423 protein-coding genes, 5 tRNA genes, 7 pseudogenes and 3 riboswitches (2 of these 438 only partly in view) are annotated in these 461,373 nt (G+C 70.4%); of the genes and pseudogenes, 293 read left to right on the top strand and 142 right to left on the bottom strand.

The features are described from left to right. Together ACN27F_RS20350 and ACN27F_RS20355 are read left to right on the top strand one after the other, a co-directional pair. On the top strand, positions 1–567 hold the 3' portion of the coding sequence (locus ACN27F_RS20350; protein WP_421435738.1) for an alpha/beta hydrolase. Its footprint begins 453 nt before the window's first position; 567 of the gene's 1,020 nt are visible here — the last part of the coding sequence; the start codon falls outside the window, past its left edge; its stop codon occupies positions 565–567. Positions 568–569: 2 nt separating this feature from the next. Continuing rightward, positions 570–1,328, top strand: a complete 759-nt coding sequence (locus tag ACN27F_RS20355; RefSeq protein ID WP_421435741.1) for an SDR family NAD(P)-dependent oxidoreductase — start codon at positions 570–572, stop codon at positions 1,326–1,328. A 13-nt stretch (positions 1,329–1,341) separates the two neighbouring features. Here ACN27F_RS20355 and ACN27F_RS20360 read toward each other — a convergent pair whose 3' ends face one another. Continuing rightward, positions 1,342–2,238, bottom strand: a complete 897-nt coding sequence (locus ACN27F_RS20360; protein WP_421435742.1) for an RNA-guided endonuclease InsQ/TnpB family protein — start codon at positions 2,236–2,238, stop codon at positions 1,342–1,344. A 7-nt stretch (positions 2,239–2,245) separates the two neighbouring features. Between ACN27F_RS20360 and tnpA the strand changes: the two are divergent. Continuing rightward, positions 2,246–2,509: pseudogene (tnpA, locus tag ACN27F_RS20365) on the top strand (IS200/IS605 family transposase); the annotation flags it as partial. A 218-nt stretch (positions 2,510–2,727) separates the two neighbouring features. Here tnpA and ACN27F_RS20370 read toward each other — a convergent pair. Together ACN27F_RS20370 and ACN27F_RS20375 are read right to left on the bottom strand one after the other, a co-directional pair. Then, complete coding sequence (locus ACN27F_RS20370) at positions 2,728–2,913, bottom strand: DUF397 domain-containing protein (RefSeq protein WP_421435745.1); 186 nt, start codon at positions 2,911–2,913, stop codon at positions 2,728–2,730. After that, positions 2,910–3,692, bottom strand: a complete 783-nt coding sequence (locus ACN27F_RS20375; RefSeq protein ID WP_421435748.1) for a helix-turn-helix domain-containing protein — start codon at positions 3,690–3,692, stop codon at positions 2,910–2,912. The genes ACN27F_RS20370 and ACN27F_RS20375 overlap by 4 nt, the downstream gene beginning before the upstream one ends. 160 nt (positions 3,693–3,852) lie before the next feature. Between ACN27F_RS20375 and ACN27F_RS20380 the strand changes: the two genes are divergently transcribed. Beyond that, a complete protein-coding gene (locus tag ACN27F_RS20380) occupies positions 3,853–4,335 on the top strand; it encodes a hypothetical protein (protein ID WP_421435751.1) in 483 nt (160 codons plus the stop codon). Then, positions 4,325–4,630: a hypothetical protein gene (locus ACN27F_RS20385; protein WP_421435752.1), complete on the top strand. Its 306-nt coding sequence runs from the start codon at positions 4,325–4,327 to the stop codon at positions 4,628–4,630. Before ACN27F_RS20380 ends, ACN27F_RS20385 begins: the two co-directional genes overlap by 11 nt. Before the next feature lie 114 nt (positions 4,631–4,744). Here ACN27F_RS20385 and ACN27F_RS20390 read toward each other — a convergent pair whose 3' ends face one another. Genes ACN27F_RS20390 through ACN27F_RS20400 form a run of 3 tightly spaced genes read right to left on the bottom strand, consistent with a single transcriptional unit; the run spans position 4,745 to position 7,952 of the window. Next, positions 4,745–5,701 carry an SEC-C metal-binding domain-containing protein gene (locus ACN27F_RS20390; RefSeq protein WP_421435754.1) on the bottom strand — a complete coding sequence of 319 codons (957 nt, stop codon included), beginning with the start codon at positions 5,699–5,701 and terminating at the stop codon, positions 4,745–4,747. Further along, positions 5,631–7,190 (bottom strand): sensor histidine kinase, encoded by a 1,560-nt coding sequence (locus tag ACN27F_RS20395; protein WP_421435756.1) that lies wholly within the window; start codon positions 7,188–7,190, stop codon positions 5,631–5,633. Before ACN27F_RS20395 ends, ACN27F_RS20390 begins: the two co-directional genes overlap by 71 nt. Before the next feature lie 6 nt (positions 7,191–7,196). Continuing rightward, positions 7,197–7,952: a response regulator transcription factor gene (locus tag ACN27F_RS20400; RefSeq protein WP_421435759.1), complete on the bottom strand. Its 756-nt coding sequence runs from the start codon at positions 7,950–7,952 to the stop codon at positions 7,197–7,199. Between the two features lie 125 nt (positions 7,953–8,077). On the opposite strand from ACN27F_RS20400, the gene ACN27F_RS20405 reads away from it, so the two are divergent. From ACN27F_RS20405 to ACN27F_RS20425, 5 genes and pseudogenes are all read left to right on the top strand, one after another. Next, positions 8,078–8,722 carry a class I SAM-dependent methyltransferase gene (locus ACN27F_RS20405; RefSeq protein WP_421435761.1) on the top strand — a complete coding sequence of 215 codons (645 nt, stop codon included), beginning with the start codon at positions 8,078–8,080 and terminating at the stop codon, positions 8,720–8,722. A 249-nt stretch (positions 8,723–8,971) separates the two neighbouring features. Continuing rightward, positions 8,972–10,876, top strand: a complete 1,905-nt coding sequence (locus ACN27F_RS20410) for a M14 family metallopeptidase (RefSeq protein WP_421435763.1) — start codon at positions 8,972–8,974, stop codon at positions 10,874–10,876. A 103-nt stretch (positions 10,877–10,979) separates the two neighbouring features. Then, positions 10,980–11,142, top strand: a riboswitch (cobalamin riboswitch). A 95-nt stretch (positions 11,143–11,237) separates the two neighbouring features. Beyond that, positions 11,238–12,191 (top strand): ABC transporter substrate-binding protein, encoded by a 954-nt coding sequence (locus ACN27F_RS20415; protein WP_421435766.1) that lies wholly within the window; start codon positions 11,238–11,240, stop codon positions 12,189–12,191. 1 nt (position 12,192) lies between these two features. Next, on the top strand, positions 12,193–13,272 hold the full coding sequence (locus ACN27F_RS20420) for a FecCD family ABC transporter permease (RefSeq protein ID WP_421435768.1): 1,080 nt from the start codon (positions 12,193–12,195) through the stop codon (positions 13,270–13,272). A gap of 20 nt (positions 13,273–13,292) precedes the next feature. Beyond that, positions 13,293–14,066, top strand: a pseudogene (locus tag ACN27F_RS20425) (ABC transporter ATP-binding protein); the annotation flags it as partial. Positions 14,067–14,108: 42 nt separating this feature from the next. On the opposite strand, the gene ACN27F_RS20430 reads toward ACN27F_RS20425, so the two are convergent. Continuing rightward, a complete protein-coding gene (locus ACN27F_RS20430; protein ID WP_421435770.1) occupies positions 14,109–14,876 on the bottom strand; it encodes a VOC family protein in 768 nt (255 codons plus the stop codon). 140 nt (positions 14,877–15,016) lie between these two features. Here ACN27F_RS20430 and ACN27F_RS20435 point away from each other — a divergent pair, with 140 nt between their 5' ends. Further along, the gene (locus ACN27F_RS20435) at positions 15,017–16,645 is read left to right on the top strand and encodes an alpha/beta hydrolase fold domain-containing protein (protein ID WP_421435772.1); all 1,629 of its coding nucleotides are present in this window, start codon (positions 15,017–15,019) and stop codon (positions 16,643–16,645) included. A 4-nt stretch (positions 16,646–16,649) separates the two neighbouring features. Here the strand turns inward: ACN27F_RS20435 and ACN27F_RS20440 are convergent, their stop codons facing one another. Both ACN27F_RS20440 and ACN27F_RS20445 read right to left on the bottom strand, forming a co-directional pair. Continuing rightward, positions 16,650–17,642: a hypothetical protein gene (locus ACN27F_RS20440; protein ID WP_421435775.1), complete on the bottom strand. Its 993-nt coding sequence runs from the start codon at positions 17,640–17,642 to the stop codon at positions 16,650–16,652. A gap of 59 nt (positions 17,643–17,701) precedes the next feature. Beyond that, positions 17,702–19,807, bottom strand: coding sequence for a HelD family protein (locus tag ACN27F_RS20445; protein ID WP_421435777.1), 2,106 nt, complete (start codon positions 19,805–19,807; stop codon positions 17,702–17,704). A gap of 211 nt (positions 19,808–20,018) precedes the next feature. On the opposite strand from ACN27F_RS20445, the gene ACN27F_RS20450 reads away from it, so the two are divergent. Then, a complete protein-coding gene (locus ACN27F_RS20450) occupies positions 20,019–20,891 on the top strand; it encodes a menaquinone biosynthetic enzyme MqnA/MqnD family protein (RefSeq protein WP_421435780.1) in 873 nt (290 codons plus the stop codon). 78 nt (positions 20,892–20,969) lie between these two features. Here the strand turns inward: ACN27F_RS20450 and ACN27F_RS20455 are convergent, their stop codons facing one another. Beyond that, on the bottom strand, positions 20,970–21,839 hold the full coding sequence (locus ACN27F_RS20455) for a serine hydrolase (RefSeq protein ID WP_421440342.1): 870 nt from the start codon (positions 21,837–21,839) through the stop codon (positions 20,970–20,972). A 148-nt stretch (positions 21,840–21,987) separates the two neighbouring features. After that, complete coding sequence (locus ACN27F_RS20460) at positions 21,988–22,986, bottom strand: hypothetical protein (protein WP_421435781.1); 999 nt, start codon at positions 22,984–22,986, stop codon at positions 21,988–21,990. Positions 22,987–23,305: 319 nt separating this feature from the next. On the opposite strand from ACN27F_RS20460, the gene paaA reads away from it, so the two are divergent. Genes paaA through paaE form a run of 5 tightly spaced genes read left to right on the top strand, consistent with a single transcriptional unit; the run spans position 23,306 to position 27,230 of the window. Beyond that, complete coding sequence (paaA, locus tag ACN27F_RS20465; RefSeq protein ID WP_421435783.1) at positions 23,306–24,439, top strand: 1,2-phenylacetyl-CoA epoxidase subunit PaaA; 1,134 nt, start codon at positions 23,306–23,308, stop codon at positions 24,437–24,439. Continuing rightward, positions 24,439–24,738 (top strand): 1,2-phenylacetyl-CoA epoxidase subunit PaaB, encoded by a 300-nt coding sequence (gene paaB / locus ACN27F_RS20470; protein ID WP_421435785.1) that lies wholly within the window; start codon positions 24,439–24,441, stop codon positions 24,736–24,738. The genes paaA and paaB overlap by 1 nt, the downstream gene beginning before the upstream one ends. Beyond that, a complete protein-coding gene (paaC, locus tag ACN27F_RS20475; protein ID WP_421435787.1) occupies positions 24,735–25,487 on the top strand; it encodes a 1,2-phenylacetyl-CoA epoxidase subunit PaaC in 753 nt (250 codons plus the stop codon). The genes paaB and paaC overlap by 4 nt, the downstream gene beginning before the upstream one ends. A gap of 59 nt (positions 25,488–25,546) precedes the next feature. Continuing rightward, on the top strand, positions 25,547–26,047 hold the full coding sequence (gene paaD / locus ACN27F_RS20480) for a 1,2-phenylacetyl-CoA epoxidase subunit PaaD (protein ID WP_421440344.1): 501 nt from the start codon (positions 25,547–25,549) through the stop codon (positions 26,045–26,047). Between the two features lie 40 nt (positions 26,048–26,087). After that, positions 26,088–27,230, top strand: coding sequence for a 1,2-phenylacetyl-CoA epoxidase subunit PaaE (gene paaE, locus ACN27F_RS20485; protein WP_421435789.1), 1,143 nt, complete (start codon positions 26,088–26,090; stop codon positions 27,228–27,230). On the opposite strand, the gene ACN27F_RS20490 is transcribed toward paaE, so the two are convergent. Both ACN27F_RS20490 and ACN27F_RS20495 read right to left on the bottom strand, forming a co-directional pair. Next, a complete protein-coding gene (locus ACN27F_RS20490; protein WP_421435791.1) occupies positions 27,218–27,757 on the bottom strand; it encodes an adenylate kinase in 540 nt (179 codons plus the stop codon). The genes paaE and ACN27F_RS20490 overlap by 13 nt on opposite strands. An 11-nt stretch (positions 27,758–27,768) precedes the next feature. After that, positions 27,769–29,259 carry a hypothetical protein gene (locus ACN27F_RS20495; RefSeq protein ID WP_421435793.1) on the bottom strand — a complete coding sequence of 497 codons (1,491 nt, stop codon included), beginning with the start codon at positions 29,257–29,259 and terminating at the stop codon, positions 27,769–27,771. 36 nt (positions 29,260–29,295) lie between these two features. Here ACN27F_RS20495 and mqnC point away from each other — a divergent pair, with 36 nt between their 5' ends. From mqnC to ACN27F_RS20585, 18 genes are all read left to right on the top strand, one after another. Continuing rightward, positions 29,296–30,486: a cyclic dehypoxanthinyl futalosine synthase gene (gene mqnC, locus ACN27F_RS20500; protein ID WP_421435796.1), complete on the top strand. Its 1,191-nt coding sequence runs from the start codon at positions 29,296–29,298 to the stop codon at positions 30,484–30,486. A 419-nt stretch (positions 30,487–30,905) separates the two neighbouring features. Continuing rightward, a complete protein-coding gene (locus tag ACN27F_RS20505) occupies positions 30,906–31,631 on the top strand; it encodes a demethylmenaquinone methyltransferase (RefSeq protein ID WP_421435798.1) in 726 nt (241 codons plus the stop codon). 194 nt (positions 31,632–31,825) lie between these two features. Next, entirely contained in the window at positions 31,826–33,097 is a 1,272-nt protein-coding gene (locus tag ACN27F_RS20510; protein WP_421435800.1) for a geranylgeranyl reductase family protein, read from the top strand. A gap of 140 nt (positions 33,098–33,237) precedes the next feature. After that, positions 33,238–33,603: an NADH-quinone oxidoreductase subunit A gene (locus ACN27F_RS20515; RefSeq protein ID WP_421435803.1), complete on the top strand. Its 366-nt coding sequence runs from the start codon at positions 33,238–33,240 to the stop codon at positions 33,601–33,603. Positions 33,604–33,614: 11 nt separating this feature from the next. Beyond that, positions 33,615–34,292 carry a NuoB/complex I 20 kDa subunit family protein gene (locus ACN27F_RS20520; RefSeq protein WP_421435806.1) on the top strand — a complete coding sequence of 226 codons (678 nt, stop codon included), beginning with the start codon at positions 33,615–33,617 and terminating at the stop codon, positions 34,290–34,292. A 31-nt stretch (positions 34,293–34,323) separates the two neighbouring features. After that, on the top strand, positions 34,324–35,070 hold the full coding sequence (locus tag ACN27F_RS20525) for an NADH-quinone oxidoreductase subunit C (protein WP_421435809.1): 747 nt from the start codon (positions 34,324–34,326) through the stop codon (positions 35,068–35,070). Further along, the gene (locus ACN27F_RS20530; RefSeq protein WP_421435812.1) at positions 35,067–36,389 is read left to right on the top strand and encodes an NADH-quinone oxidoreductase subunit D; all 1,323 of its coding nucleotides are present in this window, start codon (positions 35,067–35,069) and stop codon (positions 36,387–36,389) included. The genes ACN27F_RS20525 and ACN27F_RS20530 overlap by 4 nt, the downstream gene beginning before the upstream one ends. After that, positions 36,389–37,378: an NADH-quinone oxidoreductase subunit NuoE gene (gene nuoE, locus ACN27F_RS20535; protein WP_421435814.1), complete on the top strand. Its 990-nt coding sequence runs from the start codon at positions 36,389–36,391 to the stop codon at positions 37,376–37,378. Before ACN27F_RS20530 ends, nuoE begins: the two co-directional genes overlap by 1 nt. Continuing rightward, on the top strand, positions 37,375–38,733 hold the full coding sequence (nuoF, locus tag ACN27F_RS20540; protein WP_421435817.1) for an NADH-quinone oxidoreductase subunit NuoF: 1,359 nt from the start codon (positions 37,375–37,377) through the stop codon (positions 38,731–38,733). The genes nuoE and nuoF overlap by 4 nt, the downstream gene beginning before the upstream one ends. Beyond that, positions 38,734–41,232 (top strand): NADH-quinone oxidoreductase subunit G, encoded by a 2,499-nt coding sequence (locus tag ACN27F_RS20545; protein WP_421435819.1) that lies wholly within the window; start codon positions 38,734–38,736, stop codon positions 41,230–41,232. Next, a complete protein-coding gene (gene nuoH, locus ACN27F_RS20550; protein ID WP_421435821.1) occupies positions 41,229–42,575 on the top strand; it encodes an NADH-quinone oxidoreductase subunit NuoH in 1,347 nt (448 codons plus the stop codon). The genes ACN27F_RS20545 and nuoH (ACN27F_RS20550) overlap by 4 nt, the downstream gene beginning before the upstream one ends. 1 nt (position 42,576) lies before the next feature. Then, on the top strand, positions 42,577–43,170 hold the full coding sequence (gene nuoI / locus ACN27F_RS20555; protein ID WP_421435822.1) for an NADH-quinone oxidoreductase subunit NuoI: 594 nt from the start codon (positions 42,577–42,579) through the stop codon (positions 43,168–43,170). Then, positions 43,167–43,922 carry an NADH-quinone oxidoreductase subunit J gene (locus tag ACN27F_RS20560; RefSeq protein WP_421435824.1) on the top strand — a complete coding sequence of 252 codons (756 nt, stop codon included), beginning with the start codon at positions 43,167–43,169 and terminating at the stop codon, positions 43,920–43,922. Before nuoI ends, ACN27F_RS20560 begins: the two co-directional genes overlap by 4 nt. Beyond that, on the top strand, positions 43,919–44,218 hold the full coding sequence (gene nuoK, locus ACN27F_RS20565) for an NADH-quinone oxidoreductase subunit NuoK (RefSeq protein WP_421435827.1): 300 nt from the start codon (positions 43,919–43,921) through the stop codon (positions 44,216–44,218). The genes ACN27F_RS20560 and nuoK (ACN27F_RS20565) overlap by 4 nt, the downstream gene beginning before the upstream one ends. Positions 44,219–44,230: 12 nt before the next feature. After that, positions 44,231–46,150, top strand: coding sequence for an NADH-quinone oxidoreductase subunit L (nuoL, locus tag ACN27F_RS20570; RefSeq protein WP_421435829.1), 1,920 nt, complete (start codon positions 44,231–44,233; stop codon positions 46,148–46,150). Beyond that, positions 46,147–47,682 (top strand): NADH-quinone oxidoreductase subunit M, encoded by a 1,536-nt coding sequence (locus tag ACN27F_RS20575; protein WP_421435832.1) that lies wholly within the window; start codon positions 46,147–46,149, stop codon positions 47,680–47,682. Before nuoL ends, ACN27F_RS20575 begins: the two co-directional genes overlap by 4 nt. A gap of 44 nt (positions 47,683–47,726) precedes the next feature. After that, positions 47,727–49,235: an NADH-quinone oxidoreductase subunit NuoN gene (gene nuoN / locus ACN27F_RS20580; protein WP_421440346.1), complete on the top strand. Its 1,509-nt coding sequence runs from the start codon at positions 47,727–47,729 to the stop codon at positions 49,233–49,235. 45 nt (positions 49,236–49,280) lie between these two features. Then, positions 49,281–50,339, top strand: a complete 1,059-nt coding sequence (locus tag ACN27F_RS20585; protein ID WP_421435835.1) for a polyprenyl synthetase family protein — start codon at positions 49,281–49,283, stop codon at positions 50,337–50,339. Positions 50,340–50,381: 42 nt separating this feature from the next. Here ACN27F_RS20585 and ACN27F_RS20590 read toward each other — a convergent pair whose 3' ends face one another. After that, positions 50,382–51,683, bottom strand: a complete 1,302-nt coding sequence (locus ACN27F_RS20590; protein ID WP_421435837.1) for an MFS transporter — start codon at positions 51,681–51,683, stop codon at positions 50,382–50,384. 148 nt (positions 51,684–51,831) lie between these two features. Here ACN27F_RS20590 and ACN27F_RS20595 point away from each other — a divergent pair, with 148 nt between their 5' ends. From ACN27F_RS20595 to ACN27F_RS20605, 3 genes are all read left to right on the top strand, one after another. After that, entirely contained in the window at positions 51,832–52,623 is a 792-nt protein-coding gene (locus ACN27F_RS20595; protein WP_421435840.1) for an IclR family transcriptional regulator, read from the top strand. A gap of 186 nt (positions 52,624–52,809) precedes the next feature. After that, positions 52,810–53,304 (top strand): sigma-70 family RNA polymerase sigma factor, encoded by a 495-nt coding sequence (locus ACN27F_RS20600; protein ID WP_282229466.1) that lies wholly within the window; start codon positions 52,810–52,812, stop codon positions 53,302–53,304. Continuing rightward, a complete protein-coding gene (locus tag ACN27F_RS20605) occupies positions 53,301–53,990 on the top strand; it encodes an anti-sigma factor family protein (protein ID WP_421435842.1) in 690 nt (229 codons plus the stop codon). The genes ACN27F_RS20600 and ACN27F_RS20605 overlap by 4 nt, the downstream gene beginning before the upstream one ends. A gap of 1 nt (position 53,991) precedes the next feature. Here the strand turns inward: ACN27F_RS20605 and ACN27F_RS20610 are convergent, their stop codons facing one another. Both ACN27F_RS20610 and ACN27F_RS20615 read right to left on the bottom strand, forming a co-directional pair. Beyond that, a complete protein-coding gene (locus ACN27F_RS20610) occupies positions 53,992–54,444 on the bottom strand; it encodes a GNAT family N-acetyltransferase (RefSeq protein ID WP_421435844.1) in 453 nt (150 codons plus the stop codon). A 32-nt stretch (positions 54,445–54,476) separates the two neighbouring features. Next, positions 54,477–54,863, bottom strand: a complete 387-nt coding sequence (locus ACN27F_RS20615) for a phage holin family protein (protein ID WP_421435846.1) — start codon at positions 54,861–54,863, stop codon at positions 54,477–54,479. A 206-nt stretch (positions 54,864–55,069) separates the two neighbouring features. Between ACN27F_RS20615 and eccB the strand changes: the two genes are divergently transcribed. The 5 genes from eccB (at position 55,070) to ACN27F_RS20640 (ending at position 59,970) form a co-directional block, all read left to right on the top strand. Next, on the top strand, positions 55,070–56,494 hold the full coding sequence (gene eccB / locus ACN27F_RS20620) for a type VII secretion protein EccB (RefSeq protein WP_421435848.1): 1,425 nt from the start codon (positions 55,070–55,072) through the stop codon (positions 56,492–56,494). Between the two features lie 238 nt (positions 56,495–56,732). Beyond that, complete coding sequence (locus tag ACN27F_RS20625; RefSeq protein WP_421435850.1) at positions 56,733–57,050, top strand: WXG100 family type VII secretion target; 318 nt, start codon at positions 56,733–56,735, stop codon at positions 57,048–57,050. A gap of 68 nt (positions 57,051–57,118) precedes the next feature. Next, positions 57,119–57,412, top strand: coding sequence for a WXG100 family type VII secretion target (locus tag ACN27F_RS20630; RefSeq protein ID WP_421440348.1), 294 nt, complete (start codon positions 57,119–57,121; stop codon positions 57,410–57,412). Between the two features lie 159 nt (positions 57,413–57,571). Then, complete coding sequence (locus ACN27F_RS20635; protein ID WP_421435852.1) at positions 57,572–59,608, top strand: SseB family protein; 2,037 nt, start codon at positions 57,572–57,574, stop codon at positions 59,606–59,608. After that, positions 59,605–59,970 (top strand): hypothetical protein, encoded by a 366-nt coding sequence (locus tag ACN27F_RS20640; RefSeq protein ID WP_421440349.1) that lies wholly within the window; start codon positions 59,605–59,607, stop codon positions 59,968–59,970. The genes ACN27F_RS20635 and ACN27F_RS20640 overlap by 4 nt, the downstream gene beginning before the upstream one ends. Positions 59,971–60,001: 31 nt before the next feature. On the opposite strand, the gene ACN27F_RS20645 is transcribed toward ACN27F_RS20640, so the two are convergent. Then, positions 60,002–60,940, bottom strand: a complete 939-nt coding sequence (locus ACN27F_RS20645) for an alpha/beta fold hydrolase (protein WP_421435855.1) — start codon at positions 60,938–60,940, stop codon at positions 60,002–60,004. Positions 60,941–61,086: 146 nt separating this feature from the next. Between ACN27F_RS20645 and ACN27F_RS20650 the strand changes: the two genes are divergently transcribed. Continuing rightward, entirely contained in the window at positions 61,087–62,292 is a 1,206-nt protein-coding gene (locus ACN27F_RS20650) for a C45 family autoproteolytic acyltransferase/hydolase (RefSeq protein WP_421435856.1), read from the top strand. Here the strand turns inward: ACN27F_RS20650 and ACN27F_RS20655 are convergent. The 3 genes from ACN27F_RS20655 to acs form a co-directional block, all read right to left on the bottom strand. Beyond that, complete coding sequence (locus tag ACN27F_RS20655; RefSeq protein ID WP_421435858.1) at positions 62,282–62,569, bottom strand: hypothetical protein; 288 nt, start codon at positions 62,567–62,569, stop codon at positions 62,282–62,284. The genes ACN27F_RS20650 and ACN27F_RS20655 overlap by 11 nt on opposite strands. A 266-nt stretch (positions 62,570–62,835) precedes the next feature. Then, the gene (locus ACN27F_RS20660; protein WP_421440351.1) at positions 62,836–65,208 is read right to left on the bottom strand and encodes an immune inhibitor A domain-containing protein; all 2,373 of its coding nucleotides are present in this window, start codon (positions 65,206–65,208) and stop codon (positions 62,836–62,838) included. 318 nt (positions 65,209–65,526) lie between these two features. After that, entirely contained in the window at positions 65,527–67,491 is a 1,965-nt protein-coding gene (gene acs / locus ACN27F_RS20665) for an acetate--CoA ligase (protein WP_421435859.1), read from the bottom strand. 165 nt (positions 67,492–67,656) lie between these two features. On the opposite strand from acs, the pseudogene ACN27F_RS20670 reads away from it, so the two are divergent. Further along, a pseudogene (locus ACN27F_RS20670) lies at positions 67,657–68,424 on the top strand (hypothetical protein); the annotation flags it as partial. A 69-nt stretch (positions 68,425–68,493) separates the two neighbouring features. Here ACN27F_RS20670 and ACN27F_RS20675 read toward each other — a convergent pair. Next, positions 68,494–69,315: an HAD family hydrolase gene (locus ACN27F_RS20675; RefSeq protein ID WP_421435861.1), complete on the bottom strand. Its 822-nt coding sequence runs from the start codon at positions 69,313–69,315 to the stop codon at positions 68,494–68,496. Between the two features lie 514 nt (positions 69,316–69,829). On the opposite strand from ACN27F_RS20675, the gene ssd reads away from it, so the two are divergent. The 7 genes from ssd (at position 69,830) to ACN27F_RS20710 (ending at position 74,758) form a co-directional block, all read left to right on the top strand. After that, on the top strand, positions 69,830–70,924 hold the full coding sequence (ssd, locus tag ACN27F_RS20680; protein ID WP_421435862.1) for a septum site-determining protein Ssd: 1,095 nt from the start codon (positions 69,830–69,832) through the stop codon (positions 70,922–70,924). Then, positions 70,921–72,168 (top strand): TadA family conjugal transfer-associated ATPase, encoded by a 1,248-nt coding sequence (locus ACN27F_RS20685; RefSeq protein WP_421435864.1) that lies wholly within the window; start codon positions 70,921–70,923, stop codon positions 72,166–72,168. The genes ssd and ACN27F_RS20685 overlap by 4 nt, the downstream gene beginning before the upstream one ends. Next, positions 72,165–72,944, top strand: coding sequence for a type II secretion system F family protein (locus ACN27F_RS20690; RefSeq protein WP_421435866.1), 780 nt, complete (start codon positions 72,165–72,167; stop codon positions 72,942–72,944). Before ACN27F_RS20685 ends, ACN27F_RS20690 begins: the two co-directional genes overlap by 4 nt. A 47-nt stretch (positions 72,945–72,991) precedes the next feature. Then, positions 72,992–73,615, top strand: a complete 624-nt coding sequence (locus tag ACN27F_RS20695) for a type II secretion system F family protein (protein ID WP_421440353.1) — start codon at positions 72,992–72,994, stop codon at positions 73,613–73,615. A 125-nt stretch (positions 73,616–73,740) separates the two neighbouring features. Continuing rightward, positions 73,741–73,869, top strand: coding sequence for a DUF4244 domain-containing protein (locus ACN27F_RS20700; protein ID WP_282229464.1), 129 nt, complete (start codon positions 73,741–73,743; stop codon positions 73,867–73,869). Continuing rightward, the gene (locus ACN27F_RS20705; RefSeq protein ID WP_421435869.1) at positions 73,866–74,291 is read left to right on the top strand and encodes a TadE family type IV pilus minor pilin; all 426 of its coding nucleotides are present in this window, start codon (positions 73,866–73,868) and stop codon (positions 74,289–74,291) included. Before ACN27F_RS20700 ends, ACN27F_RS20705 begins: the two co-directional genes overlap by 4 nt. A 110-nt stretch (positions 74,292–74,401) precedes the next feature. Next, a complete protein-coding gene (locus ACN27F_RS20710) occupies positions 74,402–74,758 on the top strand; it encodes an Rv3654c family TadE-like protein (RefSeq protein ID WP_421435872.1) in 357 nt (118 codons plus the stop codon). Between the two features lie 63 nt (positions 74,759–74,821). Here the strand turns inward: ACN27F_RS20710 and ACN27F_RS20715 are convergent, their stop codons facing one another. Continuing rightward, positions 74,822–75,034 carry a hypothetical protein gene (locus ACN27F_RS20715; RefSeq protein ID WP_421435873.1) on the bottom strand — a complete coding sequence of 71 codons (213 nt, stop codon included), beginning with the start codon at positions 75,032–75,034 and terminating at the stop codon, positions 74,822–74,824. 78 nt (positions 75,035–75,112) lie between these two features. Then, entirely contained in the window at positions 75,113–77,524 is a 2,412-nt protein-coding gene (locus ACN27F_RS20720) for a DEAD/DEAH box helicase (protein WP_421440355.1), read from the bottom strand. Positions 77,525–77,797: 273 nt separating this feature from the next. Between ACN27F_RS20720 and ACN27F_RS20725 the strand changes: the two genes are divergently transcribed. From ACN27F_RS20725 to topA, 6 genes are all read left to right on the top strand, one after another. After that, positions 77,798–78,178 (top strand): STAS domain-containing protein, encoded by a 381-nt coding sequence (locus ACN27F_RS20725; protein WP_421435875.1) that lies wholly within the window; start codon positions 77,798–77,800, stop codon positions 78,176–78,178. Then, positions 78,175–78,612, top strand: coding sequence for an ATP-binding protein (locus ACN27F_RS20730; RefSeq protein WP_421435877.1), 438 nt, complete (start codon positions 78,175–78,177; stop codon positions 78,610–78,612). Before ACN27F_RS20725 ends, ACN27F_RS20730 begins: the two co-directional genes overlap by 4 nt. Before the next feature lie 261 nt (positions 78,613–78,873). After that, positions 78,874–81,267 (top strand): sodium-translocating pyrophosphatase, encoded by a 2,394-nt coding sequence (locus tag ACN27F_RS20735; protein ID WP_421435879.1) that lies wholly within the window; start codon positions 78,874–78,876, stop codon positions 81,265–81,267. Positions 81,268–81,372: 105 nt separating this feature from the next. Further along, the gene (locus ACN27F_RS20740) at positions 81,373–81,915 is read left to right on the top strand and encodes a hypothetical protein (RefSeq protein WP_421435881.1); all 543 of its coding nucleotides are present in this window, start codon (positions 81,373–81,375) and stop codon (positions 81,913–81,915) included. Continuing rightward, a complete protein-coding gene (locus ACN27F_RS20745) occupies positions 81,906–82,673 on the top strand; it encodes a hypothetical protein (protein ID WP_421435882.1) in 768 nt (255 codons plus the stop codon). The genes ACN27F_RS20740 and ACN27F_RS20745 overlap by 10 nt, the downstream gene beginning before the upstream one ends. A 386-nt stretch (positions 82,674–83,059) precedes the next feature. Next, entirely contained in the window at positions 83,060–86,020 is a 2,961-nt protein-coding gene (gene topA, locus ACN27F_RS20750) for a type I DNA topoisomerase (RefSeq protein ID WP_421435885.1), read from the top strand. A 121-nt stretch (positions 86,021–86,141) separates the two neighbouring features. Here the strand turns inward: topA and ACN27F_RS20755 are convergent, their stop codons facing one another. Next, positions 86,142–87,575: a D-arabinono-1,4-lactone oxidase gene (locus ACN27F_RS20755; RefSeq protein WP_421435887.1), complete on the bottom strand. Its 1,434-nt coding sequence runs from the start codon at positions 87,573–87,575 to the stop codon at positions 86,142–86,144. Positions 87,576–87,825: 250 nt separating this feature from the next. On the opposite strand from ACN27F_RS20755, the gene ACN27F_RS20760 reads away from it, so the two are divergent. After that, the gene (locus ACN27F_RS20760) at positions 87,826–88,425 is read left to right on the top strand and encodes a TetR/AcrR family transcriptional regulator (protein ID WP_421440356.1); all 600 of its coding nucleotides are present in this window, start codon (positions 87,826–87,828) and stop codon (positions 88,423–88,425) included. Here the strand turns inward: ACN27F_RS20760 and ACN27F_RS20765 are convergent. Further along, the gene (locus tag ACN27F_RS20765) at positions 88,410–89,648 is read right to left on the bottom strand and encodes an amino acid deaminase/aldolase (protein WP_421435889.1); all 1,239 of its coding nucleotides are present in this window, start codon (positions 89,646–89,648) and stop codon (positions 88,410–88,412) included. The two genes, ACN27F_RS20760 and ACN27F_RS20765, sit on opposite strands and share 16 nt — an antisense overlap. Positions 89,649–89,990: 342 nt before the next feature. Between ACN27F_RS20765 and tmk the strand changes: the two genes are divergently transcribed. From tmk to ACN27F_RS20795, 6 genes are all read left to right on the top strand, one after another. After that, positions 89,991–92,048 (top strand): dTMP kinase, encoded by a 2,058-nt coding sequence (tmk, locus tag ACN27F_RS20770; protein WP_421440358.1) that lies wholly within the window; start codon positions 89,991–89,993, stop codon positions 92,046–92,048. Continuing rightward, complete coding sequence (locus tag ACN27F_RS20775) at positions 92,045–93,259, top strand: DNA polymerase III subunit delta' (protein ID WP_421435891.1); 1,215 nt, start codon at positions 92,045–92,047, stop codon at positions 93,257–93,259. Before tmk ends, ACN27F_RS20775 begins: the two co-directional genes overlap by 4 nt. Before the next feature lie 82 nt (positions 93,260–93,341). Further along, positions 93,342–93,683 carry a YbaB/EbfC family nucleoid-associated protein gene (locus tag ACN27F_RS20780; protein ID WP_421435892.1) on the top strand — a complete coding sequence of 114 codons (342 nt, stop codon included), beginning with the start codon at positions 93,342–93,344 and terminating at the stop codon, positions 93,681–93,683. After that, positions 93,684–94,043: a type VII secretion target gene (locus ACN27F_RS20785; protein ID WP_421435894.1), complete on the top strand. Its 360-nt coding sequence runs from the start codon at positions 93,684–93,686 to the stop codon at positions 94,041–94,043. After that, positions 94,043–94,747 (top strand): hypothetical protein, encoded by a 705-nt coding sequence (locus ACN27F_RS20790; RefSeq protein WP_421435895.1) that lies wholly within the window; start codon positions 94,043–94,045, stop codon positions 94,745–94,747. The genes ACN27F_RS20785 and ACN27F_RS20790 overlap by 1 nt, the downstream gene beginning before the upstream one ends. A gap of 325 nt (positions 94,748–95,072) precedes the next feature. Further along, positions 95,073–95,909 (top strand): PSP1 domain-containing protein, encoded by an 837-nt coding sequence (locus tag ACN27F_RS20795; protein WP_421435897.1) that lies wholly within the window; start codon positions 95,073–95,075, stop codon positions 95,907–95,909. A gap of 22 nt (positions 95,910–95,931) precedes the next feature. On the opposite strand, the gene ACN27F_RS20800 is transcribed toward ACN27F_RS20795, so the two are convergent. Then, positions 95,932–97,668, bottom strand: a complete 1,737-nt coding sequence (locus tag ACN27F_RS20800; RefSeq protein ID WP_421435898.1) for a metallophosphoesterase — start codon at positions 97,666–97,668, stop codon at positions 95,932–95,934. Positions 97,669–97,792: 124 nt separating this feature from the next. On the opposite strand from ACN27F_RS20800, the gene ACN27F_RS20805 reads away from it, so the two are divergent. Then, a tRNA-Thr gene (locus ACN27F_RS20805) sits at positions 97,793–97,865 on the top strand. Between the two features lie 106 nt (positions 97,866–97,971). Here the strand turns inward: ACN27F_RS20805 and ACN27F_RS20810 are convergent. The 3 genes and pseudogenes from ACN27F_RS20810 to ACN27F_RS20820 all read right to left on the bottom strand — a co-directional run. Continuing rightward, a pseudogene (locus ACN27F_RS20810) lies at positions 97,972–98,070 on the bottom strand (site-specific integrase); the annotation flags it as partial. Between the two features lie 19 nt (positions 98,071–98,089). Further along, positions 98,090–99,139: a LacI family DNA-binding transcriptional regulator gene (locus ACN27F_RS20815; RefSeq protein WP_421435901.1), complete on the bottom strand. Its 1,050-nt coding sequence runs from the start codon at positions 99,137–99,139 to the stop codon at positions 98,090–98,092. Continuing rightward, positions 99,136–100,599, bottom strand: a complete 1,464-nt coding sequence (locus tag ACN27F_RS20820; protein WP_421435904.1) for a dihydroorotase — start codon at positions 100,597–100,599, stop codon at positions 99,136–99,138. Before ACN27F_RS20820 ends, ACN27F_RS20815 begins: the two co-directional genes overlap by 4 nt. Here ACN27F_RS20820 and ACN27F_RS20825 point away from each other — a divergent pair. Next, positions 100,590–101,354: an SDR family NAD(P)-dependent oxidoreductase gene (locus tag ACN27F_RS20825; RefSeq protein WP_421435906.1), complete on the top strand. Its 765-nt coding sequence runs from the start codon at positions 100,590–100,592 to the stop codon at positions 101,352–101,354. The genes ACN27F_RS20820 and ACN27F_RS20825 overlap by 10 nt on opposite strands. 23 nt (positions 101,355–101,377) lie before the next feature. Here the strand turns inward: ACN27F_RS20825 and ACN27F_RS20830 are convergent, their stop codons facing one another. The 10 genes from ACN27F_RS20830 to ACN27F_RS20875 form a co-directional block, all read right to left on the bottom strand. Beyond that, positions 101,378–102,418 carry a hypothetical protein gene (locus tag ACN27F_RS20830; protein ID WP_421435908.1) on the bottom strand — a complete coding sequence of 347 codons (1,041 nt, stop codon included), beginning with the start codon at positions 102,416–102,418 and terminating at the stop codon, positions 101,378–101,380. Continuing rightward, positions 102,415–103,491: a M24 family metallopeptidase gene (locus tag ACN27F_RS20835; protein WP_421435910.1), complete on the bottom strand. Its 1,077-nt coding sequence runs from the start codon at positions 103,489–103,491 to the stop codon at positions 102,415–102,417. Before ACN27F_RS20835 ends, ACN27F_RS20830 begins: the two co-directional genes overlap by 4 nt. Beyond that, complete coding sequence (locus ACN27F_RS20840) at positions 103,479–104,282, bottom strand: SDR family NAD(P)-dependent oxidoreductase (RefSeq protein ID WP_421435912.1); 804 nt, start codon at positions 104,280–104,282, stop codon at positions 103,479–103,481. Before ACN27F_RS20840 ends, ACN27F_RS20835 begins: the two co-directional genes overlap by 13 nt. Beyond that, complete coding sequence (locus ACN27F_RS20845) at positions 104,279–105,115, bottom strand: ABC transporter permease (protein WP_421435913.1); 837 nt, start codon at positions 105,113–105,115, stop codon at positions 104,279–104,281. Before ACN27F_RS20845 ends, ACN27F_RS20840 begins: the two co-directional genes overlap by 4 nt. Next, positions 105,112–105,981, bottom strand: coding sequence for an ABC transporter permease (locus ACN27F_RS20850; RefSeq protein ID WP_421435915.1), 870 nt, complete (start codon positions 105,979–105,981; stop codon positions 105,112–105,114). Before ACN27F_RS20850 ends, ACN27F_RS20845 begins: the two co-directional genes overlap by 4 nt. Before the next feature lie 5 nt (positions 105,982–105,986). Then, on the bottom strand, positions 105,987–107,087 hold the full coding sequence (locus tag ACN27F_RS20855; RefSeq protein WP_421435917.1) for an ABC transporter substrate-binding protein: 1,101 nt from the start codon (positions 107,085–107,087) through the stop codon (positions 105,987–105,989). Positions 107,088–107,238: 151 nt separating this feature from the next. Further along, positions 107,239–108,315, bottom strand: coding sequence for an ABC transporter ATP-binding protein (locus ACN27F_RS20860; protein ID WP_421435919.1), 1,077 nt, complete (start codon positions 108,313–108,315; stop codon positions 107,239–107,241). A gap of 229 nt (positions 108,316–108,544) precedes the next feature. Continuing rightward, positions 108,545–109,321, bottom strand: coding sequence for a GntR family transcriptional regulator (locus tag ACN27F_RS20865; RefSeq protein WP_421435922.1), 777 nt, complete (start codon positions 109,319–109,321; stop codon positions 108,545–108,547). Next, complete coding sequence (locus tag ACN27F_RS20870) at positions 109,318–110,319, bottom strand: proline racemase family protein (protein WP_421435924.1); 1,002 nt, start codon at positions 110,317–110,319, stop codon at positions 109,318–109,320. Before ACN27F_RS20870 ends, ACN27F_RS20865 begins: the two co-directional genes overlap by 4 nt. 1 nt (position 110,320) lies before the next feature. Continuing rightward, a complete protein-coding gene (locus ACN27F_RS20875; protein ID WP_421435926.1) occupies positions 110,321–111,277 on the bottom strand; it encodes a dihydrodipicolinate synthase family protein in 957 nt (318 codons plus the stop codon). A 125-nt stretch (positions 111,278–111,402) separates the two neighbouring features. Here ACN27F_RS20875 and ACN27F_RS20880 point away from each other — a divergent pair, with 125 nt between their 5' ends. The 5 genes from ACN27F_RS20880 to ACN27F_RS20900 all read left to right on the top strand — a co-directional run bounded on the left by ACN27F_RS20880 (position 111,403) and on the right by ACN27F_RS20900 (position 118,203). After that, positions 111,403–112,752, top strand: coding sequence for an NAD(P)/FAD-dependent oxidoreductase (locus tag ACN27F_RS20880; protein ID WP_421435928.1), 1,350 nt, complete (start codon positions 111,403–111,405; stop codon positions 112,750–112,752). Continuing rightward, entirely contained in the window at positions 112,749–114,530 is a 1,782-nt protein-coding gene (locus ACN27F_RS20885; RefSeq protein WP_421435931.1) for an FAD-dependent oxidoreductase, read from the top strand. Before ACN27F_RS20880 ends, ACN27F_RS20885 begins: the two co-directional genes overlap by 4 nt. Further along, positions 114,527–116,056, top strand: a complete 1,530-nt coding sequence (locus tag ACN27F_RS20890) for an aldehyde dehydrogenase (NADP(+)) (RefSeq protein ID WP_421435933.1) — start codon at positions 114,527–114,529, stop codon at positions 116,054–116,056. Before ACN27F_RS20885 ends, ACN27F_RS20890 begins: the two co-directional genes overlap by 4 nt. Positions 116,057–116,293: 237 nt before the next feature. Further along, positions 116,294–116,956, top strand: coding sequence for an Hsp20/alpha crystallin family protein (locus tag ACN27F_RS20895; protein ID WP_421435934.1), 663 nt, complete (start codon positions 116,294–116,296; stop codon positions 116,954–116,956). Between the two features lie 5 nt (positions 116,957–116,961). Further along, entirely contained in the window at positions 116,962–118,203 is a 1,242-nt protein-coding gene (locus ACN27F_RS20900; protein WP_421440360.1) for a glycosyltransferase family 9 protein, read from the top strand. Here the strand turns inward: ACN27F_RS20900 and ACN27F_RS20905 are convergent. The 3 genes from ACN27F_RS20905 to rfaE2 are packed head-to-tail and all read right to left on the bottom strand — an operon-like array spanning position 118,132 to position 121,027. After that, entirely contained in the window at positions 118,132–118,569 is a 438-nt protein-coding gene (locus ACN27F_RS20905; RefSeq protein WP_421435937.1) for a DUF2267 domain-containing protein, read from the bottom strand. The genes ACN27F_RS20900 and ACN27F_RS20905 overlap by 72 nt on opposite strands. Continuing rightward, on the bottom strand, positions 118,566–119,471 hold the full coding sequence (locus ACN27F_RS20910) for a glycosyltransferase (RefSeq protein WP_421435939.1): 906 nt from the start codon (positions 119,469–119,471) through the stop codon (positions 118,566–118,568). Before ACN27F_RS20910 ends, ACN27F_RS20905 begins: the two co-directional genes overlap by 4 nt. Further along, complete coding sequence (gene rfaE2, locus ACN27F_RS20915; protein WP_421440362.1) at positions 119,468–121,027, bottom strand: D-glycero-beta-D-manno-heptose 1-phosphate adenylyltransferase; 1,560 nt, start codon at positions 121,025–121,027, stop codon at positions 119,468–119,470. The genes ACN27F_RS20910 and rfaE2 overlap by 4 nt, the downstream gene beginning before the upstream one ends. A gap of 343 nt (positions 121,028–121,370) precedes the next feature. Between rfaE2 and ACN27F_RS20920 the strand changes: the two genes are divergently transcribed. Both ACN27F_RS20920 and ACN27F_RS20925 read left to right on the top strand, forming a co-directional pair. Beyond that, positions 121,371–121,886 (top strand): MarR family winged helix-turn-helix transcriptional regulator, encoded by a 516-nt coding sequence (locus tag ACN27F_RS20920; RefSeq protein ID WP_421435941.1) that lies wholly within the window; start codon positions 121,371–121,373, stop codon positions 121,884–121,886. Next, positions 121,883–123,472: an MDR family MFS transporter gene (locus ACN27F_RS20925; RefSeq protein ID WP_421435944.1), complete on the top strand. Its 1,590-nt coding sequence runs from the start codon at positions 121,883–121,885 to the stop codon at positions 123,470–123,472. Before ACN27F_RS20920 ends, ACN27F_RS20925 begins: the two co-directional genes overlap by 4 nt. Positions 123,473–123,621: 149 nt before the next feature. Here ACN27F_RS20925 and ACN27F_RS20930 read toward each other — a convergent pair whose 3' ends face one another. Together ACN27F_RS20930 and ACN27F_RS20935 are read right to left on the bottom strand one after the other, a co-directional pair. Beyond that, a complete protein-coding gene (locus ACN27F_RS20930) occupies positions 123,622–124,116 on the bottom strand; it encodes an NUDIX domain-containing protein (protein WP_421435946.1) in 495 nt (164 codons plus the stop codon). A gap of 29 nt (positions 124,117–124,145) precedes the next feature. Beyond that, the gene (locus ACN27F_RS20935; protein WP_421435948.1) at positions 124,146–124,424 is read right to left on the bottom strand and encodes a chorismate mutase; all 279 of its coding nucleotides are present in this window, start codon (positions 124,422–124,424) and stop codon (positions 124,146–124,148) included. Positions 124,425–124,559: 135 nt separating this feature from the next. On the opposite strand from ACN27F_RS20935, the gene ACN27F_RS20940 reads away from it, so the two are divergent. From ACN27F_RS20940 to ACN27F_RS20960, 5 genes are all read left to right on the top strand, one after another. Continuing rightward, positions 124,560–124,910: an ArsR/SmtB family transcription factor gene (locus ACN27F_RS20940; protein WP_421435951.1), complete on the top strand. Its 351-nt coding sequence runs from the start codon at positions 124,560–124,562 to the stop codon at positions 124,908–124,910. Continuing rightward, positions 124,910–125,194, top strand: a complete 285-nt coding sequence (locus ACN27F_RS20945) for a hypothetical protein (protein WP_421435953.1) — start codon at positions 124,910–124,912, stop codon at positions 125,192–125,194. The genes ACN27F_RS20940 and ACN27F_RS20945 overlap by 1 nt, the downstream gene beginning before the upstream one ends. A gap of 41 nt (positions 125,195–125,235) precedes the next feature. Continuing rightward, positions 125,236–126,207 carry an NAD(P)-dependent alcohol dehydrogenase gene (locus ACN27F_RS20950; protein WP_421440364.1) on the top strand — a complete coding sequence of 324 codons (972 nt, stop codon included), beginning with the start codon at positions 125,236–125,238 and terminating at the stop codon, positions 126,205–126,207. Positions 126,208–126,262: 55 nt separating this feature from the next. Further along, positions 126,263–127,099 carry a glutaminyl-peptide cyclotransferase gene (locus ACN27F_RS20955; RefSeq protein ID WP_421435956.1) on the top strand — a complete coding sequence of 279 codons (837 nt, stop codon included), beginning with the start codon at positions 126,263–126,265 and terminating at the stop codon, positions 127,097–127,099. Between the two features lie 114 nt (positions 127,100–127,213). After that, positions 127,214–127,951, top strand: coding sequence for an NAD(P)-dependent alcohol dehydrogenase (locus ACN27F_RS20960; protein WP_421435959.1), 738 nt, complete (start codon positions 127,214–127,216; stop codon positions 127,949–127,951). 108 nt (positions 127,952–128,059) lie between these two features. Here the strand turns inward: ACN27F_RS20960 and ACN27F_RS20965 are convergent, their stop codons facing one another. Continuing rightward, positions 128,060–128,545, bottom strand: a complete 486-nt coding sequence (locus ACN27F_RS20965; protein ID WP_421435962.1) for a MarR family winged helix-turn-helix transcriptional regulator — start codon at positions 128,543–128,545, stop codon at positions 128,060–128,062. A gap of 120 nt (positions 128,546–128,665) precedes the next feature. On the opposite strand from ACN27F_RS20965, the gene ACN27F_RS20970 reads away from it, so the two are divergent. Then, positions 128,666–129,040 carry a DoxX family protein gene (locus ACN27F_RS20970; protein ID WP_421435964.1) on the top strand — a complete coding sequence of 125 codons (375 nt, stop codon included), beginning with the start codon at positions 128,666–128,668 and terminating at the stop codon, positions 129,038–129,040. 36 nt (positions 129,041–129,076) lie between these two features. Further along, complete coding sequence (locus ACN27F_RS20975; RefSeq protein ID WP_421435966.1) at positions 129,077–130,174, top strand: alkene reductase; 1,098 nt, start codon at positions 129,077–129,079, stop codon at positions 130,172–130,174. Between the two features lie 3 nt (positions 130,175–130,177). On the opposite strand, the gene ACN27F_RS20980 is transcribed toward ACN27F_RS20975, so the two are convergent. The 3 genes from ACN27F_RS20980 to ACN27F_RS20990 all read right to left on the bottom strand — a co-directional run bounded on the left by ACN27F_RS20980 (position 130,178) and on the right by ACN27F_RS20990 (position 132,491). Then, positions 130,178–131,311 carry a cellulose binding domain-containing protein gene (locus ACN27F_RS20980; protein WP_421435969.1) on the bottom strand — a complete coding sequence of 378 codons (1,134 nt, stop codon included), beginning with the start codon at positions 131,309–131,311 and terminating at the stop codon, positions 130,178–130,180. A gap of 464 nt (positions 131,312–131,775) precedes the next feature. Further along, the gene (locus ACN27F_RS20985) at positions 131,776–132,024 is read right to left on the bottom strand and encodes a hypothetical protein (protein ID WP_421435971.1); all 249 of its coding nucleotides are present in this window, start codon (positions 132,022–132,024) and stop codon (positions 131,776–131,778) included. A 227-nt stretch (positions 132,025–132,251) separates the two neighbouring features. Continuing rightward, complete coding sequence (locus tag ACN27F_RS20990; RefSeq protein ID WP_421435973.1) at positions 132,252–132,491, bottom strand: winged helix-turn-helix domain-containing protein; 240 nt, start codon at positions 132,489–132,491, stop codon at positions 132,252–132,254. 396 nt (positions 132,492–132,887) lie between these two features. Between ACN27F_RS20990 and ACN27F_RS20995 the strand changes: the two genes are divergently transcribed. Both ACN27F_RS20995 and ACN27F_RS21000 read left to right on the top strand, forming a co-directional pair. After that, positions 132,888–133,232, top strand: coding sequence for a DivIVA domain-containing protein (locus tag ACN27F_RS20995; RefSeq protein ID WP_421435976.1), 345 nt, complete (start codon positions 132,888–132,890; stop codon positions 133,230–133,232). Continuing rightward, complete coding sequence (locus ACN27F_RS21000) at positions 133,229–135,097, top strand: hypothetical protein (protein WP_421435977.1); 1,869 nt, start codon at positions 133,229–133,231, stop codon at positions 135,095–135,097. The genes ACN27F_RS20995 and ACN27F_RS21000 overlap by 4 nt, the downstream gene beginning before the upstream one ends. A gap of 108 nt (positions 135,098–135,205) precedes the next feature. Here the strand turns inward: ACN27F_RS21000 and ACN27F_RS21005 are convergent, their stop codons facing one another. The 4 genes from ACN27F_RS21005 to ACN27F_RS21020 form a co-directional block, all read right to left on the bottom strand. After that, positions 135,206–135,886: a lytic polysaccharide monooxygenase auxiliary activity family 9 protein gene (locus tag ACN27F_RS21005; RefSeq protein WP_421435979.1), complete on the bottom strand. Its 681-nt coding sequence runs from the start codon at positions 135,884–135,886 to the stop codon at positions 135,206–135,208. 193 nt (positions 135,887–136,079) lie between these two features. Then, complete coding sequence (locus ACN27F_RS21010; protein ID WP_421435982.1) at positions 136,080–136,691, bottom strand: RloB family protein; 612 nt, start codon at positions 136,689–136,691, stop codon at positions 136,080–136,082. Between the two features lie 6 nt (positions 136,692–136,697). Beyond that, positions 136,698–138,014, bottom strand: a complete 1,317-nt coding sequence (locus tag ACN27F_RS21015) for an AAA family ATPase (protein ID WP_421435984.1) — start codon at positions 138,012–138,014, stop codon at positions 136,698–136,700. Positions 138,015–138,184: 170 nt separating this feature from the next. After that, positions 138,185–139,234, bottom strand: coding sequence for a Ku protein (locus tag ACN27F_RS21020; RefSeq protein ID WP_421435986.1), 1,050 nt, complete (start codon positions 139,232–139,234; stop codon positions 138,185–138,187). A 151-nt stretch (positions 139,235–139,385) separates the two neighbouring features. Here ACN27F_RS21020 and ligD (ACN27F_RS21025) point away from each other — a divergent pair, with 151 nt between their 5' ends. Beyond that, entirely contained in the window at positions 139,386–140,366 is a 981-nt protein-coding gene (ligD, locus tag ACN27F_RS21025; RefSeq protein ID WP_421435989.1) for a non-homologous end-joining DNA ligase, read from the top strand. Further along, positions 140,356–141,291, top strand: a complete 936-nt coding sequence (gene ligD / locus ACN27F_RS21030; RefSeq protein WP_421435992.1) for a non-homologous end-joining DNA ligase — start codon at positions 140,356–140,358, stop codon at positions 141,289–141,291. The genes ligD (ACN27F_RS21025) and ligD (ACN27F_RS21030) overlap by 11 nt, the downstream gene beginning before the upstream one ends. A 34-nt stretch (positions 141,292–141,325) precedes the next feature. Here ligD (ACN27F_RS21030) and ACN27F_RS21035 read toward each other — a convergent pair whose 3' ends face one another. Further along, positions 141,326–143,008, bottom strand: a complete 1,683-nt coding sequence (locus tag ACN27F_RS21035; protein WP_421435993.1) for a DNA repair helicase XPB — start codon at positions 143,006–143,008, stop codon at positions 141,326–141,328. A gap of 510 nt (positions 143,009–143,518) precedes the next feature. Between ACN27F_RS21035 and ACN27F_RS21040 the strand changes: the two genes are divergently transcribed. Beyond that, positions 143,519–143,773 (top strand): hypothetical protein, encoded by a 255-nt coding sequence (locus ACN27F_RS21040; RefSeq protein ID WP_421435996.1) that lies wholly within the window; start codon positions 143,519–143,521, stop codon positions 143,771–143,773. Positions 143,774–143,816: 43 nt separating this feature from the next. Here the strand turns inward: ACN27F_RS21040 and ACN27F_RS21045 are convergent, their stop codons facing one another. After that, positions 143,817–146,309 carry a helicase-associated domain-containing protein gene (locus ACN27F_RS21045; RefSeq protein WP_421435997.1) on the bottom strand — a complete coding sequence of 831 codons (2,493 nt, stop codon included), beginning with the start codon at positions 146,307–146,309 and terminating at the stop codon, positions 143,817–143,819. Positions 146,310–146,449: 140 nt separating this feature from the next. Here ACN27F_RS21045 and ACN27F_RS21050 point away from each other — a divergent pair, with 140 nt between their 5' ends. After that, a complete protein-coding gene (locus ACN27F_RS21050; protein WP_421436000.1) occupies positions 146,450–147,064 on the top strand; it encodes an HAD family hydrolase in 615 nt (204 codons plus the stop codon). Positions 147,065–147,097: 33 nt separating this feature from the next. Next, on the top strand, positions 147,098–147,484 hold the full coding sequence (locus tag ACN27F_RS21055) for a cold-shock protein (RefSeq protein WP_421436001.1): 387 nt from the start codon (positions 147,098–147,100) through the stop codon (positions 147,482–147,484). A 65-nt stretch (positions 147,485–147,549) separates the two neighbouring features. On the opposite strand, the gene ACN27F_RS21060 is transcribed toward ACN27F_RS21055, so the two are convergent. The 3 genes from ACN27F_RS21060 to ACN27F_RS21070 are packed head-to-tail and all read right to left on the bottom strand — an operon-like array spanning position 147,550 to position 150,818. After that, positions 147,550–148,383, bottom strand: coding sequence for a 1,4-dihydroxy-6-naphthoate synthase (locus ACN27F_RS21060; protein ID WP_421436003.1), 834 nt, complete (start codon positions 148,381–148,383; stop codon positions 147,550–147,552). Positions 148,384–148,393: 10 nt separating this feature from the next. After that, positions 148,394–149,101: a futalosine hydrolase gene (locus ACN27F_RS21065; protein WP_421436005.1), complete on the bottom strand. Its 708-nt coding sequence runs from the start codon at positions 149,099–149,101 to the stop codon at positions 148,394–148,396. Positions 149,102–149,120: 19 nt separating this feature from the next. Next, positions 149,121–150,818, bottom strand: coding sequence for an MFS transporter (locus ACN27F_RS21070; protein WP_421436007.1), 1,698 nt, complete (start codon positions 150,816–150,818; stop codon positions 149,121–149,123). Positions 150,819–150,923: 105 nt separating this feature from the next. Between ACN27F_RS21070 and ACN27F_RS21075 the strand changes: the two genes are divergently transcribed. Beyond that, the gene (locus ACN27F_RS21075) at positions 150,924–151,715 is read left to right on the top strand and encodes a DUF3027 domain-containing protein (protein ID WP_421436009.1); all 792 of its coding nucleotides are present in this window, start codon (positions 150,924–150,926) and stop codon (positions 151,713–151,715) included. On the opposite strand, the gene ACN27F_RS21080 is transcribed toward ACN27F_RS21075, so the two are convergent. Continuing rightward, the gene (locus ACN27F_RS21080; RefSeq protein ID WP_421440365.1) at positions 151,687–151,905 is read right to left on the bottom strand and encodes a DUF2530 domain-containing protein; all 219 of its coding nucleotides are present in this window, start codon (positions 151,903–151,905) and stop codon (positions 151,687–151,689) included. The genes ACN27F_RS21075 and ACN27F_RS21080 overlap by 29 nt on opposite strands. A gap of 242 nt (positions 151,906–152,147) precedes the next feature. On the opposite strand from ACN27F_RS21080, the gene ACN27F_RS21085 reads away from it, so the two are divergent. The 3 genes from ACN27F_RS21085 (at position 152,148) to ACN27F_RS21095 (ending at position 155,551) form a co-directional block, all read left to right on the top strand. Continuing rightward, the gene (locus tag ACN27F_RS21085) at positions 152,148–153,611 is read left to right on the top strand and encodes an NCS2 family permease (protein WP_421436010.1); all 1,464 of its coding nucleotides are present in this window, start codon (positions 152,148–152,150) and stop codon (positions 153,609–153,611) included. Between the two features lie 117 nt (positions 153,612–153,728). Next, the gene (locus tag ACN27F_RS21090; protein WP_421436013.1) at positions 153,729–154,178 is read left to right on the top strand and encodes a MarR family winged helix-turn-helix transcriptional regulator; all 450 of its coding nucleotides are present in this window, start codon (positions 153,729–153,731) and stop codon (positions 154,176–154,178) included. Between the two features lie 74 nt (positions 154,179–154,252). Further along, entirely contained in the window at positions 154,253–155,551 is a 1,299-nt protein-coding gene (locus ACN27F_RS21095; protein ID WP_421436016.1) for an MFS transporter, read from the top strand. A 37-nt stretch (positions 155,552–155,588) separates the two neighbouring features. Here the strand turns inward: ACN27F_RS21095 and ACN27F_RS21100 are convergent, their stop codons facing one another. The 4 genes from ACN27F_RS21100 to ACN27F_RS21115 all read right to left on the bottom strand — a co-directional run bounded on the left by ACN27F_RS21100 (position 155,589) and on the right by ACN27F_RS21115 (position 160,411). Further along, entirely contained in the window at positions 155,589–156,575 is a 987-nt protein-coding gene (locus ACN27F_RS21100) for an aldo/keto reductase (RefSeq protein ID WP_421436018.1), read from the bottom strand. An 84-nt stretch (positions 156,576–156,659) separates the two neighbouring features. Beyond that, the gene (gene sepH, locus ACN27F_RS21105) at positions 156,660–157,733 is read right to left on the bottom strand and encodes a septation protein SepH (RefSeq protein WP_421436020.1); all 1,074 of its coding nucleotides are present in this window, start codon (positions 157,731–157,733) and stop codon (positions 156,660–156,662) included. A gap of 300 nt (positions 157,734–158,033) precedes the next feature. Beyond that, positions 158,034–159,161, bottom strand: a complete 1,128-nt coding sequence (gene serC, locus ACN27F_RS21110) for a phosphoserine transaminase (RefSeq protein ID WP_421436022.1) — start codon at positions 159,159–159,161, stop codon at positions 158,034–158,036. Positions 159,162–159,304: 143 nt separating this feature from the next. Beyond that, complete coding sequence (locus ACN27F_RS21115) at positions 159,305–160,411, bottom strand: citrate synthase 2 (RefSeq protein WP_421436025.1); 1,107 nt, start codon at positions 160,409–160,411, stop codon at positions 159,305–159,307. Between the two features lie 225 nt (positions 160,412–160,636). Between ACN27F_RS21115 and pdxH the strand changes: the two genes are divergently transcribed. The 7 genes from pdxH to ACN27F_RS21150 all read left to right on the top strand — a co-directional run bounded on the left by pdxH (position 160,637) and on the right by ACN27F_RS21150 (position 167,825). Then, positions 160,637–161,266: a pyridoxamine 5'-phosphate oxidase gene (gene pdxH / locus ACN27F_RS21120; RefSeq protein ID WP_421436026.1), complete on the top strand. Its 630-nt coding sequence runs from the start codon at positions 160,637–160,639 to the stop codon at positions 161,264–161,266. A gap of 82 nt (positions 161,267–161,348) precedes the next feature. Continuing rightward, complete coding sequence (locus tag ACN27F_RS21125; RefSeq protein WP_421436028.1) at positions 161,349–162,326, top strand: aldose 1-epimerase family protein; 978 nt, start codon at positions 161,349–161,351, stop codon at positions 162,324–162,326. Next, entirely contained in the window at positions 162,326–162,946 is a 621-nt protein-coding gene (locus tag ACN27F_RS21130) for a nitroreductase family protein (RefSeq protein ID WP_421436029.1), read from the top strand. Before ACN27F_RS21125 ends, ACN27F_RS21130 begins: the two co-directional genes overlap by 1 nt. Positions 162,947–163,147: 201 nt before the next feature. Continuing rightward, positions 163,148–163,459, top strand: a complete 312-nt coding sequence (locus ACN27F_RS21135; RefSeq protein ID WP_421436031.1) for a type II toxin-antitoxin system VapB family antitoxin — start codon at positions 163,148–163,150, stop codon at positions 163,457–163,459. Positions 163,460–163,534: 75 nt separating this feature from the next. Further along, positions 163,535–164,356: a DUF4230 domain-containing protein gene (locus ACN27F_RS21140; RefSeq protein WP_421436034.1), complete on the top strand. Its 822-nt coding sequence runs from the start codon at positions 163,535–163,537 to the stop codon at positions 164,354–164,356. A 244-nt stretch (positions 164,357–164,600) separates the two neighbouring features. Then, on the top strand, positions 164,601–165,836 hold the full coding sequence (locus ACN27F_RS21145) for a glycosyltransferase family 2 protein (protein ID WP_421436036.1): 1,236 nt from the start codon (positions 164,601–164,603) through the stop codon (positions 165,834–165,836). Between the two features lie 33 nt (positions 165,837–165,869). Continuing rightward, positions 165,870–167,825, top strand: a complete 1,956-nt coding sequence (locus ACN27F_RS21150) for an arabinofuranosyltransferase (RefSeq protein WP_421436037.1) — start codon at positions 165,870–165,872, stop codon at positions 167,823–167,825. Between the two features lie 11 nt (positions 167,826–167,836). Here the strand turns inward: ACN27F_RS21150 and ACN27F_RS21155 are convergent, their stop codons facing one another. Further along, positions 167,837–168,043, bottom strand: coding sequence for a PspC domain-containing protein (locus ACN27F_RS21155; RefSeq protein WP_421436043.1), 207 nt, complete (start codon positions 168,041–168,043; stop codon positions 167,837–167,839). A gap of 432 nt (positions 168,044–168,475) precedes the next feature. On the opposite strand from ACN27F_RS21155, the gene ACN27F_RS21160 reads away from it, so the two are divergent. Genes ACN27F_RS21160 through ACN27F_RS21170 form a run of 3 tightly spaced genes read left to right on the top strand, consistent with a single transcriptional unit; the run spans position 168,476 to position 175,223 of the window. After that, complete coding sequence (locus ACN27F_RS21160) at positions 168,476–170,629, top strand: DUF5941 domain-containing protein (protein ID WP_421436045.1); 2,154 nt, start codon at positions 168,476–168,478, stop codon at positions 170,627–170,629. Continuing rightward, a complete protein-coding gene (locus tag ACN27F_RS21165; RefSeq protein WP_421436046.1) occupies positions 170,626–172,830 on the top strand; it encodes a bifunctional glycosyltransferase/CDP-glycerol:glycerophosphate glycerophosphotransferase in 2,205 nt (734 codons plus the stop codon). The genes ACN27F_RS21160 and ACN27F_RS21165 overlap by 4 nt, the downstream gene beginning before the upstream one ends. An 11-nt stretch (positions 172,831–172,841) precedes the next feature. Continuing rightward, positions 172,842–175,223: a glycosyltransferase family 2 protein gene (locus tag ACN27F_RS21170; protein WP_421436049.1), complete on the top strand. Its 2,382-nt coding sequence runs from the start codon at positions 172,842–172,844 to the stop codon at positions 175,221–175,223. A 12-nt stretch (positions 175,224–175,235) separates the two neighbouring features. On the opposite strand, the gene ACN27F_RS21175 is transcribed toward ACN27F_RS21170, so the two are convergent. After that, entirely contained in the window at positions 175,236–176,840 is a 1,605-nt protein-coding gene (locus tag ACN27F_RS21175) for a glycosyltransferase family 2 protein (protein WP_421436051.1), read from the bottom strand. A gap of 490 nt (positions 176,841–177,330) precedes the next feature. Here ACN27F_RS21175 and ACN27F_RS21180 point away from each other — a divergent pair, with 490 nt between their 5' ends. Both ACN27F_RS21180 and ACN27F_RS21185 read left to right on the top strand, forming a co-directional pair. After that, positions 177,331–177,516 carry a hypothetical protein gene (locus tag ACN27F_RS21180; RefSeq protein WP_421436053.1) on the top strand — a complete coding sequence of 62 codons (186 nt, stop codon included), beginning with the start codon at positions 177,331–177,333 and terminating at the stop codon, positions 177,514–177,516. Then, a complete protein-coding gene (locus ACN27F_RS21185; RefSeq protein ID WP_421436056.1) occupies positions 177,513–178,691 on the top strand; it encodes a glycosyltransferase in 1,179 nt (392 codons plus the stop codon). The genes ACN27F_RS21180 and ACN27F_RS21185 overlap by 4 nt, the downstream gene beginning before the upstream one ends. Here the strand turns inward: ACN27F_RS21185 and ACN27F_RS21190 are convergent. Continuing rightward, on the bottom strand, positions 178,659–178,901 hold the full coding sequence (locus ACN27F_RS21190) for a hypothetical protein (RefSeq protein WP_421436058.1): 243 nt from the start codon (positions 178,899–178,901) through the stop codon (positions 178,659–178,661). The genes ACN27F_RS21185 and ACN27F_RS21190 overlap by 33 nt on opposite strands. Here ACN27F_RS21190 and ACN27F_RS21195 point away from each other — a divergent pair. Beyond that, entirely contained in the window at positions 178,900–179,460 is a 561-nt protein-coding gene (locus ACN27F_RS21195) for a hypothetical protein (RefSeq protein WP_421436060.1), read from the top strand. The two genes, ACN27F_RS21190 and ACN27F_RS21195, sit on opposite strands and share 2 nt — an antisense overlap. A 65-nt stretch (positions 179,461–179,525) precedes the next feature. Here the strand turns inward: ACN27F_RS21195 and ACN27F_RS21200 are convergent, their stop codons facing one another. Beyond that, entirely contained in the window at positions 179,526–180,395 is an 870-nt protein-coding gene (locus tag ACN27F_RS21200; protein WP_421436062.1) for an AraC family transcriptional regulator, read from the bottom strand. 123 nt (positions 180,396–180,518) lie between these two features. Between ACN27F_RS21200 and ACN27F_RS21205 the strand changes: the two genes are divergently transcribed. Further along, complete coding sequence (locus ACN27F_RS21205) at positions 180,519–181,286, top strand: hypothetical protein (RefSeq protein WP_421436065.1); 768 nt, start codon at positions 180,519–180,521, stop codon at positions 181,284–181,286. 9 nt (positions 181,287–181,295) lie between these two features. On the opposite strand, the gene ACN27F_RS21210 is transcribed toward ACN27F_RS21205, so the two are convergent. Further along, a complete protein-coding gene (locus ACN27F_RS21210) occupies positions 181,296–181,934 on the bottom strand; it encodes a GNAT family N-acetyltransferase (protein WP_421436067.1) in 639 nt (212 codons plus the stop codon). A gap of 249 nt (positions 181,935–182,183) precedes the next feature. Continuing rightward, positions 182,184–183,908 carry a CATRA conflict system CASPASE/TPR repeat-associated protein gene (locus ACN27F_RS21215; protein WP_421436070.1) on the bottom strand — a complete coding sequence of 575 codons (1,725 nt, stop codon included), beginning with the start codon at positions 183,906–183,908 and terminating at the stop codon, positions 182,184–182,186. A gap of 396 nt (positions 183,909–184,304) precedes the next feature. Here ACN27F_RS21215 and ACN27F_RS21220 point away from each other — a divergent pair, with 396 nt between their 5' ends. The 3 genes from ACN27F_RS21220 to ACN27F_RS21230 are packed head-to-tail and all read left to right on the top strand — an operon-like array spanning position 184,305 to position 185,953. Then, on the top strand, positions 184,305–184,658 hold the full coding sequence (locus ACN27F_RS21220) for a CATRA system-associated protein (protein ID WP_421436072.1): 354 nt from the start codon (positions 184,305–184,307) through the stop codon (positions 184,656–184,658). After that, positions 184,655–185,392 carry a CHAT domain-containing protein gene (locus ACN27F_RS21225; protein WP_421436074.1) on the top strand — a complete coding sequence of 246 codons (738 nt, stop codon included), beginning with the start codon at positions 184,655–184,657 and terminating at the stop codon, positions 185,390–185,392. The genes ACN27F_RS21220 and ACN27F_RS21225 overlap by 4 nt, the downstream gene beginning before the upstream one ends. 15 nt (positions 185,393–185,407) lie before the next feature. Further along, positions 185,408–185,953, top strand: coding sequence for a DUF6232 family protein (locus tag ACN27F_RS21230; protein ID WP_421436075.1), 546 nt, complete (start codon positions 185,408–185,410; stop codon positions 185,951–185,953). A gap of 151 nt (positions 185,954–186,104) precedes the next feature. Here the strand turns inward: ACN27F_RS21230 and ACN27F_RS21235 are convergent, their stop codons facing one another. Continuing rightward, positions 186,105–187,964, bottom strand: a complete 1,860-nt coding sequence (locus ACN27F_RS21235; RefSeq protein WP_421436077.1) for a S8 family peptidase — start codon at positions 187,962–187,964, stop codon at positions 186,105–186,107. Between the two features lie 320 nt (positions 187,965–188,284). Then, the gene (locus ACN27F_RS21240) at positions 188,285–189,727 is read right to left on the bottom strand and encodes a hypothetical protein (protein WP_421436080.1); all 1,443 of its coding nucleotides are present in this window, start codon (positions 189,725–189,727) and stop codon (positions 188,285–188,287) included. Between the two features lie 100 nt (positions 189,728–189,827). Between ACN27F_RS21240 and ACN27F_RS21245 the strand changes: the two genes are divergently transcribed. From ACN27F_RS21245 to ACN27F_RS21260, 4 genes are all read left to right on the top strand, one after another. After that, positions 189,828–191,735: a hypothetical protein gene (locus ACN27F_RS21245; protein WP_421436082.1), complete on the top strand. Its 1,908-nt coding sequence runs from the start codon at positions 189,828–189,830 to the stop codon at positions 191,733–191,735. Positions 191,736–191,873: 138 nt separating this feature from the next. Further along, entirely contained in the window at positions 191,874–193,190 is a 1,317-nt protein-coding gene (locus ACN27F_RS21250; RefSeq protein ID WP_421440367.1) for an ABC transporter ATP-binding protein, read from the top strand. An 81-nt stretch (positions 193,191–193,271) separates the two neighbouring features. Then, positions 193,272–194,021, top strand: coding sequence for a beta-phosphoglucomutase family hydrolase (locus ACN27F_RS21255; protein ID WP_421436085.1), 750 nt, complete (start codon positions 193,272–193,274; stop codon positions 194,019–194,021). Continuing rightward, positions 194,018–196,396: a glycoside hydrolase family 65 protein gene (locus ACN27F_RS21260; RefSeq protein WP_421436087.1), complete on the top strand. Its 2,379-nt coding sequence runs from the start codon at positions 194,018–194,020 to the stop codon at positions 196,394–196,396. Before ACN27F_RS21255 ends, ACN27F_RS21260 begins: the two co-directional genes overlap by 4 nt. 43 nt (positions 196,397–196,439) lie before the next feature. Here the strand turns inward: ACN27F_RS21260 and ACN27F_RS21265 are convergent, their stop codons facing one another. Next, a complete protein-coding gene (locus ACN27F_RS21265; RefSeq protein ID WP_421436089.1) occupies positions 196,440–197,465 on the bottom strand; it encodes a coiled-coil domain-containing protein in 1,026 nt (341 codons plus the stop codon). Positions 197,466–197,467: 2 nt separating this feature from the next. Next, positions 197,468–197,601, bottom strand: a riboswitch (cyclic di-AMP (ydaO/yuaA leader). Between the two features lie 294 nt (positions 197,602–197,895). Here ACN27F_RS21265 and ACN27F_RS21270 point away from each other — a divergent pair. The 3 genes from ACN27F_RS21270 to ACN27F_RS21280 all read left to right on the top strand — a co-directional run bounded on the left by ACN27F_RS21270 (position 197,896) and on the right by ACN27F_RS21280 (position 201,314). After that, positions 197,896–198,573 carry a potassium channel family protein gene (locus tag ACN27F_RS21270; RefSeq protein ID WP_421436092.1) on the top strand — a complete coding sequence of 226 codons (678 nt, stop codon included), beginning with the start codon at positions 197,896–197,898 and terminating at the stop codon, positions 198,571–198,573. Positions 198,574–199,317: 744 nt separating this feature from the next. Beyond that, positions 199,318–199,983: a winged helix-turn-helix domain-containing protein gene (locus ACN27F_RS21275; protein ID WP_421436094.1), complete on the top strand. Its 666-nt coding sequence runs from the start codon at positions 199,318–199,320 to the stop codon at positions 199,981–199,983. Further along, positions 199,980–201,314, top strand: coding sequence for a sensor histidine kinase (locus tag ACN27F_RS21280; RefSeq protein ID WP_421436096.1), 1,335 nt, complete (start codon positions 199,980–199,982; stop codon positions 201,312–201,314). The genes ACN27F_RS21275 and ACN27F_RS21280 overlap by 4 nt, the downstream gene beginning before the upstream one ends. Here ACN27F_RS21280 and ACN27F_RS21285 read toward each other — a convergent pair. Next, positions 201,302–201,778 (bottom strand): hypothetical protein, encoded by a 477-nt coding sequence (locus tag ACN27F_RS21285; RefSeq protein WP_421436098.1) that lies wholly within the window; start codon positions 201,776–201,778, stop codon positions 201,302–201,304. The genes ACN27F_RS21280 and ACN27F_RS21285 overlap by 13 nt on opposite strands. Before the next feature lie 58 nt (positions 201,779–201,836). On the opposite strand from ACN27F_RS21285, the gene ACN27F_RS21290 reads away from it, so the two are divergent. After that, positions 201,837–202,979 carry a branched-chain amino acid ABC transporter substrate-binding protein gene (locus tag ACN27F_RS21290; RefSeq protein WP_421436099.1) on the top strand — a complete coding sequence of 381 codons (1,143 nt, stop codon included), beginning with the start codon at positions 201,837–201,839 and terminating at the stop codon, positions 202,977–202,979. A 48-nt stretch (positions 202,980–203,027) separates the two neighbouring features. Continuing rightward, positions 203,028–203,732: a hypothetical protein gene (locus ACN27F_RS21295; protein ID WP_421436100.1), complete on the top strand. Its 705-nt coding sequence runs from the start codon at positions 203,028–203,030 to the stop codon at positions 203,730–203,732. Here ACN27F_RS21295 and ACN27F_RS21300 read toward each other — a convergent pair. The 6 genes from ACN27F_RS21300 to ACN27F_RS21325 all read right to left on the bottom strand — a co-directional run bounded on the left by ACN27F_RS21300 (position 203,729) and on the right by ACN27F_RS21325 (position 213,745). Then, positions 203,729–204,580 carry a peptidase gene (locus ACN27F_RS21300; protein WP_421440369.1) on the bottom strand — a complete coding sequence of 284 codons (852 nt, stop codon included), beginning with the start codon at positions 204,578–204,580 and terminating at the stop codon, positions 203,729–203,731. The genes ACN27F_RS21295 and ACN27F_RS21300 overlap by 4 nt on opposite strands. Before the next feature lie 35 nt (positions 204,581–204,615). Continuing rightward, positions 204,616–205,884 (bottom strand): VWA domain-containing protein, encoded by a 1,269-nt coding sequence (locus ACN27F_RS21305; protein ID WP_421436102.1) that lies wholly within the window; start codon positions 205,882–205,884, stop codon positions 204,616–204,618. Between the two features lie 75 nt (positions 205,885–205,959). Then, the gene (locus ACN27F_RS21310; protein WP_421436104.1) at positions 205,960–209,196 is read right to left on the bottom strand and encodes a methyltransferase domain-containing protein; all 3,237 of its coding nucleotides are present in this window, start codon (positions 209,194–209,196) and stop codon (positions 205,960–205,962) included. An 86-nt stretch (positions 209,197–209,282) separates the two neighbouring features. Then, on the bottom strand, positions 209,283–210,218 hold the full coding sequence (locus tag ACN27F_RS21315) for a glycosyltransferase family 2 protein (protein WP_421436105.1): 936 nt from the start codon (positions 210,216–210,218) through the stop codon (positions 209,283–209,285). 214 nt (positions 210,219–210,432) lie between these two features. After that, the gene (locus ACN27F_RS21320; protein ID WP_421436106.1) at positions 210,433–212,628 is read right to left on the bottom strand and encodes a carbohydrate-binding module family 20 domain-containing protein; all 2,196 of its coding nucleotides are present in this window, start codon (positions 212,626–212,628) and stop codon (positions 210,433–210,435) included. Positions 212,629–212,857: 229 nt separating this feature from the next. After that, complete coding sequence (locus ACN27F_RS21325; RefSeq protein ID WP_421436108.1) at positions 212,858–213,745, bottom strand: LysR family transcriptional regulator; 888 nt, start codon at positions 213,743–213,745, stop codon at positions 212,858–212,860. 121 nt (positions 213,746–213,866) lie between these two features. On the opposite strand from ACN27F_RS21325, the gene ACN27F_RS21330 reads away from it, so the two are divergent. Further along, positions 213,867–214,889, top strand: a complete 1,023-nt coding sequence (locus ACN27F_RS21330) for a bile acid:sodium symporter family protein (RefSeq protein WP_421436110.1) — start codon at positions 213,867–213,869, stop codon at positions 214,887–214,889. Here ACN27F_RS21330 and ACN27F_RS21335 read toward each other — a convergent pair. The 3 genes from ACN27F_RS21335 to ACN27F_RS21345 all read right to left on the bottom strand — a co-directional run bounded on the left by ACN27F_RS21335 (position 214,852) and on the right by ACN27F_RS21345 (position 217,942). After that, on the bottom strand, positions 214,852–215,922 hold the full coding sequence (locus ACN27F_RS21335; protein ID WP_421436112.1) for a hypothetical protein: 1,071 nt from the start codon (positions 215,920–215,922) through the stop codon (positions 214,852–214,854). The genes ACN27F_RS21330 and ACN27F_RS21335 overlap by 38 nt on opposite strands. 16 nt (positions 215,923–215,938) lie before the next feature. Beyond that, positions 215,939–216,490, bottom strand: coding sequence for a hypothetical protein (locus tag ACN27F_RS21340; protein ID WP_421436114.1), 552 nt, complete (start codon positions 216,488–216,490; stop codon positions 215,939–215,941). Positions 216,491–216,592: 102 nt separating this feature from the next. Next, positions 216,593–217,942 carry an LCP family protein gene (locus ACN27F_RS21345; protein ID WP_421436116.1) on the bottom strand — a complete coding sequence of 450 codons (1,350 nt, stop codon included), beginning with the start codon at positions 217,940–217,942 and terminating at the stop codon, positions 216,593–216,595. Between the two features lie 277 nt (positions 217,943–218,219). Here ACN27F_RS21345 and ACN27F_RS21350 point away from each other — a divergent pair, with 277 nt between their 5' ends. After that, the gene (locus ACN27F_RS21350) at positions 218,220–220,004 is read left to right on the top strand and encodes an asparagine synthetase B family protein (RefSeq protein ID WP_421436119.1); all 1,785 of its coding nucleotides are present in this window, start codon (positions 218,220–218,222) and stop codon (positions 220,002–220,004) included. A gap of 249 nt (positions 220,005–220,253) precedes the next feature. Then, complete coding sequence (nhaA, locus tag ACN27F_RS21355; protein WP_421436122.1) at positions 220,254–221,651, top strand: Na+/H+ antiporter NhaA; 1,398 nt, start codon at positions 220,254–220,256, stop codon at positions 221,649–221,651. On the opposite strand, the gene ACN27F_RS21360 is transcribed toward nhaA, so the two are convergent. After that, entirely contained in the window at positions 221,620–223,284 is a 1,665-nt protein-coding gene (locus ACN27F_RS21360) for an ABC-F family ATP-binding cassette domain-containing protein (RefSeq protein ID WP_421436125.1), read from the bottom strand. The genes nhaA and ACN27F_RS21360 overlap by 32 nt on opposite strands. A gap of 41 nt (positions 223,285–223,325) precedes the next feature. Between ACN27F_RS21360 and ACN27F_RS21365 the strand changes: the two genes are divergently transcribed. From ACN27F_RS21365 to ACN27F_RS21375, 3 genes are all read left to right on the top strand, one after another. After that, positions 223,326–224,078, top strand: coding sequence for an ROK family protein (locus ACN27F_RS21365; protein ID WP_421436127.1), 753 nt, complete (start codon positions 223,326–223,328; stop codon positions 224,076–224,078). Positions 224,079–224,210: 132 nt separating this feature from the next. Beyond that, the gene (locus ACN27F_RS21370; protein ID WP_421436130.1) at positions 224,211–224,582 is read left to right on the top strand and encodes a tetratricopeptide repeat protein; all 372 of its coding nucleotides are present in this window, start codon (positions 224,211–224,213) and stop codon (positions 224,580–224,582) included. Beyond that, positions 224,579–224,833, top strand: a complete 255-nt coding sequence (locus ACN27F_RS21375) for a Smr/MutS family protein (RefSeq protein WP_421436132.1) — start codon at positions 224,579–224,581, stop codon at positions 224,831–224,833. The genes ACN27F_RS21370 and ACN27F_RS21375 overlap by 4 nt, the downstream gene beginning before the upstream one ends. On the opposite strand, the gene ACN27F_RS21380 is transcribed toward ACN27F_RS21375, so the two are convergent. Further along, the gene (locus ACN27F_RS21380; RefSeq protein ID WP_421436134.1) at positions 224,811–225,515 is read right to left on the bottom strand and encodes a hypothetical protein; all 705 of its coding nucleotides are present in this window, start codon (positions 225,513–225,515) and stop codon (positions 224,811–224,813) included. The two genes, ACN27F_RS21375 and ACN27F_RS21380, sit on opposite strands and share 23 nt — an antisense overlap. Further along, positions 225,512–226,276: a MerR family transcriptional regulator gene (locus tag ACN27F_RS21385; RefSeq protein WP_421436135.1), complete on the bottom strand. Its 765-nt coding sequence runs from the start codon at positions 226,274–226,276 to the stop codon at positions 225,512–225,514. Before ACN27F_RS21385 ends, ACN27F_RS21380 begins: the two co-directional genes overlap by 4 nt. A 327-nt stretch (positions 226,277–226,603) precedes the next feature. Between ACN27F_RS21385 and tcmP the strand changes: the two genes are divergently transcribed. After that, complete coding sequence (gene tcmP, locus ACN27F_RS21390; RefSeq protein ID WP_421436138.1) at positions 226,604–227,581, top strand: three-Cys-motif partner protein TcmP; 978 nt, start codon at positions 226,604–226,606, stop codon at positions 227,579–227,581. A 1-nt stretch (position 227,582) separates the two neighbouring features. On the opposite strand, the gene ACN27F_RS21395 is transcribed toward tcmP, so the two are convergent. Then, positions 227,583–228,353, bottom strand: coding sequence for a DUF5131 family protein (locus tag ACN27F_RS21395; protein ID WP_421436140.1), 771 nt, complete (start codon positions 228,351–228,353; stop codon positions 227,583–227,585). A 646-nt stretch (positions 228,354–228,999) separates the two neighbouring features. On the opposite strand from ACN27F_RS21395, the gene ACN27F_RS21400 reads away from it, so the two are divergent. The 5 genes from ACN27F_RS21400 (at position 229,000) to ACN27F_RS21420 (ending at position 235,451) form a co-directional block, all read left to right on the top strand. Next, positions 229,000–230,154 (top strand): helix-turn-helix domain-containing protein, encoded by a 1,155-nt coding sequence (locus ACN27F_RS21400; RefSeq protein WP_421436142.1) that lies wholly within the window; start codon positions 229,000–229,002, stop codon positions 230,152–230,154. A 443-nt stretch (positions 230,155–230,597) separates the two neighbouring features. Then, positions 230,598–230,834, top strand: coding sequence for a hypothetical protein (locus ACN27F_RS21405; protein ID WP_421436145.1), 237 nt, complete (start codon positions 230,598–230,600; stop codon positions 230,832–230,834). Then, positions 230,831–232,015, top strand: coding sequence for a helix-turn-helix domain-containing protein (locus ACN27F_RS21410; protein WP_421436148.1), 1,185 nt, complete (start codon positions 230,831–230,833; stop codon positions 232,013–232,015). The genes ACN27F_RS21405 and ACN27F_RS21410 overlap by 4 nt, the downstream gene beginning before the upstream one ends. Before the next feature lie 29 nt (positions 232,016–232,044). Next, positions 232,045–232,959 carry a 16S rRNA (cytidine(1402)-2'-O)-methyltransferase gene (gene rsmI, locus ACN27F_RS21415; RefSeq protein WP_421436151.1) on the top strand — a complete coding sequence of 305 codons (915 nt, stop codon included), beginning with the start codon at positions 232,045–232,047 and terminating at the stop codon, positions 232,957–232,959. A 125-nt stretch (positions 232,960–233,084) separates the two neighbouring features. Beyond that, entirely contained in the window at positions 233,085–235,451 is a 2,367-nt protein-coding gene (locus ACN27F_RS21420; protein ID WP_421436154.1) for a glycoside hydrolase family 9 protein, read from the top strand. Positions 235,452–235,543: 92 nt separating this feature from the next. On the opposite strand, the gene ACN27F_RS21425 is transcribed toward ACN27F_RS21420, so the two are convergent. Next, positions 235,544–237,970, bottom strand: coding sequence for a M20/M25/M40 family metallo-hydrolase (locus tag ACN27F_RS21425; protein WP_421436157.1), 2,427 nt, complete (start codon positions 237,968–237,970; stop codon positions 235,544–235,546). Positions 237,971–238,334: 364 nt separating this feature from the next. Here ACN27F_RS21425 and ACN27F_RS21430 point away from each other — a divergent pair, with 364 nt between their 5' ends. The 4 genes from ACN27F_RS21430 to ACN27F_RS21445 are packed head-to-tail and all read left to right on the top strand — an operon-like array spanning position 238,335 to position 242,385. Continuing rightward, positions 238,335–239,501: a PP2C family protein-serine/threonine phosphatase gene (locus ACN27F_RS21430; protein ID WP_421436158.1), complete on the top strand. Its 1,167-nt coding sequence runs from the start codon at positions 238,335–238,337 to the stop codon at positions 239,499–239,501. Beyond that, positions 239,498–241,120, top strand: a complete 1,623-nt coding sequence (locus ACN27F_RS21435) for a sensor histidine kinase (protein WP_421436161.1) — start codon at positions 239,498–239,500, stop codon at positions 241,118–241,120. Before ACN27F_RS21430 ends, ACN27F_RS21435 begins: the two co-directional genes overlap by 4 nt. 11 nt (positions 241,121–241,131) lie before the next feature. Next, on the top strand, positions 241,132–241,581 hold the full coding sequence (locus ACN27F_RS21440; protein ID WP_421436163.1) for a response regulator: 450 nt from the start codon (positions 241,132–241,134) through the stop codon (positions 241,579–241,581). A gap of 3 nt (positions 241,582–241,584) precedes the next feature. Next, on the top strand, positions 241,585–242,385 hold the full coding sequence (locus ACN27F_RS21445; protein WP_421436165.1) for an inositol monophosphatase family protein: 801 nt from the start codon (positions 241,585–241,587) through the stop codon (positions 242,383–242,385). A gap of 56 nt (positions 242,386–242,441) precedes the next feature. Here the strand turns inward: ACN27F_RS21445 and ACN27F_RS21450 are convergent, their stop codons facing one another. Continuing rightward, positions 242,442–242,792 (bottom strand): DUF2218 domain-containing protein, encoded by a 351-nt coding sequence (locus ACN27F_RS21450; RefSeq protein WP_421436168.1) that lies wholly within the window; start codon positions 242,790–242,792, stop codon positions 242,442–242,444. A gap of 275 nt (positions 242,793–243,067) precedes the next feature. Here ACN27F_RS21450 and ACN27F_RS21455 point away from each other — a divergent pair, with 275 nt between their 5' ends. From ACN27F_RS21455 to ACN27F_RS21465, 3 genes are all read left to right on the top strand, one after another. Continuing rightward, positions 243,068–244,093, top strand: a complete 1,026-nt coding sequence (locus tag ACN27F_RS21455; RefSeq protein ID WP_421436171.1) for a coiled-coil domain-containing protein — start codon at positions 243,068–243,070, stop codon at positions 244,091–244,093. Positions 244,094–244,169: 76 nt separating this feature from the next. Beyond that, positions 244,170–245,795, top strand: coding sequence for a fused MFS/spermidine synthase (locus ACN27F_RS21460; protein ID WP_421436174.1), 1,626 nt, complete (start codon positions 244,170–244,172; stop codon positions 245,793–245,795). Positions 245,796–245,912: 117 nt separating this feature from the next. Beyond that, positions 245,913–247,553 (top strand): protein kinase domain-containing protein, encoded by a 1,641-nt coding sequence (locus ACN27F_RS21465; protein ID WP_421436175.1) that lies wholly within the window; start codon positions 245,913–245,915, stop codon positions 247,551–247,553. 10 nt (positions 247,554–247,563) lie between these two features. Here ACN27F_RS21465 and ACN27F_RS21470 read toward each other — a convergent pair whose 3' ends face one another. Continuing rightward, complete coding sequence (locus ACN27F_RS21470) at positions 247,564–248,235, bottom strand: potassium channel family protein (protein WP_421436177.1); 672 nt, start codon at positions 248,233–248,235, stop codon at positions 247,564–247,566. Beyond that, complete coding sequence (locus tag ACN27F_RS21475) at positions 248,228–249,562, bottom strand: TrkH family potassium uptake protein (RefSeq protein WP_421436179.1); 1,335 nt, start codon at positions 249,560–249,562, stop codon at positions 248,228–248,230. Before ACN27F_RS21475 ends, ACN27F_RS21470 begins: the two co-directional genes overlap by 8 nt. Positions 249,563–249,737: 175 nt before the next feature. Between ACN27F_RS21475 and ACN27F_RS21480 the strand changes: the two genes are divergently transcribed. After that, entirely contained in the window at positions 249,738–250,859 is a 1,122-nt protein-coding gene (locus ACN27F_RS21480) for a glycerophosphodiester phosphodiesterase (RefSeq protein WP_421436181.1), read from the top strand. Positions 250,860–250,918: 59 nt separating this feature from the next. After that, positions 250,919–253,153: a DEAD/DEAH box helicase gene (locus tag ACN27F_RS21485; RefSeq protein ID WP_421436182.1), complete on the top strand. Its 2,235-nt coding sequence runs from the start codon at positions 250,919–250,921 to the stop codon at positions 253,151–253,153. Between the two features lie 29 nt (positions 253,154–253,182). Here the strand turns inward: ACN27F_RS21485 and ACN27F_RS21490 are convergent, their stop codons facing one another. Next, positions 253,183–254,160: an NlpC/P60 family protein gene (locus ACN27F_RS21490; protein ID WP_421436183.1), complete on the bottom strand. Its 978-nt coding sequence runs from the start codon at positions 254,158–254,160 to the stop codon at positions 253,183–253,185. A gap of 153 nt (positions 254,161–254,313) precedes the next feature. Between ACN27F_RS21490 and ACN27F_RS21495 the strand changes: the two genes are divergently transcribed. Further along, the gene (locus ACN27F_RS21495) at positions 254,314–255,219 is read left to right on the top strand and encodes a hypothetical protein (RefSeq protein ID WP_421436185.1); all 906 of its coding nucleotides are present in this window, start codon (positions 254,314–254,316) and stop codon (positions 255,217–255,219) included. On the opposite strand, the gene ACN27F_RS21500 is transcribed toward ACN27F_RS21495, so the two are convergent. The 4 genes from ACN27F_RS21500 to ACN27F_RS21515 all read right to left on the bottom strand — a co-directional run bounded on the left by ACN27F_RS21500 (position 255,206) and on the right by ACN27F_RS21515 (position 259,687). Then, positions 255,206–256,390 carry a class I SAM-dependent methyltransferase gene (locus ACN27F_RS21500; RefSeq protein WP_421436186.1) on the bottom strand — a complete coding sequence of 395 codons (1,185 nt, stop codon included), beginning with the start codon at positions 256,388–256,390 and terminating at the stop codon, positions 255,206–255,208. The genes ACN27F_RS21495 and ACN27F_RS21500 overlap by 14 nt on opposite strands. Before the next feature lie 69 nt (positions 256,391–256,459). After that, positions 256,460–258,190, bottom strand: coding sequence for a DEAD/DEAH box helicase (locus ACN27F_RS21505; protein ID WP_421436188.1), 1,731 nt, complete (start codon positions 258,188–258,190; stop codon positions 256,460–256,462). A gap of 564 nt (positions 258,191–258,754) precedes the next feature. Then, positions 258,755–258,979: a DUF3107 domain-containing protein gene (locus ACN27F_RS21510; RefSeq protein WP_421436189.1), complete on the bottom strand. Its 225-nt coding sequence runs from the start codon at positions 258,977–258,979 to the stop codon at positions 258,755–258,757. A 69-nt stretch (positions 258,980–259,048) separates the two neighbouring features. Beyond that, complete coding sequence (locus ACN27F_RS21515) at positions 259,049–259,687, bottom strand: TetR/AcrR family transcriptional regulator (protein ID WP_421436192.1); 639 nt, start codon at positions 259,685–259,687, stop codon at positions 259,049–259,051. Positions 259,688–261,540: 1,853 nt separating this feature from the next. Here ACN27F_RS21515 and ACN27F_RS21520 point away from each other — a divergent pair. The 3 genes and pseudogenes from ACN27F_RS21520 to ACN27F_RS21530 form a co-directional block, all read left to right on the top strand. Beyond that, a pseudogene (locus ACN27F_RS21520) lies at positions 261,541–262,854 on the top strand (hypothetical protein); the annotation flags it as partial. A gap of 168 nt (positions 262,855–263,022) precedes the next feature. Then, entirely contained in the window at positions 263,023–263,820 is a 798-nt protein-coding gene (locus tag ACN27F_RS21525) for a DUF3152 domain-containing protein (protein WP_421436195.1), read from the top strand. A gap of 386 nt (positions 263,821–264,206) precedes the next feature. Beyond that, positions 264,207–265,037, top strand: coding sequence for a DUF3152 domain-containing protein (locus tag ACN27F_RS21530; protein ID WP_421436196.1), 831 nt, complete (start codon positions 264,207–264,209; stop codon positions 265,035–265,037). A gap of 80 nt (positions 265,038–265,117) precedes the next feature. Here the strand turns inward: ACN27F_RS21530 and ACN27F_RS21535 are convergent, their stop codons facing one another. Beyond that, positions 265,118–265,231 carry an MYXO-CTERM sorting domain-containing protein gene (locus ACN27F_RS21535; RefSeq protein ID WP_421436198.1) on the bottom strand — a complete coding sequence of 38 codons (114 nt, stop codon included), beginning with the start codon at positions 265,229–265,231 and terminating at the stop codon, positions 265,118–265,120. Here ACN27F_RS21535 and moeZ point away from each other — a divergent pair. Next, positions 265,191–266,351, top strand: coding sequence for an adenylyltransferase/sulfurtransferase MoeZ (gene moeZ, locus ACN27F_RS21540; RefSeq protein WP_421436200.1), 1,161 nt, complete (start codon positions 265,191–265,193; stop codon positions 266,349–266,351). The genes ACN27F_RS21535 and moeZ overlap by 41 nt on opposite strands. Positions 266,352–266,454: 103 nt before the next feature. Further along, on the top strand, positions 266,455–267,234 hold the full coding sequence (locus tag ACN27F_RS21545; protein WP_421436203.1) for a prenyltransferase/squalene oxidase repeat-containing protein: 780 nt from the start codon (positions 266,455–266,457) through the stop codon (positions 267,232–267,234). Positions 267,235–267,319: 85 nt separating this feature from the next. Here the strand turns inward: ACN27F_RS21545 and ACN27F_RS21550 are convergent, their stop codons facing one another. Together ACN27F_RS21550 and proB are read right to left on the bottom strand one after the other, a co-directional pair. Further along, positions 267,320–268,717, bottom strand: a complete 1,398-nt coding sequence (locus ACN27F_RS21550; protein ID WP_421436206.1) for a glutamate-5-semialdehyde dehydrogenase — start codon at positions 268,715–268,717, stop codon at positions 267,320–267,322. Continuing rightward, on the bottom strand, positions 268,602–269,711 hold the full coding sequence (proB, locus tag ACN27F_RS21555; RefSeq protein ID WP_421436208.1) for a glutamate 5-kinase: 1,110 nt from the start codon (positions 269,709–269,711) through the stop codon (positions 268,602–268,604). The genes ACN27F_RS21550 and proB overlap by 116 nt, the downstream gene beginning before the upstream one ends. Positions 269,712–269,771: 60 nt before the next feature. On the opposite strand from proB, the gene ACN27F_RS21560 reads away from it, so the two are divergent. The 3 genes from ACN27F_RS21560 to ACN27F_RS21570 are packed head-to-tail and all read left to right on the top strand — an operon-like array spanning position 269,772 to position 272,990. Further along, positions 269,772–270,074 carry an MGMT family protein gene (locus tag ACN27F_RS21560; protein WP_421436209.1) on the top strand — a complete coding sequence of 101 codons (303 nt, stop codon included), beginning with the start codon at positions 269,772–269,774 and terminating at the stop codon, positions 270,072–270,074. A gap of 4 nt (positions 270,075–270,078) precedes the next feature. Further along, the gene (locus ACN27F_RS21565) at positions 270,079–271,407 is read left to right on the top strand and encodes an MFS transporter (RefSeq protein ID WP_421436211.1); all 1,329 of its coding nucleotides are present in this window, start codon (positions 270,079–270,081) and stop codon (positions 271,405–271,407) included. Positions 271,408–271,412: 5 nt separating this feature from the next. Further along, positions 271,413–272,990, top strand: coding sequence for a pyridoxal phosphate-dependent decarboxylase family protein (locus ACN27F_RS21570; RefSeq protein ID WP_421436212.1), 1,578 nt, complete (start codon positions 271,413–271,415; stop codon positions 272,988–272,990). A gap of 75 nt (positions 272,991–273,065) precedes the next feature. Here the strand turns inward: ACN27F_RS21570 and ACN27F_RS21575 are convergent, their stop codons facing one another. From ACN27F_RS21575 to ACN27F_RS21585, 3 genes are all read right to left on the bottom strand, one after another. Then, positions 273,066–273,992, bottom strand: coding sequence for a DUF559 domain-containing protein (locus ACN27F_RS21575; RefSeq protein ID WP_421436214.1), 927 nt, complete (start codon positions 273,990–273,992; stop codon positions 273,066–273,068). Positions 273,993–274,085: 93 nt separating this feature from the next. After that, on the bottom strand, positions 274,086–276,110 hold the full coding sequence (locus tag ACN27F_RS21580) for a hypothetical protein (RefSeq protein ID WP_421436216.1): 2,025 nt from the start codon (positions 276,108–276,110) through the stop codon (positions 274,086–274,088). Continuing rightward, positions 276,107–276,547 carry a DivIVA domain-containing protein gene (locus ACN27F_RS21585; RefSeq protein ID WP_421436219.1) on the bottom strand — a complete coding sequence of 147 codons (441 nt, stop codon included), beginning with the start codon at positions 276,545–276,547 and terminating at the stop codon, positions 276,107–276,109. Before ACN27F_RS21585 ends, ACN27F_RS21580 begins: the two co-directional genes overlap by 4 nt. Positions 276,548–276,870: 323 nt before the next feature. Between ACN27F_RS21585 and ACN27F_RS21590 the strand changes: the two genes are divergently transcribed. The 6 genes from ACN27F_RS21590 to ACN27F_RS21615 all read left to right on the top strand — a co-directional run bounded on the left by ACN27F_RS21590 (position 276,871) and on the right by ACN27F_RS21615 (position 279,721). Next, complete coding sequence (locus ACN27F_RS21590; RefSeq protein WP_421436222.1) at positions 276,871–277,095, top strand: winged helix-turn-helix domain-containing protein; 225 nt, start codon at positions 276,871–276,873, stop codon at positions 277,093–277,095. 259 nt (positions 277,096–277,354) lie between these two features. Next, positions 277,355–277,618 carry a hypothetical protein gene (locus ACN27F_RS21595; protein WP_421436224.1) on the top strand — a complete coding sequence of 88 codons (264 nt, stop codon included), beginning with the start codon at positions 277,355–277,357 and terminating at the stop codon, positions 277,616–277,618. Positions 277,619–277,629: 11 nt separating this feature from the next. Beyond that, complete coding sequence (locus ACN27F_RS21600) at positions 277,630–277,887, top strand: hypothetical protein (protein ID WP_421436227.1); 258 nt, start codon at positions 277,630–277,632, stop codon at positions 277,885–277,887. Further along, positions 277,887–278,528 carry a hypothetical protein gene (locus ACN27F_RS21605; RefSeq protein ID WP_421436229.1) on the top strand — a complete coding sequence of 214 codons (642 nt, stop codon included), beginning with the start codon at positions 277,887–277,889 and terminating at the stop codon, positions 278,526–278,528. The genes ACN27F_RS21600 and ACN27F_RS21605 overlap by 1 nt, the downstream gene beginning before the upstream one ends. Continuing rightward, complete coding sequence (locus tag ACN27F_RS21610; protein WP_421436232.1) at positions 278,518–278,943, top strand: hypothetical protein; 426 nt, start codon at positions 278,518–278,520, stop codon at positions 278,941–278,943. Before ACN27F_RS21605 ends, ACN27F_RS21610 begins: the two co-directional genes overlap by 11 nt. 367 nt (positions 278,944–279,310) lie before the next feature. Continuing rightward, positions 279,311–279,721, top strand: a complete 411-nt coding sequence (locus ACN27F_RS21615; RefSeq protein WP_421436235.1) for a hypothetical protein — start codon at positions 279,311–279,313, stop codon at positions 279,719–279,721. A 73-nt stretch (positions 279,722–279,794) separates the two neighbouring features. On the opposite strand, the gene ACN27F_RS21620 is transcribed toward ACN27F_RS21615, so the two are convergent. After that, on the bottom strand, positions 279,795–280,718 hold the full coding sequence (locus tag ACN27F_RS21620; protein ID WP_421436237.1) for a YDG/SRA domain-containing protein: 924 nt from the start codon (positions 280,716–280,718) through the stop codon (positions 279,795–279,797). Between the two features lie 141 nt (positions 280,719–280,859). Between ACN27F_RS21620 and ACN27F_RS21625 the strand changes: the two genes are divergently transcribed. After that, positions 280,860–281,417 (top strand): NADH-quinone oxidoreductase subunit B, encoded by a 558-nt coding sequence (locus ACN27F_RS21625; protein WP_421440371.1) that lies wholly within the window; start codon positions 280,860–280,862, stop codon positions 281,415–281,417. Between the two features lie 148 nt (positions 281,418–281,565). Further along, positions 281,566–282,822 carry a DUF2252 domain-containing protein gene (locus ACN27F_RS21630; RefSeq protein WP_421440373.1) on the top strand — a complete coding sequence of 419 codons (1,257 nt, stop codon included), beginning with the start codon at positions 281,566–281,568 and terminating at the stop codon, positions 282,820–282,822. A 62-nt stretch (positions 282,823–282,884) separates the two neighbouring features. Here the strand turns inward: ACN27F_RS21630 and ACN27F_RS21635 are convergent, their stop codons facing one another. Continuing rightward, a complete protein-coding gene (locus tag ACN27F_RS21635) occupies positions 282,885–283,418 on the bottom strand; it encodes an alpha/beta hydrolase (RefSeq protein ID WP_421436240.1) in 534 nt (177 codons plus the stop codon). Between the two features lie 105 nt (positions 283,419–283,523). Then, complete coding sequence (locus tag ACN27F_RS21640) at positions 283,524–284,090, bottom strand: TetR/AcrR family transcriptional regulator (RefSeq protein WP_421436242.1); 567 nt, start codon at positions 284,088–284,090, stop codon at positions 283,524–283,526. Positions 284,091–284,184: 94 nt separating this feature from the next. Here ACN27F_RS21640 and ACN27F_RS21645 point away from each other — a divergent pair, with 94 nt between their 5' ends. Both ACN27F_RS21645 and ACN27F_RS21650 read left to right on the top strand, forming a co-directional pair. Continuing rightward, positions 284,185–284,619: a nuclear transport factor 2 family protein gene (locus ACN27F_RS21645; RefSeq protein WP_421436244.1), complete on the top strand. Its 435-nt coding sequence runs from the start codon at positions 284,185–284,187 to the stop codon at positions 284,617–284,619. After that, positions 284,612–285,499, top strand: a complete 888-nt coding sequence (locus ACN27F_RS21650; protein ID WP_421436246.1) for an ergot alkaloid biosynthesis protein — start codon at positions 284,612–284,614, stop codon at positions 285,497–285,499. Before ACN27F_RS21645 ends, ACN27F_RS21650 begins: the two co-directional genes overlap by 8 nt. Here ACN27F_RS21650 and ACN27F_RS21655 read toward each other — a convergent pair. Continuing rightward, a complete protein-coding gene (locus ACN27F_RS21655; protein ID WP_421436249.1) occupies positions 285,477–286,514 on the bottom strand; it encodes a glucose 1-dehydrogenase in 1,038 nt (345 codons plus the stop codon). The genes ACN27F_RS21650 and ACN27F_RS21655 overlap by 23 nt on opposite strands. 86 nt (positions 286,515–286,600) lie before the next feature. Between ACN27F_RS21655 and ACN27F_RS21660 the strand changes: the two genes are divergently transcribed. From ACN27F_RS21660 to ACN27F_RS21705, 10 genes are all read left to right on the top strand, one after another. Beyond that, positions 286,601–287,350, top strand: coding sequence for an NADH-quinone oxidoreductase subunit C (locus tag ACN27F_RS21660; protein ID WP_421436250.1), 750 nt, complete (start codon positions 286,601–286,603; stop codon positions 287,348–287,350). Then, positions 287,350–288,315 carry an NADH-quinone oxidoreductase subunit NuoH gene (nuoH, locus tag ACN27F_RS21665; protein ID WP_421436252.1) on the top strand — a complete coding sequence of 322 codons (966 nt, stop codon included), beginning with the start codon at positions 287,350–287,352 and terminating at the stop codon, positions 288,313–288,315. The genes ACN27F_RS21660 and nuoH (ACN27F_RS21665) overlap by 1 nt, the downstream gene beginning before the upstream one ends. Before the next feature lie 48 nt (positions 288,316–288,363). Further along, positions 288,364–288,963: a NuoI/complex I 23 kDa subunit family protein gene (locus ACN27F_RS21670; RefSeq protein WP_421436254.1), complete on the top strand. Its 600-nt coding sequence runs from the start codon at positions 288,364–288,366 to the stop codon at positions 288,961–288,963. Then, positions 288,960–289,553: an NADH-quinone oxidoreductase subunit J gene (locus tag ACN27F_RS21675; protein WP_421436256.1), complete on the top strand. Its 594-nt coding sequence runs from the start codon at positions 288,960–288,962 to the stop codon at positions 289,551–289,553. Before ACN27F_RS21670 ends, ACN27F_RS21675 begins: the two co-directional genes overlap by 4 nt. After that, positions 289,553–289,954 carry an NADH-quinone oxidoreductase subunit NuoK gene (gene nuoK / locus ACN27F_RS21680; protein WP_421436259.1) on the top strand — a complete coding sequence of 134 codons (402 nt, stop codon included), beginning with the start codon at positions 289,553–289,555 and terminating at the stop codon, positions 289,952–289,954. The genes ACN27F_RS21675 and nuoK (ACN27F_RS21680) overlap by 1 nt, the downstream gene beginning before the upstream one ends. After that, the gene (locus ACN27F_RS21685) at positions 289,951–291,960 is read left to right on the top strand and encodes an NADH-quinone oxidoreductase subunit L (RefSeq protein ID WP_421436260.1); all 2,010 of its coding nucleotides are present in this window, start codon (positions 289,951–289,953) and stop codon (positions 291,958–291,960) included. Before nuoK (ACN27F_RS21680) ends, ACN27F_RS21685 begins: the two co-directional genes overlap by 4 nt. A gap of 148 nt (positions 291,961–292,108) precedes the next feature. After that, a complete protein-coding gene (locus ACN27F_RS21690; RefSeq protein WP_421440375.1) occupies positions 292,109–293,689 on the top strand; it encodes a complex I subunit 4 family protein in 1,581 nt (526 codons plus the stop codon). Next, the gene (locus ACN27F_RS21695; RefSeq protein ID WP_421436262.1) at positions 293,686–295,284 is read left to right on the top strand and encodes an NADH-quinone oxidoreductase subunit N; all 1,599 of its coding nucleotides are present in this window, start codon (positions 293,686–293,688) and stop codon (positions 295,282–295,284) included. The genes ACN27F_RS21690 and ACN27F_RS21695 overlap by 4 nt, the downstream gene beginning before the upstream one ends. 123 nt (positions 295,285–295,407) lie before the next feature. After that, positions 295,408–296,289, top strand: coding sequence for a zinc metalloprotease HtpX (htpX, locus tag ACN27F_RS21700; RefSeq protein WP_421436264.1), 882 nt, complete (start codon positions 295,408–295,410; stop codon positions 296,287–296,289). Positions 296,290–296,523: 234 nt separating this feature from the next. Further along, a complete protein-coding gene (locus ACN27F_RS21705) occupies positions 296,524–297,798 on the top strand; it encodes an MFS transporter (protein WP_421436265.1) in 1,275 nt (424 codons plus the stop codon). Positions 297,799–297,830: 32 nt separating this feature from the next. Here the strand turns inward: ACN27F_RS21705 and ACN27F_RS21710 are convergent, their stop codons facing one another. Further along, on the bottom strand, positions 297,831–298,325 hold the full coding sequence (locus tag ACN27F_RS21710) for a YajQ family cyclic di-GMP-binding protein (protein WP_421436268.1): 495 nt from the start codon (positions 298,323–298,325) through the stop codon (positions 297,831–297,833). A gap of 147 nt (positions 298,326–298,472) precedes the next feature. On the opposite strand from ACN27F_RS21710, the gene ACN27F_RS21715 reads away from it, so the two are divergent. From ACN27F_RS21715 to truA, 56 genes and pseudogenes are all read left to right on the top strand, one after another. Next, positions 298,473–298,556, top strand: a tRNA-Tyr gene (locus tag ACN27F_RS21715). A gap of 2,013 nt (positions 298,557–300,569) precedes the next feature. Continuing rightward, positions 300,570–300,791, top strand: coding sequence for a hypothetical protein (locus tag ACN27F_RS21720; protein ID WP_421436271.1), 222 nt, complete (start codon positions 300,570–300,572; stop codon positions 300,789–300,791). Between the two features lie 41 nt (positions 300,792–300,832). Next, positions 300,833–303,385, top strand: coding sequence for a putative bifunctional diguanylate cyclase/phosphodiesterase (locus ACN27F_RS21725; RefSeq protein WP_421436273.1), 2,553 nt, complete (start codon positions 300,833–300,835; stop codon positions 303,383–303,385). Between the two features lie 112 nt (positions 303,386–303,497). Next, a tRNA-Thr gene (locus tag ACN27F_RS21730) sits at positions 303,498–303,570 on the top strand. A gap of 25 nt (positions 303,571–303,595) precedes the next feature. Beyond that, positions 303,596–303,668 (top strand) — tRNA-Met (locus ACN27F_RS21735). A 131-nt stretch (positions 303,669–303,799) separates the two neighbouring features. Beyond that, entirely contained in the window at positions 303,800–303,967 is a 168-nt protein-coding gene (gene rpmG / locus ACN27F_RS21740) for a 50S ribosomal protein L33 (protein WP_123606165.1), read from the top strand. An 84-nt stretch (positions 303,968–304,051) separates the two neighbouring features. Continuing rightward, complete coding sequence (locus tag ACN27F_RS21745) at positions 304,052–304,501, top strand: MaoC family dehydratase N-terminal domain-containing protein (RefSeq protein WP_421436276.1); 450 nt, start codon at positions 304,052–304,054, stop codon at positions 304,499–304,501. Continuing rightward, complete coding sequence (locus ACN27F_RS21750; RefSeq protein ID WP_421436278.1) at positions 304,501–304,893, top strand: MaoC/PaaZ C-terminal domain-containing protein; 393 nt, start codon at positions 304,501–304,503, stop codon at positions 304,891–304,893. Before ACN27F_RS21745 ends, ACN27F_RS21750 begins: the two co-directional genes overlap by 1 nt. A gap of 211 nt (positions 304,894–305,104) precedes the next feature. Next, positions 305,105–305,177 (top strand) — tRNA-Trp (locus ACN27F_RS21755). A gap of 136 nt (positions 305,178–305,313) precedes the next feature. Then, positions 305,314–305,706, top strand: a complete 393-nt coding sequence (gene secE, locus ACN27F_RS21760; protein WP_421436281.1) for a preprotein translocase subunit SecE — start codon at positions 305,314–305,316, stop codon at positions 305,704–305,706. Positions 305,707–305,727: 21 nt separating this feature from the next. Beyond that, entirely contained in the window at positions 305,728–306,447 is a 720-nt protein-coding gene (gene nusG / locus ACN27F_RS21765; protein ID WP_421436284.1) for a transcription termination/antitermination protein NusG, read from the top strand. 237 nt (positions 306,448–306,684) lie between these two features. Continuing rightward, positions 306,685–307,116, top strand: coding sequence for a 50S ribosomal protein L11 (rplK, locus tag ACN27F_RS21770; protein WP_421436285.1), 432 nt, complete (start codon positions 306,685–306,687; stop codon positions 307,114–307,116). 86 nt (positions 307,117–307,202) lie between these two features. Beyond that, positions 307,203–307,919, top strand: coding sequence for a 50S ribosomal protein L1 (gene rplA / locus ACN27F_RS21775; protein ID WP_421436287.1), 717 nt, complete (start codon positions 307,203–307,205; stop codon positions 307,917–307,919). A gap of 334 nt (positions 307,920–308,253) precedes the next feature. Continuing rightward, complete coding sequence (gene rplJ, locus ACN27F_RS21780) at positions 308,254–308,796, top strand: 50S ribosomal protein L10 (RefSeq protein ID WP_421436289.1); 543 nt, start codon at positions 308,254–308,256, stop codon at positions 308,794–308,796. 46 nt (positions 308,797–308,842) lie between these two features. Further along, complete coding sequence (rplL, locus tag ACN27F_RS21785) at positions 308,843–309,229, top strand: 50S ribosomal protein L7/L12 (RefSeq protein WP_421436291.1); 387 nt, start codon at positions 308,843–308,845, stop codon at positions 309,227–309,229. 611 nt (positions 309,230–309,840) lie between these two features. Beyond that, positions 309,841–313,272: a DNA-directed RNA polymerase subunit beta gene (locus tag ACN27F_RS21790; protein WP_421436292.1), complete on the top strand. Its 3,432-nt coding sequence runs from the start codon at positions 309,841–309,843 to the stop codon at positions 313,270–313,272. A gap of 81 nt (positions 313,273–313,353) precedes the next feature. Continuing rightward, complete coding sequence (locus tag ACN27F_RS21795) at positions 313,354–317,241, top strand: DNA-directed RNA polymerase subunit beta' (RefSeq protein ID WP_421436294.1); 3,888 nt, start codon at positions 313,354–313,356, stop codon at positions 317,239–317,241. Between the two features lie 136 nt (positions 317,242–317,377). Further along, the gene (locus ACN27F_RS21800) at positions 317,378–317,707 is read left to right on the top strand and encodes a hypothetical protein (protein ID WP_421440377.1); all 330 of its coding nucleotides are present in this window, start codon (positions 317,378–317,380) and stop codon (positions 317,705–317,707) included. Between the two features lie 130 nt (positions 317,708–317,837). Then, positions 317,838–318,224, top strand: a complete 387-nt coding sequence (locus tag ACN27F_RS21805; protein ID WP_421440378.1) for a hypothetical protein — start codon at positions 317,838–317,840, stop codon at positions 318,222–318,224. Between the two features lie 363 nt (positions 318,225–318,587). Further along, positions 318,588–318,962, top strand: coding sequence for a 30S ribosomal protein S12 (rpsL, locus tag ACN27F_RS21810; protein ID WP_421436297.1), 375 nt, complete (start codon positions 318,588–318,590; stop codon positions 318,960–318,962). Position 318,963: 1 nt separating this feature from the next. Then, positions 318,964–319,434 carry a 30S ribosomal protein S7 gene (gene rpsG / locus ACN27F_RS21815; protein ID WP_282224042.1) on the top strand — a complete coding sequence of 157 codons (471 nt, stop codon included), beginning with the start codon at positions 318,964–318,966 and terminating at the stop codon, positions 319,432–319,434. A 70-nt stretch (positions 319,435–319,504) separates the two neighbouring features. Next, entirely contained in the window at positions 319,505–321,601 is a 2,097-nt protein-coding gene (gene fusA, locus ACN27F_RS21820) for an elongation factor G (protein WP_421436300.1), read from the top strand. A 185-nt stretch (positions 321,602–321,786) separates the two neighbouring features. Beyond that, on the top strand, positions 321,787–322,980 hold the full coding sequence (gene tuf, locus ACN27F_RS21825; RefSeq protein WP_421436302.1) for an elongation factor Tu: 1,194 nt from the start codon (positions 321,787–321,789) through the stop codon (positions 322,978–322,980). 397 nt (positions 322,981–323,377) lie between these two features. Next, positions 323,378–323,686 (top strand): 30S ribosomal protein S10, encoded by a 309-nt coding sequence (gene rpsJ / locus ACN27F_RS21830; protein ID WP_007073037.1) that lies wholly within the window; start codon positions 323,378–323,380, stop codon positions 323,684–323,686. 10 nt (positions 323,687–323,696) lie between these two features. Continuing rightward, positions 323,697–324,359: a 50S ribosomal protein L3 gene (gene rplC, locus ACN27F_RS21835; RefSeq protein ID WP_421436305.1), complete on the top strand. Its 663-nt coding sequence runs from the start codon at positions 323,697–323,699 to the stop codon at positions 324,357–324,359. Continuing rightward, complete coding sequence (rplD, locus tag ACN27F_RS21840; RefSeq protein ID WP_421436307.1) at positions 324,359–325,027, top strand: 50S ribosomal protein L4; 669 nt, start codon at positions 324,359–324,361, stop codon at positions 325,025–325,027. The genes rplC and rplD overlap by 1 nt, the downstream gene beginning before the upstream one ends. After that, complete coding sequence (gene rplW, locus ACN27F_RS21845) at positions 325,024–325,326, top strand: 50S ribosomal protein L23 (protein ID WP_421436308.1); 303 nt, start codon at positions 325,024–325,026, stop codon at positions 325,324–325,326. The genes rplD and rplW overlap by 4 nt, the downstream gene beginning before the upstream one ends. Positions 325,327–325,338: 12 nt before the next feature. Next, positions 325,339–326,178, top strand: a complete 840-nt coding sequence (gene rplB, locus ACN27F_RS21850) for a 50S ribosomal protein L2 (protein ID WP_421436311.1) — start codon at positions 325,339–325,341, stop codon at positions 326,176–326,178. Positions 326,179–326,195: 17 nt separating this feature from the next. Further along, on the top strand, positions 326,196–326,477 hold the full coding sequence (gene rpsS, locus ACN27F_RS21855; RefSeq protein WP_123606145.1) for a 30S ribosomal protein S19: 282 nt from the start codon (positions 326,196–326,198) through the stop codon (positions 326,475–326,477). 38 nt (positions 326,478–326,515) lie between these two features. Beyond that, a pseudogene (rplV, locus tag ACN27F_RS21860) lies at positions 326,516–326,971 on the top strand (50S ribosomal protein L22); the annotation flags it as partial. A gap of 143 nt (positions 326,972–327,114) precedes the next feature. Next, on the top strand, positions 327,115–327,984 hold the full coding sequence (gene rpsC, locus ACN27F_RS21865) for a 30S ribosomal protein S3 (protein WP_421436313.1): 870 nt from the start codon (positions 327,115–327,117) through the stop codon (positions 327,982–327,984). Between the two features lie 3 nt (positions 327,985–327,987). Continuing rightward, complete coding sequence (gene rplP, locus ACN27F_RS21870) at positions 327,988–328,413, top strand: 50S ribosomal protein L16 (protein ID WP_421436315.1); 426 nt, start codon at positions 327,988–327,990, stop codon at positions 328,411–328,413. After that, positions 328,413–328,649, top strand: coding sequence for a 50S ribosomal protein L29 (gene rpmC, locus ACN27F_RS21875; RefSeq protein WP_421436318.1), 237 nt, complete (start codon positions 328,413–328,415; stop codon positions 328,647–328,649). Before rplP ends, rpmC begins: the two co-directional genes overlap by 1 nt. Next, the gene (gene rpsQ / locus ACN27F_RS21880; protein WP_421436319.1) at positions 328,646–328,936 is read left to right on the top strand and encodes a 30S ribosomal protein S17; all 291 of its coding nucleotides are present in this window, start codon (positions 328,646–328,648) and stop codon (positions 328,934–328,936) included. The genes rpmC and rpsQ overlap by 4 nt, the downstream gene beginning before the upstream one ends. A gap of 130 nt (positions 328,937–329,066) precedes the next feature. After that, a complete protein-coding gene (gene rplN / locus ACN27F_RS21885) occupies positions 329,067–329,435 on the top strand; it encodes a 50S ribosomal protein L14 (protein WP_123606139.1) in 369 nt (122 codons plus the stop codon). Between the two features lie 3 nt (positions 329,436–329,438). Continuing rightward, the gene (gene rplX / locus ACN27F_RS21890) at positions 329,439–329,753 is read left to right on the top strand and encodes a 50S ribosomal protein L24 (RefSeq protein ID WP_421436322.1); all 315 of its coding nucleotides are present in this window, start codon (positions 329,439–329,441) and stop codon (positions 329,751–329,753) included. Beyond that, positions 329,753–330,322, top strand: a complete 570-nt coding sequence (rplE, locus tag ACN27F_RS21895) for a 50S ribosomal protein L5 (protein ID WP_421436324.1) — start codon at positions 329,753–329,755, stop codon at positions 330,320–330,322. The genes rplX and rplE overlap by 1 nt, the downstream gene beginning before the upstream one ends. A gap of 3 nt (positions 330,323–330,325) precedes the next feature. Next, a complete protein-coding gene (locus ACN27F_RS21900; protein WP_007465272.1) occupies positions 330,326–330,511 on the top strand; it encodes a type Z 30S ribosomal protein S14 in 186 nt (61 codons plus the stop codon). Between the two features lie 77 nt (positions 330,512–330,588). Continuing rightward, positions 330,589–330,996, top strand: a complete 408-nt coding sequence (gene rpsH, locus ACN27F_RS21905) for a 30S ribosomal protein S8 (RefSeq protein ID WP_421436327.1) — start codon at positions 330,589–330,591, stop codon at positions 330,994–330,996. Positions 330,997–331,013: 17 nt separating this feature from the next. Continuing rightward, a complete protein-coding gene (gene rplF, locus ACN27F_RS21910) occupies positions 331,014–331,556 on the top strand; it encodes a 50S ribosomal protein L6 (protein ID WP_421436329.1) in 543 nt (180 codons plus the stop codon). A 64-nt stretch (positions 331,557–331,620) separates the two neighbouring features. Next, a complete protein-coding gene (gene rplR / locus ACN27F_RS21915) occupies positions 331,621–332,004 on the top strand; it encodes a 50S ribosomal protein L18 (protein WP_421440380.1) in 384 nt (127 codons plus the stop codon). Between the two features lie 72 nt (positions 332,005–332,076). Next, entirely contained in the window at positions 332,077–332,691 is a 615-nt protein-coding gene (gene rpsE, locus ACN27F_RS21920) for a 30S ribosomal protein S5 (protein WP_421436331.1), read from the top strand. A 28-nt stretch (positions 332,692–332,719) separates the two neighbouring features. Further along, complete coding sequence (gene rpmD, locus ACN27F_RS21925; protein ID WP_018784560.1) at positions 332,720–332,902, top strand: 50S ribosomal protein L30; 183 nt, start codon at positions 332,720–332,722, stop codon at positions 332,900–332,902. Beyond that, positions 332,902–333,345, top strand: a complete 444-nt coding sequence (gene rplO / locus ACN27F_RS21930) for a 50S ribosomal protein L15 (protein ID WP_421436334.1) — start codon at positions 332,902–332,904, stop codon at positions 333,343–333,345. Before rpmD ends, rplO begins: the two co-directional genes overlap by 1 nt. A gap of 230 nt (positions 333,346–333,575) precedes the next feature. Next, complete coding sequence (gene secY, locus ACN27F_RS21935; RefSeq protein ID WP_421436336.1) at positions 333,576–334,907, top strand: preprotein translocase subunit SecY; 1,332 nt, start codon at positions 333,576–333,578, stop codon at positions 334,905–334,907. Then, a complete protein-coding gene (locus ACN27F_RS21940) occupies positions 334,908–335,561 on the top strand; it encodes an adenylate kinase (protein WP_421436339.1) in 654 nt (217 codons plus the stop codon). Positions 335,562–335,639: 78 nt separating this feature from the next. Continuing rightward, entirely contained in the window at positions 335,640–336,488 is an 849-nt protein-coding gene (map, locus tag ACN27F_RS21945; protein ID WP_421436341.1) for a type I methionyl aminopeptidase, read from the top strand. Between the two features lie 97 nt (positions 336,489–336,585). Then, positions 336,586–337,140 (top strand): DUF1707 SHOCT-like domain-containing protein, encoded by a 555-nt coding sequence (locus tag ACN27F_RS21950; RefSeq protein ID WP_421436344.1) that lies wholly within the window; start codon positions 336,586–336,588, stop codon positions 337,138–337,140. Positions 337,141–337,473: 333 nt separating this feature from the next. Then, the gene (infA, locus tag ACN27F_RS21955) at positions 337,474–337,695 is read left to right on the top strand and encodes a translation initiation factor IF-1 (RefSeq protein ID WP_007073013.1); all 222 of its coding nucleotides are present in this window, start codon (positions 337,474–337,476) and stop codon (positions 337,693–337,695) included. Between the two features lie 91 nt (positions 337,696–337,786). Further along, a complete protein-coding gene (gene rpmJ, locus ACN27F_RS21960) occupies positions 337,787–337,900 on the top strand; it encodes a 50S ribosomal protein L36 (RefSeq protein WP_012184307.1) in 114 nt (37 codons plus the stop codon). Between the two features lie 248 nt (positions 337,901–338,148). Beyond that, on the top strand, positions 338,149–338,529 hold the full coding sequence (rpsM, locus tag ACN27F_RS21965) for a 30S ribosomal protein S13 (protein ID WP_421436347.1): 381 nt from the start codon (positions 338,149–338,151) through the stop codon (positions 338,527–338,529). 61 nt (positions 338,530–338,590) lie between these two features. Beyond that, the gene (gene rpsK, locus ACN27F_RS21970; protein WP_007073011.1) at positions 338,591–338,998 is read left to right on the top strand and encodes a 30S ribosomal protein S11; all 408 of its coding nucleotides are present in this window, start codon (positions 338,591–338,593) and stop codon (positions 338,996–338,998) included. A gap of 14 nt (positions 338,999–339,012) precedes the next feature. After that, positions 339,013–339,639 carry a 30S ribosomal protein S4 gene (rpsD, locus tag ACN27F_RS21975; RefSeq protein ID WP_421436350.1) on the top strand — a complete coding sequence of 209 codons (627 nt, stop codon included), beginning with the start codon at positions 339,013–339,015 and terminating at the stop codon, positions 339,637–339,639. Positions 339,640–339,748: 109 nt separating this feature from the next. Beyond that, on the top strand, positions 339,749–340,771 hold the full coding sequence (locus tag ACN27F_RS21980; protein ID WP_421436352.1) for a DNA-directed RNA polymerase subunit alpha: 1,023 nt from the start codon (positions 339,749–339,751) through the stop codon (positions 340,769–340,771). Between the two features lie 34 nt (positions 340,772–340,805). Beyond that, positions 340,806–341,372 carry a 50S ribosomal protein L17 gene (rplQ, locus tag ACN27F_RS21985; RefSeq protein ID WP_421436353.1) on the top strand — a complete coding sequence of 189 codons (567 nt, stop codon included), beginning with the start codon at positions 340,806–340,808 and terminating at the stop codon, positions 341,370–341,372. Positions 341,373–341,490: 118 nt separating this feature from the next. Beyond that, entirely contained in the window at positions 341,491–342,324 is an 834-nt protein-coding gene (gene truA, locus ACN27F_RS21990; RefSeq protein ID WP_421436355.1) for a tRNA pseudouridine(38-40) synthase TruA, read from the top strand. Here truA and ACN27F_RS21995 read toward each other — a convergent pair. Beyond that, positions 342,290–343,249 (bottom strand): hypothetical protein, encoded by a 960-nt coding sequence (locus tag ACN27F_RS21995; RefSeq protein ID WP_421436358.1) that lies wholly within the window; start codon positions 343,247–343,249, stop codon positions 342,290–342,292. The genes truA and ACN27F_RS21995 overlap by 35 nt on opposite strands. A 769-nt stretch (positions 343,250–344,018) precedes the next feature. On the opposite strand from ACN27F_RS21995, the gene ACN27F_RS22000 reads away from it, so the two are divergent. The 10 genes from ACN27F_RS22000 (at position 344,019) to thiC (ending at position 353,457) form a co-directional block, all read left to right on the top strand. Next, entirely contained in the window at positions 344,019–344,624 is a 606-nt protein-coding gene (locus ACN27F_RS22000; RefSeq protein WP_421436359.1) for a class I SAM-dependent methyltransferase, read from the top strand. Positions 344,625–344,676: 52 nt separating this feature from the next. Then, positions 344,677–346,353, top strand: a complete 1,677-nt coding sequence (locus tag ACN27F_RS22005; RefSeq protein WP_421436361.1) for an ABC-F family ATP-binding cassette domain-containing protein — start codon at positions 344,677–344,679, stop codon at positions 346,351–346,353. 61 nt (positions 346,354–346,414) lie between these two features. Next, complete coding sequence (locus ACN27F_RS22010; RefSeq protein ID WP_421440382.1) at positions 346,415–347,389, top strand: aldo/keto reductase; 975 nt, start codon at positions 346,415–346,417, stop codon at positions 347,387–347,389. Between the two features lie 135 nt (positions 347,390–347,524). After that, a riboswitch (TPP riboswitch) is annotated at positions 347,525–347,636 on the top strand. A gap of 12 nt (positions 347,637–347,648) precedes the next feature. Beyond that, a complete protein-coding gene (locus tag ACN27F_RS22015) occupies positions 347,649–348,308 on the top strand; it encodes a thiamine phosphate synthase (protein ID WP_421440383.1) in 660 nt (219 codons plus the stop codon). After that, the gene (gene thiO / locus ACN27F_RS22020; protein ID WP_421436363.1) at positions 348,305–349,414 is read left to right on the top strand and encodes a glycine oxidase ThiO; all 1,110 of its coding nucleotides are present in this window, start codon (positions 348,305–348,307) and stop codon (positions 349,412–349,414) included. The genes ACN27F_RS22015 and thiO overlap by 4 nt, the downstream gene beginning before the upstream one ends. Further along, the gene (gene thiS / locus ACN27F_RS22025) at positions 349,414–349,614 is read left to right on the top strand and encodes a sulfur carrier protein ThiS (RefSeq protein ID WP_421436364.1); all 201 of its coding nucleotides are present in this window, start codon (positions 349,414–349,416) and stop codon (positions 349,612–349,614) included. Before thiO ends, thiS begins: the two co-directional genes overlap by 1 nt. A 6-nt stretch (positions 349,615–349,620) precedes the next feature. Further along, the gene (locus ACN27F_RS22030) at positions 349,621–350,394 is read left to right on the top strand and encodes a thiazole synthase (RefSeq protein ID WP_421436367.1); all 774 of its coding nucleotides are present in this window, start codon (positions 349,621–349,623) and stop codon (positions 350,392–350,394) included. Beyond that, positions 350,391–350,981, top strand: coding sequence for a thiamine phosphate synthase (locus tag ACN27F_RS22035; protein WP_421436369.1), 591 nt, complete (start codon positions 350,391–350,393; stop codon positions 350,979–350,981). The genes ACN27F_RS22030 and ACN27F_RS22035 overlap by 4 nt, the downstream gene beginning before the upstream one ends. Next, entirely contained in the window at positions 350,981–351,847 is an 867-nt protein-coding gene (gene thiD, locus ACN27F_RS22040; protein WP_421436371.1) for a bifunctional hydroxymethylpyrimidine kinase/phosphomethylpyrimidine kinase, read from the top strand. The genes ACN27F_RS22035 and thiD overlap by 1 nt, the downstream gene beginning before the upstream one ends. Positions 351,848–351,858: 11 nt before the next feature. Beyond that, positions 351,859–353,457, top strand: a complete 1,599-nt coding sequence (gene thiC, locus ACN27F_RS22045; protein ID WP_421436373.1) for a phosphomethylpyrimidine synthase ThiC — start codon at positions 351,859–351,861, stop codon at positions 353,455–353,457. On the opposite strand, the gene ACN27F_RS22050 is transcribed toward thiC, so the two are convergent. From ACN27F_RS22050 to ACN27F_RS22060, 3 genes are all read right to left on the bottom strand, one after another. Beyond that, positions 353,439–355,031 carry a hypothetical protein gene (locus tag ACN27F_RS22050; RefSeq protein ID WP_421436375.1) on the bottom strand — a complete coding sequence of 531 codons (1,593 nt, stop codon included), beginning with the start codon at positions 355,029–355,031 and terminating at the stop codon, positions 353,439–353,441. The genes thiC and ACN27F_RS22050 overlap by 19 nt on opposite strands. A 121-nt stretch (positions 355,032–355,152) precedes the next feature. Further along, the gene (locus ACN27F_RS22055; protein ID WP_421436378.1) at positions 355,153–356,094 is read right to left on the bottom strand and encodes an LLM class F420-dependent oxidoreductase; all 942 of its coding nucleotides are present in this window, start codon (positions 356,092–356,094) and stop codon (positions 355,153–355,155) included. A 1-nt stretch (position 356,095) separates the two neighbouring features. Continuing rightward, positions 356,096–356,881: an ABC transporter ATP-binding protein gene (locus ACN27F_RS22060; protein WP_421436381.1), complete on the bottom strand. Its 786-nt coding sequence runs from the start codon at positions 356,879–356,881 to the stop codon at positions 356,096–356,098. 348 nt (positions 356,882–357,229) lie between these two features. Between ACN27F_RS22060 and ACN27F_RS22065 the strand changes: the two genes are divergently transcribed. Both ACN27F_RS22065 and ACN27F_RS22070 read left to right on the top strand, forming a co-directional pair. Further along, positions 357,230–358,264 (top strand): ABC transporter substrate-binding protein, encoded by a 1,035-nt coding sequence (locus ACN27F_RS22065; RefSeq protein WP_421436383.1) that lies wholly within the window; start codon positions 357,230–357,232, stop codon positions 358,262–358,264. 155 nt (positions 358,265–358,419) lie between these two features. Beyond that, positions 358,420–359,226: an ABC transporter permease gene (locus ACN27F_RS22070; protein WP_421440384.1), complete on the top strand. Its 807-nt coding sequence runs from the start codon at positions 358,420–358,422 to the stop codon at positions 359,224–359,226. A 138-nt stretch (positions 359,227–359,364) separates the two neighbouring features. On the opposite strand, the gene ACN27F_RS22075 is transcribed toward ACN27F_RS22070, so the two are convergent. Then, positions 359,365–360,579 carry an ABC transporter substrate-binding protein gene (locus ACN27F_RS22075; RefSeq protein ID WP_421436384.1) on the bottom strand — a complete coding sequence of 405 codons (1,215 nt, stop codon included), beginning with the start codon at positions 360,577–360,579 and terminating at the stop codon, positions 359,365–359,367. 465 nt (positions 360,580–361,044) lie between these two features. On the opposite strand from ACN27F_RS22075, the gene ACN27F_RS22080 reads away from it, so the two are divergent. The 4 genes from ACN27F_RS22080 (at position 361,045) to ACN27F_RS22095 (ending at position 365,922) form a co-directional block, all read left to right on the top strand. Further along, positions 361,045–364,458 carry a nitrate- and nitrite sensing domain-containing protein gene (locus ACN27F_RS22080; protein ID WP_421436386.1) on the top strand — a complete coding sequence of 1,138 codons (3,414 nt, stop codon included), beginning with the start codon at positions 361,045–361,047 and terminating at the stop codon, positions 364,456–364,458. Continuing rightward, the gene (locus ACN27F_RS22085; RefSeq protein WP_421436389.1) at positions 364,455–364,865 is read left to right on the top strand and encodes a roadblock/LC7 domain-containing protein; all 411 of its coding nucleotides are present in this window, start codon (positions 364,455–364,457) and stop codon (positions 364,863–364,865) included. The genes ACN27F_RS22080 and ACN27F_RS22085 overlap by 4 nt, the downstream gene beginning before the upstream one ends. Positions 364,866–364,943: 78 nt before the next feature. Next, complete coding sequence (locus tag ACN27F_RS22090) at positions 364,944–365,315, top strand: DUF742 domain-containing protein (RefSeq protein WP_421436390.1); 372 nt, start codon at positions 364,944–364,946, stop codon at positions 365,313–365,315. After that, on the top strand, positions 365,296–365,922 hold the full coding sequence (locus ACN27F_RS22095; RefSeq protein WP_421436392.1) for a GTP-binding protein: 627 nt from the start codon (positions 365,296–365,298) through the stop codon (positions 365,920–365,922). The genes ACN27F_RS22090 and ACN27F_RS22095 overlap by 20 nt, the downstream gene beginning before the upstream one ends. Positions 365,923–366,010: 88 nt before the next feature. Here the strand turns inward: ACN27F_RS22095 and ACN27F_RS22100 are convergent, their stop codons facing one another. From ACN27F_RS22100 to ACN27F_RS22110, 3 genes are read right to left on the bottom strand one after another with little or no spacing between them, the layout of a single operon-like run. After that, a complete protein-coding gene (locus ACN27F_RS22100) occupies positions 366,011–367,099 on the bottom strand; it encodes a uroporphyrinogen-III synthase (protein ID WP_421436394.1) in 1,089 nt (362 codons plus the stop codon). Next, a complete protein-coding gene (locus ACN27F_RS22105) occupies positions 367,099–367,323 on the bottom strand; it encodes a nitrite reductase (NAD(P)H) small subunit (protein WP_421436397.1) in 225 nt (74 codons plus the stop codon). The genes ACN27F_RS22100 and ACN27F_RS22105 overlap by 1 nt, the downstream gene beginning before the upstream one ends. Beyond that, complete coding sequence (locus tag ACN27F_RS22110) at positions 367,320–367,541, bottom strand: hypothetical protein (RefSeq protein ID WP_421440618.1); 222 nt, start codon at positions 367,539–367,541, stop codon at positions 367,320–367,322. Before ACN27F_RS22110 ends, ACN27F_RS22105 begins: the two co-directional genes overlap by 4 nt. A gap of 573 nt (positions 367,542–368,114) precedes the next feature. On the opposite strand from ACN27F_RS22110, the gene rplM reads away from it, so the two are divergent. From rplM to glmM, 3 genes are all read left to right on the top strand, one after another. After that, on the top strand, positions 368,115–368,558 hold the full coding sequence (gene rplM, locus ACN27F_RS22115) for a 50S ribosomal protein L13 (RefSeq protein WP_421436399.1): 444 nt from the start codon (positions 368,115–368,117) through the stop codon (positions 368,556–368,558). Positions 368,559–368,578: 20 nt separating this feature from the next. Further along, positions 368,579–369,061 (top strand): 30S ribosomal protein S9, encoded by a 483-nt coding sequence (rpsI, locus tag ACN27F_RS22120; RefSeq protein WP_421436402.1) that lies wholly within the window; start codon positions 368,579–368,581, stop codon positions 369,059–369,061. A gap of 215 nt (positions 369,062–369,276) precedes the next feature. Next, positions 369,277–370,641 (top strand): phosphoglucosamine mutase, encoded by a 1,365-nt coding sequence (glmM, locus tag ACN27F_RS22125; protein ID WP_421436404.1) that lies wholly within the window; start codon positions 369,277–369,279, stop codon positions 370,639–370,641. A gap of 14 nt (positions 370,642–370,655) precedes the next feature. Here glmM and ACN27F_RS22130 read toward each other — a convergent pair whose 3' ends face one another. After that, a complete protein-coding gene (locus tag ACN27F_RS22130) occupies positions 370,656–371,834 on the bottom strand; it encodes a pyridoxal phosphate-dependent aminotransferase (protein ID WP_421440385.1) in 1,179 nt (392 codons plus the stop codon). Positions 371,835–372,014: 180 nt separating this feature from the next. Between ACN27F_RS22130 and glmS the strand changes: the two genes are divergently transcribed. After that, positions 372,015–373,952, top strand: a complete 1,938-nt coding sequence (glmS, locus tag ACN27F_RS22135; RefSeq protein WP_421436406.1) for a glutamine--fructose-6-phosphate transaminase (isomerizing) — start codon at positions 372,015–372,017, stop codon at positions 373,950–373,952. A 38-nt stretch (positions 373,953–373,990) separates the two neighbouring features. Here glmS and ACN27F_RS22140 read toward each other — a convergent pair whose 3' ends face one another. Together ACN27F_RS22140 and ACN27F_RS22145 are read right to left on the bottom strand one after the other, a co-directional pair. Next, positions 373,991–375,553: an alpha/beta hydrolase gene (locus ACN27F_RS22140; RefSeq protein WP_421436408.1), complete on the bottom strand. Its 1,563-nt coding sequence runs from the start codon at positions 375,551–375,553 to the stop codon at positions 373,991–373,993. Continuing rightward, positions 375,550–375,867: a hypothetical protein gene (locus ACN27F_RS22145; protein ID WP_421436410.1), complete on the bottom strand. Its 318-nt coding sequence runs from the start codon at positions 375,865–375,867 to the stop codon at positions 375,550–375,552. Before ACN27F_RS22145 ends, ACN27F_RS22140 begins: the two co-directional genes overlap by 4 nt. A gap of 161 nt (positions 375,868–376,028) precedes the next feature. On the opposite strand from ACN27F_RS22145, the gene ACN27F_RS22150 reads away from it, so the two are divergent. The 10 genes from ACN27F_RS22150 to ACN27F_RS22195 all read left to right on the top strand — a co-directional run bounded on the left by ACN27F_RS22150 (position 376,029) and on the right by ACN27F_RS22195 (position 383,922). After that, on the top strand, positions 376,029–376,304 hold the full coding sequence (locus ACN27F_RS22150; protein WP_421436412.1) for a hypothetical protein: 276 nt from the start codon (positions 376,029–376,031) through the stop codon (positions 376,302–376,304). Further along, positions 376,301–377,782 carry an NAD(P)H-hydrate dehydratase gene (locus tag ACN27F_RS22155; RefSeq protein WP_421436415.1) on the top strand — a complete coding sequence of 494 codons (1,482 nt, stop codon included), beginning with the start codon at positions 376,301–376,303 and terminating at the stop codon, positions 377,780–377,782. Before ACN27F_RS22150 ends, ACN27F_RS22155 begins: the two co-directional genes overlap by 4 nt. Positions 377,783–377,839: 57 nt before the next feature. After that, on the top strand, positions 377,840–378,958 hold the full coding sequence (gene alr, locus ACN27F_RS22160) for an alanine racemase (RefSeq protein ID WP_421436416.1): 1,119 nt from the start codon (positions 377,840–377,842) through the stop codon (positions 378,956–378,958). Continuing rightward, the gene (locus tag ACN27F_RS22165) at positions 378,955–380,043 is read left to right on the top strand and encodes an alpha/beta fold hydrolase (RefSeq protein WP_421436419.1); all 1,089 of its coding nucleotides are present in this window, start codon (positions 378,955–378,957) and stop codon (positions 380,041–380,043) included. Before alr ends, ACN27F_RS22165 begins: the two co-directional genes overlap by 4 nt. Then, positions 380,040–380,546, top strand: coding sequence for a tRNA (adenosine(37)-N6)-threonylcarbamoyltransferase complex ATPase subunit type 1 TsaE (gene tsaE / locus ACN27F_RS22170; protein ID WP_421436421.1), 507 nt, complete (start codon positions 380,040–380,042; stop codon positions 380,544–380,546). Before ACN27F_RS22165 ends, tsaE begins: the two co-directional genes overlap by 4 nt. 43 nt (positions 380,547–380,589) lie before the next feature. Beyond that, a complete protein-coding gene (gene ung / locus ACN27F_RS22175; protein WP_421436423.1) occupies positions 380,590–381,294 on the top strand; it encodes a uracil-DNA glycosylase in 705 nt (234 codons plus the stop codon). A gap of 184 nt (positions 381,295–381,478) precedes the next feature. Next, positions 381,479–382,168, top strand: coding sequence for a tRNA (adenosine(37)-N6)-threonylcarbamoyltransferase complex dimerization subunit type 1 TsaB (tsaB, locus tag ACN27F_RS22180; protein WP_421440387.1), 690 nt, complete (start codon positions 381,479–381,481; stop codon positions 382,166–382,168). Next, positions 382,165–382,617: a ribosomal protein S18-alanine N-acetyltransferase gene (gene rimI, locus ACN27F_RS22185; RefSeq protein WP_421436426.1), complete on the top strand. Its 453-nt coding sequence runs from the start codon at positions 382,165–382,167 to the stop codon at positions 382,615–382,617. Before tsaB ends, rimI begins: the two co-directional genes overlap by 4 nt. Next, positions 382,610–383,656 carry a tRNA (adenosine(37)-N6)-threonylcarbamoyltransferase complex transferase subunit TsaD gene (gene tsaD / locus ACN27F_RS22190; protein ID WP_421436428.1) on the top strand — a complete coding sequence of 349 codons (1,047 nt, stop codon included), beginning with the start codon at positions 382,610–382,612 and terminating at the stop codon, positions 383,654–383,656. The genes rimI and tsaD overlap by 8 nt, the downstream gene beginning before the upstream one ends. Before the next feature lie 11 nt (positions 383,657–383,667). Then, complete coding sequence (locus tag ACN27F_RS22195) at positions 383,668–383,922, top strand: hypothetical protein (protein ID WP_421440389.1); 255 nt, start codon at positions 383,668–383,670, stop codon at positions 383,920–383,922. A 239-nt stretch (positions 383,923–384,161) separates the two neighbouring features. Here the strand turns inward: ACN27F_RS22195 and ACN27F_RS22200 are convergent, their stop codons facing one another. The 6 genes from ACN27F_RS22200 to ACN27F_RS22225 form a co-directional block, all read right to left on the bottom strand. Continuing rightward, the gene (locus ACN27F_RS22200) at positions 384,162–385,355 is read right to left on the bottom strand and encodes an ROK family protein (RefSeq protein WP_421436431.1); all 1,194 of its coding nucleotides are present in this window, start codon (positions 385,353–385,355) and stop codon (positions 384,162–384,164) included. A 19-nt stretch (positions 385,356–385,374) separates the two neighbouring features. Continuing rightward, positions 385,375–386,634 carry a sugar ABC transporter permease gene (locus ACN27F_RS22205; protein WP_421436434.1) on the bottom strand — a complete coding sequence of 420 codons (1,260 nt, stop codon included), beginning with the start codon at positions 386,632–386,634 and terminating at the stop codon, positions 385,375–385,377. Next, positions 386,631–387,434, bottom strand: coding sequence for an ATP-binding cassette domain-containing protein (locus tag ACN27F_RS22210; RefSeq protein ID WP_421436436.1), 804 nt, complete (start codon positions 387,432–387,434; stop codon positions 386,631–386,633). The genes ACN27F_RS22205 and ACN27F_RS22210 overlap by 4 nt, the downstream gene beginning before the upstream one ends. Positions 387,435–387,549: 115 nt before the next feature. Beyond that, complete coding sequence (locus ACN27F_RS22215) at positions 387,550–388,638, bottom strand: substrate-binding domain-containing protein (protein WP_421436437.1); 1,089 nt, start codon at positions 388,636–388,638, stop codon at positions 387,550–387,552. Between the two features lie 378 nt (positions 388,639–389,016). Beyond that, on the bottom strand, positions 389,017–389,496 hold the full coding sequence (ybaK, locus tag ACN27F_RS22220; RefSeq protein WP_421436439.1) for a Cys-tRNA(Pro) deacylase: 480 nt from the start codon (positions 389,494–389,496) through the stop codon (positions 389,017–389,019). A 25-nt stretch (positions 389,497–389,521) separates the two neighbouring features. Continuing rightward, positions 389,522–390,826 carry a THUMP-like domain-containing protein gene (locus tag ACN27F_RS22225; RefSeq protein WP_421436442.1) on the bottom strand — a complete coding sequence of 435 codons (1,305 nt, stop codon included), beginning with the start codon at positions 390,824–390,826 and terminating at the stop codon, positions 389,522–389,524. Between the two features lie 208 nt (positions 390,827–391,034). On the opposite strand from ACN27F_RS22225, the gene groES reads away from it, so the two are divergent. From groES to ACN27F_RS22240, 3 genes are all read left to right on the top strand, one after another. Beyond that, positions 391,035–391,349, top strand: a complete 315-nt coding sequence (gene groES, locus ACN27F_RS22230; protein WP_088960325.1) for a co-chaperone GroES — start codon at positions 391,035–391,037, stop codon at positions 391,347–391,349. Between the two features lie 116 nt (positions 391,350–391,465). Continuing rightward, a complete protein-coding gene (gene groL / locus ACN27F_RS22235; protein ID WP_421436443.1) occupies positions 391,466–393,112 on the top strand; it encodes a chaperonin GroEL in 1,647 nt (548 codons plus the stop codon). Positions 393,113–393,359: 247 nt separating this feature from the next. Further along, positions 393,360–394,955: a molybdopterin-dependent oxidoreductase gene (locus tag ACN27F_RS22240; RefSeq protein WP_421436446.1), complete on the top strand. Its 1,596-nt coding sequence runs from the start codon at positions 393,360–393,362 to the stop codon at positions 394,953–394,955. On the opposite strand, the gene ACN27F_RS22245 is transcribed toward ACN27F_RS22240, so the two are convergent. Beyond that, positions 394,942–395,349: a WhiB family transcriptional regulator gene (locus tag ACN27F_RS22245; protein WP_421436449.1), complete on the bottom strand. Its 408-nt coding sequence runs from the start codon at positions 395,347–395,349 to the stop codon at positions 394,942–394,944. The two genes, ACN27F_RS22240 and ACN27F_RS22245, sit on opposite strands and share 14 nt — an antisense overlap. A gap of 278 nt (positions 395,350–395,627) precedes the next feature. Here ACN27F_RS22245 and ACN27F_RS22250 point away from each other — a divergent pair, with 278 nt between their 5' ends. Further along, positions 395,628–396,452: a LuxR C-terminal-related transcriptional regulator gene (locus ACN27F_RS22250; RefSeq protein ID WP_421436451.1), complete on the top strand. Its 825-nt coding sequence runs from the start codon at positions 395,628–395,630 to the stop codon at positions 396,450–396,452. Between the two features lie 34 nt (positions 396,453–396,486). On the opposite strand, the gene ACN27F_RS22255 is transcribed toward ACN27F_RS22250, so the two are convergent. Further along, positions 396,487–396,903, bottom strand: a complete 417-nt coding sequence (locus ACN27F_RS22255) for a DUF5319 domain-containing protein (protein WP_421436454.1) — start codon at positions 396,901–396,903, stop codon at positions 396,487–396,489. A gap of 345 nt (positions 396,904–397,248) precedes the next feature. Between ACN27F_RS22255 and guaB the strand changes: the two genes are divergently transcribed. The 3 genes from guaB to ACN27F_RS22270 all read left to right on the top strand — a co-directional run bounded on the left by guaB (position 397,249) and on the right by ACN27F_RS22270 (position 401,345). Further along, entirely contained in the window at positions 397,249–398,739 is a 1,491-nt protein-coding gene (guaB, locus tag ACN27F_RS22260) for an IMP dehydrogenase (RefSeq protein WP_421440391.1), read from the top strand. A gap of 66 nt (positions 398,740–398,805) precedes the next feature. Then, positions 398,806–399,927: a GuaB3 family IMP dehydrogenase-related protein gene (locus ACN27F_RS22265; protein WP_421436457.1), complete on the top strand. Its 1,122-nt coding sequence runs from the start codon at positions 398,806–398,808 to the stop codon at positions 399,925–399,927. Next, the gene (locus tag ACN27F_RS22270; protein WP_421436460.1) at positions 399,924–401,345 is read left to right on the top strand and encodes a M1 family metallopeptidase; all 1,422 of its coding nucleotides are present in this window, start codon (positions 399,924–399,926) and stop codon (positions 401,343–401,345) included. Before ACN27F_RS22265 ends, ACN27F_RS22270 begins: the two co-directional genes overlap by 4 nt. Before the next feature lie 133 nt (positions 401,346–401,478). Here the strand turns inward: ACN27F_RS22270 and ACN27F_RS22275 are convergent, their stop codons facing one another. Continuing rightward, a complete protein-coding gene (locus tag ACN27F_RS22275) occupies positions 401,479–402,345 on the bottom strand; it encodes an aldo/keto reductase family oxidoreductase (RefSeq protein WP_421436461.1) in 867 nt (288 codons plus the stop codon). 145 nt (positions 402,346–402,490) lie between these two features. Here ACN27F_RS22275 and ACN27F_RS22280 point away from each other — a divergent pair, with 145 nt between their 5' ends. The 3 genes from ACN27F_RS22280 (at position 402,491) to guaA (ending at position 406,256) form a co-directional block, all read left to right on the top strand. Next, positions 402,491–402,916 carry a winged helix-turn-helix transcriptional regulator gene (locus ACN27F_RS22280; RefSeq protein ID WP_421436463.1) on the top strand — a complete coding sequence of 142 codons (426 nt, stop codon included), beginning with the start codon at positions 402,491–402,493 and terminating at the stop codon, positions 402,914–402,916. A gap of 86 nt (positions 402,917–403,002) precedes the next feature. Next, positions 403,003–404,691 (top strand): GMC family oxidoreductase, encoded by a 1,689-nt coding sequence (locus ACN27F_RS22285; RefSeq protein WP_421436466.1) that lies wholly within the window; start codon positions 403,003–403,005, stop codon positions 404,689–404,691. An 11-nt stretch (positions 404,692–404,702) separates the two neighbouring features. Beyond that, a complete protein-coding gene (gene guaA, locus ACN27F_RS22290) occupies positions 404,703–406,256 on the top strand; it encodes a glutamine-hydrolyzing GMP synthase (protein ID WP_421436467.1) in 1,554 nt (517 codons plus the stop codon). Between the two features lie 21 nt (positions 406,257–406,277). Here guaA and ACN27F_RS22295 read toward each other — a convergent pair. After that, positions 406,278–406,508, bottom strand: a pseudogene (locus ACN27F_RS22295) (PspC domain-containing protein); the annotation flags it as partial. Between the two features lie 169 nt (positions 406,509–406,677). Here ACN27F_RS22295 and ACN27F_RS22300 point away from each other — a divergent pair. The 3 genes from ACN27F_RS22300 to ACN27F_RS22310 all read left to right on the top strand — a co-directional run bounded on the left by ACN27F_RS22300 (position 406,678) and on the right by ACN27F_RS22310 (position 409,726). Beyond that, positions 406,678–407,625, top strand: coding sequence for an NUDIX hydrolase (locus ACN27F_RS22300; RefSeq protein ID WP_421436470.1), 948 nt, complete (start codon positions 406,678–406,680; stop codon positions 407,623–407,625). A 36-nt stretch (positions 407,626–407,661) separates the two neighbouring features. Beyond that, a complete protein-coding gene (locus tag ACN27F_RS22305; RefSeq protein ID WP_421436472.1) occupies positions 407,662–408,492 on the top strand; it encodes an NUDIX hydrolase in 831 nt (276 codons plus the stop codon). A 244-nt stretch (positions 408,493–408,736) separates the two neighbouring features. Then, on the top strand, positions 408,737–409,726 hold the full coding sequence (locus ACN27F_RS22310) for a CDP-alcohol phosphatidyltransferase family protein (RefSeq protein WP_421440393.1): 990 nt from the start codon (positions 408,737–408,739) through the stop codon (positions 409,724–409,726). Between the two features lie 31 nt (positions 409,727–409,757). Here the strand turns inward: ACN27F_RS22310 and ACN27F_RS22315 are convergent, their stop codons facing one another. The 3 genes from ACN27F_RS22315 to ACN27F_RS22325 form a co-directional block, all read right to left on the bottom strand. Further along, positions 409,758–411,014 (bottom strand): phosphatidylserine decarboxylase, encoded by a 1,257-nt coding sequence (locus tag ACN27F_RS22315; protein WP_421436474.1) that lies wholly within the window; start codon positions 411,012–411,014, stop codon positions 409,758–409,760. A gap of 213 nt (positions 411,015–411,227) precedes the next feature. Further along, a complete protein-coding gene (locus ACN27F_RS22320) occupies positions 411,228–411,587 on the bottom strand; it encodes a hypothetical protein (RefSeq protein WP_421436476.1) in 360 nt (119 codons plus the stop codon). Continuing rightward, entirely contained in the window at positions 411,584–413,242 is a 1,659-nt protein-coding gene (locus ACN27F_RS22325; protein WP_421436478.1) for a PspC domain-containing protein, read from the bottom strand. Before ACN27F_RS22325 ends, ACN27F_RS22320 begins: the two co-directional genes overlap by 4 nt. Positions 413,243–413,438: 196 nt before the next feature. Between ACN27F_RS22325 and ACN27F_RS22330 the strand changes: the two genes are divergently transcribed. From ACN27F_RS22330 to ACN27F_RS22360, 7 genes are all read left to right on the top strand, one after another. After that, positions 413,439–414,713 (top strand): PspC domain-containing protein, encoded by a 1,275-nt coding sequence (locus ACN27F_RS22330; protein WP_421440394.1) that lies wholly within the window; start codon positions 413,439–413,441, stop codon positions 414,711–414,713. A 20-nt stretch (positions 414,714–414,733) separates the two neighbouring features. Beyond that, positions 414,734–415,441, top strand: coding sequence for a LuxR C-terminal-related transcriptional regulator (locus tag ACN27F_RS22335; RefSeq protein ID WP_421436480.1), 708 nt, complete (start codon positions 414,734–414,736; stop codon positions 415,439–415,441). A gap of 449 nt (positions 415,442–415,890) precedes the next feature. Further along, positions 415,891–417,492, top strand: coding sequence for a peptide ABC transporter substrate-binding protein (locus ACN27F_RS22340; protein WP_421436483.1), 1,602 nt, complete (start codon positions 415,891–415,893; stop codon positions 417,490–417,492). Positions 417,493–417,596: 104 nt separating this feature from the next. Further along, on the top strand, positions 417,597–418,607 hold the full coding sequence (locus ACN27F_RS22345) for an ABC transporter permease (protein ID WP_421436485.1): 1,011 nt from the start codon (positions 417,597–417,599) through the stop codon (positions 418,605–418,607). Between the two features lie 71 nt (positions 418,608–418,678). Further along, positions 418,679–419,614, top strand: a complete 936-nt coding sequence (locus ACN27F_RS22350) for an ABC transporter permease (RefSeq protein WP_421436488.1) — start codon at positions 418,679–418,681, stop codon at positions 419,612–419,614. Between the two features lie 9 nt (positions 419,615–419,623). Beyond that, complete coding sequence (locus tag ACN27F_RS22355) at positions 419,624–420,664, top strand: ABC transporter ATP-binding protein (RefSeq protein WP_421436490.1); 1,041 nt, start codon at positions 419,624–419,626, stop codon at positions 420,662–420,664. Continuing rightward, a complete protein-coding gene (locus ACN27F_RS22360) occupies positions 420,657–421,667 on the top strand; it encodes an ABC transporter ATP-binding protein (RefSeq protein WP_421436493.1) in 1,011 nt (336 codons plus the stop codon). The genes ACN27F_RS22355 and ACN27F_RS22360 overlap by 8 nt, the downstream gene beginning before the upstream one ends. A 106-nt stretch (positions 421,668–421,773) precedes the next feature. On the opposite strand, the gene ACN27F_RS22365 is transcribed toward ACN27F_RS22360, so the two are convergent. After that, complete coding sequence (locus ACN27F_RS22365) at positions 421,774–422,145, bottom strand: chorismate mutase (RefSeq protein ID WP_421436496.1); 372 nt, start codon at positions 422,143–422,145, stop codon at positions 421,774–421,776. Between the two features lie 292 nt (positions 422,146–422,437). Here ACN27F_RS22365 and pcrA point away from each other — a divergent pair, with 292 nt between their 5' ends. Then, the gene (gene pcrA / locus ACN27F_RS22370; RefSeq protein ID WP_421436498.1) at positions 422,438–424,912 is read left to right on the top strand and encodes a DNA helicase PcrA; all 2,475 of its coding nucleotides are present in this window, start codon (positions 422,438–422,440) and stop codon (positions 424,910–424,912) included. A gap of 18 nt (positions 424,913–424,930) precedes the next feature. On the opposite strand, the gene ACN27F_RS22375 is transcribed toward pcrA, so the two are convergent. Together ACN27F_RS22375 and ACN27F_RS22380 are read right to left on the bottom strand one after the other, a co-directional pair. Further along, positions 424,931–425,767, bottom strand: coding sequence for a M23 family metallopeptidase (locus ACN27F_RS22375; protein WP_421440396.1), 837 nt, complete (start codon positions 425,765–425,767; stop codon positions 424,931–424,933). A 343-nt stretch (positions 425,768–426,110) separates the two neighbouring features. Next, positions 426,111–426,833 (bottom strand): M23 family metallopeptidase, encoded by a 723-nt coding sequence (locus tag ACN27F_RS22380; protein WP_421436500.1) that lies wholly within the window; start codon positions 426,831–426,833, stop codon positions 426,111–426,113. Positions 426,834–427,224: 391 nt separating this feature from the next. On the opposite strand from ACN27F_RS22380, the gene ACN27F_RS22385 reads away from it, so the two are divergent. The 3 genes from ACN27F_RS22385 to sucD all read left to right on the top strand — a co-directional run bounded on the left by ACN27F_RS22385 (position 427,225) and on the right by sucD (position 430,129). Next, positions 427,225–427,656: a cobalamin B12-binding domain-containing protein gene (locus tag ACN27F_RS22385; RefSeq protein WP_421436502.1), complete on the top strand. Its 432-nt coding sequence runs from the start codon at positions 427,225–427,227 to the stop codon at positions 427,654–427,656. Between the two features lie 381 nt (positions 427,657–428,037). Further along, positions 428,038–429,234 (top strand): ADP-forming succinate--CoA ligase subunit beta, encoded by a 1,197-nt coding sequence (gene sucC, locus ACN27F_RS22390; protein ID WP_421436504.1) that lies wholly within the window; start codon positions 428,038–428,040, stop codon positions 429,232–429,234. 7 nt (positions 429,235–429,241) lie between these two features. Further along, positions 429,242–430,129: a succinate--CoA ligase subunit alpha gene (gene sucD, locus ACN27F_RS22395; RefSeq protein WP_421436507.1), complete on the top strand. Its 888-nt coding sequence runs from the start codon at positions 429,242–429,244 to the stop codon at positions 430,127–430,129. A 70-nt stretch (positions 430,130–430,199) separates the two neighbouring features. Here the strand turns inward: sucD and ACN27F_RS22400 are convergent, their stop codons facing one another. Continuing rightward, positions 430,200–430,451, bottom strand: coding sequence for a hypothetical protein (locus ACN27F_RS22400; RefSeq protein WP_421440398.1), 252 nt, complete (start codon positions 430,449–430,451; stop codon positions 430,200–430,202). 181 nt (positions 430,452–430,632) lie between these two features. Between ACN27F_RS22400 and ACN27F_RS22405 the strand changes: the two genes are divergently transcribed. Beyond that, complete coding sequence (locus tag ACN27F_RS22405) at positions 430,633–432,000, top strand: DUF6350 family protein (RefSeq protein WP_421436509.1); 1,368 nt, start codon at positions 430,633–430,635, stop codon at positions 431,998–432,000. Between the two features lie 172 nt (positions 432,001–432,172). On the opposite strand, the gene ACN27F_RS22410 is transcribed toward ACN27F_RS22405, so the two are convergent. Continuing rightward, positions 432,173–432,742: a DUF4190 domain-containing protein gene (locus ACN27F_RS22410; RefSeq protein ID WP_421436511.1), complete on the bottom strand. Its 570-nt coding sequence runs from the start codon at positions 432,740–432,742 to the stop codon at positions 432,173–432,175. A gap of 167 nt (positions 432,743–432,909) precedes the next feature. On the opposite strand from ACN27F_RS22410, the gene purN reads away from it, so the two are divergent. From purN to ACN27F_RS22440, 6 genes are all read left to right on the top strand, one after another. Next, entirely contained in the window at positions 432,910–433,524 is a 615-nt protein-coding gene (gene purN / locus ACN27F_RS22415; protein ID WP_421436514.1) for a phosphoribosylglycinamide formyltransferase, read from the top strand. Further along, on the top strand, positions 433,521–435,152 hold the full coding sequence (gene purH, locus ACN27F_RS22420) for a bifunctional phosphoribosylaminoimidazolecarboxamide formyltransferase/IMP cyclohydrolase (RefSeq protein WP_421436517.1): 1,632 nt from the start codon (positions 433,521–433,523) through the stop codon (positions 435,150–435,152). Before purN ends, purH begins: the two co-directional genes overlap by 4 nt. A gap of 12 nt (positions 435,153–435,164) precedes the next feature. After that, complete coding sequence (locus ACN27F_RS22425; protein ID WP_421436518.1) at positions 435,165–435,764, top strand: pentapeptide repeat-containing protein; 600 nt, start codon at positions 435,165–435,167, stop codon at positions 435,762–435,764. 70 nt (positions 435,765–435,834) lie between these two features. Further along, positions 435,835–436,707: a bifunctional methylenetetrahydrofolate dehydrogenase/methenyltetrahydrofolate cyclohydrolase gene (locus ACN27F_RS22430; RefSeq protein ID WP_421436521.1), complete on the top strand. Its 873-nt coding sequence runs from the start codon at positions 435,835–435,837 to the stop codon at positions 436,705–436,707. A 93-nt stretch (positions 436,708–436,800) separates the two neighbouring features. Beyond that, positions 436,801–437,751: a malate dehydrogenase gene (mdh, locus tag ACN27F_RS22435; protein WP_421436523.1), complete on the top strand. Its 951-nt coding sequence runs from the start codon at positions 436,801–436,803 to the stop codon at positions 437,749–437,751. Between the two features lie 195 nt (positions 437,752–437,946). After that, a complete protein-coding gene (locus ACN27F_RS22440; RefSeq protein ID WP_421436524.1) occupies positions 437,947–439,164 on the top strand; it encodes an NADP-dependent isocitrate dehydrogenase in 1,218 nt (405 codons plus the stop codon). A 245-nt stretch (positions 439,165–439,409) separates the two neighbouring features. Here ACN27F_RS22440 and galT read toward each other — a convergent pair whose 3' ends face one another. From galT to cysC, 5 genes are all read right to left on the bottom strand, one after another. Then, a complete protein-coding gene (gene galT, locus ACN27F_RS22445; protein WP_421436527.1) occupies positions 439,410–440,501 on the bottom strand; it encodes a galactose-1-phosphate uridylyltransferase in 1,092 nt (363 codons plus the stop codon). A gap of 20 nt (positions 440,502–440,521) precedes the next feature. After that, a complete protein-coding gene (locus tag ACN27F_RS22450) occupies positions 440,522–441,292 on the bottom strand; it encodes a DeoR/GlpR family DNA-binding transcription regulator (protein WP_421436530.1) in 771 nt (256 codons plus the stop codon). Beyond that, entirely contained in the window at positions 441,292–443,457 is a 2,166-nt protein-coding gene (locus ACN27F_RS22455; RefSeq protein ID WP_421436531.1) for a beta-galactosidase, read from the bottom strand. The genes ACN27F_RS22450 and ACN27F_RS22455 overlap by 1 nt, the downstream gene beginning before the upstream one ends. A gap of 172 nt (positions 443,458–443,629) precedes the next feature. After that, the gene (locus ACN27F_RS22460) at positions 443,630–444,562 is read right to left on the bottom strand and encodes a sulfotransferase (RefSeq protein ID WP_421436533.1); all 933 of its coding nucleotides are present in this window, start codon (positions 444,560–444,562) and stop codon (positions 443,630–443,632) included. A 172-nt stretch (positions 444,563–444,734) separates the two neighbouring features. Beyond that, positions 444,735–446,264, bottom strand: coding sequence for an adenylyl-sulfate kinase (cysC, locus tag ACN27F_RS22465; protein ID WP_421436535.1), 1,530 nt, complete (start codon positions 446,262–446,264; stop codon positions 444,735–444,737). Positions 446,265–446,473: 209 nt separating this feature from the next. Here cysC and ACN27F_RS22470 point away from each other — a divergent pair, with 209 nt between their 5' ends. The 4 genes from ACN27F_RS22470 to ACN27F_RS22485 are packed head-to-tail and all read left to right on the top strand — an operon-like array spanning position 446,474 to position 450,121. Next, positions 446,474–447,451 (top strand): ABC transporter ATP-binding protein, encoded by a 978-nt coding sequence (locus ACN27F_RS22470; protein WP_421436536.1) that lies wholly within the window; start codon positions 446,474–446,476, stop codon positions 447,449–447,451. Further along, a complete protein-coding gene (locus ACN27F_RS22475) occupies positions 447,438–448,358 on the top strand; it encodes an ABC transporter permease (RefSeq protein WP_421436538.1) in 921 nt (306 codons plus the stop codon). The genes ACN27F_RS22470 and ACN27F_RS22475 overlap by 14 nt, the downstream gene beginning before the upstream one ends. Then, positions 448,355–449,404 carry an ABC transporter ATP-binding protein gene (locus ACN27F_RS22480; RefSeq protein WP_421436540.1) on the top strand — a complete coding sequence of 350 codons (1,050 nt, stop codon included), beginning with the start codon at positions 448,355–448,357 and terminating at the stop codon, positions 449,402–449,404. The genes ACN27F_RS22475 and ACN27F_RS22480 overlap by 4 nt, the downstream gene beginning before the upstream one ends. A gap of 18 nt (positions 449,405–449,422) precedes the next feature. Further along, positions 449,423–450,121, top strand: coding sequence for an ABC transporter permease subunit (locus ACN27F_RS22485; protein ID WP_421440400.1), 699 nt, complete (start codon positions 449,423–449,425; stop codon positions 450,119–450,121). Positions 450,122–450,211: 90 nt separating this feature from the next. Here the strand turns inward: ACN27F_RS22485 and ppc are convergent, their stop codons facing one another. Together ppc and ACN27F_RS22495 are read right to left on the bottom strand one after the other, a co-directional pair. Next, positions 450,212–452,983 carry a phosphoenolpyruvate carboxylase gene (gene ppc, locus ACN27F_RS22490; protein WP_421440401.1) on the bottom strand — a complete coding sequence of 924 codons (2,772 nt, stop codon included), beginning with the start codon at positions 452,981–452,983 and terminating at the stop codon, positions 450,212–450,214. Positions 452,984–453,310: 327 nt separating this feature from the next. Then, positions 453,311–454,213, bottom strand: coding sequence for a DUF559 domain-containing protein (locus tag ACN27F_RS22495; protein ID WP_421436542.1), 903 nt, complete (start codon positions 454,211–454,213; stop codon positions 453,311–453,313). A gap of 280 nt (positions 454,214–454,493) precedes the next feature. Here ACN27F_RS22495 and mfd point away from each other — a divergent pair, with 280 nt between their 5' ends. From mfd to ACN27F_RS22510, 3 genes are read left to right on the top strand one after another with little or no spacing between them, the layout of a single operon-like run. Next, complete coding sequence (gene mfd / locus ACN27F_RS22500) at positions 454,494–458,210, top strand: transcription-repair coupling factor (protein WP_421436544.1); 3,717 nt, start codon at positions 454,494–454,496, stop codon at positions 458,208–458,210. A 13-nt stretch (positions 458,211–458,223) separates the two neighbouring features. Beyond that, positions 458,224–458,904 carry a hypothetical protein gene (locus ACN27F_RS22505; protein WP_421436545.1) on the top strand — a complete coding sequence of 227 codons (681 nt, stop codon included), beginning with the start codon at positions 458,224–458,226 and terminating at the stop codon, positions 458,902–458,904. After that, a complete protein-coding gene (locus tag ACN27F_RS22510) occupies positions 458,901–459,929 on the top strand; it encodes a MazG family protein (protein ID WP_421436547.1) in 1,029 nt (342 codons plus the stop codon). The genes ACN27F_RS22505 and ACN27F_RS22510 overlap by 4 nt, the downstream gene beginning before the upstream one ends. Here the strand turns inward: ACN27F_RS22510 and ACN27F_RS22515 are convergent. Continuing rightward, on the bottom strand, positions 459,876–460,565 hold the full coding sequence (locus ACN27F_RS22515) for a signal peptidase II (RefSeq protein ID WP_421436549.1): 690 nt from the start codon (positions 460,563–460,565) through the stop codon (positions 459,876–459,878). The genes ACN27F_RS22510 and ACN27F_RS22515 overlap by 54 nt on opposite strands. Positions 460,566–461,114: 549 nt before the next feature. Here ACN27F_RS22515 and ACN27F_RS22520 point away from each other — a divergent pair. Further along, positions 461,115–461,373 carry the 5' portion of a vWA domain-containing protein gene (locus ACN27F_RS22520; protein ID WP_421436551.1) on the top strand. The gene runs 1,385 nt beyond the window's last position, so 259 of the gene's 1,644 nt are visible here — the first part of the coding sequence; it begins with the start codon at positions 461,115–461,117; its stop codon lies off the right edge, out of view.

Here is a 461,373-nt window from a genome sequence, read left to right on the forward strand (position 1 = left end):
GCCGAACACGCTGTCGAACTGGGCATCGACCCGGCCCGGATCGTCGTCGTGGGGGCCAGTGCCGGCGGTGGCCTCGCCGCAGGGGTGACCCTGATGGCGCGCGACCGTCACGCCCCGGCGATCGCCGCCCAGGTGCTGATCGGCCCGATGCTCGACCACCGCAACGGCACCACCTCCAGCCGGCAGTACTCCGGCGAACCCGGGGTCTGGACCCGGGAGTCGAACGAGTTCGGCTGGCGATCGGTGCTCGGCGAGGCGGCCGGCGGCGGCCGACCGGTGCCGGCGTACGTCTCACCCGCACTGGCCGACGACCTCTCCGGCCTGCCCACCACCTACATCGACGCCGGCTCCGCCGAGGTCTTCCGGGACGAGGCCGTCGACTACGCCACCCGGATCTGGGCCGCCGGAGGCCAGGCCGAGCTGCACGTCTGGGCCGGCGGCTGCCACGGCTTCGACGCGCTGTTCCCGCAGGTGCCGGTCTCGGCCGCCGCCCGGCGTACGCGCAGCGACTGGCTCGCCCGCAGCCTCGGCAATGTCCCGGTTCACCAGCACGAACGGATTGGATGATCATGCGAGTAGCAGTTGTCACCGGCGCCAGCTCCGGCATCGGGCAGAGCGCGGCCGTCCAGCTCGCCGAGCGGGGTGCCGGGGTGATCCTCACGTACCTTGGCAACCAGCCGGGAGCGCTCGACACGGTCGCCACCATCGAAAAGAACGGTGGTACGGCGGTCGCGCTGCGGTTGGACGTCGGCCGGTCGGAGACCTTCCCCGCCTTCCGTGACTCGGTGGTCGCCGCGCTGCGCGACACCTGGCAGCGGGACACGTTCGACCACCTGGTCAACAATGCCGGATTCGGCCAGATGGCGGCGTTCGAGGACACGACCGAGGAGATGTTCGACGGGCTCATGCGGGCCCTGCTCAAGGGTCCGTACTTCCTGACCCAGACGCTGTTGCCGCTGCTGGTCGACGGTGGTGCCATCGTCAACGTCGCCAGCAACTCGGCCTCGTTCGCCGGCATGGAGAGCGGGTACTCCGCCTACGGCACGATGAAGGGCGGCCTGGTGGTGCTGACCCGCTACATGGCCAAGGAGTTCAGCCCGCGTGGCATCCGGGTCAACTCGATCTCGCCCGGTTCCACCCGCACGCGGATCGCCGACAACGCCTTCGAACGCTACCCCGAGGTGATCCCGGGCCTCGTGGCCAGGACCGCCCTGGGTCGGCTCGGCGAACCGGACGACATCGGCATGGTCATCGCGACGCTGCTCGGCGAAGAGGGTCGCTGGATCACCGCGCAGGACATCGAGGTCTCCGGCGGCTACAACCTTTGACATCCTCCTCGCTCTAAGGGACGAGGATTCCCTCCACGCTGCGTGTGGAACACACGGCGTCCGGGTGGGTTACCGCTTCACTGCGCGGTGCCGGGACACGTCCTGGTCTTACCTGCGCTCGACGGTCGTTGAAGTCCGCCTGTCCGGCGGCCTTGATGTTGATGGCGGCGTTGATGTCCCGGTCGTGGTGACTGCCGCACGGGCAGTCCCACTCCCGGACGTTCAACGCGATCTCCTCGTTGATCCGGCCGCAGTCGGAGCACATCCGGGTGGACGGGAAGAACCGGTCCACCCGGGCGAAGGTACGCCCGTACCGCTCCGCCTTGTACTCCAGCATGCCGGTGAAGGCGGCCCAGCCCGCATCGTGCACGGATTTCGCCAGCCGAGTCCGGCCGAGACCAACAACGCACAGGTCCTCGACGTACACCGCTTGGTTGTCGCGGATGATCGCCGTGGACAGTTTGTGCTGCCAGTCCCGCCGGGTGTCGGCCACCCGCGCATGAGCGCGAGCGACCCGCACGATGGCTTTCCTACGGCGGTTGCCGCCCTTCTGCTTGCGCGCGAGGGCCCGCTGCGACCGTTTGAGTTTGCGGGCCGCCCGGCGCAGAAACTTCGGGGCGGTGATCTTCGTGCCGTCGGACATGACCGCGAAGTGGGTCAGGCCCAGGTCGATCCCGATCTCGGAGTCGACCGGCGGCAGCGTCTCGTCCTCGCCGATGGTCACGACGAACGAGGCGACATACCGCCCGGCCGCGTCCTTGATGATCGTCACGCTGGATGGATCCGAGGGCAGGACCCTCGACCAGCGGGCCGGCAGGTCGCCGATCTTCGGCAACCGCAGGCGGCCGTTGTCGCAGACCTTGAACAGGGTGTTCGCCGACCGGCACCTGACCCGGATGGAGACGATCATGCGAGACGTGTGCGCCGACTTCGAAACCGAACTGGTCGAGTTCAACGGAGAGAACAACCACGTCCACCTGCTGGTCAACTTCCCGCCCAAGGTCGCCGTGGCACGGCTGGTCAACAGCCTCAAGGGCGTCTCCTCGCGCCGCCTCCGGCAGGAGTTCCCCGACCTGACGCGCCACTACCACCGGGCCAACAAACTCTGGTCCGGCTCGTACTTTGCCGGATCTGTCGGCGGTCCACCGCTGAACGTCATCAAGCAGTACATCGAGCAGCAGAACCGTCCCGGTCAAGACACCGCTCGGGCCTGGCGACCCTCCCAGCGCGGGCCTTCACCCCCGGCCTGAAGGCCGGAGCACTGGCCCGCATCCCGGTAGCAGTTGCGGGCGGCGAACCGGCAACGCCCCCGCGAGCCTGGACCGGCCGAGATCACCCGGCCGATCCAGGCTTGGCGGTATCAGCGCCGGATGTCAGCGTCAGGTCTCAGCGCCGAATGTCAGCGCCGGGTGTCGACGTCGGCGATGAACGCCGACCAAGCGGTCGGGGCGAAGGTGAGGGTGCCGCCGGTGCGGTCCTTGCTGTCGCGGACCAGCACCCGGCCCGGCAGGTTGTCGGCGACCTCGACACAGTTGCCACCGTTGCTGTTGCTGCGGCTGGAGGTGCGCCACGCTGGCTGGGTCATAGCTCTTCCGCCATCCTCGCGATCAGGTCCCGGGACGCGTCCCGGGGCAGTGCCACCGAGCGTATCGCCTCCCACACGCTGACGAGGGCGGCGACCTTGGCCGGCTCCTGGATGGTGTGACCGTCCACCTGGTCCTCCAGATAGGCCACGTTCGCCCCGGAGGTCAGAGTGGCCAGCACGAAGTTGCCGGGCTGACCGGCGTAGAGCCCGACGCTGAGCGGCACCACGTGCAGCAGCACCCGGGTGCGCTGCGCCATCTCGGCCAGGTGCAGCAACTGCTCCTTCATCATCACCGGGTCACCCCGGCGCAGCGCCGCCTCGTCGACGATGAACGAGCAGATCGGCGGCGACTTGCGGTCAAAGACGGTGGACTGGCGGGCGAGCCGGTGCGCCAGCCGCTGCTCGGCCACGTCGGGCTGGAGCAGGCCGGCGGCGAGCACCGCACGGGCGTACGCCTCGGTCTGCAACAGCCCCGGAACGTAGGTCGGCTCGTATCCGCGTAGCATCTCGGCCTCGGCCTCGTAGTCCGGCCACGGCTGGAACCACTGCGGCGGGGCAGCCTGGCGGGCGTCGGCGACGGTCTCCTTCACCAGGGTGCCGCTGCTGAACACGGCGTCGATCTGCTCGGCGGTGTCCGGCATCGGGATCTGCCGTGCCGTCTCGAACTTGGCGACCAGCGAGGTGGAGACGTTGAGCCGTTGGGCCAACTGCTCCTGAGTCATGCCTCCGTTGGTGGCCCGAAGGAACTTGAGAATTCGTGGAACCCCGTTATTACTCACGAACTACCGACCCTTCCCTTTCAAGATCGAATATGGCAAGGCGTGACGCTGAGCCGTGCCTATCTTCCGGTGCGGGCGCTTAAAAGTCCAGGGTGGATTGGCAAGAAGTATTTGAATCGAAGGGGATGCGATGATCAAAAACGAGGGGAGTGGTCGACCGGTGCGGCGAATCGCGCCGTCACCCGTTACCGGGCGGACCTGGCCGCCGCTGCCGAAACGCACTCCAGCAAAGGCCGACGTCGATAACGATCCGCGCTTCCGGCTGATGGGCGCCCGCGCGGTGGTGCCGGCTCCGCGCCGGGCCGGCGGTCCGGGCGGTCGTGGATTCACCCCGGATCCCGAAGCCGACCAGGTGCTGCGGTACGCGCGGGAGGTCGCCGAGAAGCACCTGCCGATCCGTACGGGTGAGTGCCCGGCCTGCGGTGTGGTCGCCTTCTGCGCGCCGTTCACGATGGCCCTCGCGGTGCTCGACCGGCGTGACGTGCCGCGAGCCCGGCGGATTCGGACCGTGCTCACCGTGGCCGGGCTGCGGCCTCCGGAGTTTCCACATCCAGCGGACGGCGACGAGGGCAGTGACGGCAACGGCAACGGCAGCGGTGACGGCGACAATGACGGTGACGGGTGGTGTGACATTGTCTGCTGAATCGCTGCTCACCGTCGGTGATGTGCTGCATTTGAAGGCGGCCGACTGGGCATTCGGCAACAGCGCGGTGACCATCCGGGTGTCGCATCTGCGGCACGGTCACGACATTCCGCACGTGACCATGATCGCGGTCATGGGCACCTTCGTCAGCGGCCCGCGGGCCGGTCAGATGATGATGTTGTCGGTGTTCAAGCACGCGTTGCGCCGGCCCGGAGTCGTCGAACGCGACGGACGACCGGTGGTGGTGGCTGCGCCGCCCGGTGACGCCGTCGACGACCACGATCCGGGCGCGTGAGTCAGAACAGGGCACCGTGGGTTTAGGGTCTCTGGTGCTCACATTGATCTTGAGATCGTCTGTAGGTACGGCGAGGCCGGTCCCGGCCTCAGCCGGTTCCGGTCAGGTCCGGCGTCAGGCACCCAGACCGGCTCGGCCGCAGCACTTCTTGTACTTGGTGCCCGATCCGCACCAGCACGGATCGTTGCGCGACGGCGGCCAGACGATGGTGTTCTGCTCGGCGGCCAGCCTGGCGTAACGGGTCTTCACCGCCGGGTCGAGCGGAGACTCACCGATCTGCTCGGCGAACTCGGACAACCCGGCGACCGTCGCCGGGACCACCCGGATCGCCGGCACCCCGCTGTCGGCCAGTTCGCGCCAGCGACGCTCGGCCGCCGGGTAGTGCTCCTCGTCAGAATCGGTGTACGTATCGGGCCAGCGGCGGCGGGCCTCGGCCCGCTCCGCGCGCTGGAACACCAGCAGCCGCAACTGCTGGGGTACCCGACCCGACTCGAAGGCATGACGCGCCTCGTCCAGCGTGGTCGGCTCCCCGACCGACGCGGCCATCTGTTGCAACGGTGCCACCGGGGCGATCTCGTCGGTGGCGTCGGCCGGCAACCCGAGCCGGTGCCGGATCTCGCGCCGGCCCCGGACCACCACCGACGACATCTGCATCCACCCGTTCGGTCCGCGCAACGCCTCGATCTCCTCGGGCGTCAGGCGGGCGACGGCCCGGTCGTACCACTGCAGTGCTGCGGCCAGGTCGCCGCGTTCGGCCAGCAACTCGGCCACCAGCGTGCACTGCCCCTCGCCCAGCGCCGGGTCGCGGGCGAGCCGGTCCAGCTCCGCGTACGCCTCGCCGTCCGCCCCTACCGCGAACTCGACCTCGGCCAGCTCGCACCGGGCGTAACAGCCGTCCTCGCCGCCCGCCGCGATCACCTCGGTCAGCAGCTCGCGAGCCCGGTCCAGTCGGCCCGCCGTCCGCCAGATACCGGCCGCTTCCAGCAGGATCTCGTACCGTTCAGCCGGATACTTGTCCGCGTCGGCCTCCATTGCCGCCGCAGCCGCCGCCTGGTCTGCCGTAGTCGTCACCACGGCCGCAGACCGTACCCGGTGTGCCCGGCGACATCACCGCGACACCCCGGTCGATAGGGGCTGGTCCGGTGGGGACGGTGAACCAGATGGTGGTGCCGGTGCCCGGGGCGGTGTCGACACCGACCTCGCCGCCGAGGGCGCGGACCGTGCCGGCGACGATCGCCAGCCCGAGACCGCTGCCCTCGGTGACACCGCCTGCCGCCCCGGCACGGTAGAAGCGGTCGAAGACCCGGTCGGCGGCGTCCGGCGGCAGCCCCGGCCCGGCGTCCGACACTGCCACCCGCACCCGACTCGGACCGGCGTCGGCGTGCACCGACACTTCGGCGCTCGCCTCGGCCGGCGTGTGCGCCCGTACGTTGGCCAGCAGGTTGGCCAGCACCTGGCGCAGCGCGTCCGCGTCCCCGCACACCCACACGTGCGGCGGCGAGTCCAGCGCGATCACCCGCTGCGGCTCGACGGCGAGCGCGTCGGCGACCGCGTCCCGGGCCAGCACCGCGATGTCGACCGGCTCGGTCTGCAACTGTGGTTCGGCGTCCAGCCGGGCCAGGAACAGCAGATCGGTCACCATTTTCGACATCCTGGTCGCCTCGTCGTCGAGCCGGCGCAGCACGTCCGGCCGCCGCCGCTCGTCGACCATGCCGCCGCGCAACAGTTGCGTGTAGCCGCGGATCGCGGTCAGCGGGGTACGCAGCTCGTGTGACGCGTCGGCCACGAACGAGCGCATCCGCTCCTCCGAGCGGGCCCGGGCGGCCAGCGCGGCGTGGATCCGGTCCAGCATTCCGTTGACCGCGAGGGTCAGCCGGCCCGCTTCGGTGCGCCGTACCCGTCGCGGGTCGTCGGTGATCGGCACCCGGCGGTCCAGTTGCCCGCCAGCGATAGCGTCGGCGGTGTGCGCGATGTCGTCCAGCGGGCGCAGCCGGGCCACGATCAGCATCCGGGCCAGGAGCGCCAGCAGCACGGCGACCCCGGCCGAGACCAGCACCTCGATGCCGAGCAGCTGGGCCACGGTCTCCCGGACCGGGGTCAGCGGCAGCCCCAGCAGCACCACGGAGGGGCCGGCGTCGATGGTGACCACCCGGTAACGCCCCTGCGGCGTGGTGATGTTGGTCAGCGGCGACTGCCCGCCGGGTGGCGGTGCCGGTGCGACGTCCAGCAGCGGGGTCACCGGCACCGGTGCGGTGGAGGCGAACCGGGTCACCTCGCCGTCATCGGTCCGGATCTCCACCAGGAACTCGGTCGGGCCGAGTACCGCGCGTACCGCCTGGTCCCGTTCGCCGATCCGGGCGATCTGCCGGCTGCCTTCGGTGACCAGCGCGGCGGCCGTGGCGAGTTGATCGTCGGTCTGGTTCATCAGTTGCTGGTGCAACGCGACCGCGCTGACCAGACCGGTGATCAGCAGCGCGGTGCAGGTGAGCGCGACGGTGGCGGCGATCAACGAGCGGCGCAGCGACCAGCGCGGGGCGCGGCGGACCGGGGTACGCGGCATGACGGCTCACCCCTTCGCGGCGGTGCGCATCGCGTAGCCGAAGCCGCGGTGGGTGACGATCAGCGGCTCACCGAGCGGGTCCAGTTTGCGGCGCAGATAGCCGATGTAGGTGTCGACCACGTTCGACTCGCCGCCGAAGTCGTAGCGCCACACCGCCTCCAGGATCTGGGTGCGTGACAGGACCCGGCCGGCGTTGAGCATCAGGTAGCGCAGCAGCTTGAACTCGGTCGGCGAGAGCTGGACCGGGGTGCCGGCCCGCTGCACCAGCAGGGTGTCCTCGTCCAACTCCAGGTCGGCGTACCGCAGCACGGAACCGGCCGACCCCGCCGAACCGCCATGGGCACCCGGTCCAGCCGGGTCGCCCGCCCCGGACCGGCCGGAGCCGGCGCCCACCCGGCGCAGCACCGCCCGTACCCGGGCCAGCAGTTCCTCCACCGCGAACGGCTTGGTCAGGTAGTCGTCGCCGCCGAGGGTGAGCCCGGAGACCAGATCGCGGCGGGCGTCGCGGGCGGTCAGGAAGACGATGCCGAACCGGTGTCCGCGTTCGCGCAGCCGCCGGCACAGCTCGAAGCCGTCGCCGTCGGGCAACATCACATCGAGTACGACGAGATCCGGCCGGACCGACTCGGCGAGCTGCTGCGCCTGTGCGACGGTGGTCGCGGAGTCGACCGTGAACCCGTGGAAGGTGAGCACGGTGACCAGCATGTCGACGATGTTCGGCTGGTCGTCGACGATCAGGATGTGTCCGGCTGAGCTGCCCATACCTGCCGATCAGAGCACGGGTTCATGAGAAAAGGATGAGAATCGGCTGAGGTCGTCGCCGACGGCGGGTACCGGCGATCACGCGTCACTGGCGGTCCGCCGGCAGCGCCGCTACCGTGCTGCCAGTGTCTGATGCCGGTTTCCTGAGCGCCACCCGCGACTCGTACGACAGCATCGTCGGCGAGTACGTCGAGGGGGTGAAGACGGCCCTCGACGAGGCGCCGCTGGATCGAGCCATGCTGGGCATGTTCGCCGAGCTGGTGCGGTCGACGGGCAACATTACGGTCGCCGATGTCGGCTGCGGCCCGGGTCGGGTCACTGTGCTGTTGGCCGGACACGGGTTGGACGCCTTCGGTGTCGACCTGTCCCCGGGGATGATCGGGTACGCCCGGCAGGCGTACCCGGGGCTGCGGTTCGAGGTGGGCTCGATGCTCGACCTGGACCTGCCGGACGGTGGGCTCGGCGGGCTGCTCGCCTACTTCTCGATCATCCATTTACCGTGGCAGCGGCGGCCAGCGGCGTTCGCCGAGTTCCACCGGGTGCTGGTGTCGGGCGGCTATCTGATGCTGGTCTTCCAGATCGGCGACGACATCCGACACCGGGACGAGTTCGAGGGCAAGCAGATCGATCTGTGCTTCCACCGGCAGCGGCCGGCCGAGGTGGCGCGGTTGTTGACCGAGGCCGGCTTCCTGGTCCTGGTGACCGTCGAGCAGACCCCGCCGACACCGGACCGGCCGCCGCTGGGCATCCTGGTCGCCCGCAGACCCTGACAACGCCTCTCGCGGCAGGGCGGGCGGCGCGGATGGCCGCACACCCTGAGGATACGGCCGATCGGCTCACCGGCCGAGCGCAGTTCATCGGCGGGCCAACGCATCGTGTGGTGTCCGGTACGCGAAGTATCTGGGTGGTGTGATGATCAGCTTGGCATGGAACGGAGCGTAATTGATATTGATATGACCATGTGACAGATGGTGCAGTTGTCGCAACAGCGGGATCCTCCCCACCCCCAGGAGGTTTGTATGCGATTCCGCGCACCATCGGCGGCGACCGGCTCGTCATGGCGCAGGACCATCGTCCTGGCCATCGCAGCCGTCGTCGGCCTGTTCGCCATCCTGACCGGCCCAGTGTCGGCAGATCCCACACCCGCCGGCGTGGATCGCGAGTCGATCGCCGGCCCCTACCGGGTCCTCGGGCCCCGCACCCTCGCCGATCGCGACGCGGTGGCGCGAACCGGTGCCGCCATCGACTACATCGAGCACGGCGTGCTCAACATCACCGCGACCCGTGCCGAAGTCCGGGCGATCCAGGCGCTCGGCTTCGACGTCGATGCGGTTCGTGCTCCGACCACCGGTGAGTCGGACGACATCACCACGATGGACTTCCCGCCGGCCGACTCGGCTTACCACAACTACGCCGAGCTGACCACGGTGGTCAACCAGGTGGTCGCCAGCCACTCGAACATCGCCCGCAAGATCAGCATCGGGACCTCGTACGAGGGCCGCGACCTGATGGCGGTGAAGATCTCCGACAACGTCGCCACCGACGAGGACGAGCCGGAGATCCTGTTCAACCACCAGCAGCACGCCCGTGAACACCTCACCGTCGAGATGGCGGTGTACCTGCTGAACCTGTTCACCGACAACTACGGCAGCGACTCACGGATCACCAACATCGTCAACACCCGCGAGATCTGGATCGTGCCCACGGTCAATCCGGACGGCAGCGAGTACGACATCGCCACCGGGTCGTACCGGTCCTGGCGCAAGAACCGGCAGCCCAACAGCGGTGCCGTCGCGGTCGGCACCGACCTGAACCGCAACTGGGACTACCTGTGGGGCTGCTGCGGCGGCTCGTCCGGCTCTCCGTCGTCGGCGACCTACCGTGGCCCGTACGCCTTCTCCGCCCCGGAGACCCAGGCGCTACGCAACTTCGTCAACAGCCGGGTGGTCGGCGGTGAGCAGCAGATCAAGGCCAACATCGACTTTCACACCTACTCGGAGCTGGTGCTCTGGCCGTTCGGCTACACCACCTCGAACACCCCCTCCGGGATGACCGCCGACGAGTACAACACCTTCGCGACCCTCGGCGGACAGATGGCGGCGACCAACGGCTACACCCCGCAACAGGCCTCCGACCTGTACATCACCGACGGCAGCAGTATCGACTGGATGTGGGGTGTGCACGACATCTGGGCGTACACGTTCGAGATGTACCCCGGCTCGTCCGGCGGTGGCGGTTTCTACCCGCCCGACGAGGTGATCCCGGCCCAGACCGCCCGCAACCGGGAAGCGGTGCTGATGCTCAGCGAGTACGCCGACTGCCCGTACCGGGTGATCGGCAAGGAGGGCCAGTACTGCGGCGGTGGCGGCCCCGTCGACCCGCCCGGCACCACCGTCTGGGCGGACACCTTCGAGACCGCGACCGGGTGGACCACCAACCCCAGCGGCACGGACACCGCCAGCACCGGGCAGTGGGAGCGCGGCGTCGCGCAGGCCACCAGCTCCGGCGGGGCGTTGCAGCTGACCGCGTACCAGGGCAGCAACAGCCTGGTCACCGGGGCGGCGGCAGGCTCCTCGGCCGGGTCGTACGACATCGACGGTGGCTCCACCAGTGCCCGCTCGCCGGCGATCGCGCTGCCGTCCAGCGGCACCCTGACCCTGTCCCTGGCCTGGTACCTGGCCCATCTGAACAACTCGTCGTCGGCGGACTACTTCCGGGTCAGCGTGGTGCACAGCGGTGGCACGACCACCCTGCTCAACCAGGCCGGTGCGGCCAGCAACCGGTACGGCTCCTGGTCGACCGGCAGCTACAACCTGACCCCGTACGCCGGGCAGTCGGTGCGCATCCTGGTCGAGGCGGCGGACGCTTCCACCGCCAGCCTCGTCGAGGCCGCCATCGACGACGTACTGATCACCAGCTCCTGACCTGACACTCAGGTCCGATCAACGCGGGCCGCCGTGCGACGCAGCTCACCGTACGGCGGCCCGCCCACCTGCCCGTCTGCCTGCCCGTCTGCCCGCCCACCGGCCCGCGTTGTCGCAGGTCGGTGCGGGTGAGTTACCGTGCTGACGATCACCTGTGCAGCGAAGCCGGTGCGATTCCGGCACTGTCCCGCAACTGTGAGCCTCGACAGGTCCGTGCTCCGGTCGCCGAGGCGAGTCAGGTCGCCTGCCGCGTGGTCGCGAGAACCAGCGCTCTCGAGGAAGGGCGCCTCGCCACCTGGCCGGAGCGCGGCGCGCCCGACCTGTCGGCGAAGCACCAGACCTCGACCGACAGGAGGCCCAGATGAACCGACCCGTAGCGGTACGGGCGACCGTGCTGCGCGCCACGACGGCCGCCGCTGCCGTGATCCTGACCGTGGCCGGCTGCGCGACGTCCGAGCCGGACGCGCCGTCGGCGGCCGGCAGCCCGAGCAGCGGTGCCGGCTTTCCGGTGACGGTCGGCGAGCTGACCCTGGACGAACGTCCGGAGCAGATCGTCGCGCTGTCGCCCACCGCGACCGAGATGCTCTTCGCGATCGGTGCCGGTGACCAGGTGAGCGCGGTCGACGACAACTCGAACCACCCGCCCGAGGCACCGATCACCGACCTGTCCGGATTCACCCCGAACGCGGAGGCGATCGCCAGCTACGACCCCGATCTGGTGGTGCTCTCCGGGGACACCAACGGGGTGGTCGCCGGGCTGTCCCGGCTGGACATCCCGGTCTACCTGGCCGAGGCGGCGGTGACGCTGGACGACACGTACCGCCAGATCACCGAGTTGGGCACGCTGACCGGGCACGTCGACACGGCGGCCGACCTGGTCACGACCATGCGGGCGGACATCGACAAACTGGTCGCCGACGCGCCGACGACGGCCGAGCCGCTGACCTACTACTACGAACTGGACCCGACGTTCTACTCGGTGACCAGCAAGACCTTCATCGGGTCACTGTTCAGCCTGGTCGGCCTGGAGAACATCGCCGACCCGGCGGACGCCGATGACCAGTCCGGTGGCTACCCGCAGTTGTCCGCCGAGTCGGTGATCGCCGCCGATCCGGACCTGATCTTCCTGGCCGACACGAAGTGCTGTCAGCAGGACGCCGAAGCGGTGGCGCAACGGGCCGGCTGGTCGACCATCAGCGCGGTGCGGGCCGGCCAGGTGGTCGAGCTCGACGACGACATCGCCTCCCGGTGGGGGCCCCGCGTCGTCGACCTGGTCCGGTCCATCGTCGACGCGGTTGCCGCGGCGACCTCCTGAAGTGTCGATCGACGCGGGCGGCGGGGTCGTGCCCCGTCGCCGGCCGGGCCTGACCGCCGGTTGGTTCGCGGCGGCGCTGCTGGTCGCCGGACTGGCCGTGCTGGCCGGCCTCGCCTTCGGCCCGGCCAGCCTGCCGCCGCTGCGGGTCGCCGTCGAGCTGGTCGACCTGTTGCCCGGCGTGCACGTCGACAGCGGGTTGACCGAACGCGAGGTGGCGATCGTGACGCAGCTGCGGCTGCCCCGGGTGGTGCTGGCGTCGCTGGTCGGCGGCATGCTGGCACTGGCCGGCGGCTGCTACCAGGGCGTGTTCCGCAATCCGCTGGCCGATCCGCACCTGCTCGGGGTAGCCGCCGGTGCCGGCCTGGCGGTGACCACGGTCATCGCCCTGCGGTCGGCGGGCGGTGTGCTGACCGGGCTGCCGGTGACCGTGCCGCTGGCGGCGTTCGTCGGGGCGCTCGGCGCCGTCGGGTTGACGTACCTGCTCGGTGCGGCCGGTGGCCGGGACCGGTCGCCGGCGACGCTGATCCTCGCCGGGGTGGCGGTGTCCGCCTTCCTCGCCGCCGGGCAGACGTACCTGCTGCAGCGCCACGTCGACACCATCCGCGAGGTCTACTCCTGGCTGCTCGGCCGGCTCGCCACCGACGGCTGGCACGAGGTACGACTGATCCTGCCGTACGCGGTGCTCTCCGCCGCCGTGGTGCTGGCCCACCGGCGTGAGCTGGACGTGCTGTCGGTGGGTGACGAGGAGGCGGCCAGCCTCGGCCTGCACCCGCAGCGCTCGCGGTACCTGCTGCTCGGCGCCGCGTCACTGGGCACCGCGGCGGCGGTGTCGGTGTCCGGGCTGATCGGGTTCATCGGGCTGATCGTGCCCCATCTGGTCCGGCTGGTCGTCGGGGCCAGCTATCGGGTCATCCTGCCGCTGGCGGTGCTCCTGGGCGGGGCGTTCCTGACCGCCGCCGACGTGATCGCCCGCACCGTGGCCGCGCCGGCAGAGATCCCGATCGGTGTGGTCACCGCCTTCTTCGGTGCCCCGTTCTTCGTGCTGGTGCTGCGTACCACCCGGCGAGCGGTGACGTTGTGAGGTCGGCTGATCCAGCTCCGGTGACCGCCCGGGGCCTCCGGGTACGACTCGGTGACACCACCGTGCTCGACGGAGTGGACCTCACCGTGGCTGCGGGCGAGTGGGTGGCCGTGATCGGCCCGAACGGGGCCGGCAAGTCGACCCTGCTGCGGACGACCGGCGGCCTGCTGCCCGCCATCGGCGGCACCCTCGACCTGTTCGGTACGCCGATCGACCGGCTCAGCCGGCGGGCTCGGGCCCGGCTGGTGGCTACCGTCGTGCAGTCGCCGGCGATCCCGGCCGGGATGTCGGTCGCCGAGTACGTGCTGCTTGGGCGCACCCCGTACATCCCGCCGTTGGGCCGGGAGTCGGCGGCGGACCTGGCGGTGGTGGCGCAGGTGCTGGACCGGCTGGCGCTGGGCACGTTCGCCGCACGGGAGCTGAGCACCCTGTCCGGCGGAGAGCGCCAGCGGGTGCTGCTGGCCCGGGCGCTGGCCCAGCAGGCACCGTTGCTGCTGCTGGACGAGCCGACCAGCGCCCTGGACATCGGTCACCAGCAGGAGGTGCTGGAGTTGGTCGACGAGTTGCGGCGCGACCGTGGGCTCAGCGTGCTGGCCACCATGCACGACCTGTCGGTGGCCGGCGAGTACGCCGACCGGCTGGTGCTGCTGGCCGACGGCCGGGCGGTCGCCGACGGCCGCCCGGAGCAGGTGCTCACCGAGGAGAATCTGGCCCGGTACTACCGGGCCCGGGTCCGGGTGCTGCCGGGCGAGCACGGCCCGCTGGTGGTGCCGGTACGCGATCGCGCCGGCCCGGCAGCGCCTTGCGGCCCGGCAGCGCCCGCCGGTCCCGAACGATCAGTCGCCGGCGATGCGGATGACCGAGAAGAAGGCGCCCTGCGGGTCGTTGAGCACGGCGAACCGGCCGTGCGGCAGATCGGTCGGAGGGACTGACACCGTGCCGCCGATCGCGCGGGCATGCGCGGCGGTGGCGTCGCAGTCGTTGACCGCGAAGTAGACCATCCAGTGTGCCGGCAGGTCGGCCGGCCAGTCGTCGCCGACCATCGGCATCATGCCGGCGACCGGCTGCTGCTCCACCAGCCACTCGGTATACATGATCGGCGGAAACGGGGTGTCGCGGTTCTCCCAGTCGAACACCGCGCCGTAGAACTCCTTGGCACCGTCCGGGTCGCGGGTGGTCAGCTCGTTCCAGCAGAGCGAACCCGGCACGTTGAACAACTCGGCGCCAGCCATCTCCAGCGGCTGCCAGGCCGCGAAGGTGGCGCCCCCGGGATCACTGAAGACGGCGGCCCGGCCGCGGTCGGCCACGTCGAACGGTGGCATCAGCACCGTCCCACCGGCCGATTCGACGAGTTTCGTGGTGGCCTGCACGTCCAGCGTGCCCAGATAGGTGGTCCACGTCGGTGGCTGGCCACCAGTGGAGACCGTTCCCGCCCCGGCGACCGGTTTGGCATCCTTGGTGAAGATCGTATAGCCCGCCGAGTCCGGATCGTCTGAGACCTCGGCGGTCCAGCCGAACAACTCACCGTAGAACCGGATCGCTGCGGGCAGGTCGGCAGTGCCGAGGTCGACCCAGGCGGGGACCCCGGCCGTGGCGACGGGCATGGTGGCCTCTCCTCCTGCGGGGTGGGCGGCACGTCGGCAAAGTCCCCGCAGCCCGCATCCTGGCACCACTGACCGACACTTCGGGCCGGAATCATGCCGGATGCCGTGGATAACCCGCTGAGCAGGGGTAATACAGCCGGGTGAGACAGTCGTACGAGACGCGGCCCGGCGACATCGACCGGGCGATCAACGACGACCACATCCTGCTCGATCGGCTGTTCCAGCAACTTGAGGCCGATCAGGGCGATCGGCGGATCCTCGCCGACCAGGTGGTGTACCGGCTGTCCATCCACCTGGCCGCCGAGGAGCAGGCCTTGGATCCGGTGTTCGAAGAGCCCGAGGTCGCCGACCAGTTCGCCGCCGCCGGCCAGCCGGCCGGCGAACTGACCGAACTGGTGCGGCGGGGTCGACACAACCGCCAGCGGATCAAGGAGGCGGCGGCTGAGATCGACCGCTCCAGACCCGGCAACCTCGACTTCGAAGAAGCACTCAGCCATCTGATCGCCGAGGTCCGGCGCCAGGCCACCGAGCAGGAAGGCACCCTGCTGCCGGCGCTGCGCGCGGCCGTGGGACCGGATCGGATGGCGCAGCTCGGTGCCCGGTTCACCGAGGCCAAGCACCGGGCACCGACCCACCCCCATCCGCAGGCGCCGAACAATCCCAGAAGCAGCCGGCTGCTGGGCGGCCCGGCCGGGCTGATCGACCGGCTCCGGGACCGCACCTCCGGGCGGCGCGGCTGGATCGCCACCGACGCGTCCGGGCGCCTCGAACCGCAGTCGCAGGCACTGCTGGACGCGTTCGCCGCGCTGGGCCCGCGTCCCACCGAGATCCTCGACCCGGTCGAAGCACGGCGGCAGCCCACTCTCGCCGACGCGGTGGCCCGGATCCGTACCGATCGGGGTGATCTCGACGAACGGGAACCGGTCGACTCGGTCTTCGAGTACGCCGTCGACGGCCCGGCCGGGGCGGTGACGCTGCGGGTCTACCGGCCGACCTCGGCGTCGCCGGCCGGCGGGCTGCCGGTGCTGATCTACCTGTATCCCGGCGGCTGGGTGGTCGGCAGCCTGGACACCTACGACGCCACTCCCCGGGCGCTGTGCAACAAGGAGCGGTGCCTGGTCGTGGCGGTGGACTACCGGCACGCTCCGGAACACCCGTTCCCGGCCGCCCACGACGACGTGCTGGCGGCGACCCGCTGGCTGCTGACCAACGTCGGCGAGATCGGTGGCGACCCGAACCGGATCGCCATCGCCGGTGAGGCGGCCGGCGGCAACATGGCCGCGGCCACCTGCCTGCAGTTGCGCGACGCCGGGCAACGGCTGCCGCTGCTGCAGGTGCTGATCTATCCGGTGACCAGCCTCGGCGTGGACACCGAGTCGTCGATCGACGCGGCCGACGCCAGCCCGCTGAACCGGCCGATGCTGAGCTGGTTCGCCCGGCACGCGTTTCCCGACCCGGGGATGCTCGCCGATCCCCGGGTCGCACTGCTCGACCTGCCGGTACAGCGACTCGCCGGGCTGCCGCCGGCGGTGGTCATCACGGTGGAGCGTGACCCGCTGCGCAGCCAGGGGCAGGCGTTCGTGCAACGTCTGCGAGCCGCCGGTGTGCAGGTCGAACACATCCACTACGACGGCGTACCGCACGAGTTCTTCGGCATGGGTGCGGTGCTGGACGTGGCCGGTGAGGCCCAGGACCGGGTGGCCACGGCGCTGCACACCGCGTTCAACCCGTCCGGTCAGTCGGCCAGTGGCTGGCCGACCGGCATCTGAGGACTCAGCGGTCGGCCAGGTCGGCGACCGTGTTCACCAGACCCGCCGCCGTCCGCGGGTCCTGGGTCGTCGCCACGAAGTAACGACCGTCGGACAGCTCGACCCGGATGCCGGGCCCGGAGCGCAGGATCAGGCCACGGCCACGCATGTCGCGATGGCGGCGGTACCCCCAGCCACCCCACTCGCCCGGACGTACCGCGGTTTCCGCAGCCCCGGATATCTCCCGCGCCGGTACGGTGATCCGCGGCCATCCCCACGGGCCGAATCCCACGTGGATTCCGCGCCGGTCGATGACGAGCCGATTGATCAGCGCGAAGACCAGCCACGCCATCGCGACCAGCACCGGGCTGGCCACCCAGACGTTGATCCAGGCGCCCAGCACCGCGGCGAGCAGCACCAGCGGTGCCAACAGCAGCAGACCGGGCCCGGTGATGGTCCCCTTCTCCACCCAACCGACCTCGCCGGGCGGTAGCGGCGCCCGGGGCAGGTCGTTCGCCGGCGGCCCGCTCGCCGGCGGATGTGGCGGCGGTGTGCCGCAGGCCAGGTAGGCCAGCACCGTCCAGCCGGCCACGCCCAGCAGCAGCACGGGAACGTGCCAGGTGGGAGCGGGCGCGAGCACCGGGTCGACCACGTCGAGCGACAGCGACACGGTGGTCGACCAGATGCCGCCGACGAAGGCGGAGACCGCCGCGCCGATGGTCACTAGCCAGCGGCGCAACCGCCAGCGCAGGCCCAACGGCAGCACACCGACGGCGGCGAGGACCGCGCCGGCGGCCGCGCCGATCGTGTAACCGGTGACGCTGTGGGTCAGCGAGCTGGTGGCGTCGACCGCGCTGCTGGCGTCCCAATGCATCGGCAACCGGTCCGGCAGCCGGTGCCGCAGCAGTTCAGCGGTCAGCGGCACCAGGGCGACCGGCAGCACCGCGGCGAGAAAGCCGAGCATCCGCCGGCCGTTCCCGCCGACGCGCCCCGCCCCGCCCGTAGCACTTTCGCCCACCGGCCAATTGTTTCCCAGCTGCCGCCGCGACAACCCCGTGGGGCGGTCGTCCCTGGTATTCAGCTGTCTGCTACCGCCGTAGCGGGCGTGGCGGCGGTCGTCGTCGCGGCGGCCAGGACCGTCGGCAACGGTTCGGCGTGCACCACCACCAGCCGGGAGACCGCGCGGGTCAGCACCACGTACAGCCGGTGCAGACCGCGCGGTTCCGCCGCGACGATCCGGGCCGGCTCGACCACCACCACGTGGTCGTACTCCAGTCCTTTGACCTCGCTGGCGGCGACCACCGCCACCCGGGTCGCGGGATCGGCCGGCGCGGCGCCGGCGACCGGGACGCCGGCCGCCACCAGCGCGTCGCGGACGGCGCCGAGTGCGGCGTCCGCGCCGATCACCCCGACCGAACCGTCGTGCGCCAGGGCCGAGCGGACCTCGGCCACCGTCGCGGCCACCGGATCGGCGACGGTACGCAGCTCAAGCGTGCCGTCCCGGCGCAGCGACACCGCGGCCGGTACGTCGACCCCGAGCGCCGGCAGCAGCCGGTTGGCCAGTGCCACCACCGCCGCCGGCACCCGGAACCCGACGGTCAGCGGCACCACCGCCGCGTCCGGCCGGCCGAGGTGGGCCAGGCTGCGCCGCCAGTCGGTGGCGGCCCACGGCGCGGTGCCCTGTGCCAGATCGCCGAGCAGGGTGATCGAGCCGTGCTCGCTGCGCCGGGCGATCGCCCGGCACTGCATCGGGGACAAATCCTGCGCTTCGTCGACGATGACGTGCCCGAAGCCGGACGGGCGTTCCAACAGGCCGGCCACCTCGTCGATGAGCACCAGATCGGCCTCGGTCCAGCTGGTCGAGCGGACCGACCTGGCCGGCGGCCGTAGCAGGGCCGCCTGCTCGGCGTCGTCGAGCAGACCACCGGCCGCGGCGGCCAACCGCCGCGCGTCGGTGAGCAGCCGGAGCACCACCTGCTCCGGGGCCAGCGCCGGCCAGACCCGGTCCATGAAGGCCCGGACCGGGACGGCTCGGGCCATCCGGCGCAGCCAGGCGTCGCTCGGTGACTCCGCGCGTCGGGTCTCCGCCTGGCGTTGCAGCAGCCCGACGACCCGGGCCAGCACCCGGTCCCGGCCGGTGCGGTACGGCGGGTCCTCCGCACGTACCGACCGCACCACGCCGCGCAACGCTTCGACGGTGATCCGCCAGCGGAACGAGCCGTCGGCGACCACGATCGGTTCGGTCGGCTCACCGAGGTACGCCGCGACGGCCCGGCGCAGCACCTCGGCCATCCGCGGATCGTGTTTGAGCGCGGCGGCCTGTTCGCCGTCCTCGGCCCGCACCGGGACACGGCCGATCAGTTCGGCGATCGTGCTCTGCCCGACCTCCACCTCGCCGAGCGCGGGCAGTACGTTCGCGATGTAGGCGAGGAACGCCCGGTTCGGCCCGAGGACCAGTACGCCGGTACGGCGCAGTTGTTCGCGGTAGGCGTACAGCAGATACGCGGCCCGGTGCAGACCGACCGCGGTCTTGCCGGTGCCCGGCGCACCCTGTACGCAGATCGAGGTGGCCAGGTCGGCGCGGACGAGCTCGTCCTGCTCGGGCTGGATGGTGGCCACGATGTCGCGCATCGGGCCGACCCGGGGACGCTCGATCTCACTGGTCAGGATGCGGCTGGTGGTGCCGAGTTCCTCGCCCCGGTGCAGGTGTTCGTCCTCGAAGCTGGTCAGCTCGCCGCCGGCGTAGCCGAACCGGCGGCGAACCCGCACGCCGTGCGGGTCGCGGGCACTGGCGCGGTAGAAGGCACGCGAGACCGGGGCCCGCCAGTCGAGCACCATGGGTTCGCCGAGATCGTCGGTGACGTGCCGACGTCCGATGTGGTAGCGGTTGCCGGCGGGCTCGTTCGAGTCGGCAGGTTCGATCGAATCGTCGTGACCGTGCGTGTCGGCGCCGAACTCCAGCCGGCCGAAGAACAACGGCGTGTTCGGGTGGTCGGCGAGCTCGGCCACCCGTCGGGCGAGTGTGCTGCCGAGGGTTTCTGCGGTGTACCGGTCGCCGGCGACGTTCTCACCGGCGGCGAAGAGCCCCTGCGCTCGTTCGCGCATGCGGCGCAGGGCGGCACGGGATGCGGTGAGGTGTTCGCGTTCGGCGTCGAGGTCGGTGTTGAGCTCGGGTGCGGGCACGCTGAGTCCTTGCCGGGTCGTCTGCCTGCTCGCTTCGCGTATCCGGGCGCGGATGGCCGACGCCGGCGCGGGGACGTCCGCTGCGGTGCGTGCTCACCGCGGCCGTCAAAGCGGCCTTTGACACTACGCGGCCGGCGTCGCCCGTCAACCGAATTCCGGTGCCGCAGCGACCGGATCGTCCGCCGGTCACGGTAGGGATACGGTAGGGATCATGAGTCAGGGTGACGGGGGTACGGGCGGCGAGTTGCGCCGGCCACGGGTCGGGCACATCCAGTTTCTGAACTGCCTGCCCATCTACTGGGGGCTGATGCGCTCCGGGGCGCTGCTCGACGTCGATCTGCACAAGGACTCGCCGGAACGGCTCGGTGCCGCGCTGGTCGCCGGTGACCTGGACATCGGCCCGATCTCGCTGGTCGAGTACCTGCGACACGCCGATCGGTTCCTACTGTTGCCGGACATCGCGGTGGGCAGCGACGGGCCGGTGCTGTCGGTCAACATCGTCGCCACCCGCCCGCTCGCCGAGCTGTCCGGCCGGCGGGTCGCGCTCGGCTCGACCTCGCGTACCGGGGTACTGCTGGCCAGGATGCTGCTGGCGCAGCGGTACGCCGCGGCCCCGGACTACTTCACCTGTCCGCCGGACGTCACGCAGATGTTGCTGGAGGCCGACGCGGCCGTGCTCATCGGCGACGTGGCGCTGCGGGCCCGGTACGAGGCACCGGGTCGTGGCCTGACCGTCACCGACCTGGGCGAGGCCTGGCGGGACTGGACCGGGCTGCCAATGGTGTTCGCTGTCTGGGCGGTCCGTCGAGACTTCGCCACCGCCCACCCGGGCCGGGTCAAGGAGGTGCACCAGGCGTTCCTGCGCTCCCGTGATCTCTGCCTGGCCGAGCTCGACGAGGTCGCGCAGGCGGCGGCCCGGTGGGAGCCGTTCGACGCGGCCACGCTGGCGTCGTACTTCCGGGCCTTGGACTTTTCGCTCGGCGAGCGCCAGGTGACCGGGTTGCGGGAGTTCGCCGACCGGGCGGCCCGGCTCGACGCGGCCCCGGCGCTGCCGACCGGCGGCGCGGAATTCTTCCTGCCGTGACGAATTCCACGGCCGGATCGGGTCCTTCCAGCCGGATCGGGTCCTCCCAGGCGAGGCGGATCGGGTCCTTCCAGCCGGTCAGGCCGGAGCCGCAGCCGCGGCAGCGGCCCGCAGTTGTCCGGTGACTCCTCGGCAGACCTCGGCACCGTACGTGTAGGGGCGGCTGGTCGGGAAGCGCACCATGACGCCGAGGGTCCAGCCGTCACCGATCGCCAGGCAGTTGACGTGCCACTCCCGGTCGGCGTCCCGGATCACCCAGCCGTTCTTGATCGCGATGCCGGCGGCGGCCTCTTCCGGGAAGGCCTGGATCACCCCGAAGTTGCCGGGGCTGCGTACGCTGCGCATCTGCTGCAGCAGCCAGTCGGTCCACTCGGGTCCAGCGGCGCGTCCGTCGGCGATGCAGTCACCGAGTCGGGCGACATCGCGTGGGGAGAGCATGGTGGTGCTCCACCGGTTCTGGGTGGAACTGCTGTCGGTCAACGCGCAGATGGCGACCATCCGGTCGATGGCGGCCGATCGGCCGATTTCCTGCCACAGCTGCTCCGCGACAGCGTTGTCGCTGTCCCTGATCATGATCTCCAGTTGCCACATCCGGTAGTCGTTCGGGGTGCGGCCGTCGGCGGTGGCCGCACGCAGGACGTCGGCCGCGATCCACGCCTTGATCAGCGACGCGGTGGTGCTGGTCTGGTCGAGGTTGGCCGACCCGGCGATCTCGCCGGTCCGCCGGTCGAGCATCGCCCACGACCACCAGCCGTCGACGTCGAGGTCGACCTCGGTCGGCGCGATGTCCAGCGGCGGCAAGCTGGGACTGGGAGTCGGGCTGGGGCTCGGGGTCGCGGGCGCCGTACCGTCCGGTGCGGCTGCCGCGACCTGACGTCCTGCGGCCTGATGCTTGCCGGCGGACGGGGCGAGAGGCCCACCGGGCACGAGACGTGACACGGCGAGCATGCCCGCGACGACAACGAGTACGGCGAACAGGATCACCGGCAGCCGACGGCGCGAGGGCAGGTGACGGGCCACGGCCGCGCCGCGGGCCTGTCGGTCCGGACCGGAGGAGCGGGGTTCGCGGCCGGACCGTGCGGGGTTCACGGGCATGTCAGCTTTCGGGGGCAGGGGTGGCCGGGACCGGGGCGGCGGGTAGCCGGATGGAGGCGCCCGCGTGCGGGGTGACGAGTTGCCGGGTCACGTCACGACAGACACCGGCACCATAGTCGAGTCCGTGCGTGCCCGGGTACCGCATCATGACGGCGAGCACCCAGTCGTCGCTGACCGCGAGGCAGTTGAGGTGCCACTGCCGGTCGGCCCAGATCAGCGTCCAACCGTTCTTGATGCCGACGTCGACCTCGTCGAGCATGCTTCGTGGCAGGCCGTCGATGATGCCCCACCGGCCACCGCCGGAGTCTTCCCGCTGCTCGGACGCGGCGGTACCACCACGTACCTGGGCCATCTCGCCGAGCACCCAGTCGGTCCAGTCGGGCCCGGCGGCCGTGCCGTTCTTGACGCATTCACCGAGCAGTACGGCATCCCGGGCGGACATCTGGGTGTAGCTCCACCAGACACTGCGCTCGCCGGACGGAACGACCTTGCGGGTCTGCCGAAGTCCGCACATCTTGATCATGCGGTCGATCACCGCGTCGCCACCGGCGGCGTAGTAGAGCCGGTCGGCGGCGCTGTCGTCGCTGTCCCGGATGGCTGTCACGGCCATCTGCAGGGTCGAGTCGCCGGGTGCGGAGTCGTCGAGCTGGCGTAGGTAGTCCGAGACGATCCAGATCTTGATCATCGACTCGGTGGAGTTGGTATCGGTGATGTTGTCCGATCCGTCGATCTCGCCGGTGGCCCGGTCGAGCAGCGCCCAGGACATGAAGCCGTCGACAGTGACCGAAACGGGTGCGGCGCGCAGGGTCGGTACGACCGGCGGTTGCGGCGAGGCGACCGCGGGGGCAGCATCGGCAGTGGCGTCGGACCGGATTCCGACGGGCTCGTTCGCGACCGGCGTGCCTGCCCCGGCCAGCCGCGCCGAGGCGGTGGGGATCATCAGCACACCACCGACGACCAGGGCTGCGAGCACGACGGTGAGGGTCACGCGAGAGCTCATGGGGGGCCGCTCCGGGAAACTGGACCAGAGATTCCGGTGCTTAAACGGGGCAATGGATCTGGGTGTTGGTGTCGCTCGGGAGTCTACGTCGGCAAGCTCGATAAACCATCGATGCAAGCTTCAAGTTCCGGTTAAGCCGGTGGGCTTCGCTCCATCTTTGTCCCAATAGTAACGCTTTATTGGCACAAAATATGGATAGATATCGTGTTCTTCGCAATCAACCCTACATCCAGCTGTTATCTGACTGCTATGAGTGACAACTTCTCGCGATGTGTTACAGGGCTTGGCTGCAGTCGGGATCACTTGTAACACTGTCAGGATGTACGGCGATGACCCCCTCACGGTGAGTGGTTCGCAGGGCGGGATCCTCGACGAGGTCGAGGCTGCCGAGGCGGAGCTGCGCCGGGCGGCGGTGCGCTCCCGGGCGGGCGCTGCCGGTTCCGGCGCCGCCCGCGATGGTGCCGCCTGCGATGGTGCCGGCCGCGATGGCACCGAGGCGCGCTTCACCGCGACGATCGAAGCTGACCAGAAGATCGAACCGCGGGACTGGATGCCGGACGGCTACCGCCGTACGCTGGTCCGACAAATCGCTCAGCATGCACATTCCGAGATAATTGGGATGCAGCCTGAGGGAAACTGGATCACCCGCGCCCCGAGCCTGCACCGCAAGGCGATCCTGTTGGCCAAGGTCCAGGACGAGGCAGGTCACGGGCTGTATCTGTACGCCGCGGCGGAGACACTCGGCACCAGCCGCGAAGAACTGGTCGACCTGCTGCTCAGCGGACGGCAGAAGTACAGCTCGATCTTCAACTATCCGACGCTCACCTGGGCAGACGTCGGCGCGATCGGTTGGTTGGTGGACGGTGCGGCGATCATCAACCAGGTACCGCTGTGCCGTTGCTCGTACGGCCCGTACGCCAGGGCGATGATCCGCATCTGCAAGGAGGAGTCCTTCCACCAGCGGCAGGGGTACGACATCCTGCACACCCTCGCGCACGGCACACCGGCGCAGCGGCAGTTGGCCCAGGACGCGGTCGACCGCTGGTGGTACCCGTCGCTGGCCATGTTCGGGCCGCCGGACGCCGACTCGACCCACTCCGCCCAGTCGATGGCGTGGAAGATCAAGCGTTTCTCCAACGACGAACTTCGGCAGCGCTTCGTCGACATGTGCGCGCAACAGGTCGGCCCGCTCGGGCTCGCCCTGCCGGATCCCGCCCTGCGGTGGAACGAACAACGCCAGGCGTACGACTTCACGCCGCCGGACTACGACGAACTGGTCCGGGTGATCCGCGGCGACGGGCCGTGCAACCGGCAGCGGCTCAGCCACCGCAACCAGGCCCACACCGACGGGGCGTGGGTACGCGCCGCCGCGCAGGCGTACGCGGCCAAGCAGGCCGAGCGGGCCGGGCCGGCAGGGCAGCTGGAAGATGTCGAGCGGGCCGGCGCGGTTTGATGAGCGAGCAGCCGCCCACCCCGCCGACGCCGTTGTGGGAGGTCTTCGTCCGTTCCCGTCGCGGGCTCGCCCACACCCATGTCGGCAGCCTGCACGCTCCGGACGCCGTCCTCGCCCTACGGCACGCCCGTGACCTCTACACCCGCCGGCAGGAAGGCGTCTCGATCTGGGTGGTCCCGGCGGCGGCGATCACCGCCTCCAGCCCCGACGAAAAGGATGCCTTCTTCGACCCCGCGGCCGACAAGATCTACCGCCATCCGACCTTCTACCAGGTGCCGGACGGAGCGCAGCATCTGTGACCACGACACCCGCCGAGACACTGCTCTGCTGGGCCGACGACGCGCTCGTCGCCGCCCAGCGGCTGGCGTACTGGTGTGCCCGCGCGCCGGAACTCGAAGAGGACGTGGCGCTGACCAACATCGCACTGGACCAGCTCGGCGTCGCCCGGCTGCTGTTGTCGTACGCGGCCGAACAGCTGCCACCCGGCGCGGTGCCGGCGGCTGCGCCGACCGATGAGATCACCGAGGACACCCTGGCCTTCCTGCGCTCGGACCGCGAGTTCCGCAACTGCCTGCTGGTCGAGTTACCCGACCACGACTTCGCCACCGCCGTCGGCAAGCTACTGTTTCTCGCCGCCCACCAGGTCCAGCTCTACGCCGCGCTGTCCGCCGGCCCCGACGAGCAACTCGCCGCCATCGCCGGCAAGGCCGGTAAGGAGTCCGCCTACCACCTGGACCACGCCCGACTCTGGACGCTGCGCCTCGGCGACGGCACGACGGAATCGCACCGGCGGATGCAGGATGCGATCGACGAGCTGTGGCCGTACACCGGGGAACTCGTCGACACGGTGCCCGGCAGCGGCCCGCCGTACCGCCGCGCCGACTGGCTCGCCGTCGTCGAGCCGGTCCTGGCGCAGGCCACCCTGCGCCGCCCCGCCGACGGTTGGCGGCCCGACGGCGGCCGGCACGGCCGGCACACCGAGCACCTGTCGTACCTGCTCGCCGAGATGCAGGTGGTGCACCGGGCGCATCCGGGAGCCCGCTGGTGAGCGGTCGCGGCGAGGCCGCCCGGGCGGCAGCGGCGGCCGTCGTCGACCCGGAGATCCGCATGCTGACCATCGACGACCTCGGCATCCTGCGCGCGGTCGAGGTGGACGAGCGGACCGGGGCGGTCCGGGTGACGATCACCCCGACCTACACCGGCTGCCCGGCCATGGACGTCATCCGTGCCGACATCCGGGCCGCGCTGCACCGGGCCGGCTTCGCCGACGTCACGCTCGACACCGTGCTGGCGCCGGCCTGGAGCACCGACTGGATATCGAAGACGGGGCGGCGCAAACTGGCCGACGCGGGGATCGCGCCGCCCGAGCGAACGGGGTCGGGTCAGGCAGCCGACGACGCCGATCATGGCGGCGGTCGCCCGCCGGGGCGGCTGCCATCGGACTCGGCGGCGAAGCCGGTGCCGGTGCCGGTGGCATTGACGGTCCGCTGTCCGGCCTGTGGATCCCCGCGGACCGAGCAGCTGAGCCGGTTCGGCGCGACCGCGTGCAAGGCCCTGTGGCGCTGCCGGGACTGCGCCGAGCCGTTCGAGCAGATCAAGGCGCTGTGATGCCGACCATCGACGGGACGATCATGGATGGGATGACCACGTGGCGGTGACGATCAGCCGGCCGGTACGGCGGCGACCCGTGTTCCACCCACTGCTCGTCGCCGACATCGATCGACTGACCGATGACGCGGTCGCGGTCTGCTTCGTGGTGCCGCCCGAGTTGCGCGGCGGGTACCGGTTCCAGGCCGGACAGCACCTGACCGTACGACTGACCGATCCGGCCGGCGGCACCGACGTGCGCCGCTCGTACTCGATCTGCTCGACACCGGCGGAGCTTGCCGAACATGGCCGGCTGCGTATCGGCGTACGGCAGGTCGCCGGGGGTGCCTTCTCCGGGTACGCGGTGTGCCGACTCCGACCCGGTGACACCGTCGACGTGCTGCCACCGTTGGGTCATTTCACCACCGCGTTCGACCCGGACCGATGCCGCCGCTACGGAGCGGTGGCCGCCGGTTCAGGCATCACCCCGGTGCTGTCGCTGATCGCCACCGGGCTGGCTACCGAGCCGACCAGCCGTTTCACGTTGATCTACGGCAATCGTTCGGCGCACACGGTGATGTTCGCCGACGAGATCGCCGACCTGAAGGACCGCCATCCGACCCGACTGCAGGTGGTGCATGTGCTCTCCCGCGAGGTGCAGGAGGCGGAGCTGCTCACCGGCCGGGTCGACGCGGCGCGCCTGGGCCGGCTGCTCGACACGGTGGTGCCCGGCGCGCTGATCGACGAGTGGTTCCTCTGTGGACCGTACGGCCTGGTGACAGATGCCGAGCAGGTGCTGCGCGAACGCGGGCTGCCACGCGCGGCCGTCCACAGCGAACTGTTCCACGCCGGCGACGCTGCCCCGACCGATCGGGACACCGGGGCCGGCGCCGGGACTGGGGCCGGGGCGGAAGCGGGCGCGGTGGCCGGTGCCGAGCTGACGGTGCTGCTCGACGGGCGGGCGTCGACCGTACGGATGAATTCCGGGGAGCGGGTGCTGGACGCCGCGCTGCGGGTGCGGGCCGAGCTGCCGTACGCCTGCCGGGGCGGGGTCTGCTCGACCTGCCGGGCGAAGCTCGTCGACGGAACGGTGAGGATGGCCCGCAACTATGCGCTGGAGCCCGACGAGGTGGCCGCCGGTTACGTGTTGACCTGCCAGTCCACTCCGACGACCGACCAACTCACCGTCGACTACGACGCCTGACCGGCGGTGTCGAGGAGCCCTTGGGCCTGCCGGTGCGAGCGGATCCGGACGAACCGCAGCCGCTGCCACTGTGGATCGGTCGAGGCGGCCAGGTAACGCAATCGGTACTGGCCGTGCTTCCGCCAGGTCCAGACGATGATCGACTTTTCGGCGTCGAGGCTGAACAGGTTGCGCCATCGTTCCCGGTTGCCGTTCCACAGCTCGACGCGGTGCACCACCCGGCGCAGCGTCCGGCTGGTGATCTGCCGCATGACCAGCCACCGTGGCAGGTCGAACCAGACCACCGTGTCGGCCTGCCGCCACACCAGCTCGTGCGCCGCGGCGTAGTTGCCGTCGACGACCCACCCGTCACCGTGCAGCGCCCGCCGCACCCGGGACCGGAACTCGGCAACCGGTGACGGCTGCCAGCCCGGCTGGTGGAACAACTCGTCGAGCTCGATGTGCGGCACACCGAGCCGGCCGGCCAGCGCGGCGGCGAACGTGGTCTTGCCCGAACCCGACGTACCGACCACCGACACCCGCCGCACGGATCGCCACGCTAGCTGCCCGGTTGCGGCGGCGCAGTCGATTTTCCGGCGTCCGGTTGCTCGTCGGTGTCCGGTTGCTCGGCGGCGTCTGGTGGTTCGGCGGCGTCTGGTGGTTCGTCGGACCGTGACCGCCGGTGCGTCAGACCGTGAACGGCGAATGCGATCGTCACGACCGCCAGCGGCAGGGCGGGTAGGGCGTAGCGTGGCTCGTACATGCCGATGGCGACGGTGAACACGGCCAGTCCCGGTCCGGCGAGCACCAGCAGGACCGCGTCCAACCGGATCCACCCCGCCACCCGCCGGCCGGCGAGCAGCACCGCGACCGTCAGCAGCACCGCCAGCGAGAGCAGCACCGGGACGGTCCGGGTGTACGTGCCGTACCAGTGCAGGGTGTGGGTCAGCGCGGTGGCTGGTGGTGGGTGGACCGGGTCGGCCACCTGCGGCCGGTACCCGGCGGACGCCTGGGCCGGCGGGCAGTGGTCCTGCACCCGGATCCGCGCCGACCGGAACCGCGCCGGAGGCACCAGCCGTTCGCGCAGGCATTCGTTCATCGGCCCGAGGTACAGGCCCGGGACGAAGTGGGCAGCGCTCTCCTTCGCCACGATGGCGAGGTAGTCGCCGGGCTGCTGGCTGATCACCGCCCGGGAGAAGCTGGTCAACACCCGGGTGCCGGCCGGGGTGTAGACCCAGTCGCCGAGCCGGGCCGGGCGGCGCCAGAAGTACGCGTCGGCGCGGTCCCACCGCTGCCCCGGTGGGTGGTCGGGGCAGGCGATCCGTTCCTCGTCGGTCAGCTCGAGGCGCTCGCAGTCGGCGATCATCGCGGCCCGGCCGTACAACGCGGTGCCGCTCTGCGCGCCGTACACGCTCTGTCGATCGCCGACCCAGACCATCACCATCGCGTACGGCACCAGGAAGGCGACGGCGTACGCCGCCACCGGCCGCCAGCCGATCCGCCGGACCAGCAGATAGATCACCAGCAGGATCACGACCGGCAGCGCCGTGGGTTTGGTCACCCAGGCCAGGGCGAGCACCGAACCGGAGACGGCGGCGGCGACCGGACCGGGCCGCCCGGACCACAGCAACGCCCCGACGGCGGTGGCGAACAGCACACTGAAGATCAGGTCGGGCAGCAGGTAGTGCCCCATGGTGAGCACCAGCGAGTCGAAGATCAACGGTACGGCGGCCAGGGTGGCGAGCCAGCGGGCCACGCCCCGGCGGCGCAGCAGGGCGTAGCAGCCGACCGCGAGCAGCAGGCTGAGCAGGTGCTGGGTGAGCACGACCGTGATCAGCGTGCCGGTCGGTGCCAGTGCGGACAGCAGCAGCACGTACCCGAGCGGGCGGTTGGGATGCGGCTGCAACGGCTCGGCGAGCATCTCCAGGTAGGCGCCACTGTCGCCGTGGAACCAGAACGCCGGCTGGTACGCGCTCAGGTAGGCGACCCGCAACGCGAGGCCGACCAGCAGCAGGATCACGATCGGTAGATGCCGGCGGAGCAGCGTCATCGGGCTCCTCCCCCCACATGGCAGTACGCTTCTTGCGTGACTACCAGCCGGGAGATCGACAGCATCCTGCAGCGTGGCGCCGATGGGGGGCGGATCACGCCCGAGGAGGCGCTGCTGATCTACACCGACGCGCCGTTTCACGCCCTGGGCGAGGCTGCGGACGCGGTGCGGCGTCGCCGGTACCCGGACAACATCGTGACGTACCTGATCGACCGCAACATCAATTACACCAACGTCTGCGTCACGGCGTGCCGATTCTGCGCTTTCTACCGCGCGCCGAAGCACGCCGAGGGTTGGGTGCACCCGACCGAGGAGATCCTGCGGCGTTGTGGCGAGGCGGTCGATCTCGGCGCCACCCAGGTGATGCTGCAGGGCGGTCACCACCCGGACTTCGGCGTCGAGTACTACGAGGAGTTGTTCGGCGCGGTCAAGGCGGCGTACCCGCAGTTGGTGATCCACTCGATCGGGCCGAGTGAGATCCTGCACATGGCCAAGGTGTCCGGGGTGTCGCTCGACGAGGCCATCGCCCGGATCAAGACGGCGGGACTGGACTCGATCGCCGGGGCCGGGGCCGAGATGCTGCCGGAGCGCCCCCGTAAGGCGATCGCTCCGCTGAAGGAGTCCGGCGCCCGCTGGCTGGAGGTCATGGAGCTGGCACACCGGCACGGCGTCTCCTCGACCGCGACGATGATGATGGGCACCGGGGAAACCAACACCGAGCGCATCGAACATCTGCGCATGATCCGCGACGTTCAGGACCGTACCGGTGGTTTCCGCGCCTTCATCCCGTGGACCTACCAGCCGGAGAACAACCATCTGAAGGGCCGCACCCAGGCCACCACCCTGGAGTACCTGCGGCTCGTCGCGGTCGCCCGGGTCTTCTTCGACCAGGTGGCCCATCTGCAGGCCTCCTGGCTGACCACCGGCAAGGACATCGGGCAGTTGGCGCTGCACATGGGGGTCGACGACCTCGGGTCGATCATGCTGGAAGAGAACGTCATCTCCTCGGCCGGTGCCCGGCACCGGTCGAACCTGCACGAGCTGATCTGGATGATCCGCTCCGCCGGCCGGACCCCCGCACAGCGCGACACCGAGTACCGGCATCTCGCCGTGCACCTGGACCCGGCCGACGATCCCGCCGACGAGCGGGTGGTGTCGCATTTCTCCTCTATCGCCCTGCCAGGCGGCGGTGCCCGTCGTGACCTTCCGCTGGTCGACGCCAGCTGAGTCGCGGGAGAGACCGACCACGTGCGGTTTTTGGTCCGATCGGAGGATCGATTCCGTCGACCGGTGGAGTGGGTACAGCCAGTTCGTCGGTGCCTTGTCGGCCGGTCGTGGCGCGAATAGCCATCAATGCGGCCGAGGGCACGCGAATGTTAGGTCAGGGACCAATAACGTGTTGATCACGAGGCAGGCGAAGGTTCCGGTCGGCCGCTAACGTCCTCGGCAACGAACTTCCGGTGGCCACCCGAGCCCGCTTCGACCTCCTGGTTGTCGCAGCTCACGTCCCCTGTCGGGCGGGGGCACCGGAAAGTAATCCAGCGGCCCGTGGGGGCCGTTCACATAACGCACGGCATTTCGGGCGGGGTGAGTGATCACCCCGCCCGTGGTGTGTCCACCACAACCACCTGGCACAGTGGCAAGCGATGACTCGACAACAGCACGACCGGCGCGGGTACCGAGCCGCACTCGACAAGCAACCGGCCGATGTCGCGGCGATGTTCGATGGCGTGGCCGGCCGCTACGACGTGACCAATACGGTGATTTCGTTCGGCCAGGACCGCTACTGGCGTCGGGGCACCCGTACGGCTCTCGACCTGCACGCCGGGGACCGGGTGCTCGACGTCGGTGCCGGCACCGGGGTGTCAACGGCCGAACTCGGCCGGGCCGGGGTGTGGGCGGTCGGCACGGACATCTCACTCGGCATGCTACGGACCGGACGGCAGGCCCGGCCCGAGGTGCCGCTGCTCGCCGGCGACGCGCTCGCCCTGCCGTTCGCCGACGCCAGCTTCGACGCGGTGACCATCTCGTTCGCGCTGCGCAACGTGGTGGACACCGACGGCGCCCTGGCCGAACTCGCCCGGGTGACCCGGCCCGGCGGTCGGCTGGTGGTGTGCGAGTTCAGCGCGCCGACCTTCGCGCCGTTGCGCAGGGTCTACTTCTCGTACCTGATGCGGTCGCTGCCGGCGGTCGCGCGTTCGGTGTCGAGCAACCCCGAGGCGTACGTGTATCTGGCCGAGTCCATCCGGCATTGGCCGGACCAGGCGGCGCTGGCCGGCCGGATCGCCGGGGTCGGGTGGGAGTCGGTGCAGTGGCGCAACTTGACCGGCGGGATCGTGGCGCTGCACCGGGCGGTGCGCGGCGGCGGGTGAACGATGGACCGGACGGTCCGGGACATGGTGGGACGTCGATGGGCGTTTCGGGTCGGCCGTCACTGCCCGCCGCTGCCACCTCGCACGGTTAGGGTCGCCTAACCGATCGCCGCCCTGCTAACGGTTCTAGACTCACCCACGAGGCGGCTTGTGAAGCATTTCACGAGCGAGCGGGAGATGAATGGGAGGTGGCTGTGAGCGACACCGAGGCCGACGTGATCGTCGTCGGCGCCGGCCCGGGTGGTTCCGCGACCGCCTTCCACCTCGCCCGGCACGGGGTCCGCGTACTGCTGCTGGAGAAGACCACCTTCCCCAGGGAAAAGGTCTGCGGCGACGGCCTGACCCCCCGTGCCGTCAAGCAACTGATCAAACTCGGCGTCGATACCTCGCCGGAGGCCGGCTGGTTGCGAAACCGTGGCCTGCGGGTGATCGGCGGCGGCGTACGACTGGAACTCGACTGGCCCGACCTGGCCAGTTTTCCGAACTACGGCCTGGTCCGCACCCGCCTCGACTTCGACGACATGCTGGCCAGGCGGGCGGTCGACGCCGGTGCGGTGCTGCACACCGACACCAACGTGATCGCCCCGGTCCTGGATACGTCCGGGCGGGTGACCGGCGTACGGGCCGAGGTCGGCCCGGACAGACAGCCCGCCACCTTCCACGCACCGCTCGTCGTCGCCGCCGACGGCGTCTCCGGCCGGTTCCCGCTCGCGATGGGTCTGGCCAAACGGGAGGACCGGCCGATCGGGGTGGCGGTCCGCCGCTACTACCGGTCACCGAGCCGGCATCGGGACGACTACCTGGAGTCGTGGCTGGAGCTGCGGAGCCGGGAAGGCGGCGAGCGGCTGCTACCCGGCTACGGCTGGATCTTCGGCATGGGCGACGGTCGGGTCAACGTCGGGCTCGGCGTGCTCAACTCCTCGGCCGCGTTCGGCAAGACCAACTACCGCCGGATGCTCGTCGACTGGCTCGGCAGCACCCCGCCGGACTGGGGCCTCGCCGACGAGGCCAACGCCGACGGGCCGATCCTGGGCGCGGCACTGCCGATGGGCTTCAACCGGGTGCCGCACTACACCCGGGGTGTGCTGCTGGTCGGTGACTCCGGTGGCATGGTCAACCCGTTCAACGGCGAGGGCATCGCGTACGCGATGGAGTCCGGGGAGTTGGCCGCCGAGGTGGCGGTGCAGGCTCTCGCCCGGCCCGCCAAGGCCGACCGGGAGCGGGCGCTGGCGCACTACCCGATCGAGCTGAAGGCCCGCTACGGCGGCTACTACCGGCTCGGCAACATCTTCGTGAAGATGATCGGCAACCCGCAGATCATGCGGATTGCCACCAAGCACGGCCTGCCGCATCCCCTGTTGATGCGCTTCGTGCTGAAGCTGCTGGCCAACCTCACCGATCCGCGCGGCGGGGACGCGATGGACCGGGTGATCAACGCGATGACGAAGGTGGCTCCGGCGGCGTGATGCCACCACGTGGACGACCAGGGCGGGCAACCCCGCTGCAGCAGTCACCGAGATGGGCAAAGATGCCTATCTGGGCAGTAGTCAACATCTGAGTCGCTGGAAACTGACCGCGGGCAGGGAAGGACGAGCAGGAGAAGCCCATGTCGCTCTCGCCGTACATACCCATCATCGGGGTGTTCGCCCTCGCGTCGGCCTTTGCGCTGTTCTCGGTGGCCGCCGCCCGGCTGGCCGGGCCGCTGCGCTACAACCGGGCCAAGCTCGAAGCGTACGAGTGCGGGATCGAGCCGAGCCCGGAGCCGATCGGCGGTGGCCGGATCCCGATCAAGTTCTACCTGACCGCGATGATGTTCATCATCTTCGACATCGAGATCATCTTCTTGATCCCGTGGGCGGTCTCGCTGGACCCGCTCGGTGCGTTCGGCTACGTCGCGGTCTCGCTGTTCATCGTCGCCGTCTCGGTCGCCTACGTGTACGAGTGGCGCCGCGGCGGGCTCGACTGGGACTGAGGGAGGAAACCATGGGAATCGAGGAGAAACTCCCCGCCGGCATCCTGCTCACCTCGGTGGAGAAGCTGGTCAACTGGTCCCGTCGGACCTCGGTATGGGGCGCGACCTTCGGTCTGGCCTGCTGCGCGATCGAGATGATGGCCGCCGGTGCGCCGCACTACGACATGGGTCGGTGGGGGATGGAGGTCTTCCGCGCCTCGCCGCGCCAGGCCGACCTGATGATCGTCGCTGGCCGGGTGAGTCAGAAGATGGCCCCGGTGCTGCGGCAGATCTACGACCAGATGGCCGAACCCCGCTGGGTGCTCTCCATGGGGGTCTGCGCCTCCAGCGGCGGCATGTTCAACAACTACGCGATCGTGCAGGGCGTCGACCACGTGGTCCCGGTCGACATGTACCTGCCCGGCTGCCCGCCCCGGCCGGAGATGCTCATCGACGCGGTGCTCAAGCTGCGCGAGAAGATCGGCCACGAGCCGCTCGGCCCCAACGGCCGCAAGATGCTCGAAGCCCGTCGGGCCCGCGGCGACGTGCCAGTGGTGGCGCCGGGCTCGATGCCCTCGTCGTACCGCTCCGACAAGGCCCGCCGGGCCGAGTGGGAGCAGGCCGTCAAGGACGGCCGCGAGGAGCAGTTGCGGATCGAGAACTGGATGAAGGCGCAGCACCACCTGCACCCAGGGGCGGGCCTCAAGTGAGCCCCGCCGCCGTGAGCGAAAGGACGATCCAGTGACCGGGCCGACGAACGCGCCCAGCGAGCAGCCGGGCGGCGGGGTGCCCGCCGCGGCGCCGCCGGTCGGGGCGACCAGCGGCGCGCCGGCCGAGTTTCCGCCGGCCAGTGCTGCCGGCCGGGGCATGTTCGGCATCCAGGGCACCGGCGACACCTCCGGGTTCGGTGGACTGGTCCGCCGTCGGGTGGCCGTGCCCGGTGCCGAACGGCCGTACGGCGGGTACTTCGACGACGTCTGCGACGCGCTCGAAGAGGCCTACCCGGCGTTCGCCGACGCGATCGAGAAGGTCGTCGTCGACCGGGACGAGTTGACCCTGCACATCCGGCCGGATCGGATCGCCGAGGTCTGCCGGGTGATGCGCGACGACGAGTCACTGCGCTTCGAGCTGTGCTCGTCGGTCTCCGGCGCCGACTACCTGGGCGCCGACGAACGTCGGCTGCACGTCGTCTACCAGCTGACCTCGATGACGTACCGCCGTCGGGTCCGGCTGGAAGCCGCGGTCACCGCCGAGAACCCGCACCTGCCGAGCGTCACCGACGTCTACCCCACCGCCGACTGGCAGGAGCGGGAGACGTACGACATGTTCGGAGTGGTCTTCGACGGCCACCCGGCCCTGACCCGGATCCTGATGCCGGACGACTGGGAGGGCCACCCGCAGCGCAAGGACTACCCGCTGGGCGGCGTCCCGGTGGAGTACAAGGGCGCCGAGATCCCACCGCCGGACAAGCGGAGGAGCTACCAATGACGGCCGGATACGCAACCGAGCGCGAGACCGACGAAGGCAAGGTCTTCACCGTCACCGGTGGCGACTGGGACACCGTCGTCGGCGGCACCGACCCGCTCACCGACGAGCGGATCATCGTCAACATGGGTCCCCAGCATCCGTCGACCCACGGGGTGCTGCGGCTGGTCCTCGAACTGGAGGGGGAGACCGTCCGGGAGGCCCGGTCGGTCGTCGGCTACCTGCACACCGGGATCGAGAAGAGCCTCGAGTACCGCAACTGGGTGCAGGGCACGACGTTCGTCACCCGGATGGACTACCTGGCGCCGATCTTCAACGAGACGGCGTACAGCCTGGCGGTCGAGAAGCTGCTCGGGATCACCGACGACATCACCGAGCGGGCGAACACCATCCGGGTACTGATGATGGAGCTCAACCGGATCGCCTCGCACCTGGTCTGGGTGGCGACCACCGGCATGGAGCTCGGCGCGATTTCGGTCATGCTGTACGGCTTCCGGGAGCGCGAGTACATCCTGGAGATCTTCGAACTGGTCTCCGGGCTGCGGATGAACATGGCGTACGTACGCCCGGGCGGTGTCGCCCAGGACGTGCCGGACGAGGCGATCGTCAAGATCCGCGAGTTCCTCGACCTGATGCCGAAGCGGCTCAAGGAGTACGAGGACCTGCTCTCCGGGCAGCCGATCTGGCTGGAGCGGACGCAGAACGTGGCGGTGCTCGACGTCACCGGTTGCCTCGCGCTGGGCATCACCGGTCCGGTGCTGCGCTCCGCCGGACTCGCCTGGGACCTGCGCAAGACCATGCCGTACTGCGGCTACGAGGACTACGAGTTCGACGTACCGACCACCACCAGCGCCGACGTCTGGGGCCGCTACCTGGTCCGGATGGCGGAGATGCGCGAGTCGTTGAAGATCGTCGAACAGGCGCTGGACCGACTCCGGCCCGGACCGATCATGGTGGCCGACAAGAAGATCGCCTGGCCGGCGCAGCTGGCCATCGGCGTCGACGGGATGGGCAACTCGCTGGAGCACGTGGCAAAGATCATGGGCCAGTCGATGGAGTCCCTGATCCACCACTTCAAGCTGGTGACCGAGGGCTTCCGGGTGCCGCCCGGCCAGGTCTACATCGGCATGGAGTCGCCGCGCGGCGAGTTGGGCGTGCACGCCGTTTCCGACGGCGGCACCCGGCCGTACCGGGTGCACTACCGCGAGCCGAGCTTCGTCAACCTTCAGGCGATCCCGGCCATCTCCGAAGGTGGCCTGATCGCCGACGTGATCGCCGGGGGCGCCTCGCTGGACCCCGTGATGGGTGGGTGTGACCGCTGATGGGTTTCAGTCAGGAAACGCACGACCGGGCGCAGGAGATCATCGCCCGCTACCCGGCGGACCGGTCCCGTTCCGCGCTGCTGCCGCTGCTGCACCTGGTGCAGTCCGAGGACGGCTACGTCTCGCCGGCCGGCGTGGAGTTCTGCGCCGAACAGTTGGGTATCAACAAGGCCCAGGTCAGTGCGGTCGCCACCTTCTACACCATGTACAAGCGTCGGCCTACCGGTGACTGGTTGGTCAGCGTCTGCACCAACACGATGTGCGACGTGCTGGGCGGGCAGCGGGTCTACGACGCGCTGAGCGAACACCTCGGCGTCGGGCACGACGAGACCACCGCCGACGGCACGATCACCCTGGAACACGCCGAGTGCCTGGCCGCCTGCGACTACGGCCCGGTCATGACGGTCAACTACGACTTCTTCGACGAGGTCGACCCGGATGTCGCGCTCGGCGTCGTCGAGCAGCTGCGGGCCGGTGGGCGTCCGGCACCCACCCGGGGTGCCCGGCTGTGCACCCTCAAGGAGATGTCGCTACAGCTCGCCGGCTTTTCGGACACCCGGGAAGGCGCGGTCGCCGATGGCCCGGCCGGCGACGCCACCCTGCGCGGGCTGCGACTGGCCCAGCAGCACGGCGTCGCGGTGGCCGGGTTCGACCCGAACACCCCGATCAGCGGTGACGCGCCGGAGCCCAGCCGTGCGGCACCGACTGCGACCGGCAGCACCACGCCCGACATCAAGGCGCCGCAGGCCACGTCACCGGAGATCCGGGCGGCCCAGACACGCGCCCCGGACGCCAAGACCCCGGCTCCGGACGCGCCCGGCACCACGGTGCCGGCCGACCGCGCCGAACCGGACAGCGACGCCGAGGCCGCGGAGGCCGCCGGTGCCGCCGCCAATCCGCCGGCCGGCGACGCCAAGCCGGCCGGGGACGGCCCGCAGCCGCAGCGCGCGACGCTGCGGGACGCGCGCAGCGAGGAGGGCACCGCATGACCGGGCCGCGACGGGAAACCCTGGAGAAGCTGACCCCGGTGCTGACCAAGCGCTGGCTCTCGCCCGACGCCTGGCGCATCGACGTGTACGAGCAGCTCGACGGCTACGCGGCGGTGCGCAAGGTGCTCGCCGGCACCCCGGGCGGCGGCCGGGGTGCCAAGGGCGACGGCCCGGTGCATCCGGACGACCTGATCAAGCTGATCAAGGACTCCGGACTGCGCGGGCGCGGCGGTGCCGGCTTCCCCACCGGACTGAAGTGGGGCTTCATCCCGCAGAACGACGGCAAGCCGCACTACCTGGTGGTCAACGCCGACGAGGGCGAGCCGGGCACCTGCAAGGACCTGCCGCTGATGATGTACGACCCGCACTCGCTGGTCGAAGGCGTCATCATCGCCTCGTACGCGATCCGGGCCAGCCGCGCCTTCATCTACGTCCGGGGTGAGGCGGTGCACGCCGCCCGGCGGCTGCGCAACGCGGTCGACGAGGCGTACCGGGCCGGCTACCTCGGCACCGACATCCTCGGCTCCGGGTTCAACCTGGACCTGGTGGTGCACAGCGGTGCCGGCGCGTACATCTGCGGCGAGGAGACCGCGCTGCTCGACTCGCTCGAAGGCTTCCGGGGCCAGCCCCGGCTGCGCCCGCCGTTCCCGGCCACCCACGGCCTGTACGCCTGCCCGACCGTGGTCAACAACGTGGGCACCATCTCCAGCGTGCCGTACATCGTGCTGGGTGGCGCGGCCTGGTGGAAGAGCATGGGTACGGAGAAGTCGTCCGGCCCGATGATCTACTCGCTGTCCGGCCGGATCGTCGACCCCGGCCAGTACGAGTGTTCGCTGGGCATCACCCTGCGGGAGCTGATCGAGTTGGCCGGCGGCATGCAGCCCGGCCACGAGCTACGGTTCTGGACCCCGGGCGGGTCGTCCACCCCGCTGCTCACCGCCGAGCACCTGGACGTACCGCTGGACTTCGAAGGGGTGGCCGCCGCCGGATCGATTCTCGGCACCACCGCCACCCAGATCTTCTCCGACCAGGACTGCCCGGTGTACGCCACCTACCGGTGGCTGGAGTTCTACCACCACGAGTCGTGCGGCAAGTGCACCCCCTGCCGCGAGGGCAACTACTGGATGGTGCGGGTCTACCGCCGGATTCTGTCCGGCCAGGGCACCCACGAGGACCTCGACACCCTCCTGGACACCTGCGACAACATCCTGGGCCGCTCGTTCTGCGGTCTCGGCGACGGTGCGACCAGCTCGGTGACCTCCTCGCTCAAGTACTTCAAGCAGGACTACCTCGATTACATCGAGGGGCGTACGGCACCGAAGCTGTCGGAGAAAGCATTGGTAGGTGCGCACTAAATGACAGAGGTAGCGAGGACCACTGAGACGGTGACCCTGACCATCGACGGGGTCGAGGTCACCGCACCCAAGGGAGCCCTGCTGATCCGGGTCGCCGAGAAGCTCGGCATCGCGATCCCACGGTTCTGCGACCACCCGCTGCTCGCCCCGGCCGGTGCCTGCCGGCAGTGTCTGGTCGAGGTGGAGGGGCAGCGCAAACCGGTCGCCTCCTGCACCCAGACCGTCGCCGAGGGCATGGTGGTCCGCACCCAGCTCACCTCCCCGGTGGCCAAGAAGGCCCAGCAGGGGATCATGGAGCTGCTGCTGGTCAACCACCCGCTCGACTGCCCGATGTGCGACAAGGGCGGCGAGTGTCCGCTGCAGAACCAGGCGATGTCCACCGGCCGCCCGGACTCCCGTTTCCACGAACACAAGCGGGAGTACCCCAAGCCGGTCAACATCTCCACCCAGGTGCTGCTGGACCGGGAACGCTGCGTGCTCTGCCAGCGCTGCACCCGGTTCTCCGAGGAGATCGCCGGCGACGCCTTCATCGACCTGATGGACCGCTCCTCGGGCGAGCAGATCAACGTCTACCGGGACGAGGCGTTCGGCGCCGAGTCGCTGCCGGACGGCGAGGGCGCCGGCGACGTGCCGTTCAACTCGTACTTCTCCGGCAACACGGTGCAGATCTGTCCGGTCGGCGCGCTGACCGGTGCCCAGTACCGGTTCCGGGCCCGCCCGTTCGACCTGGTTTCCTCGCCGAGCGCGTGCGAGCACTGCTCGGCCGGCTGCGCCCAGCGCACCGACCACCGGCGCGGCAAGGTACTGCGCCGGCTGGCCGGTGACGACCCGGCGGTCAACGAGGAGTGGAACTGCGACAAGGGGCGGTGGGGTTTCCGCTACGCCACCGCGACCGAACGACTCACCACCCCGCTGGTCCGTGACGCCGACACCGGCGAGCTGCGGGAGGCCTCCTGGAGCGAGGCCCTCGCCACCGCCGCCGAAGGGCTGCGCAAGGCCCGTGACGGCGCGTACGGCGTCGGGGTGCTCACCGGCGGGCGGCTCACCGTCGAGGACGCCTACGCGTACGCCAAGTTCGCCCGGGTCGCACTGCGGACCAACGACATCGACTTCCGGGCCCGGCCGATCGCCGGGGCAGCCGGCTCGACCGAGGAGGCCGACTTCCTGGCCGCCCAGGTGGCCGGGGCCAGCGAGGTCACCTACGCCGACATCGAGCGGGCGCCGGTGGTGGTGATCGCCGCGCTGGAGCCGGAGGAGGAATGCCCGATCCTCTTCCTCCGGTTGCGCAAGGCGTACGCCAAGAAGGGGCTGCGGGTGGTCGCGCTGGCCCCGTACCTCAGCCGCGGGCTGGAGAAGCTCGGGGCCACGGTGGTGCCGACGGTGCCCGGCGACGAGGCACGGCTGCTCACCGACGATCCGACGGTCGCCGAGGCGCTCGGCCGCTCCGGCGCGATCCTGCTCGTGGGCGAGCGGCTGGCCACCGTACCCGGCGGGTTGTCCGCCGCTGGCGCGACCGCCGAGCGGGCCGGTGCCAGGCTGGCCTGGGTGCCGCGCCGGGCCGGTGACCGGGGCGCGGTCGACGCCGGTTGCCTGCCGAACCTGCTGCCCGGTGGACGTCCGGTCGGTGACGCCGCGTCGCGGGCCGAGCTCACCGGCGCCTGGGACATCGGTGCCGGGACCATCCCGTCGGAGCCGGGCCGGGACACCGACGCGATCGTCGCGGCGGCGGCGGCCGGCAAGATCGGCGCGCTGGTGGTGGCCGGGGTCGACCCGGCGGACCTGGCCGACCCGAGGCTGGCCGAGCAGGCCTTCGAGGCAGTGCCGTTCCTGGTCAGCCTGGAGATCCGGAGCAGTGCGGTGACCCGTCGCGCCGACGTGGTGTTCCCGGTGGCACCGGTGGTGGAAAAGGCCGGCAGCTTCGTCGACTGGGAAGGCCGGCTGCGCACCTTCGAGGCGGTGCTGACCACCACCGCGATGCCCGACTCCCGGGTACTCGACGCGCTCGCCGCCCAACTCGGCGTCGCACTCGGCGCTGGCGAGGTCAACCTGATCCGTCGCGAGTTGGGTTCGCTGCCGGCGACCAAGGCGCAGCGCCCCGGCCTGCCGCTGGCCGACCCGGTCGCGCCGGCCGATCCGGGTGCGGGTGAGGCGGTCCTGGCGACCTGGCATCACCTGATCGACCTCGGCACTCTCACCGACGGTGATCCCTACCTCGGCGGTACCGCCCGGCCGCCGGTGGTCCGGCTGGCCAAGGCGTTGGCAACCGCGCTCGGCGTGGCCGATGGCGACCCGGTGACGGTCGGCACCGACCGTGGGGCGATCACCCTGCCGGCGGCCGTCACCGATCTGCTACCCGACGGTGTGGTCTGGCTGCCGACCAACTCGCCCGGCTCGACGGTGCGACGCAGCCTCGGGGCCAGGTCCGGCTCGGTGGTCAAGGTCAGCGCCGTGACCAGCCCGAACGGGACGACGGACCGTAACGTAGGGGGTGTCCGGTGAACCTGGCACAGGATCCGACCCTGTCCGATTTCGGGCAGGATCCGTGGTGGCTGATCCTGATCAAGGTGGTCTTCGCGTTCGCCTTCGGCCTGGCCGGCACGCTGCTCGGGGTCTGGTTCGAGCGGCGGGTGGTCGGCCGGATGCAGGTCCGCCCCGGGCCGAACCAGGCCGGCCCGTTCGGCCTGCTGCAGACTCTGGCCGACGGTCTCAAGATGGCCTTCAAAGAGGATATCCTGCCAAAGGCCTCGGACAAGGTGGTCTACTTCTTCGCCCCGACCATCTCGGTCATCTGCGCGGTGACCGCGTTGTCGGTCATCCCGTTCGGGCCGGTGGTCAGCATCTTCGGCACCCGCACGCCGCTGCAGGTCACCGATGTGCCGGTGGCGGTGCTGGTGCTGCTGGCCTGCTCGTCGATGGGCATCTACGGCATCGTGCTCGGCGGGTGGGCGTCCGGATCGACCTACCCGCTGCTGGGCGGATTGCGCTCCACCGCCCAGATGATCTCGTACGAGATCGCGCTCGGCCTGTCCATCGTGGCCGTCTTCATGACCGCCGGCACCATGTCCACCAGCGGGATCGTCGCCGCGCAGGCCGGTGGTGACCAGTTCACCTCGATCGGCGGCTTCGATCTCTACGCCCCCGGCTGGTACGCGATCCTGCTGCTGCCCAGCTTCATCATCTTCGCGATCGCCGCGGTGGCGGAGACCAACCGGGCACCGTTCGATCTGCCCGAGGCGGAGTCCGAGCTGGTCGCCGGCTACATGACCGAGTACAGCTCGCTGAAGTTCGCGCTCTACATGCTCTCCGAGTACGTCGCGATGGTCACCATGTCGGCGGTCACCGTGACGTTGTTCCTCGGTGGCTGGCGCGCGCCGTGGCCGATCAGCATCTGGGACGGGGCGAACTCGGGCTGGATCCCGCTGCTCTGGTTCATGATCAAGGTCGTCCTGCTGCTGTTCGTCTTCGTCTGGCTGCGCGGCACCCTGCCCCGGCTGCGCTACGACCAGTTCATGCGGTTCGGCTGGAAGGTGCTGCTGCCGATCAACCTGGCCTGGATCCTGGCGCTCGGCGGCATCCGGGTGACCAGCGACTGGGAGCGCAACGACCGGCTGGTCGCGATCGGTATCCCGGTGGCACTGCTGCTGGCTGTGGTGATCTTCTGGCCGAGCCGCAAGGAAGAGCCGGTGTCGGGCCTGCAGGAGCAGGTCGACGCGCGTCCGCCGGGCAGCTTCCCGCTGCCTCCGATGGACCTGCAGGTTCCGCCCAGCCCGCGGGCCCGGCGGGCGGTAGCCGAACGGGAACCGGCCCAGGTCGGTCCCACCACCGACGACAAGGAGGTGTGACGTGGGCACGATCACGGGAACGTTCAAGGGATTCGGGGTCACCTTCTCGCACATGTTCCGCAAGGTGGTCACCACCGACTACCCGTTCAAGCCGCCGGTGTCCGCGCCGCGCTACCACGGCCGGCACATCCTCAACCGGCATCCGGACGGACTGGAGAAGTGCATCGGGTGCGAGCTGTGCGCCTGGGCCTGCCCGGCCGACGCGATCTACGTCGAGGGCGGCGACAACACCGAGGAGCAGCGGTTCTCCCCGGGTGAGCGGTACGCCAGCATCTACCAGATCAACTACGCCCGCTGCATCTTCTGCGGGCTGTGCATCGAGGCCTGCCCGACCCGGTCGCTGACCATGAGCAACGAGTACGAGCTGGCCCGCGACTCCCGGCAGGACCTGATCTTCACCAAGGAGCAGTTGCTGGCGCCGCTGCTGCCGGGGATGGAGCAGCCGCCGCACCCGATGCGCCTGGGCGACAGCGAGAAGGACTACTACGTAGGCGCGCTGACCGATCCTGGCACCTCGGCCGGTGCGGAACGCGCACCCTGGTCCGAGCAGGGCACCAAGGACGGCTCGGGTACGACAGGAGAGATCAAGCCATGACCGAGCTCGCAGCGGAGGTCTCCACCGGAGAGGCGGTGACCTTCTGGATCCTGGCTCCGCTCGCGCTGATCGGCGCGATCGGCATGGTGTGGGCCCGCAACGCGGTGCACTCCGCGCTGTGGCTGGTCCTGACCATGCTCAGCCTCGGAGTGTTCTACATCGTGCAGGGCGGACCGTTCATCGGGCTGGTGCAGATCATCGTCTACACCGGCGCGATCATGATGCTCTTTCTGTTCGTGCTGATGCTGGTCGGCCGGGACGCCTCCGACTCGCTGATCGAGACGCTGCGCGGGCAACGGGTGGCCGCGGTCGCGCTGGGCATCGGGTTCGCCGCCCTGGTCGGCACCGGGCTCTACCGGGGCCTCGGCGGGGTCAGCGCGGTCGGGCTGGAGCAGGCCAACGCGGGCGGCAACGTGCAGGGCATCGCGCAGCTGCTGTTCACCCGCTATCTGGTGGCCTTCGAGGTGACCGCCGCGCTGCTGACGACCGCGGCGATCGGCGCGTTGATCCTGGCGCACATCGAGCGGCGCAAGGAAGAGCGGCGTGGCCAGCCGGAGATGATGCGGGCGCGCTTCGCCCCGGGCAACTACCCCGGCCCGAAGCCCGGTCCCGGCGTCTACGCCACCTCCACCTCGGTCGCCACCCCCGGCCGGCTGCCGGATGGCACGCTGACCGAGCGGAGCATTCCGGCGATCCTGCCCACGCGCGAACTGACGCCGAGCGAAGCCGCCCCGAAGGGGACCGACAAATGAGTCCGGACTACTACCTGATCCTGTCGGCGGTGCTGTTCACCATCGGCGCGGTCGGCGTGCTGATCCGCCGCAACGCGATCGTGCTGTTCATGTGCATCGAGTTGATGCTCAACTCCGCGAACCTGGCGCTGGTCACCTTCAGCCGGATCAACGGTGATCTCAACGGCCAGATCATGGCCTTCTTCGTGATGGTCGTGGCGGCAGCCGAAGTGGTCGTCGGGCTCGCCATCATCATGACCATCTTCCGGACTCGGCGCTCGGCGAGCGTCGACGACGCAAACCTGCTGAAGTACTAAAGGGGCCCACACGTGGAAGAGACTGTGGAGTACGCCCAAGCCACGGGGCTGCTGAGTAGCGTGTGGCTGCTGGTGGCCATTCCGTTGGCCAGTGCCGCGATCCTGCTGCTGCTCGGCCGCCGGGCCGACAAGTGGGGTCACTGGCTGGGGGTGGCCAGCGTCGGGGCGATCTTCGTCCTCGGCCTGAGCTACTTTTCCAGCCTGCGCGGCCTGGACAACCGGGCGGTCGAACTGAGCCTGTGGGAGTTCATCGGAGTCGGCGACCTGTCGGTGGACTTCGGGCTGCTGTTCGATCCGCTGTCGGCGGTCTTCGTCCTGCTGATCACCGGCGTGGGGTTCCTGATCCACGTCTACGCGGTCGAGTACATGTCGCACGATCCAGGGCGGCGGCGCTTCTTCGCGTACTTCAACCTCTTCGTCGCCGCGATGCTGGTGCTGGTGCTGGGCAACAACTATGTGATGCTCTTCCTCGGCTGGGAGGGCGTGGGCCTCGCGTCGTACCTGCTGATCTCCTTCTGGTACCAGCTGCCGGCCGCGGCGACCGCCGGCAAGAAGGCCTTCCTGATGAACCGGGTCGGCGACGCCGGCCTGGTGCTGGCGATCTTCCTGATGTTCGCCACCCTCGGCACCACCCAGTTCGAGGCGGTCTTCACCAACGCCGGCGCGCTGGCCTCCGGCACGGTCCTCGCCATGGGTCTGCTGTTGCTGCTCGGCGCGACCGGTAAGTCCGGCCAGTTCCCGTTGCAGGCGTGGTTGCCGGACGCGATGGAAGGTCCGACTCCGGTCTCCGCCCTGATCCACGCGGCCACCATGGTCACCGCCGGCGTCTACCTGATCGCCCGGTCCAACCCGATCTTCTCGGCGAACCCGACGTTGCAGACCGTGGTGGTCAGTGTCGGCGCGCTGACCCTGCTGATCGGTGCGGTCATCGGGTGCGCCAAGGACGACATCAAGCGGGTGCTGGCCTGGTCGACGGTCTCCCAGATCGGCTACATGTTCCTGGGTGTCGGCCTGGGCGGCGGCGCGTACGCGCTGGCGATCGTGCACCTGCTGGCGCACGGCTTCTTCAAGGCCGGGCTGTTCCTCGGTGCCGGTTCGGTGATGCACGGGATGAAGGACCAGACCGACATCCGGCGCTTCGGCGGCCTGTGGCGGCACATGAGGATCACCTGGGCCACCTTCGGACTGGCCTGGCTGGCGATCATCGGCCTCTGGCCACTGTCCGGCTTCTTCTCCAAGGAGCCGATCATCGCGGCCGCCTTCGAGCGGGAGGACTGGACCGCGTGGCTGTTCGGCGGCGCGGCGCTGCTCGGCGCCGGGCTCACCGCCTTCTACATGACCCGGCTGTTCATCCTCACCTTCCACGGCCCGAAGCGGTGGACCTCCGACATCGAGCACCCGCACGAGTCGCCGCCGTTGATGACGGTGCCGCTGATCCTGCTGGCGGTCGGCTCGGTCGCCGCCGGCTGGCTGATGTCCACCTCGGTGCCCGAGTGGCTCACCCCGGTGTTGGGAGCCGAAGAGAGCCACCACGAGGCGGTGCTGTCGCACACCGCGGTCACCGTCCTGGCGCTGGCGCTCACCGTGCTCGGCGCAGGGCTCGGCTGGCTGCTGTTCCGTAACGGCACCGCCGAGCAGGAGCAGCCGGCCGGGGCACTGGTCACCGCGGCGCGGCGCAACCTCTACACCGATGCGGTCAACCGGGCGGTCTTCGAAAAGCCGGGGATCTTCCTCACCCGGGCACTGGTCTTCCTGGACAACCGGGGAGTCGACGGCCTGGTCAACGGCCTCGCCGCCGGGATCGGGGGCAGCTCCGGGCGGCTGCGCCGGCTGCAGACCGGCTTCGTGCGCTCGTACGCGATGTCCGTGCTCGCCGGTGCCTTCGTGGTGGTCGCGGCGTTCCTCGCCCTGCAGATGGGATGGCTGGCGTGACAGACTTTCCGTTCCTCTCGGTGCTGACCGTGGCGCCGTTGGTCGGCGCGCTCGTGGTGGCGTTCGTCCCGCGCCGTCAGGGGGAGCTGGCCAAGTGGCTGGCGCTCGGCTGGTCGACGGCGGTGCTGGTGCTGTCGCTGCTGATGTGGTTCGCCTTCTCGGTCGGCGGCGACCGGTTCCAGTTCCGCGAGTCGTACCCCTGGATCCCGGCCTGGGGGGTGAGATTCACCTTCGCCGCGGACGGCATCGCGCTGGTGATGCTGATGCTGATCGCGGTGCTCGTACCGCTGGTCATCCTCGCCTCCTGGCACGACGCGGAGGCATCCAAGCGGTCGGTGCCGGTCTACTTCGCCCTGCTGCTGCTGCTCGAAGGCACGATGATCGGCGTCTTCGCCGCCGCCGACATCTTCCTGTTCTACGTGTTCTTCGAGGTCATGCTGGTGCCGATGTACTTCCTCATCGGCAGCTACGGTGGCCACCAGCGCCAGTACGCGGCGGTCAAGTTCTTCCTCTACTCGCTGGTCGGCGGGCTGTTCATGCTGGCCGCGGTGATCGGCCTGTGGGTGGTCGGTGGGCAAACCTTCGACTGGCAGGCGCTCAGCGAGATCGACATGTCCACCGGGGTGGAGCGCTGGCTGTTCCTCGGCTTTTTCGTCGCCTTCGCGATCAAGGCGCCGTTCTTCCCGTTCCACACCTGGCTGCCGGACGCCGGTGGCGCCGCGCCGGCCGGCTCGGCCGCGCTGCTGGTCGCGGTGATGGACAAGGTCGGTACGTTCGGCATCCTGCGCTACTGCCTGGGCCTGTTCCCCGAGGCGTCGCAGTGGTTCGCGCCGTGGGCACTCGCCCTGGCGGTGATCGGCATCATCTACGCGGCCCTGCTCGCGGTCGGCCAGAACGACCTGAAGCGGCTGGTGTCGTACACCTCGATCTCGCACTTCGGTTTCATCGGGGTGGGGATCTTCGCGTTCACCACCCAGGCCGGCACCGGTGCGGTGCTCTACATGGTCAACCACGGGCTGGCAACCGGCCTGCTCTTCCTGGTCGTCGGCATGTTCGTGGCCCGGCGCGGGTCCGCGTTGATCAGCGACTTCGGCGGTGCCGGCAAGCTGGTGCCGCTGCTGGCCGGGGTGTTCTTCTTCGCCGGTCTGGCCTCGCTCGCGCTGCCCGGCACCGCGCCGTTCATCTCCGAGTTCCTGGTGCTGCTCGGCACCTTCTCGGTGAACCGGCCGGTGGCGGTGATCGCCACCCTCGGCATCATCCTGGCCGCCGCGTACGTGCTGTGGATGGTGCAGCGAACCACCCAGGGCACGGTGAATCCGGCCCTGGCCACGGTGGACGGCATGAAGCGGGACATCACACTGCGGGAGAAGGTCGTGGTGGCCCCGCTGATCGCGCTGATCCTGCTGTTCGGCTTCTACCCGAAGCCGTTGACCGACGTGATCAACCCGGCCATCCAGGCGACCCTGCAGGATGACGTCGGTACGTCCGACCCCGCCCCGACCGTGGGCATCGTTCAGGAGGCGGCCCGGTGAACGACTTCACGTCCCCCTCGATCGACTACGCGGCGATCGCGCCGATGCTGATCCTGTTCGGCGCGGCGATGATCGGCGTGCTGGTCGAGGCGTTCGTGCCCCGGTCGGTACGCAACGTGGTCCAGTTGGTGCTCGCCCTGGCCAGCATGGTGGCCGCGCTGATCGCGGTGGTCATGCTGGGCAGCACCCGGATGGTGACCGCCGGCGAGGCGATCGCGGTCGACGGACCGACCCTGTTCCTGCAGGGAGCGATCCTGGTCCTCGGCGTGATGGCGATGCTGCTGATCGGCGAACGGTCGCTGGAGACCGGCGGGCCGTTCGTCGCCCAGGCGGCGATCGTGGTCAACTCGCCCGAGGACCGCAAGCAGGCGGCGGGCCGGGCCGGAGCCACCGAGGTCTACCCGCTGGCGCTGTTCGCGCTCGCTGGGATGCTGCTGTTCGTGGCGGCCAACGACCTGCTGACGATGTTCATCGCGCTGGAGGCGTTCTCGCTGCCGCTGTACCTGCTCTGCGCGCTCGCCCGACGTCGGCGGCTGCTCAGCCAGGAAGCGGCGTTGAAGTACTTCATGCTGGGCGCCTACTCCTCGGCGTTCTTCCTCTTCGGGCTGGCGCTGACCTACGGCTTCACCTCGGGCGTGGACAGCCCGACCGGTCCGGGCGTCGACTTCGCCACCATCCGGGCGGCGGTGGAGACCTCGGAGTCCAGCCCGGTGCTGCTGTTCGCCGGCATCGCGCTGATCGCGGTCGGCCTGCTGTTCAAGGCGACCGCCGCGCCGTTCCACGTCTGGGCGCCGGACGTCTACCAGGGTGCCCCGACCCCGGTGACCGGGTTCATGGCGGCCTGCACCAAGGTGGCCGCGTTCGGCGCGCTGCTGCGCGTGCTGCACGTCGGGTTCTACGGCGCGGCCTGGGACTTCACCCCGGTGCTCGGCACGGTCGCGGTGTTGACCATGCTGGTCGGGGCGATCCTGGCGGTCACCCAGACCGACATCAAGCGGCTGCTGGCCTACTCGTCGGTGGCCAACGCCGGGTACCTGCTGGTCGGTGTGTTGGCGCTGTCCCCGAGCGGGTTGTCCAGCACGATGTTCTACCTGGCGGCGTACGGCTTCATCGTGATCGCCGCGTTCGGGGTGGTCACCCTGGTGCGCGACGAGGACGGCGAAGCCACTCATCTGTCCCGCTGGGCCGGGCTGGGCCGGCGCTCTCCGCTGTTCGCCGGCATCTTCACGTTCATCCTGCTGGCCTTTGCCGGTATCCCGTTGACCAGCGGCTTCAGCAGCAAGTTCGCGGTGTTCGGGGCGGCGGTCGACAGCGGCCAGGTCTGGCTGGTGATCGCCGGCGTGGTGACCAGCATGATCCTTGCCTTCCCTTACCTGCGGGTGGTGGTGATGATGTGGCTGAGCGAGCCGGGTGAGAACACCCCGACCGTGGTGATCCCGGGGGCGTTGACCTCGGCGGCGCTGATGATCGGAGTGCTCGCCACCCTGCTGCTCGGCGTCGCGCCGCAGGCGCTGCTCGATCTCACCGCCAACGCCGCCGAGTTCGTCCGATGAGCCACCTGACCCGCCCCCAGCCTGGGTCGTGATGACCGCTGTGGCATGGTTGGGGGCGTGGTGAGGACGGCTGACGGAAGCTCCGGTGCATCCGGCGTGCCGGCGACGAGTTCCATCGGGCTCGACATCGTCGACCCGCAGCTGCAGGCGTCCGTCACCCAGATCATGTCGGCGGTCGAGGCCCAGCTGCGGGAAAACGTGCTCAGCGCCGATCCGTTGGTCTCCGAAGCCGCCCGGCATCTGGTCGAGGCAGGCGGCAAGCGATTCCGGCCGTTGCTGGTGGCGCTCGGTGCGCACTTCGGTGACCCGGAATCCCCACTGGTGGTGCCAGCCGCCGTAGTGATGGAACTCACCCACCTGGCGACGCTGTACCACGACGACGTGATGGACGAGGCACCGGTGCGCCGCGGTGCGCCGAGCGCCAACTCGCGGTGGAGCAACTCGGTGGCGATCCTGGTCGGCGACTACTTGTTCGCCCGGGCTGCGGACATCGCCGCGGATCTCGGCACCGAGGCGGTCCGCCTGCAGGCCCGGACCTTCGCCCGACTGGTGCACGGGCAGATCGCCGAGACGGTCGGCCCGCGTGACGACGATCCGCCGGTGCGGCACTACCTGCAGGTGGTCGGGGAAAAGACGGGGTCGTTGATCGCCACCTCCGCCCGATTCGGCGGCATGTTCGGCGGCGCATCACGGGAACACGTCGAGGCGCTCGCCGGGTACGGCGAAATCATCGGAGTCGCGTTCCAACTCTCCGACGACCTGCTGGACATCGCGGCGGAGTCCACGCAATCGGGCAAGACGCCCGGCACCGACCTGCGCGAAGGCGTACCGACCCTGCCGGTGCTGTACGCGCTCGACTCCGACGACGGCGACGCCGCGTCCCGGCGGCTGCGCGAGATCCTGGCGGACGGCCCGGTCACCGACGACGACCTGCACGGCGAGGCACTCGGGTTGCTGCGGGAGTCGCCTGCGCTCAAACGGGCCCGGGAAACGGTGCGCAGCTACGCGGAGGACGCTCGGGTGCGGCTGGCCCCGCTGCCGTCGAGTCCGGCCCGTCAGGCCATGGAAGCGCTGTGCGACTTCATCGCCGACCGGACCAACTAGCTCGATCGGGACCAACCGGCTCGATCGGGACCAACCAGCTCGTCAGCCGGAGAATCCACCCCCGGCACCAGCCGGCGAGCTGGCGGGTGTCTCGACGGGTGACGACCGGTTGCCGAACATCCGCCCACCGGCCAGCATCAGTGCTGCCGACATCAGCATCGCCACCCCGGCCACCAGCCACATCACCTGGTAGCCGGCACCGGCCGCGAGCGCGCCCAGCCCGAGCGGACCGAAGCAGCCGCCCGCGTACACACCGGTCTGGGTGATCGACGTGGCGGCGGCCGGGTTGGCCGGATACATCCGGACCACCGCGAAGTTCATCAGCCCGGGCCAGGCCCAGCCCAGACCGAACCCGAGGGTCACCCCGATCAGCAGCGGCGCAGGCCCGGTCACGGCGAGCAGGACAAGCCCGGCGGCGCCGACGACGAGCATCCCGGCGATGGTGGTCAGCTGTGCGCCGGCCCGGCGGTCGGCGGCCCAGCCGAGCCCGATTCGGGCGGCCACACACACCGCGCCACCGAACGTCAGGATCATGCCGGCCGTGCCGGGACCGGCGCCGCCGGCCACCGCGGAGTCGACCAGGAAGGTGCCGAGCGCGTTGGCGGCGGCCGCGGCCAGGGTGGCACCCAGACCGACCACGACCAGCGCGCCGGTCATCTGCCGGGTGTCGCGGCGAGGGCGGTTGGTGACCGGCCCGGCGGTGTCGCCGGGTACCAGCGGGAGCGTCGCCAGGCCGACCACGGCAGCGGCGACGAAAGCCCAGCGCCAGCCAACTGTGAGCGCAATCACTGGAACCGCCGCCCCGGCGAGCAGCGTCGCGGCGGGAATCGCCGACTGCTTCGCACCGAACCACACCCCTTGCCGGCCGGTCGGGACCTGGCGGGCCAGCACGGCGTTGCTGGCCAGCTGGCCCAGCGCGTTGGCGGTGGCGCTGACGCCGAGCAGCAGCACCAGCACGGCGTACGAGCGGGCCAGGGCGGCGATCGTCAGCAGCGACGCGACGGCGAGCAGGATCGCGACGCGTCCGGTCACGACCGGACCCCAACGTTCGACGGCGGCCCCGGCCGGCACCGATGACAGCGCACTGACCCCGAAGTACACCGAGACCGCCAGGCCGAGCCCGGCCGGGCTGAAGGTCAGGTCGGCGCCGATCTGCACAGCGAGCCCGCCGACCAGGAACACCGGAAGGACGCAGGCCACGGTGGTCCCGACCGCGCCGATAGCGGCTCGTCGGCCCGTCGCTTCCGATTGCGGCCCGCCACGTTCGCCGGCTTGCCGCACGCCGGCGTCGGCGCGTTTCTCGGCGTCCGTGAGGGGTGTGGGGACGACAACCGGCTCTGCCATTTGCGATGACCTTACGCCAGCCAATAGCATGAACCGTACGTGTCGGGCGCCACACCGATAGTCGCCATCTGGTGCCCTCGATTCGAAAGGGCATTCCACCGGCGGCTCTCTTTTCATATGGTGTAAGTCCCCGGCAGCGGAGGTGGTTGTGCGCGACCCCTTGGCGGAACCTTCGGATCTCATCCGGAGCGTTTCACGGGCACTGCGGGTGCTCGAAGCGGTCGGACGTGCCCCGCGCGGCCTGACCGTCAAACAGATCGCCCGTCGCTGCGAACTGACCGTGGCAACCACCTATCACCTGGTCCGCACCCTCGCGTACGAGGGTTATGTCATCCGCCGCGAGGACGGTACGTACATCGTCGGGCTCGAGGTGGCCGACCGTTACCGCGAGCTGGTCGCCGCCTTCCGTGGCCCACCGGCGGTCGGCGAGGCGCTGCGGCGGGCGGCGACGGAGACCGGTTACAGCCACTTCCTCGGCAGGTTCGTCGGATCGCAGGTGGCGGTCACCGCATCGGTTGACGGACCGCGCTCGCCGTACCTGGAGGACCTGGTCCCCGGCTTCGACGAAGGGGCGCACGCCACCGCGCTCGGCAAAGCGCTGCTCGCCACGCTGACTCCCGATCAACGGTTCCGCTACCTCAAGGAGTTCGGTATGCGGCCGTTCACGTCGGCGACGATCACCACGATCGAAGGCTTCGAGGCCGACATCGCCGTCGGCGACCGGCGCGGCATGCACCTGGAAATCGGCCAGTATCGGCAGGGCATCGCCTGCGCCGCCGTGATGGTCAACATGGACAAGGACATGGAGCGCCGGGTGGCGGTCGCCTGCGCACTGCCGGCGGCCGAGATGATGACCTCGGCCCGGGTGGTCCGGGCGAAACTGCTGGCCGCTGCCCGCGCGATCGCCGAAGCGATGGCCGGCGACTATCCGGGCGGCTGACCGACTGCCACTGACCCGACGGCGGCTGACCCGACGGCGGCTGGCTGCTGACCGCCGGCCGGCGGCCCCGGCCAGCGATGCCCCGGCCAGCGATGCCGCTTTTCCGCGGCCTTGAACCGCTGGCGGTCCGGCTACGTGTCAACAGGCGGAAGGGAAGGGCGCCTCTTGACCGACCAGGATTCACAACTGATGCGCGCGTTGCACGAAGAGCACGGCGACGCGCTCTTCGCCCATGCCCTGCGGCTGGCTGGTGGGGACCGCCAGCGGGCCGAGGACCTGGTCCAGGAGACGCTGCTGCGGGCCTGGCGACATCCCGAGTCGCTGGACCCGGAGCGGGGCTCCGTGCGGGCCTGGCTGTTCACCACGGCCCGGAACCTCGCGATCGACGCCTGGCGACGGCGCAGCGTCCGGGTCGGGGAGGTCGTCACCGACGAGCTGCCCGAACCGCCACCTGCGGTCGATGAGGCCGATCGTGCGGTGGAAGCGTGGACAGTCGCCGAAGCGCTCGGCCGGCTCTCGCCGCCCCACCGCGAGGTGCTGATCGAGTGTTTCTACCGGGGCCGGTCGGTGTCCGAGGCGGCTGCCCGGCTCGGCGTACCGCCGGGCACCGTAAAGTCACGTACACACTACGCACTGCGTTCACTGCGACTGGTGCTGGAGGAGATGGGGGTGACCCAGTGAGGTGTGACTACGCGCATGACGACGGCGCGTACGTCCTGGGTGCCCTGTCACCGTCAGAACGCGCGGCGTACGAACACCACCTGCGCGGCTGCGCGAGTTGCCGACAGGCGGTCGCCGAGATCGCCGTGCTGCCCGGGCTGCTCGGCCGACTGGATCCCGCCGGCTTCGAGCAGATCAGCGATCCGCCTCCGGCGGGATCTCGACTGTCGACGCTGGTCACCGCCGCCGGCCGGGCCCGCCGGCGGGGCCGGCGGATGCGCCGCTGGCAGACCGCGGGCGCGGCTCTGGCGGCGGCGGGTTTGGCCGTGGTTGTCGGGTTCGGGGTCGGCTGGTTCGGGGCCGGCGGTACACCGTCGGTCGACCCCGGCACCCAGCTCACCGCGATGGAGCCGGTCGCCTCGCAGTTGCCGATCCACGCCGAGGTGGGATTGCGCTCCGGTGCCGGTGGTACCGAGGTGACCATGCGCTGCTGGTGGGAGCCGACAAATCCGGACGCCGACGCGATGACCTTCGAACTTGTCGCCTATGACCGCTCGGGGGCCAAACAGCAGGTCGGTTCCTGGGCGGTCAGCCCCGGCGCCGAGATCACCTTCACCGGGGCCACCCGGTTCGACCAGCAGGAGTTGGAGCGACTCGAACTGGTCCGGGCCGATGGCGCTCCGATTCTGACCCACCAGGTCGGCTGAGCTAGCCGGGCGGCTGGTCCGGTGCCGGTCGGGCGAGTTCCATCCACCGCTGCGGGTCCGCGAGCGGGGTGAATCCCAGCCGTGCGTAGACGCCGTGCGCGTCTTCGGTCGCCAGCAGCAACCGTCGGATCCCGCGCCGCGTCAGCTCGTCGCGGACACAGCCGACGAGCCAACTGCCCAGACCGTGTCCGCGCACCGACCGGTCGATGTAGACATCACAGAGCCAGCCAAAGGTCGACAGATCAGTCACTACTCGGGCGAAGCCCACCTGCGGGCCGTCCGTGCCCTGGTAGACCCCGAACACCGACGAGTTGGCCAGTGCGGTCGCCACCACCTGCCGGGACCGGCCCAGCGCCCAGTACGCGTCGGTGGAAAGCCAGGTGTGCACCCGGTCGAGGTCGACCCGCGTCGGATCGTCGCAGACCTGGTAGCCGTCGGTGCGCTCACGCAACATGGCGACGACGATAGACCGAGGTAGGCCGGGTCCTAGTCGCGGTCGAGAGCCAGGCCCAGCAGCCAGGTGACGACACCGACCAGCAGCGCACCGAGTACAGCGGCCGGCCAGAATCCGTCGACCTGGAACGGCAGGTCGAGTTGTTCGGCGATGAACCCGGTCAGCAGGAAGAGCAGGCCGTTGACGACCAGGGCGATCAACCCGAGGGTGAGCACGTAGAGGCCGCAGCCGACGGTCTTGATGATGGGCTGAAGCAGGGCATTGACCACACCGAAGATGACCGCGACGAACAGCAGCGTGACGATGGCCTCGCCGATGGCATCGGTTTCCAGGTGGATTCCGGGGATGATGAGGGTGGCGAGCCAGAACGCCAGCGCGGTGCTGCCGAGCCGTACGAGAAGGCTTTTGACGAAACCCATCCGGGGATCTTGCCATGCTCGCGTCCGTCGGGCCCTGCCCGCGTCCCTCAGCGTGTCGCACGGGATCGGCACGCCGACGCTACGGCCGACCGACCGGGCCGTGGTCCAGGGCATCGTGGACGGCTTGTACGATCTCTCGACGTTGATGTCCGATCACCTACAGTCGCTGGCGTGTCCGCCGGCCCGGGTGCCAAGGGGACGCCTCGATGCCGTCCAGGCAGGACCAGTTGTCATCGCACCAGTACGCCGTCCGGCGGGTGGTCGGTGCGCTTGTCGCGCGCGATCCGGATCCACCGCAGGCACCGCCCGCCAGATCCGCCGGCGCTGTCCTGGCCGGGCTGTTGATCGCCGCCATCCTGGTCGGCGGCGCCGCTGCCTACGGCGCGGTCGTCGGGTCGGCACGGACAGATTGGCGTGACCAAGGCGCGGTCATCGTCGAACGCGAGACCGGTGCCCGGTACGTCTATCGGGACGGAACACTGCATCCGGTACTCAACTACAGCTCAGCGGTGCTGATCGTCGGTGTCGCGCAGCCGCGTACCGTGCTGGTGCGCAGAGCCGCGCTTCGTCATGTCGAGCGGGGTGTCCCGTTGGGCATCCCCGACGCTCCCGACTCGATGCCACCGGCCGCCGATCTCATGGCGACACCATGGACGGCCTGTTCGACCGACAGTTCTCCCACCGCGGTGCCGAGCGACAGCTCCCCCACGACGGTGCCGAGTGCTGCGGTGCCGAGTGCTGCGGTGCTGATAGGCGGCCAGCCGCCCGGTGGGTCGGCACTGGGCTCCGAGGCACTCCTGGCCAGGTCTACCGACGGTAGCCTGCAGGTGATCTGGCAGGGCCACCGGCACGTGATCCGGGAACCGGACCTCGTGCTCAGCGCTCTCGGCTGGACGCACCAGCGGCCGGTGTCGGTGGCGGATGAGATCCTGCGGACGCTGCCGGCCGGCGTCGATCTGGCCCGGCCTGCGGTGCCGGGCCACGGCAGCCGCTCATCCGCCGTACCTCGGGCGACGATCGGCGAGGTGATGGTGGTGGTCACCCAGGGCGGCCGGCGCCAGTACGCGGTGGCGTTGCGGGACGGCTTGGCGGTGATCAGCCAGGTTCAGGCCGACCTGCTGCTGACCGCGTTCGACCAGGACGCCCCCACCAATCTGTCCCAGGGCAGGTTCCGCGCATTGCCGCGGCTTGCGGATCTGATCCCCGACGGGCCACTGGCACCGCCCGAGCACACCCCCGAGCTGCGACAGTGGGTGAACGGGACGTTCTGTGTGCGGGTTGCCGCCGCAGACGTCCGGGCACGGATTCTGATCGACGTCGCCCTGCCGGCGGCCCTGCGGCCGACCACACCACCGGCACCACGACCGCCCGGGCCGGGGACCGGCGGTGCCGGTCACGTCCAGTTACCGCCCGGCAGCGGAGTTCTGGTGCAGCCCGTCGGCGACACCGGTGACGCCGGGCCGGTCACCCTGGTCACCGATGCCGGACGCCGCTATGCCGTGCCCGATCCGTCGGGGTTGACGATCTTCGGGTACGCCACCGCCGTACCGGTGCGGTTGCCGGTCGAGCTGGTGGAGTTGATCCCACCGGGCCCGGCGCTGGACCGGCGGTCCGTCGGCCTCGCCGGGTAGCTGCTCGGCACGGCCGGTCGCTCGGCACCGGTGGTCGGTCGACGGCCGCCCGATCGCAATTGAGCCGTTATCCACAGCAGACAGATCGGGGCTGCGTGCGGCGGACCGTCTCGCTACGGTCAGCGAAACGACGTTCACTGGTCGGTGTCGCCGGGTGACCTGCTCACCGATCTGTCGATTTCGACGCGGAGCCTGTCGATGGCGACGCGGAGACAGCGCAACAGAGAGGGTGGAACGGGTGTCGCAGATGCATGCCGAGGGGGTCGTGCTGGACCAGACCGCCAGCCGATTCGACCAGGTCGACGAGGAGTTGCAGGCGATGTTGCGTGGTCTGCTGCAGCGCCTGGAGATTCTGCAGAGTTCCTGGCGGGGTGCTGGTGGTCGCTCCTTCGAGCAGGTGAAGACGGCGTGGGCGCAGGATCAGGCGGCGTTGCACCGGGCACTTGCCGAAACCGCTACCGCGATCCGCACCGCCGGCGGACAGTACCGCGCCGCGGACGTCGCGGCTGCCGATCGGATCCTCGGCGCGGGGCGGCGCATCGAGTTGCCGTTGTGAAGTTCGACGAGCCAAATGTCGGGGTACGGGTCGACCGGATACAGGAGGGCTGATCGATGAACGACTCACTGGGCGATGGCGTGCTGGTAGTTGATTTTCAGGTGCTGCAACGAGCCAGCGCAGACATCGAGCAGGCGTTGCGTACCTTGCAGACTCAGCTCGATCAACTTGAACGTGACGCTGCTCCACTGGTCGCGACCTGGGAGGGCGAGGCCCGGCAGGCGTACGAGGACCGGCAGGGGCGGTGGCGCAACGCCTCCCGCGAGCTGCAGTCGATGTTGCGCGAGATCAAGGTCGCGGTCGACGAGTCGGCCACCGACTACCTGAGTACCGAACGGCACAACGCCAGTTTGTTCCAGTAGATCGGTCCCGGTCGGCATCAAGTGGTGATTGTCTGAATACTCGTTGTCATCGACTGGTTCGGTGATCGAGAACGTGTCCCTGCCGGACGTTGTGATCATGCCACCACCTTGTAGGTTGTACGCGACGCGTGTGGCCTGTCCGGTGGAAGGGAGGCGGCCGTGACCGATTGGGAACCGGCCACCGAGATCGAGGCCGCGATGCGTGACGCCCTGCTCAGACAGGACCAGGAGCTGTATTTTCAGATCCTTGCCGGCACCGAACTGTTGCTTCCGGTGTCCCCGGAGGCACTCGCGGGCCAGGCACCACTCGGCTGGGGTACCTGGACGACCAACGGCCGGACCCACGTACTGGCGTTCACCTCACCGGTCACCTTGCGTGCCTGTCTCGGAGACAGTGGCAGCTCGGCCCGTCGAGTGAACTTCGTCGAGCTGGCGGCGACCTGGCCCAACCTCGAATGGTGGTTGGCCGTCAATCCGGGCCTGCCCATCGAGGGATGGCTGCCCGCCTGGTTCGTCACGCAGTTGGCCCGTGGCGACGCCCGGCTGCCGGGTCGCGGTAACCAGGCGCGAGCGCGGGCCACCGCTGTCGTGCCCGGGTCATCCGGCTATTCCGCCAACGACCCGGTTGGCACCGTGCCGGCGGGTCCCGCACCGGTGAGCCCGCCGCCCCCGCCACCTCCGACGCCCCCGCCGTCGACCCCGGCGCCACAGGATGCCTGGCCGCACCGTGACCGACCGGAGTCGACTGTGGCGCCGACCGCGACTACAGCGCCCGCCGAGGCGTCGCTGCCGCCGTACGGCGCGGTGCAGTCCAGGGCGAGTACGGTCGGCGGACTGTCGCCGAGCGGGCTGCCCCGCCGGGTTCCCGGTAGCCCGGCAGGTGAGTCGGCGCCGGTGGGCGAACCCGCCCCGGCCGAGGCCGCTCGACCGGCAGCCGTCGCTGCCATGCCGGGCGCTGCCATGCCGGGCGCTGCCATGCCGGGCGCTGCCATGCCGGGCGCTGCCCTGCCGGGCGCTGCGACGACAGAAGCCGTCACGACGCGTGCGGCCACGACGCCCGTGTCGGGCGATCCGGCGGGCACCGGACCCGAACCGGGTATGTTCACGCCGACTGCGCCGGAGTCCACCGGGACCGAGGACCCAGGGCCGCAGCAGCCCACCGGCGCGGCGCCAACCGGTTCAGCGGAGCCCACCGGTCCGGTGTTCGATTCGGCCGACGATGCGGTGTTTGAGCCGGTCAATGATGTCGAACGGGACCTGATGGCCGCCGCGGGCGGTGGGGGAAGCAACTCCTTCCTGTCCACCTTGCTGCTCGCCAAGGTATTGCTGCCGGTGGCAGCGGACTCATCCGCCGGTGCCAAGCCGGGCGACGAGGGGTTCACGTGGCGGACGGAAACCCTTGACGGCGAGACCTTCGTCCTCGTCTTCACCTCGTCGGCCCGCATCGCGGACCACTTCGACGATCCGGTCGACACGGTGGAAGTCAAGTTTGTCCAGCTCATCCGTAGATGGCCGGATCCGCAGTGGTCGTTCGTGATCAATCCCGGCACTCCGGTCGGGGCCAAGCTGCCGGGCACCGAAATCGTCGGCCTGGCCAGTTGGGCGGCGGAGGTCGGACTCGGTGAGGAAGCCGACCTCGACCCGGTGGACGCCAAGCCGAGCGAGGGGAGCGCACCACCGCCGGCTGCGGCGGCCACGCGAAGCAAGGCGGACCAACCAACGATGATGCAGAAGACGGTCGCGTCCAGCCAGATCGACTACTACCTGGAACGCGGGTACGACCGGGTGTCCGGCTTCGTGCACCGGGCCGGCGAGGTCGATCACCTGGACACTCCGGCGAAGCTGCACGCGGCGCTCGGGCTCGGCTATCCCGGCTCCCCGTACGGCCAGGACGCCACGGACATCTACGTGCTGCGCTGGCCGGCCTACCGGCCGAGCCTCTACCGCATCCCGTACGGCGGACAGAACGAGACCGCGATGCGCGCGATGGAAGGCTGGGTCATCGAACGTCCCCCCTTCCGGGGCAACGGGTTCGCCCCCGGAGAGAGCAGCGACGTGGTCGCCGAGTTCAAGGTGGACAGTGTCCGGCTGCCGCACGGGTCACAGCTGTGGCGACTGTCGGCGGACGGCAAGCAGACGCTGATCGCTCGGCTGGACAGCGACGAACCGGCCTGGCAACGCGTCGAGGAGGACTGATGCGCGACGGCTACGTCGCCCGTTGGCGGGGCCAGGAATACGACGCCAGTCCGGACGGCGATCAGGTGCGGATCTACCAACCGACCGAAGGTGAAGGGTTCACCTTGGTTCGTCCGGGGCGGTTCGTCCGGTTGGTTCCCGCGGTCGAGGTGGACGACCTCGCCTACGTACGTACCACCTGCACCTGGCACGGGCAGCCCTTCGTGGTGCTCGCCAAACACGACAGCTGGCTGCGGGTCGAATACACCGGTGGGCGTGCCCCGGTCGCCCAGTCGCTCGGGCTGGAGGAATTCGACTTCGGTGTGTACCAGGGCTGGGCACCGGCCAACGAAGTGACCGAGCTGCGCGAACAGCGGGTCTGACGCCGGCTGGCTGGCCGACCGACCGCTGGCGTCAACCCTTCGCCCAGCGCAGCACCTCGCCGAGCACCACCTCGGGCGACTCCACGTGTGGGAAGTGGCCTACCGCGTCCAGCAGACGCCACTCGTACGGTGCGATGACGTAGCGCCCGGACCCCTGCGCGGTGCGGGGCAACACCGCCGGATCCAGCGCGCCGTGCAGTTGCAGGGTCGGTGTCACCAACGGTTCCTGCAACAACTTGACGAAGCGGTAACCATGGAGGCGCAACAGGGACCGGAACGCCCATCGATAGCCCTCCAGCGCGCAGAAGGACGCCTGCGGAATGCGCATGGCGGTCCGACACCGTTGTTCGTAGTCGGCGAACCGGGGTCCGTCGGTCCACGCCGGTCCGCCCCACTGTCGCAGGAAGCCACCGATCATCGCCGCGTCGTGCCGGGTCAGAACGTGTTCGTAGCGGGGCAACTGGAACCGCAGCGACGGGGTGGACGCGGTGAACTGTCCGCGCGGATCGGTGAAGATAGCCGAACGAAGGCGTAGCGGATGGGCCGCCCCGATGACGACGAGCCGGCGCACCATCCGTGGGTGGAACGCCGCCGCCGTCCAGCCGATCATGCCGCCGAACCCGGCACCGACGATCGTCGCCGAGCGCTCACCCAGCGCCCGGATCATGCCGGTGACGTCCGCAGCAAGCGTGTAGCCGTCGTAGCCGCGTGGCGGCTTGTCACTGGCCCCGAAACCGCGCATGTCGACAGCCACCGCACGGTAGCCCGCGTCGGCCACCGCAGGCAGCATCTCGTGCCACGCCCACCAGAATTCCGGAAAGCCGTGCAGGAAGAGCACCAACGGGCCGGCTCCTGCTTCGGCAACGTGGAACCGGCTGCCGTTGGCCCCCACGTACCGGTGTTCCCACGGGCCTTTGACGAGTACGCAGGACTCGTCGACCGGGTCGGGCGCCCCACTGCGTGCTGCCATGGCGACAGCCTAGGACGCGTACGCACCGCGGTGTCCGCGCTGGTAGACAATCAGGAAAATTCAGGGATGTCACCGGAGCCGTGGTTCGGGGTCTGCCGTACGCCGGCCGTGGAACGCACGCGCTCACCGGGCGCTACGGTGATCCGATGGTCGCCGAAACCTCCGGGACCGGTGCCCGGGCCGCCAGCCCCTTGCCCGTACCGCTGATCAGTGTGACCGGCACGCCCGCCGAGTCCGGTGCCGCGTACGGTGCCGCGGTGGCACCGCTGGTCGCCGGCAACGTCGAGCGCTACCTGCGCCGGTTCCGGGACGAGGCGGGGCTGCCTCCGGCGGCGGTACGGGCGGCCGGTGGAGCGTTTCGCGCCGCTACCCGGGCGGCGCTGCCAAGGATCGGGCAGACGCTCGACGGCCTGTCCGACGGGGCCGGCATCGCGGTCGAGGAAATCTACGCGCTCAACGCACGCACCGAGCTGTTGTACGGCGCGAGGGCCGCCGGGGACGGCACCACGGTCGTGAACGACGTGCGCGGCGCCACCGTGGACGGGGCGGACGGCGGCTGTACGGCCGCTGGTGTCCTCGGCACCCACACCGGCGACGGCCATCTGCTGCTCGGGCAGAACTGGGACTGGCATCCCGACCAGCGGGACACGATGCTGCTGCTGCACAGCGTCGACGAGCACGGCAAGGCGGTGCTCACTCTCGCCGAAGCCGGCATGTTGGCAAAGACCGGATTGAACTCCGCCGGACTCGGCGTCTGCCTCAACATGCTCGGCTGCGACCGGGACGGGCTGGCCGGCGGTCGGCCGCCCGGGGTCCCGTACCACGTGCTGCTACGCGCCGTGCTGGAAGCCGACAGCCTCGGGCAGGCCACCCGGATAGCCTGTCGGACCCCGCGCAACGCCTCGATCAACCTGCTGCTCGGCCAGGCCGGGCCGGACGGCGGCGAGCTGCTCGATCTGGAGGTGGTGCCGGGCGACATCGGTTGGCTGCACCCGGACAACGGTGTGCTGACCCATGCCAACCACCTGGAAACCAATCTGCCCGTACGGGATTCGATGAAGAATTTCGGCGGGTCGTCGCTGTTTCGCGCGGCCCGGGCCCGGCGGCTGCTCACCGGGCGGCCGACGGGTGAACCGCTGGATCTGGCCGCGCTGGCCGGCGTCTTCCACGACCACCTGGGCCTGCCGCTGGCGATCTGCCGCCACTTCGACGAACGCGACGCGCCGACGGACCGGGGCGAGACGGTCTACTCGGTGCTGTTCGACCTCGACGAACTCCGGTTCGGCCTGGCCACGGGTCCGCCCTGCCGGCACGACTATTCGTGGCTGAAACTGGCCGACCTCAGCGGATGAGCTCGGCCCGCAGCATCTGCCAGTGGGCCCCCGGGCCGCAGTGGATGCGGATGCGCAACGGCGCCACCTTGACCCGGATCCGGGTGTGCCGGGTCAATTCGGTCCCGTCGGTGGAGTGGAGCGCGTGTTCGACGCCGTCATCGGTGATCAGTCCGTAGCAGGGTCCGGTCCCACCACGGGTCACCGTGCCGACCAACCAGTCGCCGGTGATCAGGTCCGACGGGGTCTTCGGCGGCGTGCTCGGCCGGGGCAACAACGGCAGGTCCGTGCTTGACATCGGCGGTGGGCTCGACGGCGTAGGTGACGTCGGCGGTGGGCTCGACGGCGTAGGTGACGTCGGCGGCGACTGCTCCGGCTGCTGCACGGGACCTCCCGAGCCGCAGCCGGTGGCTGCGATGAGCACCGTCACGGCGGCCAGCAGCCAGCCCGGTGACGAGCCGCAGTTGGCTGATCGGCGGATCAGGTCGGCGGTGGCCATGGTGATCGGACGCCGTCCGGCCGGCCGAGGTTCCGGCCGGCCGGACGGGACCGGTCAGTCGCGGATCAGGAGATCCGGATCTTCATCGTGGTGCCGTCGACCGACACCACACGGATCTTCACCCCGACCGCGGGGAGCTTGACCCCGTGGTTGGGCAGTTCCTCGTAGAAGTACTTCTTGGTGTCGTTGAACAGCGGTTGGGCCGGCTGGCCGCGTACCCACTGCGGCTGGCCGTTGATGTGCAGGGTGAACCCGTCGGCCTTGTCCAGGCTGAACGGTGCGTCGTACACCTGCACCCGGGCCCGCCACGGCGCGCCGGTCAGGTTGTACATCGGCTGTGGCCGCGAGTCGATGTAGAGGTTGCGGCCCTCACCCGGGTGCACGTTGGTGTTGTTGTCCACCTGCGAGGTGTCCCAGTAGGAGATCAGCAGGCCTTCCTGGTAGGCGTAGTGGTCCACCCAGTCCGGCTTGGTGTCGGCGTACCCGAAGTAGTACGGCCCGGTTTCCAGGTACCGGTCGTAGGAGACGTACGAGCGGTGGCCGGCGATGTAGTAGTTGTCGTAGTCGGCGGTCACGCTGGCCCCGACCGCGGTCCAGCCGTCGAGGTCCCAGTCGCCGTCGCCCTCGGCGCCATCGGTGAAGATCGGCGCGCCGTCGGCGGTGACGGTCATCTCGTCACCGAAGAAGCCGCCGTACGCCACCGCGCCGTCGGTGCGGTACAGCAGCCGGAACAGCACGGCGTCGCCGGCGTACGCGTCCAGCGGCACGTTGATGTCGACCCACTGGCCACCGGTCGAGCTGTCGATCGCCGGAGTCCCGCTGCCGTCGGTGCCGTACGGGACGCCGTTGACGGTGCCTTCGAGGGAGGTCCAGCTCGACCCACCGTCGACCGACGCCTGGAAGTACAGGTAGTCGTAGTCGTCCTCGATGTCGTAGCGCGCCTTCATCGACAGCGCTGCGGTCGAGGCCCCGGTGAGGTCGAACTCGCGGGTCATCGTGTTGCTCATGTCGTCTTCGTTGCCCGAGAAGTACTGGAACTCGCCCGCGTACGGATCGCCCAGCTCGGTGGTGACCTCCTTCTTCGGCAGCACCACGACCACCGCCTGCGCCCGCGCGGTGTTGTACTCCTGCGGCCCCAGGTGCAGAGTGCGCTTCTGACCGGCCACCACCACCTCGTAGTCCAGCCAGCCGAGCTGCAGCTTGTTCCAGGCGCCGAAGTCACCGGGACGCTCGCCGATGCCGCCGTCGGTGGCGGCGCCGAGGCGGCTCTGCGCCATCAGCGTCCAGTGCTCGTTGTTGTTGTCTCCGCCGCCGGAGGTGTCGTAGTCGTCCGGCAGCCCCAGGTCGTGGCCGTACTCGTGGACGAAGACGCTCAGCCCACCGTTCTCCGGCTGGATGGTGTAGTCGCCGATCCACAACCCGGAGTCGCCGATCTGGGTGCCGCCGGCCGGGTTCTGCGGTGGACCGGTCAGCCCGATGTCGGTGGCAAAGGCGTACCAGCGGTGGCTCCAGATGGCGTCCTCGCCCTGCCACGGGTCACGGTCGGCCTGGTCGCCGCCGGCGTGCACGATCTGAAAGTGGTCGATGTATCCGTCCGCCTCGTTGAAGTCGCCGTCGCCGTCGTGGTCGTACCGGTCCCACTTGTCGAACGAGCGCAGTTCCTCAACGATCTCCTCGTCGGTGCGGCCGAGCGCCTGCTGGTCGGCGACCCACTGGTTGGCGGCGTCGCGCAGCAACTGCCAGACGTTGCTGCAGACGTTGCCACCGCACAGGTCCCGGCCGTACCGGGCCTCGTTGTAGCGCACCTTGACCCAGTCGGTGACGGTGCCCTCGACGCTGTAGCGACCGGAGGACTGGGTCTCGTAGTAGGTTTTGAACGACTCGACGCCCTCGCCCGCACCGAAGTAGAGGTGCTGGTAGTAAGCGGGGGTGTAGTCGGCCCGCCAGATGGTGGTGTTGTCGACCGTGCGGTCCGGTGCGGGAATCTCGTTGTGCAGCGGGCCGTCGAAGCGGGCCGGGCCGTCCCAGTCCGGGTTGCTGTCCACATCGGGGTAGGCCGGGTGCCGTTCGTTTCCGAACTCCGCCAGGATCACGAAGATCCGGTCGGTGGTCTCCCGCTCCAGCTCGACGTACTGATCCTTACTGGTCGCGCCCCGCGCGCCGCGGCTGGCCAGACCGGTCCCACTGGTCTCGCCGACCTTCGCCACGGTGCTGACACCGCGCTGCTGTGGGGTGAGCCGTCCACTGACCACCTCGCTGACCGCCCGCTCGCGCAGCTCACGGCGCTTGTCGCCGAGCGGGTTCGGCAGGTCGTCGACGACCGGTGCCGGATCGGATGAAAGAGCTGCCGCCGGTGTTTCCATCGGCGGTGCTGCCATCGCCGTCACGGGAAGGGCAAGACCCATGCCCGAGGCGAGCGACACGGTGAGCATACCCACCATGACTTTGCGCACCTGGTTACCTCCGGTTCGGGGGACTCCGTGCCGCCACTTGGGTGAGCGGGGCAGGGAGCTCCGGATGACTCAGCCTCCTGTTTTGGGGCCACAGTGAAACTAGTCACCGAAAGGAACAGCTGTGAAGGTCGATGCGTCGATTTGTTGCATGAACTCGTTTGAATCGCCCTGATATGTCACATCGATGGTGGTGTCGCGCGTCGCTCAGCGCCGGGCGTATCTCGGTCCGACAGCGTCCGACGACACCGGTGGCGGAGCCGCCTCGCCCGAGACGACCCCGCCACAGGGGCCACTGGTTGCCGATCAGTCCTCGCTGGACTTGCTGCTCTGCATGCCGGTCGAAATCAGCTCCATCACGGTGGAATCCTGCAACGTCGTCACGTCGCCGAGAGAACGGTTCTCGGCGACGTCCCGCAGCAGCCGCCGCATGATCTTGCCGGATCGGGTCTTCGGCAGCTCCGGCACCAGCATGATCTGCCGCGGCTTGGCGATCGGCCCGAGGGTACGGGCCACATGGTCGCGCAGTTCCTTGATGAGCGCGGCCCCGGCGTCGCCGGTGGTGTCCGCGCTGCCCCGCGGAATGGTGAAGGCGACGATCGCCTGGCCGGTGGTGGGATCGGCGGCACCGACCACCGCCGCCTCGGCCACCGCCGGATGCGACACCAGCGCGGACTCCACCTCGGTCGTCGAGATGTTGTGCCCGGAGACCAGCATGACGTCATCCACCCTGCCCAGCAGCCAGACGTGCCCGTCCGAGTCCTTCTTGGCACCGTCACCGGCGAAGTACATCTGGTCGAACCGGGACCAGTACGTGTCCAGGAAACGCTGGTCGTCGCCCCAGATGGTGCGCAGCATCGACGGCCACGGCTCCCGCAACACCAGGTAACCGCCGCCGCCGTCAGGCACCGACACACCCTGGTCGTCCACCACGTCGGCGGCGATGCCCGGTAGCGGGGTCATCGCGCTGCCCGGCTTGGTCGCCGTCACCCCGGGCAGCGGCGAGATCATGATCGCCCCGGTCTCCGTCTGCCACCAGGTGTCGACGATCGGGCAGTTGTCGTGGCCGATGTGCTCCCGGTACCACATCCAGGCCTCGGGGTTGATCGGCTCGCCGACACTGCCGAGCAGGCGCAACGAGCTCAGGTCGTACCCGGCGGGGATGTCCTCGCCCCACTTCATCATCGTGCGGATCAGGGTCGGCGCGGTGTAGAGGATGCTCACCTGGTACTTCTGCACCAGCTCCCAGAACCGCCCCTTGTGCGGGGTGTCCGGCGTGCCTTCGTACATCAGTTGGGTCGCGCCGTTGGCGAGCGGGCCGTACACGATGTAGGAGTGCCCGGTCACCCAGCCGATGTCGGCGGTGCACCAGTAGACGTCGGTTTCCGGCTTCAGGTCGAACACGGCGTAGTGGGTGAACGCCGCCTGGGTCAGGTACCCACCGCTGGTGTGCAGAATGCCCTTCGGCTTGGCCGTGGTGCCGCTGGTGTAGAGGATGAACAGCGGCTGTTCGGCGTCGAACGGCTCAGCCTCGTGCTCCGTACCGGCCCTCTCCACCGTCTCGTGCCACCAGTGGTCCTTGTCCGACCAGCTCACGTCCTCGCCGGTACGGCGGACGACCAGCACGTGCTCGACCGAGGGGCACTGCGTGACCGCCTCGTCGACGGTCGGCTTGAGCGCCGACGGCTTGCCGCGCCGGAACCCGCCGTCCGCGGTGATGATCAGTTTCGCGTCGGCGTCCTGTACCCGGCCGGCCAGCGCGTCGACCGAAAAGCCACCGAACACCACGCTGTGCGTGGCGCCGATCCGGGCGCACGCCAGCATGGCCACCGCGGCCTCGGGGATCATCGGCAGGTAGATCGCGACCCGATCACCGGCGGTGACCCCGAGTTCGACGAGGGCGTTCGCCGCCTGACAGGTGAGCTTGTGCAGCTCGGCGTAGGTGATGGTGCGGGTGTCACCCGGCTCGCCTTCCCAATGGATGGCCACCCGGTCGCCGACGCCGGCCGCGATGTGGCGGTCCAGACAGTTGTACGCGACATTGAGCTGGCCGCCGACGAACCATTTGGCGAACGGCGGGTTGGACCAGTCCAGCACCTGGTCCCACTCCTTGGCCCAGTGCAGGCGTCGGGCCTGGTCCGCCCAGAAGGCGAGCCGGTCCGCCGCTGCCTCGTCATAGGCGGCCGCAGTGATGTTCGCCGCCCCGGCCAGCTCGGCCGGTGGCTCGAACCGGCGGTTCTCCTGAAGCAGGTTCTCCAGCGTTTCGCTCATGCGTGGGGCTCCTCACACGTCGCTTGACTTGCTCCGAGGTTAATGTCGTCATCCGGTTGGCACGAGAGTTGTCATACTCCGGGGTGCCTCTCGCGCGCCGAGCGGACACCGATACGCGCTGGCCGGTCCCGACATCACCGCTACCCTGCGGCGTAGCGTGGCGGCGTGACCAAGACGGACCCGAGCCCGGCAGATCCGACGAGGGCTGACCCGCTCGCCCCGCTGCTCGAGCTGGCCGACGTACGACCGGCCCTTGACCACGCCCGGGAGCGGGTCGACCAGGCGCTTCGGCATCGGGCGCTGCGCCGGCACGGTGGCCAGGTGGCCGCGGAGGTCAGCCTGCGTTCTGCGGTGGCCAGCGCCGCGCTGGACGGACACGAGTACGCACTGAACGATGTCCGGGCGGGAACCGTGACGGATCCAGTGCTGCAGGGCGCGCTCCGGGTGGCCGAGGCCGTGCCCACGCTGGCTGACCGGTGGTGCCGCGTTCCCCGGCAGGTGCTCGCCCGGCTGCACGTGCTGGCCGCCCGGGACGTGGTGCCGGCCGACCAGCTCGGCCGGCCGGCCGGTGGACCGGACGTCGCGGCGCGCCTCGACGGGTTGTCGGCGATGCTCACCGGTGGCACCCGGGTGCCGGCTCTGCTGCTCGCGGCCGTGGTGCACGGCGAGTTGCTCGCGGTACGGCCGTTCGACGGCCCCAGCGGGGTGGTGGCCCGGGCCGCAGCCCGGCTGACCCTGTTCACGGCCGGCACGGATCCCCGGGGGTTGCTCGCCGTCGATATCGTCCACCGAGATCGCGACCCCGAGTACGTCGGTGCCGCCGGCGCCTACGCCACCGGCACTGTCGACGGCGTCCGATCCTGGCTGCGGCACTACTTCGTCGCCGTCGAGACGGGCGCGCGACGGCTGCACGCGATTGCCGACGAGGTCCTCGACACCGACGCGGGCCGACCTGACTCGGGTGGAGGTGACTCGGGTGGAGGCGACTCGGGCCGGTCTGGCTCAGGTGGAGCTGGCCCGGGTTCGGGCTGAACTGGCACGGCTGCGACGGTGGCGGCCGTACCAGGCGATCCCGATGGCTACTCCGACACCCACGCTCAACGCAGCCGCTGCGACCGGCACCGCGGGGCGTTCCCGCAGGCGTCGACCCAACGGAATCGGATGGCGGAAGGCCAGGATCGGCCACTCCTGCTCGATGGCGAGCTTGCGCAACTGCCGGTCGGGATTGACCGCGCTGGGGTGCCCGACGCATTCGAGCATCGGTACGTCGGTGTAGGAATCGGAATAGGCGTAGCACTCGGCGAGGTCGTATCCGCGCTGCTCAGCAAGCTCAGCGACGCCGGTGACCTTGGCTGGACCAGCTGCATAGAATTCGATTTGTCCGCTGTACCGGCCGTTCTCCACCGTCATCCGGGTCGCGATCACGTCGGTGACACCGAGCAGTTCCCCGATCGGACGGACCATCTCCTCGCCGGAGGCGGACACCAGGACCACGTCCCGGCCGGCGTTCTGGTGTTCTTCGATGAGGGCTGCGGCTTCGGCGTACACGTACGGGTTGATGAGTTCGTGCAGCGTCTCGGCGACGATCTGCCGGACCTGCTCGACCGGCCAGCCCTTGCACAGCGCGGCGAGGTAGTCGCGGGTGCGGGCCATGGTCTGCTCGTCGGTGCCGCCGAGCCGGAACATCAGTTGGGCATACGCCGATTTGACGACGTCTCGCCTGGTGATCAGCCCGTCACGGTAGAAAGGCCGGCCGAACGCCAAGGCGCTTGACTTGGCGATGACGGTCTTGTCCAGATCAAAGAAAGCGGCACTGCGGCCCACGACGGTGCAGTCTAGCCGCCGTGCCCGGTGCCCGACGCGCGCCTGGTGCCTCCGTGGGCCCTCGGGTGCCGTTCGTGCCTGACCAGGCGATCAGTAACCTGATGTCCGCGACCAGTGCCGACAGCCGTCGGACAGTCGCGACTCGCGGTAAACACCACTCGACGTGCGGCGGTTTGCTCAGGCATGCTTGTTTGCGACACAGTTTCATGTCCGGGCAAGCTCCAACCGGAAGACTCTCGGCGGTTGCACCCCCCGTGACCGCTGAGTGGGTTCGACTCGACCCCCCCGGAGTCGGACCCCAGACGACCCCCGTCTCCCCCCCGGCGGGGGTCGTCGCTTATCCGGCGACGTCTGACGGTGCTGGTCACTGCCTCGCACATAGCAGGTTCAGCGGGTGGCCGAAGAGTTTTCCACAGGCGTTCCGGCTATCCACAGCCTCCATGATCGGTTGGGCGCGGGCCGTCCCGCGGAACGCACAGTTGCGGCGTCCGTCACCGATCCGCAGGAGGCCCGGATGCCGCCACCTACGAGCACCGCAAGTCCCCGACGCCTGCCACTGGTCGTCACCGCCGACGAAGTGTTGCTTGACGACCTGCTTCGTCTAGCGGCGCTCGGCGGCGCCGAGGTGAACCTCGCCGCCGACCCGGCCGCCGCCCGTTCGCGGTACGCCGGTGCGCCACTGGTCCTGGTCGGCACGGACCAAGCGGAGGCATTGGCCAGGGCACGGCTGCCCCGGCGTCCCCGGTTGGTCGTGGTCGGCCGCGTCGGAGCGGAGCAGCCGTGGCAACTCGCCGAGCTGCTCGGAGCCGAGCACGTGGCGATACTGCCCGCAGCCGAAGCGTGGCTGGTCGACCGCTTCGCCGCGCAGGACCAGTCGCTGTCGATGCCCGCCGTGATCGTCGGGGTGGTCGGCGGACGGGGCGGAGCCGGTGCGAGCGTCCTGGCCGGTGGGTTGGCGCTCACCGCTGCCCGACGAGGGCTGCGCAGCCTCCTGGTCGACGCCGATCCCCTCGGCGGCGGGTTGGATCTCGTCCTCGGCTGGGAGCAACTCGACGGCCTACGCTGGCCGGCGCTGACCGACAGCGACGGTCGGATAGACCCTGCGGCTCTTGTCGGCGCGCTGCCCACCCGGGGCGACCTCGGCATCCTCTCCTGGGACCGAGGCGACCCCTTGCCGCTGCCGGCGGCCACGATGACCGCCGCGCTCGACGCCGCCCGCCGGGAGCGGGATGTCGTCGTGGTGGATCTACCTCGCCGGCCGGACGAGGCCGCCACCGTGGCGATGCACGCCACGGACCGCGTCTTTCTGGTGGTTCCGGCGGAGCTACGGGCCACCGCAGCCGCCGCACGGGTGCTCGCCGGCATCCGCAGCCACTGCGCGAACCTTTCCGTGATCGTACGAGGTCCGGCCCCTGGGCGGCTGCGGGCACGCGAGATCGTGCAGTCGCTCGATCTGCCGCTGGCCGGACAGCTGCCGTCGGAACCGCGGATCAGCCGTGGACTGGAGCGTGGTGACGCACCGACCGCTGCCGGCCGGGGACCACTGGCCGACCTCTGCCAGCGGATCGTCGCCGGATTGGTCGATGTCCGAGCGGAGGCCTCGCGATGAGTCCGCTGCCGACGACGGCACCCGGGCCGGTGTCCGCCCAGGCCGGCCCTGCCAGGCATGCGCTGGACGATTCGACGGTCGCGGCGCGGGTCCGGCGGCGCTTCGTCGCTGAAGGCACGGTTGTCACTCCCGCCTCCGTCGTCAGCGCGGTGCGTGCCGAACCGGGCGCGGCACTGCTCGGCGATACCCGGCTGCTCCGCCTGGCCGACCAGGTGCACGGCGATCTGGCGGGTGCGGGCCCGCTGGCGCCGTTGCTTGCCGACGTACGGGTCACCGACGTCCTGGTCAACGGGATCGACGTCTGGCTGGACCAGGGCCACGGCTTGGAACGGGCACCAGCGGTGTTCCGCTCGCCGGACGAGGTACGGCGGCTGGCGCAGCGCCTGGCGGCGGCCTGCGGGCGGCGGCTCGACGATGGCTGCCCGTACGTCGACGCGCGGCTGCCGGACGGCACCAGACTGCACGCCGTGCTGCCGCCGATCGCGGCCACCGGCCCGTACCTGTCGCTGCGGACGTTTCGTCAACGACCGTTCCGGCTGACCGACCTGGTGCAACGCGGGATGGTGTCGGCACAGCTGGCCGAGCTACTGGAATCGTTGGTGCAGGCCAGGCTGGCCTATCTGATCAGCGGAGGGACAGGTTCGGGCAAGACGACGCTGCTCAACACCATGCTGTCGCTGGTGCCTGGTGACGAACGCATCGTGCTTGTCGAGGACGCGGCCGAACTGCGGCCGGACCATCCCCACGTGATCGGGTTGCAGGCGCGCACGGCCAACGTCGAGGGCGTAGGAACCATCGGTCTCGGTGAGCTGGTCCGCCAAGCGCTGCGAATGCGCCCCGACCGGCTCGTGGTCGGCGAGTGTCGGGGCGCCGAGGTCGTCGATCTGCTGGCAGCGCTGAACACCGGACACGAGGGTGGCGCCGGCACCCTGCACGCCAACGCCGCCACCGACGTACCGGCGCGGCTGGAAGCCTTGGGCCTGCTCGGCGGTCTGCCCAGACCAGCGTTGCATGCCCAGATCGCAGCCGCCATCCAGGTGTTGATCCATCTGCGGCGGGCACCGACCGGCCGGGTCGTCGACGCGGTGTGTCTGCTCGTTCCCGAGGGCGCCCAGCGGCTGGTCACTGTCGTGCCGGCCTGGCGGCTGGGGGCGGGACCGCAGCCAGCGGCGTCGGTTCTCGCCCGGATGTGTGCGCAACGCGGCGCCGCGGTGCCGGCGACGCTGGCAGGCGGGTGGCGATGAGGCCCGGCGCGGGCCGTCGTCGCCGGGTCCTGATCGGCGCCCGGCAACCGGTGGGGAGCAGCGGGCTGGCGGCTGTCCTGCCGCTGCTCTCCACCGGGCATGTCGCACTGACGCGGTGGTCCGAGACCATGTCCCGCCATCCGCGGCTGGCGCCGGGCGGTCTGCTCGCCGGCGGCGGCCTGCTCGCGTGGTTGGCTGGCGGCCCGGTGGCCGCACTGGTCACCGTCGCCTACGCCGGGCTGGCGGCCCGCACGGTCCTGTTGCGTCGGACGACCCGTGACCAGGTGGCGCGACGTGCCCGTCAGCTGGACGACTTGGCGACCCTGGCCGCGGATCTGAGGGCCGGGCTGCCGGTACATCAGCCGTCGCGGCTGCGGCCTGCCCCGGGCGGCCTCCCGCCCAGCCCGCAGCCGGTCCCGGCCGGTAGAGCGGATACCCGATTGGCGGAGTTGGCCGCTGCCGCGACGCGGCTGGCGGAGCGCACCGGTGCCCCGCTGGCCGAGCTGGTCGAGCGGATCGAATCGGATGCCCGGGCGGTCGACCGGGCGCGGGACACCGCGGTCGCCCAGGCCGCTGGTGCCAGCGCGACGGCGTGGTTGCTTGCTGGTTTGCCGGTCGGTGGGATCGCCCTCGGGTTCGCCATCGGCGTGGATCCGCTGGAGGTGTTGCTGCACACGCCGATCGGCGCGGCGTGCGCACTGGGCGCGGTCACCCTGCAGATCGCCGGTCTGGCCTGGACCCGACGGCTCAGCCGTGCCGACGTCAGCCCGTCATGACGGTCCGCGCCGGGACCGCCCTCGTCGTCCGGCGCCGGCTTCGCCGCATGCACGGCGTGGCCGGCACAGCCACCGAGACCCACCGCCTGGTGCGACCGGTCGCCGTGCTCACCGGGCTTGCGGTGGCGGTGGTCGGCGGCGGCTGGCCGTACGTCGTGCTGGGCGCGGCGTGCGCGGCCGGGCTCGATCGAGGGCTACGCCGGATCGAACCAGCCTGGCGGCGTCGCCAGCGGTTGCGGGAGACAGCGGATCTTCCGCTGGCGGCGGATCTGATGGCAGCGGCGCTGCGTGCCGGCGCACCGCTCGATCATGCGGTGCTGGCGGTCGCCGACGCGGTGGGTGGACCGCTCGGGGTTCGGCTGCGGCGGGTCGCGAGGTCGATGTCGCTGGGCGCCGAGCCCTCGGAAGCCTGGCAGCAGTTGTCCGGTGTGCCCGGTGGCGAGCGGCTGGCCGCGGCGGCTGTCCGCTCGGCAGCCAGCGGAGCCGCCCTGGCCGGTGCCCTGAGCCGGTTGGCCGGCGACCTACGGACCAATAGGGCACTGGGCGTCGAGGCGGCTGCCCGTCGCGCCGGTGTGCTGATCGTGTTGCCGCTCGGGCTCTGTTTCCTGCCCGCGTTCATTCTCGCCGGCCTGGTGCCGGTGATCGTCGCCGTCCTCGGCGACATCCTCTGAAAGAAAGGGATCTCAGCATGTCGAATCGGATGGGCCTGCGCGGCACCCCGCCGGGCGGGCCGGAACGGAGCTGGCCGGGCCGTGCCGGAAGGCGGTTGGTGGACAGGTCGCGTGACGACGCGGGGATGAACACGGCGGAGTACGCCGTCGGCACGCTGGCGGCAGTGGCGTTCGCCGGCATCCTGCTCAAGGTGCTCACCAGTGACGGAGTGCAGGCGGCCCTCGCCTCGGTTATCGATCGGGCACTCGGGTGACCCGGCGCCGGTGGGCCGGTCGCGACCGGGGGTCGTTCACCGCTGAGCTGGCGGCCGGCCTGCCGGCGCTGATGCTGTTGATGGTGGTGGGGCTTACCGCCGTGCGGGCGGTGGTCGTCAAAGCGGAATGTGTCGATCTTGCACGTGGCGTGGCGCTCGCCGTGGCCCGTGGCGAGCCGAGCCCCTACCGGACCCTGCCGGTCGGGACGCGGGTTTCGATCGCCGTCGACGGCGATCTGGTCACCGTGACGGTGCACGCCCCGGTGCTGCCCGCCGGCGTCCGGCTGCCAGCGGAAGCGGTCTCGGCTACCGCGACAGCCGCCGTCGAGCCCGGGTCGATCGCACCGGTCGCCGTCGGCGCGCCGGCCGGCCTGTCGACTGTCGAGACGGTCGGGCCCGCACTCCCGGGCGACGTGCCGTGAGTCGACTACGACGTGCCGTGGGTCGGCTTCGACGTGTCGTGGGTCGGCTACGACGTGCCGTGACGCGGCGGCTGACGGGACGCCCGGGGACAGATGAGCAGCGCATCGCCATGGTCGTGGATACCGGTCAGCGAGGTAGCGCGAGTCTGTGGCTGCTCGCCGTCGGCCTGTTGCTTGTCGCGGCCGGTGCGGTGGGCGCGCTGCTCGGCGCGGCCCGGGTCGCACGCCATCAGGCCCGGGTCGCGGCGGACTTGGCGGCACTGGCCGGGGCGGCCCAGGTCTTCGACGGTCCGGCGGCCAGTTGCGCGCGGGCAACGGAACTGGCGCAGCGCAACAATGCCCGGTTGACCAGTTGTGTCGTAGCCGGCCTCGACGTCGTGGTCACCGTCGAGGTGCCGGTCCTGCCGGCGACCGGGATCGACGGTGTGGCGACGGCTCACGCCCGGGCCGGTCCGGTCCGTGGCTGAGCCGCAGCTCGTCACAGGCCCGGGCCGAGATGGCTGCGGCTCTCAGCGGCACCGGTGGAAACGTCAACGAGCCGCCCCGTCGGCAGGGGCGGCATGCAGTGCCATCCGGGAAACCACCTGGTGGATGCTGTAGAGCCGCTGCTGAATCAGTTCGAGTCGCTCCGCCTGCGCCAGGGCGGCGTACGCCTGGGCGAGGGCGATCTGCTGGTCGACAGTGAGGTTCTGCTGGTCGATCGCGTAGAGCAACTCGACGGTGTCGGTCACGGTGTCGGCCACGACGTTCTCCTCCGCCACGATTGTGGAAGCGCTCCCACGTCTAATCTATCCAGATCGGATGAGATCTATGCCAGGTTTTCAACCAGCGTCAACTGGCGCATCGGCTGAGGCGGCCGGCAGATTGGCCAACACCACATCCAGCACCCGGACCGCGTCGGCCTTGCCCAGTGGATTGTTGCCGTTGCCGCATTTGGGCGACTGCACGCAGGACGGGCATCCGGCCGCACAGCCGCAGCCGGCGACCAGGTCACGGGTGGCACCCAACCAGGTCCGGGCCGCCTGGTACGCCCGTTCGGCGAAGCCGGCTCCACCAGGATGGCCGTCGTACACGAACACCGTGGGCGCTTCGGTGTCGGCATGCGACGCCGTCGACAGTCCGCCGATGTCCCAACGGTCGCAGGTGGCGATCAGCGGCAGCAGGCCGATCGCCGCATGCTCCGCCGCGTGCAGCGCACCCGGTACGTCCGCCGGGTCGATCCCGGCAGCAGCCAACGCGGCCGGCGAGACGGTGAACCAGACCGCGACCGTCTGGAGTTGTCGAGCGGGCAGGTCCAGCGGTCGGGTGTCGAGGACCTCGCCCGATCCGATCCGCCTCCGCTGGTACGACACGACCTGGCTGGTCACGTCGACGTCGCCGACGAACAAGCCGACCGGTCCAGCGTCCTGGTACTGGCGCACCGACAACACCGACAGTGAGGTCACCTCCCGCGCGTGGGTCGACCAGTCCGGCTCCTCGGCGTGCACCAGGGCGCAGGCGCCGTCCAGATCCAGCTCATCAACCACGTACGACACGCCTTGGTGCAGGTAGACAGCACCGGAATGGACCAGGAAATGCGACGAACCGGCGTCAACGGTGCCGAGCAGGCGGCCAGTTGCCGACTCCACCACGCTGATCGGGGTGCCGCCCTCGCCGCGCAGGTCGACATCGGGACGCTGGACCGGTGTCCAGTACCACCCGGAGGGGCGGCGACGCAGCAGACCTGCGGCGACCAGCTCGTCAAGCGTTTCCTTGACCGCCGCACCGCCGAACAGTTCGAGGTCGGCCGGAGTCAGCGCACCTTCGGCCGCCGCGCAGCACAGTTGCGGTCCGAGCACGTACGGGTTGGTCGGGTCGAGCACGGTGGCCTCGACCGGCCGACCGAACACCGCCTCCGGATGGTGTACGAGGTAGGTGTCGAGCGGATCGTCCCGGGCGACCAGCACCGCGAGTGCCTCTCGCCCGGCGCGGCCGGCCCGTCCCGCCTGCTGCCACAGCGACGCACGGGTGCCGGGGTAGCCGCAGATCAGCACCGCGTCCAGCCCGACCAGGTCGACACCGAGCTCGAGCGCGTTGGTGGTGGCCAACCCGAGCAGGTCGCCAGCGGCCAGCGACCGTTCCAACGCTCGTCGGTCCTCGGCGAGGAAACCGGCCCGGTAGGCCGCGACCCGGTCACCGAGCCCCGGCACCGCCTCGTCGAGCGCCTTGCGGGCCGCGCTCGCCACCACCTCCGCACCGCGCCGGGACCGGACGAAGGCCAGCGTGCGTACCCCGGCGGCGACCGCGTCGGCGAGCAGGTCGGCGCTTTCCCGCAGGGCGGATCGGCGTACCGGGGTGAGGTCCTCGGCGTCTGCGCGGGCGCCCGGCAACAGCGGCGGTTCCCACAGCGCGAAGGTCACCGCGCCGCGGGGGGCGGTGTCCTCGGTGACCGCGTCGACCGGCAGCCCGGTCAGCTGGCGTGCGGCCTGCTCGGGAGCGCCGGACGTCGCAGAGGCCAGCAAGAACGTCGGCCCGGTCGTCCTGCCTCGGGTGGTGCCTGGCCGGCCGGTGCGGCTGCTCGGCCCGGTCCCGCCCGTCCGGGAGGCAGGGCTGATCCGCTGGTGTCGCTCGCTTTGCCGGCGCAGCCGGCGCAGGACGTGTGCCACGTGCGAGCCGAAGACTCCCCGGTAGCTGTGGCATTCGTCGACGACGACGTACGACAGGTGCCGCAGGAAGCTCGACCAGGCGCCGTGACCAGGCAGGATGCCTCGGTGCAGCATGTCGGGATTGGTGAGTACGAAGCGTGCGTGCTGCCGAATCCAGGATCGCTCGGCCCGTGGCGTGTCACCGTCGTAACAAGCCGGCCGAATCCCGTCGAGGCCGAGCCCGGCGATCGTCCCGAACTGGTCCGCCGCAAGCGCCTTGGTCGGGGCCAGGTAGAGCACGGTCGCCCGTGGATCAACCAGCAGCAGGGACAGCGCGGGCAGCAGGTACGCCAGCGACTTCCCCGAGCCGGTCCCAGTGGCGACGACGACATGCCGTCCGGACCGCGCCAGTTCTGCCACGTGTGCCTGGTGCTGCCACGGTGCCGGCACGCCACGGGCGGCCAGCACCTCCCGCAGTTGCGCCGGCACCCACGTCGGCCATTCGGTGGTCACGCCCGGCCGGGCGGGCAGCCGTTCGACGTGCGTGACGGGGTCGGCCCAGGTGGCTGGCCCGTCATGGTGCCGGTCTTCCGCCCCCTGCCTCGGCAGCTGGCCAGGGGACCGCCAACGGTGCAGCAGCCCGGCCGAATTCGCGGCCAGCCCGGGCGTTACGGTGGCGGGTGAGGTCACACCCTGCACTCTCGCACTGGTGTGCGGATGCCTGTCCGCCGGGCCCCGGGTACGGGCGCCGGGTTGTGACTGGCGCGCAGGCTGGACATCATCAGAGGAGCCGCGCGGCACCGGAGTGCCCGGCGGTGGTTAGATGCCATAAGCATGCGACGCCGTCGTTGTTGGCGCGCATTCCCAGCCGAGGAGGGACCGATGGAACTGTCGCTGGCTACTCGTACCGTGGGCGAGCACACGGTGCTGGAGGTCGGCGGCGAGGTGGATGTCTACACCGCTCCCCGGCTACGGGAGCGGCTGATCGAGCTGATCGACGCCGGCCACCGAAAGATCGTGGTGGATCTCGCCCGGGTCGATTTCCTCGATTCCACCGGGCTCGGCGTGCTCGTCGGCGCGCTCAAGCGGTTGCGTCCAGCAGGCGGCACGTTCGGCTTGGCATGTGACAAGGAGCCGCTGCTGAAGATTTTCCGGATTACCGCTTTGGATCAGGTTTTCCCGATTTTTCCGACAGTCGGGGCCGCTACCGGCGAAGACCCGGACGGTCCGACGGGCGTGACCGGCGCAGTCCCGACGCCGTGATGGCCACGGTCCGCCTCTCGTTCTCACCGGCGCCGGTGCACGTGCGCACCGCGCGTCTGGTCGGCGTGGCCGTCGCCCGTCGCGCAGGGGTGGCCGAGGAGTTGCTCGACGAAGTGCGGTTGGCGATCGGTGAAGCCTGCACCCGGGCGGTCGCCCTGCACCGCCAGTACGGGCTGGCGGATCTCGTCCAGGTGGAGATGTCAGATGAGGAGACGTACACCGTACGGGTCATCGACCGGGCACCCATCGAGGCCGGGCTCGGCCTCAGCGCATTGCCGCCGGACGAGTTGGCGAACGAGTCGCTGACTGACGAGGCATTGACGGTCGGTGTCGGGTTCGCGCTGCTTGCCGGCTTTGTCGATGACCTGCAGGTGCGTCCCGTCGACGACGGCATCGGTACCGAGGTGCGCATGGTCTGGCCGGTCACCCGCTGACCCCGGCGCCTGGCCGTTCTCGCGAGTAGAAGATCAACAAAGGTCGTCGCATCGTTTCGGCGGGCCTGCGGAAATGATCCACAACTCGGTGGGTAGACGGTGTGACCTGGCTTACCGACGACCGCTAGAGTACGCGGGTTATCACCAACTGCCCTGGCCCCACAAACCTGTGGGCGCCAGGAGACTCGTCGCTCCCCGCGTGGAGTCGCCCTGGCGGTTCGTCCACCGGCCGGGGCGAGCGTTCGGTACAGGAGGACACTGATGTCCGGGACCACCTTGGCCGCCGAGGGCGGCGGGCTGTCCCTTACCGGTACACACCTGACGTACGTCGTCATCGCCGCAGTCATCGCGCTGGTGGCGTTGGGTTTCGCCGCCGCCCTCGTACGGGCGGTGCTGGCGACCGGTAAGGGCACCACGAACATGCAGGAGATCGCCGGCGCGGTTCAGGAGGGTGCGTCGGCCTACCTGTTCCGCCAATTCAAGACCCTCGGCATATTCGTCGTACTCGCCGTCGTACTGCTCTTCCTGCTGCCCGTGCACGAGACACAGGGCAGCGAGACCATGGTCAAGCTCGGCCGCTCCGCCTTCTTCGTGGTGGGCGCCGTGTTCAGCGCCTTCATCGGCGGTGCCGGCATGGCCCTGGCCACCCGGGCGAACCTGCGGGTCGCCGCGGCGGCCGGAGCCGGCACCGGCGGTCGGGAGAACGCGATGAAGATCGCCTTCCGTACCGGCGGGGTGGTCGGCTTCCTGACCGTGGGTCTGGGCCTGTTCGGCGCCGCGCTGGTGGTCGTCATCTACCGGGTCGACGCGCCGACCGTACTCGAAGGGTTCGGTTTCGGGGCCGCGCTGCTGGCCATGTTCATGCGGGTCGGCGGCGGTATCTTCACCAAGGCCGCCGATGTCGGCGCGGACCTCGTCGGCAAGGTCGAGCAGGGCATTCCCGAGGACGACGCCCGCAACCCGGCCACCATCGCGGACAACGTCGGGGACAACGTCGGCGACTGCGCCGGCATGGCCGCCGACCTGTTCGAGTCGTACGCGGTGACCCTGGTCGCCGCACTGATCCTCGGCCGCGCCGCGTTCGGCGAGGAAGGCCTGGTCTTCCCGCTGATCGTGTCCACCATCGGTGCCGTGATCGCGCTGGTCGGCGTGTTCATCACCCGGCTGCGGACGTCGGACCGCAACGGAATGGTCGCCATCAACCGGGCGTTCTTCACCTCGGCGGTGCTCGCCGCCGTGCTGGTCGCCATCGCAGCCTTCCTCACCCTGCCCGGCAGCTGGTCGGAACTGCTCGGTGACGACTGGCGGGCGCAACTCGGCGTCGACGCGGGTGCCGACCTGCCGTTGTCGCCGGCCGGCCTGGCGATCGGCGCGGTGCTCATCGGTATCGTGCTGGCCGCCGCGATCCAGTTGCTCACCGGCTACTTCACCGAGGTGCACCGCCGTCCGGTGCAGGACATCGGGAAGAGCTCGCTCACCGGCCCGGCCACCGTCATCCTGGCCGGCATCAGCGTCGGCCTGGAGTCGGCGGTCTACTCGGCGTTGCTGGTCGGCGCGGGCGTGTTCGGCGCGTTCCTGCTCGGTGGCGGCTCGATCACCCTCTCACTGTTCGCCGTCGCGCTGGCCGGCACCGGCCTACTCACCACGGTCGGCGTGATCGTGGCGATGGACACCTTCGGCCCGATCTCCGACAACGCGCAGGGCATCGCCGAGATGTCCGGGGACATCGATGAGCCCGGTGCCCGTACGCTCACCGAGCTGGACGCGGTCGGCAACACCACCAAGGCGATCACCAAGGGCATCGCGATCGCCACCGCCGTGCTCGCCGCCACGGCGCTGTTCGGCTCCTACACCGACACGGTCAGCATCGCGCTCGACGACGCCGGCATCGACGACGTGCCGGGCTACCTGGCCGACGCGCTGAACGTGGCCAACCCGGGCAACCTGGTCGGCCTGATCGTCGGTGCCGCGGTGGTGTTCCTCTTCTCCGGACTGGCCGTCAACGCGGTGTCCCGCTCGGCCGGGGCGGTCGTGTTGGAGGTTCGTCGCCAGTTCCGCGACAACCCGGGCATCATGGAGCGGACCCAGCGACCGGAGTACGGCAAGGTCGTCGACATCTGCACCCGCGACGCGCAGCGGGAGCTGCTGACCCCGGGTCTGCTCGCGGTGATGGCGCCGATCGCGGTCGGCTTCGGGCTCGGTGCCGGTGCGCTGGCCGCGTACCTGGCGGGAGCGATCGGCACCGGCGTGCTGATGGCGGTCTTCCTGGCCAACTCGGGCGGTGCCTGGGACAACGCCAAGAAGCTGGTCGAGGACGGTGCCCACGGCGGCAAGGGTTCCGAGGCACACGCGGCGACCGTCATCGGTGACACCGTCGGCGACCCGTTCAAGGACACCGCCGGACCGGCGATCAACCCGCTGCTGAAGGTGATGAACCTGGTCGCGTTGCTGATCGCCCCGGCAGTGATCATGTGGGGCGTCGGTACCGATCAGAACAACGCGTTGCGGATCACCATCGCGGTGGTGGCCGCGCTCGTCGTGGTGGTCGCGGTGGTGTTCACCAAGCGTAAGCCGATGGCCATGGGCGAGCAGATGGACGACGGCTCGGCCGGTGGCGGAACCGCCGGCTCGCAGCCGGAACGGGTGAATGCCTGACTGCGACAGGCGAATGCCTGACTGCGGTAGGTGAGCGTCGTTGACGTAGCGCACCAGCGGTGATGGGCCGTCCGGCTGTCACCGCTGGTGCGTACGCTGCACTGCATGGGAGCGCGCGTGGCATCCACTGCCCGGACCGCACTGCTGCTCACCACGCTCCTGATGCTCCTTGCCGCCTGCGGCGGCGGGCCGAGTCCGGTCGTCTGGGCGGCCGATGTCTGCACCGCCCTGCGCCCCTGGCGGGCCGAGATCAGCAACCTGACGAGCAGCACCCAGCAGCAGATGACCGCGCAGACGACGCCGGCCCAGGCCCAGGAGAATCTCGTCCGGCTGTTGGCCGGGGCGAAGTCCGCCACCGAGACCGCCCGGTCGCGGGTCGCCGCGGCCGGGGTTCCCGACACGGAGCAGGGCGAGCAGGTGGCCCGCGGCTTCGTCGAGTCGCTTTCGGCGGTGCGGGACGCGTACGGCAAGGCTGAGCAGGGCATCGCGGGACTGGACGCGAGCGGCCCGACGGACGGCTTCTACGACGGGGTCGAGGTGGTGCTCACCACCTTGACGGAGGACTACCAGCGCAGCGCGCTGGACACCAGTTCGCTGGATTCAGCCGAGCTCAACCGGGCCTTCGACGAGGTCCCGGAGTGTCGCTGACACCGCCGTCCGACTCGCCAGCGGGCGGCGACCTGACCACCGGCGGCAACCTGCCCCGGCAGCTGTCGCTGTTCGGTGTCGCCGCCGCCGACCCCACGCCAGGGGATCTGGCCGGATTGCTCGCCGGCCCAGGGCGGATCAGCCGGATGGGCGGCACCGTCCGGGTGACCGTCGAGGTGGCCGCCGCCTGGCGGGTGCACGTGCTGGTGGCCGAGTTCGGCCAGCGCGGGTTGACGCCCAACTGGCAGACACTCGGCGACGGCCGGCTGGTGGTGCGTACGGCGTACACCGCCGTGCTGGCCCGGCTCGGTGCCGGCTGGCTGCACGCTTGGCCCGCAACGGTCGATGCCGGAGCGGGCGATGTCCCGTCGGCGGATGCCGGTCCGGGCGATGTCCCGTCGGCGGATGCCGGTCCGGGCGATGTCCCGTCGGACGACGCCGGAGCGGACGATCCAGACGAGCGGTTGGTCAAGCGGCCACCGGCCAATTTCCATCTGGCGGGCCAGCGGCTGCGGCTGTGGGCAGCCGCAGCCGGCAGTCGGGACCAACTCGGCTACCGGCTCGGTCTGGGCGAAGCGGACGCGCGGAACTGGTCGCGGGTAGGGGCCGCGCTGGCCGCGGTCGGGCTGCCGGCGGTCTTGTTGGACGCCCGGTCCGGCGGTCCGGCGTACCGTATCGTGGGCCGACGCCGGCTGACCCGACTGGCCGAACTGCTCGGTGACCGTCCGGCGGCGGCCCCAGCCGACAGTTGGCTGTGATCCCACCCCGACCAGCCCGGATCCCGTCCCTCCGGGGGCGTGGCGGCTGTCCGATCGGCGACAGGACAGGCCGGATATCGACGTCGGCCACCGCCTCGGTCCGGTGCGGTGTGTCACGTCACGTGCGCCGTTCGGTGTACGGTGTCGCCGTCGGTACGGACGGATACGAGCCGGACAAGCACCAGGCGGGCTGCTGGTCGGCTCGGGGGATCCAACCGGACGACCGACGCGAATCGGGCCGAAGGCTTGGGTGCGTGCGCACCACCAGACCCGGGTTCGCGTTACGTTGGACATCGTGACTGTCGCCCGCCCGCCGTGGCGGGCGCCGGTCGATCTGGGCCGCCGCATGCCCCGCGCGTCCCGAATGGGTCGAGGTCAGGAGAGAAGTGCCGAGCAACACCTCAAGTAGCCGTCTGGTCATCGTCGAATCGCCGGCGAAGGCCAAGACGATCTCGGGCTATCTGGGCCCGGGGTACGTCGTGGAGGCGAGCCTCGGGCACGTCCGGGACCTGCCGCGCAACGCGGCCGACGTGCCCGCCCGCTACAAGAAGGAGCCCTGGGCCCGGCTCGGCGTCGACGTGGACAACGGCTTCTCCGCCCTGTACGTCGTCTCACCTGACCGCAAGCAGCAGATCGCCAAGCTGACCAAGCTCGCCAAGGAGGTCGACGAGGTCTTCCTCGCCACTGACGAGGACCGCGAGGGCGAAGCGATCGCCTGGCACCTGGTGGAGACGCTCAAGCCCAAGGTGCCGGTGCGCCGGATGGTGTTCCACGAGATCACTCGTGCCGCGATCCAGTCGGCGGTGGCCAACCCGCGGGAGATCGACCGCGACCTGGTCGACGCGCAGGAGGCGCGGCGCATCCTCGACCGGCTGTACGGCTACGAGGTCTCCCCGGTGCTCTGGAAGAAGGTGATGCCCCGGCTGTCGGCCGGCCGGGTGCAGTCGGTCGCCACCCGGATCGTCGTCGAGCGGGAACGCCAGCGGATGGCCTTCCACAGCGCCGACTACTGGGACGTACAGGCCACGCTCGCGCTGGCGGGACGGGCCGCTGCCGGGCAGGAGGGGCCGCGTTCGTTCTCCGCCACGCTGATCGCGCTCGGCGGCGACCGGATCGCCACCGGCAAGGACTTCGATCCGGCCACCGGTCGCGTACGGCCGCAAGCCTCGGTGGTGCACCTCGACGGCGACGGCGCCCGTGGCCTGGCCGCCCGGCTGGAAGGCCGGCCGTTCACCGTCACCCGGGTCGAGGAGAAGCCGTACCGGCGTCGCCCGTACGCCCCGTTCATCACCTCGACGTTGCAGCAGGAGGCAGCCCGTAAGCTGCGCTTCTCCTCGCAGCAGACGATGCGCACGGCCCAACGGTTGTACGAAAACGGCTATATCACCTATATGCGGACCGACTCGGTCAACCTGTCGGAGACGGCGATTTCTGCCGCCCGCAGCCAGGTCGCTGAGCTGTACGGAGACCGGTTCGTGCCGCCGGAGCCGCGCCGCTACACCGGCAAGGTGAAGAACGCACAGGAGGCGCACGAGGCGATCCGGCCCGCCGGTGACCACTTCCGTACTCCCGGGGAACTGGCCAACGAACTGTCCGCCGAGGAGTTCAAGCTCTACGAGCTGATCTGGCGGCGGACGATCGCCTCCCAGATGACCGACGCGGTCGGCTCCAGCGTATCGGTGCGCATCCGTGCCGTTTCGACCGCCGGTGAGGAGTGCGATTTCGGCGCCACCGGAAAGACGATCACCGATCCCGGCTTCCTGCGCGCGTACGTCGAATCCTCCGACGACGAGACCGCCGAGGCCGAGGACGCCGAGCGCCGGCTGCCCAACCTGACCAAGGACCAGCCGCTGACCGCCGAGCAGCTGGCGGCGGTCGGGCACAGCACCCAGCCACCGGCCCGCTACACGGAAGCGTCGCTGGTCAAGGCCTTGGAGGAGCTGGGTATCGGGCGGCCGTCGACCTACGCGTCGATCATGCAGACGATCCAGGACCGGGGGTACGTCGCCAAGCGCGGCCAGGCGCTGATCCCCTCTTTCCTCGCCTTCGCGGTGATCGGGCTGCTGGAGCGGCACTACCCGCGGCTGGTCGACTACAACTTCACCGCCAGTATGGAGAACGAACTGGACGAGATCGCCTCCGGTGACCACCAGGCGATCGACTTTCTCACCTCGTTCTACTTCGGCGGCGAGCGCGGTGGCGACAAGTCGATCGCCGCCTCCGGCGGGTTGAAGCGGCTGGTCACCGAGAAACTCGGCGAGATCGACGCGCGCAGCGTCAACTCGATCCCACTGTTCCGTGACGAGGAGGGACGCCAGGTCGTCGTGCGGGTCGGCCGCTATGGTCCGTACCTGCAGCGCTTTCTGCCTGAGGCCGACGGTGCCGACCAGACCGCCCCGGCGGCCACCGCCGCAGACCAGGCCAGTCCTGCGGCCCTCGCCGCCGACCAGGCCGGCCCGGCCGCTGGTGGTGGTGATCACGGCGATGATTCGGAGGCCGGTGGTGCCGCCGGTGGTGCCGGCGACCGGGTGTCGCTGCCAGAGGGCATCGCTCCGGACGAACTCACTCCGGAAAAGGTCAACGAGCTGTTCCTCGGCGGCGGTGGTGAGCGCAAGCTCGGCGAGCACCCGCAGACCGGCGAGCCGATCGTACTCAAGTCCGGCCGGTTCGGCCCGTACGTGTCCAGCGGGGAACGCCGTTCGTCGTTGCTGCGCTCGCAGTCTCCGGAGACCCTGACCATCAGTCAGGCCCTGCAGCTGCTCTCCTTGCCCAGGCTGGTCGGGGTGGCCCCGGACGGGGCCGAGGTACTGGCCGCGGCGGGACGGTACGGCCCGTACGTGAAGAAGGGCGACGAGTTCCGTTCGCTGGAATCCGAAGACCAACTCTTCACCGTCTCCCTGGACGAGGCACTGGCGTTGCTCGCCGCGCCCAAGACCCGCCAGCGGCGAGCCGCCGCGCCACCGCTGCGGGAGATGGGCGTCGATCCGCTCACCGATCGCCCTCTGGTGATCAAGGACGGCCGGTTCGGGCCGTACGTGACGGACGGGGAGAGCAACGCCTCACTGCGTCGTGGTCAGTCACCGGAGTCGCTCACCATCGAGCAGGCCTCCGAGATGCTGGCGGAGAAGCGGGCCAAGGGCCCGGCGCCGCGCAAGAAGGCCGCCAAGAAGGCACCCGCCAAAAAGGCGGGTACGAAGCAGACCGGCGCCACCCAGGCGACAACCGCCAAGGCCACGGCGAAGAAGGCCACGGCCCAGAAGGCGGCGCCGAAGAAGGCCACCGCGAAGAAGACGGCACCGAAGAAGGCCGCGGCCAACAAAGCGAGCGGCCGCCCGGACGCCTCCTGACCCGTACCCGGATCGGACCCGGACCCGGCCGGGCGTCAGAACCGCAGGAACTCCGTCGCCCAGGTCGTTCGCGCTCCCGCGCGGGTCCACGACGATCGTCCGCGACAAGCGGAAACTGACGTCAAGGTCCCAGGACCTGGGCGGTGTAGTCGTTGGCGAACATCCGATCGGGGTCGAGCCGGTCACGGACCGCGAGGAAGTCGTCGAAACGCGGGTACGCCGGCCGCAACGTCTCCGCCGTACGGTAGTGCAGCTTGCCCCAGTGGGGCCGGCCGCCCAGACTCGTGGCGACCTGCTCGAAGGCCCGAAAGTACGCCTCGTACGGCATCCCGGAGTACTGGTGGATCGCGATGTACCCGGAGTCCCGCTGGTAGCTGTGCGAGAGCCAGCTGTCGTCCGCGGCGCAGAACCGTACCTCGACGGGCATCATCACCCGTAGCGCGGAGCGATCGACGATGTCACGCAGTGCCAGTAGCGCCTCGCTCAGTGCGTCGCGCGGTAGCGCGTACTCCATCTCGGTGAACAGCACCCGACGGGAACTGCAGAACACCCGGTCGGATCGGCCGGTGTAGGTGCGGGCGCCGACCGCTCGGGCGCAGATGCCGTTCAGCGCCGGCACCAGGCGGGGCACCGTGCGCCCGAGTCGACACACACCGTCGAACACGGTGTTGGACAGGAACTCGTCGTCGAACCAGCCACGCCAGGCCGGTAGGGGCTGGCTGTCCATTGGCACCCGATTGTTGATCTTGACTCGTACCAGGTCGGTGTATGGAAACCAGTAGAATTCCACGTGGTCGTTGCCGTCGACCAGGTCAGGCAGTCCGGCCAGTACGTCGGCCAGCTTGCCCGGCCGTTCGCGGGCCCGCAGCACGAAAGCGTCCACACAGCGCAGGGTGACGTCGGTGACGACGCCGAGCGCGCCGAGCCCGATCCGGGCGGCCCCGAACAGGTCGGGGTCGGATCGTTCGGAGCAGCTGACCACCTGGCCACCGGCGGTGACCAGGGTGAGCGCGTCGACCGCGCCCGCCAGTCCGCGGTGGGTCGCGCCGGTGCCGTGGGTACCGGTGGCGATCGCGCCGGCGATGGTCTGCCGGTCCACGTCGCCGAGGTTGGGCAGGGCCAACCCGTAGCTGACGAGCAGCGCGTTGATCTCGTGCAGCGTCATCTGCCCGGGAACGGTGACCAGCCGGGCGCCGGTGTTGACGGTGACCGGCGACGACTCCATGGCATCGAGTTCCAACCGGTGGTCGTCGGCGCAGGCGGCACCGGTGAAGGAGTGGCCGGCACCGACCGGCTTGACCCGGGCGCCGGCGTCGGCTGCGTCGCGCACCATCGTCTGCAGTTCGTCCACGGTCCGTGGCCGCAGCACCCGTCGGCAGGTGGCCCGCTGATTGCCGGCCCAGTTGAGCCAATCCTGGCGGCCCGACCGGTGCTCCCGGCCGGCACCGGCCGGTGGCTGCTCGGAGGGCTTCGAGGGCTGCTCCGGTGGCTGCTCCGAGGGTCGGCCGGAGGGTTGGTCGGATGGCGGTCCGGGTGGTGGGGCGGTGGTGCGCATCGGGCCTCCCGCGCGCTGGGATCACACGTGAAGCTTGTTCATATCAGCCTCATCGTGAGCAGGTAAACACCGAAAACCGTTTCGATCGTTAATCCGAGTAACGTTTTTGATCTCGCTGCCGCTGACGTGAATCCGACGCGCGGGAGATCTTTTCTCGGAAGGAGTGGGACGAGTGTCGACACCGGCCGTCACAAGTGGCCCGCTGCGTCGGGTTCCGGTCCAGGGGCGCAGCCTTGCCCGGGTCCAGCGGATGCTCGACGCATGCGCCGAGATCGTGGACGACGTTGGTTACGAGGGTCTGACCACGACCCTGCTGGCCGAGCGGGCCGAGGTGGCCATCGGCTCGGTGTACCAGTTCTTCCCGGACAAGCGGGCGATCGTGCAGGCGCTCACGCTGCGCAACATCGAGGCGTACCTGCAGCGGCTCAACGACCGCTTCGCCAGCGGTGACTTCGCCCACTGGTGGGACGGAGTGGACGCCGGAATCGACGAGTACATCTGCATGCACCGCACCGTGCCCGGCTTCCGTACGCTGCACTTCGGCGACGTGGTCGACGTGCGACTGCTGGACGAGAGCCGGGACAACAACGCGGTCATCGCCAGCGAGTTGACCAAGGTGCTGGTGGAACGCTTCGGCATCCCGGACGAGCCGCGCCTGCGCTTCGCCCTGCAGATCGCGGTGGAGGCCGCCGACGCACTGATCAAGCTCGCCTTCCGTCGCGACACGGCTGGCGACGACAACGTGTTGCGCGAGGCCAAGGCGTTGATCCGGGAGTACCTGCACCGGCACGTGGACCCGGACGCCCAGCATCGCGCCGATCCGCGTCCGGACGATCAGAGGAAGGCGTAGCCCTCACCCCGGTAGGTGGGGGCACTACCGTCGAGCCGATCGCCGGTAACCAGGTGCAGTTCCGAAACGCGCTCGCAGACCTCGCCCGCCTTGGCGTGGCGGAACCAGACGCGGTCACCGATGCGCAGCCGGGCCGCGTCCGGACCGATCAGCGGGGTCTGCACTTCGCCGGCGCCTTCGGTGCCGAGCAGCCGCAGCCGTCCGGGCAGCCACGGACTGGGCAACCGGTCCGCACCGGCCGGCCCGGAGGCGACCCAGCCGCCGCCGAGCACGGTGACGATGCCCGGGGCGGGGCGGCGGACCACGGGGACCGCGAAGAACGCCGACGGCTTCGGCTGCCATGCCCGGTAACCGTCGAACAGTGTCGGACCGAGTAGCCCGGACCCGGCCGTCACCTCGGTGACCGCCGGGTCCGCGCTGGTCAACGCCATGCTGCCGGTGCCACCGCCGTTGACGAACTCCAGCGCGGCGTGGCGTGCCACCGCCGCCACCGCCGCCGCCCGCCGGCGTAGCAACTCCTGGTAGGAGCGGCGTTGTACGGCCCTGATCACCGCGGCGCGTACCGCCTGCCGGGCCGGTGCGTCGCCCAGGCCGGCGATCTGTGCCTCGTACGCCATGATGCCCACCAACCGGAAGCCGGCCCGTCCCGCGATGACTTCGGCCAACTCGCCGGCCGTCGTGGCGGTGTGCACAGGTGACCGCCGTACTCCGATGTGCGCCAGCCGGGCGCCGAGCGGGCGCCACGACGCGTCCAGATCGAGGCAGACCCGGATCACCGGCCGCCGGCCCGCTGGCTGGACCGCGTCGACGATGTCGAGCTGCACCGGATCGTCGATCATCAGCGTCACCTTGGCCGCCAACGTCTCGCTGCTGGTGAGCGCGCCGAGCGCGGTACGGTCGCACGTCGGGTAGGCGACCAGCGCGTCGTCGGTGACTCCGCCACGGACCAGCCAGGTCGCCTCGGCCAGGGTGTACGCCAGGACACCCCGCCAGGCACCGCCGGGGTGTGCCAGCGCCCGCCGCAGCAACGACCGGCAGCGCACCGACTTGCTGGCCACCCGGATCGGCTTGCCTGCGGCGCGGTGGGCGAGGACCGCCGCGTTGTTGTCGAAGGCGTCCAGATCAACGAGCGCGAACGGCGGATCCAGGTGCGCGGTCGCGGCGTCGAGCCGGGCCCGCAGGCGCTGACGGTCGGGAGTCACGTACGCACGGTAGCGTTCCATGGCAAGATGCGAAATCCATTCACCTACGGTCCGGTGCGGTCCGCCGCGCCACGGTGTAGCGCCGCCGGCACCGCCCGACCGCCGGCACCCCGTGCGCCCTCCCGGGCAGGATCAGGGCAATGTCGGGGTAGGGCAGCCGCAGGCCGCGATTAGAGTGTGATCCTGAGCCCGCCGCCGGGCTGACGGGGAGGGACAGTCATCGACATCAACGCCAGCGGTTCGCAGCGCGATGACCGATCGGATGCGCCGCCAGGAGACCAGGCCGCCGCCCCGGTCGACCTCTCCGGCCTGCCGGCGCTACGTTCGGTGCTGCGGATCCGGCCGTTCCGCCGGCTGTGGATCGTGCTTGGTGTCGCCTCGTTCAGCGACTGGCTCGGCCTGCTGGCCACCTCGATCTTCGCCGCCGGGCAGGTGTCCGGCAGCGCTGCCCAGGGGGCGGCGTTCGGCGGTGTCATCGCCGTACGGCTGCTGCCGGCGCTGGTCCTCGGACCGATCGCCGGAGTGCTCGCCGACCGGTTCGACCGGCGCTACACGATGGTCATCTGCGACCTGCTCCGGTTCGTCCTGTTCGCCTCGATCCCGCTGCTGCCGATGTTCGGCGCGAGCGGAGCGATGACCGTCGCCTGGGCGGCGATCGCCATCTTCCTGATCGAGACGATCACCCTGATCTGGATTCCGGCCAAGGAAGCTGCCGTCCCCAACCTGATACCCAAGGCCCGGTTGGAGATCGCCAACCAGCTCACGCTCATCGCGACGTACGGGATCACCCCGGTGCTCGCCGCGATCAGCCTCGCCGTGCTCGACGGCGCGGTCCGCGCCGCGACCGGCACCGACCTGCCCTCCTGGGCCGAGCCGGCGCAACTGGCCCTGTTCTTCAACGCCGCCTCCCGACTGGCCACCGCGATCGTCGTCTTCTACGGCATCAAGGAGATCAGCGGCCGGGACGGCGCCGCCGGGCACGCCGAGCAGAGCCTGGTCAGACAGTTCATCGACGGGTGGCGGTTCATCGGCCAGACACCGTTGGTCCGCGGCCTGGTGCTGGGCATCTTCGGGGCATTCGCCGGTGGTGGGATCGTGATCGGCACGGCCCGGTTCTTCACCGCGTCGCTCAGCGCCGGTGACGCCGCCTTCTACCTGCTGTTCGCCGCGTTGTTCGTCGGTCTGGGCGCCGGCATCGGGCTCGGTCCGGCGGCGGTGCGCGACCTGTCGCGGCGGCGCTGGTTCGGGCTGAGCATCGTGTTGGCCAGCGGATCTGTGCTGATTCTCGCGTTGTCGCTGCACCTGTCCATGGCGATCTTCGGAGCGGTGCTGGTCGGGGCGGCGGCCGGGATGGCGTTCCTGGCCGGCATCACCCTGCTCGGCGGGGAGATCGCCGACGACGTCCGAGGTCGGGTCTTCGCCGTGGTGCAGACCGGCACCCGGGTGGTGCTGATGCTGGCCATCGCGTTGAGCAGTGTGCTCGTCGGGGTCGGTGGCTCGCGGCAGGTCCAGATCGCCGACCTCGGAATCTCGTTCTCCTCGACCCGGCTGCTGTTGCTGCTCGCCGGCCTGTTCGGCATCTTCGCCGGGCTCAGTGCGTTGCGGCAGATGGACGACAAGCCCGGTGTGCCGATTCTGGCGGACCTCTGGGGGTCGATCCGAGGGCGGCCCCTCGCCGTGTCCGAGGCGTTCACCGCCAGCGGCGTCTTCGTCGTCTTCGAAGGTGGCGAGGGTGCCGGCAAATCGACCCAGGTGGCGGCCCTGGCCGAGGTGTTGCACGAGCGCGGCCGGGAGGTGGTGGAGACCCGCGAGCCCGGCGCCACCGGCCTCGGCCAGAAGATCCGGCGGCTGGTGCTGGCCGCCGGCACCGAATCTCCGTCCGCCAGGGCGGAAGCGCTGCTGTACGCGGCCGATCGGGCCCACCACGTGTCGACCGTGGTCCGCCCGGCACTGGCCCGGGGTGCGGTGGTGATCAGCGACCGCTACATCGACTCCTCGCTGGCGTACCAGGGGGTCGGCCGGACCCTGCCGGTCGAGGAGATCTCCTGGCTCTCCTCCTGGGCCACCGGCGGGCTCAAGCCTGATCTGGTGGTGCTGCTGGACGTCGAACCGCAGGTGGGACTGCGGCGGGCGCAGGGGCGGGGAGCGGGCGCGGACCGGTTGGAGAGCGAGTCGCTTGCCTTCCACGAGCGGGTCCGGTACGCGTTCCTGGACCTGGCCGCCGCCGATCCCCGTCGTTACCTGGTGCTCGACGCGACCCGACCGGTCGACGAGTTGCGGGCGGCCGTGTCCGCCCGTGTCGATGTGCTGATCAGCCGGCACGGGGACGCCCCGGCCAAGCCGGCCGAGCAGCCGGCCGAGCAGCCTACCGAGCAGCCGGCCGGACAGTCTGCCGAGGCCGAAGTCGGGCGGCAGCCGTGAGTACCGCGCTCGGGGCCGACGTCTTCGCCGAACTTGTCGGCCAGGACGAGGCGGTGCAGACCCTGCGCCGGGCGTCTGCGGCGGCGACTGCCCTGATCACGGCCGGTTCCGGCGACGCACCGGCTGCCGGTGCGATGACCCATGCCTGGATCTTCACCGGTCCGCCGGGATCGGGCCGGTCGGTGGCGGCCCGCGCCTTCGCCGCCGCCCTGCAGTGTGTCCACGGAGTCGGCTGTGGTGAATGCCCTGGCTGCCACACCACCCGGGCCGGCACCCACTCCGACGTCCGCTTCGTCGTCCCCGACGGGCTCTCCATCGGGGTCGGCGAGATGCGTGCCCTGGTGCTGCGGGCGGCGAGCACACCGTCGGCCGGGCGCTGGCAGGTGCTGGTCATCGAGGACGCCGACCGGCTCACCGAGGCAGCCGGGAACGCGTTGCTCAAGGCGATCGAGGAGCCACCGCCCCGGACGGTGTTCCTGCTCTGTACGCCGTCCACCCACCCCGACGACATCTCGGTCACCATCCGTTCCCGGTGCCGCGTGGTGGCGCTGCGGCAGCCGCCCGCCGAGGCCGTCGCCCAGGTGCTGACCGCGCGTGACGGCGTACCGGCGGAGACCGCCTCCTGGGCGGCGGCGGCAGCCCAGGGCCACGTCGGTCGAGCCCGGCGGCTCGCCCAGGACCCGCAGGCGCGCGAGCGCCGCGACGCCGTGCTCGCGGTGCCGCGTCGGTTGACCAGCGTCGGTGCCTGCTTCGACGCGGCTTCCGCACTTATCGAGGCGGCCGAGGCGGAGGCTGCGGCGGCGGTGGCGGAGATCGACGCGGCGGAGCGGTCGGCGCTGCAGACCGCGCTCGGCGCGGGTGGCACCGGCCGGGGCGCCGCCAGTGCCGCCCGTGGCTCCGCCGGTCAGCTCAAGGAACTCGAACGGCGGCAGAAGTCCCGGGCGACCCGGGCGCAGCGGGACGCGCTCGACCGGGCCCTGGTCGATCTGGCCGGGTTTTATCGAGATGTCCTGGTGTCGGCGCTCGGCGCGCCGGTGGCGCCGGTGCACACCGACGTGGCTCCGCTGGTCGAGGCGGCTGCCGGAAAGTGGACAGCCGAGGCGACGCTACGCCGGCTGGAAGCCGTACTGACCTGCCGTGACGCGATCGCCACCAACGTCAAGCCGCGAATCGCGGTAGAAGCGATGATGCTCACCCTCTGGCGCGGCTAGACCGCTGGCGGTACGGTTCGGTGCCGTAGCGCAGCCCTGTCCGTACAGCGGGTGCAGATTTCGGGTCGCTGGCGGGCGGACGATGGTGAGGAGCCCGGTGGTACGGGAGATCGACGAGACGTGGATCGAGGAGGCGGTCGCGCGCTACCGCCAGATCGAGGCACGGCAGGTCGAGTTCGACAAGACGGTACACACCGTCGAGGTGACCGTCCGCTCGCCGGACGGCACGGTCGAAATCGTGGTGAACGCCGCCGGGGCGGTCACCGACGTACGGATCCTCGGTGCCCTGCACACCCGCAGCAACACCGACCTCGCCGCCTCGGTGCGGTCGGCGGTCACCGCCGCGGCCGACGCCGCCCGCTGGGCCCGGGAGAAACTGTGGGCCGAGACGTTCGGTGCCGAAGCGCCGGCGCGAGGATTCTAGGTGGACGGTACGCGTGCCCAGGCGGCCTGGTTGGACCGCTGCGCGGAGCAGCTCGCTGACACCGCCCGGCAGCTGGCCCGGCTGACCGGCCCCGACCGGCGGCCGGGGCCGGACCCGTCCGGGCGGCTCGGCCTGCTGACCGACGCGTTGCACCGGCAGTGGCAGCAGGCGCTGGTTGATCGGGCCGCCGAAGCCGATGCCGCCGGCCAGCGGCTGACCGAGCTCGCCACCGGCCTGCGGGCCGCCGCCGACGGTTACCGGGACACCGACACCGCCGTCGGTCAGCAGGACGGCGTCGGCCAGCAAGAGATTGCCCACCGGCAAGAGGTCGCCGGCCAGGACTACCCGGACGGTGCCTGATGGACGCGCTGGATCTGGTCGCCGGCCCGGCCATCGACCTGCTCGCCCGGGTCGACGAGCGACTCACCCGGTGTGGGGCACCGGCAGAACATCCGGTCTGGCCGCTGTTGCGTCAGGTCCGGGCACTGCCCGGGGACGCGGTCGGCGCCTTCCTCTCGGTGCGTCCGGCGCCGTGGACCGACGCCGACATCGCGATCCGGCCACATCTCGACGGGTACGCGCAGGCAGCGGACGCCTTGGTCGGCCCGCTCGACTGGACCGGGGCGGCGGCACAGGCGTACGACGCGACCCGCTCGGCGCTCGCGGCACAACTCGCCGGCAGACCCGACGCCGCGCCCGGCGCGGATCCGGACAGCCACGCCGGCCGGCTGGCGGCCACCGCCGGCTTCGCCGAGGCGCTGGCCCGCTGGGCGCAGCTGAGCCGAGCCGCGTTGGCCGGCGTGCTGGCCGGCGCTCTCAGCTCGGCCGACGCGATCACGGTGGTGGCCGCCGTCGGCCCTGCCGTCGGCGCCGGGGAGGCCGCTGCGGCGCGGGCGGCGGCAGCCGTGGCCGTGCCGGTGCTGCGGATACTGGCCGAGATCGGCGAGGACGGTGAGAATCTGCTGGCGCGCTGGCAGTCACGGGTCGCTCCGGCCGGTCCGGGCGGCGCGCCGGCGCAGGATCTGGCGCTGCGACCCGACGCAGTGCTGCGGCTGCGCTACTGAGCGGCAGGCAGCCACGGAAGCGGCGGCGGCTGTTGAGTCACGACGACCGCTGAGCCACCCTGTCCGGACATGCCAACGGCGCCGCACTCGCGGAGCGAGGCTTCTTTGCCCGGTTGCTCCGGCTGCGACGCCGTGGCCTTTCCTGCACCCCCCGCAGGCTCTGGTTACCGATGACAACTGCGCCTTTTCCGTCCCGTTGCGGCCCGGCAGGCACTTTCATCCGTTCGGCCGACCGCGCCGGGTGTATCGGCTGACCGCGCCGGGTGTATCGGCCATCCGCTCGGGTGCCTTCTCGATGCGCGGATGCCGACGTAGGGTAGGGCCCATGGGGATGCTCTGCGCGGTCAGTTTCAACCGGTACGGGCGCCTCTACTACCTCGATCCTGCGGATCTGCGCCCAGCGGTCGGTGACAAGGTGCTGGTGCCGACCGACGACGGCACCGAGGTCGCCGAGTGCGTCTGGGCGCCGCAGTGGGTCAGCGACGACACCGACGGCTTCCCTCGGCTCGCCGGCCTCGCCACAGACGCGGACCTGCACCGTGACGAGGTGCAACGCAAGCGCAAGGCGGAAGCGAAGGTGGCGGCCAAGCGGTTGATCCGCGAGCACGAACTGCCGATGAAAGTGGTCGCGGTGGACCACGTGCTGGAGCCCGGCACGCTGAACAATGCCCGCGCCACCATCTACTTCACCGCACCGCACCGGGTGGACTTCCGGTCGCTGGTGCGTGACCTCGGGGCCACCCTGCACTGCCGGGTCGAGTTGCGGCAGCTCTCCGCCCGGGACTCGGCGCGGGTGCAGGGCGGCATCGGCTCCTGCGGCCGTGACCTGTGCTGCGCCACCTTCCTCACCGACTTCGAGCCGGTCACCATCCGGATGGCCAAGGACCAGGACCTGCCGCTGAACCCGCTGCGGATCTCCGGGGCGTGCGGTCGGCTGATGTGCTGCCTGAAGTACGAGCACCCCTTGTACTCCAAGTTCCAGGAGTCCGCGCCGCCGGTCGGCAGCCGGGTTTCCACGCCGGAAGGCGACGGCCGGGTGGTCGGCCACAGCGTCCCGCGGGATTCGGTGGTGGTCCGCCTCGACGCGGACGGCACCCGGTGCAGTTGTAGCCGGGCGTCGGTCTGCGGTCCCCGCAAGGCCCACGACGAGGCGTACGGCTGAACCGGTGCCGTCCGGTGCGCTTCTAACGCAGCGTGATCGGCTCCTCGGCCAGCCGGGCGGGCAGCGGCTCACCAGGCACGATCCACGAGCCGTGCGGTGCGGCGTCCGGCTCCGTACGCCAGCGTCGGCAGATCCGGTCGACCGCGACGGGATAGATCGTCAGCGACCCGTCGGCGGCGATGCGCATCCGGAGGAAGCTTTTCGAATCCTCGATCCCCTGGCCGGCGAACAGCTCGTTGAGGTTGACATCGAATCCGCCGGCCAGCACCAGGTAGCCGGCGGTCAGTTGACTGGTCACCAGCCCGGCGACCGGGCCGTACACCACGGCGGCGGCGACCACCGGCAGCGGCCACGGCCAGTCCACGAACGGCAACTGCAACCAGATCAGCGCACCCACCCAGGCCAGCACGATCTGCCCGACACCGTGCCCGAGGCCCAGTAACCAGTGCCGGGAGTGGCGTGCGCCGCTGGCGCTCGGCGGCTTGGCGAACATCACCGAGGCGGCCAGGGTGAGCAGCACCATGGCGACCAGCGGGATGCTGAACAACCGCTGCTCGTCAGGGTCCGACCAGGAGACGATCACGCCCGCGATGGCGAGCATGAGCAGGGTCTGCAAGGTGCCGAGCAGGGTGGCGAAGCCGGGATTGCGCCACGGCAGCCGGTGGAAGACGCCCCAGCTGTAGCGGCGGGACCGCTCGGCGCTCGGGTAGCGCCCGCCCAGCGTGTAGTCCTGGTGCGGGCTGGCGTTGCGGGCGATCGTGTCCGCCGGTGGGACGGTGATCCGCTCCGGCAGCTTGTGGGTGGCGGTCAGGTAGGCACCGCCCCCGCCACAGGTGATCAACTGCCGTTCGGCATTGGCGTACCGGGCGTAGTGGTGCATGTCCCCGGAGATCATCACCGGCACCCGGGCACCGGTCGGGTTGATCACCGTACGCACGAAGTAGTCGACGGCGTCGTAGGCCTGCGGGTCGGCCACGGCCTTGACCCAGGTCGGCTCGGGCACCGCGAGGATGACCCGGGCATCGGGCCCGAGCCGCATCGCCGCCTTCTCGAAGTACATCAGTTGCGGGTCGTCGAGGTAGGCCCCGAACTGCTCGTCGATGGCGAACAGCCACCAGTTGGCGGGCAGCTGGGCCGCGAAGTACGACCGCTTCTGCTCGGTACGCCAGCCGCCGATCGACGCGTCGCGGCGGCGGGCGAACAACCGCAGGAACGCGGTCAGCCCGTCGTACCAGTCGTGGTTGCCGGGGATGGCGTACAGGGTGGGCTGTGGCCGGCCGGGTGCCGGCTGTGGCAGGGCCGCCTGGTACGGCCCTTTGCAACGGTCCTCGTACGCCTCGCCGCTGGCCGACGGATAGACCTGGTCGCCGCCCATCACCAGCAGGTCGCCCCGGGGCAGCCGGACACCGTCGGCGACGGCCAGGTCGGGCTGCGCCAGCAGGTACGCCACAGAGTACGTGGACGGGAAGCCGTCACCGAGATCGGCGACGTAGTCGATCCACAGCTCACCGTCGACCGCCTGATGGCTGTGCACGTCGTCGGGCAGCGCGCCCTGCAACTCCCGTTTGTCCAGGTACGCGCCGAACAGCTTGGCCATGAGGGTACGCAGCCCGGTGCTGAGCAGCAGCATCGGCGCCAGCCAGGGCACCGGCGGCCGGGGAGTGAAGCCGAGTTCCTTGGGGTCGAGCGACCGGGGCCGGGGGCGGCCGTGGCCGGTGCGGTCAGCGGGTGGAGCGGGCGGGGTCACGTCGTCCGTCACACGTCGGGAGCTTACTGTCGGTTATCGACATCTGTCACCTGCCGGTTGCCGGCCCGGCTGCGGCTGGTACACCACCGGGCGGCGGGCGCGGATCCGGCGAGGTGCCGTACACTGGTTGATCGTTGCCGCCTTAGCTCAGTCGGCAGAGCGACGCACTCGTAATGCGTAGGTCGACGGTTCGATTCCGTCAGGCGGCTCAGAGAAAGGCCCTGACCGGCAGGTTCGCTGGCCAGGGCCTTGTTTTGATCGATGTAGTTTTGAATCGCCCCCCGAAAATCCCCACAAACGCCTACCGGCGATCAGGTCGGCGCGGGCCTGCCGCCACTGGCGGCGCACGTTCTGCGATGACAGCCAGGTGCCGCGCCGGGATGCGAAGATCGCGTCGTGGGGGTTGTCGGCGGCTCGCCCGGGCCGCTGCGGCTCAGCTCGCCCGGGCCGCTGCGGTCGAGCCGCGGACCACCAGGCGCGGGGTCAGCCGGACCGACCGGTCGATGTCGTTCGCCTCGGCCAGCTTCTCCACCAGCAACGTCGCCGCCTGGCGGCCCACATCGAAGTACGGCACCCGGACCGTGGTCAGGGGAGGATCCACCCGATCGGTCAGCGGCATGTCGTTGTAGCCGACCACGCTGACGTCCTCCGGGCAACGCAGCCCGGCGGACCGGATGGCGTCGTAGCAGCCGAGCGCCATCATGTCGTTGCCGGTCAGCACGGCGGTCGGCCGATCCGGTCGGTCGAGCAGCCCGGCCAGCGCCGCGGCGCCGTCCTGCTCGCCGTAGCCGGCACACGTCACCACGAACTCCGGCGGCAGGGTCAACCCTCGGCTGGCGATGTTGTCGCGGAACGCGACCAGCCGCTCGTGGCCCGCGGAGGTCCACTGCGGCACCCCGAGGTAGGCGATCCGGCGATGGCCGAGCTCCAGCACATGGCCAAGGGCCTGGGCGATGCCGACCGACTCGTCCACGGTCACTGACGGCACCGGAGTAGCGTCGAGCTTGCGTGACATCAGCACCACGGGGACGCCGGAGTTGACCAGCTCCGCGGCGAGCGGCTGGTCCCGCCGGGCGGTGGCCAGGATGAGCCCGGCCACCCGCCAGGAAAGCAGCATGGTGAGCCGCTTGGTCTCGGCCGCCGGATCGTTGTCGGTGTCGGCGAAAAGAGTCGTGTAGCCGTACTGGGCGAGGCGCTGCTCGGCACCGCGTACCAGCGGCGGCATCACCGGATTGGACATGTCCGGGATCAGCACGCCGATCGCCGGGGTGCGGTGGGTACGCAGGCTGCGGGCGACCTGGTCCGGCACGTACCCCAGCCGCGCGGCGGCCTGCCGCACCAGGGCCACGGTACGCGGGGCGACCGGTCGGCTCGGTGCGTCGCTCAGGGCCCGGGAGGCGGTGGCCAGGTGCACCCCGGCGGCGAGCGCCACGTCGCGCAGCGTCGGCTTCGCCCCGACCGGTTCGGCCGTCTCCCAGGTCATGAACTCCGCCGCTCCGCCGCTCCCGGCACCTTCTCCGTCGATCCGGGACCACCTGCGGCCACTGCCCGACCAGTTGATCGGCGGACGAACTGTCCACCGCCGGGGTACATGATGTCACCGCCCCGCGCGATCGACCGACCGCGCAGGTAGGTGGCGACCAGCCGGCCTCGTAGCTCCCGGCCGTGCAGCGGGCTCCAGCCGACCAGCGAGTGCATCGTCGACTCGTCCACCCGCCAGCTGCCGGCGGGATCGAGCAGCACCAGGTCCGCGTCACAGCCGGGGGCGATCCGCCCCTTCCTGGCCAGGCCGAGAATCCGCGCCGGCGCTCCGGCGAGGGCGTCCACGAACCGGCGCGGGTCGAGCCGGCCGGCCAGCAGCGCGTCGTACGCCAGCGGCAGCGATGTCTCCAGCGCAGGATAGCCCGGCGGCGCAGCCCAGGCGTCGTGCCGGCCGGGGTCCTTCTCGTCCCGGGTGTGCGGGGCGTGATCGGTGGCGATCGCGTCGATGGTGCCGTCGGCGATCGCGTCGACGAAGCGGTCCCGCGCTGCCGCGCTGAACACGGTCGGCAGCGCGTACACCCCGAGACGGGGGAGGTCCTCCTCCTCACTCAACGCCGGAAAGCAGCTCTCGGCGGTCAGCCGGGGAAACTCGGCCCGGGCCCTGACGAACTCGTCGAGCGCCGCGGTGCCGTACGCGCTCAGATGCGCCAGGTGGACGGGCTGGCGCAGATCGGTCGCGGCGGTGAGCACCGAACGCAGGCCGGCCAGGTTGCCCGGCCCTCGGGTCACGGCCAGCACGTCAGCCGGTGTCCTGCGCCCGGCGCGGATGAGCTCCGCCCGGTGCGCGTCGCTGGCAGCCTGGTCGCCGGCGTGCACCGAGACGGCCCAACCGAGTTCGGCGGAGACCCGCAGCACCCGCCGGACGGCGGTGTCGTCGGGGGAGTAGAGCTGGTCGAACCCGGGCGAGGTGGCCATGTAGATCTTGACGCCGACGGCGCCGGCGGCGGCCATCCCACGCAGCTGGTCGGGGTCGGTGCCACCGGCCCAGAGCGCGTAGTCCACCGCGGCCCGCCCGGTCCACGCGTCACGTTTGGCCACGTACCGGTCGACGGTGGTGACCTGGGGCTGGGTGCTCGGCATGTCGCAGACCAGGGTGGTACCGCCGGCCGCCGCTGCGGCGGTGCCGGTCTCCACCGTCTCCTTGTGGGTCTGGCCGGGGTCGCGCAGGTGCACGTGCAGGTCGATCGCGCCGGGGGCGATGTCCAGACCAGCGGCGTCGAAAACCGGACCCGCGTCGGCGGTCCCGGCCGGCTCGACAGCGGCCACCCGTTCACCGTCGATGACCAGGTCCACCACCACCGGTTCGGCGTCGGCGCTCAGCAGCCGGCCGCCCCGGATCACCCATCTGCCGCCGTCGGCACCGGACTGACCTGCGTTGATAGCCTCGTCAAGTGATCTCATCCAGGGTTCCCTCCGGGCCGGTGTCGGTGTTGGTGACCGGGGCGGCGTCCGGCATCGGGTTGGCGTGCGCGCGGCGGCTGCTGACCGCCGGGCACCGGGTTGCGCTGGTGGACCGGGACGCCGACCGGCTGACGGCGGCGCTCGTCGAGCTGGCTGCCGGCGACGCGGCCAGCCGGCACGTCGCCGATCTGACCGATCCGGCCTCGGTGGCGACCACCGTGGCCGACGCTCTCGCCGTACATCCGGGACTTTCCGCAGTGGTGAACGCGGCGGGCGCGATCCGGGCCGGCACCGCTGCCTCGACCAGCGACGCGGACTGGCGGTGGAACCTGGACACCAACGCCTCCAGCGCCTTCTACGTCTGCCGGGCGGTACTGCCGGGTCTGGTCGCGGCCGGTGGTGGGGCGATCGTCAACATCGCCTCGCTGACCGCGCTGCGGCCGATCCCGGACCGGGCCGGCTACGCCGCGGCGAAGGGCGCCGTGATCGCCTTCACCCGCCAGCTCGCCCTGGAGTACGGCCCACATGGCGTCACGGCGAACACGATCTGCCCCGGCGCGATCCGTACCCCGCTGCTCGCCGCCCGGTTCGACCGGGAACCCGAGGTGGAGCGGGACCTGGCCGGCCGGATTCCGCTGCGCCGGACCGGCGAGCCCGACGAACTGGCCGCCCTCGTCGAGCTGCTGGTCGCCGGCGACTGTCGATACCTGACCGGCCAGACGATCAGTGTGGACGGTGGCCTGAGCCTGGTCTGATCCACCGCACGCGTGGGCGGTGTTCACCGGTTCACCCAGGCCCGGTCGAGCAGATCGGTCAGCGTGGTGGCGTCCACCGGCTCCGGTAGCCACGGCATTCCGGAGCTGCGCATCGCCTGCGGCACCACGTCGGCCAGCAGCGCCCGGTCGAAGCCGGCGGCGGTCAGGGTCGCCGGGACGTCGGCCCGGTCACGCAGCTCCCGCAGCCACCGCGCGACCGATCCGGCATCGGCGTGACAGTTGACCGCTGCGGCGACCGGCGTCCAGTCCACCCGGGTGCCCCAGAACTCCGCCACGGCCGGTGCCAGCAGCACGTTCGGCAGATCGTGCCGGCGGCGTGCCAGGGCGCCCAGCGGGGAGGCGAGTGCGTGCGCCAGGCCCAGCCCGGCAGCGGCGAACGCCTCGGTGGCCAGGCCGGCCGCGACCAGGTCGGCGATCGGTTGGTCGTCGGCCAGCGCGGCGAGCGCACCGGCGGCCAGGGCCCGCCCCCACGGACCGGCCCGCCGGCCGGTCAGCACCTCGACCGCGTGTACGGCGGTGTCCGCCCGATGCAGGTGCCGTACCCCGGGCTGGCGGGCGGCCAGCGCGGCGGAGTCCAGCCGGACCTGCTGGCCGGTGAGGTCCTCGTAGCGCCGGGAGACCCGCTGGCCGTCCGGCTCGTACAGGCTGCTGAACGGCGCGAACGCCCGCCACGGCTCGGCACCGGCGGGAACCAGGACCAGCGGTGGCCGCTGCCCGGCGGCCAGCAGGTTCCAGGCGTGTTTGGCCACGTCCAGGGTGCCGCCGTCGCCGACCGCGACCAACCGCTCCGGTCGGTGCCGGCGGACCGCCTCGACGACCGCGTCGGCGTCGGCGGACCGGGGTGGCTGAGCCACCGGTACGACCGCCCGCACCGCCCCCGGATCCGGCGCTCCGGCCGCCCGGCCGGCACCGCCACCCGGGTGAGCGTCGTCGAGGTCAGTGACGTCGAGGTCGGCGACGACGAGGTCGGCCGGGCAGTAGTCGGGCCCGGCCGTCAGTATCTCGCCACGGAACGAGACCCGGTGCGTGCCGACCGCGTTCACAGCTCCCGGATCTCCGGGTCGGAGGTGGTCAGTGGCACGCACCCGTCCTCGGTGACCAGCACCGCGTCCTCGATCCGGGTGCCGCCGACGCCGGGCACGTACACGCCCGGCTCGATCATCACCACCATGCCGGCGGCCAGCACGGTGTCGTCGTACGGCGACAGCAGCGGCGGCTCGTGCTGATCCAACCCGATCCCGTGGCCCAGCGAGTGCTTGAAGTAGCCGTCCAGGTCGTAGCCGGCGAGCACCCGCCGGGCGACCGCGTCCACCTCGCTGGCACGTACCCCGGCCCGGACGGCGGCCATCGACTCGGTGTGCGCGGCGGTCACCGCCCGGTGCAGCCGCCGGTACTGCGGGCCGGCGGTGCCGAGAAAGAAGGTCCTGGTGATGTCGGCGCGGTAGCCGCGTACCACCGGCGACAGGTCCACCAGCACCGGTTCCCCCTGCGCCAGCGGCTTGCCGGAGGCCGCGCCGTGCGGCATGGTCGAGCGCTCCCCGGAGGAGACCAGAATCGGCGCGGCGCTGCGTTCGGCACCGAGGTGCCGCTGCGCGTACTCGATCTCGCCGGCGATCTCGTTTTCCGGTCGCCCGGGACGCAGCCAGCCGGGCAGCCGCCGGACCAGCTCCTCCGCCAGGTCGGCGGCCTCCCGCAGAGCCTGCACCTCGTCGGCGTCCTTGACCGCGCGCAGCCGTTCCACCAGCCCGGCGCAGTCGGTCAGCCGGTCCGGTCCGACGGTGGCGGCGAGAGCCAGGTACTGCTCGGCGGTGAGGTTGCGGGTGTCCACCCCGAGCCGCTGGCCGGGCCGCTGGGATAGTCGGTCGTTCACCGTCGCCCAGAGCCGGGGCGGCGCGCAGTCCCCGTCGACGGGCACCTCGGGCACCTGTTCGCGGGCCTGCGCACCGTACCGGAAGTCGACCACCAGCAGCGGATCCGGCGCGAGCAGCAACACCCCGGCGGTGCCGGTGAACCCGGTCAGGTAGCGGATGTGGGTCAGCTTGGTGACCAGCAGGGTGTCCACGCCCGCCGTGGCGGCCAGCTCCAGGGCTGCCTGCCGGCGCTTCAGGTGTTCCACGAGGGTCCTCCAGCGGTGAATCCGCCGTCGACGATGATCGTCGCGCCGGTGATGGTGCCCGCCCGGGGCGAGCAGACAAAGGCGATGGTCTCGGCGATCTCCTCCGGCTCGGAGAGCCGGCCGATGGGCTGGGCGGCGGCGTGCGCACGCTCGGCGGCCGCCGCGTCGGACGATCGCCGGTAGCCCTGCCGGACCAGCTCGGTGCGGGTGGCGCCGGGGCAGACCGGTACCACCCGGATGCCGTCACGGGCGCACTCGACGGCCAGGGTGCGGGCCAGCCCCAGGACGCCGGCCTTGCTCGCCGCGTACGCGGTGCGGCCGGGCAGGCCGACCAGCGCGGTGGTGGACGAGACCGGCACGATCGTGCCCCCGCCGCGCTCGCGCAGCCGGGGCACCGCCTCCCGGCACCACCAGAAGGTGCCGGTGAGGTTGGTGGCCAGGGTGTCCGCCCAGACGTCGTCGTCGACCGTCTCGATCGGGTCGATCCGGCCGACACCGGCGCAGGTGACCAGCGTGTCGAAGCCTCCGAAGTGGTCGACCACGCGGGCCGCGGCCCGGCCCACGTCGGCCGGGTCGCGGACGTCGGAGGCGATGGCCAGCACGGTATTCCCCGCGCCGGTCAGCTCGGCGGCGAGCGCGTCGAGAGCCGGCCCGGCCCGGTCCACCAGCGCCAGCCGGTGCCCGTCCCCGGCCAGGCGGCGGCAGGTCGCCGCACCGATTCCACCGCCGGCCCCGGTCACCACCGCCACCGGGTCGGATAGCGACTGGCCTGCTCCGGGTCGTCCGGTCACCGGTCCCGCCTCCTCGCGTCGCGTGGCGTCCGACCCCGGCCACCCTGCAGACCCGCCAGCGCCGACGCGCCAGCGGTGGTCATCACGACCGCGACCAGCGCGAAGGTGGCGCCGATCAGGAACGTGGAGAGGGCGGCGAGCGTCGGATCCTGGTATCTCTGCAGGTACTGGTACATCGACACGGGCAGCGTCGTCTGCCCTGGGGCGACCACGAACACCGTCGCGTCCACCTCGTCAAAGCTGATCATGAAGCAGAGCAGGTACGCCGCGACCAGCGAGCGGCGTAGCTGCGGCAGGGTGGCGGCGATGAACGCCCGCACCGGACCGGCACCGAGATCCCGGGCGGCCTGCTCGTAGACGATCGGGATCCGGACCAGCGCCCCACCGAGGATGTTCACCGCGAACGGCAGCAGCAGCACCAGGTGCAGCGCCACCAGCGCACCGTCGTTGCCGTAGAAGCCGGCCTGCAGAAAGAGGATGAACGCGCCGAGACCGACCGCGACCTTCGGCACCACCAGCGGGGCCAGTAACAGCGACTCGACCAGACGCCGACCCGGGTAGCGGAACCGGGTGACGGAGACCGCCGCGGCCATGCCGGCGAGCACCGCGGCGAGCGCGGCGAGCGCGGCCACCACGGTGCTGACCATCGCCGCCTGCAGGAAGCCGTCCTGCTCGGCCAGCCGCCGGTACCAGCGCAGCGACCACCCCGGTGGCGGCCAGCCGCCGTAGCCGGAGTCGTTGAAGGAGTTGACCACCACGATGACCAGCGGAGCCACCAGGTAGGCGAGGCCGAGGCCGAGCAGTACCAGGGTGAGTGGGCGGTTGCGGATCATCTGCGGCTCCGTCCGGTCAGCCGCACGGCGAGGTTGACCGCGCCGACCAGGAGCAGGGTGAGCACCAGCAGGGCGTACGACTGGACGGCCGCCAGCGGCCAGTCGACCGCCCCGACGTTGGTGTAGACCAGCCCGCTGAGCACCTGCACCCGGCCTCCACCGAGCAGCGCAGGGGTGGCGAAGGCGCTGATCGTGAGCGCGAAGCAGAGTTGCAGGGTGAGCAGGACGCCGTGCCGGGTCAGCGGCAGGGTGACCCGCCAGAACACCTGTGTGCGACCGGCACCCAGATCGTGCGCCGCCTCCAGCGCGGCGCGGGGTACCTGTGCCACCACCCCGAGCAGCGGGAAGATCGCGAAGGGCAGCAGCACGTGGACCATGGCGATCACCACCGCCGGGAACTCGTACATGATCCGCAGCGGGGTCTCGATCAGGCCGAGGCCGCGCAGCACCTGGTTGACCACCCCGCCGTCGCCGAGCAGCACGTTCCACCCGTACGCCCGGACCACCACGCTGGTCAGCAACGGCGAGAAGATCAGAAAGAGGGCCAGGCCGCGTAACGCCGGGCTGCGTAGCCGGTGCAGCGCCAGCGCCATCGGGTACGCCAGCACCACCGTCACCACCGCGCAGACCACACCGAGGGTCACCGTGTCCGCGAGAACCCGCCAGGTGTAGCTGTCCACGATGAACCGGCGGACGTTGTCGAGGGTGATCCCGGTGCCGATCCGGCCCTCCTGGTACGGCCGCAGTCCCAGGTCGGCGAGTTGAAGCAGGCTGCCGACGAAGATGACCGTGAGCGGCACCAGGGCGGGCAGGACAAGCAGGTACCGGGGCGTACCGGCCCGCAGTCGCGTGGCGGCGTCGGTCATGTCGCTCAGATGTTCGCCTTGATGTCGGCGTCCCAGCGGGCCCGCCAGTCGGCGTTCTGCCGGGCCACCAGGCCCCAGTCGACCGAGATCAGCTTCGCCACGTTCTCGGCCTGGAACCCGGGCAGTTCGGCGAGGTCCGCCGGCAGACTCACATCGGAGTTGGCCGGAGTCTGCACCGCCGTCTCGGCCCACATCTGGCACCACCTCGGGCTGAGCATCTCGTTGACGATGTCGACGCAGATCTCCTGCTGGTTGTCGGTGTTGCCCTGCACGGTCTGCAGGTAGACGGGGACCGCGATGGCGCCTTCGTCGGGCACCACGTAGTCGACCGGGGCACCGTCGTCCTTGAACTGCAGCCCGGTGCCGTTCCAGCAGCTGGTGATGTCGGCGGTGCCGTTGCTCATGACCTGCTGCCACTCGGGGTTGGCGGTCACCAGGGTGCGGATGTTGCTCGCCTTGTCCCGCCAGATCTCCCAGCCGGGCTCCATGTCCTCCAGCGAGCCACCGTTGAGCTGGGCGGCCATGAAGACCACCTGCCACCAGTAGTCGAAGAGGGTGAGCCGGCCGGCGTACTGGTCGTCCCAGAGATCGGCCCAGCCGGTCGGGGCGGTGCTGATGTTGTCGGTGTTGTAGAGGATGCCGATCTGGTCGGCGCCGATGCCGATGCCGTTGGAGTTGGACCGGCGGAAGGTGTCGCTGACACTCGCGGCGTTGCTCAGCGCCGTGTAGTCCAGGGTGTTCCAGGTGCCGTCCAGGTCGCCCTGAGCGGAGATCTGTGAGTTGAAGAAGCCCATGTTGACCAGCGGCTGGTCCGGCGTGGTCTGCCTGGCGGCAAGGATCTTGGGGTAGCCGACCGCGTTGCTGTCCTCGTAGATGCTGATCTCCACGTTCGGGTGCCGGGACATGTAGTCCTCGGCGAACGCCTTCGGCATGTCCGCGAGCCGGTTGCCCAGGAACGCGAAGATGGTGATCTGCTCGCTGCCGCCGCTCGGTGCGGCCGGCTCCGGGTCGGTCTCGATGTCCCGGCCGCAGGCGTTGAGCGCGGGCAGTGCGAGGGTGGCCGCTGATGCGGCGAGCAGTCGGCGTCGGCTTACCTGGTGTCCCATCGGTGTCTCCTATCGCGGGCGACGCCCGTCCTGTATCTACGGCTGGTGCGCGGTGGCCGCGCCGGTCCTTGTTCCGGTGTCCCGTCCGGGTCAGCGTCGGCGGAGTGGGTAGCTACCTGGATCTGCGGGTCGGTCCTGTCGGATCGAGCTGTCAGGAGGCCAGCACGACGGCGTCGGCCGGTCGCCAGTACGCCTCGACGGAGGCGCCAGCGACCAGTCGGTCGGCACCGGCCGGCCGGATCGCGCGGAGCTGGTGGCCGGCCTCGGTGTGCAGGTCGTAGCGGACCACCGCGCCGAGGTAGGTGGCGGCGGTGATCCGGGCGGCCAGCGTGGGTGTGTCCGTACCGGGGCCGCCGGCCTGCTGACCGGTCCGATCGCGCAGGTCGATGTCCTCAGGGCGGACGGAGAGGGCGACGCCGTCACCGCCGGCCGCGACCCGGATGTCGTGTTCCCCGAGTCGGGCCCGGCCGTCCCGGACGGCGAGGTCGAGCACGTTGGCGTCGCCGATGAACCGGGCGACGAACCGGGAACTCGGCCGTCGGTACAGGTCCTCCGCGGTGCCGACCTGGCACAGCGTCCCGTCGCGCATGACCCCGATCCGGTCGGAGAGGGCCATCGCCTCGTTCTGGTCGTGGGTGACGAAGAGGAAGGTGGTCCTGGACTCACGTTGAACGTCCCGCAGCACCTGCTGCATCTGTTGGCGTAGGTTGAGGTCGAGGGCGGCCAGCGGCTCGTCGAGCAGGAGTACGGCGGGCCGGTTGACCAGGGCACGAGCGATCGCCACCCGTTGCTGTTGGCCGCCGGAGAGCTGATCGGGATGGCGATGCTGGAATCCGGCGAGCTCCACCAGGTCGAGGACCCGCTGCACCTCGGCGGCCCGGCGGGCCGCCGAGACCCGGCGCAACCGCAGACCGAACGCGATGTTGCGGGCGACGTCGAGATGCGGGAAGAGCCCGAGGTGTTGAAAGACCATGTTGGTCGGCCGCTTGTTGGCCGGCCGGTGGCCCATGTCCTCGCCCTTGATCCGTACGGTTCCGGAGGTCTGAGATTCCAGCCCGGCCACGATGCGCAACGTTGTGCTCTTGCCGCAGCCGCTTGGCCCGAGCAGCGAGAAGAACTCGCCTTCCAGCAGCTCAAGATGGACATCATGGACTGCGGCGTGGTCCGTTCCGGAATAGCTCTTGGAGACGCCGACGAGCTCGGCTACTGAGTGCTTCGGGGCATCCATCGGGCCTCCAAGGCATAACGTTTAGCCTGGTGATCCCACTATCGGCACCGGCTTGCGTCATCGTCAAGAGGTGGAGCGGTCATTTCTTCCTGGTAAATCCCGAGTTACCGGGACGAGGAGGGGTCCGCCAAACGTATTGCTGTGCGGCGCCCGAGCCGCCCTGCGGTCGGGCGCTCGCACGGAGCGCTCGGCCCCGTTGGTACGGTCGGTCCCGTTGATCCCGACCCGGTCAGCCGATCACGGGCCCCGGCCCCGGCCCCGGCCCACGGTCCGGGTCCTCGGCCGACGGAAGCGGCTCGGCGGAGGTCGCCCAGATACCCCGGGTGTGCCCGATGTGCCGGCGCATCAGCGCCTCGGCCGCAGGCGCGTCCCTTGCCTCGATCACGTCAAGCAACTCGATGTGCTCTGCGGCGGAGGCGACCAGCCGGCCGGTCTCGGCCAGTCGGGTGAGCCCGTACAGCCGGGTCTGCGCCCGCAGATCCCGGACCACCTCGACCAGCCGGCCGTTGCCCAGGCCGGCGAGCAGGCCCAGATGGAAGTCGACGTCCGCGCGCAGATAGCCGGGCAGGTCGCCGACGGCGGCTGCGGCGACGATCTCCTCCGCGAGCGGCCGCAGGGCCCGGACCCTGGCCAGGTCGCCGCCACGGGCCAGCTCCGCCACGCTCGGCGGCTCCAGCAGGCCGCGCAGCACGGCGATCTCGTCCAGGTCCCGCTCGGAGACCCGCACGATCCGGAAACCCTTGTTCGGTACCGTCTCCACCAGCCCGTTCTTGACCAGTTCCAGCATCGCCTCGCGGACCGGAGTGGCCGAGACGCCGAACCGCTCGGCCAGTTTGGGTGCACTGTAGATCTGACCGGGCCGCAGCGTCCCGGTGACGATCGCCGTGCGAAGCGACTGGGAGACGTCCTCCCGCAGGCTGGAGCGGCGGGCCGGCCGCAGTACCTCAGGGACGGCGGCACGGTCCGAACCCGGACCGAAGCTCGGACCGGCATGGGTCGGGGTCACAGCAGGAATCCCGCGGGGAAGGGATCCTCCGGATCCAGCAGGTACTGGGCCGTGCCGGTGATCCAGGCCCGGCCGGTGACCGTCGGCAGCACCGCGGGGCGGCCGCCTACCGTTGTCGTCCCGGTCAGCCGGCCGACGAACCTGGTGCCGATGAAGGACTCGTTGACGAACTCGTCACCGACCGCCAGCTCGCCCCGGGCGGCCAACTGGGCCATCCGGGCGCTGGTGCCGGTACCGCACGGCGACCGGTCGAACCAGCCGGGCCAGATCGCCATCGCGTGGCGGGAATGCCGGGCGTCCGAGTCCGGGGCGACGAACTGGACGTGGTGACATCCGCGGATGTCCGGCCGCTCCGGGTGCTGAGGCCGGTCCTGCGCGTTGATGGCTTCCATCACCGCCAGCCCGGCGGCCACGATCTGCGGCCCGGCTGCGCGTTCGAACGGCAGCCCGACCGCGTCCAGCGGCAGGATCGCGTAGAAGTTCCCGCCGTAGGCGAGGTCGTAGCGGACCTCACCGAATCCCGGCACCGCTACTGACGCGTCCAGGGCGTGACTGTAGGACGGTACGTTGCCGATGGTTACCGCGCGCGCAGCCCCGTCGGCGACGTCGACCCGCGCCTCGACCAGACCGGCCGGCGTGTCCAGCCGGATCGTGGTGACCGGTTCGGTGACCGCCACCATTCCGGTCTCCACCAGCACGGTGGCCACCCCGATGGCGCCGTGCCCGCACATCGGCAGGCAGCCGGACACCTCGATGAAGAGCACCCCGACGTCGGCGTCCGGCCGGGTCGGTGGCTGCAGGATCGCCCCGCTCATCGCGGCGTGCCCGCGCGGTTCGTACATCAGCAGGGTCCGCAGGTGGTCGAGATGGGCCAGAAAATGGGTGCGCCGCTGTGCCATCGAGGTGCCGGGGATGACCCCCACCCCACCGGTGACGACCCGGGTCGGCATCCCTTCGGTGTGCGAGTCGACGGCGTGCAGTACCAGGCGGCTGCGCATGTCAGCCTGCTGGCGTCGCCGCGCCGGAAACCGGATCTCCGGCGTGGCCCGGCCGAGGGATCGCGGGCCCGGTCGGCCCGCCGTAGGCCAGGGCGGTGGCCAGGTCGGCCCGGACGGCCGCCGCTTCCGCTTCGGGCAGCGGCAGCCGGGGCAGCCGTACCGGCCCGCCGTACCGGCCGACCTCGTCCATGGCCAGCTTGATCGCCTGGATGAAGGTGTGCCGGGAGTCCCACCGGAAGATGGGGTGCAACGCACGGTAGAGCGGCAGGGCCTCGGCCAAGCGTCCGGCCCGGCTCCATTCGTAGAGGGCAACCGAAACCTCGGGCAGTGCGTTCGGGAATCCGGCTATCCAGCCGACCGCCCCACTGACCAGCAGTTCGAGCAGCACGTCGTCGGCTCCGGCGAGCACGTCCAGACGGGGCGCGAGCTCCCGCAGCCGGAAGATCCGCCGGACATCGCCGCTGAACTCCTTGACCGCGACTACCTCGGGCACCTCGTCGGCGATCCGGGCCAGCAGCTCCGGTGTCAGGTCGACCCGGGTGTCGTGCGGATTGTTGTAGGCCACGATCGGCAGCCCGGCCTGGGCGACCGCCGCGAAGTGCGCCAGCACTTCGTCGGGACCGGCCCGATAGGCGTTCGGCGGCAGCAGCAGCACCGCCGCCGCTCCGGCCGAGGCGGCCTGCTCCGCCCAACGGAGGGCCTCGACGGCACCGTACGCGCTCACCCCGGGAACCACTGAGCAGCCCCGCGGTGCGGCTTCGACGGCGACCCGGACCATGTCGGCCCGCTCCGCGTCGGTGAGTACCTGGTACTCGCCCAACGAGCCGTTCGGGGTGACGCCGTGGCAGCCGGCCGTGCCGAGCCAGGACACGTGCTCGGCGTACCGGTCCAGATCGAGGGAGAGATCCGTGCGATAGGGCGTGGCGGTGGCCACCACCACTCCGTGCCAGGGCCGCATCGCGCCCTCCTTCACTCGGTCGGCACCGCATCGATCAGCATCGTCGAGATCGGGGCTGTCTGATCCCGTTCTGCGCTGGTCGTAGCCTTGCCTGGACTGCACGAGCAAGTACTATGTCACATGCTATGAGGCCTCTCAAGCGTTCGACCGGTGCCCGGTCCAGCTTCCCGGTGCCCAGCCACTTCGGCGGCTGGGCACCGGGTCGCGGCGCTGACGTGGTGGTGGTCGGCGCCGGGATCATCGGTGCCGCCTGCGCCGACGAACTCGCCGCCGCCGGTCTCGACACGGTGGTGGTCGACCGGACCGGGATCGGCGCCGGGACGACCGGGGCAGGGGAGGGCAACATCCTCGTCTCGGACAAGGAGCCCGGACCGGAACTGGCGCTGGCGTTGCTCTCCCGCGCGCTCTGGCAGCGATTCGGTGCCGAGTTGGCGGCCGGCTCCGTGCCCGGCACCGAATCGCTCCACCGCCGGCGGCTGGGCGACCCGTCGACCGGACCGGGCGACAGCGGCATCGCACTGGAGGCCAAAGGCGGACTGGTGGTCGCCACCGGTGCCGACGGCCTGGCCGGGCTGCACCAGCTTGCCGCGTCCCAGCGGGCGGCCGGGGTCGTCGCCGAACCGGTCGGACCGGACCGGGCCCGGGCGCTGGAACCCCAGCTCACCCCGGATCTGGCCGGTGGTGTCCACTACCCGCAGGACATGCAGGTGCAGCCGGTGCTGGCGGCCGCGACCCTGCTACGCCGGGCCCGGGCCAACGGCGCCCGGTTGGTCACCGGCCGCCCGGTGACCGGATTCGGCCGCGACCGTACCGGTCGGATCACCAGCGTTCGTACGCCCGCCGGCGCGATCGCCACCAGGTACGTCGTGAACGCCGCCGGGCTGGGCGCCCGAGAGGTCGCCGCCCTGGCCGGCGTACATCTGCCGATCCAGCCGCGTCGCGGGTTCATCCTGGTCACCGAGCCACTGCCACCGATGATCCGGGGCAAGGTCTACGACGCGGCCTATGTGGCCGACGTCGCCAGCGACGACCGTACCCTGCAGACCTCCACGGTGGTCGAGGCCACCGACGGCGGGACCATCCTGATCGGCGCCTCCCGGGAACGGGTCGGCCTCGACCCCGCCCTGCGGGTGGACGTGCTCGCCCGCCTGGCCAGGCAGGCCATCCGGCTCTTTCCGGCCCTGACCGGGGTGCGGGCGATCCGGGCGTACCGCGGATTCCGGCCCTACAGCCCGGACCACCTGCCGGTCATCGGTGCCGACCCGGATGTCGCCGGGCTGCTGCACGCCGCCGGCCACGAGGGAGCCGGCATCGGCCTTGCCCCGGCCACCGGTCTGCTGATCCGGCAGATGGTCACCGGCGTCACGCCGGAACTCGACCCCGCCCCGTTCCGGCCGGGCCGACCGGCCCTGCGCCGGGTTGCCGTCCCCGCACCGACGCGGGCGGCGCCCAACGGCCCCGGGGGTGTCCGGTGACCGGGAAACCCTTCGAGATCAGCTTCGGCGACCGGCGGATCGTGGTGCTGCCGGGCCAGACCATCGCAGCGGCGCTACACGCCGCCGACGTCCGCTCCTGGCGGCGTACCCGGTCCGGTGGCCGACCGCGTGGCCTCTTCTGCGGAATCGGTGCCTGTCACGACTGCCTGATCTCGGTGAACGGCGGCCCCGCCGTCCGAGCGTGCCTCACCGAGGCCGCCCACGGCGACGAGGTGACCCCGCCGTGGACGGCGATGCCCGGGGGGTCGTCGAAGGAGGAAGAACCGCTGGCCGAAGTGCCCGTACCGGTCGATGTGGCGGTGATCGGAGCCGGCCCGGCCGGGATGGCGGCGGCGCTGGCCGCCGCACGGCACGGCCGGCAGGTCACGGTCGTCGACGCCGGAGCCCGGCCGGGCGGGCAGTACCACCGGCAGCCCGCCGAACGGCTGGCCGCCCAACTGCCCGGCCAGGTCGGGGCGGACCCCACCGGCAGGGACGTCACCGGCTCCGTCGCGGGGCACCCGAGGATCACCCTGCGCCCGGACGACGCGGTGTGGGCCGCTGGCCCCGCTCCGGGCGGTACCGTCCCCGGTGAAGGCTTCGCGCTCCGGCTCACCAGCGGCGGTACGCTCCGCGCGCGGTCCGTCGTGCTCGCCACCGGCGCCCACGACCTCGCTCTGCCGTTCCCCGGCTGGGATCTGCCCGGGGTGATGACCGCGGGCGGAGCGCAGGCGCTCGTCAAGGGCCAACTCGTCCGGCCCGGACACCGGGTCGTTGTGGCCGGCACCGGCCCGTTCCTGTTGCCGGTCGCCGCCACCCTGGCCGAGGCCGGAGCCCGGGTCCTCGGCGTCTTCGAGGCCAACCATCCGGCCGACTGGCTGACCCGGCTACCGGCCGTCGCCGGCCAGCCGGGTCGGCTTCGGGAGGCGGCGCACTACCTGCGGGTCCTGCGCCGGCACCGGGTTCCGGTCCACTACCGACATGCTGTCGTCGCGGCACACGGCGACAGTGAGGTCGAGGCGGTGTCGGTGGCACGGCTCGGGCCGGACTGGACCATCCGGCCCGGCAGCCGGCGGCGGCTGCAGGTCGACACGGTCGCCACCGGCTACGGCTTCGTCGCCTCGGTGGAGCTCGCCCTCGCCCTGGGCTGTGCCACCACTGTCGACCTGGCCGGTACCCCGATCGTCGTCACCGACGACGACCAGCGCACCACCGTGGCGGGGGTGTACGCCGCCGGCGAGGTGACCGGGATCGGCGGTGCCCAGCTCGCTGCGGTCGAGGGCGAGCTGGCCGGCCGAGCCGCCGCCGACCTCGCGGAGTCCGGCCATCGTGCGAAGTCCGGCGGCCTCGCGATGTCCGGTGGCGGCCGGCCGTCACCCCTTACCGCGCGTACCCATCTGCACCGTAGGCGGGACCGGCAGCGGCGGTTCGCGGCGGCGCTCGCCGAAACGTATCGGATCCGGCCTGGCTGGCTCAGCTGGCTGCGCGAGGACACCCTGATCTGCCGGTGTGAGGAAGTTCCGGTGTCCCGGATCCGGCATGCCGTGGACACCCTCGCGGTGACCGACCCCCGTGCGGCCAAACTGACCTGCCGGGCCGGGCTGGGAATGTGTCAGGGTCGGATCTGTGCGTTCCCGCTCGCCGCCCTGCTCGGCGCCGCAGGCGGCGCGGCAGTCGACCCCACCCCGCTGGCTGGTCGCCCGATCGCGGTTCCCGTACCGCTCGGCACGATCGCCGCCACCACCGACCCCGACCCGGTAACCGAGGAGCAGTCGTGACCGCAGTTCCCAGCATCGACGTACGCACCGGCCAGGTGGTCGCCGAGGTCACCGAGACGAGCGACCCGGCGACGGTGGACGCCGTCTGCCTCGCCGCGCGAGCCGCCGCGCCGTCGCTGGACGGGCTGGGGCGAGCCGGACGTGCGGCGCTCCTCCACGACCTGGCCGATGAGCTGGCCGGGGACCAGGCGGGCCTGGTCGCGGTGGCGGACCGGGAGACCGGACTGGGACAGTCGCGACTGACCGGCGAGCTCACCCGCACCTGTTACCAGCTGCGGTTCTTCGCCGAGGTGCTGACCGAGGGTTCGTACCTGGAGGCGACCATCGACCCGCCCGCCGAGACCCCGATGGGTCCCCGGCCGGACCTGCGCCGGATGCTGGTGCCGCTCGGCCCGGTCGCCGTCTTCGGCGCGGGGAACTTCCCACTCGCCTTCGGAGTCCCCGGCGGGGACACCGCATCCGCGCTGGCCGCCGGCTGTCCGGTGGTGAACAAGGCACACCCGGGCCACCCGGAGACCGCGATCCGCTGCCACGACGCGCTGGTCCGAGTCGTAACCCGGCACGGACTGCCGGCCGCAACGGCGGGTCTGGTGCACGGCCTCGACGCGGGTGCCGGCCTGGTCGCCCACCCCGCTGTCACCGCTGTCGGCTTCACCGGCTCCCTCGCCGGGGCCCGGGCGTTGCAGGCGGTCATGGCGGAGCGGGCCGAGCCCATCCCGCTGTACGGCGAACTGGGCAGCGTCAACCCGGTGCTCGCCACGTCAGGTGCCGCAGCCGCCGATCCGGAGGGTCTTGCCGCCGGATTCGTCGCCTCCTTCACCCTCGGCACGGGACAGTTCTGCACCAAGCCCGGCGTGCTCCTGGTACCGACCGGCGCCGACGGGGACCGGCTGGTCGCCCACGCCGCGGAACTGGTCGACTCCGGGCAGCCCGGCACGCTGCTCGGCGCGGGCGTCCGGGACGGATTCCACCAGCGGTCGCGGCGCTGGCGGGAGGACCCGTGTACGACGGTGCTCGCCGAGGGCCGCTTTCCCGACGGACCGGGCTTCCAGGCTGCTCCGCTGCTGTTCGGCGTCGACGCCGGGGAGCTGTCCGATACCTTGCTGGCGGAGTGCTTCGGGCCGGCGGCGATCATCGCCCGCTACGCCGACCCGGACCAGGCGGTGGACGCGATCCGCCGGCTCGGCGGGCAGTTGACCGTGACGATCCGGGCTGCTGCGGATGAAGCCGAGCTGACCGCGCGGCTGGCCGGCGTGCTGCGGGCGGCGGCGGGCCGGCTGCTCTTCGACGGCTTCCCGACCGGGGTCGCGGTGTCCTGGGCACAGCAGCACGGCGGCCCGTTCCCGGCCACGACCGCTGTCGGCCACACCTCGGTCGGGGCCGCCTCGATCCGGCGCTGGCTGCGACCGGTCACCTACCAGTCGGCACCGGCCGCGGTGCTGCCGGTCGAGTTGCGTGATGGCAACCCTGCGGGGATTCCGCGCCGGGTCGACGGCCGGTGGGAAACGGTTGGGGAGGCAGACTGATGCTTCCGCGGAAACGGGTGGCACCTGCCGCTGCGGGGACTCGGTCTCACCGCACCGTCGCGGACCGGGTGGTGGAGCGGGGTCAGCGCGGCTGCTGCGCTGGTCAGGCAGTGTCGCAGCCGCGAGCAACGTCCGGAGGCGTTTGGCCGGCCGGCCGGTGGGTACGCGGCCGGGATGCTGCCCCGCTAACCGGGCGGGCCCATCCTCCCGCCCGGCCGGACGTACGGGAGGTGCCCGATGAGTCAACCCCGGGACCAGATGCAGGATCGCGGTTGGGATCCGATCGGCAACCTGCAGTCGCTCTGGTCGGAACTGACCCGTGCGCTCGGCGGTGACGGTGGCCCGCCCGAGGTCGAACTGGAGGACACCCACGACGGTTGGCAGGTGATCGCCCGACTTCCCGGGGTGGCCCCCGAAGAGGTGGCGGTCGACGTCGACGGCGCTGACCTGTGCATCCGGGCCCGGTCGGAGCAGGAGGTCAACACCGACCACGGGATGCCGGACTCCGGTTCCACCGAACGGGGCTTCGAATACCGGCTGCGCCTGCCCAGCGGGGTCGACGTACATCGGATGGACGCGGTGATGGACCACGGCCTGCTCACCGTCACCATGCTGCGGGCCGAGCCGGGTGGGCGTCGCTCGATAACGGTCGGGCGGCCGCAGTACCAGCAACCGGCCGCCGGCACCGCCGGCGTGCGCCCGGTCGGGCCGGCCAGACGTGCCACGATCACGGCGGGCGACGGCGGACCGGCACCGGACGGTTCCGACGCGGCGGCCGAGGACCTGGCCGTCGACGACATCACCGCCGACGACCTCGACCCGGCCGCCGACCGGGAACTGCACCACCCGTACGGCGCCGAGGCGGATCTGGGCCGCCGGCAGGCCAGCACCGCCCGATGAGCCCGATGGGCCCGGCGAGCCCGGCGAGCCCGGCGAGCCCGGCGAGCCCGTACGATCTGGTGCCGCAGGTGCGTCGAATCGCCGTGCTGCGCGCCAACGCGCTCGGCGACTTCATTTTCGCCGTACCCGCGCTGACCGCGCTGCGGGCCGCGTACCCGCAGGCCGAACTGGTGCTGCTCGGCGCGCCCTGGCACGCCCGCTGGCTGGGCGGGCGGTCGGCGGCCGACCGGCCCGCCGGCATCGACCGGGTGCTGGTGGTGCCACCCGCCGACGGCATCCGGGCCGCCGAAGCGGCTTCGGAGCGTACCGGTGAGCACACCGACGAGCATGACGATGAGCGCACCGACGCGCCGATCACGATGGCGCAGTTCCTGGCGCGGGCCCGCCGGGAGGAGTTCGACCTGGCGCTGCAGTTGCACGGCGGTGGCCGCAACAGCAACCCCCTGGTCGCCGCGCTCGGTGCGCGGGTGACCGCCGGGCTGCGCGCGGCCGACGCGCCACCACTGGACCGGTGGCTCCGCTACGTCTACTACCAGCCGGAGGTGTTCCGTTACCTGGAGGTGGTCGCGCTGGTCGGTGCCGACCCGGTGACGCTGATGCCGCAGGTTCCGGTCACCGCCGCCGACCGGGCCGAGGCCGAACGGGTGCTGGGGCCGGCCCACCGGCCCCGGGTGGTGCTGCACCCGGGGGCCAGCGATCCGCGTCGGCGTTGGCCGGCGCAGCGGTTCGCGGCGGTCGCCGACGAGCTCACCGACCGTGGCTTCGAGGTGGTCGTCACCGGCACCGGCGCGGAACGCGACGTCGTCGAGCAGGTCGCCCGCGCGGCGGCCCGGCCGCTGCGGACCGTGGTGGACGAGCTGAGCCTCGGTGGTTTGGCCGGCCTGCTCGCCGGCTGCGCCGCGCTGGTCGCCAACGACACCGGCCCGCTGCATCTGGCGGCGGCGGTCGGTGCGCCGACGGTCGGCATCTACTGGATAGGCAACCTGCTCAACGGCGCCCCACCGGTGCGTGGCCGGCACCGGCCGCTGGCCGCGTTCACCATCCACTGTCCGGTCTGCGGGCTGGACTGCAGCACGGTCGGCTTCCCCGCCCGGGGCGGCGGCACCGGCTGCGACCACCGGGAGCCGTTCGTGGCCGACGTGCCGGTCGCCGAGGTGGTGGAGGCGGTGACGGACCTAACCACCTCCGGCGGCGCGCAACCGGACCGGCTGCGGGAACAGCTCCCGGATGTCGTCGGGCAGTGGTAGCTGCACCCGGTAGAGCAACCCGTCCGGGCAGTAGCCGGCGATGCGGTGCAGGGTCGCGGCGATCTCGCAGCGTACCGCCTGGTCATCGTCGTCGTACCGGGCGGTGCGCCGACGCACCCGGCGGATCAGCTCGGCGACGCCGAACCGGGCCGGTGGCTCGCCGTCCAACCCGTACCCGGTGTCCGGGTCGGGGCGCGCGGCGATCGCCAGCAGCGGGGGCAGGGTGTCGACCAGCAGCGCCGCCTCCCCGGCGGGCAGCCGTTCGACGAGGGTACGCAGTACCGCCACGTCCAGCTGCCAGATCGTGGTGGCCGGCCGGTCCAGCCGTACCGTCGTGGGTCGTGCCGTCGGAGGCCCTGCCGTCACGGTCGGGCCTCCTGCGGCACCCGGTCCCGCCGGTCGGCGGCGCGTTCCTCGTCGAGCAGCACCTGCCAGCATTCGACCCGGCGGCGGGTGACGGTGGTCGGCGACTCCAGGTGGTAGGCCCCGCTGGGCACGATGCCGGCGCCGCCGTAACGGCGCAGCACCGCCAGCTGGGCGGCGACGTCCTCGCCCTGGTGGTCCGCCGGCATCCGGGGCCAGAAATCGAAGCCGCCGGCCGCGACCAGCTTGGCCCGGTCGAACAGGACGCAGCCGCCGATCCAGGAGACGCGGTACGCCCGCCAGTCGCCGGGGGCGAGATCGAGGTTGTCGGTGATGTGCGCCAGATTCGCGGCCGAATGGATCCGGGCGCGCTGCCACTGCGGGGTGTCCGGGCGGATCTCCTCCGGCACCGGCCGGCCGTCCCACTCGACGTAGCCGTCGTGGTCTTCGGGCCGTACGTCGTCCAGGTACGACAGCCCGTGTACGGCGTTGCCGACGAAGCCGCACCGCAGGTCGGCGATCGCGGTCACCAGCCGCGACACGGTGCCCGGTCGCAGCCAGACGTCGTCGTCGAGCAGCAGCACCAGCCGGGCGGTGGAGAGACTGAGCAGGTACGCCCGGTGCTCGGCCAGGCCGCGCCGGGGCAGCCGGCGGGTGAGCAGCACCGGACGGCCGGCGTGCCGGAGCACCCGGACCATGGTGGCGGCGGCCGGCTCCGCCCAGGCCGGACCGGCGTCGGACTGGTCGCTGACCACCACGCCGAAACCGTCGGGTCCTTCCTGCGCGGCCAGCCCGGCGAGGGTGGTGGCCAACTCGGCGGGACGGTTGCGGGTGGGGACGAGCACGTCGAGCAGCCGGTTGGTGCGGAACTCGGCCGGGTCTCCGGGCGGCAGTGGACGGCTCATATGCTGCGCCTCGCGTGCCGTGCCGTCCGGACCGCACGGGCCAGCCGACCGTCGGCGGCTGCCGGCTGTGGGCCGGTCGCCTCGGCCCGGATGCGGTCGATGATCGCCGAGGTGGACCGGTCCGGTACGTAGCCGAGGATGTGCACCTCACCACCGAGCCGGCGGACCAGTGGGGCCTCGGGCACCATGTCCGGGGGGTAGTCGCCGCCCTTGACGTACACGTCGGGGCGGACGCGTTCGATCAGCCCGGCGGGTGAATCCTCCTCGAAGACGACGACGTGGTCGACGCTGGCCAGCGCCGTGAGGACGGCCGCCCGGTCCTCGACCGGGTTGACCGGCCGGTCCGGTCCCTTCAACCGGCGCACGCTGTCGTCGGAGTTGACCGCGACGATCAGCAGGTCGCCGAGGGCGGCGGCGTCGGTGAGGTAGCCGACGTGGCCCCGGTGCAGCACGTCGAAGCAGCCGTTGGTGAACACGATCCGAGCGCCACGAGCCCGGTGCCGGCGTACCTGCTCGATCAGCTCGTCCGGGACGGTGCCGGTAGCGGTGCTGGTAGCAGCGCCGGAAGCAGCGTCGCGGGCGGCGGTGGTGGGCGGCGGGTCGGCCGGCCGCCCGCCGAGGGCGCTGACCAGCGCCTCCCGGTGGCAGACACAGGTGCCGGGGTCGCGCACGGTGAGCGCCGCGGCGGCCTGTGCCAGCTCGGCCGCGTCCGGCAGTGTGGCACCGGCGCCGACGGCCAGGGTGAGCGCGGCCAGGTAGGCGTCGCCGGCGCCCACGGCCTGACTGGCCGGCACCGGTTCGGTACGGCTGTGCCGTGTGCCACCCGGTCCGTCGACGACGGATCCGTCCACGTCGAGGGTCACCGCGATCACTTCCGCGCCGGTGCCGGCCCGCAGAGACGCCAGCATGTCCCTGGCCGCGCCGACCCGGTCCACCTGCGGCACGCCCAGGCCGAGAGCCTGGGCCGCTTCGGCGATGCTGGGTGTGATGATGGTGGGCCGTAGCCCGTCCCAGCGGTTGAGGTCGTGGGCGTCGAGGGCGACGACGCCGTAGCGGTCCCGATTGTCGACGAGCCACCGACGCACCGGATCGGCCAGTGCACCGAGCCCGTAGTCGCAGATCACCAACGCCGGCCGAGAGACCGTCGTGGCCGCTTCGCCGGTGCCCAGCCGGATCCCCTCGGTGGTGGCGGCGATCGCGGCGAGAAGCCGCTCCATCTGTTCGGTGACGGGCGGGCCGTGCGGGCCGCCCTCATCCTCCCGCAGCAGGATCTGCTCGGCGGCGAGCAGCCGGCGTTTCACCGGTGTACGGGTGCCAGGCTGGGCGACCATCCGGTCCTGCACCCCGGCCAGGTGCAGGCAGCGGGCGATCTGGTCGCCGATCTCGTCCACCCCGACCGGTGCGACCAGCAGCGGCCGGGCACCGAGGGTGGCCAGGTTGACGGCGGTGTTGGCGGCACCGCCGGCGGCGACCTGCCGGTGGTCGAGGGTGAGTACCGGGGCGGGTGCCTCCCGGCACAGGCGGGCCGACGAGGCGAATCGCCACTCGTCGAGCATGGCGTCACCGACGACCAGGATCGGCTGTCCCGACCATCGGTCGACCAGTGCGACCAGTGCGACCAGGGCGGCACGGGCGGCACGGGTGGAAAGGTGCCGCTTGTCGGCGGATGACTGCCCCATGCGCTGCGGTTGCCCGGGGAACAACCGCTCAAACGTTGCAGGACAGGCAGATCGGGTATGCCGTCGCTGTCGGCCGTCGCTGTCGGCCGTCGCCGTCGGCTCGGCTCGGCTCGGCTCGGCTCGGCGGAGCATGGCCGAGATCACCTGCCGGTTCGGGCAGGCCGCTACGGACCGACTGCTAGCATGCTTGTAGCAAGCAACTATTGGACGGGGTGCGCGGGTGCCATTGCCCAGCGGTCCACCGGCCGGTTCCGACGCCGAACTCATCGCCATGGGCAAGCAGTTTGGTGCCTTCTACCGCTCGGTGCATCTGTTCTACCAGGGACTGCGGTTCGATCCGCCGCTCGAACGGGCGGCGTACACCTTGCTCGTCCGCATCGCCGGGGACCAGCCGGACCGGCTCAGCGTGCTCGCCGAAGACCTGGGGCTCGACATCTCCACGGTCAGCCGGCAGGTAGCCGCGCTCGAAGCCGCCGGACTCGCCACCCGCGCCGCGGACCCGAGCGACCGGCGGGCGAGCGTGATCACCCCGACCGAGCACGGCCGTGAGGTGTACGCGCGCAACCGCGCAATATGGGTCAACGCCGTCCGTGAGCTGCTGACGGACTGGACGCCGCAGCAGCGGTGCGAGTTCAGCGCACTGCTCGGACGGCTGATCGATTCGATCACCACCCGGTACGGGGGGACGGAACCGGCGGATCGCGGTCCGCGGGTGGAAGGGGAGAGCTCGACATGACGATCGCCGAAGAGCGGGCGGCACCCGCACTCAGCCGCCAGCAGATCCTGCTGTTGTTGTCCGGCCTGATGACGGGCATGCTGCTCGCCGCGCTCGACCAGACCATCGTCGGTGTGGCGCTGCCGACGATCGTCGGTGAACTCGGCGGCATCAACCACTACTCGTGGGTGGTCACCGCGTACCTGCTCGCCTCGACCGCGTCGACCCCGCTGTACGGCAAGATGGCCGACCTGGTCGGGCGGCGGCCGGTGTTCCTGTTCTCGATCGGCATGTTCCTGCTCGGGTCGCTGCTGGCCGGCATGTCGCAGAACATGACCCAGCTGATCGTCACCCGGGGCCTGCAGGGCATCGGCGCGGGCGGGCTGATGACCCTGGCCTTCACCATCATCTCCGACGTCGTCTCGCCCCGGGACCGGGGCCGCTACCAGGGCATGTTCGGTGCCGTATTCGGCCTGTCGTCGGTCGCCGGGCCGCTGGTCGGCGGCTACTTCGCCGAGACGAACTGGCGCTGGATCTTCTTCATCAACGTGCCGCTGGCCGTCGTCGCGATGATCATCTGCTGGTACGTGATGCGGCTGATCCCGTTCCGGCGCCGCGACCACGCGATCGACTGGCTCGGCGCGTCGTTGCTGGTAGCCGGGGTCAGCGCGATCCTGCTGGCGCTCAGCTGGGGCGGAGTCGAGTACCCCTGGAGCTCCCCACTGATCCTTGGGTTGTTCGTGGTCGGCGCGATGCTGGCCGGGCTGTTCCTGCTGCAGGAGTCCCGGGTCGCCGAACCGATCCTGCCGCTGAACCTGTTCCGGGTGCGTACCGTCGCCCTGGCCAACGCCGCCGGATTCGTGCTCGGCCTGGTCATGTTCGGCTCGATCATCTTCGTGCCGCTCTACCTGCAGATCGTCAAGGGTGCCTCGCCGACCAGCAGCGGTCTGCTGATGCTGCCGATGATGGTCGGCATCATCGTCGCCTCGGTCCTCACCGGCCGGGCGATGACCCGGTCCGGGCGGTACAAGTGGTTCCCCGTCGCCGGATCGGTCGCGTTGGTCGTCGGCGGGTTGTTCTTCACCCAACTCGAGGTACGCAGTTCGCTGTGGCTGGCATTCGTGTTCATGGTGCTCATCGGCGCCGGGTTGGGGCTGTCGATGCAGTCGTTGGTGCTGGCCGTGCAGAACGCGATTCCGCTGCGGGACCTCGGTGCCGGCACCTCCGCGGTGACCTTCTTCCGGTCCCTCGGCGGGTCCTTCGGGGTGGCCATCCTCGGGGCCGTGCTCAACTCCCGGCTCAGCGAGGAGCTGGCCGCCCGGATGCCGGACGCGGTCGCGGCGCTGCCGCCCGACCAGGCCGCGCAGGTGGCGGCGCAGGGCGGGACCGAGATCTCGATCAACGAGCCGGCGGCCATCCTCGCCCTGCCCGAGCCGGTGCGGGCGGCCATCCAGTACGCCTTCGTCGACTCGTTGCACACGGTGTTCCTGGTGACCGGACTGGTCGGGCTGATCGCGGTGGCGATCACCCTGGTGCTGCCCAACCACGAGTTGCGCAGCAACATCGAATCCGTCACCAACAGTCCCGGCGCCGACCTCGCCGGCTGACCCGCCCCTCACCCCGGGCCGCCCACCCCCAGGCCCCTCACCCTCCGACGATCTTGGACGTGTCGAGAGCTTTCGGCTGCTATGTCCCTCGACAAGTCCAAGATCGCCGGGGAGTGTGGCGGAGTGAGGGGGCGGGGTGGGGGCGGGGGCTACTTGAGGACGAGTTGACCGGAGTGTTCGAAGGCGGTCAGGTCGGAGAGGGTGTCCGGAACCGTCCCGGCCAGCGGAGCGGGCAGCGACCCCACCGCGAAGAAGCCGGCATCGGTGGTCTCGTCGGTTTCCCGCACCAGGTGCCCGCCGTACCCGTCGACCCGGAAGCAGACCACGAACAGCTGGTACGTGTGGTCGTACATGTTGGTGAACGTGTAGTCCGCCCCGGTGTGCATGGCGAACGGGGTCACCCCGGCGGCGCGCAGGCCGGTCTCCTCGTACACCTCCCGGGCGGCGCAGCCGGCGATCGACTCGCCCAGCTCCATCGCGCCGGCCGGCAGTGCCCACAGCCCGTTGTCCGAGCGCTTGATGAGCAGCACCCGGTCGGTGGCGTCGCGTACCACGCACCGGGCACCGACGAACAACAGGACGCGGTCGCCGGCCAGCGCCCGTAGCTGGCCCAGGTACGAATCCGCCCACGAGATACTGGACATGGGACAACCCTAGGCGAGGCGGCGCCCGGTCACTGCGACGCGTGTCGGCGTATGCGTAGCTCGTACTCGATGAAGCTGTCGATCATCGCGCGGTAGGCCGCCTCGACCACGTCCGGATCCGTTCCGGACGCAGCGGCCCGCTCGCGGACCGATCGGATGACCTGCTCGACGCGGTCCGGCGCCCGCACCTCGTCGTCGTCGTGTTTGAACTTGCTGGCTTGGCGGACCAGTCGTTGGCGGCGACCGATCAACGCCACGATCTCGCCGTCCACGGTGTCAATGGCACGCCGTACGTCATCCAGACCCATGATAGCTAGATTGCCATCGATGTCTTCGGGGTGGGGCGGCGGGACCGTTGCTACCCCACGTCCCGCGCTACCGACGCTTGTTGAAGCCTGCTACTCTTTCATGTGTAAGAAAGTCCTGACACGTGAAGGAGAGCGATGACATCGGCTACGCCCTCCGGCGACGACCTGGTCGAGAAGCTGGCGGCGTTGGCCAACCCGCTCCGGCTACGGATCATCGGCAGGCTCGCCGCCGGCCGCGACTACGTGAGCCATCTCTCCCGGGAGATCGGCATCAGCCGCCCGCTGCTGCACATGCACCTGCGGCGACTGGAGGCCGCCGGCCTGATCGTCGGCAACCTGGAGTTGTCCGACGACGGCAAAGCCATGAAGTACTACGAAGTCGTCGATTTCACCCTGCAGCTGACCCCGTCGACCCTGGCCGATGCGGCGGCGACCCTCACCCGACCGGATCCGGCACCGGATCCCGCGCCCAAGGAGAAGTCCTGATGTACGTCCAAGCGGCCGAAGCCGCCAGCTGGCCTGGCACGATCCTCATTCTCGGGGTGCTCGGCCTGGCCACCTTCCTGATCGTGGCGACCATGGCCACCGTGCACGAGTTCCGCAAGACCCGGATGGTGGCCGACCAGGAGGAGGCGATGCGCCAACTCGTCCGTCGCTACGAGCAACTGGCCGAGAACTCCCTCGACGCCCAGCAGCGGGTCGCCGCCGACCTGGCCGAGTTGCGGTCGCGCACCAACGCGATCGAGCAGATCCTGCGGACCGTCGAATGAGCGCCGCCGACACCAACCCGGCGACGCGCGCCGGGACCACCATGCAGGCGGTCGCGCAGGACCGGTACGGGTCCGCCGAGGTGCTGTCCGTGCGCACGCTGCCGCGTCCGTCCATCGCCGGCGACGAACTGCTGGTACGGGTACGAGCGGCATCGATCAACATGGGCGATTGGTTCATCATGACCGGGCAGCCGTACGTCGCCCGGCTCGCCTTCGGACTGACCCGGCCGAAGGTCACGGTGCGTGGCCGCGACGTCGCCGGCGAGGTGATCGCGGTCGGCGCGGACGTGACCGGGTTCCAGCCCGGCGACGAGGTGTACGCCGAGATCAGCACCGGCAGCTTCGCCGAGTACGCGGCCGTACCGACCAAAGTGGCCTGGCACCGGCCGACCAACGTCACCTTCGCCCAGGCGGCTGCGGTGCCGGTCGCCGGGGTCACCGCGCTGCAGGGGCTGCGCGACCATGGCCGACTGCGGCCGGGGCAACGGGTGCTGATCAACGGCGCGTCCGGCGGGGTGGGCACCTTCGCGGTGCAGATCGCCAAGGCACTCGGTGCCGCCGAGGTGACCGGGGTGTGCAGCACCCGCAACGTCGAGCTGGTCCGTTCGCTCGGCGCGGACGACGTGATCGACTACACCCGGGAGGACTTCACCCGCGCCGGCCGGCGCTGGGATCTGCTCTTCGACCTCGCCGGCCGGCATCGGCTGGCGGACTGTCGCCGGGTGCTCACCAGGCACGGCACCCTGGTGCTGTCCGGCGGCGCCGGTGGCCGGTGGTTCGGTGCGCTCGGCCGGCTGGCCCACAGCACGATCTCCGGTCCGTTCGTCAGCCAGCAGGTCCGCTCGTTCGTCGCCTCCGCCCGTCAGCAGCCGTTGCGCGAGCTGGCCGAGCTGATCGAGGCCGGCAAAATCGTACCGGCTGTGGAGCGGACCTACCCGCTGGCGCGGGCGGCCGACGCGATGGCCCACTACGAGCGTGCACATCCCCGGGCGAAGCTCGTTATTACCATGTGACGCGCACCCGTGCTGACCTGCACCTGCACCCGTACAGCCGATCGGAGGTGGTGGCGTGCGCTGGCGATGGGCGGTCGTGTTCGCCCTGACGTTCGCGGTGGTCGCCGTGGGGCTGGTGGTGCTCGCCCAGCCGTGGGCGCCTGATCCGGCGTCCAGGTCGGCATCCGATTCATCGGACCCGGCAGGGGTGTCGGACAAGTTGCGGATCGACGTACTCGCCCGATACCGGCATGACACGGGCGCGTTCACCCAGGGGTTGGAGCTGCACGGCACCGACCTGTACGAGGGTACCGGCCAGTACGGCGAATCCGAGCTGCGCGTCGTGGACCTCGACACCGGCCAGGTACGCCAGCGGGTGCGCCTGTCGGACGAGGTGTTCGGCGAGGGGATCACCATCGCCGGTCCCCGGATCTGGCAGCTGACCTGGCGGGCCGGGGTCGCGTACGAGCGGGATCCGGACACCCTGGCCGAGGTGCGCCAGGTGCGTTACGACGGCGAGGGCTGGGGGATCTGCCACGACGCCGCCGCCGGCCGGCTGGTGATGAGCGACGGCAGCGACCAGTTGACGTTCCGGGATCCGCAGACCTTCACCGCCACCGGTTCGGTGGCGGTGACCCTGGACGGGGAGCCGCTGCCGCGCCTGAACGAGTTGGAGTGCGTCGGCGACGAGGTGTGGGCCAACGTCTGGCAGACCGACCGGATCGTCCGGATCGACCCGGCGTCCGGTCGGGTGGTCGCCGAGGTCGACGCCGCCGGCCTGCTCACCGGCGACGAGCGGGCCGGGGCCGACGTGCTCAACGGCATCGCCGCGGTGCCCGGCACCGACGAGTTCCTGATCACCGGCAAGTACTGGCCGGCGTTGTTCCGGGTCCGCTTCGTCCCGGCCGTCTGACGCCGGCCCGCCTTCCTACTCAGGTTCGTCTCAGCTGGCTTCGAGCAGACTCGACGGACCGGGCCGGGCCGTGACGGCCCGGTGGCGCCCGCGTGACGATGGGGAGGTCCGCCGATGCGGTCGGCTGTGTTCACCGAGTACGGCAGGCCGGAAGTGCTGCAGATCCAGCAGGTCGACAAGCCGGTCCCCCGGGACGATCAGGTGCTGATCAAGGTCCATGCGACGACCGTCACGACAGCCGAGTGCCTGATGCGTCGAGGGTGCCCCCGCTGGGGACGCGTCATCATCGGTCTGTGGCGGCCCCGCAAACGGATGCGGGTGATGGGGCTGGAGCTCGCCGGGACGGCTTCGCTGGCGCACAAGCCGGCCAACACGACATTCGAGCAGGCGGCTGCCGCAGTCGACGGTGCGACGACCGCGCTGTTCTTCCTGCGGACCAAGGTCGGGCTCGCCAGCGGACAGTCGCTCGGCGCGGACAAGGTCATCGACTACACGGTGGCGGACTTCACGCGGGGCGACCAGGCCTACGACGTCATCTTCGACACGGTGGGCCGGAGTTCCTTGCGCCGCTGCCGCCGGGTGCTCGCCACGAACGGTCGCTACATCGCCACGACCGGGCTGCGCAATGCAGTCCTGGCACCGGTGACGTCCCTGCTGGGCGGCCGGCGGGTGATCACCGGGATGTCGGCCGACAAGCGGGAGTCACTACCGATCGTCCGGGAAATGGTCGAGAGCGGCCGGCTGCGCGTGGTGGTGGACCGCAGCTATCCGTTCGAGCAGCTCGTGCAGGCCCACCACTACGTCGATCAGGGACACAAGACCGGCAACGTGACCGTACTGGTCGCCAGTTGATTCAACCGATGGCTGCCACCAGCGAAAACCAGCGGGAACTTTCATAGAGCCGGTTCGCAGAAAGCGTCATCCGGCTGTTCGGAAGATGCGGACATGCGCACTTTGCGGTCAGCGCAGGCAGGACTCGTCGGGGTCGATGGTGGTGCTGATCCGCCGGCCGATGTCGCACAGTTGCCGGCGCTGGGCCTTGGTCATCGGGTCGAAGACGAGGCGGCGTACCTCGGCGACGTGCCCGGGAGCGGCCTCGACGATCTTTTCCCAGCCCGCATCCGTGAGTATGGCGAGGGTGTAGCGGCCGTCGGCCGGGTCCGGCGTACGGCTGACCCAGCCGCGCTTCTCCAGCCGCGCCACCACCTGGGACAGTCGGGACAGCGACCCGTCGGCGATCAGCGCGAGCCGGCTCATCCGCATGGTGCGCTCCGGCGCGTCGGACAGCGCGGCCAGCACCTGGTAGTCGAACAGGCTGACCCCGGCGTCGCGCTGCAACTGCCGGTCCAGCGCGGCGGGCAGCCGCGTGAACAGGCTGACCAGGGCGAACCAGGTGTGCAGTTCGTCCTCGTCCAGCCAGCGTGGCTCCTCGGTCGCGGCGGCCATAGCACCCCAGTCTAGCTTCAAACTTCAAGTGATCACGAGGCGCGCGTCACTTGACGCTTGAAGTAAAACAGGTCTACCGTTCGCTTCAATCTTGAAGTGAGGCCGAGGCTGGAGAGACATATGAACGTCGTTCTGTGGGTGATCGCCGGACTGCTCGCCGCAGCATTCCTCGTCGCCGGACTGGTCAAGGTGAGCCAGCCGAGGGAGAAGCTCGACGAGATGGGCATGGGTGCGGTGGCCGTCCTCAGTCCCGGACTGGTCAAGACCATCGGGGCACTGGAGATCGCCGCCGCGGTCGGGCTGATCCTGCCCGCGGTGACCGGCATCGCGCCGGTGTTCGTGCCGCTGGCCGCCCTCGGCCTGGTGGCGATGATGATCGGCGCCGCGATCGTGCACGCCCGGCGCGGCGAGTACTCCAGCATCGGCGCCAACGCATTCCTGCTGATCCTGGCCGCCGTCGTGGTCTGGGGCCGCTTCGGCCCGTACGCCTTCTGATCCTGACCTGGAAACCTGGGCCGAAAGGGACCCGAGATGCCTGACCTGTTCGAGCCCGTGACCATCGGCAAGTGGACCCTGCCGAACCGGGTCGTGATGGCGCCGATGACCCGCAACCGGGCCACGCCCGACGGGGTGCCGAGCGAGCACGCCGCGACCTACTACCAGCAGCGGGCCAGCGCCGGCCTGCTGATCACCGAGGCCACCCAGCCGAGTGCCGTCGGGCAGGGCTACCCGAACACGCCCGGCCTGCACACGCCGGCACAGATCGACGGCTGGCGGCGGATCGCCGACGCCGTGCACGCCGCCGACGGGCGCATCGTCGTCCAGCTCATGCACGTCGGTCGGGTCGCCCATCCGGACAACAAGCATGGGCTGGAATCCGTCGCGCCGAGCACCGTCGCCGCCGACGGCACCTTGATCACCGCCAGCGGCCCGCAGCCGTACGTCACGCCCCGCGCCCTGACCACCGACGAGTTGCCGCAGGTGACCGACGAGTTCCGACGGGCCGCGCGGGCAGCGGTCGACGCCGGGCTGGACGGGATCGAGCTGCACGGCGCCAACGGCTACCTGCTGCACCAGTTCCTCGCCCCGTCCACCAACCAGCGCACCGACGGCTACGGCGGCTCGCCGACCGCCCGCGCCCGGTTCGTCGTCGAGACGGTCGCGGCGGTCGCCCAGGAGATCGGCCCGGAGCGGGTCGGCCTGCGGATCTCGCCGGCCAACGGCGTCAACGGGCTGGTCGAGGACGACCCCGCCGAGACCGCCGCCACCTACCGGGCACTGGTCGACGCCATCGCCCCGATCGGCCTGGCGTTCCTGCACTTTTCCGTGGACCCGACCGACCCGCAGTACGCCGACCTGTGTGCCGACCTGTCCGCCCGGTTCGGCGGCCCGGTCATCGTCAACACCGGCTTCACCAGCGTCACCGACCTGGAAACCGCGCAACACCTGGTCCGCGGTGGGCAGGCGACCGCCGTGGCCGTCGGCCGGCCGTTCATCGCCAACCCCGACCTGGTACGCCGCTGGCGTGAGCAGGCCACGCTCAACGACATCGACCAGGCGACCGTGTACGGCGGCGACGCGCGCGGCTACATCGACTACCCGACGCTGGACAACGACAGCGTTCACTGACGTTCAGGTCGTCGGGAGACCGACCGTGACCTCGGCGGTGGCCGGCGCACAGGACCCGGAGTCGGGCTGTGCGGTGATCCGGGCGACGGCACCCGCGCTGCCGGGCGCGGCGGTGATGGTGACCGGGTGTTCCCGGCTGCCGGGCCGGGTGACGGTCGGGGCGATGCTGACCCCGGGATTGCCGGTGACGGTGAGGACCAGCCCTGGCGTCGCGGAGCAGGTGGTGACCACGAACGCCATGGTCGCCGTGCCGCCGTCGGGCACCTGCACCCGCGCCGGGCAGGCGGTCACCATCAGCGCCGGCGGTGGTGGTGCCTGCCCGAACCGGACGGTCGGCGAGTCGACCGAGGCCGCCGGGGAGACGGTGACGACCCGCGCGAAGCCGGTGTGCTGCAGGCCGGTGCCGCCGCGCAGCGCCGGGTGGTCGGGCGGCACGTCCACGCCGTACGGTGCGGTCGGGTCGCTGCCGACGAGCTGGTCGTTGACGTAGAACTCGACGCGGGCGATCGTTCCTGCCTCGGTGCTGGCGTCGGCGGTCATCCGGATCGAGCACACCGACACGACGGTGCTGTTGTCGGTCGGGCTGGTCAGCGTCACCTCGGGTGCCGGGCCGGGGCCCGGGTCGCTGCCGTCGCACGGCAGTCCGTTGATCGTGCAGCCCGGCTCCTGCGGGCTGCCGGTCCAGGTGCCGCCGTAGCCGATGTTCACCGTGCCGCCGGCGGGCACCGTCTCGTTCCACCAGGTCGGGGTGGCGGTGACGGTGCTGCCGCTGACGTTCCAGGTGGCGTTCCAGCCCTGCTGGACGGTGTGGCCGGGCGGCAGGGTGAGCACCAGCGTCCAGCCGGTGACCGGGACGGTGCAGGTGTTCCTGATGATGACGTCGCTGAAGTAGCCACCGCTGTCCGGGCCGGTGCGCCAGGCGCTGGTGCCGATCTCCACGATCAGGCAGCTGGCCTGTGTGGCGGCGGTGTCGGTGGCGGTGGTGGCATGAGCCGGTCCACCGGCCGCGATGGTGCCGCCGCCGACGGCCAGGGCGAGAGCGGCTGCGGCGCGGGCCGTCGTCCGCCACCAACGGTGGCGGCCTGGTCTGCGACGAGCATCGGTACGGAGTGACGATCCGGCTGGCAGCGTCGACATCGGATGTGCTCTCCTTCGATCCCGTGCCCGCCGGCCCGCGCACACTACATCCCGTCCATGACATCATTACATTCATGTAAACCGATGTGTAAGGGCTGGCTGACTGTCACAGATCGACCGTGGCCGGCACGGCCCGTCCTGCGGGTAGACCGACAGCGCGGGGTGGATGCGATTGCACCTCATGTCGACCCGTGTCCGACTGTCGCAGTCCGGTCCCGTCGGCATTCGTCGGGTGGCCGGTGGGACGGTGGTAATCCGCGCAAGCTGGGAGAGTCTGGGCCTGGTTAGGCGGTCATGCAGGTTGGCGTTGCGCCGTGTGGGTCGCTGACCTGGGGAAACCCCGCAAGACCTGACCCACCTGGCCCACCTCAGCCGTCGAATGTGGAGCGGTGAAGGTCGCCGTGCAGAGCTCCGGCATCAGCCCTGGTCGAAGGCCCCGCTAACCCGATAGGGCCAGAAACCCGTCACGCCCAAGTGCGTATAGAAACTGGCAGCGACGTACTTGGCGCAACCGGGATGTCGTTTTGAGGCGGAGTGGTATCCGCATACCAACCTGTGCCTCGAAAATGGTCTCGCCCGTGGAGCAGCGACAGCGGGCGGTAGGCGGCGTCCTTGCTTACGCCGTACTTGTCGGCCAGCTCAGCGGTGGACGAGGGCTTGTCGCTGGGTGCGAGCATGCCTGACTCGATCATCTCGGTGACGTCGGCGGCCACGCGCCTGAACGGCGGTGGCTGTAGGCGTCGTGGTGTCTCCGGTTGGTCCGGCAACGGGTCGGGTGGCGGCTGTGCGGGTTGCCCGAGTCGAGTCGATGAGGTGTCGTCTGCGGCATCGAGTTGAGGGCTCACGCACGTCAAATCGCTGAATAACGTGCGTGAGCCCTCAACTCGACGGGCACGGCCGAATAGTGGATCATCGACTTCGGGCGCGACTCGGGTCGGCGCTACGGCTTGCGCATCCAGGTTGCCGGGTCGGTGACGAAGACGCCCTTGCCTTGGCGGCGGTCGATGACCTCAAGAGCTTCGAGTCGAATGTTCACGAGCTGCATCGTGGACGGGCTGACCGTGTACATCTTGCAGAACTGGGCGATCGACGGCAGCTTGTCGCCGGGTGCGTACTTGCCTGCCCGGATGTCGGCCATGATCTCGTCGGCAATCCGCAGGTAGTCGGGCTTGGCAGGCATGACGCTCCTGCTCGTCGGGGCTCCTCGCGTGGCAACTCCAATTTGATCACAAGAAACTCGTGTTCACAAAGAGACTTGAGTTCTCCAACTTCCTCATATAAGTTGCTGCCACGGGCGCTCCTCGCGTGGCAACGAGGCGGTGCTCGTGCCCTGGTCGGGGCGGGTGGCGTACGGCTGTCTGCCCGTCCCGACCCCAGCGAAACCCACGAGACGGCTCCGCGGCCGTACCGCCGGACGACCCTGCGGTCGCGGAGCAGGGGCGACCCGTCGGCGACCGAGCCCTCCCGCTCAGTCCTGCCCAGTTGGCGGGTCGCCCCATCCGCCCCTGCGCGACCCGACTACGCGGCGGCCGACCGGTCCCGCGTACCGATGTCCTCGGAAGAGGTGACCCCCACCGTGCGCAACCTTCTCCACCGGATCGTCAACCGACCCAGCCGCCGGCTCCACCGGATCGTCGAGCCGCCCCACCCCGCCGAATCCCGCCGGCCGCGCAACTCCGGCGTGTTCCGGCTGCCGCCGCTGCGGCCCAGGATGAGCCCCGACGAGGTCCGCGAACACCAGTTCCGCACCGTGCGGCGCGGGCTCGACCCCGCCGAGGTGTACGCCTTCCTGCACCGGGTCGCCGAGGACGTCTCCGGTCTGCGCGACGAACTGCGCCGCACCCACGACGAGAACGACCGGATCAAGTACGCGCTGCGCGAGTGGCAGAGCGAGCATATGGTCCGGCGGTACGCCTCGTGACCGCCGTCGACTGCGTCCGCTGTGCCGGGCGGCGCCTCGTCGAGGACGAACGCACCGGTGAGCAGGACACCTGCCCGGCGTGCCGGCAGGGCGGGCAACTGCGTACCCAGGTGGTGTTGACCGTCGCGAACCTGGACACCGGCGTCGTCGCCTCGGCCAACGTCGTACCCGGCATGATCGAACCCGAGCCGGCGCCCGGTGCCGGCTGGCAGATCCCGCTCCGCCCGGTGGTCGCCAGGCTCGCCGCCGAGGCCGGGGTGGCGATGGCGACGGTACGCGGCACCGGCCTGCCCGACCGCCCGCTCGACCCGGACCAGCCGAGCCTGTCGCTGCCGCCGGGCTGGCGGCCGGACCTGCCGGACGAGGAACGGGTCGCCGGGGAGGCCGAAGCGTTCGCCGCGATCTGGCATCGGGCCTGGCAGGTGTTCACCGGCCGGACCGCCGCACCCGAGCCGGTCAGCCACGACGAGCTGCTGCGCCGGCTCTGCGTGGCCGCCGACCAGCTCTGCCTCGACCTGGTTGTGGAGGCCCGATGGCATCCGTGCGTGCCGATCCTCAACTGGGACGTCCGCTTCGACGTGCCGGGCGCGGCTGTGCCGCACAGCCAGCGCGGGTACGCCCGTGACCTGGTGACCGCCGTCACCCGTACCTCGATCGTGGACGCCCTGGACGGGCTGGCACAGCGGTCGCTGACCGCCCCGGCGTACTATCTGCTGCCCGACCGGCGGTCGGCGCCCCCGCCCGAGAGCGTTGACGTCGATCAGCTCGAACGCCGCGTCAGGCGGGACTGTGGCGACGACCCGCCCGGTGCGGCGGGGGAGGACCAACCGGCCGGTGCGCAGGCGATCTGGCGGGACGGCTGCTGGCAGCACACCTCGTTGCGGCGCATCCCCGGCTCTCGTCCGGCGATCCCGGAACGCTCGCCGACGCTGCGCCGGGTCTGGCAGCCGCCGCTGCCGCCGTGGCTGGGCGAGCCGGTCCCCAGCACGCCCTGCCCGGACTGCTCGGCGACCGGCTGGCGACACCCGGTGCTGACCTGCCTGCGCTGCGGCGGCCACGGTCGGCTGCACTCCGGGGCCGTCGTCACCGTCACCGACCTGCGCGGTCAGGTCGTACACCTGAACTGGCGGCCCGACGCCGACGCCGATACCGGTGAACCGTCGGTCGAGACCGTCGGAACCTTTCCCGGTGGGCGGCCGGCGTTGCGGTTGCCGGAGCGGTTCCGGCTCGGTGGGTGGGCGGCGATATTCGGCGTACGGACGGTGGATCTGCTCGACCTGACCGAGGACCGGGTGCTCGGCCAGGATCTGCGCGACGGCATCGTGACGGTCTCCGGCGATGGGACCGGCGACGGAACCGGCGACCCCGTCCGGACGTACCTGGCCGGGGCCGCCGCCGGCCGTCCCGGTGCCCGGCTGCTGCTGTACGCCACCGACTGGCCGGGCGTGCCCGATTTCGATGCCTTTGCCACGCTGATCCTCGGTCTCGGGCTGGCGGTGCGGGTCTGCGCCCAGGACCTGCGGCACAACGCCGGCAGCCCGATGCTGGTTGACGTGGTCCGTTGGGAGATCGGCGCGGTTCCGCAGACCAGCCCGGTCGACGTGACCAGACCGCTGGACCAGCCGGCGCAGCGCAGCGTTGCCCACGCGGTCAGCGCCTGCCTGCGCTATCTGGAGCTGGCGGTGTCGGATGCGTTGCCGTTCGACGCGCGCCGACCGGTGCCCGTGCCGCAGCAACCGGTCCCGCCGCAGGTGCCTGACCTGATCACCCGGCTCGGCGAGCTGGCCGCCAGATGTCCGGGGGAGGTGGTCGCCGCGCACCTCGACCACGCCGGCTGCCAACTGTGGGTCAGCGCGTCCCGCTGATCCTGAACCCGTGGCGCGTGCCGGTGGGGCTCGTCCGGCCCAGGACGTCGTCCTGGGCCGGACGAGCACGGTTGCTGTCGATCCGGTCGATCGGGTGGGTCCCGCCGATCAGACGAAGTTCACGTCGCTGCACCACATGTAGGCCTGGTCCATGTGCGACGCCTGCCAGATGACGAAGACGACGTGGTGTCCGGTGTATCCGGAGGTGGAGACGGTGAAGCTGATGTTCTGTGACGGTGCGTACCGCCCGGTCTGGGTGATGAAGTCGAGGTTCCCCCACCCGAGGGACTGGGTGGCCGGGTTGAATCCGTTCTTGCTCACGTAGACCCGGAAGTAGTCGGCACCGTGGCTCGCCTGGTCGTACAGGTGGACCGTGAAACTGCGACTGATGTTGGTCTGCTTCCACTGCCCGGGCTGGTTCAGGCTGTTGTTGCGGGAGAGGCCGTTGCTGCACAGCTGTCCGTCGGGGGTACGGGCCTGGAAGTTTCCGCCGAGGCCGTCCCGCAGGGAGCTCATCCAGTTCCACATGGTGTCGGGGTTGGCCTGGAACGCCTGCCAGCACATCGGATCCTGCTGTTGCATGGCCGGGTTCATGTGCTGGTGCCCCCAGTCCTTCCAGCACTGGTAGGCGCGGCTCGACGGGTTGATGATGGTGCCGTGGGCCTGGGCTGCGCCGGTCCAGGGCAGCATGGCGGCCACCATCGTGAGCAGCACGATGAGCGCTCGACGGGACTGGCGGGCGGCCGGCCGGGATTGCCGGCCGGATTGATCGGGCTGGGTTGAACGCACGGTGCTTCCTCCGCTCTTGGCGTTCAGGATCGGTGCGGTGCGGGAGCGCTCCCAACCGAAGCATGGCACATATCCGTCATCCCATCAACAGTCATCAATTGATGTTGCATGGATCGAGTTGATCAAAGAGTCAGGTTTGAGCGCCTTCATGTCCGCGACTCGGGATCTCGCCGCCTCCGGCGCCGTCCTGCCGCTACCGACGTTCGAGCGCCCGCAGCAAACGGTGCATCCCGGAGGACGGGTTGTCGTCCGGGAAGGCGGTGCCGTTCCGCACGTGACGCTGTTCCAGACGTTCCGATCGGCTCGCTGCCTGCTTGCGAAGGGGCATGTAGACGGCGGCATCGATGCTCTTTCCGGCCCGCCCGTCGAGCTTGCGGCTCATGCTTTCAGCCTCGGCGGTACTGAGGTGCCTCGTCTGCTCGCGGTGATGCAAGATCAACCAAAGCTCGAAACAGGGGTTCGAGACGACCAGTCCGATGCCCTTCGCTTGAGCAAGCTGTCTGGCGTCGGACAAGTTGGGATGGTTTTTCGGCCACTCAACGTCGAAGATGCACCAGCATTCGTCGACCTCGGGGTTGGCCAGCCGGTCGGCAGCCATCTCCACCAGAGTCAGTGGCACACCTTGCTTGGGATGGATTTCGATGTTCAAGGCGGTGTTGTCTGCGACCTCGGGCAGTCGTTTCAGCCCGTTGACGTAGTCAGGCTCGGAGTTCTTGCCTTCGCAGAAGACCACGATGGTCCGTAGCTCTGGCCGGTGCGCGACTTTGCGTTTGAGGGACTTCGCCTCGCGGCGACGTTGTCTCATCGTCGGTCAGCCGATCAACCCGAGTGCCCGCAGGAAATCGGTCTGGTTCACATCAGGCAGAGCGCCGAATCGACCATGGAGATAGGCGTTTTCCAGGTTCTGCGACTTGCGGACACGTTCACCGGCGAATTCGGCCAGAGCGCCGAGCCTGGTCGATCCGTCTGGCTGTTTTTCGGTCAGCCAGACCTCGTCGCGATTCAGGTGGTTGAGTAGGCTGGTGTCATGTGAAGTGAAAATCAACTGAGCGCCGTACGGGTTGGTCACCCGACTGCGAAACACTCGCAGCAGCTCCGCTGACAGTGTCGGATGCAGACTGGCGTCCAGCTCGTCGAAGATGACGATCGAACCGTTTTGAAGGGCGGTCAGTACCGGTCCGATCAAGCCAAACCAGGTCCTCGTCCCCTCCGATTCGGCGGAGAAGTCCAGCGGTGCCGAATTGTCACCCGAGCGGTGGACGAGACGAAGTCGACGCTGGGTGCGAGTCTCGCCGGAGCTGGAATAGACGAACTCCTGCTCGTCGATGACGACGTCCTCGATCCCCAGATCGGCAAGGCGTAGCAGTGCGAGCGCCTGTTCACGGCTGCTCAAGCTCGACCACTTTCCTTCATCGTCCGAGAGTGTGAACAACGGAAGCTGATTACTGTTTGGATCGTCGAACCAGCGAAATGTATCGGCCCTAGAGAAGGGACGGCGAAGCGGCCGCCAGCCGCTGCGGAACGTTGCTCCCGGGTGCGTGCGGGACGGCACCTGGCCAAGCACCTGGATGCGCAGGATGTCGTTGGCGAATCTCGACACGAGCGGTTCGTCGAAACGACGTGCGACAGACAGTGCCAAGGTCCGTTCCGTCAGCAGCTCGCGGGTGCCTGACAGTGCGCCGAGTCCACGCTGCAGCTTCAGCTCAAGGGATTCGCGCTCGAAAATCCGGCGGCGTTTCTTTTCCGGGTAATGGAAGAGGCCCTCGTACAACACTCTGCTCTGGTCGAGCTCCACGACGTATTCGAAGCGTACATCGTCGACCGTCACTTCAAGGACGAATTCGCTGGGCCCGATCGGTCCTGCCGTGAAAGCGAACGGCTCCAGTGGGATGTCGTCTTCCCAGAAACGCAGCGAGTCAGCGATGGCGTCGCGTAACCAGGCGAGCGCAGCGACGACGTTCGACTTGCCGGAGGCGTTCGGTCCGTAGACGGCAGCCAGCGTCAGCAGGTCCTCCGCGATGTGGGGCGCCGGTCGCGCCGCTTCCCGATCGTGGTCCACAGCCACCATCGACAGCTCGACGCCCTCGGCGATCGACCGATAGTTGCTGGCCTCGAACCTGATCAGCATGGAAACCACGCTACCGCACCATGCGGGCGCGGACACAGCCGACACTTCGTCAACACTTGACGAAAATCGGCTTCTGTCTGCAGCGATGGTGCTGACATCGAGGTTCGGTCGGGGGTGGCGTACGGCTCGTGGTGAGCTCGCGTGAGGCGTACCGCGTGAGTCGTACCGCGTCAGGCGGTCTTGCGTTGGGCGGTCTTCTTCGCGGTGGTCTTCTTCTGCGCCTGCCCGGTCTTCTTGGCCGCTGGCTGTTTGCTGTCGTCGGCCGCTGCCTTCTCCTGCGGCGCTGCCTTCTTCGCGGTGGTTTTCTTCTGCGCCTGCCCGGTCTTCTTGGCCGCAGCGGCCTTCTTCGGAGCGGCGGCCTTCGCCGACTTGGCGGATTTAGCGGAGGAGATCGGGGTCGGCTGCGCCGGCTCCCGGTCCGCGTCGCCCTCGGCCGGCTCGCCACGGGCGACCCGGGCCCGTTCGACCGAGGCACGCAGCGCGGCCATCAGGTCGACGGCGGCGGCCGGGGCCGCCTCTTCCTCCTCCGGTGCGACGATCTCCCGCCCCTCGACCTTGGCGTCGATGACCTCCTGCAGCGCGGCCCGGTAGTCGTCGGTGTACTCGTCCGGCTGGAACTCCCCGGCCATCGAGTCGATCAGTGAGGCGGCCATCGCCAGCTCGGGCGGGCGGACCTGGACGTCGTCGTCGAGGAAACCGAACGACGCCTGGCGGATCTCGTCCGGCCAGAGCATCGTGTTGAGCACCAGCACGTTGTCGCGCACCCGCAGGGTGGCCAGCTGCTCCCGTTGGCGGATGGCCACCTTCACGATCGCCACCCGGTCCGAGTCGGCGAGGGCGTCGCGCAGCAGCACGTACGGCTTGGTCGCGGTGCCTTCCGGCTCCAGGTAGTAAGCCTTGTTGTAGAGCATCGGGTCGACCTGCTCGGCCGGCACGAACTCCAGCACGTCGATCGCGCGGGAGGTGCTCAGCGGCAGGTCGGCGAAGTCCTCGTCGGTCAGGATCACCATCTCGCCGCCTCCCAGGTCGTAGCCCTTGGCGATGTCGTCGTAGCTGACCTCCTCGCCGTCGATCGAGCAGACCCGCTTGTACCGGATGCGACCCCCGTCTTCGCGGTGCACCTGGTGGAAGCGGATGTCCTTCTCCTCGGTGGCGGAGTACAGGCGTACCCCGATCGAGACGAGGCCGAACGACACCGCGCCTTTCCAGATCGCGCGCATGGCTGATCCCCTTCGCCATCACCGGCGGCCGCCGACCTGGCCCCTACCCCTTCCCCAAGGTCAAGATCACCTGATCAGCCCGGTGTTGATCCAGGATCGCATCCAAAGGAACTGAGCGCGACCGCTTCGTTGCGGGTTCTAGAGTGAAGGCGTGCCGGGTGGACCGCTGCGGCCGATGCTCGCGACGACCGGGGAGCTGCCCGCAGGCCCCGGCTGGCGGTACGAGTTCAAATGGGACGGCGTGCGCGCACTAGCCGATATCTCCGGTGCCGGGCAGCAGTTGTACGCCCGGTCCGGCGCCGAGATCACCGTCGCCTACCCGGAGCTGGCGGGACTGCCCCGGCTGCTCGACGACGCTCTGCTCGACGGGGAGATGGTGCTGCTGGACGCGAGCGGCCGGCCGTCGTTCACCGCGCTCGCCGAGCGGATGCACGTCCGGGACCGGGGTCGGGCCGCCCGGCTCGCCGCGACCGCACCGGTCACGTACATGATCTTCGACCTGCTGCGGCTGCGCGGTGCCGACCTGACCGGCTGGCCCTACCACGACCGGCGGCACGCGCTGGAAGCTCTCGGGCTGGTCGGCCCGGCGTGGACGGTGCCGCCGAGCTTCGCGGACGGGCCGGCCACCCGGGCCGCCGCCGCCGAGCACGGCCTGGAGGGCGTCGTCGCCAAGCGGCACGACTCGGTCTACCGACCGGGCGCGCGCAGCCCCGACTGGGTCAAGGTCAAGATCGAGCTGACCCGGGATTTCGTCGTGGGTGGCTGGCGTCCGGGCGCACGTCGCATCGGTGGCCTGCTGGTCGGCGTACCGGCCCACAAGGGTCCTGTGGATGCGGCGGGTGCGGTGGGTGCGCTGCGGTTCTCCGGACGGGTCGGCGGCGGCATCGGGTCGGCCGCCGAGCGTGCGCTGCTGGCCGCGCTGGAGCCGCTGCGCACCGACGCGCCGCCGTTCGACGCGCCGCTGCCGCGCGAGGACGCCCGGGGCGCGATCTGGGTACGACCCGAGATCGTCATCGAGGTGCGGTACGGCCAGCAGACTCCGGACGGGCGGCTGCGGTTCCCCCGGTTCCTGCGGATCCGCCCGGACGTGCCGGCCACCGACGTCAGCGAGGAGGACGCCGATGCCGGCTGACCGGAATCCCGGCGCGGGCAGTGGCGGCCGGATCCGGGTCGAGGTGCAGGGCCGGTCGCTGGAGCTGTCGAACCTCGACAAGGTGCTCTATCCGGGCGCCGGGTTCACCAAGGGCGAGGTGATCGACTACTACACCCGGGTCTCCGGGGCGTTGCTGCCGCACCTCGCCGACCGGGCGCTGACCCGGATCCGCTACCCGAACGGCGTCGACGGCCAGTTCTTCTTCGAAAAGAACGCCCCGGCGAGCACTCCGGGCTGGGTACGTACCGAGCGGCTGCCCACCCCCGGATCGTCCCGTGGCCGAGAGGAGCTCGACTTCGTGGTCGCCGACGATCTGCCCACCCTGGTCTGGCTGGCCAACCTGGCCGCGCTGGAGCTGCACACCCCGCAGTGGCGGGTCGGGGCCGATCCGGACCTGCTCGTCGTCGACCTCGACCCGGGCGCTCCGGCCGGGATCGAGCAGTGTTGCGCTGTCGCCGTCATGATCCGGGACCGGTTCGCCGACGACGGCATCGCCTGCTACCCGAAGACCTCCGGTCGCAAGGGCATGCAACTCAGCGCTCCGGTCGCGGCCGAGCAGTCAGCCGAGGAGATATCCGGGTACGTCAAGCGGGTCGCCGAGGATCTGGAGCGCCACTCACCGAGGACGATCACGTCGAAGATGGCCAAGCGGTTGCGCCCGGGCCGGGTCTTCATCGACTGGAGCCAGAACAACGCGGCCAAGACGACAGTCGCGCCGTACTCGTTGCGGGCCGGACCGGTGCCGGCCGCGTCGGCCCCGCTGACCTGGCCGGAGGTGGAGGCTGCGGCGGCGGGTGAGCCGGGCGTCGTCCGCCAGTTCACCGCCGCCGAGGTGCTGGACCGCCTCGACGAGTACGGCGACCTGCTCGCCGACCTGCTCACCCCCGGCCCGCCGGTGCCCTGACCCCGCCGCCGGGGGCGGGCGGGGGCGGGGCGGGTCAGTCGACGCTTGGTAGCGGTGGGCCGAGGACGTCGTCGGCGTCGACGATCGTGTACGCGTACCCCTGCTCGGCGAGGAACCGCTGCCGGTGCGCGGCGTACTCGGTGTCGATGGTGTCCCGGGACACCACCGTGTAGAAGTGCGCCTGCCGTCCGTCCGCCTTGGGGCGCAGCACCCGGCCGAGCCGCTGCGCCTCCTCCTGCCGGGAGCCGAACGTGCCGGACACCTGGATCGCCACCGCCGCCTCCGGCAGATCGATGGAGAAGTTTCCCACCTTCGAGATGATCAAGGTCGGAATCTCGCCGTTGCGGAACGCGTCGAACAGCCGCTCCCGTTCCCTGGTGGTGGTCGCGCCCTGCACGATCGGCGCACCGAGGTACTCGCCGAGGGAGTGCAACTGGTCGATGTACGCCCCGATCACCAGCACCTGGTCGCCGTGGTGGCGATCGACCAGCGCCTTGACCACCGGCAGCTTGGTCCGGGCGGTGGCCGCCGCCCGGTAGCGTTCGTCGGCCTCGGTGACCGCGTAACCCATCCGCTCCGCGTCGGTGAGCGTCACCCGCACCTCGACGCACTCGGCCGGCGCGATCCAGCCCTGTTGCTCGATGTCCTTCCACGGTGCGTCGTAGCGTTTCGGCCCGATCAGCGAGAACACGTCACCCTCCCGGCCGTCCTCGCGCACCAGGGTGGCGGTCAGCCCGAGCCGGCGGCGGGCCTGCAGGTCGGCGGTGAACCGGAAGATCGGTGCCGGCAGCAGGTGCACCTCGTCGTAGATCACCAAACCCCAGTCGCGGGCGTTGAACAGATCCAGGTGGGTGAAGGCGCCCTTGCGCCGCGCGGTCAGCACCTGGTACGTGGCGATGGTGACCGGCCGGATCTCCTTGCGCTCGCCGGAGTACTCGCCGATCTCGTCGGCGGTGAGCGTGGTACGGGCGATCAGCTCCCGCTTCCACTGCCGGCCGGCGACCGTGTTGGTGACCAGGATCAGGGTGGTCGCCTGGGCCTGGGCCATCGCCGCCGCGCCGACCAGGGTCTTGCCGGCGCCGCAGGGCAGCACCACGACGCCGGAGCCGCCGGCCCAGAAATGCTCCACCGCCTCCCGCTGGTACGAGCGCAGCGTCCACGCCGGCCCACCGGCCCGGCCGTCGCCGGTGTCCAGGGCGATCGGGTGGGCCTCGCCGTCGACGTACCCGGCCAGATCCTCCGCCGGCCAGCCCAGTTTGAGCAGCCCCTGCTTGAGGCGACCCCGCTCGGACGGGTGTACGGCCACCGTGTCGTCGTCGATCTTGGCGCCGAACATGCCGGCGAGCTTCTTGCTCTTGGTCACCTCGGTCAGTACGGCCCGGTCGGTGGCCCGCAGCACCAGTCCGTGTACGGGATCGTTGGCCAGCTGCAGCCGGCCGTACCGGTCCATGGTGTCGGCGACGTCGACCAGCAGCGCGTGCGGCACCGGGTAGCGGGAGTACTTGAGCAGCGCGTCGACCACGCTCTCGGCGTCGTGGCCGGCGGCGCGGGCGTTCCACAGACCCAGCGGAGTCAGCCGGTACGTGTGCACGTGCTCCGGCGAGCGCTCCAGCTCGGCGAAGGGGGCGATGGCCATCCGGCAGCCGGTGGCGTCCGGGTGGTCGACCTCCAGCAACAGAGTCTTGTCGGACTGAACAATCAGTGGTCCGTTGCTCACTGCGGATCACTCTCCTCCCGGGCGACCTACCAGTCTCGCACGCATCCCGGGCAACCTGCAGGTTCGTGGTGACCGACGCCACTGTCGGAGAGCCGATCCTCAACAACCGCGCTTCGCCCGCAACCTGATTGCCCGCCCGAGCGTCGTTAACCACGACAGCTGTCGACACTTCTGGACACTGTCACGCTGGTCGGCGCCGATGGGCGCGTTCGATCCGTACAGCGCCGGTTGCGGGTGGGAGAGGCGGCCCGGGAGCGGTTGCGGCGGGCGGAGCAACGGGGGCGAGCGGCCCAGGTGGGTGCGCCGGACCAGGTGATGGCCGCCGGCTGCCGGCGACTCTCCGGTCAGCAGCCGGCGGCCATCACCCCTGGGCTGGCGCGGTGGCCATCACCCCCCTGGGGCCGACGCCCGGGAAGACCCGGATTTTTCTCAGGGCGCCAATCGCTGTCCGAACGCCTGCCGACCTGCCAACCTTGGACTCAGGGGTAACGGTCGGGCGGGGAGGCGCTCATGACAACTGGCGGTGGGACGAGCCGACCGCGGCCGCGTACCGGCGCCAGGCACCCGCCGGTCTCCCGTACCACCGTGTTCTGGTACGCGTTCGTGACCACCCTGCTGGTCGGCTGGTTCCTGTTCGGCTGGCTGATCCTGCGGCAGGGCTTCGTCGACTCGGTGGGTGAGGCGCTCGGCACCGGTTTCACGCTGCTGCTGGCCGTCTCGGTGATCGAAGCCGCCCGCCGGCACCGGCAGGACGGCATGCCCTGAGGGCTGGCTGGCCGATGGCCGATCTCTGCCAGTCGTGTCCCTGTCAGTCGTGCACCACGGCCGCGGTGACCCGCTGCAGGGCGAAGGTGTGCAGGGTCTCGGTCCGCTCGTCCTCGGCCCGCAGGAAGCCCGCCCCGATCGAAACCGGCCGTACCAGCCGCGACGCCGGTGCGCCGTGCGCGTCGACGTACCCGACCCAGACCAGCGACCGGTCGCGGACCGCCTGCTGCAGCACGGCCAGCGCCTGCGAATGCGCCTGCACCTCGGCCAGCCCGTCGACCGGCTGGCCGTTCGCCGCCCGGACCGGGTCGGGCGCCCGCCGCGCCGCGCGCACCGCCGCCTCGCCCCGGCGCAACTGCTCCACCAGGCCGGAGATCCGTGGACCGGTCAGCTTCGGCGCGGCCAGCGGATCGGCGACCCGCAACGTCACCGGATGCCGGTACGGTGCCCGCCGAGGGCGGGGTCGGCGGCGCAGATCGGTGCCGGAACCATCCTCGGACACCGGTGCGTAGCCGGCCTGGCGCAGCGCGTCCAGCATCCGGCCGGCCGGTGCCGGTGTCACCAGCACGGTCGGCGCCAGCCGCCGCAGCGCCAGCCCGGCCAGCCGCCGGTCGGTGAACACCTCGGCCAGCAGCGCCTCGTCGTCGCTGCGCAGATAGCCGCCGGCCGAGCCGGCCCGCAACCCGCCGTGGGTGCGGGCGGTGTCGTCGACCAGGTACGTCAGGCCCTGCGGCACCGGCGTGCGGGACCGGCGGGCGAACATCTCGTGCAGGTCGCTGGCCTGGTAGCCGGCGTCGAGCGCGCGGCGGACACTGGCCGGGGTGACCCGGTGCACGCTCGCCGCCCCGGCCGACTCCGGCTCGGCGAGCAGCTCCAGCTCGGCGGCGAGCCCTGGCTCGGGCGGGCCCGGTACGACGAGCGTCAGGTCGGCCTGTACCAGGAAATGGTCCACCGGTGCCGGCAGCAACGTGTCGAGCGCCCGCTCCACCGCGGACGCCTCGCCCCGGTGTTCACGCTCACCGGAGTGCACCCCCAACGGGTCGTCGCCAGCCGCGTCGCCAGCCGCGTTGCCGCCAGCGCCGGCCCGACCGTCGCGGTCGAGCAGCAGCCGCCCGTACCCGGTCAACGCCCCCAGCCCGGTGATGCCCAGCTGGGCGGCTTCGTCGAGCACCTCACGGTGCAACGCGTCCCGGCCCCGGCTGCGCCGCGGCGCCTGCCAGCCGAGAAGCGCGAGCACGTCGTCGGCACTGGGCGCCGCCCCCGGTTCGAGCCCGGCGATCACGCCCAGCACGGTCCGACGGACTACCGGTGCCCCGGCCCGTTCCACCTCGGCGGACCGGGCGGCGATCGGCCGGTCCCGCTCGTCGCGTTGGCCGATCAGGCCGGGCCGACGGGTCATCGCCAGCCATGCTTCGGCGAGCTGTTCCCAGCGCCGGGCCAGCGGCTCGGCCAGCCAGCGGTCGTAACCGGCGGTCGGCAGCACCTGCTCGTCCACGGTGGACCGGCTGGTCGACGCGGCGGCCTCGGCCTCGCCGAGCAGACCGGCCGCGTAGCCGACCTCGATGAGCAGTCCGGCCAGCGGCTCGCTGATCCCGCAGGCGCGGGCCAACCGGCGCAGGTCCCGCACCCCGATCCCGCCGGTACGCAGTACCGGTGCCGGCTCGTCGGCCAGCGCCTCCAGCACCGCGCCGGCATGGCGGACCAGCTCCATGGCCTGCCCGGCGCCGGTGGAGTCCACGGTGCGCGCGTCCCGCCGCACCGGGTCGACCGACGGCGGGGCCGGCCGCAGCGGGCCGAGCGGGCCGGTGTCGCGCCGCAACAGCAGCCCGATCTCCCGGGGCAGCTCCACCGCCTGGCTGCCGGTCGGCGCTGGCGCGTCGGTCACCACGGCCAGCAGGCCGGCCTCGATCAGCCAGCGCACCGGGCTGACCCCGTCCGGCGAACCGTCGCCCGCGCCGTTCCTGCCGACCGTGCCGCTGCCGGCGTTGCTGACCGTGCCGACCGGGGGACCGGCGGCCAGTCGGTCGAGCACCGCCCGCGCCGCCGGCGGCGCGCTCAGCAGGGTACGGCGCAGCAGCGCCGGGTCCGCGCACCGCCGCGCCACCCGCTCGTCCAACGTCGCGGCGGGCCGGCCCAACCCGGCCGGGTACGGCGAACACGCCTCGTCCACCCCGCCAGCCACCCGCAACTGCTCGGCCGGCCCGTACAGCAGGCCGCGGGCGCGCAACCGGTCCAGCGCGGACCGCACCTGCGCGGTGCCGGCCGCACCCGGTGTCGTCGCCATCGCCAGCACCGCGTCGACCGAGGTGGTGCCGTCATCCGCAGCGCGGGACAGCCGGGCCGCGTCCAGGATCTGCAGGGTGAACTCGTCGAGGTCGTCGAGCGCCCGGGCGGTGGAGACCCGGGACTGGGCGCGGGCGGCCAGCGTGGCGAGATCGGTCGGCACCGGCACGACCAGGTCGGGACGCAGCCGCAGTAGGTCACCCAACTCCGCGTCGGAGCGGGCACGCAAGTGGTCGGCGAGTGTGGTGGCCATGGTTGTTCCACGCTAGCCCGCCAAAGGCCGGTCGTGGCCTCGGCCGTCTGGAGCGGGCTGGGCGGACCGTGCGACGATGGCCGCCTGGCCGGTGTCCGTGGCGGAGAGCTGGCCGGTGTCCTTGGGGAGGGGCGGAGGCGATGGCGCCGTCGGTCGGGTTCGACCTGGATATGACGTTGATCGATTCACGGCCAGGGATCGCCGCCACCTACCGGGCACTCACCCGACGGACCGGCGTACACGTCGATGTCGCCCTGGCCGTGTCCCGTCTCGGCCCGCCGTTGCGTCACGAGATCGGGCAGTGGTTCCCACCCGAGGAGATCGACACCGCGGTCGCGCAGTTCCGGGCGCTGTATCCGGAGCACGCGATCACCCCGTCGCGGCTGCTGCCCGGTGCGGCCGCCGCGGTCGAGCTGGTCCGTTCCCGTGGCGGCCGGGTGGTGGTGGTCACCTCCAAGCTCGGCCGGCTGGCCCGGCTGCATCTGGACCACCTCGGCCTGCCGGTGGACGAGGTCGCCGGCGACCTGTTCGCCGAGGGCAAGGCGACCGCGCTGCGCGAGCACGGCGTACAGGTCTACGTGGGCGATCACACCGCGGACATGGTGGCCGCCCAGGCGGCGGCGATTCCCGGCATCGGGGTGGCGTCCGGCCCGTGCCCGGCGGCGCACCTGCGGGCCGCGGGCGCGGCCACCGTCATCGACGACCTGACCGGATTCCCGGAAGCGCTCGATAGCCTGCTCCGGCTAGCCTGGTGAGGGTTAATCCGCTTAGTGAAGTCGAGGTCAGTGGTGCCGACGGGTCGAGTGAAGTGGTACGACGCAGGGAAGGGGTACGGCTTCGTCACCAGTGACGAAGGTGGTGACGTGTTCCTGCCGAAGGGAGCGTTGCCAGCTGGCGTCACCGACCTCAAGTCCGGGCAGCGGGTCGAGTTCGGGGTGGTCGACAGCCGTCGGGGCGCGCAGGCCCTCGGGGTGCAGCTGCTGGAGGCTCCGCCCTCGGTCGCGGAGCTGCGGCGCCGTCCGCCCGAGGAGCTGCACGGCATGGTCGAGGACATGATCAAGGTGTTGGAGGCGAAGGTCCAGCCGGACCTGCGCCGTGGCCGGTTCCCGGACCGCAAGACCACGCAGACGGTGGCGCAGTTGGTGCACGCGGTCGCCCGCGAGCTGGAGGTGTGAGCCGCGCGGTGGTCACCGGTGCCGAGCCGGTCCGGTGACGCCGGGGACGGCCGGGAACGAGCCGGTCAGTCGACGGGCGGCAGGGGCGGGGTCAACCCGTGCGCTGCCGCCCGTCGCAGTAGGGCGTCCACTGCGGCGTGCCCGTCGGTGCCGAGGTCGGCGGTGAACTCGTTGACGTACAGGGCGATGTGCCGGTCGACGACGTCGGTCTCCATCTCCTGGGCGTGGGTCAGCACGTAGTCACGGCTGGCGTCCGGATCGGCCCACGCGTGCCGGACCGATTCGCGTACCCAGGAAGCGGCAGCTCCCGGGTCGACCGCGCCGCGCCGGGCGAGGATCGCGCCGAGCGGAATCGGCAGCCCGGTGTCCGCCTCCCACCAGGCACCCAGGTCGACCAGTTCGGTCAGCCCGTACCGGGGATAGGTGAACCGTGCTTCGTGGATCACCAGGCCGGCGTCGTACCGGCCGGCAGCCACGCCGGGCATGATCTCGTGGAACGGGACGACCTCGATCCGGGTCGGCGGTCGCCCGGCCGACCAGAGCCGCAACAGCAGGTACGCGGTGGTCCGCTCACCGGGCACCGCCACCGTCGCTCCGGACAGGTCACCGTCGGCCCAGCTGTCCCGCCCGGTCCCGTCGGCGGTCAACAGCAGCGGTCCGCAGCCACGTCCCAACGCCCCACCGCAGGGCAGCAGGTGGTAGCCGTCGAGCAGCCACGGCAGCGCCGCGAAACTGACCTTGACCAGGTCGTACTCACCGCGCTGGGCGGCGGTGTTGGTGACGTCGACATCGGCGTAGGTCACGGTCACCGGCGGCGCGTCCGGTACCAGACCGTGCACCAGGGCGTGGAACACGAACGTGTCGTTGGGGCAGGGGGAGATCGCCAGGTTCAGGGCCACGGCCGCCACGCTAGCCGGCTGCCGGCCTGGTCGGCGTCGGGGGCGCGGCAGGAGTGCCGGTCAGGGTGGTCAGGGCGGTGGTCAGGGTGGTCAGGGCGGTGGTCAGCGCGGCCAGCGCCGCCGGGATCCGCCAACCGGACCGGTCACGCGGACCAACGGCGTTGGAGATGGTCCGCAACTCCGCGAACGGCAGCCCGGCGAGCCCGGCGGCACAGGCCACGCCGTACCCTTCCATGGCTTCGGCCACGGCGTCCGGATGTCGGGCGGCCAGCGCGGCGGCACTCGCCGCGGTGCCGGTCACCGTGTTCATGGTGAGGACCGCGCCGGTCGTGGCCGCTGGCAGCGCGGCCCGCAACCAGGCGGTGAGGTCGCGGTCGACCGGGGCGGTCGCGCTGCCGAAGCCCAACTCGTCGAGGCTGAGGAAGCCGTCCGGTGACTCGGCGCCGAGATCGGCGGCCACGCACCGGGTAGCCAGCACGGTCTGTCCTACCTCGACCCGCCCGGGAAAGCCGCCGCCGATTCCGGCGCTGATCACCGCGTGGTACGGCCGACCGGTGCTCGCCGCCAGGGCGAGTTGCCGGCTGGTGCCGGCGGCGGCGGCAGCTGAACCTACCCCTACCACCGCAACCTCCACCATTCTGCCGCCGGCCGCCGGGACCAGACCATGCCGGACGGCCGTGGCCTCCGCGTCGACCGCGGTCACGACCAGGATTCGCACCTGTCACGCCTCCTGTGGTTCACCGCCCGGGTCCGGGCTCGCCACCAGGATCCTCCCGGTCGCCACGGCCGTTCGCGGACGAGGGGCGGTAGATGTGGAATCCGGGAGGCGCCGAATCGTCGGCGTCGTCGGCCGCCGTCGCCGGGTTGGCCGGCGCGGTGGTGACCGGTGCCGGCGTCGGTGCCGGCTCCGCCTCCGGTCGCGGTCGAGGTCGCGGTCGGGCCGGAATGATCGACTGCCGGGTGCGCGGCGGTTCCTGCGGATCGGCGGAGACCGTCGCATCCTCGCGGACCCCGGGGCCGGCGGCGACCTGATCGGCCGGTTCGTCGTCGGCACTGTCGGCCACATCGGCGGCTGGACGGCCGTTGAGACGTTCCTTGCGTTGGCGTCCGGCGACGACCGTCGCCCGGCCGGCGGCCAGGACGGCGAAGCCGGCGGCGGCCGCCACCCCGATCCGTCCGTCGACCGGGATCAGACCGCAGCCGCCACCGGCGACGAAGGCCAGCATCAGGATCGTCTCCGAGTGGGCGAAAGCGCTGGCCCGCAGCCGTTCCCGGATCCGTTCCTGGATGGTGGCGTCCACCGCGAGTTTCGCCATGCCGCTGATCACCGCGGTGACGAAACAGAACAACACCACCATCAGCAGCGAGAACTGCAGCGCGGTGAGCACCCCGACACCGGCGACGATCACCAGCCCGCTGGACTGCAGAGCGAGCGGGTGCTGGATGCGCATCCGACTGCCGATCGCGGTGGCCAGAAAACTGCCGCCGGCCAGTGCGGCACCGACCAGCCCGAGCGCGCCTTCGTCACCGAGGTCCCTGCCGACCACGATCGTGGTCAGGTCACCGGCCTTGACCGCGAAGGCGAGAAAGAGCAGTAGGAACCCGTAGAGCGCCCGCAACGTGCAACTGCCGACCAGGGCGGCGACCACGAGTCGACCGGAGAGGATCCGCTGTCGCCCGGCGCCTCGGCGCGGGCGCAGCAGCGTGAACGCCCGGGGCACCCGCTCCGGCGGCTCGGAGTCCGCCCGGGGCGGCAACCGCAGCGCGATCACCATGCCGACCAGGAAGATCGCCGAGGCCACCCGCAACGGCCATTGCGGTCCGAACCAGAAGGCGGCCAGGCCCAGCGGCGCGACGACGGCGCCGGCGATCGTGCCGTACACGCTGGCCCGTGCTCCGGCCTGGGACAGGCCCAGACCCGCCGGCAGCAGCCGGGGGATGGCTGCGGACCGGCCCACGCCGTACGCACGCGACAGCGCCAGCACACCGAACGCGGCCGGGTACAGCCCGAATCCGTTCAGGTGGTCGGCGATCAGCCAGGCCAGGAACGCCCGGCCCAGCATGGTGGTGGCCAGCGCGTACCGGCGGCCGTGCCGGAAGTGGTCCAGCACCGGGCCGACCACCGGGGCGAGCAGGGCGAACGGCACCATGGTGACCAGCAGATAGAGCGCGACACTGCTGCGCGCCTCCCCGAGTGGTGCGCTGAAGAAGATCGTCCCGGCCAGCCCGATGGTGACCAGGGTGTCCCCGGCGCAGGAGGCGGCGTGCAGGTCGAACAGCCGGGTCATGCCCGGCTCGCCGCCGGCGCCCCGCTGGCGTACCCGCATGACCTTGCGGCCCGCCCACCGGCTGCTGTACGCGGTGCCGCGCAGCACTGCTCGGGAGCCGCGGAACCCGGCTCCGACGGTGCGACCCAGCGAGCGGAACAGCGCCATGACCTCATCCTCACCCATTCGCGGGGGTTCCGTCTCGGGCTGCACCGGAAATGGCGGTGCGTGGGGAGTGCCTGTCGCCAGCGGCATCCGGTAGGCAACAATGGGATGGTGACCAGGAGCACCACTCGCGCCGCCCGCCTCGATGCCATGTGTGCGAAGGCTGTCGACGAAGCGCATGCCGCGCTCGTCGCGGCGGTCGACCCGGCCGAGGTGGGTGAGCACCTGCAGGTAGTTGCCGAAGGTGAACGACTGGTCACTCATATGTTTGAGTGCCTGATGTCCGGCTACCAGGGCTGGCGGTGGGCGGTCACGGTCACCCGGGTCGCCCGCAGTCGTCGGGTCACCGTCTGCGAGACGGTGTTGCTGCCCGGACCGGACGCCCTGCTGGCTCCGGGCTGGCTGCCGTGGCAGGACCGGCTGCAGCCCGGTGACCTCGGAGTCGGCGACCTGCTGCCGACGTCGTCCGACGATGACCGGCTGGCACCGGGCTACCTGCAGTCTGACGACCCGGCGGTGGAGGAAGTCTGCTGGGAGCTGGGCCTGGGCCGTAGCCGGGTCATGTCGCGCGAGGGCCGGGCGGACACCGCGCAGCGCTGGTACGACGGTGAGCACGGCCCGGAGGCGCCGATCTCGGTCGCCGCGCCGGCGAGCGCCCGCTGCGGGTCCTGCGGCTTCTATCTGCTGCTGGCCGGCTCGCTGCGGCAGGCGTTCGGGGTCTGCGGCAACGTCTACGCGCCGGACGACGGCCGGGCGGTGAGTGTGGACCACGGCTGCGGTGCACATTCCGAGGCGTTGATCGGGTCGGCCGAGACGCCGGTCGAGGAATTGCCGACCGTCTACGACGACAGTGAGGTGGAAGCCGTCGCCGTTACTCCGGGCGGCGCGACGCAGACCTGACCGACCGGCGGCGCCGGTTGGCGTCGTGGCGCAGCATCACCGCCAGTCCGGGCAGCCCGAGCAGGAACCCCGCGACGCTGATCCAGAGCCAGTCGGTACGGCCGTGCGTGGCCAGCCAGTCCCGGGCGAGCAGACAGGCCACCACGGCGACCGCCCAGGCGGCCATGCCGCCGACGGCGAACGGCACCATCGGCGGATCGAGTGGCGCCGGCCGTGGCGCCTTCGGTGGTTTCGTCGCGATGGTCGCGGCGGCCGGCACGGCGTGCGGCGGCGGTTCGGGCACCTGACCAGCGTACGTCGTCGTTGATCGACGGCGTCTCGATGGGTGTTTCGTGACCAGCGGCTGCATGACGTAACCGCGATGACCTTCCTCGGTAACAAGTGATCTGAGACGATGCGCCAATCCATCCTTATGATCAGCTGTGAGGGCCTATGGCGACAGTGCCGGCGGAGACGGCCGGGGAAACCCCGGACCGGAGCCCGCGCAACGCGTTCGACCGGTTCTTCGAGATAACCGCCCGGGGCTCCACCCCGGGCCGTGAGGTACGCGGTGGCCTGGCCACCTTCTTCACCATGGCGTACATCGTGGTGCTCAACCCGCTCATCCTGGGCAGCGCGGTCGACGGCGCGGGAGTTAGCCTGGCCATCCCGGCCATCGCCGCCGCCACCGCTCTGGTCGCCGGGCTGATGACCCTGCTGATGGGCGTCGTCGCCCGGTTCCCGCTCGCGCTGGCGGCCGGGCTCGGCGTGAACGCGCTCGTCGCGTTCGAGATCGCCCCACAGATGACCTGGGCCGACGCCATGGGGCTGGTGGTCATCGAAGGCGTGATCATCCTGGTCCTGGTGCTCACCGGGCTGCGCGGCGCCGTGTTCCGGGCGGTGCCGACCCAACTGAAGACCGCCATCGGCGTCGGCATCGGCCTGTTCCTCGCGCTGATCGGCTTCGTCAACGCGGGATTCGTCACCGGTGGCACCGCGTCCCCGCCGCTCGGGCTGGGCATCAACGGCATGATCGCCACCTGGCCGGCGCTGGTGTTCGTCCTCGGCCTGGTGCTGACCCTGGTGCTGGTCGTACGTAAGGTGCGCGGCGCGATCCTGATCGGCATCCTCGGTTCGACCGTGCTGGCGATCGTCGTCGAGGCGATCGGTCGGTTCGGTCCCGCCGGCGGGCCGGACGGTCAGCCCGGTGGCTGGGCGCTGACCGTGCCCACCCTGCCCGACCAGATCGTCGGCACGCCGGACCTGTCGCTGCTGGGCAAGTTCAATGTGCTCGGTGCCTGGGATTCGGCTACCTGGCTGATCGCGTTGATGTTCGTCTTCACCCTGCTGCTGACCGATTTCTTCGACACCATGGGCACGATGGTGGCGGTCGGCCAGGAGGGCGGCCTGCTGGACGCCGAGGGCATGCCGCCGCGGACGAAGGAGATCCTGGTGGTCGACTCGATAGCGGCGGCGGCGGGTGGCCTGGCCAGCACGTCGAGCAACACCTCGTACATCGAAAGCGCCGCCGGGGTGGCGGAGGGTGCCCGGACCGGGGCGGCCAACCTGGTCACCGGCGGGTTGTTCCTGCTCGCCGTGTTCCTGTCGCCGCTGGTCGAGGTGGTGCCGTTCGAAGCGGCGTCGACGGCCCTGGTGGTGGTCGGTTTCCTGATGCTGACCGCGGTCCGCACGATCGACTGGACCGACTACGAGATCGCCATTCCGGCGTTCCTCACCATCGTGCTGATGCCGTTCACCTACTCGATCTCCAACGGTATCGGCGCCGGCGTGATCAGCTTCGTGCTGATCAAGTTGGTGAAGGGCAAGGCGGCCGCGGTACACCCCCTGCTGTACGGGGTGGCGGTCCTGTTCACGCTCTATTTCCTGCGTCATCCGCTGGAGTTGTTGATCGGCTGAGCGCCGCCCGCGCCCGTGACGTTGTCCGGGCGGGCGCGGGCGGTACGCTGGGTCACCCTGGTGACCGTGGTCATAACTGCTGGGCGATCGGGTCGGTTGTTAGTTAGGCTAACGAACGTGACGGAGTGGGCAGTGATGGGAGAGCAGGTCACAGCCGCACAGCTGGCAACGACCCTGCGCCATGCCATCACCCGACTCAACCGGCGGGTCCGGCAGGCCCGGCCGGTCGGCGACCTGACGGTGACCCAGCTCTCCGCGTTGACCAGTCTGGAGCTGGCCGGGGCGATGAGCCCACGGGAGCTGGCCGACGTCGAACGGGTCCAGCCGCCGACGATGACCAAGATCGTCGCGAAGCTCGAAGAGCGCGGTCTGGTGCGGCGTACCCCGCATCCGACCGACGGTCGACAGGTGATCCTGTCGACCACCGAGCCGGGGCGCGAGGTGATCGCCAGGTTCGAGCGGATCCGCGACGAGTGGCTCGCCATCCGGCTCGCGGCGCTGAGCCCCGACGACCGCGGCACGCTACGGCGTGCCGCGGAGATCTTGCAGCAGGTCGCCAGCGACTGACGGCACGGTCGTCGCGACCGGGTCCGCTTCGTCCCACGTGGATGACGCGTACGACCCGAGGAGGCGCACCCCGAGTGCGGGCGACACTGAACACCACCTTCCAGTCCCTGCAGGTCCGCAACTACCGGATCTTCGCCACCGGTCAGCTGATCAAGCTGATCGGGGTGTGGATGATGTTCATCGCGCAGGACTGGCTCGTCCTGCAGTTGTCGGACGACTCGGCTACCGCGCTCGGCGTGGTCATCGCGCTGCAGTTCACCCCGGTCCTGCTGTTCACCCTTTTGTCCGGCCGGCTCGCCGACCGCTACGACAAGCGGTTGCTGCTGTTCATCGCCAACTCGATCTGGTGCGTACTGGCCATGGTGATGAGCGTGCTGGTGCTGACCGGCGTCGTCGCGCTGTGGCACGTGTTCGTTTTCGCTGGTCTGCTCGGCGTGGGCAACGCCCTGGAAACTCCGGTCCGCCAGTCGTTCATCTCCGAACTCGTCGACACCCACTTGCTGCCCAACGCCCTGGCGCTGTCCTCGGCGACGTTCAACACCGCGCGCATCGTCGGCCCCGCGCTCGCCGGTGTCGCCATCGCCGTCTTCGACGTCGGTCCGGTCTTCCTGATCAGCGCCATCGCGTCCTGCGCACCGCTGGTCAATCTGGTCCGGATGCGGACCGGTGAGCTGTACCGGGCCGGACTGCCGACCGGCGCCCAGCGGGACGCCGTCCGGGTGGTGGACGGCCTCCGCTACGTGTCCAACCGTCCCGATCTGCTGCTGCCGATGGCGCTGATGGCCGTGCTCGGGTTGTTGCTGTTCAATTTCCAGCTCACCCTCGCCGCGCTGGCGAAGACCGTGTTCAACACCGGAGCGGCCTCGTTCGGACTGTTCACCACGGCGCTCGCGGTCGGCGCGCTGGCCGGTGCCCTCGCCGCGAGTGGTCGGCGCGGCCGGCCCTCGGTGTACGCGGTGCTCGGCAGCGCGCTCGCCTTCGCCGGGCTGGGCACGCTCGTCGGCCTGGCCCCGGTGTACTGGCTGGTCGTGGTCCTGCTGCTGCCGACCGGATTCTTCATGGTCTACTTCGCGCAGGCGTCCAACCAGCGGGTACAGCTCGGTGTCGACCCAGCCTTCCGAGGCCGGGTGATGGCCCTGTGGGTGCTGGTCTTCCTGGGCACGAACCCGGTCGGCGCGCCGATCATCGGCTGGGTCGCCGAACACTTCGGCGCCGGCGCCAGCATCTGGCTCGGCGGCGTGATCTCGTTCCTGGTGACCGGGGCGGCCCTCGCCTGGCAGTTGCGCCGCACCGGTGGCCGGCTGCGGATGCGCTGGGGTCCGCGGCCCCGGATCTACGTACTGCCGGCCCGGCCCGCCCCGGCCCGCCCCTGACCCGACGGACGGCGGGAGTGCGGGGTAGGGGCGGCGTTTACCAGGCCCAGGCTTCGGGGGCCGGCCCGCCCTTGCCGACCGGCGGGAAGAGCTCGTCGAGCCGCGTGAGAACGTCGTCGTCGAGCGTGACGCCGAACGCCCGTAGCGAGCCGTCGAGCTGGCCGGTCGTACGCGGCCCGATGATCGGGGCGGTCACCCCCGGCCGGGACAACAGCCAGGCCAGGGCCACATCCGCCGGGTCGTGGCCCAGTTCGGCGCAGAACTTCTCGTACGACTCGATGGTGCCGCGATGCTCGGTGAGAGCTTCGGCGGACCGTCCGCTGCCGGAGCGGGCCTGTTCACCGGCGGCCTCCTTGCGGATGGCTCCGCTGAGCAGCCCGCCGTGCAGTGGCGACCAGGGGATCACACCGAGCCCGTGATGCTGCGCGGCCGGGATGACCTCAAGCTCGACGTGCCGGGTCAACAGGTTGTAGATGCACTGCTCGGAGACGAGGCCGAGGAAATTGCGTCGGCGGGCGGCCTCCTGGGCCGCTGCGATGTGCCAACCGGCGAAGTTGGACGATCCCACGTAGAGCACCTTGCCCTGGGCGACCAGGGTCTCCATCGCCTGCCAGATTTCCTCCCAGGGTGTCTGCCGGGAGACATGGTGCATCTGGTACAGATCGATCCAGTCGGTCTGCAGCCGGCGCAGCGAGTCATCGCAGGCGCGGACGATGTGCCGGGCGGACAGGCCCTGTTCGTTGGGCCAGTCGCCCATCTTCCCGTACACCTTGGTAGCCAGGACCACCTTCTCCCGCCGGCCGCCGCCCTGGGCGAACCACCGTCCGATGATCCGCTCGGTGACGCCCTCGCCGAGCTGCCAGCCGTAGACGTTCGCGGTGTCGTGGAAGTTGATGCCGTGTTCGAGTGCCCGGTCCATGATCGCGAAGCTGCCCGCTTCGTCGGTCTGCGGCCCGAAGTTCATCGTGCCGAGGCACAACCGGCTCACGGACAGGCCGGTACGGCCGAGATTGGTGTACTCCATGCGGGCAACCCTGCCACGCGGGAGCGTCGTCCGCCGAGGGCGATCCCCGACCGGATGGCCGTACGCCTTCGGCGGACGACGCCGTCAGGAGCTTTCGCGGGCGGCGGGGCCGCTGCCGAACAGCACGTCGTCCCAGCTGGGCAGCCGCTTGCGGGACTTGCCGGAGCCGTCGGCGGGGGCGTCGCCGTTACCCGAGCCGGCGCGGCGGGGCCGCAGCACCGCCAGCGACGGCACCGCCGGGACCTCCTTCGGCGCGTCCGCGTCGTCGTCGAACGCGGAGCCTGCGCCGCCGCCGAGCAGCGCGGCCGCCCCGCCGGCGACCGGCCGTTGCCGGGGGGTGTCCGCACCGGCGCCGGCTGCCGGCTCCAGACCGCGCCCGGCGGCCGAGCCGAGCGGGCGGTCCAGTGAGGCGAGCAGCGCGTCTCGGCCGGCCCGGATCGGATCCCGGCTGGGCCGGGGCTGGTCGCCCGGCGCGGCGGGCAGGCCGTGACCGCCGCGGCCAAGTTCGTTGCGGGAGGGACCGGGCAGCGCGTGACCGCCGCGCTCAGGTGCCGGCTCCTGGCCGAGGATCTGAGTGGGCCGCTCGGTGCACAGGTACTGCGCCATGTCGTCGTGCGGCGAGATGACCTGCCGGCTCTTGTCCAGCTCCCAGATGGCCTGGGCGGTCGCCTTGCCGGACGGCCAGGTGGCGATGATCCGCCAGGCGCCGTCGTCGCGCCGGTACGCGTCCCAGGAGATCTTCTCGGCGTCGATGCCGTGCTGGGCCAGCCGGCCGTCCACCACCTCGGCGAGCGGGGCGCCCTTTTCCGAGTTCTTCAGCCGGGTGCGCCGGGCGTGCTGGGCGAGCATCGCCCGTTCCTGCAGCACCGGGCCGGCGTAGCGCAGCACCCGGTCGACCGGCACACCGGCGATCCGGGCAACGTCGTCGGCGGTCTCGCCGGCGCGGATGCGGGCCTGGATGTCGCGCGGGGACAGGGAAGGCTTCGTGTCACCGGTGGGGCTGGCCACGGTCAGCGTCGCCGGGCTGCTGCCCGGATCGGCCTGTACGGCGCCGGAGACCCGGTCGTCGATGGGCAGGGCGAGCAGCCGACCCACCTCGTCGGCGAGAACCAGGGCCTGACCGTCCTCGGAGAGGGCGACGAAGCGTACTGGGCGCATCGCGTTGCCTCCGTCCCGCTGAGCTGCCCCACGCCGCAGGTCGACCTCTCCCCCCGGCGTCTCCTGGGACACGGTACGCCGATAAGTCACCCGATGGGAGTAGGCCACGCCGGGCATGTCAAGTGAGCTGCCACGCTCTTTCCGGTGCGGAATCAGGGCAGGCGGCGCGCTGTCAGCTAGCCACTGGTGTCAATGTGATGAGTCGGACACCAAGGTGGCAATGTAGCAATACGGCCAGTTTGGCTACAATAGCGGACCGAACCGGCCGTACGCCATGACATACCCGAAACCGGCAGAAAATCAGAGCCGTTCGACGACGTAGTCGACGCAGGCGGTCAACGCCTCGACGTCGGTCGGGTCGACCGCCGGGAACAACGCCACCCGCAGCTGGTTGCGACCCAGCTTGCGGTACGGCTCGGTGTCGACGATCCCGTTGGCCCGCAACACCCTGGCGATCGACGACGCGTCCACGCCGGCGGCGAAGTCGATCGTCGCCACCACGTTCGACCGCAGCGCGGGGTCGGCCACGAACGGCGTGGCCACCGCGGAGCGCTGCGCCCAGCCGTAGATCGCCGCCGCGCTCTCCGCCGTCCGTTTCGCCGCCCAGGGCAATCCGCCCTGGGCGTTCATCCAGTCGGTCTGCTCGGCGGCCAGGAAGATCGTCGCCAGCGCCGGGGTGTTGTAGGTCTGCTCCAGCCGCGAGTTGTCGATCGCGGTGACCAGGTCGAGGAAGGCCGGGATGTACCGACCGGAGGCCTTGACCTCGGTGGCCCGCGCCAGCGCGGCGGGCGACATCAGGGCCAGCCAGATGCCACCGTCGGAGCCGAAGCACTTCTGCGGGGCGAAATAATAGACGTCGGTCTCGGCCGGGTCGACCTCCAGTCCGCCGGCGCCCGACGTCGCGTCGACCAGCATCAGGGCTCCGTCGTCGGCCCCGGCGACCCGCTTGATCGGCACCGCGACCCCGGTCGAGGTCTCGTTGTGCGGGGTCGCGTACACGTCCACCCCGGCTTCGGCGACCAGAGTCGGAGCCGAGCCCGGGTCGGCCTTGTACACCGTCGGCTCGCCGAGGAACGGTGCCTCGCGTACCGCCTTGGCGAACTTGGCGCCGAACTCGCCGAAGCTGGCGAACTGGGCCCGGTCGCGGACCAGTCCGAAGGTCGCGACCTCCCAGAAGGCGGTGGTGCCGCCGTTGCCGAGGATCACCTCGTAGCCGTCGGGCAGGGCGAAGAACTCCGAGATGCCGCGGCGTAGCCGGGCGACCTGGTCACGCACCGTCTTCTGCCGGTGCGAGGTGCCCAGGTAGCTGGTGGCGACCTCGGAGAGCGCGGCGACGGACGCCGGGCGGACCTTCGACGGGCCGCAACCGAACCTGCCGTCGGCGGGCTTGATCTCGTCTGGGATGCGAATCGTCGCAACGTCAGCCACGGTTACCAGAAGTCCTTCCGGGGTGCGTCATGGATCTCCCATCCTCGCACCCGCCCGGCCCGGCCCGGGGCGTGGTCCCACGCCTGCGACTGAGGCGTGCCCCACACCCCGGCGTCCGGCCGGTCCCGCGTCGGGCCCCGTGATCAGACGTCGTGCGGGACCGCTTCCCAGCCGGAGACCTCCTGCGGCTTGCGCGGAGCCGGACCGACGTAGCGGGCGGACGGCCGGACCAGCCGCTTGAGCCGCTTCTGCTCCAGGATGTGCGCGCTCCAACCGCCCATCCGGGCACAGGTGAACATGGAAGTGAACATGTGCGCCGGCACCTCGGCGAAGTCGAGCACCACCGCCGACCAGAACTCGACGTTGGTAGCCAGCACCCGGTCCGGCTTGCGGGCGTGCAACTCCTCCAGCGCGGCCTTTTCCAATGCCTCGGCCACCTCGTAGCGCGGTGCGCCGAGTTCCTTGGCGGTGCGCCGCAGCACCCGGGCGCGCGGGTCTTCGGCCCGGTAGACCCGGTGGCCGAAACCCATCAGCCGCTCGCCGCGGTCGAGGACGCCCTTGACGTACGCCTCGGCGTCGCCGCTGCGCTCCACGCCCTCGATCATGTGCAGCACCCGCGACGGCGCGCCGCCGTGCAGTGGTCCGGACAGCGCGCCGATGCCGGAGGAGATGCAGGCGGCGGCGTCGGCTCCGGTGGAGGCGACCACCCGGGCGGTGAAGGTGGAGGCGTTCATACCGTGCTCGGCGGCCGAGATGAAGTACGCGTCGACGGCCTTGACATGCCGCGGATCGGGCTCACCGCGCCAGCGGCGCATGAACCGCTCGACGACCGTCTGCGCCTTGTCGATCTCTTTCTGCGGCACGGCCGGCAGACCCAGACCGCGGGCCGACTGGGCGACGAACGACAGCGCGGTGACCGAGACCCGGGCGAGGTCGGCGCGAACCTGCTCGTCGGAGATGTCGAGCAGTTGGGACAGCCCCCAGTACGGGGCCAGCATGGCGACCGCGGACTGTACGTCGACCCGGATGTCCCCGGAGTGCACCGGCACCGGGAACGGCTCGGCCGGCGGCAGCCCCGGGCCGAATCGCCCGTCGACCAGCAGCGCCCACACGTTGCCGAAGGAGACCTGTCCGATCAGATCCTCGATGTCGACCCCGCGGTATCGTAGGGCGCCGCCTTCTTTGTCGGGCTCGGCGATCTCGGTCTCGAAGGCGATCACACCTTCGAGCCCCGGTTTGAAATCGGACATATGGCTCTCCTGTGTGGGGATTTGATGGTCTTGCCCGAGCGCCCGGTAGAACTGCTTCAGGCGACCCCGCGCGGCATTACTCGTGTTGTTGCCCGGTGGGTTCTGGTCCTCTTGCTTGGTGGGTAACACCTTCTTGCCCGGTGGGTAACCAGCGTAAGTTCGACCACCGGGGTAGCCCTAGTTCAGGAGAGCGACGTGACGGGAGACACACCAAGACCGGCTCCGATGCGTCGTGACTATCACGGCGCTGCGGAACTGCGCCGGGCCGATCTTGCCGACGAGTGGCACGTTCAGTTCGAACGCTGGTTCGCCGATGCGACAAGAGTCGGTCTGACAGAGCCGAACGCGATGGTGCTCGCCACCGCCGACCGTGCCGGCCGACCGAGCGTGCGTACCGTGCTGCTCAAGGGGTACGACGAGAAAGGTCTGGTCTTCTTCACCAACTACGGGTCGCGCAAGGCCACCGAGATCGCCGCGAATCCCAGCGCCAGCCTGCTCTTTCCCTGGTTCGTGATGTTCCGGCAGGTCGAGGTGCGCGGCGCGGTGACACCGGTCAGCCGGGCCGAAAGCGAGGCCTACTTCGCGACCCGGCCCCGGGGCTCGCAACTCGGCGCGTGGGCGAGCGATCAGTCGCGGGTGGTGCCGGACCGGGCCGCGATCGACGCCGGCCTGGCCGTGGTGGCGCAGCGGTTCGCGGGCGAGTCGTCGGTGCCGACCCCGCCGCACTGGGGCGGGTTCCGGGTGACACCCGAGGCGGTGGAGTTCTGGCAGGGCCGGGCGAGCCGGTTGCACGACCGGTTCCGCTATCGCCGGACCGCCGCCGGTGGGTGGATGATCGAACGCCTGGCACCGTGAGCGACGTTGAATTTACTTTCAGTTATTGTCGATCGCGGCTCGCGGGTGCGACGGTCCCCGATTGAACCGTTATCGTCGCCGCATGGACAACGTCGATGCACGTCCGGGACCGCCGTCGGGGGCGCAGTGGACGATCGGGGCCGCCGGGCACCAAGCCGTCGTGGTCGAGGTCGGTGGCGGCCTGCGGACCTACCGGGCTGACGGGTTCGACTACGTCGACGGGTACGCCGAGCACGAACTCTGCGTCGGCAGCGCCGGGCAGATCCTGGCACCCTGGCCGAACCGGATCCGCGACGGCCGGTACACCTTCGGTGGCGACACCCGGCAGTTGCACCTGTCCGAGCCGTCCCGGCACACCGCCATCCACGGGTTGACCTGCTGGTTGCCCTGGCAGTTGGTGTCCAAGACGGCCGACGAGGTGGTGCTCGGGTGCAGACTCGTCCCACAGCCGGGCTATCCGTGGTCGCTGGTGCTGCGTACCCGGTGGCGGGTGGGCGCGGCCGGGCTGCAGGTGACCCACCAGGTGACGAACGCGAGCGCCGAGCCGGCGCCGTTCGGCATCGGAGCGCACCCGTACCTGCGCCTGCCGGCGACATCGGTCGACGAGACCGTCGTGCACCTGCCGGCGGAGAGCCGGCTGCTGGTGGACAACCGGCTGCTGCCGATCGGCGCGGCCACGCTGGCCGGTGGTGAGTACGACTTCGGCACTCCGCGCCAGATCGGGGCGATGCTGCTGGACACCGCGTTCGGTGAGCTCAAGCGCGATACCGGCGGTGGTTCCGCAGTGACGCTGTCCACCCCGGATGGATCGACCAGCGTGACGGTGTGGGCCGATCCGGCCTTCAACTGGTGGCAGTTGTTCAGCGGGGACACGTTGGCCGCGCCGCGCCACCGGCGCTCGGTGGCGGTGGAGCCGATGACCTGCCCACCGGATGCGTTCCGGTCCGGTCGTGATCTCATCACGCTGGAGCCGGCCCAGACCTGGCAGGCGAGTTGGGGGATCTGCCCGGCGATCCAGGACAGCGGCGTGGGGAGTCACAGCGGCGCGGGGAGTCACTGATGGAGTTCCGCGAGGTCGTCCTGCGGCGGCGGATGGTGCGCAACTACGATCCGGAGCGGCCGGTGCCGCCGGAGGTCGTGGACCGCCTGCTGGAGTACGCGACGCACGCTCCGTCTGCGGGGTTCTCGCAGGGGTGGGGATTTCTGGTGCTGGACGAAGCCGCCGACCGGGAGCGGTTCTGGGCGGCCACCACACCGGTGGCCGGAGATCCGGACACCGATCGGCGCAGTCGCTGGCTGACCGGGATGACCCGGGCGCCGCTGATCATCGTGCCGCACGCGAACCGTTCGGCGTACCTCGACCGGTACGCCCAGCCGGACAAGGGCTGGACCGACCGGGACGAGGCCCGTTGGCCGGTGCCGTACTGGCACATCGACACCGGATTCGCCGCCCTGCTGATGCTCCTGACGGTGGTCGACGAAGGACTCGGTGGGTGCTTCTTCGGGATTCCGCCCGAGCGTACGGAGGACTACCGGGCGGCGTTCTCGGTGCCGGCGGAGTTCACGCCCATCGGCGCGATCACGGTGGGCTACCGGGCGGCGGACACCCGTTCCCCGTCGCTGCGCCGAGGCCGCCGGCCGGTCGCCGAGGTGGTGCATCGCGGCCGATGGACGGGGTAGGCCTGCGGTCGGTCCGCGGGACAACGAGCCGGTCTTGTCGCGTGAACTCGCTAGGCTGGCAGGCACGCCGGCGGCGGACAAGGTGCCGTCGGTGACGGGAGTAGTCAGGTCAGGGCTGGTCGGGTCATGGCCATTGGCAGGGCCGCAGGCCGCATTGGCAGGGCCGCAGGCCGGTAGGCGACATGGGAGGAGCGCGCCGTCGTGATCTTCAAAGCGGTGCGGGACGGTCGTCCTTACCCTGAGCACGGGTTGACTCTCAAACAGTGGGCGGAAATCCCACCCCGGCCGTTGCGGCTCGATCAGTTGATCACGACCAAGCGGGAGCTCGCGCTGGACAAGCTCCTCGCCGAGGACTCGACCTTCTACGGTGACCTCTTTCCGCACGTCGTGCAGTGGAACGGCGCCCTCTATCTGGAAGACGGTCTGCACCGGGCGCTGCGGGCGGCGCTGCAACAGCGCAACCAGATTCATGCCCGGGTGTACCTGCTGGTCGAGGCGCACGCTACCGGCTGACGGGGCGACGGCCCGCGGCTGTGCGGATGCGGATGTCGTACCGGAGCCGTACGGTGTGCCCAGGCGACCCTACCGGTGGGCCCGCGTCTGGTGAGGACGGTGATCGCAGTGTCCCGCAGCGATGTCAACGACCCCACTCGGGAGTACCCGGAATATGCGAAAGGTCGGGCAACAGCCGATGACTGGGCGCCGGCTGGCGAGCCGCCGTCCGCCGATGCCGGGTCGGACTCCGCTGGTGCGACGTCTTCTCGGACGAGTCACGTCGGCCGCGGCCTGTTCTGGGCGTTCGGCGTACTCGGGTTGGTCGTGGTGCTGGTACTCGGCAGCCAGGCGGCCGGGCTGTGGCCCAGTTGGCGCAATCCGTTCGCGCAGCAGGAAACGGATCGCACCCAGCCGCCGGTGCTGCAGTCGATCCAGGATCTGAGCCGTTTCGTCGCGGCCGAGGGCAACTATCAGGTCATCGTCGATCTCGAAAAGGACCGACGGTACGTTCCGGACTTTCTGCTCAATCAGCGTACGTTGTTCGTCGGGGTGGGCAGCGTGGAGGCCTACGTTGACTTCGGACAAATAACCGATGGTGCCGTCATTGTCAACGAAGAGGACCGTACGGTGCAGATCACCCTTCCGGCCCCCCGGTTGACCGACGCGGATCTGGATCTGGCCAGCAGTTACGTCTTCGCCGAAGAGCGTGGGCTGCTGAACCGCCTCGGCGAGGTCTTCGGCGGCGATCCCAACCGGCAGCAGCAGGTCTACCAACTGGCGGAGGAGCGGATAGCCGCTGCCGCCCGGGACAGCGGCATCACCGACCGGGCCGAGGAGAACACGCGCAAGATGTTGACGGGTCTCTTGCGCTCCCTGGGCTATGAAAGCGTCTCTGTCGCCTTCGTGGCTGCCTAGGAAATCGAGAAGCGAGTAGCCCTCTGAATCGGTAGCAGGGCCCCGGTAAACGGAGTGATATTCGGGTTTGTTCCTCCGTCGCCGGGGTCCTGGCGCACGTCTTGGATCCGCCGCGTTAGAGTGCAGCCGAGAAGGTTAATCCCGTATCAGTGATCGAAGCCCAGGCGAGAACAATTCGTATCTGGGTTGAATCGACCTGACCGTGGGGTTTCTATTTTCGGGGGGGTCATCCGTGGTGCAATCCGTGCGCAACGAGCAGATTGAGCAGGTTGGGCAGATCGAGGTCACCGTGCTCCTGCCGTGCCTGAACGAGGCCGAAACGCTGGAGGTCTGCGTTCGCAAGGCACGCGAAGCGCTCACCCGGATGAGCGTCGTGGGTGAAGTTCTGGTGAGCGACAACGGCTCGACCGACGGTTCGCAGGAAATCGCCGTCCGAGCCGGTGCCCGGGTTTCCGCGGCACCGGTCCGAGGCTACGGCGGGGCGTTGATCAACGGCATCGAACAGGCCCGGGGCCGGTACGTCATCATGGCGGACGCCGACGACTCGTACGACCTGTCCAACCTCGAGTCGTTCATCCACGAACTGCGTCGTGGCCACGACGTGGTGATGGGAAACCGCTTCAAGGGCGGGATAGCCCCGGGCGCCATGCCGTTCCTGCACCGCCATCTGGGCAACCCTGTCCTGTCCTGGCTGGGCCGGCGGCTGTTCGGCCTCAAGGTCGGCGACTTCCACTGCGGCATACGCGGGTTCAACCGTGACCGGATCCGGCAGTTGCAGCTGTGCATGCCGGGCATGGAATTCGCCTCGGAGCTGGTGGTACGGGCGGCGCTGAACGGGTACGACATCGTGGAGGTGCCGACCACGCTGAGCCCGGACGGCCGCAGCCGCCCACCACACCTGCGCACCTGGCGGGACGGCTGGCGGCATCTGCGGTTCCTGCTGGTCTTCGCGCCCCGGAAGATGCTCATCTGGCCCGGAGCCACGCTGTTCTCGATCGGACTGGTCGCCACGGCCGTACTGGTGGTGGGTCCGTTCGTCGTCGGCGGCATCGGGTTCGACGTGAGCACGCTGGTCTACACCTGTCTCGCCATGCTGGTCGGCGCCCAGCTCCTGCTCTTCGGCGCCTTCGCGGTGATCTACGGCCGGTACGAAGGCATGACGAATCTGCGGCAGGTCGACCGCTGGAGTCGGTTCCTGCGGCTGGAGACCTGCACCGCCGCCGGGGTGGGACTGATCCTGCTCGGGCTGGCCGGCACCGTCGCGGCGATCGGCGCCTGGGGCGCGGCCGGGTTCGGCGCACAGGACGTCAGTGCGACGCTGCGGGTGGTGTTACCGTCGTCGACCGCGATCGGTCTCGGTGCGACGCTGATCTTCGCCGGGCTCTTCTCCAGCCTGCTCGGCCTGCGCCGGGTCTCGGCCGCGGTGACGGACCAGCACGTGCCGTCGCCGAGCACGCCGCTGGCGGCGAGTCCCAGCTGACGGTAGACGCCAAGCCGAAGCCGACGGAGCACGATGGGTGTCGACGCAACCTCCACTGATCTGCCGGACCAGCGACGGCCGAGCAACGCCGGCGAGCGCGGCGGCCCGGACGCCTCTGCCGGAGCACTCGACCGGACATCCGGTGCGGCCCGTTCCCGCTGGGCGAGCGCGGGCCATCCGGCACTGCTCGCGGTGCTGGTCTGGGCGGTGGCCGTTCCGGTCGCCTGGCGGCTGCCGAGTGTCGCCGACCGTGATCCCTTCAGCCCGTCCGGTCGGATCCTTCCGGTCACCGGCGGCCTGCTGCTGATCTGCTTGGTCCTGCTGGCGGCTGCGGTGATCCGGCGGTTCGGGCCGCCGGCGGGGGTGAGTGCGCTGTCCGGGGTGGGCGCGGGCCTGGCCGCCGGCTGGGTGGTGCTGATCCTGCGGGCGGCGCTGCACGGCACCCCGTTCGGTTTCGGTGGGCTGCACGGCGACATGCTGCGGATGTCGGCGGCGGCGACCCGGTACACCGTCACCGTTGCCAGTACCGACACCACCGTGGCCGGTCTGCCCTCGGAGTACCCGCCGCTGTACGCGTGGCTGGTCGGCCGAGCGGCGGTGCTGCTCGACCAACCAGCCTGGCGACTGCTCGGTGCCGCCGAGGTGCTGTCGCTGTCCGCGTCGGTGCTGGTGGCCTTCCTGTTGTGGCGCCGCCAGGTCGGGTCGTGGACCGCCCTGGCCGTGGCCTGCACCGGGGTGCTCGCCTGGTCGGACCCGCGCAAGGCGTACGAGGTGTTGGCGCTGATGATCTTCATTCCGTGGGTGCTGGAGACGTTCACCCGGCCACCCCGGGCCCGGTTGCACTGGCTGCCCGCCGGGCTGCTCGGCGGCCTGCTGGTCGTGCTCTACCAGGCATGGCTGGTCTACGCGGCCATCGGACTGGTGGCGATCGTCCTGCTCGCCTGGCGGACCGAACCGGACCGTCGGGCCTACCTGCGACGCCTGTCGCTGGTCGCGGGTGTCGCGTTCACGGTCTCCGCCTGGTACGTGTTGCCGTACCTGTGGAGGTTGGTCGCCGAAGGCGGTGGCCAACTCGTCTCCGATCGGTACGTCTCCCCGCATTTCCTGGCCGGGCTGCTGCCGTTTCTGGACATCCAGTCCGGTCCGGAAAGCGACATCCTGTTGCGTGGGCTGCAACTGGTCGGGCTGGCCGGGCTGGTCTGGTTGCTGCGGGTCACCTGGTGGGCCCGACCGCTGGCCCTGGTCGCCGCCGCTGCCTTCGGCTACCGGCTGCTGGCCACCGTCCGGCTGATGCTTACCGGACACACCGGGTTCGCGCACTACACCGTCCGCCTCTACGGCGTCGTGCTGGCCATCGCCGGGGTGTTGACGATCGCCCACGTGGTACCGATCCTGCTCCGCCGGGCCCGCGTCGCGGGCCCGGTCGGCCTGGTCGGGGCGCCCCTCGCGGTGCTGCTGGGCTGGGGTGTGGTCTGGTACTCCACCGCCTGGCTACCCGGCGCCGGCGGCGTCGGGTCCGGATACGCAGCCGCGGCGCACACCCAGCCACTGCCGGGCGGCGGCTACCCCCGGTACGCCCCGGCCGGGGGGCGGGTGCCGTGGTTCCCGGTCGAACCGGTACGCCAGGCGGTGCAGGACGCCGTCGGCGAGGATCCCCGCCTGGTGACGCTCAGCGTGGACGAACGGCTGTTCGCGTACCTGCCCTGGCCCGGGTACCTGAGCAACGACCGTACGGCCGCCGCGACCCTGTCCCGTTGGGACGAGCGCAAGGCACAGGTACGCGACTTGGCCGGCGAGCGTGACCCGGTGGCGTTCGCGGCAGCCTCGGCGTCGACCGAGTTCGGCCCGATCGACGTCTTCGTGCTTCGCCGCGACGGCGACGACCTGCGCTGGGCGGACCTGTGGTTCCACCGCGACCAGTTCGACGACCGGTTCTGGACGGTCCGGGAGGACCTGCCGGAGCGGATCGCGGTCTACATCCGCCGGTGACGCGCGCCGGCTCAGCGCGAGGACGCGAGGTACCGGTCCTCGTTGGGCATGACGATCCACAGCGCCAGGTAGACGATCACCTGGGTGCCGGGCAGCAGCAGGGAGAGCAGGAACAGCAACCTGACCATTCCCGCGGAGATACCGAATCGGTGGGCGAGTCCGGCGCAGACCCCGGCGATCATCCGGCCGTTTCGGGGGCGTACCAGCTTGCGGCTCATGATGTGCTCCATGTCGTCTCGGCTACGGTCGGTGGTGCCGGTGGGTGCCGTCGTCCGCGACCGGCCGGCTGACGTCAACGGTAGGTACCGGCGGCGAGGGTGCCCTCGGCCGTGGGACCGATTCGCGTCGCGGCTCCCGTACGGGAGATACCCGGAGCAATTCATGATCATCGCGGTTGTTCGGTCGCGGCACGGTCGAGCTACGGCCAATCCCCAGATGCTTGTGTTACCAGCAATGTTCACCTACTGCTAACCTGGCCGGCGTTGTCCGCCCACGCGGTGCCCGGCCGTGGGGTTATTCGGGCAACGCACCCATCGGAGCGTCTTCGCAGCTCCATCTGTGGGAGCGCGGCCGCCCGACGAGCGGCCGTACCGGGCGGCCAGGGGAGGTCTGCACCCGGTGACCGGTACGCGAGACGGAGGCGCGCCGCTGTGACACTGGCCATTGTGCTGCCGGGTACGCAGCAGAGCCGGCTGCTGGCCCAGCTCGTCGCCGCCGGTGTGGTCGATGTCCGTACGGCAGACCTGGAATCGCTGGCCGGGATGGCGGCAACCACCACCGAACCGGTGCTGCTGTGCGCGGGCGACGTGGTCGCGCACACCGAGGTGTTCCGCCAGCTCGACGCCGGGCCGGCCGCCGGCACCCGGGCCCTACTGCTCGTGGCGCACGGTGACGACGCCCCCGACGCGGCCCCGAACCTTGCCGGCGTCGCCACCGCGTGCGAACGACGTGGTCAGCTCACCGCCGTCGCCCTGACACCCGGCACGACCCCGGACGAACGGGCACTGACGTTCGGCGGAGTGATTCGAATCGGCACCCCCGACCTGCCCGCGCTGGCGACCGCCGGACCGGCCGCCGCGGCGACGGTGGCAGGCGCGCGGCTGGCGGGCGACGCCGTCGCGCCCGAGCCGCTCGACGCGCTGCTGGACGCACTGGTCGCGGCCGGAGTGACGGTCGACGCGTACCGCCTGCGTGAACTCGTGGTCCAGCGGGTACGGGATCCGGCGCAGCTGGCAGCCGCCGAAGCCCAACTGCGGGCGGTCGACCCCGACCGCGCCAGGCTGCGGCTGGCGGTCAAGGAACACGACGACCTGTTCACCACATATTGCGTCAGCACATGGTCGCCTTGGGTGACCAAGCTGGCGGCCCGGCTCGGTGCCAGCCCGACCGGGGTGACCGTGGCCTCGGTGGCCTTCGCCGGTGCCGCTGCCACCCTGTTCGCTGTCGGTGGCCGTCCGCTGTCGCTGCTCGGCGCGGTGCTGCTCTACCTGGGGTTCGTCCTCGACTGTGTCGATGGTCAACTCGCCCGCTACACCGGTCGGTTCAGCGCCTTCGGCGGCTGGCTGGACACCATCGCCGACCGGGGCAAGGAGTACCTGGTCTATGCCGGGCTCGGCATCGGGGTCGAGCAGTCCGGGCTGGGCAACGGCTGGGCGCTGGCCACCGCCGCGATGGTGCTGCAGACCGTACGGCACGCGACCGACGCCTGGTACGGGGCGCTGCACGACGAGGCGGCCCGGCGCGACGCCGGCCAGCCCGTGCCCGCTGGCGGCTCGGTCGGTGGCTCGGTCGGTGGTCGGCTCAGCCAGGTTTCCGACCGGGTGATCGCCGATCCCGGCTCGTTGGTCTACTGGGCCAAACGCACCGTGGTCTTCCCGATCGGTGAACGCTGGGCGCTGATCGCGGTCACCGTCGCACTGTTCAACCCGCTGGTCAGCCTGGTCGCGGTGCTCAGCTGGGGAGTGCTCGCCGCCGGATACACCCTGGCGCTGCGCACCCTGCGGGCGTACGCGATGCGGGTGCCGGTGCTGGCCGCCGTGGACACCGCCCGTTACCGCGACGACGGGCTCGCCGCCCGCCGCCTTGCCGCCCGGGGCCTGGTCGCCCGCCGCTTCGGCGGCGGTGCCGGCCGGTTGCCGCCTGGGATCGGCGGCGGTGCCGGCCAGTTGCCGGCCGGCCTCGCCGGTGCCGCGACCAGCGTCGTGTTGCTCGTCGCGGTGACCGGCCCGCTGGCCATCCCCGCCCTACCCGCTGCCACCGCCCTGCCGACGATCGCGGTCCTGGCTGCCGCGGTCCTGGCTGCCGCGGCCCTGCTGCTGGCCACCGCCGTCGGCGCGACGCGGCCGGCCACCGGCGCCCTCGACTGGCTGGTGCCGGCCGCGCTGCGGGCGGCCGAGTACCTCTTCGTGATCGCGGCGGGTCTGGTCGCCGCGGTGCCACCGCCGGTGACCTACGGGCTGCTGCTCGTTCTGGCGCTGCACCACTACGACCTGACCGCTCGGCTGGACAAACGACTCGGCCCGCCACCGCTGCACCGGTGGAGCCTCGGCTGGGACGGCCGGGTCATCCTGCTCGCCGCCGCCACGGCGGGACCGGCCGTGCTGGCCGCCGTGGTGACGACCCTGCTCGCCGCCTACCTGCTGGTGATCTTCGTCGCCGACGCGGCGATCGAGCATCGCCGGGCCGGTGCATCGGCCCGGCGTCGTCCGGCGGCGCCATCGGCTTCTCTGCCATCGGCTGCTTCGCCACCACCCTTCCACCCCGCCGGCCGCCCCGCCGGCACGAGCACAGGTGAGCCACGATGACATTGATTAGTATCGTTGTGCCGGTCTATCGGGTGCAGGGATACCTGCGGGAATGCCTCGACTCGCTGCTCAAGCAGTCGTTCACCGACATCGAGGTCATCGCGGTGGACGACTGCTCACCGGACAGCTCCGGGCAGATCCTCGCCGAGTACGCCGCCCGCGACCCCCGGATCAAGGTGTTGTCGCTGCCGGCCAACGTCGGGCTCGGCGCCGCCCGTAACGCCGGGCTCGACATCGCGACCGGCGAATACGTCTGGTTTCTCGACAGCGACGACTGGCTGACCGACGGAGCGTTGCGGGCGGTGGCCAACCGGCTGCGGGCGACGACCCCGGACGTGTTGGTCGTCGACCACGCCCGGGTCTTCTGGAACTACCACTCGGCGTCCAGCGCACTACGGCAGGCGTTCCCCACCTCGCCGGGGTCGGCGGTGTTCGACGCGCGCACCCGCCCGGAGATCCTGCGGGTGCTGCACACCGCCTGGAACAAGGTGACCCGGCGGGAGTTCCTGGTCGGCCTCGGACTGCGGTTCGCCGATGGCTGGTACGAGGACGTTTCGTTCACCTTCCCGCTGCTCGTGGCCGCCGAGCGGATCACCGTGCTCGACCGGGTGTGCGTCAACTACCGGCAACGACGCACCGGTGCGATCACCCGGACCCGCAGTCGGCGGCACTTCGAGATGTTCGACCACTGGCGCCACACCTTCGACTGGCTGGACGTCCAGGGGTCGCGGGCCGACCACGTACGCCCGCAGTTGTTCGCCCAGATGATCGCCCACTACCTGATGGTGCTCGGGCACGACAACCGGCTGCCCCGCGACGTGCACCGGGAGTTCTTCATCAGGGCGAGTGCCGACTACCAGCGGCGGCTGCCGGCCGCCGGCTATCCGATGCCGGCCGGTGTCGACGGACTCAAGCACCGGCTGCTCGCCGCCGGCAGGTGGCGTACCTTCGCGGCGTTGCGCGTGCTGCAGCGCGCTCGCAAATCGCTGCGGGCGGCGTTCACGCGGGCCGGCCGGCCGACGCGGCGGCGCCTGCGTAACCTGGCCCGCGACTGGCGTCGGGCGCTGCTACGCGGCTACTACCGGCTGCAGTTGCGGCTGCCGATGGATCCCTCGCTCGCGGTCTACGCGGCCTACTGGTACCGCGGCTACAGCTGCAACCCGGCGGCGATCCACGCCAAGGCGGCCGAGATCGCCCCGCAGATCAACGGGGTGTGGGTGGTACGCCGCGACCGGGCGGCCAGCATGCCGGCCGGAGTGCCGTACGTCATCGCCGGCACCCGGCGCTACTACCGGACCATGGCCCGCGCCAAGTGGCTGATCAACAACGTGAACTTCCCGGACTACGTGCGCAAACGCCCCGGCTCGGTGCACGTGCAGACCCACCACGGCACACCGGTCAAGGTGATGGGGCTGGATCAGCGGCGGCACCCGATCGGCGCGGCCAGGATGAACTTCTCCTCGTTGCTGCGCCGGATCGACCGCTGGGACTTCAGCGTCAGTGCCAACCTGTTCTCCACGCAGATGTGGGAACGCGCCTACCCGGGCAGCTTCGAGTCGATCGACTCCGGCTACCCCCGTAACGACCGACTGGCCTTGGCCACCGCCGCCGACGTGACGGCCGCCCGCGAATCGCTCGGTATCAGCCCTGGTGAACGGGTGGTGCTCTACCTGCCGACGCACCGCGAGCACCAGCCCGGCTGGCGGCCCGACTTCGACGCCGACGAGTTCGCCGAGGTCCTCGGACCGGACGCCTGGCTGCTGATCCGCAGCCACTACTTCCATGACCGGGACCGCACCGGCCGGGCACCGGACGCCCCACCGACCGGACGGGTACGGGACATGTCGGCGCATCCGGTGGTGGAGGACCTGTACCTGGCTGCCGACGTACTGATAACCGACTATTCTTCGGCGATGTTCGACTACGCCGTGCTGGACCGCCCGATCGTCATCTACGCCCCGGACGCGGCCGCGTACGCGATGGCCCGAGGCGTCTACTTCGACATCACCGCCGAGCCGCCGGGCGCGGTCGCGACCACGTTCGGCCACCTGCTGGACGTGTTCCGTACCGGTGCGGTCGACGACGACGCCGCCACCAAGGCCCGCACCCAGTTCCGGACCAGGTTCTGCCACCTCGACGACGGTCACGCCGCGGAGCGGGTGGTCCGCCGGGCGCTGCTGGGCGAGCAGCACAACAACTGATCATGGGGGCGATGCTCAGCGCTGTCGTGCCGATCTACAACGTGGCGCGCTATCTGCCGGAGTGCCTCGACTCGCTGGCCGGGCAGAGCCATCCGGACGTCGAGTTCGTCCTGGTCGACGACGGCTCCACCGACAGCAGCGGGGACATCGCCGCCGCCCGTGTCGCGACCGACCCGCGCTTCCGGCTGATCCGCCAGGACAACCGAGGGCTGGGTGCCGCCCGCAACACCGGTGTCCGGGCCGCCACCGGCGACTATCTCACCTTCGTCGACAGCGACGACACGCTGCCGCCGTACGCGTTCGAGGTGCTGGTCCAGGCGTTGGAGTCGACCGGCTCGCAGATCGCCTCCGGCAACGTGCTGCTGTTCAACTCGCGAGGGCTGTGGCAGTCGCCGCTGCATCGCGGGACCCACCGGCAGACCTGGCTCGGCACCCGGCTGGCCAGCCGGCGCAACCTGGTCTACGACCGGCTGGCCTGCAACAAGGTGTTCCGGCGCGATTTCTGGAACCGCCACGACCTGTGGTTCCCCGAAGGCGTCCGGTACGAGGACATCCCGGTGACCATCCCGGCGTACGCGCTGGCCGAGGCGATCGATGTGCTGCCTACTCCGGTCTACCACTGGCGGCAGCGCGAAGCGGGTGCCGAGGAGTCGATCAGCCAGCGACAGTCCGAGGTCGCCAACCTGGTCGACCGGTTCGCCGCGGTGCGCGGTGCCAGCCGGTCGCTGGCCAGGCTCGGCGACCGTGCGCTGAAGAACCACTACGACTCGGTCGCGCTCCGTAGCGATCTGCGGATGTTCCTGTATCTGCTGCCGGATGTGCCCGACGGGACGTACCGCCAGCGGTTTCTCGACCTGGCTGGCGAGTTTCTGGCCGAGGTCGATCCGGCGGTGCCGGATCGGCTCGATCCCGGTTTGCGGGTGGCCTGGCACCTCGCCGGTGAAGGCCGGCTGACCGAACTGCTCACCGTCGTGCGGGCCACCCGGGCCGGTGTCGACCCGCCGGTGGTGCCGGCGGTGCCGCAGCGGCTGTACCGGCCGACCCGTCGGCTACGCACCGCGCTGCGCGCCGTCTCCTGGTCGGACGGTCGGCTGCGGATCGCCGGGCACGCCTACCGCGCCCCGGCCACAACTGGTGGTTCCCCGCCCTGGCCGCTGCTGCGTGGCCTGTGGCTCCGAGAGCAGGGCCGCAGCCGGCCGGTGCCCGCGCTGACCCGGGTCAAGCTGCTGCCGGCCGGTAACGCGCGGTCGTCGCCGCCCGCGTTCGACGATCCGCCGGCCTGGTCGGCGTTCACGGCCTCGTTCGGTACGGCGGCGCTGCGCCCCGGCTTCGGCCCGGGTTTCCGTCGGGGTGCCGGCGCTGGCTGGCGACCGGGCACGTGGCTGGTGATGGCTGGGATCGCCGGCCCCGGTGTGCGCCCGGTCATCGGACCGGTCAGGGTTGGTGAGATCCCGCCGGCGTTGCCCGCTGTCTGGGTGGCGCCCGGCGTACGGATCGTCGCGATGTCGCATGACGGTGCGCTGCGGGTGCGGGTGGAGCACCCGCCGGTGTGGGCCACCGCGGCTCGGGTCGACGGCGACTGTCTGATGATCTGCGGTGCCGTCGCCGACGGGGGTGCGGCGCCGACGGCCCTGTCCCTGTCGCGAACTCCGCAGGTGGTGTGCCGGCGCTACCCGGTCACTGTCGAGTCGGCCGGTGGCGCCACGTTCAGCTGCCGAATTCCGCTGGCCGATCTGTGGGCGGGCGACGGTGCCGGCCAGCCAGCCGGGGTCGGTACCCCGGCGCAGGGCTGGCTGGTCGGCTACGCGGGCGTGGCCGGATCGGGTGTGGCCGGATCGGGTGTGGCCGGATCGGGTGTGGCCGGATCGGGCGGGGTCCGGGCGGCCGACGGCGAACTGCCGGCCGGCGCCGGATTCGTCAGTCTCCAGCCGGCGCCAGGATGGCCCGGGCTCCTGGTGGAGCCGGCTGACCAGGGGCAGCTGTCGATCCGGGCGTTGCCGGCCGGTCCGCTGGTGACCTGGGCCACCGTCGAGTCGGGCGGAGTGACCATCGGCGGTGAGTGCGCCTCCGGCGACGCCCCGTCGTTCGTCGTGCTGCGACACGCGGACGATCTGCGGGACGCGGACGCGGCGGCGGACCGGGAACTGCCGGTCGAGGCCGTCGACGAGGGTTGGCTGGTGCGCGTGCCGGCCACCGGCCCCGACCAACCGGACCCGGGCCGTTGGTGGTTCGGGTATCGGGCGGCGGCCGACGATCAGGTACGGGAACTGCCGATGTCGCAACGGATCCGCGACGGTGCCGGGTCGGGGTACGGGACCGGCCCCGAATCGTCGCCGCGGCTGCGTCTGGAACCGGACCGGCTGAACCGCGTCGCACTCGTGGTCGGCCGATAGAGCTCGTCGCGATCAGCCGGTGGCGTCGGGGCGTTCGGTGGGCGGGGCGGACCGCAACCGCCGGGCGACCCGGCGTGCCGTGTCCCACGTCCTGCGTGCCGCTATCCGGCTCTGCCGCGATCCCATCTGGGTCAACCACTGCGGGCTGCGGACCAGTGTCCCGGCCACCCCGTCGGTCAGGATCAGGTGCGGGCAGCCGGCGTGTGCCGCCAGCCAGCCGATCCGGGCGCCGATGCGGGTCGGGCGCGTACCCCGGGTGCCGTGGCCGCCCCGCTCCGGCCCTGGCGGTACGGGGTACTCACGGCCGCTGTCGCGGACGACCACCTGGACGGCGTACTTGCCGCTGGTGAGTTCGCCGGCCGGCACCGTGCAGGTCCAGCGAATGTCGTTGCCGATCCGGTGCTGCACGGTCAACGGCTCGCGGATCATGCCGTCGCCGATCTCCAGCAGCAGGTCGTCACGTAGCTGACCGGGGTAGCCGTCGATGCCTACGCAGCGCAACGTGCCGTCGAGGGCGAGCTGTTGCCCGCCGTTGGCGCGCAGGGTGTGCACGCTTGTCGTGATCTCCGGAATGCGCAACAGGTCACGATAGGTATCGAAGTCGGCGTGTCCGAGGTAGGGCTGCCCGGCGTACACCCGTAGCGGCAGGCTGGATCGCGGGTCGCGGACGGTCGGCGTGTCCTGCTCGTAGATCGCGGCGGCGCGCAGACCGGCCCCGGCGTGGCGGACGAACTCGCTGGCCAGTCGGACCGGGATGTGCTTGAACAGGGCATGCATCCGGGCGGTGAACTCGCCGAGCTGATCATCGTCGCAACCCTTTGCCGCCCGCCAGGCGTAGTGCAGTTGGACGTAGGCGATCCACCGGTTGACCGCGTCCCGGTCGTCCGGCCGCAGGTCGCGACACTCGTCGACGAGTCGTTCGACGATGGTCAGGTGTTGCAGGATGCGCTCCGGCCGGCTGCGGGTGTCCATCAGCGAGGAGTTGTCGCCCCGCTGCCGGTAGAGGTAGACCAGCCGGGGCGTCAGCGCCGTCCGGGGGGAGCGGGCCAGCAGCGGTACGGTGAACAGCACGTCTTCGAACGCGGTGTTCTCGGTGAACCGGACACCGGCCGAGTCGATCAGATCGCGCCGGAAGATCTTGTTGCAGGCCGACGGGTTGCCGACGAGATCAGGGGCCTGCGAGATGTGTTCCACGACCCGTTCGCCAGCGAGCAGCTCGCGCCGCCACGCAGGATTGGGACGGGGCGGCAGGCCCTGCATGTCGCCAATGGCTACCGTCGCGTCGTGGCGGTCGGCGAGCTCTGTCAGGTGGGTGAGAGCACCATCGGGATAGATGTCGTCGGAGTCGAGGAACGCGAGGTAGCGGCCGGTGGCGAGCCGTAGTCCGTGGTTGCGCGCCGCGCCCAGCCCGGCGTTGTCCTGGCGTACGTAGCGCACGCCCGTGGCCGCGGCGTACTTCTGGGCGATGGCGGCTGATCCGTCCGTGGAGCCGTCGTCGATCACGACAACTTCGATGTGTTCCCGGCCGGGCTGGCGCTCGATCGAGTCGAGCGCCTCCGGAAGCCACTTCTCGGTGTTGAAGACCGGCACGATGACGCTCACCATGGGGGATGGCACGCACTCACCTCGAATCATCGATGGGTAATGTGGAACGGTGACCATTCGGGGTAGGTTGCGCCGCACGTTGCGTCCAGCACGGCAGGTAGTCCGCCGCTGGCAAGTGCTGGCCGGTCAACCAGCAGCGCTACTGTACAACCCCCACGTTACCGCGAGCGATATTCGACTTCTCGTCAGGAACGCTGACAAAAGGGGTGATCATGCGTTGGCGTGGGCCGCGCTGCTGCGTGCCGTCCAACGGGCCATCGCCGGCGAAGGCGAGCAGCGGCGGGTACGCCAAGCCGGCGGCGCCGCTCCGGTGCCCGCCGCAGCTCGCCGTCCCGCATCTCGCCGTCCCGCATCTCGCCGTCCCGCAGCTCGCCGTCCCGCATCCGACGGCGTTTCCACTGGTAGCCTCCCTGACAGCGGCGACGGGATCCTGCTCACCCTGAGTCGACCCGATCCGGCCGCCCCCGTCCAGGCCGAGCTCGGGGGACGACCGGTACCCCTGGTGTACTGGCGTGCGGCCTGGGTCGATTTGCCGCCCGCCCTCGTCGACCAGCTCACCACCGGTGTCCTCACCCGACTCGCCGCAGGCCACGGGGTCACCGCTGTGCGGGCCGGCGATTCGGACGGCGCACGGTTCGCACGTGCGGTCGCCGCCGGCATCGGTGCCCGGTACGGTGAGCATCCGTGATTCTTCCCTGGCGCCGCGGCACCATCGCCGGACACCTCGTCGACGACGCGCTCTCCGCGCTCACCGCCGGCGACTGGGCCGACCTCGACCAGCCACCGGTCGCCTGGCTGCACTGGCCGATCGACCTGGCCAATCCGTACCAGTCACTGCTCTACAGCCGGTTCCCCGGACACAACCTGGTGCCGATCCGGGTGCGCCGGCTCAACCAGCTCGACGAACTGATGCCCGCGCTACCCGACGGGATCGCCCGGGTGCTGCATGTGCACTGGCTGTACGACGTGACCGCCGGAAGTGCCACGACAGCGCAGGCCGAGGCGGCTGTCGACACGTTCGCCAAGAAGCTGGACTCGCTTCGCGAACAGGGCGTCCGCCTGGTCTGGACGGTGCACAACCTGCTGCCGCACGAGACCGTGCACCGGGAGACGGAGACCAGACTCCGTCGGGTGATGCTCGCCGCCGCCGACATCGTGCACATCATGCACGACAGCCACCTCGACCTCCTGCGGGACACCTTCGGCGCCGAACCCCGCGCGGTGGTGGTCGCGCCGCACCCCACCTTCGCCGGCGCGTACCCGGACTGGGTGGACCGGCCGGCGGCCCGCAGTCATCTCGGTATTCCGCTCGGTGCCCGGGTGCTGGTCACCTTCGGGCAGGTCCGGCCGTACAAGGGACACGGCGACTTTCTGGACGCACTCGACGTCGCGAACCGGCACGACCCGCACCTTCGCTGGCTGGTCGCCGGCAAGGTGCGTGAGGAGGCCGGCGGACCCGAGTTCATGCGCCGGGCCGCCGAGCACCCGGCGGTCATCTTCCATCCAGGGTTCGTGCCCGACATCGACGTGCAGTACTTCCTGCGGGCGGCCGACGCCGCCGTCTACCCCTACCGGTCGTCGCTGAACTCGGGCGCGCTGGCGCTGACCGCCGGATTCGAGCTGCCGGCGTACGTCTCGTCCGGCACGACCGTCGGCGGACTGATGCCGGACGTCGCGCTGCGCCGGTTCGACCTGGCCGATCCGGACAAGACCGCCGAGACGATCACCGGGGCCGGCGGCTGGGACCGCTCGGATTCGGCACGGGCGGCTATCCGCGACCACGTCGGCGGGCTCGCCCCGGCACGGGTCAGCGACCGGTTCGCGGTCGACCTACGCCGCCACCTCGACGCGCTGGTCGGCTGACCGGTGCTGGTCGGCTGACCGGTGCTGGCCGGCTATCCGGCGCCGGCCGTCGAAGTGGACGCCGCCGTGCGCGTCGCGCAGCAGCCCGTACACGACGATCCCGCCGATCTCCCGCAGACCGAGCCGGCGCAGGTCCCCGTTGGTCGAATGGCCAGGTCGACCAGTTTCCGGGCGGCGTCGCTGGCCATCGATCGCTAGGCTTGCCGGCATGTCGAGCCCGATGCCCGAACAGCGCTCGGACCGCGGGCTGGTGTGGGCCTCCGATGAGGTCATGGCCGGTATCGCGCAGCAGATTCAGCCGCAGATGAGGCAGCCGACGAGAAATGTCGTCACCCGGACAGCGATGCTGGCCTTCGTCGTCACCTGGCCGGCGGCCTTCATCGTCTTCGCGGTCGCGACCCTGGTCGTGCCGTCGGTGACCGACGGGGCGAGCGTCGCGGCGGCCGCTTTCTGGGCACTGCAGGTCGCCACGTTGATCGCCATCTCGACGATCGTCACGGCGCTGGCCGGACAGCGCGCCGCCAGGCCCGGGCCGGCCGACGGCGCTCCGTCGACCGGCCGGGCAGTGCTACGCGGTGTGGGCCATGCGCTGCTCACCGGGGCGTGCGCGGGACTGGTGCTGGCATTGCAGGGACTTTCGGCCGGCCAGATCGCGGCGCTGACCGGCGCGCTCGTCGCCGTACTGCATCTGCTGCCGCTGGTCGCGACCCGGCTGCTGCTCCGCAGCCGTCAGCGCCGCCGGGCCGGCTCGCCTGCCCCGGCGAGGTGACAGCCTGTCGGCAGCCGCACATCGGCGTGCCGACGTCGCGTCCTGCGCCCAGCCGGTCAGCCCGGTCAGCCCGGTTCGACGGGGAGCCACAGCTCACAGGTCGCGGTGCTGAAATCGTCCGCGCGGTCGAGCACCGCGACGAACGACGGACCTGGCCGCAGCCGCCACGGGTTGGACGGGAACCACTCGGTCGCGGTCGCCGCCCAGGCGGCCTGTAGGGCCTGGGGGTAGGGCCCTGCGGTGCGGAAGATCGCCCAGGTGCCGGCCGGCACCTCGATGGTGTCGAGGTCGGCGCTCACCGGCGTGTCCGTGTCGACGGCGACCCCGTGCAGGTAGGTCAACTCGCTGCCCTCGGTGCTGTCCGGGTCGAGGTCGTCGATGATCTGCAGCAGGCCGGCCGGCTCGGTGCTGCTGAGTGCCTTCAACCGGGCGTGCTCCTCGGCCGGCAACGCGGTGATGTGCTGCTGGATGTGCGGGTTGACGCCATGGTGGATCAGCGGAACCCGGGCTGAGTGTCCGGCGAGCCGGAACGCGGGGCGGTCGACGATACGGGTGTCCATGGGGGTGCTCCCTTCGACGGTCAGGCGGAACCTGAGCTGTGGTTGTGTGCGAAGGGGACCTCCGTCGCGGCGGGCGTCGCTCGGGCCGACGCCGTGCACCGCCCGGAACGCCCGGCCGAACGCCTCGGTCGAGCCGTACCCGAAGCGGACCCCGATGCTCAGCAGGTCGTGCTCTCCCCGGATGACGTCGGCGGCGGCGACGGTCATCCGTCGGCGGCGTACGTACTCCGACAGCGGCATACCGGCCAACGACGAGAACATCCGACGCAGGTGGTACTCGGTCGTGCCGAGCCTGTTGGCCAACCCGGCGATGTCGAGTTCCTCGGTGAGGTGTTGCTCGACGAGGTCGACCAGCTGATTGAGTGCCGAGATCATGAGGACCTCCTTCGACGTCAAGCCTGGTCGACGGCACCCCGGCCGCGCCCGACCGCTGTGGCCCGATCCGATCATCCGCTCAAGTCCGGTGCCCACGTCCGGCGGCGCGCGATGATGGTAGGCATGGGCGAACAGGACGACGAGCGGGCGCGGCAGCGGCCGCACGCCGCTGCCGCGGGTTCAAGACCCAAGACAGGGCTCGACTCGCTGCGCCTGTCGGTGGCACCGGACTCCGCTCCGGTCAGCGGCGGCTTCCAGGTGCAGGTCCACGTCAACGGGGTGGAGGTGACGGCGGCCGGCGCGGGCCTCGGGATGGATCCGTACGACCTGTTCGTGCCCGTCAACCGTCTGGTCGCCGGGCCGGGGCCGCAGACGGTGCCGATCGCGCGATGCACCTGCGGCGTCTACGGCTGCGCGTCGACCGACATCACGATCATCCCGGACGGCGACCTGGTGCACTGGGAGTGGTCGCAAAACGTTCCCATGCCACGTGGCGCGACGTTCAACGCAGCCGACTATGACGTGGAGGTGACCCGGGCAGCCGCCGACCACTCGTGGGAGACGCCGCAGCGCACCGCCGAACGTCTCGTGCTGACCCAGGTGGACCGGGACCATTTGGCCCGTTACCGCCTGCGCCCCGACTGGGTCGGTGCCGACCGCCGCGACGCCGACCGGTTCCGGATCGCGCTGCGCTTCGGTGACGACTACCAGGTATTCGTCAACGTCGCCTGGCGCGGCCGGTCGCCGGAGGCGCTGGCCCGGGACCTCTGCACGACCCTGACCCGCCCGCCACAGCACTGGGACGCCACCTGGCATGCCATTTCACCCAGACACGATGCGCCGCCGCCGATCGTCGGGCCGCGATGGCGACGGGAACGCGTCGGCAGATGAACGCATCGGTCAGTAGCCGCCGTTACCGCGCCGTGGCTGGGGCTCCCGCCACATCGGCCAAATGGGCGGGCCTTCCGGCAGTTGCACCGGACCGTGCGCCCGGTAGTGGTGCCGCAGGTAGAGGTTCCGGTTGCGTGGGGTGGTCGCCTCCAGGTAGCCGGGAGTGCCATGCCCGTCCACATGCCGATGATGATGCCGGAGCAGGGCGCTGCCGATCCCGGAACCCTGCCGCCACGGCGCCACCGCCAGGTACGCGAGGTGCCAGTGCGGCTGCCACGGGTAGTGCGCGGCCAGGATCCGGGCCAACGTGGCGAACCGCGCCTGCCACCGCCCTGCGGCGGACAGCAGTCGCAACTGATGCTCGCTGACCTGATCCGAATCCGTTGCCCGGCGCCGCCCGCGCGGCTGCCAGACCGCCACTCCGCCGAACTGGCCGGCGATGTGCACCATGCCACCGGTGCGGATCGCGTGGTCCAACTCGACGGTGAACAAGTCCCGGAAGACCCGGGCCCGGGCGTCGAGGTCGGCGATCAGCCACTGGGACACCGGTGCGATCAGAAACGCCTCGGTGAGCAAGGTCGCGGCCTGGGGTATGTCGGCCATCCCTGCTGTTCGGATCATGACGGCGGCGGGTTGGATCGCGGTCATCGGCGGGCTCCTGCCGGTCCGGCGGTACAGGGGTCTACCAGCGGGGCGACGGCTGGCGAGCCGCGCCGTGCAGTAGACGCCGGTACCGCCGGACCGGGTGACACCGCCGCAAGTCAGATGCCCGACAGCGTGGTGGACGAGGGGCATCGGGCAGTCCGAACCCGGACGCGTCCTGCACGGTGTGCGTACCGACGCCGTGCCGCTACTGCGATCCGGCGCTGAGCTGGCGTTCAAACGCCAATCGGTGACTCACGGTCGGCGGGAGAACACCCCCAGCGCGGCGAACCGGTTCGGATCGAGCCAACTCGTGCCGTCGTCGCGAACCGCGCAGCCAGCCGTCTTGAGCCGTTGCGCGACCTTGTGCATCGAGGTCACCGACCCGTCGAACTTGATGACGTTGCGTCCGCCGATGTCAGCGAAGGGACGCAGCCGGCCGACCTCGATCAGGACGGTGCGCTCCGGATGCAGCGCGAAGGCCATGCCGGCTTCGAACAGCACGTTGGGCCGGGCCTGTCCACCTGGCTGTGTCTCGTGATCGGGCTCGCCGGGACTGTGCAGTTCAGGGTGCAGGTGCGCCACGTCGTCAGGGGTCAGCAGCACGACAGCGGCTCGAACGTCCTCGAAGCCTTGGCGCACGGCGGCACCGAGGAACGGCGTAGCGGTCCGGGTGGCGCCGACGATGTCCTCCCACTCCCTGGGCCGTAGATCCAGCGCCCGGAGAAAATCCCAGAACGCGTTGACGAACGGCAGGTCGCGGCCGTGGATCACGAACACGCTGCGGGGATCGGGACCTGGCACGGCGGAATCCTCATCTGTCGATCGGCTCGGGCTGGTCAACTCTCGTCCGGTCGCCGCCTCGGGCCGGCTCGCCTGCCGCAGACGAGCTGCGGTCCGCAGGTATCGGGCACTGCCGGTCAGCTCGGCGAGGTCGTCGGCGAGCAGGGACTGGAACCAACCGGCGAGGTCGTCGTCCTCGGCAAACAACCCGTCGCCGGCGAGTAGGCAGGTGGCGTCGGTGCCGAGCGCGGACCGCATGTTCGTCCGCGCCGTCTCCACCGTGCCGACCATCAGGCGTAACTGCCGCACGATGGTAGCGGCCACGAACTCGCCGTCGGCCAGCGACAGGTGGCCTGCCACGGCAGCCGTCCGGGCCGGCTCCGCCGCGTCCACCGGTGCCGGCCCCGTCGGGCGGCCCAGCCCGGCAGCGAGGTCGACCTGCGTGGCGAGGTCGCCGCTGGCGATCCTGACCCGCAGGTGGTACCGGATGGTCGCCGCGTGCAGCAGGTAACGCGCCAACGGTGGCAGGTAGGGGTCCCCGGCCGACCAGGTCCAGGCGCTCAGGTCCGACCCACCTTCGTGTGGTGCCAGGACGACCAGCCTGCGGTCGGCGCGGGCGTCGCTGGTCGGGCCGACCTCCCACACCGTGATCCCGGCCGAGTTGACGGCAGTGTCGGACCACTGGGGACCGGCCGCCCCGACCGGAAGCAGCGCGAGCACGTCGGCGATCGGCGGTGGAGCCTCGGCGGGTGCGCCGCCGGGCGTCAACGCCTGGTAGATCCGGACACTGCCCAGCAGGTTCGTGGATCGCGCCCGGGCGATGGCTGACCAGGTCCGGTCGAGACCGGTCCAATCCGGCAGGCCGGCGGCTAGGCCCGGAGCGAGTACGGCGGAGAGAACCACCAGGTCGTGGTGACGGCGCAGCACGACCTGGTGGACACCGGCAGTGGCTTGCTGGCCGGCGATTGGCACGTCGTCGAGCCCGAGAACCTCGTGCCGTACCTCGGCCAGACGTGGCCACCGTCGGGGGAGCGACGCCTGGTGGATCGGCCGGTGCATCGCCGCGACCGTGCGGCAACCATGCCAGACGTGTTCGAGGTCGGCAAAGGCTCGTTCCGCGCGGGGGCCGGTGAGCGGCGCGAACAGGTGTACCACCAGTTCTGGCGACTGAATCGCCGGCCGCGCGGTCTCGGGCATCAGCAAATACTAGGCGGTGGGTCAGCTGAGAATCGATACCGGGGCAGCTCGGATCGAGATTACGGCCTGTCCGGTGGGTAGGAGCAGGCCCCGATCTCGGTGTCGGTCATCGATGAGGAAGCGGATCAGAAGCATAACCGGTGGTGAATCGGAATTAGGTCGGACGTTCGGTCGAAGGGGTGCCGCAGGAGTTGTTCGAGGTGCGTGGCGCGCCATCCCGATCGCCGATCCTGCCCGGCGTAACAGGTTAGGCGCCGCCGTACGACCGGTCAGGTCGCGTTGGCCTGTGGCCGAACTCGCAAGCCGAATTGGTAAGTCCTACCGAAGAATCCCGGTCCTAGTATTTGTGCTTCAACCGGAGATTGACGAGTGTGGTCTTTCTATTTGAGGGGATTCATGGCAAGTGAGCTGCATACCCTCGACACGAGGGTGGAGCGCTTCGTTATTGGGGCGCTCAGCGATCTCGACGAGGTCGAAACTGACGATGCGGCATTCTGGCTGGCCGTTCTGGCTGAGCTGGATGCGTTGGAAAGGGCACTCACCGCGGGCGATGTGTCGGCCGTGATCGTCGTCGCGCGGCGGCTCGTCCGGATGGGGGCACGGCGGGCAACACCGATCGGGGCCGGGCGGCGCAAGCCGATGACCAAATCGGTGCGCGATCGTCGGACCATCCTGATGCACATCATCGGGATGAGCTCGGGCGGCGCCGCCGGCACATCGAAGAGCAGCGGGAAGAAGGGGCGACGGTGATCGGTTCAGGAGGCTTCGGCGACACGGTCCACGGGGACAAGTTCACCGGGGACAAGATCGGCGGCGACAAGTTCGGCGGCGACAAGATCATGGGCGACGTCATCGGCAGGGACAAGGTCAGTTTTCGGGCGCACCGGCCGGTCGACCCGCGAGTAATCCTGATCATGAGTGCCAATCCGCGCGGAACCAGTGCCCTGCGGCTGGCCGACGAGGTGCGGGAGATTTCGGCTGCGGTGACCCGGGCCCAGGCACGGGATCGGGTGGCGGTGCACACCGCTGCCGCGTTGCGACTGGATGACCTGCAGCAGTCGCTACAACAGCACCGGCCGGCCCTTGTCCACTTTTCGGGTCATGGCACCGAGTCCGACGGGCTGCTGGTCAACGACGAGTTCGGGCTGCGGCAACCGGTGCCTCCGCAGGCGCTGAGCCGCCTGTTCGGGATCCTGCACGACTCGCTGCGCTGTGTCGTACTCAGCGCCTGTTCCACATACCAGCAGGCCCGTGCCGTCGCGGAGCACGTTCCGTGTGTCATTGGCATGCGTGGCGCGGTCCCCGACGACACGGCCGTCCGATTCGCCACCGGCTTCTACGAAGCCATCGCCTTCGGTCAGTCGGTGCGTGCCGCGTTCGAGCTCGGCTGCAACCGGATCGAACTGCACGGGCACGACGACGCGGGAATCCCGGCACTGTTGTCGGACCCGGGAGTGGCCGAGCAGACCTTCATCGTGGAATGACCGAGAGGACTCGAAGTGGGACACAGTCACTCGACCGTGCAGGTCGGCGTCCGTAACCGGACGCTCTGGGTCGGCGGGGAAGCCTACCCGTTGCACAACATCGCCCGGGTGCACGCCAGGGAGTGGACGCCCGACCGTGGTGCTGCGGTCCGGGAGTTCGCCAAGAACGTCGCCAAGCCGATCGCGGCGGGTATGTTCGCGCTGGTGCTGCTCGCCTGTCTCGGCGGGGACGCGGTGCCGGGCACGGTGTACGTCGGGCTCTTTCTCCTCGTCGGCGGCATCGTGACGGTACGCGCCGTACAGCTGATCCGTTATGTCTCCCAGCAGAACCGCTACGCGTTGGTGGTGGAGACCGCCGGCAGCCCGCACGCCGCTCTGGTCAGCACGGACAGGAACGTGGTGCTGGGCCTGGTAGGGCAGGTCGTGGAGGCGATCGACAATCCGGCCAAGGAGTTCAGCCTGCACGTCGAGCAGGTCTACGGGGACAAGTTCGACGGGGACAAGTTCGACGGTAGCAAGTTCGACGGCGATCACATCGGTGGTAACAAGATCAGTTACTGAGCCGTACGTCGCCGGTGCCTGGACTTTCGCGGCGGGCGTGACCGGCCCACTCGCTGGGGAGCTCCTGGCGTCAGGCGGCCTCGGGTGCGACCCGGCGAACTTCACCGGGCCGCACCCGAGGCACGATCAGGACGAGCCGTTGGCCAGCGCGCTACAGATCGAGCGTCCAGGTGTTGATGTAGCCGGTGTCTCCGCTGAAGATGTCCCGCACCCGCAGTTGCCAGGTGCCGTTGGCCGTCTCCGACGACAGGTTCACCGTGTACGTCTCGATCACGTTGTCCGCCCCGTCGAAGAACGCCCAGCTCTTCAACCGGTACGACGACCCGTCCGGCGCGATCAGGTCGACGATCAGGTCACCGCGGTAGGTGTGCTGGATGTTGACGTCCACGGTCGACGACGACGAGGCGTTGCCGCTGCAGCCGCTGATCGCGATGCTGCTGCTGACCCACGACCCGCTGTCCGGGATCGCCACGTCGGTGGCGTTGGTGCCGGTGCAGCCGCCGCCCGCGCCGATCACCGTCAGAGAGAAGGCGGCGGTACGGGTGGCCGACGTGCCGGTGCCGGTGACGGTCACCGAGTAGGTGCCGGCCGGGGTGCTCGCCGAGGTGCTGATGGTCAGGCTGGACGAGCCGCCCGAGGTGACACTCGACGGGCTGAAGCTGGCCGTCGCGCCGCTCGGCAGACCGCTGGCCGAGAAGCTGACCGACTGCGCCGAGCCGGAGGTGGTGGTGGTCGACACCGTCGCCGACACCGAACCGCCCGGCAGCGTCGAGCCCGAGGTCGGGCTCACCGACATCGAGAAGTTGTCCGCAGGCGGGGTGCCGTCGTTGACCACGTACAACAGCCGGTTCGGCGAACCGCTGCCGGGGTTGCCGACCGCGTCGACCGTCGCGTTGTCGTACAGGTAGTCCCGGACCTGCTGCGGGGTCCAGCTCGGGTTGGCCGAGGCGACCAGCGCGGCGGCGCCGACCACGTGCGGGGTGGCCATCGACGTACCGCTGATGGTGTTGGTCGCGGTGTCGCTGGTGTACCACGCCGAGGTGATCGACGAGCCCGGGGCGAAGATGTCCAGGCAGGTGCCGTAGTTGGAGTAGCTGGCCCGAGCGTCGGTGCTGGTGGTGGCGCCGACGGTGATGCCCTCGGTGACCCGCGACGGGGAGGTGTTGCAGGCGTTCGCGGAGCTGTTGCCCGCGGCCAGGCCGTAGGTGATGCCGGCGGCGATCGAGTTGCGTACGGCCGTGTCCAGCGAGGTGTTCGCGCCGCCGCCGAGGCTCATGTTCGCCACCGCGGGCAGCACCGCGTTGTCGGTGACCCAGTCGACACCGGCGATGACGCCGGCGGTGGTGCCACTGCCGGAGCAGTTCAGCACCCGTACGCCGATTAGGGCGACACCCTTCGCCACGCCGTACGCGCCGCCGCCGACCGTGCCGGCGACGTGCGTGCCGTGGCCGTTGCAGTCGTCCGCCGCGCCGCCGTCGACCGCGTCGAAGCCGGTGACCGCGCGGCCACCGAAGTCGCTGTGGCTGAACCGGATGCCGGTGTCGATGATGTACGCGTGCACGTTGGGTGCCGTGTTCGGGTAGGTGTACGAGTCGTCCAGCGGCAGACTGCGCTGGTCGATCCGGTCCAGGCCCCAGGACGGCGGGTCGAGTTGGGTGTCGGCGATCTGTACGGTGTGGTTCTGCTCGACGTAGTCCACGCTCGGGTGGGCGGCGATCCGCGCGGCCTGCTCGGCGCTCGCCGAGATCTCGAAGCCGCGCAGGGCCGCGTGGTAAGTACGGGCAACCGTACGCCCGTACTTGCTTGCCAGGCTGCGGGCGGTTTCGGCGACCTCGCCGCGACCGACCGCGCTGTCCTTGAACACCACGATGTAGCTGTCTTTCACCGCGGTCTCGCCACCAGCGTGCCGGATCGTGCCTTCCGGCTCGGCGGCGGTGACCGGTCCGGCGGCTGCCGCCATCATCGCCAGTGCGGTAACACCGACGACGATGATCCTGCGGGGGAGATTCATCTCCCGTTCCTCCCATCAGATCGGCAGGCGTCCGTCCGCTGACGGTCACAGCGGATCAGTGAACGCCGATCTTGCTGAGAGTAGTCTGTGGTGATACTGAAAGAGATATTCCGAAACTCCTATACCACTGGTGGGATGGATCCGGCGCAATGCGCCGCGAGCAGCGGATAGTGATCCGTTTCCGGCACGGCGGTGCCCTCGAAAGGCCGAAAATCTTTCGCGAATCGCTTGGATCCGGGGCATCGGCGCCGGCCGCCGGGCGACCCGGAGTCCTCAGCGGGCGACCGGGAGTGGCGGTGGTTTCAGTGGTTTCAGTGGGCTCAGCGGGCGACCAGCCGGCGGCGTACGCCACGGGCGTACTGGCGGGCCACGAACACCGTTGCCCTGCCCAGGCTGCGGGCACCGCCGACCGCGACGGTCTGCGCGGGCCGCTGCCGGGCGGCGGTGCCCGCGGTAGCCGGGCCGGTCACGGTGTCTGCCAGCAGGTCGACGACCCCGTACTCGCTGCCGGTCTCCCACCGTTGGCCATGGCTGGCCGCTACCGCCTCGACCAGCGCGCCCTCCGAGGTGCCGGCGTGCAGCGCGCGGGCGCGTGCGGCGGTGGACCACAGTTCGACCGCATGGGTCGCCGATCCGGCACCGGCCGGGAGCACCCGCAGCAGGCCGCATCGCCACTTCTCCATGGCGGCGACGAGGGCGCCGACGGTGCTCGCGTCGACGCCGAGCCGGGCCGGCACCCGCAGCAGGTACGGTGCCGGATACGCGCTCGTCGGGGCGGTCGCACGCATGGTCACCCGCGGCTCGAAGCGGTACTCGGCCGCGAGCAGCCGTAGGTCGGCACCACCACCGTCGCGGTGGGCCGCGTCGTCGTGCCAGTCCGCGACCAACACGACATGCAGGTCCCGCTCGTCGCCAGCCAGCAGCCGGTCCACGCAGGAACGCACCACCTCGTACGGCTGATCGGCCGGGACCACGGCGGTGACCAGCGGCACATGCCAGGTCCGGCCGGGCCGGCGCCGGTGCTCGCGCGGGTAGGCCATCAGGTCGGCGAGCCCTGCCGGCGATCCTCCCGCCGTCGACGCTCCGGCGGCGACCGGTGGAATCCAGACCCGGGCCGCCGGCTCGGGCACGAACAGCGCGCCGGCCTGCGCCAGCCGGTAGCCGACCTCGACGTCGGCGCCCTGGCAGCCGTCAGCGCCGGCCTGGTAACGATCCCGCCGAAAGGCGAACGCGGTGCCGGCGACGGCCAGGAAGGCAAGATGATCGGCGGTGCGCAGCTGGTGGGTGGCGGCCAACCGCCGGGCCAGCTCGGCACCGGCCGTGCAGCCGGGAAAGAGCTGGTCCAGAGTGCCGGCGCCGACGTGTGTGGAGATCACGTCCGGGTCAGGACCGATGCCGCCGGGGTCGGCATCGGGGAAGATCATCGGTACGGCGAGACTGACCGCCTCCGGGCTGGTGTGCGGCCAACGGGCGAGCGCGGTGACGAAGTCCGACGCCGGGACCGCGCCGGCCGGTATGCGTACCACGATCTCGCCCTTGGCGGCGCCGACCTCGTTCGGGAACGCGCCGTCCGTGCCGCAGCTGCCGAGGTACAGCAGATCGCTCGGGTACTGCTGCTGGTGCAGCGCGGCCGTGGTACGCGCGACGGCGGCCGGGTCGTCACCGACGACGATCACACCCACCGTGGTGGTGGGAACCCACTGCCCGAGATCGGGTGGTGCCAGCCGTGCCCAGTCGTTGTGCGCGGACGGAGCGGATGACACAGCGCCAGGCAGGGACACGCGTGCAGCCTACCGGACCGCTGGCCGGTAGCCTCGGTTGCGCAACCAGGATCCGGGTGCGTGACAGACAGGTGGCGGCGGGGTGGGACGACGCGCGGTGGCGGCGAAGATGGCGAGCGGCTTGCGTACCGGACTGGCCACGGTCGGGGGCGGGCGGCGCTGGTGGTGGCGGTTGCGGGTGGACAGCCAGCCCGCCGTCGACCGGTCCGCCGTCGACCGGTCTGTCCGGCCGGTGGTGCTGCCGACCGGTCCGGTCCGGCACGCGGTGGTCGACGCCGCGTCGGTGGCGGCCGTGCGCCGGCTGCTGGCCGAGCCGGCCGCCGGCACGCCCGTTCGGCGGCTGACGCTGCGGGTACGCCGGTGGCGAGCGCCGGCACCCGGCTGGTGCGGCCGGCTCGGTCCATTGCCCGGGGTGCGGCGGCACCAGGTCCGGCTGCCACCGACCGGCGGGGCCCGGGTCAGCGTCGAGCTGGTACGCCCGATCGCCCTCTACGACCTGCTCGCGGCGGTGCTGGAGGTGCTCGCCCCGGTCCGGCCGCTACCCCGGGTGGCGAGCGCGGACGTCACCGCGCTCGGCTGCGCGCCAGCCTGGTTGCCGTTGTCGGCGCGGCACACGACGACCGCTGACCCGTTGGCACCCAACGAGGAGATCCGGGCGTACGACGTGGTGCTCGCGCCGGACGCGGCGGCACTCGCCACCGAGGCGCCGCTGTACGGCGTCGCGGTGACCGCGAGCGGTACCGGCGCGCGGGTGACCAACCGCCGGCCGATGGTGCTGATCGACCCGGCGGTGGCCAACCCGGTCGGGCGGGGCCGGCGGTACGGACCGTCGGAGCCGACCTGTTCGCTGGAGTTCCTGCCGGACGATCCGGTACCGCGTTGGCAGCTACGGCCGGCCGGAGACGTCACGGCGGCTCCGGTGGCGCAGGGTCGGTGCGACGCGCTGCCGCTCGACGGTGACCAGCTGTCGGCGGTGCGGCGCTTCGTGCATCTGCGGTGCGGCGAGGTGCCGGCCGCGGCTCCGGCGGCGGAAGCGTTGCTGCTGGCACAGCTGGCCGCCACCGGGGTGCTGCTGCACGCGCCGAACCTGCCACCGGCGGTGGCCGACCGGCTCGCCGAGCCGTTGCTGGACGTGCTCGGCAGCGACCTGCCGGCGGTCTCCGCCGACCCGCTGGAGTGGGAGATCCGCAGCGTCAGACAGCGGTCGGCGGCGTTGCGCGGGCACGCCGGTGCGTTCGCCGCGGGCGACGTGACCGCTGATGTCTTTCCGTCGCTCGCCGCGCCGCCGTCGGTGAGCGCGGTGCTCGTCACCCGCCGGCCGGAGTACCTGCCGGAGGTGGTGCGGCAGCTCGCCGGGCAGAGCTATCCGGAGCTGGAGATCGTGCTCTGCCTGCACGGCATCGAGCTGGCCGCGGACATCCGGGCCCAGCTTGCCGGCTGCGGGCGGCCGATCGAGATATTCAGTGCCCCGGCCGGGTTCAGCTTCGGCGAGGTGATGGGCTCGGCGACGGCCCGGGCGCGGGGCAGCCTGGTCACCAAGGTGGACGATGACGACGTCTACGGACCCGAGCACGTCTGGGACCTGGTCCTGGCCCGGGAGTTCTCCGGTGCGACGCTGGTCGGCAAGGCGGCCGAGTTCGTGGTGTTGCAGACCCTCGGCGTGACGGTACGCCGGGCAGCGGTACCACCGGAGGCGTACGGCCCTCCGGTCGCCGGCGGCACCATGTTGCTGTCCCGGGGTGATCTGGAGGCGGTCGGTGGCTGGCGACCGGTGCCCCGTTCGGTGGACCGGGGCCTGATGGACCGGGTGCTGCGGGCTGGTGGGCTGATCTACCGGACTCATCCGCTGGGCTATCTGTACGAGCGGCGGGCGAGCGGGCACACCTGGGACGCCGGGCTCGACTACTTCCTGCGCCGGGGCGGACAGCAGTGGAACGGGGTGCCCCGGTATGAGGAGTTCGGCACGGAGCTGAGCCCGGTGGCAAAGTAACCGCTCGGTAATCCTCGCGAGCTGCGCTGTAATCGAGCTGTCACAATATGAACATGGCACGTTTACCCGATGTGCTAGGGCGATGGCGCTCGTCACAGTCATTCCGGGGGCCGGCAACCGATGCTGCGGGAGGTGACGGTGACCACCGTCGCGCTCAAGGACGTGACCAAGGTCTTTGCGGACGGGACCATCGCTGTCGACAACGTCAATCTCGACGTCAACGACGGCGAGTTCATGGTGCTGCTCGGGCCGTCCGGCTGCGGCAAGTCGACGGTGCTGCGCATGATCGCCGGATTGGAGGATCCGACCAGCGGGGCGGTTCTGCTCGACGGTGAACTGGCCAACGACATCCCACCCCGGGATCGTCGCGTCGCCATGGTCTTCCAGGATTTCGCGCTCTATCCGCACATGTCGGTCGGCGACAATATCGCCTTCCCGCTGCGGCTGTCCGGCGTCGATCCCGAATCGCGCACCGAGCGGGTGGCCGACGTGGCAAGTGCGCTCGGCATCGGTGACGTGCTGTCCCGCCGACCGAACCAGCTCTCCGGCGGCCAGCGCCAGCGGGTGGCGATGGGGCGGGCCATCGTACGTCGACCCGGCCTGTTCCTGATGGACGAGCCGCTGTCCAACCTGGACAGCGGGCTGCGGGCCGAGCTACGGGCGGAGATTTCCGGGCTGGTGCGCGAACTCGGGGTCAGCACCGTCTACGTCACCCACGACCAGGCCGAGGCGCTGACCATGGCCGACCGGGTGGCCATCATGCGCCGGGGCGTGCTGCAGGACGTCGGCACCCCGACCGAGGTGTACGGCCGGCCGGCCACCCTCTACGTCGCGGCCTTCCTCGGTAGTCCCCGGATGAACCTGCTCGAAGCCTCGGTCTACGTCCACCTCGATCGCTACGTCGCGCTCAATCTTGGCGAACAGGCGCTCTACCTGCCGTGGAGCGACATCCGGGCGCGGGCCGTGTCGCACTACCACGGGGAACGGATCGTCGTCGGCATGCGGGCCGAAGCGCTCACCCCGGTCGCCCCCGACGCTCCCGGCGACGTGTTGCGGGGTCGGATTCGGTTCCTGGAGCACCACGGGCACGAGTCGCTGGCCTTCCTCGACATCGGTGCCACCGCGATCATGGTGGACGACCTGGGCGGCCAGCCGGCGGATCCGGTCAACGGGTCGACCGGGCGACTGCGCCGGCTCGGCAGCGTCATGCAGCGGCTCACCGGCCGGTCGACCGAAACCGGCGAGGGCGTGGAGGCCGGCGGACGGCCCGGCTCGGCCCGGGAGAGCGTGCTGAGCGATCCCGGGCGGCATCACCGCCGGCCGGCCGAGTTGGCGGTACGGCTGGCGCCGTACCCGGCGGTCAGTTCCGGGCATCCGCTGTCCGTGGCGGTCCGGATGGACGCCTTGCACTTCTTCGACGAGCGGGGCGACCGGATCGACGTGGGGTGGCGCTGAGCGGACACCGACGCCGGCCCCTGGGCAGACACTGGCGGGGATAACCGAGCAGTCCGCTGGAGATCAGGTTAGATTGGCTGCGTGCTCGGTCTACCTGATCATGTGACCGCCTGCCTGTTCGATCTCGATGGGGTGCTGACCCAGACCGCGAAGGTACACAACGCGGCGTGGGAAGAGACCTTCAACAACTTTCTGCGAGGGCGCGCCGCGGCCACCGGCGAGCCCTTCCGGCCGTTCGATCCAGGGGCCGACTACAGCCAGTACGTCGACGGCCGCCCACGGGCCGACGGGGTGCGTTCCTTCCTCGCCTCGCGGGGCGTTGTGCTTGCCGAGGGGTCGGTGGAAGACCCCCCGGAGGCCGACACCGTCCACGGCATCGGCACCCGGAAGAACGAGATCCTGCTGCGACGCATCGCCGAAGACGGCGTGCAGGTCTACGACGGTTCGCTGGCATACCTGCACGCCGCCCGCTGGGTAGGGCTGCACCGGGCCGTCGTCTCGGCCAGCGCCAACTGTCGGGATGTGCTCATCGCGGCGGGGATTGAGGAGTTGGTCGAGGTGCGGGTAGACGGGGTGGTCGCACGCGAGAAAGGGCTGCGCGGCAAGCCGGATCCGGACACGTTCCTGGCCGCCGCCGCGCAGTTGGGCGTCGAGCCGGCCAACAGTGCGGTCTTCGAGGACGCGCTGGCCGGGGTGGCCGCGGCCCGGGCCGGCGAATTCGGTTGGGTGGTCGGCGTCGACCGGGTCGGCATCGGGGACGAACTGCTCACCCACGGTGCCGACATCGTGGTGAGCGACCTGGGTGATCTGCTGGCCGGAGCGCCCCGGTGATCCGGGAACGGGCGTACCCGGTCGAGCCCTGGCACGTCCGGGAGACCCGGCTCGACTTCGACATCCTGGCCCAGTCGGAGTCGGTGTTCGCGCTCGCCAACGGGCACATCGGGTTCCGCGGCAACCTGGACGAAGGCGAACCGCACGGCCTGCCCGGCACCTACCTGAACTCGTTCTACGAGTTGCGGCCGCTACCGTACGCCGAAGCCGGGTACGGCTTCCCTGAATCCGGGCAGACGCTGGTCAACGTGACCAACGGCAAGCCGATCCGGCTGCTGGTCGACGACGAGCCGTTCGATGTGCGCTACGGCGACCTGATGTCCCACGAGCGGGTGCTCGACCTGCGGGCCGGTCTGCTGGACCGGCGGCTGCAGTGGCGCTCGCCGGCCGGGCGGACCAGTCGTGTGCGCAGCACCCGGCTGGTGTCGTTCGCCCAGCGGGCGGTGGCCGCGATCTGCTACGAGGTCGAGGCGGTCGACGAGCCGCTGCGCATCATCGTGCAGTCCGAGTTGGTCGCCAACGAGGAACTGCCGCAGCAGAGCCGGGATCCGCGGGTCGCGGCCGTGCTGGAGTCACCACTGCAGGCCGAGGAACGGCTGGTCCAGCCCGACGGCGGGCTGTTGATCCACCGTACGAAGGCCAGCGGGCTGCGGATGGCGGTGGCCATGGGGCACGAGATCGACGGCCCTGGCGACGTCACGGTCAGCACCGAAGGCTTCGACGACTGGGTCCGCACCACCATCTCCTGCCTGCTGCAGCCGGGCCAGCGGCTGCGGGTGGTCAAGCTGCTCACGTACGGCTGGTCCAGCCAGCGGTCGTTGCCGGCACTGCGTGACCAGGTGGGGGCGGCGCTGGCCGGTGCCCGCATCTCCGGCTGGGACGGACTCTGCGCCGAGCAGCGCAAGTACCTCGACGACTTCTGGGACCACGCCGACGTCCGGGTGGACGGTGACCCGGAGATCCAGCAGGCGGTCCGGTTCGGGCTGTTCCATGTCCTGCAGGCCGGTGCCCGCGCCGAGCAGCGGCCGATCGCCGCGAAGGGCCTGACCGGCCCGGGGTACGACGGGCACGCGTTCTGGGACACCGAGATGTTCGTCCTGCCGGTGCTGACCTACACCCAACCCGGTGCGGTCGCCTCGGTGCTGCGCTGGCGGCACTCGACCCTGGACCAGGCCCGGGAGCGGGCCCGGATGCTCGGCCTCAACGGCGCGGCCTTCCCCTGGCGGACGATCCGTGGCCAGGAGTGCTCGGCGTACTGGCCGGCCGGCACCGCGGCGTTCCACGTGGCGGCGGACATCGCCGACGCGGTCCGACGGTACGTGCAGGCCACCGGCGACGTCGAGTTCGAACGTGAGATCGGCCTGGAACTGCTCGTCGAGACCGCCCGGTTGTGGCGCTCGCTGGGCCACCACGACCGGCACGGCCGGTTCCACATCGACGGGGTGACCGGCCCCGACGAGTACACCGCGGTGGTCGACGACAACATCTACACCAACCTGATGGCACAGCGGAACCTGCTCACCGCGGCCGACTGCGCGCTGCGCTACGCCGACCGGGCGTGGGTGCTCGGGGTGGACGACGAGGAGACCGCGGCCTGGCGGGACGCGGCGCTGTCCATGCACCTGCCGTACGACTCCGAGCTCGGGGTGCATCCGCAGTCGGCGGGTTTCACCCGGCACCAGGAGTGGGACTTCGCCGGCACCCCACAGGACCACTACCCGTTGCTGCTGCACTACCCGTACTTCGACCTGTACCGCAAGCAGGTGGTCAAGCAGGCTGACCTGGCGTTGGCCATGCACTGGCGCGGTGACGCCTTCACCGACGAGGAGAAGGCACGCAACTTCGCCTACTACGAGCGGCGTACGGTTCGCGACTCGTCGCTGTCGGCGTGCACCCAGTCGGTGATCGCGGCCGAGACGGGGCATCTGGAGCTCGCCCATGACTACATGGGCGAGGCCGCGCTGATGGACCTGCACGACATCGCCCGCAACACCCGGGACGGGATCCACGTCGCCGCGTTGGCCGGAGCGTGGATCGCACTCGTCGCCGGATTCGGCGGGATGCGCGACCACACCGGAGAGTTGTCCTTCGCGCCACGACTACCGCAGCGGATCAACCGGCTGGAGTTCGCCATGATGTGGCGAGGGCTGCGGTTGCGGGTGGCCGTCCAGCACGACGAGGTCACCTATTCCCTGCGGGACCTGCGCGACGGGGATCCGGACGCGAGTATCGAGCTGAGCCACCACGGCGAGCAGCTCACGGTGACCGCGGACAAGCCGGTGACCAGGGCGATCCCGCCAGCTGCGGCGTCCGGGCCGCCGCCGCAGCAGCCGGCCGGTCGGGCCCCGGTACGTCGGTCGGCCCGCACCGAGTGACCGGGCCGCACACCGGGCCCGGTCCGTACGTCGTCCGAGCCGGTCAGAGCAGGGACAGGTGCACGTGGTTGGTGTGGTCGCTGCTCGGGTCACCGCCGGCTCCGCTGTACGAACTCCAGCCGGTGGCCGGGAACCAGACCTGGCGGTACCAGATGACGTAGAGGATGCCGAGTCGGTCGGCGTTGCGGACCAGGAACGCGGTCAGGTTGTTGCCGTACAGCCGGTCGTCCCCGGTGGCGTCGCCACCGAATCCGTTCTGTTGCGCCGAGAAGTCGCAGGCCCGCCCCTTCGGATGTTCGAACGGTCCACCCGGACGGAAGCACGACACGAAACGGGTGAAGCCAACCCGCTTGGCCTCGTTGAGCGCGTGCATCGTGCGCGGCGTGATGCAGCCGGTGGTGGTGGGGTCGTCGAGGCTGCAGGACTGCGACGGCCAGGAACCGTCCGAATTGCGGGGGGCCTGGCGGGCCACCGGCGAGGTGGCGGAGACGAAGCCGTTGGTGGCGACCGCGCCGACCAGACGCAGCGCCTTCTCCGCCTCCTCCTTCTGCCGCCGCATCACGGTGAGTTGCTGCTCCTCGCGGGCGACCTCGGCGTCGATCGCCGCCTTGGCCCGTTCCGCCTGCTCGCGCGCCTCGTTCAACTCGCGGACCCGCTTGTTGTCGTGCATGGCGATCATGTCGAGGCCCTCGGCCCGTTCCAGCAGGGCGTCCGGGCTGGCGCTGTTGAGTAGCACCATGACCGGGGTTATCCGGCCGAGTCGGTACGAGTTGGAGGCGACTTCGCCGATCTGTGGGCTGAGCGCGGCCAGCCGTTCCTCTACCTTCTCCAGTTCCAGGCTGAGCTGCAGCTGTCGCTTGCGGGACTCCTCGACCGCAGTTCTGGCTTCGACGAAGCCGCGTCCGGTCGACTCGAGGACCTCACTCAGCAGGGGCGGCTCGCCCTCGTCGTCGGGATCGGCCGGCGCGGCGGCGGCCGGTGCGGCCAGCACGACGAACCCGGCGAATAGCGCGGTCACCGTGGCCAGTGCCGCGGCCAGCGGCAACCGCTGGCGCAGGGGTGCGGACATCCTGTTCCTCTCCTTGGCCGCCGACCGAGTTAGCTGACGGGTTCGGGACGGAACGATCCCTACCGCAGTTGCGGATTCACCCCGGTGAACGTGGGTCCCCGGCTCACCCCGCAGGGTGATTGGGCGGCGGTCACCGCCGGCACCGATGGGGCGCCGCCGGGCGGAGACCGCGGGCAAGCTTACCGGATCGGTGATCGGCTTCAACACCTCGCAGGGCGTCGCTGACCAGGAAGAAATCCGTTACCGGGCAACGACATTCGGTGATGTCCACTGTCTGCAGTCGCAGTGACACCGGTGGTTGTCGCAAGGCGATCCGAGGGGCCCGGCCGCAGGACGGCCTGAGAGCATTTAGGGTGCAATTGTCGGTTAATTATTTGGTTGCTGGTGATTGGTGCTCTTGACGATGGACACGGGTGCGGAAGGTGACGGAGTGGCGGACGGCCGCCAACCGGACGACGGGGTGCCGGACGACGGCGTCGTGGTGATCGGTCTCGGTCGATTCGGCGGGCAGGTGGCACTGTCCCTGCTGCGGCTCGGGCATCCGGTGCTCGGCATCGACGAGCATCCCAAGCGGGTACAGCACTGGGCCGAGCGCCTGCCACGGGCGGTGGAGGCCGACTCGACCGACGAGGACAGGCTGAGGCAACTCGGGGTGCCCGGCTTCCGGCGCGCGGTGGTGGGGATCGGCTCGGAGGTCGAGTCGAGCATCCTGACCGTCGTGGCGCTCACCGAGATCGGCATCGAGGAGATCTGGGCGAAGGCGATCACCGCCAAGCACGGTCGGATCCTGGCTGCCGTCGGCGCGCACCACGTGATCTTCCCCGAAGCGGCGATGGGTGAGCGGGTGGCTCACCTGCTGGCCAGCAAGATGCTCGACTTCATCGAGTTCGACGACGGGTTCGCGATCGCCAAGGTGTGCGCTCCGCCGGAGACCGTCGACCGGACCCTTGCCGAATCCCGGCTGCGCCAGCAATACGGCGTCACGGTGGTCGGGATCAAGGAACGGGACGCCGACCTGCGCTACGCCTGCGGACGGACCCGCATCCCGAGCGGCGCCCTGCTCATCGTGGCCGGTGCCACCACGGACGTCCAGCAGTTCGGGCGCTAAGGCAAGGGTTCCTGGTGACCGTCCGGTTGTGATCCTGGGCGTAACCGGCTCATCACGCCTTCATTTCATGAGCTGATCAGCCTCTGGGCTTTCGCAAAGCCGTGACTCAGGCTACAGTCCAGGCATGGGAGCGCTTCCATTGATGGATGTGACCCCGCAACAGTGAACTACGTGTGGCGTAGGTATGCACAACATCCTACGTCAGCTGCAAGCCCTGAGGCTGGCGGCGGGCCAGCCCGGACTCCGCCGCCAGCCAACGCACCACCTGTCGAGAGGAGGTGGAACCAGAGCCACTCGCGTGGCCCGGCTCCCGCGCGTCACGCACGACCTGGACGCCATCCGCTCGTGCGTGTGAGTAACTGATGGTGGGGACGGGGGTTGCCCTCCCCGTCCCCACGCTAGTCCTCGATTGTTACGGCGGGGAATCGCCGACAAGTCAGGACCGCGACGCCGGTCCGTCCGATCGCCTTGGGTCAGCCTGCCGGTTCTTCGGCAGGCTTCGTTGCGTATAGGCAGGTCGTTGTGGGTGTGTCGGGTCGTCGACCGGTCCGGGCCGGGATTCGCCGAGCGGGCCCGATGGAAACCGCCTCGGCCGCGGCGGCTCCGGTGCCCATGGCTGGCAGTGGGCAACGTCACAGCCCGACCTACATCGGTTTTCGTCAGCAGCTACCTGGCCGACACCGCGTCGCCGGGTCGGGGCGCGCGGACATGTCGTGGTGACGACGGCTTGCTAGCCTCGCCCGCATGCGCGTGCTGGTGGTCGAGGACGACCCCGAGGTGCGGAGTGCCGTCGTCAGCGCGCTGCGTACCGGTGGGTTCGCCGTGGACCAGGCCGCCGACTGGAGCCAGGCCGATCTGAGCATCAGCGTCAACGATTACGACTGCCTGGTGCTCGACCGGATTCTGCCGGAGGGTGATTCCCTGCACCAACTCGGGCACCGGCGCCGCGCCGGGCTCACCGTGCCAGCACTGGTGCTGACCGCGCTGGACAGCGCTGGTGACAGAATCGCCGGTTTTCAGGCTGGTGTGGACGACTATGTGGTCAAACCGTTCGTGACCGCGGAGCTCGTGCTGCGGGTCCGGGCACTGTGCCGGCGGCGGGGAGTCACCACGCCGCCGTTGCTGCGCTTCGCCGACCTCGAGGTCGACGCGGCCCGGCGCGAGGTACGCCGCACCGGCATCCTGTTGACTCTCACCCGCAAGGAGTTCGCCGTCCTGGAGATGCTGCTGGTCCGCCGGCCGGCCGTGGTCAGCCGCAGCGAACTGTTCGAGCACTGCTGGGACGAGCTCGCCGATCCCGCCTCCAACGTCGTCGACGCGGTAGTCGCCCAGCTGCGCCGTAAGCTCGGCGAACCGTTACTGATCCACACCGTACGCGGGGTCGGCTACCGGATCGCCGCACCGCCGTGAGCCCGGTCGCGCCCCGGTGCGCCCGGCAGCGGCTGATCCGGCTGCGACGCCGGCGCGGCAACAAGCCGCTGCAGACCGCCGAACGGCTGCGCAGCCTGCGGATCCGGCTCGCCGTCCTGCTCATGGCGATCAACGTGGTCGGGCTGGCCGGAATGGGCGCCGTCGCGTTGCTGGTCGACGGCCGGCAGCGGGACGAGGTCGTCGCCGCCGAGCTGCGCCGCACCGCCAGCACCGCCGCGGCGCTGCTCTACTACGACTCCGGAGCACTGCAACTGGACAAGCTGTTCGACGACGCGGTAGCCAACGGCAGCACCGCCGTGTACGTCTACGAGGCGGGGCGTACCGAACTCAGTCTCGTCTTCGCGTACCCGGCCGGGTTGCCGGTCATTGCGCCCGGCAGCCTGCTGGCCCCGGCCCGGACCGTCTGGGCTTCCGGTACCGAGATCACCGGTCCGGTCCGGGACGACCGTGGTACGCCGGCCCCGATGCTCGCCGTACCGTTCGAACATGCGGTGACCGGCGCGGTCGCCGGTGCCGTCGTGGTGGTCGGCGACTCCGGCCCGGCCGAAGCCGCCAACCGGCGGCTGGCCCTGGCCCTGATCGTCGGCGGTCTCTCGTTCACCGTTCTCGCCTGCGCCGGTGGCTATCTGCTCGCCCGGCGTGGCACTGAACCCATCGCCGACGCGCTCAACCAACAGGAACGGTTCGTGGCCGACGCCGCGCACGAATTACGGACACCGCTGACGGTGATCCGGGCGGTCTCGGAGACCGCGCTCGCCGAGCCGCAGCGCCGCCCGGCGGCGCTACGTCAGGTGGTCCGTTCCGCGGACCGGCTGGCCGACTCGGTCTCGGTCCTGCTCACCCGCGCGCAGCTCGTCGCCGGCCTGCGTGACCTGCGCCGCGAACCGTTCCGTCTCGATCAGCTGACCGAGGAGGTGCTCGCCGACACCGTGCAGCCACCGCATGTCGGGCAGCTGGCCTGCGTGCCGGTGGTGGCCACCGGTGATCCGGCGCTCATCCGGATCGCGCTACGCAACCTCATCCAGAACGCCGTGCAGCACGGGCGGATCGCCGACCAGCCGGCCGAGGTACGGGTCCAGGTCAGCGCCGACCCGCCGACGGTACGGGTGCGTGATCGTGGGACCGGGCTCAGCGACGCGGTCGCGGCAGCGCCGGCGCAGCGGTTCCGGACCGGCACCGAGGACGGCACCGGGCTGGGACTGGCCATCGCCAGCTGGGTGGCCGAGCTGCACGACGGCCAGCTGCGGTTGGTCAACGCCGACGGCGGCGGGACCGAAGCCCGGTTGCGGCTGCCGGGTCAGGGCAGGTAAACGGCCCGGTCGCCGGCCGGGCTGATCGCGAACCACTCGCCGTCGAGCCCGTGTCCGTTGATCTCGCCCGGCATCCGGTCGCCGGCGTACCCGTACAACGGCCAGCCGGCCAGGCTCAGCTGCCGGCCGCCGTCGGCACGGTCGAAGCAGTCGACGAGCTGACGGTCGATGCCTTCCACCCGGACCTCACCGGTGCAGGACACCGGCAACCAGGACCGGCCGCACTGTCCGGTGCACCCGGAGTTGGTCGGTGCGGCGGTGTCGCGGTCGGAGCGGTACAGCACGAATCCCTGTGCGTCGATGACGATCTCGTCGAGAATCCGCGAGGGTACGGCATAGAGGGCGGTCCCGGCGGAAGCCGTGACCGGTGTGCTCGTGGCGGCGACCGGACCGGTCGGCTGCGGGCCGGTGCAACCGGCGATCACCAGCACCGCCAGCGGCACAGTCAGGATGAACCGTCTCATAAAAACCTCACGCTCCTACCTGCAGGATAGGCAGGTCCGACCGGCATGGGAGGTGGACGTGCGTGAGTTGCTGAGATCGGCGGCGGTGCTCGCCCTCCTGTCTGCGGCTACCGGCTGCGTGGCGAACGGCGGTGGTACGCCGACCTCGGTCACTTCCTGCGATCGGCGGATCGCCGTCTTCGGTCCGCTCACCGGGGACTCGGCCGACCTCGGCGGCAACATCCGCGACGGTGCCCGGTTGGCTTTCGCCCAGTTCCACGACGCGCATCCGGACTGTCCGGTCGAGCTGGTCGATTTCGATTCGCAGGGCGATCCGAAGCAGGCACCGGCGCTGGCCCAGCAGATCGTCGGCGACCCGCGGATCGTCGGCGTGATCGGCCCCGCGTTCTCCGGTGAGGCAGAGGCCGCGCTGCCCATCCTGGACCAGGGCGGGGTCACCACCATCACCACGTCGGCCACCCGTACCGAACTCGGCCAGCGCGGCTGGTCGACCTTCCACCGGCTGGTCGGCAACGACGCGGCGCAGGGCCGGGCCGCGGGCTGGTACATCGACCAGGTGCTGCGCGCCGCGGCGGTGTTCGTGGTCGACGACGGCAGCGCGTACGGCAGCGGTCTGGCCGATGAGGTCGTCGCCAGCCTCGGCGCCAAGGTGGTGCAGCGGGCCACGGTGGCCAGCCGGGCGACGGACTTCGGCGCGGTGGTCGGCCAGGTCCGTTCCGCCGACGCGGACGTGGTCTTCTACGGCGGCTACTACGCCGAAGCCGGCCGGCTCCAGCGGCAGCTGCGTGCCGCCGGGGTGACCGCGACCTTCGTGGCCGGTGACGGAGTCAAGGCCGACGGTTTCCTGCAGACGGCCGGAGCTGACGCCGGCACCGACGTCGTCATCACCTGCCCATGCCTGCCGCCGGAGCGGGCGGCCGGCGAGTTCCCCCGACGATATCGGGAGATGTTCGGCATGGAGCCGGGCACCAACAGCGCTGAATCGTACGACGCCGCGCAGGTGTTTCTCGCCGGCCTCGCGGCCGGCCAGGTCGACCGGGCGGCGATGGAAGTATTCGTCGACGCCTATCGAGAGCCCGGCGTGACCACCCGGATCGAATGGACCGCGAACGGCGAACTGGCCGAGACGTCGGTGGCAGTGTGGGCGTTCCGGGTGCGCCAAGGACGTTTTGTAGCAGAGCGATCCATCCCGGCAACTTGACCCACGCGCCCTGCGGCGCACCCGTGACGTGGCAGAAGGAGCGCAGCCATGACCGTACCGGGAAGCGGTGCCGGCAAGGTTCTGCAGGCCCTGGCCGACGGCCCGATCGGCCCGTACCCGCTGCTAGAAGCGGCCTTCTGCTGGACCGAACGGCGGCCGGTCGGCTGGCGCAGGCTCGGGCCGGCCGCGACCGTGCCCGCCAGGCAGCTGCCGGTCGCGCAGTTCGAGCAGCCGGCTGCGGCGGCCCGGATGACGCGGCTGTTGTCCACCATGACGTGGGTGATCGGGACGCCGCTCGGTGCGTCCGCCCAACTCTCGCGGGTCGAAGTCACCGCAGAGGCGTACCACCGGGTGTTGCGTGCCCTGGCGGGCGCCTGGCGCGATGGACGTCGGATGCTCGCCAGCCCGGGCATCGCCGCCGCGCACTATCCGGCCGCACTGGCGGTGTGGCGGATGGCGGCCCTGCTCACCTCCGGCGACCAGCCTGCCGGGGTGCTCACCGTCGCGGTGAGCACCCCGGCAGCGGCGATGCTGCGAGCCGCCGCCCCGGCACTGGCGGTGCCGCACTCGATCGTCGAGCGAGGCGGGCGCAGCGCGGTCGTCCGGGTGGATCGACCTACGCTGTTCCGCCGGTTACTCGTCGACCTGGACCCATCGAAAGCCGCCGGGACGGCCGACCCGTCCGGGAGCGTCGGGTCGTCGCGGGCGACTCAGCCGGCCGTTCGGGCCCGGCGGCTCGCGGTCGCCAACTAGCCGCGACTAGCCGGGCCCCGTCGACGGGGCCGGCGGGTCAGGCCGAAGCCGACCACCCCACCGACCGCCGCGATGATGCCGCCGCAGGCGGTCCAGACCCAGCGGCTGGAAAGCTCCGGCAGCCAGTCGGTCGCCCGTTCCCACCAGGACGAGACCTCACCGCTGCGGTCCGCTGCCGCCTGGTCTTCGGCGACCGCGACCTCGGTGAGCACGGAACCCTGTTCCCTGGTCGGGTCCAGCGGCGCCCGCAGCCGACCGCCCTGCGGCCCGCCGTCGTCCGAGATCTCCGCGCTCACCTGCAGGCGCACCTGGACCGGCAGGCCGAGGTCCTGCTCGGCCAGGTCGGTCACGGCGATACGGACGAAGTAGGTCCCCGGCAGCGGATCGCCCGACCACGGTTCGGCCCAGGACCGTACCTGGCGCAGCACACAGCCTGCCTGCACGCTGCGGTCGGTGGTCAACGCGACCGGGGCCTGGGTACCGGCCGTGCAGGCCTGGCGGCGGCGCAGTCCGTCGAACACGTCGATGTGCCAGGTCGAGTCGCCGCTGCGGACCGCCGGATCGGCGAGGTCGACGGTAGCGGTGATCGAACTGGTTTGACCGGCGACCGCCGGGAACGACCAGTAGAGATACTCACCGGTGGCGGCGGCGACCTGAACCGGCTGGTCGATGTTGACCGCCGCGGCGGTGAGAAAGGACGTACCGGCCTTGGTCAGGGTGGCCTCCACCGGCACCGGCGTCGGCCCGTCCGCCGCGGCCGGCGCGGCCGGCGCGGCCACGACCAGCAGGACGGCACCGGCGGCCAGGGCCGCGCCGGTGGCCAGCGTGGCCTGTGTCAGGTGGGCCAGCGCGGGCCGTGTCGGGTGGGCCAAGCGGGGGCGGTTCACCGGGCGTTCTCCTTCCAGATCGAACCCCACCAGCGGGTCAACCAGCCAGCGGCCAGGCCGGTGAGCAGACCGGCCACGCCGAGTACGACGAGCAGCAGCCAGCCGCGGCCCAGGCCGGGAGCATCCGGGGTCGGCGTGGCTGCCACCAGGTCGACGGTGAGTTCGACCGGCAGGCCAGGGGCGTCCCCCGCGCCGCCCGGGGCGGCGAAGGAGTTGCTCACCACCAGGCACATGTCGGCCGGCTCCGGTCGGTCCTCGTCGTCGTTGCCGGGCTCGGCCGCCGACCAGCGCAGGCCGGTGGAGAGCACGTCGGTACGTCCGCTGTCGGCGTCCGTGCCGCGCACCAGCTCCCGACCGTCAGGATGGACGGCGCGCAGCAGGACGCCGTAGTCCCGGTTGACCGGACGGTCGAGCGCGATGCTGACCGACGCCCGCAATTCCTCGCCCGGCTGGACCGCCACCCGGTACCACCGGTGTTCGGAGAAGCGTTCCCGGTCGACGTAGACCCCTGCGGCGAGCACCGGTGCCGCGGCGCAGTCGCCGCTGCCGGTCACGAGTTCCGGGGTCTGGGTGTAGGTGTCCTGAGCCCGGTCCACCAGCTGGTTGATCCGATCGGCGAGCTGGTCGGCGCTCTGCGCGCTGCTGTAGGTGCCGCCGGTCGCGCCCGCGATGCAGACCAGCTGCTGGCGTACCTTGTCGTCCAGCGTGAGGCCGAGCGTGTCGACGATCAGGCGGGTGCCCTGCGCGGCGAGCTCGCGGGCCACGTCACAGGGGTCAGGTGGCGCACAGGTGTCCTCGCCGTCGGTGATCAGCACGATCCGCCGAGCGGTCTCACCCACGCCGAGGTCGTCGGCCGCCGCCCGCAACGCCAGGCCGATCGGGGTGAAGCCGGTGGGCCGCAGGCTGGCGATCGCGGTCTTCGCCTGGTCGCGGTCGACCGGGCCGACCGGGACGATCTGCTGGGTGTCCTGACAGCCGATCGTCTTGTCGTCGCCGGGGTAGGTGGCGCCCAGCACCCGGATGCCGAGATCGGTGCCGTCCGGGACGGCGTCGACGACCTCGTTGAAGGCGCGTTGGGCGACGGCCATCCGGGTCTGGCCGTCGAGGTCGGGCTCCCGCATCGAGCCGCTGACGTCCAGCACCAGCTCCAGCCGCAGGTTTTCGGGGCGTCCGGTCTCGTCGGCATGAGCCGGCGGGATACCAGGCAGGATAAGGACGAGCAATCCCCCAATGAGGACTGTCTGCGCCGTATGTCTGTTGATCACCGGGCGATCCTAGTAACCACCCGGTCATCATCCACAGTAGCTGGGCGGTGCGTTGTGGTCGGCGTCCGACCTTCGTCAGAGGCTGGCCGGGTCCGGCGGTGGTGGCGTCTCGAACAGCTCGGTGATCAGCTTCGCGTAGTCCCGTCCCATGTCACCGAACTGGTAGCTGCGAGCGGTTGCCAGGGCGGCGAGCTCTACCTGCCGGCCGTGCAGGCGAGGTGCGGCCAGGAGCGCTTCGGACAGCCCGTGGCGGTCGGCCGGATCGAATGTGATGGAAAACGCGGGGTCGAGCAGGGAGGCCAGCGAACCGACCCGGGGCGCTACCACCGGCCGGCCGTACGAAATGGCCAGGTGGAAGATTCCCGAGTTCAGAACTGACCGGTACGGCAGCACGACCGTGTCGGCTGCCTTGAAGTACAGCTGGATCTCCTGGTTGGGGATCGCCGTGAACACCGGGATGACCAAAGGGTCCGCTTCGCAGCGCTCCAGCAGCCGGCTGCGCGGGTCGAGCCGCTTGGGCTGTCCCGCCACCATCAGCCGTAGCCGGGGGTCCCGGCGCCCGGCCACCGAAAAGCTGTCCAGCAACTGTTCCACGCCCTTGTAGGGGCGGATCCCGCCGAAGAACAGCAGCACATGCTGGTCCGGCTCGAAGCCGAACCGGTGGCGCGCGGCGATCCGGCTGACCGAGTCGGGGTAGACCCCCAGGTAGCTGCTGTGCTTGATGACTCGGACTTTGTCCGACACCAGGGGATAGTGTGGCTCGACCGCAGCGACCGTCTCCTGGCTGAGCACGTGCACGATGTCAGCTTCGTCGGCGAGGAAGCGTGCGAGCGCCCGCTCCGTCTCCGGGTACTTCCACTCGTGTGGAAAGACATTGTGGATAGTCCACACCAGCCGTCCACCGCGTCGGCGCAGTTCGGCGATGTGCTCCTTGAACTGGGTCAGCCTGGTCGCTGCCTCGTCGGCGGAGCGGGCCGGGTGCAGGATCGGATCGGTCCAGTGGATGTGCAGTACGTAGCCGTCAAGCGTGCCGGTGGGCAGGTGCGGTGCTACCGGGGCCGTCACCAGGTCTGCGACCGGGAACGACTGCACACCCGCGTCGCGCAGCCCCGACATCAGCATCGCCTGGTACGGGTTGTCTAGGTAATGCGGGAACGAGCCGACGAAGCGTTGGGTCACCCGGCGGGGACGGGCAGCCAGCTCGGCTATCACCTGATGCAGCTCCGCACCTCGGCGGGCATACGAGTGGCGCTCGTGTACCACCGACGCCAACCGGGCGGCCTGCGCCGTGGTGCCGCCGGGGTCGGCGGTAAGCCGGGCCAGCAACCGGGAGAGGCTTTCTGCATCGCTGTAGGTCGGGACGTCATCCAAGCCGAGTTCATGCAGGCCGACCCGGGAATTGGTCAGCGGTAGCGCACCTGCGGCCAGGCTCTCCAATAAGCGCGAATTGACGTTTCCGTACGGTCGGGTGGTGTGATTGAGATCATCGAGCACCAGCAGGGAACGCCGGTAAAGGTCCGGCAGGTTGAAGTAGCTGGTGCTACCTACCGCGTAGCGGGCGAACCGTGAGTTCATCCCACGGCGCTCGCCGAAGATCACGAACGGGAAATCGATGTCAACGCCGCGTAGGCACTGGTAGAGATGCCGCTCTCGACCCCACGAATTGACCGTGGTCACCGCACCCTGACGGTTGCCGGCGTCAACCGGCAACCTGAACAACTCGGTGTCCACGCCGAGGGGGAGCAACCCGGTCGGACCGTCGTAGTGCTCGCGGATGCGGGTGAGCGAGATGGTTGAGGATGCGAGCACCGTGTCGAAGAGCGCCAGCTGCGGGTGTTCGCTCCAGCGCTCGGTCTCGTTGCGGATCCAGGCGATCACCCGGCAGCCGTCGGGCACGGACAGCGGGTCGAACGCCGGGATCATCGCTAGGGCGATGTCGGTGTCGGGCGGTAGGTCGGTCCACCGATCGGCGGACAGGTAGGCCACCTCGTAGCCGTGCCGCTCCAGGTAGCGGCCGGTACCGACGGCCACGTAGAGATCGCCTCGACCGGCGGCCAGGTCGGCGGTCGACACGCAGAACGCGACCTTCGGCCGGTCTGACCGAAACTGGTCGACCTGGGCGGCCTGCTCGTACGCGTTACGCACGGTCGGATCCTCGGCGAGCTGCCGGAAGTGCCGGGGGACCTTCGCGGCGTCGCTACGGCTGGCTTTGCCGCTGGTGGTGCCGCTCTTCCCACCGGTCGAGCCGCCATTGGTGCCGCGCTTGCCGGTCGAGCGGGCGCGGCGCCGGTTCAGCGCTCGGAAGCCTTCCGCTGGCCGGACCATGTACCGGACCAGCTTCCCGACCCGGTAGGTGTTGCTGCGAGCCAGGTGATTCATCCTCGCCTGGAGGTTCTTGCGCTCCTCTTCGACCCGGCGCAGCGCTTCCCGGGCCTGGGCGGCGTCGAGCCGCTCCTGCTCGATTGTGTCCTGGGTGTGGCGGAACTGAACGTCGAGCTGATTCTGTCGGACCTGAAGCTCGCGCAGTTGCTGGTTCAACCGCCGGATCTCCTCAAGAGCACTGAGGTGTGCGACGTGCTCTTCGTTGAATCGTTGCTCGGCCAGGCTGATCCGTACCGCCTCGGTCGATGGTCTGGCCAACACGATGTATTGATAGGTTTTCGCGTCTTCACCGAGTTCGCCAACGACCTTGCGCAACTCGGTGTCGATCTCGAGCGCACGGGCGCGGTGTGGAGTCTGCTCCGCAGTCCGTCGGGTACGGTGGGTCTCGGTCACCAAGTATCCGGATGACTCAAGAAGTGCCTGCATACTGCTACGGGTGAAGAACCGCAAATGGGTGGCATCCAGCAGGCCGGTTTGAGTGTACTCAAAATTGCCCGTCATGAGTTCGATGATTATCGACTCGTGGGCCATGTTCGGATAGCTTACGACCAGTACACCGTCTGGTGCGAGAACCTTCTGGTCGTTCAGTGCGCGGAGGACGAGTTCTGGTTCGACCAGATGCTCCAGAACGTCGGCGAGAATTACTACGTCGTACGCATGCCCCGCCAGCTCCCCTGTCCAATCCGGACGTCGCAGGTCGACGACCTTTGTCTCCTGCACGCCTGACGCTAGCGCCTCGGCTAGCGCCTCGCTGTCGGAGTCGACGCACGTCACGGTCCGTCCGGCGACGTTGGCGAGCATGCTGGACACGATGCCCGGGCCCGAACCGATGTCGAGGATCCGAGGCCCGCCGGTCAGCGCCAGTCGGTACACGGCCGCTGCAGTGTTGTTCGTGTCCGTCGGGTCGAAGCTGTAGGAGTACTTGCTCATCTGTCTCTCCGCGTGTGCGCTTGCGGGCTGCGGTGAAGCCGCAGGTCCATCCAGGAGCGGCTGTACCGATCGAGGCTGTCAGTCGGTTAGATGAATGTGAAGTCACTGATGTCGTCGCGTCGACCCAGACGGCCATCGCGACCGTCGGCCAGGGCGATTTGGACGAGCTTTTCGAAGCTGCCGGTCAGGTGTGGCGCGTGAATTGCGATCCGCCGACCCCAGCCCTCTATGAACGGGCTTAGTTCTGCCTCGATTTCGTCGAAAGCCGCAGAAAAGAAGCGCTGGCTGAAATGCACTCGGTTCCGGCACATGTAATAGATGTAGTAAGGGGTCGGCAATTTGCCGGTCGATCGCTTGTAATGCCAGATTCGGGTGTGTGGCGCCATTATGGTCCGCCAGCCGGCCCGCTGTGCGTGTAGACAGAAGTCGGTTTCCTCATAGTAGAGAAAATACTCTTCGGGAATGAGGCCGATTTGACGGATGACGTGCCGGCGTACGAGTAGGCATGCGCCGGTGACGTAATCGACCTCGCGTACCGAGCTGTCCGCGACGTCGTGGTCGAACTTGCCTGCGTCAGCGTGCAAAGTGGACCCTTTGCCCTCGATTACGCCGCCGTTGAACAGGATCCGGGGTGGCTTGCCGTCGTCAAGGATGCGGCAGCCGATGACGCCAGCGTCGGGATGTTCGTCGGCTGTGGCGAGGAGGTGACTCAAAGTGCTCGGGTCGACCACCGCGTCCGGGTTGACGAGCCAGACGAACTCCGCATGTGTGGTGAGCGCCGCGTTGATGCCCAGGTTGCAGCCGGCGGCAAAGCCGATGTTGCCGCCGGCTGAGATTGTTCGGACGGCTGGATCCAGGAGGTCGGCGAGATCGGCTCTGGCGAACTCCGGTTCGGTGTTGTCGACGACGATCAACTGTTGATCAACATCGGTGCTTGCCTGTAACGAATTCAGACAACGAACAGTGTCGTTGTGGTGTCGGTAGTTGACAACAATAGTCGCTACCCGTGGCCCCAGTCGCACAGATAACCTCTCCCGATCAGCAGGCGTGCGTGTTCGGTGCAGCCGCCCAATCTGAGGTTATCAGCTTTGGTTGCGTCATACGCGGGTAGCAAGGTGTTTGCCTGGTACTCCAGGATGTCGAGGTATCCGATACCTGAAGTGCCTAATCTGTCACTGTACGTCAAAGTGCTGGTGTCGCGACCGGGACTTGGCCGATCCCGACACCGGCGTGGCGTTACCACCAGCGGTCCTGAAGAGTGACCGCGGCGGTGGGCGTGTAGCTGCGGTTGCCGCCGGCCTCCCAGGTCACCGTGCCGTCCGGGGCCTTCTTGAGGAACTTGTACTCGAAGCGCTCGCCGACGGACAGCTCTATGGTGCCCTTCCAGATCGGGTAGTCGGTGGCGGACAGGGCGACCGCCCCGGCCGGATCCCACGAGCCCAGCGCCGGCACCGAGCCGACGACGAAGACGTTCTGGCCGTACCAGGTGGTCGCCTCGACGTGGAACGAAACGGCGACGTCGCCGGGTTGCCCGCCATCGCCGGAGCCGGGTTGACCCCAGGTCACGGCGAACGCTCCGCCGCCGGTGCCGGTGCGGTTCGCGCCGTTTTCCCACTCGACCGTGCCGCCCGCGTCGACCTTGACCAGTTTCCACTCGAACGACCCGCCGGCCGGTACGTCGACCGATCCGGTCCAAGCCGGGTAGCTGGCCGAGTCGGTGCCCAGCGACACCCCGGCCGCCGGGTCCCAGGAGCCGAGTTCGGGGCGTGAACCCACCACCCGTACCTCCTGGCCCGGGTTGGTCTGCACGGTCGCGGTGAAGGTGGTGTTGCCGGCCGGCGGTGGGTCGACCGGGCCGCACCCGGTCGGAGCGGCGCAGTCGGTCACCGCCTCGACGTGCAGTGCCAGCCCTCGGTTGGCCGGGATGGTGGCCGTGAAGCCACCGCCGGCGACAGTGATCACCCCGCCGGTGCACGCGTCGGTCGCCTGGTCGAAGGTGCCCTGGGCGACGTCGCAGTAGACACCGTCGGGCAGGCTCGTGCTGAAGCTGCGGCTCCAGGCACTGCCGGTGGCGTTGAACGCGGCGTATCCCCGGTCGCCCCGGGCGAAGCCGAGCCGGCCGCTGCCGTCGGTGACCACGCCGCTGATGCCGTTGCCGTCGGTGGCGTTGCGGAAACTCACCATCCCGGCGACCTGCTCGTCGCGATGCTCGCAGATCCATGCGGCACTGGCGCAGTCGGTGGGCAGTGTGGTGCCGTCCCCGGTGCTGGGCGGACCCTGCGCCACCACCGAGCCGAACGCGTAGCTGGACATCAGCTGTGGGGTGCCGTACGGGTGGGCGAGCATGAACGCGTCGGCCAGGTAGTAGCGGTCGCCGTCTTTGTAGGTCAAGGTCGGGGTGGCCCGCTGGGTGTCATGGTTGTCGATGAAGACGACCGCCTGGGCGCCGGTCAGGCCCCCGTGATCGGGCATGCCGGCCAGCGGGGCGATGTCACCGTCGCGGAAGGCCGCGGACACCGCCCGCTGGTAGTCGAAGTTGGTGACCCCGCCGTACGGCGCGTACGCCGTGTACGGGATGGTGCTGTCGCCGTACACCTCGTGGAACAGGTCGGGCTTGCCGCCGAACCCGGGCACGTCGTGCAGTCGGGAGATGATGTCCGCCAGGTGGGCCTCTTGGACGTGCTTGGCCGCATCGACGCGGAACCCGGCGACGCCGAGTTCGATCACCGAGTTCATGTACTTGGCGATCTTGCGGCGTACCTCGGGGTCGGCGGTGTTCAGGTCGGCCAGTTGCAGCAGTTCGCAGTTCTGCACCTCGGCCTTGTCGCCCCAGTTGGCGATCTCCCGATAGCAGGGGCCGAAGTCGGCGTACCCGTAGCTGTCGCCGGAACCGTCGTCGAACAGGTTGGGGTAGTCGTACTTGCCGTAGATCGTGCCGGCGCTGCCCGGGCCGCTGCCGGCCGAACCGGAGCCGCTCATGTGGTTGAGCACCATGTCGACGTAGATCTTGACGCCCTGGTCCCGGCAGCGCTGCACCATGTCGACGAAGTCGGCGCGGGTGCCGCGCCGGGTCTGGCCGATTCGGTACGACACCGGCTGGTAGTCCTGCCACCAGGGGTACGCCGCGCCCTCGGCGCTGGGCAGCACGACGTGTTCCTGGGGCGGGGAGACCTGCACCCCGCCCCAGCCGTGCGGGCCGAGGGTGGTCTCGCATTCGTCGGCGATGGACGCCCAACGCCACTGGAACAGGTGGACGATCGCGTCGCCGTTGCTGGTGACGGCGGTGACGTCGACGCCACCATCGTCGACGCCACCATCGACGGTGGTGGTGGTCGAGGTCGCCGCGGCCGGGACTGTCCCCGGCAGGGTGAGGGCGAGGAGGATGCCAACGGCGGCCGCCGACGTGGCAGCCAACGGTCTGCGTACGGTCATGCGTGCTCTCCAATGCTGGGCGGTTCCGGGGGACGGACCCGGAGCACTGAAATTCCTTGCAAAACCAGCAAGATGTTTCAGTATGGTGAGCCTAACAATCGAACGCCGGAATGTGAACACCGTGTTTCGGTGCTGGCTGGTGTCGTGACCACCTGCTGACCGCACGGCGTGCAGACGGCCAGACTCGGTATCTGAAAGTCGTTGCAGTGCTTGCGCCGACGTGATCCTGTCAACCTGCCGTACGCCGGACCGCAGTGGCAGTGGTGCCGTGGTGCCCAGCGGCCGCGATCGCGTCGCCGAGCGCGGCGACGAGACCGGCACCGGCGTCCGGCCGGGACAGCAGGATGAACTCGACCTCGCCCAGCGACGGCAGTCGCGCCGAACCGACCCGGCTCAGTCCGGCCGGGACGAGCTGGGCGGAGTGGGGTAGCAGCCCGAGCCCGGCCCGGGCGGCCGCGACCAGCCCACCGAGGCTGCCGCTGGTGCACGCGATCCGCCACGGCAGCCCGGCGCTGGACAGCGCGGCGAGCGCCTGAGCGCGGGAGATGCTTGGCGGCGGGTAGACCACCAGCGGGACCGGCTCGCCCGTCCCCTGCCACGGCGGCGGCTGCCCGGCCGCGCCGAGCCACACCAGGCGGTCGCGCCAGATCAGCCTGCCGCGCGACTGGCCGGCCAGTCGTTTGGCGAAGACCAGGTCGAGTGCTCGGGCGTCCAGCAGTTGATGCAGCGTTCCGCTCAATGCCACCGTCAGTTCCACGTCGACAAGCGGGTTGCGCCGCCGGAAGGTGTGCAGCACCTCGGGTAGGTGGGTGGCGATCAGATCTTCCGACACGCCCAGGCGTAGCTTGCCCCGGACCACGTCGGCCCGGAAATGCCGCCGGGCCCGGTCGTGTGCATCGAGAATGTCCCGGGCGAAGCTGACCATGGCTTCGCCGTCGACCGTCAGCTCCACGGTATGGGTGTCACGCAGCAGCAGCGGGCGGCCCACCGCCTCCTCCAGCCGGCGTACGTGCTGGCTCACCGTTGACTGCCGCAGATCGAGCCGTTCGGCGGCCCGGGTGAAACTCAGCGCCTGGCTGACCGCCAGAAAGCTGCGCAGGTGGGATGGCTCGTACACAGATCGATGCTATCGCAATACGTGATGACAGTGAGTGTGGCGATCGGCTTTCCCGCTCACCGGGTGACCACCCAGAATGACGTGACCGCCACCGCCCGACCTCGGACCGGAGCCCCTGCTGATGCGCTGGCCACGCTGGCTGATTCCCGACCCGTTCATCGTGCTGCTGCTCGGCACGGTGGCTCTGGCCGCTCTGCTGCCGGTACGGGACGGTGCCGCCTCGGTCGCCGGCGCCCTTGCCAGCGCTGGGATCGCGTTGCTGTTCTTCCTGCACGGCGCCCGGATCGCCCCGGCCGCGGCGCTGGCCGGTGCCCGACACTGGCGCCTGCACGCGGTGGTGCTCGGCACCACGTTCGGCCTGTTCCCGGTGCTCGGTCTCCTGGTCGGGTTGCTCAGTCCACAGCTGCTGGCCGCCGAGCTCTACCAGGGGGTGCTGTTCCTCTGCGTGGTGCCCTCGACCGTTCAGTCGTCGATCGCGTTCACCTCGATGGCGCGGGGCAACGTGCCGGCGGCCGTGTTCGGCGCGTCGTTTTCCAATCTCGCCGGCGTCGTGGCGACCCCGTTGTTGGCGGTGCTGCTGATGACGGACACCGGCGGGTTGCGGCTGACCGCCGGCTCGATCGGCGCGATCGTCGGCCAACTGCTGTTGCCGTTCGTCGCCGGGCAGTTGTCCCGGCGCTGGACCGCCGGCTGGCTCACCCGGCACAGGAAAGCGACCACACTGGTCGACCGGGGTTCGGTCCTGCTGGTGGTCTACACCGCGTTCAGCGCCGGAATCGTCGCCGGCGTCTGGCAGCAGATCTCAGCCGGCCAGCTGCTGCTGCTCGCGGCGGTGGTGGGCACGCTGTTGGCGGTCGTCATGGCGGTGCTGCTCGGCACCAGCCGGCTGCTCGGGTTCGGCCACGCCGACCGGGCGACGACGGTCTTCTGCGGCGCGAAGAAGAGCCTGGCCACCGGGCTACCGATGGCGGCTGTGCTGTTCGACCCGCAGCTGCTCGGGTTGGTCGTCCTGCCGCTGATGATCTTCCACCAGATTCAGCTGATCGTGTGCGCGGCGCTGGCCCGTTGGTGGTCGAACCGGCATCCCGATGACGACACCTACCGGGTCAGCGGCGGCCCGTCGACCGCTGGCGTCGGGCGGTGATGGCCAGCCCGCCGAGAACCAGCAACCCGACCGCGAGCGAGCCGCCGACCAGCGTCGGCGTGGTCAGCATCCCGGACAGCACCGAGGCGGGCACACCGGTCCGCCCGGGCTCGGGGAAGGTGAGCTTGCCGGTGGTGGTACGACTGACCAGGCCGCTGCGCAGCCGCACGGTCGCGGTCCACGGGCCGTCCGGCAGGTCGGCGGGCAGCTCGACCAGCACCGATCCGGTCTCGCCCGGCAGCAGCGTAGCGCCTTGGACCACCTCGAACGGTCCGGCCCGGCTGCCGGCCGGACCTTCGGACAGCTCCAGCTCCCCTTCCAGGTCGATCGCCCGGCCGCCGGTGTTGCGGACCGACACGGCCACCGACGGTACGCCGGCGTCGTCGCGGGCGGGTACCAGCTCGTTGATGACGAAGTCCGACCGGGGCTCGCCTCCCATGCCGACGTCCAGGTAGACCCGCACCCCGACCCGGTGGATCTGGTGCACGTTGCCGTCGGGGCTCGGTCGGGGGCCGGTCTCGTCGCCTGCGCGACCGCCGTGGGAGCCCTCGGTCTTGTCCGGGACCGGGTCCTGTGAACTGATCGCCGCCCAGACGACGGCGTACCGCTCGCCTTCGGCGGCGGTCGCCGGCACATCGATGGCCACCGACACCCGCGTTTGTCCGTCCGGCGGCAGTGCCAATCTCGGCTGGTCGATCGTGGTCCACGAGGTGAGCTCGTTGCTGGTGCCGGTGCCGCCGAAGCGGAACCTTCCCCGCTCGATCGTCGCCGCACCGGCGTAGACCCGGACCAGACGCGGCCGGTCCGAGTTGTTGACCACCAGGACCTGCCGCCGGATGCCGGTGCCGGGCGGCACGTGGTCAACGATGTACCGGTGCGCGCGCGGATCCGCCCGCCGCTGTACCGGTGCCTCCAGCAGTTGGATGCCGATCCCGCCGTCGGCGGCCGGCGACGTGGCGGTCTGCGCGGTGCCGCCGGTCTGCGCGGTCAGGCCCAGAGCGGCGGCACAGCACAGGACGACGGCGCGCCGCACCCACTGCCGGCGCTGGTCAGGCGAACGAATGGGTCACCGTCCCGGTGTAGGTGCCGGCGACGTTCGCCAGCGGGACGTTCACCTCCAAGGTGGGGTTCCAGCTGGCGGAGTTGTTCCCGGTACCGCCGGTGTGGGTGAACGCGGTGACCGGCGTCGTGGTGTCCAGCGGCTCCGCGTCGCCGGACGTCGGCTGTCCCGGGGTGAAGGTGCCGTTACCCGACGTCGCCGTGGCCGCGCCCGACCAGTAGTCGATGTTGCCCGGAGTCACGATCTCGCTGGCATCGCCGCCGTCGTCGGTAATGAAGTTGGTCGCCACCACCTCGGCGGTCCAGGAGGCGTCGGCCGCCGCCCGGGTGTCGTCGACGGTCACCGCTCCGAGTTGGCCGCTGATCGTCGTGCCGGCGTCTCCGTTGCCGAGATCGGCCGTCGCCGGCGCGGTGATGTCGAGGGTGCCGGCGTCCACGTCGAAGGTCGTCGTGGTGTCGGACTGGGCGGCGGCCGGTACGGCGGTCATCGCGACCGCGGCGGCCGCGACGCCGACAACGGCCATGATCTTACGGATGCGCACAGTTTTGCCTCTCTTGGATTGATGAAACCTCAGTGTGAGTTCTGTTGCGGTATGACCGGTGCGGAGTTCATCACCCAACCGCAACCGGCATCGTCGTGCAGGTCAGCGGACGACGCTGTCGAGCTGTTCGATTCCGTACCGCTCGCGGTACTGCTCCAGGGAGTCGTCGCGGATCGCGTTCCAGAAGTCGACCCCGCGCTCGGTGTCCAGCCACATCACCCACTGATCGCCGACGTAGCCGGTGTCCGCCACCGGAGCGGTCACGAACTGCACGTTGTTGCGGATGGTGTGCAGGTCGAAGGCGAGCTGCCGGAGTTTGTCGTTGGTCAGACCCTCGTCCACGGTCACCGTCCGGGTGACCGCCTCCAGCAGTGCTCCGAGCTGGCGAGGGCTGGTCAGGGTGTCCCGGTCGAGGGTCTCGGTCAGCAACGCGCGCAGGTAGTTCTGATGCCGGCGCATCCGGTCGAAGTCACCCTCGGGAAGTCCGTGCCGCTGGCGGACGTACTGCACGGCCTGCTCACCGTCGAGCCGTTGCGGCCCGCTCGGCCAGCTGGTGCGCTGGCCCGGGTTGGGCGTGCCGGCGGGAATGTCCACCGTCACACCGCCGACCGCGTCGGTCAGGTCCCGCAGGCCGGCGAGGTCGATCAGCGCGACGTGGTCGATCCGCAGGCCGGTGACGTTCTCTACGGTCTGTACGGCCAGGCTCGCCCCGCCGTAGGCGTACGCGGCGTTGATCTTGAAATTTTCGTGCCCAGGAATCGGCACCCACGAGTCACGCGGGATGGAGACCACGTACGCCCGCTTGCGGTCCGCGGTGATCCGGACGACCATCAGTGAATCGGTGCGCCCGTGCGGCGTGCTGCTGGAGTCCGCACCGGTGGCGCCCGGCGCCTGGCTGTCGACGCCGGCCAGCAGGATCGTCGAGCCTTGCGGCGTCGGCGACGGACGCTGCTCCGCCGGGATGGCGGCGAACGGGTCCGGGATCCGTTCGATCTCGCCCAGGTAGTAGTGACTGATGGCGGCCGCTCCGACTGCCGTGGCCAGTGCCGCCACCACCAGCCCGGCAATGCCGAACAGCGCGATGCGGCGTAGCCGGCGGCGTGGGCGGGGTGCCCCCCGCGACCGGCGGTGCTGTCCGCCAGCACCCGGTTCGCCGGGCGTCGCGGGATCGACGCCGGCGACGTCACCGCCGGCCGGTCCGGCTGGGAGTTCCTGGCCGGTGCTCCACCGCTCCTGGTCGGCACTCCACTGGCCGTGGGCCGGCCATGTTTCCTGGCTGGTCGGCCACTCCTGCCGATCCGGGCCGGACCAGCCCCGGTCCGCGTACTGGTAGTACGGGTCCTGGGAATGCTCCGGCAATCCTGTCGATTCGCGAGCGTGCCCGGTGGCCGTCTCTGCGGTCCAGCTCGGCTGTGTCGCGGATCGTTCCTGGTCGTCCGGTCGTCCGGTCATCGTCATCCACCTCATGACCTCGGTCGTTCTGCAGCCCAGCCTAACCAGACATTAGTAATCTATCCGGAGAATCACGTAAATAAGAGTTGCGTAGGGTGAAAACGGTAGGACGGCGTGCGGCCAGGCGCCTCGGCCGCTTAGCTGCACGATCCGCTCCGTGGAGCGGGAATCGGACGACCTGCAAGCGCGGCTCGAAGTCTGCAGATATTTTGGTGATATGTCAGCAATAGTCGGTATTATCGGTGCAAGTAGCTCCGATGTGGATTCCACAGGCCCGATGGCCGCTGCCTGCCTACCGCCCGGCATGGCGCACACCGAGCGGTACCAGGGCTCCGGGGCGACTCTGGCCGTCTGCCGCGACGGCAGCCCGGCAGCGGGCTGGCACCAGCGGGGCATCGACGGCGACACCGTGGCGGTCTGCACCACCGAGCAGCCGGACCTGCTCGGCCGCTACCGGCGCTACGGCGAGGAGATGGTCAACCACCTGCACGGCGCCTTCGCCCTGGCGGTGTGGGACGGTGCACGCGGAAAGCTGCTGCTGGCCCGGGACCGCACCGGTGAGCACACCGTCTACTGGCGGCTGGCCGGCGGTCGACTCAGCTTCGCCTCGCAACTGTGGGCGCTGCTCGCCGAACATCAGTGCACACCGGAGCTCGATCCGGTGGCGCTGCACCACTACCTGACCTACCGCTACGTGCCCGCGCCCTGGTCGATCGTCGCCGGTGTGGGAAAACTGGCCCCCGGGACGCTGCTCGTCTGGACCGGAGAACGCGCCACCACCCGTACGTACTGGCGACTCGACGTCCGTCGGCGGGAACCTGCGCCGAGCATCGGCCAGGCCGCCGAGGAACTACGCCAACGGCTCACCGAGGTGACCCGGACGCGGCTGGCCGCCGCCGGTCCGCCCCAGGTGCTGCTCTCCGGCGGACTCGGCTCGTCGCTGGTCGCCGCCGCGGTCGCGCAGGTGAGTACGGCCCCGGTACGGACCTGCACCATCGGATTCACCGATCCACGGCTCGATCAGCGGCAACCGGCCCGGGACGTCGCCCGGTACCTCGGCGCGGAGCACGCGGAACACACGGTCGCGGGCATCGACCCAGCCGTACTGGCGGACCTCGCCCGGTGTTTCGACGAACCGTTCAGCGATCCGGCGGCGATCCCGGCGTACCTGGTGGCCCGGCACGCCGGGATCCGGCTCGCCGATGGTTTCTGCGGGGCCGGCGGTGCCGTCGTGTACGGCGGCTACCCGCACCACCTCCTGCTCGGCTGGCTCAACCGTTGGCCGCAGCGGGCCACCGGGCTGCCCGTGCTGCACCGGATCGGCGCCGCGCTGGTCGGGCAGAGCACGTCGGGCACGCCGCTGCGCCGGATGGGCCGGTTGTTGGAGGTCGCCGGCTGTCCACCGCGGCGGCGCTACGCCCGGATCGTCGGCCAGTGCAGCGAGTCGCAGAAGGCCGCTCTCTACACCGATGACCTGTGCGAGGAACTCGCCGGCATGGACAGCAGCCGACTGGCCGACGAGGCGTACGCCGCCTCGACCGCCCGTGGCGACCTGGCCCGGATGATCGACGCCGACACGCGCGGCTACCTGCCCGGTGAGACGCTGACCCGGTTGCGTGCCACCGGCGTCGGCCACGGACTGCGGCTGAACTGCCCGCTGCTGGACCACCAGCTGCTCGATCGGGCGGCCGGGCTACCGGCCGGCTGGAAGGTGCCCTACCGGCGTCGGTCCTTGGCCCGCCAGTTGGCGGCCGGCTGGTTACCGGTGCGGACCGACTGGTCGGCGGCGCCTTCGGCGCGCCGGCCCCCGATCGCCGCCTGGCTGCGCCACGAACTGCGTGACCTCGCCTGGGACCTGCTCACCGACCGGACCTGCGCCGGCCGTGGGCTGTTCCGCCCGGCTGCCGTCCGCAAGCTGCTGGCCGAGCACCAGGCAGGAATCGACCACTCCGGTGAGATCTTCGCGCTCGTCCAACTTGAGCTCTGGCTACGGGCCGGCCCGAGGGAGCTGGCGCCCCGGCCGCCGACCAACGATCACGAGCTGGCCGCCATGGCACCCTGACCTGGCGAGACAGGGAAATCTCCGGCTGGCGGCAGAGACGTGGTCTTGGAACAATCGAGAGTGCGGCGTCGCGGCCGCCGGGTCGTCGCCCACGCACCGGTGCCGAGACGCAGACCACCCGGCCGTTGTCTGTGCAGACCTTAAGTGACGGTGGCGGAACGGATAGTGTGATCACTAACGGCGCGTCCGAACCCGCGGTCCGCGTCGGGTGCAGCGGTTACCCGGAGCTGCGGAAGGTGGAGTAGATATATGGCCGACCCGACCCCCACCAAGGCACCCGAGTCCCGCCGCGCCTTCCAGCTCTCCTCCTGGACCGAGGCCAAGTTCATCGGCGACGTGCTCCGTACGGAGACCGTCGGTGGCGGGTTGCTGCTCCTCGGCGCCGTCATCGCGCTGATCTGGGCGAACTCGCCATGGGGCGACGCCTACACGGCAGTGGGAGAGTTCGTGCCATGGTCGGGTGGCGAAGCCCTCCACCTCGATATCGACCTGTCGCACTGGGCCGCCGACGGGTTGCTGGCGATCTTCTTCTTCGTGGTCGGTCTGGAACTCAAGCGCGAGTTCGTCGCCGGTGAGCTGCGTAGCCCGCGCCGCGCCGCGCTGCCGGTGATCGCCGCGATCGGCGGCATGGCCATGCCGGCCCTCATCTACGTACTGATCAACCTCAACACCGGTGACAGCGCGTTGCGGGGTTGGGCGATTCCGACCGCCACCGACATCGCCTTCGCCCTGGCCGTGCTGGCGGTCATCGGCTCGCACCTGCCGCAGGGGCTACGGGCCTTCCTGCTCACCCTGGCCGTGGTCGACGACCTGCTCGCCATCACCATCATCGCCTTCTTCTACACCGAGCAGGTCAGCCTGCTGCCACTGCTCGGATCGCTGCTGCCGCTGCTGGCCTTCGGGCTGCTGCTGCGCGTTCGCAAGAACTGGTGGTGGCTGCTCATCCCGCTGGCCGCGCTCTGCTGGGGGCTGATGCACGCCTCCGGCGTACACGCCACCATCGCCGGTGTGCTGCTCGGCTTCATGGTCCCGGTGCTGGCCCGCCCAGGCGAGCAGCACGGCATGGCAGAACAGTACGAGCACCGCTGGCGGCCGGTGTCCGCAGGCTTCGCCGTACCGGTCTTCGCGTTCTTCGCCGCGGGCGTCTCGCTGCGCGACGGCGGCATCGGCGCGGTGCTGTCCGACCCGGTCGCGCTCGGTGTCATCGCCGGCCTGGTGCTGGGCAAGACCATCGGCATCCTCGGCGCCACCGCCCTGATGACCAAGTTCACCCGGGCGGATCTCGGCGGACTCAAGTGGATCGACCTGCTCGGGGTGTCCCTGCTGGCCGGCATCGGCTTCACCGTCTCGTTGCTCATCGGCGAGCTTGCGTTCGGTGCCGGCAGCGACCGGGACGCGCACGTCAAGGCCGCGGTGCTGATCGGGTCGCTCACCGCAGCCGTGTTCGCCGCGGTTATCCTCGTCCGGCGCAACAAGGTCTACCGGCGGATCTCCGCCGAGGAACGACGGGACCGCGACGGCGACGGCATCCCGGACATCTACCAGCCGGAACACCAGCTGGGCGGGGAACCGGACGGCAGCGCCCGGCCGGCCGGCACCTCGCCGGGTTCCGCGGCTAGCCCAGGGAGAGATCCCGCAGCGAGGTGACGGCGTCACCGCCGGGACGGCGGTCGAGCGTGAGCCGGCGGGTGAGCCGCACCGATTCCAGCATCCGGCGGTCGTGGGTGACCAGCAGCAAGGTGCCGGCGAAGGCGGCGAGCGCCGATTCCAGCTGCTCGATCGCGGGCAGGTCGAGATGGTTGGTCGGCTCGTCGAGCACCAGCAGGTTGACCCCTCGGGCCTGCAGCAGAGCGAGCGCGGCCCGGGTCCGCTCACCTGGGGACAGGGTCGCGGCGCGACGCAGTACGTGGTCGGACCGTAGCCCGAACTTGGCCAGCAGGGTGCGGGCCGGTGCCGGTTCGAGTCGCGCCGCCGCCCGGAACGCGTCCAGCACCGGTTCGTCGCGCAGGAACAGCTGGCGAGCCTGATCCACCTCGCCGACCACCACGCCCGGACCGAGCCACGACTCACCGGAGACCAGCGGCAGCCGGCCGAGCAGCGCGGCCAGCAGGGTCGACTTGCCGGAACCGTTCGGGCCGGTGATCGCGACCCGGTCCGCCCAGTCGATCTGCAGGTCGACCGGGCCGAGGCTGAACCCGCCACGGCGTACCACGGCTCGGCGCAGTGCCGCGACCACCGCACCGGCGCGCGGGGCGGCGGCGATCTCCATCCGCAGCTCCCACTCCTTGCGCGGCTCCTCGACCACCTCCAGCCGCTCGATCATCCGCTCGGTCTGCCGCGCCTTCGCCGCCTGCTTCTCCGCGGTCTCGGCCCGGAAGTTGGGGATGAACTTGTCGTTGTCGCTGGCCTTGCGTCGGGCGTTGCGGACCCCCTTGTCCATCCAGGCCCGCTGCGTCCGTGCCCGGTCCTGCAGCTGCGACCGGGTCTGTGCGTACTCCTCGTACGCCGCCCGGGCCTGCCGGCGGGTTACCTCCCGCTCCTGCAGGTACCCCGTGAACCCGCCGCCGTAGTGGTTGACCTGCTGCTGGGCCAGGTCCAGTTCGAGCACTGCGGTAACCGTACGGGTGAGAAACTCCCGGTCGTGGGAGACCAGCACCACGCCGGTACGCAGCCCGGTCACGAACCGCTCCAGCCGCTGCAATCCGGCCAGGTCCAGATCGTTGGTCGGCTCGTCGAGCAGCACCACGTCATAGCGGCTCAGCAGCAGCGAGGCCAGCTGTGCCCGGGCGGCCTGGCCACCGGAGAGCGCGGTCATCGGCTCGTCCAGCGCCACGGCCAGGCCGAGCTCGTCCGCCACCTGCCCGGCCCGCTCGTCCAGATCCGCGCCGCCCAGATCGAGCCAGCGTTCCAGCGCGGTGGCGTAGGCGTCGTCGCTGCCGGGCCGGCCCTCGGCCAGCGCCCGCGCCGCCGTGTCCATCGCCCGCTGGGCGGCGGCCACCCCGGTGCGCCGGGACAGGAAATCGCGTATGGACTCGCCCGCCCGCCGTTGCGGCTCCTGCGGCAGCAGGCCGACGGTGGCGGTGGGCGGGTTGCGGGTGACCGTCCCGTCCTGGGGCGTCGCACCCCCGGCCAGCAGCCGCAGCAGAGTGGACTTGCCGGCACCGTTCGCGCCCACCAGGCCGATCACGTCCCCGGGCGCCACGATCAGGTCGAGGTCGGCGAAGAGTTGCCGGTCACCATGCCCGGCGGACAGGCCCTTGGCGATCAGTGTTGCGCTCATGGCACGGTCGATCGTAGTCGCCGGCCGGCACACTGTGCCTCATGATTTCCACGCTGGCGATCGACTGCGGTGGCGGTGGCATCAAGGCATCCGTGCTCGACGAGGCGGGCACCATGCGGGCCCGCCCGGTACGGGTGCCGACGCCGTATCCGCTGTCACCGACGCTGTTCGTCGACACCCTGCGCGAACTGGGTGAACAGCTGCCCCGGGCACAGCGGGTGACCGTCGGCATGCCGGGCATGATCCGGCACGGCGTGGTGGTGGCCACCCCGCACTACATCACCCGGGCCGGACCCCGCACCAAGATCGACCCGGGTCTGCGTACGGAATGGTTCGGTTTCGACGCGCGTGCCGCCCTCACCAAGGCGTTCGACCTGCCGGTGCTGGTGCTCAACGACGCCGAGGTGCACGGTGCCGGCGTGGTCGCCGGCACCGGCTGCGAGCTGGTCCTCACCCTCGGCACCGGGCTGGGATGCGCCTTGTTCGACGGTGGCCTGCTCGCTCCGCACCTGGAGTTGTCCCAGGCGCCGGTGCGCTGGGGACAGAGCTACGACACCTACATCGGCGAGCACGAACGCCGCCGGCTCGGCGACGCGTTCTGGTCCCGGCGGGTACGCGGCGTGGTCGATGCCCTGCGTCCGGTCTTCTGCTGGGACCGGCTCTATCTCGGCGGCGGCAACGCCCGGCTGATCCGCTCCGAGCAGCTGGCCCGGATGGGTGACGACGTGGTGGTGGTGCCGAACACCGCCGGCATCGTCGGCGGGGTCCGGGCCTGGTCGCTGACCCGGCCGTGACAGTGCATGGCGGATTGTCCGGAAGCTGGTTGGTGACGGGCGGATGTCCGGAGCGGGAACAGTCGCATTCCGTCGACAGTTGTGCCAGCGTCAGGTGTGTCGGGGTGATCGCGACCAGGAAGGTGGACGGCCATGGACCTGCTGGAGGAGTACCGCCGCGCGAACATGTTCTTCGAATCCGGCGACCCGACCGGGGCGGCCCGGCTGCTGGAGCCGATCATCGCCGCCGAGCCCGACAACTCGGCGGTGCGCCAGCTGCTGGCCCGCTCGTACTTCAAGTCGGCGCAGCTCGGCCGGGCCGAGGAGCAGTTGCGGGAGTTGATCGACCGCGACCCGAGCGACCACTACGCGCACCACGTGCTGGGCCGTACCCTGGAACGGCTCGGCCGGCCGTCGCAGGCGCTGCGGCACCTGCGACTCGCCGCCGCCATGCGCTCCGAGCACTCGGATTACCTGGCCGCGCTGCGGCGGGTGGAGGCGAAGGTCAACGGAAGGATGTCGTGAAGCTCAAACTGGACCTGCACGACATCTACAACCGTGGCCACGACATCGACCGGGCGTTACGCGGGATCATCGACGAGGCGGTTGCCAAGAAGGCCACCCTCGTCGAGATCATCCCCGGCAAGGGCTCCGGACAGCTGAAGAAGCGGGTGCTGCGGTTCCTCGACCAGAAGGAGATCAAGCAGCTCTACCACCGGGTGGAGAAGGACTCGAAGAACTTCGGCCGGCTGTTCATCCACTTCCGCTGGAAGTGACGGCTGCTCCGCTGGAGGTGGCTGCTGCCAGGGCGGCCGCCGGATCGTCGGCGAAAAACCGGATCGTCCGGACGTATGCGACGCGGCCCAGCGGGCGGACCACCCGCAGCGGCTCGGTCAGCTCGACCACCAGGTTCGTCTGCGCGATCGCCGACACGATCAGCACGTCACCGTCGACCCGGATGGTGCCCTGCTCGTTGTAGTTGCGCACCAGGCGGACCTCGGTGACCAGCCGGCGGGGCACCCGGACGTCCAGGAACGCGGCGGACCGGATTCGGATCCCGTCGGGCCCGATCACGTGCGGTCGGGTCACGGTCGCGGCGATCACGGCCAGTGCGATCAGTACGCCGTACGCGTCGATCAGCAGAATCGCGTGCCGCAGCGGGGCCGGCGCACCGACCGCCCGCAGCAGGATCTCCACCGCGACCAGTTCAACGACCGACACCACCAGGAACATCACCATCGTCGAGGCCACCGCCCCGGCGTAGGGCACCGCCGTCGCCGACTCCGGTACGCCGTGGCGGCGACGGCGTACCCACAGCCAGAGGCTGACCAGACCGGCCGCTTCGAAACCGACCAGCCGGCGCGGCACCACCCCGAGCCGGCGCAGGGCGCCGACCTGCTCCACCGGCGTCCCGCCGCCGTTGCGTCGCGCCGCCGCGCGGTCCGGCCGCGCCGTCATCGCCGCCCCCGCAGCCGGGCGAACAGCAGCCGGAACACCTCGGCCTGGGCGGGGGACAGCTCGCCGGTGACAGCGGCCAGCCACTGGGTGGTCTGCGCGTCGCCCGCGTTCGTGACGATCGCCTCGGTCATCTCGGTCGGCAGGAACCCCTCCAGGTCGGCGGCGAGCGACGCCACCCGTACGTCGGCCGGGTCGGCATCGGCGATCTCGTCGAGCCGTCGGTAGAACTCCTGCGTGCGGGTTAGCATTGCCGGCTCGGTCAACGGCCGGAACAACCCGCTGAACTCACCCCGCTGCTCCGGCGCGACGCCGGTGTCGAGCAGTGCCAGCATCTCGCGGTCCATGGCGGCGAACGCGGAGCCGTCGGTCGGCAGCTGCCGCAGCACCGCCGCCATCTCCTCGGACACCGTGGCGTCGGCGTCCAGCTCGTCGACGGACTCGTCGGCGGCCAGCAGCTCGGCCAGCCGTCGCCGCTGCTCGGCGATCGCCGCCTGCTGGCGGGCCAGGTCGGCGTCCAGCTCGGTGAGCACCTCGCGCAGCTCCCGCCCCCGGTCGTCGGCGAGCACGTCGCGGATCTCGTCGAGCGAGAGCCCCAGCTCGCTCAGCCGGCGTACCCGGGCCAGGGCGACCGCGTCCCGCAGCCGGTACTCCCGGTAGCCGTTGGACAGCCGGTCCGGTTCGGGCAGCAACCCGAGATGGTGGTAGTGGCGCACGGTCCGGGTGGAGACCCCGACCAGCGCGGCAAGCTCGCCGATCCGCATGCCACCAGTAGAAACGTTGCCGCTACGACAAGGTCAAACACGGTGTGTGGCCCCGACCGCCGTCACCCGGCTTGAACCGGCCTATATTTGATCTCTTCTGGATTCCGTCGTGGATGCCATATGTAAAGATCATGATTGTGTGATCTTGCTAAGTGCCAGTTCGTGAGGCGCTGATGTCTGTGATTCGATAAAATGATCTTGCTGTCCTGGCTCGGTCTTGTGGATCGAATGGTCGACGACTTCGTGTCCACCTCTTTACGGCGAGTCCATGTGAGTCTTACTCTTCAGTGTGCGGGCGGTTACCCTTCGTTGTGCAAGGAGTCGTGGATGGCGGCCAAGAAGTGGGGCTGGTGGACAAGGCACAAGCTGCAGATCTTGGAAGACTACCTGTCTAGCTTCGCAATCGCCTCGAAAAACGTCGATGAGAGGATCTACCTAGACTTATTCGCTGGATGGCCGGAGAATGCCGCCCGCGAGACCGACGAATATATCTTAGGGTCGGCAAGGCGTGCTTTATCGGTTGATCCTCCTTTCACGCGAATATGCCTGTTTGAGCTTGACGAGAAGGCTCGGCGTCTGGAAAGAGCGGTCCGGTCCGTGTATCCGGACCGGGCGGGAATCAAGGTGTACGACAGAGACTGCAATGTTACGGTCTCAATGGCTCTCAAGGAGCTCCGCCCGGTTGCCTGGGCTCCAACCTTTGCCTTCGTTGACCAGTTTGATTCGGAAGTCAAGTGGTCGACGTTGGAGCAGATTGCGCGATTTCGGCAAGCTAAGACTAAAGCTGAAATGTGGATCTTGTTCGCTACTGGGATGTACCCGCGCGGTCTGAACATACATGGTCGGGACATGAATGCGCAGTACGGTGATACCCTGTCCGAGATGCTGGGTAGCGAGGAGTGGGTGCCAATCGCGCAGGCTCGGCGTGACGGACGCTTGAACCCAGCCCAGGCGCGAGAAGAGTGGGTCAACTTGGTTCGGTGGCGTCTGGAGCGTGTGCTGGGTTACCGCAAGTCCTACGGCTTCACGATGAAGAACACCGGTGGTCAGGATATATACGACATGATCTTTGTAACCGATCATGATGCCGGGGACCGCATCATGCGACACCTATATGGTAAAGCGATGAGTGAACATCAGGCAATGCGCCAGCATGCCCTCGCGCTACGCCGCGACAAGCGTGCGAAGGACCAAGGAAAAGCGGGTCTATTCGATATTGCTCCGGATATGGTGACAGCTGGGGGGACGGATGATAAGCAGGTCTACGATCCGGAGCCGCCACGTCCTCCTTACGGTTCTCGCTGACCTACGGGGCGACCGCCGCTGAGTGAGCAGGTCGCCTGGCGGTTGGCATTTGGTCCCAGGTGCGGCCGTCCAGCACGCGTCCTCCTATCTTCGGGTTACGTCCACCCCATTGTTTGAAGAAAAAAGCAACCTTGGCATCAATGCAGGAGTCACGAATGCCACGTATCCACTCCGGATGCATCGGTCGTGCATGATGCCCTGATTCGCCGCCGCCAATGACCCAGTCGATTCCCGTGAATTCTATCTTATCCAGTGGGCCGAGAAGTGGCTCGGCCGATATGAACCGTACGGCGGCAGGTACGTTGCGAAGATAATCGATACGTCTTGATTGGGATTCGTCTTCGACACTGACTCCCATCCAAACGTTTGGCGGCCAAGGTAGATCTGCTGCCAGTCGCGAGAGCCGGGTCGCCCGTTTGGTCAGGATTTGGTAGGTGTGCTGTGGTGTCGCAACCATTGTTGCAAACACTCTCGCGACAAAGATGAAAGGTACGCGAGCGTGAAAAAGGTCACTCATTGAGTTCACGAAGACAGTCCTGGGCTCTCGCCACCGAAGAGGGGCATCAAGAGTATCTTCGTGGACCGCTACGCCGAAGCCTGGACCGGACGTCTGAGGACTGCCGTCGGTCTGGTATTTCAGCGAACCCATCGCCTTGAGCCGCTTTGCCAGGCTCAGAGCATAGCAGTTGTCGCATCCTTGCGAGATCCGATCACATCCGGTAGTGGGATTCCAGGTGGACTCGGTCCACTCGATTGCGCTGCGGTCTGCCACGGCACTCCTTCCGAGTGGTCACAACAATTACTCGAACATGTGTACGGCAAATGGCTCCAGCTTGCAACCCTTCAACCGAAAGATGAGTCTCTCAGACTCGCCGGGCAGGCAATGCCGTCGCTGGAGACCGCGATCGCCCATGCGGCAACGCTCCCGGAGCGAAGACGACGTCCGACCAGCATCCGTGACACGTCGACAGGCGGCAACCGTCGCCTGGGCTGCTATGAATCGTTTCGCCGGTGGCACGTCTTCGCAGCGATCAGGAACGCCGCCTGCCAGGGGAAATGCGGCGCGCCTGGCGGTGCCGGTGCCCGGCGGGTGTAGCGTCCAGTCGTCGTATGGGCCGGAGACGACCCGGACGCCTTCGGCGCGGAGGTCGACGACTGCTCCTGTGCCGCTTCCACGAGTCGAAGGACATCGGCAGCGGGCGGCCCAGCGCCGCATACGACGATCCGAAGGTGTGCGCCGTTCACCGTCGGGATGCCAGGTGTTCGGCTGTCGTCGTTCATCGCCACCACCTGCCGAGGAACCATCCTCGTCGCAGCTGTAGGTAGGTTGTCGGACACCGAAGGTACCGTCTGATGTGGTGGCGGGGTGTGGACAAGCGCCTTGGCCGCTGCTCGGACAGATCTGGGTGGTGACATGAATGACCCGCATCATCGATCCGCGCTGGCCCTCGACCTTGCGTACGCTTCGCCAGCGGGCCGGTCTGTCGCTGCGCGATCTTGCCGCGAAGGCGCACTACGCCAAGTCGTATCTGCATGATCTGGAAACCGGCCGCAAGACGGCCACTGTCGATGTCGCCGGTCGGCTCGATGACGTGTTGGACACCGGAGGTGTTCTCACCGGGATGCTCACCGATGAAGGTGAACACGACTCCGCCGAGCTTGCTCGCCGGGTCGCTGCCACCGACATCAGCACCACGACGATCACCGGCATCGAGGCGGCGGTCGATGAGCTCGCCACCGCCTATCCGACGGCGTCCCCGCACGCGTTACTTCCGCGCGTCCGTCGGCACCTGACGTACGTCACCACCCTCGTCGGCTCTGGCCGCCGGATGACCCTCGACCAGCACCGCCGGATTCTCGTCGCCGGGGGATGGCTGTCGTTGCTCACCGCCACCGTGCTGATCGACCTGCGTCGGCGCGAGAGCGCGATCGCGCATCTGCGTACGGCCGAGGCGATGGGCGCGCACACGGAGCATGACGAGATCCGCGCCTGGTGCCTGGAAACCCGGGCGTGGGAGGCACTGACCACCGGCGATCCGGCTACGGCCCTCGATCTGGCTCGTGGTGCGCGGGCTGTGGCCCCGGCCGGCAGCAGCGCCTGGCTTCAGTCGACCGCGCAGACCGGCCGGTCGCTGGCGCTGCTCGGCGACCGGAAGGCGACCGGAGAGACGCTGGCCCGGTTGGAGCGGTTGGTGTCTCCGTTGGGCCAGCCGGAGCGGCCTGAGCACCACTACCGCTATGACCCAGGGAAGGCGCGGGCGTATGTGGCCACGACTCTGGCGTGGGTGGGAGATCCGGTCGCGGCTGCCGAGGCCGGTGACGTCCTGGCCGAGCTGCTGGCTGAGGGGAGTCGGCCGCGTCGGATCGCGTCGGCGCGACTCGACCTCGGTCAGGCTCTGCTGTCGCTGGATCCGAACGAGGCCGCTGCGCAAGTGGCGGTAGCGGTCGGCTCGGGGCGGGTCGCGGCGTCGAACTGGTGGCGCGTCGACCGCGTACGCCAAGGACTGGCACGGATCGGTGTGCCGACGGGGGATCTGGACGAGTTCTGCGAGACATATCAGCCACGGATGTGATGGCGGACAGCAGCCACCGCTGGCGGACAGCTGCACTGTAGACGAATACCAGGCGTGTTGGGCAGGCTACATCTGGGTCGCCTGACCGTTCGGGTTCGCGACCTGCCAGCTGGGCCCGACGCCGTACCCCGTGATCGCTCTTTCGCGCGTCGGGCCCGCCCGCTGGGCGGCGGCTCCGGGGTGGACGTGGAGAGTCCCTCGGGGTCGCCGCCCGTCCAACTCTCGCCGTTGAGGGGGCCGTCTGTGTTCGGGAAGTGGTTTCAGCGTGCGGACGTACCGGTCGATGTGGTGTATCCGGTGCCGGGTCGGCGGCGGTACGTCGAGGTGAGCGCACCGCCAGCGGATCGGCGGCCGGCGACGCGATCGGATCGGGCGCAGCGGCGTGGCGGTAACGCCGGCCGGCACTACCTGCCGTGAGGACACCCGAAGCAGGGCGTGGGCCGGTGCACGATCCGGTGCGGCCGTCCTGGACGTGCGCGGTGTGTCCGGACGGGACGCCGTGGCCGTGCCCACCGGGCCGGGTGCAGCTGGCCGAGGCGTACGCGGACGAGCCGGTGGCGCTGTCGGTCGACGTCGGTGAGCTGCTGCCGCTGGCTGCCGAGGAAGCCGGCATCATCGACCCGGCCGAGTTGCACGAACGCTTTGTCTCCTGGACGTGGGTCGGAGTCGACCGGCCGTGACCGTGGCGATCGGCCGTCGGATGGCGCAGTGGCGGGTACGGCGACGGATGACCCAGCAGGTGTTCGCCGACCGGATCGGCCGGTCCAAGAGCTGGGTGGACAAGGTCGAACGCGGCGTCCGGACCCTCGACAAGTTCTCGCTGATCCAGCACATCGCCGAGGTGCTGAGAGTCGACCCGGCGGAACTGCTCGGCGACGACGGCCAGCCGCGGCCCGGCAACGCGCCGGTCGGCGTCGACGCGGTCCGGGCGGCACTGGCCTGCTACGACGTGTTCGCCACCGCACCTGATGGCGGGTCGCAGTCGCTGCGGGAGGAGGTGGCGCGGCGGGTCGAGCATGCGTGGTCGACGTACCGGCACGGCGACCATCCCCGGTTGTTGCGGATGGTGCCGGAGTTGCTGGACGCCGCCCGGCGGCTGCACACCATCCGACCCGAGGAGGGGACGGTGCCGCTGGTGCTGGCGTACCAGGTCACGGCGCTCGCGCTGATCAAGGCCGGTGAAGCCGAGCTGGCCTGGTTGGCGGCCGACCGGGCGCTCGCCGTCGCCAGGGACGACCTGGTGCTGGCGGCGTCGGCGGTGGTGCCGCTCGGGCAGGCGTTGCGCGGGCTGGGCCAGGGCCGGTTGGCGATGGCGGCGACGATCACCGCCGCCGACCGGGTCGCCGCATCCACCGACGGGCGGGCGAGCCCGCAGGACCGGACGGTGTACGGGACACTGCTGCTGCAGGCGGCCCTTGCCGCCGCCGGGTGCGGCGATCGCGGCAGCGTCACCGAACTGCTCGGACAGGCCGCCGACATCGCTGGTCGCCTCGGGCAGAGGCAGGAGCACCGTACGGCGAGTTTCGGCCCGGCGGCCGTCGAATGCGCTCGGGTGACCGCAGCCGTGGAGTTGGGCGACGCCGGGCAGGCGGTACGCCTGCACAAGACAGCTGCCCGGCAGCCCTGGCAGGGGCTGCCGGCCGAGCATCGGGCGGCGTACCTGGTGGACGCCGCTCGGGCGCACCTGGACACCGGTGACCCCACCGGGGCGGGCCGGTGGCTGGTCGAGGCGGACCGCGTCGCACCGGCGGAGGTCCGCTGCCGGCCTTCCGCCCGTACCGTCGTGGCTGAGGTCGCCCGGTGCGGGCCGCAGGTCGCCGGCGTCGCCCGACTGGCGACGGCGCTCGGCCTGATCCACTGACCTCGGAGCGGGCTGGCTACCATCGCCGGGTGGGTGAGGCGCAGCGGGGGATTGAAGGCGCACCGGGGAACGACCCGAGTGAGCAACGGCGCGGCACGCTGTCCGTGGTACCGACGCCGATCGGCAACCCGCGTGACATCACGCTGCGGGCGCTCGACGTGCTGCGTACCGCCGGGTTGGTGGCGGCGGAGGACACCCGGCGGGCCCGGCGGCTGCTCGACGCGCACGACATCGACGTCCGCGTGGTCAGCTGCTACGACCACAACGAGCAGGCCCGTACCGCTGAGCTGATCGCGGCGTTGAACGCCGGCACCGACGTCGCGTTGATCTCCGACGCGGGCACTCCGCTGGTCAACGACCCCGGCTACCTGGTCGTCGGGGCCGCGCTGCGCGAAGGGCTGCGGGTCGATCCGTTGCCCGGGGCGAGCGCGGCGCTCACCGCGCTGGTCGGCTCCGGCCTGCCGGCCAGCCGGTTCCTGTACGTCGGGTTCCTGCCCCGCAGGTCCGCGGCGCGGCGCACCGCGCTGGCCGAGGTCGCTCCGGTGGCCGCCACACTGATCTTCTTCGAGGCGCCGCACCGGGTGGTGGAGATGCTCGCCGACGTGCGTGAGGTGCTCGGTGACCGGCCGGCGGCGCTGGCCCGCAACCTGACCAAGTCGTACGAGGAGTGGCTGCGCGGCCCGCTGTCGACCATCCACGCCGAACTGGCCGGCCGCGACGAGGTTCGGGGCGAGCTGACTGTCGTGGTTGACGGCGCCCGTCGGGGCGTACCGGCCACGGCCTCGGCACTGGGTGGCGGTGGCCCGGCGGATCCGGACCGGGTGATCGAGATGCTGCTCGGCGCCGGGCTGGACACCCGCACCGTCCGGTCGCTGGCCGGGACGCTGACCGGGCTGCCGCGCAACGAGATTTACGACCGGGTGTCCGCGCTGCGCCCACGCTGAGCGGCGGTCTCCTGCCACGAATCGGATCGACGCTGCTCGTCGTCGCGGTGATCTATTGACACGTCCGTAACACGCTGCGAACATTCCAGTATCGCAGGTGGGAGCGCTCCCACCTGCTGCTTTCGATGCACGACGACCTGCTGCTCGCGGCGCCGCCTGCCGGCGCCGCACGACCGACCATCGGAAGGATCTCTGGCGTGTCGATACCCTTCCGGCGGCGGACCGTCCCGCTCGCCGTCACCACGGTGGCCGCGCTCGCCGCTGCCACCCTGAGCGGCGCTGGTCCGGCCCAGGCCCAGGACGAGGCACCCGAACAGATCGTCAACGGCACCTTCGACGACGGCCACGCCCCCTGGTGGGGCACTGCCAACATCACCCTCGACTCCAGCACCGGCCAGTTGTGCACCGACGTACCCGGCGGCACGATCAACCCGTGGGACGTCATCATCGGGCAGGACGACGTTCCGTTGGTCGCCGGTGAGACGTACGAATACAGGTTCTTCGCCACCGCGACCCCGACGAAGGTGATCCGGGCCCTGATCCAGTTGCCGGTCGACCCATGGACCCAGTTCATGGCGGCCAACCCGGAGGTCAGCGTCTCCGGCAACAACTACACGTACACCTTCACCGCCCCGGTGGACCTGCCCAACGCCCAGGTCGCCTTCCAGATCGGCGGCAGCGCCGAGCCATGGCGCCTCTGCCTCGACGACGTGTCGCTGCGCGGCGGCGCGGAACCGGAGGAATACGTGCCGGACACCGGACCCCGGGTGCGGGTCAACCAGGTCGGCTACCTGCCCAAGGGTCCGAAGAACGCCACTGTGGTCACCGAGGCGACCGATCCGCTGCCGTGGCAGCTCGTCGACGCCCGCGGCCGGGTCGTGGCCAGCGGTCGATCCGTTCCGTACGGCCTGGACGAATCCTCCGGCGAGCAGGTGCACACCATCGACTTCGGTCGCTACACCCGCTCCGGCGCCGGCTACACGCTGGTCGCCGACGGCGAGACCAGCTTCCCGTTCGACATCGGCACCAGCTTCTACGAGCGACTGCGCGCCGACGCGCTCAAGTTCTACTACACCCAGCGCAGCGGCATCGAGATCCTGGACAGCCTGCGTCCCGGCTACGGCCGCCCGGCCGGGCACGTCGGCGTCGCGCCCAACTCCGGAGACACCGAGGTGCCGTGCCAACCCGGTGTCTGCGACTACACCCTCGACGTCTCCGGCGGCTGGTACGACGCGGGCGACCACGGCAAGTACGTGGTCAACGGCGGCATCTCGGTGTACCAGCTGATGAGCGAGTACGAGCGGGCGCTGCGGGTCGGCGGAAAGGACAAGCCGTGGCTGCACCGCGACGGTGTGCTCGATCTGCCGGAGAGCGGCAACGGGCTGCCGGACATCCTCGACGAAGCCCGCTGGCAGCAGGAGTTCCTGCTCACGATGCAGGTCCCGGCCGGCCAGCCGCTCGCCGGGATGGCCCACCACAAGATCCACGACGCGGCGTGGACCGGCCTGCCGCTGCTGCCGCATCTGGACCCGCAACTGCGCGAACTGCATCCGCCGTCCACCGCAGCCACGCTCAACCTGGCCGCCACCGCCGCCCAGGCGGCGCGGGTGTTCAAGCCGTACGACCGGGCCTTCGCCGAGCGCAACCTGCGTGCCGCCCGCACCGCGTGGGCGGCGGCCAAGGCCAACCCGCAGAGGTACGCCGACCCGGCCGATGCCAACGGCGGCGGCCCCTACGACGACACCGACGTCACCGACGAGTTCTACTGGGCGGCCGCCGAGCTGTACCTGACCACCGGGGAGCGTGAGTTCCGCGACTTCGTCCTGGCCTCACCGCACCACACCGGCGACATCTTCCAGGACCGTGGCTTCGGCTGGCAGTGGACCGCCCCACTGGGCCGGCTGGCCCTGGCCACCGGCCGGAGTCGGCTGCCGGACCGCCACCGGGTGCAGGCGTCGGTGGTGGAGGCGGCGGACAGGTACCTGACCACGATCGCGGCCCACCCGTACGGCATCCCGTACGCCCCGGACGACAACCGGTACGACTGGGGCTCCAACCACCTGGTGATCAACAACGCGATCGTGGTCGCCACCGCCTTCGATCTCACCGGCAAGGACAGGTACCGCGACGGGGTGCTGCAGGCGATGGACTACATCTTCGGCCGTAACGCGCTGAACATCTCCTACGTCACCGGGTACGGCACGGTCTCGGCGCAGAACCAGCACAGCCGCTGGTACGCCCGCCAGCTCAACCCCGACCTGCCCAATCCGCCACGCGGCACCCTCGCCGGTGGACCCAACTCGTCGATCCAGGACCCGGTCGCCCAGCGGTTCCTGGCCGGCTGCGCACCACAGTTCTGTTACATCGACGACATCGAGTCCTGGTCGACCAACGAGCTGACCATCAACTGGAACGCGCCACTGGCCTGGATCGCCGCTTTCATCGCCGACCAGGGCAGGTGCGACCCCCACCCCGGTCACGGCCACCACTGACCGATCCCGCCCACTCCCGACGATCGTGGACTTTGTCGTTGGACAGAAGCAACAAATGCTGTCGACAAGTCCACGATCGTCGGAGGGGTCAGTCAGAAGGTGTAGGTGCGGGCGACGGTGACCAGTTCGGAGGTGTGTGAACCGGCGACGCCGATCCCGGGCGGCCGGGGGGTGAAGCCGGGCAGGTCGTCCAGCCCGTCACTGCCGTCGCTGACCCGCATCCGGATCTCGTCGGCACCACCGTCCGCTCCGGCCGGATCCGGGCCGAGTACCAGTACGATCTCCACTCCCTGCGGCGGCGGGGCGTGGAAGACGACGCCGAAGGTCCACGGTTCACCGTCCGCCGTGGCTGCGACACCATCACCGGCCGGCACCTGCTGGCCGGCGACCGTGGCGGACTCGACCACCGCCGGGCCGGCCAGCACGTGCAGTGCGACCAGCCGTACCGGACGCTGTGGTAGCAGCCGGAGCCGCAGCGTGCGCCGGCCGTCTTCGACCACCCCACTGTCGTCGAGCACGTCCAGCGCGGGCGCCGGCAGATCGGCCGCCTCGGCCGGCCCACTGCGCAGCCCACCCGCCCCGAGTAGTGGGAACGACTCTGCCACCTCGGTGGCGTCGTCGACGTACCCGGAGATCCACTGCTGCGGCCGGGTCTGATGACTGAGCCAGTAGGCCTCGTCGGTGTCCGTGTCGAGGGCGTACACGAGATGGGTCGGCACCGGGTGTTCGTCGTCGAACCGGTCGACGGCCAACCCGACCGCCACCAGCACCAGCGTCGCGACGCCGGCGGCGACGCCCGGCACCGGCCCGACCCGCCGGGCCCGCAGTGCGGCGCTGCCGCGCTGCCCGCCGGCCTGCGGCAGCACCAGATCGAGTACGGGCAGCGCGGCCAGGCCGAGCAGGGTCGCGAACAACGCCGCCGCACCCCCGGTGCCCATGCCCAGCGCGGGGAACAGCAGCACCGTGGCCGGCAGCAGGATCAGCACGCCTACCGCGACGCCCGCCACCAGCGCGGCCACCGCTGCCGGTCCGGTGATCCGCAGTGACAGGGCGACCAGCCCGCCGGCCGCACCGGCCAGCGCTGGCAGCGCGGCGAGGTACGACCCGCCGGGGACGAGCGCGGCGAGCAGCAGACCGAGCAGCGCCAGCCAGCAAAGCGCACCGACGGCCAGGGCGGCCGGGCCGACCCGGCGGCGCAGTAGCGCGTACCAGGTGATCACGACGGTGGCGGTCAGCGTGAGCACGGCCAGCCGGAACGGCACCGGTCGGTGCGGGTCGAGCAGGTCGGCGTACTCCGGGCGCAGCGCGACGACCCCGGCCCACAGCAGTTGCGCGGCGACCGGCGCGGCGATCAGCGGGACGGTGGCCAGCCCGAAGCCGGCGGCCAGCCGTGGCCAGCTGGCCCGCCCGCGCCGGCGGACCAGCCAGGCCAGCACGCCGACCGCCACACCGGCGAGCAGCGCCAGCGGCCAGTTCAGCGTCGCCGAGTAGTGCACCAGGCCGACCGGAGTCGGAAAGTAGGTGGCGTCGGTGTCGGTGGTCAGCGCGGGGATGTCCGCCGCGCCGAAGCCGCGCGCCAGGCCGAGCGTGTTGTCGCCATGGTGCTGCAGGCTGGCCAGATCCATCGATTCCGGCGTGTCCTGCGGCGTGTGGTAGATCGCCGAGCCGTCGAGGTACGCCGAGTTCAGACCGGCGAATCCGGCGTCCAGGAACGGGGTGAAGTCGGTGTCGTTGGGCAGCAGGCGGTAAACCTCGACCGCGAACGAGGTGCCCACCGGGTGCGGTGCCGACCGGGCGAACACGTCGATCAGGCCGGCGTTGTCCGGCGATGTCTCGAACGTGATCACCGGCCCGGTGAAACCGCGCGCCTCCAGGTTGACCACCACCGCGTCGCGGTCGGCGGCGAGCCGGTGGCCGGCCACGAACGCCGACGCCCCGCACAGGCAGGCCTCCTCGGCGTCGGTGAACAGCAGCACGATGTCGTTGCGGGCCCGCTCGGTCCCGCTGAGCGCGCGGGCCACTTCCAGCAGCGTCGCGACACCGGCACCGTCGTCGTTCGCGCCCGGGCCGCTCTGCACCGAGTCGTAGTGCGCGACGAGGATCACCTGCCCGGTCGGGTCGGTGCCGGAGATCTGAGCGATCACGTTGCGTATCCGGGCCAGCGTGGTGCCGGCCGCCGCGCCACTGAGCTGCCCGGCCTCCCGCCCGACCGTGTCCTGGACCTCCGGTGCCAGGCCGAGGTCGGTCAGCGTGTCGACCAGGTACCGGCGTACCTCGTCGTTGGCCGCGCTGCCGGACGGGTGCGGCCGGTCGGCGAACCGCGTCACGTGCTGGTGGGCCCGTGCCGCGCTGAACTCGCCGGGTGGTGCGTCCGCGGCGTGGGGGGCCGGCGGGCGCAGGCCCAGCAGCGTGACGGCGCCGACCAGACCGAGTACGGCCAGGACGGCGAGTGCGGCCGGCAGCCTGCGGCGGGGTCGGGCGAGGGACCGGTCTGCGGCGGCGACGAGGGGTACGGCCATGGCGGCCTCCTGCCTGCTGGCGGGTGGGGGGCGAGGGGCACGTTCGGTCGGGTGGCTTCTGCTGGCGGTCGGGTGGGTACATCCTGCCCAACCGGAGCCGGCCGGGTCACCGTACGGCCCTGCGGTGCCCTAGGTTTGTCAGCATGCCCGCCCCCTGCCTGCCGGGACGGCATACCGCGCGGCTGCCCAGGCGGTGTGCCGGTGTTGTGTGCCCTGGTCAGTTGGGAGACGATCGGCGGGTCACCGAGAAGGAGCGCACCATCAACACCGACCGATCGTCGTCGCGGACCGGCGAGGCACCGAGATGACCGGTTCCTCTGTCGTACCGCCTCGTGCCAGTCCGCGTACCGAGGCGGAGCCACCGATGGCCGTACCCGTGGCGGAGCGGCTGCGGGTGTTGCTGGTCGAGGACGACGAGGGCGACGCCTTCCTGGTCGGCGAGCTGTTGGCCGAGGCGCAGGCGGCGGTCGATCTGGTGGTGGCCAACAGCCTGACCCAGGCGCGGGAGCGCATCACCGGCGTCGACTGCGTTCTGCTGGACCTGGGGCTGCCCGATGCGCAGGGCCTGGACGGGCTGCGGCGGGTGTTGAGCCTGGCCGGTCGGGCCGCCGTCTGCGTGTTGACCGGCCGTCAGGACGAGCACCTGGGTATCGGCGCGGTCGCCGAAGGGGCGCAGGACTACCTGGTCAAGGGACAGGTGGACGGGGTCCTGCTGAGTCGGGCGCTACGGTACGCGGTCGAGCGTAAGCGTGCCGACGAGAATGCCCGCCGGCTGCGCGAGGTGGAGCTGCGCCAGGCCGAGTCGGCCCGGCTGGAGCGAGGGCTGCTGCCACAGCCGTTGATGGACACCGACGAGGTGTCGGTGCACACCTTCTACCGGCCGGGCCGGCACGCGGCGCTGATCGGCGGCGACTTCTTCGATGTGGTGCAGACGACGCCGGACCGGATCCAGCTCATCGTCGGTGACGTCTGCGGGCACGGTGCCGACGAGGCTGCGCTCGGCGTCGAGTTGCGGGTCGCGTGGCGGGCGCTGGTGCTGGCCGGGGTCGCCGACGACGCGATACTGCCCGCGCTGGAACAGGTGCTGATGAGCGAGCGCCGGCTCCGCGAGACCTTCGCCACGGTCGCCTCGGTACGCCTGGACCTGGCCGCGAACCGGGCCACGGTCCGGTTGGCGGGACATCCACCGCCGCTGCTGTTACACGGTGGCGGGGCCGCGCCCGTCCCGGCCCCGGGAGGTCTGCTGCTCGGTGTCCAGCCCCGTCCGCCCCGCGCTTCCGATGTGGAGTTCGACACCGATGAATGGTCTTTGCTGATGTACACCGATGGCTTGATCGAGGGGCGCCTCGGCGACTCGGACGAACGGCTGGACGTGGCCGGCCTGCAGCGCCTGGTGGCCGAGCCGGCCGCCCGAGACGTCCCGCTGCCACAGCTTCCCGGGTGGCTGGTCGGCCGGGCCGAGGAGATCAACGGTGGCCCGCTCGCCGACGACGTGGCGATGCTGCTGGTGAGCCGGGGCGGTGGGCGATGACCCTGCGGGCGCGGGTCACCCTGCTCTGTTTCGTGGTCGGCGGCCTGCTGACGATCCTCGCCGGTAGCGGCGCGGTGGTCGCCAGCGCGAACCGGGACCACATCGACAACCTGCTCAACACCATCGGGCCACTGCGCACCCACGCCGAGAGCCTGCTCGCCACTCTGGTCGACCAGGAGACCGGGGTCCGGGGCTACGTGGTCTCCGGCGACCCGGCCGACCTGGCGCCCTATCAGGACGGTGTGGCTCAGGAGCGCCGGCTGGTCGACGAGATGACGGGGCTACTGGGCGAAGACGACCCATTGCGTGGCCAACTGGACGCCATCGGCGAGGCGGCACGGCAGTGGCGGCTGGCCGTGGCGGAACCGGCGATCGCCGCGGTATCCGCCGCCGATCAGGCAACGGCAGAGGATCTGCTCGACGACAGTGCCCGGGCCCGCTTCGACGAGCTGCGTTCCGCGGTCGACCAGCTGCAGGCGGACATCCTGGTGATCCGCAACCGGGTGGCCGGTGACGCGCGGCAGACCAGCAACGCGCTGGTCGCGCTGCTGGTCATCGCCGCGGCGGTGGTCGTCCTGGCCGGGGCGGCCCTGCTGCTGTCGCTGAACCGGCTGGTGATCGGCCCGGTGACCAGCCTCGCCGACCAGGTGCGCCGGGTGGCCAACGGCGAGTACCAACGGGACATCTCCGGTATCGGGCCGCCCGAACTGGCGGCGCTGGCCAGTGACGTCGACGGGATGCGGCGCAAGATCGCCGCCGACCTGGCCGAGGTCCGCGAGGCGCGGGAGCGGGTCGAATGGGTCAACGGCCAGCTGCAGAAGCAGACCGAGGAACTTGTCCGTTCCAACCGTGACCTGGAGCAGTTCGCCTATGTCGCGTCGCACGACCTGCAGGAGCCGCTGCGCAAGGTGGCCAGCTTCTGCCAACTGCTGCAGCGACGGTACGCCGGCCAGCTCGACGCGCGGGCCGACCAGTACATCTCGTTCGCCGTCGACGGCGCACAGCGGATGCAACGCCTGATCAACGATCTGTTGGCCTTCTCCCGGATCGGTCGGTTGACCACCGGGTTCAGCGAGGTCGACCTGAACAAGGTGATGTCCGACGTGTCCAGCCAGACCGAGTCGACCCGCGAGTACGCCGGCGGCGAGCTGACCTGGTCGCCGATGCCGGTGGTGACCGGTGAAGAACCACTGCTGACGAATCTGCTGGTGAACCTGGTCTCGAACTCGTTCAAGTTCCGCCGCCCGGACGTCGCACCCAAGGTGGTGATCTCCGCCCGCCAGGTCGGTGCGGAGTGGGAGATCACCTGCCAGGACAACGGCATCGGCATCGAGGCCGAATTCGCCGAGAAGATCTTCGTGATCTTCCAGCGGCTGCATTCCAAGAACGCCTACCCGGGCACCGGGATCGGACTTGCGATCGGAAAGAAGATCGTCGAGTACCATGGCGGCCGGATCTGGGTGGACACCCAGGTCGAGGAGGGTACGGTGATCCGCTTTACGCTCCCGGTGACCGTCCGCGCGGCCGAGGCGCCCGATACCGAACTCGCCGACGGCTCATCAGCCGCCGCTGGCGGGGACAAGGACGCTGCGGCTGCCGCTGCGCAGTTGGCGTCGTGAAGGAGGTTGCCATGACCGAACCGGACGGAAAGAGCCCGATCGAGGTGCTGCTCGTCGAGGACGACCCGGGTGACGTGCTGATGACCCAGGAGGCGTTCGAGGAGCACAAGGTCCGTAACCGGCTCAATGTCGTCTCCGACGGTGCCGAGGCACTGGCCTACCTGCGTCGCGAAGGCAAGTACGCCGGCGCCGTACTGCCGGATCTGATCCTGCTCGATCTCAACCTGCCGCGCCGGGACGGGCGTGAGGTGCTGGCCGAGATCAAGAAGGACGACGAACTCGGCCGGATCCCGGTGGTGGTGCTCACCACGTCCCAGGCGGACGAGGACATCCTGCGCTCGTACCAGTTGCACGCGAACGCCTACGTGACCAAGCCGGTCGATTTCGAGCGGTTCATCTCGGTGATACGGCAGATCGACGAGTTCTTCGTCAGCGTGGTCAAGCTGCCGCCGCGCGGCTGACACATGATCGACGAGGTGGGTGATCTGCTCCGGGAGGCCGCCGCGCAGGCCGTGCTGCCGTGGTTCAGCCGGCTGACCGACGACCATATCGCCGAGAAGGCGCCGGGCGATCTGGTCACGGTCGCCGATCGGCGGGCCGAAGAGATCATCACGGCCGGGCTGTACCGACTGGCGCCGGACTCGGTGGTGGTCGGCGAGGAGGCGGTGGCCGACGATCCCGGGCTGCTGCGTCGGTTGCGCGAGGACGGTCGGGTCTGGCTGGTCGATCCGATCGACGGTACGGCGAACTTCGCCGCGGCCCGTCGGCCGTTCGTGATGATGGTCGCGTTGCTCGAGGCCGGTACGGCGGTGGCGAGTTGGATCTTCGATCCGATCGCCGGAACCCTGGCGGTGGCCGAGCGGGGGGCCGGGTGTCATGTCGACGGCGTACGTCTCCCCGCGGCGTCGGAGTCGGCGCCGCTGTCGCTGCTGCGTGGTGCGGTACCGGTGAAGTACCTGCCGGTACGGCTGCGGGTGACGGTCGAGGCCGGCGGCGACCAGGTGGGCGCGGTGCTACCCGGACAGCACTGCGCCGGCCGGGAGCACTGGGACATCGCCGCCGGGACGCAGGACTTCGCGCTGTTCTGGCGGACGTTGCCGTGGGACCACGTTCCGGGGACGCTGCTGGTGACCGAGACCGGCGGGGTGGCACGCCGGCTCGACGGCAGCCCGTACGACTACACCGACGACCGGTCCGGCCTACTGGTCGCGCGCAGCGAGTCGACCTGGCACGAACTGCACCGGGTGTTGCTGTCCACAACCTGATCGGTGCCGGTCGACCGCTCGGCGGTGGGTCGGCTGCGATGACGCTCGGCGGTGGGTCAGCTGCTCGGCGGTGGGTCGGCTGCGATGACGCTCGGCGGTGGGTCGGTCGCTGGTGTGGTGTCGGTGACCGGCTGCCATTCGACGGTCAGACTCTCCCGCGCGCCGAAGCGCTCCAGATGTTCGCCGACGAGGTATTCCACCCGGGCGATACTGATCGCGTCGAACGCGTCGGCTATCAGTGACAGCCCGTTCTCGCCAGCAGTCAGCCGGCAGGTGCCGAATCCGAAATCCACTACTGCCTGATCGTCGTCGCGGTGCACCGGTACCGCAAACGAGAAGTGATCGCACAGTTGCGCCAGGTAGTTCTGGGAGTGCGGAGTCGGGATGTGGGCCTCGGATCGTGGCACCGGCTTCCTCGCGAGTGATGGCCAATAAGGTTAGGCTATCTTAATTCGTGCGGGAGGTGGCAAAGACGGGTGCCCGCCCGGTGGGCGGCCAGGCCATTTTGTGTGAGCGGTTCACTGCGAGAAGTAATAGTTGGCGGATGGCTGCGCGCCATCTGCACGATGTGGTATTGGCGACTGGCGTCGCATGCGCCGGCGGCGGCGCCGTAATCCGGTAAGCTGACCCGCGGTTTCCGCCCAGACGAATCGACCAGGACTCACCCCGGGAGGACGTAGCTGTGGTCGGCACGACGGCATCCCACCGGCGCTCCGGTGCGGCGGCGACGATCGTCGCGCTGGTCACCGCGATCGCGCTGCTGAGTGGCGCGCCGGTCGCGATCGCCGCACCGGACGCCCCCGACGAAGGAGGCAACGAGAGCCTGCGGGACGTGCTCGAAGCCGCGTCGAAAGGGCACATCGAGGCCAAGGCCAAGCTCGACAATTCCAAGAAACGGCAACGTGAGCTGACCGAGCAGTACGGCAAGCTCCAGCAACGGCTCGCCGAGCTGACCACCGAGGTCGGGGTCATGGCTGCCGAGTCCTACCGCGTCGGGCGATTGACCTCGGTCACCATGCTGCTCAACAGCGCATCCCCGGAAGCGATGCTGCAGCGCGCAGCCGGACTCGAAGTGATGGCCCAACGCGAAGGACGCAACCTGCGTGCTCTCGCCGAGGCCCACGAACAGTCGGCCCGGGCCAAGGCGGCTATCGACAACGAAGTGCGTGAGCAGGAGAAACAGGTCGCCATCATGGCGCGCAAGAAGCAGGACGCGGAACGCGCCCTGGCAGCCGTGGGCGGCCAGGCGACGGGCGGTTTCGTCAGCGCGAACTCGCCTGCGGCAAAGGCCGCGCCGCGCAATTCCGACGGTTCCTGGCCGTCGGAATCCTGCAGCGTCGACGACCCGACCACGTCGGGCTGTATCACCCCGCGCACCCTGCACGCGATGAACGAGGCGAAGCTCGTCGGGTTCACCCGTTACACCTCCTGCTTCCGCAGCGGCGGTGGCGGTGAACATCCCAAGGGGCGGGCCTGTGACTTCTCCGCCGAGGCCGGCGGATTCGCAGAACGCGACGCCACCGGTGGCGACCGGACCTACGGCAACAATCTGGCCGCGTTCTACGTACGCAACGCCGACCGCCTGGGGGTGCTCTACGTGATCTGGTTCCGGCAGATCTGGATGCCCGGCACCGGCTGGCGCTCCTATAGTGGTGGCGGCAGCCCGGCCGGCGACCATACCAACCACGTGCACCTGTCGGTGGTGTGAGCGTCCGTCCGGCCCGATCCGTCAAGCTGTCCACAGCCAACGGCGGCGCCCGGCTGTGGTGCGTACCATCACGTTGATGGACCAGTCACCGCCGGAAGCCACTGAGGCGCCGTCCGCGCCACCGCGTCCGTCGGCGCCGCTGCGCCCCGGCCTGGCCGCCGCGCTCGTCTTCGTCTCCAGCGGGGCCGTGCTGGTGCTGGAGATCGTCGCGCTGCGGCTGGTCGGCCCGTACGTCGGCGTGACCCTGCAGACGAACAGCTCGGTGATCGGGGTGGCGCTGGCCGCCATCGCGTACGGCACCTGGGTGGGCGGCCGGATCGCCGACCGGCGTGACCCACGCCCGCTGTTGCCGGCCGCGCTGGTGCTGGCCGCGATCACCACCGCGATCACCCTGCCGCTGGTGCGGTACGCGGGCGAGTTGCTGCGCGGTAGCGCGGTCGTGGGCATCCTGCTGCTCACCATGGTCGCGGTGGTCCTGCCGGCGGCACTGCTCTCCGCGGTCACCCCCCTTGTGATCAAGTTGCAGCTCGGCGACCTGCGCCGTACCGGCGAGGTCGTCGGGCGGCTGTCCAGCATCGGTACGCTCGGCGCGATCACGGCCACTCTCGGCACCGGATTCTTCCTGGTGGCCACGCTGCCCAGCAGTGTGATCATGCTGGGTCTGGCGATGCTGCTCGGTGTCGGCGGGGTGGTACTCGGCGTGCACCTGCACCGCACCCGTCCCGCTGACCCGGGCCCGGACGCGAGCCTGGAGCCGGATCCGGGCCTGGAGCCGGCCGGGCCACCGCCGCCCGCCGTCGGCCGCCGGGACACCCCGGCCACGCGGGCGGTGATCGGCGTGGTCGGCCTGCTCGCCGCCGGCCTTGCGGTGATCGCGCCCGACCCGTGCGACGTGGAGACCGAGTACCACTGCGCCACGGTGCAGGCCGATCCGCAGCGCGACGGCGGTCGTCTGCTGCTGCTCAACTCGGCCCGGCACTCGTACGTCGATCTCGACGATCCGACCCACCTGGAGTTCGCCTACACGAAGTGGATCGGCGCGGTGGCCGACGTGTTCGCGCCGCCCGGCGAGCCGGTCGACGCCGTGCACCTGGGCGGCGGCGGCTTCACCGTCCCGCGTTACCTGAGCGCCACCCGGCCGGGCAGTCGTAACACCGTCTACGAAATCGACGGCGGGCTGGTCGACCTCGGGGTGCGGGAGCTGGACGTATCGCCCGGCCCCGACCTGGATGTGCGGGTGGGCGACGCCCGGGTGCTGGTCACCGATCTGCCGACGGACAGCGCGGACCTGGTGGTCGGGGACGCGTTCGGTCACCTGGTGGTGCCCTGGCATCTGGCCACCAGGCAGATGATGGCCGAGATCCGACGAGTGGTCCGGCCCGGCGGGATCTACCTGCAGAACGTCATCGACTACCCGCCGTCGCGGTTCATCCGGGCCGAGGTGGCCACCGTCGCCGCCGAGTTTCCCGAAGTGGCCCTGATCACCCGGCCGGATGCACTGACCCGGACCGGCGGCAGCAACTTCGTCATTCTGGCCGCGGACCATCCACTGCCGTTGCGCGAGGTCCGGGCCCGGCTGACCGCCGCACTCGGTGCGGACTATCTGATGCTCTCCGGTGCCGATCTGGCCGGTTTCGTCGCCGGTGCCCGACCGCTGACCGACGACTACGCTCCGGTCGACCAACTCCTGGTTGCTCCCTGACCGTGACCGGCGGTTTCCTGCCGTGACCGCTTGCGGCCTGTGACCCGAACGCCTGATGTTTCAGTCGCCCGGTAGCTGCCAGGTGTAGCGAAGGCCAGATCGGGCAACTCCGGAGTCATGGGTGGGGTGGGCAACGATCGTGGGCAGCTGCTCGGTGACCGGTACCGGCTGATCGAACGTCTCGGCACCGGCGGGATGTCGGTGGTCTGGCGCGGGTACGACGAGGTGCTCGACCGTCAGGTGGCGATCAAGGTCCTCGCCCCGCAGTTCGCCCCGGACCACGCCTTCCGCAACCGGATCCGGATCGAAGCGCAAGCGGCCGCCCGGCTGTGCCACCCACACATCACCAACGTCTACGACTACGGCGAAGCCGTCGCCGCCGGTGCCACCCTGCCGTACGTGGTGATGGAATTGGTCGACGGTGAGTCGTTGGCCGTGCGGCTGCGTCGGGAACACATCCTGCCGTGGCGTGGCGCCGTGGTCGCCTGCGCCGAGGTGGCGTCGGCCTTGGCGGCCGCGCACGCCGCCGGGGTGGTGCACCGCGACGTCACGCCGGCCAACGTCATGTTGACCAGCACCGGGGCGAAGGTCGTCGACTTCGGCATCTCGGCCCTGGCCGGGGAGAGCGACGTCGGACCCGACGGCAACCTGCTGGGTACGCCCGCCTACCTGGCACCGGAGCGGCTCAACGGCGGGCAGGTGTCGCCGGCCACCGACGTGTACGCGGTCGGCCTGTTGCTCTACCGGTCGCTCACCGGCCGGCTGCCCTGGCAGGCCGCGACCATCACCCAGATGCTGCGGGCCCATCTACACACCGCGCCCGGGCCGATGCCACGGGTAGCGGGACTGCCGACCGAGGTGGTCGAGCTCACCACTCGCTGCCTGACGAAGCATCCGGCGGACCGGCCGAGCAGTGCGGAAGTAGCGAAGTCGCTGGCAGAGGCGGTCGGTGTGACGGCCGGGTTGTCGCCGTCCCTGGCGCTTCCCGTCCAAGCGACGACCAGGACGACCAGCAGACCCGATCCGGCGGGGGCAGGTGTCACCACCAGCGGACTGGAGATCACCGGCCTGGACCTGCCGGTGGTGCCGGCCGACATCCCGGTGGTGCCGGCCGACATCCCGGTGGTGTCGGCCGACAGCCCGGTGGCGCCGGTCGAACCTGGCGCCACCCGGGGCCGTCGGCTGCGTACCTCCTGGGTGCAGCGCCGGGCCGAAGCGGCCGTCATCGGCATCGGCCTGATGCTGCTCAGCGCGTTGATCTGGGCCGGTGCCGGCCCCACCCCGGCCACCGACCGGGCCCGCGAGGCGCTCGCCGCCCCATCGCAGTTCGGTCTGGCCGCCCAGTCCCCGGCACCCTGTCAAGTGGACTACACCGTCGAGGACGACACCGGCCGGCAGTTCGTCGCCGGTGCCACGGTGACCAACACCGGCCCGGCCGAACTGGTCGACTGGTCGCTCAACTTCACCTTCCCCGGCAGCCAACGGGTCGGCGGCCTGGCGGGGACGCGGTGGGAACAGCAGGAGGCCGACGTCTCGCTGCGTCCGGCGAAGGGATCGGCCGCGCTGGCTCCGGGCGAGTCGGCGGTGCTGCGCTTCACCGGCAGCTACACCGGGTCCAACCTGCTTCCGCTGGAGTTCTGGATCGACGACCTTGCCTGCGACGCGACGGTCGCCTCGATCGCCGGCCGGCGGACGTCGGCCGGGCCGGATGCGGTGGAGACGGTCGAGGTCGCCGAGGTGGCGAATCCCGCCGACTGATCTCGGCGACTCAGGTCGCCGCGGCGAACCGCTGCACCTGCTCGGTCGTACCGGAGACGATGAGCAGGGCACCCGCCGGCAGCTCGGTCTCGCGCCGGGCGTAGGTGAACCGCTCGCCCGGTACCTTGACCCCGATGACCGTCACCCCGTACCGGGACCGGATGCTCGCGTCGGCGAGCCGCCGGCCCACCGCCTCGGCGGGGATGCGGGTCTCGGCGATCGAGAAACCGTCGTCGAACTCGATGAAGTCGAGCATCCGACTGGTGATCAGGTGCGCCACCCGGTCGCCCATCGCCGCCTCCGGGTAGACCACGTGCCGCGCGCCGACCGCCCGCAGGATCTTGCCGTGCTTGCCGGAGACCGCCTTGGCCCATACCTCGGCGACACCGATCTCGGTCAGGCTCAGCACCGTCAGCACGCTGGCCTCGATGTCCGAACCGATGCCCACCACCACCCGCTGGTAGTCGTCGAGACCGAGTTGGCGCAGTGCTTCGCTGTCGGTGGAGTCGGCCTGAACGACGTAGGTCAACCGGTCCGCCCACTGCTGCACCACCGCCTGGCTCTCGTCGACGCCCAGCACGTCGAACCCCAACCGCAGCATCGAGTCGGCGACCTGGCCGCCGAAGCGGCCGAGTCCGATGATCACGGCGGTCCTGGTCAGCTTGCCGGTCCGGTCAGCCAACGATGGGTCGCTCCTCGGGATAGTGGAACCGTCGGGTCCTGGTGTTCAACGCGATCGCCGAACCCAACGTGACGCTGCCGATGCGACCGATGAACATCAGCAGCGCCAGCAGGGCCTGCGCCGCCCAGGGCAGTTCGCCGGTGATTCCGGTGGACAGGCCGGCGGTGCCGAACGCCGAGGTCACCTCGTAGAGCACCTGGTCGGTGCCGAGTCCGTCGGTGAGGCCGATCAGGGCGAGGGTGCCGGCGCCGACCAGCGCGACCCCGAGCAGTGCGACGGTCACCGCCTGGCGCTGGCTGGCCGCGGCGATCCGCCGCCGGCCGATGATCACGTCGTGCTCGCCGCGCAACTCCGACCAGATCACGAAGGCGAGCAGAAAGAAGGTGGTCACCTTGATCCCGCCGGCGGTGCTGGCGCTGCCGCCGCCGATGAACATCATGGCGATGGAGACCAGCGTGGTCTCGGGGTTGAGCCCTGCGGTGTCGACCGTGTTGAAGCCGCCGGACCGGGCCATCACGTCCTGGAAGAGCGCGGCCAGCAACTTGGTCGGCAGGTCCAGCGGCCCGAGGGTACGCGGATTGGCCCATTCGAAGACCAACACGCAGCCGAACCCGGTGCCGATCAAAGTGAGTGTGCCCCAGACGGTCAGCCGGGTGTGTACCGACCAGCTTCTCGGCGTACGGCGTTCCCGGACCATCTCGAACAGAGCGGGGAAGCCGAGGCCGCCGACCACCACCCCGATGATCAGCGGCAGGCAGACCCACCAGTCGCCGACGAACTGGACCAGCCCGTCGGGGTAGAGGGCGAACCCACCGTTGTTGAAGGCCTGTACGGCGTGGAACACGCCGTACCACAACGCCCGACCCGGCGGGTAGCCGTAGCCAAGCCAGAGCCGGGCGGCCAGCACGACGGTGATGACGGCCTCGAACGCCAGCATGGTCGACGCGATGCGCACCAGCACCTGGCGGACGTCGGACAGGCCGAGGCTGCTCGTCTCCGCCTGTGCGGTCAACCGGCTGCGTAGGCCGAGCCGGCGGGAGATCAGCAGGCCGAGCAGGGTCGCCATGGACATGATCCCGAAGCCGCCGAGCTGGGTGAGCAGGGTGATCAGCACCAACCCGACGGGCGACCAGTAGGTCGACGTGTCGGTGACCGCCAGCCCGGTCACGCACACCGCCGATGTCGCGGTGAACAAGGCCGTGATGAACGGTGCCGGATCGGCTCCCGGCCGGCTGGCCGGCAGCATCATCAGTACGGTGCCGACGCCGATCGCCCCGAGGAACGCGATCGGCACGATCCGGGCGGGGTTTCGCAACGACCGGCGCATCAGACCTGTCATACCATGCCAAAAACGGCATCGCTGATGATTGATCGACATTCATCGCCCGGTCAGCCGCCGACCGACCGTACGTCGCCGCCGTGTCGTCCGTACGTCGCCCGAGGCGTCTTCACTGGCGCGGGTCACCATGATGCCCGGCCCGCCCCCTGTGAAGGAGACGACGTTGCCGCGTACCCTGCCGATCGTGCTGCTCGCCGGTACGTTGCTGGCCACCATGGCCATCCCGTCCGCCGCCACCGCCACCCGACCGGCCCAGCGGGGCAACCCGCAGAGCGAGCCGAAACCGCTGGTCATCGCGCACCGCGGGGCCAGCGGCTACCGTCCCGAACACACCCTGGAGGCGTACCGGCTGGCGATCCGGCAGGGTGCCGACTACATCGAACCCGACCTGGTGTCGACCGCCGACGGGGTGCTGGTCGCCCGGCACGAGAACGAGATCTCCGGCACCACCGACGTGGCCGGCCGGCCCGAGTTCGCGGACCGGCGTACCACCAGGACCATCGACGGAGTCCGCGTCACCGGCTGGTTCACCGAGGACTTCACCCTGGCCGAGTTGCGCACCCTGCGCGCCGTGGAGCGACTGCCGCAGCTGCGGCCGACCAACACCACCTTCGACGGGGAGTTCCCGGTGCCGACCCTGCAGGAGATCATCGACCTGGCCCGGGCGGAGAGCCGGCGACTGGGCCGCACCATCGGCGTCTATCCCGAGACCAAGCACCCGAGCTACTTCCAGTCGATCGGGCTGCCGCTGGAGGAGCCGCTGGTGGCCACCCTGCGGCGCAACAAGCTGACCAGCCGGTCCGACGCCGTGTTCATCCAGTCCTTCGAGACGGCGAACCTGCGCAAGCTCAGCACGATGACAAAGGTGCGGCTGGTCCAGCTGCTGAACACCACCGGCCGGCCGTACGACCTCACCGTGGCCGGTGACCCGCGCGGCTACGCCGACCTGGCCGCCCCCGCCGGCCTGAAGTGGATCTCGACGTACGCCGACGGGGTCGGCCCCAGCAAGGACCTGATCGTGCCGCGCGCCGCCGACGGGACGCTGCTCGCCCCCACCACGCTGATCCGGGACGCCCACCACGCCGGGCTGGTGGTGCACGCCTGGACGTTCCGGGCCGAGAACCAATTCCTGCCGGCCGACCTGCGCATCGGTGCCGATCCGGCCGCGCGCGGCGACATCACCGCCGAGTACGAACTCTTCTGCGCCCTCGGCCTCGACGGCCTGTTCGCCGACCACCCGGACACCGCGGTCGCCGCCCGCGCCGCCCTGCCTGAGCAGCGGTAGCCTCCGCGACCGCGCGACGAGCGCAGCCCGTCACGCCGGGGCTTGTTACCGTCCTCGGCATGACGGGCAGACTCGTACCGGCGGCTGCAGGAGACCGGGCGGCAGTGCGCCAGCGGGCCGAGGCAATGCTGCACCGCCTCGCCGGGCCGCACGCGCGGTTGCGCGACGACCAGTGGCGGGCGATCGAGGCGCTGGTCGTCGACCGGCGCCCGGTGCTGTGCGTGCAGCGCACCGGATGGGGCAAGTCCGCCGTCTACTTCGTCGCCACCGCCCTGCTGCGCGCCACCGACCAGCCGCGCGCCACCGACCAGCCCGGTGCCACCGACGGTGACCGGGCCGGGCCGACGGTGATCGTCTCGCCGCTGCTCGCCCTGATGCGCAACCAGGTGTCGGCGGCCGGACGGGCCGGCATCCGGGCCCGCACCATCAACTCCGCGAATCTCGACGAGTGGGCGGAGATCACCGCCGAGATCCGGGCCGGCACGGTCGACGTACTGCTGATCAGCCCGGAACGGCTCAACAACCCGGACTTCCGCGACAACGTGCTGCCCAGCCTGGCCGCCACCACCGGCCTGCTGGTCATCGACGAGGCGCACTGCGTGTCGGACTGGGGGCACGACTTCCGCCCCGACTACCGCCGGATCCGTACCTTCCTGCGCGAACTGCGGGCCGGCACCCCGGTGCTCGCCACCACCGCCACCGCCAACGCCCGGGTCACCGCCGACGTCGCCGAGCAACTCGACGCCGGTGGCACGCTCGGCGACACCCTGGTGCTGCGCGGCCCGCTGGACCGGCAGTCGCTGCGGCTCGCCGTCATCGATCTGCCCGGTGCGGCGTACCGGCTGGGTTGGCTCGCCGACCACCTCGACACCCTCACCGGCTCGGGCATCGTCTACACCCTCACCGTCGCAGCGGCGGCGGAGACCGCAGAGTTCCTGCGCTCGCGCGGCTACCCGGTGGCCGCGTACACCGGTCAGACCGACGACGCGCAGCGCCGCGCGGCCGAGCAGGACCTGCTCGACAACAAGATCAAGGCGCTGGTGGCGACCTCGGCGCTCGGCATGGGGTTCGACAAGCCCGACCTCGGCTTCGTGGTGCACCTGGGCGCCCCACCGTCGCCGATCGCCTACTACCAGCAGGTGGGCCGGGCCGGCCGGGCGCTCGACGGCGACCGGTTCGCCGACGTGGTCCTGCTGCCAGGTGCCGAGGACCAGGCCATCTGGCGCTACTTCGCCTCGCTCGCCTTTCCCCGCGAGGAGCAGGTGCGTACGGTGCTGGAGGCCCTCGGGCGCGCCGACCGGACGCTGTCCACCCAGGCGCTGGAACCGATCGTCGACCTACGCCGCGCGCGCCTGGAACTGATGCTCAAGGTCCTGGACGTGGACGGGGCGGTCCGCCGGGTGCGCGGCGGCTGGGTCGCGACCGGCGAGCCCTGGCACTACGACGCGCCCCGGCTGCGCCGGGTCGCCGAGGCGCGCACCGCGGAGCAGGAGATCATGCGCGAGTACGCCGGGACCGCCAGCGTGGTCGGACGCCCAGGATGCCGGATGGAGTTCCTCCGCCGCTGCCTGGACGATCCGCAGGCCGCCGCCTGTGGCCGCTGCGACCGGTGCGTCGGCGGCTGGCTGTCCACCGAGGTGAGCACCGAAGCGTTGCGGGCCGCCGAGGCTTTCCTCGGCCGCCCCGGGGTGGAAATCGTGCCCAAGAAGCTCTGGCCGACCGGTCTGGAAGCAGCCGGGGTGCCGTTGCGCGGCAAGATCGGCCCAGGCGAGCAGGCGCTGGCCGGTCGGGCCGTCGGTCGCCTGTCCGACCTGGGCTGGGGCGGCCGGCTGCGGGCACTGCTCGGACCCGGGCAGCCGGACACCGCGTTGCCGGACGACCTGGCCACGGCGGTGATCGACGTGCTGGCCGACTGGGCGCGCGGTGGCCAGCCCTGGCCGGCGCGACCGGTCGGGGTGGTCGCGGTCGCCTCCCGCACCCGCCCTGAACTGGTCGCCAGCACGGCGCGACGGATCGCCGAGGTCGGCCGGCTGCCGCTGCTCGGTGCGGTCGAACCGGTGGGGTCGGTGCCGCCGTCCGGCGGCCGGGGCAACAGCGCGCAGCGGGTACGCGCCCTGCACGACGCCTTCGTCGTGCCGTCGGAGTTGGCCACGGCGCTGCCGGGGCTGTCGGGTCCGGTGCTGCTCGTCGACGACCTGGTCGACTCCGGCTGGACGCTCACCCTGGTGGCCCGCCAGCTGCGTCTCGCCGGTGCCCCGGCCGTGCTGCCGTTCGCGCTGGCCGTGGCGGGCTGATCCGGCGCCGGCCAGCCCGGCCAGCCCGGTCAGCCCGGCCGGCCGTAGCCGCGGATCGGCTGGTAGTCGATCCGTTCGATCTGCACGAGCTCGCCGTGCCGTGGCGCGTGGATCATCTTGCCGGACCCGATGTAGATCCCGACGTGTTGCACGTTGCTGTAGAAGAAGACGAGGTCACCGGGACGCAGCTGGTCGCGGCCGATCCGGGTCACGACGCCGAACTGCCGGCGGGCGTTGTGCGGCAGCCGTACCCCGGCCTTCGCCCACGCCGCCGAGGTCAGCCCGGAACAGTCGTACGAGTACGGGCCGGCGGATCCCCACCGGTACGGCTTGCCCAACTGGGCGTGCGCGAAGGCGACCGCGGTGGCGGCCGGACCGGTGGCGGATCCCAGTTGCCCGGAGTCCGGGTCGCCGGCCGGGCTGCGGCTGGCAGCCGCCGCACCCGCCCGGTTCAGCAGTGCCTGCTGGCGGTTACGCAGCTCGGTCAGGTGCCGGATCTCGCTCTCGATCTGCTGCCGCTTGGCGGCGAGATGCTGCTCCTGCAGTTGCTGCTGCTCCAGCAGGGCAGCCGCCGCCTGGCGGGCGGACTCGCTGCGCTGGCGGGCGTCACGCAGGCCGGCGATGGTCCGGTTCTGGTCCCGGTTGATCACGTCGGCGATCAGTAGCTGATCCACGAAGTGCTCGGCGGACGCCGCCGACAGCAGGGTGACCACCGGCCGGTTGCCGTTCACCCGGTACGTGCTGGCGACGAGGTGGCCGACCTGGTCGCGGTGGGCGGCGAGTTGCCGGTCCAGTTCGGTGATCGTGTCGGCGAGCCGGCTGGCGCGTTCCCGGTTCGCCCGCAGATCCACCCGGATCTCGTTGAACTGCTCGACCACCGCTTCCAACTGGTGGGACGCCTGGTCGATCCGCCGGTTCAGTTCGGCGATGGATGCCTGCGCCTGAGCTGGAACCGGCAGCAACGCGGCGGCCACAGCGGAGGCGAGCAGGGTCGTCTTGCCTACCAAGCTGTTAACGGTCACGGAGAGTACAACGACTCAGAGTTACGAAGGACACGGCCAGCCACCCGACCTGCCCGGGCGGGTCGGTCGGCAGCTACCGTCAGCAGGTCAGCAGCCTGGCGCTGCCGGCGACGGAACAGGCGACAGGGAGGTCGGCAGGTGACGGATACGGGCACGTTGCGGCTGGCCACGCTGGTCGGTGCGGTGGTGCTCGCCCTGCTCGCCGGGTTCGCCCTCGGCCGCGCCGTCACCGCACCGACCAACATCGGTACGCGAAGCGCCGCCGAGGTCGACGACCACCTGCACCCGCCCGGGACCGAGCCGCACCTGCACGGCGGCGGCGTGAACGGCGGAGCCGGACAGGTGGCCGGCCTGTCGGTCAGCGACACCGGATACACCCTTGTCCCACAGCGCACCCAGTTGCCCGCCGGCACGCAGGTCGACCTGCGGTTCCAGATCGTCGACTCCGATCAGCGGCCGGTCACCGCCTTCGAGGTGGTACACGACAAGCCGATGCACGTGATCGTCGTACGGCGCGATCTGACCGGCTATCAGCACCTGCACCCGCAGATGTCGGCGGACGGCACCTGGACCCTGCCGTTGCTGCTCGCCGACGCCGGGACCTGGCGGCTCTACACCGACTTCACCATCCGAGACACCAGCGGCCAGTCGCTCGCCCTGACCCTCGGCGTCGATCTGGTCGTCGCCGGGCACTACCAGCCGGGGGAGCTGCCCGCCGCGGCCGGCGCCGCGCGGGTGGACGACTTCACCGTGACCATGCGGGGGGTGCCGCAGCAGGGGGCGGTGGCCCCGCTGCTGTTCGAGGTGGCGCGCGACGGCCAGCCGACACCGCGGCTCGAGCCGTACCTCGGTGCGTACGGGCACCTGGTCGCGGTGCGCGCCGGTGACCTCGGCTACCTGCACGTACATCCGGAGGCCGAGCTGGTCGGCGGTGCGATCAAGTTCTGGCTGGCGGTGCCCAGCTCGGGTGACTACCGGCTGTTCCTGGACTTTCAGGTGGCCGGTGAGGTGCGCACCGCGGAATTCACCGTCACGATCCGCTGACCATCGGCAGCCGCGCTGCGGCTCGGGCCCGGTCCAGCAGAGTCTGCAGCCGCGGCGTCACCGACCACTGGTCGACCAGTTCGGCGTACGCCCGTCGGTGCGCCTGCCGGTCGGTGACTCCGCCCCGGCGGGCCCGCAGCAGCAGGTTGCGTGGGGTGTGCTGGGAGTCGATGAACTCGACCACGTCCACCCGGTAGCCGTACGTCCGCAGCAGCGTGGCCCGCAGCGTGTCGGTGAGTACGTCGGCGAAGCGTTCCCGCAGGATCCCGGCGGAGACCAGCGGCCCGTACGGTGCCGGCGGCTGTCCCCGGCGCAGTTGGACGGCGATGTCGTGGTGGCAGCACGGCGCGGCCAGCACCCAGCGTGCCTGCCAGGCGACCGCCCGGGCGAGGGCCTCGTCGGTCGCCGTGTCGCAGGCGTGCAGCGCCAGCACCAGATCCGGCGGCGGATCGACCGGTGCCTGCGCGATGGTGCCGGCCACGAACCGCACCTCGTCGGCGCAGCCGAGTTCGGCGGCCAGCGCGGTGTTGCGCCGGCGCTGGTCGTCGCGTACGTCCACCCCGACGACCAACGGTCGCGCTCCACGGTCGTGTAGGTAGCGGTAGGCCGCGAAGGTCAGATAGGCGTTGCCGCAGCCGAGATCCACCACGCGCAGCGGACCGTCGGGCAACGGGTCCGGCAGGGTGGCGGCCAGCGCCCGTAGGAAGGCATCGACCTGGCGGCGTTTCGCGGCGCTGGCGCCGATCGCGGTGAACAGCGGATCGTCCGGGGCGAGCAGGTACTGTTTGGCCCGGTCATGTCCGGCCGGTGTGCCGGCGGCCCGGTCGGCCGGCGCACGGTGCAGCTGGGCGGCACCCTTCTTGGTCACCCGCAGCTGCACGGTGGCGTCGGCCGTCTCGACGTGCCAGTTGCCGAACGGCTCGGCGAGTAGTTCGTCCACCGCGTCCTCGGCGCGGCGGCCGAGCGGCACGTTGCGGGTCGCCGGCCGGGCCCCGTCGCTGGTGACGATCTGCAGGTGGGTGCCGGTGCCCAGGGCGACGAGCCGCAATTCGGCCCGGGTGACCACCGGCGGTGCGCCGCGGCGGCGACCGGCCGCGACCGCCCGGGTCAGCCCGGGACTGAGCAGCAACGACCGGATGTCGGCGAGGGCGTCGGTGAGGGACTGTGGCATGGCGGTCATGATCCGGGGCCCGGTCGGCCGGTGTCCGCGCCACCCCTGCCGGACCCCGATGTCACCCGATCAGCTTTCGCCGCTGTCGCTGCGGCCGCCGGACCGACGGCGTCGGCGACGGCGGGCCGTGCCACCGGCGGCGCCACCTGCGGTCGCACCCGCCCCGCCAGCCGAATCGTTGGCCGCGCCTGCGATGCCGCCATCACCCGCTGGCGCGTCGCCGGTGCCGGTCGACGGATCGCCGCTGACGACGCGCCCACCCCGACGTCGACGGCGCGGCTGGCGGGACTGGCCGCCGGCCGCCGGGGCGGGCTGCGCGGCGCCCGCTTCGGCGGCCGGCCCACCTGACGCGCTTTGCTCCGGCCCGCCGGCTTGCGTACCGGCATCCTGCGGTTTGCCGGAACGGGTCCGTGACCGTTGCCGCGAGCGGCCGTCCGAACGTTCGGGCCGCCGCCCGTCGCTGCGGCGTCGCCCGTCGCGGGCCCGCCCGCCGAGGTCCTCCTCGACCTCCGCGGCGAGCCCGGCGCGGGTGCGCTCGGCGCTAGGGAGCGTGCCGGAGATATCCTGGGAGATGTCCAGGTCGGAGTAGAGGTGGCCGGAGGTGTGGTACGTCTCCGGCGGCTCCGGCATCTCCAGACCGAGGGTCTTGTCGATGATCCGCCACCGGGTCATGTCCTCCCAGTCGACGAAGGTGACCGCGACGCCGGTGGCACCCGCTCGGCCGGTGCGCCCGATCCGGTGCGTGTAGGCGTCCTGATCTTCGGGACAGTCGTAGTTGATGACGTGGGTGACGCCGGAGACGTCCAGGCCCCTGGCGGCGACGTCGGTGGCGACCAAGATGTCGATTTTGCCGGTACGGAAGGCGCGCAGGGCGCGCTCTCGGGCCCCCTGGCCGAGATCGCCGTGCACGGCGGCGACCGCGAAACCGCGGAAGTCCAGGTCCTCGGCCACCCGGTCGGCGGCCCGCTTGGTCCGCGTGAAGATCATGGTCAAGCTGCGATCCTCGGCCTGCAGGATCCGGGCCACGATCTCGATCTTGTTCATCGGGTGGGTGCGGTAGACGAGCTGCCGGGTCAACGGCGGCGTGCCCGTCTCGACGGTGTGCCCGGCGTGGATCGTGACCGGCTGGCGCAGGAACCGCCGGGACAGCGCGACGATCGGATCCGGCATGGTGGCCGAGAACAGCATCGTCTGGCGGTCCTCCGGCAGCATGGCCAGGATCCGTTCGACGTCGTCGAGGAAACCGAGGTCGAGCATGCGGTCGGCCTCGTCGAGCACCAGTGCCCGGATCCGGTCCAGCCGCAGCTTCTTCTGCTTCGCCAGGTCCATCAGCCGGCCGGGGGTGCCGACCAGGATCTCCACCCCGGCGCGCAGCGTCTCGATCTGCGTCTCGTACGCGACGCCGCCATAGATGGGCAGCACCCGCACGCCGCGGGTGCTGCCTGCGGCGGCGAGGTCCTTGGCGACCTGCAGGCCCAGTTCGCGGGTGGGTACCACGACGAGAGCCTGCGGCACGCCGTCGGCGCCCTCGGCCGGAGCGAAGACCCGGTCGACGAGCGGTACGCCGAAGCCGAGCGTCTTGCCCGTTCCGGTCGGCGCCTGGCCGATCAGGTCACTGCCGCGCAGCGCGATCGGCAGGGCGTACTCCTGGATCGCGAAGGCGTGCCTGATACCGACGTCGGCCAGCGCGGCGACCGTTTCGGCGCGGGCGCCGAGATCGGCGAAGGTCGGGCTGTCCGGCCGCACCGGCGGCCGTTTCGCCGGTTCGTCACCGGCGTTGTGTTCAGTGATGTCAGTCATCGGGTGTCGGGGGTGCCCTCTCGTGGTGCGCCCCGGTGATGCCGTGCGGGCGCGATATCGGTCTGGCGCCGCTTTGGCGCGCTCTGTGTCAGGCGCCGAGCCGGCGCCGCTTTGTGCGTTCGGCGCCGCTTTGGCGCGGCCTTGTGCGTTCGGCGCCGGTACGGCGCGGGCGCTGCGCGGCGCGGAGTCTGTGCGTCGCCCACGGGCTGCCGGAACAGGACGCCAACTGACGACGCTGGCCAGGTGCCTGGCCACACGCGATCGACAGGTCGCGGGCCGCACACGCGCCGCGAACCCGGCTCGAGCAGACTCGACGGCCGCAGCATTTCCGACCATGGTAACCGACAAGCTGCGTCGACGTGACCGACATCGGTGGCTGCCGGTACGACTGGGCCGGCTGACCGTGATGTGGATCACGTGAGTAAGGGTCGGCGGCGGCTGTGACATCGCCGGACAAACGCCGACCACACGCATCCAGGCGGCGGAGCGACTACCGGCTCGGACGAGCCGGTACGGAGAGGGCAGGCTGCTCAGCCGACGCAGGACCGGCAGCCCACGATCCGGTCAGCGGACGGTGAATCCGACCGCCCGGGGGGCGGCTTCGGCGATCTCGACGTAGGCCACCTTGTCGACCGGCACGATGACCCGCCGGCCCCGCTCGTCGGTCAGGGAGAGGGTGCCCTCGGACGCGATGGCCTGGGTCACGATCTGCTCGATCTCTGCCGGCGTCTGGGCACTTTCCAGGACGAGCTCACGCGCGGCGTACTGCACGCCGATCTTGACCTCCACGGGGTCCCCTCCTTGAGGTGGGCGAAAACAACGCCAACGCGAAGGTTAGCCGATGGACGCTGACCGCGTTCAGGATGCCTCGCCCTGTAGTGGGAAACCGGCGATCCCGCGCCACGACAGCGCGGCGAGTAGCGTCTCGGCCTCGGACTTGGGCACCTGGCGGCCTCCGGCGAGCCAGAACTGGGCGGCCGTCTCCGCCGCGCCCACCAGGCCGGAGGCGAGCAACTCGGCCCTGGAGCGGCTCACCCCGGTATCCGAGATGATGGTGTCGGTGATCGCCGCGATGCACTCCTGCTCGACGCGTTCGACCCGCTCACGTACGGCCGGTTCGTTGCGCAGGTCCGAGTCGAACACCAGCCGGAAGGCGCCGCTCTCCTCGTCGACGAAGTCGAAGTACGCCTGCACGGCGCCGCTGACCCGTTCCTTGTTCTCGGTGGTGGCCGCCATCGCCGCGGCCACTTTGGCGATGATGGCGTCGCAATGCGTGTCGAGTAGCGCCAGATACAACTCCAATTTGCCCGGAAAATGCTGATAAAGCACTGGCTTGGAGACCCCGGCGCGTTCCGCGATGTCATCCATTGCCGCCGCGTGGTAACCCTGCGCCACGAAAACCTCCTGGGCGGCGGCGAGCAGCTGCTTGCGACGCGCAGAGCGCGGCAGCCGCGCCGGCCGGCCGGCCATCTGTGCGCCGCTCGACGCAGCGGTCATGTCGAACCTCCCGGGTGTGCTGGGGACTCTGATCGGCGTACGAACGAAAACGATCAGTGCATATCACCTGGCCAGTTAATTAGCCCGACGTTGCAACTTATCGCCACTGTCAGCACACGGTAGCCTCAGCGGGGGCGACCGAGGAGCGCACGGTGGACGAATCAGGTGAACCCCGCGGGGCCGTCCCGGGGCGAGACGATGGCGGAGCGGATCCGCGGGGCCGTCGTGACCAGGCAACGGACGACTGGTCGCGATGGCCGGGCCGGCCTGCCACCGGGCCGGACGCTGATCGGCCGGGCGAGGCGTGGACATCGCGTGACACGCCGGTCAGCGGCCCGGACGGTGCCACCTGGGCCGACCCGTCCGACCCGTCATCGCGGTACGCGGACGTACTGCCGTTCACCCGCACGCCGCGCAGCGCCGGCACGGCACCGCGCGGCTACCGAATGGTCGACGCCGGCCGGACGGCCGCCGAAGCCGCCCAGTTCCCCGCCGATCCCGGCGTGGCCCGCGAGCGGGCTGTTCCCGATCCGCCGCCGGACCGGCTCGTTCTGGATTCGCCTCCGGACCGGCGTGTTCCCGATATGGCCCGCGAGCGGACGATCGTGCCGACTCCCCGGCCGGCCCCGGCGGGGGAGTCGGCGTCCCGTGACCCCGAGGCCGCCACCGGACCCGGTGCCGGGGGGTCCGCCGCGCGCGATGCCGGCGGCGAGTACGACCACCGACGGCGCGACGACACCCGGCCGATGGCGACCCCGGTCAACCCGCCGCCCCGTTGGCAGGACACCGCCCGCGCGGTGCCGTCCGCTCCACTGCGGCCGGTGCCGGTGCCGGTCGCCTCGGCGGCACCGGTTTCGCCGGCCACGCCGCGCCAGGCGCGGCCCGGCACCCAGCCCGGTTTCCAGGCGCCCGTCGTCGGCCGGCCGGCGCCGGAGCGCGCCGCAACCACCGGACCACCCACGGCCAGGGACGGCGGGCCGGTGTCACGTACCGGTGGCCAGACCGGACTCGACGGCGATGCCGCCGGCGGCGGTACCGACCCGATCGGGGACGCCGCCGACGATCCGGTCGGCGCGACCGGCACTCCGTTGGGCGCGACCGCGCCGGTCAGCGACCCGGCCGGCGGCGCCCAGCCGCCGGATCTTTCGGCCGCTGGTCCGGGCGACGGAGACGAGCCGCCGCTGCCGCCGGAGCCCTACCCGTCCTGGAGGCAGCGATCGGCGCCTGACCGACAGGCCGCGGACGATTGGTCCGGCCGGGGTGCTGTCGCTGGCGAGTGGTCGGCGTCGGGTTCCTCGGGCGAGTGGCCCCGACCGGGCGCGACCGGCGAGTGGCCCCGACCAGGTACGACCGGCGAGTGGCGTCGTCCCGGGGCGGGCGCCGACGAACACGCCTGGTCGTACGGGCAGAGCTGGGCGCCGGCGGAGCCGCAACGGTGGGAGAGCACCGGCAGGCCGGACTGGTCCGAGGCTCAGTCGACGGCGGCCCAAGGCGACCACGAGCCATGGATCGCCGAGCCCGCCAGCGCCCCGCCGGTGCGAGTGGAACGCGCGGCTGATCCGGTCGAACCGCCCGGATGGTCGGCAAGTAACCGGGACGACGGCGACTGGCCCGGCCAGCCGCGGTCGTGGTCGACGGACGACGGTCCCGCCGCCCCGGCGTCAGGACCGGGTTCGGGACCGGGCCCAGAATCACCGTGGACGCCGTCGGAGCGCGCGGCCGGGCGCGAGGACCTCCCGACCCGGCGCGACGAGTTTCCGGCGGTCCGTGACGAAGTCCCGTGGCGGGCGGACCGGCCGACCGACCTCGGCCAGACCGCCGACTACCGGTCGGCCGCGGGTCCGCCGCGTTACGAACCGGAGGCGGCCCCGGGTCCGGAGCCCGGACCGGGCGAGGAACTGATGCCACGGCGGCGAGCCACCGCACGCCGACCGTCCGAAGACCCGGCCGAGGAACCACCCGCCGTCACCCCGGCGACATCGGCCGGTGAACCACCGCCACCGCCGCCACCACCACTGCCACCGCCACCGACGGTGTCCGCCGACCTTTCCACGCCGATCGCCGCAGCGGCACTCGATGCCCTGCCGCAGCGGGTCCCCGCCGATCCGGACGTGCCGACCGTGCCACAGCCGGCTCTCGTCGAACCGTCGGCGGAAACGCCGGAACTCGCGCGGATCGCGTCGCATCTGCGTCGTGGCGACATCGCCGCCCAGCCGCAGGAGCGGCCGGAAGGTTTCGACGTCAACGCGATCCTCGCCGCGGTGCGTGGCGTGGGCGGCGTGCGTGACGCCTCGTTGCGTACCACCGACGCCGGAGCGCACAGCCTCCGGCTGGATCTCGCGGAGGGGGCCGACCCGGCCGAGGTGAGCCGGATCGTCGCCCGGCTCCTGCAGGAACGGATGGGACTGGCGGCGGCGCCGCAGAACCTGTCGGGCGTGGACCAGCAGACGGCCGCGTTGCCGGCCCTGCCGGCAGACGTGGGGCAACCGGAGCGGCCTGCCGGAGCGCCCGGCTGGTCGCCGCCGGGCGTCACCAACTGGTCGCCGCCGAGGTCGCCTGCCTGGTCGCCACCGGGCGTACCCGGCTGGTCGCCGCCCGACCCGGCGGACGTACCGCGCCGCCGGCGTCAGACCCCACGGGCGCGGCCAGAGCCGGACGCCCCGACGACCGGCGTGCCCTGCCCCTCGGGCACCGCCGGCCCGGACAGCGGCACCGGTCCACAGAGCGGGCCGCCACGTCCGCTGAATCCCGGCGGGCGGCCCGGCCCACGGGTGGTCCTCGACCATGTGCAGGTCAGCACCTTCGGGGTGGACGCCACCGTCGAGGTGCGGCTGACCGCAGGAGGGCTGACCGCGTCCGGCGTGTCGACCGGTCCGGCACTCGACGGGTACGTGTTGCGGCTGTGCGCGGCGGCTGCCGCCTCGGCGATCGAGGACCTGCTCACCGGTCCGGCCGGCGCACCCGACCGGGGTCGCTGCTTCGTCGAGCACGCGGCGGTGGTCCCGATGGGGGGTTGCGAGGTCGCGGTGGTCGTGGTGCTGCTCGCCTGCGGCGGCTGGGTGGAACAACTCGCCGGGTCGGCCCTGGTCTCCGGGGACCCTCGACAAGCTGTGGTACGGGCCACGCTCGCGGCGGTCAACCGCAGGTTGGACGCGTTGCTCGCCTGAGCAGGGGGTCCACCTCCGGCCGCTGGTGTGGCAATCTGTTCAGCGATGTCTGTCACCAGCAGCGGCCCGACGAGATCCGCCCGCACGTCTCGGGCTCGCGCCGCGGCGGCACACCGCCGTCGTCGGCGGCGGGCTCCACGCTCGCGCTGGCAGCAGCTGCGTTGGCCGGTGCTGAGCGCGTTGACGGTGACGGCGATCGGGCTGGCGGCGATCGGTTTCGCGCTGCCCCGCCTCGACGCGCCGGCGGGCCGCGACGCACTGGCCGCGCCGGCTACCCGTCCGCAGCCCGAGCCGACCGGCGTCGCGACGACGGCGCAACCGTCGACGCCCCTGCCCACCACCGCGCCCCCGCAGCCGGTGTTCCAGTTGGCCGGCCCGGTGCCCTCGGCGGGCAGCGGCGAGTTCGCCTTCGGCACCGTGCAGGGCGAGATCGCCGGCCGGTCCGGCACCCTGCGCCGCTACCGCATCGCCGTGGAGAAGGGCGCCGACGAGGACGTCGACGAGTTCGGTGACGCGGTGGAAGCGACGCTGTCCGATCCGCGTAGCTGGATCGGTGGCAACCAGCTGCGCCTGCAGCGAGTCCCCGACCAGGCCGGCCACGACTTCACCATCTATCTGGCCACGCCGCAGACCGCGGCCCAGCTGTGCCAGTCGGTGTACGTGGACATCCGCATCGACGGTGAGCCGTACACCTCGTGCCGTGGCGTCGGCAAGGTGATCATCAACCTGGCCCGCTGGCGTCGTTCCGTGGAGCACTTCGTCAGCGCGCAGGTGCCACTGGACCTGTACCGGGAGTACGTGATCAACCACGAGGTCGGCCACGAACTCGGGTACGGTCACGAGCGTTGTCCGGGTAGCGGCGAACCGGCGCCGGTGATGATGCAGCAGACGCTCTTCCTCAACGAGTGCGTGGCCAACGCGTGGCCGTACCTGGACGGTGAGCGGTACGCGGGTCCGGCAGTCTGACCTGGCCCGGTACCGGATCGTCCCGGGGATACGGGCCAAAAGGGTAGATTGCAGGGTTTAATCGGTTGGCTCCGCGCGTCTACGCGGTTCGGTGACGCGGTCATGACAGCCTGTGCCTGTCAGGCCACGAAAGCCACGCCGGTCCGCCCCCCGCCGTGCATCTGCTCCGATCGGCGTGGACGGGCGAGGTACGCCATGAGGGGCGGGCCGCAGTGCGGGATGTGCAACCGGGCGCCGGCCGGTGGGATCGGCCGCGCGCACCACGTCGGACACGTGCACCACGTCAAACGAGAACTGTCCGGCCGGTCGGGCAACTGTCACCGCGCGATCGCCGGCTGCGTCGGCTGTCCCGCCGACGTCGGCGCGCTGGTGTGCTAGCGCTGGTCATGGCCGCTGCCGTACTGATCGGGGCGGACCTGGTGCACGCCGGGGCGGGCGCGGTCGGCCGGGTGCCGACTGCGGTGCGGGAACCGGGACCGGGCGGCGGCGCGTCGTCCGCCGGCGCCGACGCCGAGCCCGACCGGCTGCCACCGGTCCTGCGACCGCAGCCGGAACAGCCGGTCGACACACCCGAGCCGGCCCCGCCGCCGGACACCGGGTCCGGCGGGCCGGACGGGCCGGACGGGCCGCCGGCGCCGCCGGTGACCTATCCGCAGACGGGTCCCGGTACGTTCGCGTTCCTCACCGGCGCGGGTCCGGTGCTCGGTTGGGCCGGTGAGCTGCGCCGGTTCCGCGTCGCGGTGGAGGACGGGATCAGCCTGCGTCCCGACGAGTTCGCGGCGGTCGTCGACGCGACCCTCGGCGACGACCGCAGTTGGGTCGCCGGGCGCCAGTTCCGGCTGCAGCGGGTGCCGCGTACCGCCGCCGCCGAGTTCACCATCTACCTGGCCACGCCCGGAACATCCGAGCAGATGTGCGCGCTCGGCGGCCTGGTCACCGAGAAGTACACCTCATGCCGGCTGCCCGGACAGGTCATCATCAACATGGATCGCTGGATGCGGGCGGTGCCGGACTACGGCGCCCCGCTGGCCGTCTACCGCGCCTATGCGATCAACCACGAGGTAGGCCACCAGTTCGGCATGGGCCACGAACTCTGCCCGGCGCCGGGACGACCCGCGCCGGTGATGCAGCAGCAGACGTACGGGCTGCAGGGCTGCCAGGCCAACGGCTGGCCGTACGTCGACGGAAAGCGCTACACCGGACCACCGATGCCGTGACCGCGACCGGTGACCGGCCATCCGCGACCCGTCATCCGTGACCGGGGCTATTCCCGGATCCCGGATCGCGGGCGGTGTCGCTACTCATGGCCGAGCCGGCGGCGAGCGAGCAACAATAGCGCAGCCAACATTGCCGATCCCGGGGAGTTCACCGTGTCGTTGCCCCCGCTCGTCGAACCCGCCGCCGAGCTCACCGTCGATGAGATCCGCCGCTACTCGCGGCACCTCATCATCCCGGATGTCGGCGTCGACGGCCAGAAACGCCTCAAGAACGCCAAGGTCCTCTGCGTCGGTGCCGGCGGCCTCGGCTCGCCCGCCCTGATGTACCTGGCCGCCGCGGGTGTCGGCACGCTCGGCATCGTCGACTTCGACACCGTCGACGAGTCGAACCTGCAACGCCAGATCATCCACGGCCAGTCCGACATCGGCCGGTCCAAGGCCGAGTCGGCCGCGTCGTCGGTCCGGGAGATCAACCCGTACGTCAACATCCAGCTGCACGACGTGTCGCTGGACAACGACAACGTCTTCGACATCTTCGGCCAGTACGACCTGATCCTCGACGGCACCGACAACTTCGCCACCCGTTACCTGGTCAACGACGCCTGCGTGCTGCTCGGCAAGCCGTACGTGTGGGGTTCGATCTACCGGTTCGACGGGCAGGTCAGCGTCTTCTGGGACCAGCACGGCCCGAACTACCGTGACCTCTACCCGGAGCCGCCGCCGCCCGGGATGGTGCCGTCCTGCGCCGAGGGCGGCGTGCTCGGTGTGCTGTGCGCCTCGATCGGCTCGATCATGGTGACCGAGGCGATCAAGCTGATCACCGGCATCGGTGACCCGCTGCTCGGCCGGCTGATGGTCTACGACGCGCTGGAAATGACGTACCGGACCATCAAGATCCGCAAGGACCCGAACGCCGAGCCGATCACCGGTTTGATCGACTACGAGGACTTCTGCGGCGCCGTCTCGACCGAGGCCGAGGAGGCGGTGGTCGACTCCACGATCACCGCCCGGGAGCTGAAGGAGTGGCAGGACGCCGGCAAGGACGTGTTCCTGGTCGACGTGCGCGAGCCGGCCGAGTACGAGATCGTCAAGATCCCCGGCTCGACGCTGATCCCCAAGGGAGAGTTCATCAGCGGCGAAGCGCTGGCGAAGCTGCCGCAGGGCCGGCAGATCGTGCTGCACTGCAAGTCGGGCGTACGGTCGGCCGAAGCGCTCGCCGCGGTCAAGGCCGCTGGGTTCAAGGACGCCGTGCACGTCCAGGGCGGGGTGCTGTCCTGGGTCAAGCAGATCGACCCCTCGCTGCCCAGCTACTGACCGGGCCACCCGGGGATCTGGGTCGCCCAGGTCCCCGGCCGGCCAGTTGACCTTGACTGAGTTACCGAAGCGGGATTCGCGACCCGCCGGTAGCCTTTCGTCCGTGGTCGATATGGATGCCGCCATCGGATTCGTCGTGGCACACGGCGACACCGTGGACCGGGCCCGCCTGTCCTGGTTGCGCACCGGCGCCGCCCCACAGTCGGACGTGCTCGCCAGCGCCGAGGTCGGGCAGGCGCCGGACGGCGGCTGGCCCGCCTTCTGGGCCGGTGACGTCGCTTCGGTCGACGCCACCTGCTTCCGGCTCGCCGAGCTCGACGACCTCGGCGCGCTCGACCGGCCGGCCGCCCGCAAGGCCCTCGACTGGCTGGTCGCCCGGCAGCGGCCGGACGGCAGCTGGGAAGAGGACGAGAGCCTCGCCGGCGAGGCACCCGACTGGGCCCGACCCGGCGACCCGGAAGCCACCTACTACCTGACCGCCAGCGCCGGCTACTGGCTGAGCGTCGCCGACGCCGGCCACGAGGAGGCCGCCCAGGCCGCCGCCCGCCACCTCGGCGAGCAGATGCGCCCGGACGGCACCTGGCCGTCGTACCTGGTGGCCGGCTGGCTGGCGGCGGCGACCCTCTACCGGCGGACCCTGTTCTACGAATCGGCCCGGATGCAGGTGGTGCTCAACGAGCGGCTGCCCGGCATGGCCCCCGGCGACGTGGCGCAACTCGCGGCGGCGCTGCGCCGCGCCGGCCTCGCCGACGACGACTGGCTGCTGGTCAACGCCCGGCAACGGTTGACCGCCACCCAACGCAGCGACGGCGGCTGGGACAGCGACGCGGGCGACGCCTTCGAGGTGCACGTCGCCCTGGCCGCCATCCGCGCCTGCCGGTAGCCGGGCCGGCGGCCAGAGCGCGGCGCCGGCGTCTGGCGCCGGCACGCCGGCACGCCGGCACGCCGAGCGTGGAGCGCGGCGCCGGCTACTGGCGCAGGTGGCCGTCGCCGGTGACGACGTACTTCGTCGAGGTCAGCTCCGGCAGCCCCATCGGACCCCGGGCGTGCAGCTTCTGCGTCGAGATGCCGATCTCCGCGCCGAAGCCGAACTGCCCGCCGTCGGTGAACCGGGTCGACGCGTTCACCAGCACCGCCGCCGCGTCGACCCGGGCGACGAAGTCGCGGGCCGCGCTGACCGAGTCGGTGACGATCGCCTCGGTGTGCCCGGTGCCGTACCGCTTGATGTGCGCCACCGCCGCGTCGAGCGAGCCGACCACGGCGACCGAGATGTCCGCCGACAGGTACTCGGTGGCGAAGTCCTCGTCGGTGGCCGGCACCACGTCGGACGAGAACGCGGCCACCTCCGGGGTGCCGTGCACGGTGACCCCGGCGTCGCGCAGCGCGGCCAGCATCCTCGGCAGGAACGCCGCCGCCACGTCCACGTGCACCAGCAGCGACTCCGCCGTGTTGCAGGTGGACAGCCGCTGCGTCTTCGAGTTCAGCGCGACCCCGAGGGCCTTGTCCAGGTCGGCGGCCGCGTCGACGTACACGTGGCAGTTGCCCACCCCGGTCTCGATCACCGGCACCGTCGACTCCTCCACGACGGTGCGGATCAGGTCCGCGCCGCCGCGCGGGATCAGCACGTCGACCAGGCCGCGCGCCCGCATCAGCTCCTTGACCGAGTCGCGCGACGAGGCGTCCAGCAACTGCACCGCGTCGGCCGGCAGGCCGGCACCGACGAGCGCGTCCCGCAGCACCTGCACCAGGACCGTGTTGGAGTGCGCCGCCGACGACGAGCCGCGCAGCAGCGCCGCGTTGCCCGACTTGAGGCAGATGCCGGCGGCGTCGACGGTCACGTTCGGCCGGGCCTCGTAGATGATGCCGACCACCCCGAACGGCACCCGCACCTGGCGCAGCTCCAGCCCGTTGGGCAGGGTCGAGCCGCGGACCACCGCACCGACCGGGTCGGCCAGCCCGGCCATCTCGCGCAGCGCCTGCGCCATGTCGGCGATCCGCTGCTCGGTCAGCGCCAGCCGGTCCAGCAGCGCCGTCGACAGGCTGTTGGCCCGTCCGGCGTCCAGGTCGGCCGCGTTCGCGGCCACGATCTCGGCGGTACGGGCGACCAGTGCGTCGGCCATCGCCAGCAACCCGGCGTCCTTGGCCGCCCGGGTGGCGGTGACCAGCTCGTCGGCGGCCACCCGCGCCCGGCGGGCCTGCTCGGTCACGCTCATCGCTGTCTCCTCACGTATGGTCACACCTGTCGTCGGGTCATAACAACACCAGGTCGTCGCGGTGCACGACCTCCCGCTCGTAGCCGGGGCCGAGCGTGGCGGCCAGCTCGCCGGTGGACCGGCCGAGCAGGGTCGGCAACTCCACCGCGTCATAGTTGACCAGCCCACGGGCCACCGGCGCACCGGCGGTGTCGACCAGGTCGACCGGATCCCCGGCGGTGAACGTGCCGTCCACCGCGGTGATCCCGGCCGGCAGCAGCGACTTGCGCCGGGCGACCACCGCCTGCACCGCGCCGGCGTCCAGGTGCAGCCGGCCGCGCGGCGCGGTGGCGTGCGCCAGCCAGAACAGCCGGGCGGCCGGCCGGCGCGCCACCCGGTGGAACAGGGTGCCGACGGGCTCGCCGCGCAGCGCCGGTGCGGCCAGCGGGGCGGCGGTCAGCACCACCGGGATGCCGAACCCGGTGGCGATCCGGGCCGCCTCCACCTTGGTGACCATGCCGCCGGTGCCGACCCCGGCCCGGCCGGCCCGGCCGATCGCCACCCCGGCCAGGTCGGCGGCGTCGCGTACCTCGGCGATCCGCTCGCTGGCCGGCTTCGCCGGATCGCCGGTGTAGAGGGCGTCGACGTCGGAGAGCAGCACCAGCAGGTCGGCGTGCACCAGCGCGGCGACCAGCGCGGCCAGCCGGTCGTTGTCGCCGAAGCGGATCTCGTCGGTGGCGACCGTGTCGTTCTCGTTGACGATCGGCACCGCGCCGAGATCGAGCAGCTTGCGCAGCGTCCGGTACGCGTTGCGGTAGTGCGCCCGGCGGGTCACGTCGTCCGCGGTCAGCAGCACCTGCCCGGTGGTCAGCCCGTGCCGGGCCAGGCTGGCGGCGTACCGGCCGATCAGCAGCCCCTGCCCGACGCTGGCCGCCGCCTGCTGGGTGGCCAGGTCACGCGGACGTCGGGTCAGCCCGAGCGGCGCGAGCCCGGCGGCGATCGCGCCGGACGAGACAAGAACCACCTCACGTCCGTCGGCGACCAGGCCGGCGAGCACGTCGACCAGGGCGTCCACCCGGTCGCCGTCGAGGCCGCCGGTGGCCGTGGTCAGCGACGACGAGCCGATCTTCACGACCAGCCGTCTCGCCTCGGTAACTGCTGCGCGCACCCGACCATTCTGCGTGCCTGCCGAATCGTCGTCGGCCCGAGATCTCATATCGTGGCGTGCGTGACTCCGCAGGAATACGTCGAAGAGGTCCTCGCGCTCGTCGAACGCGTCCCGCCCGGCCGGGTGACGACCTACGGCGCGATCGCCGACGCCCTGGCGGAGACGAGCGGCCGGGCCTCCGCCCGGCTGGTCGGCACGATCATGGCCCGGCACGGTGGCGGCGTGCCCTGGCACCGGGTGGTCAACTCCGCCGGCCGGCTGCCACCGGGGCACGAGGAGCGGGCCCGCACCCTGCTGCGTGCCGAGGGCTGCCCGCTGCGCGGCGACGGTGTCGACATGGCGGCCGCCGCCTGGTACCCATGACGCCATGATCGCGCAGCGACGGGTGCACCTCGGGTACGCGTCCGGCTCGCTGGTCACCGGGGCGTTCGGCACCGTGCCCGGGTTGCTGCTGCTGCCGTACCTGACCGACTCGCTCGGCGTCGCCGCCGGGCTGGCCGGCCTGCTGGTGCTGCTGCCGAAGGCCTGGGACGTGCTGGTCAACCCGGTCGCCGGGCGGATCTCCGACCGCACCCGCACGCGCTGGGGTGCCCGCCGGCCGTACCTGCTGGTCGGCGGCCTTGGCCTGGCCGTCGGCTTCGCCGCGATGTTCGCCGCGCCGGCCGGCACCGGCGCCGGGGCGGCGCTCTACGTGGCGGTCGCGTTCCTGGTCACCGCCACCGCGTTCGCCTTCTTCCAGGTGCCGTACGTGGCGATGCCGGCCGAGCTGACCGACTCGTACGCCGAACGTACCCGGCTGATGACCTGGCGGATCGCGGTCCTGGCGGTGGCCATCCTGGCTTCCGGCGCGCTCGCCCCGCTCGTGGTGACCGCCGGTGGCGACGGGATCGCCGGGCACCGCTGGATGGGGTTGTTCGTAGCCGGGCTGATCGTCCTCGGCACGCTGGGCGTCTTCGCCGGCACCGCCGGTGCGCCGACCGGATCCGTGCAGGCCAGCGAGCCGTCGCTGCGCGCCCAGCTGGCGGTGGCCGCCGGCAACCGGCCGTTCCGGCTGCTGCTGGTCTGCTTCGTGATCCAGTCGGCGGGGATCGGCACCATCCTCGCCGGGGTCAAGTACTTCGCCGGCCAGGTCCTCGACTCGCCGGATCTCGGCACCACCGTGCTGTTCGCCTGCTTCGTCGGGCCGGCGCTGCTGGTCATGCCACTGTGGTCACGGGCCGGCGCACGCTGGGGCAAACTGCGCGCCCTGGTGGTCGCGTCGCTGCTGTTCGCCGGGGCGGCCGGGGTGCTGGTCACCGCCCTGGCCCTGCCGGCGGTCGGGGCGTACCTGCTGGTCGCGCTGATGGGCGCCGGGTACGCCGGCCAGCAGGTGTTCGCCCTGGCGATGCTGCCCGACTGCGTCGCGTACGACACCGCCCGCACCGGCCGGCGCCAGGCCGGGGTGTTCACCGGGCTGTGGACGGCCGGGGAGACGTTCGGGCTGGCTTTGGGCCCCGGCATCTACGCCCTGGTGCTGCAGGTGTCCGGCTACGTGTCGTCGGACACCGGGATCACCGCGGCCCAGCCCGCGTCGGCGCGGCTCGGCGTGCTGCTCGGGTTCACCCTGCTGCCGGCGATCCTGGTGGCGGTGCCGGTGCTGCTGCTGCGCGGCTACGACCTGACCGAGCAGAAGCTCTCCGGCGCCACGCTACGGTGACCACTATGGCGGGAGCGTTGCCGGCTGACGGCGTACCAGGTGAGCAGGTGCTGGACGAGATCCGGGCGTTGCGGGCGGCTGACGCGCCGACGCACGGCGGGCGGCTGTTCGCGTACGTCTACGACCCGGCCGTCGCCGGGCTCGACGAGCTGGCGCACGCCGCGCACGGGCTGGCCGCGCACGTCAACGGGCTCGACCCGACCGCCTTTCCGTCCCTGCTGGCGATGGAGAACGCGCTGGTCGGCGCGGCTGCGGGGCTACTCGGCGGCGGCCCGGCGCGCGCCGCCGCCTCGGGTGCGCCGGACGCCGCCTCCGGCGCGCGCGACGCCGCCTCCGGCGCGCGCGACGCCGCCTCCGGTGCGCCGGACGTCGTCGGGAGTGTCACCAGCGGTGGCACCGAGTCGCTGATCCTGGCGGTGAAGGCGGCCAGGGACGCCCGGCCGGAGGTGACCGTCCCCCGGATGGTCGTGCCGACCAGCGCGCACGCCGCGTTCGCGAAGGCCGCCCACTATCTCGGCGTCCGGGTGGACTTCGTGCCGGTGTCGGCGGACACGCTGCGCCCGGACCCGGCCGCCGTGGCGGCGGCGATCGGCCCGGACACGGTGCTGGTGGTGTGCTCGGCGCCGTCGTACGCGCACGGGGTGATCGACCCGGTGGAGGGGATCGCGGCGGTTGCGGCGGACGCCGGGGTGCGCTGCCACGTCGACGCCTGCTTCGGCGGCTGGTCGCTGCCGTGGCTGCGCCGGCTCGGCCGGTCGGTGCCGGCGTTCGACTTCACCGTGCCCGGGGTCACGTCGATCTCGGTCGACCTGCACAAGTACGCGTACACCCCGAAGGGGGTGTCGGTGCTGCTGCACCGGGATCCGTCGCTGCGCCGGCCGCAGTACTACGCGTACGCCGACTGGCCCGGCTACACGATGATCAACCCGGGGGTGCTCTCCACCCGTTCCGGTGGCCCGATCGCCGCCGCGTACGCCGTGCTGCGCCACCTCGGCGAGGCCGGCTACCTGGCTCTGGCACAGCGCACCCAGGACGCGGTGGGCGTGCTTGCCGACGCCGTGCGGGGGACTGACGGCGTCCGGTTGCTGGTCGAGCCGGAGTCCACAGTCGTCTGCTTCACTGGTGACGGTGCCGACGCCGGTGACGGTGCGCAGGTCGATGTGTTCGTGCTGGCGGATGAGTTGGCGGCAAAGGGCTGGCACACCCAACCCCAGATGTCGTACGGCGACATCCCGGCCAGCATCCATCTGAGTGTCGCGGCGGCGGTGGCCGGGGAGGCGCACCTGTTCGCCGAAGCCCTGGTCGACGCCGTGGATGCGGCGAAGGCGCACGGCCCGGTGGTCCTGCCGCCCGACCTGGTCACGATGCTGGGCTCCTTGCCGTCGGGGTCGCTCACCCCGGACATGGTCGCCAGCCTCGCCGGCCAGCTCGGCCTGGGCGGCGCTGCCGCGTCAGGTGGCGCTGGGGGGCCGTTGCCGGAGCGGATGGCGATGATCAACACCGTGCTGGATCTTGCCCCGCCGGTGCTGCGCGAACAGTTGCTCGTCGAGTTCCTCAGCCTGCTGCAACGCCCCACCTACTGATCTGTACACGTCGAGTTGAGGGCTGGCGCACGTCATCGCGCCGTCTTGAGGTGCGCCAGCCCTCAACTCGACGTGTCAGCCGGCCCGCTCGGCGATCGCCTGCCGGACCGTCTGCACGAGTTGCCCGCTTCGTCGCAGTACGTCGTCGGCGGTGAAGCGCAGCGCCAGCCAGCCGGCGGCACGCAGGGCGTTGAAGCGCGTCACGTCACGCCGAAAGACTGCGCGAGCCCGGTGATGGTCACCTTCGTACTCGATGGCGATCTTCCACTGCGGGTACGCCAGGTCGACGCGCGCGACGAACCGCACGCCGCCGTTGGAGGCTGGGCTGCGGATCTCGTACTGCGGGGTGGGCTTGGGCAGGCCGGCGTCGTGCAGCAGGAGGCGTAGCCGGCTCTCCATCGGCGACTCGCTCAGCGGCTCGGCAAGGGTGAGGAGTTCGCGGACCTGTCGCACCCCGCGTCGACCAGGGTGGACGTCGACGTACGCCGCAAGCGCCGCTGTGGTGCACGTCCGGCGCCGCAGGATGGCGTCCAGCGCGACGAGCGCGTCGGCCCGGGGCAGCGAGCGCCCCAGGTCGAAGGCGGTCCTGACCTCGGTGGTGACAGGCATTCCGGTCAGCGACGTGATGTCGTTGTCCAGGTCGAGGATCAGGTTGGCGTACCTGATCCGGGGATGTGGGTCCGGTCGGGCCTTGTTCGGGACGGCGACGTACACGGGTACCGCCCTTTTCCGGTGCGGCAGAAGATCGACGCCCCAGAGGTAGGCGGCGCTGAGGCCGTAAATGGCCGCGTTTCGGGGGAGGCGGGCGGCGACTGCCAGGCACCACATCCGGTGGTCGTCGGGGTCGTAGGAGTCGGTGTGCACGTACACGTCGTGGAGCAGGTGGCGCCAGGCCGGGCCGTTCAGCATGCGCCGGGTGACCAGGCCGGCGGCGATGGCTCGACTGCCGGAGAACGGCTCGACACTCAACTGAGGTGGGACCGTGGCGGGGTGGCCGGACATTCGGCAGAGAATGCCCTGACGTCGCCGTCGGTTCTGTCCCGTACGCCGGTTGGGTCGTCGATCCGACTGTTGCCCGGCCTGGCGCCGGGCAGCTCAGGGGGAGGCGGCGAGCACCGCGATGGCCACGGCCTCGGCCAACGTGGCGCCGGTTGCGATCAGCCGGCGGCTCGGTCGCCCGTCCGGCAGGTGAATGGTGCAGCGGTCCGTGGTGAGCAGCACGGACAGGGTGCTGCCGGGGTAGTGGGCGGCGAGCGCGGTGAGCAGCGGCACCGGGTCGTCGTCCGGCGAGTGGGCGTCGTGCGGGGTGAGGTCTGCAGCCGGGGTGGCGTGCGGGGCGGGGACCGGCGTTGTCGGATCGGTCGGTACGGCGGCGTCGCTGCCGTTGCGGATGTACGCCAGGGCGTAGGCGATCGCCTGGGCGAGGCTGGGGTGGTGCACGGTGTTGGGCATGGTCGGGCTGGGGCGGGACAGGTTGGCGGTGATGCCCGGCGGGGCGAACCGGACACCCCAGTGCAGGCCCTGCACCAGGTACGGCACGCCGGCGTTGTGCCGGTGGTCGGCGACGTCGACGATGAGGGTCAGCCCGAGGGCGTACGCCAGCGTGACCACTGTGGCCAGGGACGGCACCTGCGGGGCGGTGGCCCGCACCAGGATCCGCCCGCCGGGCAGCCCGGCGGTGACGTTCTCCAGGTACGTCGTGAGCGGGTCGCGGCCGGGCCGGTGCACGGTGGCGTAGCCGTGCAGCAGCTCGTGCTCGCGCAGGATCATCGTGGCGTCGTCGAGCGGGCGCAGTTCGGCCGGGTCGAGCCCGAGCGCGGTGAGCTGCTGCGTCAGGCGGTACTCCGGCGGCATCTGGTAGGTCGGTTTGCCGTTCGGGTGGACGCCGAGCGGTGCTGGTGCGGCTGTGGCCGTACCGTCGATCGGTGGCCAGTTGAGGTGCCGGACCCGGCGGCGACCAGCGGCGATGGTGACGGTTGCGCCGTGATAGATGCGGTGCGTGCCGCCGCAGGTGCGGCAGCCGCCGATCCGGTGGCAGTCGCAGTCGCGCAGGTCGGGTGTCCGTGGCGCGCAGTCGGGGCACGGCCAGAATGGGATCGGCGGCCCCTGCCACGACGGCGGGGGCGGCTGCCAGGAGCGGACCAGGCGCCCGCCGGTGCCGATGGCGGTGTAGCCGCCGGTGTCGCCGCTGTTGCCGGTGCTGGCGTCGGTGGCGCGCAGGGTGGTGTGCCACCAGCGGCCGTCGCGCCAGATGGCCTGTGCGCCGGGGTTCGGTTCGCCGGTGAGCAGGGCGGTGCAGTCGGCGAGGACGCGGCGTTCGAGCTGGTCGAAATCGATGCGCGGCGCTCCGATGCTGGTGCCGTTGTCGGCAACGCGCGGGGTCACGTGGTGGGCGGGCGCGTGCCGGCTGCGGTCGATCAGGTCGTAGCAGGCGCGGGACACCTTGATCAGGCTGGCCGCCTCGGTCAGGTCCAGCCACCGGCCGGTGCCGCCGGGGACCGGGCTGCCGGGCAACTCGAAGCGGATGTCCCAGCTGATGGTGTCGCTGGTGGGTGAGCTGCGGCGGGCTTCGACGACCAGGTCGAGGCAGAGCTGTTCGGCGAGGTCGCAGAGGTCGCCGAGGCGGCGGGCGGGTTCCCTGGGCAGGGTGGCGGCGCTGCGGCCGTACCAGATCCGCCACGGGTCGTAGGCTTCGGCGGCGATCGCTTCGGCTTCGAGGGCGTGCCGCTGGTCGGCGGGCAGATCGGGCTGCCAGCTCTTGGCAAGCTGGGTCCAGGGGGTGAAGATCTGGTCGTCGGGCATCTCCGGGTCGTAGAGGTCGGCGGCCCCGACCCGGGCGGCCAGGTCGGCGACGACCGGTGCCAGGTCGAGGCACCAGAAGCGACCATCGTCGGTACGGGTCGGGGCGACGGCGCCGGGCACGATGCTGGCGGACGCGACGGCTCCGGTGTCGAGGTTGGCGACGGTCAGCACGAACTGTGCGCGTCGCTTGCCGGCCCCGCCGCAGCGGTCACACGCTGAGACCGGGCCGCTGTCGGCGTGGTGGTTGGTCTCGCGACCGCCGCCGTGGCAGCTCGGGCAGGTGACGACGGTGACGGCGGGCGGCGTCGGGCCGGTCACGGCTGTCCCGCGTACGAGGTGGTGGTGCTGCCGGTCCAGGCGGGCAGGTTGATGGGCGCCTGGCCGGGGGCGGCCTGGGCCGCGGCGGCCTGGCCGGTCTGCCAGCGGCGCAGCGCGTTCTTGATCCGGTCGTTCTGCTCGATGGTGCGGTCGAGTTCGGCGTAGAGGACGCCGAGGTCGTGGGCGACGCGGTCGAGGAACGCGGCGACTTCGGCCGGGTCGAGGCCGCGTCCGCGTCCGGCGAGTCCGCCGATGGTGGTGAAGCGGTGGCTGCGGATCTGCCAGGGCCGGATCGGCCGGTACGCGCTGGGTCGCTGGTTGCGGCTGTTGTTCGGTACGCGATAGACGCCGTCGCCGCTGGGCCACTGGCTCGGCGGTGTGGCCACCATGCGGCGGCGTTGCCAGCGGACGCGCCACCGTCGCCAGAGTTCTCGCATGACGTTTCCTCCCCTTGGTTGGTGCCTGCCCTAGCTGTCGCTGCGCTGCCTGGACGGGGTGGCCCTGCCGCTTGCCGATCCGGCAGGACCACCCCCACCCCAACCGCCGCAGCCCTCCTTGGCAGTACGGCGACCAGGGCGAACCTTCGGGGCCGGGACGCCCGACGGCATGACTCGCCGACCGCCCCGACCGGGTGAAACCACCCAGTGCCGACCGAGTAGCTCCGTCCACAACTTACGTTACTGGGTAACGTATAGCTACCCCGTAACGCATCTTTCCCCCGGCGTGTGGTGTCTTGAGGCTGCCGACCGAGGGAGCGCCGATGGCTACACCGCTGTACCAGCAGATCGCAAACGACATCGCGGACCAGATCCGCAGCGGCGTCCTCAAACCCGGCGACCGACTGCCGACCACCCGCCAACTCATGGCGCACTACGAGGTCAGTGAGACCGTCATCCGTTTCGTAATGATCCAGCTGAAGGCCGAGCGCCTCGTGTACGGCCAGCAGGGACGCGGCGTCTACGTCAGCGAGTCAGCCGACTCATGACGCTCGTCGCGGCCAGGCCCGGTGTGCTGCCGAGTAGTCTCTGCGGACTTGGCCGATCGATCTGGCTCGTAGGTACCGAACGACAACAACCCGACGCAGTACTGGCCCCGTCAGGCGAGGATCTAGCCGGTAGTGCCCGTACGCGCCCACTGCCTGGTGGCCGGCAGGGGCAGCAGTGACGCGTGGCGCTCCGATAGTGTGGGTTGACCGGCTTGGTGTCGACCTAGCCTCCTGCACCGCCCGCCCATGGGAGGAACAGATGGCCAGCATCTACGAAGCCAAGGCTGGCCTTTCCCAGGCCATTGCACAGGGCGGCGCGATCATCCAGGAGATCCGAGCCGCGCGGGAGATGCTCGAAGATGTGACGAGTAAGATCCGAGTACTCGGGGCTGGTACCGGTCATCCTCACATTGATGCCGCCACCGATGTCTGCGGCCAGAGCGTGGAACGTCTACAGGAAGCTACCAACCTGATCTACGGCGCGGGTGAGGCCACCCGCAACTACGGGGATCGGCTCGGCTGAGGCATCAGGCGATGAGTGTCGAGGACGTCAAAGCAGCGATTGTCGAGGCGAACACTCTATTGGCTCGAGCGCGGGAGGCATTCCTGGGAGCCACTGAGGTTGCTGCGGATGGGAAATCCATCGCCGGTAGTTCCTGTTACGACAGCGCAAAGAGCGAGGTCGCTGCGGCGGAAAGCACATTCAAATCAGCGGTGGATGAAATCGATCGAGCTGTTCGCAGATTCGATTCCGCCATCCAACTGGCGAGCGAATACCGAGGAAAGATCTAGTGGCTGTCAGCATGGCTCCTGTGCTTGCGCAAATGCAAACTGCCTTCGAAAAACTTGCGGAGGCTGCGGTGAGGGCGAGGCGAGCGAAGGCTGATGTGGAACAGGCCCGTGAAATTTACAAACGACTGGCGAAAGGTGCTACGGCCCCGGAGATTCATCGCGCAATCGCGGAGGTGCAAATTGCGGCTGACAAGTGTCGAAGATACGCGAATCTCCTAGACGCTACTCGTGGACACTACCAGGCATACTTCAAGATTGTTGCTCCTGGCTGGCGATTTAGTGATGCTGACGGTATGCCGGACGGTCAACGGCTTGGTGAGGAAGCGCTGGCGCAGGAGTCACGGGCCGAGCAGATGCATCGTAAGCTGGTCAATAGTGTCGGCGACAAGGAGGGAGACATCCGGCAGGCTGAGCAGGTCGCACGCGAAACGGTGTCCGCGTTGAAGGATCTCGTGCGCCCCGGTGATACCCACGCGAGCACCGGAGTCCAGGGCGCCACTCTACCTGCGCAGCCAGGGGTACAGGACTCTCAACATCCGGTGGCAGATGTCGTCATCGCCTTGACGGGTGTAGCGATGGCCACTCACGTCTGGATCAAGAAGTTCAGAAATTCGAAGGCAAGGAAACGAGATGGCGATTAAGCCGGAAATAGTTGAGTACGTCCGTACGTTCGTCCGGGACGAGCATGAGGAAAACGATCGAATCGAACGGCTCCTCGACGAGAAGGGCTGGGGCGAGGGATTCTCCTCCTACTTGGCTGCAATTTTCTACTATGTCATCGATCGTAGATTCGGAGGTACCTATGACCAGGGGGCAGTGATTCAGTTTGTTGCGGACATGCGGGCAGCGAACCCTGTTGCGGCCCAGCTAGACCCAAGTGTTGCTGAGGCGGGGATTCGGGTCGTCCTGGACCCTGCTGCTGAACTGAACGCACCTGCTCAAGAAATCACCAAGATGCAGACTGTCGCAATTTACCACGCAGTTGCAGATCTCGATATGTCGGACAGTGATCTCGATGATCTCCTGCACAAGGCCGAGCGTCTCGCAAATAGATGAGACTTGTCGTATAATGCGGCGCAAACCTTTATGGTAAGGGGGTGACTGTTGGCCAACATTCAGGAAGTCAAGGCCGGGCTGGCTGAATCTGTGGACCAATGCCAAAAAGCCGTCGTGCGAATCCAGCACGCGATCGAGGGCATCGAACGAATGCTTGTAACGTTACGTTCCGTTTCGTCTAGTGCCGGACACCCGCTGGTCCAGGCTGCGATCAGTCGGTGCGAGCAGGGTAAGCAGCGTCTGAGCGAGGCACTGAGTTTGGTGCAGGCAGCAAGTTCGGCAGCATCTGACTATCGGGCCCTTCTCGGCTAATTGTGACGGCTACGGTGCGGTGAGATGAACGGTCGAAATTATCTTGAATTCTGACTTGCCTACCTATATTCGGACTCTAGTCCGAAATCAGCATGATCTCAACGACGAGATCGAAGCAAGGTTGGATCGTGATGGCTGGGACGGCTTTCCGCGCTTCCTAGCAGCACTTTTCTTCATCGCCGTTGATCGCAGATTCGGTGAGAGCGCTTTGCCGGCCGAAATCATCCGGTTTGTTGCTGCCCTTCGTGAGGACTTGAGTCATGGTGGTCCTGACATCGACCCAGTTGGTGCGGAAGCCTTGATCAAGTCAGCCCTAGACCCGGCTGCCGACTACAATCTCAGCCAGGAGGTGATTGGTAAAATCCAGGTCGCAGCCTCTTACAAGATCCTTTCGGAGGGCGACCTGTCCGACGCGGAGCTAGACGAGGTCCTTGCCGAAGCGACTGAATTCGCCATGCAAGGCTGACTAATCTCTGGTGTCGAGAGCATGCGCCAATCTAATGTGCTCAGTGGTTTGCTGATTCCCTCGGGCGTCTTCCCTAGCTGGTTTCGTTGTCGGTCAGGTGTGACTGCCGGTGGTATTCGGCAAACGACCAGTCGATGGGGTGCTTGTCGGTGAGTTGAAGGTCGACTATGGCAGTGTTGTTGATTGTGTCATGCACTCGGCCGTCCGAGTCAATGTAAAGCGCACCTGTGTCAAATAGCAGGTGGTGATTCGGGCACAGGCAAAGAAGGTTTTCGGTCACGTCTGGGCCGTTGTGTGGTTTGCCGAGTGGTTTGATGTGGCAGGCTTCGGCGTAGGGTCCTGCTGGAGTGACGAGTCTAGTATTGCATATCTGACAGGTGTAGTCGTGTAGCCGCTTGACCTCTGTTGCTCGGGCAGCGCTCCTCGCCAGGCGCTGTATTGTTGCCTCGACCCTGGAAACTGGCTCGTGGGCGGCCGGCTGACCAAGCTTCTCCGGTAAGTCTCTGATTTCGATAGCGACCAGACGGAAACGCCAGATCTTGAATCCGTCGGTGCCGGTTGCAGTCCAATGATCAACTACTCGGAAAAGGCCGTCGTAGCGGAAACCTGCCGTTGGCGAGTGGTCTTTGTCTCCGCCCGCGCCGCGAATTACTCGAACCGGGTTGCCGTCGAGTCGGCTCCTGGCCAAGCCGAGATTCCCAAGCGTCAGCTTCTGGTCCGCTACCTGGCGCTTTGTCCGAGGATCGTTGCCGCCCTGGCCGGTGTAGACGATCTCGTTGCCGTAGTCTTCGTCGTCGACGTATCCACCGGAGACGACGATGGACTCGGCTCCATCAGCTCCACCGCAGATGCCGCCCTGCAGTGGTCGGTGGACCTTGGACCCTGCGAGCGCATTGCGGTTGGCGAACGTGGAGCCGGGTGGGTAGCCAGGAATCTCGCCGTATGTCCGCTCCGCCATGCCGGCACAGTAGGCGATCGGCCGCAGAAAAGTGAACATGCCTCACGGCGGACAGTGGATCGTTTCGGCGTAAGCCGAGGTCCAGCGCGCCATGATCGGCGCACCGCTGATCGACTGAGCTGTGGTTGACTGGGTAGCGCGTACATGGGAAGCGGAGTCGAAAGAGGTGGCGGCGCGGTGGTGCAGGTGCCTGCGGTGCTCGGTGAGCCGATCCGGTTCGTGCTGAACTGGGGTCGTCGCTACTCGCTGTGGGTGTTCAACTTCGGCCTGGCCTGCTGCGCCATCGAGTTCATCGCCACCAGCATGGGCCGGCACGACTTCATGCGGCTCGGCGTCATCCCGTTCGCCCACGGGCCGCGCCAGGCCGACCTGATGGTGGTCTCCGGCACGGTCACCGACAAGATGGCCCCGGCGATCAAACGGCTCTACGACCAGATGCCCGAGCCCAAGTACGTCATCTCGTTCGGTGCCTGCTCCAACTGCGGCGGCCCGTACTGGGATTCGTACTCGGTGACCAAGGGTGTCGACCAGCTGATCCCGGTCGACGTGTACGTGCCCGGCTGCCCACCCCGGCCCGAAGCCCTGCTGCACGGCATCCTGCGCTTGCAGGACAAGATCGCCGCCGAACGCTCCGGCCTCGGTGGCGTGCACCGGCCCGACCCGCTCGTCTCGCCCAGCGACACCGCGCCGCGAAACGTCGACGCGCTCACCGCACCCGTGGTCCGCCCGCCCCGCTGACGCTAGGTGCGCTGGCCCGACGTACAGCAAATCCTGACCGTACGCTCAGCGACGCGCTTGCTGAAGCGCGGTAGCCTGCGCCAACGTGAGTGAATCTCAGCGCGCGACGCAGATCGTCGACATCCTGACCGCCGAGTTCGGCGAGCTGATGGCCGTGGACCCGGCCGCCTTCCGGCGCAAGTTCCGCAAGATGGCCGCCACGCCGTTCGCGTTCTACCGGGGCACCGCCTGCCTGTTCTACGCCGACCAGACCGAGCCCGACGGCCCGTTCAACGACGACAGCTTCTGCGACGCGCGGACCAGCCGGGTCTGGATCCACGGCGACCTACACGCGGAGAACTTCGGCACGTACATGAACGGCTCCGGTGAGCTGGTGTTCAACGTCAATGACTTCGACGAGGCGTACGTCGGGCCGTTCATCTGGGACCTGCGCCGCTTCGCCGCCAGCCTGGCCCTGATCGGCTACGGCAAGGCGCTCTCCGACGACATCATCGGCACCCTGGTCCGCACGTTCGCCACCGCCTACCTGGCCGAGCTGCGGGCGATCGTCGCCGGCGGTGAGGAGGCGATCGGCTCGATCACCCTGGCCAACGCCGACGGCGTGCTGCGCCACGTGCTGCAGGAGGCCCGGCTCAACACCCGCGTCGACCTGCTCAACAGTCTCACGGTGATCGAGGACTACGAGCGGCGGTTCGTCGTCCGCGACGGCGTGTACGCCGTCGACGCCGACACCCGCGAGGCCGTCGCCGCCGCGTTCCACGACTACCTGCCCACGTTGCCGGACGCCGCCGCCGACCGTCGCCCGGTGTCGGTGCACATCAAGGATGTGGTGCTGCGCAAGGGTGTCGGCATCGGCTCGGCCGGGCTGCCGTCGTACAGCATCCTGCTGGAAGGCCACACCCAGGCCCTGGAGAACGACGTCGTCGTCTACATGAAGCAGGCCCAGGTGCCGGCGGTCGCCCGCTACGTGCACGACGAGGGCGTCCGGTCGTACTTCCGGCACCAGGGCCACCGGACCGCCGAGTCGCAGCGGGCGCTGCAGGCGCACGCCGACCCGTGGTTGGGCTTCACCGAGCTGGACGGGGTCGGCCAGCTGGTCGCCGAGGTGTCGCCGTACGCCGCCGACCTGGACTGGTCCGACGTCAACGAGACGGACGAGCTGACCGGCATCGTGGCCGACCTGGCCCACTCGGTGGCCCGGATGCACTCGGTCGCCGACGACGAGTCCAGCCACGACCTGGTCGACTATTCCACCGAGGAGGCGATCGTCGCGGCGGTCGACAAGGACGAGGCCGGCTTCGTCGCGGGCCTGGTCGACTTCGCCCACGCGTACGGTGCCCGCGCCCGCACCGACCACCGGATCTTCCTGGACCTGTTCCGCAACGGCAAGCTGCCCTGGGTCTGACCGGCCACGGTCCAGGCCCGCGCCGAGCCGGTCAGCCGCGCCCGTGCCCGTCCCCGTCCCCGTCAGCAGTCGACGTCGTCGGCGGGCAGCCGCCCGGTGTCCAGGTAGTCGGTGACCGTCGTGTCGACGCACTCGTTGCCGTACTGGCCGTACAGGCCGTGGCGGGCGGCACCGACCAGGGTCAGCAGCCGGGAGCTCGGCAGCTGCCGGTGCAGTTTCTGGCTGCTGGCGTAGGTGGTGCGCGGATCGCCGGTCGCGGCCACGATCAGCGGGGCGGCGTCGGTGCCGATCCGGGTGGGCTCCTCGCGCGGTGCCGGCCAGAACACGCACAGGCTGACGTTGTTGGTTAGCGGCCCGAACACCGGGTTCCTGGCCCGGCTGGCTTCGACGTCGCGCCAGTAGCTCTCCGGGTCACCGGCCGCGGCGACGTCGCCGCAGGCGATGGCGGCCTGCGCGGTGCCCAGGTTCGTGTCCACGTCGGTGAACACCACGGCCAGCAGGGCGGCGAAGCCGTCGGACGGGCGTACCGGCTCGCCGTCGGCCGCCTCGGTGAGCAGCGCGACCCGCTGCCCAGCACGACCAGCGCCGCGATCCATTTCTGACTTTCCATGCCAGAAACGCTATGGAGCGCGGGCGGGGGAGTCACTGGCGTTGGCCGCCCGGTCGGGGCGGGGGATGTCCCTACCGTGCCTGACCTTCGGTCAGCCGAGGACGGCGCGGATCAGGGCGACGACGCCGGCCCTGATCCGGGCCGGCGGCTCGTCGCGCAGGCGATCGAGCAGGTCACTGCGGACGGCGGCGAGCAGGGCGTGCGCCAGGTAGTCGGCGTGCTCCGGTCCGCGTACACCGGTGATGATGCCGGTCAGGTGGCGGTGCAGGTCGTCGTACGCCGGGTTGAGGTACGGGCTGCCCCGGCCGGCGCTTTCCAGCGCCAGCGCCAGGGACCGGTTGGCGTGCTTGTAGTCGAGGATCGCGTCAAAGATCGCGATGACCTGGGCCGTCGGGTCCCGGTCGGCTCCCTGTCCAGGATCGTGCAGGGTGGCCCGCAGGGCGGTGCCGCGCTGGGCGGCGAGGGCCTGCAGCAGGCCGGTGCGGTCGCCGAAGCCGCGGAACAGGGTGCCCTTGCCGACGCCGGCCGCCTGGGCGATGGCGTCCATGGTGACCTCGTCCGGGTCGTCGGCGGCGTCGAGCAGTCGGCCGGCGGCGGCCAGCACGGTTTCCCGGTTGCGGGCGGCGTCGGCCCGTTCCTTGCGTGCTGCTGGCGGCACGGGGTGACCGTCCTCTCGTACCCGCGTTGGATATCCGGACCAGTGGTCCGTATAGTTGATCCGGACCGCTGGTCCGAATTCTAGAGGAGGTACCGTGACCGAAGCGTCCACCCCTACCGCCAGCGCTGCCGCCCGGCTGCTGCACCGCGGCATCGACCACCTGCTCGCCAAGGACATGCCGGGCTTTCTCGCGCTGTGGCACGACGACGCGGTCGCCGAGTTCCCGTTCGCGCCACCCGGCTACCCGCGCCGCCTCGACGGCATCGACGCCGTCACCGACTACCTGATCGACTACCCGAAGCTGATCGACATCGCCGAGTTCACCGAGGTCACGGTGCACCAGAGCGTCGACCCCGAAGTGGTGATCGCCGAACTCACCGCCACCGGCACCGTCGTGCCCACCGGGCAGCCGTACCGGATGTCCTACGTCGTGGTGGTGACCGTGCGGGACGGCAAAATCGCCCACTACCGCGACTACTGGGACCCGCTGGCCGCCGCCGACACGATCCGGGCCGGCTCCGATGCCTGAGCCACGGACCGTCCTGGTGACCGGCGGGACCGGCAACACCGGCCGGCGCATCGTCGCCACGCTCACCGCACACCGGCATCCGGTCCGCGCCGCCAGCCGGCACCGACCCACCGACGCCGTCGCCGCCAGCAGCCACGTCCCGTTCGACTGGCACGACCCGGCCACCCACGGTGCCGCCGTCGACGGCGTGCACGCCGTCTATCTCATGCCGCCGCCGGCCACCGCCGACCCGGTCGGCCACCTCAAAGCGTTCCTCGATCTGGCCCAGGATGCCGGCGTACGCCGGATCGTGCTGCTCAGCTCATCGGCGATCCGCACCGGCGACCCCGGACCCGGTCAACTGCCCGCCACCATCGCCGACCGGTTCCCCGAGTGGGCGGTGCTGCGCCCGTCCTGGTTCATGCAGAACTTCGTCGCCGAGCACCATCATCATGGTGCCAGCATCCGCCGCGACGGCGAGATCGTCACCGCCACCGGCGACGGCCGGGTCGGCTTCATCGACGCCGCCGACATCGCCGCCGTCGCCGTACGGGCGCTGACCGACCCGGTGCCGCACAACGCCGAGTACCTGCTCACCGGCCCGCAGACCCACAGCTACCGCGACGTCGCGGCGATGATCAGCGAGGTCGGCGGCCGACCGGTACGCCACCGCGCGGTCGACGTCGACACGATGCGCCGCCGGCTCGTCGACGCCGGCATCCCGGACAGCTTCGCCACCCTGCTGGCCGGCATGGACGGTGCCATCGCCGCCGGAGCCGAAAACCGGACCACCAGCACGGTCGCCGACGTCACCGGCCGGCAACCGACCAGCCTGCGCGACTTCTGCACCGCGCACGCCGACCACTGGCAGCCGGCCGTCAGAACTCGATCACCGTCTTGATCCCGCTCTGCGACTCGTACGCCTGTGTGTAGTCGTCCAGCCCGAACCGGTGGGTGATCATGTCCATCAGGCAGCCGGCGTCGGCGCGGCCCAGCGCGTCGGCGGCCTGGCGCCAGTGCCGCCGGTTGGCGTTGACCGTGCCGAACACCACGTTGTTGTTCAACACCAGGCAGCGGTTCAGCTCGTTGATGTCCAGCTCGGTGCAGTGCACGCTGGCGTTGATCCCGGTCAGGCAGGCGATGCCGTTCGGTGCCAGCTTGCCGAAGATGTCCCGGACCACCACCGGCGCGCCGGTGCACTCGATGACGATGTCCGGGTCGAAGTCCAGCTCGGTCACCGGCACCGCGTGGTACGTCGCACCGAGCCGACGGGCCAGCTCAGGCTTCGGCCCGGTCTTGCCCCGGGCCAGCACGTGCACCTCCAGCCCACGCTGCACCCCGAGCAGCGCGGCCAACAGCCCGATCGGCCCGGCGCCGGTGACCAGCACCCGCCGGGGTGCCCAGACGGCGCGGGCACCGATCCGGTCGACGTGGTCCCAGGCCTTGGCGACCACACTGGTCGGCTCCAGCAGCACCCCGGCCAGCCCCAGCTCCGGGCGCAGCGGTACGGCGTACTCGGCCGGCACCCGCCACCGCTGCCGGGCGAACCCGTCCACGCCCTTGATCCCGCACTCGGTGTAGCGCCCGTTGCTGCACATGTCCCACTCACCGGCCGCGCAGTACGGGCAGGGCACCGGATCCGGCCGCCGGACGATCCCGGCGACCAGGTCGCCGGGCTTGACGGTGCCGGTCGGATCCTCCAGGACCCGGCCCAGCGACTCGTGCCCGAGGACCAGGTCGTCGTGGCCGGCCGGCGGCTCGCCGTACCCGCCGTCGAGGATCTCCGAGTCGGTGCCGCAGATGCCGACGGCGATCGCCTCGACCAGCACCTCACCCTCGTCGGGTGACGGTTCCGGCGCGTCGTCGACGAGCCGCAGCGAGCCGGCCTTGCCCGGGGTGACGGTCAGTGCGCGCATGCCGGTGGGTGTTCCCCACAGCTGGGGTCGCCACACCACCCATCGGCTACCCACCCGCCCCGGCCGCAGCCCCTAGTATCGACCGCATGACCCCCGAGCAGATCGGCACCCGACTGGTCGCCCTGCTGGGCGACGCCGGCACCGACCCCGGGGAAACCGGCACCGACCCCGGGGAAACTGGTGACGGGGCGGCGGGCGACGGGGAGACCGGCAACGGGCCGGCCGGTGACGGGCAGCTGGTGGCCGGGGTCACCGGGGGCGGACACTACGCCCGCGCGAGTGTCGACGTACCGCCGGCCACCTGGCCGACCGCGCTGCGCACCGCCCGCGACGACACCGACCTCGACTGCGACTTCTTCGACTGGCTCTCCGCCGTCGACGAGCTCGACGACGGCTTCACGATCGTCGCCCACCTGTGGTCCACCCGGGCCCGCCACGGCCTGCTGCTGCGCACCCGGGTCCCCCGCGCCGACCCCGTCCTGCCCAGCGTGGTCGACGTCTTCCCCGGCGCCGACTGGCACGAGCGGGAAACCCACGAGATGTTCGGCGTCCGGTTCGACGGGCACCCGGGCCTGACCCCGCTGCTGCTGCCGCCCGAGTTCGAAGGCCACCCGCTGCGTAAGGAGTTCGTGCTGGCCGCCCGGGTCGCCAAGCCGTGGCCGGGCGCCAAGGAGCCGGGCGAACCCGGCGGCGGCGGGGCCCGTCGCGCGCCGATGCGCCCGCCCGGCGTACCGCTGCCGACCGAATGGGGTCCGCAGGCCGCCCGGCCCGCACGCGACGACGCGCCCGGCGGCGGTAAAGCCGACAGCGGTACGCCCGACGGGGGTACGGCCTGATGCCGCTCTGGCTGGACCTGACCATCCGGGTCGCCGCCGTGACGGTGGCGTTCCTGACCCTGCCGCTGGTGGTCGGGCAGACCGAACACAAGGTGATGGCGCACATGCAGGGCCGGCTCGGCCCGATGTACGCCGGCGGATTCCACGGCTGGGCGCAACTCGTCGCCGACGGGATCAAGTTCGTGCAGAAGGAGGACGTCACCCCGAGCGCCGCCGACCGTCCGGTGTTCCGGCTCGCCCCGGCGATCGCGCTGGTGCCGTACCTGCTGGTCCTGCTCGTCATCCCCCTCGGGCCGAACGATCTCGTCGGCCAGCCGCTCGACGTCGGCCTGTTCTTCGTCCTGGCCGTGATGGGCGTCGGCGTGGTCGCGGTGCTGATGGCGGCCTGGGCGTCGGCCAACAAGTACAGCCTGCTCGGCGGGCTGCGCGGCGCGGCCCAACTGCTCGCGTACGAGCTGCCGCTGGTGCTCGCCGCCGCCAGCGTCGCGATGGCCGCCGGCACGCTGTCGCTGTCCGGCATCGTCGAAGCCTGGCGGCCCTGGTGGCTGCTCTGGCAGGCACCGGCGCTGATCGTGTTCTTCCTCGCCGGGCTGGCCGAGATCCGCCGGCCGCCGTTCGACATGCCGATCGCCGACTCCGAGCTGGTGTTCGGCTACCTCACCGAGTACACCGGGCTGCGGTTCGCGTTCTTCCTGCTCGCCGAGTACGCCGGCATCGTCGTCATCGCCGCGCTGACCACCGTGCTGTTCCTCGGCGGCTGGCAGGGGCCGTTCGGAGCCGAGCAGCTCGGCTGGCTGTGGACACTGCTGAAGGTCTTCGCCGTCGCGTTCGTGATCATCTGGCTGCGGGTGTCGTTCCCCCGGCTGCGCGAGGACCAGCTGCAACGGCTGTGCTGGCTCGGCCTGGTGCCGCTCGCGCTGGCCCAGCTCGTGCTCACCGCCGGGGTCAGGGTAGCCATCGGATGACCGGGTCGGCAGGATGAGGCGCATGGACGCACGGGGCGGGCGATCGACATGAGCGACAGGCAGCACCGCGACGGGCACGCCGAGGGACACGGCGAGGGTCTGCTGAAAGGGCTCGCGACCACGTTCAAGACGATGGTCCGGCCGGCGCACACCCAGCAGTACCCGGACGTGGCGCCGGACCTGCCGCCCCGCTCGCGCGGCGTCATCGCCCTGCTGGAAGAGAACTGCACCGTCTGCATGCTCTGCGCCCGTGAGTGTCCCGACTGGTGCATCTACATCGACTCGCACAAGGAAGAGGTGTCCGTGCCGGGCGCGGCCCGGACCCGGCAGCGCAACGTCCTCGACCGGTTCGACATCGACTTCTCGCTCTGCATGTACTGCGGCATCTGCATCGAGGTGTGCCCGTTCGACGCGCTCTACTGGACGCCCGAGTTCGAGTACGCCGAGTACGACATCCGCGACCTGCTGCACGACAAGGAGCACCTCGGCGAGTGGATGGCGACCGTGCCGGTGCCGCCCGCGCACGACCCGAACGGCGAGCCCGCCAAGGAGGAGACCGCCGCCGCCCGCAAGACCTCGGGCACCCGGCCCGCGTCGGGCGCGGCCGGCGGTGCCCGGCCCACCCGTACCGGTGAGGCGGGCGCGTGACCGGCGCAGACGTCCTGCTGCTCGCCCTCGGCGCGGTCGCCGTCGGCGCCGGCTTCCTGGTGGTGACCACCCGGCACATCGTGCGCGCCGGCCTCTACCTGGTCGCCTGCCTCGGCGCGGTCGCCGGTAGCTACCTCGTGCTCGCCGCCGAACTCGTCGCCTGGGTGCAGGTGCTGATCTACGTCGGCGCGGTGGTCGTGCTGCTGCTGTTCGCGGTGATGCTCACCCGCGCGCCGATCGGCGCCTCGACCGACCTCGACCGGCCGGGCTGGCCGGCGGTGCTGATCGGCGGCGGTGCCGGGCTCGGGCTCGCCGCGCTGTTCGTCGACGTCTACCGCTGGTCGGTGGTGCCGCTGCCGCCGGCCGGCACCGCCGAACGGATCGGCACGGCGGTCTTCGGCACCTGGGTGCTGCCGTTCGAAGTGCTGTCCGTCCTGCTGCTGTCCGCGCTGATCGGCGCGATCGTGCTGTCCCGGCCGGACGTGGGTGCCGCCGCCCGCGAACCGGGATCAGGGTCGGGGCCGGGCACCGGGCGGGCATCGGGCTCGGACACCGGGTGGCGGCCCGGCACCGGACGGCGGCCGTCCTGATGCGACCGGTCATCCCGTACGTCGTCGCGGCCATGCTGTTCGGCCTCGGCGTGTTCGGCGTGCTGCGCCGACGCAACGCGGTCCTGCTGCTGATGTCGGTCGAGTTGATGCTCAACGCGGTCAACCTGGTGCTGGTCACCGCCGACGCCACCGTACGGGCGGCGCTGCCGCACAACGGGCAGGTCTTCGCACTGTTCATCATCGTCATCGCGGCGGCCGAGATCGGCGTGGGCCTGGCGATCGTGCTGCACCTGTACCGGCTGCGGGCCAGCGTCACCGTCGACGAGATCGCCCTGGCCGAGCGACCATCGGCTGAGGCCGAACCACCGACCGGGGTCGAGCCGCCGGCTGAGGCCGAGTCGCCGACCGGCGTCGAGCCGCGGCGGGAGATCGTCCGGTGAGCGCGGCCGGGCTCGGCTACCTGCTGCCGGCGGTGCCGTTCGGCGCGGCCCTCGCCGGCCTGCTGCTCGCCCTGCGCGGCACGCGTAGCGCCAACGCCAACGCCGTCGCGGCCGGCCTCGGCATCGCCGGGGCCGCCACCGCCCTGGTCGCCGCCGCCATCCTGCTGACCACCGACCCCGCCGGTGGCGCCGACAGCAACCGGCGCTGGATCGACCTCGGCGGGCTGGTGGTGACCTTCGGGGTACAGCTGGACGGTGCCGCCGCCCTGGTCGCCGTCGCGGTCGGCGCGGTGGCGCTCGCCGTACAGGTCTACTCGGTGGCCTACCTCGCCGGTGACGACCGCTACCCGGCGTACGCCGCCCAGATCAGCCTGTTCACCGCGGCGATGCTGCTGGTCGTCGTCGCCGGTGACCTGGTCATGCTGCTGGTCGGCTGGGAGGTGATGGGTGCCTGCTCGTACCTGCTGATCGCGCACGACCGGCGGCTGCCGGAGGCACCGGCGGCGGCGGTGAAGGCGTTCCTGGTCACCCGGGTCGGTGACGTCGGCTTCCTGCTCGGCATCGCACTGCTCACCGTCGAGACCGGCACCTCCCGGATCGCCGAGGTGCTCGCCCACGAGCATCCGCCGGCCGTACTGACCGCGGCCGGCCTGCTGCTGCTGGCCGGGGTGGCCGGCAAGAGCGCCCAGTTCCCGCTGCACACCTGGCTGCCCGACGCGATGGCCGGCCCCACCCCGATCTCCGCGCTCATCCACGCCGCCACCATGGTCGCGGCCGGCGTGTACGTGGTCACCCGGCTCTACCCGATCTTCGCCGCCTCCTCGGCGGTGCTGATCGTGCTCGGCCTGCTCGGCGTGGTCACGCTGCTGCTCGGGGCGCTCGCCGCGACCGCGCAGGACGACATCAAACGGGTGCTGGCCTGGTCCACCGTGTCGCAACTGGGCTACATGACCGGGGCGCTGGCGGTCGGCTCGCCGCCGGCGGCACTGTTCCACCTGTTGACCCACGCCGGGTTCAAGGCGCTGCTGTTCCTCGCCGCCGGCTGCGTCATCCACGCCGCCGGCAGCAACCTGATGTCGGTGATGGGCGGCCTGCGTCGCCCGATGCCGGTCACCTTCGCCGCCATGGCGGTCGGGCTCGGCGCGCTCGCCGGGCTGCCGCCGCTGGCCGGCTTCTGGAGCAAGGAGAGCGTGCTGACGGCCGCCGCCGCGACCGCCCGGCACGGTGGCGACCCGGCGGTCGCGGGCGGTACGTCGGCGGTCGCGGGCGGCTGGCCGGGGGGTGTCGCTGTCGCGGCACCGTCGTGGCTGGGCTGGCTGGTCTGGACGGCGGCGCTGGCCGGGGTGGCGATCACCGCCTGGTACGCCACCCGGCTGCTGCTGCGTACCTTCTTCGGGCCGTCCCGGGTGGCTACCGACCGGCACCCGCACGACCCGCCGGCGATGATGCGCTGGCCGGTGCTGGCACTGGTGGTGCCGAGCGCGTTGCTGGGCCTGGCGGCGTTCAGCCCGGCGTTCACCGGCTGGCTCGCCGGGCCGGTCCTCAGCCCTGGCTTCGGCCCGGGTGACCGCAGGGGCGTCGGCGACGGATCGCCGGTGGAGCCGGCCGTCGAGTTGGTCCACGTCGGTCCCGACCTGCTGTTGCCGTTGCTGTTGCTGGCCGTCGGGGCCGGCTGGGCGGTGCTGCTGCACCGCCGTGATCCGGCGGCCGACCCGGCCCGGGTGCTCGGCCCGCTGCGCCCGGCGTTCGCCGCCGCGTTCTGGTTCGACGCGGCGCAGCGGGCGGTGGTGGTACGTCCGGTGGTGGCACTCGCCCGCGCGGTACGCGGTGGTGACGAGACGGGCGTCGGCGGCGCGGTGACCGGCGTCGGTCGGGCGGCGGCCGGGGCCGGTGGGCTGCTGAATCGCTGGCACGCCGGCCCGCTGCCCCGCGCGGCGATGCTGGTCCTGGCCAGCGCCCTGCTGGTCGGGCTGGCGGCGGTCGCCCTCGCCACGGGAGGCACCTGATGACCGCACCGACCCCCGCCCTGACGCCTGCGGGGGACGGGGGATCGGGGGACCGGGAATCCGGGGACGGGGGAGTCGGGGACGGGGGAGTCGGGGACGGGGGAGTCGGGGACGGGGGAGGAGGACTGACGTGTACGGCGACGACTCGATGACCGTGGGACAGCTGGCGCTGCTGGCCGTACTCGGTCTGCCCGCGCTCGGCGCGCTGATCCTCGCCCTGCCGGTCGGCGGGGACCGGGCCGGCCGGATCACCGGCACCGTGTTCGCCGCCCTCGCCTTCCTGGCCAGCCTGCCGTTGCTCAGCGGCCCGCACGGCACCGGCTGGTTCGCGTACGGACCACCGCTGGACGGCCCGCCCGGCGTCCTGCCGTGGCACCAGCTCGACCTGGCCTGGGTGCCGGCGCTGGACCTGCGGTTCCAGCTCGGCGTCGACGGCATCTCGTACCCGCTGGTGCTGCTCACCACCGGGCTGACCCTGCTCTGCTGCGGCTACACGCTCTGGCGTGCTCCGCATGCCCGACCCGGCCGGCCGCTGGTCGCGTTGCTGCTGGTCATCGAGTTCGGCATCGTCGGCACCTTCCTCGCCCTCGACCTGGTCCTGTTCTTCGTCTTCTTCGAAGTCGTCCTGCTGCCCATGTACGCGATCATCGCCGGATGGGGCGGTGACGGTGACAGTGCCGGCGGGGACGGCGCCGGTGAGGGCGGGGACGGCGCTGGCGGCCGGCACCGGGCGGCGGCGACCAGGTTCGCGCTCTACACCCTCGCCGGCTCGGTCCTGCTGCTGGTCGGGGTGGTGACCGTGGTCGTCGCCGCCGGCACCGCCGACCTGACCGTGCTCACCGGCGGCGCGGGACTGTCCCGGGGCACCCAGCTGGCCGCGTTCACGCTGCTGGCGCTGGCCTTCGGGGTCAAGGCGCCGCTGTGGCCGCTGCACAGCTGGCTGCCCGACGCGCACAGTCAGGCACCCACCGTCGGCAGCGTGATTCTCGCCGGGGTGCTGCTCAAGATGGGCACGTACGGGCTGATCCGGGTGGCGGTCGGGGTCGCCCCGGAGGGTGCCCGCTGGGCGGCACCCGTACTCGGCACGCTCGCCGTCGCGGCGATCGTCGTCGGCTCGCTGGTCTGCCTGGCCCAGACCGAGCTGAAACGGCTGATCGCGTACTCCAGCGTCGGGCACATGGGCTTCGTCCTGCTCGGCATCGCCACCCTCACCGCCACCGGCATCCAGGCCGCGCTGATCGGTAACATCGCCCACGGCATCATCACCGGGCTGCTGTTCTTCCTGGCCGGGGCGATCAAGGACCGCTACCACACCGGTGACCTGGCGGCACTCGGTGGGCTGCGCGAGCAGGCGCCGGCGCTGTCCGGGATCCTCGCGTACGCCGCCCTCGCCTCGCTCGGCCTGCCCGGACTGGCCGGCTTCTGGGGCGAGGCGTTCGCCGTGGTCGCCGCGCTGCAACGCGGTGGTGTGCTGTGGACGGTGCTGGCCGTGGTGGCGGCCGTCGGGGCGGCGCTGACCGCCGCGTACCTGCTGCGGATGCTGCGCCGGGTGACCCACGGCCCGGCCACCGAGGCGGTACGGGCGGTGCCGGCCGGCCCGATCGTCGCCGTCGAAGCGTTGGCCTGGGCGCCGCTGGTGGTGCTCGCGCTGGTCGTCGGGCTGGTGCCGGCGTTGGTGCTCGGCGTCGCCGAGGCGCCGGTCACGACCCTGCTGGAGGTGATCCGGTGACCGGCGAGGCCGCCGCCCAGTCGATCGACCACCTCGCGCTGCTGCCCGCGTACCTGGCGGCGGCGACCGCGGTGGCGGTACTGCTGGCCGACCTGTTCGTGGCCCGCTGGGCGGTCACCGCACTGACGGCGGTGGTCGGGTCGGGTACTGTCGCCGCCGCCGCGCTGGCCGCGCAGGGCCGACCGGTGCGGGGTACGTTCTGCGGCTTCGCCGCCGGATCCGGGACGGACGGGCCGTTCGCCTGCTCGTACCTGGCAGACAACCGGGCCGCGCTGGTCGCGCTGCTGTTCGCGGCGCTGACGGCGGGTGTGCTCGGCTTGTCGGTACCGTCGCTGCGTACCGGCGCGGTACCGGCCGGCGAGTACTGCTTCCTGCTCGTCTGTTCGATGACCGGTGGCGTGGTGCTCGGCGCGGCCGGCGACCTGATCACCCTGATCGTGGCGGTCGAGACGCTGACGGTGCCGCTGTACATCCTGGTCGGCCTGCACCGGCGGACGGTCGCGGCGGCCGAGGCGGCGGCGACGTTCTTCGTGATCAGCGTGGTGTCGACGGCGGTCGCGCTGCTGGGCGCGGCACTGCTGTACGCCGCGTACGGGGTGGTGCACCTGGACCTGCTCGCCGCGGCCAGCAGTGTGGTCGAACCGGGCAGCGCGATCGCTGGCGTGTCGGCCGATGGGCACGCCCGGCTGGTCCGGGTGGCGGTGGTGCTGCTGCTGGTCGGGTTGTCGTTCAAGGTGGCGGCGGTGCCGATGCACGCCTGGGCGCCGGCTACCTACGACGGGGCGCCGTTGCCGGTCGCCGCGTACCTGTCCACCGCCTCCAAACTGGGCGGGATCGTCGCGATCAGCTACGTCGTCGTGGACGGGCTGGGCCCGCAGCTCGCGGTCTCCGGGCCGGTGCTGGCCGTGGTCGCGGTGCTGACCATGACGGTCGGCAATCTGGTGGCGCTGCGGCAGACCCGCATGGTCCGGTTGCTGGCCTGGTCGTCGGTGGCCCAGGCCGGGTACATCCTGGCGCCGCTCGGCGCGGCGATCAGCGTGGCGGGCCGGGACGACGAGGCGCGGACGGCCGCCGTCGCGGCGGTGTTCGCGTACACCGTCTTCTACGTGGTGCTGGAGTTGACCGTGTTCGCCGTGGTGGTGACGCTGCGGCCGGCCGGTGCCGACGGCGGCACGATCAGGGCGTACGCCGGGGCGGCGCGCCGGCGGCCGTGGGTAGGTGCGGCGCTGGCGCTGGCGCTGGCGGGACTCGCCGGGCTGCCCCCCGGCCTGGCAGGCCTGTTCGCCAAGGTCGCGGTGGTCCAGGCGCTGCTGGTCGGCGGCGCTGGTTGGCTGGCGCTGGTGGTCGCGGCGAACGCGGTGCTCGGACTGGCCTATTACCTGCGGGTCGCGGCGACGCTGTACGCCCGCCCGGCCGACACCGGGCAGCCGGTCACGCCAGCTGCGACGGCGACGGCGACGGCGACGGTGGTTGTGGCCGGGCCGGTTGATGAGCGGGCGGGCTGGCCGGTGCTGGCCGTGGTGGTTGCGGCGGTGGCCGTTGCTGTTTGGTTGGGTTTTGCACCCCAAGTCGTCTTTGACGCAGTTTCGCAGTGACCAAAACCTGCGGCGATGGGTTGATTTTCAGTCAACTCTCAGCTAAGGCGGGACTGTGGCTGGGTATCCGGTGGTTGTACCTGCCGTGGGGTCCTGACGACCCGGTGGGAAGAAGGAGTGAACGTGCACAGCCACCACAACGGTCTCAAGACGGCAGCCCTGCTCGGCCTGCTCACCGCGATGATCCTGGGGATCGGGTACTGGTTCGGCGGCAGCGGCGGCCTGGTGATCGCCGTATTCGTTTCGCTGGCGATGAACGCCGGCACCTACTTCTGGTCCGACAAGATTGCGCTGCGCTCGATGCGGGCCCGGCCGGTCAGCGAAGCCGAGTTTCCGGCCCTGCACCAGATGGTGCGGGAGTTGGCCGCCGAGGCCGGCCAGCCGATGCCCCGGCTCTACGTGAGCCCGACCATGCAGCCGAACGCGTTCGCCACCGGGCGTAACCCGCGCAACGCGGCGGTCTGCGTCACGCAGGGGATCGTGCAGATCCTCGACTACCGCGAGTTGCGTGGCGTGATCGGGCATGAGCTGTCCCATGTCTACAACCGCGACATTCTGATCTCCAGCGTGGCGGCCTCGCTCGCCGGGATCATCACCATGCTGGCGCACCTGGCGTGGTTCCTGCCGTTTGGCGGCAGCGACGACGATGAGGGCGCCAACCCGCTGGCCCTGCTCGGAATGCTGATCCTCGGCCCGCTGGCCGCGTCGGTGATTCAACTGGCGATCAGCCGCAACCGCGAGTACCAGGCCGACGCCTCCGGTGCCGCGCTCACCCGGGATCCGCTCGCCCTGGCCAGCGCGCTACGCAAGATTCACATGGGTACGCAGCGGATGCCGTTGCCGGCAGAGGGCCAGCTCGCCAGCTCCGCCCATCTGATGATCGACAACCCGCTGCAAGGCGGCGGCCTCGCCGCCTTGTTCTCCACTCACCCGCCGATGGAACAGCGGGTGGCTCGGCTGGAGGAAATGGCGTACCGCAGCGGTCCGGTTCGGTACCGACGCTGACCTGCGGCTGGCAGGCCAGCCCTCCGCGGCCGGCAGGCCAGGCCGACCGGTCTCAGGTGACCGGACCCGCAGCCCCACCGGGAAAATCCGGTGGGGCTGCGGGCATCGCGGCGTTAGGGTGACAGACCGGTCGCCCGTTGCCGCGCGGCCTCTTGCCCGGCCGCTGCCGCTCGGCCGCGGTGGCGGACACCGGTCGGGTGACGGTGGTAGCGGTCGGGTGAACGGGAGGATCTCGTGGCTGGCTTGGGCAAATACGCTGCGGTCTGGCGCATCCCCGGCGGCCCGACACTGCTGATCCCGGGTGTGCTCGGCCGGCTCAGCATCGGTATGACCCCCCTGGCGCTGCTGCTGGTGGTCAGCGATGTCACCGGCCGGTACGCGGAGGCCGCCGTGGCGGGCGGCGTCTACGCCCTCGCCGGGGCCACAGTCAGCCCGATCGCCGGGCGGCTGGCTGACCGGCTCGGCCCCGGCCCGGTCCTGCTGGTCACCGGTGCGGCACATCCGCTGGCCCTGATCGTCCTGCTGCTCACCACCCGGAGCGGTACGCCGACCCTGGCGATCTACCTGGTGTCCGGGCTGGCCGGGGCGACCTATCCGCCGCTGAGCGCCGCCATCCGGGGCGCCTGGAACGACCTGACCAGCCCGGCGGGCGGCCGGTACGCGTTGCGTAACACCGCCCTCGCCGCCGAGACCACCATCTTCGAGGTGGTCTTCGTCATCGGGCCGTTGCTCGTCGCCGCGTTCGTGGTCGTCGCCGACGCGGCGGCGGCACTGATCGCCGCAGCCGTGCTGACCCTGTTCGGCACCACCGTCGTGGCGCTTGGCCGGGCGATGCGCGGTTGGCGGCCACATCCACCGGAGAGCCACGCCCGAGGGCTCGGCCCGCTGCGGGTACCAGGATTCCCGGCGTTGTTGGCCTGCGTGGGCGGTCTGGGTACCGCGTTCGGCACCGCTGGTGTCGCGGTGCCGGCATACGCCTCCAGCCACCAGGACGGGGGCGGCGACGGCGGCAGTCTTGCCGGCATCCTGCTCGCCGTCTGGGCGGTCGGCAGCGCCAGCGGCGGCGTCTACTTCGGCACCCGCCGGCCGGCGCTCAACGCCACCCGGCAGTTCGCCTGGTTGCTCGCTGCCGTGGCGGCCACCTTCGTCGTGTACGCGGCCATGCCCCACCCGCTGGCGCTAGGTACCGCGTTGCTGCTCGGCGGTGCCGTGATCGCTCCGGCGCTCACCGTCGAGAACACCATGGTCGGCCGAATCGCTCCGGTCAGCATGCTCAACGAGGCGTACACCTGGGTGGCCACCATGGCGGTCGGAGCGAGCGCCGCCGGTGGCGCCGTCGCCGGAGTGATCATCGACAGGGGTGGCGGGCCGGCGGTGGCCTTCCTGGTCGCCGGTGCCGCGGTCGGGCTGGTAGCGCTGCTCGCCGCATGGCCGGCCGGCCCGATCAGCCGCGCCGAGTCCCGTGCCGTGCTGGACGTCGATCGGGTGTTGCTGACCGAGACGGCCTGACTCAGCGACCGTTACCGTGAGCCGACGCAGCGTCAGCGGTAGTTGGTGAACTGCAGTGCGACGCCGAAGTCCTCCTGCTTGAGCAGTGCGATCACGGCCTGCAGGTCGTCCTTCTTCTTGCCGGTCACCCGCAGCTGGTCACCCTGGATCTGGGCCTGTACGCCCTTGGGACCGTCGTCGCGGATCTTCTTGCTGATCGCCTTGGCCTTGTCCGAGTCGATCCCCTGAATGATCTTGCAGTCGATCTTGTACGTCTTGCCGGACGAACGCGGCTCGCCGGCGTCGAGCGACTTCAGTGAAATGTTCCGCTTGACCAGCTTTTCCTTGAACACGTCGAGGCTCGCCTTGACGCGCTCCTCGGTCTCCGCCTGCAAGGTGACGGCCTCCTCGCCGGCCCAGGCGATCTCGGCACCGGTGCCGCGGAAGTCGAATCGGGTGGAAAGCTCCTTTTCGGTCTGCCGGAGGGCGTTGTCGATCTCCTGCCGGTCGACCTTGCTCACGATGTCGAACGACGGGTTCGCTGCCATGATCTGCTCCTGCCAGGTGCGGTCTCGTAGGATGTCTCGGATGTTGACGGGCGGTTGCCTCCCGCCGACCGTACCCGGTTGCGGGGACGCCCGGTGATACCGCTATCCTTGCCTGCGTTGCCCCCCGCTTGGCGGGGCGGTACGTCTGGCGGGTTGCCCGAGCGGCCAATGGGAGCGGACTGTAAATCCGTCGCGAAAGCTACAGAGGTTCGAATCCTCTACCCGCCACCAGGCGACCCAACAGCCCTTGACCTGCACCAACAGGTCGAGGGCTGTTGCCGTACGGGCGGTGTTGCGTCCTGGCCGGTCCGGTTGAATCCAGCCGTCTACGGCAAGCCGTGGGCGGATAGCGGTCAGGTTGATCTTGGTCCCGTTCTTGGACCGGCGCGGCAGCCGGACGCCCCAACCTCGATGGCGACTGGCCCCGCCGGCTTCCGTACCGCCTCGCGGGTTGTGGGATCCTCTGGGTATGCAGAGCATCCGGAAGGACCATGCCGCGTAGGCGCCCGATGCAGGTGTGGACTTCCAATCTCCGCGCGCAGCCGCTGGACAGTCGCACGTCTGACGCTCCCGCTTCACGGAGGGCGCTGTCGCGCGGGCGCTTCGGGCGTGGGCGGACTTCGTCCAGGACCCGTGGCACCGGCTCTGGGACCCACAGTGCGGCTGTGGCGTGATGGAGTGTTGCCCAGACCCGCGAGAGGTCCGTCAGATCCTCGAAGCGGCGGCCCACGTGCTGCCAGCACCGGACGCCCGTTGGTTCAGGGCAAGGGTCGCCAAGATCGACGAGTTGTGGTGACCATCTGGCAGCCGCCCAGGGCGCGGCGTCTTGACCCGGCCCGCCAAGCGGGGGGCCTCCGGCCGAGGAGCTGTTGCATGAGGCGCTGTACCTGTACGGGTTCAACCCGCGTCGCTGGTCGGACGAGGTGCCCGGGGAGCCTGCGGCGTCGTTGGCCTGGCTGGAATCGGCTTCGTTGGTTCGAATCCTCTACCCGCCGCCAGGCGACCCAGCAGCCCTGACCACGGCCGACGTGGTCAGGGCTGCTGTCGTCGGCCGAGAGCTCCGTGCGCCAGGACGTGGCTGGCGCAGGACGAGGACCGGCGCCGAAACCATCCGCCGATCCTGCCGGAGTTGTTCATTCGGAAAGTGCAATAACGGGTTGCCTGCAGGCCGCAGGTACTACTGTTGCTCGACCCGCATGTGTCGGACTACTGATTGACTTCTGCCTGGCGTGTAGCCCAGGCGGGTTTGCCTGGTGTAATTCGGTCAGACTCGCCCGGTTGACCGAGTTTTGCCTAGCACGGCACCGGCTTGTGGTGGTACTGCGAACCTTTGACGGGCGGCGTGCGTCGGTGCCGATATGGACGGCAATTGTAGGGTGGAACTTCTATGAGTCCTTATCGGCCGCTCGTGTGGTAGCTGCGGCGTTCCGGGGATTCAATGTATAGACGTCATTCGAACGACGTCGCAATTCGCGTCAGCTATCAGAGAGATTATGGTTGTATGGGATTAGTGCTACTTATGTCTGATATATAACTTTCTGCAGTGGGTGTCGGAGTGGCGACCGGATGCGCCCGGTGGCCCAGGGCTCCGACGCGGGTGGGGTGGCTGTCCGCCCACGGTCGCCGGGTGACCCGGGCGGGCACCTACCGCGTACCGGTCTGCGTGATCCGCCAACTGTGTGGCATCTGGCTCCGGTTTCGCCAGTATCACGGTCTTCGGAGTGCGATTTCCGAACTTGTGAGTAGCGACTGTCGCCGAGCCGTGACCCGGATGGGACACCGCCGGCTGGCGGGTAGGGCTTAGCGTCGATATGCGGCGACGGTCTGTGCTGACCGCACCGGGTGTCCGAGTGCTCGGCAGGGGCTGGCTGATAGGCGATTCTCGTCCCAAAGCACCATAGAAAATATCTTCCTCTGGATTGATCTTAAATCCGGCATATCAGTCATAAGAAAAGGGATTCCTCCCAGTCCCGTCGGCTACTTCGATGACTGTCGCTGTTGGTTCTTGTCATCGGCCCCCGTGGGCGCGACACTCTTGGCGTCCGTACTGACCTGCAGGGGGGACGAAAGCCGCCGAGGAAAGACGGTTCTAAGGTTGTCCTCGTCCGATTGGCTAGGATCAACGGTGCTGAAGGTGCCGGCCGGTCGCGTCAACCTATCGCCCATGCCGTCCGGTGTGGCACCATCAGGTCTCTGCCCTTCATCCGCGTAACTCTTTCACCTTGCTTCGACAGGAGTTTGCACATGCGCGCACACACGATGGGCCGCCGGCTCGGCAGGGTCGTCGCGGTCGCCGCACTAGGACTTGCTGTGTCGCTCACCGGTGCCGCGGCCGCCTACGCGCAGGCCGCGGCGCTGCCCGAGGCCGGCGAGGATCTCGTATCGGTCGAATCAGTGGCAAAGTCTGCGATTGCCGACTCCAGCGAGGGCGCAGCCGTCTCCCTTCGTGACTTCGAGTGGCTGTGAGTAGGCTTTCGCCGTACGTCGGCTACTGATGAAGGGTTCCCGTGCCTAGGCCGCAGACGATCGGACGGCATTCTCTGGAGCGTGGGTGGTTCGTTACAGCGCCACTCGCACTTACCGCTGTCCTCGTCTCCGTCGCCCTAGGCATCGGGCACCCGGATCCTATCGGTGACTGGTGGAGCGGGGTCCTTTTCTTCGGCCTTTTCCTCGCCGCCAACACAGCGCGTCTGATCTTCGAGGTCCGGCGCCAGGCGTTCTCGCTGAGCATCGGCGAGATCCCGTTTCTGCTCGGACTGTTCTTTCTTCCGCCGCTTACGCTGATCATCTGTCGGGTGCTGGCCGCGACGGTCGCTCAACTCAGCCGTATGCAGTCAGCGGCCCAACTCGGCCGGCCACTGACCCCGGTCAAGCTCTGGTTCAACATCGCGAACATCGCCGCCGGCACCTCGGTAGCCAGCGCGATCGTCGCCAACGCCGGCGTACTCGACGCGGTCGAGCCCCGTACCTGGCTCACGCTGGTCGCGGCGATGGTGGCGAACCTGCTCATCACCCTGGTGTCCGTGTTGATGGCAATCACCCTGGCCCAAGGGCGGCTGTCGCCGACAGAACTGACCACCACCACGGTGCCCGGTGTCCTGGTCGCCCTGATCAACATCACCTTCGGGCTGGTCGTCCTGATACTGCTGGCGCAGAGCCGGTGGACACTGATCCTGCTGGCTGCTCTTGTGACGGTCTTCGTGCTGGCCTACCGGGCCTACGCGCAGTCGCTGCGCCAGCACCGCACCCTGTCCGAGATCTACACGTTGACCAGAGCCATCGCCGACACCCCGCACGACGGCACCATCACCGACGTACTGCTCAAGCGGGTCCGGGAGATGCTCCAGGCCGAGTACGCCACCCTTTGGCTTCCGCAACGTGGCCGGTACGCGGAGGTCCTGCTGTCCGCCCGCGCGGATGACCGAGGGCTGGTCGACACCGCCGGGACGCCGCCGGCGATCCGGCAGCGGGTCTTCGAGACCGGCACCACCGTCGCGGTCGGCCCGAAGTTCGGCGAGGGGCCGCTGACCTCCCAGCTACGTGAGTGGGGCGCCAAGGACGCGGTGGTGGTCCCGCTGCGGGCCGGCTCGCTGGTGATCGGCTGTCTGGAGATCAGCGGTAGGCTCGGCGACTTTTCGCACTTCGGTCCGAGCGACATCCGGTTGCTGGAGGCGATCGCGGTGCACGCCGCGGTGGCGGTGGAGAATTCCCGCCTGGTCGACCGCCTGCGCTACGACGCCGCGCACGACGGGCTGACCGGGCTGGCCAACCGGCGCCGGCTGGCCGCCGCCCTCGACGAGTCGGTGACCATCCGTACGCCCGGCGAGGTCGTCGCGGTGCTGCTGTTCGACGTGGACGGGTTGCGCCAGGTCAACGAGTCCCTCGGGCACGCAGCGGGTGACAAGGTTCTCGCCGAGGTGGCCCGACGGTTGCGGTCCTCGGCACCGTCGGCGGCGCTGGTCGGCCGCAGTGGCGGGGACGAGTTCGTGGTGACCCTGCGTACCGAGAGCACCGCGGAGGCACTCCAGCTCGCCACCGAGCTGCGGGAGCAGATCCGCGACCAGATGGTGTTCGGCAACCTCACCCTCGACGTCGACACCGTGGTCGGGGTCACGGTCCACCCGGACCACGGCAGCGACGCGGCGACCCTGCTCCAACGGGCCGACCTCGCGGCCACCGCCGCGAAGTCGGTGTCCGGCAGCATCCAGCTGTTCAACCCGGCGTTGGAGTCGCGTTCGGTACGCCGCCTCGGTCTCGCCGGTGACCTACGGGTGGCGCTGGACGAATCGCAGCTCGAGGTCTACTACCAGCCGAAGGTGACGCTCAGCGGTCGCCGACTGGTCGGCGTCGAGTGCCTGACCCGGTGGGAGCATCCGACCCATGGTTCGGTGTCTCCGGAGGACTTCGTCGCGGTCGCCGAGCACACCGGACAACTTGGCCGGTTGACCGAGTTCGTCCTGCGTGAAGGACTGCGGCGCTGCCAGGAGTGGGACATCGGCCAGCAGCCGCTGCCGGTCGCGGTGAACCTCTCCGCCCGTACCCTGATCGATCCGGATTTTCCAGAGCTGGTGCGCCAGTTGCTCGACGAGTACCGAGTCGCTCCCGAGTTGCTCACTCTGGAGATCGCCGAGGCCGGTGTGCTCGACGGCACCGATCGGCCGATGCCGAGCCTGCGTCGGTTGCGCGATATCGGGGTACGGCTGTCCGTGGACGACTTCGGTACCGGCTACACCTCCCTCGCGCACCTGCGTCGGTTGCCGGTGCACGAGGTGAAGGTCGACCGTTCGTTCGTGCAGGGCATGGCGACGGACCCGGGAGATCTGGCCATCGTCAACGCGATCGTGACCCTGTCCCAGCAGTTCGGCCTGACCGTGGTCGCCGAAGGCGTGGAGAGCGAGCTCACCCTCGAGCTGCTGCAGGACATCAACTGTCAGGTGGGCCAGGGCTTCCTGTTCAGCCGCCCGCTACCGTACGAGCGGCTGGCCGCCTGGTATGAGGCACAAGCCGACCCGGAGGCCCTGCAGTCTAGCGAGGTTCGCCGGCTGCGTGCCGTGCCATGACCCGTCCTACAAGGCCCTGACCTGCGGCTGCGGGTACGGGATGATCTGATTTCACCTGGCGGGCGGGGACGTGTACTCTTACCTCTGCGCGTCCGCCCAGGCGTGTGGACAGGCCCCCTTAGCTCAGTCGGCAGAGCGTCTCCATGGTAAGGAGAAGGTCTACGGTTCGATTCCGTAAGGGGGCTCAGAGGGTTCCGCTGGACCCGTCACGGCGGTGTAGCTCAGGTGGTAGAGCAAACGGCTCATAATCGTTGTGTCGCCGGTTCAAGTCCGGCCACCGCTACGGTCGGTCTCGACGTGAGGCCGGTAGTTGAGGTTCTATGGGCGCCGAGGGTGCCTGCTTTGCATGTCCGCGTTCGCTCAGGCTACGCTGTCATGCCGTAGTTGTTCCGATAGCGAGGAAGGCACCCCGCCGTGGCCAAGGCGACCGACGTCCGTCCAAAGATCACTTTGGCGTGTGTGGAGTGCAAGGAGCGCAACTACATCACGCGGAAGAACCGCCGTAACGACCCGGACCGCATCGAGCTGAAGAAGTTCTGTCGCCGGGACGGCAAGCACACCCTGCACCGCGAGACCCGCTGACCGAGCCGGGCTTCCGGACCGGCGAGCGCCGGTGCAGGTCAGGCCAGCCCGTGGTGCCCATGACTCACCGGGTAGGTTCTGGTCATGCCCTTGGATCCGTCCTTCATCGGCCGTAGCTATCCGGCGAGCAGTCCGTACGTGGTAGGTCGGGAGAAGATCCGCGAGTTCGCTACGGCGATCGGTGCCACCGATCCGATCCATCACGAACCGGATGCCGCCCGCAAGGCCGGCTATCCGGACGTAGTCGCACCCACGACGTTTCCGGTGACCGTCACCATGGCGTCGATCGGCCGGATCGTCGCCGATCCCGAGCTCGGTGTCGACTACAGCAGGGTGGTGCACGGGGACCAACGGTTCCGCTACACCCGGCCGGTGACGGCCGGTGACGAGCTGGTCTGCACCGACTCGATCGAGGACATCATGTCTCGTGGCGGGCACGACTTTCTCACGATCCGTACGGAGGTGGCCACCGTTGACGGCGATCCGGTGGTCACCGTGTGGATGAAGCTGGTCGTGCGTGGGGAGAAGGGCTGATGCAGTTGCCCGTTCAGCGGTTCCGGGTCACTCGTGCAGATCTTATCCGGTACGCAGGTGCTTCTGGCGATTTCAACCCGATCCACTGGAGTGACCGGTTCGCTGCCCGAGTGGGCCTGCCCGGGGTGATCGCCCACGGCATGTTCACCATGGCCCTCGCCGGACGGGCGGTCGCCGAGTGGGCCGGCGGAGCGGACGCGGTGATCGAGTATTCCGTCCGGTTCGCTCGTCCGGTCGTGGTGCCGGACGACGACGAGGGCGCCGAGGTCGAGGTGACCGGTGTGGTCAAGGGCCGTACCGACGATGGGCTGACCAGGATCGATGTCTCGGCGGTCTGTGCCGGGGAGAAGGTACTGAGTCAGGCCAGGGCACTGGTCCGGGTCCGTGACTGAGTCGGCGCGGCAGGTGCTGCGGTTGCGGGCCGGCGGTGGGTGAGGTCCCCGGCGGGTGGGGTCGCCTGCCTGGGGGTGCCGGTACCGGTTGGGAAAGTTGTGGCCTTACCCGTACACTGGTCCGCCGTGGGGTTCGTGACCCCTGGCCAGTCCTGCATGGCCCGGTGGATTGCCGGTGACCAGGTGGGGGTGGGCAGGTGACGATCCGCACAGGGGTGTAGCTCAATTGGCAGAGCAGCGGTCTCCAAAACCGCAGGCTGCAGGTTCAAGTCCTGTCACCCCTGCGCCTAAGGCCTGACCGACCCCGGTGGGTCGGATGCCGTCCCCGTTGGCGGCCGTCCCGCAGGGAGATGGCCGGCGTGCACCAGCAGCGCGCGTCTGACCCGGCGCGTGACCCGACCACCCGCGACGGAGGGCGAGATGGCCGAGAGGAACCGGCGTGGCGACGACGCCGCGGACGACCGCCCCGAGAACGAATCGATCGACGAGGCGTTCGATGACGACGACGCCGAATCCGATGACGAACCGGTAGCGCGTGGCGGCACCGCGACCCGGGCCAAGCCCAAGGCAGAGTCGGCGGACAGCCGGCCGAAGGCCAAGTCCGACGCCCGTGTGGGCTTCTTCGGCCGGATCATCCGGTTCGTCCGCGAAGTGGTGGCCGAACTGCGTAAGGTCATCTGGCCGACCCGTAAGGAGTTGCTGACCTACACCGCCGTGGTGGTCGTTTTCATCGCGGTCATGCTCACCATCGTGGCCGGGCTGGACTTCGCGTTCGCCAAGGGCGTGCTGTGGGTGTTCGGCAACCCCAGTTGATAGTGACGGAAGTGAGCAAGCGTGCCTGAGTACGACGAGACCGCTGGCGCCACCGACGAGCAGTCCACGGTAGCGACGGCGGCTGCTGACGAGTCGGTCGAGGCCGCCAGCGCACCAGCGGTGCCCGCCGTCGAGGCGGACGACGAGGAGTTCGATCCGGTCGCCGAGCTGCGCCAGAAGCTGCGTTTCGCGCCCGGCGACTGGTACGTCGTGCACTCGTACGCCGGTTACGAGAACAAGGTGAAGACCAACCTTGAGACCCGGATCAGCAGCCTCGACATGGAGGAGTACATCTTCCAGGTGGAGGTGCCGACCCGGGAAGAGGTCGAGGTGAAGAACGGCAAGCGGCTGCAGGTACAGAACAAGGTCTTTCCCGGCTACATCCTGGTCCGGATGGATCTGACTCCGGAGTCGTACTCCTGCGTGCGCAACACTCCCGGGGTGACCGGTTTCGTCGGCGCCACCGACCGCGCCGACCGCCCTGCCCCGCTGTCGCTCAACGAGGTGCTCAAGTGGCTCGCCCCGGCGGTCGCCGCCGAGCCGAAGAAGGCCAAGCCCGAGGTCAAGGTCCTCGACTTCGAAGTCGGTGACTCGGTCACGGTCACCGACGGTGCGTTCGCGTCGTTGCCGGCCACGATCAGCGAGATCAACGCAGACCAGCAGAAACTCAAGGTGCTGGTGTCGATCTTCGGCCGGGAGACTCCGGTGGAGCTCAACTTCAACCAGGTCGCGAAGATCTGACCGATCGCGGACGCGGACCGAGATCCACCACCAACCGACCACGCCGGGTGGCGGCACCCGGCGCCGGTCGGTCCGGTCGGTTGCGCTACTCTTTAACGTCGGCCCCAGGCCGCGTCTGATCGTGCGCGGCGGACCGGTGGTGCCCGACCATCGGGTCGAGTCCGTTTGGGCCGAACCCGGTCGGATCGAACCCGGTCGGATCGAACCCGGCCACCAGATCGAGCCCCAGGAAGAGACATGCCTCCGAAGAAGAAGCTCGTCAAGACGTTCACGCTGCAGTTGCCTGCCGGCCAGGCGACCCCGGCGCCGCCGGTCGGTCCGGCGCTGGGCCAGCACGGTGTGAACATCATGGAGTTCTGCAAGTCCTACAACGCGCAGACCGAATCCCAGCGGGGTGACATCGTCCCGGCTGAGATCAGCGTGTACGAGGACCGCTCCTTCACCTTCGTGCTGAAGACCCCGCCCGCCGCCCGGCTGCTACTCAAGGCGGCCGGGATCCCGAAGGGTTCGGGCGTGCCGCACACCACCAAGGTCGGCTCGGTGACCACCGCGCAGCTGCGCGAGATCGCCGAGAAGAAAATGGCCGACCTCAACGCCAACAGCGTCGAGCAGGCGGAAAAGATCATCGCGGGCACCGCCCGGTCGATGGGGATCACCGTCAAGGAGTGATCAGCCGGCCCGGCAGGCCGGGCCGGACCAGCGTGGGAGGGTACGCGTCCGCCGCGACCCGCCAATGACCACAGGAGCCGAGACACATGCAGCACAGCAAGACCTATCGCAAGTCCTTCGATCTCATCGACCGGTCCAAGCTCTACACCCCCGCTGAAGCGGTGAAGCTGGCCAAGGAGACCAGCTCCGCCAAGTTCGACGCCACGGTCGAGGTCGCCATGCGCCTCGGCGTCGACCCGCGGAAGGCGGACCAAATGGTCCGCGGCACGGTCAACCTGCCGCACGGCACCGGCAAGACCGCTCGGGTGATCGTCTTCGCCGCCGGGGCCAAGGCGGAGGAGGCCGTCGCCGCCGGTGCCGACGAGGTCGGCACGGACGAGCTGGTCGCCCGGATCCAGGGCGGCTGGCTGGACTTCGACGCGGCGATCGCCACTCCCGACCAGATGGCGAAGATCGGTCGGATCGCGCGGATCCTGGGCCCGCGCGGCCTGATGCCGAATCCGAAGACCGGCACCGTGACGATGGATGTGAGCAAGGCCGTCTCGGACATCAAGGGCGGAAAGATCACCTTCCGGGTCGACAAGCACTCCAACCTGCACTTGATCATCGGCAAGGCGTCGTTCGACGAGACCAAGCTGGTGGCCAACTACGCGGCCGTGCTGGACGAGGTGCTGCGGGCCAAGCCGTCGGCGGCCAAGGGCAAGTATCTCAGGAAGGTCACCCTGACCACGACGATGGGGCCGGGCGTCCCGGTCGATCCGAACGTGGTGAAGGAGCTGCAGGAGGCGACCAGCGACAGCTGAATCGCACCGATCGACAGATATCGGTAAGGGCGGGCCGGCACCATGACCGGCCCGCCCTTACCGATTTGGTGGCCGCCGCACCGGTGCCGTACGCTCGACCGTATCCACACCCAAAGACCGCTGGTCACCGTGCTCCGGCACGGTTGAAGGTCCCGTTCGCACGGGCGGCCCGCGCAGGGGCGGAACGGAAGACGCGTGTCATCGCCGTCGGTCGACGGCTGTCCCGCCCCGTGCGCCCGCCGCGCCGGGGCGTTTTTCGTGGTCGCGGGATCTTCACGACCGGTCCGCGTGCCGCTGACCGGTCGCCCAGCCTGGCGCACCAGGAAGGAGGGACATGGCGGACAAGCCGGTTCGCGCCGACAAGGCCACCGCGGTCGCCGAGCTGACCGAACGGTTCCGCGAGTCGGGAGCGACGGTGCTCACCGAGTACCGCGGTCTCACCGTCTCGCAGCTGACCCAGCTGCGCCGCTCGCTCGGGCAGGACGTCATCTACTCGGTGGCGAAGAACACCCTGGCCAAGCGGGCCGCGACGGACGCGGGCATCGATGGGCTCGACGACCTGTTCACCGGTCCTACCGCGCTCACCTTCGTCTCCGGCGACGTGGTGGAGGCGGCCAAGGGCCTGCGTGACTTCGCGAAGGCCAACCCGGCGCTCATCATCAAGGGCGGGGTCTTCGAAGGCCGTACGATCTCCGCCACCGAGGTCACCAAGCTGGCCGACCTGGAGTCCCGCGAGGTGCTGCTGGCCAAGCTGGCCGGCGCCATGAAGGCGAACCTGAGCAAGGCCGCGGCCGTGCTGCAGGCGCCGCTGTCCAAGACCGCCCGCCTGGCGGCTGCGCTGCAGGACAAGCGCGAATCCGAGGGTACGCAGGCCTGAGCCGCCGGCTGCCCGACAACGTCACCACATCGAAAGGAAGCCAGCCATGGCGAAGCTCAGCACCGAAGAGCTGCTCGACGCGTTCAAGGAGATGACGCTGATCGAGCTCTCGGAGTTCGTGAAGCAGTTCGAGGACACCTTCGACGTCACCGCCGCCGCTCCGGTCGCCGTCGCGGCCGCTGGCGGCCCGGCCGCCGCCCCGGCCGAGGCCGAGCCGGAGAAGGACGAGTTCGACGTCGTCCTGGAGGCTGACGGCGGCAAGAAGATCCAGGTCATCAAGGTGGTCCGGGAGCTGACCGGACTGGGCCTCAAGGAGGCCAAGGACCTGGTCGAGGCCGCGCCGAAGCCGGTCCTGGAGAAGGCCAACAAGGAGGCCGCGGACAAGGCCAAGGCCAAGCTCGAGGCGGAGGGCGCGAAGGTCACTCTCAAGTGACCTGACCCACAGCGACAGCGTCGAACGGGTGGCGATCCGGATGCGGGGTCGCCGCCCGTTTCCGTTCGCACACCCGGTGCGATCACTCGGTGATCAGGGCATTTCGCCTCTTCCGCCGGTCAGTGCGGTCGGTACCGTCGCGGCATCGGTCCGGGCGGTGGGCGATCTACCCGTACGACAGGCCTTGACGCGGCCCGTAGCGGCAGGCACGCTGACTACAGCAAGACTGATCCGAGGCCTGCAACACCGCTCAAAGCTTGCATCGCCCGGCCAGGCTTGCGACGGCCATCGCTGGGTAATGGCACCGGCGGGGAGAGCCGGCACCGGACATCCGGGCCGCGGTCTCGCCGCCAGCCGGCCCCACGAAGGCCCCGTGGGAAACGCCGCGTTCCGAGCGGCCTGGAGGTGCCTGTTTCCGGCACCCGGCCGGCTCCGCGACGTCCCGTGGGGACGGGCTGGACAGCGGTTAGCCGCTCGGCTACACTGCTAGTTTGCGCTGCCTTCCGACTTACCTCGCGCCCGGAATGTCCGATCCTGGATATTTCGACCGAGGTTCTTTGGAGTGCGCGCGAAACAGCCGTCTGCAGCACCGGTCCTCGGAAGGACGCATCTTGGCAGCTTCCCGCCCTGCGAAGACCAGCCGTACGTCGAGCGCTTTCGCTCCTCGCCGAATCTCATTCGGCCGGATCACCGAACACCTCGAGGTCCCCAACCTTCTTTCCATCCAGACTGAATCCTTCGACTGGCTGGTGGGCAACGAGGCTTGGCAGGGCCGGTCGGCTGACGACCCGCACGCACGATCAGGCCTCGCGGAGATCCTCGACGAGATCAGTCCCATTGAGGACTTTTCCGGCACTATGTCGCTTTCCTTCTCCAGCCCGCGCTTCGACGAGGTCAAGGCCTCGATCGAGGAGTGCAAGGAGAAGGACCTGACCTACTGCGCACCACTGTTCGTCACCGCGGAGTTCACCAACAACACCACCGGCGAGATCAAGAGCCAGACGGTGTTCATGGGCGACTTCCCGATGATGACGCCCAAGGGCACCTTCATCATCAACGGCACCGAGCGTGTCGTGGTCAGCCAACTCGTCCGGTCTCCGGGCGTCTACTTCGACAAGCAGCCGGACAAGACCTCCGACCGTGACCTGTCCAGCGTCAAGGTGATCCCGAGCCGGGGCGCCTGGCTGGAGTTCGATATCGACAAGCGGGACACCGTCGGTGTCCGGATCGACCGTAAGCGGCGTCAGGCCGTGACCGTCCTGCTCAAGGCCATCGGTTGGACCGCCGACCGGATCCGCGAGCGGTTCGGCTGGTCCGAGCTGATGATGACCACCCTGGAGAAGGACCATATCGCCGGGGCGGACGAGGCACTGCTCGACATCTACCGCAAGCTGCGTCCGGGTGAGCCGCCGACCCGTGAGAACGCCCAGACGCTGCTCGACAACCTGTTCTTCAACCCCAAGCGGTACGACGTCGCCAAGGTCGGCCGGTACAAGTTCAACAAGAAGCTCAACCTCGAGGTGCCGATCAACACCGGCATCCTCACCGAGGATGACATCGTCGCCACCGTCGAGTACCTCTGCCGGCTGCACTCCGGTGAGGAGGGCTACGAGGCGGACGACATCGACCACTTCGGCAACCGGCGGCTGCGTACCGTCGGCGAGCTGATCCAGAACCAGGTCCGGGTCGGCCTGTCCCGGATGGAGCGGGTCGTCCGGGAGCGGATGACCACCCAGGACGTCGAGGCGATCACGCCGCAGACCTTGATCAACATCCGGCCGGTGGTCGCCGCGATCAAGGAGTTCTTCGGCACCTCCCAGCTGTCCCAGTTCATGGACCAGACCAACCCGCTCGCCGGGTTGACCCACCGGCGCCGGCTCAGCGCGCTCGGTCCGGGTGGTCTGTCCCGGGAACGGGCCGGTTTCGAGGTCCGTGACGTGCACCCGTCGCACTACGGTCGGATGTGCCCGATCGAGACACCGGAAGGCCCGAACATCGGCCTGATCGGTGCGCTGTCCACCTTCGGGCGGGTCAACCCGTTCGGGTTCATCGAGACGCCCTACCGCAAGGTCGTCGACGGCCGGGTCACCGACCAGATCGACTACCTGACCGCCGACGAGGAGGACCGGTTCGTCAAGGCGCAGGCCAACGCGCCGCTGATGTCCGACGGCACCTTCGCCGAGGACCGGGTCCTGGTCCGCCGTAAGGGCGGCGAGGTCGACTTCGTCCCGCCGGCCGCGGTCGACTACATGGACGTCTCGCCGCGGCAGATGGTCTCCGTCGCGACCGCGATGATCCCCTTCCTGGAGCACGACGACGCCAACCGGGCCCTGATGGGCGCGAACATGCAGCGGCAGGCGGTGCCGCTGGTCAAGGCGGAGTCACCGCTGGTCGGCACCGGGATGGAGTACCGCGCCGCGGTCGACGCCGGCGACGTGGTGATCGCCGAGGCCGGCGGCGTGGTGGAGGACCTCTGCGCCGACTACGTGACGGTGCACCAGGACGACGGCCATCGCCGGACCTACCTGCTGCACAAGTTCCGTCGGTCCAACGCCGGCTCCTGCGTCAACCAGAAGCCGACCGTCTTCGAGGGCGACCGGGTCGAGGCCGGCCAGGTCATCGCGGACGGGCCGTGCACCGACGACGGCGAGATGGCCCTCGGTCGTAACCTGCTCGTGGCGTTCATGCCGTGGGAGGGCTACAACTACGAGGACGCCATCATCCTGTCCCAGCGGCTGGTGCAGCAGGACGTGCTCACCTCGATCCACATCGAGGAGCACGAGGTCGACGCCCGGGACACCAAGCTCGGTCCGGAGGAGATCACCCGCGACATCCCGAACGTCAGCGAGGAAATGCTCGCCGACCTCGACGAGCGCGGCATCATCCGGATCGGCGCCGAGGTCGTCCCCGGTGACATCCTGGTCGGCAAGGTCACCCCGAAGGGCGAGACCGAGCTGACCCCGGAGGAGCGGCTGCTGCGGGCGATCTTCGGGGAGAAGGCCCGGGAGGTCCGGGACACCTCGCTCAAGGTGCCGCACGGCGAGACCGGCACGGTCATCGGCGTACGGACGTTCTCCCGCGACGACGGCGACGAGCTGCCGCCGGGTGTCAACGAACTGGTCCGGGTCTACGTCGCCCAGAAGCGGAAGATCCAGGACGGCGACAAGCTCGCCGGCCGGCACGGTAACAAGGGCGTCATCTCCAAGATCCTGCCGGTGGAGGACATGCCGTTCCTCTCCGACGGCACCCCGGTCGACATCGTGCTCAACCCGCTCGGTGTGCCGGGCCGGATGAACATCGGCCAGATCCTGGAGACCCACCTCGGCTGGGTGGCCAAGACCGGTTGGAAGGTCGAAGGCGACGACGAGGAGTGGAAGGCCGCGCTGCGCTCGATCGGCTCGGACGCCGCCGAGCCGGACACCAACGTCGCGACCCCGGTCTTCGACGGTGTCCGCGAGGAGGAGATCACCGGCCTGCTCGGCAGCACGTTGCCCAACCGCGACGGCGTCCAGCTGATCGGCAACTCGGGCAAGGCACAGCTGTTCGACGGGCGCTCCGGCGAGCCGCTGCCGGACGCGATCGCGGTCGGCTACATCTACATCCTCAAGCTCAACCACCTGGTCGACGACAAGATCCACGCACGGTCGACCGGGCCGTACTCGATGATCACCCAGCAGCCGCTCGGCGGTAAGGCCCAGTTCGGTGGCCAGCGCTTCGGCGAGATGGAGTGCTGGGCGATGCAGGCGTACGGCGCCGCCTACGCCCTGCAGGAACTGCTGACCATCAAGTCGGACGACGTCCTGGGCCGGGTCAAGGTCTACGAGGCGATCGTCAAGGGCGAGAACATCCCCGAGCCGGGCATCCCGGAGTCGTTCAAGGTGCTGCTCAAGGAGCTGCAGTCGCTGTGCCTCAACGTCGAGGTGCTCTCCAGCGACGGCGTGGCCCTGGAGATGCGCGAGACCGACGACGAGGTGTTCCGCGCCGCGGAGGAACTCGGTATCGACCTGTCCCGGCGGGAGCCGAGCTCGGTCGAGGAAGTGTGAGGTGTGTTGGGTGGCCCCGGCCGGGGCCACCCAACACACCCTGATTCAGCAGCAACGACGACGACATAGGGGACACGTAACGTGCTCGACGTCAACTTCTTCGACGAGTTGCGCATCGGCCTCGCCACCGCCGACGACATCCGTCAGTGGTCGCACGGCGAGGTCAAGAAGCCTGAGACGATCAACTACCGCACCCTCAAGCCGGAGAAGGACGGGCTCTTCTGCGAGAAGATCTTCGGCCCGCAGCGGGACTGGGAGTGCTACTGCGGCAAGTACAAGCGGGTCCGGTTCAAGGGCATCATCTGTGAGCGGTGCGGCGTCGAGGTCACCCGCTCCAAGGTCCGCCGGGAGCGGATGGGGCACATCGAGCTCGCCGCGCCGGTGACCCACATCTGGTACTTCAAGGGCGTGCCGAGCCGGCTCGGCTACCTGCTGGACCTGGCGCCGAAGGATCTCGAAAAGATCATTTACTTCGCGTCGTACGTCGTCACCGGGGTGGACACCGAGGCACGTCATCGCGACATGTCCACCATCGAGAACGAGATCTTCGCGGAGAAGCGCCAGCTGGAGAACAGCCGCGACTCGGAGATCGAGAAGCGGGCCGCCAAGCTGGAGGCCGACCTCGCCGAGCTGGAGGCCGAGGGGGCCAAGGCCGACGTACGCCGCAAGGTCAAGGAATCCGGCGAGCGGGAGATGCGCCAGATCCGCGACCGCGCCCAGCGCGAGATCGACCGACTCGACGAGGTGCTGGACACCTTCCGCAAGTTGGAGCCCAAGCAACTGGTCACCGACGAACTGCTCTACCGGGAGCTGCGGGACCGGTTCGACCCGTACTTCAACGGCGGGATGGGCGCCGAGGCGATCAAGACCCTGTTGCACAACATGGATCTCGACGCCGAGGCGGACAACCTGCGGGAGATCATCCGCACCGGCAAGGGCCAGCGGAAGATCCGGGCGCTCAAGCGGCTCAAGGTGGTCGCCGCCTTCCTCAGTACCCGCAATTCACCGCAGGGCATGGTGCTGGACTGCGTACCGGTCATTCCGCCGGACCTGCGCCCGATGGTGCAGCTCGACGGTGGCCGGTTCGCGACCAGCGACCTCAACGACCTGTACCGCCGGGTGATCAACCGGAACAACCGGCTGAAGCGGCTGATCGACCTCGGTGCGCCCGAGATCATCGTCAACAACGAGAAGCGGATGCTGCAGGAGGCCGTCGACGCGTTGTTCGACAACGGCCGCCGTGGCCGTCCGGTCACCGGGCCCGGTAACCGGCCGCTCAAGTCGCTGTCCGACATGCTCAAGGGCAAGCAGGGCCGGTTCCGGCAGAACCTGCTCGGCAAGCGGGTCGACTACTCCGGCCGGTCGGTCATCGTCGTCGGTCCCAAGCTGAAGCTGCACCAGTGCGGCCTGCCCAAGCAGATGGCGCTGGAACTGTTCAAGCCGTTCGTGATGAAGCGCCTGGTGGACCTCAACCACGCGCAGAACATCAAGTCCGCCAAGCGGATGGTCGAACGGCAGCGGCCGGTGGTGTGGGACGTGCTCGAAGAGGTCATCTCCGAGCACCCGGTGCTGCTCAACCGGGCACCGACCCTGCACCGGCTGGGTATCCAGGCCTTCGAGCCGCAGCTGGTCGAGGGCAAGGCGATCCAGATTCACCCGCTGGTCTGCACCGCGTTCAACGCCGACTTCGACGGTGACCAGATGGCGGTGCACGTGCCGCTGTCCGCCGAGGCGCAGGCCGAGGCGCGGATCCTGATGCTGTCGTCGAACAACATCCTCAAGCCGTCGGACGGCAAGCCGGTGACCATGCCTACCCAGGACATGATCATCGGTCTGTACCACCTCACCCACCGGACCGAAGGCCTGCTCGGCGAGGGGCGGGTGTTCAGCTCGGACGCCGAGGCGCGGATGGCCTTCGACAACGGCGAGTTGCACCTGCAGGCGCCGGTGCGGATCCGGTTGCACGGCGTGGTCGACGTGGACAACGGCGCCGGGGCCTCCCGGTGGAGCGCACCGGAAGACTGGCAGCCGGGGCAGCCGCTGGTCGTCGACACCACCCTGGGCCGGGTGCTGTTCAACGAGGTCATGCCGGTCGGCTACCGGTTCGTCAACTACGAGGTCCGCAAGAGCCAGCTCTCGGCGATCGTCAACGACCTGGCCGAGCGGTTCCCGAAGGTCGCCCTGGCGGCCACGCTCGACGGGCTCAAGGAAGCCGGCTACCACTGGGCCACCTGGTCCGGTGTGACGATCGGCATGCAGGACGTCATCGCCCCGCCGCACAAGCAGGAGACCCTGGAGCGCTACGAGAAGGAAGCCGACCGGATCGACAAGCAGTACCAGCGCGGTCTGATGACCGGCGAGGAACGGCGTGGCGAGCTGATCGAGATCTGGACCAAGGCGACCAACGAGATCGCCAAGGACCTGGAGACCGCGCTGCCCCAGGAGAACCCGTTGTGGAAGATGATCCACTCGGGTGCCCGAGGCAACCTGCTCCAGCTGCGGCAGATCGCCGCGATCCGTGGTCTGGTGGCCAACCCGAAGGGCGAGATCATCCCGCGGCCGATCAAGTCGAGCTACCGGGAGGGCCTGTCCGTACTGGAGTACTTCATCTCCACGCACGGTGCCCGCAAGGGCCTGGCCGACACGGCGCTGCGGACCGCCGACTCGGGCTACCTGACCCGGCGGCTGGTCGACGTCTCCCAGGACGTCATCATCCGCGAGGAGGACTGCGGCACCGACCGGGCGATCACCATGCAGGTCGGCGAGCGGATCGACGGCAAGCTGGTGGTGCACGAGTTCGCCGAGACCGGGGTGCACGCCCGGACCCTCGCCGAGGACATCAAGGGCGCCGACGGCGAGGTCGTGGTCGAGCGGGGCGCGGACCTCAACTCGATCCTGGTGGACAAGCTCATCGCCGCCGGGGTGGAGACGGTACGGGTGCGTAGCGTGCTCACCTGCGAGTCCAAGCTCGGTGTCTGCGGTGCCTGCTACGGGCGCTCGCTGCCCACCGGCAAGACCGTCGACATCGGTGAGGCGGTCGGCATCATCGCCGCCCAGTCCATCGGCGAGCCGGGTACCCAGCTGACGATGCGGACCTTCCACACCGGTGGCGTCGCGGGTGAGGACATCACCCAGGGTCTGCCCCGGGTCCAGGAGATCTTCGAGGCGCGGGTGCCGAAGGGCAAGGCGCCGATCGCGGACACCCCGGGACGGGTGCGGATCGAGGACGGCGAGCGGTCGCGGAAGATCATCGTCATCCCGGACGACGGCAGCGACGAGATCGTGCACGACAAGGTCTCCAAGCGGGTCCGGCTGCGGGTGCACGACGGCGACCACGTCACCGTCGGCGAGAAGCTCACCGAGGGCACCATCGACCCGCACGAGTTGCTGCGGATCCTTGGCCCGCGCGCGGTTCAGGTCCACCTGACCCAGGAGGTCCAGGAGGTCTACCGCTCACAGGGTGTGCTGATCCACGACAAGCACATCGAGATCATCATCCGGCAGATGCTCAAGCGGGTGACGGTCATCGACTCCGGTGGCACCGAGTTGCTGCCGGGTGTGCTGGTCGACCGGGCGGTGTTCGAGTCGGAGAACCGCCGGCTGGTCGCCGAAGGTGGCGAGCCGGCCGCCGGCCGGCCGATGCTGATGGGCATCACCAAGGCCTCGCTGGCCACCGATTCCTGGCTCTCGGCGGCCTCCTTCCAGGAGACCACCCGGGTGCTGACCGACGCGGCGATCAACGCCCGCAGCGACTCGCTGATCGGCCTCAAGGAGAACGTGATCATCGGTAAGCTCATCCCGGCCGGTACCGGCATCAGCAAGTACCGCAACATCCGGGTCGAGCCGACCGAGGAGGCGAAGGCCAAGGTCTACTCGATGACCGGGTACCCGGAAACCGACTACGGGTTCGGGCCGGCCAGCGGCCAGGCGGTGCCGCTGGACGACTTCGACTTCGGCTCGTACCGCTGACCGACGGCCCACGACCGGATCGAGGCCTACGACAGTCGACCGGCGCCGGTCCCATCGCGCTCGCGATGGGACCGGCGCCGTCAGCTTGTAGGCTGGTGGGGTGCAGGTGACCCCGGTATCCGCGGCCGGGCGGGCGATGCCGCGGCATCCCGCTGATCCCGAACCGGTCCGCTCGACCAAGGCCGGCGCGGTCTTCGCCCTCGGCCTGGTCGCGGTGGTCACCGGACTCCTGGTGGGCGGGGCGGTGCCGGCCAGCTTGGCCCTGCTGCTCAGCCGGCAGGCCCGGCGCGAGGCGTACGCGTCACAGGGCTATCTGACCGGGGCGATCTGGCTGCGCCGTGGCGAACAGCTGGCCTGGCTCGGCCTGTTGCTGGCCGGCGCGGTGTTGACCCTCGCGGTCGTGCTCGGCATCTTCACGTGGGCGACCGCGCCGGCCGGTCAGGACTTCGCCCCCGACGTCGATTGATCGATCCGGGCACCGGTCCGGGCAGAGGAGAACGAACGTGACCCAGTTTCCGGGCCACGGTTCCGGTGGCACACCGGCCGGCACCCGCATCGCCCCGCCACCGCCGGAGGGCAGGCTTTCCGCTCGCCGGGTGGAGCACGTCCCAGGCACGAGTTTCGGCCTGGTGCATCTGGAGGTGCCGCCGGTCGTGTCCGGGTTGGCGGTCGGTGCGCTGGTCGCCGGTGTGATCTCGGTCCTGGTGTCGGTCCTGGTGGGGTGTTTCGGTGCGATTGGTTTCGAGGACAGCTGGGGTGGCTGGGTCGCCGGGGCGTTCACCCTACTCAGCGGAGCCTTCGGCGGGGGCGCCGTGGTACTGGGCTGGCTCGGGCTGCGTCAGGTCCGCCAAGCGGCACCGCCGCCGGCGGTCAGGTTCACCGGCCGGGGGATCGCGATCGCCGGCATCAGCTGTGGTGCCGCAGGGCTGGCCTTCACCCTGCTCGGCTTGGCGCTGACCGTGTTGCTCATGCTGAGCGTGTGACCTTGCCGGGATAGGCCTGCCCGCCGGGCCGTCGGCCGGGCGAGCCGGTACACTGGGTTATCGGAGTGGCCCGTCGTTTTGACCTGCGCGCCTGCGGTGGGTACTCTTCCCCCTTGTGCCCGGCCAGACCGGGCAAGTTGTGCGTGCGCCCGATCCGGTTGCCGGCCATCGAGCAGCGTCATGACAGGTGCAGATCCCGGTGGGTGACAGCAAACGCACCGGGTCCGCGTGCGGGCGACACGCCCGACCGCGGGTGCCGGTGCCCAGCTGGGATCGCCGGTCGGAGTGTAGGAGAGCCGCCCAACCCGGACGGCTAGGGCAAGCAGCGCGGCCGCCCGCGGCCGGAGGGAGCGAAGGAACCCGGTGCCAACGATCCAACAGCTGGTCCGCAAGGGCCGTCAGGCCAAGACCGGCAAGACCAAGACCCCGGCGTTGAAGGGCAGCCCGCAGCGCCGCGGTGTGTGTACGCGCGTGTACACCACGACCCCCAAGAAGCCGAACTCCGCGCTGCGCAAGGTCGCGCGGGTGAAGCTGAGTAGCCAGATCGAGGTGACCGCCTACATCCCGGGCGTCGGCCACAACCTGCAGGAGCACTCCATCGTGCTGGTGCGTGGCGGCCGGGTCAAGGATCTTCCGGGCGTCCGCTACAAGATCGTCCGCGGTTCGCTGGACACCCAGGGTGTCCGCAACCGCAAGCAGGCTCGCAGCCGCTACGGCGCGAAGAGGGAGAAGAGCTGACATGCCGCGTAAAGGCCCTGCTCCGCGCCGGCCTCTGGTCGCGGACCCGGTGTACAACTCGCCGCTGGTCACTCAGCTGGTGAACAAGATCCTGCTGCGCGGCAAGCGTCAGCTGGCCGAGCGCATCGTCTACGGCGCGCTGGAGGGCTGCCGGGAGAAGTCCGGCACGGATCCGGTCGTCACCCTCAAGCGCGCCATGGACAACGTGAAGCCGACCCTCGAGGTCCGCAGCCGCCGGGTCGGTGGCGCGACCTACCAGGTGCCGGTCGAGGTCCGCCCGTCCCGGGCGACCACCCTCGGACTGCGCTGGCTCGTCCAGTACTCCAAGGCCCGTCGGGAAAAGACGATGGTCGAGCGGCTGATGAACGAGCTGCTGGACGCGAGCAACGGGCTGGGCGCCGCGGTCAAGCGCCGCGAGGACACCCACAAGATGGCGGAGTCCAACAAGGCCTTCGCGCACTACCGCTGGTAAGCGGTAGCTGTCATGCCTTCCGGTACAGCCGCCCACACACAGTCGACGACGAGACGAAGTAGGGATTGAAGTGGCCGCCGCAGAAGCGCTTGCCAAGGTACGCAACATCGGCATCATGGCGCACATCGATGCCGGTAAGACCACGACCACTGAGCGGATCCTGTTCTACACCGGTATCACGTACAAGATCGGTGAGGTCCACGAGGGCGCTGCCGTCATGGACTGGATGGAGCAGGAGCAGGAGCGGGGCATCACCATCACTTCCGCCGCCACCAAGTGCGAGTGGAAGGGCCACACCATTCAGATCATCGACACGCCCGGCCACGTCGACTTCACGGTCGAGGTCGAGCGGTCGTTGCGGGTGCTCGACGGTGCGGTGGCGGTCTACGACGGCGTGGCCGGTGTGGAGCCGCAGACCGAGAACGTCTGGCGGCAGGCGGACAAGTACAAGGTCCCCCGGATGTGCTTCGTCAACAAGCTCGACCGGACCGGGGCCGACTTCTTCCGCTGTGTGCAGATGATGATCGACCGGCTCAACTCCACCCCGCTGGTGCTGCAGATCCCGATCGGGCTGGAGAGCGAGCACATCGGCGTCGTCGACCTGGTCGAGATGCGCGCCCTCACCTGGCGTGGTGAGACCATGAAGGGCGAGGACTACGCGGTCGAAGAGGTCCCGGCCGAGCTTGCCGACGCCGCCGCCGAGTGGCGTGAGAAGCTGCTGGAGACGCTCGCCGACGTCGACGACTCGATCATGGAGAAGTACCTCGAGGGCGAGGACATGTCCGTGGCCGAGATCAAGGCCGCCATCCGGCGCGCGACCCTCGCCGACAAGGGCAACCCGGTGTTGTGCGGTTCGGCCTTCAAGAACAAGGGCGTGCAGCCGATGCTGGACGCGGTGGTCGACTACCTGCCCTCGCCGCTGGACATCCCGGCGATCGAGGGTACGGCGACCGACGGGGAGACCCCGCTGCTGCGCAAGCCGTCGACCAGCGAGCCGTTCTCCGGCCTGGCCTTCAAGATCCAGACCGACCGTCACCTCGGCAAGCTGACCTACGTACGGGTCTACTCCGGCACGCTGGAGTCCGGGTCCCAGGTGATCAACTCCACCAAGGACCGCAAGGAGCGGATCGGCAAGATCTACCAGATGCACGCCAACAAGCGTGAGGAGCGCGCCAGCGCGTTCGCCGGTGACATCATCGCCGTCCAGGGACTCAAGCAGACCACCACCGGGGACACCCTGTGCGACCCGGCGAACCCGGTCATCCTGGAGTCGATGACGTTCCCCGAGCCGGTCATCGAGGTGGCGATCGAGCCGAAGACAAAGGCCGACCAGGAGAAGCTCAGCACCGCGATCCAGCGGTTGGCCGAGGAGGACCCGACCTTCCGCGTCAAGAACGACGAGGAGACCGGCCAGACGGTCATCGCCGGCATGGGCGAGCTGCACCTGGACATCCTCGTCGACCGGATGCGGCGCGAGTTCAACGTCGAGGCCAACATCGGCAAGCCGCAGGTGGCGTACCGTGAGACGATCCGCCGCGTGGTGGAGAAGGTCGAGTACACCCACAAGAAGCAGACGGGTGGTTCCGGCCAGTACGCCCGGGTGATCATCAGCCTGGAGCCGCTGCCGCTGGACAACGAGGCACCGACGTACGAGTTCGCCAACGCGGTCACCGGTGGCCGGGTGCCCAGGGAGTTCATCCCGTCGGTGGACGCCGGTGCCCAGGACGCCATGCAGTACGGCATCCTCGCCGGCTATCCGCTGGTCGGGGTCAAGCTGACCCTGATCGACGGCCAGTACCACGAGGTCGACTCGTCCGAGATGGCATTCAAGATCGCCGGCTCGATGGCGCTCAAGGAGGCCGCCCGCCGGGCGGATCCCGCGCTGCTCGAACCGATGATGGCCGTTGAGGTCACCACTCCGGAGGAGAACATGGGTGACGTCATCGGCGACCTCAACTCCCGTCGTGGCATCATCCAGGCGATGGAGGAACGCGGCGGAGCCCGCGTCGTCCGGGCCCTGGTGCCGCTGTCGGAGATGTTCGGCTACGTCGGCGACCTGCGGTCGAAGACCCAGGGCCGGGCGAGCTACAGCATGCAGTTCGACTCCTACGCCGAGGTTCCGCAGAGCGTGGCGAAGGAGATCATCGCGAAGGCGACGGGCGAGTGACCCGCCGGGGGAGTGATCCCCCGGCTCTCCCTCGGCGAACCGCGTACCGGGCCTGAAGGCGTGACCGCCGCAAGACCCAAGCACTTCCCGGTCGCCGACACCGGACCGGAAAGGCTGTCGACAGAGTCCTAAGCGCCGAACGGCGCGCCGGGCGTACGAACCAAGAAGTCCACAGGAGGACACCAGTGGCGAAGGCGAAGTTCGAGCGGACTAAGCCGCACGTCAACATCGGCACCATTGGTCACATCGACCACGGTAAGACGACGCTGACGGCGGCCATCACCAAGGTCCTGCACGACAGGATGCCGGACCTGAACCCGTACACGCCGTTCGACGAGATCGACAAGGCGCCGGAGGAGAAGGCGCGCGGCATCACGATCTCGATCGCACACGTCGAGTACCAGACCGAGGCGCGGCACTACGCGCACGTAGACTGCCCCGGTCACGCCGACTACATCAAGAACATGATCACCGGTGCCGCGCAGATGGACGGCGCGATCCTGGTGGTCGCGGCGACCGACGGTCCGATGCCGCAGACCCGCGAGCACGTGCTGCTGGCCCGCCAGGTCGGCGTCCCGTACATCGTCGTGGCGCTCAACAAGAGCGACATGGTCGACGACGAGGAACTGCTCGAGCTGGTCGAGCTGGAGGTCCGCGAGCTGCTGTCGGCCCAGGAGTACCCGGGCGACGACCTGCCGGTGATCCGCGTCTCGGCGCTGAAGGCGCTGGAGGGCGACCCGGAGTGGTCCGACAAGCTCATGGAGCTGATGAACGCGGTCGACACCGCGATCCCACAGCCCGAGCGGGAGATTGAGAAGCCGTTCCTGATGCCGATCGAGGACGTCTTCACGATCACCGGTCGCGGCACCGTGGTCACCGGGCGTGCCGAGCGTGGCGTACTCAAGCCGAACGAGGAAGTCGAGATCGTCGGTATCCGCGAGAAGTCGATCAAGACGACCTGCACCGGCATCGAGATGTTCCGCAAGCTGCTCGACGAGGCGCGCGCCGGTGAGAACGTCGGCCTGCTGCTGCGTGGTGTCAAGCGCGAGGACGTCGAGCGCGGCATGGTGGTCATCAAGCCGGGTACCACCACCCCGCACACGGAGTTCGAGGCGACCGTCTACATCCTCTCCAAGGAGGAGGGCGGCCGGCACACGCCGTTCTTCCAGAACTACCGTCCGCAGTTCTACTTCCGGACCACCGACGTGACCGGCGTGGTCACGTTGCCGGAGGGCACCGAGATGGTCATGCCGGGTGACAACACCACCATGTCCGTCAAGCTGATCCAGCCGATCGCGATGGAGGAGAACCTCAAGTTCGCGATCCGTGAGGGTGGCCGGACGGTCGGCGCCGGTCGGGTCACCAAGATCATCAAGTGAACTGGTAACCCGATTGGCCTTGTCGTACTGCGGTACGGCATACTAGTCAGGTTGCGTCCGCGCAGGGTGGCTGGTTGCCCGGCAGTCAGCCACCCTCGCACGGCGTCCGGAGCGGATGAGCCGCGGCATCGCGAGTCGGCCGGTCATGGCAGAAGTGATCGACTCTTGCAGTGTCTGTGAATCCGCTTGGCGCCCGACATCTCAGCGGCAGGGTGTGTCTCTGCGCGACCGGATCGCTCCGGGTTACCCGGGGCGGAGCCTGGCCAGCAGATGCGACACGCCCGACCGCGGGGGTGGGACACACGAGGAAACGGCAGCGCCGGGGGTCCGACCGGCGGCATCCGCTCCGGCGAGCGGAGCTCCATTGCGGGCGGAGAGAGAAGGAACAGAAGCCACCATGGCGGGACAGAAGATCCGCATCCGGCTCAAGGCCTATGACCACGAGGTCGTGGACTCCTCGGCGCGGAAGATCGTCGAGACGGTGACGCGCACCGGCGCTCAGGTCGCAGGCCCGGTGCCGCTGCCTACTGAGATCAACCGTTTCTGCGTCATCCGTTCGCCGCACAAGTACAAGGACTCGCGCGAGCACTTCGAGATGCGCACGCACAAGCGTCTGATCGATATCATCGACCCGACCCCGAAGACGGTCGATTCGCTGATGCGCCTCGACCTGCCGGCTGGCGTCGACATCGAGATCAAGCTGTAGGGACCGGACAATGGACAGGCAAGTGAAGGGCATCCTGGGCGCCAAGCTCGGCATGACCCAGATCTGGGACAACAACCGTGTCGTCCCGGTCACCGTGGTGCAGGCCGGCCCGTGTGTGGTGACCCAGGTGCGCACCCCCGACAAGGACGGCTACTCCGCGGTCCAGCTCGCGTTCGGCGCGGTCGACCCGCGCAAGGTGAACAAGCCGAGGTCCGGCCACTTCGCCAAGTCCGGCGTGGCCCCTCGGCGGCACATCGTCGAGTTGCGTACCACTGACGCCAGCCAGTACGAGCTGGGTCAGGAGGTCACCGTCGGGACCTTCGAGCCGGGTGCCCGGATCGACGTCACCGGCAAGACCAAGGGCAAGGGCTTCGCCGGTGTGATGAAGCGGCACGGCTTCCACGGTCTGCGGGCCAGCCACGGTGTCGAGCGCAAGCACCGTTCGCCCGGTTCGATCGGCGCCTGCGCGACCCCGGGACGCGTCTTCAAGGGTGTCCGGATGGCGGGTCGGATGGGCAGTGTCCGCTACACCGTGCAGAACCTCACCGTGCAGGCCGTCGACCAGGACAACAACCTGCTGCTCGTCAAGGGTGCCATCCCCGGCCCCAAGGGCGCGTTGATCCTGGTCCGCAGCGCGGCGAAGGCACCGGTGAAGAAGGGGTCGAGTAACTGATGACGACCGTTGACGTGATCAACGTCGAGGGCGCCAAGAGCGGCACGGTCGAGCTGCCCGGCGAGGTCTTCGACGTACAGGCCAATGTCGCCCTCATGCACCAGGTCGTGGTCGCCCAGCTCGCCGCCGCGCGCCAGGGCACCCACAAGACCAAGACCCGGGGCGAGGTCGCCGGCGGCGGCAAGAAGCCCTACAAGCAGAAGGGCACCGGTCGCGCCCGGCAGGGTTCGATCCGGGCGCCGCAGTTCGCCGGTGGTGGTGTCGTACACGGGCCGGTCCCGCGTGACTACAGCCAGCGCACCCCGAAGAAGATGAAGGCCGCCGCGCTGCGTGGCGCCCTGTCCGACCGGGCGCGCGCCGGCCAGGTCCACGTGGTCGAGGCGTTCGTCGGGGGCGAAAAGCCGTCGACCAAGGTCGCGCTGGCCACGCTGCGCAAGGTCACCCAGGCCAAGCGGGTGCTGATCGTGCTCAGCGCGACCGACGAGCTGAACTGGTTGTCGTTGCGCAACCTGCGTAACAGCGCGTCCCTGGTGCACCTGATCGAGGTGGGGCAGCTCAACACGTACGACGTGCTGGTCGCCGACGACGTGGTCTTCACCAAGGATGCCCTCGACGAGCTGCTGGGCGTGCCGGCGCAGACCGAGCAGACCGAGGAGGGCGACAAGTGAGCACGATTGCCGATCCACGCGACATCATCGTCGCGCCGGTGGTCTCGGAGAAGAGCTACGCCGAGCTCAACCGGAACTGGTACACGTTTCTGGTCCACCCGGACGCCAACAAGACCCAGATCAAGATCGCCATACAGCAGATCTTCGACGTCCGGGTGCTGACCGTGAACACGCTCAACCGCGAGGGCAAGCGCAAGCGCACGCGCACCGGCTACGGCCAGCGCAAGGCGACCAAGCGGGCGATGGTGAAGCTGGCCGACGGTGACCGCATCGAGGCCTTCGGCGGCCCGGTCAGCTGAGGGGTGTAGACAATGGCTATCCGTAAGTACAAGCCGACGACGCCGGGCCGCCGTGGTTCGTCCGTCGCCGACTTCGCCGAGATCACCCGGTCGACTCCGGAGAAGTCGCTCGTGGTGCCGCTGCCCAAGAAGGGCGGGCGCAACGCGCACGGCCGGATCACCGCCCGCCACCAGGGTGGTGGCCACAAGCGGCAGTACCGGCTGATCGACTTCAAGCGGGTGGACAAGGACGGTGTGCCGGCCAAGGTCGCGCACATCGAGTACGACCCGAACCGCACCGCCCGGATCGCGCTGTTGCACTACGCCGACGGCGAGAAGCGCTACATCATCGCGCCGAAGGACCTCAAGCAGGGCGACGTGGTGGAGTCCGGCCCGAGCGCGGACATCAAGCCCGGCAACAACCTGCCGCTGCGCAACATCCCGGTCGGTTCCACCATCCACGGCGTGGAGCTGCGGCCCGGTGGCGGCGCCAAGCTGGCCCGCTCCGCCGGCGTCGGCATCCAGCTGCTCGGCCGGGAAGGCGCGTACGCCACGCTGCGCATGCCCTCCGGCGAGATCCGCCGGGTCGACGTACGGTGCCGCGCCACCATCGGTGAGATCGGCAACGCCGACCAGTCAAACATCAACTGGGGCAAGGCCGGCCGGATGCGCTGGAAGGGCAAGCGCCCGACCGTCCGTGGTGTCGCGATGAACCCGGTCGACCACCCGCACGGTGGTGGTGAGGGCAAGACCTCCGGCGGCCGCCACCCGGTGAACCCGCAGGGCAAGCCGGAGGGCCGGACCCGTCGCAAGGGCCAGCCGAGTGACCGGCTGATCGTCCGCCGCCGCTACGCCACCCGCAAGCGCGGCTAGAAGGAGTCTGGTAGCACATGCCTCGCAGCCTGAAGAAGGGCCCGTTCGTCGACGACCACCTGATGAAGAAGGTGGAGACGCAGAACGACAAGGGCTCCAAGAACGTCATCAAGACCTGGTCGCGGCGCTCGACGATCACCCCCGAGATGCTCGGGCACACGATCGCCGTGCACGACGGACGCAAGCACGTGCCGGTGTTCATCACCGAGTCGATGGTCGGGCACAAGCTCGGCGAGTTTGCCCTGACCCGCACCTTCAAGGGTCACGAGAAGGACGACCGCAAGAGTCGCCGGCGCTGACGCCGCGGGCACGGATAGAGGATCAAGGGGTTACAGCGATGCCAGTGAAGGGCGACGCTCCGGTGCTCCCGGGCGCGCGGGCGATTGCGCGGCACGTGCGCGTCTCGCCGATGAAGGCGCGCCGGGTGGTCAACCTCGTCCGCGGCCTGCCCGCGAAGGAGGCGCTCACCGTCCTGCAGTTCGCGCCGCAGGCCGCTAGTGAGCAGGTGTACAAGGTCCTGGCCAGCGCGATCGCCAACGCCGAGAACAACGAGCAGCTGGACCCCGACGCGTTGCTGGTCAGCGAGGCGTTCGTGGACGAGGGACCGACGCTGAAGCGGTTCCGGCCACGGGCACAGGGCCGGGCGTACCGGATCCGCAAGCGGACGTGTCACATCACCATCGCGGTGGAAGCGGTGGCCCCGGCCACGCCGGCCCGCCGCCCGGCCAAGCAGGCCCGCCCGGCCAAGCAGGCCCGCCCGGCCAAGCAGGCCCAGCCGGCCGGCCCAGCCGAGACGGCCCGCCCGGCCGAGACGCCGCAGGAGACGGCGGCGGCCGAGACGCCGCAGGAAACCGCGGCGCAGGGTACGGCGAGCGAGCCGACCACCGGCAACGAGCCGAGCACCGGCAAGCAGAGCAGCACGGAGGGTGCCGAGTAATGGGTCAGAAAGTTCACCCGCACGGGTTCCGGCTCGGCATCTCGACCGACTGGAAGTCGCGCTGGTACGCGGACAAGCTCTACAAGGACTACATCGCCGAGGACGTCAAGATCCGCCGGATGATGTCCAGTGGCCTGGAGCGCGCCGGCATCTCCAAGGTGGACATCGAGCGGACCCGGGACCGGGTGCGGGTGGACATCCACACCGCCCGGCCGGGCATCGTGATCGGTCGTAAGGGCGCCGAGGCGGACCGCATCCGCAGCCAGCTGGAGAAGCTCACTGGCAAGCAGGTGCAGTTGAACATTCTCGAGGTGAAGAGCCCCGAGTCGGATGCGCAGCTGGTCGCCCAGGGCGTCGCCGAGCAGCTGGCCAGCCGGGTCAGTTTCCGTCGCGCGATGCGCAAGGCGATGCAGTCGGCGATGAAGAACCCGATCGTCAAGGGCATCCGGGTGCAGGTGTCCGGCCGCCTCGGCGGTGCGGAAATGAGTCGTACCGAGTTCTACCGTGAGGGCCGGGTGCCGCTGCACACCCTGCGGGCCAACATCGAGTACGGCTTCTTCGAGGCCCGGACCACGTTCGGTCGCATCGGTGTCAAGGTCTGGATCTACAAGGGCGACGCGGTGCCAGGGCGGGAAGCTCCCGCCGAGGCGGCACCGAGCCGCCCCCGCCGTGAGCGGCCGGAGCGGCCCCGGCGCGGGCGTTCCGGTTCCAGCGGGACCACCGCCGGTGGCACCGAGGCCGGCCGGGCGGCTGCCGCGGAGATGTCCGGCGGCGGCTCCTCGACGAAGACCAGCAGTGCCGCGCCGGCTGACGCCGCGCCGGCCACTCCGGCCCCGGCCGGAGCGGACAGCTCAGCGCAGGAGGGCTGACAGATGCTGATCCCGCGCAAGCCCCCGAAGGGCTTCCGCAAGCCGCATCACCCGAGCCGTACCGGTGCCGCCAAGGGTGGCACCCGGGTGATGTTCGGGGAGTTCGGTATCCAGGCGCTCGAACCGGCGTACGTGACCAACCGCCAGATCGAGTCGGCTCGTATCGCGATGACCCGGCACATCAAGCGTGGCGGCAAGGTCTGGATCACGGTCTTCCCGGACCAGGCGTTGACCAAGAAGCCGGCCGAGACCCGGATGGGCTCCGGCAAGGGCTCGCCCGAGTGGTGGGTCGCCAACATCAAGCCGGGACGGGTGCTCTTCGAGATGTCCTTCCCGAACGAGCAGATCGCGCGTGAGGCGATGCGTCGTGCGATCCACAAGCTCCCGATGAAGTGCCGCATCGTGACGCGCGAAGTGGGTGAAAGCTGATGGCAGCGGGCGTTTCAGCCGCCGAGCTGCGTGAACTCTCCGAGAAGGAGCTGGTCACGAAGCTACGGGAGGCCAAGGCGGAGCTGTTCAACCTCCGCGTGCAGTCCGCGACCGGTCAGCTGGACAACAACCGCCGGCTGCAGGTCATTCGTCGGGAGATCGCCCGGATCTACACGATCATGCGTGAGCGTGAGTTGGGACTCTCCGCCGCGCCGACTGAGGTGGCTGCATCATGAGTGAGAACACCGCCCCCGAGCAGGGCGCAACGGTCGTCCGGGCCCGCCGCAAGGTTCGCGAAGGGCTCGTGGTCAGCGACAAGATGGAAAAGACCGTCGTCGTCGAGGTCGAGGACCGGGTCAAGCACCGGCTGTACGGCAAGGTCATGCGCCGTACCAGCAAGCTGAAGGCGCACGACGAGCAGAACTCGTGCGGCGTCGGCGACCGGGTGCTGCTCATGGAGACCCGGCCGCTGTCGGCCACCAAGCGGTGGCGCGTGGTGGAGATCCTCGAAAAGGCGAAGTAGCCGAGTGGCCCGCACGCCGCCGTCGGTGGCGCTCGGGCCGGTCGGGTCCGGATGGCAGCCCGCGCGTGGCGCGGCCCAGGTTCTTCCAAGCTCCGGGCGACCGGAGGACTGGCAGACATAGGAGATAGACGTGATCCAGCAGGAGTCGCGACTGCGTGTCGCCGACAACACGGGTGCTCGGGAGATTCTGTGCATCCGGGTACTCGGCGGCTCCGGTCGGCGCTACGCAGGCATCGGTGACGTGATCGTCGGGACCGTCAAGGATGCGATCCCCGGCGCCGGTGTGAAGAAGGGCGACGTGGTCAAGGCCGTCGTCGTCCGGACCGCGAAAGAGAAGCGGCGACCGGACGGGTCGTACATCCGCTTCGACGAGAACGCCGCCGTCATCATCAAGGACGGTGGGGACCCACGCGGCACCCGCATCTTCGGCCCGGTCGGGCGCGAGCTGCGGGACAAGCGGTTCATGAAGATCATTTCTTTGGCGCCGGAGGTGCTGTAGACCGTGAAGGTGAAGAAAGGCGACACGGTCGTCGTCATCGCCGGTAAGGACAAGGGTGCCAAGGGCAAGGTCATCGCGGCCTACCCACGGCAGGACAAGGTCCTCGTCGAGGGCGTGAACCGGATCAAGAAGCACACCCGCATCCGCACCACCCAGCGCGGCGGCCAGACCGGTGGCATCGTCACCCAGGAAGCTCCGATTCACGTCTCGAACGTGCAGGTGCTCGACTCCGACGGCAAGCCGACCCGGGTCGGCTACCGGTTCGACGACAGCGGCCAGAAGGTCCGGATCGCGCGTAGCAACGGTAAGGATCTGTGATGACCACCGCTACCCAGACCAGGCCTGCACCGCGCCTCAAGCAGCGGTACCGCGACGAGATCGCCGCGCAGCTGCGGGAGCAGTACAAGTACGCGAACCCGATGCAGGTGCCCGGGCTCGTCAAGATCGTGGTGAACATGGGTGTCGGTGACGCCGCCCGGGACGCCAAACTGATCGACGGCGCAGTACGCGACCTGGCCACCATCACCGGGCAGAAGCCGCAGGTGCGCCGGGCGACCAAATCGATCGCCCAGTTCAAACTCCGCGAGGGAATGCCGATCGGGGCCAAGGTGACCCTGCGCGGCGACCGGATGTGGGAGTTCCTGGACCGGTTGCTGTCCATCGCGCTGCCCCGGATCCGGGACTTCCGCGGTCTCGACGGGCGCAAGCTGGACGGGCACGGCAACTACACGTTCGGACTGACCGAACAGTCGGTGTTCCACGAGATCGACCAGGACCGGATCGACCGTACCCGGGGCATGGACATCACGGTCGTGACCACCGCCAAGACCGACGACGAGGGCCGGGCGCTGCTCAAGCTCCTGGGCTTCCCGTTCAAGGAGAACTGAGCAATGGCCAAGAAGGCGCTGATCATCAAGGCGGCCGCGAAGCCGAAGTTCTCGGTGCGTGCCTACACCCGCTGCCAGCGGTGCGGGCGTCCGAAGGCGGTGTACCGCAAGTTCGGCCTCTGCCGGGTCTGCATCCGGGAGATGGCGCACCGCGGTGAACTGCCCGGCGTGTCCAAGGCTTCCTGGTAACCCACCTTGACAGGTCTTCGCCGTAGGCCCGGCGGCAGCGCCGCCGGGAACCCCGGCGAGAAAGGTTGACGAGACCCATGACGATGACTGACCCGATCGCAGACATGCTGACCCGTCTGCGCAACGCCAACCAGGCGTACCACGACCGGGTGACGATGCCGTACTCGAAGATCAAGGCGAACATCGCCGAGGTCCTCAAGGCCGAGGGCTACATTTCCGCCTGGCAGGTCGATGAGCCGACCGACGGCGTCGTCGGCAAGCGGCTGGTGGTCGAACTCAAGTACGGCCAGAACCGGGAGCGGAGCCTGGCCGGGATCAAGCGTGTGTCCAAGCCGGGTCTTCGGGTGTACGCCAAGTCGGGCGAGCTGCCACGGGTGCTCGGCGGCCTGGGCGTGGCGATCATTTCGACGTCCCAGGGGCTGCTCACTGACCGGCAGGCCCGTAAGCGGAGCGTTGGCGGGGAAGTCCTCGCCTTCGTCTGGTAATCGGGAGACTGGTAACAATGTCGCGTATTGGACGTAAGTCGATCCCGGTGCCGACCGGCGTCGATGTGACCATCGACGGCCAGACCGTCAAGGTCAAGGGCCCCAAGGGCGAGCTGGAGCACGTGCTGCCCGAGCTGATCACGGCTGAACGGGGTGAGGACGGCCACCTGCACATCAACCGCCCCAACGACGAGCGCCGGGCCAAGGAACTCCACGGGCTGAACCGGACTCTGGTGGCGAACATGATCGTCGGGGTGACCGACGGCTACCGCAAGACCCTGGAGATCGCCGGTACGGGGTACCGGGTCACCGCCAAGGGCAAGGATCTCGAGTTCGCGCTCGGCTTCTCACACCCGGTGCTGGTGCAGGCTCCGGAAGGGATCACCTTCACCGTGGAGCGGCCCACGCTGTTCCACATCGCCGGGATCAACAAGTGGCAGGTCGGCGAGGTGGCCGCCAACATCCGGAAGATCCGCCCGCCGGAGCCGTACAAGGGCAAGGGCGTGAAGTACCAGGGCGAGGTCATCCGCCGTAAGGCTGGAAAGGCCGGTAAGAAGTGAGTGCGAGGAGCGAGCTTGCGAGCCCCGCAGTCACGAACGGAAGGGAAGAACAGTGACGGCTACATTGCTCAAGCGTCGGGCGGGCGGCAGCGTCTCGGCCCGCCGCGCGATCGGGCGGGCGCGCCGGCACTTCCGGGTGCGCAAGAACATCAGTGGGACCGCACAGCGGCCCCGCCTGGTGGTCACCCGCTCCCTGCGGCACATGGTGGCGCAGATCGTCGACGACACCAAGGGCCACACCCTGGTGTCCGCCTCGACGATGGACCCCTCGATCCGTGGCGCCGAAGGTGCCAAGAGCGAACTCGCCACCAAAGTCGGCGCGTTGCTCGCCGAGCGGGCCAAGGAGGCGGGCATCGCCAAGGTGGTGTTCGACCGCGGCGGCAACAAGTACGCGGGTCGGATCGCCGCGCTGGCCACAGCCGCCCGCGAGGCCGGGCTCGAGTTCTGACGGTCGCCTGATGCCTGAACACACGACTCAGTTCGAAGCAAACCCCGTCACGAGTAGGAAGGAAGGCTGCTGATGCCAGGTCAACAGCGTCGTGGCGGCGGGTCCGGTGGCAGCGAAGGTGGTCGCCGCGACAACCGCCGTGAAGGCGGTCGCGGCAACGCGCCCGTCGAGAAGACCCCGCACCTGGAACGCGTCGTCGCGATCAACCGGGTCGCCAAGGTCGTGAAGGGCGGTCGGCGGTTCAGCTTCACCGCTCTGGTGATCGTCGGCGATGGTGACGGCACGGTCGGTGTGGGCTACGGTAAGGCCAAGGAAGTACCCGCAGCGATCGCCAAGGGTGTCGAGGAGGCCAAGAAGCACTTCTTCAAGGTGCCTCGGATCGCCGCATCGATCCCGCACCCGGTGCAGGGCGAGGACGCCGCCGGTGTGGTCCTGCTGAAGCCGGCCAGCGCCGGTACCGGCGTCATCGCCGGTGGCCCGGTCCGTGCCGTGCTGGAGTGCGCGGGCATCCACGACGTGCTTTCCAAGAGCCTCGGTTCGTCCAACCCGATCAACATCGTGCACGCCACCGTGGCGGCGTTGAAGAGCCTGGAGTCGCCGGAGGCGGTGGCTACCCGGCGAGGTCTGCCGGTCGAGGACGTGGCTCCGGCCGCGATGCTCGCGTCCCGTGCGGGCGCAGGGGCGTGACAGCGACGATGAACGGAGGACGGCTGCGATGGCACGTCTGAAGGTGACCCAGGTCCGGTCCGAGATCGGGACCAAGCGTAACCAGCGGGAGTCGCTGCGCTCGCTCGGTCTCAAGCGGATCAACGACGTGGTGGTCAAGGAGGACCGTCCCGAGATCCGGGGCATGATCTTCACCGTGAACCACCTCGTGAAGGTCGAGGAGGTCGAGTAATGACGATCAAGGTCCATCACCTCCGGCCGGCGCCGGGATCCAAGACCGCGAAGACCCGGGTGGGTCGCGGTGAGGGTTCGAAGGGCAAGACCGCCGGACGGGGCACCAAGGGCTCGAAGGCCCGCAAGAACATCTCGGCGGCGTTCGAGGGCGGGCAGATGCCCATCCACATGCGCCTGCCGAAGCTCAAGGGCTTCAAGAACCGGTTCAAGGTCGTCTATCAGGTCGTCAACCTGGACCGACTGGCCGAACTGTTCCCCGACGGCGGCGAGGTCGGGCCGCAGCGGCTGGCCGAGGTCGGCGCGGTCCGCAAGGGCCAGCCGGTCAAGGTGCTCGGCAGCGGCGACCTCGGTGGGGTGACGCTCCAGGTGTCGGCGCACGCCTTCAGCGGCACCGCGAAAGAGAAGATTACTGCTGCCGGTGGCTCGGCAACCGAGCTCTGAGCAGGCCGATCGTGGGTGTGGCGCTCGATCAGTTGCGACTGACGGGCGCCACCGCCTACCTGGAGAGACATTCGTCCCGTTAATATCGGGATCGGTGTATGTTCTAGGGCACGCCTGCCCAGACAGACGCCGGACTGTTAGAGTCCGATGCCAGTCATGGATATCGGGCGCACCGCACCCACCCCGACCCGCCAGGACATCCGGCGGCCACCTCGCGCAGGAGGAAGAAGTTGCTCTCCGCCTTTCTCAGTGCGTTCCGCACGCCTGACCTGCGCAAGAAGCTGCTGTTCACGGTCTTCATCGTCGCGGTCTACCGGCTCGGGGCCACGCTGCCCAGTCCCGGTGTGTCGTACGGCAACGTGCAGCAGTGCATCGACGCCATGGAGTCCGGTGACGCCAGCGGCGTCTTCACCCTGCTGAACCTCTTCTCCGGCGGCGCGCTGCTGTCGTTGTCGGTCTTCGCGCTGGGCATCATGCCCTACATCACCGCGTCGATCATCCTGCAGCTGCTCACCGTGGTGATTCCGCGGCTGGAGCAGCTGCGCAAGGAGGGGCAGTCCGGTCAGGCCAAGATCACGCAGTACACCCGGTACCTGACGTTGGGGCTGGGCATCCTGCAGGCCTCGGCGTTCGTCGCGCTGGCCCGCTCCGGGCAGCTGTTCAACAACATGTGCGACGAGTGGCCGATCATCCCGAACGGGACCGGCATGCCGATCTGGCTGACGCTGAGTGTGTTGGTCATCACGATGACCGCCGGCACTGGCATGGTGATGTGGCTGGGCGAGCTGATCACCGACCGCGGCGTCGGCAACGGCATGTCGGTGCTGATCTTCACCTCGATCGCGGCGCGGCTGCCCAGTGAGGGTTGGGCCATCAAGAACACCCACGGTTGGGGGATGTTCGGCCTGGTCCTGGTGCTCGTCCTGGTGGTCATCACGCTGGTGGTCTTTATCGAGCAGGCGCAGCGCCGGATTCCGGTGCAGTACGCGAAGCGGATGATCGGCCGGCGGATGTACGGCGGCACCTCCACGTATATCCCGCTCAAGGTCAACCAGGCCGGCGTCATCCCGGTGATCTTTGCCTCGTCGGTGCTCTACCTGCCGCAGCTCGGGCTGCAGTTCTTCGATCCGAACGACCCGGGTCAGATCCAGGCATGGATTCAGAACAACCTGGCGAATCCGACCAGTCCGATCTATATCATCACGTACTTCCTCATGATCATATTCTTCACGTACTTCTACGTGTCGATCACGTTCAACCCGACCGAGGTCGCGGAGAACATGAAGAAGTACGGCGGCTTCGTACCGGGCATCCGTCCCGGCCGGCCGACCGCCGAGTACCTCGACTTCATCCTCAGCCGGATCACCCTCCCCGGTGCGCTCTATCTCGGCCTCGTCTCCGTCCTGCCGAACTTCTTCTTCATCTGGCTGGACAGTGACCAGTACGTGAACTTCCCGTTCGGCGGCACCGCCGTGCTCATCATGGTCGGTGTCGGTCTGGAAACCGTGAAGCAGATCGAGAGCCAACTTATGCAGCGGAACTACGAAGGGTTCCTCCGGTAGATGAGGCTGGTACTGGTCGGTCCCCCCGGGGCGGGAAAGGGGACCCAGGCCGAGTTCATCGCCGCTCACCTGGTCGTGCCCAAGATCTCGACCGGGGACATCTTCCGGGCCAACGTGACCCAAGGCACTCCGCTGGGTGTGGAGGCCAAGCGCTACATGGATGCCGGCAAGCTGGTGCCGGACGAGGTGACCATCAACATGGTCCGGGACCGGCTTGCCGAGCCGGATGCCGGCGAGGGTTTCCTGCTCGACGGCTTCCCACGGACCACGCCGCAGGCCGCCGCGCTGGACAAGTTGCTGGCCGATCTCGGCACGGCGCTGGATCTGGTGCTGGAGCTCGTCGTTGACGACGACGAGGTCATCCGGCGGCTGTCGGGCCGGCGCACCTGCCGGGGCTGCAGCAAGATCTGGCACGTCGAGTTCGACGCGCCGGCCGTGGCGGGCCGTTGCGACCGGTGCGGCGCCGAGCTGTTCCAGCGCGACGACGACAAGCCGGAGACCATCGCGCGCCGCCTGGTGGAGTACTCCGAGAAGACCGCACCGTTGGTCGATTTCTACGGCGCCCAGGGCAAGCTGGTGGGCATCGACGCGACCGGCCCGGTGGAGGATGTCACGACCCGTGCGATCGACGCCCTGCGTTCGTACGGCGGGTAGGATCACAGGCGTCGACGTCCGACCGTGGCACCCGCTGCACGTCGGGTGATGACGAGCCCGACCTGAGACGAGGAGCCGATGCGTCGTCAGCAGTTGGACATTCAGCTGAAGACTCCGGACCAGATCGACCGGATGCGGGCCGCCGGCCTGGTGGTGGCCGATGCACTGGCCAAAATGCGCGCCGCCGTCGCCCCTGGCGTCTCCACCGCCGAACTGGACGCGATCGCCGAAGCGACCATCCGGGACGCTGGCGCGGTCCCCTCCTTCAAGGGCTACCACGGTTACCCGGCGACCATCTGTTCCTCCGTCAACGAGCAGGTGGTGCACGCCATCCCGACGTCCCGGCAGGTGCTGCGCGAAGGCGACATCGTCTCGATCGACTGCGGCGCCGTGCTGGACGGCTGGCACGGCGACGCCGCGTTCACCGCGCCCGTCGGCGAGGCCCGTCCCGAGCTGCTACGGATGGCTGCGGTTGCCGAGGACGCCTTGTGGGCCGGAATCGCCGCCGCCACCCGCGGCGCGGCGACCGGCCGGGGCCGGCTGACGGACATCTCCTACGCGGTCGAGCGGGCCATCCGTGCTGGCGGGCGGTACGGCATCGTGGAGGGCTACGGCGGACACGGTATCGGCACCGAGATGCACCAGGACCCGCATGTGCTCAACTACGGTCGACCCGGCAAAGGGCCGCGGCTGGTCGCGGGCATGGCACTGGCGATCGAGCCGATGATCACCCTCGGGTCGCCGCGGACCGAGGAGCTCTCCGACGGCTGGACGGTGGTGACCCGGGACCGGTCGATGGCGGTGCACGTCGAGCATTCCATCGCGCTGTTGCCCGACGGAGTCTGGGTGTTGACCGAGCCGGACGGCGGGCGGGCCAGGCTCGGCGACCTGGTCACCGCCCGGCAACCGGCCGGCGCGCCGCGCTGATCCGCGTTGGCCGGCACACCGGGCTGATCCGCGCTGGCCGGCGCGCTGCGCTGATCCGCGCTGGCCGGACTTGCGCCGAGGTGCCATGCTCGTATCCATGGACCGGCGGGACGGGATGCGGGCGGCCGACGCGGACCGGGAAGCGGTCGCCGAGCGGCTGCGCGCCGCGCTGAGCGAGGGCCGGCTGGATCTCGCCGAATTCGACGAGCGTCTGCAGCAGGCTTATGCCGCCAAGACGTACGGTGATCTCAACGGTCTGCTCGACGACCTGCCGCCGCTGGCGGCGGTCGGTAGGTCCCAACTCGCGCCGATCATCACCGGTAGCCTGCCCGCCGAGTTGACGCCAGGCCCGGACGGTCGCTATCCGGGTGCCACCCGGCGCTGGCTGGTCGACCAGTGGGACGGGTACGCGGCCACGGTCGGCATCACGATCGGTATCTGGTTGATCACCTGTCTGATGTCACAGCAGCTGCTCTACTTCTGGCCCGGCTGGGTGGCCGGACCATGGGGGGCGGTGCTGGTGGTGTCGACGGTGCTCGGTCTGATGAAGGGCGAGCCGCAGCAACGTGCGGCCAAGCGGGCCCGGCAGGCATTGGAGAGACAGGAAAAGGCTTCGCGGAGGCAGGGTGAGCCGGGGTCCGGGACTGCCTGACCCGGCAGCGTTTCGCCGCGACATCCCCCGATGACCGGATCAGGTCGGCTAACCTGGCCCCGGGCAGGGTGCGGTTTGCCGGGTGCGAAGCCACCCGCGTACACTGGTGGATCGGCGCACAGCGTCCACTCCAGCGTGCCTGCTTCTGCGCTTCGGCAGGCCGTGTCTGACTGGTGCGCCGGAAGGGTTCTCACGTCCCCTCCGGCAACTGGCCAGTGTCTGGAGCCGCGGCTGGCGCGGTCGGGTCGGCACGGTGAACAGGGGCCGTGTGGGCCGGCCGCGAAAGGTGTTGTGAGCCGATCCCGAGCAACCGACGTCAGGACAGCGGAGGACATGCCGAAAAAAGACGGGGCCATCGAGATCGAAGGCCGGGTGATCGAGCCACTCCCGAACGCGATGTTCCGGGTCGAGCTCGCCAACGGTCACAAGGTGCTGGCTCACATCAGCGGCAAGATGCGGCAGCACTACATCCGCATCCTGCCCGAGGATCGGGTCGTCGTCGAGCTCTCGCCGTACGACCTCACCCGCGGGCGCATCGTCTATCGCTACAAGTAACCCGCCTGACGGCGGCCGGGGCGTCCCGTGTCCGTCCGCAAGCCCGGCTCGCCGTCCGTGCGGGCGGGCATCAACGGAAGTAAGGCATACCGTGAAGGTCAAGCCGAGCGTCAAGAGGATCTGCAACAAGTGCCGGGTGATCCGTCGGCACGGCCGGGTGATGGTCATCTGCACCGACCCCCGGCACAAGCAGCGCCAGGGCTGACCCCTGCGGCCGACCGGCACGACCGGGCCGGCGACGGGGCGGCACTGGCGGCCGATCAGCACCACAACAGCACATGCTCGTTCCAGCCGCGAGCGGCAAGCGTCACCACGCCGTCCATCGCGACCCACCCCCGGTCGGAGGCCGGGGCCCGGCAACGTCGTCTGCGCCCATCGGGACAGCGGCATGGGCAGCCGGGGTGGATCGGGCTCAGACCTCCGCGAGACACAGCTGAGGAGTTACGCCCACACATGGCACGTCTAGTCGGCGTGGATCTGCCCCGCGAGAAGCGGATGGAGATCGCGCTCACCTACATTTTCGGGATCGGCCGGACCCGTTCGATCGCCACGCTGGCCGCGACTGGCATCGACCCGAACAAGCGGGTCCGGGACCTCACCGACGAGGAGCTGGTCCAGCTCCGGGATCACATCGAGGCCAGCTTCAAGGTCGAAGGTGATCTGCGTCGTGAGGTGCAGGCAGACATCCGCCGCAAGGTCGAGATCGGCTGCTACGAGGGGATCCGGCACCGCCGCGGGCTGCCCGTACGTGGCCAGCGCACCCGGACCAACGCCCGGACCCGCAAGGGCCCGAAGCGGACCGTCGCCGGCAAGAAGAAGCCGGGCAAAAAGTAGTCCTGGCCGTCACCGGGCTCGACCGGATACCTGGATCGTTCAATAGGAGCGCAGAGAACTTATGCCACCGAAGGCTCGCGCTGGAGCCGCAGTCAAGAAGGTCCGGCGCAAGGAACGCAAGAACGTCGCCCACGGGCAGGCGCACATCAAGAGCACCTTCAACAACACCATCGTTTCGATCACCGACCCGACCGGTGCGGTGATCTCCTGGGCCTCCGCCGGCCAGGTCGGCTTCAAGGGCTCCCGCAAGTCGACTCCGTTCGCCGCCCAGTTGGCCGCCGAGGCGGCCGCCCGGCGGGCGATGGAGCACGGCATGCGCAAGGTCGACGTCTTCGTCAAAGGCCCCGGCTCCGGCCGGGAGACCGCCATCCGTTCGCTGCAGGCCGTCGGTCTGGAGGTCGGACAGATCTCCGACGTCACGCCGCAGCCGCACAACGGGTGCCGTCCGCCGAAGCGTCGTCGGGTCTGAGAGGTTAGGGAAAGATGGCTCGTTACACCGGTGCTGACTGCCGCCGTTGCCGGCGGGAGAAGATGAAGCTGTTCCTCAAGGGCAGCAAGTGCGATGGGCCGAAGTGCCCGTTCGAGTCCCGCCCCTTCCCGCCCGGGCAGCACGGCCGGGGCCGGACCAAGGAGACCGAGTACCTCCTGCAGCTGCGCGAGAAGCAGAAGGCCCGCCGGGTGTACGGCGTGCTGGAGAAGCAGTTCCGCGGTTACTACGAGGAAGCCGTGGCCAAGCAGGCCAAGACCGGTGAGGTGCTGCTGCAGATCCTGGAGTCCCGTCTGGACAACGTGGTCTACCGGGCCGGCTACGCCAAGTCCCGTGACATGGCCCGCCAGTTGGTCAAGCACGGACACTTCACGGTCAACGGCAAGAAGGTCGACATTCCCTCGTTCCGCGTCAAGGAGCACGACATCGTCGAGGTACGGACGAAGTCGAAGGAGCTGACCCCGTTCCTGGTCGCCCAGGGCGAGGCCGGGTCCAAGACCGTGCCGGCCTGGCTGGAGGCCATCCCCAGCCAGATGAAGATCCTCGTGCACTCCCTCCCGGCCCGCCAGGTTATCGACACGCAGGTCCAGGAGCAGCTGATCGTCGAGCTCTACTCGAAGTGAGCCACCCCCGTCGGTGGGGTCGTCCCGGCATCGGCCGGCCACGACCCCACCGACGGGTGCACCACCGACGGGCGTCATATAGCGGGCGCCCCGACCCAAGGAGAAGTACGTGCTCATCAGCCAGCGGCCGACTCTGTCCGAGGAGTCGATCAGCGACACGAGGTCCCTGTTCACCATCGAGCCGTTGGAGCCGGGTTTCGGCTACACGCTCGGCAACTCGCTGCGGCGTACCCTGCTCAGCTCCATCCCGGGGGCCGCGGTCACCAGCATCAAGATCGACGGCGTGCTGCACGAGTTCACCACGATCCCCGGGGTCAAGGAGGACGTGGTCGAGCTCGTCATGAACGTCAAGGAGCTGTGCGTCAGCTCCGAGCACGACGAGCCGGTCAGCATGTACCTGCGCAAGCAGGGTCCCGGTGACGTCACCGCCGGCGACATCCAGCCACCGGCCGGGGTGTCGGTGCACAACCCCGACCTCAAGCTGGCGACCCTCAACGGCAAGGGCCGTCTCGACATGGAGCTGACCGTCGAGCGGGGCCGCGGTTACGTCACCGCGGCCCAGAACAAGCAGGCCGGCGCCGAAATCGGCCGGATCCCGGTCGACTCGATCTACTCGCCGGTACTCAAGGTCACCTATCGGGTCGAGGCGACCCGGGTGGAGCAGCGGACCGACTTCGACCGGCTGATCATCGACGTGGAGACCAAGGCGTCGATCGGGCCACGTACCGCGCTGGCCTCGGCCGGTTCCACCCTGGTGGAGCTCTTCGGCCTGGCCCGCGAGCTCGACGAGACCGCCGAGGGCATCGACATCGGGCCGTCGCCGCAGGACGCCCAGCTCGCCGCCGATCTGGCACTGCCGATCGAGGAGCTGGACCTGACCGTACGGTCGTACAACTGCCTCAAGCGCGAGGGCATCAACAGCGTCGGCGAGCTGATCGGGCGGACCGAAGCGGACCTCCTCGATATAAGGAATTTCGGTCAGAAGTCGATCGACGAGGTCAAGATGAAGCTGGCCGGGATGGGGTTGGGGCTGAAGGACTCGGCGCCCAACTTCGACCCGGCACACGTCGTGGACGCCTTCGGCGAAGCCGACTACGACACCGACGACTACCGCGAGACCGAGCAGCTGTAACGGCGGCTGCCGCCACCACTGAGGAGCACCAACCATGCCCACGCCCACCAAGGGCCCCCGCCTCGGCGGCAGCCCCGCGCACGAGCGGATGATGCTGGCGAACCTGGCCACCTCGCTGTTCCGGCACGGCAAGATCAAGACCACCGAGACCAAGGCGAAGCGGCTGCGTCCCCTGGCGGAGCAGCTGATCACCAAGGCCAAGCGGGGCGACCTGCACGCGCGTCGTCGGGTGTTGTCCGTCGTGCGGGACAAAGACGTGGTCTTCGAGCTGTTCGACCAGATCGCGCCGAGGTACGCCAACCGTCCGGGCGGCTACACCCGGATCGTCAAGACCGGCCCGCGCAAGGGGGACAACGCCCCCATGGCGGTCATCGAACTGGTCGAGGAGCTGGTGGTGGCCACCCCGGCACCAGCCAAGGCGGCGCGTAAGGCCGCGCAGCAGGACAAGGTCGAGGCGCTTGCCGGGACCGACGAGGCTCCGCAGTCGCCCACTGACGCCGAGACCCCGACGGCGGCTGCGGGCGACACGGAGCCGGCCGGCTCCGAGACGGCTGACGACGACCAGACCGACGCCGGTCAGGCCGACCGCGACAAGGCCTGATCAGGGCGACCGCGACAAGATCCGATCAGCGGCAGCTCTACCGGACCCGGCGCTTGCCGACAAGCGCCGGGTCCTGCCGTGTGCGGGGGGAATCCCGGATCGGCAGTGGGAGGATCAGGTGGAGCAGGTGAAGATTCGGATCCGGCTCGAGGTGGCCTACGACGGCACCGAGTTCTCCGGCTGGGCGGTACAGCCGCAGCGGCGGACGGTGGCCGGCGTGTTGACCGAGGCGCTGGACCGTGCCTTCGGCCCGGCCACCGCCACCGGCCTGACCGTGGCCGGGCGCACCGATGCCGGCGTGCACGCCACCGGCCAGGTCTGCCATGTGGACGTACCGGAGGCGGTCTGGTCCGACCGGGCTGGCACGCTGCTGCGCCGGCTCGCCGGCACCCTGCCCCGGGACGTACGGGTCCGGGCCGTCATCGAAGTGCCGGGCGAGTTCGACGCCCGCTTTTCCGCGACCTACCGCCGGTACGCCTACCGGGTCACCGACGCGCCGTACGGCGCCGACCCGTTGCGCAGGCACGACACGCTGGCCTGGCCGCGCCCGTTGGATCTGGCCGCGCTCAGTACCGCCGCCGCGCAGTTCGTCGGGGAACACGACTTCGCCGCCTACTGCCGGCGCAAGGAGCACGCGACGACGATCCGGCACATCACCCGACTCGACTGGCAGCGCGACAGCGACGGCGTGCTGATCGGCACCGTCCAGGCGGACGCGTTCTGCCAGGCGATGGTTCGTAGCCTGGTCGGGGCGATGCTGTTCGCCGGCGACGGGCGTCGGCCCGCCGACTGGCCGGCGAGCCTGCTGACGCGGCGGGAGCGCTCGGGTGAGGTCACCGTCGCCCCGCCGCACGGGCTCACCCTCGTCGAGGTCGGCTATCCCGCCGATCCCCACGAGTACGCCACCCGCGCGCTGGTCACCCGCCGGTTGAGGCTGCCGGCTGTGCCCTGACCGTGGCCGCCGGCTGTGCCTTGAGCGCTGCCGCCGGCTGTACCGTCCGCTTTTCCAGCACGTTGACCTGCAGATGCAACTGCAGCATGTCGAACAGGATCTGTCGGGCGTACGGGTCGTCGTCGGCGATCGGCTCGCCGTCGGTCTGAGCGATCACGCAGTACATCAGGAAGTGACCCAGCGAGTGCCAGCCGACCTGGGCCGACGCGAGGGCGATCGCCTCGGTCCCCTCGTCGGCGATCATTCCTTGGAAACGTCCCTTCTCCTCGTCGACCAGGGGCTTGATCCGGGCGTGCGCCCACTCGGCGCCGGACGCCTCCGCCAGATTGAACACGCCGGTGGTGATCAGGTATTTGCCGGTAGGGGAGCGCAGCGTGCCGCGAACGACCTGGCTGCAGCCGAGTTCGTCGAGCAGGATGCCGATCTCGCCGGCCGCGGCTGCCCGGCAGCGCTCCTCGACCTGGGTCTTCAGCAGCTTGTACGGCGGTTCCGCCGGATCGATCACGATGTCGCCGGTCGGGAAGACTTCGGCCACGGTCAGCGGGTCCGGGTCGACGGTCCGGGAGCTGATGTCACGTGGCACGGCGGTCGGTGCATCGGGGGCGGCCAGGCCGGCATCGACACGTCCGCTGCGTTCGTCCGCCACGATGAAGAACGACGACAACCCGCACACACCGAGGAGCAGCAGAACGGCTGCGCTGCTGATCACCACCTGCCACAGCTTGGGCGAAGACCAGACGGTGGACACCTGGTGGCCGGTGCCGATCCGGTCGGTCCCGATTCGACCGGCGGCGGGCAGGGCGATGCGGGCGCTCCGGTCCTCGGTCGTCGGCCGGATCGCCGGGGTACGGCCCGCCGGGCGCCGGCGGCCGGTCGACGACCGCGCCCGCTGCCGTGCAGTGGCCGGCGGGTCAGGAAACGGCACGAACTCACCCGTTGCGGATGTACTGGCTGTGGGCCCACCGGTGCCAGCCGGCCGGGCAGATCCGCGAACGCGCGTCTCCGACCCGGCCGACGGCCGGACCGGCTGCTGCACCGGTGGATGAGCACGCCGGCCGGTCGACGAAGCGGCGGTCGGGCCAGCGGTGGTGGCTGGTGGCGGACGGTAGTGCGCGTGGTCGGCTGGCGCGGTCCGGGGCGGGGCCGGTCGTGGCTGAGGGTTTGGTCGTGGCCGAGACACCGGCGCCGGCGCCGGCTGCCGACCTGACGGCGTCGCGGGCGGCGGATAAGGCCGGGGCCCAGGGCGTGGCCGGGGTCCGGACGCCGGGCGGACGGCCGCACCGGTGACCGGACCGGTGACCGGGTCGGGTGCCGGGCCGAGCGCTCGGCCCGAGGGTGCCGGCGGAGTCCGACCGGCGGCTGGCGTCGGGCCAGGCCCGCGTCCGGAGTCCAGCGGCGGTTCGGCGTCACGCCGGGTGTGCCGCCCAGGCTGGTGCGGTCGTGGCGGGCCGCCAGTGCGACGGGAACGGTCGGCTGACGGGTTCCGGGACTCGTCCGGCTGGTCCGGCCAGTTGCCGGTGCCGGATTCGTACCCGTACGTCATGTCGCACAGGGTAACTGACGATCCGGGGGTTTAGCCGCTACCGGGGACTACACCAAAAGAACAACGGACATATCCGAATGTATCTCGGCGTGGCATCGGGGCGGCTCCTGCCGCCGGGCAGTGCCGCCGCCGGCTGGGCGACAATGCCGGGGTGACCGGCGACCACTACTTCAGCCCGCAACCTGGCACCGCCGACCTGCGCTCGCCGATCGAGTTCAGTGCGGCCGGTCGCGATTACACGTTGACGACGGCGGCCGGTGTCTTCTCCGCCGGACGCCTCGACCCGGGGACCGCCGTACTGTTGCGCAAGGCGCAGCTGCCGGCATCCGCCGATCCCGGCCCGTTCCTCGACCTGGGCTGCGGCTACGGCCCGATCACCTGTGTGCTGGCCGACCAGGCGCCGGCGGCCAGCGTGTACGCGGTGGACGTGAACGCCCGCGCCCGGGAACTCACCGCGCTCAACGCCGCCCGGCTCGGCGTAGCCGACCGGGTATGCGTCCGTGCCCCGGACGACGTTCCGGAGGCGGTCCGCTTCACCCAGTTGTGGTCCAACCCGCCGATCCGGGTCGGCAAGGCCGAGTTGCACGCCCTGCTGGCCCGTTGGCTGCCACGGCTGGCATCCGATGGGGTCGGCTGGCTGGTCGTCGCCCGGTACCTCGGCGGCGACTCGGTGCAGCGCTGGCTGGTCGACCAGGGTTGGCAGGTCGCCCGGCACGCCAGCCAGCAGGGCTACCGGGTGTTGCGGGTCACCCGCTGAGCCACGGAAAATCTGAGCTGCCATCGGCCACCGGATCGGGCACCATGCCGGCATGGGTTACGTGGACGTAGCGGGTGCCGGGCACGTACTGCCGGACGGCCGGCAGCTCTTCGCCGACGTGTCGTTCCGGGTCGGCGAGGGCGCCAAGATGGCCATGGTCGGACCGAACGGTGCCGGCAAGACCACCCTGCTGCGGATGGTCGCCGGCGACCTGCCGGTGACCGAGGGGTCGATCGCCCGGTCCGGTGGGCTCGGCGTGATGCGGCAGTTCATCGGCATGATCGGCGACGACCGTACGCTCGCAGACCTGGCCCTGTCGCTCGCGCCGCCGACGCTGCGGGCCGCCGGTGAACGGCTGGCCACCGCCGAACGCGCTCTGCACGCCACGACGCCGGCCGCGAGCACCGCCAGCAGCGAGAAGACCCAGCTCGGGTACGCCAACGCGCTGACCGCCTGGGGCGAGGCCGGTGGCTACGAGGCCGAGGTGGTGTTCGACACGGTTGCCACGATCGTGCTCGACCAGTCGTGGGAACAGGTCCGCGACCGCCCGGTCCGGACGCTCTCCGGCGGTCAGCAGAAGCGTTTCGCGCTGGAGTTGCTGCTGCGTGGCAGCGACGAGGTGCTGCTGCTCGACGAGCCGGACAACTTTCTCGATGTACCTGGCAAGCGCTGGCTGGAGCAGCGGCTGCGCGAGTCGAAGAAGTCGGTGCTGTACGTCTCGCACGACCGGGAGCTGCTGGCGCAGACCGCCGACCGGGTGGTCGCCGTGGAAGGTGGCTCGGCCTGGGTGCATCCGGGCGGGTTCGCCAGCTGGCACGAGGCCCGGCTGGCCCGGCATGCCCGGCTGGAGGAGCAGCGGCGCCGCTGGGACGAGGAACACCAGAAGCTGCGCGACCTGGTGCTGATGTACAAGCAGAAGGCCGCGTACAACGACGGGATGGCCTCGCGCTACCAGGCGGCGCAGACCCGGCTGCGCAAGTTCGAGGAGGCCGGTCCGCCACCGCTGCCGCCGAAGGACCAGTCGTTGCGGATGCGGCTGTCCGGCGGCCGTACCGGCAAGCGGGCGGTGATTTGCGAGCAGCTGGAGCTCGACGGTCTGACGTACCCGTTCGACCTGGAGATCTGGTACGGCGACCGGGTCGCGGTGCTCGGCGCGAACGGCACCGGCAAGTCGCACTTCCTGCGGCTGCTGGCCCGGGGCGGCTCCGACCCGGACCCGGCGGCCGGGCCGATCGCCGGTGCGGCGGCGCTGACCCCGGTGGCGCACGACGGCGTCGCCCGGCTCGGTGCCCGGGTCCGGCCGGGACACTTCTCGCAGACCCACGACCGGCCCGAACTGCTCGACCAGACTTTGGCCGAGGTGCTGTGGCGCGGCGACGACCATCGCAACGGCATGGACCGGCACGCGGCGATGGCCGTGCTGTCCCGCTACGACCTGGCCGGGCAGGGCGACCAGCGGTTCGGCACCCTCTCCGGTGGCCAGCAGGCCCGGTTCCTGGTGCTGCTGCTGGAACTGTCCGGAGCCACCCTGTTGCTGCTCGACGAGCCGACCGACAACCTGGATTTGGCGTCGGCAGAGGCGCTGGAGGAGGGGCTGCGGGCGTTCGAGGGTACGGTGATCGCGGTCACCCACGACCGCTGGTTCACCCGATCGTTCGACCGGTTTGTGTTGTTTGGTGGTGACGGCGACGTGGTGGAGGTGCCCGAGCCGGTCTGGGACGTCGGCTGACCCGCCGCGATCGTGGTCGTCGTCGCGCGGCGGCGGTCATAGAGTGATCACCGTGGCAGAGATGATCCACCGCCGGCTGGGTGACTCCGGCCTGGTGGTCTCCGTGGTCGGCGTCGGATGCAACAACTTCGGGCGCAAACTGGACCTCGCCGGAACCAGGGCGGTGGTGGACGCGGCGATCGACGCGGGCATCACTCTGTTCGACACCGCCGATATCTACGGCACCCCGCACGGCGGTTCTGAGGAGCAACTCGGGGCCGCGCTGCGGGGCCGCCGCGACGATGTCGTGCTGGCCACCAAGTTCGGCATGGACATGTCCGGGATGAACGGTGCCGATCACGGGGCGCGCGGCGCCCGGCGGTACGTGATGCGGGCCGTCGAGGCGTCGCTGCGCCGGCTCGGCACCGATCACATCGACCTCTACCAGCTCCACGAGCCGGACCCCGGCACGCCTGTCGCGGAGACCCTGCAAGCCCTGGACGATCTGGTACGCGCCGGCAAGGTGCGCTACGTCGGCTGCTCGAACTTCGCCGGCTGGCGGATCGCCGACGCCGCGTGGACCGCCCGGGACCGCGGACTGACCCCGTTCGTCAGCGCGCAGAACGAGTACAACCTGCTGGACCGACGGGTCGAGGTCGAGGTCGTGCCGGCCTGCCAGCGATTCGGCCTGGGACTGTTGCCGTACTTCCCACTCGCCGACGGGCTGCTGACCGGCAAGTACCGCCGATCGGAGCAGCCGCCAGCGGGCAGCCGCCTCGCCAGCGAGGGCAGTCGCTACGAGGCCCGGCTCGCCGGTGCCCCGTGGGACACGATCGAGGCGTTGCGGGAGTACGCCGGCAAGCGCGACCTGTCCCTGCTCGACGTGGCGATCGGCGGGCTGGCCGCACAACCGGCGGTCGCCTCGGTGATCGCCGGTGCGACCACCGCCGACCAGGTACGGGCCAACGCCGCCGCCGGCCGGTGGCAACCCGGTGCCGACGATCTCGCCGAGCTGCAGTCGATCCTGCCGGCTCGCACCGGGTCCGCCGGCTTCTGAGCCGACCGCTGGTTGACCGTGGCCTGGTGACGGCGGTGAGCCTGGTCACCGCCTACAGCGGGCACTGACGCGCGGGCCGAAGGTTGTCGCGGATTGGCCCTTGGCTGACCGGCCGGTCCGTCGTACCGTAACAGGCAAGTAACCCACGGGAGCCCGGTGCACCGGGCTGAGAGGGAGGCTGACGCGGCCTCCGACCGTCGAACCTGATCCGGGTAATGCCGGCGCAGGGAGGAGTGTTGCCGTGCCGTCCCTCGGCCGACTGCATCTGATCACCGACACCCGGGCCGGGCGCGACCCGCTCGGCGTCCTGCGTGCCGCGCTCGCCGCCGCCCAGGCCGCCGGGGCCACCGCCGACCTCGTCGTACAGGTCCGCGTCGAGGACGGGATGACCGACCGCGACGCGTACGAACTGACCGCACACGTCGTGGCCGAATGCGCCGGGTACGGGGTGACCTGCCTGGTCAACGACCGACTGCACATCGCCCTGGCGACCGGTGCGGCCGGCGCCCACGTCGGCGCCCTCGACCTGCCGGTCGACGCGGCCCGGCGGGTGCTCGGCCCGGCACCGGTCCTCGGTGCGACCGCCCGCACCGCGCCTGCCGGCCGGTACGCGGTCGCCGCCGGCGCGACCTACCTCGGGGTCGGGCCGTGCTACGCCACCAGCACCAAGACCGGGCTGCCCGACCCGATCGGGCCGACCGGAGTGGCCGCGGTGGCCGGCGCGGTCGGCGTACCGGTGGTGGCGATCGGTGGGGTGACCGTCGGCCGGGTGCCCGAACTGTTGGCCGCCGGTGCGCACGGCGTCGCCGTGGTCGGCGCGATCGCCACCGCCGCTGACCCGCGTCGGGCGACCACCGACCTGCTCACGGCGCTGCGCCGGCCGGCCGGCGAAAGTGGCGGGACCGGGGTGGCGGCATGACGTCGCAGGTGGACGTCGCGGTGATCGGCGGCGGGCCGATCGGCATGAGTATCGCGTGGCGCTGCGCCCAGCGCGGGCTGCGGACCGCGCTGCACGACCCGGCACCCGGATCCGGCGCGTCCTCGGTGGCCGCCGGCATGCTCTCCCCGGTCGCCGAAGCCTACTTCGGCGAGGTCGAGCTGACCCGGCTGCTGGTGGACTCGGCCGAGCGCTGGCCGGCGTTCGCCGCCGAACTGACCGCGGTCACCGGGCACGAAATCGGCTACCGCACCGACGGCACCCTGGTGGTCGCGCTCACCGGCGACGACCTGCGCGAGGCGCAGCGGCTGTGGACGTACCAGCAGGGTCTTGACCTGCCGATCAGCGTGCTGCGCCCGACCAGGCTGCGGGACCGCGAACCGGCGCTGTCCCCACGCGTGCGCGGTGGGGCGTTCATGCCCGACGATCACCAGGTCGACCCGCGACGGCTGGTCGCGGCCCTGCGCACCGCCCTGGACCGGGCCGGCGTCAGCATGGTCCCGCACCAGGTCACCGATCTGTCCACGGTCGACGCCCGGCAGGTGGTGGTGGCCGCTGGCCGCGGCTCGGCCGCGCTCACCGGGCTGCCGGTGCGCCCGGTGAAGGGGCAGATCCTGCGGCTGCGCGCGGGCGGCGCGGGCGCCGTCGGGTTCCGGCACGTGATCCGGGGGTACGCCGACAGCCGCCACGTCTACCTGGTGCCCCGCGCCGACGGTGAGGTGGTCGTCGGCGCCACCATCGAGGAACGCGGCGACACCACCGTCACCGCCGGCGCGGTGCTGGAACTGCTGCGTGCCGCCGCCGACCTGGTGCCGGAGACCGTCGAGTACGAGCTGGTGCAGGCGCAGGCCAGCGCCCGGCCCGGCACCCCGGACAACGCGCCGCTGCTCGGCTGGCATCAGCCGGCGGGTGGGCAGCCGGTGCTGGTGGCGACCGGGCATCACCGGCACGGGATCGTGCTGGCGCCGGCGACCGCCGACCTGATCGCCGATCTGGCCGCCGGTGCGACCGCCGACCCGGTGCTCGCGCCGTTCAGCCCGCAGCGCTTCGCCGTGCCGGTCGGCCGACCAGCAGGGGAGGACCGCTGATGGAAGTCATGGTCAACGGCGTGCCGACGATGGTGCCGGCCGGTGTGCGACTCGCCGACGTCGTCCGCGACGTCACCGACGCCAACCGGGGGGTGGCCGTCGCCGTCAACGGCGAGGTGGTGCCGCGCAGCGGCTGGGCCGAGGCCGGGCTGCGCGACGGCGACCGGGTCGAGGTGCTCATCGCGGCGCAGGGCGGGTGAGCCCGGATGACACCGTTCACCGTGGCCGGGCGCAGCTTCGATTCCCGGCTGATCCTCGGCACCGGTGGTGCCGCCAACCTGCGCGTTCTCGAACAGGCCATCCAAGCCAGCGGCACCGGGCTGGTGACCGTGGCGCTGCGCCGGGTGGACAGCGCCGCCACCATGCACGGCGGCCTGCTCGACCTGCTGGACCGCTGTGGGGTGCGGCTGCTGCCGAACACCGCCGGCTGCTACACCGCGACCGAGGCGGTCAAGGTCGCGCACCTGGCCCGGGAGGCGTTCGACACCGACTGGGTCAAGCTGGAGGTCATCGGTGACGAGCGGACCCTGCTGCCGGACGGGGTGGAGCTGCTGCGGGCCGCCGAGCAGCTGGTCGACGACGGGTTCACCGTGCTGCCGTACACCACCGACGATCCGGTGCTGGCCCGCCGGCTCGCCGACGCGGGCTGCGCCGCGGTGATGCCGGCCGGCGCGCCGATCGGCTCCGGGCTGGGCATCGGCAACCCACACCACATCCGGCTGATCCGCCAGTGCGTCGACGTACCGGTGATCCTCGACGCCGGGATCGGCACCGCGTCCGACGCCACGCTGGCCATGGAGCTCGGCTGCGACGCGGTGCTGCTGGCCAGCGCGGTCACCCGGGCCGCCGACCCGGTGGCGATGGCCACGGCGATGCGGCGTGCGATCGAAGCAGGCCGGCTGGCCGCCGGCGCGGGGCGGATTCCGAAGCGCTACCACGCGCTCGCCTCCACTCCCGACGACGGGCGGCCACAGCTGTGAACGGCGTACTCGTGCTCACCGACCGGCGCCGGGCGACCCGGTCGCTGCCCGAGGTGATCCGGGGTGCGGTCGACGGCGGTGCCCGGATGGTGGTGCTGCGGGAACGGGACCTGCCGCGCGCCGAACGGGTGGCGCTCGCCGAGCGGTTGCGCACCATCCTCGCCCCGGCCGGTGGCCTGCTGATCGCCGCCGGCCCGGACCCGCTGGAGGGTGACGCGGTGCACCTGCGCGCCGCTGGTCCGTACCCGCCGCCCCGGTTCGGCCTGGTCGGGCGCTCCTGTCACGACGAGACCGAGCTGGGTCGGTTGACCGTGGAGAACTACGTGACCGTCTCGCCGGTGTTCCCCACCGCGTCCAAGCCGGGCTACGGCCCACCGCTCGGGCTGGCCGGCCTGGCCCGGCTGGCCCGGCTGGCACCGGTGCCGGTGTTCGCGCTCGCCGGGGTGACCAGCGGCGAGCAGGCGGCCGCCTGTCGGGCCGCCGGTGCCGCCGGGGTCGCGGTGATGGGCGCGCTGATGCGGGCCGTCGACCCGGCCGGCTTCGTGGGCCGACTGGCCGGCGCGCTGTCGGCGGAGGCGGTCGCCTGATGGACTGGACGACGGGGATGCCCGCGACCCCGGTGGTGGCGATGACGATCGCCGGGTCCGACTCCGGCGGCGGGGCGGGCATCCAGGCGGACCTGAAGGTCTTCGCCGCGCTCGGAGTGTTCGGCACCTGCGCGATCACCGCGGTGACGGCGCAGAACACCTGTGGTGTCACCGGTGTGCACCAGGTGCCGGCACGGCAGGTGGCTGCCCAGATCGACGCGGTCCGGTCCGACCTGACCGTGCGGGCGGTGAAGACCGGCATGCTCGGCACGGCCCGGGTGGCCGGCGCGGTCGCGGCGTTGGCCCGCGCGGGCAGGCTGCCCAACCTGGTCGTCGATCCGGTACTGGTCTCCACCAGCGGACATCGGCTCGGGGTGGTCGGTGCGGTCGAGCGGTTGCTGCCGTATGCCCTGGTGGCGACCCCGAACCGGGCGGAGGCCGCCGCGCTGCTCGGCCGGCCGGTGCGTAGCACCGCCGAGATGGCCAGGGCCGCCGTCGAGCTCGTCGCCGCCGGCCCACGCTACGTGGTGGTCACCGGCGGCGACCCGGCGGACGACTCGACCAGCGACCCGACCGGTGACGTGGACCCGACCGGTGGCGTGGCGGTCGACGTCGTGGGCACCGCCGACGGCACCTGGACGCTGCCGGGCCAGCGGTTGGCCACCAGCAACACGCACGGCACCGGGTGCAGCTTCTCGGCGGCGATCGTCGCCCGGCTGGCGCTCGGTGACGACGTACCGGCCGCGTTGCTGTTCGCCAAGGACTACATCGCGCGGGCCCTGGTTGGGGCGCGTCACTGGCGGCTGGGGGGCGGTCACGGCCCGGTCGACCACTTCGGATGGTCCGCGCAGTCGACAACTAGCTGAGGAGGAAATCCATGTCGAGCCAGGCTCGTCGCAGGGTGTACGTCGAAGGACCGCGACCGGACATCCAGGTGCCGTTCGCCGAGGTGACGCTGACCGGGAACAATCCACCGGTGCGGCTGTACGACACCGCCGGCCCGGGCGCTGACCCCGAAGCCGGGCTCGCGCCGTTGCGTGGCCGGTGGATCGCCGACCGTGGCGATGTGGCGCCGAGCCGGGGTGCCGGTACCCCACTGGCCGGTGCCGCCGGGCATCGGCCCACCCAGCTCGCGTACGCCCGCGCCGGGACGGTCACCCCGGAAATGGAGTTCGTCGCGGTCCGCGAAGGGCTCCCGGCCGAGCTGGTACGCAGGGAGGTCGCCGCCGGGCGGGCGGTGCTGCCGGCCAACGTCAATCACCCGGAGTCCGAGCCGATGATTATCGGAAGTCGGTTCTTGGTGAAGGTCAACGCCAACATCGGCACCTCGGCGGTGACGTCGTCGGTCGCCGAGGAGGTGGAGAAGCTCACCTGGGCGACCCGGTGGGGTGCGGACACGGTGATGGACCTGTCCACCGGCAAGCGGATCCACGAGACCCGCGAGGCGATCATCCGCAACTCGCCGGTGCCGATCGGCACCGTGCCGATCTACCAGGCGCTGGAAAAGGTCGGCGGCGATCCGGTGAAGCTGAGCTGGGACGTGTTCCGGGAGACCGTGATCGAGCAGGCCGAGCAGGGCGTGGACTACATGACGGTGCACGCCGGGGTGCTGCTGCCGTACGTGCCGTTGGCGGTGGACCGGGTGACCGGGATCGTGTCCCGAGGCGGGTCGATCATGGCGGCCTGGTGCCTGGCGCACCATCAGGAAAACTTTCTCTACACCAATTTCACCGAACTGTGCGAAATCCTGGCCCACTACGACGTCACCTTCTCGCTCGGTGACGGGCTGCGGCCCGGGTCGATCGCGGACGCCAACGACGCGGCACAGTTCGCCGAGTTGCGGACGCTGGGCGAGTTGACGTCGGTGGCCTGGGAACACGACGTCCAGGTGATGATCGAAGGTCCCGGGCACGTGCCGATGCACAAGATCAAGGAGAACGTCGACCTGCAGCAGGAACTGTGCCACCAGGCGCCGTTCTACACCCTCGGCCCGCTGGCCACCGACATCGCGCCGGCGTACGACCACATCACCTCGGCGATCGGGGCGGCGATGATCGGCATGTTCGGCACGGCGATGCTCTGTTACGTCACCCCGAAGGAGCACCTGGGCCTGCCGGATCGTGACGATGTGAAGGCCGGGGTGATCGCCTACAAGATCGCGGCACATGCCGCCGACCTGGCCAAGGGGCATCCCGGGGCGCAGGCCTGGGACGACGCGCTGTCCAAGGCCCGCTTCGAGTTCCGTTGGGAGGACCAGTTCAACCTGGCGCTTGACCCGGAGACGGCCCGGTCGTACCACGACGCGACGCTGCCGGCGCAACCGGCGAAGACAGCCCACTTCTGCTCGATGTGCGGGCCGAAGTTCTGCTCCATGAAGATTACGCAGGATCTCAAAGAATATGCCGCTAAGGGCATGCAGGACAAGTCGGACGAATTTGTCGCTGCCGGTGGAAAGGTCTACCTGCCGCTCGCCTGATCGCCCGGTTGCCGGCCGGACCGCTGGCCAGGACGGCCGAGCTCGCTGATCCAGTCGACGTGGGCCTTGTCCTCGTCGGTCAGTGGCGGCTCGGTCCGGTGCGGCGGCTCCGGCCGTGGCGGTGGGGCTGGCGCCGCCTCGGAGGATCGACTACCACGTGCCCGGCGCTGCCGGGGCAGGTTCGCCGCCGGCGTCGCCTTGCCGCTGGTAGTCGACTCGTCCCTGCGGGCAGCCGCGGACTCGTCGGGTGCCGAGGGCGCGGCCGGCGTGCTCGGTGGCGCAGGCGCGGCCGGTGTGCTCGGTGGCGTGGTGATCGGCTGCGGAGCCGGACGGTCGACGGTGGTGACCGGCACCGGCGCGGGGGCGGCGGCCACCGGTGTCGGCTCGGCGCGAGGTAGGACCGACACCGGGGTGGGCGGTGGGGCGTTGCCGGGATGCTGCTGCTCCGGCCGCGCGGCTCCCGGCCGCCCACCCTCCGGCGGCCGGTCTGCGACGTGGTCCTCAGTTTCGGGCGACTGCGCGGTGGGTTGCTCAGCTGCGGCGGGTTGTCGGACCGCTGGTTGCTCATCTGCTGGTTGCTCGCCCTGTGGCTGGCCGCGGGTCGGTCCGCCGGTCGGTCCGCCGGCCGCCGGTTGCCGGCTCGCCTGCGGTGCGGCCGCCAGGAGCGCGGGGGCGGGAGCGGGGGCGGCTGGCCGCCGCCGGGGAACAGCCGGCCAGCGGACGGCGGTTGCACCGATCGAGCCGGCGGCACCTGCGGCGACCGCGAGCAGAGCCGCCCAGTACGGCTCGCTCAGGTAGTCCGCGTCCGGCCCGCCGGCACCGGCGACCAGGTATGCGGTGCTGAGTACCGCCGGTCCGGCCATACCGGCCATCGACCCGGGCAGCGTCGGTCGCACCAGCCAGCGGGCCATGCCGCTGACCGTGGCTCCGAGCAGCAGCGCCAGCACCGGAAGCAGGATAAGAGTGCGCGGCCCGGTGCCGGCCGAGCCGAGGCCGGCCGGATCGAGCACACCGGGCCGCAGGTCGGCGGCGGGGCTGACGTCGGGCAGGACGGGCAGCACCGACCCGGCGGCCAGCAGCCAGAGGGCCACGGTGAAGGCGGTGGCGCTCCACCGGATCACCGGATGGATCAACGCCGCGACACCGGCCAACGCGCCGACGGCGGTGCCGGCCAGCGAAGCGGCCACGACCACCGCACCGGGGTCGGTCGGACCGTTCGCCGAGGCGGCCGGCAGTACGGTCAACCCGGCCACCGCGAGCGCCGCACCGGCCGCCGCGACCAGCGAGAACGTTGTCCACCGCAACATGTCACGGCCGGCCGGCTCGCAATGCCCACGCTGGGCGACACGGGTGGCGACGGCTTCGGCAACCGTGGCACCGGCCACCGTGGCGACGATCGCGAACCAGGCGATCCAGGCCAGTTGCGCCGGCCAGAACCCGGCGGTCGGACCGACGAAGGTCTGGTCCAGTCGTACGATGCCGAACCCGTAGCCGATGCCCAGCTGCACCGCGCCCGCGAAGGCCGCCGCGCCGAACGCGGTGGATAGTGCTGTGAGCCAGGTCCGGAAGGCCATGCCGGGAGGTTACGGCCGCCCGGTTGCGCTGTCGACCGGTGCACGTGTGGCCTGGTGGCACTTCCGGACCTGGCGGGCGCCGCCGCCGCGGCGGCGCGGCGGCAGCGCCGTAGTGGTTGGTTCAGCCGAGCTGCGGCAGCACCTCGGCCGCCACCAGCTCCAGGTGGTCCAGGTCGCCGAGGTCGATGAAGCGCAGGTGGACCCGGCTGGTGCCGACGGCGGCGAACTCGCCGATCCGGTCGACCAACTGCGCCGGCGAACCGACCACCGGATCCTCCGGGGGCAGCGCGCTCTTCTCATGCAGTGGCGCCGCCCGGTGCTGGGCCTCGGCGTCGGTGCGCCCGATCGCGATCACGATGCCGGCGGACAGGGTGAGCGGTGCCCGGTCCTGCTCGTCCCGTCCGACCCGCTGGCAGGCCTCGGCCACCCGCTCGTACGCCATCGCGGTCTCGGCGACGGACTTGAACGGCATGTTGAACTCGTCGGCGAACTCGGCGGCCAGCTCCGGAGTCCGTTTCGGACCGCGTCCGCCGATGATGATCGGCGGGCCGGACGGCTGTGCCGGCTTCGGCAGTGCCGGGGCGTCGACCAGGTCGTAGTAGGCGCCCCGGTGGGTGAACCGTTGACCGGCCGGGGTCCGCCACAGCCCCGTGATCACCTCGAGTTGCTCGGCGAGCCGGTCGAAGCGTTCGCTGACCGGCGGAAACGGCAAACCGTACGAGGCGTGCTCCCGCTCGTACCACCCGGCGCCGATGCCGAGATCGACCCGGCCGCCGCTCATCTGATCGACCTGCGCCACCATCAGGGCCAGCGGCCCGGGTAGCCGGAACGTCGCCGACGTGACCAGCGTGCCGAGCCGGATCCGTGACGTCTCGCGGGCCAACGCGGCCAGCGTCAGCCAGGCGTCGGACGGTCCGGGCAGGGTCACCTGCTCGCTCATCGACTGGTAGTGGTCGGCTCGTAGGTAGCCCTCGTAGCCGGCGTCCTCGGCTATCCGGGCGAACTTGAGTTGGTCTTCGTAGCTGGCTCCGCGGTGCGGTTCGGTGAACACGCTTACCCGCATGTCACTTCCCTCCGATTCCGGCCGCCGCCGGTAGGTCCCGCTCCATCAGCACTTCGTGCAGTTCGGCGCTGCACCGGGCGACGTCCTCGGTGTGCGCGTTGCGGCCGAGGCTGCGCGGGCGGGGAATGCCGATGTCAACGATCTTGCGGATGCGACCTGGCCGTGGGCTCAGAACCACGACCCGGTCGGCGAGCAGCACCGCCTCGTCGATCGAGTGGGTGACGAAGACGATGGTCGCGGACCGCTCCATGTGGATCCGCTGCAGCTCTACGGACAGTTCCTCGCGGGTCAGCGCGTCGAGCGCGGAGAACGGCTCGTCCATGAGCATCACCCGGGGCTCGGCGATCAACGAGCGGCACAGCGAAACCCGCTGTTGCATACCGCCGGAGAGCTCATGGGGCAGTCGCTTCTCGAATCCGCCCAGGCCGACCAGTTCCAGCAGCTCCAGGGCCTTGGCCCGGTGCCGCCCGCGCCGCCAGCCGAAGATCTCCACTGGCAGCAGTACGTTGTCCAGTACCGAGCGCCATGGCAGCAGCGCCGGACGCTGGAAGAGCAGGGCGATGTCCCGACGTGCCTTGACGACTCGTTCACCGCCGACGGTGACCGTGCCGGCGGTCGTCGGCAGCAAGCCGGCGACCAGTCGCAGTAGGGTGGACTTGCCGCAGCCGGAGCGCCCGACCACGGCGACGAACTCGCCTTCGGCCACCGCCAGATCGATGCCGCGCAGCGCTTCCACAGTGCCCGATCGACCGGTGAAGGTCCGCCCGACTCCGCTGAGCTGGATCATGCGATCGGTGCTCCTCGCCCTGGTGATCTTGAGTGCCGGGGGCACCGTGTGCCCCGCTCGCCTTGTCCTGAGCCGGTCAACAGCCGGGACAGAGTATCCGGATCGTGCCTGCCACGCATCACCCGCGGGGTAAACACTTTTGTTTCGGATCCGATGTGTCGGTTGCCCGGCTGTCGCATTGGTGAGGTTTCCCTCGTACTCTGTTGCCCGCGATGTTTCCCAACGCGACCGCGGTGGCCGGCCCGCCCCCAAGGGCTGACCGCCGCGCCGGACCAACTACCCCCACCGGTTTGCTCGGTGACCTGCGGGTTTACCGGGCGACCTCCGGTTGGAAAGGACACAACGTTCATGAGAAGGTTCACCCGTACGCTCGCGGTCACGACGCTCGCGGCTGCGCTCGTGGTCACTGCCGGCTGTAGCTCGGACGATGCCGAGGACACCGCCGCCAGCGGTACCGAGGCATTGAAGAAGGTGACGTACCTCACGTCCTTTGGAAACTTCGGCCGGGATTCGTATGCCTGGGTCGCCAAGGACAAGGGCTTCTTCGAAGAGGCCGGGTTCGACGTGGAGATCAAGCCCGGCGGTGGTACCGGCGACAACATCAAGAACGTCGTCGCCGGGCAGGCGGACTTCACCCCGATCGACCTCACCGGTGGCCTGCTGCAGTTCGGCAACGGCGAGGCCAAGGACTTCGTGGTGGTGGCGGGTATCCAGCAGCGGACAATGGCCGCGATCATCGCGCTGGACGGCAACGGCATCAGCACTCCGAAGGACCTGGAGGGCAAGAAGCTCGCTGACGCTCCCGGTTCGGTGGTGCGCAACCTGTTCCCGACGTACGCGTCGCTGGCCGGCATCGACGAGAGCAAGGTGGAGTGGGTCAACGGTGCGCCGCAGACCCTGATGGGCACCCTGGCCTCGGGATCGGTGGACGGCATCGGCCAGTTCGTGGTCGGCAAGCCCACTGTGGAGACCGTCGCGCAGGGCAAGAAGGCCGTGGTGCTGCCGTACAGCGACATCATGACCGACCTGTACGGCAACGTGCTGATCACCTCGACGAAGATCGCCGAGGAGGACCCGGAGATGGTGAAGCGTTTCAGTGCCGCCCTGCTCAAGGGCCTGGAGTACAGCATCACGAACCCCGAGGAGTCCGGCGAGATCCTGGCCAAGAACGTGGAGGAGTCCAACCCGGCTGCCGCCGCCGCCGAGTTGGAGCTGATGGCCGCGTTCGTCAAGTCGACCAGCTCCGGTGTCCCGGTCGGGGCACTGGACAGCCAGCGGATCGCCCGCAGCATCGCGATCCTGCAGGGCGCCGGTGCCATCCCGCCGGGGCTGGAGCCCGAGCAGGTCGTCAATTTCGACCTGGCGCCGAACGCCGAGTCCTGATCGGCCGGTACGGGTGGGCGCGCTCCCGGGCCTTGCCCGGACAGCGGCCCACCCGTACCGTCGTCCGGCGTCTGGTTACCGGCGTCCGGGCCGGATGCCGGCAGGCAAGCTGAGGAGCGAAGATGACCGTACTCAAGCCGGCACAGGCGCCGCCGATGCGCGGTTTCGGTCCCACGGTGCGTGGCCTCGCCGGCTCCCGTGCCGGGGCCGTGCTGCTGCCACTGCTCGGAATCGTGGTCGTGGTCACCGTCTGGTGGCTGTCGACCAGCGTGCTCAATCTCGTGCACCCTGTGGTGCTGCCACCCCCGCAGGACGTGTACGCGGCGTTCGAACTGCGTGCCGAGCGGCTGCTGGAGCACACCCTGGTGACCACCACCTCGACCGTGGTGGGGTTCGCTCTGTCCACGGTCGCCGGTGTGCTGATCGGACTGGCGTTGGCCAGCTCACAGCTGGTCGAGCGGATGTTCTCCCCGTTACTGGTGGCGCTCAACGCCGTACCGAAGATCGCGCTCGCGCCCCTGCTGGTGGTCACGCTGGGCTGGGGCCAGAAGCCGATCCTCACCATGGTCTTCCTGCTCTGCTTCTTCCCGATCGTGCTGTCCACGGCGACCGGGCTGACCTCCACTCCGGCCGATCTGGCGGAGCTGGTGCGATCGCTGGACGCGTCCCGCTGGCAGGCGTTCCGCAAGGTTCGGTTGCCGGCCGCGTTGCCGCAGATCTTCGTCGGTCTGAAGGTCGCCATGCCGCTGGCGACGATCGGCGCGGTGATCGGTGAGTTCCAGGCCGCTGAGGAGCAGGGCCTCGGGTTCATGATCGTGCAGACCAGTGGGATGGGCGACACCGCCGCCGCGTGGGCGGCGATCGTGTTGATCGCCGCGATGAGTATCGTGCTCTACTTCAGTCTGGTGCTCATCGAGCGGCTGTTCCTGCCGTGGGTCCGGGAGACGACCTCGGCCCGCTGAGCCCCTCTCGTCGGGCCCCTTCGCCCGCCGGCCCACTGCGCCAGCCCACTGAAGTGTGGATTCCCAGAACGAGGTGGCCGGTACGCGTCCGAACCGGACGCGTACCGGCCACCTCGGGTGCGACGGTCGCGCGGGGCGTCAGCTGGCGAGCCGCCAGCGTCCACCCCGGGCGACGAGCATGGTCAGCGCCTGCGGCATCAGCCCGGAGTGGTTGTCCGGCGTCATCCGGATCGGACCCGACAGCCCGTCGAGCTGGGTCGTTTCGAGGATGTCCCGGACGCTCTCGCGGCTGACACCGTTCGGGCCGGTGGCCGCGGCGACGGCCTCGGCGATCAGCTGGACCGCGTCTGCGGCGAACGAGGAGAAGCCGTAGTAGCTACCGAACCGGGCCGTGTAGTCGCGGAACCACTGCTTGCGGGCGGCCTTCGCCGGTGTCGTGGCGATCACGTCGTCGATGACCATCGTCTGGGTGAAAACCAGGTTGACCTCCGCACGGTCGGCTGATCCTCCGGTCAGGAACAGATCACCGGCGGCGGCGGCGTCGAGGTACAGCGGGCCCGGGTAGCCGACCTGCGCCGCGCTGTCGGTGGCCAGCGCGGCCTGCTCGGCCGAGGTCCAGACCAGCAGCGCGCCAGGATCCTCGTCTTCCGCCGAACCGGTGAACGGGTCGACTTCGGGATCGGCCAGGGTGGCGATGGCCTGGCTGACGTCGGTGTCGGTGGTCCGGATCCGCTTGCTGTCGACCAGCTCGATGCCGAGCTTGTCCAGCTCGGCGGTCATGACGCGGAGACCGTCCAGACCGTATTCGTCGTCGGTGTGCAGCAGGCTGGCCCGCTCGATCTCGCGCCGGCGTAGTTCATTCGCGACGGCCGCCGCGCTGTCCGCGGCGTTGGGCCCGAGCTTGAACAGGTACCGCCGTTCGGCGACCGGGGTGGCGACCGCGGTCGCCGGAGCGAGCGAGATGGTCGGCACCCGCTTGTCGTTGATGGTCCGGGCGGCACCGACCGCACAGTCGCTGCAACTGCCCATGACAATCGCGGTGACCTGCGGGTCCGCGGTGAAGTCCCCGATGTTACGCAGGGACTCGCTCGGGTCCGAGCGGTTGTCCCGCACGTCGAGCCTGATCGTACGGTCACCCAGCAAACCCGATTCGTTGATTTGTTCAACCTTGAGTTCGAGGGCCCGCTGGTAACCCTTGCCGACGGCCGCGGCCGCGCCGGAGAGCTCAAGGTCGGCGGCGATAACGATTTCGCCCCCTGCGGCTGTGTCGCTGACCAGGTCGCAGCCGGTCAGCGAGGAGGCCAGCAATGTGGATGTGAGCACCGTGATTACGGCGGAACGGGTGGGCCTCAAGTCAGTCCTCCAGGTACGCGGCAGGCACGCACCCCGCCCGCCGGCAGCGCCAGGATCATGGCGTCCTCAATAGAAGTGTTACCGGCGGCATGCCGTACGGTGTGCGCGGAACCTGCAAAGCTTGGGAAACCTTGCCAACGGCGGGCGTTCTGGTCAAGCGCGCCGGCCGGGCGACGTTCGGGACGGGTGTCCCACATGTTGGCAACGAGGACCAGTTGCGAGCGTTAACTTTTCCGATACATGTGACGGTGGAAGTTCCATCGGTCCTGATCAGGGCGGTGTGATGAAGATACTGTCCGGTAGCTCTCGGGTGATTCCAGGTCGTCCGACCGATTCCTGCCGCCGTGAGGCTTCCCAAGCGGGTCTACTTCTGGTGAAATCGCGGCCGTGCCGCATGCGGCGCTCACCGCTGCAGCAGGCACCGGTCGGCAGTCCGCGTGTGGAGATAGCGACGGAGGCGATGTCGTGAGGACCGGACCGACGACCCTGCCCGATAACGGCCCGCGGAAGCGCCGCGCGCCGCTGCGATGGGTACCGCGGCTGAGGGACGCGCGAATCAGGTCCAAGCTGGCACTCATCCTGGTGGTGCCGCTGGCGGCGGTGGCTGCGCTGGCCACGGTCCGACTGGTTGACGTCGGTCAGGGCGCGCTGGAGGCACGGACATTGCGGTCGCTCGCCGCCGTGTCCGTCGACGTCTCGGCCCTGGCCCAGGAAATTCACAAGGAACGGATGGCGGCTCTGGCGTACCTCGCCTCGTCCGAGGCCGACGCGGAGGCGTACAACATCCGGGTCCGCCGTACCGATGAGCGGATCGCGGAGTACACCGCTGAACGCAGCATCCTCGGGCGGATTCCGGCAGCGGTCGACCGACAACTCGGCGCGATCGACGACCATCTGGACACCCTCAACGCCACCCGGCAGGAGGTCCTCGACCGTCAGCAGATGCCGGTACCGGAGGCCGTGGTGCGCTACGGCGTCATCCTGTCCGACCTGGTGTCCTACGGTGAGCTGCTCGGTCAGGTCTCCGGTGAGGGCGAGGTGCCGGACAGCCTCCGTGCCGTCTCGGCCTTCGCTCGGGCGAAGGCCGCGACCGCCGAGGAGGAAGCGGTCGTCTTCGCGGCGCTGTCCACCGGCCGGCTCGACGAGGAACAGTTTTCGTCCTACCTGGCCACGTTGACCAGTCAGCAGGAGGCCCTGCTGTCGTTCTCGCTGACCGCTTCCGCCTGGGAGCAGGACCTGGTCGACACCAGCGTCACCGGAGACGCGGTCTTCCTCGCCGACCGGGTCGCTACCGAGATCACCCGGTCGGTTGGCCAGCGCTCGCAGTTGACCGCCCAGGAAGCCGCCCGCGCCATCGGGGCCGTCAACGACCTGATGCGGTGGGCGGAGCTGCAGCTCGAGGAACGCCTGTTGAACCGGGCCACCGAGGTCAGCACGAACGTCACCCGGCAGGCCATCATCGAGTCCATCCTGGTCCTGATCGCGTTGGTGCTGGCGATCGTGCTGGCCGTCGTGCTGGCCCGGTCGCTGAACAGCTCGCTGCGCCGGCTGCGGGAAGGCGCCATGTCGGTGGCCCACCGCGACCTGCCGGCGGCGGTGGCCAAGCTCCGGGACGTCAACGACCTCAACGACCGGGGGCCCGAGGAAATCGTCCGGAGCCTGCGTGACCCCATCCGCCTGCCCAACCGGGATGAGGTCGGTCAGGTCGGCCAGGCATTCAACGTGGTCCACCGGGAAGCTGTCCGGATCGCGGCCGAGCAGGCGGCGCTTCGCGCCAGCGTCTCCGCCATGTTCCTGTCCCTGGCCCGCCGGAGCCAGACGCTCGTTGACAAGATGATCGGTGAACTTGACGCGATCGAGCGTGGCGAGGAGGACCCCAAGCGACTGGCCCAGCTCTTCCAGTTGGACCACCTGGCCACCCGAATGCGCCGTAACGACGAGAACCTGCTGGTCCTCGCCGGCGCCGACTCCACCGCACCGCGCCGTGAGGACGCCCTGCTGGTCGATGCGCTACGGGCCGCGCAGTCCGAGGTCGAGCTCTACAACCGGATCGAGTTCGGCACGGTCGACACCGATATCCTGATCTCCGCACACGCGGTCAACGACGTGGTCCGCCTGGTCGCTGAGTTGCTCGACAACGCGACCCGCTTCTCGCCGCCCACGACCACCGTGGTGGCCGACGCCCGACGACTGCGGGACTACGTCCTCATCCAGGTCGAAGACCGTGGCCTCGGACTGTCCGAGGAGCAGCTGGACAACCTGAACCGCAGGCTGGCCGAGCCGTCAACGATGGACGTGTCGGCGTTCCGGTTGATGGGCCTCGCGGTGGTCAGCCGGCTGGCCGGGCGGTACGGCATCCGGGTGGAGCTACGCCGCAACATCGATGGCGGAACGGTCGCCCAGGTCACTCTCCCGAACAGCATCCTGGTGCTGCCCCAGCGCACCCGCGAGCCGGTGATGAGTCGTGGCCGGCCCGCCCTGCCGGCCGAGCCGATCTCGGCGGCACCGACCTCGGGCGGCTGGTCGCCGATCTCCGGGCCGCCGGCCGCCGTCAGCCCTGGACGGACGGCCACCCTGACCGACCAGTGGCAGAACGCGCGGTCAGCACAATGGAATTCGGTTGCCGGAGCCAATACGGCCGCGTTCCCCGTGACCGCCAACCAGCCGCCGGCGGCGGCACCGGTGTCCGGTGCGAGCTTCGGCGTACCGGCGGCGAGCCCCACCTCCGCGGTGCCGGTGTCCGGTGCGAGTTTCGGCGCGCCGCCGGTGGCCCCGGGGTACGGCACGCAACCGGCCGGGTCGGGCTTCGGCGCGGCGCAGGGCCACCAGGGGTACGGCACGCCGGCGAACACCCAGAGCTTCGCCGCACCGCCGGTCGCCCCGGCGACCGCCGGCCCAGCGCCGACCCCCGTCGCCGGACCGTCGCCGCCGACGCTGAACCCGCCTGCTCCGGCTGACCCCGGGGTCAACGTCGGTACGCCGACGGTGGCCTATCCGACGGTTCGTCCGTCGACGCTACGGGCCTACGCCGACCAGCCGGTCATCCCGGCCACCACACACCCGCTCGCGCCGGTCGTGCGCCCGGCCGCCGGACAGTTGCCGCAGGGCCCGGTGGCCGGAGCCAGCGCCGGTGGAGCGCGCCCGGAAGACGCGGCCGAAATGCCGATCTTCCGGGAGATGGAGGCGGTCTGGTTCCGCTCGCACGGCCGAGCGCAGACTCAGGTCTATCAGATGCCGGCGGCCGGCCAGCCGGGAAGTTTGGCGGCGCCAGCCAACAACGCGGCGACGGCGGCCACGCCCACCAGGCCCCCGTTGCCGGCGAGGAACCCGGGGCAGTCTTCTCCGCCGCATGCGGCGTACTCTGCTCCGGTGCAGCCGAACGCCGCACCACAGTCAGGCGCCGCAGCGACCGGCGGCATGCCGTCCACTCAGGCCGCTTTCAGCGGCGCACCGACCGACGCCATCCCACACCAGCGCACCCCCGGTGCCGATCAACGCCAGCGCACCTCCGGTGCCGATCCGCATGCACGCACCTCCGGTGCTGATCCGCATGTACGCACCTCCGGTGCCGATCCCCATGTACGCGCTGCGGCGGGTGCCGACAGTTGGCAGACCGCGGCCGACGACGGCTGGGCTCGGGCCAGCCAGGCGGCGGAGCCCCTTGCCGCCGGTACGACCCGGTCCGGCCTGCCCAAGCGTCGCCCGCAGGCGCAGCTCGTGCCGGGCGGAGTGGAGACCAAGCCCGCTCGCGGGCCGTCCCGGCGTACCCCGGACGAGGTCCGCGGCCTGCTGTCGGCATACCACCGTGGCGTACAACGTGGCCGGACTGCCGGCAACGAGCAGTATCGCGCCACCTCAACCAAGGAGACCAGCGAATGAACAGGCCAGCAGCTATTCAGGACATGGGTTGGCTGCTCAGCAACTTCGCCGACAGCGTGGCCGGGATCGCCCACGTGGTGGCCGTCTCGGCAGACGGACTGCTGCTCGCCTCCTCGCGTGACCTGCCCGCCGACCGCGCCGACCAGTTGGCGGCCATCACCTCCGGCGTGGTGAGCCTGACCGACGGAGCATCCAGGATGTTCAGCGCGGGCGGTGTACTGCAGACTGTGATCGAGATGGACAGCGGCTATCTGTTCCTGATGTCTATCAGCGACGGCTCGTCGATGGCGGTGCTCGCAGCACGTAGCTGCGACGTCGGCCAGGTCGGCTACGAGATGGCGTTGCTGGTCGAGCGGGTCGGCGCCGCGCTCGTCCCGCTGCCGCGCGAGGCCGTGGGCCACCCCTGAGCCGAGGCCGAAGTTCCGCGACCATGAAAGACCGTCATCGGTGACGTGTCGACCGATCCACGAGGAGGTGACCGCTGAATGGGACAACCGCGAGAGGACCCGCGCGGAGCGCTGGTCCGGCCCTACGCGGTCACCCGTGGCCGCACCGAGCCGCAACAGTACATCGCGCTGGAGGCGGTGCTGGTGGCTTCCGCCGCGGCGGTCACCGAGTCCCGGTTCGCCGGCCATGACAAGCATCGCATCGCGACGATATGCGACAACCGCGCCCAGTCACTGGCGGAGATCGCCGCGTATACCCGGCTTCCGTTGGGTGTTGCTCGAGTTCTGGTCGCTGACATGGTCGCCGACGGCCTGCTGGCCTTGCACAGCACCGCTCCTACCGAGACAGAGGGCTACGAGGAGCGGATGGAACTTCTTGAGAGGGTGCTAAGTGGACTTCGCAGGCTTTGATCGCACTGGCCTACGCCAGAACAAGGGGATCACCTCCGCGAAGATCGTCATCGCGGGCGGGTTCGGGGTGGGTAAGACCACCTTGGTCGGGGCGGTTTCCGAGATCACACCACTGACCACAGAAGCGCTGATGACCTCGGCCGGGGTCGGCATCGACGATCCGTCGAAGGTGCCGGGCAAGGAAACCACCACCGTGGCGATGGACTTCGGCCGGATCACGATGGCCGACGATCTGATCCTGTACCTGTTCGGTACGCCGGGGCAGACACGGTTCTGGTTCATGTGGGACGAGATCATCCGGGGTGCCGTCGGCGCGGCCGTGCTGGTCGACACCCGACGGATCACCGACGCGTTCGCGCCGCTGGACTTCTTCGAGAACCGGCAGCTGCCGTACCTCGTGGCGCTCAACTGCTTCGACGGTGCTCCCCGGTACGAGATCGAGGAAATACGGGAGGCGTTGGCCATCGCCCCGCACGTGCCGCTGGTGATGTGTGACGCCCGTAGTCGGGACTCGACCAAGAACGTGCTGGTCAACGTGGTCCAGCACGCGATGGCGACGCTGCGGGCCGAGCACGGTCGTGGCTATCAGCCGACACCCGTCGGCTGACCCGGTAGCGGCGCGGCCGGCACGGTTGTGTCGGCCGCGCCTGGCCTCGACAGCCGGCGGTATGGCACCCGCCGCCGGCCGCTGCGGCTCAGTCGATGGGCAGCCGGTAGCCGCGCTTGACCACGGTCTGGATCACGCCTGGTGCGCCCAGCCCGGCCCGTAGCCGGGCCACCGCCATCTCCACCGCGTGTTCGTCGGCTCCCCGTGGCAACGTACGGAGCAGTGCCGCCCGGGACAGCACCCGTCCCGGCGTCTGGGCCAGCGCCCGCAGCACCGCCATCGGTGCCGGCGCGAGCGGCCGCAGCTCACCGTCGATCACCGCCGCGTGCCCGCGCAGGGTGAGTAGATGTCCACCGACCTTGAGGTTGACCGCCCGGCGAGGCAGCTCGTCGACGATAGTGCGAACCAGCGCGCCCAGCCGGGCCCGGGCCGGTGCCACCACGGGTACGCCGTGCCGGCGCAGCGGTGCGGCGGTCACCGGTCCGACGCACGCCGCCAGTACGTCGGTGCGCATCGCCTCGAGCACCGCCTCCCCGTTCGCTCCGGCTGCCCGCAACAGTGCCGCGACCGCCGGCGCGGAGGTGAAGGTCACCGCGTCGACCAGCCGGCCGGTCACCAGATCGACCAGCCGGTGCAGTGGGGCCGGATCGCTCGGCGGTGCCCACCGGTAGACGGGTACCTCGATGACAGTCGCGCCGGCCGCCTCCAGCGCCGCCGAACACTCCGGTTGCCGCTCGCCGTGCAGTTGCATGGCCACGATCTGTCCGGCCACACCACGGGCCCGCAGGTGGTCGGTCACTTCCTCGCAGCTTTCCGAGGCCGGTGACCAGTGATCGTGCAGGCCGGCGGCGCGGATCGCACCGCGTGCCTTCGGCCCCCGGGCAACGATGTACGCACCACCCAGCACCGCCCGCAGCGGCTCGGCCAACCCCCAGCCCTCGGCGGCCTCCAACCAACCGCGCATACCGATGCCGGTGTTGGCTACCAGCACGTCCGGCGGGCTTTCCAGACAGGCCCGGGTAGCCGCCCGTAGCTCGGTGTCATCGGCCAGCGGCACGATCCGCAGCGCCGGGGCGAGCACCACTCGGGCACCGCGACGTTCCAGCAACGCGGCGAGTTCGTCGCGCCGCCGATCGGCGGTGACGCCGATGGTGAATCCGGACAACTCGTCAGACATTACCGGTCCTGCACGGTGACGTCCGGCAGGTCGAGGCATTGGCCGGTCCGCAGACCGTACACCTGCTTGTGCAGGGGGGACGCGACGGTCGGAACGTCACCGCGGGCGCCGACGATGCCGCGGGACATGACATGCGTACCGGTCATCCCGTGCTCTGGCTCCACCCGGGCATCCGGGCAGACCGGCGTCCACTGGCCGGTGACGTCTGTCGTCTGCACACTCATCGGCGTACCCCCAGGGTGGTCGGAAGGCCGAGCGCGACGGGCCGGCGCTCGGCCAGAGCCGGTGCCGGCCGGCCACGCTCCACCTCGAAGGTGATCGACGGGTCCGGCGCGTCCGGTGCGTTGACGAAGGAGGTGAAGCGGCGCAGCCGCCGCGGACGGGCCGCTTCGACCAGCCGCTGGCCGACCGTGTCGTTGCCGACGACGACCAACCGGTTCATGTCCGCACCTCCGGGTCTGTGTGCACATTGGACGATCGGCCGTCAATGATGTTACGGTTCACATTCGCTCCGCCTGATCGCGTGCCCCGGTGTCGAGCGTCCGGGCTGCGACGGCGGCTCGGTGGTCAGGTGCGCGCTGCCTGGCATGTCCGAAGCGTGCCGTCAGGCGATTTCACCGCGACGTCTCAAATGTTTCGAGCCTGCTAAGAGCGGCTCACACGGATCGGTTCCAGAGGGTTGGCCATCCGCCACCTGATTCCTCCGACGATCTTGGACTTGTCAATCGACAAATGGGGCAGATGCTCGTGATAAGTCCAAGATCGTCGGAGGGAGGCTCGTTTTGACCGGCCCGGTGTCGACCGGGTATCGTTGCCTGCTGTTGTGCGACAGCCGAGGGGCGTTCCCTCGCCGGACCAGCCATCCGTCTACGGTGTGGCAGGTCAGCTGGGGGTATGCTTGTCGTTCGCGCGCGTTCAACCTGACGGTCACCCGGTGGCGGGTTCACCGGACGGCTCGCGCGTCCCTGACGACCGACGCGCGACCCCCAGACCGACGACGAGACAAGGTAGACCTGTGCGTACGTACAGCCCGAAGCCGGGTGAGATCGAGCGTCAGTGGCACGTTATCGACGCCTCTGATGTCGTGCTGGGCCGCCTGGCCACCCACGCCGCCACGCTGCTGCGCGGCAAGCACAAGCCGACTTTCGCGCCGCATGTCGACACCGGTGACTTCGTCATCGTCGTCAACGCCGGCAAGGTGGCGCTGACCGGTAACAAGCGGCACACCAAGGTTGCCTACCGGCACTCCGGTTACCCCGGCGGCCTCAAGCAGGTCGGCTACGACGAGCTGCTGGAAAAGCGCCCCGAGCGGGCTATCGAGCTGGCCGTCAAGGGCATGCTCCCGCACAACAAGCTCGGCCGGAAGCTGATCCGCAAGCTCAAGGTCTACGCTGGTGCCGAGCACCCGCACACCGCTCAGCAGCCGGTGCCGTTCGAGATCAAGCAGATCGCGCAGTGAGCGCGGGCGAAGGAAACAGCATGACCGACACCACCGAGGCCAGCCCGGTCGCGATCGCCGACACCGAGGTGGCCCCCGCTGCGACGCCCGCCCCGGTCGTTCGGGCACCGCGCGGTGAACGCCCCATCCAGACCGTCGGCCGCCGCAAGGAGGCCATCGTCCGGGTCCGGATCGTCCCTGGTTCCGGCAAGATCCTCTGTAACGGCCGCGAGCTCGAGGAGTACTTCCCGAGCAAGGTGCACCAGCAGCTGATCCGTGAACCGTTGGTCACCGCGGAGAAGGCCGAGTCCTTCGACGTGCTCGCCAACCTGCGTGGCGGCGGCATCACCGGCCAGGCCGGCGCGCTGCGGCTGGGCATCGCGAGGGCGTTGTGCGTCAACGACGTCGACGACCGCCCGGCGCTGAAGAAGGCAGGCTTCCTCACCCGGGACGCCCGGGTCAAGGAGAGCAAGAAGTACGGTCTGAAGAAGGCCCGTAAGGCTCCGCAGTACTCGAAGCGCTAGTCGATGCACGGCTGAACGGATGGCCGGGATGCCCCCGATCGGGGTGCTTCCCGGCCATCCGTACGTTCTTGTCCAATTGAATCACTTCTTTCGCCAATCGGCAGTATCTTCATGCGTTACCGGCCCGTCCGGGATGGGGCGTCCTACTCACCCGGTGCCGGCGGCAGACGCAGGCCCGACGCAGGCCGTAGGCGAAACACCGGAGGTTGACAGGTATGGCACGGCTGTTCGGCACCGATGGCGTACGCGGGCGGGCCAATGCCGACCTCACCCCGGAACTCGCGTTGGCGGTTGCCGTCGCCGCCGCACACACCCTTGCCGAGCAGGATCCGGGCCGCCAGCCGTTGGCCGTGGTCGGCCGGGACCCACGGGCCAGCGGTGAGATGCTGGAAGCCGCCGTGGTCGCCGGCCTCACCAGTGCCGGCGCGAACGTGCTGCGGGTCGGTGTGCTACCCACGCCGGGAGTTGCCTTCCTGGTCGGCGAGACCAAGGCCGACTTCGGGGTGATGCTCTCCGCCTCGCACAACCCGATGCCGGACAACGGGATCAAGCTCTTCGCGGCGGGTGGGCAGAAGCTGCCCGACGAGATCGAGATGAGGATCGAGGCCGCGATCGGCTCGGCGATCGAAGGCGACGGTTCGACCGGTCGCCGCCGGCCGACCGGTGCCGGGATCGGCCGGGTGCACGACCTGCTCGACGGCGCCGAACACTACATCAGCCACCTGATCAGCACGGTCAACCACCGGCTGGACGGGCTACGGGTGGTGGTCGACTGCGCCAACGGTGCCGCTGCGGAGGTCGGACCGGTCGCGTACCAGGAGGCCGGTGCGGAGGTCATCGCGATCAACGCCGAGCCGGACGGGCTCAACATCAACGATGGCTGCGGCTCCACCCACCTGCAGGTGGTCCGGCAGGCGGTCCTCGCGCACGGCGCCGATCTGGGCCTGGCGCACGACGGGGACGCCGACCGTTGCCTGGCGGTCAGCGCCGACGGCAGCGAGGTCGACGGCGACGAGATCATGGCCGTCCTCGCCCTCGCCATGCGGGAAGCGGGCACCCTCACCGACAACACCCTGGTCGCCACCGTGATGAGCAACCTCGGTCTGCGCCTGGCCATGTCTCGCGAGGGCATCAAGCTGGTCGAGACCAAGGTCGGCGACCGGTACGTACTGGAAGAGTTGCGCGCCTGCGGCCTGGCGCTCGGTGGGGAGCAGAGCGGACACATCGTGATGCCCGCGTTCGCCACCACCGGTGACGGCATCCTCACCGGCCTGCAGTTGATGTCCCGGATGGCCGCCACCGGATCGTCGCTGGCGGAGCTGGCCGCCACCGTCACCAAACTGCCCCAGGTGCTGATCAACGTGCCGGTCGGGGATCGGACCGTCGGTGCCGGAGCGCCGGCGGTGCTGGCGGCGGCCGGCGAGGCCGAAGCCGATCTCGGCGGCACCGGTCGGGTGCTGCTGCGTCCCTCCGGGACCGAGCCGCTGGTCCGGGTCATGGTCGAGGCGGCGACGGTGGAGATCGCACGATCGGTCGCCGAGCGGATCGCCGACACGGTCCGTACCGCCAGTCCCGCCTGATCAGGCCAGGCCGGTCAGCGTCGTCGGCGCAGTGCCGACAGGCGGCGGGTCGCCTCCGCGATGACCTCGGGGCGCTTGCAGAAGGCGAAACGTACCAGCAGGCGACCGGCCTCGGAATCGTCGTAGAAGACCTGTGTCGGTACGGCTACCACGCCGCAGCGCTGCGGTAGCGACCGGCAGAACTCGATCCCGTCGGTGCCGCCCAGGGCGCTGATGTCGGCGGTGGTGAAGTAGGTGCCCTCCGGTACCAGCACCCGGAAACCGGCCGCGGACAGGCCGGCCACCAGTTGATCCCGCTGGGCCTGCAGGCCGTCGCGCAGCGCGGTGTAGTAGCTGTCCGGTAGGTCGAGGGCCACGGCGACCGCCGGCTGCAGCGGACCACCGTTGACGAAGGTGAGGAACTGCTTCACCTGAGTGGTGGCGGCCACCAGCGACGGTGGCCCACTCGCCCAGCCGATCTTCCAACCCGTACAGGAGAAGGTCTTGCCCGCCGACGAGACACGTAGCGTACGGTCCCGCATGCCGGGCAGGGTGGCCAGCGGGATGTGCGGTGCGTCGGCGTCGGTGAAGACCAGGTGCTCGTACACCTCGTCGCTGATCGCCCAGACGTCGTGCTCGTTGCACAGCGCGGCGATGGTGGTCAGCTCGGTCGGGGTGAACACCTTGCCGGTCGGGTTGTGCGGGGAGTTGACCAGCACCATCCGGGTACGGGGCCCGAAGGCCGCCCGCAGCGTAGCCGGGTCGAAGGCGTACCGGCCGTCTCCGTCGGGGCGCAGGGTGACCGGCCGGCGGACGGCGCCGGCCAGCGCGATCGCCGCGGCGTACGAGTCGTAGTAGGGCTCGAAACAGATGACCTCGTCGCCCGGCTCGCACAGGGCGAGGATCGCCGCGGTGATCGCCTCGGTCGCCCCGGCCGTGATCAGCACTTCCCGATCGGGATCGTAGTCGAGGCCCCAGAACCGCCGCTGGTGTCCGGCGACCGCGGTACGCAGCACGGGTAGGCCGGGCCCCGGCGGGTACTGGTTGTGCCCGCAACGCAGCGCTTCGGCTGCCGCGGTCAGCATCTCCGCCGGCCCGTCGGTGTCCGGGAACCCTTGGCCGAGGTTCACTGCCCCGGTTCGGGTGGCCAGAGCGGACATCTCGGCGAAAATCGTCGTCCCGAATGGTCGCATTCGCTGAACCAGAGGGTTGATGTCGGCGGGTACGTCAGAAGAGGTGACCACCTCGCCACTTTATGCGGTCCATTGACATCGATGACACCACCCGTATTTTGCCCTAAATGTTCCGCATAGCCGATAAGCGATCAGAGTCGCTGAGTGATCCAGGGGGTTATGAGCACCGCTGGTGAGCGATCGTGGGTTACGCTACGGACCATGTGCGGAATCGTGGGATACGTCGGCGCGCGGCCGGCGTTGGGCATCGTGTTGGACGGACTCCGGCGACTGGAATACCGCGGCTACGACTCGGCGGGCGTCGCGATCGTCTGCGACGACGAGCTGCGCACCGAGAAGCGGGCCGGCAAGCTCAGCAACCTGGAGAAGACGCTGGGCGACGAACGATTCGGCTCGGCCCGGGCCGACGGCGCGGCCGCCCGGCCGCTCGGCCGCCCGCCCATGGTGGGCATCGGCGACGGCACCGCCGGGATCGGGCACACCCGCTGGGCGACGCACGGCGGCCCGACCGACCGCAACGCCCACCCGCACCTGTCCCGCGACGGCCGGATCGCGGTCATCCACAACGGGATCATCGAGAACTTCGCCAAGCTCGTCGCCGAGTTGGAAGCCGACGGTGTCGAGTTCGTCAGCGACACCGACACCGAATGCGTGGCCCATCTGCTCGCCGCCGCCCTGACCGATCTGCGGGCCGTCGGTGAGCCCGACGGCCCGCAACTGCTCGCCGCCGCGATGCGCCGCGTCGTCCAGCGCCTGGAGGGTGCCTTCACCCTGCTCGCGGTCGACGCGGGCATCCCCGGTGCGGTGGTCGGCGCCCGACGCAACTCCCCGCTGGTCGTCGGGCGGGGCGTCGGCGAACACTACCTGGCCAGCGACGTGTCCGCGTTCATCGAGCACACCCGGGACGCGGTCGAACTCGGCCAGGACCAGGTCGTGCTGATCACCGCGGGCGACATCGAGATCACCGACTTCTTCGGCGCTCCCGCGCTCGGCCGGGACTTCCACATCGACTGGGACGCCTCGGCCGCGGAGAAGGGCGGCTACGACTACTTCATGCTCAAGGAGATCGCCGAGCAGCCGCAGGCGGTCGCCGACACGCTGCTCGGTCGGCTCACCGAGGCCGGCGAGATCATGCTCGACGAGGTTCGCCTGACCGACCAGGACCTCCGGGACGCCGACAAGATCTTCATCATCGCCTGCGGCACCGCGTACCACTCCGGTCTGGTCGCCAAGTACGCCATCGAGCACTGGACCCGTATCCCGTGCGAGGTCGAGCTGGCCAGCGAGTTTCGCTACCGTGACCCGGTCCTCGACCGGTCCACCCTGGTCGTGGCGATCTCCCAGTCCGGGGAGACGATGGACACCCTGATGGCGTTGCGGCACGCCAAGGAGCAGAAGGCACGCGTCCTGGCGATCTGCAACACCAACGGCTCCACCATCCCGCGTGAGTCGGACGCGGTGCTCTACACCCACGGCGGTCCGGAGATCGCGGTGGCCTCCACCAAGGCATTTCTCACCCAGCTGGTCGCCTGCTACCTGATCGGGCTGCACCTGGCCCAGGTGCGCGGCATCAAGTACGCCGACGAGGTGGCCGCCGTCGTCAGCCAACTCCACCAGGTGCCGGACAGGCTGCGCCAGGTGCTCGCCGAGATGGAGCCGGTACGCCAGCTCGCCCGCGAACTGGCCGGCGCCAACCAGGTGCTGTTCATCGGCCGGCACGTCGGCTACCCGGTCGCTCTCGAAGGCGCGCTCAAGCTCAAGGAACTCGCCTACATGCACGCCGAGGGCTTCGCCGCCGGCGAGCTCAAGCACGGCCCGATCGCCCTGATCGACGAGGGTACCCCGGTGGTCTGCGTGGTGCCCTCGCCGGCGGGCCGGGGCGTGCTGCACGACAAGATCGTGTCGAACATCCAGGAGGTACGCGCCCGGGGCGCCCGTACGGTGGTGATCGCCGAGGAGGGCGACACCGCCGTCGTTCCCTACGCCGACGATCTGATCTACGTACCGCGGACCCCGACCCTGCTCGCCCCGCTGCTGACCACCGTGCCGCTGCAGGTGCTCGCCTGCGAGATCGCGGCTGCGCGTGGCCACGACGTCGATCAGCCCCGTAACCTGGCCAAGTCGGTCACGGTCGAGTGAACGCGGTGAGCTGATCCTGGTCAGCGCAGTCAGCGCAGTCAGCGCACGGTCGCCTGGTGTCCGGTGCCCAGCACGATCCGGGCCATCGAATCCAGCGCCGGGTTGTCGGCCGCCCAGTAGCCCGCGTGCCCGGACGCGTCGCTGGTGAAGACCCGGGCACCGAAGGCCGGATCGCTCGGGTCCGGCCCGAACCACAGCTGCTCGCCCGGCGGCCACCGGGGCAGGCCGGTCAGCCGGATCGCGTCGTCGGGCGCGGTGCTCGCCCACACCTGACCGGCCGGCACCGCGAGGTCGTCGGCACGGGTCACCCCGACACCCGGCGAGCCGACGAAGACCACGTTGTCGGCGGCGAACCCGGGTTCGTGCGCCGCCGTACCCACGACCAGCGAACCGTAGCTGTGGCCGAGCACGGTCAACTCGGCCGGGGCCCCCTGGCCGGCGGCGCGCAGGCCGGCCTGGAACTGGTGCAGGTCGGCCGCGCCACGGTGGGCCAACTGAGCGCTGGCGGCCTCGTCCACGAACGCCGGCGCCGTATAGTCCAGCCACAACACCGCTGCGGTCGACTCCTGCGGTGCCAGCGTGTGGCAGCGCTGCTGCACCCGCTGTGCCCGATCCAGTTCGCCGACAGCCCGGTCCAGCCCGCTGCCCATCCCCGGCACATGGGTCAGGACGTTGTCCGCCCGGTCCGGGTCACCCAGCGCCACGACCACCCGCCCGGCAGCGCCGTTTTCGGTGCCGGTATCGAGAGCCAGCAGGTAGGCCCGCGGGCCGGTGCCTGCGGCCAGCCGATCCGCGACCGTGTCCAGGCCGGCCAACAACTGATCGAGGCGGCGTAGTTGTGGCACCAGCGTCGCCGAGTACGCGTCGGTGGTCAGCAGCCTGGCGCGTTCGGCCAGCAGCGCGGCCCGCTGTCGGGCCAGCAACAGCCGGTTGGCCTGATCCCGGGCGGTGGCGGGCAGCCCGTCGAGCCGGCCGACCCAGCCCGGCTCGTGCCGGCTGAGCCACCGTTGTTCCGCCTGGTCGAGCCCGTCCCACCAGGAGCGCACCGCCGCCGGCCCGGCTCCCGGTGCCGGTCGGTCCGTCGGTCGCCGCTCCGGCCAGCCCTGGCTGGCCGCGGTGGCGGCGTCGTCGAGCCGGCGGGCGGCGTCGGTGTCCGCCGTGGTGGCGATGGCGAGCGCCTGCTCGATGCCGGCGGCCACCCGACGTGCCCCGGCCAAGGTGGGCCCGTCCGGGCGGGTGACCGCCGGGTCGGCCCGGACCTGTCCGGCACGGTCCACCGACAGACCGAGTTCGCCGGCGACGCCGACCCAGGTGGCGAGCACGGACTTGGCCCGGCCCAGTTGCTCGGCGTACCCGCTGAGAATCTGATCCACGGTGAACAGCGCCGGGCTGGCGGCGGCCAGCCGCTCGTGCAAGCCGGCCAGTTGCCCGGTCGCCGCGTCGGCGGCCGTCCCGGACCACGCCTGGCGCAGGTCGTCGACGGTGGTGGCGGCCCGGTCCCCGTGCCGGGCGAGCACTGGTTGCTGCCGCCGCCAGGCGACGGCGGCCCGCTGCCAGGCGGCGGGGTCGGCACGCCACAGCTGCCGGTAGGTGATCGTCACCTGAACAGGCGCCGAACAGCGCGCTGGTCCGCATCCTGGTAGCCGGTCGCCGTCGTACGCAGCGCCCGCCCGGCCGTGGCGGCAAGTGCGCCGGAGCCGCACAGCTGCCGGTGCACGGCCACCTCCACTTCCACCAGGGCGGCGGCCGACGTCCACCCCGGCGCCTCCACGACCAACTCGCCAGCGCCGGCCAACCCGTGACCCAACTGGTGGCCCAGCCCGGCGAGCCGGTGCGCCGCCGTCAGCAGCGCCGCCGGCCGGACCGCGACCGGCTCGGCACCGGCGGCTCCGTGCTGGCTCGGGATTTGACCCACGGTTGCCTCCATCTCGAAACGATGCGTCGACGGTAGGCGTCAGGGGCGCCGTCGTGATTTGCCTGTGGACAATCAGGCCAGCCGGTAGGCCGGGGTCGTCCACACCCATTGCCGCCCACCGCCGCGCCGGTTAGCCTCCACCGGCTACCGACGCCGGTAGGGTGGTCGGCGTGATCGTGGGAGTTGGCATCGACGCGGTCGGCGTGGCGCGCTTCGCCCAGGCTCTGGCCCGGACCGCGTCGCTCGCCGCCCGGTTCGTGGGTAAGGCGGCCGTGGGTTTCGTGGGTAAGGCGGCCGTGGGTAAGGCGGCCGTGGGTGAAAAGGCCATGGGCAAAAAGGCCGTGGTCACGGCCTTGGGTGTGCCGGCCGGCCTGCGCTGGCACGGCGACGGCATCGCCGCGGCGATCGTGGCGGCGATCGTGGCGGCGCAGCGGTGATCTCGGTATGGCGGGTGGCCGACGTGCGCAACGCCGAGCAGGCCCTGATGGCGACCCTGCCGCCGGGCACGCTGATGCAGCGGGCCGCGGCCGGGCTGGCCCGCCGGTGCGCCCTGCTGCTGGCCGATCGCGGTGGCGTGTACGGCGCGCGAGTGCTGCTGCTGGTCGGCTCTGGCGACAACGGCGGCGATGCGCTCTACGCCGGTGCCCGGCTGGCTCGGCGAGGTGCTCGGGTGGACGCACTGCTGCTCGCACCGCAGCGGGCGCACCCCGGCGGACTGACCGCCCTACGGGCTGCCGGTGGCCGGGTCACCGATGCCGTCGGCCGGCACGCCGACCTGGTCCTCGACGGCATCGTCGGGATCGGTGGCAGCGGTGGTCTACGGGAGCCGGCGGCGGGCGCGATCGCTCGGGCCGCCGAGCTGACCACCCCGAGCGGCGGGCGGGCGACGCTGGTCGCGGTCGACGTACCCAGCGGGGTGGCGGTGGACACCGGGGCGTTACCGGGGGGCAATGGCGACCCGGTCCCGACGGCGACCGTGCGCGCCGACACCACCGTCACGTTCGGCTGCCTCAAACCGGCTCTGGCGGTCGGGCCGGCGGCCGCCTGCGTCGGCCAGTTGGACCTGGTCGACATCGGCCTGCGGCCGTGGTTGCGCGGCGCGCCCGCCTTCGAGTTGCCGGGCCGGGCGGACGTGGCGGCCTGGTGGCCCCGGCTCACCCCGGCCGCCGAGAAGTACAACCGTGGTGTGGTCGGGGTGGCGACCGGGTCGGTGACATACCCCGGCGCGGCCGTGCTCTCCGTCGGCGGTGCGGTGGCCGGCCCGACGGGCCTGGTCCGCTACGCCGGCGGCGCCGACACGCAGGTGTTGCAGCACCATCCGTCGGTCATCGCGACCGGCCGGGTCGCCGACGCCGGCCGGGTTCAGGCCTGGGTCTGCGGATCCGGCCTGGGCGGTGGCGAGTCGGCCGCCGCCGAATTGCGGGCCGTGCTGGCCGCGCCGGTGCCGGTCGTGCTGGACGCCGACGCGCTCACCATGCTGGTCGACGGGACCTGGTCGGAGCAGCTGCGTAGCCGTCGGGCACCGACCGTGATCACGCCGCATGACCGGGAGTTCGCCCGGCTGGCCGGCGGGACGTCCGGCGCCGACCGGGTCGGCGCCGCGCTGCGGCTGGCCGCCTGGATGCAGGCCACCGTGCTGCTGAAAGGCGACCGGACGGTGGTCGCCGGCCCGGACGGCCGGGCCTTCGTCAACCCCACCGGGACGCCCGCGCTGGCCACCGGCGGGACCGGCGATGTGCTGGCCGGTCTGCTCGGCTCGCTACTCGCTGCCGGTCTGGCGCCGGAGCGGGCCGCGCTCGCCGCGGCGTACGTACACGGACTGGCCGGGCGGGAGGCCGCCCGCGGCGGGCCGGTCACCGCGGTCGAGGTGGCGGCCGCGTTGCGGCCGGTGGTAGCCGAGCTGACCAGCGGGTAGCCGAGCTGACCAGCGCGGAACCTGCCCGATCAGGTGACTGATCAGTAGGCTGGACGCATGTGGCAGGCACAGGTGCGGGTCGACCTGGACGCGATCCGGGAGAACGTGGCCCGGCTGCGGGCCGGCACCAGCGCCGAGGTGATGGCCGTGGTCAAGGGCGACGGGTACGGCCACGGCATGGTGCCGACCGCCCACGCCGTCCTCGACGCCGGTGCCGGCTGGCTCGGCGTCTGCACCCTCGGCGAGGCGCTGCAGCTGCGTCGGGCCGGGCTGACCGCGCCGGTGCTGGCCTGGCTGCTCGCGCCAGGGCTGCCGCTGCACGAGGCGATCGCCGCCGACGTCGACATCGGCATCGGCAGCTGCGGCCTGCTCGCGGAGGCGGTCACCGCGGCGCAGCTCGCCGGCCGGCCGGCCCGGCTGCATCTCAAGGTCGACACTGGGCTGGCACGTGGCGGCGCGACCGCCGAGGACTGGCCCGACCTGGTGGAGGCCGCCGCCAAGGCACAGTCCGACGGTACGGTCGAGTTGGTCGGCGTCTGGAGCCATCTCGTCTTCGCCGATGCTCCCGGACACGCCACCATCGACCGTCAGCTCACCGCGTACCGGGACGGGCTGGCCGTGGCCGAACGGCTCGGCGTACGGCCGCGCTACCGCCATCTGGCGAACTCGGCGGCGACCCTGACCCGGTCGGACACCCACTTCGACCTGGTCCGCCCAGGTATCGCCTGCTACGGGCTGTCGCCGGTGCCGGGGGAGCGGTTCGGGCTGCGGCCGGCGATGAGCGTCCGGGCCCGGGTGATGCTCACCAAACGGGTCCCGGCCGGACAGGGCGTGTCGTACGGGCACACGTACCACACCGAGCGGGCCGGCACCCTCGCCGTGGTGCCGCTGGGCTACGCCGACGGGGTGCCCCGGCACGCCTCCAACCGCGGTCCGGTCCAGCTCGCCGGCCGGATACGACGGATCGCTGGCCGGGTCTGCATGGACCAGATCGTCCTCGACTGCGGCGACGACGAGGTCGCCGCGGGCGACGTGGCAACCCTGTTCGGCGACGGCCGGCACGGCGAGCCGACCGCCGACGACTGGGCGGCGGCGGTGGACACCATCAACTACGAGATCGTCACCCGGTTCGGCAGTCCACGGGTGCCCCGGATCTACGCAGGTGACCGGCCGTGAGCCGGCAATACTCACCGACGCAGCGATTCGCCCGGACCGCGGGGATCGTCGGTGCCGCTCTCGGGGTGGCCGCGGCCGGGGTGACCGCGACCGTCGCCGCCGAACGGGTCCTGGTCCGCCGGCTCAAGCGGGAGACCGACGACCCGTACGCCGATGAGCCCTTCGACCAACTGCCCTACGACGAGACCCGGGTGGTCACCGCCGCCGACGGCACCGACGTGTACGTGGAGGTCGTCGAGCCCATCGCCGACAGTCCGGCGGCACCGACTGTCGTTTTCGTCCATGGCTACTGCCTGGACATGGGGACCTTCCACTTTCAGCGTCGGGAGCTGAGCCGCGCCGGCAGGTACCGGATGGTCTGCTACGACCAGCCCGGCCACGGCCGATCCGGGCGACTGGAGTCGGGTGACTACGAGATCGCCGCTCTGGGCGAGACGTTGCGGGCGGTGATCGACGAGACGACGCCGAGCGGGCCGTTGATCCTCGTCGGGCACTCGATGGGCGGGATGACCATCATGGCCCTGGCCGAGCGCTGTCCGGAGATGTTCCACGAGCGGGTGGTGGGGGTGGTGTTGATGGCCACCTCCGGCAGCCTGGTCGACGAGGCGATACAGGGCGTGCCGGCGTTGCTCAGCCGGGCCGGCTCACCGCTGTTGATGTTGGTCAACAACGCGACCAGGCTGACCGGTGGGGTGATCGACCGGGCCCGGCTGGCGTCGTCCGACCTGGCCTGGCTGCTCACCCGGCGTTACGGATTCGGTACCGATCGGCCGAGTCCGGCGCTGGTCAGCTACGTCGAACGGATGAACTCGCGGACCTCGGCCGAGACCGTCACGCGTTATCTGCGGACCCTGCTGACCCACTCCCGCTACCCGGCGCTCGCCGTGCTGGAACGTACCCCGACGCTGGTCATCTCGGGTAGCAAGGACATGATCATCCCGATGGCGCACTCCGAGGAGATCCTGCGCCGGCTGCCCGGCGCCGAGTTCGTCAAGGTGGCCGACAGCGGGCACGCGGTGATGCTGGAACACGCCGACGAGGTGACCACGGCACTGGTCGCCTTCCTTGCGAAGATTCCGTCATGACGCAGATCCGGGTACGTCTGGCCGAACTGGGCCAGACACACGAGTTCGGCCGGCGCCTCGCCGGGCTGCTGTGCCCCGGCGACCTGGTGGTGCTCACCGGACCGTTGGGTGCCGGCAAGACAGCCCTGGTGCAGGGCATCGGCGCCGGCCTCGGAGTGCGCGGTGAGATCACCTCGCCGACGTTCGTCATCGCCCGGGTGCATCCACCGGACGCGGCCCGTGGCGGAAGGCTCACCCTGGTGCACGCGGACGCCTACCGACTGGGAGCGGCGACGGACCCGCGGGCCGAGATCGACGATCTCGACCTGGACGCCGACGTCGACGATTCGGTCACCGTCGTCGAGTGGGGCGAAGGAATGGTCGAGCAACTCGCCGATGCGCACCTGCTGATCCGGATGACCCGGGCCGACGACGACTCGCGCGAGGTGGAGCTGGCCGGTTCCGGTGCCGACTGGCCGACGCGGCTGACCACCCTGGACAGCGGTGTCGTAGGCGCGTCGTAGAGTGCGGCCCGCATCCCGCACGAACCCACGGAAGGCGCCCTCGATGCTCGACCTGCTGGCTATGCTGCCTCCGGCCTGGGCGGCGGTGCTCGCCCCGCACCTCGACCCCGCACGCACCGCCGCGCTCGGTGAGTTCGTCACCGCCGAGTACGCGACCCAGACCGTCTTCCCGCCACAGGAGGATCTGTTCACCGCGTACCGGCTCTGCCCGCCGCAGCAGTGCCGGGTGTTGATCCTCGGACAGGATCCGTACCACCGGGCCGGCCAGGCGCATGGGCTCAGCTTCAGCGTCCGTGCCGGGGTGGCGGTGCCGCCGTCGCTGCGCAACGTCTTCAAGGAGCTTGCGGCCGACGCCGACGTGCCGATGCCGCCCAGTGGTGACCTGACCGGTTGGGCGGACCAAGGAGTGCTGCTGCTCAACGCGGTGCTCAGCGTCCGGCAGGGCAAGCCTGGCTCGCATGCCGGCAAGGGCTGGGAGGAGTTCACCGACGCGACGATCCGGGCCCTTGACGCTCGCGACCAGCGGGCGGTGTTCCTGCTCTGGGGCGGCTACGCCCGGCGCAAGCGGGAGCTGATCACCAACCCGGCACACGTGGTGCTGGAGGCCGGGCACCCGAGTCCGATGAATCCGCGTGGGTTCCTCGGCAGTCGCCCGTTCAGCGCGACCAACAAGGCGTTGGCCGACGCCGGACTGCCCACCATCGACTGGGCACGCACCGGCGGGGATGCTCATCCGGTCGCCGGCTGAGCGTCGGCTCGTGCTCGGCCTCCGGCTCGTGGCCTCGGACCGGAGCATCGCCACATGGACGCCCGGTGCGGGTACTGGCACGTCAGCTGATGATCCGGTAGCCGGGACCGCACGTCCATCGGTCGACGACGCAATGTGTCGGGCGAGCGCTGGCCCGTCGAGGTGTCCGGTTAGGGTGCATACCGTGCTGGTACTGGTGCTGGACTCGTCGACGCCGGCGGTGACCGCCGCCCTGGCCGAGGTCACCGACGTGGATGTACGGCTGGCCGCCAGCCGGTGCACGGTCGACGCCCGCGCGCACGGCGAGTTGCTGTCGCCGCAGATCGCCGCGGTCCTGGCCGAGGCCGGAGCCGGTCCCGCCGGCTTGACGGCGGTGGTGGCCGGACTCGGCCCGGGTCCGTTCACCGGGCTGCGGGTCGGCCTGGCCACCGCCGCCAGCATCGCGCACGCGCTCGACATCGCGGCGTACGGTGTCGTATCGCTGGACGCCCTCGGCCGAGAGGCCGGCACCGACACCGGCCTCGGCGGGGGCCCCGTACTGGTCGCGACCGACGCCCGACGTCGCGAGCTCTACTGGGCCGTGTACGCCGACGGCCAGCGGGTCACCGAACCGGCGGTGGACACCCCGGCCGTGGTCGGCCGGGTCCTGCCCGGGCTGGGCGTCACCGCGGCGGTCGGCGACGGCGCGCTGCGCTACGCGGACGCCCTCGGCGTCGCGGTACGACCGCAGCCGCGCTACCCGAGCGCCCTGCGGCTGGTCGAACTGGCCGCCGACCGCGTCCGCACGTCCGCGCCGGGTGAAAACCTCACTCCGTGCTATCTGCGTCGCCCGGACGCGGTGGCGACCACCGCCCGCAAGCCGGTGCTCCGGTGAGGATCGCCCGGTTCCGCTGGTGGCACATCGAGCAGGCACTGCCGATAGAGGAGGACCTGTTCGGCGCCGAACGCTGGTCGGCGGAGATGTTCTGGAACGAGTTGGCCAACGACCACTTCTACCTGGTCGCGGTCGACGACGCCGACCAACTCGCCGGCTACGCCGGGCTGGCGCTCGTCGGGTCACCGGAACGCCCGGACGAGGCGTGGGTGCAGAACATCGCGGTGCGCCGCGACGCGCAGCGCCGCGGTACCGGTCGTACCCTGCTGACCAGCCTGCTGGACGAGGCGACCCGGCGCGGTGCCCGGCGCACGCTGCTCGAAGTCGCGGTGGACAACGCGCCTGCGCAACGGCTGTATGCGGGGTACGGTTTCGAACCGGTCGGGATACGCCGTGGCTACTACCAACCCAGCAACACTGATGCCCTGGTGATGATGCGAGATGGCTGACGAACCCCTGGTCCTCGGGATCGAGACCTCCTGCGACGAGACCGGCGTCGGGATCGTGCGTGGGCACACCCTGCTCGCCGACGCACTCGCCTCCAGCGTGGCTGAGCACGCCCGCTTCGGCGGGGTGGTGCCAGAGGTGGCCAGCCGGGCCCATCTGGAGGCGATCGTGCCGACGATGCGCCGTGCACTCGACACCGCTGGCGTGACGCTCGCCGACATCGACGCGATCGCCGTGACCGCCGGGCCTGGCCTGGCGGGCGCGCTGCTGGTGGGGGTCGCGGCCGCCAAGGGCTACGCGATCGCCACCGACAAGCCCGTCTACGGCGTCAACCACCTCGCCGCGCACGTGGCGGTGGACACTTTGGAGCATGGCCCGCTGCCGGAGCCGGCGATCGCGCTGCTGGTCTCCGGCGGTCACTCCTCGCTGCTGCTGGTCGACGACCTCACGGCCGGGGTCACCCCGCTCGGTGCGACCATCGACGACGCTGCCGGGGAGGCCTTCGACAAGGTGGCCCGGCTGCTCGGCCTGCCGTTTCCCGGTGGACCGCCGATCGACCGGTCCGCCCGTGACGGCGACCCGACGGGGATCGCCTTTCCGCGTGGGCTCACCGCGCCGAAGGATCTTGCCGCGCACCGGTTCGACTTCTCGTTCTCCGGCCTGAAGACGGCGGTGGCCCGCTGGGTCGAGGCCCGGCAACGGGCCGGTGAACCGGTGCCGGTGGCCGACGTCGCGGCATCCTTCCAGGAAGCGGTCTGCGACGTGCTGACCGCCAAGGCGATCGACGCCTGCCGGACCCGGGGCGTGCAGACCCTGGTCATCGGCGGTGGTGTGGCGGCCAACTCCCGGCTGCGGGCAATGGCCGAGCAGCGCTGCGCGCGGTACGGAATCCAGGTTCGGGTGCCCCGTCCGAAGCTGTGCACCGACAACGGGGCGATGGTGGCCGCCCTCGGCTCGCATCTGGTCGCCGCCGGGGTACCGGCCAGCCGGCTCGATCTGCCGGCCGACTCCGCGCTGCCGCTGACCACGGTGAGCGTGTAATGTCCGGCGACGTGATCGTGCGGATGTGGGAGGCCAAGGCCGAACCGAACCGCCTGCCGGAACTGCTCACCTGGGTGTGCGACACCGCACTGCCGGAGATCGAGCACAGCCCGCTGCACCTGGCCAGTGAGGTCTTCTCGTCCACGGACGACCGGCTGGTGGTCGTCTCGAAGTGGCGCGGCAGCCCGCTGGCCCTGCCCGATCCGCCGCTGCGCCTGGTCACCCGCCCGCCACACAGTTGGGATTTCACCCAGGTCGACCGCTGACCAGGCCGCTTGTCGACCAGTGGTAAATCGGTGGCTGGTCAGCCAGTCGCTGATGCCGGCCGTGATCGGGCAAGCGGTGGATGCCGGCCTGACCGGCGCGAACCCGGGTGCGCTGGTGCGTTGGGGTCTGGTGCTGCTGGCCATCGGGCTGGCACAGGCGGGCGCCGGGTCTGGCAGGGCACCGGCCGGTCCACCGCCCTGCCGGCCACCAGTCGGTCTACCGCCCTGCCGGCCACCGGCTAACCGGCGGTGACGTCCAGCGGATCGGCGAGCAGTTGCTCGAAGGCCAGCTCGGCGGCACCGATCAGCTGGGCGTCGTCGCCGAGTTTCGGGGTGCGCAGCCGGACGTGTTCCCGGCAGGCCGGTAACGCGGTCGAGTTCAGTCGGCTGCGTACGTGCGCCGCCGCCGCCAGGTAGACGTCGCGCAGCGTGCCACCGAAGACGACCGTCTCCGGGTTGAAGATGTTCACCAGGTTGGCCACACCGAAACCGAGCCAGTCACCGATCTGGCGGATCGCCGACTGGGCCATGCTGTCGCCTCGGTCGGCGGCGTCGACGACGGCCAGCACCGCCTCCCGGCCGACCGTGTCGGCCCGACCCGCCGCCCGGACCAGCGCGTGCTCGCCGATCTCGGTCTCCCAACAGCCGCGCGAGCCGCACAGGCAGGGCCGGCCCCCGGGACCGGGATGCACCACCATGTGGCCGACCTCACCGCCGTACCCGCCGTGCCCGGTCATCCGCCGGCCACCGGTGATGATCCCCGCTCCGACGCCGACGTCGCCGTACAGGTAGATGACGTTGTCGCAGCCGACCGCCGCGCCCCGGGCGTGCTCGGCCAGCGCGCACACGTCGGAGACGTTGCCGACCAGTACACCCCGGTCATCGCCGAGGGCCTCGGCCAGCGCGGTGCCGAGCGGCTCGTCCACCCAGCCCATGGTCGGCCCGAGCCGGACCATGCCGTCGTCGCGGCGGACCAGCCCGCAGACCGCGACTCCGCTGCCGGCGCAGACCGACCCGGCCGGCACCGCCTGGTGCAGTTCCTTGACGAACGCGGTGAGCGGCCCGACCGCTTCGGCGGCCAGCGTGCCCCGGGGCCGCTCGGCGGTCCGCTCGTCGAGAATCCGTCCGCCCAGCCCTACCCGCGCCGCGCGCAGCCGGTCCACCTCGATGCTCAGCGCGTACGCGTACACCCGGTCGGAGCGGGGCCGGACGACCAGTGACGGCCGTCCGGCCCGGCCGGTTTCCCGGCTGCCGTCCTCACCGACCAGGCCGACGGCGGCCAGGTCTGCGGTGAGGGCACCGATGGTGCTGCGGTTGAGCCCGAGCGCGGTGGTCAGCTCGGCCCGGGAGGTGGGGCCGTGCAGGTGTACGTATCGCAGCAGCGCACCGAGGTTCTGCCGGCGGATCTCCTCCTGGCTGGGCCCTGCCCGCATGGTGCAGTCTTCTCCACCGTCATCGCGCCTGGGCGGCTCGGCGGCGCGACAGCGCGTCGACGCTCGCGGCCAGCAGCAGCACCAGCCCGGTGAACAGGAACTTCACCCCGGAACTGGCGTTGAGCAGACCCATCCCGTTCTCGATCACCGCGACCACCGCGCCGCCGAGCACGGCGTCGAGCACCCGTCCCTTGCCACCGAACAGGCTGGTGCCACCGATGACCGCGGCCCCGACCGCGAACAGCAGCACGTTGCTGCCGCCGGTGTTGGCGTCCACCGAGTTGCCCCGGCTGGCCGCCACGATACCGCCGACGGCGGCCATCGACGAGCAGATCATGAACGCGGAGATGCGGATCCGGTCGACGGTGATGCCGGCCCGACGGGCCGCTTCCCGGTTGCCGCCAACGGCGTAGATGTGCCGGCCGTACGCGGTGCGGTGCAGCACGAACGTCCAGAAGATCAGCAGCACTACGATGACCGGCACCACGATCGGCACCCCGCGCAGCGAGGTGATCAGCGGATTGACGCTGCGTTCCAGGTTGAGGATGTAGACCGCCGAGCCGGTGACCCCGGCCAGCATCACGATGCGGGCGAACACCACCGGCAGCGGGTCGCTGACCAGCCCTTTCTTGGCGCGCTTGCGATAGCGCAGCAGCTGCACCAGGGCGAAGCCGGCGATGCCGACACCGAACATCGCCCAGCCGATCAGCGGCGGCACGTTGCGGTTGACGATGGCGATCAGCACACTGTCGCGGATCGAGATGTTCGTGCCGCCGTGGATCAGCAGCAGGACCAGCCCCTGGAAGGCGAGGAACGCGGCGAGGGTCACCACGAACGACGGGATCCCGACCTTCGCGACCAGGAAGCCGAGGACGGTGCCGATCACCGTGCCGGTGGCGACCGCCGCCGCGACGGCGACGTACCAGGGCAGGCCCATCTCGGTGGAGAGCACCGCGAGGATGGCGGCGCAGACGCCGCTGGCGAAGCCGGCGGACAGGTCGATTTCACCGAGCAGCAGGACGAAGACCAGTCCCATCGCGATCAAGGTGACCGCCGCGCCCTGGATGAACAGGTTGGCGAAGTTGCCGGCGGTGAAGAAGCTGGGGCGCACGATCGAGAAGACCGTGCAGAGCACGACCAGGCCGAGGATCGCCGGCAGCGCGCCGAGGTCCCCGCCGCGCAGCCGGGACAGGTAGTTGCGGACGTGCTCACCGACGCCGGGTGAGCCGGCGCTGGCGGCGGGGGCCGAGCGCGGGGCGGTGGAGGTGACGGTGCTCATCGGGTGATTCCCCCCGGGCTGGTGGCGTACTCGGTGCCGTTGTCGGCCTGCAGGCCGAGCTGTCCGCTGCGCCCTGCGGTGATCAGCTCCACGATCTGCGCATGGGTGATCTCCGTGCTGCGCACCTGGGCGACCATCTGGCCGAGATACAGCGCGGCGATCCGGTCCGAGACGGCGAAGACGTCGTTCATGTTGTGCGAGATGAGCACGACGGCCAGACCGTTGTCGGCCAGCCGCCGGACCAGTTCCAGAACCTGGGCGGTCTGGGCGACGCCGAGCGCGGCGGTGGGCTCGTCGAGGATGACGACCTTGCTGTTCCAGAGCACCGCCTTGGCGATGGCGACGGTCTGCCGCTGTCCGCCGGAGAGGCTGGCGACGTGCTGACGCAGCGACGTGACGGTTCGTACGGAGAGCCCGGCGAGGGTGTCCGCGGCCATCTGTTCCATGGTCGCCTCGTCGAGGATGATCCCGGAGCGCTTCTCCCGCCCGAGGAACATGTTCTGCACGATGTCGAGGTTGTCGCAGAGCGCGAGGTCCTGGTACACGACCTCGATGCCGAGCGACGCGGCGTCTCGTGGGTTGTGGATGGTCACCGGCCGCCCGTTGAACACGATCTTGCCATGGTCGATCGGGTGAATGCCGCTGATGCACTTGACCAGCGTGGATTTGCCGGCGCCGTTGTCGCCCACCAGGGCGGTCACCTCGCCAGCGTGTACGGCGAAGTCGACGCTGCGGAGGACCTGGACGGGACCGAAGTTTTTGTCGATGCCGTGCAGCTGCAGCAGGGGGGTCGCGGACACGGATGGGTCTCCTTAGTCAGGGGGTGTCCGTCCGGTGCCGGCGCCGGCGGGTGCCACCCGGCATGGATGGCCGGGTGGCACCCGCGGTTGGCCGCCGGTCGGGCCGGCACGCCGGTCAGCTGATGCCGGCCTCGGCGCAGAGCTCGGCGAAATCGTCCACGCAGAGTTCGTCGGCGGTGACGTAGCCGTCGTTCACCACGTCGACCACGTTGTCCTTGTAGATGGCCTGCGGGGTGAGCAGAACCGACGGCACCTCCCGGTCGGTCTCCGGGTCGGCGACGGTCTGCGCGACCTCCTTGCGTTCGCCGTTGGCCAGGGCGATCGCCAGGTCGGCGGCGGCCTGCGCCTCGGCCTTGATTGCCTTGTAGACGGTCATGCACTGGTCGCCGGCGAGGATGTTCTGCAGGCCCTGCGGGGTGGCGTCCTGCCCGGTCACCGGCACCCGGCCGTTGAGCTGGTTGCGCTTGAGCACCGAGATCGCCGCGTTGCCCAGGGTGTCGTTGGCGGCCAGCACGCCGTCGATCTCACCGCCGGTCTGGGTCAGCATCTGCTCGAACAGCGTCGTCGCCTGCGCGCCGTCCCAGTCGGGCACCCACTGGTCCGGGCCCTTGACGTACTCGCCGGATTCGTACAGCGGGTCGAGCACCCCGTCGTAGCCGTTCTTGAACAGGGTGGCGTTGTTGTCGGTCTCGGAACCGTTGAGGGTGGCGATCGTCGGCTTTTCCACGCCGGCGTCGGTCAGGCACTTGACCAGGCCCTCGCCCTGCAGCTTGCCGACCGCTTCGTTGTCGAAGCTGACGTAGTACTCGGCGGAGCCGCCGAGGGTCAGCCGGTCGTAGTCGATGGTGGCGACGCCCTGCTGCTTGGCCTTGTCCAGGACGGCCTTGCCGGTGCCGGAGTCGAGGTTGACGATCATCAGGACGGTGGCCCCGGCGGTGATCATCTGGTCGGCGATGGTCTGGAACTGCGACTTGTCGCCCTGGGCGTTCTGGATGATCGACTCGACGCCGGCGTCGTCGAACGCTTCCTGCAGGAAGCGGCGGTCGGCGGTTTCCCACCGGTCGGACGAGGCGCTGTCCGGCAGGATCACCCCGATCTTCGGGGTCGGTGCGCCGGTTTCGCTGTCGGTGTCGCTGCCGCAGGCAGCCAGGCTGCCGGTGACGAGCAGGCCGGCGGCGACGGCGCTGAGGATCCCTTTGCGCATAGCTCGGGTCCTTTCAGGGGGGTGATGTTCGCGTACAAGGGGCCTTGTGCTGTTCGTACGTCTTGCTGATGTTTGGCAGCAGGTGTGGTTCGGACGCGGCGGTGCGGGAGGGCGCCCGACCCGCCGCCCAGTCGCTGGCGGCCTGTCCTCGACCTGTCTTGTCGCTGGTCGGGACGGGTCCGCCACAGTTTTGTTGTGTCCGGCAACGTATTAGGACTGTGGCGCCCAGCACAAGACCGATGACGTCACCAGTTTTGTTGCTCGCGATAACAATTCAGCAACGCGGCAGACATCTTCCCGCCCCGCCCTTCCGTCGATCTTGGACTTATCGCGGGATAAATAGGGCGAATACCCGCGATGACTCCAAGATCGTCGCGGTCAGCGAGTGGCGATGGGGGCCAGGCGGGCGCCGGTCAACGTGATCAGGGCCGCCGGGGCCAGGCTCAGTTGCAGGCCGCGGCGGCCGGCGGAGACGTACACCTCGGCAAGGCCTTTGGCCGAGACGTCGAGCACCGTCGGCAGTCGCTTGCGCTGGCCCAGCGGGGAGATGCCGCCACGCACGTAGCCGGTGGTCCGTTCGGCGAGCGTCCGGTCGGCCAGCGCGGCCCGCTTGCCGTCCAACGCCGCGGCCAGGGCCTTCAGGTCGAGGTCACCGGTCACCGGCACGATCCCGACCGCCAGGGTGCCGTCGACCTGCGCGACGAGGGTCTTGAAGACCTGTTCGGCGGGGACACCGAGCGCGACGGCGACGGCCGCGCCGTAGTCCGGGGTGTCCGGCGACACCTGGTACGGATGGGTGCGAAACGGCACCCGACGCTTGGTCAGCAGTGCCGTCGCCGGGGTCGCCGTGCCTGCCATGCCGCGCGACTCTACCGGTGCCCGGTCATCCGGTCGATGGATGTCCCGCCGGGACCGGCCGGGCGAGCAGGGCGGTGGGAGCGCCGGCCACCCGGGTCAACACCAGGCTCGCCGCGCTGCCACCGGCGCGAGGGCCTGCCGCCGGCCGCAGTCGCAGGTCACGGCGCAGCTGAGCCGGATCCAGGGCCGAGCCGCGCTTGAGGATCTCCAACCGGGTGATGCCCCGGTCGCGGACCAGCGCCCGCAACCGCTTGAGGGAGAACGGCAGTACGTCGGTGATTTCCAGACAGCGGGCGTACGGGGTCCGGGTGGCCGAGTCCGCGTAGACGTAGGCGATCGAGCCGTCGGCGAGAGCGCCGTCCACGGTGGCGGCGAACGCGGCGACGAGGTGGGACCGGACGACCGCGCCGTCCGGGTCGTACAGGTAGCGGCGGACCGGGCCGACGGCGACCGGTTCGGCGCCGTCGCCGATGAGTACGGCGGGTGGGCCGCCGGCGCGCAACAGGGTGGCCTGACGGCCGGCGGCCCGATCACCCGACCGGCCGTCGGCCATGGCGGGCGGATCGCCGGTCGTGGCCAGCGGGCCGCACCAGAAGGTCGCTTCCACCATCTCCCGGTCGACGCTGACCCACTCCGCCTGCGCGCCGGGTGGCACGAGCGAGTGGTCGATCCCGGGAGCGACCTTGAGTACGGTCCGTGGCATCTGGTCCACCAGCGAGCGGATGAAGCTCCACGGCGGGGAGTAGCTGTCCGGATCGAAAGTGCGTCGGCCGGTGGCGCCGGCACGTCGGGCCGGGTCGCAGAACGCCGCGTCGTAGCCGCGTACGTCGACCGTTGTCGCGTCCGCGCAGTCGACCGTGACCAGCTCGGCCAGGCCGGTGGCCGCGGCGTTGGCGGTGGCGAGCGCGGCCGTGCCCGGGTCGGCCTCCACGGCGTACACCCGGATGCCGGCCCGGGCGGCGGCCAGGGCGTCGGCGCCGAGACCGCATCCGAGGTCGACGAGGCTTCGTACGCCCGCGGCGTGCAGCCGGGCCGCCCGCCGGTCCGCGACGGCGGCGCGGGTCGCCTGCTCCAGCCCGGTCCGGGTGAAGAACATCCGCTCGGCCGCCGGACCGAACTTGACGACTGCCCGGCGACGCAGAGTGGCCTGGGTGAGCGCGGCGGCGGCGAGGGGAGCCGCGACGCCGGTGGCGCGCAGCGCCGAGGCTGCCGCCAACGGGTCGTTACCGGCCGCACCGTCGACCAGCGCGGTAGCGGCGACCAGGGCCTGCTCGCCGTCCGGGGTCCGCAGCGCGGCCAGTTCGTCCGGGTGCACGGCGACATTGTCCACGCTCGGCCATCGGGCTAGCACTCCGTACGGTCGACTGCTAATCTGCGATTAGCACTCTCCGGCCGAGGGTGCCAGCTCACCGGCTCGTGCCGGGGGGCGAAACGCCAGGCGGACCGGCACCCGCGACGACGGACCCGCCCGGTGGCATGAGGCAGATTGACGCCGGCTGCGTTGCGGCCGGCACAAACACCAGATACCCCAGGAGGGTATGCCCGTGACTACCGCGACCAAGGTTGCGATCAAGCCGCTCGAGGACCGGATCCTGGTCCAGGCGAACGAGGCTGAGACGACCACGGCGTCGGGCATCGTGATCCCCGACACCGCCAAGGAGAAGCCGCAGGAGGGCACCGTCCTCGCTGTCGGCCCGGGCCGTATCGACGACAAGGGCAACCGGATCCCGGTTGACGTCAACGTCGGCGACACGGTCATCTACTCGAAGTACGGCGGCACCGAGGTTAAGTACGCCGGCGAGGAGTACCTGGTGCTCTCCGCCCGCGACGTCCTCGCGGTCATCGAGAAGTGACCTACTGCCAGTGCTGACCGCCCCGGAGCCCTACCTGGGGCTCCGGGGCGTCGACCGTCGGCCGGTCTTCGGCGAGTAAGCCGGCCGGCCGACGGCTAGTGCGTGAAGGGAATGTCATGGCGAAGATCCTGAGTTTCTCGGATGACGCCCGGCACCTCTTGGAGCACGGCGTCAACGCGCTCGCGGACACGGTCAAGGTCACCCTCGGCCCGCGCGGGCGCAACGTCGTGCTCGACAAGAAGTTCGGCGCTCCGACGATCACCAACGATGGTGTCACCATCGCCAAGGAGATCGAGCTCACCAATCCGTACGAGAACCTCGGCGCGCAGCTGGTCAAGGAGGTGGCGACGAAGACCAACGACGTCGCCGGCGACGGGACCACCACCGCGACCGTGCTCGCCCAGGCGATGGTCCGTGAAGGGCTACGCAACGTGGCTGCCGGGGCCAACCCGACCGCCCTCAAGCGTGGCATCGACGCGGCCGTGCAGAAGGTCTCCGAAGCGCTGCTGGACAAGGCAGTCGAGGTGGCCGACAAGGACGCGGTCGCCCAGGTGGCGACCATCTCGGCCCAGGACGCCACCATCGGCGAAATGATCGCCGAGGCGATGGAGAAGGTCGGCCGCGACGGCGTCATCACCGTCGAGGAGGGCTCCACCCTCGCCACCGAGCTGGAGATCACCGAGGGTCTGCAGTTCGACAAGGGCTTCATCTCCCCGCACTTCGTCACCGACGCCGAAGCGCAGGAGGCGGTCTTCGAAGACCCGTACATCCTGATCACCACCCAGAAGATCTCGGCGATCGAAGAGCTGCTGCCGCTGCTGGAGAAGGTCGTCCAGGCCAGCAAGCCGCTGCTGATCGTCGCTGAGGACGTCGATGGACAGGCGTTGTCCACCCTGGTGGTCAACTCGGTCCGCAAGACGCTCAAGCTGTGTGCGGTCAAGGCACCCGGATTCGGCGACCGGCGCAAGGCGATGCTGCAGGACATGGCGATCATGACCGGCGCGGAGCTGATCGCGCCGGAGCTGGGCTACAAGCTCGACGCGGTCGGGCTGGAGTCGCTGGGCAGCGCCCGGCGGGTGGTCGTGGACAAGGACACCACCACGGTGGTCGACGGCCGCGGCCGGGACACCGAGGTCGCCGACCGGGTCGCGCAGATCCGCAAGGAGATCGAGGCGTCCGACTCCGACTGGGACCGGGAGAAGCTCGCCGAGCGGCTCGCCAAGCTCTCCGGCGGCATCGCGGTGATCAAGGCCGGGGCGGCGACCGAGGTCGAGATGAAGGAGCGCAAGCACCGCATCGAGGACGCGATCGCCGCGACCAAGGCCGCGGTCGAGGAAGGCACCATCCCGGGCGGGGGTGCGACGCTGACCCAGATCACCACGGTGCTCGCCGACGACCTCGGGTTGACCGGGGACGAGAAGGTCGGCGTGTCGATCGTGCGCAAGGCGCTCGACGAGCCGCTGCGGTGGATCGCCCAGAACGCAGGCCTCGACGGGTACGTCGTGGTCGGCAAGGTCCGCGAGTGCGCCTGGGGCACCGGCCTCAACGCGGCCACCGGCGAGTACGTCGACCTCGCCGCCGCCGGCGTCGTCGACCCGGTGAAGGTGACCCGCAACGCGGTCACCAATGCCGCGTCGATCGCCGGTCTGCTGCTCACCACGGAAAGCCTCGTGGTGGAGAAGCCGGAGAAGCCCGAACCCGCCGCAGCCGGTGGGCACGGGCACTCGCACGGCCACGGCCACCAGCACGGCCCCGGCTTCTGAGCCGGTAACCGAACCACCGTTCCACCCGAGATCCGCGCGATCGGCCCGCTGGCGGCACCGCCGCCGGCGGTTCCTGATCGCGCGGATCTTGCGTATCGTCGGCGGTGACGTAACCGGCGATAGGCTGCGGTCGGCGAACGGGCCGGCGCCCGGATGCGCTGGTGCCGCACCGCCCCCGGTACGGCGCAGCCCGGGCAACGCGTCGCCTGGGCTGGGCAGCACTGGACGCGACGGTGAGGACTCAACGGTGAGCAAGCCCCGCATACCCGGACCATCGGCGGCCCTGGTCGGCGTCACCGCCGCCGCCCTGGCTCTCGGTCTGGCCGAGCTGGCTGCCGTGTTCACCGGAGCGCGCTCCGCGCCGCTGGTCGCCGTCGGCGGCGTGGTCGTGGACACCGTGCCCGAGCCGTTGAAACAGTTCGCCATCGACGTGTTCGGCGTCCATGACAAGACCGCTCTGCTGATCGGCACGGCAGTGCTGCTGGCCGGGTTCGCCGCCGGGATCGGACTGCTGGCCGCCCGCTGGCTGGTCGCCGGTTTTCTGGGTATCGCCGGGTTCGGGCTGATCGGCGCGGTCGCGGCCGTTACCCGGCCGGACGCCGGGCCGCTGGCGGTGCTGCCCGCTCTGATCGGTTCGGCTGCCGCAGCCGGGCTGTTGTGGCTGCTGATAGCCGGCCCGTTGGCGCCGGTGTCCGCCGACGGGCCGGTGTCCGCTGACGGGCCGGTTGCGGCTGACGGGCCGGTGTCGACCGGCGCGGTGCTGCCGGGGCGTGGGGCGGGCGATCGACGACGGTTCCTGTCCGGTGTCGGCGTGACCATCGGCGTGGCCGCGGTCGCCGGCTTCAGCGGGCGTTCGCTCGCCCGACGGCGCGGCGTCGCCGATGCGCGGGCCGCCGTGGCGCTGCCGCCACCGGCCGATCCGGCGCCACCGGTACCCGCCGGCGCCGACCCACAGGTGTCCGGCCTCAGCCGGTACGTCACCGCCAACCGGGACTTCTACCGGATCGACACCGCGCTGGTCGTACCGCAGGTGGACCCGGAGACCTGGCGGTTGCGGATCCACGGCCGGGTGGCCAACCCGATCACCATCAGCTATGCCGACCTGGTGGACCGGGAGATGGTCGAACGGTACGTCACGCTCGCCTGCGTCTCCAACGAGGTGGGCGGCGACCTGGTCGGTAACGCGCGCTGGCTCGGCGTACCGGTGCGGGACCTGCTCGTCGAGGCCGGTCCGCTGCCCGGCGCCGATCAGGTGGTGGGCCGGTCGGTGGACGGTTGGACCTGCGGCACGCCGACCGAGGCGCTGCTCGACGGCCGCGACGCGCTGCTCGCGATCGGCATGAACGGCGAACCGCTGCCGGTCGAGCACGGCTTTCCGGTCCGCATGGTGGTGCCCGGACTGTACGGCTACGTCTCGGCCTGTAAGTGGATAACCGAGCTGGAGTTGACCAGCTTCGCCGACTTCGACGCCTACTGGGTGCCGCGTGGCTGGGCGGCGCGGGGGCCGATCAAGACCCAGTCACGGATCGACACGCCGCGTGGCCGCGGCGAACTCGCCGCCGGCACCGTCGCTGTCGCCGGGGTGGCCTGGGCTCCGCACCGGGGGATCGGTGCGGTCGAGGTACGGGTGGACGACGGACCATGGCAGCAGGCCACCGTCGTCCCCGCCGTGTCGGCGGACACCTGGGTGCAGTGGGTCTGGCAGTGGCCGGCCGCCGCTGGCGAACACCTGCTGCAGGTACGGGCCACCGACGCGACCGGGAACACTCAGCCGGAGCAGCGCCAGCCGGTCGCCCCGGACGGCGCGACCGGCTGGCATACGGTCCGGGTCACCGTGACGTGATCGCGGCTGCCGGTACGTCCCGGCGTTGGGCCGGCACAGTGGACTTGTGCGGTCGGCCAAGGCGCGCTTCCAGGCGCTCGGTGTCGACCCGCTGACGGCGACGGTCGGCCAGGTCCTCCCAGCCGACGGCGAGGAGCCGGAGCCGCTCCGACTCGCTGAAGCCGCCCCACACGCCGTACGGTTCGCGTACCGCCAAGGCGTGCGCGGCGCACTCAGCCCGTACCGGACAGGTCCGGCAGACGGCCTTGGCACCTGACTCGCGGCGGGTACGTGACGAGCCGCGTTCACCGTCGGGATGGAAGAACTGTGCGCTGTCGCGGCCACGACACGCACCGAGTCGCTGCCACTCCCACAGGTCGACGATCGGTCCGGGCAGTCGGCGTACGTCCGACATCAGCACCCCTCCTTCCGCGCGGCACCCGTGGACACCTCATGGTCGTCGGACCGGGCGGCCGGCCGCGCGATCGCACCGGTCCTTCGTGCAACACCGGTACCCGGCTGGCGATCCGCTCAACCGCTTCCTGCGCAACTCATCCAGATCCGGCGGAACCTGTGCTGGAGGCAGGATCGGCGGCGTGGTCATCCGTACTGAACTTTCATCTTTTTTCATGGCAAAGCGTATGAGCGATCGGGCGGCACATGATCTGCTGCTCAAGGGAGAGGGGAGTCACAGTGCGTAAGGTCCTCGTGTGCGTCCGGTCGATCACCGCAGCGCAGAACATCACCGCAGTCGCCGCCCGACTCGGTCTCTCCGCCGCCGTCCGGACCGCCGTCTCCGAGCCAGAAGTGATGCTGCGGTTGTCCGAACGGTCTGCGGAGATCGTGCTCGCCGACACCGCTTTGGCGCGCCCCGACAGCGCGAGTTTCACCCGTCGGGTGCTGGCCCGCTCGCCGGGCAGCGTGATCGTGCTGTTCGGTGCCGAGGATTCGCAGGTGGCTTCCGCCGCGATGGCAGCCGGTGCCCGAGGCTTGATCCGGGGAGCCGACGACCGGGGAGCCGACGATCTGGTCACTGTGGTCGCCAAGACGCTGTTGCTACTTGCCGCGCCGGGGCGCGCGGTTCCACTGCTGGCTGAACGTCAGGTGGCGGTGCCCTGCTCGGTGCAGACCGCAGAGGTCGCTCTGGCGCCGGCCGTACCGCCGGTCACGCCGTCAGCGGGTCGGCCGTCGACCGCCGGTCCGCAAGCGGCCGGTCAGTCGGCGGGTGGCCGCAGCGTTCCCAATCAACGTGACGACACGCCACCCGCGCCGGTGCCGGGCGAGGCGGCACCGGACGACAGCCCGGCCTCCGTCCTGCGCCGGATCGGTCTCACCGAGCGGGAGCTCCAGGTGCTACGCGGCATGGCCGAGGGCAAGAGCAACGGTGAGATCGGCCGCGAACTCTTCGTCTCCGAAGACACCGTCAAGACCCACGCCCGGCGGTTGTTCCGCAAGCTGGGTGCGCGCGACCGGGCTCACGCGGTGGCCACCGGCTTCCGCTCCGGGCTGGTCGCCTGACCGCTACGGACCGCTGGCCCGACGGCGGTGCGCCTCAGCGTTGGCGATCGGAGTCGTCAGACTCCTCCTGCTCCTCCTGCAGGGTGTCGTGTACGCCGTCCGCGTAGCCTCGGGCGTACTCCCAGGTCACATAGTGGTCCGGGTCCGGGTTGAAGGCCGGTTCGTGCACCCGCGGGCGACCGGAGTTGAGCAGATGCCGCAGGTTGCCGCGTAGCAGGTCCCAGTCGAAGTAGTGCGGTTCCCGGCAGTCCTCGCACTCGATCACCAGCCCACGGATGCCGACCGCACCGAGCAGCGCCTGGTAGACCTCCAGGTCTGCCAGGTCCTCCAACACGTCCTGCCGCTCGGCGGCGGTCAACGAGTCGGACTCCCCGTCCTCACTGGGATCGTTCAGCCCGGCCGACGGGTCGGCGGGGTCGCCGCTAAACGGATCGATCGGCTCCTCGTGCACCCCTCCACCGTAGTCCCACCCGTACCGAGCGCGCCTGCCCCACCCGTCCGGGTTCCCGGACCCGACCCCGGTGGGCGTCCTGTGCCCGCCTGGTCGGCTGGTGCGGTGGGCGTCCTGTGCCCGCCTGGTCGGCTGGTGGGTACGATTAACCATCGCACCCGTAGGAGGGGGCGAGCCGGTCAACCGCCACCCGCGCCGGGCCACCGCCTCCGCGCAGCGCGGGCATCAGCCGCCACCGGCCCTCAGGCGAAGCCGTCCGACCAGCGCAGGGGATCAGTCGTGGAGAACTCGCCAGCCGAGCAGACCGCTACCAACACCACCGCTTTCGGCGGTCACGTGCCGGAGATGCCGGCCGGCTCGGCCCGGGCGGTGCCGCTCGGCCTGACCTTCGACGACGTGCTGCTGCAGCCTGCCGAATCGGACGTCATCCCGAGCCGGGTCAACACCGTGACGTCGATGACCCGCAACGTGCGGCTGTCCTTGCCGCTGCTGTCCAGCGCCATGGACACGGTGACCGAGGCACGGATGGCGATCGCCATGGCCAGGCAGGGCGGCATCGGCGTGCTGCACCGCAACCTCGCCGCCGAGGACCAGGCGCTCCACGTCGATCTGGTGAAGCGCTCCGAAGCGGGCATGATCACCAATCCGGTCACCTGCGGCCCGCAGGACACGTTGCGGCATGTCGACGCGTTGTGCGGTCGGTTCCGGATCTCCGGCGTCCCGGTCGTCGACGAGCAGGGCACCTTGGTCGGCATCGTCACGAACCGGGACATGCGGTTTGAGATCGACCAGAACCGGCCGGTTCGCGAGATCATGACCCCGATGCCGCTGGTCACCGCTGCGGTCGGGGTGGCCAAGCCGGACGCCCTCGCGCTGCTGCGCAAGCACAAGGTCGAAAAGTTGCCGCTGGTCGACGACGCCGGCCGGCTGCGCGGGCTGATCACCGTCAAGGACTTCACCAAGAGCGAGCAGTACCCGGACGCCACCAAGGACGACGCCGGCCGGCTGCGGGTGGCCGCCGCGATCGGCGTCGGCGACGACGCGTACAAGCGGGCCCGCGTCCTGGTCGACGCCGGTGTCGACGTGCTGATCGTCGACACCGCCCATGGACATCAGCGGGCCGTGCTGGACATGGTCCGCGCCCTGAAGTCCGACACCACCGTCGACGTCGTCGGCGGGAACGTGGCCACCTTCGCCGGTGCGCGGGCGCTGGTCGACGTTGGTGCCGATGCGGTCAAGGTCGGCGTCGGCCCCGGTGCGATCTGCACCACCCGGGTGGTCGCCGGGGTCGGCGTACCGCAGGTCACCGCGATCATGGAGGCGGTCCGCGCCTGCCGTCCGGCCGGGGTGCCGGTGATCGCCGACGGCGGCATCCAGTACTCCGGTGACATCGCCAAGGCGCTGGTCGCTGGCGCGCACACGGTGATGCTCGGCAGCCTGCTGGCCGGCTGCGAGGAGAGCCCCGGCGAGTTGCTGTTCATCAACGGCAAGCAGTTCAAGTCGTACCGGGGGATGGGTTCGTTGGGTGCCATGCAGTCGCGTGGTCAGGCCCGGTCCTACTCCAAGGACCGCTACTTCCAGCAGGACGTGCTCAGCGACGAGAAGCTGGTGCCGGAGGGCGTCGAGGGTCAGGTGCCGTACCGTGGACCGCTGGGCACCGTCGTGCACCAGCTGATCGGCGGGGTTCGGCTGGCCATGGGGTACGTCGGTGCCGAAGGCATCGACGACCTGCACCAGCGCGGTCAGCTGATCAGGATCACCGCCGCGGGTCTCAAGGAGAGCCACCCGCACGACATCCAGATGACGGTCGAGGCCCCCAACTACCACACCCGCTGAGTTCGCCGTTTCCCGGCCGCCGGTGGCCGAGCCGCCGGCCGGGACCTGCCCATATTGGAGACACCCATGCGTGACGTGGTCGAGATCGGGCTGGGCAAGACCGCGCAGCGCGGCTACCACCTCGATGACATCGCCATCGTGCCGAGCCGGCGCACCCGGGACGTCGACGACGTCTCGACCGCGTGGCAGCTCGATGCGTACCAGTTCAAGATTCCCTGCGTGGCCCACCCGTCGGACGCGACGATGAGCCCGAGCACCGCCGCCGAGCTCAGCGGGCTGGGCGGGCTCGGCGTGCTCAACGTCGAAGGGCTGTGGACCCGCTACGAGGATCCGAGCAAGCTGCTCGCCGAGCTGGCCGCGATGGACGACGACGCACCGGCGACCAGGCGGCTGCAGGAGGCGTACGCCGAACCGATCCGGCCGGAGTTGATCGCCGAGCGGGTACGGCAGATGCGCGCCGGTGCCGGCACGGTCGCGGTGCGGGTGTCGCCGCAGCACACCCTGGCGCTGGCCCCGGTGATCCTGGACGCCGGGGTGGACATCCTGGTCATCCAGGGCACCCTGGTGTCGGCCGAGCACGTCTCGACCACCGACGAACCGCTCAACCTCAAGGAGTTCATCGCCGACCTCGATCTGCCGGTGGTGGTCGGTGGCTGCACCGACTACAAGACCGCACTGCACCTGATGCGCACCGGCGCGGCCGGAGTCATCGTCGGGATCGGTGCGGACGAGTGGTCGACCACCGACTCGGTGCTCGGCATCCGGGTGCCGATGGCCACCGCGATCGCCGACGCGGCCGCCGCCCGGCGCGACTACCTGGACGAGACCGGCGGCCGGTACGTGCACCTGATCGCCGACGGCGACCTGCAGACCTCCGGCGACATCGCCAAGGCGCTGGGCTGCGGGGCGGACGCGGTGATGCTCGGCGAGCCGCTCTCGCTGTGCACCGAGGCGCCGGCGGCCGGTGCCTGGTGGCACTCGGTGGCCAGCCACCCGAAGCTGCCCCGCGGTGCGTTCGGCGCGGCGGACGACGAGCCGCTCGGCAGCATGGAACAGCTGCTGTTCGGACCGGCCGACTCGCCCGACGGGCAGCTCAACCTGTTCGGTGGACTGCGCCGGGCGATGGCCAAGTGCGGCTACCGGGATCTGAAGGAGTTCCAGCGGGTCGGGCTGGTCCTGGACCGGTGATCCGTATCCGGATCGGGATCGCCGCGACGTCGGCCGGTGTGCTGCTGGCCGTGCTGGCCGGGGCCAGCGCCGGCTGCGGTGTGCTGCCGGAGCTGCTCGACAGTTCACCGGAATACGCCCCCGGAGCGGCCGGGATCGGTGATCCCTACTTCCCGGGCTACGGCAACGGCGGCTACGACGTGGTCGGCTACCAACTGGACCTGCGCTACGACCCGGCGGCGGAACAGCTCGGTGGCACCGCCACGATCACCGCGACGGCCACCGACAACCTGTCCCGGTTCAACCTGGACCTGGCAGGGCTGGCGGTGTCATCGGTCAGCGTCGACGGCACGGCGGCCGAGCACGCCCGCGACGGCAACGAGCTTGTCGTCACCCCGGCCACCGGGCTGGCCGACGGTACGGAGTTCACCGTGGCCGTCGACTACGGCGGCCGGCCGCAGCCGCTGACCAGCCCGGATCTGGGCGCTGGCGGCTTTCAGGTGACCGGCGACGGGGCGATCGCGCTCGGCCAGCCGGAGTCGGCCAGCACCTGGTTCCCGGTCAACGACCACCCGTTGGACAAGGCGACCTTCGACCTCGAAATCGCCGTCCCGGACGGGCTGGTCGCGTTGAGTGTCGGCGTACCGGGGAAGACCACCAGCGCCGACGGCTGGACCACCTGGACCTGGTCGGAGCAGACTCCGCTGGCCAGCTACCTGACCACCCTCGTGATCGGCGACTACCGGGTGCGGCGTAGTACGCACGCCGGCCGGCCGATGGTGATCGCCGTCGCCGCCGATCTGCCGGTGGACGGCCCGGCCGAGCAGGCGATGGCCCGCACCGGTGAGATCGCCGATTACCTGGAGACGGTGTTCGGTCCCTATCCGGTGGACGCGTACGGCGGCGTGGTGGTCAGCGACGACCGGATCCGCTACGCCCTGGAAACCCAGTCCCGGCCGGTGTACGGCAAGGTGTTCTTCGACTCCGAGCCGGTGACCTGGGTGGTCGCACACGAGCTGGCCCACCAGTGGTTCGGCAACAGCGTGTCGATCCAGCACTGGCGCGACATCTGGCTCAACGAGGGCTTCGCCACGTACGCGGAATGGTTGTGGTCCGAACACGACGGCGGGCCGAGCGCCGACGAAATGTTCGACCGTGAGTACGACCGGATCGACTGGAGCAAGCCGACCGCTGATCCCGGCCGGTCGGGGATCTTCAGCCAGGCCGTCTACAAGCGGGGTGGGCTGACGGTGCACGCGTTGCGACGCACCATCGGCGACGACGCGTTCTTCCGGTTGCTGCGCACCTGGACCGCCGAGCAGCGCAACGGCAACGCCAGCACCGAGGAGTTCGTGACGGTCGCCGAACGGGTCTCCGGCCAGCCGTTGCGCGAGTTCTTCGACACCTGGCTGTACGGCGACACCGCCCCCGCCAGGTAGTTCAGGCGCGACCAGATTCCTCCGGCCGGCAGGATCTCCGCCGACCCCCGACCCCCGACCCGGGACTATCCGTACGAGCTGGCCCGACGAGCAGCGTGACCGGCGCCAGTGGCAGCGCGAGCGCGAGAAACCGTCAGCGGCCGATCTTGTCCAGTTCGGCGATGTCCTCGTCGGAGAGCGTGATTCCCGCCCCGGCGACGTTCTCGTGCAGGTGCGCCGTGGACGAGGTCCCGGGGATCAGCAGGATGTTCGGTGAGCGTCGCAGCAGCCAGGCGAGGGCGACGGACATCGGCGCCGCGTCCAGTCGCTCGGCCACCGAGGACAGGGCCGAGGACTGCAGCGGGCTGAAGCCGCCGAGCGGGAAGAAGGGGACGTAGGCGATGCCCTGGCCGGCGAGTACGTCGATCAGCTCGTCGTCGTGGCGGTGGGCGAGATTGTACATGTTCTGCACGCAGACGATCGGTGCGATCGTCTGCGCCTGGGTGACCTGTTCCGCTGTTGCGTTGCTCACCCCCAGGTGCCGGATCAGGCCTTGCTGCTGGAGTTCGACGAGCGTCTGGAACGCCTCGGCGAGTGAGCCGGGCTGGGGTCCCTCGGCGTTGCCCAGTCGGAGGTTGACCAGGTCGAGCGTCTCGACGCCGAGGGTTTCGAGGTTGTTCTGGACGGCCCGGCGCAGGCTCTGCGGGTCTCGGGCCGGTGGCCAGCCGCCCTGCTGGTCGCGGGTCGCGCCGACCTTCGTCGCGATGTGCAGCGATCCGGGGTAGGGGTGCAGCGCCTCCCGGATCAGCTGGTTGGTGATGTGCGGACCGTATGCGTCGGCGGTGTCGATGTGGGTGATGCCGAGCTCGACAGCCGATCGGAGGACGGCGAGGGCACCGTCGTGGTCGGCGGGCGGTCCCATGACCCATGGGCCGGCGAGCTGCATGGCGCCGTAGCCGAAGCGCGTGACGGTCAGGTCTCCCAGCGTCCAGGTGCCGCCGGGCAGGGAAACGGACGACATGCGTGCACCTCTGGTTCTCGAAGGGGTGGTCCCAGGCAGGACTGGTGCCTGGCGGATGCCTGACCCACTATTGGGGACGTCACTTCCTGCCGGGAAGTAGGTACCTGGAAGTGCGTAACTCACCCCATTGGTTGGAGGGCGGTCGGTGGCAACGACGACAGCGGCGCAGAAGAGAGCCGAGGCCAAGGCCGAGTACGATGCCTTTCTGGCTTCATGTCCTAGTCGCGACCTGTTGGCGCGGATTTCCGGGAAGTGGGTCACCCTGATCCTGTCCGCGCTGGGCAGCGGCGCGGACTGCGCCGGTGACCCCCGACCGATGCGCTACTCGGAGCTGTCCCGCCTGCTGGCCGGCGTCAGCCAGAAAATGCTCACGCAGACGCTGCGCTCCCTTGAGCGTGACGGTCTGATCAGCCGTACCGTGACACCGACCGTGCCCGTCACGGTCTCCTACGAGCTGACCGAGCTGGGCCTGTCGCTGCACCAGATGATGCGTGGCCTGAAGACCTGGGCCGAGATACACATGGACGAGATATCCGGCAATCGCGCGAGGTACGACGACGCCACCGCCTGAACCAGGAGCCATGCCAACCCTGGGGGCTCGGCATGGTGTGCGGCCGGGTGGTGGCGGGATGATTACCGACTGGTAATGATGGCGGAATGCGATACGACGTCGTCGTGGTCGGTTCGGGGTTCGGCGGTAGCGTGGCCGCGCTCCGGCTCGCCGAGAAGGGCTACTCGGTGCTGGTGCTGGAGGCCGGCCGGCGCTTCGCCGACCACGAGTTGCCGCGCACGTCGTGGCGGGTAGGGCGGTTCCTCTGGGCGCCGGCGCTCGGCTGCTTCGGCATTCAGCGGATCACTCTGCTGCGCTCCGCCGGGCACCGCGTGGCGGCCGGCCGGCGCGGCACGTCCGGCCGGCGCCGGCCGGACATCGGTACCCGGGCCGGAGTGCTGGTGCTCTCCGGTGCCGGCGTCGGCGGCGGGTCGCTGGTCTACGCCAACACTCTGTACGAGCCGCCGGACGACTTCTACGCCGACCCGCAATGGTCCGGCATCACCGACTGGCGGGCCGAACTCGCCCCGTACTACACCCGTGCGAAACAGCTGCTCGGCGTCGTCGACTATCCCCGTACCACCCGGGCCGACCAGGCGATGCGGGCGGTCGCCGACCGGATGGGTGCCGGTGACACGTTCCGGCCCACCCCGGTCGCCGTCTACCTCGGCCCGCCCGGCGAGCGGGTCGCCGACCCGTACTTCGGCGGGGCCGGCCCGGACCGGGTCGGCTGCACGCACTGCGGTGCCTGCATGACCGGTTGCCGGGTCGGCGCCAAGAATTCGCTGCCGAAGAACTACCTGTGGTTCGCCGAGCGGGCCGGGGCACGGATCCGGCCGTTGACCACGGTCACCGGCCTGCGGCCGGACCCGGACGGTGCCGGCTACCTGGTCGACGTACGCCGGACCGGGGCGTGGCTCGGCGGTCGGGACACCATCGCCGCCGACCAGGTGGTGCTCGCCGCCGGGGCGCTCGGCACCCAGCGGCTGCTGCACGCCGCCCGCGCCACCGGCGCACTGCCGGAGATCTCCGCCCGGATCGGCGCACTCACCCGCACCAATTCCGAGGCGATCCTCGGTGCCGTGGTGCCGCGTCGCGCAGCCCGTCGCCGAGGCCTCGACTACACCGAGGGCGTGGCGATCACCAGTTCGTTCCATCCCGAACCGGGCACGCACGTCGAGCCGGTGCGGTACGGCGAGGGCTCGAACCTGATGGGGCTGCTGGCGACCGTGCTGGTCGACGGCGGCCCCCGGCGGGTGCGCCGCTGGCTGGGAACCTTGCTGCGCCGACCGGGCCGGACCCTGCGGCTGCTGTCGGTGCGCGGCTGGTCCCGACGTGCCGTCGTCGCGCTGGTGATGCAGTCGGTGGACAACTCGCTGACCACGTACCACCACCGGGGCCGGCTGGCCGCCCGGCACGGGCACGGCGAGCCCAACCCGAGCTGGATCCCGGCCGGCAACCAGGCGGTACGGCTACTCGCCGACGAGATCGGCGGGATTGCGGCCGGTCCGGTCAGCGAACCGTTCGGCGTACCGATGACCGCGCACATCCTCGGCGGAGCGGTCATCGGGGCGACCGCACGCGACGGTGTCGTCGACGCGTACCACCGGGTGTTCGGTTGTCCGGGCCTGCACGTGGTCGACGGTGCCGCGGTGCCGGCGAACCTGGGGGTGAACCCGTCGCTGACCATCGCCGCGCTCGCCGAGCGGGCGATGGCCCACTGGCCGGCCAAGGGGGAGCCGGACGGCCGTCAACAACCTGAGCCATCGTCCGGGCGTTGCGGTGACGGTCGGTAGGCTCTCGGGACATGAGCACGCCGCGTCCGGTCCTGGTGGTCGACTTCGGAGCCCAGTACGCCCAGCTGATCGCCCGCCGGGTGCGGGAGGCCAGGGTCTACTCGGAGATCGTCCCGCACGATCTGCCGGTGGCCGAGATGATGGCCCGCGACCCGGCCGCGATCATTTTGTCCGGTGGCCCGTCGAGCGTCTACGCGCCGGGTGCCCCGCAGGTCGACCCGAAGCTGTTCGACGGTGGGGTGCCGGTGTTCGGCATCTGCTACGGCTTCCAGGCGATGGCGCAGGCGCTCGGCGGCACGGTCGCGCACACCGGCAACCGCGAGTACGGTGGCACCCCGCTGGCCGCCGAGCCTGACCCTGGAGTGCTGCTGCGTGAGCTGCCGACGAAGATCCCGGTCTGGATGAGCCACGGCGACTGCGTAACCGCCGCTCCGGCGGGGTTCGCGGTGACCGCAGGTTCGGCCGGCGCCCCGGTCGCGGCCTTCGAGGACGTCGCCGGCCGGCGGGCCGGGGTGCAGTTCCACCCGGAGGTGGGGCACACCGCGCACGGGCAGCTGATGCTGACCCGCTTCCTCTACGACATCGCCGGCATCGAACCGACCTGGACACCGCAGAACATCATCGACGAGCAGGTGGCCCGGATCCGGGAGCAGGTCGGTGCCAAGGAGATCATCTGCGGGCTGTCCGGCGGGGTCGACTCCGCGGTGGCCGCCGCGTTGGTGCACCGAGCCGTCGGTGACCAGCTGACCTGCGTCTTCGTCGACCACGGGCTGCTGCGGGCCGGCGAGGCCGAGCAGGTGGAGTCGGACTACGTGGCGGCCACCGGAATCAAGCTGAAGGTGGTCGACGCCGCCGACCGGTTCCTCGGCGCGCTGAGCGGGGTGACCGACCCGGAACAGAAGCGCAAGATCATCGGCCGGGAGTTCATCCGGGTGTTCGAGTCGGCGGCCCGCGAGGTGGCCGCCGCCGGTGACGTCGAGTTCCTGGTGCAGGGCACGCTCTACCCGGACGTGGTCGAGTCCGGTGGCGGCACCGGCACCGCCAACATCAAGTCGCACCACAACGTCGGCGGGCTCCCGGACGATCTGCAGTTCGCCCTGGTCGAGCCGCTACGCACGCTGTTCAAGGACGAGGTGCGGGCGCTCGGGCGGGAGCTGGGCCTGCCGGAGGCGATGGTCTGGCGGCACCCGTTCCCGGGGCCGGGGCTGGCCATCCGGATCATCGGAGCGGTGGACCGGGCCCGGCTTGAGGTGCTCCGGGCCGCAGACCTGATCGCCCGCCAGGAACTGACCTCGGCCGGCCTGGACCGTGACGTCTGGCAGTTCCCGGTGGTGTTGCTCGCCGAGGTACGAAGCGTCGGGGTCCAGGGCGACGGGCGCAGCTACGGCCACCCGGTGGTGCTGCGCCCGGTGTCCAGCGAGGACGCCATGACCGCCGACTGGTCCCGACTGCCCTACGAGGTGATCGGCCGGATCTCCACCCGGATCACCAATGAGGTGCCGGAGGTCAACCGGGTCGTGCTGGACGTGACCAGCAAGCCGCCGGGCACCATCGAGTGGGAGTGACCCGGCCGCGGCTCACCGCGTCGGCGCGGTCGGCGGCTCTTCCGGCATCAGGAACCAGATCACCGGGTAGGTGAGCGCGGCGAGCCCACCGGTGAGCACGGCGGCGACCGCGAAGATCACCCGGACCAGGGTGGGGTCGACGCCGAAGTAGCGGCCGAGGCCGCTGGCCACCCCGGCGATCATGCGGTCCGTGGTGGGTCGGCGGAGCTGCTTGTACGGGGCTTGGGCTGCGAAGTTCGGTTGGGTCGTCATGCTTCGACGATGCCGCCCGTCGGGGCGGTCGGCCTCGGTGACTGCCCGGATCATTACCCTGATCCGTCCCGGATTGCCGCTCTATGTAGTTAACTAGTTACATTCGATACTGTCGCCAATCTGACACTCGTCCGCGCCGGTCGGCCAATGGCGGGCAGAATTCGGACTCGTGACGCCCGCCCTAGAGCCGCTTCGCAGGATCGCGGCATACGCTGTCTGTGCCGATTCGGAGGACCAGTTTCTCCTGGTCCGTGCCTCTGCGCGTTCGGGTACACCCGGGGTGTGGTCGCTGCCCGGTGGGGCGGTCGACCACGGGGAGGATCCCAACCACACGGTCGTACGGGAGACCGCGGCCGAGACCGGCCTGTCAGTCGCCGTCACCGGGCTGCGCGACGTCCTCGCCGACATGCGGTCGCTGCCGCAGCGTGGCATCACACTGCACACCGATCGGTTGATCTACGAGGTCAAGGTCCGTGGTGGGCAGATCTGCCACCGCATCAACCAGCCCACCGACCTGGCCCGTTGGTGCAGCCTGGACGAGGCCAAGCAGTTGCCACTGCGCCCGTTCACCGCCAGCGCCCTCGGTCTGCCGCCGGACACCATCGACCTGCGGCCGGACACCGCACCGGACTTCCCGTCCTTCTACGCCGTGCCCGGCCCGGACGGCCTGCACCGGGCGCAGCGCTTCGCGGCGTACGCGGTGGCGACCGACCCCGCCCGTCGTATCCTGCTGACCCGGATCGCGGCGGGCTACCCGGGGGCGGGCCGTTGGCATCTGCCCGGTGGTGGTACCGACTACGGCGAGCAGCCCGGTGCCGCACTGATCCGCGAGTTGGTCGAGGAGACCGGCCAGCGTGGCCGGTTGATCCGGTTGCTCGGGGTGGCCAGCCACCGGGACGCCGCCTCGCTCGGGCCGGAGGGCTACCCGATCGACTGGCACGGCGTACGGGCCTTCTACGAAGTCGCGGTCGACCGTCCCGCCCCGCCGATCGTCGCCGACGTCGGCGGCTCCACCTCGGAAGCCCGCTGGTTCGGCACCGGTGAGCTCCGGACCCTGCCGTCCTCGGAACTGACCGAGGTGACCGCCGAGGCGGTGGGCGCGGCCAGGCTCGTCTGACGCGCCCCACACCGCAACCCGCCGGGGACGGTGAGCATGCGACGGATCGCGGCGTACGGGATCTGTCACGACCCCGGCGGCCGGCTCCTGCTGGTGCGGTCGCCGGGCGACGACGGTGGTGCCACCGGGCGACCGCAGTTGCCTGGCGGCGTGCTGCGGCACGGCGAGCACCCGGCCGATGCGGTGATCCGTGGGTTCGTCGCGCTGGCCGGGCTCACCGTGCGGAGCGGCGCGGTGGTCGCGGTGATCTCCGACACCCTGCCCGATCCGATCACCGGCCGGCAAGTGCACACCGACCGGATCATCTTCCGCGTCGAGCCATCCGGTGCGGGCGTCCGCGCCGACCCCGCAGGCCCCGTCGGCCAGGTCGAGGGTCAGCTGACGGCCCAGGTCGAGGGTGAGCTGACGACGACCCGCGAGCGAGGCCAGCGGTTCGGGGCCTACGGTGTGGTCACCGATCCAGCGGGGCGGATCCTGCTGACCCGGATCGCGGCAGGCTATCCGGGGGCAGGGCGCTGGCACCTGCCGGGCGGTGGCACCGACTTCGGTGAACAGCCCCTGGTCGGTCTGTTGCGGGAGCTGATCGAGGAGACCGGCCAGGCCGGACGGGCCCGAGCGGTGCTCGGCGTGCGTCATCATCATGACCCGGCCGCCCTCGGGCCGGATGGACGTCGGGTCGATTGGCACGTGGTGCAGGCGATCTACCGGGTATCGGTGGACCGGCCGACACCTGCGGTGGTCACCGAAGCCGCCGGCGGATCGACGGCGGCGGCGCGCTGGTTCACCCAGGACGAGCTTGCCGATCGCCCGCTGAGCGTGCTCGCCACGTCGGTGCTCGTACCCGAGCTCGGTGACCAGCGGTGCTAGCTGGAGCTAGCACGAAGTGACGGTAGCCTGTCCAGTTCCTCCCGGATAAACCGCCATAAACCACGCTGATCTCTCGCCAATCCGCTGTGGCTGTGCAATGGTGTAGGCCGCATAATCGGGCAGCCGCACCGTCAGCGTGGCGGCGGCTCGACCGATGATGGAGGGATCCGTGGCGAGAGCCCCGTGGCGGCGGCGGCGTACGACCGACAGTCCTCGACCAGCCGGACGCCGTTGGGCAGGACCGCTGCGGCGCAGCGGCACCTTCGCCCGGCAGGTCCTGCTGGTGCGGGTCGGACGACGGCCCCGTGCCAGGCATGTCATGACGGTCGCGGATGGTTTCGACGCCAAACCGGTCCCGCCGCGCACCGCCGCCTACGACATGCTCGACCACCTCACCCGGCAGCGTCTCGACGGGTTGACCACGGACGAGTTGACCACGGCGGAGATCGCCGCGATCGCCCCGATCAGCCCGGCGGTGGGTGGCCCGGCCCGTGTCTCGACGGGCGACGCCGAGGCCGTCCGCGACGATCCGGCGCATCCTGCGGTCCCGCTGCTGCCGGGCACCCCGACCGCTCCGCGACGGGCCGGGTTCACCCTGGTCAACGCGACCACGCTGACCAGCCTGACGCTCGGGCTGGCCGCGATCATCCTCGCGATGGAAGGCGACGTACGCCACGCGGCGTTCTGCCTCATCGCCTGCGTCGTCTGCGACGGGCTCGACGGGATGCTCGCCCGTCGGCTCGGCGTGGCCAGCCCGTTCGGCGCTCAGCTGGATTCGCTCGCCGACATGTGCTCGTTCGGGCTGGCGGCACCGGTGGTGGTCTACGCCTCACTGGCCGGTACGGTGTCCACCACCGCGGCGGCTGTGGCCTGCGCGCTGGTCGCGGGCTGCGCAGCCATCCGACTGGCCCGGTTCAACATTTCCCCGCGCGACGGCGGCTTCTTCACCGGCGTACCGACCACACTGGCCGCCGGCGTGCTCGCGCTCGGCGTACTGATCGAGATCCCGGTCCCCGGTACCGTGCAGTTGGCCGGTGTCGCGTTGCTCGCCTTCGCCATGGTTTCCAGCTTCCCGTACGTCAAGCTGGCCCGCCTGCTCAAGTTGCCGCCATGGTTGTGGCTGGTGCCCGTGGTCGGCGGCCTGGTCGAGATGCGGCTGACGTTCGGATTGATCGTCCTGGCGTATCTGGCCAGTGGGCCGCTGCTCTGGCTGCACCGGCGCGGGGCCGCCTGACCGTCGGGCTGTCGGGGCCGATGCCGGCGGCTCAGCGCCAGCGGGCAATTACCGACGCGCCACCCACTACCCGGTCGCCCGGTCCGACCAGGGCAGCAGCCGCATCGGCCGGCAGGTAGACATCGGTACGGGAACCGAACCGGATGAGTCCGAACCGCTCGCCCCGGGCAAGTAGCGCACCGACCGGCACCCGGTGCACGATCCGTCGGGCGATCATTCCGGTGCGCTGGGCGACGACCACCCGGCCACGGACGGTGTCCAGCACCGTGTAGGCGGCGACGTTGTGCTCGGCCTGCGGCTTCATCGCTGCGGCGAAGCCACCGTCGGTGACGAAATGGTCGACCACCCGTCCGGCCACCGGTGACCGGTTGATGTGTACGTCGAGTATGGACAGGAAGACCGCGATCCGCAGGTAGTCGGTGGCGCCCAACCGCTCGTCACGGAGCCGCTCGACGGCGAGCACCCGGCCGTCACTGGCCGCCACCACCGCATCCGGATCCTCGTCTGGGACGTCGCGTTGCGGGTCCCGGAAGAACGCGGCGGCCGGTGCCGCGGCCAACGCCGGCAACAGCCAGAGCCTGCTGCGCGGTCTGGCCAACCGGGTCGCCGCGGCCAACCCCAACGCGATCGCGGCGGCCGCGACGCCGTTGGAATCGAGGTGCATGCCCCGGGTGAGCGGCACGCTGGACGGGCGGAACACCGGCCCGAGCCGTTCGGCCCGCTCGGGTGCGGCGGCGGTGAAGCGCAGCTTGTGCACCCGTACCGGTGGGGCGTTACGCAGCACCAGGTCGCTGCCGGCACCGAACAGCGCGGCTTGCCGGTCCAACTCGGCCACGGCGCCCTCGCTGCTGCCCGGCAACGCCGGCACGGCCACCGAGACGACCCCTCCCTCAGTCAGGTGCTTGGCGAAACCGTCGAGTGCCGCACGCGCGTCCTCGGCCGAACCGGTGAGCGGGCTTGCCACGACCATGATGTCGGCGGCGTCGGCGGCCGGCAGCGAATCGATCACCCGGACCCGGTCGCTCGCCCACCGCCCGTGTCCGGTGACCTCGGCCTGCACCTGTGGCAGTTGATCGGCCTCGGCGGGCACCACGGTGAGAGTGTCGCCGGGCAGCAGCGCCTGCACCGCCGCGCGGAGCACCGTCGAGCCGGGAACAGCGGCCACCAGCAGCGCATGCTTCGCGGTGTTGTCCCGAGCCAGCTCTGCGGTCAGGACCCGGGCAGCCCGGTCCCCGAGGCCGACCGGGCGGCGTGGACCGGGTACACCGGGAACAGCGGAGTAGGACATGACGGATGAGCTCCTTGCGGTGGTGGTGTAGCGCGAACCCAGCATAGGTGCCGCGCCCGCGGACCGCAGCGGCCGTCGCCGGCGGGCGCTGCTGCCCAGGCCGGCGACGGCCAGTTGTCCATCGCGGTGGACGTCGGGTGTCGCCCGTCGGTGGACGTCGGGTGTCGCCTGCCTGCCGTCGCCGGGCCGGCACCTGCGGGGACGACCGGACGGTCAGCCGGGGCGCTTCTCCGACGTCGCCGACGGCCAGGTCGGATCGGCCGGCGATTCCGTCGTCAGATCGGTTTCCGGCAGCTCGGTTTCCGTCGCGCCGACCAGTCCGGTGTCGCCCGGTGCCGTGTCGCCCGGCTCGGTGTCGGTCGGATCCGTCATGTTCTCCCGGCCGGCCGACCGACCGGATCGCAGCGCGCCGATCAGTCCGGCCACGCCGAGCAGGATCAGCCCGGCGGCAACGATCCAGCCGATCTCGGGCAGTGCCAGATGGACGTACCGGGCAGTGATCCACCAACCCACGATGGCCAGGAAGACCAGCGCGAACGCGAGAGAAACGCCATCGGTGTGGTGCCGTTTCATCGGGTCACCTCCACTTCGCCCGCTTGGACCGTGATCCGCAGTGTCAGGTCGCCCCCGCCGGTGCCATCCGCACCGAGGTCCGACGTGACCCGGGGAACCTCCTCGAAGCCGCTCCAGCGCTCACCCAGCACCACGGCGTCACCGGCTTTCACCACGACCTCGGAACGGACATCCACCTCCGGTGGAAGGTAGACGCGCAGCGTCCCGAAGGACATCCGTACGTCGAGATCGGCCTGCTGTTCGGCGAAGTCCACTCCGCGCAGGTCGAGCACGGCGTCGCCGAACGTGGTCTCGTATCGGTCGGCCAGGGCCGCGTAGCTCGTCGGCCGCCAGACCACCTCTCGCTGGTCACCCCCGTCGACTGACTCGGCGATGCTGGAGATGCCGACCGCTGCGGCGGCCACCAAGCCGAGCGCGATCAGCCACCGGGCCCGGCCGAACCAGGCACCGACCAGCAGGCCGGTCGCGATGGTCGCCAGCACGGCGACGAAGTAGGCCGACGGAGGAGTGGGGGCCAGATCGGTCAGGTCGAGTGCGGCGACCAGACCGAGCACGATGAAGATCATCCAGAAGGTCACGATGCCCAGTCGGGACCGTTCCTTCGGCACTGGTGGCCGTGGTGGTGGGGCCGGCGGTGGGGTCACGGCCGGCGGTATCGGCGGCAAGCCCGGCGGGTACGGGCCGCGCTGGGCATATGGGCCATAAGGCGCAAAAGGCGTACGGTAGCTGGAGCCGCTGGGTGGCGGGGGTGGATAGCCGACACCCGGATCCGGACGCGTCGGCGGATACCGCCCGGCGAACTGGCCACCAGTTCCCGGGTAGACGCTCGTCGCCGCGGGAGTTCCACCCGGGACACCTGCCATCGGCGGCCCCGGGACCGACGGTGGCGTACCCGACAACGGGTGTCCGGCGGCGGGCCCGGGTGCGGCGGTGGCGGGGTACGCCGGCTGCCCCGCTGGCCAGGGTGCCGGTCCTGCCGGTGGATGCCCCGCCGGTGCCGACGGCGGCGTCCACGCCCCGGCGGCCCGCGCGCCACCCGGGCCGACGCCGGGCGGTGCGGAACCGCCCTCCTTCGTACTGCGGTTCAACAGCAGCATCCCGCCGACGAGCACCGCCGAGCCGAGCAGGACCGCCCGGAATCCGTCGGTGACGATGAACGCCAGCATGATCGTCGCCAGCACACAGAGCAGCAGCACCGTGAGGGGCGACATGCTCGACGTACCACGTCCGAGTAGGCCCTCGACCGGCGACGCGCTGTCTCCCTCACTCGGCGTGGCCAGCCATACCGCCAGGTACACCAGCACGCCGATGCCTCCGAAAAAGCCGAGCACGGCCAGCAGTACCCGCCACAGAATGGGATCGGTGTTCGTCGCCTGCCCGATCGCACCGCATACCCCGGCCACGTACCGGCCCTGTCGTGGTCGGATCAGGCCGTGTCGGGTGAAGGCGCCAGGTGGCGGAAAGCCCCAGCCCGGCCCGGGACCTGGACCGGGTCCGGCTCCGGGACCAGGACCAGCTGTCGCGCCCTGCCCTGCGGCGGTTCCTGGGTCCGGGGCGAGCCCCGGATCGGTGCCGGATTCCTGGTGGTCTGCTCCGCCACCGGCCGCTGGCGGCGTGGGTGCCGGATTGCGTGGCTGGTCAGCGTCGTCGGTCATAATCCGATCCTGCGGCCACAACTGCCCGGTCTGCCTCGGGAATCGACCCTGAAGCCACCCTGAGATCCGCGCCGACGAACAGTCCGGGTGGTCCCCGTGGCCGGACGCCCGCACCTCGTGTGACGATCGGAAATGCCGGCGGGCGCCGTATCAGCAAGCTTCGTACCAGCAGCAAGCCCTGAATCAGGAGGTAACGATCACTACCGCGACCGAGCCCCCACGCCTCTACCGCAGCCGCGAACAGCGGGTGGTGGCGGGGGTGGCTGCCGGGATCGCCCACCACCTGCGGCTGCCGGTGGTCGGCGTGCGGGTCGCCTTCGTCGTGCTGCTCGGCTTCAGCGGGCTCGGCGTGCTGCTCTACGCGGCCTTCTGGGCGGTGGTGCCACCCGCCACCGCCGGCCCGCCGAAACGTCGTGACCTGACTGAACTGCTGCCGTTCGTCGCGATCGGCCTAGGCGTGATGCTGATCCAGGTGCTGGTCTTCGGGTCGACCGGGGTGAGCGCCACCGCCGGCTGGCTGGTGGCCATCATCGGCGTCGGTGCCGGCATCATCTGGCACCAGTCGGCGCCCGAACGGCGTCGGTTGTGGAGCGAGGCGCTACCGCAGGTGCCGTGGCTCGGTGCGGTGGTCGACGAGAGCGATCGGCGGGCCTTCCTGCTCCGCTTCATCGGTGGCGGCCTGCTGGTCGCGGTGGGGGTCATCGGTGTGGTGGCGGTCTACTCGCCCCGGGGCAACGCCGCCGCCGTGATCAACGGGGTCATCTTCGCCCTGGTCGGGCTGGCTGGTGTCGGGGTGGTCACCGCGCCCGTGCTGTGGCGGACCTTCAACCAGTTGCGGGCCGAACGCGAAGGCCGGGTCCGGGAGCAGGAACGCGCCGAGCTGGCCGCGATGATCCACGACCAGGTGCTGCACACCCTGGCCCTGATCCAGCGCAACGCCTCGGATCCGAAGGCCGTCCAGCGGCTTGCCCGTGGCCAGGAACGTGGCCTGCGCAACTGGCTCTACAAGCCTGCCTCGTCCCCGACCGAACGGTTCGCGGCGGCCCTGGAACAGGTCGCGGCCGAGGTGGAGGACACTTTTGGGCTGACCGTCGAGGCCGTGGTGGTCGGCGACCGGGCCACCGACGAGCGGGTCGGCGCACTGGTCGCCGCGACCCGTGAGGCGCTGGTCAACACGGCCCGGCATGCCGGGGTGCAAACCGTTTCGCTGTACGCCGAGGTGGAACCGGAGCAGCTCAGCGTCTTCGTCCGGGACCGTGGGACAGGTTTCGATCCGGATCGGGTGGAGGACCACCGGCACGGGGTACGCGGTTCGATCATCGGCCGGATGCGCCGGCACGGCGGGCGGGCGGAGATCATCAGTAGGCCGGGTGACGGCACCGAGGTACGTCTGATCCTGCCGATCAGCCCGGAGCACCGGGAGAACCAGCATCCGGTGAGCGAGGATCGAGAGGCCGGACGCCATGCGTGACAGGATCGGGAGGACGAGCCATGAATGAGCCGACGATGACCGGAACCGGCGGCGAGTCGGCTGCGGACGGGCGCCGCCTGCGGGTCTTTCTCGTCGACGACCATGCGATGTTCCGGGCCGGGGTGCGTGCGGAGCTTGGCTCGCACGTGGATGTGATCGGGGAGGCGAGCACGGTCGCGGAGGCGGTCAGCCGGATCGCCGCCACCGCCCCGGACGTGGTCCTACTCGACGTACACATGCCCGACGGCGGCGGCCGGGCCGTGCTGGACGCGGTGCTGCGTGGGCCGGGCGCCGGGCACGACCGGCCGTCGGTGCGGTTCCTGGCGCTGAGCGTCTCCGACGCCGCCGAGGACGTGATCGGACTGATCCGGGCGGGTGCCCGTGGCTACGTGACCAAGACGATCTCTCCGGAGGATCTTGCGGCTGCGATCCACCGGGTGGCCGACGGCGACGCGGTGTTCAGCCCTCGGCTGGCTGGCTTCGTGCTGGACGCGTTCGCGGCCCGACCCGACGCGCCGGTGGTGGACCCGGAGTTGGATCTGCTGACCAACCGGGAACGCGAGGTACTGCGGCTGTTGGCCCGTGGCTACGCGTACAAGGAGATCGCCCGGGAGCTGTTCATCTCGATCAAGACGGTGGAGACCCACGTGTCCAACGTGCTGCGGAAGCTACAGATGTCAAACCGGTACGAACTATCCAGATGGGCGGCAGATCGCCGGCTGATCTGAGTGACCAGCGGACTTGCTCTATCTCCCGGATGATGGGAACCTAGTCGCGGCGTGCTCGGTGGTGATCCTGATCATCCGCGATGTTGCTGATGTGGTCGAAATCACGGTTAACCGGCGAGTTACGATCCGGCAATTGTTGTGAATCAGGCATTCGGTCACCTCGGACATGTGGTGACTCTTCGTATTAGCTTGACATCCGATCGTGGTGGAGGGTTCGCGGGGAAGGTCACACAAGGGCACTCCTACTCTGCGGTAACCGGGGTTGTACAGTGGTCCGATGCCCAGGTCAGGACGGTTGCGACGCGAGGTCGAACGATCTCGATCGGCGTATCGAGGCCGTCCCGGACGCGTATCGGCTTGATAACGGCACCTTCACGCAATGGGCTACCTGGTGTCACAGTGTCAGTCACCTCACAACCCCCCCGTGAGCGCCCTGAGGAGGCTCTCCCATGCGTGGGAAATCCCTAAAGGTGGCGGTCGCAGCGACCGCCATCGCTCTGTTCGCCACCGCTTGCAGTAGCGACAGCGAAGAGACCACGGAGAACAACGACTCCGGCGGCACGCTTCGCATCTATGCATCGGAGCCGGCGTTCCTGATGCCGTCCGCTGGTGACGACGAGCCGTCCATCCTGGTGATCCGCCAGCTCTACCGTGGTCTGGTCAAGTACAACGCCGAGACCGGCGAGCCGGAGTTGGATCTCGCCGAGTCGATGGAGTCCGAGGACAACAAGACCTGGACCGTCAAGCTCAAGGACGGCTACACCTTCGACAACGGCGAGGCGGTCAACTCCGACGCCTTCATCCGGGCGTGGAACTACACGGCGTACGGGCCGAACGCGCAGAACAACGCGTACTTCATGAAGCGCATCGTCGGCATCGACGAGGTCAGCGGCGAGGAGCCGGCCGCGGAGGAGCTCAGCGGCCTGGCCAAGGTCGACGACCTGACCTTCACCGTCGAGCTGAAGGAGCCGTTCGCCGGCTTCCCGGCGATCGTCGGCTACTCCGGCTTCTTTCCGATGGCCGAGGCCTGCGCCGCCGACACCGACGCCTGCAACGAGACGCCGATCGGCAACGGCCCGTACAAGATCGAGGGCAGCTGGGAGCACGACCAGCGGATCCAGCTGGCGCGTAGCGAGACGTGGGCCGGCGAGGAGCAGGGCAAGGCCGACATCCTCGAGTACAAGATCTACGCCGATGTGGACGCGGGTTACGCAGCCTTCCAGTCCGGCGAACTGGACGTGATGTACACCATCCCGCCGGCGCGCTACCAGGAAGCCAAGTCGCAGTACGGCGACCAGATGTACGAGGCTCCCGGCGACAGCTTCACCTACGTCGGCTTCCCGACCTACGACGAGCGCTTCGCCGACAAGCGGATCCGCCAGGCCTTCTCCCTCGCGCTCGACCGGCAGGGCATCATCGACGCCGTCTTCGACGGCCGGTTCACCCCCGCTGAGGGCGTCGTGGCGCCGACCTTCGACGGCTACCGTCCAGGTGTCTGTGAGTACTGCGTGCAGGACATCGACCGTGCCAAGGAACTGCTCGAAGAGGCCGGCGGCTGGGACGGCGAGCCGCTGACGCTGTGGGCCAACGCCGGTGCCGGCCACGAGCAGTGGCTGCAGGCGGTCGGCGACCAGCTGAAGGCCGCGCTGGGCATCGACTACGAGCTGCGGGTCAACCTGCAGTTCCCGGAGTACCTCGCAACCGCGGACGACAAGAAGTTCACCGGGCCGTTCCGCCTCGGCTGGGGCCCGGACTACCCGGTGATCGAGACCTACCTCTACCCGCTCTACGGCAGCGGCTCGGACAGCAACAGCTCCGGCTACTCCAACCCGGAGTTCGACGAGCTGGTCGCCCAGGGCGACGCCGCTGAGGACCTGGAGGCGGCCATCCCGTTCTACAACCAGGCTGAGGACATCATCGTCGAGGACCTGCCGGTCATCCCGATGTGGTTCAGCAAGGTCGCCGCGCTGTACGGCGAGAACGTCGATGAGTTCGTCTGGAACAAGATCTCGGACGCTGAGTACGGCAAGATCACTCTGAAGAACTCCTGACCTGCGAGTCTGACTGATCAAGTCGTAACGCGACGTGGCGGCAGCGGGATCCCCACGAGGGGCCTGTTGCCGCCACGTTTAGCGCCGAGAGGAGACCCCCCGTCATGGGGCGCTACGTCATTCGACGGTTGCTCCAGTTCATTCCCACTGTTCTGGGCACCATGTTCCTCCTGCACTACGTGACATCGCTGGGCATTCAGTTCAGTGGCAACCCGGTCCGGGCGATCTTCGGCGACCGTCGCCCCTCTGAGGCGCAGCTCGCCGCCATGACCGAGAAGCTCGGCTTCGGCGACCCCTGTCTGAGCCAGCCGGGCAACCCGTGCTTCGGCCTGTTCTTCAATCGCTTGCAGGATGTCTTCCTGCACTTCGACTTCGGCATCAACCTGCAGCAGGAGCCGGTCACCGAGCTCGTCTCGCGTGCACTGCCGCACACCCTCAAGTTGGTGCTGATCGCCATCGTCTTCGAGGCGGTCGTCGGCATCATCGCCGGCGTGCTGGCCGGCCTGCGCAGTGGCAGCTTCTGGGACTACCTGATCAAGATCTCCACGGTGTTCATCATCTCCGTGCCGATCTTCGTCCTCGGCGTCGTGGTCCGTCAGTACGTCGGTGTCGAGTTCGGCAACCGATTGCGGGGCTACGACTGGATGCCGGAGGTGATCTCCCGTGGCGTGTTCGGGGCCGGATTCATCGCCGACTACCCGTTCGCCAGCCTGATCATCCCGGGTATGGTGCTCGGTGCCGTCTCGCTGGCCACCACCGCCCGGCTGACCCGGACCAGCATCATGGAGAACATCCGGGCCGACTACGTACGTACCGCCAAGGCGAAGGGCCTGGCGAACAAGCGGGTCATCGGGGTGCACACGCTGCGGAACTCGCTGATCCCGGTGATCACGTACCTCGGTGTGGACATCGGTTCGCTGATGGGCGGTGCCGTCGTCACCGAGCGGATCTTCAACGTACGGGGGATCGGGTCGTTGGTCGCCCAGGCGGCTACCTCGGGCGAGGCGCCGGTGGCAATCGGTGTGGTGACCATGCTGGTCATGGTCTTCCTGCTGGTGAACCTGTTGGTGGACCTGCTCTATGCGGTGCTTGACCCGAGGATCCGTTATGAGTGAGCGCAATGGACCGATCATCCGGCCCGGCGTCGTGCCGATCCACGGCGGACCGAGCGTAGCGAGGTGCCACCATGAGTGACTCGACCAATCCCACGGCGACCGCCGGCACGGAAGTAGCGCCACCGCCGCCGGAAAGGGCCCCGGCGCCGGCTTCGACCGAACGCAATGCCAGTCTCTGGGCCGACGCGCGGCGCCAGTTGCTACGTGATCCTGTCTTCATCGTCGCCTCGATCTACGTGCTGCTGGTGGTGTCGATGGCGGTCGTCCCCACTCTGTGGACCCGGCAGGACCCCCGCGACTGCAACGTCCAACGGACCCGGATCCCGCCGAGCTGGGAGCACCCGTTCGGCTTCAACAACCTGGGCTGCGACTACTACTCGCACGCGATCCACGGTGCCCGGCCGTCCCTGCAGATCGCGATCTTCGCCACCCTGGGGATCATCATCCTCGGCGGTGCCGCCGGTCTGTTCGCCGGCTACTTCGGTGGCTGGGTCGATGCCATCCTCTCCCGGATCACCGACATCTTCTTCTCGCTGCCGTTCCTGCTCGGTGCGATCGTCTTCCTGACGGTGATCAAGCAGCAGAACGTCTGGACGTTGGCCATCGTCCTGGTCGTTCTCGGCTGGACCACCATCGCCCGGATCATGCGGGGCAGCGTGTTGTCCTCCAAAGGTCTCGACTACGTGCAGGCGGCCAAGGCGATGGGGGCCGGACACGGCCGGTCGATGTTCCGGCACATCCTGCCGAACGCGGTCGCTCCGATGGTGGTGTACGCGACGATCACCCTCGGCGCCTTCGTCTCCGCCGAGGCGACACTGACCTACCTCGGGGTCGGCCTGCAGCCACCCGAGGAGTCCTGGGGAATCATGATCTCGCAGCACCAGGTGTACTTCCTGGACCACCCGTGGTTGCTGCTCTTCCCCTGCGGACTATTGGTGGGCACGGTTCTTTCGTTCATCCTCATCGGCGACGCGCTGCGTGACGCCCTCGACCCGAAGCTGCGGTGAGGCGGGGCCATGACTGACAGAGAAATCAGCGCGACCATCGACGCACTTCCCGGACTCGACTCCAGCGCGCCGCCGCTGGAGGTCAACGGTCTGCAGGTCGAGTTCCGTACCCGCAACGGAGTCGCCCGGGCGGTCAACGGAGTGAGCTTCTCACTGCAACCCGGCGAGACGCTGGCCATCCTCGGCGAGTCCGGCTGCGGCAAGAGCGTAACCGCGCAGGCGATCATGGGCATCATCGACTCGCCACCCGGGTTCGTCACCGGCGGCGAAATCCGCTACCGAGGCGTCGATCTCCTCAAACTACCCGAGTCGCAGCGTCGGAAGATCCGGGCAAATCGGATCGCGATGATCTTCCAGGATGCGCTGTCGGCGCTCAACCCGGTGTTCACGGTCGGCTTCCAGCTGGCCGAACTGTTCCGCAAGCACCGTGGGATGTCCCGGGCCGACAGCAAGGTCCGCGCCATCGAGCTGCTCGACCTGGTCAAGATTCCGGCGGCCCGGCAGCGGATCAGCGATTTCCCGCATCAGTTCTCCGGCGGCATGCGCCAGCGGGTGATGATCGCGATGGCGCTGGCGCTGGACCCGGAGGTCCTCATCGCCGACGAGCCGACGACCGCGCTCGACGTCACGGTGCAGGCGCAGATCATGTCGCTGCTCGCCGAACTGCAGCGGGAACGCAACATGGGACTGGTGCTGATCACCCACGACATGGGAGTGGTGGCCGACGTCGCCGATCGGATCTCGGTGATGTACGCCGGCCGGGTCGTCGAGGAGGCGCCGGTCCGGGACATCTACGCCACGCCGGCCCACCCGTACACCAAGGCGCTGCTCGAGTCGATCCCCCGGATCGACCTCAAGGGCCAGGAGCTGAACGTCATCAAAGGGCTGCCGCCGGCGCTGACGAGCATCCCACCGGGCTGCTCGTTCAACCCGCGGTGCCGCTACACCCAGGACACCTGCCGGGTCGACCCGGAGCCGCCGCGCTACCAGGTGACGCCGGTGCGTACCTCCGCCTGCCACTACTGGAAGGAGGTCAAGGGCGATGAGTGACGTTGTCCTGGAAACCAAGGACCTGGTCAAGCACTTTCCACTGACCCAGGGCATCCTGTTCAAGCGGCAGATCGGTGCGGTACGGGCAGTCGACGGGATCAGTCTCCAACTGCACCGTGGCGAGACCCTCGGCATCGTCGGCGAGTCCGGTTGCGGCAAGTCCACGCTGGCCAAGTTGCTGGTCGGGCTGGAGAAGCCGTCGTCCGGCTCGATCCTGGTGCAGGGTCGGGACCTCAGCGCGGCCAGTGGTACCGAGCTGCACCGGGCACGGCGCAACATCCAGTTGGTGATGCAGGACCCGTACACCTCGCTGAACCCGCGGATGACGGTGGCCGACCTGATCGGTGAGCCGTTCGAGATCCATCCCGACGTCGCCCCGAAGGGGGACCGTCGACGCCGGGTCCAGGAACTGCTGGACCTGGTCGGCCTGAATCCGGACCACATCAACCGCTACCCGCACCAGTTCTCCGGTGGGCAGCGGCAGCGGATCGGCATCGCCCGGGCGCTCGCGTTGCGTCCGGAGATCATTCTGTGCGACGAGCCGGTCTCCGCGCTCGACGTGTCGATCCAGGCCCAGGTGATCAATCTGCTCGAACAGCTGCAGAACGAGCTCGGGCTGTCGTACATCTTCATCGCGCACGACCTGTCCGTGGTGCGGCACATTGCCGTCCGGGTCGCGGTGATGTACCTCGGCAAGGTCGTCGAGATCGGCACCGAGGACGAGATCTACGAGCGGCCGACCCATCCGTACACCCAGGCACTGCTTTCGGCGGTGCCGCTGCCCGATCCGACGCTGCGCGGGATGCGGGACCAGATCACCCTGGAAGGTGACGTGCCCTCGCCGGCCGACCCGCCGTCGGGCTGCCGGTTCCGGACCCGGTGCTGGAAGGCCCAGGAGCTCTGCGCGAGGGAGGAACCGCCGTTGGAGCCACGGAGTGCCTCGGCGCACCCCAGCGCCTGTCACTTCGCTGAGATCCGGGACGTGGTCCACGCGTCCGAGTGACCGGCTGCCCCCGCCGATCTTGGCCTTGTCGTTGGACGATACTGACGAAAGTTCGCGGTGAGTCCAAGATCGGCGGGAGGCTGATCGGCGAGGGCTGCCGGTCGGGTCAGAGTGGGCCGCGGCCGGCGCGTAGCACCAGCAGGGCCAACTGCGTCCCGTCGGCGCCCAGCGCGGTCCGGTAGCGATCGACGATCTCCCGCTCCCGGGACAGCACCAGACGGGTGCCGCCAGAGGCGATACGTACAGCGCCTACCTGTCTGGACAGCTCGGCCCGTTCCTGCCACAGCGCGATGAGCGCATCGTCGATCTCGTTGATCCTGGTCCGGATGGCCAAGATGCGATCTGCGGCTTCTGGCGCGTCTGTCCCGGTCTGCTGGCGATCCCCAGACGGCCCTTCGGCCGGGCTGTCCGGTCCAGCCGAGCCCGCTTCCGGCGCCGTGGTGTCGTCGGAGGTGCTCGCGACGGCGTTGGTCCCCATGTCCTGCCTCCTGGACTGTCGGGCCCCCGGTGCGGGCGGAACCCGGAGCGCGAGAAGCCCCGGGCTCTGCCAGAGCCCGGGGCTTCTCGTAGGTCTGATGATCAGGCGCGACCTGCGGCAGCCGGACTCCCGGAACCGTAGGAAAAGTAAAATCGCGCTGGGTGGATCACAGCCCGAGTATGCCCACCGACGTGGCGTCGGCGCAAGCATCCCGGCAATCTGTCGGCAACGATTCCGTGGCGCGCGGACACGAGCGAGAGCTGTCGGTCGGGCGGCATAGACTCGGCGGGCGATGCATCCTCTTTTCGAAACCTCAGCAGCCCCACCCGCCCGGGCCGGCGACCGGCAGGACGTCGCGGCCGGCGGGTCGCTGGGCGGGACAGCCGGCGAAACGCTTGGTACGGCGGACCGACCGGCCGACGACCCGACCGGTCCGGCGGGTGGCCCGATCGGCGGGCAGTTGCTGACCGGTCTCAACGGACCACAACGGGACGCGGTCGTGCATACCGGTGGCCCACTGCTGATCGTGGCTGGTGCCGGTTCGGGCAAGACCAAGGTGCTCACCCACCGGATCGCCTATCTGCTGGCCGCGCGGCAGGTGCATCCCGGCCAGATCCTGGCCATCACCTTCACCAACAAGGCGGCGGGTGAGCTCAGGGAGCGGGTCGGTGGGTTGGTCGGGTCACGCGCTCGGCTGATGTGGGTTTCGACCTTCCACTCCGCATGCGTACGGATCCTGCGGTCCGAGCACGAGCACGCCGGTCTGAAGTCGACGTTCTCCATCTACGACGCCGACGACTCGCGGCGGCTGATGCAGATGGTCGCGCGTGAACTCGATCTCGATCCAAAGCGGTATCCGGCCCGCGGGCTGGCCACCCAGGTGTCGAACCTCAAGAACGAGTTGATCGACCCTGACGAGTTCGCCGGGCGGGCCAACGGGCCGAACGAGCGGGCGCTGGCCGAGGCCTATTCGCTGTACCAGAACCGGTTGCGAGAGGCACACGCCCTCGACTTCGACGATCTGATCATGACCACGGTGCACCTGCTCCAGGCACACCCGCAGGTTGCCGGCCTGTACCGTCGACGGTTCCGGCACGTGCTGGTGGACGAGTACCAGGACACCAACCACGCGCAGTATCAGTTGATCAAGGAACTGATCGGGGACGGCGCGGACGACGTACCGCCGGGGGAACTCTGCGTCGTCGGGGACGCCGACCAGTCGATCTATGCCTTCCGCGGTGCCACCATCCGCAACATTCTCGAGTTCGAGCGGGATTTCGCCCAGGCCCGTACGGTCCTGCTGGAGCAGAACTACCGTTCGACCCAGACCATCCTCACCGCCGCCAACACGGTCATCACCAACAATCCCGGGCGCAAGCCGAAGCGGCTCTGGAGCGACCAGGGAGACGGCGAGCCGATCGTCGGGTACGTGGCCGACACCGAGCACGCCGAGGCGGACTGGGTCGCCCGGCAGATCGACCGGCTCTGCGACGACGGCGAGGCCCGCCCCGGGGAGGTGGCGGTCTTCTACCGGACCAACGCCCAGTCGCGGGTCTTCGAGGAGGTCTTCATCCGGGTCGGCCTGCCGTACAAGGTGGTCGGCGGAGTGCGCTTCTACGAGCGCAAGGAGGTCCGGGACGCGCTGGCCTACCTGCGCGCGGTCGTCAACGGGGACGACACCGTGAGCGTCCGCCGGGTCCTGAACACCCCACGTCGAGGCATCGGGGAACGCGCCGAGGCATGTGTCGAGGCGCTCGCCGCCCGGGAGCGGATCTCGTTCGGCGAGGCGCTGCGGCGTGCCGCCGAGGCACCGGGCATCTCCACCCGGGCGGCCAACGCGATCGCCGAGTTCGTGGCGTTGCTCGACGGCGTACGCGAACAGTCGGCCACCGCCACCCCGGAGGAGGCGCTGGAGGCGCTCCTGTTGCGGTCCGGCTACCTGGCCGAGCTGGAGGAGAGCCTGGACCCACAGGACGCCGGCCGGGTGGAGAACCTCCAGGAGTTGGTCAGCGTCGCCCGGGAGTACACCGAGCGGGTCGAGGCGCAGGACGAGGCCGCGACGGTCGCCGGATTCCTGGAGCAGGTCGCGCTGGTCGCGGACGCGGACCAGGTGCCCGACGATGATCCGGAGCAGCAGGGTGTGGTGACGCTGATGACCCTGCACACCGCGAAGGGCCTGGAGTTCCCGGCGGTGTTCCTGACCGGTCTGGAGGACGGTGTCTTCCCGCATCTGCGGGCACTCGGCGATACCCGGGAGCTGGAGGAGGAACGGCGGTTGGCGTACGTCGGGATCACCCGGGCACGCCAGCGACTGTTCCTGTCCCGCTCGGTGACCCGCACGGCGTGGGGCCAGCCCGCGTACAATCCGCCGTCGCGGTTCCTGCCCGAGCTGCCGGCCGAACTCGTCCGCTGGGAGCGGACCGAGGCGGCGTACACCTCGTGGTCGGGCACGGGCGGCGGGGTCGGTGGCCGGTCCGGCGGCATGGACCGGTCGACGACCGCGCGCGGTGGTGGCTTCGCCGGCGGTACGCCGAAAGCCGCCCGCCTGGCGCAGCGGCTCGGCGTGGACGCCAGCCGACTCAGCACCGCCAGCGAGTTGCCCACCGGGCCGAAGGTGTCGGTCGGGGAGCGGGTCAACCATCAGCGGTACGGCCTGGGCCGGGTGCTGGCGGTCGAGGGACACGGCCCGGGGACCAGAGCCCAGATCGATTTCGGCGACCAGACCATGTGGCTGGTGCTGCGGCACGCGCCGATCGAGAAGATCTGACCGTCCTGCCAGCGGTTCTCAGCAGCCGAGGTCCACGCCGCGTTCCCGCATCCAGGGTGCCGGGTCGATCTGGTTCCACAGCCCGAGGTGTACCTCGAAGTGCAGGTGCGGGCCGGTGGAGTCGCCGGTGGATCCCTCTGCGCCGATCGCCTGCCCCGGTTTCACCTGGTCGCCGACGGATACCTCGGTGGCGGACAGGTGTGCGTAGTGGGTGAGAACACCGTTGCCGTGGTCGATCACCACCGAGATCCCGTACCCGGTGTACGCCCAGCCGGCGACCTGGACGGTTCCGGCGCCAGCGGCGAGCACCGGGGTGCCGGCCGGCATGGCCAGGTCGATCCCGGCGTGCAGCACTCCCCACCGCAGGCCGTAGCAGGAGGTGGTCTGTGCTCCCGGCAGTGGAGTCACCCAGTCCGGAGCCGGGCTGGGCGTCGGGCTGGAGGCCGGGCTGGGTGACTCCGTTTCGGCTGCCGAAGTGGCCGCCGTATCGGCCTGCGCCGCCGACCCGGTGCCCGGCTCTGTGGTGCCCGGCTCTGTGGTGCCCGCATCCGGTGAGCTGCCGGCTGCGCCGAGGCCGGACTCGCTACTGGCGGCGGTGCCTGGTACGGCTGATTGCGTCCGAGTACCGCGGTCGGCGCGTTGCGCCGCGGCAGCCCGGTCGGTGGCGGCCCGATCCGCGGCTGTGGAGCCGGGATCCGCCGGACCAGGCGCCTGGGCGGAGTTGCTGGCAGTGGCGATTCCGCCGATTCCGAGTGCGGCGATCGCGAGCAGGGTCAGGGCTGTGGTGCGGCTGCGCGCCACGAACCGCCGTAGCGGCTCAGCCGGTAGGCGGGTGGCGAGCCGGTCGGTGAGCATGGCGGCCCGGTGCCGGGCCGGAGCGGTGGCCCGATGCCGGGCGGGTGTCTCCGGTGACTCGGTGTGCGACACGGGGGATGACCTCCGGTGTTGGGAGCACGACCCGGAAATGGTGGTGTGCCAACCACGGAGGGTGGATAAGGGAGGGTGGTAGCAGTCACTGAGAGCGAGACAGGTGGTGAGTTTCTGCTCCACCTCGTGCCGCTTTGGGAGTTTTAGAAGCGAAATGCTATGTGATTTTTGTTACAAATCATGGTGTGACGTGGATAACATTCGTCGTACGTCGGGCAACAAAAACCGCCCAGCCTGACGCAACTGGGCGGTAATCTCCTGTGACGATGAGTCAGGATTCGACTACGCCACCGTAGATTGCCTCGACTTGTAGCTTGATGTCCACTCCCTTGTCCCGCAGCCACGGGATCGGGTCCCTGGGCTCACCGTTGACATGCACTTCCAAGTGCAGGTGGGCGCCGTACGAGTGGCCGGTATTGCCGACGTCGCCGAGCAGATCGCCGGCCTCGACCCGCTGCCCGGCGACGACCCGCACCCGCGAGGCATGGCCGTAGACCGCCTCGGTGCCGTCGTCGTGCTTGACGATGACGCAGTAGCCGTAGCCGCCGTTCCAACCGGCAAGGGTGACCGTGCCGGAGTGGATCGAGTGGAACGGGGTGCCCTCCGCGGCGGCGAGGTCGACGCCAGCGTGCAGCTTGCCCCACCGCATGCCGTACGGCGAGGTGAAGGTGTAGCCGTGCAGCGGCAGCATCCAGACATCGGGAGCGGCCTGCGTCATCGACGTGGCCGGCACCCGCTCGGTGTCCCGGGAGGCACGCTCGGCGTCCTCGGCGCGCTCCAGTGCTTGGTCGCTCAGCGCGACGGTGTTCTCCAGGTCGGCGAGAGCCGAGGGACTGAGTGTCTTTGCGTCCGGCATGGCACTGGCGCCAAGTGCTACCACCCCGGCACCAACCACCGCCGTGGTCATCACGACTGCGTAGCGGTTGCGCGGGGGAGTGGGTACGCGGCGACGACCCCGATATCGATCGGGCTCTGACGACAAACGCTGGCGCACGCACACCCTCCGTTGGCGGGTAGTTCGGGCGGCGTCACGAGCGTCAGTCGGTCGAGGGGGATCGACGCTCGCTGCCGGGTCGGAATCTGGCCGGAGTCAGACGACAACCGTGGACACGGTAGCCAACCCCTAGGCTCGCCACAACCCGACTCGCGAAATTATGTTGACGATCTGCGATCGTCCGTTGTGTATTGCCCACTTTCGTAACGTTTTATCGACCCACTCGTTGGTAACCCCCGGTTACATTCAGCGATACTTATCGTGCGTTCAGTGCGGGTGGCCGGGGTGCGCGGGCGGAGTCGGGTCGACCGGTCGACCGACGGGTCCGTCGACGTTGGTTAACCTTCGTTCAGGCGGGGCAAATGACGGTGGCGGCGCGGGAGGCACAGCGATGGAAAGCCGGATCCGAGTGGTGGTGGCGAAACCAGGGCTGGACGGTCACGACCGAGGTGTCAAGGTGGTGGCCAGGGCACTACGAGACGCCGGTATCGAGGTGATCTACACCGGATTGCACCAGACACCGGAACAGATCGTCGAGACGGCCATCCAGGAGGACGCGGACGCGATCGGGCTCTCGGTCCTTTCCGGAGCTCATCTGACCCTGTTCCGGCGGGTACTGGACCTGTTGCGCGAGCGCGAGGCCGCCGACATCGTGGTGTTCGGCGGCGGCATTATCCCTGACGGGGACATCGCGGCGCTACGGGAACTCGGAGTCGCGCGGATCTTCACTCCCGGCGCGAGTACGACGGAGATCGTCGAATGGGTCCGGCGCAACGTGCCGACCCGGCTCGACGAGGAGATGTCGTTGAGTAACGAAGGGTGAGAGGCCGGACGCACCCCTCACACGTCCGGCCTCTCCATGCACGATGCCCCGCCGCCACCCCTCGACCGACAGGGCATCGGCCGCTTGCGCCGGAGCCGCTTCGTGCGTTCCGACATCTGACTCAACGACGCCTCTGACCGGGGGTTACGTCATCGGCGAAGTTTTTCCACGGCGGTCGCCGAGGCACGGCGACGACCCGGAACACGACCCGACGCCGACGTGTGCGGTTGCGCACACCGCCCGCCCGCCCGCTGGCATCGCCGGGCCGGCTGGTTAGGCTGCGCCAATGGCCGGTCACCGGTGGTGACCGGCATTCCATCTGATCTGCACGCTGGTGGCGGCGCGACGGCGCGCCGCGGAGACGGAACGGGACGCGCAAACGTGGACCTGTACGAGTACCAGGGGCGCGAGCTGTTCGAGCGACACGGGTTGCCCGTGCTCGCCGGCGGCGTCGCCACCACCCCGGAAGAGGCCCGCGCGATCGCCGAGCGCCTCGGCGGCCGTGTCGTGGTCAAAGCCCAGGTCAAAGTTGGTGGCCGAGGTAAAGCGGGCGGTGTGAAGCTGGCCGAGGAGGCCGACGAGGCGACCGCCCACGCCACCGGCATCCTCGGCATGGACATCAAGGGTCACACCGTCCACAAGGTGATGCTGACCATCACGGCCGACATCACCGAGGAGTACTACCTGTCCTACCTGCTGGACCGGGCCAACCGCACCTTCCTCTGCATTGCCAGCGTGGCTGGCGGCATGGACATCGAGCAGGTCGCGGCCGAGGCGCCGGAGCGGGTGGCGAAGATCGCCATCGACGCCAACACCGGCGTGGACGAGGCGAAAGCCCGCGAGATCGTCGCCGCGGCCGGCTTCCCGGCCGAGCTCGCCGACCAGATCACCGACATCGCGGTACGCCTCTGGCAGGCGTTCATCGCCGAGGACGCCACCCTGGTCGAGGTGAACCCCCTCGCCCGGACCACCGAGGGCCGGGTGCTCTGCCTGGACGCCAAGGTCACTCTCGACGAGAACGCCGCCTTCCGGCACCCGGACCACGAGACGATGGTCGACCAGTCCGCGGTCGACCCGCTGGAGCAGCGGGCCAAGGACAAGGACCTCAACTACGTCAAGCTCGACGGCTCGGTCGGCATCATCGGCAACGGCGCCGGGTTGGTCATGTCCACGCTCGACGTGGTCGCGTACGCCGGTGCGGCGCACGGTGGCGTCAAGCCGGCGAACTTCCTCGACATCGGCGGCGGGGCCAGCGCCGCGGTGATGGCCAACGGGCTGGAGATCGTGCTCTCCGACCCGGACGTGCGGACCGTCTTCGTCAACGTGTTCGGCGGCATCACCGCCTGCGACGAGGTCGCCAACGGAATCGTGCAGGCACTGTCCCTGCTCGCCGAGCGCGGCGAGCAGGTGACCAAGCCGCTCGTGGTACGCCTCGACGGCAACAACGCCGAGGCCGGTCGGGCCATCCTCGACGCGGCGGCCAACTCGCTCGTCGAGCGGGTCGACACCATGGATGGAGCGGCCGAGCGGGCCGCGCAACTCGCCGCGACCGCGGCCGGCCGCCCGGAAGGACAGTGATCTAGCGATGGCGATCTGGCTGACCAAGGACTCCAAGGTCATCGTCCAGGGGATGACCGGTTCCGAGGGCTCGAAACACACCCGTCGGATGCTGGCCGCCGGCACGCACGTCGTCGGTGGCGTCAACCCACGCAAGGCCGGTCAGCAGGTGGAGTTCGGCGACACCCGGTTGCCGGTCTTCGCCAGCGTGGGTGAGGCGACGAAGGAGACGGGAGCGGACGTCACCGTCATCTTCGTTCCGCCGGCGTTCTGCAAGGCCGCGGTGATCGAGGCGATCGACGCCGAGATCCCGCTGGCCGTGGTGATCACCGAGGGCATCCCGGTGCACGACTCGACCGCGTTCTGGGCCTACGACGTGGCCAAGGGCGGCAAGACCCGGATCATCGGCCCGAACTGCCCCGGCATCGCCTCACCCGGTGCCTCCAACGCGGGCATCATCCCGGCCGACATCACCCCGGCCGGCCGGGTCGGCCTGGTCAGCAAGAGCGGCACGCTCACCTATCAGCTGATGTACGAACTGCGTGACATCGGCTTCTCCACCTGCGTCGGTATCGGTGGCGACCCGGTCATCGGCACCACCCACATCGACGCGCTCGCGGCCTTCCAGGACGACCCGCAGACCGACGCGATCGTGATGATCGGCGAGATCGGCGGTGACGCCGAGGAACGGGCGGCAGACTTCATCAAGGCAAACGTCACCAAGCCGGTGGTCGGCTACATCGCCGGATTCACCGCGCCACCCGGCAAGACCATGGGCCACGCCGGGGCGATCATCTCCGGCTCCGCCGGCACCGCGGACGCGAAGAAGGTCGCGCTGGAGGCGGCCGGGGTCAAAGTCGGCCGTACGCCGAGCGAGACCGCCCGGCTGATGCGCCACGTCATCACCGGCGGCTGAGCCGGTTCCGTCGCACGGGTGGCGGGCCGGACCAGCCGGCCGGCCACCCGCGCCGTTGCGTCGGCGTGGGTCAGCCCAGCGGATAGTTGCCAGAGAACCACAGGCTGGCGCCGCCGATGATGTTGAGAACGCTCAACACGATCGCCACCCAACCTAGCACTGTGGATTTACCGAACCGGTTGGCATCGCGGATCGACAGCGCGCCGAACACGATGCCGAGAATGCCGCAGCAGAGCAGACCGACCACGATCCCGAGCACGCCCCACAGGGTGCTCCGGTCGCTGCCGGCCGGGGCCGCAGGCGGTGGATACGGTGCGGTCACAGGCACCTCCATCGGATTGCCGACCGTCGCCGGAGACGGCACGGTCGCCATCGAGGTTACGGCTTTTCTCCGGGTTCGGCGGCTGGTTCCGCGGTTGCCGGGCAACCTGCTCGCGATTGCCCACCCAGGCCACGACGATATTGCCGTCAGTTGCCGGCGTCGGCATGCCAGAGTAATCACGATGGCTGCCCACCCCCCGGATCCGCCGCCGCGATCGCTGGGCCGTACCGCACCGTCCGGTGCCACCCGGCCCGAGCGTAGTGGCGCACCCCGGCGTGGCCGACCGCCGCTCGCCCTGGCCGCCACGGTGACGACGCTGTGGGCGGCGGTTGTGTCGTACCTGCCGGTCGCTGTCGTGATGTGGCTGGTCCGCCTCGCCGAGGGCGACTCGTCGATCACCGGTGCGGCCCAGGCCGGTCTCGCCGCGTGGCTGCTCGGGCACGGTGTACCGCTGGACACGCCGACCGGACCACTCGGCCTGCCGCCGTTGCTGCTCAGCGTGTTGGCCGCCTGGCGGATCTGCCGCGCCGGTGTCCACACGACCCGGGCGATCGGCGCTCGCCGCAGTCGTTCGCCGCTTCGAGCTGGCGCTGTCGCGATCGCGGTCGGCCTGGTGTACGGCGCCGTCGGTGTCGCCGCCGCGACGGTTGCCAGTTCTCCGTCGGCCACGATCGACCCCGTTCGCTCCGGCGTCGGGCTGGCCGCGTTCGGGGCCGTGGCGGCGCTGCTCGGAGCCGGGCAGACGACCGGAGCGCTGCATGCCGCGGCGCGGCGGTGTCCCACGCTGATCCGGCAGGCGTTGCGGACCGGGCTGGTGGCGGCGTTGCTGATGTTCGCCGCTGGTGCCGCCGCGGCCGGCCTGTCCGTGGCGATCAACGGTGGTGACGCAGCCGACACCATCGGCGCCTACCGGGCCGGAGTCGCCGGGCAGGCCGGAATCACCGTGTTGAGCCTGGCGTACTCGCCGAACGCCACCGTCTGGGCGGCGGCCTACCTGCTCGGCCCGGGGTTCGCCGTCGGCACCGGCACGGCGGTGCGGACCAGCGAGGTCAGTCTGGGCAGCCTGCCGGCCGTACCGCTGTTCGCCGGGCTGCCCAACGGCCCGGTCGGTGGGCTCAGCGCCGCACTGCTCGCGCTGCCGGTGCTGGCGGCGATGACGGCCGGCTGGGTGCTGGCCCGACGTCGGCTGACCGGCATCGACCCGGCGGGTGGCACCGGGCGGTCACCACGCGGCCGGCGCCCGGGTGCGGGCCGGCCTGGTTGGGTGAGCCCGGGTACGGGCCGGCCTGGTTGGGTGAGCCCGGGTACGGGCCGGCCTGGTTGGGTGAGCCTGCTGGTCTGTGCTGCCGCGAGCGGCCCGGTGGCCGGCGCGATCGTCGGCGTAGGCGCCCTTGCCTCCGGCGGCCCGCTCGGCGCCGGTCGACTGGCTGAGATCGGCCCTACCAGTTGGCAGACGGCCCTGGCCGCGTGCGTGGTGGCCAGCATCGGCACGGCGGTCGGGGCCGCTGCGGCCCGGGCGGTCGCCGCGCCGCCTGACCGGCCCGCCTGACCGGCCCGCCTGACCGGCCCGCCTGACCGGCCCGCCTGACCGGCCCGGCCGCAGGTCCGCGCGGCGTCCCCGCGCCGGCAGGGTCCGAAAACGCGTCAGGCGCCCGGGAGGATCCCGGACGCCTCGATGAGCGTCCACCAGCGGCAGTCGACGACCAATCAGTAGCGAGCCGTCAGAAGTTTCCGAACGTGCCGTTGAAGTCCAACAGAACCCCGAGAATCGAGTTCGCGATGCCGAGCACGATGCCGACCGCACCGCAGATCAGGCCGGCCATCGCCTGACCCCGGTTGTCGGCCAGACCCTGGTCGGCCTTGTTACGACCGAGGAAGCCGAGCACCACACCGGCGATCCCGGCCGGGATGCCCAGCAACGGGCAGCACACCCCCAGCACGATCGAGACGATGCCGAGGATCATCCCGATCAGGCCGAGGTTGTTGTTCTTCTGCGGGCCCGGCACGCCGTAGCCCGGCGCGGGGTACGGCTGTCCGGGGACCGGCTGCTGGGCGTACGGGTCGGAGTAAGGCTGCCCGGGTGGCTGCTGACCGTACGCCGGCGGCTGGCCGTAGGCCGGCTGCCCCGACGAGGGTTGGCCGTACGCCGGCTCACCGGAGACCGGCTGGGAGTACGGCGGAGGTGGTGGCGGGGGCTGGCCGTACGGGTCGGAGTAGGGCGATGAGGTGGGATCCTGCGGCTGCTGAGGTTGCTGGCCGTATGGGTCCTGGCCTGGGTAGCCGGGCTGCACTCGGGACTCCTTCGCGACGAACGACGCTCAGGCCGGTCGGAGAGAAGTGTGTGCCCGAGCGACCGGCAGCGTATCTGGTCAGCGCAAATTCCGCCGTCCGGCGTACCGACACCGATCCTACGTCGGCGGGCGGCACCGGCCGGCCAGCCGCCGGGTAGGGTGCTCGGGTGACATCGTCCCCGGCCCGGCTCGTGGTGCTCGTCTCCGGTTCCGGCACCAACCTGCAGGCGTTGCTCGACGCCACGGCGGATCCGACGTACGGCGCGGTCGTGGTGGCCGTCGGCGCGGACCGGGACGGGATCGCCGGGCTGAACCGTGCGAAAGCCGCCGGGATCGCGACCTTCGTCGTCCCGGTGAACAATTACCCGAGTCGGACGGACTGGGACGCCGCGCTCACCGCCGAGGTCGCCACCCACCGGCCCGACCTGATCGTGTCCGCCGGCTTCTTGAAGCTGGTGGGTGCGCGGTTCCTGGATGCCTTCGGCGACCGCTACATCAACACCCACAACTCGCTGCTACCGGCCTTTCCCGGCATGCACGGTCCGCGCGACGCGCTTGTGTACGGCGTGAAGCTGGCCGGCGCTACGCTCTTCTTCGTCGACGCCGGCGTCGATACCGGACCGATCATCGCCCAGGTCGCCGTCCCGGTCGAACCGGACGACGACGAGGCCAGCCTGACCGAGCGGATCAAGAAGGCGGAGCGGGCGCAGCTCGTGGAGTACGTCGGTCGGCTCGTCCGGCAGGGTTGGACCATCTCGCACCGAAAGGTCACCATCGGATGAATCACGGTCACGATCGGACGGATCCGGGCACCGACGGTCGTCGTCCGGTACGCCGGGCGCTGGTGAGCGTCTACGACAAGACCGGCCTGGCCGAGTTGGCCGCCGCGCTGCACGCCGCCGGTGTGGAGATCGTCTCCACCGGTTCCACCGCGGCTACCATCGCCGCGGCCGGCGTACCGGTGGTCCGGGTCGAGGACGTCACCGGATTCCCCGAGTGCCTGGACGGGCGGGTCAAGACCCTGCATCCGCACATCCACGCCGGGCTGCTGGCCGACCTGCGTTCGGCCGACCACGCCGGGCAGCTCGCCGATCTCGGCATCGCCCCGTTCGACCTGCTGGTGTCGAATCTCTATCCGTTCACCGAGACCGTCGCCTCCGGTGCCGACCTGGACGGTTGCGTCGAACAGATCGACATCGGCGGGCCGGCGATGGTGCGGGCCGCGGCCAAGAACCACGCCAGCGTCACGGTGGTCACCTCGGTGTCGGCGTACCCGCTGGTCGAGCAGGCGCTCGTCGACGGTGGTTTCACCTTGCGGCAGCGCCGGGCATTGGCTGCCCGGGCCTTCGCCGACATCGCCGAGTACGACGTCGCGGTCGCCGACTGGTGCGCCCGGGAGCTGGTCGGCGCCGACGCCGCCGACCCGGTGGACTGGCCCGAGTTCGCCGGCACCGCGCTGCGTCGGGCCAGTGTGCTGCGCTACGGCGAGAACCCGCACCAGCGGGCCGCTCTCTATCTGGACCCGGCGGCCGCGGTCGGGCTGGCCCAGGCCGAGCAGTTGCACGGCAAGGAGATGTCGTACAACAACTACGTGGACGCCGACGCGGCCTGGCGGGCGGTCAACGACTTCGCCGAGCCGGCGGTGGCGATCATCAAGCACGCCAACCCGTGCGGTATCGCGATCGGCGCGGACGTCGCGCAGGCGCACCGCCTGGCACACGCATGCGACCCGGTCTCCGCGTTCGGCGGGGTGATCGCGGTGAACCGGCCGGTCACCGTGGCGCTGGCCGATCAGATCGCGGAGATCTTCACCGAGGTCGTGGTGGCGCCGGGGTTCGACCCGGGCGCGGTGGAGGTGCTGGCCAGGAAGAAGAACCTGCGGCTGCTGGTCGCCCCGGCCTGGCGACCGGCCGGGGTGCAGTGGCGGCAGGTCAGCGGTGGCGTACTCGGGCAGACGGCCGACCGGATCGACGCCCCCGGCGACGATCCGGTCAACTGGCGGCTGGTCACCGGTGCCCCGGCCATCGGCTCCCCGGCTACCGGCCCGACGGCCGGTGACGGCATGCTCGCCGATCTGGTGTTCGCCTGGCGGGCGGTACGGTCGGTGAAGAGCAACGCGATCCTGCTGGCCAGTGGTGGAGCCACCGTCGGGGTGGGGATGGGCCAGGTGAACCGGGTCGACGCCGCGCACCTCGCGGTGCGCCGGGCCGGTGCCGAGCGGGCCCGGGGCGCGGTCGCCGCGTCGGACGCGTTCTTCCCGTTCCCGGACGGGTTGCAGGTGCTGGCCGACGCCGGGGTGCGGGCGGTGGTCCAACCGGGCGGATCGATGCGTGACGAGGAGGTGATCGCGGCGGCGGCCGCGGCCGGGGTCACCATGTATCTGACCGGCACCCGGCACTTCTTCCACTGAGGCGGCGCGTCCGTGACCCAGCGGCACCGGACCGAGGAGCGGATAGTCGGCGCGGACTGGGCGCTCGACAAGATCGAACGCACCCATTTCGAGCGGTGCGAGTTCGTCGACGTCGACCTGACCGAGGCGGTCGTCACCGGCTGCGTGTTCACCAACTGCGTGCTGGCCAACGTACGAGCGAACGCGGCGACCTTCACCCACTGCGCGTTGCTGCACTGCGTGATCCGGCACTGCTCGTTCTTTGACGCGACATTGCGGGACTGCAAGTTGACCGGCACCCAGTTCCTGGACTGCACACTGCGGCCGTTGCACGTCGACGGCGGTGACTGGGCGTACACCCTGCTGCGCGGCCAGGATCTGACGGCGGTGAAACTGGCCGGGCTTCGGTTGCGCGAAACCGATCTGACCGAGGCGAACCTGTGTCGGGCGGACCTGACCGGCGCCGATCTCGGCTACGCCCGGCTGACCAACGCCCAGTTGCGCGGCGCCGACCTGCGCGGTGCCGAGCTGGCCGGGGTGGAGTTGCGTGGCCTCGACCTGACCGGTGCCCGGATCGATCTGGCGCAGGCGGTGCTGGTCGCCGCCGCCTACGGCGCCGACGTCCGCCCGTGAGACGCTGCGGCGAGGGCCGGGCCAGAGGTGCTGGTCAGGCAGGATCGGGTGACGTGAGACGATCGGCTACGTGACGGCAACGATTCTGGACGGTAAGGCGGCCGCCGCCGCCATCAAGGACAACTTGCGCGCACGGGTCAAGGCACTGGCCGAGCGGGGTACGGTTCCAGGGCTCGGCACGGTGCTGGTAGGCGACGATCCCGGCTCCCACGCGTACGTGAACGGCAAGCATCGGGACTGTGCCGAGGTAGGGATCGCTTCGATCCGCCGGGACCTGCCGGCCGACGCCACCCAGGAGCAGGTGGCGGCGGTGGTCGACGAGTTGAACGCGGATCCGGCGTGCGACGGCTACCTGGTCCAGCTGCCGATGCCGGCGCACCTCGACACGCAGCGGGTGCTGGAGCGGGTCGACCCGGACAAGGACGCCGACGGGCTGCACCCGATCAGCCTCGGCCGGCTGGTCCTCGGCTACGACGCGCCGGTCGCCTGCACCCCGCGCGGGATCGTCGAGTTGCTGCGTCGCAATGACGTCCGGATCCGGGGAGCCGAGGTGGTGGTGATCGGCCGGGGTACCACGGTGGGTCGCCCGCTGGGTCTGCTGCTCACCCGACGCAGCGAGAACGCGACCGTCACGCTCTGCCACACCGGCACTCTCGACCTGGGCGACCACACCCGTCGCGCGGACATCGTGATCGCCGCCGCCGGTGTACCCGGGCTGATCACCGCCGAGATGATCACGCCAGGGACGACCGTGATCGACGTCGGGATCACCCGGGTGATCGGTGAGAACGGCAAGGGCCAGTACACCGGGGACGTGGCGCCCGACGTGGCCGAGGTCGCCGGTGCGTTGGCCCCGGTGCCGGGTGGTATCGGCCCGATGACCCGGGCCATGCTGCTCACCAACGTGGTGGAGCTGGCCGAGCGTCGGCACGCCGCCGGGTGAGGTGAGTCTCCGCACCCGGCCCTGGACAGGCAGGTCGTTACCTGGCTGATACGGTCCCGTCAAATTCGCCCGGTAGCAGGGAGTGAGACGACTATGGGCAAGAAGGTCACCGTCGTCGGTGCCGGCTTCTACGGCTCGACGACCGCGCAGCGCCTGGCCGAGTACGACGTCTTCGACACCGTCGTGCTGACCGACATCATCGAAGGCAAGCCCGAGGGCCTGGCCCTCGACATGAACCAGTCGCGACCCATCGAGGGCTTCGAGACCACCGTCGTCGGCGCCACCACCGGGACGGACGGTTCCGGCTACGAGGCGATCTCGGGCTCGGACATCGTCATCATCACCGCCGGTCTGCCGCGCAAGCCGGGCATGAGCCGGATGGACCTGCTGGAGGTGAACGCCAAAATCGTCCGTGGGGTGGCCGAGAACGTCGCCCGGTACGCCCCGGACGCGGTGGTCATCGTGGTCTCCAACCCGTTGGACGAAATGACCGCGCTGGCGCAGCTCGCCACCCAGTTCCCCAAGAACCGGGTACTCGGGCAGGCCGGAATGCTGGACACCGCCCGGTTCTCCAACTTCGTCGCCGAGACGCTCGCCGTACCGGTGTCGGCGGTGCGGACGCTGACCCTGGGCTCGCACGGCGACACGATGGTGCCGGTGCCGTCGCAGTGCACCGTGAACGGCAAACCGCTCGCCGAGCTGCTGCCGGCCGACAAGATCGAAGAGCTGGTCGTGCGTACCCGTAACGGCGGTGCCGAGGTGGTGGCGCTGCTCAAGACCGGATCGGCGTACTACGCCCCGTCGGCGGCGGCGGCGCGAATGGCCAAGGCGGTGGCCGAGGATTCCGGCGCGGTGCTGCCGGTCTGCGCCTGGGTGTCCGGCGAGTACGGCATCGACGGGGTCTACCTGGGGGTCGAGGCCGAACTCGGTGCCGCCGGCGTCCGTCGGGTGGTCACCACCGAGCTGACCGAGACCGAGCTGGCCGCGCTCAAGGAAGCGGCGGAGGCGGTCCGGGCCAAGCAGGCCGACGTGGCCGATCTCTGAACCATCGGGCCCATCGCGCGGTGGGTACGCCGGTCCGGCGTACCCACCGCGCGGCGCTGTGCGGGACGGGGTGACGGCTCTTCCGGGAGGTTGCCACGTCCCGCGCTGTTGCCCGGCTGACCGGCTGCTCCCCGTTGTCCACCGATCCAGTACGCTCGTACTGCTAGTTCGAGTTTCCGAGAGGAGCGCCGGTCGATGGCGAAGATCAAGGTAACCAACCCGGTCGTAGAGCTCGACGGCGACGAGATGACCCGGATCATCTGGAAGCAGATCCGGGAGCAGCTGATCCTGCCCTACCTCGACGTCGACCTGCACTACTACGACCTGTCGATCCAACACCGGGACGCGACCGACGACCAGGCGACGGTGGACGCGGCCAACGCCATCAAGCGGTACGGGGTCGGTGTGAAGTGTGCCACGATCACCCCGGACGAGGCGCGGGTCGCGGAGTTCGGGCTGAAGAAGATGTGGCGTTCGCCGAACGGCACGATCCGTAACATCCTCGGTGGCGTGGTCTTCCGCGAGCCGATCATCATGGCCAACGTCCCCCGGCTGGTGCCCGGCTGGACCAAACCGATCATCATCGGCCGGCACGCGCACGGCGACCAGTACAAGGCGTCGGACTTCGTGGTGCCCGGACCGGGCACGGTGACCATCACCTACACCCCGGACGACGGCGGTGCGCCGATCGAGATGGAGGTCGCGAAGTTCCCCGGCGGCGGCGTGGCGATGGGCATGTACAACTTCGACGAGTCGATCCGGGACTTCGCGCGGGCGTCGCTGCGCTACGGGCTGGACCGTGGCTACCCGGTCTACCTGTCGACCAAGAACACCATCCTCAAGGCGTACGACGGGCGGTTCAAGGACATCTTCGCCGAGGTGTACGAGGCCGAGTTCGCCACCGAGTTCGCCGCCGCCGGCATCACCTACGAGCACCGGCTGATCGACGACATGGTCGCCGCCGCCCTCAAGTGGGAAGGCGGTTTCGTCTGGGCCTGCAAGAACTACGACGGTGACGTGCAGTCCGACACGGTCGCCCAGGGCTTCGGCTCGCTCGGCCTGATGACCTCGGTGCTGATGACTCCGGACGGGCGCACGGTGGAGGCCGAAGCCGCACACGGCACGGTCACCCGGCACTACCGGCAGTGGCAGAAGGGCGAGAAGACCTCCACCAACCCGATCGCGTCGATCTTCGCGTGGACCCGTGGGCTGGCCCACCGTGGCAAGCTGGACGGCACGCCCGCGGTGACCGAGTTCGCCGACACCCTGGAGCAGGTCTGCGTCGCCACCGTGGAGAGCGGGCAGATGACCAAGGACCTGGCCCTGCTGGTGGACCGCGACGCGCCGTGGCTGACCACCGACGAGTTCATGGCCGCGCTCGACGCGAACCTGGCCAAGCGGCTCGGCGCCTGATCGAGAGTTGGTCGACCCGCGGCCGGGTGCCGTCACCGGTACCTGAGGCCGGTCGTTGAACAGGTCGGACGTGGTGCCAGTCGCGTCCGAGGGGATCCTCCGGCGACGGTCGCCCTGAGCAACGAAGACGTCGGCGGTCGATCCTCGGCTGTGAACCAGCAGCCTGCCGTCCCTTCCCTGCGGGGGGCCCTGTCCCGGGCCCCCCGCAACCATGTGCCCGGCATCGCCGCCGGCGGTGGGGCACCTCAAGCGGCGCGCAGTAACGCGGCCGCCTGCTCCGGGCGTACGTCATTGATGAACACACCCATCGCGGACTCCGAACCGGCCAGGTACTTCAGCTTGTCCACCGCCCGCCGGATCGTGAACACCTGCAGGTGCAGGTAGCCCAGTCCGCGATCGCGGTGCACCGGCGCCTGATGCCACGCGGAGATGTAGGGCGTGCCCTGCGGGCTGTCGAACAGCCGGTCGAAGCGTCCCAGCACGTCCAGATAGAGCGTGCCGAACGAATCCCGCTCGGCGTCGTCGAGCGCCGCGATGTCCGGCAGTTGCCGGTGCGGCGCCACCTGTACCTCGAACGGCCACCGCGCCGCTGCCGGCACGTACGCCGTCCACCGGTCGTTGGCCACCACCACGCGTTCGCCGGCGGCCCGTTCAGCGGTGAGCACGTCGGCGTACAGACTGCGGCCACCGGTCCGCTCGGCGTGCCGGCGGGCGGCGGCGAGCATCGACCGGGTGCGCGGGGTCACGAACGGGTACGCGTAGATCTGCCCGTGCGGGTGGTGCAGCGTGACGCCGATCTCCACCCCCCGGTTCTCGAAGCAGAACACCTGCTCCACCCCGTCCAGCCGGGACAGCTCGGCGGTCCGGTCGGCCAGCGCGTCGATGACGGTACGCACCCGCGACGGCGGTAGCGCGGCGAACGAGGTGTCGTGCTCGGCGGTGAAGCAGACCACTTCACATCGGCCGACCCCGGGCCGGGCTGCGGTGAACGGGGTGACCTGGGCGAACCCGTCCGGGTCAGCCGGGATCCGGTCGCTGAGCGACGGGAAACGGTTCTCGAAGACCGCCACGTCGTAGTCGTGGGCCGGGATCTCGCTGGCCCGACCGGGCCGCGACGGACACAACGGGCACTGGTCGCTCGGCGGCAGGAAGGTCCTGGTCTGCCGGTGGGCGGCGATCGCGACCCACTCGTCGGTCAGCGGGTCGAAGCGGAGCTCCGAGGCGGGCGGCGGTGGCGGCAGGTCACGTTGGTCCGGTCCCTGCCGGACCGCGTCGTCGTGCTCGTCGAAGTAGATCAACTCCCGCCCATCGGCAAGTAGTGTCGTACTGCGCTTCATGTTCGCGTCCCCTATCGGCCTCAGTCGGCGATCAGCAGCTCGACGCCATGATCGAGCAGTGTGGATCGAGCCGGGGCGGTCGTCCCGGCATCGGTGACCACCAGCTGCGCCTGCGCCAGCGGCGCCATCGACGAGATACCGACCGTGTCCCACTTGGTGTGGTCGGCGAGCACCACCAACCGGGCGGCGGCGGCGATCAACGCCCGGTTGGTGTCTGACTCCATCAGGTTCGGGGTGGTGTAGCCGGCCCGCTCGCTCATTCCGTGTACGCCGAGGAAGAGCAGGTCCACGTGCAGACCACGGATGGCTGTCACGGCCACCGGCCCGACCAACGCGTCCGACGGCGTCCGGACACCACCGGTGAGAATGACCGTCTGGTCACCGCGGCCACCGCGGTAGAACACGTCGGCGACCGGCACCGAGTTGGTCACCACGGTCAATCCGGCGACGTCGACCAGGCGGCGGGCGAGTTCCGCGGTGGTGGTCCCGGCGGACAGGGCCACCGCCCCGCCCGGAGCGACCAGTTGCGCGGCCCGCGCGGCGATCGCGGCCTTCTCCGTACGCTGTCGGGCCGATTTGGCCGCGAACCCGGGCTCGTCGGTCGCACCCGGATCGAGCGGCGTCGCCCCGCCGTGCACCTTCGCCAGCAGCCCACGGTCGGCCAGAATGTCCAGGTCGCGGCGGATGGTCATGTCCGAGACCCCGAGCTCGGTGGCCAGGTCGCTGACCCGCACTCCGCCGGTGGCCCGGACCCGGTCCAGGATGGCCGCCTGCCGCTGCGGCGCCAGCATCAGCGGGTTCCCGACGGCTGCTCGGCGAGGACGACGACGCCGCCGGCCGGGATCGTGCCGGTGCCGGCCCAACGGTCGCCGGTCAGCAGGTCGGTGCCGGTGAGCGGGGCGGTGCCGGCCGCGTCCACCTGTGCCGCGGCCGCGGTGTGGTTGAGCAGGAACAGGTACGACCGGCCGTCGGTGTGCCGCCGGCGCACCGCCTCCACTCCCGGCGGCACCGGGTGCGCCGGCTTCACGCCGGTACGGCCGGCGAGTGCGCCGAGCAGGGTCCGCAGCGGCCCGTCGGCCAACCTGGTACCGGCGTACCAGGCGAGCCCGGCCCCGACCCGGTGCCAGGTCAGTGCCGGCTGCCCGGCCACCGGCCCGTCGACGTACCGGGCCAGGACCTCGGCGCCGGCCGGCTCCAGCGACTCGGTCCACACCAGGCCGATCGCCCCGCTCGCCAGCAGGTCGATCCCGCTGGCCGTCGGCGGGTTGGTGCTGCCGACCGGGCCGCCTGCGGTGCCGCCGGCCGGCCCGGCCGCGACAGCGAGCCCGACCGTCTTCTCGGCGGGTAGCGGGTGGAACTCGTCGACCCGGATCCCGAGTAGCCCGGCGAGTGCGCCGGGCAGCGGGGCCGGGCGGACCCGGTCGTACTCGTCGACCATCCCGCTGTACGGTCCGACCAGCAGCGTCCCGCCCCGTTCGACGTACCCGCGCAGGTTGACCGCCGCGGCGTCGTCGATCAGGTAGAGCGCGGGAGCGAGGACCAGCCGGTATCCGGTCAGGTCGGCCTGCGGCGGAGCCAGGTCGGCGGTGATCCCGGCCCGCCAGAGCGCGGCGTGCCAGCGGGCGATCTCGGCGAACGCGGTCATGTCCGTGCTCGGCTGGTTCGGCGCTTCCTGCGCCCAGCCGCTGGCGTAGTCGAGCAGGACGGCCACCGGTGCCTCGGTCCGGGATCCTTCGATGTCGGCCAGCGCGGCGAGGTGCCGGCCGAGGCGGGTCACCTCGCGCCAGATCTTCGACTCGGTGCCGGCGTGCGGCAGCATCGCCGAATGCCACTTCTCGCTGCCGGCCCGGCTGGCCCGCCACTGGAAGTACATCGCGCCCTCGGAGCCGCGCGCGACGTGGCCGAGAGCGTCGCGGATCAGTTGGCCCGCCGGCTTGGCCAGATTGCGGGGCTGCCAGTTGACGGCGCTGGTGGAATGCTCCATCAACAGCCACGGGCCGCCGGCAAACGACCGGGTCAGGTCGGCGGCGTACGCGATCTGCGCGGGCGGCTCCCGTGGGTCCGTGGCGACCAGGTAATGATCGTTGGACACCAACCGGTCCGGCCCGGTCAGCTCCCGGGCCCAGGCCCAGTAGTCGAGGTTGGCGCAGCTGGCGCTCATCAGGTTGGTGGTGACCGGCACGCCGGGTGAGATGGCGTGCAGCAGGTCACGCTCGGCGATGAAGCACGCCAGGTGCTCGTCCGAACTGAACCGCCGCCAGTCGAGGACCTGTCCGGGATTCGACGAGGTCGGCGTGGCCCGGGGCGGTTGCACCTGCGCCCAGTCGGTGTACGTCTGTGACCAGAACGCGGTCCCCCAGGCATCGTTGAGCGCGGCCAGGTCGTCGTACCGCTTGCCGAGCCACCGACGGAACGCGGCGGCCGAGACGTCGCAGTAGCAGTGCGCGTTGTGACACGCGTACTCGTTGTGCACGTGCCACAGCGCCAGAGCGGGATGATCGTGGTAGCGGCGGGCGAGTTGCTCGGTGAGCCGGGTGGCCGCCGACCGGTAGGCCGGCGAGCTGGGGCAGATCGCCTGCCGGCTGCCATAGGTGAGTCGCCGTCCGTCGACGTCGACCGGCAGCGTCTGCGGGTGGGCGTGCGAGAACCAGATCGGCGGCGAGGCCGTGGCGGTGGCCAGATCGACCCGGATCCCACCGTCGTGCAACAGGTCGAGGATGCGGTCCAGCCGGTCGAAGGTGTATTCGCCGGGGGCCGGCTCCAGCCAGGCCCAGCCGAACACCGCTACGCTCACCAGGTTCACCCCGGCTTCGCGCATCAGCGCGACGTCCTGCGGCCAGACCTCCTCAGGCCACTGCTCCGGGTTGTAGTCGCCGCCGTAGCTGAGCCGACCGACCGCCGGCACCAGATGTGCCGCTTCGCCCGCGGACCCGACGGTGCCGTGGAATCCCACCATGCCCCCACGTGCTCGAACCCAATCAAACAGATACGAACACTATCGCGCAGCCGGAGGCGAGCGGAAGAGCACTGCTACCAGGTCGTGGCATCCGGGTGGGGCGACATCCTGCGGTCCGCCGAGGCCGGCTCGGCCGGCGTCGCCGGTGCCTCGGTCCTCGTGGAGATGGTATTCACGGGGTCTCCTCCTCGATCGGGATGCGCCAGATCGGCGGGCGGCCGAGCCAGCTGGTGAGTTGCCTGTCGTGCGGCGCGAAGTAGGCGGACAACTCGCGGCGGGTCCGCACACCCGGGTGGGTCGACTCCGCGGGCGAGGCGTCGGACCCGGTCGGCGGAGCGTCGAGTCGCGACAGTGGTGGCAGCGGCGGAGGCGGACCGAGCTGCGGCAGGTCCAGAAAAGACAGTACTTCGGCGTACACCTCGTCGGGCAGTAGCCACAGCCGTTCCGCCTCGACCACGTGAATCCGCTCCCGGCCTACCTGGCCGGCCAACCGCTCCAGGTAACGGGCGTACTCGCCGCGCTGACGGTAGGCGTGGTGCCGGTGGGCGAAGCTGCGGTATCCGGCCTCCACTCCGAGCCGCTCCTCCTGGCCCCGCAGCCGGGCCGACTCCAGCGCGAGCGCGCGGGCGAACGACGGCTCCGGCTCGTGCCCGGCGGCCCGCTCGGCCTGAAAGTGCGACCACGCCCGGTCGACCGGATCCCGGACCATCACCAGCAACCTCGCCCCGGGCAGGTCACGGGCGATCCGTACCGCCGCGTACGGGTGGTACAGGTAGTAAGGGCTGGTCTCGAACGCATTCGCGGCGCCACCGTGGCGCCGCTGCAGCCGCCGGGCGGTGCGCTGGCGCGGGAAATGCCCGCGGTACCAGTCCATTCCGCGTTCGTAGGAGGTGTCGAAGAAACTGACTCCGTCACGGCGCGCCGAGCGCAGCACCAGCGGGTGGGCGGCCAGCATCTGGTGCAGCCCGGCTGTTCCGCAGCGATGGCCGCCACAGATCAGCAACGACGGCAGCACCCGGCGCAGGGCGGTCCACCGGCCGTACGACCGGGAGCCGGCATGCACGATCCGGCGCAGCGGTTCCGGAAGCCGGCTGCGTCGCGGCATCCGTTTCTCCTTCCACGCGCGGGCGCAACATCCGTCACGGGGATAAACGGAATCGACGTTCCGGGCGGACCGGCCGGCGGACCGACTTCCCGTCATCTGGAAAGTCGGTCGGCTACCGGGACAGGGGACCGGCTACCGGGGCAGGGACCGGGATCGGGATCGGACGCCGCCGTCAGGCCGACTGCAGGCGCGGCTCCACCCAACCGGTCTCGGTGAGATGATGCAGCACCGCCAGCACGCCTTGGTCGACGGTCATCGCGGAGGTGTCCAGCACGAGTTCGGCATCGGTCGGTTCCTCGTACGGGTCGTCGATGCCGGTCATCCCGGTCAACTGGCCGGCCCGTGCCTTGGCGTACAGGCCCTTGCGGTCGCGGGCCTCGCAGACCTGCAGCGGCGTCGAGACCCAGACCAGTAGGAAACCGGCGCCGGCGTCGGCGGCCATCTGCCGGGCCGCGGCGCGGGCCGACTCGTACGGCGCGATCGGGCAGCAGATCGCCACCCCGTGATGCCGGCCCACCTCCGCCGCCACCCAGCCGATCCGTCGTACGTTGCGATCCCGGTCCGCCTTGGAGAAGGTCAACCCGGCGGACAGCTCCCGCCGGACCACGTCGCCGTCGAGCAGCGTGACCGTCCGGTCGCCGCTCTCCCGCAGCGCGTCGGCCACCCCCCGGGCGATGGTCGACTTGCCCGAGCCGGAGAAGCCGGTGAAGAACACCACCAGGCCACGATGCCGCCGTGGCGGGCGGGCGCGGGCCAGCTCCCGGGCCACCGCTGGCGGTGTGTGCCACTCCGGCAGCGGGAACCCGCGATCGAGCAGGTCGTCGATCTCGTCCTGGCGTAACGCCGACCGCCGGTTGCGTGGCGGGATGTCGTCGCGCCACCGCCACTGGCCATCGCGGTTGTCGTAGGCCAGCTCCCGAGGGACCAGCACGCGGGGGCCGCCACCAGAGAGCATCTCGCCGGTGGACAGCAGGTGGGTCACGCCGTACGCGGCCGCCACCCTGGCCCGCAGGAGGGCGTCGCGGATCTCGTCGCCGCGCCTGGCCAGTGGCACCGCGACCAACGTGGCCGGCGGCATCCGGTCGCGCGCGGCGAAGATCGCCCGGACGAGCACCTCCGGCGCCAGACCGATCGGCCCGCTGTCGGCCACCGGGATCAGGATCAGCAGATGCGCCGCGAGGGTACGGGCCGCGTGGGCGATCTGCGCCAGTTGCGGGCGGTGCAGCGGGCGGTCGGCCACCACCCCGAGCACCCGCCCGGGCGGCAGTAGCGCCCGTACCTCTTCCGGGGTGCGCCGCAGCCGCTGGAACAGGCCGTGACTGGCGTCGCCGAGCCGGCGGACCTGACCACCGACCGCCGAGAAGCCGTCCCGGCTCGGCCACGCGTCGGACACGTCCAGCGCGGCGACCGGGGCGCCTTCGGGGTCGGTGAGGATCAACACCCGGTGCACCGGATCCTCGAGGTCGAGGCCGGCGATCAGACCCGCCGGCACCTCCACGGTGACCGGCACCGGCCAGAGCGTGCCGTCGGCCAGCCGACCCCGCCGACCCAGCGAGGACAGGTCGGCCCGGGTGTGGAAGCCGGTCAGTGGGGCGTACGCGCCGGACAGAATCAACTCCAGGTCGGCGAGTTCGTACGGCCGTGGCGTGAACGTTGGCGCGTCCCGCAGCACGTCGTCCGGCAGCACCCAGCCGTCGGTCATCACACCCCCCAATGGATCAGCTCACAGTTTCGCAGCCGACCGCCCGTGGGTCGAGACTGGCACGGCCAGTCTGTGGCCATAGCGTGATGTGCCGTCGCCGCTACCGTGGGAGACCCAGACCCCTAGTGGTGCCGGCCGGTGCGGTATTCAGGGTGCGTCCAGGGGTAAACCCCATCCCGAACGGTGCGGGCGGTTTCTACGCTGATCGGGTGACTCTCATCGCAACCGATGCGCTGACCAAGACGTACGGCGGGCGGGTGACGGCGTTGGCCGACCTGACCGTCGACGTCGAGCCGGGCATCGTCGGCCTGATCGGCGCCAACGGTGCCGGCAAGTCGACCCTGATCAAGATTCTGCTGGGCCTGCTGGCGCCGACCAGCGGGCGGGCCCGGGTGCTGGGCCTGGACCCCACCACCGACGCTGCGGCGGTCCGCGCCCGGGTCGGGTACATGCCGGAGAACGACTGCCTGCCACCTGATCTGAGCGCCGCCGAGTTCGTCACCCACCTCGGGCGGATCAGCGGCCTGCCGCGCACCGCCGCCCGGGAACGGGCCTCCGAGGCGCTGCGTCACGTCGGGTTGTACGAGGAGCGCTACCGCCAGATCGGCGGCTACTCCACCGGCATGAAACAGCGGGTGAAACTGGCCCAGGCACTGGTGCACGACCCGGACCTGCTGCTGCTCGACGAGCCGACCAACGGCCTCGACCCGGCCGGGCGCGACGCCATGTTGGCCCTGATCCACCGGATCGGCACCGAGTTCGGTATCTCGGTGGTGGTCTGCTCGCACCTGCTGGGTGAGGTCGAACGGATCTGCGACTCGCTGATCGCCATCGACGGCGGCCGGCTGCTGCGCTCGGCCCAGCTGTCCGACATGACCACCACCAGCGACGTGCTCGCCATCGAGGTGAGCGAGGGCACCGAACAACTCGCCGCCCGGCTGGTCGCCGACCAACTGCCGGTCCGTCAGGAGGGCCGGCTGCTGCTGGTGCCGGTAGCCGCGCCAACCGGCGCCGGCAGCGACGTCGGCTCTGGTACCGACGTCGGCTCCGACGTGCATGACCGGATCCTCGCCGCAGTCGTCGAGTTGGACCTGCCGCTGCACCGGCTCGACCAGCGCCGCCACCGGGTCGCCGAACTGTTCGCACCGACCCAGCCGCAGGAGGGGGACACCCGTGTCGACGCTTGAGCAGACTCCCATCGGCGCTCCCGGCGGTGCCGCGCCCGCCGGAGTGATCCACGACATCGGGTACCAGCGCTACACCGGCCCCCGACTCAGCCGCCGGCACGTCGTCGGCGCACTGTACGGGCACAGCCTGCGTACCGCCTTCGGGCTGGGCCGCAGTGCCAAGGCGAAGATCTTCCCCTGGTTCATCGTCGGGGTCGTGGTGGTGGTCGCCGCCGCGCTCGTGGCCATCCGCGCCCAGATCGGCCAGGTGGTCCTCGGCTACGCGCAGTTCGCCGACACGATGAGCTGGCTGGTGATCTTCTTCGTCGCGGTGGTGGCGCCCGAACTGGTCTCCCGGGATCTCGGCAGCGGAGTGCTGCCGTTGTACTTCTCCCGGCCGTTGCGGATCGCCGACTACCCGCTGGCCAAGTTCGCCGCCCTGGCCACCGCGGTGTTCCTGCTGCTCGGTGCCCCGCAGGTGGTGATGTTCCTCGGTGGGGCGTTCACCACGGACGCCGGCTGGAGCGGGGTGTGGAACGAATTCACCGATCTGCTGCCCGGACTGGGGTACGCGCTGCTGTGGGCGGTGGTGTTCGGTGGCATCGGCCTGGTCGTCGCGGCCATCACCGGCAAGCGTGCCTTCGCCGCCGGCGGGATCGTCGCGGTCTTTCTGATGACCACCCCGATCGTCGGCGTGCTGTCGGTGCTGCCGTCCACCACGGCCAACCAGCTCGCCGGGCTGGCCGCCCCGTCCAGCCTGGTGCAGGGCACCGGGATCTGGCTGTTTCGCGACGCGTTGGTCACCAATCAGGAGGGCGGCATGGGCATCGGCGACTTCGGACCGGTGTACGCGCTGGTCACCGTCGGACTGATCGCCGGCTGCACCGCTGTCCTGCTCGCCCGCTACCGGAAGGCGGCCCGCCAATGACCTCCGCCACGCCCGGCGTCACCGCCGAAACCAACGCTGCCGCCCAGACCGCCGTCGACGCGCAGGCCGGGCAGGCGGCGTCGGCCGCCCGCACCGACCGTGGCCCGGCCGCCTCCGGCGCGGGTGAAGTCGGCAGCACGCTGGACCTGACCGGCGTGTCCCGCTGGTACGGCAACGTCGTCGCGGTCAACGACATCACCATGCGTCTCGGCGCCGGGGTCACCGGCCTGCTCGGCCCCAACGGCGCCGGCAAGACCACGCTGCTGCACATGATGGCCGGCTTCCTCGCCCCGTCCCGGGGCACTGTCACCGTCGACGGCGCGCCGACCTGGCGCAATCCCGCCGTATACCGCAGGCTCGGCCTGGTCAGCGAACGGGAGGCGGTGCACGGTTTCCTCACCGCCCGCGAGTTCGTGCTGGCCAGCGCCCGGCTGCACCGGCTGCCCGACCCGGCGGCGGCCGCCCGGCGGGCGCTGGAACTGGTCGAGATGACCCCGGCGCAGGACCGGCGGATCGGCACCTACTCCAAAGGCATGCGCCAGCGGACCCGGGTCGCCGCGGCGCTCGTCCACGACCCGGCGGTGCTGCTGCTCGACGAGCCGTTCAACGGCATGGACCCGCGCCAGCGGATGCACATGATGACCCTGCTGCACTCCCTCGGCGACGCCGGCCGGACGATCCTGTTCAGCTCGCACATTCTGGAGGAGGTCGAGCAGGTTTCCGGCACCGTGCAGGTGATGGTCGCCGGGCGGCTGGCCGCCTCCGGCGACTTCCGGACCATCCGGCGGCTGATGACCAACCGGCCGCACGTGTTCGCGGTGCAGTCCAGCGACGACCGGGCACTCGCGGTGGCGCTGCTGCGCCACGAGTCGGTGACCGGCGTCGACCTGGTCGTCGGCGGTGGGCTGACCGTCCGGGCCGGTGACTACGGCAGCTTCACCCGGGCCCTGCCCCGGATCGCGCTCGCCGAGAAGATCCGGGTGCACCGCCTGCTGCCCTCGGACGAATCCCTGGAGAGCGTCTTCTCCTACCTCGTGGAGGCATGAGCCGTGAACTCGACCATCATGTGGATCACCGCGCGCGGGTTGTTCGGCCGGCGGCGTTTCCTGTTCCTGCTGCCGCTTCCGGCGCTGGTGATCGTGCTCGCGGTGCTGGCCCGCTGGATGGGAGTGTCGCCGCACAACTGGGCGCAACCGGTGCTGATCGGGCTGGGCCTGGCGGTGGTGCTGCCGGTGATCGCGCTGATCGTCGGCACCGGGGTGCTCGGTTCCGAGATCGACGACGGCACGATCGTGCACATCCTCAGCAAGCCGCTGCCCCGCTGGCAGATCGTGCTGCCGAAGCTCGCCGTCGCGGTCGGTGTGACCGCGCTCACCGTGGCGGTGCCGCTGTACGTCGCCGGCGTGCTGGCCGAGTCGGTGCGCCTCGGCCTGGCCCTGGTCGTGGCGGGCGCCGCCGGCGCGCTGGCGTACTCGGCGTTCTTCCTGGCCCTGAGCCTGCTCACCCGCCGGCCGGTGCTGCTCGGCCTGGTCTACGTACTGGTCTGGGAAGGGCTGCTGGGCAATTTCGTGTCCGGCACCCGGGTGTTGTCGGTGCAGCAGTACGTGATCACGTTCGCCGACCGGATCGCCGCCACCACGCTCTTCGACGGTCAGGTCTCGGTGACCGTGTCGGCGATCATGACGGTGGTGATCGCGCTCGTGTTCACCGTGCTCGCCGTCGACCGGCTCCGGTCGTTCAGCGTGGCCGGCGAGACCAGCTGACCCGACGGGGGGATCCGCGCCGGCCGGCCAGTCTCCCCACTGGCCGGCCGGCGTCACCGCGCTTCGTGGCCGGCCGGCGTCCGGTGCGGCCTACCCCGTGTTACGCATACCGGCGGCGATGCCGTTGACCGTGGTCAGCAGGGCCCGCTCCAGGGCGGTGTTGTCGCTCGGCGCCCGTCGGGCCCCAGGGGCGGTGGCCACGGTCCGCGAAACCGCTCCCGAGTCGCGGTACTGCCGCAGCAACGCCACCTGCAGGTGATGCAGGGGCTCCAGGTAGGTGTCCCGGACCGCCAGAGTGCGCTGCAGGACGTTGTTGTTCTGCAGCAGGCTGGACGAGCCGGTGATCGCCAGCACCTCATGCACCGTCCGCTCGTACTCGTCGGAGATCTTGATGAAGATCGGCTGCAGCGGACCCGGCACCAGTGTCTCCACGTAGCGTCGCGCGATGCCCAGGTCGGTCTTTGTCAGCATCATCTCGACGTTCGACAGGAACGTGCGGAAGAAGTGCCACTGCCCGTACATCTCGGTGAGCACGTTCGACAGGCCCGCCTCGCGGGCGGCGGCCAGCCCCGAGCCGACCCCGAACCAGCCGGGCACGATCTGCCGCGACTGGGTCCAGCCGAACACCCATGGGATGGCCCGCAGCCCGCCCAGCCCGGCGCCGGTGTTCGGCCGCTTGGCCGGGCGGGAGCCGATGTTCAACGCGCCGAGCAACTCGGTCGGGGTGGCCGCCCAGAAGTACTCCGGCAGGTCCGGGTCCTCGACCAGCGAGCGGTAGCAGCGGTACGCCGAGTCGGAGACCACGTCCATCGCCGCGTCCCAGTTCTCCAGCAGCTCCAACGGCTGACGAGGCGCGGTGTGCAGCAGCGTGGCCTGCAGCACCGCGGCCACGGTCAGCTCCAGGTTCTCCCGGGCCAGGGCGGGGATCGTGTACTTGTCGGAGATCACCTCGCCCTGCTCGGTCACCTTGATCGCGCCGTCGAGGGTGCCGTACGGCTGGGCCAGGATCGCCTCGTGCGTCGGCCCGCCGCCCCGGCCGACGGTGCCGCCCCGGCCGTGGAACAGCCGCAGCCGTACGCCGTGGCGGGCCGCCACGTCACGCAGTGCCCGTTGCGCCCGGTGGATCTTCCACTGGCTGGTGGTGATGCCGGCCTCCTTGTTCGAGTCGGAGTAGCCCAGCATCACCTCCTGCACGTCGCCGCGCGCTGCCACGATCGCCCGGTACGCCGGCAGCGACAGCAGCTCGTCCAGCAGGTCACCGCCGGCGTCCAGCTCGGCCGGGGTCTCCAGCAGCGGCACGAAGCCGATCCGGGCCTGACCGGTGTGCACGTCGACCAGCCCGGCCTCGCGGGCCAGCACCACCGCCGCCAGCACGTCGTCGCTGCCCAGCGTCATCGAGATGATGTACGACTCGACGACCTCCGGGCCGAAGCGCTGCTGCGCCTCCCGGATCGTGGCGAACACGGTGAACGTCTTGCGCGCCGACTCGGTCAACGGGGTGTCCATGCTGGACAACGGGCGCCGGCCGCTCAGCTCGTCGGCGAGCAGCTTCGTGCGGTCCGTCCTGGACAACCCGGCGTAGTCGGGCACCTCGCCGACCCGGGCGTACATCTGGGCCAGCACCGCGTGGTGCGCCTCGGCGTGCTCGCGCACGTCCAGCGTCGCCAGGTGCAGGCCGAACGCCGACACCGTGCGGATCGCCGAGGCGAGCTTGCCGATCGCGGTCAGCTGGCCCGAGTTGCGGGCCAGCGACGCCCGCATCAGCTCCAGATCGCCCAGCAGCTCGTCCGAGCCCCGGTAGTCGCGGCCGGACACGTGCGCGGTGCCCCGGTTGAGCCGCAGTCGGGTGTTCGCCAGCTTCGCCTTCACGCACCGCGCCTTCAGTCGGTACGGTTCCTCGGCGTTGGTACGGCGGAACCGCGCCGCCACCTCCGGCAGCGCGTCGAGGTCCTTGGCCAGGCTGGCGGACAGGTCCAGCGAGACGCCGCGCAGCCGCCGGGACACCGACACCTCGTTGATCAGGGCATCCATCGCCGCCTCGGTGGCCTGGATGCCGTGTTCGTGCTGGATCAGCAGCACGTCGCGGGTGACCGCCGGGGTCACGTACGGATTGCCGTCGCGGTCGCCGCCGATCCAGCTGCCGAAGGTCAGCGGTCGCGAGGTCGGCGAGGTTTCCACGCCCAACCTGCGCAGCGTGTCGGCGAGGTCGTCGAGCACCTGCGGGGCGGCGTCGGCGTAGAGGTCACGCAGGTAGTAGATTGCGTTGCGGGCCTCGTCGGTCGGGTCCGGGCGGTCCAGCCGCAACTCGTCGGTCTGCCAGAGCAGATCCAGCAGCTCCGCCAGCCGGCGGGTGCTCGACGAGGTGTGCTCGCTGGCACCGTACAGCACCGCCTCGGCCATCTCCACGTCCAGTTCGTCGGCGACCGCCCGCAGCTTCGACAGGATCGACCGGCGGGCCGCCTCTGTCGGGTGTGCGGTGAAGACCGGGCGTACCGCGAGGCGCCGGGCCGCAGCGGCGATCTCCTCGGCCGGCACCCCGCGTTCGGCGATCAGCCCGGCCGCCTTGTCCAGCCAGCCGCCCTGGGTGGCCCGCTGTCGGCGCAGGTCCCGGGCCCGGTGCACCTGCTCGGTGATGTTCGCCAGATGAAAGTAGGTGGAGAAGGCACGGGCCAGCTTCGTACCCGTGGTCACGTCCATCGCCGCGAGCCGCGCGGCGGCCGACTCGGCGTCGCTGCGCACCTGGGCACGGATCTCCTCGACCAGATCGAGCAGGGGCTGGCCCTCCTGCCGGGCCAGGGTCTGCCCGAGCAGGGTGCCGAGCCGGCGGATGTCCGCTCGCAACGCCGCGTCCGGGCCGTCCAGGTGCTGCCCGCCAGCGGGCGAAACGTCGGCGTACGTCGGGTTTGCGGACAGCTCGGTCACTGGACGCTCCTCACGCGAGTTACGAGGGACGACGCTGTCCGACAACCCGATGCTATCGGCGACACCACCCCGCCCGGGGAAACTGGTGAGTCTTGTCTCAACCTTCGGCGTACCGTGCCTGAATGTCCTCTTCCGTCCCGCGTTGGCCGGTCGGGCGTCGGTCGGTCAGGCGTCCGTCGGGGAAGCTGACGCCTCCGCAATCAATGTGAGCGCTATCGTTGTCACCGAGTGGATTTGACAACAACCACGCTCACATTGATCTTGACGTCAGCGGCGCTCCGCGATGGCTTCCCGGACCGATCGGACGAGTTGGGCGCTTTTCCGGATAACGTCATCGGCGGTGAAGCGCAACGTCAGCCAGCCGGCGGCCCGCAGCGCGTTGTACCGGCTGATGTCGCGGCGAAACGTGGCACGCTCCCGGTGATGGTCGCCCTCGTACTCGATCGCGATCCGCCACCGCGGGTAGGCAAGATCGACCCGGGCGATGAACCGACCCGCCGTCAGGCGCACGTCGTACTGCGCTGTCGGGCGGGGCAGCCCGGCGTCGTGCAGCAGCAGCCGTAGCTGGGACTCCATCGGTGACTCGGCCCGTGGCTCGGCGAGCCCGATGAGCTCGCGCAGTTGCGGCGTGCCCCGCGTACGGGGGTGGGCGTCCAGGTAGCGGGTGAGAGCTTCGACGCGCAGCAGGCGGCGGTGCAGCATGGCGTCAAGCGCGGCGAGCGCGTCGGCGCGGGGCAGCAGCCGGCCCAGGTCGAACGCGGTACGCACCTCGACGGTCAGCGGTACGCCGCCGAAGAGTGTCGTGATGTCGGGCGGGTCGAGTGCGTGGTGGCGCACGGCGATGCGGTGGTGGGGTCGAGGCCGGGCCGTCCGGGGCAGGGTGACGTGTACCGGGCCACCGCCTCGGGGGAGCAGGTCGACACCCCACAGGAACGCGGCGCTCAGTCCGCTGACCGCACCGCCGACCGGCAACCTCACCGCCACCGCCTCGCACCACATCCGGTGGTCGTCGGCGTCGAACACCGCCGCCTGTACGTAGACGTCGCGAAGCAGCCGCCGCCATGCGGTGCCGCGCAGCATCTCCCAGGTGATCAGGCCGGCCGCGACCGCATGGCTGCCGCAGAACGGGGCCGACCTCAGCTCACGCGGAATCCTGGCGGCGTGGGACATCGGCAGAGCCTGCCCGAGGCCGAACGCCGACCGCAGCCCCGGTGGCCGGTTACGTCACCGATCCGACTGTTCCCGCACGGCGCACCTCATCCCACGGCGACTGCCCGGCGACGCGGCAAACCCGTACCGGTGGGCCGCCTGACCTCGGCGGAGCGGGCGGGGCGGATAGGCTGGTAGGCCTGACCCCCCGCCCGGACCGGGCGCGGGGTTGTCGTCGCGTGTGCGCCCCAAGCGTGCACCGCCGCACAGCAAGGCGTATCCCACCGCGAAGGTTGTGACCATGACCGCTCTCGCCGGCCTGCTCAGCGCCGCTCTCGCCGATCCCGCCCTGGCGCGGGTGCGTGACCTCGCCCGCGTCGCCACCCGCGACTGCGACGGGCTGGACGTCACCGCGCCACCGGCGCTGCGTCCGTTCACCGTCGCGGCGGTGGCCGGCGGGGCGCAGGCCGGCGGGGCGGGGCGGCCGGTGCTGGCGGTCACCGCGACCAGCCGGGAGGCCGACGACCTGGCAGCCGCCCTCGGCGACCTGCTGCCGGCCGGGCAGGTGGCGGTCTTCCCCAGCTGGGAGACGCTGCCGCACGAGCGGCTGTCGCCCCGCTCGGACACCGTCGGGCGGCGGCTGGAGGTGCTGCGTCGGCTCGCCCATCCACAGGCCGAGTCGGCGCACGGAGTCACCGGTGCGCTGCGGGTGGTCGTGGCGCCGGTCCGGTCCGTCCTGCAGCCGCAGCTCAAAGGGCTCGGTGACCTGGCGCCGGTGCTGCTGACGCCGGGTGGTGAGGCGAGCCCGCAGGAGGTCGTCGACCGGCTGATCGGGATGGCGTACGCCCGGGTCGACCTGGTCACCAAGCGCGGCGAGTTCGCGGTCCGCGGCGGCATCCTGGACGTGTTCCCGCCGACCGACGAGCACCCGTCCCGGGTCGAGTTCTGGGGCGACGACGTCGAGGAGATCCGTACCTTCGCCGTCGCCGACCAGCGCACCATCGAAGCCGTCGAGCGGCTGTGGGCGCCACCGTGCCGCGAACTGCTGCTCACCGAACCGGTCCGCCAGCGGGCCGCCGAACTGGCCGAGCGTCACCCCGAGCTGGGCGAGATCCTCGACAAGCTGGCCGAGGGCATCCCGGTCGAGGGCATGGAGTCCCTGGCCCCGGCGCTGCTCGACGGCACCGACAGTATGGAACTGCTGCTGCACTGCATGCCGGCAGGGACCCACGTCCTGCTGTGCGACCCGGAGCGGATCCGCACCCGGGCGCACGATCTGGTCCGTACCTCGGCGGAGTTTCTGGAGGCCAGCTGGGCGGCGGCCGCCGTCGGTGGCCAGGCCCCGATCGACCTGGGCGCGGCCGCCTTCCGCACCCTGGCCGACGTGCGCGCGGTGGCCGCCACGCTGGACCAGGCATGGTGGACGCTGTCGCCGTTCGGCCTGGCCGAAGCCGACGCGGACACCGCAGGCGCAGCAGCAGGCGCGCAGCCCTGGGAGGACGCGCCCGCCCCGGTGAGCGTCACCCCGGACGCCGGGGACGCGGTCGTGCTGGCCGCCGTGCCGACCCCGCTCTACCACGGCGAGACCGCCCGGGTCGTCGACGACCTGAAACGCTGGACCGGTGACGGCTGGGCGGTGGTGCTGGTCTTCGAGGGGCACGGGCCCGCGCAGCGGTCGGTCGCCGTACTGCGCGAAGCCGGTCTCGGCGCGACACTTACCGAAACGGTCCCGGCGGCGCCGACGCCGGGCCAGCTGATCGTCGCCTGCGGCAGCATCGGCAACGGGTTCATCGCCGAACGGGCGAGGTTCGCGCTGGTCACCGGCAACGACATCAGCGGCGGCCGGGGATCGTCCACCAAGGACATGCGTAAGCTGCCGAGCCGGCGGCGCAACACCATCGACCCGCTGGAGCTGCGCGCCGGCGACCACGTGGTGCACGAGCAGCACGGCATCGGCCGCTATGTCGAGCTGGTGCAGCGCAAGGTCAACGGTGCCGACCGGGAGTACCTGGTCATCGAGTACGCGCCGGCCAAGCGCGGCCAGCCCGGCGACCGGCTGTTCGTGCCGACCGACCAGCTGGACCAGCTGAGCCGCTACGTCGGCGGCGAGCAGCCGACACTGCACAAGATGGGCGGCTCGGAGTGGCAGAAGGCCAAGGCCCGTGCCCGCAAGGCGGTCCGGGAGATCGCCGCCCAGCTGATCCAGCTGTACGCGGCCCGCAAGGCGGCCAAGGGGCACGCGTTCGGCCCGGACACCCCGTGGCAGCGGGAGTTGGAGGACGCCTTCCCCTACACCGAGACCCCTGACCAGATGGCGGCGATCGACGAGGTCAAGGGCGACATGCAGCAGTCGACCCCGATGGACCGGCTGATCTGCGGCGACGTCGGCTACGGCAAGACCGAGATCGCGGTACGGGCGGCGTTCAAGGCGGTGCAGGACGGTAAGCAGGTGGCGGTGCTGGTGCCGACGACCCTGCTGGCCCAGCAGCACTACAACACCTTCGCCGAGCGGATGGCGCAGTTCCCGGTGCAGATCCGGCAACTGTCGCGGTTCCAGACCCCGAAGGAGGCCGAGCAGACCTTGACCATGGCCGCCGACGGCACCGCCGACATCGTCATCGGCACCCACCGGCTGCTGCAGTCGGCGACCCGGTTCAAGGCGCTGGGGCTGGTCGTCGTCGACGAGGAGCAGCGCTTCGGGGTGGAACACAAGGAGCACCTGAAGTCGCTGCGTACCTCGGTGGACGTGCTGACCATGTCGGCCACGCCGATCCCGCGCACCCTGGAGATGGCGATCACCGGCATCCGGGAGATGTCGACCATCGCCACCCCGCCGGAGGAGCGGCACCCGGTGCTGACCGCTGTCGGGGCGTACGACGACAAGCAGGTCGCCGCCGCGATCCACCGCGAGTTGCTCCGCGACGGCCAGGTGTTCTACCTGCACAACCGGGTCGAGTCGATCGACCGGGCGGCCCGGCGGCTGCGGGAGCTGGTGCCCGAGGCGCGGGTCGCGGTGGCGCACGGCCAGATGGGCGAGGACGCCCTGGAGAAGGTGATGGTCGGCTTCTGGGAGAAGGAGTACGACGTCCTGGTCTGCACCACGATCGTGGAGTCGGGCATCGACATCCCGAACGCGAACACGCTGATCGTGGAGCGGGCCGACCTGCTCGGCCTGGCCCAGCTGCACCAGATCCGGGGCCGGGTGGGCAGGGGCCGGGAACGGGCGTACGCCTACTTCCTCTACCCGCGCGAGAAGCCGCTGACCGAGCACGCCCATGAGCGGCTGGCCACCATCGCCCAGCACACCGAGCTGGGTGCCGGCATGTACGTGGCGATGAAGGACCTGGAGATCCGGGGAGCGGGGAACCTGCTCGGCGGCGAGCAGTCCGGTCACATCGAGGGTGTCGGGTTCGACCTGTACGTGCGGATGGTCGGCGAGGCGGTGCAGAACTTCAAGGGCGAGGCGCCGGACGACGCCGAGGCCGCCGAGGTGAAGGTCGATCTGCCGGTGGACGCGCACCTGCCGCACGACTACATCGGCGTGGAGCGGTTGCGCCTGGAGATGTACCGCAAGCTGGCCGGTGCCCGCGACACCGCCGCCCTACAGGAAGTCGTCGCCGAGATGACCGACCGGTACGGCGAACCGCCGGAGCAGGTGGCCAACCTGGCCGCGGTGGCCAGGTTCCGGCTGCTCGTCAAGGCGTACGGGCTGGCCGACGTGTCGATGCAGGGCAAGCATGTCCGGTTCGCCCCGCTGGTGCTGCCGGACTCGAAGCAGTTGCGGCTCAAGCGCTACCACCCGGACGCGGTGTACAAGGCGACCATCGACCAGGTCAGCGTGCCCCGGCCGACGACGAGGCGGATCGGCGGCGAGCCACTGCGCGATCAGGCGTTGCTGGACTGGTGCGCCCAGCTGCTGCGCGACCTGCTGGGCGACCCGCCCGCCCCGGCGGTGCCGGCCGCTGCCGGGCCCACTGACAGTGCGCGGGCCGGTGCGCCGGCCCGCGCGGGTGCGTGAGAGAGTGTCGTCCATGCAGCGTGTCCGTCGCCTTGCGTCGATCACCGTCATCACCCTGGTCGGGGTCGTCGCGCTCGCCGCCTGCCGGGCACAGCCCGGGGTCGCCGCCTACGTCGGTGACGAGCGGTACACCGAGGAGCAGGTGACCAGCGTCGTCGATGCGATCACCGACGAGGTCGGCGAGGACGGCGCCGAGCGGGTGCCCAGTCGTCAGCAGGTGGTCAGCGCCCTGGTGCTCGCCGACGTCTGCGAGCAGCTGGACGTCTCCGGCGGCAGCGGCGCGCCGCCGATCACCGCCGACCAGTACGCGCAGCAGTTCGGCCTGCCGGTGGACTCGGCGTACGTGCAGGCGTCGGCGCAGGTCTGGACCTGCATCACCAGCTTGCAGACCGGCGAGCAGGTGGCGCCGACCGAGGAGGAGCTGGCCGACCTGGTCCGCCGGGGCAAGGACGCCGGCGTCATCCCGGCCGAGGTGCCGGACGAGGAGGCGGCCGGCCAGCTCGACGGCGAACAGCTGCGCTCCGCGCTGGCCACCCGCGACACGATCGCCGAGGCGGTGGCCGAGCAGGACGTGACGGTCAACCCACGCTACCGGCCGCTGGAGTTCCCGGTGCTCAGCTTCAACAACGACGTGGTCGCGGTGGGCATCCCGCTGGGCGACGGCGACTCGGGCACGGTCACCGAGCGGCAGTGACCGTCGCGGACCAACGCCCTGGGGCCAGGATCGTTTTGCTGGTCACCTCGCCCCGGCTGCCGGCCGGGCTGCTGACCGCCACCGCCTGGGACACCGTACGACGGTATCCGGTCTTCACCGCGCAGGACGGTGAGCTGACCGTGGCGCTACGGTCCGCCGGCGCCACGGTGACCGTGCTGGCGGCGGATCCACCCGATGAGGTGGGGGACGCGCTGATCGCGGCGGCCGTCGGGCACGGGACGGCGGTCTGGCTGGCCGGTCCGGCCGGTGACGAGGATCTGGCCCGCCGGCTCGGGCTGCGGCTGGCCCGCGAGCCGGGTCTGGCCGAGCTGGAGCTGATGTACGGCTCCTGGGATCCGCCGGGTGCCCGGCTGCTGGACGCGGTCGAGGTGCTGGACCGTCTGGTCTCGCCCGGTGGCGACCCGTGGAAGCGTGAGCAGACCCATGGCACTCTGGCGCGGTATCTGCTGGAAGAGTGCTACGAGGCGTACGACGCGATCCTCGCCGGTGATCTTGATGCGCTGCGTGACGAGTTGGGCGATGTGCTGCTGCAGGTGGTGCTGCACGCCCGGCTCGCCGAGGAACTGCCCGAGGACGAGCGCTGGACCGTCGACGACGTGGCCGGTGGCCTGGTCGCGAAGATGATCCGCCGCAACCCGCACGTCTTTGCCGACGTGCAGGTCACGGGGGTAGAGGAGATCGTCGACAACTGGGAGCGGATCAAGGCTGCCGAACGGGCGGCGTCGGCCGCTGCCGGCGGCTCCGGGACACCATCGGTGATGGACGGCATCGTGCTCGCCCAGCCGGCGCTCAGCCTGGCGGCGAAGATCCTGCAGCGGGCCGGGCGCGCCGGGGTCGACGTACCGCTGCCGGAGCCGGACGCGGCTGCGGAGCCGGCGGCGCGGCTCGGTGCACGCCTGTTCGCCCTGGTCGCGCAGGCCCGCGCCGACGGTCTGGACGCCGAAGAGGCGTTACGCCGCGTCGCGCTCGGCTACGTCGACGCGGTCCGCGCCGCCGCCGGCTGACGACTCCGCCGACCCCGCCGGGTCCGACCGCTCCGGCCGCAGCCGGACGCCGAGCAGTTCCAGGGTGAGGAACGTGGCGACGCCGAAGAAGAGCGCGATGTCGGCGACGTTGCCGATGAACCAGTCGAAGTACGCGATGAAGTCGACGACGTGGCCCTGCCCGAACGACGGCTCGCGGAACATCCGGTCCAGCAGGTGGGTGAACGCCCCGCCGAGCACCAGCCCGAGCGCCACCGCCCAGGCCCGCGACCGGGTCCGCCACGCGAACCAGGCGGTCACGCCGACGCCGACCGCTGCGGCGATGGTGAAGATCCAGGTCGTGTTCCCACCCAGGGAGAACGCCGCTCCCGGGTTGTAGATCAGCTGGATGCCGAGTGCGTCGCCGAGCAGCGGCGTGCGCTCGCCCCGGGTCAGCGTCGCCTCCGCCCACATCTTCGTCAGCTGGTCGACGACGAGCACCGTGGCGGCGATGCCGAAGGCGAGCCATGGCGAGCGGCGGGTCCAACGCTGCCGCCGGGGTACGGCCGCATCGCCCCCGCTGGTAGGCGTGGCCACGCCGTCGCTGCCGTCGCTCGTCGGCATGCGGTCGTCGGTCGGTACGGGTGAGGTCTCGCCGGTGCCGGCCTGCTCGCTCATGATCGGTGATTCTCCCACCGCTTTCTGGCAACCCTCAGCCGGAGCCGTCCGCCGGGCCACCCGTCACGGCCCGGTGACGGTGAGCGGTGCCGATCTGCTGAGGCGGCCAGCCGATTGCCCGACTCGGCCGGCGAGTAGCGGAAAGTCCGCGCTGGCCAGGCTGGCGGCTGTGGGTCGGGCGGTCGCCCCGACCGGTGGTGGTCCTCCTCCACTTCCGGCCAGGTGCGGCGACCTCCGGCCAGGTGCGGCGGCGCGGACGTGAACGCGGCCGCCGCGCTCGCGGCGGCGCGAGACGAAGCGCGCTGAACTGCCACGAGCGTCGTTCGCTGGGACATCCGCGACGAGCGGCGCGTGGACGAGGACATCCTGTGGTGCGGTGATCGAGGCGCAGCCGGGCGAACCGACAGCCGACCGCACACGGCCCGACCGACCTTCGACGTTCCCTGTTCACCTTCGGTTACCCGTCCCGTTGGCCGAACACTGTTACGAACGAGTTTGCGTCCGGCACGGGGCGGCCGGTCGGACAGACGGGTCGGGAACGGAGCGGTCGTGCGGATCAAGGGGTTCACGGCACTCGCCATCGCGACGTTGGTGCTGGTGTCGGGATGCACCATCAGTAACTCGCCGTCGCCAGACAACACCGAGGGCTACGACGCCAGCCCCGAGGCGCTCAACATCATCGCGGGCACCGAGCAGGACACCGTCATCAGCACGATCGTCAAGCCGTGGTGCACGAGCGAGGGGTACCAGTGCAATGTCACGCTGAAGGGCTCGGTCGACCAGGCTCGCCTGCTCGCCGCCGGCAGCA

It is taken from the genome of Solwaraspora sp. WMMB335 (assembly GCF_049179075.1).
In the GTDB taxonomy this organism is placed as follows: Bacteria; Actinomycetota; Actinomycetes; order Mycobacteriales; family Micromonosporaceae; genus Micromonospora_E.

Coding starts and splice junctions, on each gene's coding strand:
- ACN27F_RS20355 (WP_421435741.1), top strand. CDS start 570: ATGCGAGTAGCAGTTGTCACCGGCGCCAGCTCCGGCATCGGGCAGAGC.
- ACN27F_RS20360 (WP_421435742.1), bottom strand. CDS start 2,238: ATGATCGTCTCCATCCGGGTCAGGTGCCGGTCGGCGAACACCCTGTTC.
- ACN27F_RS20370 (WP_421435745.1), bottom strand. CDS start 2,913: ATGACCCAGCCAGCGTGGCGCACCTCCAGCCGCAGCAACAGCAACGGT.
- ACN27F_RS20395 (WP_421435756.1), bottom strand. CDS start 7,190: ATGCCGCGTACCCCGGTCCGCCGCGCCCCGCGCTGGTCGCTGCGCCGC.
- ACN27F_RS20400 (WP_421435759.1), bottom strand. CDS start 7,952: ATGGGCAGCTCAGCCGGACACATCCTGATCGTCGACGACCAGCCGAAC.
- ACN27F_RS20410 (WP_421435763.1), top strand. CDS start 8,972: ATGCGATTCCGCGCACCATCGGCGGCGACCGGCTCGTCATGGCGCAGG.
- ACN27F_RS20415 (WP_421435766.1), top strand. CDS start 11,238: ATGAACCGACCCGTAGCGGTACGGGCGACCGTGCTGCGCGCCACGACG.
- ACN27F_RS20430 (WP_421435770.1), bottom strand. CDS start 14,876: ATGCCCGTCGCCACGGCCGGGGTCCCCGCCTGGGTCGACCTCGGCACT.
- ACN27F_RS20450 (WP_421435780.1), top strand. CDS start 20,019: ATGAGTCAGGGTGACGGGGGTACGGGCGGCGAGTTGCGCCGGCCACGG.
- ACN27F_RS20455 (WP_421440342.1), bottom strand. CDS start 21,839: ATGCTCGCCGTGTCACGTCTCGTGCCCGGTGGGCCTCTCGCCCCGTCC.
- ACN27F_RS20460 (WP_421435781.1), bottom strand. CDS start 22,986: ATGAGCTCTCGCGTGACCCTCACCGTCGTGCTCGCAGCCCTGGTCGTC.
- paaA (WP_421435783.1), top strand. CDS start 23,306: ATGTACGGCGATGACCCCCTCACGGTGAGTGGTTCGCAGGGCGGGATC.
- paaB (WP_421435785.1), top strand. CDS start 24,439: ATGAGCGAGCAGCCGCCCACCCCGCCGACGCCGTTGTGGGAGGTCTTC.
- paaD (WP_421440344.1), top strand. CDS start 25,547: ATGCTGACCATCGACGACCTCGGCATCCTGCGCGCGGTCGAGGTGGAC.
- ACN27F_RS20495 (WP_421435793.1), bottom strand. CDS start 29,259: ATGACGCTGCTCCGCCGGCATCTACCGATCGTGATCCTGCTGCTGGTC.
- ACN27F_RS20505 (WP_421435798.1), top strand. CDS start 30,906: ATGACTCGACAACAGCACGACCGGCGCGGGTACCGAGCCGCACTCGAC.
- ACN27F_RS20515 (WP_421435803.1), top strand. CDS start 33,238: ATGTCGCTCTCGCCGTACATACCCATCATCGGGGTGTTCGCCCTCGCG.
- ACN27F_RS20520 (WP_421435806.1), top strand. CDS start 33,615: ATGGGAATCGAGGAGAAACTCCCCGCCGGCATCCTGCTCACCTCGGTG.
- ACN27F_RS20530 (WP_421435812.1), top strand. CDS start 35,067: ATGACGGCCGGATACGCAACCGAGCGCGAGACCGACGAAGGCAAGGTC.
- nuoE (WP_421435814.1), top strand. CDS start 36,389: ATGGGTTTCAGTCAGGAAACGCACGACCGGGCGCAGGAGATCATCGCC.
- nuoF (WP_421435817.1), top strand. CDS start 37,375: ATGACCGGGCCGCGACGGGAAACCCTGGAGAAGCTGACCCCGGTGCTG.
- ACN27F_RS20545 (WP_421435819.1), top strand. CDS start 38,734: ATGACAGAGGTAGCGAGGACCACTGAGACGGTGACCCTGACCATCGAC.
- ACN27F_RS20560 (WP_421435824.1), top strand. CDS start 43,167: ATGACCGAGCTCGCAGCGGAGGTCTCCACCGGAGAGGCGGTGACCTTC.
- nuoK (WP_421435827.1), top strand. CDS start 43,919: ATGAGTCCGGACTACTACCTGATCCTGTCGGCGGTGCTGTTCACCATC.
- nuoN (WP_421440346.1), top strand. CDS start 47,727: ATGCTGATCCTGTTCGGCGCGGCGATGATCGGCGTGCTGGTCGAGGCG.
- ACN27F_RS20585 (WP_421435835.1), top strand. CDS start 49,281: ATGGTTGGGGGCGTGGTGAGGACGGCTGACGGAAGCTCCGGTGCATCC.
- ACN27F_RS20590 (WP_421435837.1), bottom strand. CDS start 51,683: ATGGCAGAGCCGGTTGTCGTCCCCACACCCCTCACGGACGCCGAGAAA.
- ACN27F_RS20610 (WP_421435844.1), bottom strand. CDS start 54,444: ATGTTGCGTGAGCGCACCGACGGCTACCAGGTCTGCGACGATCCGACG.
- ACN27F_RS20615 (WP_421435846.1), bottom strand. CDS start 54,863: ATGGGTTTCGTCAAAAGCCTTCTCGTACGGCTCGGCAGCACCGCGCTG.
- eccB (WP_421435848.1), top strand. CDS start 55,070: ATGCCGTCCAGGCAGGACCAGTTGTCATCGCACCAGTACGCCGTCCGG.
- ACN27F_RS20645 (WP_421435855.1), bottom strand. CDS start 60,940: ATGGCAGCACGCAGTGGGGCGCCCGACCCGGTCGACGAGTCCTGCGTA.
- ACN27F_RS20650 (WP_421435856.1), top strand. CDS start 61,087: ATGGTCGCCGAAACCTCCGGGACCGGTGCCCGGGCCGCCAGCCCCTTG.
- ACN27F_RS20655 (WP_421435858.1), bottom strand. CDS start 62,569: ATGTCAAGCACGGACCTGCCGTTGTTGCCCCGGCCGAGCACGCCGCCG.
- acs (WP_421435859.1), bottom strand. CDS start 67,491: ATGAGCGAAACGCTGGAGAACCTGCTTCAGGAGAACCGCCGGTTCGAG.
- ssd (WP_421435862.1), top strand. CDS start 69,830: ATGCCGCCACCTACGAGCACCGCAAGTCCCCGACGCCTGCCACTGGTC.
- ACN27F_RS20685 (WP_421435864.1), top strand. CDS start 70,921: ATGAGTCCGCTGCCGACGACGGCACCCGGGCCGGTGTCCGCCCAGGCC.
- ACN27F_RS20690 (WP_421435866.1), top strand. CDS start 72,165: ATGAGGCCCGGCGCGGGCCGTCGTCGCCGGGTCCTGATCGGCGCCCGG.
- ACN27F_RS20695 (WP_421440353.1), top strand. CDS start 72,992: ATGCACGGCGTGGCCGGCACAGCCACCGAGACCCACCGCCTGGTGCGA.
- ACN27F_RS20700 (WP_282229464.1), top strand. CDS start 73,741: ATGAACACGGCGGAGTACGCCGTCGGCACGCTGGCGGCAGTGGCGTTC.
- ACN27F_RS20710 (WP_421435872.1), top strand. CDS start 74,402: ATGGTCGTGGATACCGGTCAGCGAGGTAGCGCGAGTCTGTGGCTGCTC.
- ACN27F_RS20725 (WP_421435875.1), top strand. CDS start 77,798: ATGGAACTGTCGCTGGCTACTCGTACCGTGGGCGAGCACACGGTGCTG.
- ACN27F_RS20735 (WP_421435879.1), top strand. CDS start 78,874: ATGTCCGGGACCACCTTGGCCGCCGAGGGCGGCGGGCTGTCCCTTACC.
- ACN27F_RS20740 (WP_421435881.1), top strand. CDS start 81,373: ATGGGAGCGCGCGTGGCATCCACTGCCCGGACCGCACTGCTGCTCACC.
- ACN27F_RS20755 (WP_421435887.1), bottom strand. CDS start 87,575: ATGCGCACCACCGCCCCACCACCCGGACCGCCATCCGACCAACCCTCC.
- ACN27F_RS20760 (WP_421440356.1), top strand. CDS start 87,826: ATGCTCGACGCATGCGCCGAGATCGTGGACGACGTTGGTTACGAGGGT.
- ACN27F_RS20765 (WP_421435889.1), bottom strand. CDS start 89,648: ATGGAACGCTACCGTGCGTACGTGACTCCCGACCGTCAGCGCCTGCGG.
- ACN27F_RS20780 (WP_421435892.1), top strand. CDS start 93,342: ATGGTGAGGAGCCCGGTGGTACGGGAGATCGACGAGACGTGGATCGAG.
- ACN27F_RS20790 (WP_421435895.1), top strand. CDS start 94,043: ATGGACGCGCTGGATCTGGTCGCCGGCCCGGCCATCGACCTGCTCGCC.
- ACN27F_RS20795 (WP_421435897.1), top strand. CDS start 95,073: ATGGGGATGCTCTGCGCGGTCAGTTTCAACCGGTACGGGCGCCTCTAC.
- ACN27F_RS20815 (WP_421435901.1), bottom strand. CDS start 99,139: ATGACCTGGGAGACGGCCGAACCGGTCGGGGCGAAGCCGACGCTGCGC.
- ACN27F_RS20820 (WP_421435904.1), bottom strand. CDS start 100,599: ATGAGATCACTTGACGAGGCTATCAACGCAGGTCAGTCCGGTGCCGAC.
- ACN27F_RS20845 (WP_421435913.1), bottom strand. CDS start 105,115: ATGATCCGCAACCGCCCACTCACCCTGGTACTGCTCGGCCTCGGCCTC.
- ACN27F_RS20850 (WP_421435915.1), bottom strand. CDS start 105,981: ATGACCGACGCCGCCACGCGACTGCGGGCCGGTACGCCCCGGTACCTG.
- ACN27F_RS20855 (WP_421435917.1), bottom strand. CDS start 107,087: ATGGGACACCAGGTAAGCCGACGCCGACTGCTCGCCGCATCAGCGGCC.
- ACN27F_RS20860 (WP_421435919.1), bottom strand. CDS start 108,315: ATGGATGCCCCGAAGCACTCAGTAGCCGAGCTCGTCGGCGTCTCCAAG.
- ACN27F_RS20870 (WP_421435924.1), bottom strand. CDS start 110,319: ATGCGCAGCCGCCTGGTACTGCACGCCGTCGACTCGCACACCGAAGGG.
- ACN27F_RS20875 (WP_421435926.1), bottom strand. CDS start 111,277: ATGCGGCCCTGGCACGGAGTGGTGGTGGCCACCGCCACGCCCTATCGC.
- ACN27F_RS20880 (WP_421435928.1), top strand. CDS start 111,403: ATGAGGCCTCTCAAGCGTTCGACCGGTGCCCGGTCCAGCTTCCCGGTG.
- ACN27F_RS20895 (WP_421435934.1), top strand. CDS start 116,294: ATGAGTCAACCCCGGGACCAGATGCAGGATCGCGGTTGGGATCCGATC.
- ACN27F_RS20900 (WP_421440360.1), top strand. CDS start 116,962: ATGGGCCCGGCGAGCCCGGCGAGCCCGGCGAGCCCGGCGAGCCCGTAC.
- ACN27F_RS20910 (WP_421435939.1), bottom strand. CDS start 119,471: ATGAGCCGTCCACTGCCGCCCGGAGACCCGGCCGAGTTCCGCACCAAC.
- rfaE2 (WP_421440362.1), bottom strand. CDS start 121,027: ATGCTCGACGAGTGGCGATTCGCCTCGTCGGCCCGCCTGTGCCGGGAG.
- ACN27F_RS20925 (WP_421435944.1), top strand. CDS start 121,883: ATGACGATCGCCGAAGAGCGGGCGGCACCCGCACTCAGCCGCCAGCAG.
- ACN27F_RS20930 (WP_421435946.1), bottom strand. CDS start 124,116: ATGTCCAGTATCTCGTGGGCGGATTCGTACCTGGGCCAGCTACGGGCG.
- ACN27F_RS20935 (WP_421435948.1), bottom strand. CDS start 124,424: ATGGGTCTGGATGACGTACGGCGTGCCATTGACACCGTGGACGGCGAG.
- ACN27F_RS20940 (WP_421435951.1), top strand. CDS start 124,560: ATGACATCGGCTACGCCCTCCGGCGACGACCTGGTCGAGAAGCTGGCG.
- ACN27F_RS20945 (WP_421435953.1), top strand. CDS start 124,910: ATGTACGTCCAAGCGGCCGAAGCCGCCAGCTGGCCTGGCACGATCCTC.
- ACN27F_RS20950 (WP_421440364.1), top strand. CDS start 125,236: ATGCAGGCGGTCGCGCAGGACCGGTACGGGTCCGCCGAGGTGCTGTCC.
- ACN27F_RS20960 (WP_421435959.1), top strand. CDS start 127,214: ATGCGGTCGGCTGTGTTCACCGAGTACGGCAGGCCGGAAGTGCTGCAG.
- ACN27F_RS20965 (WP_421435962.1), bottom strand. CDS start 128,545: ATGGCCGCCGCGACCGAGGAGCCACGCTGGCTGGACGAGGACGAACTG.
- ACN27F_RS20970 (WP_421435964.1), top strand. CDS start 128,666: ATGAACGTCGTTCTGTGGGTGATCGCCGGACTGCTCGCCGCAGCATTC.
- ACN27F_RS20975 (WP_421435966.1), top strand. CDS start 129,077: ATGCCTGACCTGTTCGAGCCCGTGACCATCGGCAAGTGGACCCTGCCG.
- ACN27F_RS20980 (WP_421435969.1), bottom strand. CDS start 131,311: ATGTCGACGCTGCCAGCCGGATCGTCACTCCGTACCGATGCTCGTCGC.
- ACN27F_RS20990 (WP_421435973.1), bottom strand. CDS start 132,491: ATGCCTGCCAAGCCCGACTACCTGCGGATTGCCGACGAGATCATGGCC.
- ACN27F_RS21010 (WP_421435982.1), bottom strand. CDS start 136,691: ATGAGACAACGTCGCCGCGAGGCGAAGTCCCTCAAACGCAAAGTCGCG.
- ACN27F_RS21015 (WP_421435984.1), bottom strand. CDS start 138,014: ATGCTGATCAGGTTCGAGGCCAGCAACTATCGGTCGATCGCCGAGGGC.
- ACN27F_RS21020 (WP_421435986.1), bottom strand. CDS start 139,234: ATGCGCGCGATCTGGAAAGGCGCGGTGTCGTTCGGCCTCGTCTCGATC.
- ligD (WP_421435992.1), top strand. CDS start 140,356: ATGCCGGCTGACCGGAATCCCGGCGCGGGCAGTGGCGGCCGGATCCGG.
- ACN27F_RS21040 (WP_421435996.1), top strand. CDS start 143,519: ATGACAACTGGCGGTGGGACGAGCCGACCGCGGCCGCGTACCGGCGCC.
- ACN27F_RS21045 (WP_421435997.1), bottom strand. CDS start 146,309: ATGGCCACCACACTCGCCGACCACTTGCGTGCCCGCTCCGACGCGGAG.
- ACN27F_RS21050 (WP_421436000.1), top strand. CDS start 146,450: ATGGCGCCGTCGGTCGGGTTCGACCTGGATATGACGTTGATCGATTCA.
- ACN27F_RS21070 (WP_421436007.1), bottom strand. CDS start 150,818: ATGGCGCTGTTCCGCTCGCTGGGTCGCACCGTCGGAGCCGGGTTCCGC.
- ACN27F_RS21075 (WP_421436009.1), top strand. CDS start 150,924: ATGGTGACCAGGAGCACCACTCGCGCCGCCCGCCTCGATGCCATGTGT.
- ACN27F_RS21080 (WP_421440365.1), bottom strand. CDS start 151,905: ATGGTGCCGTTCGCCGTCGGCGGCATGGCCGCCTGGGCGGTCGCCGTG.
- ACN27F_RS21085 (WP_421436010.1), top strand. CDS start 152,148: ATGGCGACAGTGCCGGCGGAGACGGCCGGGGAAACCCCGGACCGGAGC.
- ACN27F_RS21100 (WP_421436018.1), bottom strand. CDS start 156,575: ATGGAGTACACCAATCTCGGCCGTACCGGCCTGTCCGTGAGCCGGTTG.
- sepH (WP_421436020.1), bottom strand. CDS start 157,733: ATGCGCCCAGTACGCTTCGTCGCCCTCTCCGAGGACGGTCAGGCCCTG.
- ACN27F_RS21115 (WP_421436025.1), bottom strand. CDS start 160,411: ATGTCCGATTTCAAACCGGGGCTCGAAGGTGTGATCGCCTTCGAGACC.
- pdxH (WP_421436026.1), top strand. CDS start 160,637: ATGCGTCGTGACTATCACGGCGCTGCGGAACTGCGCCGGGCCGATCTT.
- ACN27F_RS21125 (WP_421436028.1), top strand. CDS start 161,349: ATGGACAACGTCGATGCACGTCCGGGACCGCCGTCGGGGGCGCAGTGG.
- ACN27F_RS21130 (WP_421436029.1), top strand. CDS start 162,326: ATGGAGTTCCGCGAGGTCGTCCTGCGGCGGCGGATGGTGCGCAACTAC.
- ACN27F_RS21150 (WP_421436037.1), top strand. CDS start 165,870: ATGGGTGTCGACGCAACCTCCACTGATCTGCCGGACCAGCGACGGCCG.
- ACN27F_RS21155 (WP_421436043.1), bottom strand. CDS start 168,043: ATGAGCCGCAAGCTGGTACGCCCCCGAAACGGCCGGATGATCGCCGGG.
- ACN27F_RS21165 (WP_421436046.1), top strand. CDS start 170,626: ATGACATTGATTAGTATCGTTGTGCCGGTCTATCGGGTGCAGGGATAC.
- ACN27F_RS21170 (WP_421436049.1), top strand. CDS start 172,842: ATGCTCAGCGCTGTCGTGCCGATCTACAACGTGGCGCGCTATCTGCCG.
- ACN27F_RS21195 (WP_421436060.1), top strand. CDS start 178,900: ATGTCGAGCCCGATGCCCGAACAGCGCTCGGACCGCGGGCTGGTGTGG.
- ACN27F_RS21190 (WP_421436058.1), bottom strand. CDS start 178,901: ATGCCGGCAAGCCTAGCGATCGATGGCCAGCGACGCCGCCCGGAAACT.
- ACN27F_RS21200 (WP_421436062.1), bottom strand. CDS start 180,395: ATGATCTCGGCACTCAATCAGCTGGTCGACCTCGTCGAGCAACACCTC.
- ACN27F_RS21205 (WP_421436065.1), top strand. CDS start 180,519: ATGGGCGAACAGGACGACGAGCGGGCGCGGCAGCGGCCGCACGCCGCT.
- ACN27F_RS21210 (WP_421436067.1), bottom strand. CDS start 181,934: ATGACCGCGATCCAACCCGCCGCCGTCATGATCCGAACAGCAGGGATG.
- ACN27F_RS21215 (WP_421436070.1), bottom strand. CDS start 183,908: ATGCCCGAGACCGCGCGGCCGGCGATTCAGTCGCCAGAACTGGTGGTA.
- ACN27F_RS21220 (WP_421436072.1), top strand. CDS start 184,305: ATGGCAAGTGAGCTGCATACCCTCGACACGAGGGTGGAGCGCTTCGTT.
- ACN27F_RS21235 (WP_421436077.1), bottom strand. CDS start 187,964: ATGAATCTCCCCCGCAGGATCATCGTCGTCGGTGTTACCGCACTGGCG.
- ACN27F_RS21265 (WP_421436089.1), bottom strand. CDS start 197,465: ATGTCCGCACCCCTGCGCCAGCGGTTGCCGCTGGCCGCGGCACTGGCC.
- ACN27F_RS21275 (WP_421436094.1), top strand. CDS start 199,318: ATGCGCGTGCTGGTGGTCGAGGACGACCCCGAGGTGCGGAGTGCCGTC.
- ACN27F_RS21285 (WP_421436098.1), bottom strand. CDS start 201,778: ATGAGACGGTTCATCCTGACTGTGCCGCTGGCGGTGCTGGTGATCGCC.
- ACN27F_RS21295 (WP_421436100.1), top strand. CDS start 203,028: ATGACCGTACCGGGAAGCGGTGCCGGCAAGGTTCTGCAGGCCCTGGCC.
- ACN27F_RS21310 (WP_421436104.1), bottom strand. CDS start 209,196: ATGAGCAAGTACTCCTACAGCTTCGACCCGACGGACACGAACAACACT.
- ACN27F_RS21320 (WP_421436106.1), bottom strand. CDS start 212,628: ATGACCGTACGCAGACCGTTGGCTGCCACGTCGGCGGCCGCCGTTGGC.
- ACN27F_RS21330 (WP_421436110.1), top strand. CDS start 213,867: ATGCGCTGGCCACGCTGGCTGATTCCCGACCCGTTCATCGTGCTGCTG.
- ACN27F_RS21345 (WP_421436116.1), bottom strand. CDS start 217,942: ATGACCGGACGACCGGACGACCAGGAACGATCCGCGACACAGCCGAGC.
- ACN27F_RS21350 (WP_421436119.1), top strand. CDS start 218,220: ATGGCCGCTGCCTGCCTACCGCCCGGCATGGCGCACACCGAGCGGTAC.
- nhaA (WP_421436122.1), top strand. CDS start 220,254: ATGGCCGACCCGACCCCCACCAAGGCACCCGAGTCCCGCCGCGCCTTC.
- ACN27F_RS21360 (WP_421436125.1), bottom strand. CDS start 223,284: ATGAGCGCAACACTGATCGCCAAGGGCCTGTCCGCCGGGCATGGTGAC.
- ACN27F_RS21365 (WP_421436127.1), top strand. CDS start 223,326: ATGATTTCCACGCTGGCGATCGACTGCGGTGGCGGTGGCATCAAGGCA.
- ACN27F_RS21370 (WP_421436130.1), top strand. CDS start 224,211: ATGGACCTGCTGGAGGAGTACCGCCGCGCGAACATGTTCTTCGAATCC.
- ACN27F_RS21380 (WP_421436134.1), bottom strand. CDS start 225,515: ATGACGGCGCGGCCGGACCGCGCGGCGGCGCGACGCAACGGCGGCGGG.
- ACN27F_RS21385 (WP_421436135.1), bottom strand. CDS start 226,276: ATGCGGATCGGCGAGCTTGCCGCGCTGGTCGGGGTCTCCACCCGGACC.
- tcmP (WP_421436138.1), top strand. CDS start 226,604: ATGGCGGCCAAGAAGTGGGGCTGGTGGACAAGGCACAAGCTGCAGATC.
- ACN27F_RS21400 (WP_421436142.1), top strand. CDS start 229,000: ATGACCCGCATCATCGATCCGCGCTGGCCCTCGACCTTGCGTACGCTT.
- ACN27F_RS21420 (WP_421436154.1), top strand. CDS start 233,085: ATGCACGACGACCTGCTGCTCGCGGCGCCGCCTGCCGGCGCCGCACGA.
- ACN27F_RS21425 (WP_421436157.1), bottom strand. CDS start 237,970: ATGGCCGTACCCCTCGTCGCCGCCGCAGACCGGTCCCTCGCCCGACCC.
- ACN27F_RS21430 (WP_421436158.1), top strand. CDS start 238,335: ATGGCCGTACCCGTGGCGGAGCGGCTGCGGGTGTTGCTGGTCGAGGAC.
- ACN27F_RS21435 (WP_421436161.1), top strand. CDS start 239,498: ATGACCCTGCGGGCGCGGGTCACCCTGCTCTGTTTCGTGGTCGGCGGC.
- ACN27F_RS21440 (WP_421436163.1), top strand. CDS start 241,132: ATGACCGAACCGGACGGAAAGAGCCCGATCGAGGTGCTGCTCGTCGAG.
- ACN27F_RS21445 (WP_421436165.1), top strand. CDS start 241,585: ATGATCGACGAGGTGGGTGATCTGCTCCGGGAGGCCGCCGCGCAGGCC.
- ACN27F_RS21460 (WP_421436174.1), top strand. CDS start 244,170: ATGGACCAGTCACCGCCGGAAGCCACTGAGGCGCCGTCCGCGCCACCG.
- ACN27F_RS21465 (WP_421436175.1), top strand. CDS start 245,913: ATGGGTGGGGTGGGCAACGATCGTGGGCAGCTGCTCGGTGACCGGTAC.
- ACN27F_RS21475 (WP_421436179.1), bottom strand. CDS start 249,562: ATGCGCCGGTCGTTGCGAAACCCCGCCCGGATCGTGCCGATCGCGTTC.
- ACN27F_RS21485 (WP_421436182.1), top strand. CDS start 250,919: ATGACGGGCAGACTCGTACCGGCGGCTGCAGGAGACCGGGCGGCAGTG.
- ACN27F_RS21500 (WP_421436186.1), bottom strand. CDS start 256,390: ATGCCACAGTCCCTCACCGACGCCCTCGCCGACATCCGGTCGTTGCTG.
- ACN27F_RS21505 (WP_421436188.1), bottom strand. CDS start 258,190: ATGACTGACATCACTGAACACAACGCCGGTGACGAACCGGCGAAACGG.
- ACN27F_RS21515 (WP_421436192.1), bottom strand. CDS start 259,687: ATGACCGCTGCGTCGAGCGGCGCACAGATGGCCGGCCGGCCGGCGCGG.
- ACN27F_RS21530 (WP_421436196.1), top strand. CDS start 264,207: ATGGCCGCTGCCGTACTGATCGGGGCGGACCTGGTGCACGCCGGGGCG.
- ACN27F_RS21550 (WP_421436206.1), bottom strand. CDS start 268,717: ATGACGCGGTGGAGTTGCCGACCCTGCTCGGCCGGTCCACCGGCGAGC.
- ACN27F_RS21565 (WP_421436211.1), top strand. CDS start 270,079: ATGATCGCGCAGCGACGGGTGCACCTCGGGTACGCGTCCGGCTCGCTG.
- ACN27F_RS21570 (WP_421436212.1), top strand. CDS start 271,413: ATGGCGGGAGCGTTGCCGGCTGACGGCGTACCAGGTGAGCAGGTGCTG.
- ACN27F_RS21575 (WP_421436214.1), bottom strand. CDS start 273,992: ATGTCCGGCCACCCCGCCACGGTCCCACCTCAGTTGAGTGTCGAGCCG.
- ACN27F_RS21585 (WP_421436219.1), bottom strand. CDS start 276,547: ATGCGAGAACTCTGGCGACGGTGGCGCGTCCGCTGGCAACGCCGCCGC.
- ACN27F_RS21590 (WP_421436222.1), top strand. CDS start 276,871: ATGGCTACACCGCTGTACCAGCAGATCGCAAACGACATCGCGGACCAG.
- ACN27F_RS21595 (WP_421436224.1), top strand. CDS start 277,355: ATGGCCAGCATCTACGAAGCCAAGGCTGGCCTTTCCCAGGCCATTGCA.
- ACN27F_RS21600 (WP_421436227.1), top strand. CDS start 277,630: ATGAGTGTCGAGGACGTCAAAGCAGCGATTGTCGAGGCGAACACTCTA.
- ACN27F_RS21610 (WP_421436232.1), top strand. CDS start 278,518: ATGGCGATTAAGCCGGAAATAGTTGAGTACGTCCGTACGTTCGTCCGG.
- ACN27F_RS21620 (WP_421436237.1), bottom strand. CDS start 280,718: ATGTTCACTTTTCTGCGGCCGATCGCCTACTGTGCCGGCATGGCGGAG.
- ACN27F_RS21630 (WP_421440373.1), top strand. CDS start 281,566: ATGGCCGTGGACCCGGCCGCCTTCCGGCGCAAGTTCCGCAAGATGGCC.
- ACN27F_RS21635 (WP_421436240.1), bottom strand. CDS start 283,418: ATGGATCGCGGCGCTGGTCGTGCTGGGCAGCGGGTCGCGCTGCTCACC.
- ACN27F_RS21650 (WP_421436246.1), top strand. CDS start 284,612: ATGCCTGAGCCACGGACCGTCCTGGTGACCGGCGGGACCGGCAACACC.
- ACN27F_RS21655 (WP_421436249.1), bottom strand. CDS start 286,514: ATGCGCGCACTGACCGTCACCCCGGGCAAGGCCGGCTCGCTGCGGCTC.
- ACN27F_RS21660 (WP_421436250.1), top strand. CDS start 286,601: ATGACCCCCGAGCAGATCGGCACCCGACTGGTCGCCCTGCTGGGCGAC.
- nuoH (WP_421436252.1), top strand. CDS start 287,350: ATGCCGCTCTGGCTGGACCTGACCATCCGGGTCGCCGCCGTGACGGTG.
- ACN27F_RS21670 (WP_421436254.1), top strand. CDS start 288,364: ATGAGCGACAGGCAGCACCGCGACGGGCACGCCGAGGGACACGGCGAG.
- nuoK (WP_421436259.1), top strand. CDS start 289,553: ATGCGACCGGTCATCCCGTACGTCGTCGCGGCCATGCTGTTCGGCCTC.
- ACN27F_RS21690 (WP_421440375.1), top strand. CDS start 292,109: ATGACCGTGGGACAGCTGGCGCTGCTGGCCGTACTCGGTCTGCCCGCG.
- ACN27F_RS21710 (WP_421436268.1), bottom strand. CDS start 298,325: ATGGCAGCGAACCCGTCGTTCGACATCGTGAGCAAGGTCGACCGGCAG.
- ACN27F_RS21720 (WP_421436271.1), top strand. CDS start 300,570: ATGCGCGCACACACGATGGGCCGCCGGCTCGGCAGGGTCGTCGCGGTC.
- ACN27F_RS21745 (WP_421436276.1), top strand. CDS start 304,052: ATGCCCTTGGATCCGTCCTTCATCGGCCGTAGCTATCCGGCGAGCAGT.
- ACN27F_RS21750 (WP_421436278.1), top strand. CDS start 304,501: ATGCAGTTGCCCGTTCAGCGGTTCCGGGTCACTCGTGCAGATCTTATC.
- secE (WP_421436281.1), top strand. CDS start 305,314: ATGGCCGAGAGGAACCGGCGTGGCGACGACGCCGCGGACGACCGCCCC.
- rplK (WP_421436285.1), top strand. CDS start 306,685: ATGCCTCCGAAGAAGAAGCTCGTCAAGACGTTCACGCTGCAGTTGCCT.
- rplA (WP_421436287.1), top strand. CDS start 307,203: ATGCAGCACAGCAAGACCTATCGCAAGTCCTTCGATCTCATCGACCGG.
- rplJ (WP_421436289.1), top strand. CDS start 308,254: ATGGCGGACAAGCCGGTTCGCGCCGACAAGGCCACCGCGGTCGCCGAG.
- rplL (WP_421436291.1), top strand. CDS start 308,843: ATGGCGAAGCTCAGCACCGAAGAGCTGCTCGACGCGTTCAAGGAGATG.
- ACN27F_RS21800 (WP_421440377.1), top strand. CDS start 317,378: ATGCCGCGGCATCCCGCTGATCCCGAACCGGTCCGCTCGACCAAGGCC.
- rpsG (WP_282224042.1), top strand. CDS start 318,964: ATGCCGCGTAAAGGCCCTGCTCCGCGCCGGCCTCTGGTCGCGGACCCG.
- rpsJ (WP_007073037.1), top strand. CDS start 323,378: ATGGCGGGACAGAAGATCCGCATCCGGCTCAAGGCCTATGACCACGAG.
- rplC (WP_421436305.1), top strand. CDS start 323,697: ATGGACAGGCAAGTGAAGGGCATCCTGGGCGCCAAGCTCGGCATGACC.
- rplD (WP_421436307.1), top strand. CDS start 324,359: ATGACGACCGTTGACGTGATCAACGTCGAGGGCGCCAAGAGCGGCACG.
- rplB (WP_421436311.1), top strand. CDS start 325,339: ATGGCTATCCGTAAGTACAAGCCGACGACGCCGGGCCGCCGTGGTTCG.
- rpsS (WP_123606145.1), top strand. CDS start 326,196: ATGCCTCGCAGCCTGAAGAAGGGCCCGTTCGTCGACGACCACCTGATG.
- rpsC (WP_421436313.1), top strand. CDS start 327,115: ATGGGTCAGAAAGTTCACCCGCACGGGTTCCGGCTCGGCATCTCGACC.
- rplP (WP_421436315.1), top strand. CDS start 327,988: ATGCTGATCCCGCGCAAGCCCCCGAAGGGCTTCCGCAAGCCGCATCAC.
- rpmC (WP_421436318.1), top strand. CDS start 328,413: ATGGCAGCGGGCGTTTCAGCCGCCGAGCTGCGTGAACTCTCCGAGAAG.
- rpsQ (WP_421436319.1), top strand. CDS start 328,646: ATGAGTGAGAACACCGCCCCCGAGCAGGGCGCAACGGTCGTCCGGGCC.
- rplE (WP_421436324.1), top strand. CDS start 329,753: ATGACCACCGCTACCCAGACCAGGCCTGCACCGCGCCTCAAGCAGCGG.
- ACN27F_RS21900 (WP_007465272.1), top strand. CDS start 330,326: ATGGCCAAGAAGGCGCTGATCATCAAGGCGGCCGCGAAGCCGAAGTTC.
- rpsH (WP_421436327.1), top strand. CDS start 330,589: ATGACGATGACTGACCCGATCGCAGACATGCTGACCCGTCTGCGCAAC.
- rplF (WP_421436329.1), top strand. CDS start 331,014: ATGTCGCGTATTGGACGTAAGTCGATCCCGGTGCCGACCGGCGTCGAT.
- rpsE (WP_421436331.1), top strand. CDS start 332,077: ATGCCAGGTCAACAGCGTCGTGGCGGCGGGTCCGGTGGCAGCGAAGGT.
- rpmD (WP_018784560.1), top strand. CDS start 332,720: ATGGCACGTCTGAAGGTGACCCAGGTCCGGTCCGAGATCGGGACCAAG.
- rplO (WP_421436334.1), top strand. CDS start 332,902: ATGACGATCAAGGTCCATCACCTCCGGCCGGCGCCGGGATCCAAGACC.
- ACN27F_RS21940 (WP_421436339.1), top strand. CDS start 334,908: ATGAGGCTGGTACTGGTCGGTCCCCCCGGGGCGGGAAAGGGGACCCAG.
- map (WP_421436341.1), top strand. CDS start 335,640: ATGCGTCGTCAGCAGTTGGACATTCAGCTGAAGACTCCGGACCAGATC.
- ACN27F_RS21950 (WP_421436344.1), top strand. CDS start 336,586: ATGGACCGGCGGGACGGGATGCGGGCGGCCGACGCGGACCGGGAAGCG.
- infA (WP_007073013.1), top strand. CDS start 337,474: ATGCCGAAAAAAGACGGGGCCATCGAGATCGAAGGCCGGGTGATCGAG.
- rpsM (WP_421436347.1), top strand. CDS start 338,149: ATGGCACGTCTAGTCGGCGTGGATCTGCCCCGCGAGAAGCGGATGGAG.
- rpsK (WP_007073011.1), top strand. CDS start 338,591: ATGCCACCGAAGGCTCGCGCTGGAGCCGCAGTCAAGAAGGTCCGGCGC.
- rpsD (WP_421436350.1), top strand. CDS start 339,013: ATGGCTCGTTACACCGGTGCTGACTGCCGCCGTTGCCGGCGGGAGAAG.
- rplQ (WP_421436353.1), top strand. CDS start 340,806: ATGCCCACGCCCACCAAGGGCCCCCGCCTCGGCGGCAGCCCCGCGCAC.
- ACN27F_RS22005 (WP_421436361.1), top strand. CDS start 344,677: ATGGGTTACGTGGACGTAGCGGGTGCCGGGCACGTACTGCCGGACGGC.
- ACN27F_RS22010 (WP_421440382.1), top strand. CDS start 346,415: ATGATCCACCGCCGGCTGGGTGACTCCGGCCTGGTGGTCTCCGTGGTC.
- thiO (WP_421436363.1), top strand. CDS start 348,305: ATGACGTCGCAGGTGGACGTCGCGGTGATCGGCGGCGGGCCGATCGGC.
- thiS (WP_421436364.1), top strand. CDS start 349,414: ATGGAAGTCATGGTCAACGGCGTGCCGACGATGGTGCCGGCCGGTGTG.
- ACN27F_RS22030 (WP_421436367.1), top strand. CDS start 349,621: ATGACACCGTTCACCGTGGCCGGGCGCAGCTTCGATTCCCGGCTGATC.
- thiD (WP_421436371.1), top strand. CDS start 350,981: ATGGACTGGACGACGGGGATGCCCGCGACCCCGGTGGTGGCGATGACG.
- thiC (WP_421436373.1), top strand. CDS start 351,859: ATGTCGAGCCAGGCTCGTCGCAGGGTGTACGTCGAAGGACCGCGACCG.
- ACN27F_RS22050 (WP_421436375.1), bottom strand. CDS start 355,031: ATGGCCTTCCGGACCTGGCTCACAGCACTATCCACCGCGTTCGGCGCG.
- ACN27F_RS22055 (WP_421436378.1), bottom strand. CDS start 356,094: ATGCGGGTAAGCGTGTTCACCGAACCGCACCGCGGAGCCAGCTACGAA.
- ACN27F_RS22060 (WP_421436381.1), bottom strand. CDS start 356,881: ATGATCCAGCTCAGCGGAGTCGGGCGGACCTTCACCGGTCGATCGGGC.
- ACN27F_RS22065 (WP_421436383.1), top strand. CDS start 357,230: ATGAGAAGGTTCACCCGTACGCTCGCGGTCACGACGCTCGCGGCTGCG.
- ACN27F_RS22070 (WP_421440384.1), top strand. CDS start 358,420: ATGCGCGGTTTCGGTCCCACGGTGCGTGGCCTCGCCGGCTCCCGTGCC.
- ACN27F_RS22085 (WP_421436389.1), top strand. CDS start 364,455: ATGAACAGGCCAGCAGCTATTCAGGACATGGGTTGGCTGCTCAGCAAC.
- ACN27F_RS22090 (WP_421436390.1), top strand. CDS start 364,944: ATGGGACAACCGCGAGAGGACCCGCGCGGAGCGCTGGTCCGGCCCTAC.
- ACN27F_RS22100 (WP_421436394.1), bottom strand. CDS start 367,099: ATGTCTGACGAGTTGTCCGGATTCACCATCGGCGTCACCGCCGATCGG.
- ACN27F_RS22105 (WP_421436397.1), bottom strand. CDS start 367,323: ATGAGTGTGCAGACGACAGACGTCACCGGCCAGTGGACGCCGGTCTGC.
- ACN27F_RS22110 (WP_421440618.1), bottom strand. CDS start 367,541: ATGAACCGGTTGGTCGTCGTCGGCAACGACACGGTCGGCCAGCGGCTG.
- rpsI (WP_421436402.1), top strand. CDS start 368,579: ATGACCGACACCACCGAGGCCAGCCCGGTCGCGATCGCCGACACCGAG.
- glmM (WP_421436404.1), top strand. CDS start 369,277: ATGGCACGGCTGTTCGGCACCGATGGCGTACGCGGGCGGGCCAATGCC.
- glmS (WP_421436406.1), top strand. CDS start 372,015: ATGTGCGGAATCGTGGGATACGTCGGCGCGCGGCCGGCGTTGGGCATC.
- alr (WP_421436416.1), top strand. CDS start 377,840: ATGTGGCAGGCACAGGTGCGGGTCGACCTGGACGCGATCCGGGAGAAC.
- tsaE (WP_421436421.1), top strand. CDS start 380,040: ATGACGCAGATCCGGGTACGTCTGGCCGAACTGGGCCAGACACACGAG.
- ung (WP_421436423.1), top strand. CDS start 380,590: ATGCTCGACCTGCTGGCTATGCTGCCTCCGGCCTGGGCGGCGGTGCTC.
- tsaD (WP_421436428.1), top strand. CDS start 382,610: ATGGCTGACGAACCCCTGGTCCTCGGGATCGAGACCTCCTGCGACGAG.
- ACN27F_RS22200 (WP_421436431.1), bottom strand. CDS start 385,355: ATGCGGGCAGGGCCCAGCCAGGAGGAGATCCGCCGGCAGAACCTCGGT.
- ACN27F_RS22205 (WP_421436434.1), bottom strand. CDS start 386,634: ATGAGCACCGTCACCTCCACCGCCCCGCGCTCGGCCCCCGCCGCCAGC.
- ACN27F_RS22215 (WP_421436437.1), bottom strand. CDS start 388,638: ATGCGCAAAGGGATCCTCAGCGCCGTCGCCGCCGGCCTGCTCGTCACC.
- ybaK (WP_421436439.1), bottom strand. CDS start 389,496: ATGGCAGGCACGGCGACCCCGGCGACGGCACTGCTGACCAAGCGTCGG.
- groES (WP_088960325.1), top strand. CDS start 391,035: ATGCCCGTGACTACCGCGACCAAGGTTGCGATCAAGCCGCTCGAGGAC.
- groL (WP_421436443.1), top strand. CDS start 391,466: ATGGCGAAGATCCTGAGTTTCTCGGATGACGCCCGGCACCTCTTGGAG.
- ACN27F_RS22245 (WP_421436449.1), bottom strand. CDS start 395,349: ATGTCGGACGTACGCCGACTGCCCGGACCGATCGTCGACCTGTGGGAG.
- guaB (WP_421440391.1), top strand. CDS start 397,249: ATGCCGGCCGGCTCGGCCCGGGCGGTGCCGCTCGGCCTGACCTTCGAC.
- ACN27F_RS22265 (WP_421436457.1), top strand. CDS start 398,806: ATGCGTGACGTGGTCGAGATCGGGCTGGGCAAGACCGCGCAGCGCGGC.
- ACN27F_RS22275 (WP_421436461.1), bottom strand. CDS start 402,345: ATGTCGTCCGTTTCCCTGCCCGGCGGCACCTGGACGCTGGGAGACCTG.
- ACN27F_RS22285 (WP_421436466.1), top strand. CDS start 403,003: ATGCGATACGACGTCGTCGTGGTCGGTTCGGGGTTCGGCGGTAGCGTG.
- guaA (WP_421436467.1), top strand. CDS start 404,703: ATGAGCACGCCGCGTCCGGTCCTGGTGGTCGACTTCGGAGCCCAGTAC.
- ACN27F_RS22305 (WP_421436472.1), top strand. CDS start 407,662: ATGCGACGGATCGCGGCGTACGGGATCTGTCACGACCCCGGCGGCCGG.
- ACN27F_RS22315 (WP_421436474.1), bottom strand. CDS start 411,014: ATGTCCTACTCCGCTGTTCCCGGTGTACCCGGTCCACGCCGCCCGGTC.
- ACN27F_RS22320 (WP_421436476.1), bottom strand. CDS start 411,587: ATGAAACGGCACCACACCGATGGCGTTTCTCTCGCGTTCGCGCTGGTC.
- ACN27F_RS22325 (WP_421436478.1), bottom strand. CDS start 413,242: ATGACCGACGACGCTGACCAGCCACGCAATCCGGCACCCACGCCGCCA.
- ACN27F_RS22335 (WP_421436480.1), top strand. CDS start 414,734: ATGAATGAGCCGACGATGACCGGAACCGGCGGCGAGTCGGCTGCGGAC.
- ACN27F_RS22340 (WP_421436483.1), top strand. CDS start 415,891: ATGCGTGGGAAATCCCTAAAGGTGGCGGTCGCAGCGACCGCCATCGCT.
- ACN27F_RS22345 (WP_421436485.1), top strand. CDS start 417,597: ATGGGGCGCTACGTCATTCGACGGTTGCTCCAGTTCATTCCCACTGTT.
- ACN27F_RS22350 (WP_421436488.1), top strand. CDS start 418,679: ATGAGTGACTCGACCAATCCCACGGCGACCGCCGGCACGGAAGTAGCG.
- ACN27F_RS22355 (WP_421436490.1), top strand. CDS start 419,624: ATGACTGACAGAGAAATCAGCGCGACCATCGACGCACTTCCCGGACTC.
- ACN27F_RS22360 (WP_421436493.1), top strand. CDS start 420,657: ATGAGTGACGTTGTCCTGGAAACCAAGGACCTGGTCAAGCACTTTCCA.
- ACN27F_RS22365 (WP_421436496.1), bottom strand. CDS start 422,145: ATGGGGACCAACGCCGTCGCGAGCACCTCCGACGACACCACGGCGCCG.
- pcrA (WP_421436498.1), top strand. CDS start 422,438: ATGCATCCTCTTTTCGAAACCTCAGCAGCCCCACCCGCCCGGGCCGGC.
- ACN27F_RS22375 (WP_421440396.1), bottom strand. CDS start 425,767: ATGCTCACCGACCGGCTCGCCACCCGCCTACCGGCTGAGCCGCTACGG.
- ACN27F_RS22385 (WP_421436502.1), top strand. CDS start 427,225: ATGGAAAGCCGGATCCGAGTGGTGGTGGCGAAACCAGGGCTGGACGGT.
- sucD (WP_421436507.1), top strand. CDS start 429,242: ATGGCGATCTGGCTGACCAAGGACTCCAAGGTCATCGTCCAGGGGATG.
- ACN27F_RS22405 (WP_421436509.1), top strand. CDS start 430,633: ATGGCTGCCCACCCCCCGGATCCGCCGCCGCGATCGCTGGGCCGTACC.
- purH (WP_421436517.1), top strand. CDS start 433,521: ATGAATCACGGTCACGATCGGACGGATCCGGGCACCGACGGTCGTCGT.
- mdh (WP_421436523.1), top strand. CDS start 436,801: ATGGGCAAGAAGGTCACCGTCGTCGGTGCCGGCTTCTACGGCTCGACG.
- ACN27F_RS22440 (WP_421436524.1), top strand. CDS start 437,947: ATGGCGAAGATCAAGGTAACCAACCCGGTCGTAGAGCTCGACGGCGAC.
- galT (WP_421436527.1), bottom strand. CDS start 440,501: ATGAAGCGCAGTACGACACTACTTGCCGATGGGCGGGAGTTGATCTAC.
- ACN27F_RS22450 (WP_421436530.1), bottom strand. CDS start 441,292: ATGCTGGCGCCGCAGCGGCAGGCGGCCATCCTGGACCGGGTCCGGGCC.
- ACN27F_RS22455 (WP_421436531.1), bottom strand. CDS start 443,457: ATGGTGGGATTCCACGGCACCGTCGGGTCCGCGGGCGAAGCGGCACAT.
- ACN27F_RS22460 (WP_421436533.1), bottom strand. CDS start 444,562: ATGCCGCGACGCAGCCGGCTTCCGGAACCGCTGCGCCGGATCGTGCAT.
- cysC (WP_421436535.1), bottom strand. CDS start 446,264: ATGACCGACGGCTGGGTGCTGCCGGACGACGTGCTGCGGGACGCGCCA.
- ACN27F_RS22480 (WP_421436540.1), top strand. CDS start 448,355: ATGACCTCCGCCACGCCCGGCGTCACCGCCGAAACCAACGCTGCCGCC.
- ACN27F_RS22485 (WP_421440400.1), top strand. CDS start 449,423: ATGTGGATCACCGCGCGCGGGTTGTTCGGCCGGCGGCGTTTCCTGTTC.
- ACN27F_RS22495 (WP_421436542.1), bottom strand. CDS start 454,213: ATGTCCCACGCCGCCAGGATTCCGCGTGAGCTGAGGTCGGCCCCGTTC.
- mfd (WP_421436544.1), top strand. CDS start 454,494: ATGACCGCTCTCGCCGGCCTGCTCAGCGCCGCTCTCGCCGATCCCGCC.
- ACN27F_RS22505 (WP_421436545.1), top strand. CDS start 458,224: ATGCAGCGTGTCCGTCGCCTTGCGTCGATCACCGTCATCACCCTGGTC.
- ACN27F_RS22515 (WP_421436549.1), bottom strand. CDS start 460,565: ATGAGCGAGCAGGCCGGCACCGGCGAGACCTCACCCGTACCGACCGAC.